We start from the raw sequence: 326583 nt of genomic DNA, 5'->3' as shown, positions 1-326583 counted from the left end.
TTAGGTAGAGCGTCGAGCGAATACCCCGGGGGTAGAGCACTGGATGGGCTATGGGGACTCACCGTCTTACTGATCCTAACCAAACTCCGAATACCGGGGAGTACTACTCGGCAGACACACGGCGGGTGCTAACGTCCGTCGTGAAAAGGGCAACAACCCTAACCTCCAGCTAAGGTCCCCAAGTCATGGCTAAGTGGGAAAGGATGTGAGGATCCCAAAACAACCAGGATGTTGGCTTAGAAGCAGCCATCATTTAAAGAAAGCGTAACAGCTCACTGGTCTAAATAAGGGTCTTTGCGCCGAAAATGTAACGGGGCTGAAGCCATGCACCGAAGCTGAGGATGTGTAGCAATACACGTGGTAGCGGAGCGTTCCGTAAGCTGATGAAGGGAGACCCGTGAGGGCTCCTGGAGGTATCGGAAGTGCGAATGTTGACATGAGTAACGATAAAGAGGGTGAGAGACCCTCTCGCCGAAAGACCAAGGGTTCCTGCTTAAAGTTAATCTGAGCAGGGTTAGCCGGCCCCTAAGGCGAGGCAGAAATGCGTAGTCGATGGGAACCACGTTAATATTCGTGGGCCTGGTGGTAGTGACGGATTGCACAAGTTGTTCATTCTTATTGGATTGGATGGGCAGCGGAGCGGTTCCAGGAAATAGCTCCACCGTATAGACCGTACCCGAAACCGACACAGGTGGTCAGGTAGAGTATACCAAGGCGCTTGAGAGAACTATGTTGAAGGAACTCGGCAAATTGCACGCGTAACTTCGGAAGAAGCGTGACCCCATTTTACGCAAGTATGATGGGGTGGCACAGACCAGGGGGTAGCGACTGTTTATCAAAAACACAGGGCTCTGCGAAGTCGCAAGACGACGTATAGGGTCTGACGCCTGCCCGGTGCTGGAAGGTTAAGAGGAGAGGTGCAAGCTTTGAATTCGAAGCCCCAGTAAACGGCGGCCGTAACTATAACGGTCCTAAGGTAGCGAAATTCCTTGTCGGGTAAGTTCCGACCTGCACGAATGGCGTAACGACTTCCCCGCTGTCTCCAACATAGACTCAGTGAAATTGAATTCCCCGTGAAGATGCGGGGTTCCTGCGGTCAGACGGAAAGACCCCGTGCACCTTTACTATAGCTTTACACTGGCATTCGTGTCGGCATGTGTAGGATAGGTGGTAGGCTTTGAAGCGGGGACGCCAGTTTCCGTGGAGCCATCCTTGAAATACCACCCTTATCGTCATGGATGTCTAACCGCGGCCCGTCATCCGGGTCCGGGACAGTGTATGGTGGGTAGTTTGACTGGGGCGGTCGCCTCCGAAAGAGTAACGGAGGCGCGCGATGGTGGGCTCAGACCGGTCGGAAATCGGTCGTCGAGTGCAATGGCATAAGCCCGCCTGACTGCGAGACTGACAAGTCGAGCAGAGACGAAAGTCGGTCATAGTGATCCGGTGGTCCCGCGTGGAAGGGCCATCGCTCAACGGATAAAAGGTACGCCGGGGATAACAGGCTGATGACCCCCAAGAGTCCATATCGACGGGGTTGTTTGGCACCTCGATGTCGGCTCATCGCATCCTGGGGCTGGAGCAGGTCCCAAGGGTTTGGCTGTTCGCCAATTAAAGCGGTACGTGAGCTGGGTTCAGAACGTCGTGAGACAGTTCGGTCCCTATCTGCCGTGGGTGTAGGAATATTGACAGGATCTGTCCCTAGTACGAGAGGACCGGGATGGACATATCTCTGGTGGACCTGTTGTCCTGCCAAGGGCATAGCAGGGTAGCTATATATGGACGGGATAACCGCTGAAGGCATCTAAGCGGGAAACCCACCTGAAAACGAGTATTCCCTATCAGAGCCGTGGAAGACGACCACGTTGATAGGCCGGGTGTGGAAGTGCGGCAACGCATGAAGCTTACCGGTACTAATAGCTCGATCGGCTTGATCGTTCTCATTGACTGTGCTCATCGAACGAAGTTCGATAGTGAGTAGTGAATAGGCAGTAGCAAGTAGTGAAAACTGCTCCGCCTCTTTCCTCACAAGCCTCAAAGACGTGTTCAAAACAAAACACTACCGACTAGTCACTAATCACTAGTCACTCGTGTACCAGCTTCTCAAACATAAAGTTGCGCTTTGCCGACCTGGTGGTTATGGCGGGGTGGCTGCACCCGTTCCCTTTCCGAACACGGCCGTGAAACGCCCCTGCGCCCATGGTACTTCGTCTTAAGACGCGGGAGAGTAGGTCGCTGCCAGGTCTGCAAAACGCAACTTCTTGAAATAAAATCTTCTCACACAAAACTAACGGCCCAAAGCCGATCAAAGGGCCGCTCACAAAGCGGCCTTTCGTGTTATAATCAAGCAAGTCAATCAGACTTGCCATGGCGCGGGGTGGAGCAGCCCGGTAGCTCGTCAGGCTCATAACCTGAAGGCCGCAGGTTCAAATCCTGCCCCCGCAACCAAATTCCCTTAGCACAACACCCAAAACCCGCCTCTCGGCGGGTTTTGGCGTTGCTGGGAACGGTCGTGGGATTCAGCGCGCAACAGCGGGATCCGTCAGTTCAGCTCATTCCGGGCCAGGAATTCCGCTGCTTGCACAGTCTCCAAAGCATTCGCGGTCTCCCTGAAGTACGGCAAGGTTTGCCAGAGAGTGCGGTCGCCGACGATATAGAAGCGGCGTTTGGCGCGTGTCAGCGCCACGTTCAGGAGGTTCGGCTTCGATGCGGCCCAAGCTGCGGCTCCGCTGTGATCGGCATCGGCGCCGAGCACCATAAAAACGATGTCCTCCTCCTTGCCCTGGAAGGTATGGACCGTGCCTATCCGCTCCCGCAGCCATCGAGACAACCTCAAAGGAGGGGACCGCATATTTCCGAGCGGATCGACCCATCCTGCATGGGTCAGAGCCTGCCTCAGATTGCTTTTGATCTCCTTGAAGGGCGAGATGATGTAGAGGTCCGGCAATGCGCCATCGCGGCGATAGGTTGCAGTGAGGACATCGACGATGAAGTCCGTCTGTTCGGCAACCGTCTGTTTGCCCGCTACCCTGCCCCTGACGTCGATCCAGGCGCTGTCACCATAAAATGGCGGCGCGTCGCCGGCCGGCCGGCGATTCTCCAGCCCGAATACCATCTTGTCCTGATAGGCGATCCGGTTGGCCAAGCCGAACATCGGATCGAAGCAGCGCCGATGCACCCTCAGTGGGGAGCCGATCCAAAGCCCGTCCGCTTCCTCGCCGGGGACGGTCGTTCCATAGCGGTTGGCGGCATCGGCGAGCATCTGCACCGACGCCCGGTTCGGCGAATATTGTCCTGCCGCCGTGTGGGCAGAGAGAGCAGAAGCGGCAGTGATCAGCGCGCTGGGAAGGATAAAGACCGGTTCGATCTGCTGCGGATCGCCGATCGCCATGACGCGGCGCCCTCGCAACAAGGCCCCGACCGCCGCTTGCGGCACCGCCTGACCGGCTTCGTCGATGAAGACCCAGCCGATCGAACCGGCGCCCAGCCCGCGAAATTGTCGGGCGAAGGAGGCGAATGTCGTCGAGACGATGGGAACGATCATGAAAAGGCTCTGCCAGATCAATGCTATGTGCTCGTCATCGACGGGACTGTTGTTGGACAGCAGTTTGCTGATGGCAACGATGTTTCCGCCAAAACCCCCGCCTTTTCTGCCAACCTCCGCCAGCCAGGCTTCGTGCAGCGTCAACGCCGCTTCCAGCAATGCCGAGCGCAGGCCTGCCAGCTCGTGCTGATGCCAGAGACCATCGATCTGCAACCGCTCGGTTTCGAGGTCTGTGAGACGCCCGGGCAAAGTGGGATGACCGAAAACTTCCCCCAGACGGTCGAATTCCTCTCTTTCCTCTCCCAGATTTTCTGTCGTGACCGCAGTGCCTGTTCGGCCCGCTCATGTTCTCGCAAAGACTGTTGCCGCTGAGGTTCATGGATTTTCGCAAGATACTGTTCACAGTCCGCCAGCGCCTTGCGCAATTCCAGCTGCCGGCGTGCATTGGCGCCGACATTCTGCCGGTGCTGGCGGGCGGGACTGCTCGGCATCACTCGCTCCCACCAGGCAGGCGCGCTGCGGTCGAGCAGCTGTTCCTCCTCCTTCAGATGTGACAACTCTTCCTTGATCTGGAGCATTTCCGCCGCGGTCAGGTCGCAGCGCTTCTGCGCGCGCCGAAGGTCGGCGGCGGCGGCCGCGACCCGTTCAAGCGCGTCGCGGCAGAATGCATCCTGTGAGACCCGCGCGATATCGTCGTGGAGATCGGCATAGCGCGCATATTGACCGATCTTGTCGCGAACCCGCTCGTCGGCGGCACGAAAGGCCGACGATGCTTCGGCGAAGCTCGGCCCCTGATAGCTCTCTCGCCACTGCCAGATCGTCTGCGGCTTGGCCGCGCCGGACCAGCCGGGGTTCGGCCTTTCGGGGATCTCCATGAAGGCGAACCGTTCTTTGAAGGCTCGCCGGTTCCTGGAGTTGCCGAGCGCGCAGGCGATCAAACCCCATGGGCGGTCGCCGTCGGAAAGCTTGACGGCGGCGCCATTGTCCTTTTGGCAGGCGATCTTGTGCGCGACCGTCTGCAGATATTGGAGGGAAGACGTCCTGGCGATCGAGCTTCGCTTGGGAAGGTCGCGCGAAACATTCTCCACGGCGGCATTGTTGGAAGAGGCGACCACCATTTCGAAACCGGCGAGGCCCGGAATCAGCGCCGATATCGAGGCGGTGCTGCGGTCTGTGAAGGTGACGCGGCGCGGCGATCCGTCAAAGGCATCGCGCGCCACCTTCAAGGAAGAGAGAACGCGGGCGCGCCGAACGATATTATCCGCGAACATGTCGCGAAGCAGGGTCGTCTTTCCCGTCCCCGGTGGGCCGTTGACCGAGAAAAGTCCGGTCTCCGAAAGGTCGCCAATGGCGGAGTTGATCGCGAACTGCTGCATGAGGCTCATCGCGTGATGAGATTCGCTGAGCCAGCGTCCACTGTTGAGTTTTCCGGGATGCAAGGCCCGAATGATCGCCTTGCGCCCATCCTCCGAATAGAGATCGATCCGCTTCTCCGGGGCGAGGGGGTGAGATATCGCCTGAGCGGCTCGGGAATATCACCGTGTTTGACGCACATTATCGCCCGCTCGATATCCTCGATGAAGAAGCTGTTCAGGATACCGATCTCTTCCTCGGCGCTTGCGCTCTCATCATCCTCATCGTCGGCATCGGGCGCATGGCTCTCCGGTCGCGGTGGCAGCGAGAGGATTTCGGGCCTTTCCGCCCTGTCTTTGTAGCGTATTTCAACCGCGGCAATGGGCTTCTCCTGATGCGTGGCGAAGCTCGCCCAATCGCAGAGCAATTCATGCAGCGTCAGGATTTCGCCGGCATCGAGCGGCTGATCGGCATCGTCGTCGAAGGATGAGGATCTCAGCTGTCGCTGCGTCCGAAAATTCTGAAGCAATTCCGTCAGTTGCCGCTTGCCGTCGGCAAATGCCTCGTGGCTGAGCGAGGAGAGGCCGGATTTTCGCACGCGCCCCAAAGCCCACGGAAGCGTGGACACGGAAAATGTTTCGAAAATCGGCTGCCCCAGGGGTGTCAGCTGCAGGCTGGCAAAGCAGGTATCGCCGTCGAGATCGCCGCGTTCGGCATCCTCATATTCGGCGATATCGGCCGCAGTCATATCGAAGTGCCTGCGGACAGCGGTAATTTCGGATTTGCCGAAAACGCCGAGAAACAGGGTAAAACCCGTGATCTGCTTCTCCTCGGGGATTGCTGGACGGCTGAGCGCGGCACTGTCATCGTCGAGCGTCCTTGCATGCAGCCAGAAGACACTTCGCCCTTCACCTGCGACGATACGGCTGGAGAGATCGTAGGGAATAAAGAACTCGATCTTGTGCCAGAAATCGAGAATGGCCAGAAGCCGTTCCCTTTCGGCGCCATCTGCATTGGTCTGCATGAGGTTCCACTGAGGCGTTGCAAATTAGGCTTGCGCCTCTTTTAACAACGATCACAGCTCGAAATCAAAGACCATGGCGGCTGCGCGTCCAGGAACCGCCAGAAGGCATTGTCCCGGCAGGTATCTCGTCAGTGCAGACGTGGCTGGCGTCGCTCGCTGAGCTGCCAGCCTCGGTTCCAGCGGGCGATGGTCTCGGACACGACATCGGTCTTATGAGGCGTGGGTTCGGCCCTCGCCTGGATCCGTTCGAGGGCGGCATTTGCCTTGGCAACATAGTCGAGTGCGGCCGGATCGTCCGAATGCACGTCCCGGATCGCGGCGAAAACGGCCTCCGCTTCGGCCAGCCGTTTGCCGGCTGCAAGAGCAATGCCACGCTTGTAATGCGCCTGGATCAGATGCGGCCCGACATCGCCGACCAGGCGGAACGTCTCGGCGGCCTGGTCGTATTGATGCAAAGCAAGCTGCGTATCGCCAAGCCGCATCTGGATCGGCGTCGGATCGGGCGCTTGCTCGGCGAGCGCCTTATAGGCGGCCAGAGCCTCCGTCAGCCTGCCCCGGTCGAACAGCAGATTGGCGAGGCCAAATCCCGCGCCGGTATGGCCTGGAGCCGATTGCAGGACCTGGTTGAAGGCAATCTCCGCTTTCCCGCGGGCGCCGTCGCGGTACATGTCGAGCGCCTGTTCATAGACGAAACGAATACTGCGCGGGTTGAGCGCTCCATGCAGATTCTGGCCATTGCGGGTGCGGAAGAGCGTGCAGCTGATCCGTCGTTCCTCGACCCCGAACATATATTTATAGGGCTCGTTCCCGCGCAGGAAGTCATAGGTCTTGAAGCCCTGCTCGATCGCCCGCCGGATGCAGTGGCCATGCAGGATGAGACCGGGAGACGGCGTCTTCCAGTTTTCGTCGCGGCCGGTGACATAGAAGAGGATCGCCTTCTTCCGCCAGTCGACGATATTCGCCAGCGCGCCAAGCGGCTGGTCGCCATGCCAGAAGACCGGCACCTCGAGATTGCCGTTGTCGAAGCAGTCCATCAGCATTTCGCGGGTGGTGATGATCAGCCGCTCGGTCCGCTCCGCGCCTTTGCGGGTGCTCCACTTGGTCCGCCAGAGATCGAAGAGGATGTCCAGGTCGCGATGGATGGTCTCGGGGGTCGCCGTCGTGATGCGGAAGATATCGCCGCCTTCGACCTTGCGCAGGAATCGCCGGAGCTTCTGGCGCGTCTGACTGCTCATGCGCTGTTCGAGATAATCGTCAAAGCTTGCCGGCAGGGGAACGATCGGGCAGATCGTATTGTCGATGTTTTCATTGTTTCTGGGCGAGCTGTCGCGAAACATCACCTCCGGCCCCCGCAGCGCCTCGATCATCTTCTCGCGCCGTCCGGCAGGGCCGCTAAAATAATCGAGCTTCAGGTCGGTCCAGTTCTGATGTTTGATAAACGAGGCAAAGCCGGCAATGGCATGATGTTCGTAATCCGGCCTGACGATGAAGCCGGTATAATCGGCCGCAAAATTCCCGGCCATTATGATCTCGTCGTAGAAGAGGCCGGTTTTTTCGTTGAGATGCGTGATGAGGCGCAAGGGAAAAAAAGCAACGTAGGGTGCATCCGGATCGCGTTCGCGAAGGGCGAGTATGAACCAGCGGCGCCGGCGCGACAGATAATTCTTCAGCCAGATCCAGGAGAGGAAATGCTGCGCATCGGGATCGTCCATGAAGACCTGGTCCCAGTTGTCGCGCACCGCCTCGAACCCGGCAATGGTGTCGATGATATCTATGCGCATGGCCGCCCCCCAATACTCCATACGTTACTCGGGAGCTTTCATTCTAAGGGGAAAAACCGATCTTCAAATAAGCCGTCCGGATGATTTTCAGGGCTTAATTATGATTAGTTTTGAGCCGGCAAATAACCCAGAATCCGGATATATTTTATTAAATAATTCAATTACATAGAGTTAAGCAATTTGTATGGAACACGATGCCTCAATATAGGTCGCCAAGGTGTCCAAAGTTCGGCCACTCACCATACATAAGGACTAGATCAGAGCTCGCCGGAGATCCGCGGGCTCGCATGGATAAAGGCCCAGAGCGTCCGGCTGATGGCGACGATCTCGGCTATCGACTTCTCCAAATGGTCGATCTCGCGCGCATCCATCTGCTCGATCTTGCCGTAGCGGATCTCCTTGTCGTCCTCGACCAGCCGCATCAATTGTGTGCTTGAGATGTCTCCCTTGTCGTCGAAGGAATAAATACAATGATTGTATTTGTTGCGGGTCTTGGATTCCTTCTTCAGCCGCGCCATGGCCGAAAGGATCGCTTTCCGGTCGGAAGGCGGGGTCGAAGCGAGCTTTGCAAGCCGTTCGATGAGATCCATCCGTGCACGTGTCGTGTTGAGGGTCAGGAACACGACGATTGCCGCATCTTTTTCGACCCGGAGGAGATGGGCAATGATGTAGATCAGCAGGCTTTCGGTATTCGTCCAGACATAGTTCAGGCGCCCGACCCGTAGCAGGACATCCGACATCGCCGCCATGCTCGCCCTTTCTTCCCCGGAGGGGACGATCCATCCCGAAGGGATGATACATTACCGACATCATATCAGAACACGGACAAATCCCTGATCCTCGCGGACCCCCGTCGTTTGCTGGATCGCTCAGCGTTCCTTGAAAGCCCGGGACATGCTGTCGGTAATTGGTTTGCTGATATATTCGAAGAAGGTGCGTTCCGACGTCTGGATCAGCACTTCGGCCGGCATGCCTGGAACCGGATGGAAATTATGCACCCGCGCAATCTCGGAGTCGGGTATTGCGACGCGAACGATATAGACGTCCTTGACCGAGAGGCCCGCATTCTCCTCGATCGAATCGGCCGAGACATAAAAGACCTTGCCCTCTAGAACCGGCGTCGTCCGCCGGTTGAGCGCCGTCAGCCTGACCGATGCCATTTCTCCCTCGCGCAGCTGATCGATGGAGGTTCGCAGCACCTGCGCTTCCAGGATCAGCGGCACATGCGCCGGCAGGATCTCCATGATCGGCTTGCCCGTGGTGATGACGCCGCCGGCGGTATGAAAATAGGAGCGTACGACGGTTCCCGACACCGGTGAACGGATGGTGGTGCGCTCGAGCACGCCTGCAGCCTCGCGCATCTGTTCGCGCACGCTGTCGAGATCGGATTCGGCGGTCTCAAGCGCATCGAGCGCCGCCTGCTTGTTGGAGTTGACGGCGATGACGGCTTCCTGGCGGAATTTGGCGATTTCTGCCTCGCTCTCGTTGATCTCGCCGTTCAGGCGCGCAATGTCGCCCATGGCATCGGCGATCGCCCGCTCGATCGCCAAGAGATCCGTCTTGCGCATATAGCCGACCTTGACCAGCCGGGCCTTGGAGTTCGCGTTCCTCGGTCAGCAGCGATAGCTGCCTTTCGAAGGATTCCTTTTGGCCGGTATAACCGGCGAAGCGATATTCCAGCGATTGGATGTTTTTTTCGATCAGATTGAGCTGCTCTTCGAGCTTGATCTGCTTGCTGTGAAAGACGATGTTCTGGCTCTGGATGATCGCGTTGATGTCCGGATCGCCCGCCTCTTTCGTCACAATAGCGGGAAGGTGGAATTCGCGCAGACCCTGCGCTTCGGCGCGCAGCCTTGTGACGACGGCTTCCAGGCGCAGGCGCCGAAGCTGCAGCATCCGCTCATTCGAGCGAGAGGCGGTTGGATCGAGGGTCAGCAAAATATCGCCTTCCCTCACGGTATCACCCTCGCTGACGCGCATCTCCTTGATGATGCCGCCTTCCAGATGCTGGACGATCTTGTTGTTGCCCGTCGCAACGAAACTTCCCTGGGCGATGACAGCCGAGGCGAGCGGCGCCGTTGCGGCCCAAAAGCCGAACCCTCCGAACGAGGTGAAGAGAACCGTCAGGCCGACGATGCTGTGCATCCGGATCGAGCGCGGCACGTCGCTATACCATTCGAGCTGCACCGGACCGGCGGTCTCCTGTTGTTTCCGTGCCATAGCCTTCACCCTTCGATGCGCGGTGCTTGTTGACCGTTATTGCTGTTGTTCTTCGATAGCGCCTGCAGCACCTCGATCCGCTCCCCGAACATGGCGACAGTGCCGTCCTTCAGCACCAGGATCTTGTCGACGCACTGGAGCAGGGCCGGGCGCTGGGTGATCGTCACGGTGGTGATGCCCTGCTTCTTGGCATGGATCAGCGCCTTGGCAAGGGCTGCCTCACCCTGTGTATCGAGGTTCGAATTCGGCTCGTCGAGGACGACGAATTTGGGATTGCCGAAGAAGGCGCGAGCAAGCGCGATGCGCTGCTTCTGGCCGCCCGAAAGCGGAGCGCCGTCGGCCGCCACGATGGTCTCGTAACCCTGCGGGAAACCCGCGATGAGCTCGTGGACGTCGGCCAGCACCGCGGCCTCGTAGATCTGGTGATCTTCGATGTCGTCGCGCATGCGGCAGATATTCGCCTTGATCGTGCCGGGAAAGAGCTGCACGTCCTGCGGCAGATAGCCGATGCTTTCGCCGAACTGGCGCTGATCCCAGTTTCGCAGATCCATCAGGTCAAGGCGCACATTTCCCGACGTGGGCACGATCGAGCCGACGAGCATCTTGCCGAGCGTCGTCTTGCCGGACCCGGAATTGCCGATGACCGCCAGCGATTCGCCCTTCCTGAGGGAGAAGGAGATGCCGTTGAGAATGACCTTCTTCTGCGGCGGCGGCACGAACAGAATGCGTTCGACATCGAGCCGGCCTTCCGGATTGGGAAGGCGCAGGCGCGGGAAGTTCAACGGCGAGTTCAAAAGCAGGCTCTTGATCCTGGAATAGGCGGCCGCCGACCGGTTGAACTGGTGCCAGCCTTCGATGGCGCCTTCGATCGGCGCCAGTGCGCGTCCCGAGATGATCGAAGAGGCAATCACCATGCCGCCGGTCAGCTCACCGGAGAGCGACAGATGCGCGCCCCAGCCGAGCAGAGTGATCTGGGTGATCATGCGGCAGGCCTTCGATATGCCGGAGAAGATGATGTTGCGGTCCTGCGCCTCGACCTGCGATTTCAGCGAGCCCGCCGTTTCCCGGCCCCACATCTTCACTGCCTCGGGGATCATCGCCATTGCGTTGATGATCTGCGAATTGCGCGACATGGAATCCAGGTGGAAATTCGCCCGGCTGAGATAGCTGTTGGATTCGGCAAATTGCCGGGCGGTGAATTTCTGGTTCAGATAGGCGATGAAGAATAGCACCGCGCAGCAGGTCATGATGATGATGCCGAGATGCGGATGCACGAAATAAACGACGACGACGAAGAACGGCATTAGCGGCGCGTCGAGAAACGCAATCAGCGTGCCGGATGTGAGGAAACCGCGCAGCAGCTGCAGGTCCTGGAGCGTCTGATAGTCTTTGCCGCTGCCATGCAGCGAGGCCCGCGCCGCAGCGCTGAGGATCGGCGCGCCGAGCTGCACTTCGAGTTCCACCGCGGTTCGCATCAGGATGAAGCGCCTAACCGTATCCATGAAGGCCTGAAGCAGCACGGCGCCGAGCACGGCGATCGAGAGCATGACGAGCGTGTCGATCGAGCGGCTGGTCAGCACCCGGTCGGATATCTGGAAGAGATAGAGCGGGATCGCCAGCAGAAGCATGTTGATGGCGATCGTGAACATCATGACGACCACCATGTTGCGCCGTACGGCCCCCATGCCGCGCGCGAGGCTGGCGGCGAAATTCACAGGCTCGCTGCGCTTGTGAAAACCGCCGCCACTTCCCCCGCCCCCGCCTTCGCCGCCCCCGGGATCGGAATGCTTGCCATTTCCGCCTCCGCCGGTGCGGAGACGCCTGTCGGTCTCGCTGACCGGACCGCTGTCGCCTTCGATGGTCTTAGCGAAAGGCATCGTCGGGCTCGATTTGAGCTCGGTTTTCTCTTTCGGCAGTTCAGGCGTCGCCCGCGCCTCGATCGGCGATGGGTCGGATGCCTCCGCCAGTGTTGCTTCAACCGGTTTTTCTTCCACTGGTTTTGTTGGTGCCGGGCCCCTCATCACTGCAGCGGGAGCCGCCGGTTCTGCATTCCAGGCTTTTAATGAGGATTCCAACGTCACCGTCTTTTGCGGGAGGGGTGCCTGCACCGTGGCTGCGCGCGCCATATGGGCAGCGTCGCTTGCTGGAACATCGGCCGGCGCCTTGCTGCGATCGGAAGACGCAGACGAAGCGGCGGCACCGGTGAGCCGACGAAGGTTCTCGACGGCTTCGTCGATCGCAGAGATGCACAGATCGTTCCTCACCGCTTCCGAGGGCGCAGCGGAGGGAATATTGCCTGACCTCAAATCGAGGGCGCTGCCCGCTGCAAAGACTTGTTTCGAAATCTGGTTCATCGTGATTCTCTCACAATCCTCAGGGTCACGCGACCACGGCTTGCATGACGTCGGCGGGATGCGCCGACGACCAAGAAAGGTCATGCCCTGCATTGATTACGCCATCGGCAGAATCGCCGGCCGCAGGATCATCGTCGTTGAGAAAGGCGATGACTTCGTTGGCGAGCCTGTCGTCTGCCTGGTGCGGCTGGGTCGTGTCATGCTCTACAAGCCCGCCCTGAATGAGGATAGCGTCCGAGTAGAGCTGGCCTGCCAGATAGGTCGTCTGGCCGAAACTGTCATAATCGATGATCTCGGCGATATTGACGACCGCATTGCTGCCGGTGTCGATCGTGACCGTTGCATCGGGATTGTTCTTCAGAAGCGTCGATGCCGCCTGGGTCACATCATCGGAATCGCCGAGGATGCTGACCTGCTTTATAACAGTCATGTCGTAGAGATTACCGGTAATGTAGAGCACGTTGAGGCCGGCATAGCCTTGGAAATTCACATCGAAGGACAGCCCTTCCGGCATGTTGGGATCGCGATCTTCGATGGCTTTCTGGGTCTCGATCATATAATCCGGCATTGCCTCGAAGGGGCTGCCTGCGCCGACATTGTGAATAGAGGCGAAATTCCAGATCAGATTGTCGCCGGTCTCGATGTCGGCGCCGGGATCGGCGCCGTCTTCCGCCCGCACCCAGTCATTGTCGTAGAGCAGCGAGATCTGCGTGATGCTGTTGATGTCGAGCACATTGCCGCCGATGATCACCAGATCATATTGCATGCCCATCCCGAAAAAGGAGGAGAGGTTGATGGAGGTGTTGCCGCCTGTCAGAACCGTGGTTTCGGATCCCGAGGTGGTGACCGTCATCGTGTCGTTGTCGCTGACGAAGTGATACTGCTCGACCCATTGTACGAAGGAGACATCGCCGTCGATGACACTGACGCGCCAGCTGGTCGGGAACGTCGGATCGGCAGCATCGGTTTCGGCATGGCTCGATGCTTCGAAGGTGCTTTGTTGGAAGACCGCGATATTCTTGGCGACTGTCCCCGCCTCCTCGGCCGAGTGCGCGGATGCGCGCAGCGCCGAGGCGATATCGTCATTATCGCTATAGACAAAGGATTGGGAAACCGCATCAACCTGATGGTAGTCGCCCATCACCGCGGTGACCGAGGTGATGACGGCGGTATTGATCACCGAGGCGACGTTGATGACGAAGTTCGCCCCGGCGGTCACCTCAAGGCTGTTGCCGCTTGGGTCGGTCTGCTCAACGGATGAATTGCTATCGTCGGGTTCTTCCGGGAGCTTGGCGAGACCGCGGTAGGGCAGGAAATCATCGAGGACAGGGATCTCGGCCTCGATCTTGCCGTTGACGTAAACCGGACCGTTGACCTCGGGATCGAGGCGGATGAAATCGTGCGTGGCGTCGGTGCTTGGCGGCGTTGCACCGCAGCTCTCGCTATCCTCGTCTTGGACATTTGCGGCATCCTTGGTATCGCGGGCATTATGGATGTAGCTTTCCAGATCCTGGGCGATCTTCAGGGCGCCGTCATAGCTGTCGGTTCGGTGGAGATCCGAAAAAGGCGTGAAGACTTCGGCCTTGGTGCCGAACTCCGCCAGCCGCTCGGTGACGAAACTCGTGTCCCGGGCAGCATGATTGCCGTCCGTCATGTCGAGATAGTCGTCGTCGTAAAGCACGTTGACCTGGAGGACATGACTGATCGCCGAACCAGGCCCGGCAAAGACATTCAATTCCGGCTCATTCGACAGCACGATATCCGTGGGCGAGCCGAAATGCGGTAACGGGATGTCCCTTGCGGCAATCGCCGCCAGCTTCTCGATGCTCTCTTCGAAGACGCGGCCCAAATGACGCGAAGGACCAAATTCGATCTCGTAACTGCCGCCTTTGTAGATGATCTCGGGATCGTAGTCCTTGAGCTGCAGATTGGAAGTGAAGGCCGCGGTAAACGCGTCCTGATCCGGCAGAACCGGTCCATCGTCGCCGGCTCCTGTGCCTTCGGCAAATTTGGTGCGCGCCCTCATCTCTTCGGTGGTCATCTCGAAGAGACCGATGAAGTGCGCAATGATTTCCGAAATCTTCTCGATATGCATGGTTCGGCCCTCCCATTCGAAATGACGATCGGCCTTTTAAAGCGGCCCCGCCGGGAGCCATGGTCGTCAAACCGTTTTCAAACAGTCGAACTGCACCGGCGCCGGCCGGTGCAGTTCGTCTTGGTCGCTGGAGGTTAGTATCAGGTGCCGGTATCCTCGCCGACGTCGGAGACATGAGAATTGCCGCCGATGACGCTGGAGTCGACCGTGTTGCTGAGCAGGTTCGCGCCCTGAACGAGCTCGAGGTGGAAGCCTGAATTGGCAAGGATCGCCGAAGCATCGGCCGCGCTCGAGCCGGTGGCGTCGTCGCCGGCCTTGAGATCCCAGCCCCGGCCGTCCATTTCCATGCCTTCCGCGCTATCGGCGGTGCCTGCATTGGCGTTCAAGTGGTTCTGGGCGCCTTCGTTCTCCATCTTGATGTTCCAGGCGCTGTCCTGGTCGGCCAGATGGTTTGCCTGAACGGCGCTGAAGCCGCTGTCGTTGCCCGCGCCGGACAGCGAGTCATTCAGAATGCTGTCGACGTCGAGCGTGAAGGAGAAGTCGTCGCCGAGGTTGAAGGTGAGGTCGTGGCCGGCAACGCCGAGGTTGTCGAAATCTTTGACGTCCTCGATGACGGCGAAGTCGGTGTCCGTCTTGTTGAAGCTGTCAGCGGTGTTGTTGCTATCGGAAACCGTCTTGGTGTCGGTATCGGTAATGGTCTTGATATCGGTGTCCGTAATCGTCTTGGTGTCGTTGTCGCTGTACGACTTGCTATCATAGCTCCAGTCGTAGTCGGTTTTGGTGTCGGTGATCGTCATGGTCTTGGTGCTGGTGTCGTCGTCGGACTTGTAGCTCCAGTCGTATTCGTTATCGCGGTTGTCGCCATTGTTGGCGGAGAGTTCGGCTTTGACGTCGACGTCGACGCTGTTGTCGGTATTGTCACGATTGTCGCCATTGGCGACGCCACCGACATAACCTGTCGAGCCGTCGTCGACTTCAGTTGAATTAATAGCGCTGTTGGCAAAGCCGTCGGCCAGCGCCCCGACCTTCGTGATTTCGGTTACGTCGCCCGATGGTTTCGGGTCGTGTTTATAGGCGTCAGACATCAAAATCTCTCCAGAAAAAAACCGGAGCAGCTTTTCGAAATCCCTCTCATCTCAAATGGGATCTTGCTCGCGCTCGCTCCGATGCGGTTAACATCGGCAGATGTATTCGATACCAGTCATCTGCAGCTTCATCGCGATTTGTTCGTCAAACCGTTGGTATTGGGACCGTACGTACTCAGTACAAGGCCGCACATATCCAGCTCCGCATCCTGACGAGGATGAGGAGTGTTCAGGCTTTATTGTCGTTGATTTGCCCTAAATGGATGCCACGTACCAAAAACACACGCCGATACCTGGATCGTCCATGCCGCCACTTTGGCGACGATCACAGATTGCTGGAAAAAATGCGGAGCCGATAGATATCAATTCGGGCTAAGGCAGATTGACCACCTCCGTCTAGCCCCTGTCGGTGGAGCAATGGGACGTCTCAGGTGGGGTATTGCCGAGCGACGAGAGTAAGACTTGCAGCGCTCGCCGCGGGGTTGAGTGGCGCCATTCGACGGTTGTTCGGCCCATATCCGCTTGAGGACGAAAATATAACAATCTGTACTGAACTATTACATCGAGCTCTGATCTATATTGGGAGCAAATTTAACCTCGAAGTACGCATCATAGTAAAAATACAACCAAAGCTTAGTATATTGTTGTTTTTCGCCCGCTAAAACTAATCACTTTGGGCCATTTCCTTCCTTCTCAATCCGTATTAACATAATTAAGAAATGTCTAAAAAATAAGGCGGTGACATCCGGGGCCGGCATTTCATACTATTGAATACCCGCCATCGCTCCACGTTTGAGTAAAGTGTAACGCTAGGGGAGGCGTATATGTTCATGACAGGCTCAGAGACGGAGAATTCTGACCAGGGACGGAAGTTGGAGTCATCGAGAAATACTATACTAGTGGTCGCCAAGGCGGACCTGTTTTCTGAATGCATGGTAGAAGCGCTGGCGAAGAAATTTCCGAACTGTGAGGTGTCAAGCATAACGAGCACAAAGCCGATGCTGGACAAAGATGCCAACGATATAAAGCTTGTTTTATTCTATCACATACCTGCGCCCGAGCTTCATGAAGCGCTGCAGGCTGCTCGCGAAAATCACCCGGAAACTTCCGTCGGACTCGTCGTCGAAGCGATCGACATGCTCGAACCCTATGTCAGCCGCCTGGTGGAGGCAAGGATCATCGATGGCGTCCTGCCGCTCAACCTGCGGCTCGATGTCTTTATGGCCGCGGTTGATCTGCTGATGAAGGGTGGCGAACATTTTCCGTCAGCCCTTCTCAATCGCCTCACCAACAAGAACACCCCGCTGGAGCCTTCGCTCTATCAGACAAAATCGGTCGATGCGGCGCGCACCAATGCGCTGAAGCTGAGACGCGACAGCATCTCCTCGTTGACCACGCGCGAGGTTCAGATCCTGGACCTCATATGCAAGGGCACGCAAAACAAGATCATCGCCGACAAACTGCATCTTTCCGAAAACACCGTGAAGGTTCACGTCCGCAACATCTACAAGAAGATGAACGTCCGAAACCGCACGGAAGCTGCATCCCGTTTCTTCAACGAGCATCCCGCCGGCGAGGACGACATGGCCGGCCGGTGGCGCAACTGATCCAGAGCAAGTCCGGCAAATTGGCTAGCGATTTTGCCAGGCAAAGCGCGCTATTGCCGGGAATGGCGTGAAAACAAAAAGGCTGAGCATCTTGGTGAACCGAAGAAAGGCGCAAATACTCTCGCGCGCCACGCGTCCATTCAGACGCGCAAACAAGGCCGTCGCACTGATTGTTGCGTCAGATCGACGGACGTGCGAAGCAGCGCGACTTCTGTCCGAAGCCGCTGGGAGAGCAGATATAAGGCGCTGAGCCGTGATAGGCGACGCGAACCGTTGGCGTAGCCGGGCGTTCGGGCCGATTTGCCGGATAGGCATAGGTTTTTGCAGCGCGCGGGGCCTCGACCACGACGACGTTCTTTTTCGCGACGGCGGCTATGTCGTCGTTAACGACGGTACAGGCCGCTGTCCCGATCGCAAGAAGCGTCGTTCCCCCGGCAAACATCGCAAGATGAAATAGACGCCAGCCTTTCGGCTGCGCTGCAGCTTGTTTTTTCAACATGGCCAAAACCCCTCGCATATGGCGCTTCCGGATGCAAGGCCGGTCGTGCGGTTCAGCCCGGCCGATCTTCCCGTTACTTCTAGGTGAGCTGCATTGAGTGAAGCTTGAGCGCGGTCTGGACACTCGCTCTGAGGGTAAAATAGACAGAAAATGATTAATCATTTGTTACATCAAAGAATAGTTGCGTAATTATTTCGAATACTTGGAATTTTTGAAGTTGACCTTATCCGCAATCGTCTTATCATTTTAATAGTAATTCAGTTGTTCTAAGAATAACTCAAAAGTTATTCATGTTGAGATAGTCGGTACAGAGTCGGTACAATGAATATCCAACAGGATAAGGACGGCATGAAGTGCTTAACTAAAACAAAAGACTAAAACATGGGAAGGAGTTGTAATGCGTAGTTTCGTTCCCAGCGAAGGCTATTCCGAAGTGACAGACATGCCGGTGCGCAAGGATTTGGGCACCGCTCTTGTGAATGGCGGCGCCGGTTTCCTCGGCTCGCATCTCTGCGAAAGGCTTCTACAGCGCGGCCACCGAGTCATCTGCCTCGATAATTTTTCCACCGGGCGCCGCGTGAACGTCGATCACCTCGCATCGAACGCCCGTTTTCAGCTCGTCGAGCACGATGTTCGCCAACCCTTCGATATCGAAGCGTCCCTCATCTTTAACTTCGCCTCGCCCGCCTCTCCGCCCGACTATCAGCGGGATCCTGTCGGCACATTGCTCACCAACGTGCTTGGCGCCGTCAACACCCTGGATTGCGCCCGCAAGACCGGTGCGGTCGTCGTTCAGTCGTCGACGTCGGAAGTCTATGGCGACCCGAACCAGAGCCCGCAGCAGGAATCCTATTGCGGCAACGTCAACCCGATCGGACCGCGGGCCTGTTACGACGAAGGTAAACGCAGCGCCGAGACCCTGTTTTTCGATTATCACAGGACCTACGGCGTCGACATCAAGGTCGGCCGCATCTTCAACACCTATGGGCCGCGCATGCGCCTGGATGACGGCCGCGTCGTCTCCAATTTCATCGTACAGGCTTTGCGCAATGCAGATCTGACGATCTATGGCGACGGTGAGCAGACCCGCTCTTTCTGCTATGTCGACGATCTCGTCGAGGGCTTCCTGCGTTTCTCGGCCGCCGGCAACGCCTGCCACGGCCCGATCAACCTCGGCAATCCGGCCGAGATCACGGTTCGGCGCCTGGCGGAGATCGTTCGCGACCTCACCAATTCGCGCTCACAGATCGTTCATCTGCCGGCGGTCACCGATGACCCGCGCCAGCGGCGGCCGGATATTTCCCGGGCCATGGCCGATCTGGGCTGGCAACCCTGCATCGGGCTTGAAACCGGCCTGGCGCGCACCGTCGATTATTTCGACGGCTTGCTTGCCGGCGCCGAGAAGGCGGAGGTCGTATGAGATGCCCCGCTACATTTTGGTTACCGGCGGCGCCGGTTTCATAGGCAGTCATATCTGCAAAACGCTGTCGCGTGCCGGTATGGTCCCCGTCACCTACGACAATCTCTCGACGGGGCATGCCGACAGTGTCCGCTGGGGACCGCTCATCCGGGCGGACCTCGCCGATGCCGCCACGCTGCGCCGGACCCTTGCAGAGTTTTCGCCCGATTGCGTCATCCATTGCGGCGCCAACGCCTATGTCGGCGAATCCGTCGAAATGCCCAGGAAATATTACCGCAACAACGTCGTCGGCAGCCTGACGCTGCTTGAGGCCTGCCTCGACCAGGATATCGACCGGATCGTCTTTTCGAGCAGCTGCGCCACCTACGGTGTCCCGGCCTCGTTGCCGATACTGGAGGAAACTCCACAGCACCCGGTCAATCCATACGGCCGCACCAAGCTGATCTTCGAGATGGCGCTCGAAGATTTTGCCGCCGCCTATGGCATCCGCTTCGCCGCGCTGCGCTATTTCAATGCGGCCGGTGCCGATCCGGACGGCGAGCTTGCTGAGCGCCACCATCCGGAAACCCATCTTATCCCCCGCGCCCTTCTCGCTGCCGCCGGCAGGCTGGAGCGCCTCGATGTCTTCGGCACCGATTATCCCACCGAAGACGGAACCTGCGTGCGTGACTATATTCATGTCAGCGATCTCGCCCAGGCGCATCTTGCCGCCGTCAATCACCTGATGGCCGATGGCGATTCGCTCAGCGTCAATCTCGGCTCCGGCCGCGGCACCTCGGTGCGCCAGATCCTCGAAGCCATCTATCGCGCGACCGGCCGTGAAGTTCCCGTCCGGTATCGTCCCCGCCGGGCCGGCGATCCGCCGATCCTCTTTGCCGACACGGCAAAAGCCAAGGCGGAACTCGGCTTCGCGCCCTCTCTCTCGGATATCGATACGATCATCCGCACCGCCGGTCCCACGTTCGGGCTGGAGGTGAAGGCATGAGCATCGGTTCGGAAATCGGCCATCGCACCAGGACGGCGAAAGCCGCCTCCGCGGATGCATTCGATGCCGTCTTCGCCGGCTGGAACCGCGTCGTTTACGGTTTCGGCATCCTCTGCTGGCTGGCGGCACTCGGCTATTTCTGGATCTGGTGGTGCCAGTCGGCTCACATCATTTCCTGGACGGCCTTCGTGCTCATTACCCTCGTGCTGGGCTGGATCACGCTTGTGCCGGCCTATTTCATCCTGATCTTCCTCGATGCGAGAACGGTCAGCCCCCACGCGCGGCTGCCGGAAGGGCGGGTGGCGATGGTGGTCACCAAGGCGCCGTCCGAGCCCTTTGCCGTGGTCCGCGCAACACTGCGGGCCATGCTCGACCAGATCGGCGTAGATTTCGATGTGTGGCTGGCCGACGAAGATCCTTCACAGGAAACCCGGCGCTGGTGCGCGGAACACGGCGTGCTGATCTCCACCCGAAAGGGCGTGGCGGAATATCATCGCGCCACCTGGCCGCGCCGGACGCGCTGCAAGGAAGGCAATCTCGCCTATTTCTACGACCATTTCGGCTATGCGCGTTACGATTTCGTCGCCCAGTTCGATGCCGATCATGTGCCGACTCCGACCTATCTCCGTGAGGTCCTCCGTCCCTTCGCCGACCCCGGCATCGGCTATGTCTCCGCGCCCAGCATCTGCGATGCCAACGCCGCGACGAGCTGGGCCGCGCGCGGCAGGCTCTATGCTGAAGCCAGCCTGCACGGTTCGCTGCAGACGGGTTACAACAATGGCTGGGCGCCGCTTTGCATCGGCTCGCATTATGCCGTTCGCACCTCAGCGCTTCGTGAAATCGGCGGCCTCGGCCCGGAACTCGCCGAAGACCACTCGACGACACTGATGATGAATGCCGGCGGCTGGCGTGGCGTGCATGCCGTCGATGCGATCGCCCATGGCGACGGACCGGCGAATTTTGCCGATCTCGTCGTCCAGGAATTCCAGTGGTCGCGCAGCCTCGTCACCATTTTGCTGCAGCATTCCGGCGGTTACATCGCGCATCTGCCGTGGCGGCTGAAATTTCAGTTCGTGTTCTCGCAGCTGTGGTATCCGCTCTTTTCCGTCTTCATGGCCGTTATGTTCCTGCTGCCGGTTGCCGCCTTGCTGACGGGCCATGTCTTCGTCAACGTCACCTATCCTGATTTTCTGGTGCATTTCACGCCGATATCGGTCGTGCTGACGCTATTCTCCGTGTTCTGGCGGGCGACGGGCACTTTCAGGCCGTATGATGCGAAGCTGTTCGGCTGGGAGGGGCTCGCCTTCATCTTCCTGCGCTGGCCGTGGTCGCTCGCCGGCAGCCTGGCCGCCATGCGCGATCGCATCTCCGGCTCCTTCGTCGATTTCCGCATCACGCCGAAGGGACAGCAGCAGCAGCATTCTCTGCCGCTGCGCGTCGTCGCGCCTTATATCGCGCTCGCCGGGCTGTGCGCCGTCGCCATGGCTTTTGCCAGCGAGGCCGCTGCCGCACAGGGCTTTTACATCTTCGCCGCGATGAACCTGTCGATCTATCTGTTGCTGACGGTGCTGATCGTCGTTCGCCATGCAATCGAGAACGGCCTGCCGCTGCTGCCGCAATCGCATGGGCTGCGGCTCGCGACCGCCATGGGGCTTGCCATCTGGGTTACCGGCGGAATGCAACTGGGCGGCCATGGCCTCCGCAGCCTCGAAGCCCTTTCCCATGGCCAGCCATTCGTCAGCTTCACCGAAACGCAATTTGCCGTGGCCGGCGCCGGCCTCGGCGGCGGCAAGACCAAGATCACGAAATTCCGTCTCAAATGGAATGGGTTCGGCAACATGGGACGGGACCAACAGGGTGTCTGAGCCGGCGGAACCGGTAAGTGTCGAACAGGAGGAAGTAATGCGTATCGGATCGAAACTTTATGGAGCGGCCCTTGCTCTCAGCTTGTGTCTGCCAGCGGCGGCCCAGTGCGCCGAGGCAGCTGGCAAGATGGCGCCGACGCCGACGCCGCTCAGCGCCTATGAGCTCTACCGCATCTATGGCGACAAGACCTGGGTCTGGAACACCGGCGGCGGCCGTTTCCTGGATGACGGCCGGCGTTTCGTCGCCTGGGTGAACGATAAGGGCAAGCAATCCTTTGCCGAAGGCAAGTGGGTGGTCGACGACCTCGGCCAGCTCTGCATGCGCGCCACCTGGACGAACGCCGAGGGTGCGGCCCGCGCCAGCACTTGTTTCGGCCACCGCAAGATCGGCAACACGATCTATCAGCGGCGCCAGCCGGACGGCAATTGGTACGTCTTCCGTCATGCGTCGGTGCGCGGGGATGACGAGTTTCGCAAGCTCGTTCCCATGGATTCGGTCAGCGACAAGGCGCGTGACCTGAAGCAGGTCCTGCTGAGCCAGGAAGTAGCCCGAAAAGGAGGGTGAGCCATGAAGAAGCTGATGAAAAAGAACCTCTCCACCGCAGCGATCGCGCTGCTCCTGCTGTGTGCCGCGGATATGCCCGGCCGAAGCGAGGTGCAATATGCGGGCATAGCCCCGAACCCGGCTGCAAGCGTCAAGACGATCATCGATAAACGCCCCGAACTTCATGCCGACGGCATCAAGTTCGGGGCCTACGATCCGCATGGCGATTTTGGCGCACAATCGAATGTCTCAACCGAAGCGCTGTTCCTGCCCTGGGAAGACGTCGATCTGGAGACGCTGCGCGTCGCCGATGCCTACGCGCAGGCCAGAGGCCGCAATCTGCTGATCACCGTGGAGCCATGGTCCTGGGACGTCGACTGGCGGCTGACCTCCGCCGAGCTTCGCCGGAAGGTCCTGCGCGGCGATTACGATGTCAACATGCGGGCGATCGCGCAGATGATATCCCAGCTGAAAAGCCCGGTGATCGTTCGCTGGGGCCAGGAGATGGAGGACAAGTCGGGGCGGTTTTCGTGGTCCGGGTGGAACCCGCGGGACTATATCGCCGCCTATAAGCGAATGATGGATATCGTCCGCCAGGAGGCGCCTGGCACTCAGATCATGTGGTCGCCGAAGGGCGAGCCGGGCTTGCAGGACTACTATCCCGGTGACGATTATGTCGATCTTGTCGGGCTCTCGGTCTTCGGCCTGGAACGCTACGACGAGCTTGCATACGACAAGCATCGGACGTTCTCCGAAGCGCTGAAGCAGGGTTACGATCTCGTCGCCGGCTATGGCAAGCCGATTTGGGTGGCGGAGCTCGGCTATCAAGGCGGCGACGCCTATGTCCGGCCCTGGATCGAAACCGCGACGCTGAAACAGAGCGCCTTTCCAAACTTGCAGGAAGTCGTCTATTTCAACGATCGGGATGTGCACGCCTGGCCGTACGATCTCGGCCGGCCGGACTGGCGCGTGGTCGATAGCGTCAGCAACTGATCCCACAAAACAAGGAGAGGTCCGCCGGGGTTCGCGGGCCTCTCCTCGCAGGTTAAAGCATGGCGCGCGATACGATCGCGACGCGGCTTAGCTCTTTGTTTTATGCATGTCGTTTGCGGCAAAAGCGCTTCGCGCTTTGCCTGGGAAAACCGCTGCACACTTGCGCGACACGCTTTAGGCGATCGATCATCCTTTGAGCGTCGCCTTACCCTCTTCGACGAGCCGGGTCGCCGCATCGGCCGGAGAAATCCGTTCGAAAGCGAGTTCGTCGCAGATCGGGCGCAGCACGCGCTGGTCGAACTGGGTCGCGCCCATCGGCACCGGCGGCGGATATTCGCCGACCTGATCTTTCAGAAGATTGACGTATTTGACCGTTTCCTGCTCCGTCGGATTGAGCTGCGGCAGAATGGCTTCACGCACTGTCGGCGACATCGGCACGCCGCGCTCGACGCCGAGGCTCTTGCCGGCCTCGATATCGTTGACGAAGAAGTCGATGAATTTCGCCGCCGCTTCGCCGTTCTTTGTCGTGGCGCCGAGACTCCAGATCAGCGCAGGACGGTAGTAGTGGCCCGACGGCCCGCCCTTTTTTTCCCGCGGCAGCATGGTGATGCCGAGCTTGTTCTTGATGATCAGCTGATAGCCGACCATCTGGTTGGAATAGGCCATGCCGATCACCGATTTGCCGACACCGAGGCTGTTGGTGTCGATGGTGTTCTGATCGAGCGTCTGGACGTCGGCGGCAACGGTTCCGCCCGCCTTGCGCAGCTTCTCCCAATAGTCGAACCATTGCGTGGCATCGTCGGCCGTGAAGCCGAGCCCGACGGTTTCTTTTGCAAAAAGGCTTTTGCCGCGCTGGCGCAGCCAGGCATCGAACACATAGGCGTAGCGGGCTGCATAGGGGCCTCCGCTCTTGCCGGAAGATTTTGTAAGTTCGACGGCGAGCTTGGCATACTCATCCCAGGTAAGGTCGGGTGTCGGCAGCGGGATGCCGGCCTTTTCGAATTCGACCGTGTCGAAAAACATCGAGAACGAGTTGAGGCCGAGGCCGACACCATAGAGTTTACCGTCGATGGTGGTCAGTTTCAGCATATCGGCGCCGAAGGACTGGACCTTCAGCGTCGAGGGGACGAATTCATCGAGCGGCAGGCAGGCGCCACGCTTGGAATAATCGGAGATCGTTCCCGGCTCGAGCTGGAAGATGTCGGCGATCGATCGGCCGGCCATCTGTGTTGCGAGCTTCGTCCAGTAGCCGTCGCCGGATAGCGATTCGCCGACGATCGTGACGCCGGGTGTCTTCGATTGATAGAGCTTGGCGACATCGAGCGTGCGCTTGGCGCGATCGTTCGAACCCCACCACATTGCACGCAGCGAGGTGTCCTCGGCAAAAGCCGGAATGGCGCTTCCCGCGCCAAAGGCGAGGCCGGCGGCTGCTCCGGCTGATCCCATCAGAAATGAACGGCGGTTGACCTGCATGATATCCTCCTTGCCCCAATATGCCCGCCGCCATCCTCCAATGGCGTTTGCGAGCAATTCGTCACAAAGACTACGCAAAAAAATAATTATTGCAAGAAATAATGATTATCTTGCAAATTTGCATAACTTGCATAAACTTTGCCCCATGAATGACGAAAAAATCGGGAACGAACAGAAAGTCAGACGGCCGCGCCAGGCCGATATCGCCACATTGGCCGGGGTCTCCGTCTCGACGGTGTCGCGGGTACTCGCCAACGAACCCGGCATCAGCGAAACCGTGCGCCGCCAGATCTTGAAGGTGGCCGCTGAGCATGGCTATCCGGTCAAATCAGCGACTGAAGCCGTTGCTGGCGGGCTGGCGCTGATCGCCAGCGATGGCGTCACCGGCGGCCTCAGCGTCTTTTATGAAGCGATTGTCGACGGGTTGCGCGCCGGCGCCGCCGACGCAGGCATGCCCTTCGAAATCCGCATGGTCCGCGAGGATCGCACGACGCCGGATGCCGTGCGCGACTATATGCAGGCAGCAGGCGCCGAAGGCCTCTTTCTCGTCGGCATCGATCCGAACGAGAGCCTGCGCGGCTGGCTGCGGGACACCTTGACGCCCGCCGTTCTCGTCAATGGCACCGATCCTCGAATGCAATTCGATGGCGTTTCGCCGGCTAATTTCTTCGGCGCCTATCAGGCGACGAGCCGATTGATGAAGGCCGGCCACTGCCGCATCCTGCATTTGAGCGGCTCGCACCGCCATACGATCCGGGAGCGCATCCGCGGCTTCGAGGCGGCGATCGCCGCCGTTCCCGGTGCCGAAGGCCGTTTCGTGGACCTCGCACTGCAGGGCAGCGCCAGCGGCGAGGCCCATGATCGCACGGCTGCGATCCTTGCTGAAAATGCCGGTTTTACCGCCGCCTTCTGCATGAATGATTTCATCGCCGTCGGCGTGCTGGAGGCCGTCACCGAAGCCGGTCTGCGTGTGCCGGAGGATTTCGCCATCGTCGGCTTCGATGATCTGCCCTGCGCGCTGATGACAAATCCGCAGCTTTCCACCATGCGCGTCGACCGTGCCGCCCTCGGGCGCGAGGCCATCTCGCTGATGCTGTCTCGTTTCCGCAACAGGACGGCGCCGGCGCGCCACATCTGCCAGGCTGTCATTCCCGTTTCGGGAGGGACCGTTGTGAACGCTGAAACCCGTGAGTGACGCCGATGACCTATGATCCCGCCAGCGCCAACCCGCTCGCAGGCAATCCGCTCGAAACCCGCGCCGATATGAGCCGGGCCCTGCTTGATCTCTTCGATCCGCTGCTTGCCTGCTTCTCAAAAGGCAATGCCCGCGTCAGGCTGAGCGGTGCGGCCGCCCATTTCGACCGGGCGGCGGCCGATCTTGAAGGCTTTGCCCGCCCGCTCTGGGGTTTGGCGCCGCTTGGCGCCGGCAAGGGCGACTTCGCCCACTGGCATCGGTTCGCCGAGGGCCTCGCAAACGGCACCGATCCCGCTCATCCGGAATATTGGGGAACGGTCAATGGCCGCGATCAGCGCATGGTCGAGCTTGCCGCTCTCGGTTTTGCCCTGGCGCTGGTGCCGGAAAAGATCTGGGAACCGCTCGATGCGCGCGCCCGCGGCAATGTCATCGCCTATCTCAAACATGCCAGGCAGTTCGACTATGCTGATAACAACTGGAAATTCTTCCGGATTTTCGTCGATATCGCCCTCGATCGCCTCGGCGCCGATTTCGACCGCAGCCTGACCCGGCACTATCTGGAGGAACTCGAAGGCTTCTATATCGGCGACGGCTGGTATCGTGACGGAAACGTCCGCCGCATCGACCACTATATTCCCTTCGCCATGCATTTCTATGGCCTGATCTATTCGAAGCTGGTCGACGACGATTATGCCAAGCGCTATCGCGAGCGCGCGATCCTCTTCGCCCGGGATTTCCGCCACTGGTTCGCCGCCGACGGCGCCACGATCCCCTTCGGCCGCAGCCTGACCTATCGTTTCGCCTGCGCCGGCTTCTGGTCGGCGCTCGCTTTCGCCGATGTCGAGGCGCTGCCTTGGGGCGAGGTCAAACACCTCTGCCTGCAGCATCTGCGCTGGTGGAAGGATAAGCCTATTGCCGATCGCGACGGCGTGCTGTCGATCGGTTTCGGCTATCCGAACCTGCTGATGTCGGAGAGTTACAATTCCGCCGGCTCGCCCTATTGGGCGTTGAAAGCCTTTCTGCCGCTGGCGATCCGGCAGGATCATCCGTTCTGGACCGCTGAGGAAAAGGCGCCGGAGCAGGCACCTGACGTCGTCCCCCAGCGTCATCCCGGCATGGTGATGATGCGGACGGGCGGCGATGTCGTGGCCCTTTCCTCCGGGCAGGAAAATCTGCAGATGCGTTTCGGCACGGAAAAATACGCGAAATTCGCTTATTCCTCCCGCTACGGCTTCAGCGTCGAATCCGACGAACGCGGCTTTGCGCTGGCCGCCTTCGATTCGATGCTGGCCTTCAGCGATGACGGCCTGCACTATCGCGTGCGCGAAACCAATGAGGAAGCCAAGCTCGTAGGCGACGTGCTGTATGCGAAATGGTCGCCGTTTGAAGATGTCGGCGTCGAAACCTGGCTCGTCCCGGCAGCCCCTTGGCATATCCGCCTCCACCGGATCAGCTCAGGCCGGCCGCTACGCATCGCTGAAGGCGGCTTTGCCATCGGCCGCCGGGATTTCGAACTCGATAGGCTGTCGGCTTCGGAAGGGGCTGCCTATGCGATCGGCGACGCCGATTTCACCGGCATTCTCGATCTCGGTTCTTCGGTCAGGCGCACCGGCCTGGCCCAGAAGGCGCAGCCTAACACCAATCTGATCGTTGCGAAAACCCTGGTGCCGCAGCTGCGCGGCCAGATCCCGGCCGGCGAAACCATCTTGGTGACGGCGGTACTGGCGTTCAACGATCCCGCTGCAGTCTCCTCGGCCTGGACGAAGCCCCCGAAAGCGCCCGACATCGCAGCGCTGGAGGCCCTAGTGCGGGAAAAGGGCGTGACCGTCAGCGCCATCGAAGCCCCGGGACAGATGCCATGAGCCGACCGGCCATTGTCCTTGCCATGCAGCCTTCTCGTACCGAATACGTCCTGCCCGACGAGATCCTGCGCCGGCTCGGCGGTATCGGTCGCCTGCTGGATCCCGAGCCGCTGCAGCATTTCGACGATGCGCGGGCAAGACGCCTGCTGAGCGAAGCCGAAATCCTGATCACCGGCTGGGGCGCGCCCTATGTCGGACCCGATATTCCCGCCGCCGCGCCGCGGCTTCGCCTGATCGTCCATGCGGCGGGCACGGTGAAGGGCATCATCGACGACGCCGTCTTCGAAGCCGGCATAGCGGTCAGCCACGCGGCCGAGGCCAATGCTATGCCGGTCGCCGAATTCACACTGGCGGCGATCCTCTTCGCCGGCAAACGCGCCTTCCGTTTCCGCGATCTCTACGTCGCCGACCGCAACCGCGATCGAACCTATCCGATGCAGCGCGAAGCGATCGGCAACTACGGCCGCACTCTCGGAATTGTCGGCGCATCGCGCATCGGCCGGCGGGTAATCGAGCTGTTGAAACCCTTCGGTTACAGGCTGCTGCTGTTCGACCCCATGCTCGACGCCGCCGAGGCAGCCGGCCTCGGCGGCGAGAAGGTCGAGCTCGACGAATTGATGCGCCGCGCCGATATCGTTTCCCTGCATGCGCCGTCGCTGCCGTCGACCCGGCATATGATCGACGCGCGAGGACTGTCGCTGATGAAGGACGGCGCGACGCTCATCAATACGGCGCGCGGCATTCTCATCGATGAGGCGGCGCTGCTTTCGGAGCTGAAGACCGGCCGCATCGATGCGGTCATCGATGTCACCGATCCGGAAATCCCGGAGCCGGATTCTATATTTTACGATCTGCCGAACGTCTTCCTGACGCCGCATATTGCCGGCGCCATCGGGCTGGAACGGGCGCGCCTCGGCGAGATGGCGGTGGACGAGGTCGAGCGCTTCGTGACCGGCCGGCCGCTGCTCTACCAGATCCACCAGGCAAATCTCGAAAACATCGCCTGAGGCGCATCGAGCGGCTCAGGCGAGTAAAGACAAAGACCTAAAGCGCTAGGAGCGAATCAGAAAGATCGCGACGCGCCTTAGCTATCAGCGCGCTGTTTTCAACGAATTCGGCGACCCGTCATCGGCAAGCTCAGGCATCAGATCGGAGATATTGACCACCTTGCCGGTGCGTGAGCTCGTCAGCGCGGCAATGCCGCAGAGCACGGACATGGCGCCGGCCCGCGTGCCGGCGCGCTGGCCGAGACGGTCTTCCATGTCGGGCTTGAAGATCATGTTGCGCATCCGGTCGTCGCCGCCGTAATGGCCGCCGGTGAAATGCGGAACGATGATGCGCTCGACCGCCTCCTTGCCGTTCGGGAAATTGCGGATGAGCAGGATCGTGTCCTGCTTCGGCTCTTCCCACGGCTGGGTCTCATACTGGCGAATTTCGATGCGTCCCTTGGTACCGTTGAAGGCAAGGTGATGGCCTTCGATCGGCTGGAAGGTGTTCAGCGAATAGGAGACATGGACATTGTTGCGGTAACGCAGGCTGACCACCATCGTATCGGGAATATCGATGTCCTCGCGGAAGACGCAGCCGTCGCGAAAATAGCCGTCAATCTTCGACGGATCTTCATAGAGCTGATCGAGAAAGGAATCCTTTTCGATATCGAGATAGTAGTCGCATTCATGCGCGTGCGGACAGAGCTTGCAGCGCGGTCCGCGGAACGGGCCCTTGCCGCCGTAGTTCTGCAGGTCGGCGAAGGAGGTGACGGCGTCGGGATCGCTGTCGAGATACCAGTTCAACAGATCGAAATGATGCGTCGCCTTGTGGACGAACAGGCTGCCGGAATTTTCCGTATAGGCATGCCAGCGTCGGAAGTAGTCGGCGCCATGCTTGGTGTTGAGATACCAGTGAAAATCGACGGAGGTCACTCGACCGATCTCGCCGCTGTTCAACAGCTCCTTGATCTTTGCGGCCGTTGGCGCGTAGCGATAGTTGAAGGAGACGTCGACGCGGCGGCCGGTGCGCTTTTCGGCATCGAGAATTCGGCGAATTTTCTCGACCGAGGTAGTCATCGGCTTTTCGGTAATGACGTCGATACCGGCCTCCAGCGCCCGCACGACGATATCGTCATGCGTATGGTCGGGCGTGCAGACGATGACCAGATCCGGTTTCTGCTCGGCGAGCATGGAATTGATGTTTTCATAGAGCGGCGCATTGCTGCCGATCATGTTGCGGGCGCGCTCGCCGCGCAATGAATTTGTCTCGACGATGGCTGTGAGGTCGACATGTTCGCGCCAGCCGGCCAGCAGATCCTTGCCCCACATGGTGGTGCCGCGGTTTCCTGTGCCGATCAGGGCAAAACGGCGTTTCTCCATCGAATGATCCTCCTGCATGCGTGATGAAACGAATATTGAAAAATCAGATCTGGCAGCAACTTTTGAACCGCTCGACGCAGGTGGCGATCACCTCGTCGGCCGGGCGTTTCCACCAGGTCTCTGCCGAAAAGATCTCCACTTCCTGCGCCCCGAAGAAACCGGCCGCCTCGATCATCCGTCTTATGCCCTTGAGATCGATGACGCCATCGCCCATCATGCCGCGGTCGAGCAGCATGTCCTTGGTCGGCACCTGCCAGTCGCAGATGTGGTGGGCAAAGATCCGTTTCATACGTCCGGCGCGGGCGATCTGGTTGGCAAGATCGGGATCCCACCAGACATGGTAGACGTCGATCGCGACGCCGACATCCTCGCCGAGCGGCTCGCACATGTCGAGCGCCTGGCCGAGCGTGTTCACGCAAGACCGGTCGGCCGCATACATCGGATGCAGCGGCTCGATGGCAAGCTTCACGCCTGATGCCTGGGCATGCGGCAGCACCGCGGCAATGCCGTCGAACACCATCTGGCGGGCCGCGACAATGTCCCTCGAAGCGCCCGGCAACCCACCGACGACGAGCACCAGGCAGTCGGCTGAGAATGCTGCTGCCTCGTCGATCGCCCGCTTGTTGTCGTCGAGATTCTTCTGCCAGTCGGCGTCGTTTGCCGCCGGAAAGAAGCCGCCGCGGCAAAGCCCGGTCAGCTTGATGCCATTCGATTTGACGATCCTGACCGCTTCGTCGAGTCCGGCCTTGGCGACCTGGTCGCGCCAGGGCGCGATCGAGGTGATGCCGTGCTTCAGGCAGATGTCGACGGCTTCGGCAAAACCGCATTGCTCGCGGACCGTCGCCAGATTGATCGAAAGTCCTTCGACCTGCATGTCATTTTCCTCCCATCGCCGTGACCGAGATCAGTGAACGCCGTTGACGGCAAGCACTTGGCGCATGCGCGCCGTTGCCAGTTCTGGATCGGCCAGCACCCGCGCCTTGTCGGCCAAGCGGAAGAGCTCTGCCAGATGCGTCAGGGAGCGGGTGCTCTGCTGGCCGCCGACCATGACGAAATGATCCTGCAGGCCGTTGAGATAGGCGAGGAAGACGACGCCGGTCTTGTAGAAACGCGTCGGCGCCTTGAAGATGTGGCGTGACAGCGGCACGGTCGGCTCGAGCAGGTCGAAGAATTCGTGGTTGCTCCTGCGGCCGAGCGCGTCGAGCGCAGCAGACGCTGCCGGCGCGATCGCATCGAAAATGCCGAGCAGCGCATCGGAATGGCCCTCTTCGTCGCCGGCGATCAATTCGGCATAGTTGAAGTCGTCGCCGGTATACATGCGCACGGCCTCAGGCAACTGCCGGCGCATCGCCACTTCCTTTTCTTTGGAAAGCAGCGAGATCTTGATGCCGTCGACCTTGGCGGCGTTGGCTTCGATCACGTCAAGGCAGGTTTTCATCGCCTTCAGGTGGTCGCCATTGCCCCAGTATCCCTCGAGCGCCGGATCGAACATTTCTCCCAGCCAATGGATGATAACGGGTTCCTTGACCTGGCGAAGGATGCGGTCATAGACCCTGACATAATCGTCCGGTCCCTTGGCCGTGACGGCAAGCGCCCGGCTCGCCATCAGGATGATGCGGCCGCCAGCCGCCTCCACCGTTTCGATCTGCTCCTCATAGGCTCTGAGAATGGTATCGACGGTCACGTCGGGTCCCGGCGTCACATGGTCGGTGCCGGCGCCGCAGGCGATCAGCGCATCCTTGCGGCCGGCCGCTTCGCCAAGCGCCCGCCGGATGAGGTCGCGCGCTTCCGGCCAGCCGAGGCCCATGCCGCGCTGCGCCGTATCCATCGCTTCGGCAACGCCGAGGCCGAGATCCCAGAGCCGGTGGCGGAAGGCGAGCGTCCGCTCCCAGTCGATCGCCGGCGTCAGCCAGGGATCGTTGTCGGCGAGCGGATCGGCGACGACATGGGCGGCGGCAAAGGCGATGCGCGGAAAAGCCTTGGCGTCGCGTTTTTTCAGTTCGATCGGCGTTCCGGTCAGCGTGTAGGGGACGATCTTGCCGTCCAGCGGGAGATTGATCGTCGTCACGGTTCAGAACTCCAATGCGGGAACATCGAGCCAGCGGCGTTCGGCCCAGGATTTCAGGCCGAGTTCGGCCAGCTGCACGCCCTTGGCGCCGGCTTCCAGCCCATAGGGCCACGGCGCGTCTTCGACGACATGGCGGATGAACATTTCCCATTGCACCTTGAAACCGTTGTCGAAAGCCTGCGTATCTGGAACCTCGTCCCAGGTCTTGTAGAAGTCGATCGTCTGCGGCTGGTCAGGATTCCACACCGGCTTCGGCGTGTTGACCCGGTGCTGGCTCCAGCATTTCGTCAGGCCGGCGACGGCCGAACCATGGGTGCCGTCGACCTGGAAGGTGACGAGGTCGTCGCGGCGCACACGCACGGCCCAGGAGGAGTTGATCTGGGCGATCGCGCCGCCGTCGAGCTCGAAGGTCGCATAGGCCGCGTCGTCGGTGTCGCAGTCATAAGGTTTGCCCTGCTCGTCGATGCGCTGCGGAATATGCGTGGCCCCGAGGCAGGAGACGGCCTTCACCTCGCCGAACAGATTGTCGAGCACGTAGCGCCAGTGGCAGAGCATGTCGAGGATGATGCCGCCGCCGTCGCCCTTGCGGTAGTTCCAGGAGGGACGCTGGGCCGGCACGCCCCAATCGCCTTCGAAAACCCAATAGCCGAATTCGCCGCGCACCGAGAGGATCTTGCCGAAGAAGCCGGAATCCCTGAGCAGCGCCAGCTTGCGCAAGCCGGGAAGGAAGAGCTTGTCCTGCACCACGCCGTGTTTGAGCCCGGAGCCGCGCGCCTTGCGGGCAAGATCGATCGCCACCTGCAGGTCGTCGGAAATCGGCTTTTCGCAATAGACATGCTTGCCGGCATCGAGCGCCCGGGACAGAAGTTCGGCGCGCATCAGCGTGGTGCCGGCGTCGAAGAAGATCGTGTCGTCGGGGTTGGCGAGAGCGGCATCGAGATCGGTCGACCAGCGCTTGATGTTATGCTTCTTCGCCAGCTCTTCCATCTTGGCGCCGTTGCGGCCGACGATGATCGGGTCGATTTCTAGCTTCTCGCCCGATTTCAGCGTGATGCCGCCCTGGTCGCGGAAGGCGAGGATCGAACGCACCAGGTGCTGATTGTACCCCATGCGGCCGGTAACGCCGTGTAAGATGATCCCCAAGCGTGCCATGTTTTCCTCCCTGGAATCTTTTGCGGCGCGAGCGGGCATCAAGCCGGGCCCTCCCAAGCCGGTAACTAAACAGTTACTTGATGGCAGAAGAGCGGCGAGGCTGTCAATAGTCAAATCCTGATTTCAGAATTCAGTGCTTGATCGAGGCGAGCGTCACGTGGACGATATGTCTTTCCCAGGCATTGAGATGGTTTGGCTCGATCAGGTCGCGGCCGAAGATCGTCGAAAGCGTGTACTGGTTGGACAGGTAGAAATAGCCGAGCGAGGCGATCGTCAGATAGACGTGCAGCGGATCGGCGCTCTCGACGAAGACGCCTTGCTTCTTTCCCCGCTCGAGGACGTCCGAAAGCTCGCCGATCAGATGCGAATGCAGTTCCTTGAGCCGGACGGATTGGCGCAGCCAACGGGCCCGATGCAGGTTTTCCGTGCCGAGCAGGCTGAGGAATTCCGGGTGCTGGAGAAAATAACGCCAGGTGAAGAGCGCCAGTTCCCCGATGCCTTCCTCCGGGCTGCGGTCACCGATATGGAGCGCGCGCTCGGCGGTGCGGATGCCGACATAGGCCTCTTCGAGCACGCGGAGATAGAGCTGCTCCTTGTCGCCGAAATAATGGTAGAGCATGCGCTTGTTGGTGCCGGCGCGCTCGGCGATGGCGTCGACGCGGGCTCCGCCCATGCCGTTTTCGGCAAATTCCCGGGTGGCCGCTTCCAGGATCGCGGCGCGCGTCCGCTCCGGATCGCGTTGCGCCGTGCGTTCCTGAGATGGGCGCCGGGATTTTTTCTTCTCCCGTTTTGGCCGTTGTCGTTCATCGTTTCCCCTCCGTCTCGCATGTTGCGCTCATAAGCCTTCGGTGCGAAATTGTAAAAACCGAATTTTAGAAGGGCGGCGAGCAAGAACCGACACCCCGCTTGACAGGCTTGCCGCTTTGCTCGTAGCTTGTAACCAATTAGTTATTTATGCAAGAGTAACTACATCGGAAGCGTGTGGAGGCGCTTCCCCTTTGGAGGAGGAAAAAATGAGCCTACGTATAAGCAGACGTAATTTCTTGGCGGGAGGCGCAACGCTTCTTTCGCTCTCGGCGCTCGGAACCAGCGCTTTTGCACAGGAAAAGCGCTTGCGCCTCCTGTGGTGGGGCTCGCAGCCGCGCGCCGACCGCACTAACAAGGTTTCGCAGCTCTATCAGTCGAAGAATGCCGGTACCTCGATCACCGGCGAATTCCTCGGCTGGGGCGATTACTGGCCGCGCCTTGCGACCCAGGTTGCCGGCCGCAATGCGCCTGACGTCATCCAGATGGACTACCGCTATATCGTTCAGTACGCGCGTCGCGGCGCTCTTGCGCCGCTTGAATCCTACATGCCGGCTAAGCTCAACCTCGACGATTTCGACAAGGCGCAGATCGATGGCGGCAGTGTCGACGGCCATCTCTATGGCGTCAGCCTCGGCGCGAATTCGGCCGCGACGGTTCTGAACACCACCGCCTTCAAGGAGGCCGGGGTCGATCTGCCGACGCAGGCGACCACCTGGGATGAGTTTGCACGCATGGGCGCCGAGATCACCAAGGCCGGCAAGCGCAAAGGCATGTTCGGTCTCGCCGACGGCAGCGGCGGCGAACCTCTGTTCGAAAACTGGCTGCGTCAGCGCGGCAAGGCGCTCTATACCGCCGACGGCAAGATCGGCTTCGGCGTCGACGACGCATCGGAATGGTACGATATGTGGGCCAAGTTCCGTGAGGCCGGCGCCTGCGTTCCCGCCGATATCCAGGCTCTCGACAAGAACGATATCGAAACCAATACAGTGTCGCTCGGCAAATCTGCGGCCGGTTTTGCCCATTCCAATCAGTTCGTCGCCTATCAGGCCATGAACAAGGACAAGCTGGCGCTTACCAACTATATGCGCATCAAGTCGGATTCGAAGGGCGGCCACTATCGCAAGCCTTCGATGTTCTTCTCTGTTTCGGCCCAGTCGAAAGCGATCGACCTGGCCGTGGACTACATCAACTTCTTCGTCAAGAATCCCGAGGCAGTGCTGCTCTTGGATGTCGAACGCGGCATTCCGGAATCGGCCGCCATGCGCGAGGTTGTCGCGCAGAAGCTCGATGAGAATGGCAAGGTTGCATTGGCCTATGTCAGCGGTCTCGGCGATCTCGCCGGCAAATTGCCGCCGCCGCCGCCGGCCGGCGCCGGTGAAGGCGAGCTGATGCTGCGAAACATCGCCGAACAGGTCGGTTTCGGACAGCTGTCTCCCGCCGATGGCGGCAAACAGTTGGTCACCGAAATCACGCAGATTCTCGCACGAGGCTGATCCCGTATGAGCAATGCGATGCGCACGCCCGCAGGGGCCATAAATGTCGAAAGATATCAGGGGGCCGTGGCCGAAGGACGCTTCCGGCGTCTCTGGAATGCCAATGCTTCCGGCTATCTCTTCCTCCTGCCATGGCTTATCGGCTTTTTCGGGCTGACGCTCGGGCCGGCCCTGATTTCGCTTTACCTCTCCTTCACCGACTTCGACATGCTGCAGTCGCCGCGGTGGGTGGGAATGGCGAATTACGTGCGCATCGCCACGGCGGATCCGAAATTCTCGGCCGCGATGCACGTCACCCTGACGTATGTTGTCTTCTCGGTGCCGTTCAAACTGACCTTCGCTTTGCTGGTCGCCATGGCGCTGGACCGCGGCCTGCGCGGACTGACCTTCTATCGCGCCATCTTCTACCTCCCTTCCTTGCTGGGCGGCAGCGTGGCGATCGCCGTGCTCTGGCGCCAGCTTTTCGCCAGCGATGGTCTCGTCAATGCCGCACTCTCGCAGTTCGGCATCGAAGGTCCGAGCTGGATCTCGCATCCGAACTATTCGATCTATACGCTGGTGGCTCTGTCGGTCTGGCAGTTCGGCTCGCCGATGATTATTTTCCTCGCCGGCTTGCGCCAGATTCCCCAGGATATGTATGAGGCCGCAAGCCTCGATGGCGCCTCGAAATTCCGCCAATTCTACAAGATCACCCTGCCGCTTTTGACGCCGGTGATCTTCTTCAACGCCGTCGTCCAGACCATTGATGCCTTCAAGGCTTTCACACCCGCCTTCATCATCTCCGGCGGCACGGGCGGTCCGATCAACTCGACGCTGTTCTACACGCTCTACCTCTATCAGGAAGCCTTCGGCAATTTCCGCATGGGCTATGCCTCGGCGCTCGCCTGGATCCTGGTGCTGATCATCGCCGTCTTCACCGCTTTCTCTTTCCTGACCTCGCGTTATTGGGTGCATTACGATGACTGAGATGACCGCTTCCGTCACTGCGGCCAGGCCGCCATCTGATATCACCAAACGGAGCCTGCCGGCGTCGCTTGTCATCCACGCCCTGCTGATCGCCGCATCGCTTCTGATGGTCTATCCGCTGTTGTGGATGGTTTCGGCATCGGTCAGGCCGGAAACCGAGATCTTCTCGTCGACCTCGCTTATTCCGTCGTCGATCGATTTCTCCTCCTACGCGCGCGGCTGGGTCGGCCTCGATGTCAGCTTCGGCCGGTTCTTCTGGAATTCGCTCGTCATCTCGGTGCTGGTGGTGACCGGCAATGTCATCGCCTGTTCGCTGACGGCTTTCGCCTTTGCCCGGCTGCGTTTTGCCGGCCGCAATTTCTGGTTCGCGATCATGCTCGGCACGCTGATGATCCCCTATCACGTGACGCTGATCCCGCAATATGTGCTCTTCCTCAACCTCGGCTGGGTCAACACCATCCTGCCGCTCGTCGTGCCGAAGTTCCTGGCAAGCGATGCCTTCTTCATCTTCCTGATGGTGCAGTTCTTCCGCGGCATCCCGCGCGAACTCGACGAAGCTGCCATGATGGACGGCTGCAGCGCCTGGCGCATTTACTGGAAGATCATGCTGCCGCTGTCGCTGCCGGTCTTGGCGACGGCTGCCATCTTCTCCTTCATCTGGACCTGGGACGATTTCTTCGGCCCGCTGATCTACCTGAACGACATGAACACCTATACGATCCAGCTCGGCCTGCGCACCTTCGTCGATTCCACCAGCGCATCGGATTGGGGCGGCTTGTTCGCCATGTCGACGCTGACGCTGGTGCCGGTGTTCTTCTTCTTCCTGTTCTTTCAGCGCCTGCTGATCGAGGGCATCGCCACGACGGGCATGAAGCGTTGATGGCGGCAACGGGAAAGAGCGACATGAGCATCAGAACGGTCGCAATCGTCGGCTGCGGCATTGGCCGCTCCCACATTGTCGAAGGTTATCTGCCGCATGCCGACAAATTCAAGGTCGTGGCGATCTGCGACCTGAACGGAGAGCGCCTGGCGGCAGTCGGCGACGAGTTCGGCATCGAACGGCGCACCACCTCCTTTGCCGAGCTGCTTGCCGACGACACAATCGACATCATCGATATCTGCACCCCGCCCGGGGTGCATCTGGAGCAGGTGGTGGCTGCCCTTGCCGCCGGCAAACATGTCGTTTGCGAAAAGCCGCTGACCGGATCGCTCGCCGCCGTCGATACCATCATGGCGGCGGAAAAGACTGCAAAAGGCGTGCTGATGCCGATCTTCCAGTATCGCTACGGCGACGGCATCCAGAAGGCCAAGCGGATCATCGACGCCGGCATTGCCGGCAAAGCCTATACGGCCTCGGTCGAAACCTTCTGGCTGCGCAAACCCGAATATTATGCCGTGCCCTGGCGCGGCAAATGGGCGACGGAACTCGGCGGCGTGCTCGTCACCCATGCGCTGCATCTGCACGACATGATGATGCATCTGATGGGCCCGGCAGCAAGGGTCTTCGGCCGTGTCGCCACCCGCGTCAACGACATCGAGGTCGAGGATTGCGCCTCCGCCAGCCTGCTGATGGAAAGCGGCGCCTTCGTCTCGCTGTCCTGCACGCTGGGTTCGCAGGAACAGTTGAGCCGGCTGAGGCTGCACTTCGAGAATGTGACCTTCGAAAGCAGCCATGAGCCCTATACGCCGGGCAAGGACCCCTGGAAGATCATCGCCGCCAATGACGACGTTCGGGGGCAGATTGACCGGGTGATTGCCGACTGGCAGCCGGTCGCGCCGCGTTTCACCACCCAGATGGGCCAGTTCCACGCCTTCCTCAGCGGCCAGGGGCCGCTGCCGGTGACGACGGTGGATGCGCGCCGGGCGCTGGAACTCGTCACCGCCATCTACCAGTCTTCCGACAGCGGCGCCGAAGTGCCGCTGCCGGTCGGCCCCGACAGTCCGAAATACGCCGATTGGCGCGCAAGAACGAAGTAACCGATAAATGAAACGAGAGGGGTTTTGAGAAGATGGCAACCAGTGTCGTTCTTCAGAAGGTCGAGAAGCGCTACGGCGCGATGGATGTGATCCATGGCATCGACCTGACGATCGATCCCGGCGAATTCGTCGTTTTCGTCGGTCCATCCGGCTGCGGAAAATCGACCCTTCTGCGCATGATCGCCGGTCTCGAGGAAATCTCGGGCGGCGGGCTGCTGCTCGACAACGAGCGCATGAACGAGGTGGCGCCCGCCAAACGCGGCATCGCCATGGTCTTCCAGTCCTACGCCCTCTATCCGCATATGTCGGTCTACAAGAACCTTGCCTTCGGCCTGGAGACGGCGGGTTACAAGAAGGCCGAGATCCAACCGAAGGTCAAACGCGCCGCCGAGATCCTGCAGATCGAGAAACTCCTGGAGCGCAAGCCGAAGGCGCTCTCCGGCGGCCAGCGCCAGCGCGTCGCCATCGGCCGGGCCATCGTTCGCGAGCCGCGCATCTTCCTGTTCGATGAACCGCTGTCGAACCTCGACGCCGAGCTGCGCGTGCAGATGCGCGTCGAGATCTCTCGCCTGCACCGGCAGCTCGGCAACACCATGATCTATGTCACCCATGACCAGGTCGAGGCCATGACGATGGCCGACAAGATCGTGGTGCTCAACTCCGGCCGCATCGAGCAGGTCGGCGCGCCGCTCGATCTCTACAATAACCCGGCCAACCGCTTCGTCGCCGGCTTCATCGGCAGCCCGAAGATGAATTTTCTGAAGGCCCGCATCGAAGAGGTCGGCGAGACGGAAACCAGCATTCATGTCTGCGGCAATTCCGTCCGCCTGCCACGCCGATTGAAAGGCGAGGCCGGTGAGGACGTCACCTTCGGCATCCGCCCCGAGCATCTTTCCCTCACGGAGGGCGCCATCACGCTGTCGACCGTCAACGTCGATCTCGTCGAAAATCTCGGCGGCGCCACTATGCTCTACACCACGACGCCGGATGGCCAGCTCCTGACGATCGCTCTCGACGGCCAGCAGAAGGTCGAGCGCGGCGCCAATGTGAAGACCTTCTTCGATCCGGCCCGCTGTCACGTCTTCGACGCCGCTGGAAAGACGATCTAACCGCCCTGCTTGACAGCCGATCCTGCTCTGCCCCATCATTTCGAGAAGGTGATGGGGGGTGATGCATGACGCCTGAAGATAGGATTCATGCGCTCGGCATTTGGCAGGGCCCGATCGAAATCTCGCCGATCTCAGGCGGCATCACCAACCGGAACTATCTGGTCAGCGATGCCGTCGCGCGCTGCGTGGTGAGGCTCGGCACCGATATTCCCATCCATCACATCAGTCGCCAGAACGAGCTTGCCGCAAGCCGCGCGGCGCATGCCGCCGGCATATCGCCTGCCGTCATCCACCATTCGCCCGGCGTGCTGGTGCTTGACTATATCGAGGCGCGGGCGCTGTCGCCGGAGGACGTCAGGACACCTGATATGCTCGCCCGGATCGTTCCGCTCATCCACGCCTGCCATCACGACATCGCCCGGCAATTCCGCGGCCAGGCGATGATCTTCTGGGTCTTCCACGTCATCCGCGATTACGCCGCCAGCCTGAAGGAGTCGGGCACCCCCTATCTTCCATTGCTGCCGGCCCTGATCGGCAGGGCCGAGACGCTGGAACAAGCGGCAGGGCCGTTCGACATCGCCTTCGGCCACAACGACCTGCTGGCCGCCAATTTTCTCGACGACGGCAAGCGGCTCTGGCTGATCGACTGGGACTATGCCGGCTTCAACACACCGCTGTTCGATCTCGGCGGATTGGCTTCCAACAACGAGTTTTCGGAAGCCGCCGAGCGAATGATGCTGGAGGCCTATTTCGACCGGCCGCTGACATCGGATCTCAGCCGGCGCTATGGCGCGATGAAATGCGCCTCGCTGCTGCGCGAGACGCTGTGGAGTATGATTTCGGAAATCCATTCCACCATCGCATTCGACTACGCCGCCTATACCGCCGAAAATCTCGGGCGCTTCGAACGCGCCTATCAAGCCTTTGAACAGGATCGATAAATGACGAAACAATTACCGAAGACGGCAAAAGCCGTGGTCATCGGCGGCGGCATCATCGGCTGCTCGACAGCCTATCATCTCGGCAAGCTCGGCTGGACCGATACCGTCCTTCTGGAGCGTAAGAAGCTCACCTCGGGCACCACCTTCCATGCCGCCGGCCTCGTCGGCCAGCTGCGCAGCAGCGCCAACATCACCCAGCTGCTCGGTTATTCCGTCGATCTCTATAAGCGGCTGGAGGAGGAAACCGGCCTCGGCACCGGCTGGAAGATGAATGGCGGCCTGCGTCTTGCCTGCAACGAGGAGCGCTGGACGGAGGTCAAGCGTCAGGCAACGACGGCCCAGTCCTTCGGCCTCGAAATGCAGTTGCTGACGCCGCAGGAGGCCTTCGATCTTTGGCCCCTGATGACAATAGACGATCTCGTCGGCGCCGCCTTCCTTCCCACAGACGGCCAGGCCAATCCCTCCGACATCACCCAGGCGCTGGCGAAGGGCGCCCGCATGTGCGGCGTTTCGATCTTCGAGGATACCGAAGTTCTCGACCTTGAAATCGACAAGGGGAGGATACTCTCCGTCATTACCGCTGAGGGGCGCATCGAATGCGAGCGGGTCGTCGTCTGCGCCGGCCAGTGGACACGCGCCTTCGCTGCCCGCTTCGGCGTCAACGTGCCGCTGGTCTCGGTCGAGCATCAATATATCATCACCGAATCCTTCGGCGTTCCCTCCAACCTGCCGACCCTGCGCGATCCCGATCGCCTGACCTATTACAAGGAGGAGGTCGGCGGCATCGTCATGGGCGGCTACGAACCGAACCCCATTGCCTGGGCCGAGAAAGGCATCCCCGAGGGTTTCCACTACACGCTGCTCGACAGCAATTTCGACCATTTCGAGCAGATCATGGAACAGGCGCTCGGCCGCGTTCCGGCGCTGGAGAATGTCGGCGTCAAGCAGCTGCTGAACGGCCCGGAAAGTTTTACGCCTGACGGCAACTTCATTCTCGGCGAGGCACCGGAGCTGAAGAATTTCTTCGTCGGCGCCGGCTTCAACGCCTTCGGCATCGCCTCTGCCGGCGGCGCCGGCATGGCGCTTGCCGAATGGGTGACGAAGGGCGAGCCGCCCTATGATCTCTGGCCGGTTGATATCCGCCGTTTCGGCCGTCCGCATTTCGATACCGACTGGGTGCGCACCCGCACGCTCGAAGCCTATGGCAAGCATTACACCATGGCTTGGCCATTTGAGGAACATTCGAGCGGCCGCCCCTGCCGCAAATCGCCGCTCTATGACCGGCTGAAGGCGCAAGGCGCCTGTTTCGGCGAAAAACTCGGCTGGGAGCGGCCGAACTGGTTTGCCGATCTCTTCGCCAACGAGGAGCCGAGGGATATCTACAGCTACGGCAGACAGAACTGGTTCGAGGCCGTCGGCCGCGAGCACAAGGCCGTGCGCGAGGCGGCCGTCATCTTCGACCAGACCTCCTTCGCCAAATTCGTGCTGAAGGGCAGCGATGCCGAGGCAGCCCTCTCCTGGATCGCCTCCAACGACGTCGCAAGGCCTGTGGGATCGCTCATCTATACGCAGATGCTGAACGACAAGGGCGGCATCGAATGCGACCTGACCGTCGCCCGCATCGCCGAGGACGAATATTATATCGTCACCGGCACCGGTTTCGCCACCCATGACTTCAATTGGATCGCCCGCAATATTCCGGCGGAGATGCATGCCGAACTGGTCGATGTCACCTCGGCCTATTGCGTGCTGTCGCTGATGGGGCCGAATGCACGCGCCGTGCTGGAACAGGTGACCGGCAGCGACGTCTCGAATGCCGCCTTCCCCTTCGGCCAGGTCAGGACCATCGGCATATCAGGCTGCCCGGTGCGGGCCTTGCGCATCACCTATGTCGGCGAGCTCGGCTACGAACTGCATATTCCCATTGAATATGCGACCACGGTCTATGACGTATTGATGGCATCAGGCGGCGAGCTTGGCCTAGTCAATGCCGGCTACCGCGCCATCGAGAGCTGCCGCCTGGAAAAGGGCTATCGCGCCTGGGGCTCGGATATCGGCCCGGATCACACGCCTGTTGAAGCCGGCCTCGGCTGGGCGGTAAAGATCAGGACGAACATTCCCTTCCGCGGTCGCGAGGCGATCGAGCGGCAGTTGTCGGGCGGGGTGAAGAAGCGCCTCGCCTGCTTCGTTCCCGACGATCCCGATACCGTACTGCTCGGCCGCGAAACCATCTATCGCGACGGCAAACGCGTCGGCTGGCTGTCGAGTGGCGGCTTCGGGTACACGCTTGGCAAGCCGATCGGCTATGGTTACGTCCGCAATACCGACGGCGTTACGGAAGATTTCATCCTCTCCGGCACCTATGAACTCGATATCGCCAGGGAACGGATCCCCTGCAAGCTGTCGCTGACGCCGCTTTACGATCCTGATATGGCGCGGGTGAAGGCGTGACCACGCAGTGTGGGTTTGCGCCTCCGCGGGAGAAGAGGCGTGTAGCACGCGCCTCGCTATCTCTCCCTAGTCAGAGCAAGGCGTCCGAGGAAGAGAGAAAACCTCAAAACAACGGCAGCCGGTCGTCCTGGATCAGGATCTCCAGCTTGTCCGAGACATCCTGCGCCCAGGCGCGGTGTCCGGTCAAAGCCGCCGGGAACAATCCGGGCAGGGTGAAGAGAGCCGCCGAAATCGCCGGGCCGGTGCGCGGGACATCGGCAATGAGTGCGGCGATTTCCGCGGCCCGGGGTCGCGCAGCTCGAAGCGCTCGCCATTGCCGTGTTCGCCGATCGCATAGCGCATCCAGGCCGCCACGGCGATCGCATAGGTCTCCGCCCGATCACCATGCGCCAGCGCTTCGCATGCCGGTTCCAGCAGCCGCTGCGGCAGCTTCTGCGTGCCGTCCATGGCGATCTGATAGGTGCGGTGCGCGATCGCCTTGTTTGCAAAGCGTGCTATCAATTCATTGGCATAGTCGTCGAGATCGATGCCCGGCACCGGATCGAGCGTTCTCGCCGCTGCATGCATATGGCGATAGGCCAGGGCTGCCAGGGCGGCATCGTCCATCACGTCCCGGATGAATTCATAGCCGCCGATATAACCGAGATAGGCAAGCAGCGAATGGGCGCCGTTCAGCATCCGGAGCTTCATCTTCTCATAAGCTGAAACGTCTTCGACCATCAGCGCGCCGCGCACCTTTTCCCAGGCCGGACGGCCATCGGCGAAATGGTCTTCGATGACCCATTGCGTAAAAGGTTCCGTCTCGATCGCCGCCATATCCGTGCGGCCCGTCAGCCGCTCGGCATCGGCATAGGTCGCGTCGGTGCTGGCCGGCGTGATACGGTCGACCATCGTCGACGGGAAGGGCACGTTCGCTTCGATCCAGCGATGCAGATCGGCATCGATGCGGGAGGTGAATTCGAGCACCAGGCGCTTCAGCACGGCGCCGTTGCTCGGCAGGTTGTCGCAGCTGAGCGGCGTAAACGGGGCGATGCCCTTCTGCCGTCGGCGCGCAAGGCCCTCCACCAGGTAGCCAATGACGCCGCGCGGTGCATGCCGGTTGGCGAGGTCGGCGACGATATCGGGATGTTTAAGGTCGAGACCGCCGGTTGCGGGATCGAAACCATAGGCCTTTTCCGTCACCGTCATGCTGACGATGCGGATCGCGGGATCTTCGAGCCGCGCCAGCAGGCCGGCCGGATCGCGCGGCGCCACATGCGCCTTCAGGATCGAGCCGATCACCTCGGCCGTCGTGCCTGATGTATCGCGGATCAGTGTCGTATAGAGCCCGTTCTGGGCGCTCAGATTGTCGGCGACATCGGGCGTGCGCAGGCTTGCCACCTCGATACCCCAGTCGCCGGCTGCGGCGGCCAGCGCGCCATCGGTAAACGGTGCGAAATGCGCGCGAAAAAGGCGCCGGGTCCCAGATGCAGGATGCCGCTTTTCAGCCGGCTGCGGTCATAGGCGGGAAGCTTCGCCGTCGGGGCGAGGCCGGAAAGGGTCTGCAGTCGTTCGCTCACAGCTTGTAGGCCTTCTTCGCATTGCCATAGGAAAGTTCGCCCGCCACGATCGCGGCGTCGCTCTTGGAAATCCGGTGCTCGGCGGCGAGCCCGGCGAGGAAACGGCAGACTTCGCGGCGCCAGACATCATGCCGCGCCGGGATCGAAAGCAGCGCCCGCGTATCGTCGTTGAAACCGGCCATATTGGCGAAGCCTGCCGTTTCCACCACCTGGTCGAGATAGCGGCGGATGCCGAGCGGGCTGTCGTGGAACCACCAGGGCGGGCCGATCATCAGGCAGGGCCAATGGCCGACCATCGGCGCCATTTCGCGCGCATAGGTCGTCTCGTCGAGGGTGAAGAGCAGCACCCGCAGCCCCGGCGCATGGCCGTATCTGGAAAGCAGCGCATTGAGGCCGCCGACCCAGTCGGTGCGGGTCGGAATATCGGCGCCCATATTCGGGCCGCGCGTCGCAAACAGCCCGCTGTCGGTGTTGCGCCGCGACCCCGCATGGATCTGCATGACCATGCCGTCCTCGGCCGAAAGCCCGGCCATCTCGGTCATCATCTGGCCGCGGAAGAGTTCCGCCTCCGCAGCCGACAGCGGCCCCCTCAGCGCCTTGTCGAGCAGCGCCTGCTTTTCCGCAAGCAGCAGATCGGCGGTGAAGGCTGTGGGTACGCCGTGATCGGTCGCGGTGGCGCCGAACTGGCGGAAATAGGCGCGCCGGCGCCGGTGCGCCTCGATCAGGCCCTCCCAGCGCGTCACGTCAGCGCCAGTGATCTCGCCGAACTTGACGAGATTATCGCGGAAGCCGACCGCATCCGGATCGGTGACGCTGTCCGGCCGGTAAGTGGTGCGCACCTTGCCGATCCAGCCGTCGGCGGTCATCTTCTGATGATGTGTCAGCGGGTCAAGCGCGCCCTCCGTCGTCGCGATCGTTTCGATGCCGAATCGCTGATGCAGCGCCCGCGGGCGGAATTCGGGAAGGGCGAGCTGAGTATTGATATGGTCGTAGAGCGCATCGGCATTGTCTGATGTCAGCGGCTCGGTGCAGCCGAGCACGGCCGACATGGCGTGGTCGACCCAGAGGCTCGACGGCGTTCCGCGGAAGAGATGATAATGCTTGGCAAAGGTTCGCCAAATCGTCCGCCCCGCAGCCACCGGCTTGCCGTCGAGCCTGGGAACGCCGAGCTCGTCCAAGGGAACGCCGACGCTGTGCAGCATCCGGAAGAGATAGTGATCGGGAATGACCAGCAGCGAGGCCGCATCTTCGAAGGGCTTGTCGTCGGCGAACCAGGACGGTTCGGTATGCCCGTGCGGGCTGACGATCGGAAGATTGCGCACCGTCTCGTAGAGGTCGCGCGCAATGGTCCGTATTGCCGGGTCGGCCGGAAAGAGCCGGTCCGGATGAAGAAAGCCGTTTCCTACATCCATCAGTATTCCTCCCTGATGGATAAGGGCCTACCCCACAACATCAGGCGCGGCAAGGTCTTTTAGTAACCGGATGGTTCGGTTTTTGCGCACGGTCGCACCAGCCATGGAAAGCATTGACGAAGCGGCCTATTTCCGCTTTGGGAGGAGCACTGTATTGCCGGTTTCGGCAAAGGAGGATCGATGTCCGACGAGACGAACCGCATCACCCGGCTGGAGGAAATGCTGGCCCATCAGGCCAAGACGATCGAGGAGCTTTCCGATCAGCTGACCGAGCAATGGAAGATCGTCGAGCAGATGCGCTCCAAGCTCGACCGGCTGACCGAACGTTTCCTGTCGCTCGAGGAGCAGTCGCTGGAAGCGCCTGGTATTACCCGCCCGCCGCATTATTGACGGCACGCGGCGAGAGGCCGCGTGCGCGATTTTCCCGGCTGGCCGATCAGACGCCGCCGATGCAGAGATATTTCATTTCCAGATAGTCGTCGGCGCCGTGGCGTGAACCCTCGCGGCCGAGGCCGGATTGCTTGATGCCGCCGAAAGGCGCGGTCTCGGATGACATGATACCGGTATTGATGCCGATCATCCCATATTCCAGCGCTTCCGCCACCCGCCAGACCTTCTTCAGGTCGCCGGCATAGAAATAGGCGGCAAGGCCGAATTCCGTATCATTGGCTTGAGCGATGACATCTTCGGCCGTCTCGAAGCGGAAGAGCGGCGCCACTGGCCCGAAGGTTTCCTCGCGCGCCACCTTCATGCCGCGCGCAACGCCGGCCAGCACCGTCGGCGCAAAGAAGGTGCCGGCGCCGTCGATGCGCTTGCCGCCGGTCAGCAGCTTGGCGCCCTTGGCAAGCGCGTCGCCGACATGGTCTTCCACCTTGGCAAGGCCCTGCTCGTCGATCAGCGGCCCGATCTCGACACCCGGCGTGAAGCCGTCGCCGACCGACATTGCGGCGACCTTGGCGGCAAGCTTGGCCGCGAAGGCGTCATAGACGCCCGACTGGATGTAGAGGCGGTTGGCGCAGACACAGGTCTGGCCGGCATTGCGGTATTTGGAGGCGATCGCGCCCTCGACGGCGGCGTCGAGATCGGCATCGCCGAAGACGATGAACGGCGCGTTGCCGCCGAGCTCCAGGCTCACTTTCTTGATCTGATCGGCGCACTGCCGCATCAGGATGCGGCCGACTTCCGTCGAGCCGGTGAAGCTGATCTTGCGCACCTTGTCATTGCCGCAAAGCTCGCGGCCGATCGCCGGGCCGTCGACGCCGACGATGAGGTTGAAGACGCCGGCCGGAATGCCGGCCTGTTCGGCGAGCGCGGCAAGGGCAATCGCCGTCAGCGGCGTCTGTTCGGCGGGCTTCGACACGACAGTGCAGCCGACGGCAAGCGCCGGAGCCACCTTGCGGGCGATCATCGCCGCCGGGAAATTCCACGGCGTGATCGTGCCGACGACGCCGACCGGCTGCTTGATGACGATCATGCGCTTATCTTGAGACGGCGCCGGGATCGTCTCGCCATAGATGCGCTTGGCTTCCTCGGCATACCATTCGATATAGGATGCGGCATAGAGAATCTCGCCGCGCGCTTCCGCGAACGGCTTGCCCATTTCGGCGGTCAGGATCGCGGCGAGTTCGTCAGCATTGGAGACCATCAGGTCGAACCATTTGCGCAGGAGGGTGCTGCGCTCCTTGGCCGGGCGGGCGGCCCAGGCCGGCTGGGCGGCATAGGCCGCATCGATCGCCGCCCGCGTCTCGGCTGCCCCCATGTCGGGCAGCGAAGCAAGCAGTTCGCCGGTTGCCGGATTGAGCACGTCAAAGGTCTTTGTGGCATCGCCCGATGTCCAGACGCCGTTGACATAGCCGGCAGCGCGCAGGAACGGCGAAGAGAAGGGAACGTGCCTTGTCAGGGCGGTGGTGAAAGCCATGTCATATCTCCTTGGGAGCGGCCGCCTGTTGCCGGCAACCCTTGTAATTCGGGACCCATCGCGTCACTTGGCCGAAGTCGCTTCCAGCATCGAGGCCTCGAGAATGTCGAGCGCCTCGCCGAACACTTCGTCCTGGATGGTGATCGGCGCGAGAAAGCGGATGACGTTGCCGTGGACGCCGCAAGTGAGCAGGATCAAGCCCTTGCCGAGTGCTGCCAGCCGCACCCGGTTGGCGAAATCGGCGCTCGGCAATCCCGTCTTTCGGTCGTTGAATTCGACGGCGTTCATGAAGCCCGGCCCGCGGATATCGACGATCTCGGGCACTGTCTCGCGCAGCGATTCCAACCGCTGCTTCAGCCGGCCGCCGAGCTGGTCGGCACGGCCGCAGAGATCCTCGTCGGCAATGACGTCGAGCACTGCGTGGGCGGCCGCGATGCCGAGCGGATTACCGCCATAGGTGCCGCCGAGCCCGCCCGGTCCCGGCGCATCCATGATTTCGGCGCGGCCGGTGACGGCGGCGAGCGGAAAGCCGCCGGCAAGGCTCTTTGCCATTGTCGTCAGGTCGGCCGCCACCTCGTGATGATCCATCGCGAACATCCGGCCGGTGCGGGCAAAACCGGTCTGCACCTCGTCGGCGATCAGCAGCATGCCGTGCTGGTCGCAAAGCTCGCGCAGCGCCTTCATGAAAGCTGGGGGTGCGGAATAGAAGCCGCCTTCGCCCTGCACCGGCTCGAGGATGATGGCGGCGACACGCTGCGGATCGACATCGGCGGCGAAGAGCTTCTTCAGCGCCGCGAGCGACTGGTCGGCGGTGACGCCGTGCAGTTCGACCGGGAAGGGGACGTGGAAGACGTCGCCCGGCATGGCGCCGAAGCCGACCTTGTAGGGCACCACCTTGCCGGTCAGCGCCATGCCCATGAAGGTGCGGCCGTGAAAGCCGCCACCAAAGGCGATGACGGCCGAACGGCGGGTTGCCGCACGGGCGATCTTGACGGCATTTTCGACCGCTTCTGCGCCCGTCGTTACGAAGATCGTCTTCTTCTCGAAATCACCAGGCACCAGCGCGTTCAGCCGTTCGGCGAGATGCACATAGCTTTCGTAGGGCACGACCTGATGGCAGGTATGGGTGAAGCGATCGAGCTGATCCTTGACCGCTGCGATGACCCGGGGATGGCGGTGGCCGGTGTTGAGAACGGCGATGCCGGCGGCGAAATCGATGTAGCGACGGCCTTCCTTGTCCCAGATCTCGGCATTCTCGGCGCGATCGGCATAGATCTGGGTCGTCATGCCGACGCCCCGTGAAATGGCGGCGTTCTTCCGGTCCGTAAGGCTCGTCGCGGTCATCGATGCGCTCCTGTCTGAAGGGTTTGAAATTATCTTGTATAAGTTCTGCAATTTGCCTATAAAACTCCTACATTTTTCCTGCAAGAAAACAAGTGGGATTTTTTGCTTCAAACATCACGCATTTTGATAAATGCTCGGCAGCGATTGGAATCGGGGATATTGGCGGATGAACGATAACGGGCCGGTACGCTACAAGGTGGCGGAAGCCGCACGGCTGGCGGGCGTTTCGGCCTCGACGCTGCGTCTCTGGGAAAGCCAGGGCCTGGTCGTTCCCGGCCGTTCGCAGACCGGTCATCGCCAATACAGCGCCGAGGATGTGGCGCGGCTGAAGCGCATCTCCTGGTATCGGGCCGAACGCGGTCTCAATCCCGCCGCCATCCGCGAGGCGCTGGAAGGTGAGGAACCTTCCGCCGATGGCGCCGAGGCAAGTCAGGATACCGGCCTCGGCCGCAAGCTGCGCAGCCTGCGCCACGCCGCCGGCAAGACGCTGGATCAGGTGGCCGGCGATATCGGCGTCACCTCCTCGACACTTTCGACGCTGGAGCGCACCTCGCAGGGCGTCGGTTTCAAGACGCTGCATGACCTCGCCGAGTATTACGGCACCACTGTCTCACGTCTCTCCGGCGAAGAAAGCGCCGAGGTGCCGGTGCTGGTGCGTGCCGGGGAATGGCGCAGCTGGCCGGAAACGACGCCTGGAGTTGCGGTGCAGTTGCTTGCCGAAGGCCCGAGAATGATGGATTGCCATCGTTTCGTGCTGGCGCCGGGCGCTGCGAGTGAAGGCGCCTATCGCCATGAAGGCGAGGAATTTATGCATGTCCTGTCCGGCCGGCTCGAGCTGGTGCTCGACAGCGATCAGTTCTTCGATCTCGGTCCGGGCGATTCACTTTATTTCGAAAGCCGCCGCTACCATTCCTGGCGTAACCGCCACGACGGCGAAACTGTGCTTCTCTGGATCAACACGCCGCCGACATTCTGAAGCGCCTGCAGAGGAAGCGGTTTCGCATTTTGCGGCTTTGCGCTATAGGGCTAGTGCATAATTCCTTAAATCGGAACCGATTTAAGGATAAAATTATACTGCAATTCATAAGTACCGCAGCGTGCTTTGCGCGTCTGAAAGACGCGCGGCGCTGTCGGGGACGCATTCGAACGAAAGATAGTCTCATGGCCGCCACCATACGTTATCACGAAGGCGACATTTCCGCGGCCGATGCCGCGCGCTACACCGGCGCGATTGCCATCGACACCGAAACGCTCGGCCTGGTGCCACGCCGGGACAGGCTCTGTGTCGTCCAGCTTTCACCTGGTGATGGCACCGCCGACGTCATCCGCATCGCCGCCGGCCAGAAAGCGGCTCCCAATCTCGTCGCCCTGCTCGAAGATCCGACCCATCAGAAGATCTTTCATTACGGCCGCTTCGATATTGCCGTGCTCTTCCACACTTTCGGCGTCACGACGAACCCGGTCTTCTGCACCAAGATCGCTTCGCGCCTGATCCGCACCTATACGGATCGCCACGGCCTCAAGGACAATCTCAAGGAGATGCTGGACGTCGATATCTCCAAGGCGCAGCAGTCTTCAGATTGGGCGGCCGAAACGCTGTCTCCGGCCCAGCTCGAATATGCCGCTTCCGACGTGCTTTACCTGCATGCTTTGCGCGACAAGCTGACCGCGCGCCTGATCCGCGACGGCCGCTTCGACCATGCGACGGCCTGCTTCGCATTCCTGCCGACCCGCGCCAAGCTCGACCTGCTCGGCTGGGAAGAGGCCGATATCTTCGCCCATAGCTGAGTAAATTGCCCGCGCCTTGCGTGAAACAAGGATCGTGGAAGCGGCTGGTCCGCGGCCGTTAGCAATTCGTTAACGCCTCTTTCCTAAAATTCCCATTAATATTTATGCATTTCGATGACGCCGGTATTGCGTCATGCGGACAGGAGGATCTGCGGGGATGCAAGGGGCCGGATGAGCGCGGTCCTTTATAGAGCCTGCTTTCATCGTCACTTTACGAAAGGAGCATGCCATGTTGACTCCCGTTCGTGCAGCGTCCAATGCAAGCTTTTCGTCTCAAGGCCAGACTGCGGCGATCGTCGCCGGCGGCCTCGGCCGTTCTGTGATTGCTCCCGCGTCGGTCAACGCCGTCGAAGCCGCCGACCTGAATTCCGCCGTTGCCGGCAAGCTCAGTATCCTGCTGCTTGCCGCACGCGAGCGCATGATCGAGGCCCTCTTCGATGCCATTGATGCCGCCGGCCGCGCCATCTCGCTAGATCGCGGCGAGGACGAAACCAATCTTGCCTTCGCCTCCCGGCTAGCCGATGCCATCCTGCGGCTGCCGGGCGTCAGAATCGACGAGGTCGAGCGCCAATTGACGGAGCAAGGCCACAGCCTGCCACTTCGGATGATTGCCGCAGCCCTGAAGAACCCTGCAGGCCCGGAAGCGGCGCGGATCGTCGCCTATCTGGAAATCGTCCGCTACAAGGACCGCGATCTCGCCGCTCGCGCTGTCGTGCGCTCGTACGGCCAGAATGACGCTTCGCCGATGCGCGCTGAAGCCCGGCCGGAGATCCAGCTGCATGAGGATCATGAGCCTGCCGCCATGCGCAAGCCGGCAGACGAGCTGTCGGCGCCGCCCGGCGCGCTCATCGAGGCGGCGGCGCTGGCCACCGCCGAGGAAGCGGTGATCGCCGAGGCCGTTGAGGTAGCCGATCCGGAAACGCCGCGGCCTGAAAACCGGGCTCAGTCCGCGTCGGCAGCGGCAAGCGAGGTCGCCGCGGAAGAATCTGAACGGCAGGAGATCGACACCGCGCCAGCCTTGCCGGCCGAAGCCACAGCGGCCGAGGAGGCGCGGGAAACGCCGGAGGCGCCCGCCCTCCAGCCTCGCACTGTGTCGGAAAAGGGCGATCCTGTCATTCCAAGGAACTGGACAGGAATTGCCGCTTCGATGACCGAAGAGGTCTCCGAGATGATTGTCACCATCATCCGCGAGCAGGATGTCGAAGCGGTGCTGGAGGATGGTCCCGTCGAAGCGGCCGTGGAGATCGATACGATACTCGACGATGCCGTCATCAGCGATGCGGCCGAAACCTTGACCAGGCAGCCGGCTGACCTCGCAGCAGCCGACGCGCGCCCCTCCGCAGCGCTGCACCCATCGCCGATGGAAACGGAGATCGTGGCTGCGGCTGCCCGCCAACCGAAAGAGACCGATGCGCCACTGCCAATGACGGCGATTCCCGAGACGGCCTATGTCCCGCTTGCAGCAAGGATGCCGGAGGGACTTGCCTATACGCAGCTGCCCTATCAGTTCGCCAAGGATGTCCCGCCGAACGGGAAGGCGGATGAAACCAGCCACCAGAATCAGCACCACCACGATGGGGCACCGCCAGATCAGCAGCAAGAGGATAAGCAGCAGGCGCAATCCGGCGGCGGGGATGCCGCGGCCGATGGCGAAGCAGCCAATGCGGCGCCTCAGCGCCGGACGCCGAGAATGATCGATACCGAGCCGACGCCATATCAGTCAGGCGCGGCCGCCGACCCGGTTTATGCGCTCTATCAGCGCATGGTCGGCTGGGAATAAATAACCTGAAAATGAAGAACCCGCCGGATCGCTCCGGCGGGTTCTTCAATTCAAAGGCTGATGCGAGGCTTATTCGCCGCCGCGGTTCTTGAGCGCTGCGCCCAGGATGTCGCCGAGCGAAGCGCCGCTGTCGGACGAACCGAACTGGGCAACGGCTTCCTTCTCTTCCGCAATCTCCAGAGCCTTGATGGACAGCATGATCTTGCGGTCCTTCTTGGAGAAGTTGGTGACGCGGGCGTCGAAGACCTGGCCGACCGAGAAGCGCTCGGGGCGCTGTTCGTCGCGGTCGCGGGCGAGGTCGGCGCGGCGGATGAAGGAAGTGATGTCCTCGTGGTTGACGAGCTTCACTTCGACGCCGCCGTCGTTGACCGCGATGACTTCGCAGGAAACGACCGCATTCTTGCGCAGGTCGCCCGATGCAGCGGCGTCGCCGACCGCATCCTTGCCGAGCTGCTTGATGCCGAGCGAGATACGTTCCTTCTCGACATCGACGTCGAGAACGACGGCCTTGACGACGTCACCCTTGTTGAACTCCTCGATGACCTGTTCGCCCGGACGGTTCCAGTCGAGGTCGGAGAGGTGCACCATGCCGTCGACATCGCCGTCGAGGCCGATGAACAGGCCGAATTCGGTCTTGTTCTTGACTTCGCCTTCGACTTCAGTGCCGGCCGGATGGCTGCGGGCGAATGCTGCCCACGGGTTTTCCAGCGTCTGCTTGAGGCCGAGCGAGATACGGCGCTTGGACGGATCGACTTCGAGAACGACGACTTCGACTTCCTGGCTGGTGGACAGGATCTTGCCGGGGTGTACGTTCTTCTTGGTCCAGGACATTTCCGAAATGTGGATCAGGCCTTCAATGCCCGGCTCCAGCTCGACGAATGCACCGTAGTCGGTGATATTCGTGACGGTACCGGAAATCTTCTTGCCTTCCGGATACTTGGCCTGGATGCCATCCCAAGGATCGCTCTCGAGCTGCTTCATGCCGAGCGAGATGCGGTGGGTTTCCTGGTTGATGCGGATGATCTGAACCTTGACCTGCTGGCCGATGTTCAGGATTTCCGATGGATGGTTCACACGGCGCCATGCCATGTCGGTGACGTGCAGCAGGCCGTCGATGCCGCCGAGGTCGACGAACGCACCGTAATCGGTGATGTTCTTGACGACGCCGTCAACAACCTGGCCTTCTTCGAGGTTCTGAACGATTTCAGAGCGCTGCTCGGCACGGGATTCTTCCAGAACCGTACGGCGCGATACGACGATGTTGCCGCGGCGCTTGTCCATCTTGAGGATTTCGAAGGGCTGCGGGTTGTGCATCAGCGGCGTGACGTCGCGGATCGGGCGGATATCGACCTGCGAACGCGGCAGGAAGGCGATCGCACCGTCGAGGTCGACCGTGAAGCCGCCCTTGACCTGGTTGAAGATCACGCCTTCGACGCGCTCGCCGGCTTCGAACTTGGCTTCGAGCTTGACCCAGCTCTCTTCGCGGCGAGCCTTCTCGCGCGACAGAACGGCTTCGCCGAGCGCGTTTTCAATGCGCTCAACGTAAACTTCGACTTCATCGCCAACCTTGAGCTGGCCATCCTTGGCGCGCGCGCCGAATTCCTTGAGCGCGATGCGGCCTTCGACCTTCAGGCCGACGTCGACAACGGCGACATCCTTTTCGATGCCCGTGACGATGCCCTTGGTGACATAGCCTTCGGCCAGATCGTTCTTGGCAAAGGACTCTTCGAGAAGGGCCGCGAAATCCTCGCGAGAGGGAGTAGCTACTGACATAAAATCTCCTGCGTGTCCTGAATAGCGGAGCGGACACGTATGCGCCGGTTGGTTTGCGTTGAACGGGCCTGAACCCAGTCCGCCCTCTTTCACGAAGGCAATCCGGCGCTTGGACGGAATTTCAGGCTGCTGTATTAGAAGCGATCCATGCGTCTGAGCATGCAAAATCGCTTGAATTTAGGCATTTCGGCTCAAGACCGCATCGATGATCGATTGAGCGGCTTGAAACGCGGCCTCTATACTCATTTCCGACGTATCAAGCAAGTGCGCATCATCAGCTGGTTTCAAAGGGCTGTCGGCCCGTCCCATGTCGCGTTCGTCGCGCCGCTTCACGTCCTCGAAAATCACATCGAAATCCGCCGTCGCCCCCTTGCCGAGAATCTCGTCGTAACGGCGTCTAGCGCGCACCTCCGGCGTTGCCGTCACATAGAGTTTGACCGGTGCATCCGGGCAGACGACCGTGCCGATATCGCGCCCGTCGAGCACGGTTCCCGGCGCCTTGGTCGCAAATCGTCGCTGTGCCTCGACCAGGGCCCGACGCACCGCCGGCATCACGGCTATTTTCGAGGCCGCTTCGCCGATCTCATGCTTGGAAAGTATATCGCGATCCAATCCGGCGAGTTCAACCTCCCGCGCGATCTTTTCGGCCACCGCCTCGTCGTCAAACGGCAGGCCGGCGTCGAGCAGCGCCTTGGCCGTGGCGCGGTAGGTCAGGCCGGTGTCGAGATGATGGAAGCCGTATTGCTCGGCGATGCGGCGCGAAAGCGTGCCCTTGCCGGCCGCAGCCGGGCCATCGATGGCGATGGTGAAAGTCTTGCTGCTCATGTGTCGATCCTGGGGCACCTGGCTGAAAGGCGGCGGCGCGGCGCCATGCACGGCGTAATCCTTTGTAAAGGCGCAGGATTTCCTGCGCAAGACCGAACCTTCCGGTGACGATCTTCGTTCAGCTCTGCGGCTGCCGCGGCTCGTTACCATAAACGCGCCGGGCGGTCATCCGCCGCTGGCGGAAATAGCTTGCGCTCCGATCATAAAGTTTGGCTTTGACATGGGAAGCCGCAGCGATTAAGGGGACCGGCTTATAAATTCCGATGGAACGCCGGCTTGAACGGCATTTGCCGAATCTTGCATTCGGCCATTCTCACGAGGCTTATAGTGGCGAAAGCGGAACTTGGAACCAAGCGTACCGATCCGGAAACCGGCAAGAAGTTTTATGATCTGAACCGGGATCCGATCGTTTCTCCTTATACCGGCAAGTCCTACCCCCTGTCCTTCTTCGAGGAAACCTCGGCGATCGCCGATGTTGCCGAAGAGGACGAGGTTGCGGAAGTCGATACCGAAAACACCGAAGTCGAACTGGTTTCGCTTGAGGATGCCGATGACGCCGCCTCCGGCGACGACATCCCCGATATCGGCGACGACGATGTCGAAATCGAAGGCGATGACGACGACGATACCTTCCTCACACCCGACGAAGACGATGACGATGACGACATGAGCGACATCATCGGCGTGACCGGCGACGAAGACGAAGTTTGACGGCTGCATTTCGGCCCGGTGAGGAAAAAATTCTCCGGGCCGAATTTTTTAGGCTTGCTATCTCCGAAAACCGGAAGTAATAAGCCGCCACTCCGCAGGGCACGCCCTGCGAAGCATCCCAGGACCGGCGCTCAGCCGGACCACCTTGATGGGGCTATAGCTCAGCTGGGAGAGCGCTTGCATGGCATGCAAGAGGTCAGCGGTTCGATCCCGCTTAGCTCCACCACGCTTCGCCCTTACGGGCTTCGCGTGGCGCAGCCGCGGGAGACCGTTAGGCCGAAGCAGTGCCCGGCATAGCCCGAAGGGCGACGACGTGCTGTCCGCAGCGTCGATTTTTCCGATCAGGAATACACTGGCTCTACCGCAGATCTGAAACAGCGATTCGCCGCTCACAACGCCGGAAAATCTACCCACACTGCCAAATTTGCACCATGGAATTTGCTCTGGTATTGCGCCTTTCGTGACAAGCACAAGGCGCTTGAATTCGAAACATACCTGAAATCGCATTTCGGCAGGGCTTTTGCCAGCAAGAGACTGGTCCAGCCGAATCTGACTTCAACTCGCTTGGCTAACGGGAAGACCGATTCCGAATAATCGCAGGTGCATGCGAAAGCGGTGTAGTTGGATCACGCGACGTGTCTGGCGCATTCAACGAAAAGACTCCAGGAATAGAGGCCGTCGGGCGACGCAGGCACTCCGCTCCCACGACCTCAATCTCTCGGCTATTGCACCGACAAACCGGCAGCCTCTATTCCCGCAAGAAACCGCCGCTGATCCTCGGTCCGCGCCAGCCGGCTGGTGACCTCCTGCCTGATGTTCGGGATCAAGGCGGGTGACTCGCGTCGGATCCAATCAAGCTGTTCCTCTGCCTCCTGCTTTTCTCCGAGCGCGCCGAGAATGGAGAGCAATACCAGGCGATGCATCGGATTATAGTTGAGATCCGACATGCGTGACCAGAGTTCCGCAGCCCGTGTATCGCCTCGCATGAAGGCGCAGAGCGCCATCCCGACCTCATAATATCCGCGTGGCCCGGCATTTTTGCCGACCGCTTCTGAAATCAGCGTGCAGCCTCTTTCCCATTCCCCCGACATTGACAGCCGCAGGCCGTATTCACCGGCCACTTCGGTATCGTTCGGATTGCTGGCATAGGCGCTGGCGCCGGCGCTGAGGGCCGCAACCGGATCATTGTCGAAAAAATTGGCGAGCATCAGCGCCTGAAGTGCGCGTGCATTCTTCGGGTCGAGCTGCACCGCGTGCTCGGCAAGTTGCTTTGCCAGGCCGAGCGTCGCGGCCGTCGCTTTTGTATGAAGTTGGTATGAAAAGCGGAACTCGTCGAGATGGATCAGCGAAAGAAGGGCCACGACATTGGATTCGGCCGGCATTTGCTCCACGGCCCGTTGCAGGCAGGATTTTGCCACCTCATGCGCCTGCACAGTCATTTCGCTGCGGTAGCTGTAGTAGGAGAGAATGCATGAAAAGGCGTCTGTGCGTCCGGCGATGGTCGCGGTATCAGTTTGAAACATGACGCCGAAAGGGCGCGCGACCGCAGTCGCGATATCCCCGGCAAGGCTTGCTTGCGTTTTCGGGATGCCTTGCACCGTCATGTCTGCATCGTAATTGTTTGCCCAGATGACAGCCGCATCCGCCCGCCGCACGAGCCTTGCCGTCGAGCGCAGCATGCTGCCTTCGAGCCGCACGCTTCCCTGCAGGGCATAGAGAGGCTCCAACGAAGCTTCGCCGGATTTACTCCGCGGCATGGCAGTGACGACAACGATATCATTGAAGCGCACCAGCTTCTCGATGATGTCGTCGGTCATGCCGCGAGAGATATCGGAGGCAAGGTTCCCGCCAGAGACATTGTCAAAACGCTCGACGATGATGGTGGGGCGGTTGTTGGCGCCCAGTCCCGTTTCGCGCTCTACACCCGGCGACCCGACCTGCCGAAGGATAGCCGCTGTCGAGGCTAGGATAATCACCGTGCCTGCTGCAAGCAGCCAATATCGAGGCGAAAGGCGCCGGTCCGCGGGGTTCCGGCCGATGGCATCCGTTGCTGCATGTATCTGTCCGTTATCCGCGCCTGACGCGTTCGCCTGTTCGGGCGGCAAGATATCTGCGGGTTCAGCGCCGCCGATGACATCGAAGACCGGCGCGTAGCCGCCCTTCGGGATGGTGATGATGATCCGGTCGGCGCCGCCGGCTGTGAGGTAATAGTGTTCGAGTTCCCGTCTCAGCCGGCCGGCTTCGATACGAACGCAGGGATCCTGCTGGGCATCGAAGTTCGCGTCCCGGCCAAAAACCGCTTGTGCGATGGTAAAGGCCTTCAGATAGTCACGGCGGCCCGCCAACGTTTCCGTGACCACAAATTCGAGGAACTTCCTCGTCCGTTCGGGAAGGCGGAATTCGCGGCTGGACAGAATGCGCTCAAGTTGCTGCTGTACCTCCTCCTGCGAGGCGGCGACCCTATTTATGCCTGCACTCGTCATCGGTTCCCCCAGACGCCGATTGCGAACAACCTGCAGCACGCTGTCTCAAACGATAGTCTCACCGCGGCATAACAGCAATGTCGCCCGGCCGAATACCCTAACCAACTCTAAGCCAATCCGATGATTAGCCCGAAGATGGACGCAGTCACGGCTTACGAAATGCCAGCGTAGGATACCGTATTCTACCGACGCCGTCATGTATCTTACTGCCTTAGTCTCCAAGCTCGCCCTATCATCGCCGTGTATTCTGGAGGAGGCTGCGATGACATCACCTGAGAGCTCTACACCCCATTCCATGACAAGCGCAGAGGAGCTGCGCAAACGTGCTCTGGAGCTTCAGCTTGTCGAGATGGAGCGCAACGAAAGGATCATGGCGCGTGAAGCAAAAAAACACGCGGAATTCGTCGAGGATTTTTTCCGCAAGCAGATCGGCGAAACGGAACGCGCCGTCATCAAGCGCCTTGTGATGAAAGCGGCGGCAGACGGCAAATACGAGGCATTGATCTACAGTTTTCCCTCGACGTTTTGCACCGACAGCGGCCGTGCCATCAACAACAACCTGCCGGGATGGCAGAAGACGCTGCAGGGAAAGGCAAAGGAACTCCTGGAGCTCTTCGAGCAGGTGGCCAAGCCACAGGGTTATGGGCTGAAGGCCATGATCATCAACTTCCCGGATGGCATGCCCGGAGACGTCGGCTTCTTCCTCACTTGGGAGCCGCCGGTCGACTGACCGGCAGTAAAGTAGGGGGTGATCAACTTGAAAGCGATCGAGATCGAGCGCAAGTTCCTCGTGCGTAACAATAGCTGGCGCGATTGTGCCGGCATTTCGCATGTCCTGCAGCAAGCCTATTTATCTCGCGATGAGAACTCGGTTCGTGTTCGCTTGATCGACGGTCGTTCTGCTTGCCTGACGATCAAATTCCGCACGACAGGGCTCGCCAAAGACGAATATGAATATGAGATTCCGGTCGATGAGGCGCGGGACCTGCTTCACCATGCGACCGGCCACGTCATTGAGAAACGCGCTATCGGGTCCTGTACGAGGGCAGAAACTGGGATGTGGACGTCTTTGCCGGAGCCTATGAGGGATTGACGCTTGCCGAGATCGAAATGGCGAGTGAAGATGATCTGCCGGTCCTGCCGCAATGGCTTGGGCGAGAAGTCACGGGCAACGATAGCTATTCCAACCGCGCTATGGCCGCTGCCTCAAGTAAGCCTCCCTTGGGTGCAGAATGCGGCGACTGATAATGGCGCCCCTCTGGAGACGCGCAGGCAGTGTAAAACCCTATTCACTGACAACGGTCCAATCGGCGTCTGGATTGAATTCCATGATCGCCGCGGCGCGCTGTTCCGTTTGCGGCCCGAGATCGCGTTGATAGATGACGTTCATCCCGTTGACGATAAAAGTCTGCACGCCGGTCACCCGATATGAGACCGGCCAGGCGATGAGCGCAAAGCCGCCGGTCAAGTAACCATTGACGAGGTAGCTTTGTTTGCCGCCGAGCACATTGTCACCCTGGGCTGTCAGGATGCGATAGCGATATCCGAAATAACCTTCCCCGCGTTTGGCGGCACCGAAGGCAGCTGTCTCGACCAGCGCGCTTGCCGGGCTTTCCTCCGGATAGACGCTTGGATCCCAGTAAAGGCCGTCCAGCTTGCCGGGACTGCTGATCAATTTTTTGGCGAACTCGTAAATACCGTCACCGTCGCGATCGTCGGATGCATATTGATATTGCGCGACCACATATTCGTGCATGGTATCGATCGTCGCGAGCTCGTTTTCGCCGACGCGCCGATTGACGATCTCCGCCAGGCCGCGCTGCGTGTCGAAGGACCATTTCCCGTCCTTGCCCTCGGTGAGCGGAAACGGCAGGGGCCAGAGACGGTCGCCGATCGCAATGAACTTCCGTCCCCCGAGATCCTCCAGAATCATCTGCCGCGCGGCGCCTTCGCGGATCAACCCATATGTGATCATCGCCTCGTTGCTGGACCGCAGCTTGTCCGCTTTCAGGCCGAGAAGGCCTGCAAACCCGTCGACATCGTTGGAAGCCAGAACTGCCTTGAGGCGATCGAGAACCGCCCCCGGCGTGCCAAACGACGGCGTCGGACCTGCCGTCGCAAACTCCGTGAGATCGGTCCGCATCTGCGATGCTGACGGGGTCGCGGAGACCACGCAGAGCACGGCAGAAATCATAAGCGGGATCAAGGTTGATTGAGTTCTCATCATATACCTCCGGCAGTCTTGGAAGGAAGATATCTATCGCCGGCCGCCGCCGCCACGGCCACCGCCGCCACCACCACGGCCGCCGCCACCACCACGCGATACAGGAGGACGGGAGCGCTGTGGCGCCGCACGCGGTGCAGAGCGAGGTTGGCTGCCCATGCTCTGCGCCCCCCGCTTCGAAGAGACCGCCTCCCGGCGGCCGGATTGGACATTCCCAAGCGCATTCGGCTGCCGGTTGCGATTATCGGGTCTGGCGGCCATCTGCGGTTTGTTGGGCTTCTTGACCGATTTCTGTGCTGGCTTGGCTGCGCGATTAGCCGATTGAGGACGGGCTTCGGGCCGGGTTGCATTCTGACGAGTGGCGGCCGTCGGCTTGTTTCCCTGCGGTTTGGACTTCAGCCCTTGCACCGTGCCTTTTCGAATATCGTCGGCGCGCGCCGCCGTTCCACGATTGCCTGGCCTCTCGCCAGCCTGGAAATCCTTGGCTTGGTTCCGCAGCTGGTTACGGTTGTCGGCTTGCAGGCCGGACTTGATCGTCGAACGGTCAAGCTTGGCAAGCTGGTCTTTGCCGATGCTCATTTTGCTGCGATCGACCTTCGACCAATCGACATCGTTCCACTTCATCTTGCCATTGAAGTCTCGACCGTTCAGGCAATTGTTGCAGTCGATATCGATGTCACCACCGCCCCAGCGACCGCCCCACACCCCCCAGTCGTCCCAATTAACGACGGCCGCCCAGGCGAGCCCGGTGACCGCGCCGGCAAAAAAAGCGGCTCCGGGATAGTAATAATTGTCGTACGGCTCCGGATAGTAGGAGATCGGCTCGGATGCATAGCCTGGGTCGTAAAGCATCTCCGGCGCATATTGCGGGATATAGATTTTTTCCGGATCGGTGGGACGGATGATGACATTGTCGTTTTCCGTAACGACCGTCACCTTGTCATCCGTCTTGATAATGTTTTTTGCCACTGCTTCATCGCGAAGTTGCTGAATGGCAATCAGCACATCCTTCTGCTGGTTGGCGAGCGCATCGGCAAGCGACTGGGTCCAATCGAGATCCTCACTCATCATCTTGACGATATCGGGGTAGTTCAGCAACGAGACGACGCTGCCGTCCCAGTCGCTCTTGGGCTTGAGGTCGGCGTTCTTGTTTTTCGCATCCAGAAAGCGCTGGGCTTCGATGATCTGCAAGGGAAGAGCGATGCGGCCGAAATCGCCGCGACCAGTTCGTCCGGATAAAGCGCGATCCGCGCCACGAGCACTTCAAGTTCATCGTCTGAAAGGAGTGTAGCCGTGGACGGTTCTGCCTCCGCCTGGTTGGGCGCAGCAGCCGGGGCAGGAGCCTGCGCTCGCACTGGGAGTGCCAGCTGCAGCGTGATGATCGCCAGGGTCGACAACCCAACCAGCAGCTTGCGTGAAACTCTATTCATCGCACAAGGACCTCCCTCTAATTATTGAATGACAGAAGCGTTCACCGTAGTTTTGGACTCACGGGAGTCCGCCTGAGCATCACAATTTTCGATTGTGCTATCGCTTCCCTCATTTCTTTCAGCAACGCATCGACCAAGCCTGCATATTCCAGCCGTCGCGCCTCCCTCACAGAGTCGGACAGCTGTTCGACATGCGCCAATGCCTGCGCCGCCGCCGCCAGATCCTCACACATGCTTCGAAACGTGTCGTTGACGTAAAAAAGTCGCTGCACCAGCCTTGCCTGGTCGGGAAAATGAGCTTCTGCCGCTTCAAGGGCGGACAAATATGTCGAACCACTTTCTCCCGACGCCATCTCCGCCCCCGCCGACGAACTGCCCTAAGCAGTGCGAAAACTATATAACAGCCGCACCTGCAGGAGACGTAAAATACGCGAACCTACGGTCGCCGGCTTCTGACAGCCGCATCCCGGTCGCCATACGAGGCGACGATTGGGATTCGGCGGCCGATCTCGCGTCGTTCCTTGCTGGACAGGCAATCTCCCCAGCCGGATCGGCCGCGAAGGCCCCGATAGAGATTACGCGATGCTACGGGTCTTTGCGCCGCAACGGGCCTATTATCCGATCGTCGCTTGCGATCAAAATGGCTCGGACAGACCAAGCCAGAGGGGGATCCGTGTTTCTCGACTATTTTGCCTTGGGCGTCTTGGTCTTCGTCGTGATCACGCTTTTCTATGCCATGATTGCCATTCACGACATTCTCCACCTGATGGCCAAGGCGCGGAACCGTCCTCATCAGGATGCCATCCATGTTGCGGGATGGGTCAGCCTCTTCACGCTGCATGCGATCTGGCCCTTCCTGTTCATTTGGGCAACGCTTTACCACGACGACCGCGGCTGGGGCATCCGGCAAGACGGAAAGCTGTCGGCGGAAGTTGCTGGATGAACTTCGTGTTCCTCGAACACTAAAGACATGTCCGCAAACACCTTGCCTAGGTTTGCACCGCAAAAACAAAGATCGAACGGGCACGAGGGCCAACGGCATCAGATAGGGAGCCAGGGGTGATAGGAAGTCTTCCCATGTTGCGGGGCCTAGCCGGCTTCAACAGAGCCTGGCTTCGCAGTGACATTCCGGCCGGCCTGTCGATCGCCGCAGTCGGTTTGCCGAGCGCCATCGCTTATCCCGCCATCGCCGGCCTGCCACCGGAGACCGGCATCTATGCCAGCATCGTCGCACCGATCGCCTACGCGATCTTTGGTCCTTCCCGGCTCTTGGTCGTCGGCCCAGACGCTGCGACCATGACCGTGCTGGCGGCCGCCATGGGCGCCATCATCGCCGCCGAACCCGCGACGGCAAGCGTCGACAGGGTTGCCATTGCCTCGGCCCTTGCGCTTGGCGTCGGCGTCTTCTGTATCGCGGCGAAATTGCTGAGGCTCGGCGTTCTCGCGAGCTTCCTCTCCCGTCCCATCCTGGTCGGCTTCTTCGCCGGCGTGTCGCTCTCGATCCTTGTTGGGCAAATCGGTCGCTTCACGGGGGTAAAGATCCAATCGGATGGACTGATCCCGCCGCTTGTCGAAATGCTCGCCAAGAGCAGTCTGATCCACTGGCCTTCGCTCGTCCTCGGACTCGTGATGTTCGCCTTGTTATGGATCGTCCGAGCCTTCCGATTCAGAGTTCCGGGTCCCGTTCTGGTGGTTGTCCTCTCGGTCGTCCTTTCGGCGATCTTCGATTTCCAAGGCCGAGGCATAGCAGTCGTCGGCGATGTCCCAAGCGGGCTGCCGAGTTTGTCCCTGCCTCCATTGCATCAGATGCCTCTCGATAAGATCGTGCTCGGCTCGGCCGCGATCTTTCTGGTCAGTTTCGGCGCCGGCATCGTCGCGGCAAGAAGTTTCGGCTCGCGAACCGGCGAGGAGGTCGATGCCAATCAGGAATTGGTCGGACTTGGCGCCGCCAATATCGCGCCCGCCCTGTTCGGCTCTTTTCCGGTCAGCGTCTCGGATTCCCGAACCGCGATAAATCTGTCGACTGGCGGTGTCTCCCAGGCCGCAGGACTGGTATCGGCCGCGACGCTGGTTGCCGCACTTGTGTTCCTTCACAGTGCGCTGCGCATACTCCCCATTCCCGCGCTCGCGGCAATCCTCGCGACGGCGGCGATCAGCCTCATCGATATTCACGAATTGAAAAAGATCTGGCGCATCAGCCGCATGGAATTCATTTTCGCGCTGATCGCCATGTGGGGCGCAATCAGCTTCGGTGTTCTCAATGGCGTCATCGTCGCGGTTGCGGCAACGCTCGTCTATCTCTTGCGGCAGACGATGTTTCCCCGCGACGGTCTTCTTGGTCGCATCGAGGGACGGCATGGCTTTTTCGATCTTGCCCGTTTTCCGGAAGCGCGCCCTGTGGAAGGTGCCGCCGTCTTCGCCATCCAAGGCAGCATTCTGTTTTACAACGCCGATTACGTGCGCATGCGGCTGACCTCGGTCGCGAAGGCACTTCCTGCTGAAACCAGATGTCTCGTGCTCGATGCCGGCGCCGTCACCCATATCGACAGCACCGGCGCAGCCGCACTCGACGCCGTGGCCGAGATCCTGGCAAAGCGGAATATCGTCTTCGCCATGGCCGATCTCAGCGAAGAAAGCCGCGGCATCCTCGAGCGCGCCGGGGTCATCGAGGCGATCGGCGCCGACAATCTCTTCAATGGCAGGGAAGAAGCACTGAGAGCGCTGATCGGTGTCGGCGAGTCCGGCAGTGCCGCGTCGGCAGGGTAGAGCAATTCCGGCAAAACTGCACAGCGGTTTGCGTCCAGAATTGTATGAAAACAAAGATAGCATGTTCGCGAAAGGGAGGGAGAGAAAATGGACGAGAATTACGAACCCAGCCGGACGGATGGAGAGGCAGGCCGCGTCGGAAAGGATAAGAAAAAGAAAAAGAAATCATGGGATTACGACAAGGAAATCGCACGGCTCCAGGTGGAACTGGCCCATTTGCAAGCCTGGATCAAGAAATCCGGCACGAGGGTCGTCATCGTCTTCGAGGGCCGGGATGCCGCCGGCAAAGGCGGCATGATCAAGCGTATAACGGAAAGGGTCAGTCCGCGGGTCTTTCGCATCGTCGCATTGCCGGCGCCGACCGACCGTGAGAAGTCCCAGATCTACATGCAGCGCTATATCGCGCATATGCCGGCGGCCGGCGAGGTCGTCATATTCGACCGCAGCTGGTACAACCGCGCCGGCGTCGATCGCGTCATGGGATTCTGCAGCGACAAGAAAGCGCAGCGCTTTCTTGAGTTGGCGCCTCGCTTCGAGGCGGCGATCGTCGAAAGCGGCGTCGTTCTGCTGAAATACTTCCTGACGGTCAGCGAGGAAGAGCAGGAACGCCGTTTCAGACGCCGGATCGACGACCCGCTGCGGCAGTGGAAACTCAGCCCTATGGATGTCGAATCCTATCAGCGCTGGTGGGACTACACGCGCGTTTATGACGAGATGCTGCGGATGACCGACAGCAATCACGCGCCGTGGTGGGTGGTGCCCTCGGATGACAAGAAACGTGCCCGGGTCAACTGCATTTCGCACATCCTGCAATCCATTCCCTATGAACGGGTGAAGTTTGAAGCACCCGACCTCGGCAAACGTCAGAAGCGGCCGGCGGATTTCATGGAGGACCTCAGCGTCCGCCATGTTGTGCCCGACGCGACGTCATAACACGGCTTTAGCCGAACATGGCTGAGAACATAGGCGATACGGCGGCGCAGGGAGCCGGGTCAGGGCAGATTTCGGTAGAGGCGAGAATAAGCGATCTTGTCCGGTTGGGCATCATCGGGCTTTTCGCCTATTGGACGATCGTCCTGATTGCTCCCTTCGCGCTGATCGTTATTTGGTCGGCAATTCTGGCGGTGGCGCTTTTCCCGATATTCCAAGCGCTCTGCAGGTTGCTTGGAAACCGGCCCGTCATCGCAGCCAGTATCATCGTCGTCTTTTGCCTCGTCCTGATCATTGCGCCCCTGGCTCTCGTTGCGGTCAATTTTGCCGACACAGCGCAGGCGTTGATCAACAAGTTGCGGGTGGGGGATTTCACGCTCCCCTCGGCGCCGGCGGCCATTCGGGAGTGGCCCGTCGTCGGCGAGCGTATCCATGACGCCTGGAATCAGATTGCAAGCGATCTGGCGGCGACGATCATCAAGTTTCAGGCGCCGATTCGTGAGGTGACGGCCGTTATCGTCACAAAGCTTGCCTCAATCGGCGGCGGCGTGTTGAGCTTTGTCGTTTCGATCATGCTTTCAGGAATATTTCTCACGCGGTCAGCACGCCTGGCTGCCGCCATACAAGTGCTGGCAAACCGCATCGCCGGTGAAAAGGGTGTCGGCTTTGCCCGGCTGGCCGGAGCCACGGTGCGCAATGTATCGCGAGGGGTCATTGGCGTTGCCTTCCTGCAGACCTTGCTCTGCGGATTGTGCTTTGCTTTCTTTGGCGTCCCGGCGCGTGGGGCACTGACATTCGTGATCTTCATGTTTTGCCTGATGCAACTGGGGCCTGGGCTCGTGCTTCTTCCGGTTATTATCTGGTCGTGGGTTTCGTGGTCGCCCGCCGCTGCTTTTGCGTTTACTGCCATCACCGTGCCTATCACGCTCATCGACAACATATTGAAGCCCATGCTGATGGCGCGAGGTCTCTCGACCCCGATGCCGGTCATCCTGATCGGTGTCATCGGCGGCACTCTTTCCCATGGGCTGCTGGGCTTATTTTTGGGGCCGGTCGTGCTCAGCGTCTTCTACGAGCTGCTGAGAGCCTGGGCCTGGCCGTCGGTTCAGGCCGGAGCGGAAAATAGCCGAGCCGCCAGCGTCGACGCCCTACCGGAACCCATAGAAAATAGGCAATGACGGTCTTATGTGGCGGCAGGCGAGATGCCCCTCGGATTGGTCGCGGTCAGTGTTGGGCGGGGTCACCGGTTCTTGCAGTAGACGACAACTTCCTGCTCAATTTCGCGGCATAGTCGTTCATACTCGCTGATCAGCTTGTCTTCCCTCGGGTTCTTGCTTCGGAACCGCTCCAGCGCGTCGGCTGCAAGATCGTAGGATTCAAACATTTCCGCGAGCGCTTCACTGGTCTTATTCGCGAGAAGATGCCGAATATCGGGAAGTCGCAACATCAATTTTCTGCGGCCGCGCTCTTTGCTCATGGGTCAGCTCCGCATTCAAACACTCTTGCAATGGATACGAAGCTGCGAAGGTGACGGATCGTTCCCGAGATCACGAACAAATGTATGGATTTGAGAACAATAGCCACGGGAAGCCGCATCCGACCCGGAATGGCTCTACATGTAAAGCGCGTCGCGATCTTTCAGGTTCGCTCCCCGCGCTTTAGGTCCTTGTATTTACGCATGTCGTTATCGCAAAACCGCTGCACACTTTTGCGCGACATGCTTTAGCTGCTGCCGTCACGGTCCGTTGCGTTTAAAGCCTTTACTGTGATGGCTGCGATGACGCCGGTCAGAACGATCCCTGCAAAACCGATGAGCAAGGCCAGGATTCGTGCCGAAACATGTTTGGGCGTGAAATCGCCGTAGCCGATGGTAAGTCCCGTCACGAAGGTAAAATAAAGCGCTTCGTCGATCCGCCAATTCTCGATCTGCCAAATGGCAAGCCCAGACGCGACCATGATCGATACGATGCCGGAGAGGATCGGCCAGATGACGCGAAGCTGCTTTGCCAGTGCGATGAAGAACAGCCGCCTCATCTGCCGGGTGTGCGGCCCGCCGGCTGATTGCCTGGGAACGCGGGACATCATCGCACTGCCGGCGGCAGGACATACAGCGTTATCGCGAAAATCATGTACACCATTAGCACCAGGACGCCGACAAACCATGCCGATCGTCCGCTGTTGGTGACGAACATCGCAGTCACCGTCGCAAGGAACATCATCGTCACGGCGCCCGGCCAGAATTGCAGATCCATTTGCGACGGGCCGATAACGTAGCTCATCAAGACCAGAACGGGTGCGACGAACAAGGCGATCTGGGACGCGCTCCCGAGCGCGATGCCGACGCTCAGATCGAGCCGGTTCTTACGCGCGCCGGAAAACGCTGAGGCCATTTCGGCGGCGCCACCGACCAATGCAACGACGATAAAACCGACAAAGGCGGGGGTCATTCCGAAGGCTTCGGCCGCTTCCTGCACGGACTCGACGAAAATCTCGCTCACCAAGGCGACAAGGACGGTGACCCCGCCAAGCGTGCCGAGAGCAAGACCGATCGGCCAGGGCGCTTCACCGGCCTCGGCATGATCCGCCGAAGAGAAAAATTCCCGATGTGTTCCAAGCGTGAACAACAGCCCTAGCCCGTATCCGATGATCAACAGGAGGGCCAGGCTGAGGCTGAGGGTTTGAGTGACGGGTGCGACCGATGCTGTGTCCAATCCGCCAAGTGCCGAAGGCATCAGCAGGGCGACCGTGGCCAGAAACAGCAAGCCGGCTTGAATACGCGCGCTGGCACGGTTGAATTCCTGAATGTGGTATTTGAGTCCGCCGAGCAGAAACGAAGCGCCGAGCATGAACAGCGTATTGGTGACGATCGCTCCGGCGATGGACGCCTTGACCAGCGTATATTGGCCGGCCTGCAGAGCAGCCAGCGCGATGACCAGTTCGGTCAGATTGCCGAGGGTCGCATTCAGCAGACCGCCTGCGGCGTCACCCGTCTTGGCGGCTACCGATTCGGTTGCGTGACTGAGCAACCCCGCCAGCGGCACGATAGCAAGCACCGAAAGGACAAACAGCGCAGTGTGGGCTTCGGGCATTACCGCCGCAGCTACGAACACCACCGGCACCGCGATCAGCAACCACAGCATAGGGCTGTCGCGGATCTCTTGCAAAAGGAGGCTCAACGGTTTGCTCCCTTTGGGTGGTGTTATTCGGGCAAAGCAGTCTGCTGGAAGAAGTTGACTGTCGACTCATCCGGCGGACCAAACCAGGTTGTAAACAACGTGCGGAAATCCTTGGCCGCATAGGCTTGGCTCAACGCTCGATCAACTGTCAGCCGGAAGTCCTCGTCCGTTCGCGCGAGTTCAAGACCAAGCGGCTCGTAGGTGAAATGACGTTTTAAAATAACCAGATCGCCAGAATTATCGCTGCGCGCCGCAGCGTCCATCAGAAGCGGCATGTCTCCAAAAAGGACAGCTGATCGACGGTCCAGAACGCGCTCGATGCCCTGCTGGAAGTTGTCGACGGATGCCGCCGTCGCGGCGAGCTGGAAGGTCTTGATCCTGTCCGACAGCCACCGCTCGCTTGTCGTGCCCGTTACAGACGAGAATGTCTTGTGCTCGAGTATTGTGCGCGCAGGCGAGCCTCGCCATACAGGCCTGTTCGTCGGTTCGCCATACTCCAACACCTCCCGTAGAGCCAAAGGCGCGCTGGCGCTGACAACGGCCCCGGTGCCGCTCGGAAAGATCGGGATGGAGAACGAGACCTTTTGCCTGCGGCTGAGTGTGACCGGCTCCGCACCGCAGACGAGATCCACGACGCCATCTGCAACAGCAGTCTCCCGCGCGTCGGCGCTCAGGGATACCCACTCCACATTGAGCCTCGACAGGTTCAGTTCGGCTTTCACGTTGTCTGCAACCTTGTTGCAAAGCGCGACCGCATACCCGTCGGGCGCTCCACTGTCGGTCTTGAACGAAAACGGTCGGGCGTCGGGCTCGTAGCCCAGTTTTAACGAACTGCTGGCGCGGACACGATCCAGCGTCTGTGCGTCGGCTGGGGCTAAACCTATTGACGAAAGCGCCGCGATGGCAATGACGGTGCCCGTTGCGATCCAGCGACCTTTGATAGACATGGTTTCTCCTCCCCGCTACTCGGCCGGCACACGGTTCACGCCGACGGCGAAGCGCGGTGCGATCAGGCCGTAGATGATGAAGCTGATGCCGGTCACGAGCATTCCGCCCAACACGGCATCCTTGCCGGAAGCATAAATTGCAAAGACGCTGTAAAGCATGCCGATCATGCAGATGACGGCATTAAGCCGGTATTTCGCAGGCGGCACACGCGCCGCCTTCATGATGACGAACAGCGCCGAGAGTGCGATGATGTAAGGCAGGACGTTGGTTACCACCGCGAGATTGACCAGAGCGGAAAACTGCTCGCTGAGTGTCGGAGAAATTGTCATGAGAGCAAGACATGTTTGCACGACACCGAGAATGATCATCCCCTTTACCGGCGCACCCATCTCGTTAACGTGGGAGAATATGACAGGGAACATTCGGCCCTCCGCGGCGGTGCGCGCAGTCTGCGCGATCGTGAACTGCCAGCCCAGGAGCGAACCAAGGCAGGCAAGCACTGCAAGCGCCATGATGATCGAACCGATCGTCGGATTGAACATAGTGGCGTAGGCCAGCGCGAAGGGTCCGGTCGAAGCTGCAAGTTCTGCGTTCGGTACGATGCCCTGAATGACCGTCGTCGACAGGATATAGATGACCGCAGCGCCAAGTGTGCCGAACATGCAGGCAAGCGGCACGTCGCGCTTCGGGTTCTCAACGGCATCCGAATTCTGCGCCGCCGACTCCATCCCGAGAAAGGCCCAGAGCGTCAGGGAAATACTCGATCCCATTCCTTGGCCGAGCGTCAGCCCCTTCGGATTCCAGGCGGCGGCGAAAGTGCTTGAACTGAACCACAGCCACCCGATGATCGAGAGCAAACCCACTGGAATGATAACACCCCAAACCGTGATCGAGCCGATACGCCCGGTGATTCGGGGCCCGCCGAAATTTGCCGCAGTCGTCAGCCAGAGAAGAACGATGAGCGCCAGACATGTCATGATCGGCGTCGAGGTCAAAACGGGAAAGAAGCCCGCGAGGTAGCCCACCGCAGAGATGCCGATCGCGACATTGCCGATGGCGAGCGACAGAAAATACAGAAAGAACACCAGGAAAAAGCCGTCCTTGCCATAGGCATCCTCCGCATAGGCCGACATGCCCCCCGGCCGCTGGTTGAAGATCCCTGCCTGAGCGAACCCGTAGGCAATCGCCATCGAGCCGATGGCGGTCACAAGCCAGGAGAGAAGCGAGATCGCACCCACTTGCGCCATGTTGGCAGGCAGCATGATGATGCCTGAACCCATCATATTGACCGCGACGATGAAGGTGAGTTGCACCAGGTTCATCTTTTTCTTGGCCGTGGCCTCGCCCGCAAGATGCATTGTGTTGTCGGTCATGATGAGATCCTCCCGTCCCCTTGCTCGCGCACGACGTACGTATAGAACTTGATCCGCCCATCGATCCGTTCCTGGAACACACCCTGGACTTCGTAGTTGAAGCCCGGGAAGCGATTGAAAGATTCTTCGAAAGCCAGGAAATAATCGCGCATCGGCCGCGCCCTTTCATCCCACCGCTCTCCCGGCACGATCACTCCGATGCCGGGGGATAGATCAATGCCAGCGTCGCCGAGATCCGGCCAGCGGCTTCAACGAGCGGCACGTAGTCGACATTGTTGGCCACCAGCGCTTCATAGGCCTGTTTCGGCGCAATTGCCGGTTCCGGAAAACTTTCTGAACGGAAACACAGGCGCTGCAGGTCCTTGACGCCGGCATCGCGATAGAACGAATGCATCTCCCTGCAGACCTGCCGAACCGTGTAGCCCGCATAACGCTCGCGATTGGCCGCAAACACCGTCGGCAGAACCTCCTGCAGAGGCGCGTCGCGATCCCAGAGGTTCTTGAACTTCACCAGCTTGGCCACCAGCGTATTCAGCTTGCTCTCATCCTCTGCCGGCGTAAGCAGGAAAAGCAGGCTGTTGAGATCGCACTTCTCCGGCACGACCCGCTGCTCGCGCAGATAGTTGGCGACCACGGTCGCCGGAATTCCGAACTCGCGATATTCGCCGGTCTCCCGGTCGATGCCCGGCGTCAGCAGCGTGAGCTTGTTGGGATCGACCATGGTGTAGCCGGGCGCATAGCCGGCGTAGCCATGCCATTTTGCCTCCGGGCCGAACCTCCAGCACTGCTGCTCGCGCTTGAGCACATCGGTGGGGATATCTTCCCAGCGTGTCTCAGCGAGGTCACTCGAATGCTTTGAACCGGACACCGAGATCTTGTCCGGCACGAAGGGATCAAAGAACCACTGCTCTTCGGGATTTGCACCCTTTGTTTCGTAATGCTTCACGAAGCCGCGCAGCTTCTTGCGAACCTCGATCCCGAGTTCGATACAACGATCCCAGAGCATTTCGCCCGCCTTGCCTTCATGGACCTTGGCATTGACGTCAAGCGAGGCGAAGAGCGGATAGAATGGAGAGGTCGACACATGCATCAGCAGCGATTCATTAAAGCGCTTGTGTTCGACGAACCGGCGCTGGCCGCTGATATGTTCGTCGCGCTTATGAATCTGCGACGCCTGTGAAAAGCCGGCACCCTGCTTGTGCACCGACTGGGTTGAAAACAATCCCGGCATGTCGGCCCCAAGGTCCTTGAGACGCATCGGGCTGTGGCCCTCGAAGAGCGGGTGGAAGGCATTATAGCCGATCCAGGCCTCGTCCCAGAGCACGTAGTCGCAGAGATGGCCGATCTTCTCCATGACTTGGCTGACATTATAAATCGTTCCGTCATAGGTTGCGAGCTGGATGCAGGCGAGGCGGAAGGGCCGGTCTGCCTTCGCACGGTTCTTGTCGGAAACGAGCGGATGTTCCTCGATCTTTCGCCGCAGCCAGCTTTCCTCCCATGCCGCCCAGTCCACCGCGCCGATCATGCCGAAAGAATTGCGGGCCGTTGGCAGATAGATCGGAATGGCGCCGGCTTGAACAAGAGCGCCCTGATGCAGGGATTTATGGTTGTTGCGATCGAAGAGCACGAGATCGCCGCTGCGCAGCACCGCATTGGCGACCACCTTGTTGGAGGTACTTGTTCCGTTGAGAATGAAATAGGTGCGGTCCGCACCGAAGATGCGAGCTGCCTGTTTCTGGGCTTCGACGGCTGGACCTTCATGGATCAGGAGGTCACCGAGATCGACATCCGCGTTGCAAAGGTCGTTACGGAAAATGCTCTCGCCGAAATATTTGAAGAATAGCTGTCCGGCCGGCGACTTCCGATAGAACTGGCCGCCCTGATGCCCGGGGCAGTCGAAGGCGATATTCGCCTCGCCGTCATACGCCATCATGCCGCCGAAGAACGGCGGCAGCAGCGACTTGCCGTAATTGACCGCGCTGGAGACGATCTGCTTGGCGTAGAAGGTCGGCGTCTGCTGGCCGAGGTAAACGAAGCCGTCGACCTCGCCGGCCATTTCGACGACGTCCATATCCTTGATGGTCAACGTATCGGCCATTGCCCAGATCGGTGTACGGAAGCCGATATCCCTCACCGCGCGAAGGAAGCTGCGAGCCGCCGACAGCTGGCCGCCTTCCACCGAGCCGATATAGGCGCCAACATCGGCATCCTCTGAGACATCGGCTGAATAATCGCCACGCAGTTCCACCTCGAAGCCCTGGTCGACGATCTGTGAGACCAGTTCCTGAGCCTGAGAATTGCCGCGATCGATGATCGCCACGATCTTCAGCAACTTGTGGAAGGGTATGGCGACCGTCGGAGACTTCACATCACGCGGGATCATTCCTGCTCCTCCCCTGCAATGCAATCGACAAGGTAGCGGCGTCCGCCGTCACCGGACGCGAAGCGAAGGCCGTGAATATCCGTTTCGAAACCGGGGAATTTGCGGTCGAAGTCTCGGGCGTAAAGCAGGTAGTCCTGGATGGACTTCGTCGATTGCGTGATCCTCTCGCCAGGCATGATCAGCGGGATGCCCGGCGGATAGGGAACGATCATCACGGCGAGGATGCGGTTCATCAGATCGTCGATCTCGATGCTCTCGATCTTGCCCTTGACCAGCCGGTCATAGGCATCGGCGGGACGCAGCGCCATCTCGGGCAGCACCGTGTACATCTCGCGCTGGGCTTTCGGCACGTCGTCCTTGCGGTAGATCGCATGGATCTTTTCGCAGAGATCTCTCAATCCCACGCCGGCATAGGCTTCCGGATGGGCTGCGGCGAGCGCCGGCAGCGCCCGCGTCAGCGGCGCATTGGCGTCATAGAGGTCCTTGAAATTGATGAGCTCGGTGACGAGCGTGCTCCACTTGCCGCGGGTAATGCCCATTGAGAAGAGAACAAGGAAGGAATAGAGGCCGGTCTTCTCGATTTCGATGCGCCGGGAAGAGAGGAACTTCGTGATAACGGCCGCCGGTATCCCGTGCTCGTCCATCGCTCCGCTTGCAGAGAGGCCCGGCGATAGGATGGTGACCTTGATGGGATCGACCATGACATGATTTTCGGCAAGGCCGGCGAAACCATGCCAGGCATCGCCCGGCTTCAGCACCCAGTCGGCATGGGTGTCGCTCGGCGTCTGCTCGGCAACCGTCGGCTCCCAGACGTCGAACCACCAGCTGCCCTCGATTTGTTTTTTCACGCTGTTCATCGCCCGGCGGAAGCTGATCGCCTCATCTATCGTCTCCTGCACCAACGCTCGCCCGGCGGGTTGTTCCATCATCGCAGCCGCGACGTCGCAGGAGGCGATGATGCCGTATTGCGGCGAGGTCGAAGTGTGCATCATGAAGGCTTCGTTGAAGCGTGTGATGTCGAGCCGCTTGGTCTCGGCATGCTGGATGTGAATCATCGATGCCTGTGAAAGCGCGGCAAGCAGCTTGTGCGTCGAGTGCGTGGCAAAGGTGATGGCGTTTTGCGATCGGGTCGGCTGGTTCGACGAGATGCCGTGGAAGCCATCATAAAATTCGTGAAAGTTGGCGTAGGCATACCAGGCCTCGTCGAAATGCAGCACCTCGACCGCGTCGCCGAGCGACGCCTTGATCGCATCGACATTGTAGCAAAGCCCGTCGTAGGTCGAATTCGTGATGACCATCAGCCGGACCTTGCCACTGGTCTGCCCCGCAAAGGGGCTTGCGGCAATCTTGCGGGTGATCGCCTCTTGCGTGAACTGATCCTTCGAGATCGGACCGATGATGCCGAGCCCATTGCGAGAGGGGATGAGATAGATCGGGGTGGCGCCCGTCATGATCAGCGAGTGCAGGATGGACTTGTGGCAGTTGCGGTCACAAAGCACGAGATCGCCGCGTCCGACCATGCCGTGCCAAACGATCTTGTTGGCCGTCGACGTGCCGCCGACGACAAACAGCGTCTCGTCGGTGCCGAAGATGCGGGCCGCGTTGCGTTCGCCCTCGGCGATCGGTCCGACATGATCCAACAGCGAACCGACGCTGGCGACCGATACGGAGATATCGGACCGCAGCGTGTTTTCGCCGAAGAACGTATAGAAAAGCTGGCCGACCGGGCTCTTGCGGAAAGCGACACCGCCGCCGTGGCCGGGAGTGTGCCAGGAATAGGCGCCCTCAAGCGTGTAGTCCATGAGCGCCTTGAACATCGGCGGCGGTAGCCGGTCGAGATAGTTGCGGGCGGCCTGCGCAATGGCGCGCGCCATGAATTCCGCCGTATCCTCGAACAGCCGGAAGAAAGCGTTGGCGTGGCGCAGTACCGTGGCGGGAACGTCTTCGGCGGTGGTTTCGTCGCCGAACAGGAAAATTGGCAGGCGGTCGTTCCTCTGCCGCTTTGCGGCCAGGACCTCTCCCAGAACCTGCCAGCGCGTGGTCTTGTCTTCGCTTCCGTCGACGGACACCAGCCAGCAGGATTCGGTGTTGAAGATATGCACGAGGCGCCGCGCATCCTCGTAGGAAACGCCGGAAACGATCCGGAAGCCCTCCTTCTCGATCGCAGCCGCGAGATCGCGCATGCCGCGGCCGGCAGCGCTTTTGCTATCAAAATCCTCGTCGATAACCGCTATCGGAAATGACATCTGGAATTCCATGCGTTCCTCCAGAAACCGAGGGTCAGAAGCCGCGATCGCTCTACAGCGACGCGCATCTCAGGTGACGGGATCGTACAGGACGGAAAATGCTCCGTCGTTGATTGCAATCAACGCGAGGCAAAAGCATTTCGATTTTTGTGTGAAGGCCGACGCGGAATTAGTCGGCCCATTCCGAATTGGCCGTAAAGGCGATCGTCAGCCAGCGATTGGCGCTCTCATCTCCGATTGCATCGCCTATCTCATCCCTGAGTGCGTCCCATTCCTCCACGGTCTTCGGACGTAGTCCTTCGGGCACGATGAAATAGAGCTCGATCTGCGTCGCCCTGCCTATCCGGGCGACATAGGCGCGATGAGAGAGAAAACCGAGGCGACGAACGGTTTCCGTGGCGACGTGATCGACATGCTCCTGGAGATCGACGGGCGCTATCAGCAGGATTTCGGTCATTGCCTTCCAGACGGTACCGATCGGAAGTGGGATCATGACCAGGCAGACCAGCGCCAGAACGGCGGGGTCCACATAGCTGGCAACCCACGCGATCGGCGTCGGCTGCACGGCCATGCCCATCAGAAATGCAATTAGCAGGGCAAGCGCGATGCCGCCGGACATGATCCAGGCCGTGATGTCGAGCGAGATGAAATCGGATTTGACCCGGGCATTCAGCTTGATGCCGAGGAAAGCCATGACGGCGCAGACTAACAGGGTGGCCGCTGAATAAGCGATCGCCATGCCGAATTGCAATTCATGGCCGCCGTTCAGGATGCTGATGATCGCGCTGATGAGCGCATAGACGGCGACTGTCATCAGCAGGCAGCCGTTGAGCATCAGCACGATCGGCTCCAGGTGCCAGAAGCCCATGGTAAAACGGTTTCGGATTCTGCCCGATTGGGCGTCGCTCTGCGTTGATTGTATGATCAGAGAGGAAACCCAGAGCGCCAACCCGGTCATCGCCGCATCGGCCAGCGCATAAACGCCGTCGAAGGCGATGGAGAACGATCCGGAAAGAATGCCGAAAACCACGCCCAGCGTAGCGACCACCACCGTCGCTGCGATTGAGATCCTGAGAAATCCCCGCTCGCCTAACATCATTGCCGTGCCTTCGACAGCCTTCATTGCAACTGTTTTATGCTGATCGTGAAGGTGAAACGAGATGTGAACAGGTGGGTCTGCCTTCATCTCTTGCCAGTCGCAGTCGCCCACGGCAGCCTGGCGACTGTCCTATCAGTGGAGGCGGCCTCGCGGCCTGCCTCAGCTTATAGATCTGGTCGGCTCAGATAGCGGTCATTTTGTATAGAATGTCATATTGCCGTTGCGTGCTCGCGAAACCCATTCGATATCGCTCGCGGTGAGCTTCTTTGTCTTGAGCTGGGCCGTAAGCCATTTGTTCGCGCGAATTGCATCTCGAATGGCTTTGACATGCTCTTCGCTTCCCTGCGTTGGGTGTGAGCCGGTCTCGGAAAAATCGGCCGTCCTATAGCTGACGATCGTGAATCTTCTGTCGTGATAGGTTCGCACCGCCTCAGGCAGATTCTCGCTCCAGTTCATTCTGCGATATTCGCGCCTAGTTTGCTGGGCCTCGACCGGCGCAATTCCGGCGGCGGCAGTCACTACGGCAAGTCCAATGATCATGGCCATCTTCATCGCACTAACTCCCGAGATCGAAATGTTGTTTGCTTGCCCAGGATAGCGCATGTACCCGCGCCAGGCATTGCGTACGATCAACGCTGTTCAAAGAACGGCATCCCCCTGCTCGCGCGGGCCTGACCGTGATGCTCGAAAGACCCCCACCGACTACGCATTGAACCGGATTGCGGCGTCCGTTCTTTGGGAGGAAGATTGCGTCTGGGAACGGGTGTCCAATTTGAATTAGGCTTCACAAAGGGCGTCTCTAGGGAGCGGAGCATGACAACGTCGCCAAACGGCAAGAGTCTTGGACTTGGTGCCTGCACCGCCATCGTGGTCGGAAATATGGTGGGGTCGGGCTTTTATCTTTCGCCGGCTGCGGTCGCGCCCTATGGCAATCTCGCGATCATTGTCTGGATTCTCATGGGTGCGGGGGCAATCTGCCTCGGCCTGACCTTCGCGCGGCTGGCAAGCCTGGTGCCCGCCGTCGGCGGACCCTATGCCTATACGAAGATCGCCTATGGCGATTTCGCCGGCTTTCTGATTGCCTGGGGATATTGGATTTCCATCTGGACGTCGCTTCCCGTGATCGCGATCGCCTTTACCGGCGTGATGATCGACCTCTTCCCGGCCCTCGGCAACCGCTTCACGGCGACCGTGCTGACGCTCGGCGTTATCTGGGCGATCGTGCTCGTCAATCTTCGCGGCGTCCATGCGGCAGGTCTGTTCGCGCAGGTGACGACCTATGCCAAGCTCATCCCCTTCGGAGCCGTCGCCATCATCGGCCTGCTCTTCATCGACACTTCGAATTTTTCCGATTTCAACCCGAGCGGCCAGCCTCTGTTGCAGTCGTTTGCGACGCTGGCGCCGCTGACCATGTTTGCCTATCTGGGGCTTGAATCGGCGACGGTACCGGCAGGCGATGTCGAGAACGCCGAACGAACCATTCCGCGGTCAACCGTAATCGGCATCTCGATCGCTGCGGCCCTTTACGTGCTTGGCACAGTCGTTGTGATGGGCCTCGTGCCGCGCGAGCAGCTTATCCATTCGGTCGCGCCCTTCTCTCAAGCCGCGGGCATCATGTGGGGGCGTCCCGGCGAATTGGTGATCTCGATCGCGGTCCTAGTCTCCTCGATCGGTGCGCTCAATGGTTGGACCTTGCTGATGGGGCAGGTGCCGATGGCAGCCGCCCGCGACGGACTGTTCCCACCGCTTTTTGCCCGACTCTCGAAGCGCGGCGTTCCGGCATGGGGCATGATCATCTCAGCCGCGTTCGCAACAATCCTGGTGCTCGTCCAGGCGCTTGGTTCAGATGGTTTTGCCGCAGTCTATCGATTGATGGTCGGGCTGAGCACGATGGCCGCCGTCGTACCCTACGCTTTTTGTGCGCTTGCTGGAACTCTGGTTGCTGGCGCGACGCGAGGGCGAATGCCAAAGGTAAGCACGATCGAACTTATCGCCTTTGTCTTTGCGATCTTCACCCTGTATGGATCCGGCGCCGAACCGGTACTTTATGGCCTCGTGCTCCTGATGCTCGGCATCCCCGTCTATGTCTGGCAGAGGCGCAATGCCAGTGTAGCGACAGACAAAGGGACGGCATCGGGTGCTGTCACGCACCCTGCCGTCTCTGGATAAACCGCATCGAAAGGTCAGTGCCAAGTTAGGCGGGCAAAGCCGTCATGAATAATTGTCCCGCGCTCAGCGCGCACCATCCCGGCAATATCGGCGAGCGAACCGATAGCGGCCGTCTTCCCGCTTGAACGCGCGAAATGGCAGGCCGCTTCCACCTTCGGGCCCATCGAGCCGGCAGGAAAGGAGAACTGGTTGAGGTCATCAGGACGAGCCAAATGGATCGCCTTCTGGGACGGCTTGCCCCAGTCGATGCAGACTGCGTCGGCGTCGGTTGCCATCACCAGCAGATCGGCATAAAGCTCGCGGGCCAGGAGTTCGGAGCAGAGGTCCTTGTCGATGACCGCCTCGACACCGGTCAGCTTTCGCTCGGCGCCCTTTTCGTACATCGTCGGAATGCCGCCGCCGCCTGCGCAGATCACGATCGTACTCTGCTCCAAAAGCCAGCGGACCGGACGAATCTCAAAGATGCGCTTCGGCGCCGGGGAGGCAACGACACGCCGCCACTTCTCGCCATCCTGTTTGAAGACCCAGCCCTTTTCGGTACGGATCCGGTCCGCCTCGACCTGTTCGTAGACCGGACCCACGAATTTGGTGGGATTCTCAAAACCGGGATCGGCGGCATCAACCTCCACCATGGTAAGAAGCGTTGCCAGAGGTTGTTCGAACGGCAGGAGATTGCCGAGCTCCTGCTCCAGCATGTAACCTATCATGCCTTCGGTCTCGGCGCCGAGAACATCGAGCGGATAGGCTTCCTCGGGCTTGTAGGCCGCCCCCTGAAGTGCAAGCAACCCGACCTGCGGTCCGTTGCCATGTGTTATGACGATCTGGTGCTCTGCCGCCAACGGCGCAATCGCCTGAGCGGCGATGCGGGCATTCCGCCTCTGGGCGTCGGCTGTCATCGGTTCCCCACGCCGAAGAAGCGCATTGCCACCTAACGCTATAACGATACGCATCCCTAGTCTCCCAATGTAGCGACAAGAAGGGCCTTGATCGTATGCAGGCGATTTTCCGCCTGCTCGAAGGCGACATTGGCCTCGGATTCGAAGACGTCGTCGGTGACCTCAAGGCCGTTGCTCATGCCGTAATCTTCCGCGATCTGCTTGCCCAATACGGTCTCGGTGTCGTGAAAGGCCGGCAGGCAATGCATGAATTTGGCTTGACGATTTCCGGTTGCCTTCATCAAGGCTTCGTTGACCTGATAAGGCGTGAGCAGCTTGATGCGTTCGCGCCAGACCTCCTTCGGTTCACCCATGGAGACCCAGACGTCGGTGTGAACGAAGTCGACGCCCCGCACTGCCTCGTTGGGATCATCCGTGACCAGCAGGCGCGCCCCGGACCTCTGCTGCAGCTCCTTGGCGATGATCATGTACTCATCGGAAGGCCAAAGCGACTTGGGCCCGCAAATGCGCACATCCATGCCGAGCAAGCACCCAATGATAAGAAGCGAGTGGCCCATGTTCGAACGTGTGTCGCCCACATAGGCATATTTGATGTCGGCGATCGGCTTGTCGCTGTGCTCGCGCATCGTCATCACGTCGGCGATCATCTGCGTCGGATGATATTCGTCAGTCAGGCCGTTATAGACCGGCACGCCGGCATAGCGCGCAAGCGTCTCGACGCCCTGCTGGGCAGAGCCGCGATATTCAATTGCGTCATACATGCGGCCAAGGACGCGCGCCGTGTCCTTGAAAGATTCTTTGTGGCCGATTTGCGAGCCGGACGGATCGAGATAGGTCACGTTGGCGCCTTGATCCGAGCACGCGACCTCGAAGGCGCATCTTGTGCGCGTCGAGGTCTTCTCGAAGATCAGGCAGATCTCCTTGCCCTTGAGGTGCTGTTGTTCGGTGCGCGCATATTTGGCACGCTTGAGATCTCGGGCGAGATCTAGGAGGTACCGGAATTCGCGCGGCGTATAGTCCTGCACGGTCAGAAGCGAGCGATTGCGCAGATTAAAGCTCATTGTCTTGCTCCGTCGGTCTGGTTCGTGGGTGTGAAACGTCAGTAAGCGGGGTCGCGCCAGATGGGACACGTCATACAGTGCCCACCACCACGGCCGCGGCCGAGTTCGGAGCCGCGAATGGTGATGACCTCGATTCCCGCCTTGCGCAGAAGCGTATTCGTGTAAGTGTTGCGGTCGTAGGCGACGACGACACCAGGCTCGAGCGCGACGACGTTGTTGCCGTCGTCCCATTGTTCGCGCTCGGCCTGGTAGGAATTGCCGCCGGTTTCGACGGTGCGCAATCGCGGCAGGTCGAGCGCCTCGGCGACGACATCGAGCATCGGCCGATTTTCAGGGTGAATCTCGAATGTGCCGTCGTCGTCCTTCGGGTGCATGCTGTAGCAGCGGACCTGATCGACGACCTCGGCAAACAGCGTGACGACATCGCGATCGCAAAAGCTGAAAACCGTGTCGAGGTGCATTGCCGCCCGGCTTTTTGGCATTAGGCAGCCGATCACCCTCTTTGCCGCCTTGCTGCGGAACAGGGCCTGCGCCACCTGGCCGACGGCTTGGTAGGTCGTACGCTCGCCCATGCCGATCAGCACGGTGCCGTTGCCGATCGGCATGACGTCGCCACCCTCCATCGAGGCATTGGCGAACGGCTGGTCCGAATCGCCCCACCAGATCTGGAAACCGCCGCCGAGGAAGATCGGATGAAACTTGTAGATCGCACGCTGGATCAGCGTTTCGGCGCGTCGTGCCGGCCAGAACATCGGGTTGCAGGTCACGCCGCCGTAGATCCAGCACGACGGATCGCGCTGAAACAGCGTATTCGGGATCGGCGGGATGACGAAATCCGTCTCCGGCAGGGCGCTGAGCATCAGCGACTTCGCCTTGACCTCGGGCAGATCGGAGATTGCGATGCCGCCGATCATGAATGCGGCGAGCTGCGCTGGCGGCATTTCGTCAAGCCATGGCCGCATCGCTTCGGCGATCTGCGAGCCGAGCACATTCGGGGTGATGCGGCGGTCCAATACGAAATCGCGCGCCTGCTTGTTGGTAAGCGTCTGGCCAAGCAGGTCGTGGAGCTCAAGAACTTCAACGCCCCGTTCCTGCATCTTCAGCACGAAATCAAAGTGATCTTTCTGAGCCTCATGCACCCACAGGACATCGTCGAAAAGCAGATCATGGCAGTTGGCAGGCGTCAGGCGCTGATGAGCCAGAGACGGTCCGCACACCATGACGGTTCTTAATTTCCCGACCTCCGAGTGAACCCCGAAACCACGCATCTGGTCCTCCTTCCGGTCTTCCGGACCGCGGCCGCGCCGCCCGTTCTTCGAAAATCAGATTATTTCGGCCCCCTCACTCGTGTCATTGATCGCAGACAATCCGTGGCACATTATGTTGCAGCCCCTTCACCGGCGGAGGCTCTGGGTTCATTGGAGACCCGAAACATCGCATCGATGGATTTGCCATAGGCGCCAGTGGGTAGGATGAATGTCGAGCGCTTCGCCGGTTACGGCGTTGATCCAGCCATCGGGGCGACGCTGGCAGGGAAAAACCAGGGCGTGGACGCCTTCGTCGTCGATGACGGCGAGCTCTACATCCTGTTCGAACGGAGCTTCGACGGGCAATCGCCACATCACCGAACCCTCCTAAGTGTCCGCCAGCAAATGATCCACTGCGTCAGCCGGATACGAGGCTGTGAATCCGGCCCACCAAGACTTCCCGCGTGCCACGGGCGCCACTCCTATGGATTTTTCACGATAGTGGAACAACGACGCGGAAGCATTGAGCCGGATCAATGGCGACGAAGGACGTCGGCTATGAAGTTGCGCGAGTGTTCGCGAGAGAAGAACAATAGAGACTACGCGATACTACACGGCTTACCCACCCAATGATGGTATCGTGAGCCCATTCTGGAGGATAAAAGACGGTCCACGGGGCCAAATTCTCAAGGGGCGGAGGAGACCATCATGCCGATCAAGATGGAGGCGCCGCGCGTCGTCGCCGAAGTCGGTTCCACCGTCGTAGTCGAGCCAGGAAAAGTCCCACCCGGCATATCGCAAGCGCAGCCACGCAAAACGATGGGTGCCTTGCGTGATAAAAACAGCGGGCTGCGAATGGACTGGATCCGGCAACTCCACGAACACATGCCGGACGCTGTGTTTTTTATCGGTGATTCTCATGCAATTTCAGCCTGCAACAAGGCTGCGGTCGCGATGTTCGGTTATGAAGAGCGCGAGATGATCGGCCAGAAGATCGGTTTTGTCTGGCGCTCGACACCGAATGTAAGACTGAATGGACGCTGGGCAGACCACGGGGCGGTACGCTCCGGTCTGGTGACCACCAAGAGCGGAATTCAATTTCCGGCCGCCCTTACAATTATTCGCAAGCATGACGAAACAGGCGCCTTCACGGCGGCGATTTTCGAGGACTTTCGAACCGAGCGCGAAACCCTGGAGCAAGTTCAGGAGCTGCAGCATCAGATTGCCCGTCTTGCACGAATGACTGAATTGGGAGAGATGGCATCCACTCTCGTCCATGAACTTTCCCAGCCGCTATCGTCTATCGCAGCTTATTCCGAGGGGTGCGGGCGCCTTGTCATGAGCAAACGTCGCCAGAGCGATAAAGAGCTTCGCCAAGCGCTGTCGGAAATTACGGAGCACGCGCTCTGGGCAGGAAGTATCGTCCAGAACGTCAGGGAATTCGCGGAACGTGGTGCGTCCGAGACGAAACTGGAGGCGATGCACGAGCTGATCCATAGGGCGACAAGGCTGGCGCTCATTGGGTCGCGGCGTAAGGATCTTCATACCGACCTTCGGCTCGAAGCGGTTCAGGACACAGTTCTTGGAAGCCGCGTTCAGATCGTGCAGGTGCTCACGAACCTGGTTCGCAACGCCCTGGAGGCGACGGAGTGTGTCAAGCAACCCTCGATCGTGATCAGGACAATAATAGACAATTCCTCGCATCTCGTTGTTGAGGTGTCCGACAATGGCTGCGGGATTGCGGCCGAGATGGAAGAGTCGTTGTTTCGACCCTTCGTGACCGGCAAACCGCATGGCCTTGGGATGGGCTTGGCATTGTCCAAGCGCATTATCGAAGCGCATGGAGGCCGCATAAGCGCGCGTCGAAGAACGGAGAGCGGTTCAATCTTCTCCTTCTCGCTTCCGCTGGTGGAGACCGAAACCGATGGCGAACGACCTTACGATTCATCTCGTCGATGACGAGGAAGCGTTGCGACGATCTTTGACGTTTCTGCTGGTGTCGGCAGGTTTTGCCGTGCGGGCGCATAGCTGCGCAAAACAATTTCTGGATCTTCTCCCTTTTTCGGGCAGAGGCTGCCTTGTGACGGATCTGCGCATGCCCGATGTCGACGGCATCGACCTGCTCCAGCACCTGCGCCGGTTCAACATGGAGGTTCCGGCGATCGTCATTACCGGCCAGGGCGACGTCGCCGCAGCCGTTCGGGCGATGAAGGCGGGGGCGGCGGATTTCCTAGAAAAACCTGTCGGGGAGGGGGCACTAATCGCAGCGATCAATCTGGCAATCGGGCAAAGGAGGCCGGGTCGCGCGGTTGCCGATTGCGAAAGTGTCGCAGCACGCGTTCGTCAGCTCACGGACCGCGAACATCAGGTTCTGACCGGCGTGCTGGATGGCTTGCAGAACAAAATGATCGCCTATCATCTCGGCATCAGCTCGCGCACGGTTGAGGTCCACCGCGCCAACGTGATGGCCAAGATGGGGGCTCGCAATCTTGCAGAACTCATGCGCATGACCATCGCCATAGATGCAGTTGAGCAGCCAACCGACACCGCCCGGATCCCGGCGATCAACGCGTGGCCAGCCTGCGCCCGATAATTTCGAAAACGATGCTTGCAAGTGGAAGCTCCTGCGATATGATGATTTAGAAAGTGCTTAAATAATTGCGTGATCTAATCGTAGGGGCGATCATGAGAAACGCAACAAAGATCGATGTATTCAGCAGTCTTGGACCGACGGCTGAGGAAATCTGCCGACAAGTCGAGCGAATTCTTGCAAGTGAAGAATTTCACGCGCCGAAGCGTGCGCGCAATTTTTTGGAGTTTGTCGTCAGTGAGACGCTCGCTGGTCGATCGGGCTTCCTGAAGGCCTTTACTATCGCAAATGTGGTTTTCGGTCGGGAAGCGTCATTCGACCCGCAGAATGATCCGGTCGTGCGGATCGAGGCAGGCCGAATACGAAAGGCCCTGGAACGATATTATCTTGTCGCCGGCCAGACGGACGACGTCATTGTCACTGTGCCGAAAGGCGGCTATGTGCCGCATTTCGAATATCTCCGCGATGCGCCGCCGCCGCCGCAGAACGAGCCGGAAAATGCTCGAATCGCATACCTTGCGCAGCAAGCTCATCCGCTTCCGGAGGTGCTCGCACCGACGCTACCGGCGGGTCGCGGCCGCGGGATCGGTCTGCCGGCCATCTTCGTTCTTCTTCTCCTCGCGCTGGTGTCTGCACTTTTTATTGTCGGAGGTGTCCCAGTGCGCACGCCGCCGCCAGCAGCCCCCGTGCCGACCGTTGCCGTCGAGGTTTTCGCCGAAAGCAGCTCCGTTGATTCCAGGGCGGATATCGCCCGCGGCCTGCGGGACGATATTATCGGCCAGCTTGCTCAGCTCGATGAGGTCATCGTCGTCTCCCATCCGTCAACGGGCGATCGTGCCGCTGCCGCCGACTACGCGCTTCAAGGCAACATCCAGATGGACGGCAGCAGGTTGCGTTCGGTCGCCAGGCTGGTGCGCCAAACAGACGGGGTCGTCATCTGGGCCGATAATTTCGATGCCGATTTTCGCGCGCAAAACAAGCTTGGAATTCAAGCAAATGTCGCCCGGCAAATCGCCGGTGCGATAGCGCAGCCTCATGGCGCGATCTTTCAGGCCGAACCGGCGATAATCGCCCGGTCGGCGCTAAAAGCAGACCAGGATGCTGAAGCCTGTACCCCAGCCTATGATAGCTATCTGCAGACGATGACTGCGCAAAACCATAGTGTTGTGCGCGAGTGCCTGCGACAAGCAACTCAGCGTAACCCTGATAATGCTACGTCCTGGGCGCTCTTGTCCCTCGTCTATCTTGACGAAGTGCGATTTCGCTACAGGCTCGGCACCCCACCTTCGGCCGAACCTCTCGAATTGGCAAATGCTTCGGCACAACGGGCGGCATCGCTCGCGCCGGACAATACCCGCGTGCTCCGCGCCGTTATGCTGGTGAATTTCTTCCGGGGAGATATCGACAAAGCACTGGCAGCTGGAACGGCGGCCTATGCTGCAAATCCTGACGATGTAGAAGTTGCAGGCGAGTACGGCTTGCGTTTGGCGATGTCCGGAAAATGGCAATCAGGCTGCGAGTTGGTATCGATCGCGATCGACAAAAATGCCGGCCCGAGAGGCTATTATGCGGGTGGCATGGCGATGTGCGCCTTTATGCGGGGCGATTTCGAAGCGGCAGAACAATGGTCGCGAATATCCGATCTCGACTGCAATCCCATACGCCACCTTGCCCTGCTGTCCATTCTCGGGGCTGCCGGCAAGATGGCCGAGGCCAAGCTGGAACAGGATTGGATCCTTGCCAACGCGCCGGCATTGATGACGAATATCCGTCAGGAGATTTCCCTACGCTTGCAGCGCCCGGAGGATCAGGAAAGGGTTTTTGCCGGACTGCGCGCCGCAGGCATCCCCGTTGAGCTGCCGTCGGGAGGATAATGCATTTCGCCCGGAAGTGTGCAGTAGTTCCGGGATAACGACATGGATCAAAACGAAGAGCCAAAGCATGTCGCATGAATCAAGTTTGATGCGACGCGTTTTGGTGCCAGCAACCATGCCGATTGGACGGTCGCCGGCGATCGGAAACACGTTCGCTGGCAATGCGGCTACGGAAGCGGCGCTGCGCCGCTCAGTTTGCGGCTACTTGAAATTTCTACAATGACTTGAGCGGCAAGTTCATCCTCGACATCGAGAATGGTTTGATCGCGCAGCTCGCGTTCATATTGATTTGCCCAGATGACCGCGCCGTCGGCGCCGTCGACCAGGCGGACATGCAGATGCAGGATCGCGCCTTCGACAAGGGTGCTGCCCTGAAGAGTGAACAACATGCCGGTCGTCTCCATGCCGGATCGACCAGGAGCAAGCACGACAAGACTGTCCACCTTCATGAGCTTGGCGATCAGCTGATCGACCAGTCCCTTGGCAAAATCCGCCCCGCGCGCGCTGCCGCCGAGGGCCACGAGGGGTTCGACGACGATCCTGGTCTTGCTCTTCGATGTCGAGGCGGCAGGTGTCGGCGGTGTCTTGGGTGGTGAGAGGTAGGATTCGAGCGGGCGGATGAGGGCGAGTACCGCGATTGCGCCGAAGAGGGCGGGAATACCGATCGGCAAGAGAAGATCGCGATAGCTGATTGGTCGCTCATGCCTGGGCTGACCATGTTCATGACCCGGTTGACGGTGCTCGTTCGTACGATTTGGTGCATCGGCGGCCCCCAGGTTCGAGGTGTCTTCATTGCTCGAAAAATGCGGAGCATAACCCCCTTTGGGAATGGTGATTTGTATCGGGTCGTTGCGTCCGCAGACGAGATAATATCGTTCGAGGGCGCGACGGATTCGCCCGGCTTCGATACGGACAACCGGATCGTTCTGGGCATCGAAGGAGGCATCGCGGCCGAATACCGCCTGTGCGATCGCAAAGGCCTTGAGCTGTTCGCCGTGCTCTTCAAGCGTCTCTTCGACGATATATTGCAGGAAGCGGCGCCCGCGTTCAGGTGCAAGAAATTCCGGGCTTGCGAGTATACGATCGAGCTGCGCGCGAATGCTTTCCGAGTCTTGACGCGCCTTGCTGCCCCCTCCTTCTTCCGGTGCCATATAGACCTCCCGCGATACCGCCGTATCACTCTCAAGGGGCGATAGCTTTATACACTCTTCTGCGTCCGCGTGCTTCCGTAGCAATACGTAAGGGGTATCTCGAATACCGAGGCGCGCGAAGACTGCTTATGCTGGACGCGGATGGGGGACGACGCACATGTTTCAGGATTACGCGATCGGAAAATACACAACGGTGCCCGGCCACCGCAATGGATCCGTTTCCGCGACAGCCAAAGATCAGTCGATCAAACTCAGCGCCGATGAAACGATCTATAGCGAAGGGGAATACGCCCTCGCGATCTATCAGGTCGAAACGGGTGCCGTGCGAATTTACCGCCTGACAGCGAATGGCCACCGGCACATCTTATCCTTCTGCGGCAAGGGTGAATGGTTCGGGCTCGAAAACGGCAAGGTCCGAACCGATTTTGCGGAGGCCATCTGCGAAACGCGGGTGCGGCCGTTTCCCACCAATCAGGTCGCGGTCGTCCCCATCGATCTTTTGCACATTGCCCTGACCAATCTGGCAAAGGCGCAATGCAAACAACTCATCATCAGCGAACAAAGCGCCTTGAAGCGCCTGGCGGCTTTCGTTCAGGAGATGGCTGACAGCCATCCGGAGGATTCGGAATTCGATATGATGATGTCTCGTAGCGATATCGCCGACTATCTCGGGCTGACGGTCGAGACGGTTGCCCGCTCTTTCACGAAGCTTCGGGAAAAACGCATCATTCGTCTTGCCGGCAAGTCGCAGCGGATCGTTCGGCTTCTCGACCGGGATGCGCTCGTCGCCTTGACGACTTAGCCGGTCGGCGTCGTTTGCGCGCCTCAGAACGCGGCGCCCCAGGTCACAACAGAGGGTTTGAAACATGACACATGCGCCCCGCCGCAAGTTAATCGGAATCACCAAAAGAGGACTTGCCGGCCTCGTCGTCGCCCCGGTTTTGGCGGCGGTTTTTCAACTGCCCACCATCCATGCCGAGGACGATCCTTTCTCTCAATTTCCGTTGGTTATCCATTGCAAGTACAACGAAACCTATCATGCCTTTTACATATCGCGGGTCTCGCGTGACGGCGTGGCGACCTATGTCGCATCCGACCGGATCGCCGGCACGATCACGCTCGGCGGACAGGCAAAAGCGATCGGCGGTGCCGGCGGTGGGAGCTGTGTCGGCAAAACGCTGGTGGAGCTTCGTGCATCGCATCAGGCCTATGATTTGAAGCCTTAGCGCTTCATCCGCCTTGCCGGCGAGGTCACTTTGCCGGCGCCGCCGTGTTTGCCGCCTGTTGCGCGCGGATCGCTTGCGCGGCCGCCGCCGCGGCGCCGCCACCCTTGTCGTCGCCGCCGACCTGCACCGTCGGCTGCGCGAATGCGATGCCGTTAGCCAGGAACACCTCGCGAATCCTGGCATAGGCCTTGCGGCGAATATAGGTCTGCATGCCCGGAACCGTGGTCATGGCGAAGCTCAGGACGATGCCGTAGTCGCCGAACTGCTCGACACCCTTCATCTTCAGCGGTTCGATGAAGTGCTGGCCGAGTTCCGGATCTTCGATCAGCTCAGCCCCGATTTTCTTGGTTAGCTTGCGCGCCTTGTCGATGTCGGTGTCGAAGCCGACGGTGATCCTGAACTTATCGATCACCCAGTCCCGGCTCATATTCTCGACAGCGCCCAATTCGCTGAACGGGACCGTGAACACCGGGCCGCGATGATGGCGGAGACGCACCGAGCGCAGGCTAAAACTCTCCACCGTTCCCTTGTAGTCCTTGGCCTGGATGTATTCGCCCACCCGGAAGGCATCGTCGAGCATGTAGAACACACCGTTGATGACGTCCTTGACGAGGGTCTGCGAGCCGAAACCGATAGCGACGCCGAAGATGCCCGCGCCGGCGATCAGCGGGCCGATCTGCACGCCGAGTTGCGCCAGCACAATCAGCCCCGCCATGACCGCAACAGCGACCGCGAGCGCATTGCGAAAGATCGGCAGAAGCGTGCGGAACCGTGCGCGCCGGGCGGCGTCGGCCGGCGCAAGCGATGTCGTGCTGGTCGATATGCGCAAGGTTCGGTCGATCCAGCCGCGAGCTGCCTGCCAGAGTAGGTCGGCAACCACGAGAATCAGAACGCTCTTCAGGCCGCCATAGAACAAGGCGACGATCATCGGGTCGCGCTGACCGAGCGTATCGGGATTGAGCTGCCAGACGAGCGCCAGCCATCCCACCGCAAGCGCGATAACACCGGCGCGTGCGCCTCGGGCGATGAGGATACCGCGCAAGCTGCCGGGATCGCTGGTGAAGGATAGCGCGAACCGGCCGACCGCATTCAGGATGCCGGGCAGTACCAGCGCGTAGATGCCGATCCAGAACAGGCCTCTCATATTGAGGCACCAGACGAGCCACAGCACGACCAGGAAGGCCGCTATCGCCGCTTTCCTGGCGCGGCTTCCCTCCCACACCGACCACACCGCCTCGATCGCAAGCAGCAGTCCGAGCACCGAGAAGCAGTAGGTGATGGCCTTGATGACGTCAGGGGAAACGCCAAGCGGCTCGCTTGCGGCCGCGGTCGCGCCCGCAAAACAAACGAGGCCGAACAGGATCAATAGCCTCCGCCGCAGGGATGCTCCCATCGCCGCCGCAGACAGCAGTGCGGCCACCAATCGAAACAGGATGAAGGCCGAGAGATAGGCAAGCAGCGTCACGCGCGCGAGCGGCGGCCATTCCACCGCGAAAAAGACGATGCCCATCGCGCCCGCGAATATGCCGACCGGGATCAGCCGGCCGAGCAATGCATCGCGGCGCGCGGCAAATCTGCGATAGATCGCCTCGGCGGCAAGACCGAAAGCGACCAGGCCGCCGAATATGAGGAAAACAGGCGCATAGCCTCTGCTGGCGGCTTCGCTCCGGGCTCTCGTCGCCGCCGCCGTCACCTCAGCCGGGATTGCTGGGATTGCTGACAAAATCGCATGCACACGCGCCCGCGCGCCCGCCTCCCAGTTGGCCAAGGTCGAATTGCCCGCTGGCGTGGCGGGTGTCGCGGCCCCGCTTTCCTGCTTGCGGCTATCGAGCCAGGCTTTCACCTCGGGATCTTGCAACAGGCGCACGAGTTCGTCGATCTTCTGTTGCGGGGCCGCTGGCTGAGCCTGCGCCAAAGCACTCAGCGCGAAGAAAAAAGCGGCGGTGAAGGAAAGAAGCCATTTCAAGCTGGAACTCCTCACTGCGTCAGCGGCTGTTTTTTCAGGTCGCCGTCGAGCGTCTCGTCGGCGGGTCGTGGCGGTCTCTGGCGCGTAACCGGCTGCTCGATGATCGCAACCGGCGCCGCCACCGCGGTCGCGGCAACAGTGCCGATATTCGTCACCGTTCCGCCGACGACGGCGGTAATACCCTGGCCCAGCGTGACCTTGGAATCGGTCAGCGTCTGGCCGGTCATCAGGCGCTGGCCGATGAGCTGGACGATCTCGGGACTTTCGGCGAATTTGCCGTGGTTGAGCCTGTCGTTGGTCTTCACCTTCGTCAGGTCGATGGCCGTGATGCCGGCTTTCTCAAGCTTCGAACGGTAGGGCTCTTCCGCCGGATTGATCGCGCCGAGACGGGAAACGCGTCCGGTGATGAAGCTGGAGACGGCGAGAGCCTTGTCGTCCTGGGAAACGAAGATCGTGAATTTTGGACGCGGCTCGCCCATCTCTACATATTGTTTGGCGAAGACCTGGATGTCGATGTCGGGTGAGGCCAGGATGACGTTGTGGATCTTCGAATTGACGTGGCCGTCGCGTATCCCCATCTGCCGCAGCGATTCCATGGCAAGCCAGGTCCCCATCGAGTGGGCCATGAGGGTGATGTCCTTGACGTCGGGGTCGGCTGCCAGCGTACGCAGCGCCTGCTCCAGTGCCGTGCGCGAGTAGTTGGTGCTTTCCTTGTCGTATTCGTAGGCGGTGATCTCCGCTCTCGACGGCCAGGTGAACAAGACAGGCGTCGCCTGCATCTTGCTGTCGTGCATGATCTGCGCCAGCCGGAAGACGGAATCTTCATAGGTGTTGTTGAAGCCGTGAATGAAGACGAGCGCATGCCCGCTGTGCACATGCTGCCGGAACCAGACACGGCCCTGCGCCACCGTGTCGATCTGCTGGACGTTGGTCACGGCAAAGTCGGTGGCAGGATCGGGCGGAAGGCGCTTCGGCCATTGCACGGTGCCGGCTTCGCGCTTTGCCGGGATGGAAATCGAAATCTGCGTCAGATGCGGCTTCGAACTGCGCTCGCCGTTGAACAGCGTCGCCGGGTTCCCGGAAGGCTCGCGCGTGGTCGCAACCAGCATGTCGACCCTTGATGTCGGCGGCATTGCCGACGAACTGGAAACCGGCGTCATCACGCCGCCCGGATGCCCGCAACTTGCCAGCAGAAGAAAAAGAGCCACGCCACGTCTTGGCATTCACACATCCAGCAGTCGCCCAAGGAGGCTTTCCGAGCCCTGGATACTAGCAGGCGGGGTATGGCGGCGCCTGTAGCATCACGTAATATCTGTGGCTTTCAAGCCGATCCGGCTCGTCGGCCAGCACATTTTCAGCCATTCCGATCCCCTTTGCCAATTCCTCAACGAAGAGGATGTATCTTTGCTGCCGGAATCGCAGCGATTCGGCTTCAGGATCCGCAACCCATGACCAGAGCAAGACGCCGCCGTCTCATCCGCACCCGACGCACCGCAACCGGGCTTGCCCTCGTCGGCGCCATCTCATTTCTGGCCGGCATGACCGACGCGACCGGTCTGCTGCTGACCGGCGATTTCGTCTCCTTCATGACCGGCAATACGACGCGGGCAGCACTCGCCTTGAGCCAAGGCAATCTCTATCACGCGGCGGTGCTGATCTCCGCCATCGGCGCTTTCGTGCTCGGCAATGCGGCGGGGATCGTCATCGCCCATGTCTCCGAGCGTCGCATTTTCGTGGTGCTCGGCTGCGTCGGTCTCGTCCTGGCGCTCGCCTCGCTGACGACGGTGCAGGGCCTGCTGCTTGCACGCTTCTATATGATCGTTTTTGCCATGGGCATGGTGAATGCCGCCGTCGAACACATCGAAGGACTGCCGATCGGGCTGACTTATGTCACAGGCGCGCTGTCGCGCCTCGGCCGCGGCATCGGCCGCTGGATCATCGGAGACCGCCATATCGAATGGACGATCCAAATCGTGCCCTGGGGCGGCATGGTGCTCGGCGCGATCGCCGGCGCGGTGCTGACGCGGCAGACCGGCGCGCATGCGCTGTGGCTGGTCGCCATCTTTGCGATGGCGCTGGCGCTTGCCGCCATGTTCATTCCCCGGCCGCTTCAGCGGCGCTTCAACCAGAAGCCCGCGCCGCACCACTCGGCCATTGCACGCGGCAAATAGAAGCGTCGCATTCCTGTTACCCTCGAATCGGATAGGAAGCATCGTCGTCCGTCTCAAGGAGTAGGTCTTGTTCCTGATTTCGAAGCTTGTATGGATTTTCGCTCAGCCGCTGTCGCTGGCATTCTTCCTCGTCTTCCTGGCCCTCATGGCCGGCCTTCTGCGCTGGCGTATCTTAAGCATCCTCGGTGCCGCGGCTTCGGCCCTCATCCTCTTCGTCACGCTCTACACCACGGCCGGCAACCTCATGATGCAGGGCCTTGAGCAGCGCTTCGCCAAGCCAGCCGGCGATCCGGAGAGCCTGCAATGCATGATCGTGCTCGGCGGCGCCTTCGAAAATGAGGTGAATACGGTACGCCACGGCATCGAATTCAACGGCGGCGCCGACCGCTTCGTCGAGGCCCTGCGGCTTGCGCAGAAATTTCCCGACTCGCGCATCCTGGTCTCGGGCGGCGACGGCTCCATCTCGGGCGTCTATGAAGGTGATGCGGCGGCATCCGAGCGCTTCTTCCCGCTCTTCGGCGTCGGCAGGGATCGGCTGATCGAGGAGACGCAGTCGCGCACCACTTTCGAAAACGCCGTCAATACCAAGGAATTCCTGGCGAGCCAGGGGCTTTCCAAGTGCCTGCTGATCACCTCGGGTTTCCATATGCCGCGCTCCGTCGGCATCTTTCGCAAGCTCGGTATCGATATCGTGCCCTGGCCGACCGATTATCGCACCGACGGTCAGGTCAGGCTGGGCCTGGATTTCACCCAGCCGAACCTCAATGCCCAGAACATGGCGACGGCGATCCGCGAATGGTACGGCCTGATCGGCTATTATCTCGCCGGCCGGACGTCGGAGCTGTATCCGCGCTGAGTTACTTTTTTGAAATTGTGACGAACTTCGTGCCGCGCACACGCGCGGTGACAATGCAGGGGTCACCTTCGGTGCGGTCGCAGAAACGCGGATGCATCTTCATTGCCAGCACCATGTTGCCGAAGCGCTGGACGAAGTCGTAGCCGTAGATCTGCGCCGTCGCGATCATGAAATAGCCGCCTTCAGCCACCTGCAGATAGAAATTATAGGTGCAGCCGTCGTCGTTGCATTGCGGCCCCTTCTGCCCGTCGCAGGTCAGCTGGCCCTCGTTGACTACGGCATCGATCAGCCCGTCATTGTTGATGTCCTGCCGAGTGACGAAGCCATCGGCGAATTCGGCCGCCTTGCATTGCTCCTGGAAATGTTTCTTCTCGTAGATCTCCGGATCGGAGATCAGCGATTGCTGACCGAAGGCCACAGCCGGCATGATGACCAGCAGGAGAATATTCAGAACGGCGAGCACCAGCGTTTTCACGGCTTTCCTCTTTTGGATAAGGCTCTGCAGCCCGATGCATGTCGCCCACAAAGTGTGCAGCGGTTCTTGGTCAACGACATGCATCAATAAAGACATTATCTTTATGGCCCCACCGCCTTGCGCCGCCCTTGCCGCCGTGGTTTTTGGTGAAATATTCCGCCGTTCCGGGGTTCGCATGTCCTTGCTCGTCTATCTCGATTACGCCGGCATCGCGCTGTTTGCCGCGACGGGCGCGCTCGCCGCCTCGCGCAAGCAGCTGGACCTGATCGGTTTTCTGTTTTTCGCCATGGTGACGGGAACGGGCGGCGGCACCGTGCGCGATATCGTGCTCGGCCGCGTGCCGGTCTTCTGGGTGCTGAATCCGGCCTATATCCTGGTCTGCTGCATCGTGGGCGTCGTGGTTTTCTTCACCGCCCACCTCTTGGAATCACGCTATCGCCTGCTGATCTGGCTGGATGCGATCGGCCTTGCCGCCTATTGCGTGCTCGGCGCCGCCAAGGGGCTCGCCGCCACCGGCTCACCGACCATCGCGATCGTCACCGGCACGCTGACGGCAACCTTCGGCGGCATTCTGCGTGATCTGATGGCAAACGAGCCTTCGGTGCTGCTCAGGCCGGAGATTTACGTGACCGCGGCCCTTATTGGCGCCGGCGTGTTCACGCTCGCCAATGGGCTGGGAATGCCGCTCTATCTGGCGTCTGCCTGCGGTGTCGTGGCGGCCTTTGCGGTGCGCGGCGGCGCTCTGTGGTTCGGCTGGACTTTTCCGACCTACAGGCACAAGCCCGGCCGGCACCCTGACGATGTCATGTAACGCGGGCGTCAGCCCTGCTTCGCCCGCAGCCGGATTACCACGTCGACATGGGCGATCTCCATGCCTTCAGGCGGCTCTGGCAGATTGGCGATCGTCAGGTTGCTGACCGGAATGTCGAGCACCTCGTTCTCGCCTTCGACGAAGAAATGGTGGTGGTCAGAAACATTGGTGTCGAAATAGGTCTTGGCGCTCTCGACGGCGAGAACGCGGATGAGGCCGGCTTCGGTGAACTGATGCAGCGTGTTGTAGACGGTTGCCAGTGACACCGGCACGCCGGCGGCAACGGCCTCCTCATGCAGTTCCTCGACCGTCAAGTGCCGGTCGCCCTTGGCAAAGAGCAGGTCGCCGAGCGCGACGCGCTGGCGGGTAGGCCGCAGGCCTGCGCCGCGCAGCCTGACCTCAATGGCGATCGGGAGTGCACCCGTCATCAAAACCAACTCCGATTATTCCTGCATAATTCAATCATGTTTCTTCAAGCGGTATAACTTTTGCACAGGAGCCTTTCAATAGTTCAATGGGGACAAGAGCCTGATAAACGCCGCCAAAACCGGCTTTTAACGCAAATAGGTCTGGTCGCAGCCCTGGCCTTCCTGTATGCGACCACCAAATAATAGCGCAAGCTTGGTCCGGGACCATGGATGAAGCCGCCTTGCTCGTGCTTCATTTTCTGAAGAACTTGGACTACACGTTCACATCCATGGGCTCACGCGGGAGGGAAAAGAAACTTTATGACGACCAGACAGTCCAGCTTCTCGTACGACGAACTCATCGCCTGCGCACATGGCGAGCTGTTCGGACCCGGCAATGCGCAGCTTCCGCTGCCGCCCATGCTGATGGTTCACCGCATCACCGACATTTCCGAAACGGGCGGGACCTTCGACAAAGGGTATCTCAGGGCCGAATACGACGTACGCCCCGACGATTGGTATTTTCCCTGCCATTTCGAAGGCAATCCGATCATGCCGGGCTGCCTCGGCCTTGACGGCATGTGGCAGCTGACCGGCTTCTTCCTGGGCTGGCTCGGCGAGGAAGGCCGCGGCATGGCGCTGTCGACAGGCGAAGTGAAGTTCAAGGGCATGGTCCGTCCGCACACGAAGCTGATCGAATATGGCATCGACTTCAAGCGCGTCATGCGCGGCCGCCTGGTCCTCGGTACGGCCGATGGCTGGTTGAAGGCGGACGGCGAAACCATATATCAGGCGGCCGATCTTCGTGTCGGTCTCTCAAAAGACAAGACGGCCTGAACCGCATCTTGAGCGGCTCACGAAACAAAAAAAGGTTTGATCAGATGAGACGGGTAGTTGTCACGGGTCTGGGTATCGTGTCCTCGATCGGAAACGACGCCGCCGAAGTCACCGAATCCTTGCGGCAGGCAAAGTCGGGTATCTCCTTCTCCAGCGATTTCGCAGAACACGGCTTCAAGTGCCAGGTTTGGGGCAGCCCCGCGCTCGGCGCTGCGGACCTTGCCGAACTGGTCGATCGCCGCGCCATGCGCTTCCTGTCGCAGGGCGGCGCCTGGAACCATGTCGCCATGAAACAGGCACTTGCCGATTCCGGGCTGGAAGAGAAGGACTACGCTCAGAACGAGCGCACCGGCATTATCATGGGCTCTGGCGGCCCATCCACCCGCACACTGATCGAGGCGGCCGACATCACCGTCAAGAACAACAGCCCGAAGCGCATCGGCCCCTTCGCCGTGCCGAAGGCGATGTCCTCGACCGCATCTGCGACACTTGCCACCTGGTTCAAGATCCACGGCGTCAATTACTCGATCTCGTCAGCCTGCTCGACATCAGCGCATTGCATCGGCAACGCCGCCGAGATGATCCAGTGGGGCAAGCAGGACGTGATGTTTGCCGGCGGCCACGAAGATCTCGACTGGACGATGTCCAACCTCTTCGATGCCATGGGCGCCATGTCCTCCAAGTACAACGATACGCCGGACAGCGCCTCGCGCGCCTATGACGTCAACCGCGACGGATTCGTCATCGCCGGCGGCGCCGGCGTGCTGGTGCTCGAGGAGCTGGAGCGCGCCAAGGCCCGCGGTGCGAAGATCTATGCCGAAATCGTCGGCTACGGCGCAACCTCGGACGGTTACGACATGGTCGCCCCCTCGGGCGAGGGCGCCATCCGCTGCATGCGCCAGGCGCTTGCATCAGTCAAAGGCGACGTCGACTACGTCAACACTCACGGCACCTCGACGCCGGTCGGCGACAGCAAGGAAATCGGCGCCATCCGTGAAGTGTTCGGCGCCAAGATCCCGCATATTCAGTCGACCAAGTCGCTGACCGGCCATTCGCTGGGTGCGGCCGGCGTGCAGGAATCGATCTATTCCCTGCTGATGATGCAGCACGGCTTCATCGGCGAAAGCGCCCACATCACCGAGCTCGATCCCGAATTCGAAGGCGTGCCGATCGTGCGCAAGCGTATCGACGATGCGAAGATCGATATCGCCCTCTCCAACTCCTTCGGCTTCGGCGGGACGAACGCCACGCTCGTCTTCCAGCGCTATAACGGATAATAAAATGACTGGAATCATGCAGGGTAAACGCGGCCTCATCATGGGCGTCGCAAACAACCACTCGATCGCCTGGGGAATTTCAAAAGCTCTTGCCGCACAGGGTGCGGAACTCGCCTTCACCTATCAGGGCGATGCGCTGGGCAAGCGCGTCAAGCCGCTTGCCGCCGAAGTCGGCTCCGATTTCGTGGTGCCCTGCGACGTCGAGGACATCGCCTCGGTCGACGCTTTGGTCGACGCGATCGAACAGCGCTGGGGCAAGCTGGATTTCATTGTCCACGCGATCGGTTTTTCCGACAAGAACGAGCTGAAGGGTCTCTACGCCGACACGACGCGCGAGAATTTCAGCCGCACCATGGTCATTTCCTGTTTCTCTTTCACCGAGATCGCCAAGCGCTGCGCGCCGTTAATGGAAGACGGCGGCGCGATGCTGACGCTGACCTATAACGGCTCGACGCGGGTCATCCCGAATTACAATGTCATGGGGGTCGCCAAGGCAGCGCTCGAAGCTTCGGTGCGTTATCTTGCCGCCGATTACGGCCCCCGCGGCATCCGCGTCAACGCTATATCGGCCGGCCCGATCCGCACGCTCGCCGGTGCCGGCATCTCAGATGCGCGCGCGATCCTCTCCTGGAACCAGCGTAACGCGCCGCTGCGCAAGACCGTCACCATCGACCAGGTCGGCAATTCGGCTCTCTACCTGCTTTCTGACCTTTCCGCCGGCGTCACCGGGGAAATCCACTTCGTCGACGCCGGTTTCAACGTTACCTCCATGCCGACGCTAGACACGCTGCGCAGGGCCGACGTCGAGTAGACACTCCTTTGATGTGAAACGTAAAGGCCGTGCGCAGATGATGCGCACGGCCTTTTTCTATCGATGGAATGCCCGGTAGCGAGGCAGGCTAAACTCTATTTCTTCGCCCACAGCACCTTGAAGCGGGCGTTGCGGCAGGTTTCGCCGCTTTCCCTGAAATTCGCCGCCAGAACCGGCTCGTAGGGCAGGCCGCGATTGGCGACCAGCATCAGACGGCCGCCGCCGCGTAGCGCAGATGCGGCGGTTTTGATCATTGCCTGGCCGAGCGCCGGCTCGGCTGCGTGGCCCTCATGGAAGGGCGGGTTCATGATGACGAGATCGTATTTGTCCTTGACCGGCTCGCCCGCCAGATCGTGCCAGAAGAAGCGCGCAGGCGCGTTCGGGCAGTTCTCCGCCAGATTGTCCCTAGCAGCCTCCAGAGCCGCGTGATCGGCCTCGTAGAGGTCGAGGCGGGTCAGTCCGCGCGACCTCTGTGCCAACTCGACGGAGAGATAACCCCATCCGGCGCCGAAATCCGCCACATCGCCGGTAAAATCCTGCGGCAGGCGCGAGGCGAGCAGTTCCGACCCGGCATCGACCCGGTCATGTGAGAACATGCCGGCGGTGGCATTGAAACGGCCGTCGACGCGTACCGGCGCCTTTGCCAGCTTGGAGACGATCTCGTCGGCGTCGGCAGGGCGGCCGAACCAGAAGGCGACACCGTGATATTTCGGCATATGGTCGATGGCGAGGCCGAAACCTTCGAGGCGCTTGCGCAGCGGCTGGATGCCGTCTTCCTTGGCGCCGGCAACGACGATCAGGCCGCCGGCCCGCGTGCGAGCGATGGCGGCGGCAAGATTGGCCTCGTTCTCGCCCTTGTGCTTCGTGCAGAGCACCAAGGCAGCATCGTAGTCCTCGCCCTCGATCTCAGGCTTTGCTTCGATCCGCTGCGCCTGAAGCTGCCGGTAGAGCGGCCGGAAGCCCTGGACGGCGCTCAGCGTGGCGGCAAAACCTTCCGGCAGCGCAAAGCCTGCCTCGGCACCGAGGAAGAGCACGCGCTCGGCCTCGCCGGGCGCCGCGACCGTGCCGCTGGCAAAGGGATGGAACAGGGTCTTCAGCGTCTCGCGGCTCATGGGTCTCGTCTCGTTAAAGCATGTCGCGCAAAAGTGTCGAGCGGTTTCAAGGCCACGACATGCGCAAAACCAGGATGCAAAAAGGGCGCGGAAGATTCCCGCGCCCGGAGTGAAATCTGGGAGACGCGGCTTATTCGGCCGCTTCTTCCTTCTTCTTCTCGTTCGCGATCTCCTGGCCGGTGGCCTGGTCGACGACCTTCATCGACAGGCGAACCTTGCCGCGTTCGTCGAAGCCGAGCAGCTTGACCCAGACCTTGTCGCCTTCCTTGACGACGTCCTGCGTCTTGGCAACGCGCTCGGACGCCAGCTGCGAGATGTGGACGAGGCCGTCACGGGCGCCGAAGAAGTTGACGAAGGCGCCAAAGTCGGCGGTCTTGACAACAGTGCCTTCGTAGATCTGACCGATTTCAGGCTCGGCGACGATCGAGTGGATCCACTTGCGGGCCGCTTCGATCTCCTTGCCTGAGGAGGAGGCGATCTTGACGGTGCCGTCGTCCTCGATGTTGATCTTGGCGCCGGTCTTTTCGACGATTTCGCGGATGACCTTGCCGCCGGAGCCGATGACTTCGCGGATCTTGTCGACCGGGATGTTCATGACTTCGATGCGCGGAGCGAATTCGCCGAGCTGGCCGCGGCTTTCGGTAATGGCCTTCGCCATTTCGCCGAGAATGTGGGCACGACCGCCCTGGGCCTGGCCAAGGGCGACCTTCATGATCTCTTCGGTGATGCCGGCGATCTTGATGTCCATCTGCAGCGAGGTGATGCCGTCGGCAGTACCTGCAACCTTGAAGTCCATGTCGCCGAGGTGGTCTTCGTCACCGAGAATGTCGGAGAGGACGGCGAAGCGATCGCCTTCCAGGATCAGGCCCATGGCGATACCGGCAACCGGCTTTGCCAGCGGAACGCCTGCATCCATCAGGGCGAGCGAGGTGCCGCAGACGGTCGCCATCGAGGACGAGCCGTTCGACTCGGTGATCTCGGAGACGACGCGCAACGTGTAGGGGAACTGCTCAGGCGTCGGCAGCATCGGACGGATGGCGCGCCATGCGAGCTTGCCGTGGCCGATTTCGCGGCGGCCCGGGGAGCCCATGCGGCCGGTTTCGCCAACCGAGTAGGGAGGGAAGTTGTAATGGAGCAGGAAGCGCTCCTTGTACATGCCCGTCAGGCTGTCGACATACTGTTCGTCTTCGCCGGTGCCGAGCGTGGCAACCACGATGGCCTGCGTTTCACCGCGGGTGAACAGTGCCGAACCATGGGTGCGCGGCAGAAGGCCGACTTCCGATACGATCGGACGAACGGTTTCGAGGTCGCGGCCGTCGATGCGGCTCTTGGTGTCGAGGATGTTCCAGCGGACGATTTTCGCCTGCAGGTGCTTGAAGATCGCGCCGACTTCTTCGGCCGTGTACTTGGCTTCGCCTTCCTCGGGCAGGAAGTGTGCCTTCACCTTGGCCTTGACGGCGTCGACGGCGGCGTAGCGGTCAGCCTTCTGAGTGATCTTGTAGGCTTGGCGAAGTTCAGCTTCGGCAAGGCCGAGCATCTCGGTTTCGAGAGCGGAATAGTCTTCCGGCTGGAAGTCGCGCGGCTCCTTGGCGGCCACTTCGGCGAGCTTGATGATCGCGTCAAGAACCGGCTGGAAGCCCTTATGGCCGAACATGACGGCGCCGAGCATGACTTCTTCGTTGAGTTCCTTGGCTTCGGATTCAACCATCAGCACGGCGTCGTAGGTGCCGGCGACGACGAGATCGAGGCTCGATTCGTCCATCTCGTCGAGATGCGGGTTGAGAACGTATTCGCCGTTGATGTAGCCGACACGCGCACCGCCCACCGGGCCCATGAAGGGAACGCCGGAGAGCGTCAGCGCTGCCGAGGTCGCGACCATGGACAGGATGTCCGGGTTGTTCTCGAGGTCATGCTGGATGACGGTAACGACGACCTGCGTGTCGTTCTTGTAACCTTCCGGGAAGAGCGGGCGGATCGGGCGGTCGATCAGGCGGGAGACGAGGGTCTCGTTCTCGCTAGGGCGCCCTTCGCGCTTGAAATAGCCGCCGGGGATCTTGCCGGCTGCGTAGGTCTTTTCCTGGTAGTTGACGGTGAGCGGAAAGAAGTCCTGGCCGGGCTTCGGCGCCTTGGCCGAGACGACGGTGGCGAGAACGACGGTTTCGCCGTAGGTGGCAAGAACGGCGCCGTCGGCCTGACGGGCGATCTTGCCGGTTTCGAGCTTCAGCGGGCGGCCGGCCCACTCGATTTCGACTGTGTGTGTATCAAACATGATTTGTCCTTCAATGCGGGAGCACGCGCCATCGCCGATACCAGGGCGCAGCGCACAGTCGACCGCAAATAATGTGACGTATCACGGGCAAGACAACGGGAGGCTTTTCATCCTCGGTTCCTCGACAAATCCGAGATCCCTTAGAAAACCAGGCCAAAGCTTTGAAGAAGCCTTGGCCGAAAGCATCCGGCAATCCTGCCCCATGACAGGTCAACGGTTGGTTTGGCAGAACCGGCCCATCCGGGTCCGCCGATCTTTCCACCGCTTGCAGATAGGGCGCGGCTGGAACATTTCATCGGGAACCGTGTCCCCAAACAGGATCCGGCGGGCGCTCGGAAAGCGCCCGCCGGGCAATCTTAGCGGCGGATACCCAGGCTGGAGATCAGCTTGGAATAGCGGCCTTCATCCTTCTTCTTGAGATAATCAAGAAGCGAGCGGCGGCTCGAAACCATCGTCAACAGGCCACGGCGGGAATGGTTATCCTTCTTGTGGTCCTTGAAGTGTTCGGTCAGGTTGTTGATGCGTTCGGTCAGGATCGCGACCTGGACTTCCGGAGAACCGGTATCGCCTTCGGCGGTTGCGTATTCCTTGATCAGCGCAGACTTGCGCTCAGCAGTGATCGACATCGGGTGATCCTTTCTAAGAGAGGAGATAAAGGTCGCCAAAAGCCGGGATGCCGTCCAGCTTTGGCCGTGAATGCGAGCAGGCGAACCTGACGCTGGCGCTGCCTATAAACCAATTAAGCAGCGATGGAAAGAGGGGAGCGCCCGCGGCGGTTTTCAGCGGCCCGCCATCGCCTCCCGGATCATCGCATCGTAACCCGCGGGATCCTGCAGCATGGCGAAATGGCTGGCCTCTTTCAGGATCACCAGCTTTGCGCCCGGAATTTCTTTCGCCATCATCTCGTTATGGTCGAGCTTCACGGCTTCGTCGTGATCGCCGATGGCGAGCGTGACCGGCACCGTGATCTTTCCGAGATCCGCTGCCGTCCAGGCCGGCTGTGTCGCCCACATCTCGGAGATCTGGGTGACGAAGGCGTCGTACTCGTTCGGCGTCGGCGACAGCTTCCGGTACTGTTCGCCGGCGACGTTGATATAGTCGTTGAAGGTCTTGTTGCTCATGACGTCAGGCTTGACGCCGTCGGTCGTGACGTTGGCGGCCTGGGCAATGACGCGCGTCAGCTTTTCCGGATGGTTCATCGCCATGTCGATGCCGATGATGCCGCCGTCCGACCATCCCACCAGGGTCACCTTGCCGATCTTCAGATGGTCGAGAAGGGCTGCATAATCCGATGTCATCAGGTCGTAGCCGAAGGGCTTTTGGCTGCGCGTCGAGCGCCCATGCCCGCGGCTGTCGGCAACGATGACCAGGTGGTCTTTGGCGAATTCGGCGATCTGGTGACCCCAGACATCGGCATTGCCAAGCCCGCCATGGATGAAGAGCATCGGCTCGCCTTCACCATATTCGGCGTAATACATCTTGATGTCGTTCACCTCAGCCATGCCGCTGGTCTTCGGCACGGGCATCGCCGGAAAAGCCGGCAGCTCGGCCCAGCGCTCGCCGGATTGAGCGCCGGTAACGGTGAGAAACATCGAAAAGAACGTCAGCATGCGGATCGCGGTTGCGCGCATCATCATCCCCCTTGCCGGGCCGCAACGGCCCCTCGGGCGGCCATCGCCCGAAAGGAAGATATCGCATCGCTACCGCCTGACAATCGTCAGCTGCATAGGTTCAGGCAAAAACCCGCTTCGGGCGAAACTCGCCCTGGCCGATCTCACCGATCGCGATCAGCCTGCCGCGGGCCGTCGCATAGGCTTCGCTTTCGGCAATCGGCGCATCGCGGCCGCGCACGAGGATCGGGTTGCCCATCTTCAGCCTGTGCGCCTGGTCGTCGTTGATGACGAGGTGAGGCAGGGCCGATAGCGCCTCGCAGGTGTCGATCAGCAGCGCGTCGAGGGCGGCAAGCCGCTCGTCCATGTCCTCGATCGCTTCCAGCGCCACGAGGTCCGCGAGCGGCACCATCGCTTCTTCCGCGAAGGGCGCCACGAAAGTGCGCCGCAGCCCGGACACATGGCCGTAACAGCCGAGCTCGCGGCCGAAATCGCGGGCAAGCGCCCTGACATAGGTGCCCTTGCCGCATTCCACTTCGAAATGCGCGCTATTCGCATCCGGGCAGGCGAGCAGGGTCAGCCGGAAGATATCGACTTCACGCGAGGGGATTTCGACGGTTTCGCCTTCACGCGCCAGATCATAGGCGCGTTCACCCGATATCTTGATGGCGGAAAACTGCGGCGGCACCTGGCTGATGGTGCCGATGTAGCCGGGCAGGATATCGCGGATCTGTTGTTCGCTGGGACGGTTGTCCGAGCTTGCGGTCACCTCGCCTTCGAGATCGTCCGTTGCCCGCTCTTCGCCCCAGCTGACCGTGAATTCATAGATCTTGCGGCCGTCCATCACATAGGGAACGGTCTTCGTCGCATCGCCGAGCGCGATCGGCAGCATGCCGGAGGCGAGCGGATCGAGCGTGCCGGCATGACCGGCCTTCTGCGCCTTGTAGAGCCACTTGATCTTGGAAACGGCTTCCGTCGAGCCGAAATCCACCGGCTTGTCGAGGATCAGCCAGCCGGAAATCGGCCGGCCTTTGGGTTTGCGTGGTTTGGACATGCGTCTCTTCTGTTTATTGTTCGTCGTTATCGCCGTCGAGGTCGCGGCGCACCTCGGGCGAACGCAGCAGCTCGTCGATTTTCTTGTAGTTGTCGAAGCTGGTATCGTCGCGGAAGCGCACTTCCGGCATGTATTTCATCTGCCGAAGCTGCTGCCCGAGCCTGCCGCGGATATACTTCGCATGACGGTTCAGCGCCTCGATGACCACGCTGTGGTCGGAAACGCCGAGCGGCGTCACATAGGCGGTGGCGATCTTCAGGTCGGGCGACATGCGCACTTCCGAGATCGAGATCACCGTCGCTTCGATGACATCGTCGCGCACTTCGCCGCGCTGCAGTACCTGGGTAATCGCGGCGCGGACCTGTTCGCCAACGCGCAGCATGCGCTGCGAAGGCGCGGAAGAAGTTGCTCTGGTCATTGTTATCTCTATTTGCCGATGCGGCTGGGAATCGAACCCGTCAAAGGAGAGCGTCAATGACTCCTTTGGCCGAAAAGGTCAAGCCGGCGGATGCCCGAAAGCCATCCGCCGGCTGGCGAATGGCTTTCGGAAAGCTGATGCTGCGCCTAAAGCGCGGCGGTTTAGAGCGTGCGCGTGATATGTTCGACGCGGAAGCACTCGATGACGTCGCCGGCGCGCATATCCTCGTAATTTTCGAAGGCCATGCCGCATTCCTGGCCCATCGGTACTTCGGAGACTTCGTCCTTGAAGCGCTTGAGGGTCTTGAGCTTGCCTTCGTGAACGACGACGTCGTTGCGGATGAGGCGGACGCCCGCACCGCGTTCGACCTTGCCTTCGACAACACGGCAGCCTGCGACCTTACCGACCTTGGTGATGTTGAACACCTCGAGGATTTCGGCATTGCCGATGAAGGTTTCGCGCCGTTCCGGAGAGAGCAGGCCCGACATCGCTGCCTTCACGTCATCCACCAGGTCGTAGATGATGTTGTAGTAGCGGATTTCGATGCCTTCGCGCTCGGCGAACTGGCGTGCCTGCGTATTGGCGCGAACGTTGAAGCCAATGATGGCCGCGTTCGACGCTTCGGCGAGCGAGATATCCGACTCGGTGATGCCGCCGGCGCCCGAATGGACGATGCGGGCGCGGACCTCATCGGTGCCGAGCTTTTCCAGTGCGCCGGCAATCGCTTCGATCGAGCCCTGCACGTCACCCTTGATAACCAGCGGGAACTCCTTGATGCCGGCGCTTTGGCGCTGCATCATCATCTGTTCCAGCGAACCGCGCTGTCCCGACTGGCGGGCAGCAGCCTTGTCGCGGGCCAGACGCTGACGATATTCGGAGATCTCGCGGGCGCGGCTTTCGCTTTCGACGACGGCGAACTTGTCGCCCGCCTGCGGCGTGCCGGAAAGACCGAGAACCTCGACCGGAGTCGCGGGACCCGCTTCCTTCACATGGTCACCCTTGTCGGTGACGAGGGCGCGCACGCGGCCCCAGACGTCGCCGGCGACGATGATCTGGCCCGGACGCAGCGTGCCCTTCTGGACGAGCACGGTCGCGACCGAACCGCGGCCACGATCGAGCTGGGCTTCGATGACGGTGCCTTCGGCAGTCCGGTTCGGGTTGGCCTTGAGATCGAGAATTTCCGCCTGCAGCAAGATCGCCTCAAGCAGCTTGTCGAGGTTCTTGCCGGTTTTGGCCGAAACTTCGACGTCGAGCACTTCACCGCCCATAGATTCCACGAAGACTTCGTGCTGCAGCAACTGGTTGCGGACCTTCTGCGGATCGGCCTCGTGCTTGTCGACCTTGTTGATCGCAACGATGATCGGAACACCGGCCGCCTTGGCGTGGTTGATCGATTCGATCGTCTGCGGCATGACGCTGTCGTCGGCTGCAACGACCAGGATCGCGATGTCCGTCGCCTGGGCGCCGCGAGCACGCATGGCCGTAAAGGCGGCGTGGCCGGGAGTGTCGATGAAGGTGATCTTCTGACCGCTCTGCTCCACCTGATAGGCGCCGATATGCTGCGTGATGCCGCCGGCTTCGCCGGAGACCACGTTGGCATGGCGGATGGCGTCGAGCAGCGAGGTCTTGCCGTGGTCGACATGGCCCATGATGGTGACGACGGGCGGGCGCGAAACCAGTTCGCCATCCTCGTCGGAGACGTTGAAGATGCCGAGTTCGACGTCGGATTCCGACACGCGTCGGACCGTATGGCCGAATTCGCTGGCGATGAGTTCGGCAAGGTCGGCGTCGATGACGTCGCCCGGCTTCATCATCTGGCCTTCCTTCATCAGGTACTTGATGACGTCGACGGCGCGTTCGGACATACGCTGCGACAGTTCCTGAATGGTAATCGTCTCTGGCAGAACCACCTCGCGGGAGATCTTCTCGCGGGTTTCCTGCATCTGGCCGCGACGGAATTTCTCCTGCCGGCGGCGCATGGCCGAGAGCGAACGGCCGCGGGCATTATCCTCGCCGTCGACGTTGGCAGTGGAGATCGTCAGCTTGCCGCGACGGCGCTCTTCATCCGTCTTCGGACGTGTCGTGACCGGCTTTGCCGGTTCCGGACGAACGACGCGGCCACGAACCGGGCCGCCTCGCGCGGCACCCCGATCGTCGTCTTCCTTTTCGTCGCGGCGGCCGCGAACGGCGCCGGGGGCGACAGCACCCGCTGCCGGACGGGCAGCAGTTGCTGCTCCAGCCGCATCGGGCCGGCGCGCGGCAGGTGCCGAGGATGCCGGTTGCTGTGGCTGCGGGGCGTCGGCTGGAGCCGCTACTGCGGCTGCCGGTTCAGCAACTGGAGCGGGCGCTTCAGCCTGCCGGATAGCTTCTTCGGCGGCCCTGCGGGCAGCTTCTTCGGCTTCGGCTGCCTTGCGGATCACCTCTTCGGCGGCCCTGCGCTTTTCTTCCTCGGCGCGGCGGATCGCATCCTGGGCGTCACGCGCTTGGGCGTCGGCAAGCGCCCGGCGGCGAGCGTCCATTTCCTCAGGCGACAGATGGTTAAGCACCACCGGCCGCGGACGGTCGTTCTGGCGCGGCGCCTGGTGGGACTGCTGCGGACGCTGGTTCGTCTGGCTGTTGTTGCCCTGCTGTATCCGCGGTGCCGGCGTCGGCTGCTGCGGGCGTGCCTGCACCGGCGCGGGCGCCGGTTCGGCTGCACGCACGGGAGCCACCGGAGCGACAGGTGTGATCGGCTTTTCGTCTTCCGGGCGCATCGGGCGCCGCTTGCGGGTCTCGACGACGACCGCCTTGGTGCGACCTCGACCCATATCCTGGCGAACGGTGCCCTGGCTCATCCCCGATGGTTTCAGGGTAAGCGTCTTTTTGCCCGTCACGCTGATTGTCTTGTCGTCGTTACTATCGGTCATTCGTTCCCGTTCCTTCGGACAGGGAGCGATGACTAGATCAGACCCTGTCGTTCAATACTTGTCGATCAATGAGAATGCGACCGGCCCATGCCGGTGACCGCCTCATTGTTTTTGCCGGCCAGCGCCGCCCGCTGCCCGGGACTGACCGCCAATACGGTACTGTTCGAGCATCTTTGCGCGCTTCACTACACCCTCACCCGCCTGCCCTGCAAGCACTGCGGCATGGATAAAAGCATTCTGGCCCATCAGGCCTTCCATTTCGCTCTCCGAGAAGAGACGGAAGGAAGGTATCTCCTCCTCGGTCTCCATTCCGAGGTGCCAGGCCTTGCGGGCCTGGTCGATTTTCCGGACGCCGTCATCCGCTGCATCAGTCGCATGGAACACCGCAAGGGCAGCCCCGCTCCTGACCGCGGCATCCACTTTCGAGGACCCGCTGACGAACTGGCCGGCTTTCCGCGCCATGTTCATCATCTGCATCAATTGCGCCGCAAGCAGCCGGTCGACGCCTGCGCCGAGATCGTCTGCCGCCTTCACGTCCATTTTCAGCGCGCGGGCGAAGAGTTTCTTCGCCACTGCCCTGTCGACCAGCGACCGGTCGATCTTCACCCAGCATCCGCGTCCCGGAAGCTCGCGCTTCAGATCGGCGACAACGGTTCCATCGGGAGCGGCAACGAAGCGGATCAGCTCTTCCGGCGATCCGCTTTCGCGCGTCACGATGCACATGCGTCCGTTCACGTCATAACCTGCAAGATCGTCGTCCTCGTCAGGGAGAGCGTCCGGCTCATGCGCGGTCATCATGCTTCTTGTTCGGCTTCGGCGACCTCTTCTTCGGTCCCCTTCGCCAGGTCTTCTTCGGTAATCCAGCCAGCCGACAGGCGGGCCTGGACGATCATCTGCTCGGCTTCGACGCGCGAGACGTCGAACTTCGAGAACAGGCCTTCGAATTTCTTCGTTTCGCCGTTCTTGCGTTCCGTCCAGCCGACGAGATCGTCGGCGGCACAGCCGGCAAAATCCTCGATCGTCTTGATGCCGTCTTCGCCGAGCGCCACCATCATCTGGGCGGTCATGCCGTCGATTTCGCGCAGCTCGTCCTGAACGCCGAGCGCCTTGCGCTTCTCGTCCATCTCGGCTTCGAGGCGCTCGAGGAACTCCCGGGCGCGCTGCTGGATTTCCTGCGCAGTCTCTTCGTCGAAACCGTCGATCGAGGAGATTTCGTCCAGATCGACATAAGCCAGTTCTTCGACCGCGGCAAAGCCCTCGGAGGCCAGAACCTGGCCGACCATTTCGTCGACGTCGAGCGAATCCATGAACAGGTTGGTGCGCTCGTTGAATTCCTTCTGGCGGCGTTCCGATTCCTCGGCCTCCGTCATGATGTCGATGTCCCAGCCGGTCAGCTGCGAAGCGAGGCGGACGTTCTGGCCGCGGCGGCCGATCGCAAGCGACAGCTGCTCGTCGGGAACGACGACTTCGATGCGCTCGGCATCCTCGTCGAGAACAACCTTGGCGACTTCGGCCGGCTGCAGGGCGTTGACGACGAAGGTCGCTGGGTCCTGGCTCCACGGAATGATGTCGATCTTCTCGCCCTGAAGCTCGCCGACGACGGCCTGAACGCGCGAACCGCGCATACCGACGCAGGCGCCGACCGGATCGATCGAACTGTCGTTCGAGATCACGGCGATCTTGGCGCGCGAGCCCGGATCGCGGGCAACCGACTTCACCTGGATGATGCCGTCGTAGATCTCAGGCACTTCCATGGTGAACAGCTTCACCATGAACTGCGGATGCGTGCGCGACAGGAAGATCTGCGGGCCGCGCTGTTCGCGACGGACATCGTAGACATAGGCGCGGACGCGATCGCCATAACGGACGTTTTCGCGCGGGATCATTTCGTCGCGGCGGATGATGCCTTCGCCGCGGCCGAGATCGACGATGACGTTGCCGTATTCGACGCGCTTGACCGTGCCGTTGACGATTTCGCCGACGCGATCCTTGAATTCGTCGAACTGGCGGTCGCGCTCGGCTTCACGCACCTTCTGCACGATCACCTGCTTGGCGGATTGTGCGGCGATGCGGCCGAAATCCATCGGCGGCAGCGGATCGGCGATGAAATCGCCGAGTGCGGCATCCGGGTTGCGGTCGCGGGCAAGCTCCAGCGGGATCTGCGTCGAATAATCCTCGGCCTTGTCGACGACTTCGAGCAGGCGCTGCAAACGGATTTCGCCGGTCTTCGGATTGATGTCGGCCCTGATGTTGGAACTCGGTGCCGTAACGGGAGCGTGCCGCCTTCTGGATGGCGTCGGCCATTGCGGCCAGCACGATCTCGCGGTCGATGACCTTTTCGCGCGCCACTGCATCTGCGATCTGCAGAAGTTCGAGCCGGTTCGCACTGACTGCCATTGTCTTGTTTCTCCGTCTTAACCCCGGGGTTCCCGTCCCTGGAGCGGTCTGTTGATCGGTTATTCCTGGTCGTCCGCTTCGTTCTGGTTGGCGGCCTGGGCTTTCGCCAGCTTGTCGGCGCGCAACGCATCGCGGATCAGGTCGTCGGTCAGAATGAGCTTCGCATCGCTAAGCGCCGTGAAGGGAATGGTGACCTTTTGCTCTTCCCCGTAAGCGACCTGGTCACGCTCGAGCGTGAAACCATCTACGCCTGCTTCGACGATCTTGCCGCGGAAGCGCTTGCGATTGTCGATCAGGATCGACGTCTCGCATTTCACAAGGTGGCCCTGCCAGCGGACGAAATCGGATTTCCGAACCATCGGACGGTCGATGCCGGGCGAAGACACTTCGAGATGATACTCTTTATCGATCGGATCTTCCACATCGAGGACGGGAGAAATCGCCATCGAGATTTCTTCGCAGTCCTGGACCGTCATCGTCCCGTCGTTGCGCTCGGCCATGACCTGCATCGTCGCGCCGTTCTGGTTCATCATACGGACGCGGATCAGCCGAAAGCCCAGGCCGACGAGGACGGGTTCGATGATATCGGCAAGACGCTGGTCAAGCCCGGTTTCGGTAATCAGCCGCGGCTCAAGTTCGTTGTCTGCGTTTGTCATGTCCGACAAGCGATGCGCTCCTCGCAATTTCATGCTGTTTAGGGATCGCGCTAATAAAAAAGAGCGGGTCCTTGCGGCCCACTCTTCATCAAGCGATCAAGAATTTGAGAGCCATATAGTCGGGTTTTTCCGAAATTGCAAGGTCTGCGACCGATTCGGCCAATTCGCTTACGGTGGGGTGACGAGACCTATGGCCAGCGCCGGTCTTGCGAATATATTGCCGTGGGGCGCAACAACAAAAGCGGAGAAATCGTGGCCTACACTTCGTCGACATTGGCGCCTTTGCGGCACGATACCTACCGCACCATCTGGTTCGCCAGCCTGTCCTCGAATTTCGGCGGACTGATCCAGGCGGTCGGTGCCGCCTGGATGATGACGACGATCACCGCCTCGGAGGACATGGTCGCGCTGGTGCAGACCTCGACGGCGCTGCCGATCATGCTGTTTTCGCTGATTTCCGGTGCGCTCGCCGACAATTATGATCGCCGCCGGGTGATGCTGACGGCGCAGTGCCTGATGCTGACGGTCTCGGCGCTGCTGACGGTCACGGCCCTTCTCGGCTGGATCACCCCCTGGCTGCTGCTGTTCTTCACCTTCCTGATCGGCTGCGGCACCGCGCTCAACAACCCATCCTGGCAGGCCTCGGTCGGCGACATGGTGCCGCGCGCCGATCTGCCGGGCGCCGTCACGCTGAACAGCATGGGTTTCAACATTACCCGCAGCGTCGGCCCGGCCATCGGCGGCGTCATCGTCGCCGCAGCCGGCGCGGCGGCGGCCTTCGCGGTGAACACCGTGAGCTACCTCGCTTTGATCTATGCCCTGCTGCGCTGGCGCCCGAGCACGCCGGTCTCGACCCTGCCGCGCGAGGCGCTCGGCAGCGCCATCTTCGCCGGCCTGCGTTATGTCTCGATGTCGCCCAATCTCGAAAAGGTTCTCCTCCGGGGCCTGCTCTTCGGCATCGGCGCCAGCTCGATCCTGGCGCTGCTGCCGGTTGTCGCACTCGATCTCGTCGGCGGCGGCCCGCTGACCTATGGTTTCATGCTCGGCGCCTTCGGCATCGGCGCGATCGGCGGCGCGGTGCTGAACGCGCGGCTGCGCCAGATGCTGTCGAGCGAGATGATCATCCGCCTGGCCTTTACAGGCTTCGCGCTGAGCGCCGTCATTGCCGCCTTCAGCCCAAGCGCGGTGCTCACCTCGGCCGGGCTGCTCGTCTCCGGCGCCTGCTGGGTCTCCGCCCTGTCGCTCTTCAACACCATCGTCCAGCTGTCGACGCCGCGCTGGGTGGTGGGTCGCGCCCTGTCGCTCTACCAGACCGTCACCTTCGGCGGCATCGCCGGCGGCAGCTGGCTCTGGGGTGTTGCCGCCGATCGCTATGGCGTCGCCGATGCGCTGCTGATGTCATCGGTCGTCATGCTGCTCGGCATCGTCATCGGCCTGCGTTTTTCCATGCCGGCCTTCGCCTCGCTCAATCTCGATCCGTTGAATCGCTTCACCGAGCCGGCTCTCAGTCTCGACATCACCCCGCGCAGCGGCCCGATCGTCATCCAGGTCGATTACGAGATCGGAGATGACGACCTTGCCGAATTCATGCAGCTGATGGGCGAGCGCCGCCGTATCCGCATCCGCGACGGCGCCCGCAACTGGGCGCTGATGCGCGATCTCGAAAATCCCGGGCTCTGGACGGAAACCTACCATACGCCGACCTGGGTCGAATATGTAAGACACAACCAGCGGCGCACGCAGGCCGATGCCGAAAACACCGACAGGCTTCGTGCGCTTCATCGCGGCGAAGGTCCGTTGCATGTCCACCGCATGATCGAACGCCAGGCCATTCCACCGGATACCGACGTCTTCCACAAGGCGCCGATCGACCTGCATCATTGAGGACAGCCATGTATCAATTCAGGCTCGCCCGCCAGTCCGATCTCGTCGCCATCGTCCGGCTTCTGGCCGACGACGATCTCGGCAGCGCCAGGGAAATCACCTCTGATCCCGTCGATGCGCGCTACCTCTCGGCCTTCGCGGCGATCGAGTCGGATGCCAATCAGCTCTTGGCCGTCGCCATCGATCCTTCCGATCGGGTCGTCGGCTGCCTGCAGCTGAGCTTCATTCCCGGCCTGTCGAGGACGGGCATGTGGCGCGGCCAGATCGAAAGCGTGCGTGTCGCAAGGGATGTTCGCGGCTCGGGCCTCGGCTCCGCGTTCGTCGAATGGGCGGTCGGCCAATGCGCCGCGCGCGGCTGCAGCTTGGTTCAGCTGACGTCGGACAAGACGCGAGCGGATTCGATCCGCTTCTACGAGAGGCTCGGTTTCGTGGCGAGCCACGAAGGGCTGAAGCGCAGTCTCTGAACAACTACTTCAGCTTGCTCTTCATCGTCGCCTCGGGAAAGCAGGTCGGTGCCATGCCGTTCTTCGCCTGCCACTGGCCGATCGAACGCCGGGTCTTGTAACCAGGCAGACCGTCGGAGCCCCCGACATCGTAGCCCTGGCGCTCCAGCGCCTTCTGCATGGCGGCGACATCGGAGCGCAGCATCTTGCCAACATCGCCCCATCGACCCTCAAAGGCACCGGCATTAGAGCCGATCCGGTCGGCGAGATTGCCGATATAGAGCGCGTAGAGATCGGAATTGTTATATTCCTTGATGATGTAGAAATTCGGGGTGACGATGAACTCAGGCCCATCGCGGCCCGCCGGAACCAGCATCATGCCCTCGGCCTTCATCTCGCTTGAGGGGAAATCCTTGCCGGAGATGCGGTCGATGCCGAGCGAGGCCCAGTGCGACAGCGGTTTTGAGAGATCCGGCCCTTCCTGCGCACAGGAGACCGCCTCCGGTATCGACACCTCGAAACCCCAGTCGTGGTCGCGCTGCCAGCCCTTCTTGACCAGGAAATTGGCGATCGAGGCGAGCGTATCCGGCACTGAGGTCCAGATATTGCGATGGCCGTCGCCGTCGAAATCGACGGCATATTTCAGGTAGCTCGTCGGCATGAATTGCGGCTGCCCGAGCGCGCCGGCCCACGAACCCTTGAAACCGGCCGGCGTCACGTCACCGCCGTCGAGAATATGCAGCGCCGCCACCAGCTCGGTGCGGAACATCTCCTTGCGCGTCGACATGAAGGCCTTGGTCGCCAGCACCTCGATCGCCGAATTCGGGATCTTCGCGGCGCCGAAGCCGGTCTCCCGGCCCCAGATGGCCAGCACGATCGGCCCCGGCACGCCATAGGTCTTCTCGATCCGCTTCAGCGTCGAGCCATATTGCGCGGCAAAGCCGCGGCCGGTTGCGGCAAGCCTCTTCAGATGGTCCTCGTTGAAATAGGGACCGGGCGAGGAAAATTCCGCCTGCGTCTGCTTCTGCTGCTTCGGCGGAGGGAAACCGGGCGGCGCGAGATCGGGCAGGTTCCAGTTCAGGGTGATACCGGAGAAGGCGGCCTTGAAGCTCTTCTCGGAAATCCCGTTCGCCTTCGCCTCCGGCCAGAGGTCCTTCTGCACCCACGTCTCGAACTGCGCCTCGACATCGGCTTTTGAAGGGGCTGCGTGGGCGCAGAGGGGGAGGAGGGCGGTTGTTATCGCGAGGGCGAATATCCGCGGCAAATGAAACCGTCTCATATTACCGTCCGTGCCCGAAGTGCTGCGGCAAGAGTGCCCTCGTCGAGATAGTCGAGCTCGCCGCCGACCGGCACCCCGTGCGCCAGGCGGGTGATCTTCACGTTAAGCCCCTGCAGCTGGTCGGTGATGTAATGCGCCGTCGTCTGTCCCTCAACGGTGGCGTTGACCGCGATGATCAGCTCCCGGATGCCGCCTTCGCCGATCCGGTCGATCAGGCCGCGAATATTCAGATCGTCGGGACCGATCCCGTCGAGCGGCGAAAGCGTGCCGCCGAGCACGTGATAGGCGGCGTTCATCGCGCCCGCCCGCTCCAGCGCCCAGAGGTCGGAGACGTCCTCGACGACGATGATGATCGATTGATCGCGCTGCGTGTCGGTGCAGACGGTGCAGGGATCGACGGTATCGACATTGCCGCAGCGCGAGCAGATCTTCACCTTGTCGTAAGCTTCGCCCATCGCATTCGACAGGGGCCCCAGCAGCTGGTCCTTCTTCTTGATCAGATGTAGTGCCGCCCGGCGCGCCGAGCGCGGCCCGAGGCCCGGCACCTTCGCCAAAAGCTGGATGAGTTTTTCGATTTCGGGGCCGGTGACTCGTTTTGCCATGCGCCGTTCTTAGCTGATATGCAACGAAAACGGAATCGCGGAAGGATCGGCCGTCCCATGAAAATCCTGGCGCTGTGCATCGGCAATCCGGAAAGGCTGGCCGGCAAGAGCTACAAGACCGGCATCTTCAAACACGCGGTCAACGGCGCGGTGATGATCGATGCCGAGGGGCTGGTCGGTGATGCCATCTGCAACCGCAAACACCATGGCGGCGTCGATCAGGCTGTTTATATCGAGGGATCGCTGACGCTCGACTGGTGGAGCGGCGAGCTTGGCCGGCCATACGAGGCTGGCACTTTCGGCGAAAACATGGTGATCTCAGGTCTCGACAATCGCGACGTTTCCGTCGGCGATCGCTTCATATCAGGCGATCTCGTCCTCGAAGTCAGCGCATGCCGCATCCCCTGCGCCACCTTCGCCGCCAGGATGAACGATCCGAAATTTGCCAAGCGCTATACCGCAGCCGCCCGCCCCGGCATCTATTGCCGGGTTGTCGCGGGTGGCGTGGCCGAAGCCGGGACGCCGGTGGAATATCAGCCTTTTCCCGGAAAAAAGGTGACGATGCCGGAACTGATGGAAACCTTCGGCCGGCGGCTTTCGGAGACGGACCGGGCGCGATATCTCGCTGCTCCTATTCATTACAAGCTGCGGGCAATGCTGGAAGCGCAGCGCTAGGAACAATTTGTCACCCTCGGATCGCGAGGGCGATGATCGCATCGTCCATCCGGGCAGCGATGCAATAAATTAAGTTGCCTGCTATCAGAATGGCAGCTTGAACCCGGGCGGGATCGGCAGGCCGGCGGTCAGCGCCTTGGTCTTTTCGGCGGCGAGCGCCTCGGCCTTGTCCTTGGCGTCCTTGTGGGCGGCGACGATCAGGTCCTCGAGGATCTCGACATCGTCTTCCTTGAACAGCGACGGGTCGATCTTCAGGCTCTTCAGCTCGCCCTTGCCGGAGATGATGACGGTAACGAGGCCGCCGCCCGCCTTACCTTCGGCCGTGAGCTCGGCGATCTCCGCCTGCATCTGCTCCATCTTGGCCTGCATTTCCTTGACTTTGCCCATCATGCCCATGATGTCGCGCATCGTCTCGCTCCTTCTTGAAATCAGAATTCTATGTCGTCGCCGGGCAGGATATCACCGTCTTCCGATTCGGCGGCGGCAGGCGGCGTCGCCTCATCCGCTTCTTCCTCGGGGGTCGGCGCCCTGACGCGCACGTCGATGATCTTGGCGCCCGGAAACTGCGTCAGGATGGCCGCGACATCGGGGTCCTGGCGGGCATCGCTGACGCGCTGTTGCTGAGCCTTGGCTTCCGCCTCGACCATCGTCGGCCCGCCTTCTTCGCGGCTGGTGCTGACGATCCAGTGGATGCCCGTCCATTCCTTCAGCTTGACGGCAAGCTCGTTCAGCAGTGTGCCGGGTGCGCCTTCGGTCAAGTTCACATCGAGGCGGCCGGGTTCGATGCGGACGGGCCGCACGAAGTTACGCACCAGCGCCTTCAGCTTGACGTCCCGCTTTTCGGCGGCGAGATCGACGATATCGCTGACCGAATTGACCGGAACGAGCGGCTTCGGTGTCTCGGCCGGTATCGTCTCGATCCGCCCGACAGGCATCGTCTCCGGCTGGCTGCTCGGCACGGCGCGCAGCATCGCCACCGGCGCGGACGCCTGCGGCTTGCCAGGTGCGATGTCCGGCGCGCGTGCGACGCTGCTTTGATCGGGAACGCGCGTGCCGCTGCCGCCGCCGTTGCCGGAAGGCGGGGAGGAGGGCCGCGGGCCGGCATTGTCGCCGGAAAATTCGGCAAGCCGCCGCGCTGCATCCTCGGGCGCCGGCAGATGCGCCGCATGCGCGAGCCGGATCAGCACCATTTCGGCCGCACCCGCCGTCCGCGACGAGCCTTCCGTTTCGGGAATGCCTTTCAGCAGCATCTGCCAGATGCGCGACAGCGTCGTGACCGCGACGCCCTTGGCGAATTCGGCGGCCTTGGTACGCTCGACCTCGCTGAGCGAGGGGTCGTTTGCCGCATCCGGCACATATTTTAGCCGCGTCACCAGATGGGTGAAATCGGCAAGATCGGTCAGCACCACCACCGGATTGGCGCCGGCCTCGTACTGGCTCTGGAATTCACCGAGGGCTGCGGCGACGTCGCCCTTGACGACATGCTGGAAGAGGTCGACGATCCGGGCGCGGTCGGCAAGGCCGAGCATTCCGCGCACGGCTTCCGCCTGCACCGCACCCGCGCCATGGGCGATCGCTTGGTCGAGCAGCGACAGCCCGTCGCGCGCCGAGCCTTCGGCGGCACGTGCGATCATCGCCAGCGCGTCCGGTTCGGCCTCGATGCCTTCCTTGGCGGCGATTGTCGAAAACAACCCGACGAGATCCGACGCGCTGATGCGGCGCAGGTCGAAACGCTGGCAGCGCGACAGCACGGTGATCGGCACCTTGCGGATTTCCGTGGTGGCGAAGATGAACTTCACATGCTCCGGCGGCTCTTCCAGCGTCTTCAACAAGCCGTTGAAGGCCTGCGTCGACAGCATGTGCACTTCGTCGATGATATAGACCTTGTAGCGCGCCGAAACTGGCCGGTAGCGCACCTGCTCGATGATCTCTCTTATATCGTCGATGCCGGTATGGGAGGCGGCGTCCATCTCGATCACGTCGACATGCCGGCCTTCCATGATCGCCTGGCAGTGTTCGCCGGGCGTGCGAAGGTCGATCGTCGGCTTGTCGACATCGGATGTCTTGTAATTCAGCGCCCGCGCCAGGATGCGCGCCGTCGTCGTTTTGCCGACGCCGCGCACGCCGGTCAGCATGTAGGCCTGGGCAATGCGGCCGGTTTCGAAGGCGTTGGTCAGGGTGCGGACCATCGGCTCCTGGCCGACCATCAGGTCCGTGAAATCCTTGGGGCGGTATTTGCGAGCCAGCACCCGGTATCCGGTGCCCGTCGAGGCGGCATCTTTTGATTGTCGCTCGGTGTCGCTCATCGCCCTGCTTGTCGCCCGGATCGTTGGGCACTTCGTGGAGAGAAGGTGGGAGGCTGGCACGATGACCCGTGCCGGGCTCGTTAGGGCTGCTTCCTTCCGGACCTGACCCGGTTGGCGAGTGGCTCGTCCACCACCAACCTCCCGGATGCACATATCGGCAATATCGTCATCAAAAGCAAGCCAACATGCGAAAAAACTGCTAGTCGTTGGAAAACATGGGAGGAATGCCCTTTGAACGGTTTCGTGCTCGACCCCCGGCTGGAAAACGACAGCACCAGCGTCATGGTCACCGGCCTCTGTGATCTCAGATTGTCGAGGGATGCCCGCTGGCCCTGGCTCATTCTCGTGCCGCGCCGGGCTGAAATCACCGAAATCTTCGAGCTGACGCCGCTCGACCAGGTGCTGCTTGCCTTCGAGACGGAGCTTGTCGCCAAAGCCCTGAAAGAGATCACCGGCGCAACAAAAATCAATATCGGGGCTCTTGGCAATATCGTCCGCCAGCTTCATGTTCATGTCATTGCCCGCTTCGAAGGCGATGCCAATTGGCCGGGTCCCGTTTGGGGATTCGGGCGCGCGGAGCCCTACGAGGACGGAAGAGAGACGAATTCATAGCGAAGCTGCGGGAAGCCCTTTCATCATGAGTCATTCGCTTTTCGATTCGGATGTGCCGCATCCCGAACCCAGCAATCTCACGGCTTTTGCCGCCAACGACCTCAATCGCGATTCCGAGCATCGCGACGAACACTCCGTCGAAAAGGCGCTGGCAAGGGACGGCACGCATATCTTCGCCTTCGCCAGAGACAGGCTGGTGCTGAAGCATGACGGTCAGGTGCTCGATCCGCTCTTTGCCCGCTACGAGCTGCAGGAATTGCAGCCGGATTGGGACGAGACCGTGCTTCTCGGCTACCGCAAATCGGGCGAGCCGCGGCTTGCCGTCCCCGTCGGCATCGACGTCGACGACCTCGCCAGCCATTACAAGCCTGCCGACGGCCGCACTTTGTTTCGCGAAATGCTGATCGACGAGGTGCTACTCGGCGAATTCGCCCAGGCCGCGAGCCTGATCCGCTGGAATGGCGACAACCGCTTCTGCGGCCGCTGTGGCTCGGCGATGGAGATCCACATCGGCGGCTACAAGCGTGTCTGCGCTGCCTGCGAACACATGATCTTCCCGCGCACCGACCCGGTCGTCATCATGCTGACGGTCGACGAGAGCCGCGACCTCTGCTTGCTCGGCCGCAGCCCGCATTTTGCGCCTGGCATGTATTCCTGCCTTGCCGGCTTCCTCGAACCCGGCGAGACCATCGAAAACGCCGTGCGGCGCGAAACGCTGGAGGAGTCGGGCATCCGCACCGGCCGCATCCGCTACCACGCCTCGCAGCCCTGGCCGATGCCGCACTCGCTGATGATCGGCTGCTACGCCGAGGCCAAATCCACCGAAATCACCCGCGACGAGACGGAACTCGAGGATTGCCGCTGGTTCACCCGCGAGGAAACGATCGAGATGCTGGAACGCCCGAGCGCGACTGGCAAGGCCTCGCCGCCGAAAGGGGCGATCGCCCACCGCCTGATGCGCGACTGGGTGGAGTGGAAGCGGTAACACCATGCCGGTCGCGCGCTCGGAACGGCTGCTGACGCTGCTTCAGACGCTTCGGCGTTACCGGCGGCCGGTGACCGGCACGGTGCTTGCCGAGGAGACCGGCGTCAGCCTGCGTACGCTCTATCGCGATATTGCCAGCCTCCAGGCCCAGGGGGCGATGATCGAAGGCGAAGCCGGCATCGGCTACGTGCTGAAGCCCGGCTTCATGCTGCCGCCGATGATGTTTTCCGAAGAGGAGCTGGAGGCGCTGGTCCTCGGTTCGCGCTGGGTCGCCCGCGCCGCCGAGCCGCGCCTGGCCGGCGCCGGCGCCGATGCGCTAGCCAAGATTGCCGCGGTGCTGCCGGCGGACATGCGGGACATGATCGATTCGGCCGCCCTCTTCGTCGGCCCTAAGCGCCGGGACGAGGACAAGGCTGACGTTTCGGCCATCCGCCGGGCGATCCGCCTTGAGCGTATCCTCGAACTGCATTACGGCGACGAACAGGGCCGGATCTCGCGTCGCCGGGTCTGGCCTTTCGCACTCGGCTATTTCGAGCATGTGCGGGTCCTCATGGCCTGGTGCGAACTGCGCCAGGACTTCCGCCATTTCCGCACCGACCGCATCATCGACATGACGCTGCATGAGGTGCGTTATCCGCGCCGCCGCACGGTTCTTCTGAAAGAATGGCGCGAGCAGGATGTGCCGCTTGAGAACTGAAACGCTGCTGCCATAAACTGTCAGCAGCGGGCGTTATTATCAGTACCAATCCACCAGGAAGGAGTACTGATCATGGCAATGCCTCCCGCCATCCATTTCGCCAACGAGCGTTTTGCAGCTGAGACCTTTGCCGATGTCATTTCGGCCGAAACTTTTGCCGACGTCCGCCAATCGGCGCGCTCCGGCTTGCTGGGACGGGTCATCGGCCTTCTCCGCAATCCCGGGGGAAACCGCTCGAAACTCGATCTTGAAACGACATCGGATTCCTTGAAGCGTGACCTCGGCTTTCTGGATGGGCGCGGCCCGCGCCGCGAGGATCGTTTTCCGCTCTAAGCCACTTCATTACCATTGATATTCCACCCGACGAACGGGGCGCGCGCCTCCACTTCCTGCTGCCATCCATTGGCAGCAGTCGGGTCCATCGTCCTTATCATTTCACATCAACGGGAGAACCGAAATGACCAGTCCGAACCTGATTATCCTGTACGTCAAGGACCCCGGCGAAAGCGCCAGCTTCTACCGCAACCTCCTGAACCGCGAACCAGCCGTGGAAGCACCGAATTTTGTCGCCTTTCCGCTCGAGGGCGGCTTCACCCTCGGCCTCTGGCGGCGCAGCAAGGTCGAGCCGCAGCCTTCCGCGATCGGCAACCGCGGCGAAGTGGCCTTCATGGTCAAGGGGGAAAACGCCGTCGCCAATCATTACGAGGACTGGCGCGGTCGCGGTCTGCCGATCGCCCAGGAACTGACCGAACTGGATTTCGGCCCGACCTTCGTCGTGCTCGATCCGGACGGCCATCGCCTTCGCGTCTGTGAGCCGGATAAATAATAGCTGATATGGAGGCGTCTCATGCATATGCCCGGAAGTCTTCAGCGCTTCCGGGCATATGCATGGAACTGAGGAGTTACAGCAGGCCTCGCATCGCATGCCCCTTGTAGACGCCGAGGATGCGCACCTTCTCGGAGAAGAACCGCAATTCTTCCAATGCCCGGCGCACGTTCGGATCGTTCGGGTGGCCTTCGATATCGGCGTAGAACTGCGTTGCCACGAATCTTCCACCGAGCTGATAGCTTTCCAGCTTCGTCATGTTGATGTTGTTGGTGGCGAACCCGCCGAGCGCTTTATAGAGCGCGGCCGGAATGTTGCGGACGTTGAAGACGAAGGTGGTGACAACCTTTTCATCAGCCGAATTCCGTTGCGCCCATTCCTCGTCGCGCGACAGCACGACGAAGCGGGTGACGTTGTTTTCCGTATCCTCGACATTTTCGGCGATGATCTCGAGCCCATAGAGATCGGCGGCAAGGCGTGGCGCCAAGGCGGCCATGGAGCGGTCGCCGGTTTCTTTCACCAGCTTTGCTGCACCGGCTGTATCGCCGGCGATGATAGGCTTCCAGCCGTTGGCGCGGACGATCTTCCGGCACTGGCCGAGCGCGTGGATATGGCTGTGCACCGTGCGGATCTCGTCCTTGGTCACACCCGGCAGCACCATCAGCTGGAAGCGAATCGGCATGAAATATTCGCCGATGATGTGCAGCCGCGATTCCGGCAGCAGATGGTGGATATCGGCGACCCGCCCGGCGATCGTGTTCTCGATCGGGATCATCCCGATGTCGGCGTCGCCATTGTCGACCGCCGTGAACGCATCCTCGAAGGTCTGGCAGGGCAGCGGCTCCATGGTGGGGAACATGTCGCGGCTGGCCATGTCGGAATTGGCGCCGAATTCGCCCTGGAAGGCGATCCTGTTGGTCTTGATGTTCATGATGGTTCCGTCAGTTCGACTTAGAGCATGATGCCGAAAAGTGTGAGCGGTTTTCGGATGACATCATGCTCTAACTCTTTAATTGAGAACAGGATTCAGATTTAGGCCAACCGAGCCTAAAATCATCCTGTTCTGGCGGAGAGGATGCGCCGCGCTTTTTCGAGGTCGGCGGGAGTATCGACACCGAGCGGAACCGTGTCAACGATCTCGGCGTCGATGCGCATGCCGGCCTCCAGCGCCCGCAGCTGCTCCAGCGCTTCGCGCCTTTCGAGTGTCGAAGGCCCGAGCGAGACGAACCGTTCCAGCGCCGCGCGCCGATAGGCGTAAAGGCCGATATGATGGTAGAGCGGACCCTTGCCGTAAGGTGCGGTCGCGCGCGTGAAATAGAGCCCGCGCAGTCGGGTGTCGGAAACGGGCGAGCCGACGACCTTGACGATGTGCGGCGCGGTTTTGTCCTCTTCATTATCGATTTCGGTCGTTAGCGTGCCGATATCGACCGCCTCGTTCTCCAGAGGGCGCAAAGCCGCGCGCACGGTTTCCGGATCGATCGTCGGCAGATCGCCCTGGACGTTGACGATGAATTTTGCCCTGCCGGCAGGATCGACCTTCTGCAGCGCCTCAAAGATCCTATCGGAACCCGATTGATGATCGCTGCTGGTCATGACGACTTCGAAGCCGGCGGCAGAAACCGCATCGAACACCCTGATGTCGTCGACAGCGACGACGACGCGGCCGATGGCTGCCTCTTGGGCGCGCATCGCCACTTGGACGATCATCGGCAGCCCGCAAATATCGGCGAGCGGCTTGCCCGGAAGCCGGGTGGAAGCCATCCGCGCCGGGATCAGTACGAGCACACCGTCTAAATTTGAATCACTCATTGGTCGGGCCTTCTATTCCGGGCTGAAAAGTGTCAAAAAGTCTCACGCACAAGACCATTTAGACAGTTGCAACGATCAGCCAAAAGACATAGGTTCCGCGCGATTTCAAGATGGTCCGGTTATGGTCTGCCGGCTGCAAGGGGAGCATTGCAGATGAATTCATACGTCAATACGGCCGTGGGGGCACTGCTCGGAACGATTTTCGTTCTGATGTCGGTCTCTATCGCGTCCGAAGGGATCTTCCATTCCGAAGCACCGGAAAAGGAAGGTTTCGCGATCGTTGCCGAAGAGGCGCCCGCCGCTGGTGGCGAAGCTGCGCCTGCCGCTGCTGCCGTTCCGATCGCGCAATTGCTCGCTTCTGCCGATGCCAAGGCCGGTGAAACGGTCTTCAAGAAGTGTCAGGCCTGTCATGACGGCACCAAAGGGGGACCGAACAAGGTCGGTCCCAACCTCTTTGGTGTCGTAGATCGCCCGATCGCCTCGCATGAGGGCTTCGCCTATTCCGCTGCGATGAAGGATTTCTCCAAGGGCAGCAGCGAGAAGTGGACCTTCGAATTCCTCAACAAGTTCCTGCTGGCGCCGAAGAAGGACGTTCCGGGCACGGCCATGGGCTTTGCCGGTCTGGCGAAGGATCAGGACCGCGCCAATGTCATTCTCTACCTGCACACGCTGGCCGATTCGCCGGTACCGCTGCCGGACCCGAACACCGCGACGCAGTAACGCGGACGCAACAAGCGCACCTCGCAGAGAGCCCGGCCCGCGACGCCGGGCTTTTTGTTGTGCGGAGAGTGTTCAGGCGCCCAGGAAATAGGCCCAGAGCGAAACCGTGATGGCGCCGAGCGCTGTCGTCACGGTGATCGTCGAGGCAGCAATACTATGGCCGACACCGAATCGGTTGGCGATCAGCCAAGCGTTGACGCCTGTAGGCACCGAGGACGTCAGCACGATCGCCGCCGTCCATTCCGGGCTGAGGCCGAGGAGATGGCTCGCCGCCCACACGCAGCCGGGCAGCAGCAGCAGCTTCAAGCTCGATGTGACGCTTGCTATGCCGAGATTGCCGGAAATGCCGTATTTCTCCAGCGCCATGCCGAGCGAGATCAGCGCTGCCGGGCCGGCAATGCCGGCGATCTGCTTGACGACAGTGGCGAGCGTTACCGGCATGCTGAGGCCGGAAAGATGCATCGCCATGCCGGCCGCAAGCCCGATCACCAACGGGTTGCGCACAAGATTAACGGCGATCTGGCGAAGCACCAGCACCATGCTGCGATCGCTCTTGCCGGCGATCTTGCGCTCGGCATGCTCCATCAGCACCGTGCCGGCGACCATCATCACCGGCAGATGCACGGCGAGCAGGATTGACAGCGCCACCAGCCCTTCGTCGCCGACGGTGCGCTCGACCAGCGGCAGGCCGATGAAGATATTATTGGCGAAAGCCGAGGAAACGCCGGCCAGCACGCCGATCCGCTCGTCGCGGCCGAAGAGGCGCGTGGCGGCGATATGGCCGGTCGCCCAGGTAATGGCAACGCCGGAGAAATAGACGATCCACAGCCGGAAAGGCGAGGCACCGTGAAAATCCGCCTCGGCAATGGTGCGGAAGAGTAAGAGCGGCACGGCGATCTTGAATACGAATTCGCTGAGCGCTTCGCCGACATTCGATGCCATCAAGCCGCTGCGGACGATCACCCAGCCGATGAGGATCAGGATGAAGATAGGAAGAACGTCGAGGATGATGGCTGACATGGGGGAGGCTGCTTTGCGCGGGGGAGTGTCGCACCTCTACCGCATAATTCCGTAAATCGGAATCGATTTTAGGATAAATTATGCAGCACTTGACAATGCTGCAGCAGCAAACGGCTTGGATTGAAAAACCAATCGCCGCCGATCCTGCAGCATCCGAGAAACAAAAAAGCGGGCACAGCCCGCTTTTCCGCTCCGGCCTTGCCGGAGCGATCGCGAAGCTGCCATTTCATCCGTGGTCAGCATCGCGCCGGTAAGATCGAGGGTTTCATCCCTCGTGCGTCCGACTGCAACTGAAAGCTGCTCATGCCGGTCTTCTCGCGACTATGTCTAGATTTCGAAAATGACAGGGGCATGACGAACAAGCGGCAGTTTTGCGAAGAAATAGATGCGCCATCCACCATTTATCCTTCCAAACCGTGGAAATTTCGCTAAGACCGAACCCCGGCTATCACAAATCCGGGACTCCCCATTTCATGACAAGATTCGATGTTCTGACAGTCGGCAACGCGATCGTGGATATCATTGCCCGTTGCGACGACCAGTTCCTCATTGACAACCAGATCACCAAGGCGGCGATGAACCTCATCGATGCGGAACGGGCCGAACTGTTGTATTCGCGCATGGGGCCGGCGCTCGAAGCCTCCGGCGGCAGCGCCGGCAATACGGCTGCGGGCGTTGCCAACCTCGGCGGCAAGGCCGCCTATTTCGGCAATGTCGCCGCCGATCAGCTGGGCGACATCTTCACCCACGACATCCGCGCCCAGGGCGTCCACTACCAGACGAAGCCCAAGGGCACGTTCCCGCCGACGGCACGCTCGATGATCTTCGTCACCGAGGACGGCGAACGTTCGATGAACACCTATCTCGGCGCCTGCGTCGAGCTCGGGCCGGAGGACGTCGAGGCCGATGTCGTGGCCGACGCCAAGGTCACCTATTTCGAAGGTTATCTCTGGGATCCGCCGCGCGCCAAGGAAGCGATCCTCGATTGCGCCCGCATCGCCCATGAAAACGGCCGGGAAGTGTCGATGACGCTGTCCGACAGCTTCTGCGTCGGCCGCTATCGTGGTGAGTTCCTCGATCTGATGCGCTCCGGCAAGATCGATATCGTCTTCGCCAATCGCCAGGAAGCGCTGTCGCTTTATGAAACCGACGATTTCGAAGAGGCGCTGAACAGGATCGCTGCCGATTGCAAGATCGCCGCCGTGACCATGAGCGAGGATGGCGCCGTCATCCTGAAGGGCCGCGAGCGTTATTACGTCGATGCGATCAGGATCAGGGAAGTCGTCGATACGACGGGCGCCGGCGATCTCTTCGCCTCCGGCTTTCTCTATGGCTATACGCAGGGACGCTCTCTGGAGGATTGCGGCAAGCTCGGCTGCCTCGCAGCCGGCATCGTTATCCAGCAGATCGGCCCGCGCCCAATGACCTCGCTGTCCGATGCCGCCAAGCAGGCTGGGCTTATTTGAAGGCTTCGCCGGGATAAGCGCCCCAGATTTCCGACTGCGCCACCCAGCCGGAGGCGCCGTCGATTTCGGCGCGGCACCAGTCGCCGTTGCATTCGCCGATCGTCAGCATCACGCCGGGTTCCAGCCTGGCGACGATCGACGCGGAGGGCTGCGCCTCGCGGCGCAGATTGACGAAGACGCCCTTGGCCTTCGTCTTCATCCACGGGGCGGCGATCGCCGCGCGCTGGCCTGACAGCAGCGACTGGTTGACCCAGCCTTCGGTGCCGTCGGCATCGCGGATGCGGCGCCAGTTGTCGTATTCCTGAATGATCTCCACCGGCAATCCGGATTTCAGATACATCCACGAAACGGCATAATCCGTTCCCGGGCCGATGCGCAGGTTGACGCGCTTGGATTTCAGGGTGACGAAACGCGGCAATGGCAGCCCGCTTGGCCCCTTGGCGGCCTGCGCATGGGCCAATTCGACGGTTCCCATGGATGCGGCCAGAGCGATGGCAAGGGCAAGGCAGGACTTCAGGACTTTGCTGCGCATGGAAGTTTCCGTTTGCTCGAATTCGCGGGCAGGCCCGGCCTGCTCGCGGTCCGGGCTCTGACATTCCCCAGCTGCACCGCGAGTTTTGTTTGTCTTCGCGCGCGGGTCTGGTAGAAAATGCCCGGATGGGAAAATTATCACCCCTCTTGGTTAAAGACCTCTGAACAAGGCACCACAGCCAGCCATGACAGCGAAGAAAAAACCGAAGGTCTACATCACCCGCAAGCTGCCCGATGCCGTCGAAACCCGCATGCGCGAGCTCTTCGACGCCGAGCTGAACATCGACGACGCGCCGCGTTCGGTTCCCGAACTCGTCGCCGCGGTCAAGTCCGCCGACGTGCTGGTGCCGACCGTCACCGATCGCATCGATGCGGCGCTGATCGATCAGGCGGGGCCGCAGATGAAGCTGATTGCAAGCTTCTCCAACGGCACCGACCATATCGACGTCGAGGCGGCGGCGCGTAAGGGCATCACCGTCACCAACACGCCGAACGTCCTGACCGAGGATACCGCCGATATGACGATGGCGCTCATTCTCGCGGTTCCGAGGCGGCTCGGCGAAGGCGCGCGTGTGCTCACCGACAAGCCCGGCGAATGGGCCGGCTGGTCTCCGACCTGGATGCTCGGCCGGCGCATTCACGGCAAGCGCATCGGCATCGTCGGCATGGGCCGCATCGGCACGGCGGTCGCCCGCCGCGCCAAGGCGTTCGGCCTGTCGATCCACTACCACAACCGCAAGCGCGTCAATCCGGCCGTCGAGGACGAGTTGGAAGCGACCTATTGGGAAAGTCTCGACCAGATGCTCGCCCGCGTCGACATCGTGTCGGTCAATTGCCCGTCGACTCCGGCAACCTTCCACCTGATCTCGGCGCGCCGGCTGGCGCTGCTGCAGCCGACGGCCTATCTTGTCAACACCGCGCGCGGCGACGTCGTCGATGAAGCTGCGCTGATCAAGTCGTTGAGGGAGGGTCGGATCGCCGGCGCCGGCCTCGACGTCTTCGAAAACGAGCCCGCCGTCAATCCGAAGCTCGTCAAGCTCGCCAATGAGGGCAAGGTCGTGCTGCTGCCGCATATGAGTTCGGCGACGATCGAGGGCCGCATCGACATGGGCGACAAGGTCATCATCAATATCCGCACCTTCATCGACGGTCACAGGCCGCCGAACCGGGTGCTGCCCGGCCGCTGAAGCCGAGCTGAGTCAGACGACCTCGATTAGAGGCACAAGGGTCTTGCGCATCTCGACGAAGGTCGTCCTGGCAAAGCCCGGATGCGCCTTCTCGGCGGTTCTCGAAAATCCGCAGGCGGCGAAGACGGCGTGATTGTCGGTGAGCTCGATGCGCGTCTCCAGCCGCAAAGCGGGAAGGCCGAGCCTTACGGCCGTTTCTTCGGCAATCGCCAGCAGCCGCTTGCCGAGGCCCTTGCCCTGGACCTCAGGCAGAACGGCGAGCTTGCCGACATAGAGACAATCGGCCTCCGGCCGCAGGAACAGGCAGCCGACCAGCTTTCCCTCATCGACGGCGGCATGACCGATCTCGGCTCTTGCCTTTTCGGCCAGCGACTCCGCCGTCAGCGTCAGCGCCGAGGATGGCGGATCGATCCTGCCGTTCATCGAAGCAAAGGCGGCGAGGATCAGTGCGAGCAACTCGTCCCAGCGCGTGAAACTATGATCAAGAGGAAAAATCGTCATCCGGCCTGTCTTTGCGTTGTTCGGCGTCGTTTATAGCGGACCGTGTCGAAGCGGGCCGAGAGCGCGTCATAGAGCAGCAGCCGTCCGATCAGCGGCTCGCCGGTGCCGGTGACGAGCTTGATCGCCTCCATCGCCATCATCGTGCCGATGACGCCGGTTAGCGCGCCGATGACCCCGGCCTCGGCGCAGGCGGGAATGAGCCCCATCGGCGGCGCTTCCGGAAAAAGGTCGCGATATCTAGGGTTGGGCGTCCCGTCCTCGGCGCTCTCATAGGGTTTGAGAACCGTCAGCGAGCCGTCGAACCGCCCGACGGCGCCGCTGACAAGCGGAAGGCGCGCTTCCTCAGCCGCATCGGCCGCGGCATAACGCGTGTCGAAATTGTCGGAGCCGTCGATCAGCAGATCGAAGCCGGACAGTTGCCGGAAGGCGGTCTCGGAGGAAAAGCGCTCCTCGAAGCGGATCAGCCGGACATGCGGATTGAGCCTCGCGATGGCGAAGGCGGCACTTTCCGTCTTTAATTCGCCGATCGTGCCGGAATCATGGATCACCTGGCGCTGCAGGTTCGACAGCGACACCCGGTCGTCGTCGACGATACCGAGCGTGCCGATCCCGGCTGCGGCCAGATATTGCAGGACGGGCGCACCGAGGCCGCCTGCGCCGATCACCAGCACACGAGCGGCTTTCAACTTTTGCTGACCCGCGCCGCCGATTTCGGGGAGTAGGATGTGACGGTGATAACGGGCGATTTCGTCGGGGCTGAGCGGTTCCATGGCGCCGATCTTATCATGGCGCTCGATACCGGGAAAAGTCGCCTCCGTCATTCGAATACCTTTCCGTCGGCCACCGTGAAGACTTGCGCCCTGTCGCCCAACGCCGAAAACATCGCGCGATCCGTTCCGGTCATGAAGGCCTGGCCGCCCAGCCCGTCGATGAGGTCGAACAGCGCGGCGCGGCGGCCCTCGTCGAGATGGGCGGCGATCTCGTCGAGCAGCAGGATCGGCGCATGGCCGGTGAGATTGCCGACGAGGCGCGCATGCGCTAGCACCATGCCGACTAGCAGCGCTTTCTGCTCGCCGGTGGAGCAGCGTTCCGCTTCCATCGCCTTTTCCCGGTGATGCACGATGAGATCGGCCCGATGCGGCCCGTCAAGCGTGCGCCCCGCGCCGGCGTCGCGGTAGCGGCTCTCCGCCAGCATGGCCGCATAATCGTCCTCGAGGTCGACCGAGGGGCGCGAAAACTGACCGTCCATGAAGCCGGAGAGCTGCAGCGATGCCGAAGGGAAGGGTGACGTCTCGCGCGTTTCCTCGATCAGCCGGGTCAGCAGGCCGAGCATCTCCTGCCGGGCGAGCGCCATGGCGATGCCGAGGCTCGCCATCTGTTCCTCGATGCCGGTAAGCCAGGAGGGGTCGAAGCGGCCCTCATCCAGCAATTTGTTGCGGCTGCGCATGGCACGCTCGAAATCGCTGGCGCGGCGGCCATGGGCGGGATCGAGCGACAGCACCAGCCGGTCGAGAAAGCGGCGCCGGTCGGAGGAGGCGCCGGTAAAGAGGCCGTCCATCGCCGGTGTCAGCCAGAGAAGCCGCAGATGGTCGGTGAGTTCGTCGGCGGTCTTGGCCGGGGTACCGTTAATTCGTAGCCTGCGGGCCGTGGTTTCCTCGCCCGTTTCGATACCGGTGCCGATTTCGACTTCGCCTTCCATGCCGTCGAGCGCGGCGAAGATAGAAAAACCACCGGCTGCACCGACGCGGGTAATGTCGCCATAGGCAGCACGGCGCAGTCCCCGGCCGGGCGAAAGCAGCGAGACCGCCTCCATGAGATTGGTCTTGCCGGCGCCGTTATCTCCCGTCAGCACGGCGTGCCGGCCGTCAAGGGCAAGGGCCGCCGCCGCATAATTGCGGAAGTCTGTCAGCTTCAGGCGGGAAAGAGCAACCTTGTGCGGCATCGAATGTCCGGAATCGTGAAGCGTGACAGCTAAGCCCAAGCGGCGTTGATGGCAAGGCTCGCAGCTTCGCTGACATGGCTCATTGGTGCTGCCCTCGGTGCGGGATGAGCATCAGGCACGATGCAGCGCAGAACCAAATTCTCAATGAAAATACAACCTAGGGAAGGACGTTCCGGTGTCGGACGGGCGCTATGGCCGGCAGCCTTCTTCAGTGTCTGCGAACCCGGTATACGCGGGGTTCTGCCACAATCGCCTCGACCAACTGACGTTACGTGAAGCCCAAAAAAGTTGGTTGAATTTTGCAACTGCAGGGTTGAGTTATCCTCTGAAACCGATATGGTAAACGAAGTGTATAGGTATCAGAGAGTGATGAAGTGCCAGATCCGGTTGATATTATCGTTGGTCGCAACGTAAGGCAGTTTCGCGCCCTTCGCCGTGTGTCCCAGCTCGAGCTTGGCGAAGCACTCGGACTGACGTTCCAGCAGATTCAGAAATACGAAAAAGGGACGAACCGCGTTTCCGCCAGCAAGCTGCATCAGATCGCAGTTTTTCTCGATGTCGAGATCTCCGCTCTCTTCGAGGGAGCCGGCATGTCGCAATTCGGCAGCCGTATCGAACTCAGCCCCGACGCCTATGCGCTTGCGCTGAGCTACGACAGACTGAACTCATCGGCCGGCAAGGAAGCGGTCAAGACCATCGTCACGATCATGAGTGGGGAAACAGCCGAAAACGCCGCCTGATCTCGCCGAGCGGGATAGCGCGCTCGTTCACGGTCCGCACGCTGCGTTCAGTGGATCTCGCATTCGTGCAGCGCCGTCAGCAGCTCGTCCTGCGTCTGGTGGCCCGCGTGATAGAGGTCGATCGCGATGCTGGCGATGGAAAGGCCCTGCTGGCTGCGAAGCTTGATGTTGCGCTCGGCGCACCATGTGTAGATGGCGCCGGCGAGAACGTCGACGTCTTCGGACTGAGAGGAAAAGGCTGGCGCCATGGCAGATACCCTTGGTTTGATTGTCCCGCGCGTCTGAGGACGCTCTGTTGTTTGATTCCGCGCCTAATCCTTTCCGGATATCGATTCCGATTTTCGGGCTTATGCGCTGACGGCAGAGACTGAATTCATTTGGAAAACTTGCAAGCGGCATCACGCGGCTGCGTTAACGCAAGTCATGAGCCGACCCATCGCCGTGCCGATCTGGGACAAACTGGCGGCGTCGAACGGCAAATGTCTCAAATCGGGATCCGCTGAAACGAAAAAGCCGGAAACGTTTCGGTCCCCGGCTTTCGAGATGCTCTAATCGATCGCGTCTCAGCCTTCGAAGAATTCCTTCATCCGGGCGAAGAAGCCGGTCGATTCGGGATTGTTCTCCTTGGAGGACAGCTGCTCGAATTCCTGCAGCAGCTCGCGCTGGCGCTTGGTCAGCTTTTGCGGTGTCTCGATCTGGATCTGGATGTAGAGATCGCCTGTCTGCGCCGAACGCAGCACCGGCATGCCCTTGCTTTTCAGGCGGAACTGTTTGCCCGCCTGCGTGCCTTCGGGCACGCTGACGCGCGACTTGGTGCCGTCGAGCGTCGCCACGTCGAAGGTGCCGCCGAGAGCAGCCGTCGTCATCGAGATCGGAACGGCGCAATAGAGATCGGCGCCGTCGCGCTGGTAGAATTCATGCGGCTTCACCGACAGGAAGATATAAAGGTCGCCTGCCGGTCCGCCGCGGGCGCCGGCTTCGCCTTCGCCCTGCAGGCGGATGCGGGTACCGTCCTCGATGCCGGCCGGGATATTGACCGAGAGCGAGCGCTCTTCCGTCACCCGGCCCTGGCCGTGACACTTCGGGCAGGGATCGGGAATGATCTGGCCGCGGCCGTGGCAGGTCGGACAGGTCCGCTCGATCGAGAAGAAGCCCTGTGCGGCGCGCACGCGCCCACTTCCCTGGCAGGTGCCGCAATTCTTCGGCTGCGTGCCGGGCTTGGCGCCCGAACCCGAACAGACGTCGCAGGTGATCGAGGTGGGAACGCGGATCTGCGCCGTCTTGCCGGAGAAAGCCTCTTCCAGCGTGATTTCCATGTTATAGCGAAGATCGGCGCCGCGTTCGCGGCCGCCCGATGAGCGCTGGCGCGCACGACCGCCACCCATCATCTCGCCAAAAATATCCTCGAAGATGTCGGAGAAGCCGCCGCCGGCAAATCCGCCGCCGCCACCGCCGCCCATGCCGCCATGCTCGAACGCCGCATGACCATAACGATCATAGGCGGCCCGCTTCTGCGGGTCCTTGAGCATCTCGTAGGCTTCGTTGATTTCCTTGAACTTGCGTTCGGCGTCCTTGTCATCCGGGTTCTTGTCCGGATGGAATTTCATCGCCAGTTTGCGGAAGGCGCTCTTCAGCTCTTTCTCATCCGCCGTCTTGGCTACACCCAGAGTTTCGTAAAAGTCCGCTTTTGCCATTAAGGATTAAACCCCGGAAATGGATTTCCGGCTGCCATGGTGAGCAGCCGGATCAGGTGTTGAAGCATAACCACGCCGTCGCGGATTACGCGGACTTTTTGCGGTCGTCGTCCTTGATTTCCTCGTAGTCGGCGTCGACGACATTATCGCCGCCTTCTGCCGAGGCATCGCCCGCAGCTGCGCCGCCCTCGGCCTGCTGCGCTTCATAGATCGCCTGGCCGAGCTTCATCGACACTTCCATCAGCGTCTGGGTCTTCGCCTTGATGTCGTCGGCATCCGGCTCGGTCGCTTCCGAAGCCGTCTTCAGCGCGGCGATCGCATCCGAGATCGCGGTGCGGTCAGCCTCGGAAACCTTGTCGCCGTAATCCTTCAGCGACTTTTCCGTGGAATGGATCAGGCTTTCGGCCTGATTCCGAGCTTCGACGGCCTCGCGACGCTTCTTGTCCTCGGTGGCATGAGCTTCGGCATCCTTCACCATCTTCTCGATGTCGGCGTCGGAAAGACCGCCGGAGGCCTGGATGCGGATCTGCTGTTCCTTGCCGGTGCCCTTGTCCTTGGCCGAAACCTGCACGATGCCGTTGGCGTCGATGTCGAAGGTGACCTCGATCTGCGGCATGCCGCGCGGCGACGGCGGCAGGCCGACGAGGTCGAACTGGCCGAGCAGCTTGTTGTCGGCAGCCATTTCACGCTCGCCCTGCGAAACGCGGATAGTCACCGCCTGCTGGTTGTCCTCGGCCGTCGAGAAGGTCTGGCTCTTCTTCGTCGGGATCGTCGTGTTGCGTTCGATCAGGCGGGTGAAGACGCCACCGAGCGTCTCGATGCCGAGCGACAGCGGCGTGACGTCGAGCAGCAGCACGTCCTTGACGTCGCCCTGCAGAACGCCGGCCTGAATGGCGGCGCCGAGTGCAACGACTTCATCCGGGTTGACGCCCTTGTGCGGCTCCTTGCCGAACAGCTGCTTGACGACTTCCTGGACCTTCGGCATGCGGCTCATGCCGCCGACGAGAACCACTTCGTCGATTTCGGCAGCGGTGACGCCGGCATCCTTGAGAGCGGCCTTGCACGGTGCGATCGTGCGCTGGACGAGATCGTCGACCAGGCTTTCGAGCTTGGCGCGGGTCAGCTTCAGCGTCAGGTGCTTCGGGCCGGAGGCGTCGGCCGTGATGAACGGCAGATTGATTTCGGTCTGCTGCGAGGACGAAAGCTCGATCTTCGCCTTTTCCGCAGCTTCCTTGAGGCGCTGCAGGGCAAGCTTGTCGTTCTTCAGGTCGATGCCATTGTCGCGCTTGAATTCACCGACGAGATATTCGACGAGACGCATGTCGAAGTCTTCACCGCCGAGGAAAGTATCGCCGTTGGTCGACTTCACCTCGAAGACGCCGTCGCCGATCTCGAGGATCGAGATATCGAAGGTACCGCCACCAAGGTCGTAGACGGCAATCGTCTTGCCTTCTTTTTTGTCGAGCCCGTAGGCGAGTGCGGCAGCGGTCGGCTCGTTGATGATGCGCAAAACTTCAAGTCCGGCGATGCGGCCGGCATCCTTGGTTGCCTGGCGCTGCGCGTCGTTGAAATAGGCGGGAACGGTGATGACGGCCTTTTCGACCTTTTCGCCGAGATAGGATTCGGCGGTTTCCTTCATCTTCTGAAGGATCATCGCGGAAATCTGTGCGGGCGAGTAGCCTTTGCCATTGGCTTCGACCCAGGCGTCGCCATTGTCGCCCTTGACGATGGTGAAGGGAACGAGGTGCTTGTCCTTCTCGACGGTCGGATCTTCATAGCGGCGGCCGATCAGGCGCTTGACTGCAAAGAGTGTATTCGTCGGGTTGGTGACCGCCTGGCGCTTGGCCGGCTGGCCGACGAGGCGTTCGCCATCATCGGAAAATGCCACCATGGAAGGGGTCGTGCGTGCACCTTCCGCATTCTCGATAACCTTCGCGTCCTTGCCGTCCATGACTGCGACGCAGGAATTCGTCGTTCCAAGGTCGATACCAATTACTTTTGCCATGTCATTCTCTCCTTGAAGCAAGCTGTCTGAACCCCGAGAAGGCATTCCCTGACAGCCCCTTACGGGATGGGTCTACTTAAGATTACGCAATCGTGATTGCGGTGATGCGGCGTATATAAGGAGCGGTTTTCTGGACTGCAAGGCGAGAAATGGCCCGGAATCCAGCAAAACGAATGTGGTGCATTCAATTTTTACAGTCACCGGGAAACAGACCGCCCGCCGTCCGGAAAGTGGCCGATTTCCAGCGTATCCGGCTTGTGCCGGCCGTGCAGCCATAGATCTCACTGGCCCATGATCAGATCGAGCAGGGTCGTGCGCCGCGGCTGGACCGAAGAGGTCGATTGCGGCCCCCCGACATCGCCGGGCGGCACCATGCTGTCGTAGCCGCCTTCGGCAACGTCGGCGGGAGGAACGGGCCCGTTGCCGGAGGTCGCACTCTGTTGCCGGACAGGCGCCTGCGGATAGCGGTTAGCACTGTCGCCGCCGCCGAAGACGCCGGAAATGATGCCGCCGATTGTCGACGGCGGCGCCTCGGCCGTCATCGGTTGTCCGCTGCCCGATTGTCCACCGCCCGGTGCCGTCTGCGCCATCGGCTGACCATTGGGATCGCCGATCAACTGGCCGTTGCCGAACAGCGGCGCCGGCGAAAGACCCTTGTGGGCGGCGATCATGAATTCCTTCCAGGCTTTGGCCGGAAGACCGCCGCCGGTCACCTTCTTCATCGGCTTGCCGTCGTCATTGCCGAACCAGACGCCGGTGGTGAGGTTGCTGGTGAAGCCGACGAAGAGTGCGTCGCGTGAATTCTGCGTCGTGCCGGTCTTTCCCGCCGCCTGCCAGCCGGGGATCTTGGCGCTCTTGCCGGTGCCGCTGTCGATGACGCCCATCATCATCGCATCCATTTCGGCGACGATCTGCTCGGACAGCACGCGCGGCGGGCTGTCATAAGTATTTTCGTAGAGAACCTTGCCCTCGGCGGTCGTCACCCGGCGGATGACGTGCGGCGTCGCCTTGTAGCCGCCGTTCATGAAGGCGGCATAGGAGGCGGTGAGTTCCATCAGCGACACCTCAGAGGTGCCGAGCGCGATCGAGGCATTCGGCTGCAGCTCGCTTTCGATGCCGAGCCGGTGCGCAAGCTTGATCACCTGATCCGGCCCGTCATACATCACCAGCTGGGCGGCCACCGTATTCAGCGACTTGGCAAGTGCGGTGGCCAGCGTCACCTCGCCATTGTATTTCTTCTCGTAATTTTCGGGCGTCCAGTCGCCGATGCGGATCGGCGCGTCGTTGAACACCGAAAAGGGCGTCAGTCCTTTTTCGAGCGCGGCGGCATAGACGAAGGGCTTGAACGAGGAGCCCGGCTGGCGTTTGGCCTTGACGGCTCGGTTGAACTGGCTCGTCGCATAATCCCTGCCGCCGACGAGCGCCCGGATCGCGCCGGTGCCGTCGATCGAGACGAGGGCCGCCTGCGAAGCGTCGAGCTTTCCGCCCTCCTTGTCGAGCACGTCGACCAGCGATTGCTCGGCTTTCTTTTCCAGCGACTTGTCGATGGTCGTATCGACGATGACGTCTTCCTTGACGTCACCGATCAGACCCGGCAGCTCGTCCATCACCATGTCGGCAACATAGTGTCCGGCGCCCGACCAATAGCTCTTGGCTGAAGCCGGGGTCTGCGACATTGCGGTCTTGACCTCGGAGTCGGTGATGAAACCCTGCTCGCGCATTGCCGCAAGCACGAGCTGGGCGCGGGCATTGGCAGCGTCCGCGTCGCGGGCCGGCGAAAGCCGCGACGGCGCCTTGAGCAGGCCGGCCAGCACCGCCGCCTCGCCGAGGTTCACATCCCGCGCCGATTTGTTGAAATAGCGGCGTGACGCCGCCTCGACGCCATAGGCGTTCGATCCGAAGAACACCCGGTTGAGATACATGGCAAGGATCTGGTCCTTGGTGTATTTCTGCTCCAGCCAGAGCGAGAGCAGCACCTCCTGCACCTTGCGTTCCAGCGTTCTTTCCGGGGAGAGGAAGAGGTTCTTGGCGAGTTGCTGCGTCAGCGTCGAGCCACCCTGCACCATGTGGCCAGCCGTGAAGTTGGTCACTACAGCCCGGCCGAGGCCGAGCGGATCGACGCCGAAATGCGAATAGAAGCGCCGATCCTCGATGGCGATGACGGCCTCCGGAATATAGGGCGACATGTTTTCGAGCGACAACGCCTCGCCGCCAGTGGCACCGCGATTGGCGATGACGCTGCCGTCGACGGCGGTGATCTTGACGTTCGGCGGCCGTTCCGGGATCGCCCATGTGCTGGCGCTCGGCATGCGCGAGCCATAATAGACCACCAGCCCGGCAACGCCGATGCCGGCCCAGATGAACAGCACGACGCACCAGTAGATCACGCGTCGCACGAAGCCGAACAAGCCGCCGCCTTCGCGTTCCCGCGGTTCGCGCCGCCGCCGGGGGCAGGGCGTTCGGGCGGCTTGGAGCTGCCGCGCCGTGTGGATCGGCTCCTGGCAATGCGGTCATCGGCATCGAGGGAAAACTCGTCATCGTCGCGGGCCGGGCGGCCGCTGAAGGACGGTTCGATTCTGTCGCCTGATCTGCCTCTGCCTGCCATCGCCGACCGGTCACACCCCATGTTCGATCGCGAAGCGTGACTTCGCACAACGGCACTCTTGCAGTCGCCGTCACCCGACTGAACTGTAAATGCGGCGATTTAACGGGGTGTTAATTATGGAAAGCAAAGCAGAACGCGCCGATAAAGCGCTTTGCGTCATTCCGGCTTCGTGCGCTGCGTTTCAACTCGTTTTATGGATGTCGTTATCCCAAAACCGCTGCACAGTTGTGGGCAACATGCATCGGCGCTCAAAACTGGCGAGCTTCGTAATCGTCGAGCGTTTCCGGATCCTGCTTATATTCCCATTCTCCGAGATGAAAACGCCGCCAGATCTGGCCGGAAGGATTGAGGTTCGCCCCATCGGTAAGTCGCACAGGAAGGAGGGGGTTGTGTTTATGCCAGACGGTAACATCAATAGCGGCTGCCCGAGCGCCGAAAAGCCTTGGGAAAACCAGGTAGTCTCGCGTCATCAGGGTCCAGCCTCGAACGGATCAAAATCGATCCGCAACATCTCAAAACTGCAATAAAGAATGCTGCAAGACAAGAGCATCACGATGCTCTCACATCAAATTGTCGCTGACCTCCCACAGGCATGATTGCCGGTCGTCGCGACTGTCACGATCTGACAGCGTCGCGCCGACTTGCGCGCGTCTGGAGCGTGCTTGCTTTCGCGGGGCGATGCCGCCTCGCGAGGAGCGAGGAAACCAGCCTGACCATGCGTTGCGCCGAATTGTGCGGGCTGCTTTCGCTGCGCCGCCGCAATCTTCTGACCGGCCGGCGGAACCAAGTGCGTCCGCGATAGTTTAGGGAGAAGCGGGACACCCCTCAACCCCTCACGTCCCGCGCATGATCGGCCGTCTCCCCTCAACACGCGCCGATCGACATCAGGCCCGGTGCATCCCTCTTGGGAGCGCCGGGCTTTTTCTTACGGCGTCCTTCTCGCCTTTTCCGCGCGATGGACGCTGCCATTGAGATAAGCGGCGGCCTTGCGGCCGCCGCTCCTGATATCTCAGTCGCAGGACGGATCGCCCGGGCGGCAGACGAAGGGCGAAGCCCTGGGGTCCGGGCGATTGTAGGTATCGGCCTTCCCGCCCCTGAACTGCGGCAGGTCGCGGAAATCCGAACTCCTGGTATTATCTCTGTTGTCATCTCGACGGTCCGACCTGCGGCTTTCGTCTCTGCGGTCGTCCCTTCGATTGTCGTCGCGCCAGTCCCGGTTGCGGTCCCCGTAATCGCGATCCCGGTTGCGGTCGCCGTAGTCGCGATCCCGATCCCGGTTACGGTAGTAATAATCGGGGCCGCGGCTCCAGCGGTCGCGCTCACGGTAGAAATCGCGGTCGCGGTAGTTGCGGTCCCAATAATTGCCGACGCTGAAGCTGATCATCGGAATGCCGAGCGGGCGGTAATATTGCGGACCGACATAGACACGGCGTTGCTGGTAGACGGCCTGTACATATTGGCCGGACACCCAGCCGCGACCGCCATAGAATTCGACGTCGCACCAGTTGACGTTGGAAAGACATCCACGAATTTCGACGGGGGAACCGGCAGGCACGACTGCGACGGCTGGATATCGGGTGCTCGGACCCGCTCGCATGTTGACGTTCGCCGTCGAGTAGCCCTCGGCGGCCTGTGCGATCACCGGCGCCAGCACAAACAGGCCAGCCGCGGCGATCTTAACAATGAGATTTTTCACGCTTCTCACTCCTGGTTGGCGCGTTTTCAGGCAGCGCGGCGCTGCCTTCTCTTGGCATATGCCATCTATAGAAAAGATAGAGCGATCGCCCGCATTTGTTAGGGCGTCGCCATTCTCCTTGTCTTTCAAGGGTTTATATCCGGGTCGCGATGAACGCAGCTTGAACGAGGGGGATTTTGTGATGTGGTATGGCGTTTTCGATATGCCGGATGAAATCGCGAATGCGCAGGACGCGAAAGTTGTCGGCTCTGCGATACATTAACGATCCGTTAACCTTTCCGAGGCAGTCTGGCTGCAATACCTGCTTCTCATTGACCACGGATGAACTGGCACTGAGCGAGCGGATGACGAAAGGCCGGTTTTAACCGGCCTTTTTGTTATTGCGATCTGGCATGCCTTACGCTCAGGCGGCGAGCGCCTGAAGAATCCGCACCCAGGAGCGGATGCCCTTGTGGTAGGAGACGAGCTCGTATTTCTCGTTCGGCGAATGGATGCGGTCGTCGCTGAGGCCGAAGCCCACGAGCAGAGATTCCATGCCGAGCATCTTCTGGAAGTCGCCGACGATCGGGATCGATCCGCCCATGCCGATGACGATGGCGGGTTTCGGCCACTCGTCGGAAAGTGCGGTCTTCGCCTTGGTCAGAACCGGCGAATCATAGGAGAGGTGGATCGCCGGCGAGCCGCCATGCGGATGGAACTCGACCGAGCAATCGGCGGGAATCTTCGAGCTGATATAGCTGCGGAAGGCTTTGCGGATGGCGGCCGGATCCTGCGTGCCGACAAGCCGGAACGAAACTTTCGCCGATGCCTTGGCGGCGATCACCGTTTTGAAGCCTTCGCCGGTATATCCGCCCCAGATGCCGTTGATTTCGGCGGTCGGCCGCGCCCAGGTGAGTTCCAGCACCGAACGGCCCTTTTCGCCGGATGGAATGGAAAGGCCGACTTCGCCGAGGAAGGTCTCGGCGGTCTTGCCCAGCGTCTCCCATGAGGCCTTGATGTTGTCGGGCGTTTCCTCGACGCCGTTGTAGAAGCCCTCGAGCGTGATGCGGCCGGTCTCGTCATGCAGGCCGGCGAGAGCCTCGACGAGGATGTGGATGGGATTGGCGGCAGCGCCCCCGAAGAGGCCGGAATGCAGGTCGCGGTCGGCGGCCGTCACGGTGACTTCCTCGCCGACAAGGCCGCGCAGTGCCGCGGCGATCGCCGGGGTGTCGCGGTCCCACATACCGGTATCGCAAACCAGCGCATAATCGGCCTTGAGCTCGGCGGCATTGGCTTCGAGGAAGGGCTTCAGCGATGGCGAGCCGGATTCTTCCTCGCCTTCGAAGAGAATGGTGACGCGGCAGGGAAGCGCGCCGTTGATCTCCTTATAGGCGCGGCAGGCCTCGAGGAAGGTCATCAACTGGCCCTTGTCGTCGGACGTGCCGCGGCCGGTCAGGATCTTGCGGCCGTTGCCGACATCCTTGATCGTCGGCTCGAAGGGGTCGTTTTCCCAAAGCTCGATCGGGTCGACCGGCTGAACGTCGTAATGGCCGTAGAACAGAACGTGCGGCGCGCCGGTGGACGCGCCGGCATGGTGAGCGACGACCATCGGATGGCCTGGCGTGTCGCGAACGGAGGCTTCGAAGCCGAGCGCTTCGAGATAGGCGACGAGCCATTCGGCGGCCTTGCGGCATTCGGCTTTGTAGGCGGGATCGGTGGAAATCGACTGGATGCGCAGCAGCTCGAACAGTTTTTCGAGGCTCGATGAAAGATTCTGGTCCGCACGCGAAAGAACCGGTTGTATGTCGGCCATTTTCGACTCCTTTTCGAAATTCGGCGGGACGATAGACCAAACCGGGAAAGCAGGCGAGGCGCAAAAAGTAAAAAATCAGGGGCGCGCTAGCATGCTGAAACCACGCAATTCGGTCTTGTGGAAACATCTGCCGCGATAATAAAGAAAGATCTAATTCAATTTACAGTTAATTAGCACAACCTAAATAGCATCGGCCGAAAATCAGCTGTTCGGGGGCGCGCACATGTTTTCGGTCATTGCATGTATTCGCGACAATCATGATTGGCGCTTGGTCATCGTGGCGGCCGTGGTCTGCCTGGTCGGCGCCATGGCGGCGATGCTGCTGTATTCCCGTGCCCAGGAGTGCGACGCCGGGCAGCGCAAGCTTTGGGTCGGCGCGTCGGGCTTTGCCTTCGGCACCGGCGTGTGGGCAACCCACTTTATCGCCATGCTCGCTTATGATGGTGGCACGCCGATCAGTTATGCGCTCGACCTGACGCTGCTCTCCTTTTTCCTGTCGGTCGGAGGCTCGTGGGTGGCGATCCTCGCCGCCTCGCAACGTGAGGGAAGATTTTCCTCCATTCGCGGCGGGGCGCTGATGGCACTCGGCATCGCCTCCATGCACCTGACCGGCATGCAGGCGATCGAGACACAGGCGGTCATCCTCTACGATCCCTTGATGACGCTGACGGCGGTCGTCGCCGGAATGCTTCTGTCGAGCGCCGCCTTCCACATTTTTTTCAATCTGAAGGGCATGAGGCGTCTCCTAACCTCATCGCTGGTCTTCGTCCTCGCCATCTGCACACTTCACTTCATCTCGATGGGCAGCATTACCTTTGTGCCGGACCCCGGCATGCAGGTTCCGACATTGGTGCTCGACACGCGGGTGCTCGCCGCGATCGTCGTGGTGGCGGCAACGGCTCTTATCCTCGTCGCCCTTGCCGTGGTCTTCGTCCAAAGCCATCTGACGGATCTGCGCGGACTTGCCAATGCCTCGCAGGAGGGCCTGCTGATCCTGCGCGAAGGCCGGATCATCGATGTCAACGAACGGTTCCAGGCATTATCGGGCTGGAAGCTAGCCGATCTCTCGGGCAAGGCGCCCTCGGATGTGCTGACGGTCGTTCAGGCGCCCCGGGAGAACAGGCCCGGCGAGACGCTGCTGAACACCCGCACCGGCAGAGAGATTGCCGTAGACGTAAACTCCAGCAGGATCGTCTATCGTGGCCGCGATTGCGAGGTGCTGGCGGTGCGCGATCTCACCGAGCGCAAACAGGCCGAGGAGATGATCGAGCATCTCGCCCACCACGACGTGCTCACCGATCTGCCGAACAGGTCGTTGTTCGACACCCGCATCCGGCAGGCGCTGCAGGTGGCGGAACGCAAGAACACCGAGGTTGCGCTGTTCTGTCTCGACCTCGATCGGTTCAAGGCCGTCAATGACATCTTCGGCCATGCCGAGGGCGACCGGATTCTCCGCAAGGTCGCCGCTATCCTGCGCCGGGTTGCCGGTGAGAGTGATACGATCGCCCGGCTCGGCGGCGACGAATTCGCCATCATCCAGTCCGATGGGCAGCAGCCGGCGGCGGCGCAAAAGCTTGCGGCTGATATCATCGACGAATTCGCTGCCGAGATGGACACGGCCCGTGACCCCACAGCGGTCGGCGTCAGCCTCGGCATCGCGCTCTATCCAAGAGATGGGAGCACGGCCGAAGAACTCTGCAACAACGCCGATACCGCGCTCTACCGGGTCAAGCATGATGGCCGCGGCAGGGCCTGTTTCTTCGACGCGGAAATGGACGAAGCGGCGCGCAACCGCCGCCAGATCGAAAGTGACTTGCGCCACGCGATCATCCGCAACCAACTCTATGTCAGCTATCAGCCGATCCTCAACGCGCAGAACGGCGAGATCAGCGGCTACGAGGCCTTGATGCGTTGGCACCGGCCGGGCCACGGCATGACCGAGCCCGACATTTTCATCCCGATCGCCGAGGAAAGCGGATCGATTGTTCAGCTCGGCGAATGGATATTGCAGCAGGCCTGCATGGAGGCCGCGCGCTGGCCGCAGCCGCTGAGGATTGCGGTCAATGTTTCGCCGGTGCAGTTCATGCTGCCCAACCTGTGCGAGCGGGTCGAGGCGGTCCTCGCCGAGACGGGGCTAGCAGCCGATCGGCTGGAGCTTGAAATCACCGAGACAGCCCTGATCCGCGATCGCGACCGGGTGATGGCAACGCTGCAGCGCCTGCGTCGGTTGGGGGTGCACATCGTCATGGACGATTTCGGCACCGGCTACTCTTCGCTTTCGAACCTGCGCTCGTTTCCCTTCGACAAGATCAAGGTCGACCGCAGCTTCACCGGGGTGCTGGAGCATGACGCGGCGGCGCGATCGATCGTGCGGGCGATTATCGGTCTCGGCCACAGCCTCGGCATGCCCGTCGTCACCGAGGGTGTGGAAACCGAGATGCAGCGCCGGATCGTCGTCGAGGAAGGCTGCGCGCAGGTGCAGGGCCTGCTGCTCGGCAAGCCGGATATCGAGCCGAGCATGAAGCCGGCCGTTCGCAAAAGCATCCTGTCGGAGCAAGCCGGAACCGCCGTGCCGCCGCGACGGCGCACACGCCTTGTCAGCGAAAATCGCAGCGAATGATCGCGCTCAGAGCGCCTTGGCGTTTTCCAGAAGACGGCGGATATATTCGAGCGTCAGCTCGCGCTCGAAAACCCGAAAACCTTTAAACAACGCAAGGTCGGCCTTGCGCGCGGTTTCGATCGCCTCGGCCTCCATGGCGCGGGCTTTCGGCGTCAGGAAGAGCAGTTGCGCCCGCTTGTCGGATGGATGCGGCCGGCGTTCGATCAGCCCGTCGCGGACCATGCGCGACAGCGTATTGGCCATGGTCGCCTGCTCGATATCGACCCGCTCGAGAAGCTGTTTCTGGGTCAGTCCGTCCTCGGCCCAGAGTTCCAGCAGGATGGGGAACTGGCCGGGAGAAAAACCGAGCCCGACCGCGCGCTGGTGCAGCGAGCGGGCAAAACCCTTCGCCAGCTGGCTGGCAAGGTAGGCTCCCGAATCCATGCGGTTAAATCCCATGATTGCAAGTTAGGCTCAAAACCATGCCGGAGACAATGCAGCAAATCGCATGCGATACTCCAAAATATGCAAGCCGCGACGATAATTTCGAGTGCCTGGAAAAACAAAAGTCGCCATGGCCTGGAGGTTGGCCATGGCGACCTTAAAGTGGGGACAAAGGCCCGGAGAGGGGGATAAGGCCTTTGTCCAAGCCTGACGCGGCGGGGGACAAGCCGGTAATCAGACCCGCGGCGCGATCAAGCGCCGGTGACATGGATTTGTGCTTGAGAATGTGGTTTTTCAAGGGAGGGTGATCGTTACAAATCGGTAACAGTTTGGTGAGCGGAATCTTCCGCCTCGCCCGCCGAACTTTATATGGACCTTGTCCCGTGCCCGCGCTATCCATGCAGCCATGAAAAAAGGCGATCACCTCTTCCTAGTCGATGGTTCCGGGTTCATCTTCCGGGCGTTTCATGCACTTCCGCCACTGACCCGCAAGACCGACGGCCTGCCGATCGGCGCCGTTTCCGGTTTCTGCAACATGCTGTGGAAGCTGTTGCGGGACGCGCGCAACACCGATGTCGGCGTCACGCCGACGCATCTTGCCGTCATCTTCGATTATTCCGCCAAGACCTTTCGCAAGGATCTCTACGACGCCTATAAGGCGAACCGCTCCGCCCCGCCGGAAGAGCTCATTCCGCAATTCGGTCTGATCCGCGAGGCGACCCGCGCCTTCAATCTGCCCTGCATCGAGACCGAAGGTTTTGAGGCCGACGATATCATCGCCACCTATGCCCGCCAGGCCGAGGCCTCGGGGGCCGATGTCACCATCGTCTCTTCCGACAAGGACCTGATGCAGCTCGTCAGCCCGAATGTCCATATGTATGACAGCATGAAGGACAAGCAGATCGGCATTCCCGATGTCATCGAGAAATGGGGCGTGCCGCCGGAAAAGATGATCGACCTGCAGGCGATGACCGGTGATTCCGTCGACAATGTGCCCGGCATTCCCGGCATCGGCCCGAAAACCGCCGCCCAGCTGCTCGAGGAATATGGTGATCTCGACACGCTGCTCGATCGGGCCACCGAGATCAAGCAGGTCAAGCGCCGCGAGACGATCCTTGCCAATATCGATATGGCCAGGCTCTCGCGCGACCTCGTGCGGCTGCGCACCGATGTACCGCTCGACCTCGATCTCGACGCGCTGGTGCTGGAGCCGCAAAACGGCCCGAAGCTGATCGGTTTCCTGAAGACGATGGAATTCACGACGCTGACGCGCCGCGTCGCCGAGGTCTGCGATTGCGATGCGAGCGCCATCGAACCGGCGATCGTCAACATTGAATGGGGCAAGGCTGCCCATGGCCCCGATCTCGATGCGGCCGAGCCGGCCCCGGTTGCCGGCGGCATACCCGAGGTTTCCGGCGAATCGGTGCCGGTGCCGCCGCGTGCGAAGGCCAAGGCTTCAGTCGAAGGCGCCTTTTCGCCCGCCGATCTGGCCAAGGCGCGGGCCGAAGCCTTTGCGACGCTGCCCTTCGATCACACGGCCTATGCGACGATCCGGGATCTCGCCACGCTCGACCGGTGGATCGCCGATGCGCGCGCCACAGGCCTCGTTGCTTTCGATACCGAGACAACGTCGCTGGATGCGATGCAGGCCGAGCTTGTCGGCTTCTCGCTGGCAATCGCCGACAATACGGCGGATCCCACCGGCACGAAGATCCGCGCCGCCTATATACCGCTCGCCCACAAGAACGGCGTCGGCGATCTGCTCGGCGGCGGCCTTGCCGACAACCAGATCCCCATGCGTGACGCTCTGCCGCGGCTGAAGGCCCTGCTGGAGGACGCTGCGGTCCTCAAGGTCGCCCAGAACCTCAAATACGATTACCTGCTGATGCAGCGCTACGGCATCGAGACTAGGAGTTTCGACGACACGATGCTGATCTCCTACGTGCTCGACGCCGGCACCGGCGCCCACGGCATGGACCCGCTCTCGGAAAAATTCCTCGGCCACACGCCGATCCCCTACAAGGATGTGGCGGGCAGCGGCAAGGCGAACGTCACCTTCGATCTCGTCGATATCGACCGCGCCACCCATTATGCCGCCGAAGATGCCGACGTGACGCTGCGGCTCTGGCTGGTGCTGAAACCGCGGCTGGTGGCGGCCGGCCTGACCAGCGTCTATGAACGGCTGGAACGGCCGCTGCTGCCGGTGCTGGCGCGCATGGAAGCGCGCGGAATCACCGTCGACCGGCAGATCCTGTCGCGCCTGTCCGGTGAATTGGCCCAGGGCGCCGCCAGGCTGGAAGACGAGATCTATATGCTCGCCGGCGAGCGGTTCAACATCGGCTCGCCGAAGCAGCTCGGCGATATTCTGTTCGGCAAGATGGGTCTTGCCGGCGGCAGCAAGACGAAAACCGGGCAATGGTCCACCTCGGCGCAGGTGCTTGAGGATCTAGCCGCCGCCGGTTTCGAGCTGCCGCGCAAGATCGTCGACTGGCGCCAGCTGACCAAGCTGAAATCCACCTATACCGATGCGCTCCCCGGCTATGTCCACGCCGAGACGAAGCGGGTCCACACCTCCTATTCGCTGGCATCGACGACGACGGGGCGCTTGTCCTCTTCCGAGCCGAACCTGCAGAATATTCCGGTGCGCACCGCCGAAGGCCGCAAGATCCGCACCGCCTTCATCTCGACGCCGGGCCACAAGCTGATTTCCGCCGACTACAGCCAGATCGAATTGCGCGTGCTTGCCCATGTGGCCGAGATCCCGCAGCTGACCAAGGCCTTCGAGGATGGCGTCGATATCCACGCCATGACCGCCTCGGAAATGTTCGGCGTGCCGGTTGAAGGCATGCCGGGCGAAGTCCGCCGCCGCGCCAAGGCGATCAATTTCGGCATCATCTACGGCATTTCGGCCTTCGGCCTTGCCAACCAGCTGTCGATCGAGCGCTCGGAAGCCGGCGACTACATCAAGAAGTATTTCGAGCGTTTCCCCGGCATCCGCGATTATATGGAAAGCCGCAAGGCGATGGCGCGCGACAAAGGTTATGTCGAGACGATCTTCGGCCGGCGAATCAACTATCCCGAAATCCGCTCTTCCAACCCGTCCGTGCGCGCCTTCAACGAGCGTGCCGCGATCAACGCGCCGATCCAGGGCTCGGCCGCCGACGTCATCCGCCGGGCGATGATCAGGATGGAGCCGGCGCTCGCCGAAGTCGGTCTTGGCGATCGCGTCCGCATGCTGTTGCAGGTGCATGACGAACTCATTTTCGAAGTCGAGGACGAGGATGTCGAAAAGGCGATGCCGGTTATCGTCTCGGTCATGGAAAACGCCACCATGCCGGCGCTCGAAATGCGCGTGCCGCTGAGGGTCGACGCGCGCGCCGCCAGCAATTGGGACGAGGCGCATTAGCCTCGTCTCCACAAAATCGGCAAAGATTTTTCCGTTCAATTCAACTCACTGAAATCGCAGCGAATTAGCGACGGGAGCCGTGTCGGAACGATACGGCGGGAAGGAACTTATTAACCTTCCTTTTCTATCCCGGTAGGGTCGTAATTTGTTAGGCATGAGTGAGTAGCGGACGCATGCGTTTTCCCAGAACCAATTTGACGGACGCCGGGGACTTTTCCAGCGGGACTGAAACGGACCTTCCGGCGGTCGAGCCGGGAGAAAAGCCGGCGGCGCCGATCTGGCAGAGCAATTTTTCCCTCGCGCCGAACGTCCGTTTTACCCGCACGCCGGAAACGCTGATCAGCAAGCGGCGGGTGCCGGATGAACCCGTCCGCGATGATTCGCAGATGGGGCAGCAGGCGATACGGATCGAGCCGGTCGCCGTCGACGTGCCCTTCGATATCTATCTGCCGGAGCCGGACGAACTTCCCGCAGCACCGCAGATGATCGAACTGCAGCCATCCCTTGTTCCCGACGAGCTGGCCGCGCCTGCTTTCCGGGCCACCGCCGAGCTTTCTTCCATTTCGGATTTCGCCTTCTGGGAGGTCATGGCCTTCGAAGAGGCCGAGCCGGTTCGCGCGCCTGCCGTGATCTCGTTCCCGAAGGCCGAGACGGCGCCAGAATCGATCACGTCGCTGTTCCGCATCATGGAATGGCGCCCGGGCCGGCCGGCCGCTGCTACCGCCGCCTCCCGCCCGGTTCTGCCGGCCGCTGCGCCCTCCGCAAAGCCTGCCCCGCGCCCCCGGCCGCCATATCCCTGGAACGGCCAAGGCGCATCCCCGTCGAGATCCCTGTTGTGCCGGCCCCTGCGCCTGCGCTGACCTCTCCGATTGCGCCCGTGCCTCAGCCGGCGCCTGCTCTTCACGTCGCTCCAGCCCCTCAGGCCGCGCCTGTGCCCCAGCGCACGCCGCCCGTCGCCGCGGTTCTGCCGTCGCCGCGCCTGGCGGCAAGGCCGGAAAGGATCGACGCCTCCGGCTATGAATTCCCGCCGCGTGCCCTGTTGCAGGAGCCGCCGGAACGGCTCGGCGAGATCATGTCGCAGGAGACGCTGGAGCAGAATGCCGGGCTTCTGGAAAGCGTGCTTGAGGATTTCGGCATCAAGGGCGAGATCATTCATGTCCGCCCCGGCCCCGTCGTCACCCTCTATGAGTTCGAGCCGGCGCCCGGCGTGAAGTCATCGCGCGTCATCGGCCTGGCCGACGATATCGCCCGCTCGATGTCGGCGCTTTCGGCCCGCGTCGCCGTCGTGCCCGGCCGCAACGTCATCGGCATCGAACTGCCGAATGTCACCCGTGAAACAGTCTATTTCCGCGAGATGATCGAAAGCCAGGATTTCGAGAAGAGCGGCTACAAGCTGGCGCTCGGCCTCGGCAAGACCATCGGCGGCGAGCCCGTGATCGCCGAGCTGGCGAAGATGCCGCATCTGCTCGTCGCCGGCACCACCGGCTCGGGCAAATCGGTCGCCATCAACACGATGATCCTGTCGCTCCTCTACCGCATGACGCCGGAACAGTGCCGGCTGATCATGGTCGACCCGAAGATGCTCGAACTTTCCGTCTATGACGGCATCCCGCATCTGCTGACGCCCGTCGTCACCGATCCGAAGAAGGCGGTCATGGCGCTGAAATGGGCCGTGCGCGAGATGGAAGAGCGTTACCGCAAGATGTCGCGCCTCGGCGTGCGCAACATCGATGGCTATAACGACCGCGTGGCGCAGGCCCGCGACAAGGGCGAGACCATCCATGTCATGGTCCAGGTCGGCTTCGACAAGGGCACCGGTGCCCCGATCGAAGAAAACCAAGCGCTGGACCTGACGCCGATGCCTTATATCGTCGTCATCGTCGACGAAATGGCCGACCTGATGATGGTCGCCGGCAAGGAGATCGAAGGCGCGATCCAGCGTCTAGCGCAGATGGCGCGTGCCGCCGGCATCCACCTGATCATGGCGACGCAGCGCCCGTCGGTCGACGTGATCACCGGCACGATCAAGGCGAACTTCCCGACCCGCATCTCCTTCCAGGTGACCTCGAAGATCGACAGCCGCACCATTCTCGGCGAACAGGGGGCCGAGCAGCTGCTCGGCCAGGGCGACATGCTGCACATGCAGGGCGGCGGGCGGATTTCCCGCGTCCACGGTCCCTTCGTCTCTGATGCCGAGGTCGAAAAGGTCGTTGCCCACCTGAAGACCCAGGGCCGCCCCGAATATCTCGACACCGTCACCGCCGACGAGGAGGAAGAGCCCGAAGAGGAGGAAGCCGGCGCCGTCTTCGACAAGAGCGCCATGGCCTCCGAGGATGGCAACGAGCTCTACGAGCAGGCGGTCAAGGTCGTCATGCGCGACAAGAAGTGCTCCACCTCCTACATCCAGCGCCGCCTCGGCATTGGCTACAACAGAGCCGCCTCGTTGGTCGAACGCATGGAAAAGGAAGGCCTGGTCGGGCCGGCCAACCATGTCGGCAAGCGCGAGATCGTTTCCGGTCGGGGTGACGGCGAGTAACGGGAGTCATCGGTTCCCCGAAGGACGAACGGCCCTGGCCTCAGGCTGGGGCCGCAGACCGGGCGGCGCGTTTGTGCACCACCGCGAGCAGGACTCCGAGAAAGATCGTCCCGACGATAAACAGAAATGCCGCCGCCACGATGGCCGGGCTGATGTTTTCGCGAATCGACGAGAACATCTGGCGGGCGAGCGTCAGCTGGTTTGGTCCGGCGACGAACAGGGTCAGGACGACTTCATCCAGCGAGGTGGCAAAGGCAAGCACGGCGCCGGAGAGGACGCCGGGCATGGCGAGCGGCAGCGTCACTTTCCAGAAGACCTTCGCCGGAGAAGCCCCCAGGCTCGCGGCCGCACGCTCGGTGCGACAGTCGATGCCCTCAAGCGAGGCGGTGATGCTAACCAGCACAAAGGGCACGGCGACAACCGTATGCGCCACGATCACGGCCGCAAATGTGTTTGGAAATCCGAGGCCGGCAAACAGGATCTGCAGCCCGACGCCGAGCACCACGGCTGGAACGACCATCGGCAGGAGGAATATCGTCCTCAGCGCCGCGGCAAAAACAACGCGCCTGCGCAACGCCAGTGCAGCCAGAATGCCGAGCATGGTGGAAAGCAAAGTGGTCCCCGTTCCGATCAGCAAGCTGTTGACGATGGATCGTCGCCAGGCCTCCTCGGTTGCCAGTTCCGCAAACCAGCGAGCCGAAAAAGAAGGAATGGGATAGGCCAGGAAGCTGCTGGAGGTAAATGCGATCGGAAGGATCGCCAAAAGCGGAGCCAGCAGAAAAGTGACCGTTGCTGCGCCGAACAGAAATTTTAGCAACCGAATTGTCATGTCACGCCCCCGTCGTCTTCATGGATATCCGGCCGTAAACGCCGTAGAGCGCGATCGTCACGGCGAGCAGCACCATACCGAGCGCACCGGCCATGCCCCAATTGGCGGAGCCCGTGGCGTAGAAGGCGATCACCGAACTGATCATCTGGTCCTTCGGTCCGCCGATGAGCGCCGGTGTGATGTAGTAACCGAGTGCTGCCATGAACACGAGCAGTCCGCCGGAGGCAATGCCGCGCAGGGCCAGAGGCAGCAGGATATGCAGAAAGCCCCGGATCGGCCTCGCGCCGAGAGAGGCTGCCGCCGGCATCAGGTTCCGCGGGATTGCGATAAGGACGCTGTAGATCGGCAGAACCATGAACGGCAGCAGCACATGCGTCATGGCGATGACGACACCCGTCCGATTGAAAAGAAGCGGCAACGGAGTGTTGAGGAGGCCGAGCGATACGAGGAGGGAGTTGATGAGTCCTTTGTCCTGAAGGAGCACGTACCAGGCGGCCGTGCGCACCAGCAGCGATGTCCATAGCGGCAGGAGGACCGCCGCAAGCAGGAGTTGTCGTCGCCAGCCGCTCGAGGCGGCGGCCAGCATCGCATATGGCAGGCCGATGAGACAGGTCGCGAGCGTCACGACGGCGGCCACGGCGAATGTTCTCAGCAGAATCGCCTGATTGGCGGACTCTCCGGCCGGCATCGCCACGATCGCCCCCGATGCGTCATGCTGAAGATCGACCGCGGCAAGCAGGTTGCGATCGGTATAAGGATAGGTCGCTTCGGCGATTGCCCGCCAGAAGGCAACGTCGTTCCATCGAGCGTCGATCTCTGCGAGGCTTACCGGCCCGGTACTGTCTCTCACGGCCGCGACGGTCTTTCGCATCAGTGTGCGGAAACCCGGCTGGGCGCTGTTCAGTCTTCGAACCACCTCTCCCAGTTTCTGGTCGTCGTCGAGCGATTTCAGGTCGTCGACAAGAGCCCTCCGCATTTCGTCGGTGGGTTCGGAGTTAAGGTTCCAGGCCGAAATCGCCGCTGTCGTCCGCGGCAGGTTTTTACTGACGACTGGATCGGACACCGCCTGCTCCAGCACGGTCAGAAGCGGCCAGATGAAGAAGACACCCAGGAACAGGGTCAGGGGGAGGATGAGGGCAAAGGTGCCGGTGCGTCGACGGAAAGCACTCATGCTGCGATCACCCAGCAGTCATCAGGTGTGAAGTGCGCCACCACCTCGGCTCCGATCGGCCACTCCGCCGATCGCATGTCCGTCCGGACCACGAAGCGGAAGGCATCCTCATCGAGCTGCACCCGCAGGTGGTCGCCCTGATAGACGCTGTCGAGTATTTTTGCCGGCAGGGCGTTCGCCGCTGCGCCGATGCCGCCGGCCGCCAGAGAAATGCGCTCGGGGCGAACGGAAATGTGGACACGGCTTCCGACAGAGAGAGAACTGTTGCCCGGTACCATCACATGCCGTCCGTCGGCGATCTCGACGGAGGTGCCGGCTGTGCCCGTCACCTTGACCGTTCCTTCTATCAGATTGGTTTCGCCGATGAATTCGGCGACGACACGTGTCTGCGGGCGGTCGTAAATATCACGCGGCGAACCGATCTGCTCGATGTTGCCGTGGTTGAAGACCGCAATCCGGTCCGACATGGTCAGTGCCTCGGATTGATCGTGGGTCACGAACACCACGGTCAGTTCCAGGCGCTTGTGGAGGGCTCGGATATCGAGCTGCATCTGTTCGCGCAGCTGTTTGTCGAGTGCCCCAAGCGGCTCGTCCATCAGCACGACGGCCGGCTCGAACACCAGGGAGCGGGCAAGCGCCACGCGCTGCTGCTGGCCGCCGGAAAGCTGGGCGGGCCTCCTGCTGCTCATCGCCGACAGTTGCACCATATCGAGGGCGCGTTTCACGCGCTCGTCGATCTCGCTTCGTCCGACCCCGCGCATCCTCAGAGGAAAGGCGATGTTGTCGGCGATCGACATATGCGGAAAGAGCGCATAATTCTGGAAGACGACGCCCATCTCGCGCCGATGCGGAGGCAGGTGGTCGATGCGGCGGCCGTCGAGAAAAATACCGCCGGCGGTCGGGTTTTCGAAACCCGCCAGCATCATCAGCAAAGTTGTCTTGCCTGAACCGGACGGGCCCAGAAGGCTGACGAACTCGCCCCTCTCGATGTCGAGCGTCAGGTCTTTGACGACCTGGTGCACGCCAAAGGATTTTGAGATTCTTTCAAAGCGTATGCGCGGCGCAGCCATGATGGCCCTCCGTTCGGATTGTCGGCTCCTGGGAGCGAAGTGACGAAAATGTGCGGAAGCCCCCACGGGTCGATCGGCAGAAGCGATCCCGCGGGGCGATATTCCGTCCGCTATTGTGCCAGCCAGGCGTCGAACCTTTTGGTCAATGCTTCCGAATTGTCGATCCAGAAATCCGTATCAAGGCTGACTGCTTCCTGCATGTTGGCTTGGGTGGTGGGCAAGTCGGCCAACTGGTCCGGCGGCACGCTTTTGCCGGCTTCCTTGTTCGGGAGGCCGTAGGCGATAAATTGCGGCAGCTTTGCCTGGTTTTCCGCTTTGCTGGCGAAGGCGATGAAGTCAAAGGCCGCCTCCTTGTTTTCGGCGCCCTTCAGAACGACCCAGCTATCCACGGCATAGATGCTGCCCGGCCAGACAACTTTGAACTGCCGACCCTCGGAACGGTTGATGCCGGTGATGCGGCCATTATAGGCACTGGTCATGGCCACTTCGCCGGAAGCAAGCAGTTGCAGCGGCTGCGCACCCGAGGTCCACCAGACAAGGTGCGCTTTCAACGCGTCAAGCTTGGCGAAGGCGCGGTCGATGCCCTCAGGCGTCGCGAGGACGTCGTAAACTTTGTCCGCCGGCACGCCGTCGGCCATCAGCGCGAATTCGAGCGTGTATTTCGGTCCCTTGCGCAGGGCGCGCTTGCCGGGAAATTTCTTCACGTCCCAGAAATCGGCCCAGGACTTCGGGCCATCGGCAATCTTGGCACCGTCATAGGCGATGGCGGTCGACCAGACGATGGCGCCGACGCCGCAATCACTCACCGCGGAAGGCAGAAACGCATCCTTGCCGCCAAGCTTGTTCCAGTCCACTTTCTCAAAAAGCCCGTCGGCGCAGCCGAGCGAGAGCTCGTCGGCTTCAACCTCTACGGCATCCCAGGAAGGATTGCCCGCCTTGACCTTTGCCTGAAGGACACCAATGCCGCCGTCCCAGCCTTCGTCGAGCAGAGGCTTGCCGGCAATATTGGAGAACGGCTTGAAATAGATCTCTCGCTGCGCATCCTGAAAGTTCCCGCCCCAGGACGCGATGGTAAGATCCCGGGCCGCGCTCGGCCCCGTAGCAAGCGCCAGCGACAGCAGGCTGAGAGCTGCAATCGTCGAAGTGTTGTTGAATTTCATTCGCTTCCCCTGTTTGTTGAGCGTCCGTCTGACGCCGGTTGACAGCCACGATCCTTGGGGATCGTCGGCAATCGCGGCCGCTCGCAAGGGATGGGCAAAGCCGGCGTCTGCGGACTTTGCCGTGGTGTCATCTCCGAGGCGGAGCGGCGTGTTGCGGGCAATGCTGGCGAATGTCCTGCGGGGCGGAAAGGCGCTTTTTGTTGACCGCGGTGGACACATAGATGCACCGCTCCCGACCAGTCTCCTCCGACAAGTGGTCGCACCGCCGGCAAATTGGATGTTTTCGCTTGCGAAAGGCGGAAAAACGCGATTGCCAATCAGTAAGCAGGTGGTGCATCCTATGCACCACCGTGCACCACTCTTCGTTACGCCAAAATTGCAAATTCCATGGCATATGAAGATGTAGACGGCATTCCGATCTTGGTTCGGCAGAACCAATTTCCGTTCTGGGAGACAGGATTGCGCAGGGGGAAATCATCGGCGGATGAACAGGAAGGTGTTCCAAAACGCGGACGTTTGCCGCCGCTTTCCATGGTGCGCGCCTTCGAGGCGGTCAGCCGCCTGGGATCGATGCGGAGAGCTGCGGACGATCTCAATCTCAGTCACACCGTCATATCCCGTCACGTCCGCAATCTCGAAGCCTGGTTTGGCACGCGGCTTGTCGATGCCGGCCCGCGCGGCATCAGGCTGACGGCGGAAGGCAGAGTTTTTGCCGAGACAGTCGGGGCGGCTTTCGATCTCATTGCCAAATCGACGGCAGAGCTGCGCCCAGCAGTCAACCGCACGGTCTTGCGCATTTGGTGCGTGCCCGGTTTCGCCACACGGTGGCTGACGCCACGCTTCAATCAGCTCCAGCTTGCCTTGCCGGGCATCGATTTCGTGATGCGCGCGACCGATCTTGAGCCAGATTTCACCCGTTATGAGGCCGATATCGACATCCGCTATTCCGAGGAGCCAAGGGGGAATGTCCGCTGGATCCTGCTGGAAAGGCCTCGCATGTTCCCGGTCACCAGCCCCGAATGGATCAGCCGAAACGCTCCGATACGGACCCTCGACGATCTGGTGCGACAGCCGCTGATCCACGAGGAAAGCCGCGATCAGTGGCGGCAATGGTTTCGCAAGGCTGGCTTCGAGCATGAAGTGACATTGAACGGTCCGCGGCTGTGGTCAGCCAACCTGACGGTCGACGCCGCGGTGGCAGGTCAAGGAATAGCGCTGGCCACCCGCCTGATCGCTGCGGATGACCTGCGCGCCGGGCGGCTCGTCGAATTGCTCGAAACCGATGTTCGGCTTGGCGGATATTATGTCGTCGGACCCCGTGAGCGATGGAACGAGGTGACATCGGCGCGTTTCCGAGCGTGGCTGCAGCAGTCGATCGCTGAAACGACGGGAGGTCACGCCTCTAATGAAAGCGGCGATCCACGCCAATAGTCGATAGGCATGCCAACCGCAGCGTCTCGCTGATGAACGCGGTCTTTCCGCCGGTGTATAAATCCCAATCGCCGTCTGCCTCGGCGGCCAGGCGGCGTTTCAGATCGGCGTAGGCTTTGGCCCTTTCGGGGTGATCCCGCAGATAGTTGCGAAACAGGATGCGCTCGCGATGGGCGCAATTGTCGGGGCCGCAGAGATAGAGCTTGAACCCGTAGCCTTCACGATCTCGGGTGAACGCCCAGCGTTTCTCGCCTCTGTCGCCATGGAAAACGAAATCTGACGCGCGCGCGATCTCGATCGCTTTCGGCAGAACGTCGTCGGAGATGGTGACGACGTCGAGGTCGATCTTCGGCTTGGCGGCGAGCCCGGGCACCGAGGTACTGCCGATATGGTCGATGGACAGCACGAGATTGCCGAGCAGGATGGAGATTTCGGCGCCGATGTCAGCAAAGAGCCGCGGCCAGGAAGGATCGTAGCCGACCACTTTGATGGCGCGCATGCCCTTCCTCTCAATTGCGGTCATACCTCGGCGAGCAGCCCATCGAGGATCGTGACCATCTTCTGCTTGGCCTCTTCGAGCGAGCCGCTATTGTCGAGCTCCGCCACGTCATAGTCGCCGCGCACCGTCAGCGGCCCGCGGGCGAGTCTCCGCCATGATATCCTCATGCGTCTCGCGCCCGCGCGCCTCCAGCCGGCTGGCGAGCACTTCCGGGCGAGCGGTGACGTTGATCACCTTGAGCCGCGGGAAAGCGGACTGGAAACGGTGAAGCGCCGAGCGTGAACCATTGGCGACGACGACATGGCCGCGCGACAATGCCACCGAGACCTCGGCTGGAATACCGTATTTCAAGCCATGGGCCTCCCACCAAACGGCGAAGGAGCCCGACTGCTCCATGGCGGCAAACCCCTGGAGGGAGACGGAAAGATGGTCTTCGCCGCCTGCGTCGCGGTGCCGGGTGATGACGCGGCGGGTGAAATGAATGTCGGCGCGGCCGGCGAAATGCCGGGCGGCAAGGTTCATCAGCGTGTCCTTGCCGGCGCCGCTCGGCCCGACGACGACGACCATGATGCCGCGTTCGGCTCCGGCTCCTGGATGGGGTTCGTACGGGCTCATGCGACACGGCGTCCCTGGCGCCAGACGGAGCGTGTCACCGGCACGCCATGCGAACGGTGGACGCGGACGAGATCGGCGCGCAGCCCGGTGGCGATCCGGCCGCGGTCGTTGAGACTGACGGTGCGCGCCGGCGTCGACGTCACCATGGCGATTGCCTTCGGCAGGGTAATGCTCTCGACTTCATCGGCGAGGATGAAGGGCGCATGCAGCAGGCTGAGCGGCACGTAATCGGAGGACAGCACGTCGAGCACGCCCATCTCGGCGAGGTCGCGGGCGGCGATATTGCCGGAATGGGATTTGCCGCGCACGATGTTCGGCGCACCCATCAGCACACTCATGCCGTGTTCGTGCGAGGCGCGGGCGGCGTCGAAGCTGGTCGGGAATTCGGCAAGCCGCACGCCGTTGTCGATCGCCTCGCCGACATGCGACAGCGTCGCATCGTCATGGCTGGCGACCGTGATGCCGCGTTCGGCACAGACCTTGGCGATGGCATTGCGGTGCGGCGTCGAATTTCGCGCCGATTCGGCCTGGCGCTTGGCGACGAAACGGGCGAAGACCTCGTCGCTCAGGCCCCGCTTCTTCTGGTAGTAGAAGATATACTGGTCCATCGTCTGGAACTGCCGCTGGCCGGGCGCATGGTCCATCAGCGAAACGAGCCGCACATGAGGATCGTTTTCGAAATCGCCGAAATGTTCGAGCACATTGTCGGCCGAGACCTCGCAGCGCAGGTGGAGGAGATGCTCGGCGCGCAGCCGGCCTTCCTTTTCCGCCGACTGGATGGCGTCGGCCATTTCCCGCATCTCGCCATGTTCGAAGCCGCCGTCCTCATCCGCACCCATGCGCAGGCAGTCAAACACCGTGGTGATGCCCGATGTGACGATCTGGGCGTCATGCGCCTGGACCGCGGCTGTCTTGTTCCAACGGATGCCGGGACGCGGCTGATAATGGCCTTCGAGATGGTCGGTATGCAGCTCGACGAGGCCGGGAATGACATAGTCGCCTTCGAAATCTTCGCCGGCTACCGAGCTTCCTTCGGAAATGTCGGCGATCTTGCCGTCGCGAATGAGGATCGAGCCTGCGAGGATGTTATCCTCGAGAACGATGCGGGCGTTGGAAAACACGGTCTCTTTGCTCATCTCGTCGGGTCTTTCAGCTTTTGGCGCCGGAAAGCGGCAGCCAGGAATGAACTTTGAACGGGGCGCCGCGCGTCTCCTCGGTGAAGACGGCGAGGCCGGAAATCGTAAGCGGCCGGCCGGTGAAATCGGCAAAACGCTCGGTCAGAATGGTTTTCATCACCGAGGCGCGTGGCTCGGGCACCTGGCCGGTGAGCGTCATGTGGAAGCCGAAATCCTCCATCACATAAGGATAACCCCAGCGCTGCAGATTGGCGCGCTGGCTGTCGCTGAGCTTCTCCGGGTTGCGCCGCGCCATATCGGCCTCGGTAAGCGCTGCGCGGAACGGTTCGAAGGATCTTACCACCTTCGCGGCGAAATCCTGAAGCGGTTGATGAACAGAACCGGGAACGAGGGCAAAAAAACGGCCGAGCTGGCCGAGCACCAGCTTGGGAATCTCGAAGGCTTCAGTGCGCGCGGCAAACTCCTCGACGACGGCCATAAGATCCCTCTCGGTGACCGAAGCGGCGAGCGAAAACGGCGCCTTGATCGTCGCGTGAAAGCCGTAGCGGCGCGGATCGGCAGTCAGCTCGAACTGCTCTGCCGCACCGAGCCGCTCATGCTCCGGTGCAGGATAGGTCTCGTCACTGAAAGCATCGCGGCCGAGCCAGAGCGAGGCCGCGCCGGTCAGGGGATCATCCTTCGGCGGCGAAAAATAGAGAGCGTAGCGCAAGGCTTTTATCCTGGGGATCGTCGAACGGGGAGCGCAATGTGCAGTGATTTGGCGGCGAACCGCAAGCAGGCTCCCGGCTAAAAGATTTCCGTGACAGAATGATGATGGCGGCAGCGCCGCCACGGCCTTTCCAGCCGATGGATCAGTGGGTTTTCGTGCCCATCAGCCGGTGGCGCAGCGCGTTCGAGGCGGCGTCGAAAAGGAAGGCGACGATCAGGATCAGGATGACCATGTAGGCGACGTTTTCCCAGTTGGCGTTGGTGCGCATCGCCTCCCAGAGTTTGAGACCAATGCCGCCGGCGCCGACGGCGCCGATAATCGTCGCGCCACGCACGTTCGATTCCCATTGGTAGAGCGTCTGGCTGACGATGACGGGAACGATCTGCGGCATAATGCCGTAACGATGGACCAGCACGGTTTGAGCGCCGGTCGATTTGATGCCTTCCCGCTGCTTGTTGTCGATATTCTCCAGCCCTTCGGAATAGAGCTTGCCGAGTGTGCCGGTCTCGGTGAGGAAGATCGCGCCGCTGCCGGCAAGCGGGCCGGGCCCGAAGGCGCGTGTCAGGAACAGCGCCCAGATCAGCATGTCGACCGAACGAAGGAAGTCGAAGAAACGCTTGAGGATCTGATTGAGGAGCCGGTTCGGCGTGATGTTGCGTGCCGCCAGGAAGGCGAGCGGGAAAGCGGCGAGCGACCCCAGCAGCGTTCCGAGGAATGCCATGACGATCGTCTGGAAAAGTTTGGTCCAGACGTCGCCATGCTGCCATTCGCTGTTGTTCCAGATGTCGTCGAAGGCGAGCGACAGGTTGGACTGGTCGGGCTTGATGCGCGGCCCGGAGACGATGAGGCCGACGACCTCGCCGAGCGGCTTGTCGAAGAAGGACGACTGCGTGTCGAAGATGAAATTTGCCCAGCCGATGAAACGTTTGCGGATCTTCACTCGGTCGACTGAGATGCTGACATTGCCGGCAAATCCGAGATCGGCAAGCACATTGTCGTTATAGACGGTCATCCAGCCGGGCACTGGTCCGACCACCTCAGGCGCACCGCTCGAAACATCGACCGGAACGGTGATGCCGTGGGCGGTGACGACCGTCTGGCTCTTCGAAACGGTGACCGTACGGCTGGTGCCGCTGATCGACACGGTGATGCTGCCGTCGGGATTGTTGACCAGCCAGTCCGGATGCGGATTGTCGCCGAGCGGCGAGAAGCGCGGATAGCGGATGTCGATCGAGCCGTCGTCCTCGATGCGGAATTCCGGCTGAACGTCGTAGCTCACCCATTGGCTGAGATAAATGCCGACGCGTTCCCAATGGGCTTCGGCGAAAAGCTTGGGCAGGTCGAAGAACCAGACGGCATAGAGACTGTAGAGCAGCGTCGCGATTAGGATCATCAGCCCGCCGAAACGCTGGCGGAACGAGCGGTGGAAATATTCCGGATAGCGCGCTTCGATTTCGTGCATGCGGTTGGCGTCGATCACCGTCATGGCGGCCTCAATGTTGCAGGAGGAAGGCGTGCTCGCCGACGAGGCGGCGGCGCAGCCATGCGGAGAATTGGTCGACGGCGACGATCGTCACGAACAGCATCAAAACGAGCGCCATCGTCTTGGCGCCGAAACCACGCGAGATCGAAAGCTTCAGCTCCTCGCCGATGCCGCCGCCGCCGACGGCGCCGATAATGGTCGAGGCACGCACGTTGATCTCGAGGCGTAAGAGCGCATAGGAGGTGAAATTCGGCAGCACCTGCGGCACGGCGGCGAAGCGCACCCGCTCCCACCAGTTGGCGCCGACGGCTTTCATGCCCTCATGCGGCTTCATGTCGATATTTTCGGCCACCTCGTAGAAGAGTTTGCCGAGCGCGCCGATCGTGTGCAGGGTTATGGCGATGATGGCGGCGACCGGCCCGATCGACAGGATCGCCGAAAACAGGCCGGCGATGACGATCTCGGGGAAGGCGCGCAGGAATTCCATCAGGCGCTTGGTGAAGATGCGCAGCGGCCATGAACTCGTCAGGTTGCGCGCGGCAAAGAAGCTCAAGGGAACGGCAAAGATGAAGGCGACGATCGTCGAAATCAGCGCCACGTTGATCGTCACGATCATCAGTTCGAAATATTCAGGGATATAGAAGGCGCCCCAGACGTAGACGCGGCCCTTGTCGAAATTGAATTCTTCGCCGCCCTTGTCGTTTGCGCTCGCAATGTCGAACAGCGCGCGCCAGACGTCGTTCCAATCCTTAGGGATGAGCCAGCTCAAGAAATCGAAAAGATGCGGCAGGCGGTCGAAGAAATGGCCGGCATTGCTCTCGTCGGCGAAGCGAACGGAGCTTGCGAAAGCCGCAATCAGAATAACCAGGCCGAGGATGGTGTAGAAGCGGCGCCTGGCGACCATCCGCTCCCAGGCGGTGCGGATCTCCCTGGTGCTCTGCATATGCGGCTGTGTATCGGCAACAGTCATGGACGCCTCGCCCGATCAAACATAAAAGGCGGCCGTTTCCGGCCGCCCCGCATTCCAAAAGCCGATCAGCCGCCGATGGCAGCCTTACGGACTTCGACGACGGCATTGTAGAAGTCGTGCTTGACCGGGACGTAACCCTTGTAGTCGCCGCCTTCGACAGCTGCGAAGCACTTGTGATCCTTCTCAGGCAGAGCCGTGAAGAAGGCTGCGAGCTTCGTCTGCCAGTCCTGGCCGAGCGCGTTGCGAACGACGAGCGGCCCGTTCGGGATCAGCGGCGAGCGCCAGACTTCGACCAGCTTGTTCGGATCGACGGCGCCCTTGTCGACTTCCTTGCGGAAGGTGCCGGAGGTGTAGCCGTCCTTGAATTCGCCGATGCCCGAGGAATCGTCGACGGCGACGTCGACCTTGCCGTCGTAAGCGGCGAGAAGGTTGTTCTCATGGCCGCCGTTGAACTGGGTCGAGGCGAAGAACTTGTCGTTCGGCATGCCCGTGTCCTTCGGGATCTGGGTCAGCGGCACGAGATAGCCCGAGGTGGAGTTCCGGATCGGCGTAGCCGAGCTTCTTGCCCTTGGCGTCCTGGATGGTCTTGATGCCGGAGGACTTGAGCGCCAGTCCGATCGAGTAGTAGCCGGTCGAGCCGTCCTTCTGCTGCGTCGTCAGGATCGGCGTAACGGCCTTCGGATCCTTGATCGAGACGGCTGCGTAGCCGGAAGCGCCGAGTTCGGCGAAGTCGAGCGTGCCGCCGAGCAGGCCCTGGATAACGCCGTCATAATCGGCGGCGGGGAACAGCGACACCTTCTCGAAGCCGAATTCCTGCTTCAGGTGGTCGGCAAGGCAGGTATAGTTGCGCAAGCGGTCGGTTTCGTTTTCGCCGCCGAGAATGCCGATGCGGAATTCCTTGAGATCGGCTGCATGGGCAGCGCCGGCGAGCGCGAAGAGCGCCGTTGCCGCAAAGAGTGCTTTCTTCAACATGTCGTCTCTCCTATTGACCGGTGCCCCCGGTCTTCCGTTACGAAGAAGTGTGCCCTTGACGCGGGCGTTCGATCGCGGCCGCCTCGCTCAGAGGCCGGCCAGCGCCAGCGGTTGGGTGCCGGCGGATTGATTGTCTGCCCGCTCGGTAGCCGGATTGATGGATGTCGAGGTCATCGTTTCGTCGATGCCGGCACCATCCCTGTCCGTCCCGTAGATCGCCTTCACCGCCTCGGCGGTCAGTTCCGAGCCCTTGCCGTCGAAGACGACACAGCCGCCGGCCATGCCGACGATGCGCTCACAATAGTTGCGGGCGGTATCGAGCGTATGAAGGTTGGTGATGACGGTGATGCCCTCGCGCTCGTTGATATCGCGCAGCGCATCCATGACGATCTTGGCATTCAGCGGATCGAGCGAGGCAATCGGCTCGTCGGCAAGAACCATCTTCGGGTTCTGCATCAGCGCCCGCGCGATCGCCACGCGCTGCTGCTGGCCGCCGGACAGCGTGCCGGCTGGCTGCAACGCCGTCTGCTCGATGCCGAGGCGTTCGAGCGCTGCGATCGCATGCACACGTTCCTCGCGGGTGAAGATGTTGAGGAGGCTGAGAAGCGTCGAGCGGTGGTTAAGGCGGCCGAGCATGACATTGGTGAGGACATCCAGGCGTGGCACCAGGTTGAACTGCTGGAAGATCATTGCGCAGTCGCGCTGCCAGTTGCGCAGCGCCCCGCCGCGAAGCCCGGAAACCTCGACGCCGGCGAAATGAATGGAGCCGGAGCTCGGCTCCTGCAGCCGGTTGATCATCCGCAGCAGCGTCGACTTGCCGGCGCCGGAGCGGCCGATGATGCCGACCATCTGGCCCTGCGGGATGGCGAGCGTGACGGAATCGACGGCGAGCTTTTTTCCGAAACGGCGTGTGACATTCTTGAGCTCGAACATCATGCTCTTCCCTTGCGATCCAGTCCTTTGGTCAGGATCGCATTAGTCCCGCTTGATGAACCTCGCATGTCATATTTGTGTAGTTCGTGTCACAATTCTCCGTGCCTATATCGGAGGTTTATCCACCGTATCTCGCTAGAAAATCTTCCGCGCTCAGGTTGCGAAAATCCTGCAACGCCTGGCGCAGAAGGTCATGGTCCCAGTCCCACCAGCCAAGCCTGTCCATACGCTCGCCGACCGCTTTCGGAAAGCGCTCGCGGATCAATTTAGCCGGCACGCCGCCGACGATCGAGTAGGCCGCCACGTCCTTCGAGACGACGGCGCCGGCGCCGATCACCGCGCCGTTGCCGACGGTGACGCCCGGCAGGAGGGTCGCCCCATGGCCGATCCAGACGTCATTCCCGACCGTCACGCGGTTTGCGCGCCGCCAGGCGAAGAAGTCCTCCTCCATGTCGCCGTCCGGCCAGTAATCGGCGGCGCGGTAGGTGAAATGATGCAGCGTCGCCCGCCAGGTCGGATGATTGGTGGCATTGATGCGCACGGCGGCGGCGATATTGACGAACTTGCCGATCGTCGCGCACCAGACGGAGCCGTCCTGCATGATGTAGGAATAGTCGCCGAAGGTCGCCTCGCTGATGCGGCAGCGTTCGGAAACCTCCGTATAGCGTCCGAAGCTGGACTCGCTGACGGAGGCTGTCTCATGGATAGAGGGCTCGATACCCAGCTTGCGGTTCATGCGGCGATCTTTCCGGGAGAGAAGAGCTGAACGTCGAGAATGCGGTCGGCGACCGCCTCGCGTACTTCCCCGTCGTGGAAGATGCCGAGAAGGGCGACGCCCGCCTGCTTCTTTTCCTCGATCATGCCGACGACGACGGCACGGTTCCGGGCGTCGAGCGAGGCGGTGGGTTCGTCGAGGAGCAGGATTCTGTGTTCGGTGATGAAGCCGCGGGCGATGTTGACACGCTGCTGTTCGCCGCCGGAGAAAGTGGCGGGCGGAAGCTGCCAGAGCGCTTCCGGCAGGTTGAGCCTGGCAAGCAGGGCGCCGGCCTTTTCCCGCGCCGTGCCGGCGTCCTCGCCGCGCGCCACCAGCGGTTCGGCGACCACGTCGATCGCCGCGACGCGAGGCACGGTACGCAGGAACTGGCTGACGTAACCGAGCGTATGGCGCCGCACGTGGAGCACGGTGCGCGGATCGGCGGCGGCGAGATCGACGATGCGTCCGTCGTGACGAATGAGGATCTGGCCGGTGTCGACAGCATAATTGCCGTAGATCATCTTCAGCAGCGAGCTCTTGCCGACGCCCGATGGGCCGCCGAGCACGACGCATTCGCCTGAGGCGACCGAGAAGGCGACATTGGAAACGACGGGCAGCCGGATGCCGTCGCGCAGATGCATGGTGAAGCTTTTCGAGACTTCGGAAACGACGAGGGGCGTTGGCATGATGTCTTCTTTCCTGGTTTTTGACCTGCAGTGGCGCTCAGACCTGCAGGATCGAGGAGACCAGCAGCTGCGTGTAGGGTTCGCGCGGATCGTCGAGCACCCGGTCGGTGAGCCCGTGTTCGATGACGTAGCCGTCTTTCATCACCATCATCCGGTGCGAGAGCAGGCGGGCGACGGCGAGATCGTGGGTGACGACGATCGCCGAGAGCCCGAGATCGTTAACGAGGCCGCGCACCAGATCGAGCAGGCGCGCTTGCACCGAGACGTCGAGGCCGCCGGTGGGTTCGTCCATGAAGACGAGGCGCGGGCCGGTGACGAGATTGCGGGCGATCTGCAGGCGCTGGCGCATGCCGCCGGAAAAGGCGCGCGGCTGGTCGTCGATGCGGTCGGCATCGATCTCGACACGTTCCAGCCAGTCGATCGCCGAGGCGCGGATCTTGCCGTAGTGCCGGTCGCCGATCGCCATCAGCCGTTCGCCGACGTTGGCGCCCGCCGACACCGCCATGCGCAGGCCGTCAGCCGGATTCTGGTGCACGAAGCCCCAGTCGGTGCGCATCAGGAAACGCCGCTCGGCTTCGTTCATGCGGTAGAGATCGCGGTAGCTGCCGTCGCGCATGTGATATTCGACGCTGCCGGTGGTCGGCAGCAGCCGGGTGGAGAGGCAATTCAGCAGCGTCGTCTTGCCGGAGCCGGACTCGCCGACGATGGCCAGCACTTCGCCCGGCCAGAGATCGAAGGAGACATCGCGGCAGCCGATGCGGCTGCCGTAGAATTTCGAAACGTCATGGACTTTGAGAAGCGGGATATCGCTCATTCTGCAGCCTCCCGGGCCAGCATCTCGCCGGCATGTCCGTGCGCGCGGCGGTCTTCGCAATGATCGGTGTCGGAGCAGACGAACATCCGCCCGCCCTTGTCGTCGAGAACCACTTCGTCGAGATAGACATCCTCGGCACCGCAGAGGGCGCAGGGTTTATCGAAACGCTGGATATCGAAGGGATAGTCCTCGAAATCCAGGCTGACGACGTCGGTATAGGGCGGAACCGCATAGATGCGCTTCTCGCGGCCGGCGCCGAAGAGCTGCAGCGCCTCCGACATGTGCATCTTCGGATTGTCGAATTTCGGCGTCGGCGACGGGTCCATGACATAGCGGCCGTGGACCTTCACCGGATAGGCGTAAGTCCGCGAGATGCGGCCGTTATGGGCGATATCCTCGTAGAGCTTCACATGCATGAGACCGTATTCTTCGAGCGCGTGCATCTTGCGCGTCTCGGTCTCACGCGGCTCGAGGAAGCGGAGCGGCTCGGGGATCGGCACCTGGTAGACGAGCACCTGCCCGACCCCGAGCTTTTCTTCGGGAATGCGGTGGCGCGTCTGGATGATCGTCGCATCCTTGGTATGCGTCGTCACCGCGACATTGGCGACCTTCTGGAAAAAGGCGCGGATGGAAACGGCATTGGTCGTGTCGTCGGCGCCCTGGTCGATGACCTTCAGCACGTCGTCGGGCCCGATGATCGAGGCCGTCACCTGCACGCCGCCGGTGCCCCAGCCATAGGGCATGGGCATTTCACGCGAGGCGAAAGGAACCTGATAGCCCGGAATGGCGATCGCCTTCAGGATGGCGCGGCGGATCATCCGCTTGGTCTGTTCGTCGAGATAGGCGAAGTTGTAGCTGGCCAGATCGCTCATTCGGCGGCTTCCTTCATGTCTTCGCCGCTGCTGCGGGCGGCTTCGAATTCGCGGCGCATGCGGCGGACGAGATCGAGTTCGGCCTGGAAGTCCACATAATGCGGGAGCTTCAGGTGCTCGACGAAGCCGGTCGCCTGGACGTTGTCGGAATGGGAGATGACGAATTCCTCGTCCTGCGCCGGCGCGGTGATATCCTCGCCGAGCTCTTCGGCGCGAAGCGCGCGATCGACCAGCGACATCGCCATCGCCTTGCGCTCGCTCTGGCCGAAGACCAGGCCGTAGCCGCGGGTAAACTGCGGCGGCGCCTTGGCGGAGCCCTTGAACTGGTTGACCATCTGGCATTCGGTGACCTGGATCACGCCGAGCGAGACGGCGAAGCCGAGTTCCGGCACGTCGAATTCCACCTCGACCTCGCCGATGCGAATTTCCCCGGTGAAGGGGTGATTGCGGCCATAGCCGCGCTGGGTGGAATAACCGAGCGCCAGCAGGAAGCCTTCGTCGCCGCGGGCCAGTGCCTGCAGGCGCAGGTCGCGGGTCATCGGGAATTCCATCGGCTCGCGGGTCAGGTCGCCGATCTCGTGATCTTCGGGCATGTCGCCGTCGGCCTCGATCAGGCCTTCCTCGCCGAGGATCTCGGAGACCCGCATGACGCGGCCGGTTTCGGCGGCGCGCTGGGCAGGCGCCTCGACCGTTTCGTCCTCAAGCAGCGAGGGATCGAGCAGGCGGTGGGTATAATCGAAAGTGGGCCCGAGAAGCTGGCCGCCCGGCAGATCCTTGTAGGTCGCCGAGATCCGCCGTTCGATCGTCATATCAGCCGTGTCGAGCGGCCTGGAATAGCCGAAGCGCGGCAGCGTCGTGCGATAGGCGCGCAGCAGGAAGATCGCCTCGATCATATCGCCGCGCGACTGGCGAACGGCGAGTGCGGCTAGCGTGCGGTCGAAAAGCGAGGCCTCGGCCATCACCCGGTCGACGGCGAGCGCCAGCTGCGCCACGATCTGGTCGATGCCGATCGCCGGCAGCGAACGGTCGCCGCGACGGCGGTCTGCCAGCAGGCGGTGGGCATTGGCGATGGCGGCCTCGCCACCTTTGACGGCAACATACATGAGCTCAGATCTCCATTGCTGTGATCTTGGTGGTGCGCGGCAGGCAGAGTAAGCGATTGCCCGATGTCAGCACGATGTCGATGCCGCGCGGGAAGAGCCCGCGGTTTTCGGTCCAGAGCCGCAGGAAAGTCTCCTGCAGGCCGACAGGCGCGATTTCCGTCACACTCTGAATCCCGGGACCCATCAGCGCCAGCCTGCGCCCACCCTCGAGTGCGGAAAGTTCGATCACGAGCGTCGTCGAACGGTCGGGATATTCCTGCGTGCCTGAGGCGAAGAGGCTGAAGGGGCAAAGCGTGGTACCGGCTTCCGTGAAGGCGAAGCGTGCCTCGGCCTTCTCCGTGGTCAGCGGCGCGCCGGTGTGGAAACCGAGCCACTCCGGCACGGCCGATTTCGCAAGCCCCTGGGAAAGCCAGACTGGTGTGTCGTGGTCGCAAAGTGTGAGCGCGATCGCGCCAGCGGCACTGCCAAGGGGGGCCGGCGGCGCGGCCTCGGGCTGGACGGTCTGGATCATGCCGGGGCGGGCCATGCCGTCCATCAGCATCTTGAAGACACTTTGGGCGTGGAAGACCGGGTCGGCAAAGCCGCCGGTCAAGGCTTCTGTCTTCGGGCCCATCAGTTGTCTCCCCTGACCATGGTGAAGAAGTCGACGCGGGTGGCCGCCGTCTCCTCCGCCTTGCGGCGTTCGGCCGTGGCGAGCCGCTCAGTGATCGGCAGAAGCAATGCCTGTTCGACGAAATCCTGCGTCGCCTCGTCCTGCCACAGCGCATCGAAGATCGCTGCCAGCCGGGCCTTCTCGCGATCGGTGCCGAGCGCCTGAGCATGACCGACCGAGCCGGAGTCGAGCCGGACCGTGGCCCGGGTCACCGTCACTTCGCCGAGATTGAAGGGAGCGCCGCCGCCGCCGATGCGGCCGCGCACCATCACCAGCCCCGTCTCCGGTCCGCGCACCGGATGCGCCGCAGGCTTTTGCGGCAACGCATCCCAGACTGCCGAGAGTTCGCTGCGTTCCGCGCGCGCCAGCAGATCGGCGGCGCGTTTGCGCCCGGATGCCGTCTGTGACGCAGCGTCTGTCCTGTCCGCCGATATCATCGCCGCTTCCCTTTAAATGTCTATTGATATAGACAACCATACAAGCTATACTTAGTCCTAAATCGATGTCGTGACAAGCGTGTGACATCGGGCGCGGGAAATGGCGGGAACGAATGGCGGGATTGAAGCAAGTGCAAAGGCAGACCGGCGTGGCGCTCTGGCGTCAGATCGCTGACCGGATTCGCGAGACGATCGGCAACGGTACCTATGACGAAACGGGAATGGTGCCGCCGGAAACGGTCCTGGCACTGCAATTCGGCGTCAACCGCCACACGGTGCGCAGCGCCCTGGCGGCATTGGCGCAGGAGGGGATCGTGCGCGCGGTACAAGGTCGCGGCACGCTGATCGAGCGCAAGGAGCGGCTGAATTTTCCGATCACCCGGCGCACCCGCTTCACGTCAGGCATCGGCGATCAGGCGCGCGAGATGCGCAGCCTACTGCTCGATGAGGTGCAGGAGGAAGCAAGCGCCGAGGTCGCCCGCTGGCTGGGTCTGAAGCAGGGGGAGCAGGTGATCCGTCTGGAAACATTGCGTCAGGCGGACAAGCGGCCGGTGTCAAAAGCGACGAGCTGGTTTCCCGCCGCACGCTTCGCCGGGATCGGCGAGGCCTATCGCAAGCGCGAATCGATCACCAAGGCCTTCGCCGATCTTGGCCTGTCGGATTATGTCCGTGCGACGACCGAAGTGACGGCCTCCCATGCGAACACGGCCGATCTGGCCGATCTGGAGCTGACGCCCGGCGCGATCCTGCTGATCGCCAAGGCGATGAACACCGATCTTGACGGTCTGCCGGTGCAATATTCGATCAGCCGCTTTGCGGCCGACCGAGTGCAGTTCACGATTGAGAACTGAGGGCAAATTGCATTCAGTGCGCGCCGGACATGTCGCCGAGCACTTCCTTTGACGCCACGGTCGAATCCGCCTTCAGCTTGTAGACCATGGGAACGCCGGTTGCGAGATTGAGGGCAAGCACGCCTTCCTTGGTCAGCTTGTCGAGCACCATGACCAGCGAACGCAGCGAATTGCCGTGGGCGGCGACCAGCACTTTCTCGCCCCGAAGCACGCGCGGTAGGATCTCGGTAAGGTAATAGGGCCAGACGCGGGCGCCGGTGTCGCGCAGGCTTTCGCCGCCGGGCGGCGGCACGTCGTAGGAACGGCGCCAGATGTGCACCTGTTCCTCGCCCCATTTGGCGCGGGCATCGTCCTTGTTGAGGCCGGAGAGGTCGCCATAGTCGCGCTCGTTCAGCGCCTGGTCGCGGATCGTAGGGAGATCCGGCTGGCCGACCTTGTCGAGGATGAGCTTCAGCGTGTGCTGGGCGCGCACCAGCACCGAGGTATAGGCGACGTCGAACTTGATCCCGTATTCTGCGAGTGCGGCGCCGCCGGCATTGGCTTCCTCGATGCCGAGCGCCGTCAGATCGGGATCCTTCCAGCCGGTGAAGAGATTCTTCAGGTTCCAGTCACTCTGGCCGTGGCGAACGAGGACGAGGGTTCCGCTCATGAATATGCCTCCGATATGTCGTTATTGGGAAGAAAGCCCGAGCACGTCGAGCATGGAATAGAGACCCGGCTTCTTGTCGCGCGCCCAGAGTGCGGCCTTGATGGCGCCGCGCGCAAAAATCGATCGGTCGGCAGCGCTGTGCGACAGGGTGACGATCTCGCCTTCGCCGGCGAAAAGCACCGAATGCTCGCCGATGACGGAGCCGCCGCGCAGCGTCGCAAAACCGATCGTGCCGGCTTGCCGAGCGCCCGTATGGCCGTCGCGTACGCGGACCGATTTCGAGGCGAGATCGATATTGCGCCCCTTGGCCGCGGCCTCGCCGAGCAGAAGGGCGGTGCCGGAAGGCGCATCCACCTTGTGCTTATGGTGCATTTCCAGGATTTCGATGTCCCAGTCATCGGGTTCGAGCGCCCACGCAGCCTGCTCGGCGAGCACGCTGAGCAGATTGACGCCGAGGCTCATATTGCCTGACTTGACGATGCGGGCATGGCGGGCCGCAGCAGTGATCCTGGCATTGTCGTCGTCCGAGCAGCCGGTCGTGCCGACGACATGGACGATGCGGGCCTGCGCGGCCAGCCCCGAGAATTCTACTGTCGCGGCGGGCGAGGTGAAGTCGAGCACACCTTCGGCGTCGAGGAAGGCCTGGAGCGGATCGTCGCCGATGATGATGCCGCTCGGGCCGAGACCGGCAATCTCGCCGGCATCCTTGCCGATAAAGGGTGAACCGCTGCGCTCGACCGCCGCATGCAGTGTGGCGCCCTCGATGGAATGGATGAGCCGGATCAGTGTCTGCCCCATGCGCCCGGCTGCGCCAACCACCACCAGTTTCATCGCAGCATCGCTCATGTCAGTTTCACCAGGTCAGTTTGAATCGGAGGCCGAAGGCCTCTGCAGATTGTTGAGGCGAGCGTAAAGACCGTCGCTGACCTTCGCAAGCGTCTCGTGATTGCCTTCTTCGACGACGCGGCCCTGCTGCATGACGACGATCTTGTCGGCGCGAACCACAGTCGAAAGCCGGTGAGCGATGACGACGACGGTGCGCCCGGTCATTGCCTCGTCGAGCGCCTTTTGCACGGCCGCTTCGGATTCGGTATCGAGCGCCGAGGTCGCCTCGTCGAGCAGCAGGATCGGCGCATTGCGCACCAGCGCGCGCGCAATCGACAGCCGCTGACGCTGGCCGCCCGAAAGCGTCACGCCATTTTCGCCGACCGGCGTGTCGTAACCCTGCGGCTGCGCTGCGATGAAGTCATGCGCATAGGCAAGCCGAGCCGCGTCTTCCACGTCGGCATCGGTCGCTTCCGGTCGGCCGTAGCGGATATTGTCGCGGATCGTGCCCTCGAACAGGTAAGGCTGCTGCGAGACATAAGCGAGCTGATGGCGCAGTGATTTCTTGGTGATGTGGGCGATGTCCTGCCCGTCGATCAGGATCTCGCCCTCGCGCGGATCGTAAAAGCGCGGAATGAGGTTGATGACCGTGGATTTGCCGGCGCCTGAAGGACCGACCAGCGCCGTGGTCGCGCCGCCCTCGGCGATGAAGCTCACACCGCTCAGCACGCTCTCACTGCCGTAGCCAAAGGAAACATTGCGGAATTCGATCCGGGCTTGCGTCACCGTCAGCGGCTGGGCATCCGGCAGGTCGCGTTGGCGCGGCTCCATGTCGAGCAATTCGTAGATCATTCGCGCATTGACGACGGCCCGCTCCATCTGCACCTGCAGTCGGGCAAGCCGGCGGGCCGGATCATAGGCAAGCAGCAGCGCCGTGACGAAGGAGAAGAAGGCGCCCGGCGGCACATTGTAGTAGATCGAGCGGTAGGCGGCATAGGCCAGCACGCTGGCGACGGCAAAACCCGCGAAACTCTCGGTCAGCGGAGAGGTGCGTTCGGAAAGCCGGGCAATCCGGTTCGCCCTGTTTTCGGCACCCTTGATGAGCTTGGTGACCTTGCGTTCCAGCTCGTCTTCCATCGTGAAGGCTTTCACGATGGCGATGCCCTGGATCGTCTCCTGCATGGCGCCGAGAACGTGGCTGTTCAAATGCACCGCCTCGCGGGTCGCCGAGCGCAGCCGCTTGGAAACGTAGCGCAGCGCATAAAGCAGCGGCGGAGCCATGATGAACACCGCAAGGCTGAGCAACGGATCCTGGAGGATCATCACCGCCAGCAGCGACACGAAGGTCAAAAGGTCGCGCACCGTCGAGGTGATCGTCAGGTTGAGCACGTCGCGGATGCCGCTGACGTTTTGGCTCACCTGCGCGGCGATATGGGCTGAGCGCGCCTCGCTGAAGAAGCCGACTGACAGCGTCATCAGATGCGAATAGAGTCGGCGCTGGTAACGCGCGACGATGTCGTTGCCGACCTTGGACAGCGCCACCGCCTGGCCGTAGCTCGCAAAGCCGCGCAGCACGAAGGCGATGAAGATCGAAAGACAGATGATCCAGACGACATCGGCGCGCCGGTTGGCGAAGGCCTCATCGATGATCGCCCGCATGATCCAGGCGGTAAACGCCGTCGAAAGCGCCACGACGATCAGGCAGGCAATCGCAAAGACATAGCCCCAGAGATGGTCGCGGCCGTTTTCAGCAATGATGCGCTTGAGGATGCCGGTTACGGTATCGCTGCTGACGCTCTGCGTTCTGCTTTCCGCCGCTTCCAAATATCGGGTTTCCTGTCTCGCGCCAAACGCGGCGCAGGGTGCGACGCGTACTTTTGCCGGCTCTATAAAGAGTTGGGATTGGTTTGGCTAGAGCGCCGCCCGCCCGGGTGGCGCGCGCGCCGGGCTCAGCGCCGCCAGCGGCGGCCTTCCGTCGAGACGCCGAAATTCGCCGGCATGCGGGCGTAGGAGGAAAGCCCGGCAAGCGCTGCCAGCGGATGCGTCACCACATAGGTCGGGATGGTGCGAAGCAGCGCCGTATGCGGCGCCTTGTCCTCGAAGGCCAAGCGGAATTCCGGCCTCCTCAGCGCCGGCAGGATCTTCTGCGAGATGCCCCCGGATAGATAAACGCCGCCGCGCGCCATGAACACCATCGCCATGTCGCCCGCCACCCGGCCGAGATAGGTGGCAAACAGCGAGACGGTCTCGACCGCCGCCTTGTCGCTGCCGGCAAGCGCGTGCGAAGTGATGTCGGCGGGATCCTTCATGGTCGGCTGGATGCCGTCGACCACGCAGATGGCATGATAGAGGTTGACGAGGCCCCGCCCGCAAAGGATCTGCTCGGCCGACACGCGCCCTTCGATCGTCTCGATATGCGGGAAGATTTGATAGTCGCGCTTGCTGCGCGGTCCGAGATCGACATGGCCGCCTTCACCGGGAACCGGGATCCAGCTGTGCTGGGCATGCACCAGCCCGCCGACGCCGAGCCCGGTGCCGGGTCCGAGCACGACGCGCGACGCGATCATGTCGCCAGTGGCGTCGCCGATGCGTTCGCGGTTCTCATCCGAAAGGGCGGCGACTGCGAGCGCCTGCGCCTCGAAATCGTTGACGACCAGCACGTCCTCCATACCGAGGCCCTCGATCATCGTCTTTGGCCGCACCACCCAGGCGCAATTGGTCAGCGGGATCTCGTCATCGTTGATCGGGCCGGCGACGGCAAGGATCGCCGAGCGCGGCTGCACGGCGGTCTTGTCGAGCACCCCCTGCTGGATCGCCGCGTCGATCGTGGCGAAATCCGCCGTGCGCACGTTCGGAAACTGTTTCGGCTCGGCATAGGCATCGGTCAGGATGGAGAAGCGGGCATTCGTGCCGCCGATATCGCCGATCAGGATCGGGAAAGGCAGCGGAGCGGTGCTGTGGTTCGGTTTTGGCATGGCCGGTTCCGTGCTGATCAGGCTTCGAGTGTGGGAAGAAGTTTTATAGCGGTCGCGTGATTGAGCGCCATCGGAATATCGTAAACGATGGCGAGCCGCATCAGCGCCTTGACGTCGACATCGTGCGGCATTGGCGTCAAGGGGTCGACGAAGAAGATCAAGGCCCTGACCTCGCCGGTCGAAATCAGCGCGCCGATCTGCTGGTCGCCGCCGAGTGGTCCGCTTTTCAATCTTGTGACATCGAGATCCGGAGACTGCGACGAGCACGCGCCCGCCGGTCGTGCCGGTGGCGACGATCTTCCAGCGGGAAAGAATGTCGCTGTGGGCGCGGGCGAACGCCGCCATGTCGTCTTTCTTCTGGTCATGCGCAATCAATGCAAGGCATTTGCCGCCGGCCATGAATCCTATCTCCGCCCAAGCAATTCAATCGATTTGACCGCTTCTATACCAAGAGTTTGCGATTTGAAAGACAGCGCCCCTTTCCGTCCGCCTCGGCCGTTCTCATTGGATCGCTGGCTTGTCGTTCGGAACCGGGCCGACATCCGGCAGTGCCTCATCGGGATCGGCGGCCGGCTCTGCTACCGGAGCAGCAGTCAGCGCGCTTGCGGCGGAGGGCCCGCCATAGGTGGCGGCCTGCATCGAGGCAACGGACGCGGCATCGAGCACGGCGGCACAGGCTTTCGGCAGGTCGGAAACCATCATTTCACGCGGCGGTTTCGGCGGCTTGGCGCCGGGCTTTGGCGGTTTTGGCGCGGCCCAGGGGGCAGGCGTGAACCACCAGGCGAGCGACTTGTCGCAGCCGTCGCCGGCGGCAACAGGCGCCTGCGGCGTGCATCCGGCAGCGCCGGCCGGGCATTTGATGCGGATGTGGAAATGCGAGTCATGACCGTATTCCGGCCGAAGCTTGCCGAGATTGGTGCGGTCGCCCGTCCAGGTGTCGCACATTTTCTTCTTGATCGCCGGGTTGACGAAGATGCGCTCGACCTCGGGATAGCTTGCCGCCAGCATCAGCAGCCGCGCCCGCGATTGCGTCCACACATTAGGGTCGACGGTCAGGAACTTGTCCTTTTGCAGCATGGTGGTGAAGGGCAGGTCCTCGCGTTCCTTTGCCGTCATGCGGCGCGCCGGCATCGGCGTAAACCAGACGTCGGCATCGAGGCCAATCTGGTGCGAGGCATGACCGTTGAACATCGGCCCGCCGCGCGGCTGCGCGATGTCGCCGACGAGAAGGCCCGGCCAGCCGGCATATTCGACCCCATCCTGTGAAAGACGTTCGAGCAGCGAAATCATCGCCGGGTTGCCCCAGCGTCGATTGCGCGAAAGCCGCATCGCCTCCCAGGTCGGCCCGTCGGCCGGCAGCGCCACCGCACCGGTCATGCAGCCCTTGGCGTAAAACCCGATCGGCTGCGCCGGTCCCTGAGTCGGCAGGCCGACGGCGCCGAACTGGCCCTTGGCGCTGCCGGGGCTCGGCGTCTTCTGTTCGGCCCCGACATCGCCGGCCGCAAGGCTCGCGCCGATTGCCCCGGCAAGCGTCAGTTTGCCGAATGTCTTGAAAGCCTGAGCGAAGCCGAAAGCCATGCTGTTTCCTTGAGAAGTGATTTGCGTTCGAATCTATCGTGAAAAGTGATTTTGGTGAATCGATGTTTTGGCTGGCGGGGATAGGCGGCGGCGGTGACGGATCGCCGCAGCGTTGCACCGCAAGTTGCGAGGGGGTGACACCAACGGCTCAAATTTTCGCGAGTCCGGCAAAAACCAAACTCTCACCTGTTTTTCGCCTGTATTTTTCGTATTGTCGAACCCACCAATAATGAGGGGAAAGCGTGAATGGCGGCTTTGTGGTCGAAGATCGGTTTGTTTGTATCGCTGACGGGCGTCTTGGCGCCCATGACGGCAACGGGTCAGGACCAGCCGTTTCGGATCGGCAGTTCCGTCATCAGTGAGATGAAGTACAAGCCGGGCTTTGCGCATTTCGACTACGTCAATCCCAATGCCCCAAAAGGCGGAGACCTGCGCCTTTCTGCCAGCGGCGCCTTCGACACCTTCAATCCTATCCTTGCTAAAGGCCAGATAGCGGCAGGGCTCTCGCTCGTCTACGACACGTTGATGAAGCCGACCGATGACGAGCTCCTTGTTTCCTATGGTCTGCTTGCTGAGGGCCTGTCCTATCCGGATGACGTCTCAAGCGCGACCTTTCGCCTCCGCAAGGAAGCGAAATGGGCGGATGGCCAGCCGATAACGCCCGACGACGTGATCTTCAGTCTGGATAAGACGAAGGAGTTAAACGCTGCCACCGCGAACTATTATCGCCACGTGGTGAAGGCCGAAAAGACGGGCGACCGCGACGTCACTTTCACCTTCGACGAAAAGAACAATCGCGAGCTCCCGAATATTCTCGGCCAGTTGGTGATCGTGCCGAAACATTGGTGGGAGGGGCAGGGGCCGGACGGCAAGCCGCGCGACATCTTAAAGACGACGCTCGAGCCTGTGATGGGATCGGGGCCTTATAAGATCGCATCCTTTTCGTCCGGCGCGACGATCCGTTATGAACTGCGCGACGATTATTGGGGCAAGGATCTCAATGTGAATGTCGGCCAGAACAATTTCCGCAACGTCATTTACACCTATTTCGGCGACCGGGATGTCGAGTTCGAAGCCTTTCGCGCCGGCAATAGTGACTATTGGCAGGAGACAACGGCGTCCCGCTGGGCGACGGGTTATGATTTTCCCGCGGTGAAGGACGGACGCGTCAAGAAAGAAGAGGTTGCAAATCCGCTGCGCTCCACCGGCATCCTGCAAGCGCTCGTGCCCAATATGCGGCGTGACCTCTTCAAGGATGAACGGGTCCGTGAGGCGCTGAATTACGGCCTCGATTTCGAGGAGCTGAACCGGACCGTTGCCTTCAACAGCTACAAGCGCATCGACAGCTACTTCTGGAACACCGAACTCGCCTCCTCCGGCCTGCCGCAGGGGCGTGAACTGGAAATACTGCAGGCCATGAAGGACAAAGTTCCGCCTGAGGTCTTCACGACGCCCTACACCAATCCGGTTGGGGGCGATCCGCAGAAAAGCCGCGACAACCTCCGCAAGGCGATTGCATTGCTGAAAGAAGCCGGATGGGAGATCAAGAACAATCGCATGGTCAATAGCAAGACCGGCCAGCCGATGAGTTTCGAGATCCTGTTGTCGAGCCCCGTATTGGAGCGCTGGGCGGTGCCCTATGCCAACAATCTCAAGAAAATCGGCATCGATGCGCGGGTGCGCACGGTCGACGCCTCGCAAGCCGTCAACCGCGAGCGCAGCTTCGATTACGACATGATCTGGAATGTCTGGGCGGAGACGATGAACCCGGGCAACGAGCAAGCAGATTATTGGGGGTCGGGTTCGGTCGACCAGCAGGGCTCCCACAATTATGCAGGCATCGCCAATCCGGCGGTCGACGAGCTCATCCGCATGATCATCTTCGCACCCAATCGTGCGGAACAGGTCGCAGCGATCAAGGCAATGGATCGCGTATTGCTGGCAAACCACTACGTCATCCCGCTGTTCTATCGCGATACCTATAACCTCGCCTATTGGAACACGATTACGCACCCCACCGACTTCCCGACCTATGGACTGGGTTTCCCGGAAGCCTGGTGGTCCGCCTCGGCAAAATGAGCGGGCTTGCAATGCAGGGGCCGTGGGCTCCAAATGGCACGAACGAATCACGACACGCCGGCAGCGCCGGCAAGGGAAGGCTGGCGGATTGAGCGGCATTGGACTGGACGGCGGGCAGACAAGAATGAAATTTCCGGAGGCTGAAAGCTGATGGGCGCTTATGTCATTCGCCGCCTGCTTTTGATGATCCCGACCATTGTCGGCATCATGGCGATTTCCTTCATTGTCATTCAGTTCGCCCCCGGCGGGCCGGTCGAGCAGGTGATCGCCCAATTGACCGGTCAGGCCGATAGTGCCGATCAACGCCTGTCCGGCGGCGGCGATCTTCTCGGGGGCGGCGGCAGCGACGAAGGCTCCAAATATCGCGGCGCCCAGGGGCTCGATCCGGAGCTGATCGCCAAGCTCGAAAAGCAGTTTGGCTTCGACAAGCCGCCGCTGACGCGTTTCGGCGAGATGATGTGGAATTACATCCGCTTCGACTTCGGCGAGAGCTTCTTCCGCAATACCTCCGTGCTCAATCTCATCAAGGAGAAGCTGCCGGTGTCGATCTCGCTCGGCATCTGGATCCTGATCTTCTCCTATGCCATCTCCATCCCGCTTGGCATCCGCAAGGCGATCAAGGATGGATCGACCTTCGATGTCTGGACGTCGGGCGTCATCGTCGTCGGTTACGCCGTGCCGAGCTTCCTCTTCGGTATTCTCCTGATCGTGCTTTTCGCCGGCGGCTCGTTCTACGACTGGTTCCCGCTGCGTGGCCTGGTCTCCGACAATTTCGACCAGCTCGCCTGGTGGCAGAAGCCGCTCGATTATTTCTGGCACCTCACTTTGCCGCTGATCTCGCTGTCGCTCGCCGCCTTCGCCACGACGACGCTCTTGACGAAGAACTCGTTCATCGAGGAGATCAAGAAACAATATGTGGTCACCGCCCGCGCCAAGGGTCTGAATGAGCGGCAGGTGCTTTATGGCCATGTGTTCCGCAATGCCATGCTGATCATCATCGCCGGTTTCCCCGGCGCCTTCATTTCCGCATTCTTCACCGGCTCGCTGCTCATCGAAAATATCTTCTCGCTGGATGGCCTCGGCCGCCTCGGCTATCTCTCGGTGGTCAACCGGGACTATCCGATCGTCTTCGCCACGCTCTACATCTTCTCGCTGCTCGGCCTTGTCGTCAGCCTGATTTCCGACCTGATCTACACCTGGATCGATCCGCGCATCGATTTCGAGCGGAGGGATGTCTGATGGACGCCGCCGCAAATCCTGCTGTCGCAACACCCGTCAAGCCGCCGCGCAAGGGCCTGCTGTCACCGACCAACATTCGCCGCTGGCAGAATTTCCGGGCGAACGGCCGCGGTTATTGGGCACTGTGGCTGTTCCTGCTGCTGTTCATCCTAAGCCTGTTTGCCGAATTCCTCGCCAACGACCGGCCGATCGTCGCCTCCTACAAGGGCGAGATCCTGTTCCCGGTTCTGATCGACTATCCAGAGGAGAAGTTCGGCGGCTTTCTTGCCGAGACCGACTACCGATCTTCGGTGATCGCAGACGAGATCAATGCCAATGGCTGGATGGTCTGGCCGCCGATCCGCTATTCCTACCGCTCGGTCAACTCGAACATTCCGCATTCGGCGCCGACCGCCCCCTTCTGGCTGATGAGCAAGGAGGAGCGGTGCTCCGGTTATCCTGAAGGGGCGAACGATCCTGCCTGCACGCTCGGCAATCTCAACTGGCTCGGCACCGACGACCAGGCGCGCGACGTGCTCGCGCGCGTCATCTACGGTTTCCGCATATCCGTGCTCTTCGGCCTGGCGCTGACCATCTGCTCAGCGATCATCGGCGTGACGGCAGGCGCCGTGCAGGGCTATTTCGGCGGCTGGACGGATCTCCTGCTGCAGCGCTTCATCGAGATCTGGTCGTCGATGCCAGTGCTTTACATCCTGCTAATCATCGCCGCCATTCTGCCGCCCGGCTTCTTCGTGCTGCTCGGCATCATGCTGCTCTTTTCCTGGGTCGGCTTCGTCGGCATCGTGCGCGCCGAATTCCTGCGCGCCCGCAATTTCGAATATGTCCGCGCCGCCCGCGCGCTCGGTGTCAACAACCGCACCATCATGTGGCGCCACATGCTGCCGAACGCCATGGTGGCGACGCTGACCTTCCTGCCCTTTATCCTCTCCGGATCGATCACGACGCTGACCTCGCTGGATTTCCTCGGCTTCGGCATGCCGCCTGGCTCCCCTTCGCTCGGCGAGATGATCGCCCAGGGCAAGAGCAACCTGCAGGCGCCGTGGCTCGGGCTGACGGCCTTCTTCGCCATGTCGATCATGCTGTCCCTGCTGATCTTCATCGGCGAAGCCGTGCGCGATGCCTTCGATCCGAGGAAGACGTTTCAATGAGTGACATGACAGAACCATTCCTTTCCGTCCGCGATCTCTCGGTTGCCTTTCATCAGGGCGGCCAGACCTCGCTTGCCGTCGATCACATCTCCTTCGATATCGCCAAGGGTGAAGTCGTGGCGCTAGTCGGCGAATCCGGCTCCGGCAAGTCGGTCTCGGCCAACTCGATCCTGCGGCTTTTGCCTTATCCTTCGGCCAGCCATCCCTCCGGCGAGATCCTGTTCAAGGGCAAGGATCTCTTGAAGGCGTCGGAGAGGGCCTTGCGCGAGGTGCGCGGCAACGACATCACCATGATCTTCCAGGAGCCGATGACCTCGCTCAATCCGCTTCATACGATCGAGAAGCAGATTGCCGAAATCCTGGCACTGCACCAGGGTCTGTCCGGCCAGCCGGCGCGTCAGCGCATCCTGGAATTGTTGAACCAGGTCGGCATTCGCGAGCCGGAAAAGCGGTTGAAGGCCTATCCGCACGAATTGTCAGGCGGCCAGCGCCAGCGCGTCATGATCGCCATGGCGCTCGCCAACCGGCCGGAATTGCTGATCGCCGACGAGCCGACCACGGCGCTTGACGTCACCGTGCAGGCGCAGATCCTCGAATTGCTCCGGCAGTTGAAGGCCACGCACGGCATGTCGATGCTGTTCATCACCCATGATCTCGGCATCGTGCGCAAATTCGCCGATCGCGTCTGCGTCATGACCAAGGGAAGGATCGTCGAAACCGGAACGGTCGAGGAGGTCTTCGCCAATCCGAAGCACGACTATACCCGCCATCTGCTTGCCTCCGAACCGCGCGGCGAGCCGCCGCTTGCCGACCCCGCAAAGCCGATGGTGATGGAAGGGTCCGACATTCGCGTCTGGTTCCCGATCAAGGCAGGGCTGATGCGCCGCGTCGTCGATCACGTGAAGGCGGTCGACGGCATCGATCTTTCGCTGCGTGCCGGGCAGACGCTCGGTGTCGTCGGCGAGTCCGGTTCCGGCAAGACCACGCTCGGCCTGGCGCTCACCCGGCTGATTTCCTCGCAAGGGCGGATCGCCTTTGTCGGCAAGGATATAGCCGGCTATTCGTTCAGCGAGATGCGGCCGCTGCGCAACCAGCTGCAGGTAGTCTTCCAGGATCCCTACGGGTCGCTCAGCCCACGCATGTCGGTCGGCGATATCGTCGCCGAAGGGCTGAAGGTGCATGAGCGCTCGTTGACAGCGGAAGAGCGCGACCAGCGCGTTTGCTGGGCGCTGGAGGAAGTCGGTCTCGATCCCCTGACCCGCTGGCGTTATCCGCACGAATTCTCCGGCGGCCAGCGCCAGCGCGTCGCCATTGCCCGCGCCATGGTGCTGAAACCGCGCTTCGTCATGCTCGACGAACCGACCTCCGCGCTCGACATGAGCGTTCAGGCCCAGGTGGTCGATCTCCTGCGCGATCTGCAGAAGAAGCATGACCTCGCCTATCTGTTCATCAGCCACGACCTGAAGGTGGTGAAGGCGCTGGCCAACGACGTCATCGTCATGCGTTTCGGCAAGGTGGTGGAGCAGGGCCCCTCATCGCAAATCTTCCGCGCTCCGAAGGACGACTACACCAAGGCGCTGATGGCGGCCGCCTTCAACATCGAGGCGGTGCCGACACCAGCCGTTCAGCAGTAAAGATCATCATGCCGACACCTCCTCCCGTTCTCGTCGATATCAAGTTCAATCCCGAAGGCGTTGCCCGCGCGCTGGAGACGGCCTTTTCCGATCGCGGCAGCATCAATCTCGCCGATCCGGCCGATCGGGGGCGTGATCTCAGCGAAGCAGAATATGCGCTGCTCTGGAAACCTGATGCCGACCTTTTCGTACGGGCGCCGAACCTCAAGGTGATCTTCTCGGGCGGCGCAGGCGTCGACCATATCATCGGCATGGACGGCCTGCCCGAAATCCCGATCGTGCGTTTTGTCGATCGCAGCCTGACGACCCGCATGAGCGAATGGGTGGTCATGCAGTGCCTGATGCATCTGCGCGGGCAATATGCGCATGACAGCTATCAGCGGCGCCGTGAATGGGCCAAGCTGATCGCGCCGGAGGCGGCCGAGGTGACGGTCGGCGTCATGGGCCTCGGCGTGCTCGGCCAGGATGCGGTCGCTAAGCTGAAGGTGATGGGTTTTAACGTCATCGGCTGGTCGCGCACCCGCAAGGAGATCGACGGCGTCGAAACCTTCGATGCCGGCGCGCTGGACGCGTTCCTCGGGCGGACCGATATCCTTGTCGGCCTGCTGCCGCTGACGCCTGAGACGACAGGTTTTTATGATAGCGGGCTATTTAAAAAGCTCCGCCGCAACGGCGCGCTCGGGAGGCCGGTCTTCATCAATGCCGGCCGCGGCAAGAGCCAGGTCGAAGCCGATATCGTTTCCGCCATCCGCGACGGCACCCTTGGCGGCGCTTCCCTCGATGTCTTCGAGGCGGAGCCACTTGGCCCAGACAACCCGTTATGGGAACTGGAAAATGTCTTCATCACGCCGCACGACGCGGCGGTTTCGGAAGAAAACGCGCTGTTCCGTCACGTCGAGACTCAGATCGCCCGTTTCGAGCACGGCGAGCCGCTGCAATTCCTGGTCGACCGCGGCGTCGGCTATTAGAGCATGTCGCGCAAACGTGTGTAGCGGTTTTCCCAGGCAAAGCGTGAAGCGCTTTTGCCGCAACGGTATGCGTACAAAACAATGGTCTAAAGCGCTAGAGCGAACCTGAACGATCGCGACGAGCGCTGGGCATCGGGAACCTTCGACACAGCCGACCGTTTTCTCTGCTGAAGTTCTGTGGGCCGGATCGGCCTGTCCAGACAGCGGAAGGAGACGATGATGGCGCATCAGACGGAAACACGCTGGGAAAAGTCCGACGGCAAGCTTCATAGGGAAGAGCAGATCCCGCCGGTGAAGGCAAGGCAGGGGCGCGCGGGCTATCGCATCCTGCTGGTGCTGCTCGCCGCACTGGTGCTCGCTTTCGTCGTCTGGATCCCCGTCGAGATTTGGGGCAAGCGCGAAGCAAACGAGGTGGCGCCGCAGCAGCCCGGCCAGCAGTTGCAGTCGCAGCAGCCCGCCACGGCACCTGCACCAACCCTGCAAAACGGCACTGCGGTTCCGACCGAGACGCAGAACACGGCACCGGCCGCCCCCGGTGTTGCGCCTGCAGCACCGGCCCAACCTGCGGCGCCGGCACAATAAATATTCGGTGGACGACGCATTGCATCCCGCCGCCATGCGCGGCGGGATGCTTGTTGTTTTTTCTGGACTTTGTCTGTCGATTTTTCGATAACAAGGCGCACGAGCCGGTTCGTGCGCCGGCCCGGAACTTGGCAACACCCGGGAGTTTTGGCAGCACCTGACCGGAGTGGACAGGGGCAGGAATTTTATGGCCAGGACCGATATTGCAAGACGCGTCTACAATCACGCCTGGAAACTCGATCCGATCATCCGCAGCCTGATCGACACCGACTTCTATAAGCTCCTGATGCTGCAGATGATCTGGAAGCTTTACCCGGACGTGAACGCATCCTTCACGCTCATCAACCGCACCAAGCGTGTGCGGCTCGCCGATGAGATCGACGAAGGCGAATTGCGCGAACAGCTCGATCACGCCCGGACGCTGAAACTCTCCAAGAAGGAGATGATCTGGCTGGCGGGTAACAGTTTCTACGGCCGCGCGCAGATCTTCGAGCCGGAATTCCTTGCCTGGCTTTCCAACTTCCAGCTCCCCGAATATGAGCTGTCGAAGAAAGACGGGCAATATGTCCTGGATTTCCACGGGTCCTGGAAAGAAACCACCATGTGGGAGATCCCGGCACTCGCCATCGTCAACGAGCTGCGGTCGCGCTCGGCGATGAGGGCGCTCGGTCCCTTCACCCTCGATGTGCTCTATGCCCGCGCCAAGGCGAAGATGTGGTCGAAGGTCGAGCGGCTGAAGGAATTGCCGGGCTTGCGCATCTCCGATTTCGGCACCCGCCGCCGTCACAGTTTCCTCTGGCAGCGCTGGTGTGTCGAGGCGCTGAAGGAAGGCATCGGCCCGGCCTTTACCGGCACCAGCAATGTCTTGCTGGCGATGGATTCCGATCTCGAGGCCGTCGGCACCAATGCGCACGAACTGCCGATGGTGGCTGCTGCCCTCGCGCAAACCGACGAGCAGTTGCGCAATGCGCCCTACAAGATCCTGCGCGACTGGAACAAGCTCTATGGCGGCAACCTTCTGATCGTCCTGCCGGATGCTTTCGGCACTGCCGCTTTCTTGCGCGACGCGCCGGAATGGGTCGCCGACTGGACCGGCTTCCGCCCCGACAGCGCCCCGCCGATCGAGGGCGGTGAAAAGATCATCGACTGGTGGAAGAAGATGGGCCGCGATCCGCGTCAGAAGCTGCTGATTTTCTCCGACGGTCTCGATGTCGACGCCATCATCGACACCTACCGGCATTTCGAAGGCCGCGTGCGCATGAGCTTCGGCTGGGGCACCAACCTGACGAACGATTTTTCCGGCTGCGCGCCGACCGAGATCTCAGGCCTCAATCCGATCTCGGTCGTCTGCAAGGTCAGCGACGCCGACGGCCATCCGGCGGTAAAACTCTCCGACAATCCGCAGAAGGCGACAGGCGACCCGGCAGAGGTCGAGCGCTACCTGAAATTCTTCGGCGCCGAGGACCGGATCGATCAGACCGTTCTGGTGTAGGCAAGCGACACGGCGCCGCCATCCCGCGGCGCATTGCTATGCCCGGCCATCGCATCCTCGATCGACCAGCCGAAGCGCCAGGCGTCGAACATCGAGTACCATTCCTGGAAATCGGTGATCGGCAGGATATCCGGCTTCGACATCGGATTGTCGGCCAGGCTGCGGCCACGCGCACGGTCCCGTACGCCACGCTCCTGCATCTCAAGCAGAGTCTCGAACATCGTCACCCCCTTGGTCCTATCCGATAGATTTATGCAATCATTCTAATAAAGCATTGTCGAGTCCGGATACGATAATTGGAGTTTTTCACAGGATTAGCCCCAAATCGCTAGTTCAGGGGTAACGGCGACTGCAACGGCCCGGGCATACGATCACGATCAGCAAAAATTGCCTGACGGGGAGGCCCGGCTTCCTGGCTGGGGTCCGCCACCGAGCCTCCCGGCTAGCCGAGCTTGAAGAAGCCGGCAGCGCCGACACGTTGCCGCCTTCCGGCCGAAGCGATCCAACCAAGATGGTTAGCACGGTTAAAGGGCTGTTAATATCCACCGGACGTGTCCCGATCCTGCGTAATCCCGACGTGGGCCGGCGGCATTCCTCTGCTTGTCAGGCAGCCAATCGCCGAAACCGGGTTCTGATCCGGTCGAGGTAATAATGGCCGGGAGACGGCGCCACCGCCATGGCGTGGGCTTCGGAGGACGGAACGCCTTCGAACAGCCGCTCCTCGCCATTCTTGAAGCAAATCCTCAGCCGCCCGTCTTTCTGGCTGAAATAGACGGATTTGATGATCTTCGATTTGACCGAAAGTTCTTCCACCTGTTTTATCTCCGTTTTTTAATTTGGCCGAAGATAAACCCAAACGTGCAAAGACGCGGTGAAGCCGCATGGTAAAAAATCAGGAATCTTGGCTACGTTGTCAGGACGTTAATCGGATACCGTCGCCACACCTCGATACTACCGATTGCTGGCTTCCGCGGCGTCGCGATACAAGCACTTGCTGAACAGAAAGATCGACGTTTGACAGCGCCATGTTTAATGACGATATCTTCCATCCGAAGGCGAAGAATGGCAGGGATGCAATGCTAGGTGAAGCGATTTCCTTTATAAGACGTAATCTGTCTTTTGTGTGTGTTGTTGTTGCAGTCAATTGCGCACTGGTCGCTTTTGATGATTACAGCGGCGGAAACAAAAGTAATTCAGCGCAATATTTCGTTTCCTTGTCTTTTGCATTCTTCATTCAGAAAGCAATATTGAATGGAGACGGGAAAGTTTCAAACCTGACCGGCGGCATGCGTGGCTTTGGTGGCTACATCTGGAAGAACTTGCTTATCGTGCTCGTCGTGTTTGGAATCGGGATTGGTGGCCCTGTCGCATGCGGGGCCGCGTCTCTATCAAGGAATGTATTTCTACTCTTATGTCTTGCGGTGATCGCAATTATCCTGCCGCTGCTGCTTGCCCTTGTCGGAACCTGGCCTATCGCCGGAATTGCGGGCTCCAAAAGCGGGCTTTCAGCTGCTTTCAGCCGGGGGAAACGCGGTTTGCTTCCCACGTTTTTACGGCTGTTTGCCGGACTTTTTCTGCCCTTCATCTGTGCTATGATATTGATGACGGCAGCAACATCGATGTCATACGAAGCCGATAGCATCTTTTCGGACGGAAAACTGAACCTCATCGCTTTGGCAATACTGGTGATTTGCCAATGGGCGTCGATATTCGGCCTATGCTACGTTTCGATCGTCCTGGCTCGCAAACTGCTGAGTTCCGCGGCTCCGCGGCATCCTATGGGAGGACGTCAGGGGAATGCGGTCGCAGCCACGAGCGTCTCGGAAATTTTCGAATAGGGCCTACAGCGCCGCGGGCGATAACCAACGTCTTCTGGTATATCCATGAACATAACCGCCGTTCTTTCGGCAGTATCCGCGCACATGGATGCTTCCGCCATAGCTCGGCCTCGCTCATGCTGCCAAGCCGAGAGGCCGCGCTCCGGACGCCGTAGCGGCGTCCGGCAGCACGAGGCTTCCGGCATCGGGCACCACCATCGGAACGACGTCTTCGAAAGCCGAACCCCGCGTTTGCGAGCCAGTTCATGCCCGGTGCGACCTTGCCAATCCGGCGGAGAAGGCCGTCAGCAAGGCCTTCCCCTGACCCCAGTTCTCAAGGCCGCTCTGCCCGTTGATATGGCCGAAAGGGCCGATCTCAACAAGACCGCTACCCCAGAGGTTGGCTCGCGTCCGGACATAGTCGAGCGAGCCGAAAGGATCGTCGGCGCTTGCGATAATCAGAGTGGGGAAGCGCATCTTTTTCGATGGTGGATTGCCGAATCCGGCCGCTTCGGCCGGGAATGAAGCGGACTTCGGATCCGGGACCGCCACAAGAAAAGCCCCGGCAACGTCAAGCGATGAGAGTTGCTGCCAATGAGCAACCAGCAGACAGGCAAGGCTGTGGGCAACGAGCAGCGGCGGGGTTGCCGATGCGCCCACAGCGCGATCGAGGGCCGAAATCCAGTCCGCCAAGTCGGGCTTGTCCCAGTCGGCTGGTTGAAAACGTCGCATTGCCGGGTTCGAGATTTCCCAGCGGGTTTGCCAATGAGCATCGCCTGAATCACCGATCCCCGGCAATATGATGATATCCTTCATATGTTTTCCTCTGATCATTCCTGCGGATGAAAATGATCCATTTTCATTTGCGCCGGAATGAATGATCATCGGAAAACGGCGTCCTTCTCCGATGATTTCAAGGTGTTCCCATGGCTTTTCAGGAAAACAATCGGGTGCTGCTTGATCCAACCGATGTCTCGATCATCGAGGCGTTGCAGGAAAATGGCCGCATTGCGATTTCCGAACTCGGTCGACGGGTCGGGCTTTCTCAGCCGGCGGCATCCGAGCGGGTCAAGCGGCTGGAAGACCGTGGTATCATTGTCGGTTACTCCGCCCGGATCGACCCCACCGCTTTGGGAATTGGAATGACGGCCGTGCTTCGCCTGCGCACGACGCACGAACATATCAAAGCCTGTCTGAAGCAGTTTGCCGAAATGCCGCAAGTCATGGAAGTCCTGCGCCTGACAGGAGAGGATTGCTTTCTCCTGAAGGTGCTGGTCCCGTCGCCGGGAGAACTCGAAACGATCGTCGATACGATCGCCCGTTTTGGATCCGTGACGACATCTCTGGTGTTGCGCAGCGAGACTCCGAAGCCGATCGGACGTGCCCTGCTGCAGCGCCTTTGAGATGCGGGGGCGATCGGGACGTTGCTGATCGCGGTAGACCGACGAAAGACGCTTCCGCGTCCCGCTCTCGGCACGGTTTGAAATCGATATCGAAAACGAGGAGTATGGCGGACAGGGTGGGATTCGAACCCACGGTACGCTTTCACGTACACACGCGTTCCAGGCGTGCGCCTTAAACCACTCGGCCACCTGTCCTTCTTGGGCGTTCGCGCCTGGATAGGAGCAAATCGTCGGAACGGCGCGATATATACCGATGAATTTTTGTCGATCAACCGAAATCTAACAGTTTTTTGACTTCTTCCGATAAAACTCGCCTCCGCCCGTCCATTGTGCTTCACCCCATCGACGACTATGTAATTCTCAAGGTGGAGAATGGCGCGGCCGGCCGGGATTGTCCGGCATAACGAGCGTCGGAGGAATTGATGCGTTTCCTGTTGCGTCTGGCCAGCCTTGTCGCGCTTGCGGCGGCCGTTATTGCCGGGACCATCGATTCGATCCAGTCGGTTGCGGCGTCCTCGGTGGTGGTGACGCCGATCTCCGATGCCTGGCAGGATGTCAGCCCGGCAACCCTCACATCGCTGCAATCCTCCCTTTCCTATTATATCCATCCGCGTTTCTATACTTTCATCTTCCAGTGGCTGATGCTGCAGCCTGCCTTTGCCGTTTTCCTGGTGATTGCGCTGCTTCTCTGGATGATCGGCTATAAGAAGCCGCCGGTGGCTGGTCGCTTCACTGCATAGGCAAGCCGTTTTCCTCCGCGGATCGGCGGGCACTCCGATCCGGCGCCGATGTTTCCGTAGCCCCGGCGTGGCCGTTGGATTGGCTGGAAATTTGGCATCCAGGCGGCGGAGATGTCTAAAAATCAGCCCCCGGGAACGGATTTTCGGCAATCCCTGCAAATCTTTACCAGCCGAAAAATTTCTGGTGAATTTTTCCGTGAGCCATGCAAGGATGCGCGCAGCCAGGCCTCCGGGGGAGGTCGGTGGTTCCGCAGACATGTCCGGAAAGGACTTGCGGGAGGACCCCTGAACGAATAGCAACAACAGGGCTGCACAATGAAAAAATCCCTTCTCACTCTCCTTGCCGTGGCTGCCATGTCGACGACGGCGCTTGCCGCCGATGTCAAGCCGGCGCTGGTTTACGGCACCGGCGGGAAGTTCGATAAGTCCTTCAATGAGGCGGCCTACAACGGTGCCGAGAAGTTCAAGGCCGAGACCGGCATTGCCTATCGCGACTTCGAGCCGACCGGCGACACCCAGGGCGAGCAGGCCATCCGCAACTTCGCAAGCCGCGGATTCAATCCGGTGGTTGCCGTTTCCTTCGCCTGGACTTCGGCCATCGAGAAGGTCGCAGCCGAATTCCCCGACACCAAGTTCATCATCGTCGACTCCGTCGTCGACAAGCCGAACGTCCGCTCGGTGGTCTACAAGGAAGAAGAAGGCTCCTATCTCGTCGGCGTTCTCGCCGGCATGGCGTCGAAGACCGGCAAGGTCGGCTTCGTCGGCGGCATGGACATTCCGCTGATCCGCAAGTTCGAATGCGGCTATGAGCAGGGCGCACGTGCCGCCAAGGCCGATGTCGAAGTTTTCCAGAACATGACCGGCACCACGGGCGCAGCCTGGAATGACCCGGTTCGCGGCGGCGAACTCACCAAGAACCAGATCGATCAGGGCGCCGATGTTATCTACGCGGCAGCCGGTGCCACCGGTCTCGGCGTTCTGCAGACGGCTGCCGACAACAAGAAGCTGTCGATCGGCGTCGATTCCAACCAGAACCATCTGCATCCGGGCTCCGTCCTGACCTCGATGGTCAAGCGCGTCGACCTCGCCGTCTACAATGCCTATACCGACACCAAGAACGACAAGTTCACCGGCGGTGTCCAGGCGCTCGGCGTCAAGGAAGATGGTGTTGGCGCCGCGATCGACGACAACAACAAGTCGCTGATCACGCCGGAAATGCAGGCGGCTGTCGACAAGGCCAAGGCCGATATCATCGCAGGCACGATCAAGGTTCACGACTATACCTCGGACAACGCTTGCCCGAAGTGATCCGCGCCCGGATGTAATCGACGATTGAGATCGGGCGTATGGCGGAGGGGATTTTCGCCATACGCCCTTTTCTTATTTGGAGCCTGCAGTGACAGATAAGCCCGCTATCGAGCTTGTCGGCATCGACAAGAAATTCGGTGCCGTCCATGCCAACAAGGACATCAACCTCACCGTTGCCAAGGGGACGATCCACGGCATCATCGGTGAAAACGGCGCCGGCAAATCGACGCTGATGTCGATCATCTACGGTTTTTACCATGCCGACAGCGGCGAGATCCGCGTCAACGGCAATCCCGTCAGCATCCGCGACAGCCAGGCGGCGATCGCCACCGGCATCGGCATGGTGCACCAGCATTTCATGCTGGTCGATAATTTCACGGTGCTGGAGAATATCATGCTCGGCGCCGAAGGCGGCATGCTGCTGGCGAGAGGCGTCGCATCGGCCCGCGCCGAACTCAAGCGGCTGGAAACGGAATACGGCCTCGAGGTCGATCCGGACGCGCTGATCGAAGAGCTGCCGGTCGGCCTGCAGCAGCGCGTCGAAATCCTGAAGGCGATGTATCGCGGCGCCGAGATCCTGATCCTCGACGAGCCGACGGGCGTGTTGACGCCGGCCGAAGCCGATCACCTCTTCCGCATCCTCAAGGTGCTGCGCGATCAGGGCAAGACGATCATCCTCATCACCCACAAGCTGCGCGAGATCATGGCGATCACCGATACCGTCTCCGTCATGCGCCGCGGCGAAATGGTCGCGACCCGCAAGACGGCGGAAACGACGGTGGAGGAGCTTGCCGAGCTCGATGGTTGGCCGCCGCGTGCTGCTGCGCGTGCAGAAGGGCGAGGCGAACCCTGGAGCGGCTGTGCTCTCCGTCCGCAACCTCACGGTCAAGGACAATCGCGGCGTTACCATGGTGGACAATGTCTCCTTCGATGTGCGTGCCGGCGAGATCGTCGGCATTGCCGGGGTTGCCGGCAACGGTCAGTCCGAATTGCTGGAGGCGATTGCCGGCATCCGCAAGCCGGCCTCCGGCGAAATCCTTCTCGACGGCCGGACGATCGACAAGGCCGATCCCGCTCGCCTGCGCGAACTCGGCCTCGCCCATATTCCCGAGGACCGCCACCACATGGGCCTGGTTTTGAAATTCGAGGAATACGAAAATTCCGTGCTCGGCTATCACCGGCGACCGGGCTACAGCAAAGGTCCGCTGCTCGATCTCGAGGCGATCCGCAGGGATGCGATGGAGAAGATCGAAAAATACGACATCCGCCCGCCGAACCCGCGGCTGAAGACGGCGAATTTCTCCGGCGGCAACCAGCAGAAGATCGTCGTTGCCCGCGAAATCGAGCGCGACCCGAAGATGCTGATCATCGGCCAGCCGACCCGCGGCGTCGATATCGGCGCCATCGAATTCATTCACCGCCGGATCATCGAAATGCGCGATGCGGGCAAGGCGATCTTGCTCGTCTCCGTCGAACTCGATGAAATCCGCTCCCTTTCAGACCGTATCCTTGTCATGTTTGCCGGCCATGTGGTCGGCGAGAAGACGCCCGATGCCGGTGAACAGACCCTCGGCCTGATGATGGCCGGCATTGCCGCGTGAGGCCTTTATGAGCACTGCTTCCGTTCCGCTGCCAAACTGGATCAACTACGGCCTGATCCCGCTTCTGAACCTCATCGTCGCCTTCCTGATCTCCGGCTTCGTCGTCTGGCTGATCGGCGAGAGCCCGCTCGGTGCATTGTCGCTGCTGATCGAAGGCGCGTTCGGTAGCGGCGAAGGCATCGGCTTCACGCTCTACTATGCGACGAGCTTCATCTTCACCGGTCTGTCCGTGGCTGTCGCCATCCATGCCGGTCTCTTCAACATCGGCTCGGAAGGCCAGGCCTATGTCGGTGGACTGGGCTGCGCGCTGGTGGCGCTGGCGCTCGATCGTTACGTGCCGTGGTATGTGACGATGCCGATCGCCGTCATCGGCGCCGGGCTCTTTGGTGCTGCCTGGGCCTTCATCCCAGCGTTCCTGCAGGCCAAGCGCGGCAGCCATATCGTCATCACGACGATCATGTTCAATTATATCGCCGCCGCCCTGATGGTGTACCTGCTGGTGCATGTGCTGATCGTGCCCGGCAAGATGGCGCCCGAAACCCGCACGTTCCTCGAAGGCGGGCAGCTCCCCAAGCTTGGCTGGGTCATGAGCATCTTCGGCAGCAAATTAGGTGCTGCGCCGTTCAACGTCTCCTTCGTCATCGCCCTTCTTGCCGCCTGGTTTGTCTGGATTCTGATCTGGCGTACCAAGCTCGGCTTCGAGATGCGCACGCTGGGTGTGAGCTCGACGGCTGCCGAGTATGCCGGCATTCCCTACGCACGTATCGTCATTATCGCCATGCTCATCTCCGGCGCACTCGCCGGCATGATGGCGCTCAATCCGGTCATGGGCTCTTCCGCCCGCCTGCAGGTGGAGTTCGTCGGCGGCGCCGGCTTTGTCGGTATCGCGGTATCGCTAATGGGCCGCAATCATCCGCTCGGCATCATCTTCGCCGCGATCCTCTTCGGCATCCTTTATCAGGGCGGCGACTGGATCTCTTTCGAAATGCCGAACATCACCCGCGAGATGATCTTGGTCATCCAGGGTCTGGTGATCCTGTTCGCCGGCGCGCTGGAATATATGTTCCGGCCGGCGATGGTGCACCTCTATCGACAGTTCAAGCGAGCCTGAGGAGCGGACGATGGACTATTATGACATCTTCATCAGCGTTCTGAGCTCGACCATTCGCCTGTCGATCCCGCTTATTTTCACCGCTCTCGCCGGCCTGTTTTCGGAACGCGCCGGCATCTTCGATATCGGCCTTGAGGGTAAAATGCTGGGCTCGGCCTTTGCTGCCGCCTGTATTGCCTATCTCACCGGTTCGGCCTGGCTCGGGCTTGGTGCGGGCATCCTCTGCTCGGTGGCGCTCAGCCTGGTGCATGGTTTTGCTTCGATCACCAACCGTGGCAACCAGATCGTCTCGGGTGTGGCGATCAACTTCTTCATCGCCGGCATCACCATCGTGCTCGGCCAGGCCTGGTTCGGCCAGGGCGGGCGCACGCCGCAGCTGTCGCCGGAAGCGCGCTTCGCGCCGATCATCCTGCCGGGCGCAGATGCCATCCATAGTGTGCCGATCCTCGGCCCGCTCTATGCCAATGTCATCTCGGGCAACAATATCCTGACTTACCTTGCCTTTCTTGCCGTGCCGTTTTCCTGGTGGGTGCTTTACCGCACGCGCTTCGGCCTGCGCATGCGCGCCGTCGGCGAAAACCCGGGTGCGGTCGATACGGCGGGCATCTCGGTCGCCTGGCTGCGCTACCGCGCCGTCATGTGCGCCGGCATCCTCTGCGGCTTTGCCGGCACTTATCTGGCGATCGCCCAGTCCGCCGCCTTCATCAAGGACATGTCGGCCGGCAAGGGCTATATCGCGCTCGCCGCTCTCGTCTTCGCCAAGTGGAAGCCGGTGCCTGTGATGTTTGCCTGCCTGCTCTTCGGCTTCCTCGATGCGCTGGCCAATTTTATGCAGGGCAAGCAGGTGCCGTTGATCGGCGAGGTGCCGGTGCAGGTCTTCCAGGCGCTGCCCTACATCCTCACCTGCATCCTGCTTGCCGGCTTCATCGGCGTTGCGACCCCGCCGAAGGCCGGCGGTGTGCCCTATACGAAGGAGCGTTGATATGTCTCACGACCTGTTCGAAGCCGCTCGCGGCGCCATGGCTTTTGCCCATGCGCCCTATTCGAAATTTCCGGTCGGTGCAGCGATTCGCGCCGAGGACGGCAAGGTCTATACCGGCGCCAACATTGAAAACCTGTCCTTTCCGCAAGGGTGGTGCGCCGAGCCGACGGCGATCAGTGCCATGATCATGGGCGGCGCCAAAAAGATCGTCGAAATGGCGGTCATTGCCGAAAAGCTGCCGCTCTGCCCGCCCTGCGGCGGTTGCCGCCAGAAGATCTCCGAATTCGCCTCCAAGGACACGAAGATCTATCTCTGCGATGAGATGGGCGTGCAGAAAACCATGACGATGGACGAGCTTCTTCCCTTCAGCTTCGAGACCGAACTCGGATGAGGGCGACGGTCGATCTGCTCGCCGCATTGCTCGGCACCATTAAGCCGCGCCACGGCATCGTGCTCGGCTCCGGCCTCGGCTCTCTCGTTGGTCAGCTGGACGGCCCCGTGCGCATTCCCTATCGCGATCTGCCGGGCTTTCCCGTCAGCGCCGTCTCCGGCCATGCCGGCGAAGTCGTTGCCGGCCGGCTCGGCGGCGAGCCTGTCGTCATGCTCTCCGGCCGCGTCCACTATTACGAGAAGGGCGATGCCAATGCTATGCGCCTGCCGATCGAGGTGCTGAAGGCGCTCGGCGTCGAGGCGCTGATCCTGACCAATTCGGCAGGATCGCTGCGCGAGGACATGCCGCCCGGCTCGGTGATGCAGATCACCGATCACATCAACTATTCCGGCATGAACCCGCTGATCGGCGAGGAAAGCGATCACCGTTTCGTCGGCATGACCAATGCCTATGATGCCGGTCTTGCCGCCGCGATGCAGAGGGCTGCGGCAAAGCTCAAGATCGAGCTGGCGCAGGGCGTCTATATGTGGTTCTCCGGTCCAAGCTTCGAAACGCCGGCCGAAATCCGCATGGCGCGCATTCTTGGCGCCGACGCGGTCGGCATGTCGACGGTACCCGAGGTGATCATCGCAAGAATGCTGGGCCTTAGGGTTGCGGCCGCCTCCGTTATCACCAACTATGGAGCAGGCATGACCGGCAATGAACTCAGCCACGAAGAAACCAAGGACATGGCGCCCATCGGCGGCGCCCGTCTCGCCGCCATATTGAAAGAGATGATTGCGGCCAGAACAGGATGATTTTAGGCCGGGTCGGCCTAAAATCTGAATCCTGTTCTACATTAAATAGTGAGAGCATGATGTCGTCCGAAAACCGCTCACACTATTCGGCCTCATGCTCCAGAGGAAGTGAAAATGAATAGTCATTCCATCCGGGAAACGGCGGCTGTCGCCCTTTCCCTTCTCGATCTCACCAATCTGAAGGACGATTGCACCGAGGCGCAGATCGACGCGCTCTGCGCCCGCGCGCAGACGCCCTATGGCAACAGCGCCGCGATCTGCATCTGGCCGCGCTTTGTCGCCCAGGCCCGCAATATTCTCGGCACCGGCCATGCCGTGCGCATCGCGACCGTGGTCAATTTCCCGGCGGGCGAGATGGAAGTGGCCGATGTCGCCGCCGAAACCCGCGAGGCGATTGCCGACGGCGCCGATGAGATCGATCTGGTCATCCCCTATCGCAAGTTCATAGCTGGCGATGAGAAGGCGGTGACCGACATGGTCAAGGCCATCCGCGCAGAATGCACTGGGCCGGTTCTGCTGAAGGTCATCATCGAGACCGGCGAATTGAAGGAGGCGGCAATGATCCGCCGCGCCTCCGAACTCGCCATCGAAGCCGGCGCCGATTTCATCAAGACCTCGACAGGCAAGGTCGCTGTCAACGCGACGCTCGAAGCCGCCGACATCATGATCCGGGCCATTCGTGAAAGCGGACGCAAGGTCGGTTTCAAACCGGCCGGCGGCATCGGCTCGGTGGCCGATGCGGCGCTCTATCTCAGCCTTGCCGAAACCATCATGGCGCCGGATTGGGCGATGCCCTCGACCTTCCGCTTCGGCGCTTCCGGCCTGCTCGACGATATACTGGCGGTTCTCAGCGGAGCGCAGCCGGCATCGGCGGCGGCGTCGGGCTATCGAGATGATCCCGCAGGAGATCATCCGGCGCAAGCGCGACGGCGGCGAACTCGACGCTGCCGATATCCGGTCTTTCATCGATGCGCTTGCCGCCGGTCGATTGTCCGAGGGCCAGATCGGCGCCTTTGCCATGGCCGTCTGGTTCAAGGGCATGTCACGTGAGGAAATCGTGGCCTTGACGCTGGCGATGGCCGATTCCGGCGATCGGCTGCAATGGGCGGATATCGACCGCCCGATCGCCGACAAACATTCGACCGGAGGCGTCGGCGACAATGTCTCGCTGATGTTGGCGCCGCTCGCCGCCGCCTGCGGCCTCGCAGTCCCGATGATATCAGGCCGCGGCCTCGGCCATACCGGCGGTACGCTCGATAAGCTCGAATCCATTCCCGGCTATATGATCACCCCGGATGCGGACCTGTTCCACAAGGTCGTGAAGCAGGTGGGATGCGCCATAATCGGTCAGACCGGCGCCCTGGCGCCCGCCGACGGCAGGCTCTATGCCGTTCGCGACGTGACCGCCACCGTCGATTCCATTCCGCTTATCACCGCTTCCATCCTGTCGAAGAAACTTGCGGCCGGGCTTCAAACGCTGGTGCTCGACGTCAAGGTCGGCAACGGCGCCTTCATGGCCGACCCTGCCCAGGCGGAGACCCTGGCGCGGTCGCTGGTCGAGGTTGCCAATGGCGCAGGCGTCAGGACCTCGGCGCTGATCACCGACATGAGCCAGCCACTCGCCGATGCCGCCGGCAATGCCGTTGAAATGCGCAATTGTCTGGCTTTCCTGGCGGGTGGGAAGGCGGACACGCGGCTTGAGGCCGTCGTTCTCGCCTTCGCCGCCGAGATGCTGGTGAAATCAGGGATTGCCGCGTCCTCCGATGAAGGCGAGGGGATGGCGCGTCGGGTGCTGTCATCGGGAAAGGCTGCGGAGGTTTTCGCGCGCATGGTATCCATGCTTGGTGGTCCGGCCGATCTCATGGAAAACCCCGACAAGTACCTCGTCAGGGCGCCTGTGGAAAAGCCTGTCCTAGCCGCCCGATCCGGCTGGCTTGCCGCATGCGACGCGCGCGGCATCGGCATCAGCGTCATCGATCTCGGCGGAGGCAGACGCCATCCGGCCGACCGGATCGATCATCGCGTCGGCTTCTCAGAATTGCTGCCGCTTGGCACCCGCGTCAGCGCGGGCGAGCCGATCGCGCTGGTTCATGCCGCCGACGACGCAGCGGCGGCAAGGGCCGCGGCCGCCCTTGCCGCGCACTACCGCATCACCGAAGACAGTCCGGAGCTGACGCCGGTGATTTCGACCCGGATCTGACGCGGTTATTGCTTGAGGCTGAGCGAACCGTCGGCGACGGAATAGGAGGCGAGCTTCTGCAGGAAGCTCATGCCGACCAGCGTCGTTGTCAGTGCATCGTCCTTGAGGACGAAGGCTTCGACGTCCCGCACGCGAATACCGCCGATTTCGACCCGGTCGAGCATCACATGCGCCGCCTTCGTCTGGCCGTTGGCCGTGTTGACGCCGTAGCGGAAATCGAGCTGGTTGGCCGTGTAGCCGAGCCGGCGGGCAAGCGTCTCGTTGAGCGCGACATAGGTCGCGCCGGTATCAATCAGGCCCTGCACCGGCTTGCCGTTGATCTTGAAGCTGCCGGTATAATGGCCCTGGGCATCCGCTTGCAGGCGGATCGCATTGCCGGCGGAGACCGGCGCGGGTGCTGCGGGCTTGTCGCCTTCGGTTGAGATGTAATTGGCGGAAAGAGCGTCGGCAGGCTGCTGGCTGGTGCTTCCCAAGAAGGAAGGCGCCTGTGTGGCCAGCACCGCGGCGATACTGGCGAATATGACGGTACGCACGAGCATGAAACAGAAATCCTTCCTGTATAAACCCCGCTTCATGCGGGGCCTCATTCTTCAAGCTTGCTACGCTCCAAGTGCTGACAAGTTGCTAATACCGACAATAAAAACGGCCCGGATTGAGCCGCCGGGCCGCAAACTCTTTCGATTTGGTAAAAGAAGGCTGAAGTTTACTTGGTGCCGTACATGCGGTCGCCGGCATCGCCGAGGCCGGGCATTATATAGCCCTTCTCGTTGAGATGGCTGTCGATCGACGCGGTGAAAACGGGAACGTCGGGATGGGCGGCGCGGAAGTTCTGGATGCCTTCCGGGGCGGCGAGCAGGCAGAGGAAGCGGATATTGTGGGCGCCGCGTTCCTTGAGCTTGTCGATTGCGGCGATCGAGGAATTGCCGGTTGCCAGCATCGGGTCGACGACGATGATCAGGCGCTCGGCCACATCTTCCGGCGCCTTGAAGTAATATTCGACCGGCTGCAGTGTCTCGTGGTCGCGGTAGACGCCGATATGCGAGACGCGGGCGGAGGGCACGAGATCCAGCATACCCTCGAGCAGCCCGTTGCCGGCGCGCAGGATCGAGGCGAAGACCAGCTTCTTGCCCTCGAGGATCGGCGATTCCATCGTCTGCAGCGGCGTCTCGATCGTTTCCATCGTCAGTTCGAGATCGCGGGTCACCTCGTAACAGAGCAGTGTGGAGATTTCGCGCAGCAATCGCCGGAAACTTCCCGTCGATGTCTCCTTGCGCCGCATGATGGTGAGCTTGTGCTGCACAAGCGGATGATCGATGACCGTGACGCCGTCCATGGGGAAGCCTTTCATTCTTTCTATCGAATGTTTCTTTCACGGAAATCGGCCCGACCGCAAGAGTGGCGGCCAATTTGCACCGATCTTCCCCAGCCTCGCTCCACATTTGGCCTCAAAGCCGGGCGAGCAGCGCCTCGCGTGTCACTTCGTCGACGAAGGCCGCTTCGATCGCTGTTCGCGTCATGGCATCGATCTCGGCGTCGCTGAAGCCGAAAGCCTCGGCGGCAAGTTCGTATTCCCGCGCAAGCGATGTATGAAAGAAAGGCGGATCGTCCGAGCTGATCGTCACCCGCACGCCGGCTTCCTTCAGCCGGCGCAGCGGATGGGAGCCGAAATCGGGAAAGACCCCGAGCGCGATATTGGAGCCCGGGCAGATCTCGAGTACGGTGCCGAGATCGGCTAGCCGCTTCACCAAATCGAGATCCTCGATGGCGCGCACGCCATGGCCGATGCGCGAGGGGCGCACGGCATCGAGCGCGTCGGCGACGCTGAAGGCGCCGCAGACCTCGCCGGCATGGATGGTCAGCCCCAGTCCGGCATCGCGGGCGATATCGAAGGCCCTGCTATAGTCGGCGACGCGGCCCATGCGCTCCTCACCGGCAAGGTTGAACCCGGTTATCAAAGGATTGCCGGCCTTTGCTGCGTATTCGGCCGCACCGATCACGCTCTCCGGACCGAAATGCCGCTCGCCGGTGACAATCAGCCGGGCCTCGATGCCGCTCTTTTCCCTGGCCCGCCGGATGCCCTCGCAGATCCCTGATATATAGGCATCGGCGCCGAGGCCGATGCGTTTGCCATGATCGGGCGAAACGATGAGTTCGCTGTAGATCGTATTGATGCCCGCCAGTTCGTCGAGATAGGTCTCGGTCAGAAGCGCATAGTCCTCCTCGGTCCTGTAGACCTCGGAAACCTTGTCGTAACATTCGAGGAAACTTGCGAAGTCATGCCAGACATAGGCTCCGCCGCGAAGCTCGCCGCTGATGTCGACGCCGTATTTGCGCGCCTGCGCCGCAGTCAGTTCTGGAGGAGCCGCACCCTCCAGATGGCAGTGCAATTCGACCTTCTTCAAATGCGACGTCACAGAAAACTCCTTCCATGCGGTCCGGCCGGAATGCCGAGATGGCGCGCAATGCTCTCGCCAATATCGGCATAGCTGCGACGCACGCCGATTGAACGCGACCGAATGCCGGGACCATAGGCGATGACAGGCACGCGCTCGCGCGTATGGTCCGTTCCGCGCCAGGTCGGGTCGCAGCCGTGATCGGCAGTGAGCACGACGAGATCGCCCGGCTTCAATCTCTTGTGGACTTCGGCCAGGCGTGCATCGAAGGCTTCGAGTGCAGCGGCATAACCCGGCACATCGCGCCGATGGCCGTAAACCATGTCGAAGTCGACGAAATTGGTGAAAACCAGATCGCCGTCCCCGGCCTCGTCGATGGTGGAGAGCGTCGCATCCATCAGCGCCTCGTTGCCGTTCGCCTTGATGAGGCGCGAAATCCCTTGATGCGCGAAGATGTCGCCGATCTTTCCCACAGCGTGCACGTGCCGGCCGTGTTCGACCAGCCGGTCAAGCAGCGTCGGCTCCGGCGGCAGCACCGAGAAGTCGCGCCGGTTTCCGGTGCGCTGGAAGGTAGAGCTGGAATGGCCGACGAAGGGCCGGGCGATGACACGGCCGATATTGTAGCGATCGAGCAGTCCCCGGGCGACTTGGCAGAAGGCGAGCAGACGATCGAGGCCGAAATGCACTTCATGCGCCGCCACCTGGAAGACCGAATCCGAGGAGGTGTAGCAGATCGGCTTGCCGGTGCGGATATGCTCCTCGCCAAGCCGGGCAATGATCTCCGTTCCCGAAGCATGGCAATTGCCGAGAATGCCGGACACGCCGGCCTCCTTGCAGAGAGCCTCGATGAGTTCCTCGGGAAAGGCATCGCCCTCCGTCGGGAAATAACCCCAATCGAAACTGACGGGTGTTCCTGCGATCTCCCAATGGCCTGACGGCGTATCCTTGCCGCGGGAGATTTCGGTGGCGGCGCCGTAAATGCCGTAGACCTTCTCCGGGATCGGCATGCCGGCCGGGAACCGGCCGGAGGCGGAGCGGGCGATCTGCATCAGTCCGAGTTCCGACAGGTTGGGCAGGCAAAGCGGCCCGCTGCGCAATCCGGCGCGATCTCCGGCTCCCGCCGCGCAAAACTCGGCGATATGGCCGAGCGTATCGGCGCCCTCATCGCCATAGGCCGCCGCATCCGGCGCTCCGCCGACGCCGAAGGAATCCAGAACGAAAAGAAAGGCACGCGCCATTTTACACCCGAAGAGCCGATCACCGCCCCGGAAACGTCGGAGGCAGCATAGCCTCAGCCATATAATGCTGCGGCCGGCTTGGCAAATTCGAGAAGGGGCGTCAGCAGTCGCCGCAAGGGATCGAGTCGCCTTGCCGCTGGCGGTAGAAATAGCTGCGGCTGATGGTGATCGTCCGCATGCCGTCCGGCATGAAGTTCGGTGCAAACAGGAACATCGTATAGGGGATGCTGAGCTCGGTGCGAACAAGGAAGCTGTTCGCCGTCTTCATATCGGACGGCACATTGCTCACGGCCGTGTTTTTGGCATAGGGCACCGTCCCATCCTGCGCCCAGGACCAGAGCACCTTCGCATTGGCGCTGGCGTCGATGGTGATCCCGGTGATTTTCAGCGTCAGCGACGTCGTATTGTAGGGCACGAAGATCGAGTTTGCGACCGACGGCATCTGCGCAAGCGCGCTCTTGGTGACGGATTGCTGCTGGGTGACGACGTCGGCCACCGTGCTTGCGGCGCGTGTCGCCCGCTTGCTGACGCTGAGGCCGACCGTGATCTCGAAAGCGCCGATATAGAGCATAATGAGCACGGGAAAGAGGATCGCGAATTCGATCGCTCCGGCGCCCTTGCGGTCTTGTGCCAGCCGCCGCACCGTCAATACCAGCCTGATGAACGGGTTGAGAGGCACCATTATGGATACTGCTCGCTCTGGAAGGCCGCGGTGGCGACGATCAGATAATAATTCGGCATCGAACCGTCGGAGGGCCGTATCGTCGTGATATAAGGCCGGACCAGATCCGTGATGATTTCCCAGCGGTAGTAGGCGCGGACCATGTTGATGGTGCCGGCGCCGCCCGGTGTATATTTGAAGGCAGCCGTGTTGATGTCGGCATATTTGTCGGTGGAAAGCTTGGGAACCGTTGTCGGAATGGCCGAGAAAGTACTGAACGTCTGCACATCCACGTAGAGCTTGCTCGGCGTCGCCACTTCGGTCGTTGAGCAGCGGATCAGGATCGAGATCTCATTGCAAAAGGCCTGGCGGAACTGCGCCTGGTTCATATCGGTCGTGCGGCCGAGATTATAGGTGATCTGCCCGGTTCGCATCTTCCGGCTCATCGTATCGACGGCGTTGGAGACGAGCTCCTCGGCGGCAAAGGCGACGAAGGTTTCGAGGATGGCGAAAATCACCAGGAAATAGGGAATGGCGAGCAAGGCAAATTCGATCGCCGCAGCCCCCTCGCGCGAGCGGGCGAGAGCGCGAAACCGCAGGAATCGGAATGGCGCTGGGGAGTGCGCCTTATCCGTCTTCTGATCAATTACCGTCATTGCCTGGACCCGAGCGACATTCTCTGTCCGCCACACTAGGGTCCGTTCGTTGATTTTCCGTTTCAGTCTGACGCGACGATTTTAACGAATGGCTAAAGTAAGGGCGGGAAGCCGATCAGGGCGAGGTGGTGCCGGTCGCCGCCTGTTGCGCGTGCTGTTCGCAGTTCGGCGTGCAGGACAGCACGGAGCGTTCGGTCTGCCGGTAGACGCGCACCGTATTGCCCTCATCGATCGACACAAGAATGCGCTCGTCGAGGATGGCATTGCCGTCGGCATCAAGCAGCACCAGATTGGTGGTGCCAAAGCTGCGTCCTGTCAGCACGATGGTCTTGGCGTCGGCGACGGTCGCATCGGCGACCTTGGCATTGCCGACGATGACCTTGCTGACGGGGCGATCGAGCTTCAATACGCGCGCGTGATCCATATAGACACGCAGCATGTCATCGTCTGCGGCCGCGGAAACTCCCGAAACACCGAAAACGGCGATCATGCCGGCAAAGAAAATAGATTTGCCGCTCGATGACATTTGGTCCTCTTTCACGATCACAGCGCAATATCGACATAGAATGGAAAAAAATGGTGAACGAAGCCTTAAGCCAGCAGCCTTGTTCCGGAATGAGGCGCGATGATCCGATATGGCACGGCCTCTGAGGCGCACGCGGCGGTTGGACATCGTGCTATGTGCTATTTCCGGATGAATGGAGGTGGTATAACGGGAATATTGTTAAATATTGAGGTAAGCCCGTAAGAAAATACTTACTCTACAAAGGCATGTTGTCTCGTTCAAATCTCGTTAACTCTTTTCCTTAAGTCGATAGAAACGCCCATTCGCTAGGTTGCAGTCATCCGATCAACGGCAACAGTTGGCGGACGTGCTGAACATCAACTGGAGTTAGGAGTTACCATGACCAAGCTTTTTAGCCGTTTTCTGAAGGACGAATCCGGCGCGACCGCAATCGAATACGGCCTGATCGCCGCCCTCATTTCCGTAGCGCTCATCACCGGCGCAACCGCGCTCGGCACAAAGATCGGCAACACGTTCAACGGCTTGAGCACCAAGATGGACAGCGCCACTTCGGCGGCCAACTAAGACGAGCGTTGCCGACGCGGCCTCTGCCTAATACCGGCCGGATTTGCTTCGGCCGAACTATCGAGCGGGCTCACAGGCTGAACAGCCGTGAGCCTTTTCGCATCAAGTCAGGATCGGGTATACGCATGATCGCAGCTGCAGTCTTCGTGATACTGCCACTCTGCCTGGCCATGGCGGCCTTCTCGGATCTGTTCACCATGACGATCCCGAATCGCGTTTCCTTGATCCTCATCGCCTCCTTCTTCGTTCTCGCGCCCCTTTCCGGCCTTGGCTTGCAAGCGATCGGCATGCATCTCGCCGCAGCCGCCATCGTCTTTTCCGCCTGTTTCGCTCTTTTTGCCTTCAATGTGATGGGCGGCGGCGACGCCAAGCTGTTGAGCGCCACCGCGCTCTGGTTCGGTCTGAACGAATCCCTTCTTTTCCTGATGACCGATGTTGCCATAATCGGCGGCTTCATCACCTTGTTGATCCTGATGGTGAGAGCGCAGTCGAACACGATCCTCGCTATCGGCCTGCCGGTGCCGAATTCGGTCCTATTCGCCAAGAAGATCCCCTACGGCATTGCAATCGCGATCGGCGGCTTCATGGCCTTCCCGTCCTCGCCGCTCTTCCTCACCACGCTGGAAAGCCTGAAATAACGGCATTTTAAATGCCCGTTAACTTAAAATGTAAGCGTTCCATTAACCATAATTATACCAATTGCTGAGCATTCTGCAGGGCGAACATATCGTGCCCTGAGGAATGATCGATGAAACCGGCCCGCCTTATAATCCTAGCTGTCGCCGTGGTGGCAGCCGGCCTTGCCGGCTTCCTGGCGATGCAAATGGCAGGCAGTGGCGGTGTCGTCACCCAGGTTCAGTCGGTCATCGAGAGGGAGCCGACCGTCAACATCCTCGTCTCGAGCGCCAATCTGGCGGTCGGCGAAAGGCTTGACGATAAGTCGGTTCATTGGATGCCCTGGCCGCAGGGCGGTGTCGTCCCCGGCCTGATCACCGAAGCCGACAAGCCGGACGCGATCAAGGGTCTGCAGGGTGCCGTCGTGCGTCTGCCGATTTTCGAAGGCGAACCGATCCGGCCGGAAAAGGTCGCCGATTCCAACAGCCGCATCCTTTCCTCGCTCTTGCCGGCCGGCAAGCGCGCCGTCGCGACCGAGATATCGGTGGCAACCGGTGCCGGCGGTTTCATCCTGCCGAACGACCGCGTCGACGTCATCATGGTCCGCAAGGGTACCGAGGCCAATAAGCTCATCACCGAAACCGTGCTGAGCAATGTCCGCGTCCTCGCCATCGACCAGCAGATCCAGGAAAAGGACGACGGCTCGAAGGCCGTGGTCGGCACGACCGCCACACTCGAGCTTACGCCGGATCAGACCAAGGTTCTCGCTGTCGCCCAGCAGATGGCGGACCGGCTGTCGCTGGCGCTGCGCTCGGTCGCCGATGCGCAGGAGCAAGATACCAGCGCTGCGGACTATCTGCTGAGCGGCGACAACGGCAGTGCGAGCATTCAGGTCATCAAATCGGGCGCCATCGTCACCGATGCCAGCGCCGCGCCGAAGGCGGAGTAAAAGAACGTGCAAATGGGCAATTCAACGCGGCGCGCCGGGCTTCTCCTGACAGGTTTCTTCTCGCTGGCGGTCGGCGTCTCCGGTATTGCGCCGGCCTCTTTCGCGCCGTTTCTGGGCTCAAGCGAGGCGCGTGCCGATTCCGAAAACCTGGTCCGCATCTCGCAGACCGGCCGCGATGCCCATCGTCGGCTGAAGCTTGGGCTGAACAAGGCTGTTGTCGTCGATCTGCCGGAGGATGCGCATGATATTCTCGTCTCCGATCCGACCATGGCCGATGCCGTCACCCGCACCTCGCGGCGCATCTACCTGTTCGGCAAGAAGGTCGGCCAGACGAATATTTTTGTTTTCGGCGCCGGCGGGCAGGAGATCGTCAATCTCGACATCGAGATCGAGCGCGATGTTTCCGGCCTCGAAGTCAATCTCCACCGCTTCATTCCAGACTCCAACATCAATGTCGAAATCGTCTCCGACAACATCGTGCTGACCGGCACCGTGCGCACGCCGCAGGATGCCACGCAGGCGGCCGATCTGGCGCAGGTCTTCCTGAAGGGCGGCGAAGCGACGACCAGAACCGAGACGGCATCGGGTACCGGCGGCGACAGCTCGGTGGCGCTCTTTGCCGAAGGCCGCCAGACCTCGCAGGTCGTCAACCTGCTGCAGATCGAAGGCGAAGACCAGGTCACCCTGAAGGTGACGATCGCCGAGGTCCGCCGCGAGGTGCTGAAGCAACTCGGCTTCGACAATTTGGTTTCCAATTCCTCCGGCATGACGGTCGCCCAGCTTGGCAGCCCCAGCGCCGACAGCGCCACATCCGTCGTTGGCGGCGGCCTGGCGGCGCTGTTCAAGAGTTCGATCGGAAAATATGACATTTCCACCTACCTCAACGCGCTGGAGCAGGCCAAAGTCGTCAAGACGCTCGCCGAGCCGACGCTGACGGCAATATCGGGCCAGGCCGCGACCTTCAATTCCGGCGGCCAACAGCTTTATTCGACAACCGACAGCAACGGCAACGTCACCGTCGTGCCGTTCAACTACGGTATCAACCTCGCCTTCAAGCCGGTCGTGCTCTCATCGGGACGCATCAGCCTGCAGATCAAGACCAATGTCTCCGAACCGGTCGCCGGCAGCAGCGGCGCGACCTATCAGCGGCGCTCGGCGGAAACCTCGGTGGAACTGCCCTCGGGCGGATCCATCGCGCTGGCCGGCCTGATCCGTGACAACGTCTCGCAGACGATGGGCGGCACGCCCGGTGTTTCGAAAATCCCGCTGCTCGGTACGCTCTTCCGCCAGAAGGGTTTCGAGCGTCAGGAAACCGAGCTTGTCATCATCGCGACGCCCTATCTGGTGCGTCCGGTGGCGCGCAATCAACTCAATCGGCCGGACGATAATTTCAGCCCCGAGAACGACGGTGCGACCTTCTTCCTCAACCGCGTCAACAAGGTCTATGGCCGCCGCGAGGCGCCCGTCGCCGATGCACAGTTCCACGGATCGATCGGGTTCATCTACAAATGAGCGGGGCAGGATCGGCAGCAATGGAAGAGAACAGAGATCAGGCGATGGCCCATATCAATTCGACGACACCCCGCCTCGGAATCGAGAAGGGGCTTTTTGCCGCGGTCGCCATGGCGCTGGCCGTGCTTTCCGGATGCGCCGGCCCGCACGACCAGCTGACGACCGGCGGCATTCCCGACGACTATCGCGCCCGCCATCCGATCATCGTGACCGAAGCGGAACAGACGGTCGATATACCCGTCGCCTCCACCGATCGCCGGCTGACAAACGCCCAGCGCGACCTCATTCGCGGTTTTGCCGCAAACTATATCGCCCGCGCCTCGGGTCCGGTTTATGTGCTGTCGCCGCAAGGCTCGCCGAATTCGGCGGCAGCCTATCAGCTGCGCAATCAGGTCCGTGCCGAGCTGGCCTCAAGGGGAATCGCAAGCTCGAAAATCGTCAATACCTCCTATGCCGCGGTCGGGCCCGGCGATGCGGCGCCGATCCGGCTGAGCTTTACCGGCACCACTGCCATCACCACTCAATGCGGCCAGTGGCCGAAAGACATCTCGAACGATTTCACCAACCAGAATTACTATAATTTCGGCTGTGCCTCGCAGAACAACCTCGCCGCCCAGATCGCCAATCCGGAGGATCTGGTGGCGCCCCGCGGCATGACGCCGATCGACGCACAGCGGCGCAACAATGCTATCCAGGAATACCGGACGACCACGTCGACGATCGAAGAGGTCACCGGCAGCGACAGCAGCTTCTGAGACGGAACGGGATGATGAGCGCGATCGAATACGAAATCAAAAATCCGAGCGAGCTTCGCCACGCCGAGGAGGCCGTGCGCATGGCGGATTTGGAAAACATGCGGCCGCTGCCACGCATCTCCGTGCATGCCTTCTGCGAGAGTGAGGCTTTGCAGCAGGTCATGGAACGCTGCGCCAATGATCGACGTGTGGCCAAGGTCAGCCTGCGCATCACCAGCGGCGGCATCGCCGCTGCCGCCAATATGTTTTCCGGCGCCCCGACGCCGAACCTCATCATCCTCGAGACCAAGGCGAACGCGGGCAGCCTCCTCGCCGAGCTTGCGCCGCTCGCCGCTGTCTGCGACCCGACGACCAAGGTCGTCATCGTCGGCTACTACAACGATATCGCGCTTTATCGCGAACTCATCCGTAACGGCATCTCCGAATATATGGTCCAACCGGTCGCCATGCCTGATATTCTGACGGCGATGGCCTCGATCTTCGTCGATCCAGAAGCCGAGCCGCTCGGCCGCAGCATCGCCTTCATCGGCTCGAAAGGCGGCACCGGCGCTTCGACCATCGCGCATAATTGCGCCTTCGGCATTTCCAATCTCTTCTCCACTGAAACGATCCTGGCCGATCTCGACCTGCCATATGGCACGGCGAACATCGACTTCGATCAGGATCCGGCGCTCGGCATCGCCGAAGCGGTCTTTGCGCCCGATCGTCTCGACGAGGTCTTCCTCGACCGCCTGCTGACGAAATGCTCCGAGCATCTTTCCCTGCTTGCAGCACCCTCGCTGCTCGACCGCGCCTATGATTTCGACGGCCATGCTTTCCAGCCGGTGCTCGATGTTCTGCAGCGCAGCGCGCCCGTCACCGTGCTCGACGTTCCGCATGCATGGTCGGAATGGACACGCTCGGTGCTGTCGAGCGCTGACGAGGTGGTCATCACCGCCGTTCCCGATCTCGCCAACCTGCGCAATGCCAAGAACATGCTGGATGCGCTGCGCAAGATGCGGCCGAACGACAAGCCGCCGCATCTCGTCCTCAATCAGGTCGGCATGCCGAAGCGCCCGGAGATTTCACCGTCGGATTTCTGTGAGCCGCTGGAGATCGATCCGATCGCGATCATCCCCTTCGACATCAATCTTTTCGGCAACGCCGCCAATAGCGGCCGGATGATCTCGGAAGTCGACCCAAAATCGCCGACGGCGGAGACCTTTTCGCAGATCGCGCACATCGTCACCGGCCGTATTGCAATCAGGAAGGCGAAGAAGGGCGGCTTGCTGGGCCTCCTGAAGCGTAAGTAGACGATGAGCAATTCCAGCAAAACTGTGCAGCGGTTTCGCCAGGCAAATCGCGAAGCGCTTTTGCCGGGAATTGCGTCAAAACAAAAAGATAGAGCATTTCCGTGACTCGGAGAAAACGGAAACGCACTAGAACAAGCAGATTGGATTAAGCGGCATGTTTGGAAAACGCGGAAATGAAGGGTCCGGAAAGGTCGGAGGGGCGATTGCTCCCCGCCGTCGGCTCCGGCTGCCGCCCCTGCGGCCTCTTCCCCTCCATTCTGGTCGAACCCTCTCGCGAACCCGCACGCCAGCAGGTGACGCCGCCGCCGATGCAGACGCCGCAGCGCAAGCGCCCTGTCCGCACTGATGAATATTACGACACCAAGGCGCAGGTCTTTTCTGCGCTGATCGATACGATCGATCTCTCGCAGCTTTCCAAGCTCGACGGCGAAAGCGCGCGCGAGGAAATCCGCGACATCGTCAACGACATCATCACCATCAAGAACTTTGCGATGTCGATCTCCGAGCAGGAAGAACTGCTCGAGGATATCTGCAACGACGTCCTCGGCTACGGTCCGCTAGAGCCGTTGCTGGCGCGTGACGACATCGCCGACATCATGGTCAACGGCGCCGGCCAGACTTTCATCGAAGTCGGCGGCAAGACGATCGAATCGGAGATCCGCTTCCGCGACAATGCGCAACTTCTCTCGATCTGCCAGCGCATCGTCAGCCAGGTCGGACGCCGCGTCGACGAATCGAGCCCGATCTGCGACGCCCGCCTGCCTGATGGCTCGCGTGTCAACGTTATCGCGCCGCCGCTGTCGATTGACGGGCCTGCGCTCACCATCCGCAAATTCAAGAAAGACAAGCTGACGCTCGATCAAGCTCGTCCGTTTCGGTGCGATCACGGCTGAGGGTGCGACTGTGCTGCAGATCATTGGCCGGGTGCGCTGCAACGTCGTCATTTCGGGTGGTACCGGCTCCGGCAAGACGACGCTGCTGAACTGCCTTACCAACTATATCGACAGGGACGAACGCGTCATCACCTGCGAGGATACCGCAGAACTGCAGCTGCAGCAGCCGCATGTCGTGCGTTTGGAAACGCGCCCGCCGAATATCGAAGGCGAGGGCGAGATCACCATGCGCGATCTCGTCAAGAACTGCCTGCGTATGCGTCCCGAGCGCATCATCGTCGGCGAAGTGCGCGGACCTGAAGTTTTCGACCTGCTGCAGGCGATGAACACCGGTCACGACGGCTCGATGGGCACCATCCACGCCAACACGCCGCGCGAATGCCTGAGCCGTATCGAATCGATGATCGCTATGGGTGGCTTCACTCTGCCGGCAAAGACGGTGCGTGAGATCATTTCCAGCTCGGTGGATGTGATCGTCCAGGCGGCGCGCCTTCGCGACGGTTCGCGCCGCATCACCCAGATCACCGAGGTGATCGGAATGGAAGGCGAAGTCATCATCACCCAGGACCTGATGCGTTACGAGATCGAAGGCGAAGATGCCGGCGGCCGCCTGATCGGCCGGCACATGTCGACCGGCGTCGGCAAACCGCATTTCTGGGATCGCGCCCGCTATTTCAACGAGGAAAAGCGTCTTGCCGCCGCCCTCGACGCGATGGAAGCGAAATCGAAGGACTAGGCGAAATGTTCGGGTTCGATCCGATAGTGCTGGCAATCGTCGTCCTCGCCGCCGTATCCGCGGCGGCAGTCGCCTATGCCCTGATGTATTCCCGGATCGAGGCCGACAAGAAATCGGCAAGCCGCATCGACCGCGTCAAATCGGCCGAAAGCGACCGGGTCAAGGTCAAGGCTGCCCGCGACCGGGTGCAGGAAATGTCGAAGCGCCGAAAATCGGTGCAGGACAATCTCAAAGATCTGGAAAAGCGCCAGCACGAAAAGACCAAGAAGACCCTGACGATGAAATCCCGGCTGGTCCAGGCCGGCCTGACGATCACGGTCGGGAAATTCTATCTCATCAGCGCCATCTTCGCCTGCGTGCTGCTGCTCATGGCGTTCATCATCGGTGTATCGTTGATGGTGATAATCGGGATCGCCGTCGTCGCCGGTCTCGGCCTGCCGCGCTGGATCGTCGGCTTCCTGATCAAGCGCCGCCAGAACAAGTTCCTCAATGAACTCCCCAATGCGCTTGACGTGATCACCCGCTCGATCAAATCAGGCCTGCCGCTGAACGATGCGATCCGTCTTATCGCCACCGAAGGCACCGAGCCTGTGAAGAGCGAATTCCGGCGCGTAATCGAGGCGCAGCAGGTGGGTCTCAGCATCCCCGACGCCTGCGCCCGCATGACGGCCCACATGCCGCTCCAGGAAGTCAGCTTCTTCGCCATCGTCATCGCCATCCAGTCGCAGGCCGGCGGCAATCTGTCGGAAGCGATCGGCAACCTTTCCAAGGTGATACGCGAGCGCAGGAAGATGAAGGCCAAGGTCTCGGCGCTGTCGATGGAAGCCAAGGCGTCGGCCGTCATTATCGGTGCGTTGCCCTTCATCGTCGCGACCCTCGTCTATCTCACCTCGCCGAGCTACATGATGATCCTTTTTACCGATCCACGCGGCCATTTCATCATGGGCGTCTCGGCGATCTGGATGTCGATCGGCATCTTCGTCATGCGCAACATGGTCAATTTTGACATTTAGCCGGAAGGACGCCCCATGTCGCAGGACCTTGCCGCAACCCTGACCAATCCGAGCATGCTGATCGCGCTCCTCGTCGCGATTGCGGTCTTCGCCACGTTTTATACGATCGCTGTCCCCTTCTTCGAGCGCGGCGATCTCAACAAGCGTATGAAGGCCGTTTCGACCGAGCGCGAGCAGATCCGCGCACGCGAGCGCGCCCGTATGAACACCGAAACCGGCGCCGGCAAAGCCTCGCTCAGGAGCCAGAACAATCGCTCGGTCCGCCAGATCGTCGAGCGTTTCAACCTGCGCAAGGCGCTCGTCGACGAGAATACCGTCAACAAGCTGCGTGCTGCCGGTTTTCGCTCGGAGAATGCGCTGAATACTTTCCTCGTGGCGCGTTTTCTGCTGCCGTTCCTTTTCCTGGCGCTTGCCGCCTTCTGGGTCTTCGGCCTCGGCAATCTGCCCGAAAGGGGCATGCCCATCCGCCTCTTTGCCGTCATCGGCATCGGCTATGTCGGCTTTTACGCGCCGAACATCTATATCTCGAACCGCATGGGCAAGCGTCAGCACTCGATCAAGCGGGCCTGGCCGGATGCGCTCGACCTGATGCTGATCTGCGTCGAATCCGGCATCTCGATCGAGGCGGCGATGCGTCGCGTGTCGGAAGAACTCGGCGAGCAGTCGCCACCGCTCGCCGAGGAGATGGTGCTGACCACGGCCGAGCTCTCCTTCTTGCCGGATCGCCGCGTGGCGCTCGAAAATCTTGCCACGCGCACCCAGATCGAGCTTGTACGCTCGGTCACGCAAGCGCTGATCCAGGCCGACCGCTACGGCACGCCGGTGGCGCAGGCGCTGCGCGTTCTCGCCCAGGAAGGGCGCGACGAGCGCATGAACGAAGCGGAAAAGAAGGCGGCCGCCCTACCGCCGAAACTGACGGTGCCGATGATCCTGTTCTTCCTGCCGGTGCTGATCGCCGTCATCCTCGGCCCGGCCGGCATCCAGGTGTCAGACAAGTTCTGATCTTGCCGCCGGTTAAATCGATTCCGATTTAAGGAATAATGCGATACCTTCGATCTCGAACGAGGGTTCTTGAATGTCTTCCGCAGGCGTTTTCATCAGCATCATGGCAGCCTTGGTGGTCGGAGCGATGAGTCCCGGCCCGAGCTTCGTGGTCGTCTCCAGGATTGCCATTTCGCGGTCGCGGCTGGATGGTCTCGCGGCCGCAATCGGCATGGGCGCCGGCGGCGTGGTTTTTGCCGTATTGGCGCTCGCCGGTCTGACGGCGCTGCTGTCGCAATTCGAATGGCTCTATATCTTGCTCAAAGTCGCAGGCGGCGCCTATCTCATCTATATCGCCGTCAATATCTGGAGAGGTGCTGGAGAGCCGCTGGAGGTGTGCGAAGCCGGCGATAGCCACCGCGCACCGAGGCGGAGCTTCATGACCGCGCTACTGACCCAGCTCAGCAACCCGAAGACCATTATTGTCTATGCCAGCCTCTTTGCCGCGCTCCTTCCGAGGACGGTGCCGCTCGATCTCATGATTGCGCTGCCGCTCGGCGTCTTTGCGGTGGAAGCGGGGTGGTATTCGATCGTGGCGCTGGCCTTTTCGGCCCGCCATCCGCGGCGGCTCTATCTCGCCGCGAAGAGCTGGATCGACCGGACCGCCGGCGCCGTCATGGGCGGCCTCGGATTGCGTCTTATTCTGTCGGGCCTGAGCGCCCGCTAGAGCATGATGCCGAAAAGTGTGAGCGGTTTTCGGACGACATCATGCTCTAATTTTTGTCTAAGACCATTGTCAGTTGGTGTTGCTGCCGTCCGCGGCACCCGGCGTCTTGTCCTTGGCGGCAAGCTTCTGCCAGGAATTCTGCTGCGAGAGCATGCCGCGGAGATAGGCGACATTGGCATCGGCCTGTTGCGGCGAAAGTTCGCGCCGCGCGATCTGCTCGGCTTCCGGGAAACGTCCCTGTAGGCCGACGACGAGCGCAAGGTTCTGCCTGACGCGGCTGTCGGCTGTCGGTTGGCCGGCGGCGGAGCGCAGGTAGGTTTCGGCGGTGCGCAGATCGCCGGTCAGCACATAGGACATGCCGAGGTTGGAAAGGATGGAGGGCTCGTTCGGCTGAATGTCGAGCGCGTCGCGGTAGCGCTGCCGGGCATCGCTTGCCCGGCCCATCTGGTCGAGGATCGCGCCTTCGGCCGAGATCAGTTTCCAGTCCGGACGATCCGGTGTCTGGGCGCGACCGATCGTGTCGAGCGCCTGCTGGAACTGGCCGGCCGCCGCCTGCGCCTTGCCATAGGCGGCCAGCACGTTGCGGTCGGCGGGATTGCTGATCGCCACCTGCTGCATGACGGCGAGCGCCTGCGCATCACGGCCGTTCATGCGCAGCAGATTGGCGTAGTTGACGCCGGTGACCGGATCGCGCGGGTTCTTTTCATAGGCCTGGCCGAGGCGGTCGGTTGCCGAGCGCAGCTCGGTCGCGTCCATCTCTTCAACCGGCTTGGTGAGCTTCGGCACCGAGCCTGTCGTCATCCGATCCTTGGTCGTCGAGCAGCCGGCGAGTGCCAGGACGAGCAGCGATGCGGCAACGCCCTGCAGGAGACGATGGGTGAATGTGGTGGTGAGCGAGGCCGGCATGACGCGTTCCCTGGATTCCGAAATCGGCGCCTGACCTCGAACGCGGAACAGGGAAAGGTTTGACGCAATCTTCGCTCCAGCAATAGTCTGTTAACCCTAACAGACCGTTAAGGAGTGATTCCTTACGACCGCCGAAGGACAATCATGGCCCCCTATCAGTTCATCGAGAGACCGACCCCTTTCAACACGAAGGGCGGTTCGACGCTGCCGATCTTTGCCGTCACCCCTGCCCATATTGAGACTGGCACGATTGATCCGATCGCGCTCGATTGGGCGCAGAGGGCGGGTTACAAGGCCGAAAGCGGGTCGCTGCTGCTGATTCCGACGGCCGAAGGCCATCTCGGCGGCGCGCTTTTTGGTCTCGGCACCAATCCGTCCGAGCAGCCTTACATCACCGGCAGGCTCGCCCGGGCGCTGCCCGCCGGCGACTGGCACATCGAAACCGCACCGCTGACGGCAAATCGCCTGGCGCTCGGCTTTGGTCTCGGCAGCTACCGCTTCGACCGTTACAAGTCTGAAAAATCGCCGGCGGCGACGCTGATGATCCCCCGCGATGCCGACAGTGCCGACATCAAGCGCCAGCTTGCCGGCGTCTTTCTCGCCCGCGACCTCATCAATACGCCGACCAATGACATGGGGCCGAACCAACTCGAAACCGTGTTCCGTGGTTTGGCTGCACATTACAAGGCAGAGGTTTCGGTTATCACGGGCGACGAGCTGCTCGAGCAGAATTTCCCGCTGGTTCATACCGTCGGCCGCGCCAGTGCCGATGCGCCGCGTCTTCTAGAGCTGCGCTGGGGCAAAAAGGGCCATCGCAAGGTGACGCTTGTCGGCAAGGGCGTCTGCTTCGATACCGGCGGCCTCGACATCAAGCCCGCCGCCTCCATGCTGCTGATGAAGAAGGACATGGGCGGCGCGGCGAATGTCATGGGGCTCGCGCTGATGATCATGGACGCTAAGCTGAAGGTCGATCTGCGTGTCATCGTCCCGGTCGTCGAAAACGCCATCTCGTCCAATGCCTTCCGCCCCGGCGACATTTATAAGAGCCGCAAGGGACTGACCGTCCAGATCGACAATACCGACGCCGAAGGCCGTCTTATCCTTGCCGATGCGCTCGCCTATGCCGACGAGGAAGAGCCCGATCTCCTGATCGACATGGCGACGCTGACCGGTGCGGCCCGTGTCGCGCTGGGTCCGGATCTCCCGCCCTTCTTCACCGACGACGCCAATCTGGCGCATGACCTGACCGAAGCGAGCCTGGAAACCGACGATCCGATCTGGCGGCTGCCGCTCTATTCCGGTTATGACAAGGATATCCGCGCCAAATTCGCCGATCTCACCAACGCGCCGGCCGGCGGCATGGCGGGAGCGATCACCGCGGCGCTCTTTCTCAAGCGTTTCGTCGGCAAGGCGAAGAGCTGGGCGCATTTCGACATTTACGGCTGGGCCCAGTCCGAGCGGCCGCATTCGCCGGGCGGCGGTGAAGCACAGGCCATCCGCGCGCTCTTCCATCATATCCGCGAGAGCCTGCGCTGACGGCTGCAAACGAGGGCTGAGGGGCGGTGGCATGACTTTTCATGCGCTGCCCCCGCTGTCGATCGTTAAAATTTTATTCACCCTGCCGGGCGGCAATTGCTGCCGCCTCTTGCATGTCCATGGCAACTGCCGGAAAATGAAACGTTAGCGTAACGATTTTCCGGAGGGGCCGTGCCGATCGAACTGACCGCCTCGCAGGCGCTGGGGCTCTGGCATGGCGTGGCGCTCGATCAGGTCCGCCACGATGACCGCGATTTGACGTTGCGCCAGATGGCGATCCTGCTGCATATTTATCTGGTGCCGCCGCCGCATACGGTGCGCGGGCTTGCCGCGACACTTGAGGTCACCAAGCCGGTCATTACCCGCGCCTTGGACACGATGGGCGAGATGGGCCTGGTCGATCGTGTGCGCGACGATGCCGACCGGCGCAGCGTGATCATCAAGCGTACCGTCGGCGGCGCGCTATACCTGGAAAAGCTCGGCGACCTCGTCCGTGATCAGGCCCGCCGGCTGCCGCTCTGAGAGGCCAATTGAAAAGGAAACTCAATGACGATGCTCGACCGCCGCCTGCATGCCTATCGGCCGGATCTCGCTGAAGCGGGACTTGAAGGCAAGGTGGAGGCGTTGCGCTTCGTCGAAGGCGCCCCGGCCCGCATTGCCGTTCCGGTCGCGGCCTTGCGCCCCGAACCAGACCTTGCGCGCGGCATCGATACCGAGGTGCTGCTTGGCGAGGATGTGACGGTGTTCGATCGCGCCGACGGCTGGTGCTGGGTGAAAGCCGCTTCGGACGGCTATGTCGGTTATCTCTCCGCAGAAGCGCTTTCGGAAGGCAGGCCGGCGCCGACCCATTTCGTCACCGTCCAGCGCACCTTCCTTTATCCGGAACCGGAGCTGCGCAAACCCCACCAGGCGATCCTGTCCATGGGAAGTCGCGTCCATGTGGCCGGCGAGGCGGAAGCGCGCGGTAACCGCTATGTCGTGCTGGAGGATGGAACCGCGATCTTCGCCAAACACGTCCAGCCGATCGGCACGCTCGACGGTGCCGATTACGTCGAGATCGCAGCCCGTTTCCTGGAAACGCCCTATCTCTGGGGCGGACGTTCCGGCCTCGGCATCGATTGTTCCGGCCTCGTCCAGCTGGCGATGCTGATGACGGGCAGAGCTGCGCCACGCGATACCGATATGCAGGTGGCAGGCCTCGGCCAGCCGATCGACCGATCCGAAATCCGCCGTGGCGACCTGGTATTCTGGAAGGGTCATGTCGCCGTCTTCGAAGATCCGGAAACCATTCTGCACGCCAACGGCCATAGCATGACGGTGGCGCGCGAGAATTTCGAGGCCGCGGTCGAGCGCATCGGCTGGCTCTACGAGCAACCGACCGGGTATCGCCGCCCGGTCAGCTGATCGGAGGCCGCGGCCAGGATCTTACCCCACCCGTCCAGTCCTCGAAGGCTTTCGACAGTCTGAGCACCCGCATGTCGTCGAAGCGCGGCCCGACGATCTGCAACCCGATCGGCATGCCTGAGCGGGAGAAACCGCAATTGATCGAGGCGGCCGGCTGCTCCGACATGTTCCACGGCACCGTGAAAGCGATATGTTCGAACGGCAGGGCCGGATCATTGGTCGGAGATGCCCATTCGGCCGGATAGGAGATGATCGGATTGGTCGGCGAAAGCAGGGCGTCGACCTCGGTGAAGAACCGTCCGCAGCTCTTGCGCATCTCGATCGTCTGGTTGAAGCCTCTGACCGCATCGACGCCGCGGATGTCGGCGCCACCCTTCGCCCAATCCCTGATATAGGGCAAGATGCTGTCGCGCCGCTCCTCGTCGAGATCAGCAATATCGCCCCAGAGCCGGGATCGCCAGAAATTGTCGAGCCCATCCAGCATTGCACGTGTCAGCACTGGCTGGACCGATAGAATGGTCGCGCCGGCCGCCTCGAATTGTTTCGCCGCCGTTTCGACCGCGGCCCTGATCTCGTCGTCCACCGCAAGCCCGCAGCCGGCATCGAGCATCAACCCGATCGTCATGCCCGACAGGTCGATGTCGAGATCCATCCAGTTGAAATCGTTCGGCGGGAGGCTGGTGCCGTCGCGCCAGTCCGGCCGTGACAGCGTCGCCATCGAAAAGGCCGCATCCTCGACTGTGCGTGCCATCGGCCCGACGCAGCGCCCGACATAATAGGGATCGGCCGGAATGCGGCCATGGCTTGGCTTGAAGCCGAAGATGCCGGTCCAGCCGGCGGGAAGGCGCACCGAGCCGCCGATATCGGTCCCGATATGCAGCGGTCCGTAACCGGCCGCTGCCGCTGCGGAAGCCCCGGCGCTCGATCCGCCGGGATTCTGCGTGGTGTTCCAGGGATTGCGGCTGAGAGGATGAAAGCTCGAAAGCCCGGAGGAAAGCATGCCGTAATCGGGGCAGGTGGTCTTGGCGAAGATCACCGCGCCGTCTTCCCGCAGCCGGGCCGCGGCCGGCGCGTCGGCCTCTGCCGGTTTGAGTTCCACTGCCCTTGTGCCTGATGGCACCGGTTGGCCCTTCGTGGCGATCAGTTCCTTCAGCGTCACCGGGATGCCGTCGAGGGGACCTAGCGTTTCTGCCTTCGCCCAGCGCTCCGTCGAAGCTTTCGCTTGGGCGCGCGCCGATTCCGGATCGTAGAGGTAGAGCGCCGAAATCGACGGCTCCCAGGCGGCGATATGGTCTTCGAGGGCGAGCCAGTATTCGAGAGGGGAAAGGCTTTTATCGGTGAAACGCTGCCTGAGTTGGCGGATGGTGAGGTCGGTTTCGGTCATGGCATGGTCTTTCGGGCTTTTCGTCTTGGGAGGACATCAGCGGCTCGCCTCGCGCGGGTCGAGCAGATCGCGCAAACCGTCGCCGAGCATGTTGAAGCCGAAGACGGTCACAGCGATGGCAAGGCCGGGCAGGATCGCCAGCCAGGGGGCGAGCGCCAGATAGGTTTGCGCATCGGCAAGCATCCGGCCCCAGGTCGGCGCCGGCGGCGCCATGCCGAGCCCGAGGAAGCTGAGACCCGCTTCGGTCAGGATCGCCAGCCCCAGCTGGATCGCACCATGCACGATGATCTGGCTGATGATATTCGGCAGTACATGGCGCAGCGAAATGGTCAGGCGTGTATTGCCGATCGCGCGCGCCGCCGTCACATAGTCGCGGCTCCAGGCCTGCAGCGAGGTCGCGAGTGTGACACGGGCAAAAACCGGGATCATGAAGACGGCGATCGCGGTGATCGCGGTGAACCGCCCTGGCCCGAGAAAGGCGCCGAGCACCATGGCCGACAGGATCGGCGGAAGCGCGAAGATGACGTCGCAGATCCGCATCAGCAACGCCTCGAAGGGACCGCGGATTGCCGCCGCCGAGATGCCTGATATCGAGCCGAGCGTCCCGCCGATCGCAACCGCAGTGATGGCGATCGACAGTGAATTCCAGCATCCCGCCATCAGCATCGAAAGCACATCGCGGCCGAATTGGTCCGTGCCGAGCAGGCCGAAGGCAAGCGGCGGCTGCAGCTTGTGGATGATCTGCATTTTCGCGGGCGGCAGCGGTGTCCAGACGAGCGACAGCAGCGCAACGGCGACCAGCAGGCCGATGATGACAGACCCTGCAATCAGGTTCATTCGCCGGCTAAATCTAAAGACCCGGCGGCGGCTGATGATTGCGGTGGATACGATCGGTGCCATGCGTCAGGCCGCCTTTCTCATCCTGGGATCAATCGCCAGATAGGAGAGATCGACGATGAAATTCATCACGATGACCAGGCCTGCGAAGAACAGCACGACATCCTGCATGACGATGATGTCACGCTGGGAGAGCGCCTGCAGCGCGAGCCGCCCGAGGCCGGGCAGGTTGAAGACGTTTTCCACCAGCACCGCGCCGGCGACGAGAAAGGTGAATTGCAGCCCGATCATAGTCAGGATCGGGATCAGCGCGTTCGGCACGATATGCCGCCAAAGCACTGCACTGCGTGACAGTCCCTTCGCCACGGCGGTGCGGGCAAAATCCTCATGCATCGTATCGAGCACCGCCGAGCGCGCCACCCGCGTCAACACGCCCGCTTGCGGCATCGCCAGCGCGACGGCGGGCATAACCAGCGCCTGCAATGCCGGCAGCAGACCGGAGCTCCAGCCCGGGAAGCCGCCGGCCGGCATCAGCCCGAGCATCGTCGAAAATAGAATGATCAACAGCAGTGCCACCCAGAAGGCGGGCACGGCGATGCTGATCTGCGAAAACAGCGTTGCGATGATGTCGAAGACACCGCCGCGGCGCGAGGCGGCCAGCACCCCGAGCGGCAGGGCAATCGCCACAGAAAGCATAATCGCCATCAGCGCCAGCGGCAGCGTCACCGCCAGCCGCTCGACGATCAATCCCGCGACTGGCACGCCATAGGTTAAGGAATTGCCGAGATTGCCGGAGAGCACGCCGGTCAACCATTGCCCGTAGCGCAGCAGCAGCGGCTGATCGAGCCCGAGATCGTGGCGCAGTGCGGTAAGCGTTTCCGGTGTTGCCGAGGTGCCGAGCATGATCGAGGCGGGATCGCCGGGCAGAAGGTCCATGACGGCGAAGATCAGCAGCGAAACGACGGCCAGCGTGACGAGAAGACCGGCGAAGCGGCGGGCGAGGAGGGTGATCATGCGTGCCACGCTTTCGATGCGGCACGGCGGCTTCCCCGCCCTCCCTCATTCCTGTGCTCGTCACAGGAATCCAGCCACGGCGCATCTGCGCCGTGAATAACTCTCGTCCAGGCACGGAAGTCTCCCGCGCCCAAGGACTTGGGCGCGCTGGATTCCTGTGTCGAGCCCAGCAATGAGGGACGGAGAGGGTTGCGACCAGCATTGAGCGTTTCGCTATGCAGCTTCCCTGCGCTCATCCCATGCCTCTCAATCCGCACGAACTCGCCGCCTACTCGTCCCAGGAAACGCCGGAGAGTACGTTGGAAGGGATCGGCTCGTTCTCCCACAGCCCCTTCAGCTTCTTGTCCCAGACGCCGAGTTTCGGCATGACGAAGAGGTAGAGCGCCGGCACGTCCTCGGCGAGGATCTTCTGCGCTTCGCCATAGATCGCATTCTGCGCGGCGGGATCGGTCGTCTCCTGGACCTTCTTCATCAGCGCGTTGAAAGCGGCGTTCTTGTAATTGAAATAATAGGGATCGCGGGCATAGATGTCGATGTCGAGCGGTTCGGCATGGGCAACGATCGTCATGTCGAAGTTGCGGTCCTTCATGATGTCCTGGACCCATTTCGCCGGAAATTCGGTCGGCTCGATATTCATCGTTACGCCGATCTCGGCAAACATCGCCTGCATCACCTGGGCACTGCGCGGCGCATAGGCCATCTGCGGCGATTTGATCGTGAAGGTGAAGCCGTTGGGATAGCCGGCTTCGGTCAGCAGCGCCTTCGCCTTTTCGACGTTGTAGGGCAGCACGCCGGTCATGTCCTGATAGCCTGGATCGTTCGGCGTGTAGTGGCTGCCGATCGGCGTGCCGAGGCCGGACCATGCGCCGTCGATTACCGTCTTGCGGTCGATAGCCATCATCAGCGCCTGGCGGACGCGTTTGTCGTCGAACGGCTTCTTGGCATTGTTCATGCCGGCAACGACCTTGAGCTCTGTATTGCCGATCCTGGTGACCAGCCTCGCATCGCCATCGAAGGAACTCATCAGTTCGGGTGCTGCAAATTCCGGAAAGGCATCGAGATCGCCGGACTTCAGCGCTGCCGCCTGCGCCTGCGGATCCGCGATGAAGCGGAAGGTCACCGTGTCGAGCTTGGCGGCCGTATCCTTGTTCCAATAATCGGCATTCCTGGCGAGTTCGACCTTGTCGCCCTTCGCCCAGCTGGCGAATTTGAAGGGGCCGGTGCCCACTGGCGTCGTCTTGTCGTCGGCAGCCGTCTTCGGCGCGACCATCACCGAGGCTGGCCAGCCGAGCCAGTAGATCAGGCTGCCGGTCGGCGCCGAAAGATGCAACACCAGCGTTTCGGCATCGGGCGTATCGATCGAGGCGATCGAGGCGAAAAAGCGCTTCTGCGGATTGATCGAATCCGCGCCGCGGGCGCGGTCGAGCGAAAACCTGGCGGCAGCGGCATCAAAAACCTCGCCGTCATGAAATTTGACGCCGGTCTGCAGCTTGAACGTATAGGTCAGGCCATCGGGAGAGATCTCCCAGCTTTTCGCCAACTGCGGCTGAATCTTACCAGCCTGGTCGATCGTCACCAAGCCCTCGAACACGTTCTGCCAGGTCACCTGGCCGATCGCGACCGGTGCTGCGATCGTCGGATCGAGACCGGTCGGCTCGACGCTCATGCCGAGATTAAGCGTGGTCTTCGCCGCCTCGGCCGGCGTCATTGCCGTCATCACCAGGCCGGCCGAAAGCGCAGCACCGAGCGAAAGCCGCCGGGCGAAACGCGCTGAAGGCGCAAACGAAAGCTTGATCATCATGTTCCCTTATCTGGCCGCGCGTCGATGACGAAGACCTTTTGCGAGGAGAGTGACACTATGCCGGTGCACACACAATGACGATTTTGTGTGCTCAGTGTAGCCGAAAAAGCTACACCGTAAATCTGGGGGCAATGCAAGCTCGAAGCGTCAGTCCTTCGTCTCGGCCCGGCGGTTCGTGCGCTCGCGCATGAACCTTTCGATGAAGTCGAGCAGTTTCGTCGCGGCGAAGGACAGTTGCCGGTCCGGTGCAACGCAGAGATCGACATGGGTGCGGATGCCGGTCTTACCGGCGAGCGGAATAGCAAGGAGCTGACCCGCCTCGATCTCGCGGCGGACAGTCAGCGCTGGCAGCAGCGTGGCCGCAGCCCCGCTGAGCACAAGTTCCTTCAGCATTTCGAGCGAGCTGGTGACGAAGACGGGATCGAGGCTCAACCCCTCCTTCTCGAACAGCGCATCGAAAGCCTGGCGGAAGCCGAAGGATTGATCCGGCAGCGCCAATGCGTAGTCGGCAAGTTGCCCGATAGGGATCTCGGTATGCGCGGCGGCCGGATGCTGCGGCGTGACGATGAGATCATAGGCAATCTCGGAGCGCAGCCGGACCTTGGTGCCGGACATCGGTGGCGCAAACAGCGTCACCGCAATATCCGCCTCGGCGCTGTTGACCGCATCGACCGCCTGCCGCGCGCTGGTGATTGTCACGGTGAAGCGCAGCTTCGGATATTTCAGGCTGAATTCGGCAAGCGCCGGCGCCAGCAGATTGGCGACGGTCGCCCCATTGGCATAGATGCTGACACGGCCGCGCTGCAGGCCCTTCAGGTCTTCGATCAGCTGCTGCACGTGATCGAGTTCGCGCAACGTCCGGCCGGCGCGGGCGGCAAGCAGTTCGCCGGCGGCCGTCAGCTTGACGCCGCGGGCACTGCGTTCGACGAGCGGCGCGCCGAAATGATATTCGAGGTTCTCGATCTGCCGGCTGATCGCCGTCGGCGCGACATTGAGGTTTTCGGCCGCCTGGCGCATCGAATTGGTCCTGACCAGCTCGTCGAAATACATCAGCGCCCGGATCTGCATTCACGTCTCTCCGCCATTGGGCATATTGGATCTGTAGAGAGTCTGACCCTATTCAATCAGCCGCCGCTCGGATAGCGGTCGCGCCAGGCCTTTTGTGCGCCCTCGACCGGAAGGGCGGTCGCGGCGTAGACGCCACGGGCGATCGCCCGGGCCATGACGATGGTCGCGAGGTGGCACAGCTCCATCAGGCTCGCCATGTCGTCTCTTCGATGCTTCGCCGTCGAAGCGGCAAAGACGGTGTCGCCGTCGAGCGGCAGGTGCGCCGGCAGCAGGGCTCGGGCAAGGCCGTCATGGCCGGCGAGCGAAAGCCGGTGCGCCTCGGCCTTCGTCAGCTGCGCATCGGTCACCACTGCGCCGATCGTGGTTGCCGGCGTGTTCATGCCCTTGAGCCGCATCCGGTGGTCGGCCACCGCAGGCATGCCGAGCCCGCCGAATTCCGCATCTTTTTCAAAAGGCGCCGCCCAGAAATGCGGCCCGTCGCCGATCGTTGCCGAACCGAGCGCATTCACGGCGACGATCGCCGCGACGCGATACCCGGCGCTGCTGACGGCGCTGGCCGAGCCGAGCCCGCCCTTGACGGTGGCCGTCGTCGCTCCCGTCCCGGCACCTGTCGTGCCGAGCGCGAATGTGCCCTTGGCCGCAGCCTGGAGTGCCGTGTAACCCATGTCGCGATAGGGCGAGTGAAGGCCCCAATCCTTGTCGCCGCCGTTCAGCAGGTCCATCAGGATCGCCTGCGGCACGATCGGAATGCGCACCGACCCGACGGCAAAACCGCGGCCGAGCTCGCGCAGGCCCGCCTGCACGCCGCCGGCGGCATCCAGCCCGAAAGCCGAGCCGCCGGAAAGCACGAAGGCATCGACGGCATTGACGGTCATCGACGGATCGAGCAGGCCGGTGTCGCGCCCGCCGGGCGCACCGCCGAGCACCGTGCCGGAGGCGACGGCCGGTTCGTCGAAGACGATGACCGTGACGCCGGAACCGAGCGCAAGGTCGGTCGCATGGCCGACGGAAACGCCTTCGATGTCGGTGATGAGGTTCAGAAGATCGGGCAAGGGCGGATCCTTATGCGGATAGGCCGCCGATAGGACTGCAATTGCTCTTAAAAAACAAGACCGGCCCCAAATGGCGGGACCGGTCGGACATCGAAAAAAGCCGTGAATGCTATTGCCGGCCTCATGCCCTCAGGCATGAAGCGGCTTCGGATGACGGCGGGTCATCAGATCGTGGATGGCCAGCCGCACCTCATCGGGCGAGCCGAAACGCTGCTCGTCGAGGTCGTGGACATGAAACTTCACGGCGATGAACTTCAGCCGGTCTTCATCGGGAATGACGATCCCGACGGGAACGCCTGCATATTCGATAACTTGCTTCTTCATAGATAGAACTCCTGCCGCGCGACATGCGCAGCCATGGCGAATTGACTTGTCTGGTACCGTTGAAAGGAGGACGAACGTCACATTCGACAGTTCGGGCGGGAGAGGGCGCCCGGACGGTCATTGCCAAGCACAGATCGCCCAAGGTCGGCGAGAATATCGATGTCTATCATGCTCGTTCCTTGCGTTGGCGTTGCACTTGAGAGGTCCCGGAAGAGCCCGGGACCGGCGATGGCTGCCACTGATAAATCTACTAACTTGGTAGAGATTACCCTGCAGCCTGTCAGAAACATATTCCGAAACGTGTCAAAATATCGACGATCTGAAAAAATCCATTCCATCCCAGCCGAACTTTACGGAAAGAAACATATCAGCTCGTCGTAAAATTCGCATGACAGAATCGAAACTCTTTCGACCGCCGCAGCAGAGATAGGAAGCCCGGCTGATTCAGGCAATGGGCCGTTTCATTAAAAATCGAAATGCCCTGAAATGAACGATTTGGTTAAGGCCGCATGCCCTTGTCACCAGCCTTCATCGAGCACCTTTTCCAGCATGTCCGCGAAGAAATCCGCGCTGTCGATGCCGAGGCAGAGCGGCGGTTTGATCTTCAGCACATTCTGGTGATCGCCGGTCGGCTGCATGATGACGCCGAGGGTCAGAAGCCGCTCGCAGACTGCTGCCGTCTCTTCGGTCGCCGGCTCCAGCGTCGTTCTGTCGCGGACGAATTCGAGCCCGAGATAGAGCCCCATGCCGTGCACGGCGCCGGCAATCGGATGGCGATCGATCAGTGCGGCAAGCCGCGCCTTCAGATGATCGCCGACCTCTCGCGCATTTTCCTGCAGCTTTTCCTCGGCCATGATGTCGAGCACCGTCATGCCGGCGACGCAACTGACCGGGCCGCCGCCGGTGGAGGAAAAGAACGTGCCCTCCTTCTCCAGCGACCTGGCGATCTCCCGCGTGGTGATGACGGCGCCGAGCGGATGGCCGTTACCCATGCCCTTGGCGATGGTGATGATGTCGGGCACGACCCCTTGCTGTTCGAAGCCCCAGAAATAATGGCCGAGCCTGCCATAACCGACCTGCACTTCGTCGGCGATGCAGAGGCCGCCGCGGGCGCGCACCTGTGCATAGACCTGGGCGAGATACCCGTCCGGCAGCGGAATGCCGCCTGCATTGCCGTAGACCGATTCGCAGATGAAGCCGGCAAGACCTTCGCCGCCAGCGTCGATCCCCTCCAGCACCGGCGTTATCGCGCCGAGATAGCCGGCCGCCGTATCGGGACCTCGGAATGCGCCGCGATAGGTATTCGGCGACGCGACGGCATGCACCCAGTCCGGCCGGGTGGTCAGAGCCTCAGGATTGTCGGCGATCGAGGTGGAGACGGCGTCACTTGCCGACGACCAGCCATGATAGGCTTCGAGCAGGCAGAGCATGTTGCGCGCGCCGCTATGAGCCTGCGACAGCCGGATCGCCAGATCGTTCGCCTCCGAGCCGCTGTTGACCAGGAAGACCGTATCGAGCCCATCGGGCGAAAGTGCTGCGAGCCGCTCGGAAAATTCCGTGATCGCGGCATAGTGGAAGCGTGAGTTGGTGTTGAGCCGCAGCCATTGGGCGCTGATCGCCGCCGCAAGCTTGGGATGGCCATGGCCGAGAATGGAGACGTTGTTGACCATGTCGAGATAGGCGCGGCCCTCGACATCGAACAGATGCTCCTTCCAGCCGCGCTCGATCTGCGGCGGCGCTGCGTAATAATTCTTCTGTGCCCCGGCCAGATGTGCCTGCCGCCTGGCGAGCAGCTCGGCGGTTTCCGGTTTCGGCGCATCGGCCCCAGGGCCGAGAAGCAGCGAGGGAGAAGGGCAGAGCACCGACCAGGCCGCCGCCTCGCGCGGCGTGGCAAAGAGCGGCGGCTCGAGCCCCGCGATGCTGCAAAGCTGGACGCGCAGCCCACCGAGCGATGAAGCCTCGCCGACGACCGCGCCGAGCGGCTCGCCGCCGGCAACCTCGGCGCCGTCCTCGACCGAGAGGTCGAGCCCGTCGAGATGCAGGGTCATGCCGTCGCCGGTCAGCGTCAGATGCTGGTCCTTCCAGCCGATGCGGCCGGTAAAGGGCGCGGCAACCGCGCTGCCGGCGGCAAGGCATATATCGATATGCAGGGCGCAGGTCGCCTGTCTCCCGGCGGTTCCCGCCTGGGACAGCCGATATTCGCCGTAGCGCGTTGCTGCCGTGCCGTTTTCGGTTGCAGCCCGGGCAAGCAGCCGCCAGTCCATGTCGGCATTCAGCCAGTTGCCGGCGGAAAAATGCGGGCTGCACACCCCAAGGTCGACATAAGCGATCCCGGTGGGATCAATGTCAGGCAGCAGCGGCAACCATCCTGATGTTTCCGGGGCAGCGACATTCCCGCCGGCTGCCTGGAGGATTGCTGCTTCCATCAATTCGAAGGGAACCGACATCGCCGTATCGAAGATCGCCCGCTCGCGATCGAGATTGCCGCGGACATAATCATTGTCGGGATCGACCGAAATCTGCTGCTCGCTGCTGGCGACGAGGATGACCGCGCGGGCGACGATCAATGGCCAAAGCGCCTTCAATTCCTCCTCGGTCAGCGGATAGATCGCCTGATAGGCAGTGACGGCAGGCAGGATATGAAAAGGGTCGCCCTCGGCGTGATGCAGCAGCGAGGCGCAGGTGACGGCGAGGTCGCCGACCAGCCAGCCGCGGATGATGTCGCCGAAATCGATCACTCCGTCGGGAATGATTTGGCCATGGGCACTGCGATGACCGACGACATTATCGCCGGTGACGTCGTGATGCACCGCCTGCAGCCGAAGCGACGGCGCCAAGGGCTGGATGCGGCGAACGGCCATCACCATGGTCTTGGCGATCCGGTCGCGCGCGGCACTGTCGGTGATGGCGGAAAGCAGTTGCACCGCGACCGGCCCGGCCCGCCTCAGATCCCATTGCAAGCTGCGGTCGAGGCCGGGATGGTTGAAATCGGCAAGCGCCTGCGCCAGCTTGGCGCAGAGCGCGCCGAGCGCAGCAACGGAAGCCGGCGCCAGGTAGGTCAGTTCCGTCAGCCCTTGGCCTTCCAGATATTCCAGCAGCCGGACTTGGTAGCCCTGCCCGCGCACCGTCAGCACGACGATCTCCCGCCCCTCATTGCTGGCAATCACATTGGGAACGCGTGGCGCATCCTGCTTGCTCTTGAGGTGATGGATCGCTGCATTCTGCGCTTCGAGTTCGCGGGCCTCGTAAGCGGCATGGCAGATCTTCAGGACGTAGCGGCCGCGATCGCTATCGACGCGGTAGTTCCGATCCTGCTGACTGCCGAGTTCGGCGATGGTGCCTGACAGGCTGTAATGGGCAAGAAGGATCTCTTCCGCGTCGGCAACGGTCACGTTGGGACGCGGCAGTGACATGCGATCAACAAGCGCCTCGTCGGTCATGACACCCCTCCCGCAGCATGATTCGATTACCTATTGAAGGCGATAATCAAATACTTGCTGCTGGCAGGCAACGGGAGATTGTCGTCTGTCAGCAAAAGAGATGTGGGTCTCGACCGCGTTCAACCCATGCGTTCGGAAGCGTAGCTGCCGGGGCTTGCCGGGAAGACCACTGTTCTATTGCCGTTGATAAAGGTGCGATGGTGGATATGGGCGTGGATGGCCCGGGCCAGCACCTGGCTTTCGACGTCGCGGCCGATCGAGACATAGTCGTCGGGCGACTGGGCATGGGTGATGCGCGCCGTATCCTGCTCGATGATCGGGCCTTCGTCGAGGTCGGCGGTGACGTAATGGGCGGTGGCGCCGATCAGTTTGACGCCGCGGCCATAGGCCTGCTTGTAGGGGTTGGCGCCCTTGAAGCTCGGCAGGAAGGAATGGTGGATGTTGATGATCTTGCCCGACATCTTCTGGCACATCTCGTCCGACAGGATCTGCATGTAGCGGGCAAGCACGATCAGTTCGGTGCCGGTCTGCTCGGCCACCTCCATGATATGGGCTTCGGCCTGCACCTTGTTGGCCTTGGTGACCGGAATATGGTGGAAGGGGATGTCGTGGTTGACCACGACCTTCTGGTAGTCGAAATGGTTGGAGACGACGCCGACGATGTCGATCGGCAGCGCGCCGATCTTCCAGCGGTAGAGCAGGTCATTGAGACAATGGCCGAAGCGCGACACCATCAACAGCACCTTCATGCGGCTTTCGCTGTCGTGGAATTCGTATTCCATCGAAAAGGGCGCGGCGACGGCGGCAAAATCGGCGCCGATCTCTGAGCCGGAAAGACCTTCTTCGGAGATGAAGGAGACGCGCATGAAGAACTTGCCGGTATCGAGATCGTCGAACTGCGAGCTGTCGATGATGTTGCAGCCCTTTTCCGCCAGATAGCTCGAAATCGCCGCAACGATGCCGCGCGTCGACTTGCAGGATACCGTCAATACATAGCTTTTCATGTCTCTCCCTCTTCCCTCTTCAAGGCCGCGGCCGTGCTTAGATCAAAGCCTGGGCCGCGAACAGGCCGGTGCGCTTTCATTCATGCGACAAATTGCAAGATGACCCATCATGTTTGTGCAAGTTCTCTCGCTTCCGGGTCTTTATGTCTCGCATGTCGTTATCGCAAAACCGCTGCACAGTTTTGCGCGACAGGCCTTAGCTTAGGAGAAGTTACGCAAAAAACTGTGCCGCCAGCGCCGTGGGCATGCGTATTCTCGCCTTCGATGGACGAAGTTAGGCCGGCGGGCGGCTCGCCAGCGCCACTTTCCGCCGCGGTGTGGTGATTTCGTGGATGATGGCGCCACCGATGGACGAGAGCACCAGCGACAGGATCACGAAGAGCACAGGCTGCTGCAGGATGCCGATCGGCAGCCGGTCGGCAGCGACCCTCAGAAACGCGAGCGTGAAGGCGTGGGTGATATAGATGCTGTAGGAGCAGTCGCCGAGATAGTTCAGCCAGCCGATAAAAGGCAGCCTGGAAAAGTCGATCGAGACCGCCCCGTAGACGATGAAGATCGCCGGGATTCCCCAGGCGTAGAACCGGCTTTCCGGCCGCATCAGCGCCTCGTTAATAAAGAGGAACGCAAAGCCGATGGCCAGCGCCGCCCATGCCCAGCGGTTCGGCAGAAGCACCTTCTGCCGGTAGAGCCAGCCGAGCACGGTGCCGGCGAGAAACTCCAGGATGATCGGCTCGCCGTAGAAGCGGGTGGCCGTCGTTTCCGGCAACAGCCGGCAGGCGATCAGGATGACGGCGAAGACGGCAAACATTGCCGGGATGCGGCGGATTTCCGAGAGCGGCAGCAGCAGCGCGAAGATGAGATAGAAGAACATCTCGTAATTCAGCGTCCAGCCCGGCACGACGACGGGGGTGATCGCGCTCGGAGCGGCGGCATTGGCCCATGGCAGAAAAAACAGCGAGGCGATCAGATGCGGCAGGTCGAACACTGTCGATTTCAGCAATGATGGGGCCACCAGCGCCACGACAGCCGAAAACAGCGTTGCCAGCCAATAGAGCGGGACGATGCGTTTGATTCGCCGACGGGCGAAATCGATGGGGCTCATCGCCCGTCCGCTTGTCGTCAGCCACATCACAAAACCGCTGAGCACGAAGAAGATGTCGACGCCGGTCTCACCATAGAGGAAGGCAGTGGCGTCGAGCGCAGGATTGACCTTGGCAAGCTGCAAGATCGCGTGGAAATAGACGACCATCAGCGCCGCTACGGCGCGCAGATATTGAAGCTGGACAAGCATCGAGCATCTTGCTCCCCAGAGCATGATGCCGAAAAGTGTGGGCGGTTTCGGACGACATCATGCTCTATTTCTTTGATTTAGAACAGGATTCAGATTTTAGGCCGATCCGGCCTTAAATCATCCTGTTCTATGGCTCGCGCGGGCGCCGTGCCGCTGCGGTCAACTCTCTACATCCGCCGCACCATCCTGACGGATGCGCGGGCTGTCGTGGAAACGCATATATCCGACGACGAACCACAGGAGCCCGGCGATCTTCATCGAGAAAACGGCGGTTCCCCCGATCATCATATTCAGAAAAATGAAAAGAGAAAGTGAATGGGCGCAACGCCGCTGCGCCGCCGTGCGCCCGGCGGGAAAGAGGCAGACGAACAGCCATAGCGCGATAACGCCGAAGATCGTCGCCGCGTAGATCAGGTAGACATAGCCGCTGTCGGCGAATTCGGCGACCCGGTCGACCGAAAGCCCGAGGATGGCGAGCGGATCGAGCTCCATGATCTTCTTCATCGTCAGGTTGATACGGCCGGTGAAATTGTCGCCCGTCGCATTGGGTTTTAAGGTGTAGACGAGGAAGCCGGCGGCGACGATCAGCGGCATCAGCGCCAGATTGAAATTCCTCGGGATCTTCGGAAAGACGAAATAGCCGACGATGCAGGCAAAACAGAAGATCAGCATCGTGCGGGTGTCGTTCGTCACCAGGATCAGCACCGCGGTGCTGACGAACAGCAGCCGGTCCCAGCGGCCTATTCTTTCCCACATGGAAATCAGATAGATCGCGATCACGCCGCAGAAATTGGCGAGCGACACCTGTTCGAGGAAGATCGACGACGAGCGGTGGTCGATGATGCCGAAGGAGAAACGCTCGGGAAAACCGAGCGCGTTCTGGAACAGGCCCGTCGTGTTGTAGCTCAGCGGCAGCAGCCCGCGGGTATTGGCGAAATAATCGGACGGATGCACGATGCTGACATAGAACGGCACGCTGACGATCTCGAAGATCAGGAAGATCATGACGGCAAGGCTTGCCCAGCGAAAGGCAAGCTTCATCGTCTTCTCGTTGCTCCAGCCACCAAGGCCGGAAAAGCAGAAGATGATCAGAACGTTGCGGAAATGATCAACGAACAGCATGCGGTTGAGCACGCTGACATAGATCGTCACGACAAGCGTGAACAGCAGGAACAGGAAAGCCGGCAGATCGGTCTCGTAGATCCCCTTGTGCAGGATGTAGAGGATGGCGCTCGCCATGATCAGGCCTTCGCTGGCGGCGACATGCGTCAACGAGAGCGGCATGATGTTGTGGTTGATGAAGGCGAGAATGCCGTTGTAGAGCACCGACAGCAGTCCGAGCCAGAGCACGAGATAATCGGTCCGCGCCGCTTCGCTGGCTGCACTGCCGGCCATAGAGAAAGCTGCCTTCTGGTCGAGGACCGCCACCATCAATTCCCCGCTGGCTTGACGCTGGCGCAGGCGCCGGCTTTCGCTTTTGCCGAATTGGAGAGAAGCCGCATCTGCGGCCGCTCGGTGCCCTTTCGCGGCTGGACGTTGAACGGCTCGTCGGCCGGCCACCATTCGCCCGCGGCCCAATAAGACCAGCCAAGCCAGGCGTCGCCATTATCGGACATGGTGGAATAGATCTCGGTCAGCCCGCTCATGCAGTCCTTGTCGGCGGCGGCGCCGAACTCGCCGAGAAAGCCGCGCTTGTGGTTCGTCTTCAGCCAGGCGGTGACGCCGGCGATCGCTTCGACAGCGGCGGTGGCACCCTCGCAGGTCGGATGGGTTCCGGAGGAATCGACGTCGAGATACTGGTGAACCTCATAGGCGTAGAAGTCGAGCGGATCGCGCACGCCAAGCATCACCGTGCCATTGGCGCCGCCGATCACATCCTTCTCCCAGCTGTGAGCGCCGCTCCAGGCCGTACCCGGCACCAGGATGAGGTTGCGGGCGCCGACGGCGCGGATGCTACGAATCGCCGCATTGGCGGCATCGAGCCAGTCCGTCGCCTTGATATCGTGCGGCTCGTTCATCAGGCCGAAGAGCACGCCATCCCGATTGGCGAATTCGACCGCGAGCCTTGCCCAGAAGTCGGCGAAGGCCGCGTCGGTCGCCGGCGCCGTGCCGACCTGCGTCTTGTCGTAATAGCCGAAATTATGCGGGTCGAGCAGCACGGCCATGCCGTGCTTGCGGATCAGGCCGACCGTATCTTTGATCCGCTTGAGTTCGTCCTCGTCGAGCCGTCCGCCGAGCGCCGGCTGCAGCCGCTCCCAGCGAAAGGGCAGCCGGATGATCGAGCTGCCCTTTTCGGCGAAATAGCCGATCGTGTCTTCGCTGGGATAGGTATAGTTCGTGCCGTAGACGCCGTCGCGGTCGCCATATTCGCCGCCGGAAAGATTGACGCCGCGATAGCAGGGTAGGTCGGCCGCGAGGGTCGGCGAGGGGACGAGAGCAACCGCAAGCAGCAGCGCCGTCAGATGTCGTCTCGTCCTCATGGCTGTCCTCGTAATCCAGGCAAATCGCAACATCGGCGTCGCTGAGATTATTTTAACGGTCCGTTAGCTAAGAATTTCTAAAGTCTGAGCACCTCGGCTTCAGTCTTTCACGCTGGGCAGGACACGAGTGCGCGTATGAACCAGTATGACAGGAACAGGGTAAGCCGGCTCCCTGGCTGGCGCAGTTATGAGTCGTCTCAGACTGCGCCGGAAGGTGTGCGCATGCGCAGTCCCGTGGTCCGTCCGGACGATTTTGTTCCGCCGGCGCCAGAACCCGCCCCTCCTGCCTTTGTGCCGCCGCCGGCAAGTGTTGCGCAAACGCGCCAATCCGAGCGCCCGGCGCCTCCGTCCCCGGCCACACCCCCGGCGCCGCCCCCGACGGCGCCTATGAAACAGCCGGTCGTGGACGCGGCGTCGAACGCGGCGCCCGCGCCTGCCGCACCGCTTCTGGACCTCCACTCCAGCGTCGCCGCGATCTGGAGCCGTCGGTTGGTCGTGCTTGGTCTTGCCCTTCTCGGCGCCGTTGCCGGCGGGGTGGTGGCGCCCACCATTGGGCAGAAATTCACCGCCGTCAGCAGCCTTTATTTCGATCCGCGCCAGATCGGCCTTGCCGATGCGGGCGGGCAATCTTCGGGGCCTTCGCCGGAAATGATCTCGACGTTGATCGACAGCCAGGTGCAGATCCTGACATCCGGCAATGTGCTGCGCCGCGTCGTCGAGACCATGAAGCTCGACCAGGATCCGGAATTCACCGGCGGCCGCACCGATGGCGCCGCCGTGATCGGCACCCTGCAGAAGGCATTGGTCATTACCCGCCAGGCCAGCACCTATGTCGTCTCGCTCGCCGCGACAACCAATGATCCAGAGAAATCGGCAAGGCTTGCCAACCAGGTCGTCACCTCCTTCACCGAGGAAGAAAACAGCGCTTCGAACGGCATCTACGAAAACACCTCCTCGACGCTGGACGGACGTCTCGACGATTTGCGCCAGAAGGTGCTGGAGGCCGAGCAGGCTGTCGAAACCTTCCGCGCCGACAACGACATGGCCGCGACCGAGGGCAATCTGATTTCCGATCAACGGCTCGTCTCGCTGAACACGATGCTGGTGACGGCGCAGGAAAAAACCATCCAGGCCAAGGCCCGCGCCGATGCCGTCGCCAATCTCCGCGTCGAGGATATCGTCGCCGGCAACCAGGCGGAGGGTGGTGTCACCTCGCCGCTCGTCAGCCTGCGGCAGCAATATGCCACCCAGGCCGCCGCCGTCGGCAGCCTCGAAAGCCAGATGGGCACGCGTCATCCGCGCCTGCAGGCGGCCCGCTCCTCGCTGCAGAGCATATCAGGCGAAATCAAGGGCGAATTGCAGCGGCTCGCCACGTCGGCAAGAGGCGAATACGAGCAGGCGAAGGCCGCCGAGGACAGCATCGCCAAGGAGCTTGCCGTCCAGAAGGCGCTGCAGGCGAGTACCTCGGACAAGCAGGTGGAGTTGAACGAATTGCAGCGCAAGGCGACGGCGGCGCGCGATATCTACGAGACGGTGCTGAAGCGCTCCAGCCAGACGAGCGAGGAGCAGAACCTCAACCAGAGTAACATTCGCGTCATCTCGCCGGCCGAGCCGCCTGTGAAGGCCGACGGCCCGGGAAAGAAGATCCTGCTCGTCGCCGGCATCATCGGCGGTCTTCTTGCCGGTTTCGTCGTCGGCGCCGGTTTTGCGATCCTCGCCGGCCTTTTCAGCCACCCTGTCATCAGAAGTTATTTCAGCAAGTCACCCGCGACCGCCGCTTGATGACGGTCGGCGGTTTCCCTACATCCTGTGAGTGCCCTATTGCCGGCAGGAGAATTCCCATGCGGCCTATGATGATGCTTCTGATGTCGCTCGTTGCCGTGTCCAGCCTTGCCCCTGCGTCCGCCTTTGCCGTCGACTGGACGAAATCCCTCGATTCCGGCGTTCAGCCCCTCTACCCCTACAAGGGCCTGCCCGGCGTCAAGGCGCAGCCGGACAAGAAGGAGGAGGAATCGTATAATTGCCGCACCGAAACCGTCCAGATCCGCCGCCGCTACGACGAGATCTTCCGCTCCGGCGGTATGCCGACGCTGATGTATGTCTGCGAACGCGACGGCTTCATCTCGATGGACGACAAGGTGCCGCTGCGCGGCCGCTATCAGCCGGTGCGGTAGGCACTTCAGCCGGTCGGCAAAGCCGCCGGATGTACCTGTCGGAAATATTCTCTCGGAAGCTCCATCCTCAGATAGTCGAAGCCGGCATTGGCGTCCGGTCGATCGACGAGCGAATATTTGACTGTGCCCTCTTTCTCGGTGCGCCGCAGCGGCAGGCTTTCGGCCACTGCAAAGCCCAGCCGCCTGTAGAGGCCGATCGCTTTTTCATTGTGGGAGAAGACGTGCAGTTCGGCCGTTTCGGCCCCAAGTCCTGAGAACATCCACTCCAGCATTGTCATGCCGCAATGGAACATCAGGTTGCGGACGTCGCTCGCCCTGCCGCGGATGACGTTGTCGAATTCGGCGGCGCCTAGCCGGATGTTGCAGAGGCCGAAGTTGCCGAGCCGGTTTCCGCCGTGATCGCAAATGACAAACAGGATTCGGTCGGCGGCTGGCAGTGAGATGGTTTCGAGCCAACGCCGCGTGCGTTCTTCGGTGGCACGGAACTGAGTGAGGAAAAACGGCATCGACTGGTTGCGCCACGTCGTCAGGTCGTCGACCAGGCCGCGCTCGTCGAGCATCGACCTGTCGATGCATTGCAGGTCGCCCACATGCATGCCGCTATCGTCCCTGATCGGGAGTCGGAGCCGTCCGGCCGGATCCGCATTGTCCTTGAGGCTGACGATATCGACCTGCGTCATGAACGACGATCCCTGATTGTCCGCTTACGCCTTGCGGCAGACGCAGTAGCCGCCCGGCGAAGAAGACAGCACAAGCTTGCCGTTCAGAACCGGATCGACTTCGAAACGGTCGGTTTCCGTCAGATAGTCGGTAACGGCCTTCAGTGGCTCATTGCCGCGCAGCCAGACCTTGGAGCGTTTTGTGAAAGCCTGTTCTTCGGTCAGATGGCCGATGAGCGTATCGGCGACGACGAGATAGCAGCCTTCCGTTACCAGCGCACCGTAGGCGCGGCACTCGGCCAGAACGTGCTCGTAGGAATGGTCGCTGTCGAGCACCACCATCACCCGGGCACCCGGCGGAATCTCGGCTTTCACGGCGGCAAGCACGTCGTCGTCGACGGAACCGCCCTGGATCATCTTGATTCGGCTCGACATGGGATGGGATTCGATCGACTCGCGATTATGGGCGCGGATGTCGATGTCGACGCCGACAACTTTGGCCTCGTCGTTGCCCATGGCGGCGAGGATCGACGCCATGAAGATCAGCGAGCCGCCGCGCGCGATGCCTGTCTCGATGATGACATCGGGCTTGGTCGCCCAGATGACTTCCTGGGTTGCCAGGATATCGACTGGAAGCTGTATGATCGGCACGCCCATCCATGACCACAGATAGAAGTAGTCGAATTTGTCGAGCCCGATCAGCGTATTCAGCGATTGCTGGAAACTTGCCTCGTCCTTGCCGAGCGCAAGTGACATTTCCCGCTTGTGGGCTTCGAATTCGAGACGATCGTCCTTCGTGGTCATGACTGTTCTTTGTCCTTCGCTGTAGGGCTGTCTTAGATCGACTGCCGCAATGCTGTATTGTTGTGGTAGATCCGCCCGGCCGCCACATCGAGCAACGTTGCCGCCACCCGGTCGATATCGGCTTCGCTCATGTCGTGATAGCTGGGCAGGTTGATCGCGCGGCCCGGAATGCTCCAGGCGTTCACGTTCTGTGGCCGATCCTCGAACATGTCGAGGCTGGACAGGGGATGGAAGAAGACGCGCGCGTCGATATTGGCGATCTCGAAGGCCTGCTGCATCATCTCGCGGGTGGTACCCGTCGACGGATGAAAGACCGCGGTCGGCATCCAAGCGCCATTGATCGTGCCGCTGTATTCCGGGTTCATCGAGATGCCGGGCAGGGCGGAAAGCCGCACCATGTAGGCTGCAAGGATCTCCCGCTTGCGGGCGACGAGTTCTTCGATGCGTTCCAGCTGTGCGCAGCCGATGGCCGCCTGAATGTTGGACATTTTGTACTTGAAGCCGATCGCGTCGGGCCAGAATTGCTTGGTCTGGCCGCGAGCCCGGCCGTGGTTGCTGAGCGTCAGCACCCGCTCGTAAAGCGCGGTGTCGCTGGTGACGAACATGCCGCCTTCGCCCGTCGTCAACGTCTTCGTACCGTGGAAAGAGAAGGTACCGAAGGCGCCCATCGAGCCGGCACGACGGCCATTCCAGACGGAGCCGATGGCTTCCGCCGCATCCTCGATCACCGGGATGCCGGTGCGCTTGCCGATGTCGAGCAGCGCATCCATGTCGCAAAGATTGCCATAGATATGGGTCGCGATGATCGCCTTGGTCTTCGGAGTGATGTGTCGCTCGACCTCGCGAGGATCGATGCACCAGGAATCCGGCAGTACATCGACGAAGACTGGCTTGGCGCCGAGATGGACAACAGGTGAAACTGTGGCGACCCAATTGGTGTCGGCAAGGATGACTTCGTCGCCTTCGCCGACGCCGAGCGCGGCCAGGCCCATGTGCATGGCGCCGGTGCAGTCTCGATGTCGCGATGGCAAAGTCGCTGCCGAGATAGGTCTTGAAGTCGCGTTCGAAGCGATTGATGTAGTCGTAGCAGCGTGCGCCCCAGCCGGTCGCTGCCGCATCCGTGGCATAATCGGTTTCAAGCTGGGTGATGGAAGGCTTGGTGTAGAAGATCCTGTTTGTCATGCCGCTAATTTCTGTTGAATTGAAATCAAGACGCAGGCGCCCGTCACGACGCTAGTTTTTGAAACTGGTGCGAGGCTCACATGATGATGTGCCGGGCAAGATCGTGCTCGTGGAACACCAGATTGGGCAGATAGCCGAGTGCTACGAAATATTCCCGGTCTCTGTCGACGTTCACGAAGACGGCGGTGCTATCGAGCGCACTGTCGCTGAGTTCTGTCGTCACCCTTACCTTTTCGCGTAGGCCGAGTTCGCGCATCAGCTCTTCGAGCGCCGCGATTTCCGTAAAGCCGGCGAGAAGCAGCGTATCGATGCCGATCGCCGAATTCACTTCGCTCACAAGCGTCTGGATGACGACCATCAGGGGCAGCGTTTCACGGAAGGGGCGGATTTCCGGGTGATCGAGCATCCCGCCCCACATGATGCGGGTATAGAGCTCATACGCCTTGATGTAATTCTTACTCACTGCCCAGAAGCGGAAGGCGACCGCCATGCGATTGAGCGTGAAGATCTTGCACATCTCCTCATATTGGAGACGCTTCTCTGGCGTAAGGGGCAGCGCCCCGCGCCTGACGCCCGTATAGAGAAAATATTCGAGCCCGCCACGATAGCGATCCCAGCTCGTCATGACGTCGTTGGTGCCCTCCTGCTGGCGATCGCGGGTGATCACCGAATTGGTGATCGAGCGGTAGAACGGCCGCTGCAGGAAGGTAACCGCGCCCTGATCGAGAAAATGCGCAAGGAATGGGAACGGGTAGAAACAGAATTCCCGCGGGATCCAGGCCGACCGCAGGGTTGACGAGCGGTAGATGGCGATTTCCGGAAAGATGTGGCGTTCGCAGAGATATTGGAAGACTTCGCCGAAGCTGCCGTGCGGAAACTTTCGATCTTCCTCGACATCGTAGAACTTCATGATGTCGGTTTTGGCGACCTCGTCGTAGAGGAACCACGGTGCATGGGCGCAGGTCACTTCCCGATTGTTGTCGAGATATCTGATGGTGTCGGCCACCGCCCCGGCAATTAGGATATCATCGTCGGCCAGGTAGATGAGATATTCGCCCTTGCTGAGGCGCATAGCGCTTGTGACGTTCGCCGCGGCGCCGGCGTTGGCTTCACGCTTATAGTAGCGGATCGGCAGCCCGCGGCCGATGAATTCCTCGACCACGTGCTGCGTGCCGTCCGTGGAGGCATTGTCGCAGATGACGACTTCGAAGGGAAAGTCGAACTTGTAGTCGTTCTCGCAATAGGTCAGCGAGTTTCTGAGATAGGCTTCACGATTGTAGGTCGGGATGCAGATGCTGAGTTTGATGCCGCTCAAACGCTTGCTTCCTGGCTATAGCTTTCAAGCGCGGCATCGCGCTCGCTGATGACGCTCGGCGTGAACGGCCAGGCGATGGAAAAGGCAGGATCGTCCCAGCGGACCCCACGGGCAAGTTCCGGCACGTAAGCTTCCGACATCTGGTAGAAGAGTTCGCACTCATCCTCGAGCGTCAGGAAACCGTGTGCGCATCCGGCCGGTATGTAGAAAGCGTTGCAACTGGCAGCATCGAGCTCGACGGAAGCCCATCGGAGATAACTCGGCGAATCCGGCCTCAGATCGAGCGCCACGTCGAAGACCCTGCCGCGCGTGGCGCGCACGAGCTTCACCTCCGGCCGCGGTTGGGCCTGGTAGTGCATGCCGCGCAGCGTCCCGCGCCTATGGTTCCGCGAGACGTTGCATTGCGGATAGACCGGCACGAGACCGCGGTCGGCAAAGGTCCGCGCGTCGAAAGTTCGCGCGAACATTCCCCTGTCGTCGGAGCGCGCGTCGACTTCCACGACAAAGGCGCCCGAAACCGGGGTCGGAAGAAATTTCATCCGAGCACCGTCAGTTCCGGCACCGCAACGGCGAACCGTCCGCCCCAGGCGCCGACCCTGCTGTTGGCCGCAACGACTTCGTTCTTGATATTCCAGGGCAGGATGAGCACATAATCCGGCTGCGTCTCGTCCATTTTCTCAGGCGCGTAGATCGGCAGCTTGCTGCCCGGCAGGTAATGGCCCTGCTTGTGCGGGTTGCGATCGACGACATAATCGATGAGTTCGGTGCCGACACCGCAGAAGTTCAGCAGCGTGTTGCCCTTGGCGGCGGCGCCATAGGCAGCGACACTCTTGCCGTTCTGCTTGGCTTCGTTGAGGAAGGCAAGCAGCCCGTCCTTGATCGGCGCTACACGGCTCTGGAAGGCCTCGTAGGTTTTCGTCCTGTCGAAACCGGCGGCGGCCTCATCGGCGCGCACTTTGGCAAGGTCGGGGCCGGTTGGGTGAGCCGTGGATGTTGCGCGGCAGGCAAGCACGCGCAGGCTGCCGCCATGGGTCGACAGTTCCTCCACGTCGAATACTTTGAGGCCGTGCGCTGCGAACACCTTTTCGACGGCCAGCAGCGACAGATAGTAGAAATGTTCGTGGTAGACGGTATCGAACTGGATGTTTTCGATCAGCCGCAGCAGGTGCGGGAATTCGACGCTGACGACGCCATCCGGCTTAAGAACGGCAGCGAGCCCGCCGACGAAGTCATTGATATCGGGCACATGCGCCAGCACGTTGTTGCCGATGACAATGTCGGCGGCAAGGCCAAGCGAGACGAGGTCGGCAGCCGTTTCCTTGCCGAAGAAGCGCGCTTCGGTGGGAACGCCGATTTGCCGCGCCACCTCAGCGACATTCTCAGCCGGTTCGATGCCGAGCACGGGCACGCCGGCCTCGACGAAATGCTTCAGCAGATAGCCGTCATTGCTTGCCACCTCGATGACCTGCGATGCCGGGCCGAGGCCGAAACGCTCGCGGGCCGTGACGGTGAACTGGCGCGCATGCTCCACCCAGCTGTCGCTATAGGAAGAGAAATAGGCGTAGTGGCTGAAGATATCCTCCGGCGGAACGAAGGCGTCGGCCTGCACCAGCCAGCATTGCGAGCAGACGAAAGCGCGCAGCGGATAGGAAGGTTCCGGCTGCTTGAGCTGCTCTTCGGTCAGATAGGCATTGGCGAGCGGCGTCGAGCCGAGATCGACAAAGCGGTGCGTCAGCGGAGCGCTGCAGAACCGGCAATTATGCGCTGTCATGATACTGTTTCCTCATAGGCCGCGATCTGGCCGAGCGAGAAGGCGCGCATGTCGGCTCCCTCGCGGTTGGCCTTGTACCAGGCGGCTGTCCAGTCGATAGTCTGCTGCAGGCTGAGGCGCGGACGCCAGCCGATTGTGTCGAGCGCCAAGGCCGAGCTCAGCGTCAGCGCCGGCGCTTCCGGCAGATGTTCGCCTGGCGCCGGCCGCCACACGTCTCCGACGCTGTGCGCGCGTCCGAGCGCCTCGGCAAGTTCGCAAACGGTCGCGAAGCTCTCAGGGTGCGGACCGAAATTCAAGGCATCAGGCAGATCCCTGCCACGCTCCTCGGTCAGCACCTCGGCGAAACGGAGATAACCGCCGAGCGGTTCCAGCACATGCTGCCAGGGGCGGATAGCCTCGGGATAGCGCAGCATGATCGGTTCGCCGCCTTCGAAGGCGCGGATGAAATCCGGGATCAGCCGATCCCTGGACCAGTCGCCGCCACCGATGACATTGCCGGCCCGCACTGTGGCGAGCCTGAGATCGCGTCCCTTGAAGAAACTGTCGCGATAGCTCTGGCAGACGAGTTCGGTGCAGGCTTTGGAATTGCTGTAGGGGTCCTTGCCGCCGAGCGTATCGGTCTCGACGAAAGGTATGCCGCTGCCGCTGTTCGCGTAGACCTTGTCCGAGGTGATGACGAGCACGGTCTTGACGGAGGGCGTGTGCCTGACCGCGTCGAGAACATTTGCCGTTCCCAGGACATTGGTCGAAAAGGTCTCGGCCGGGTTCTCATAGGAGCGCCGCACCAGCGCCTGTGCCGCCATATGGATGACGATCTCCGGCTCGAACCGCCGGGAGAGCGCAAGCAGCGCCTCGGCGTCGCGGATATCGACGATATGGTGGCCGCGATCATCCCACGGAGCAAGCTTCTGGTAGAGCGACGGTTCGGTCTCGGGTGCCAGCGACACAGCGGCGACATCGGCGCCGAGCCGCTCCAGCCACAGGGAAAGCCAGGAACCCTTGAAGCCGGTATGCCCGGTTAGGAAAACCCGCCGCCCTTTCCAGAAGTCCGTCAGGCCCATAGCTTCCACGGCGCCTTTCCGGAATTCCAGAGTTCTTCCAGATGGGTGCGCTCGCGCAGCGTATCCATCGGCTGCCAGAAGCCGTCATGCTTGAAGGCGGCAAGCTGGTTGTTGGCGGCAAGCCACTCCAGCGGCCCGGCTTCCCAGATCGTGTCGTCGCTTGTGATGAGATCGACCACTGAAGGGTCGAGCACGAAGAAGCCGCCGTTGATACGCTGGCCGTCGCCTCTCGGCTTCTCCACGAAGGAGGTGATGTACTGGCCCTCGATATTCGTGGCGCCGTACCGTCCGGGCGGGGTCACCGCGCACATCGTCGCCTTCAGGCCGTGATCGCGATGGAAAGCGACTTCGGCGGCAATGTCGATGTCGCCGACGCCGTCGCCATACGTCATGCAGAAAGGTTCGCCTGGTGTCAGATGGTCGCGAATGCGCCCGAGACGGCCGCCGGTCATCGAATGCATGCCGGTATCGACGACGGTGACGCGCCAGTTCGGCCGTTTGCCGCCGTGATAATTGATGCTGTTGGCGCCGAGGTCGACCGTGATATCGCTGTGGTGGAGAACAAGGTTTACGAAATATTCCTTGATCATATAGCCCTTGTAGCCGGCGCAGATAATGAAATCATCGAGGCCGTGATGGGCGTAGATGTTCATGATATGCCAGAGGATCGGCATGCCGCCGATTTCGACCAGAGGCTTAGGCCGTACGCTGGTCTCCTCGGCAAGGCGCGATCCGAGACCACCGGCGAGAATTACAACTTTCATCCCAAGCGAACTCCAGAGTCTTTGGAAGCGATTATTGTCTACGGCCGGCGCCCGGCGAGGCCGCCCGGCATGCGGGGGCACTCACAGGTGGAACGGCCGTATGGTCATCCTGGTCCCGGTATCCGATTTCGTTCTTGTGCGAGGCTTGCGGGGGTGTCGACCAGGTACCGCGCGCGCTCGGCAGGCCGTTGAAACGCTTCCTGCCGTCCCGGCACGCTTCTTGCATTGTTACTAATATTCTAACTCTTGGGGAGAAAGTGCCATGCAATGGAACACATCGGCGGATTTTGCGCCTCTCGTTCTCTTTCTCGGCGACCGGCACAAACGCAAGATCGTCCGGACGCTCCGAGACGCCGCTGAAGTTCTGATGACCGACTGGCCGTTTGAGGATGGAGAGGAATATGTTGCGGCGGTGAAGGTTTGCGCCGATGCCGTCATGGGGCAGGCTGGGATGGACGAACTCAGGGAACTGCTTCTGAGCGCCGCCAGAGAAGCCGGCATGGGAGTGCTGACCGTCATTCCCGACAGCAGGAAGACCCATATGGCCGCGTGAAGGTCGTTAACCCTGCCCGATCGACGGCCAGGCATCTGGATCAAGCTGGAGTGGACTGCCTTCCGTTTCGGGCGATCTCAGGCTGGCAGTTCCGAAATCAGGGCAATTAAGGAGGCTGCGCACTATTTCAGTTTAATGCCAGCAGCGACGTACCGGTTCGAATTCGTCAAGTATGGAGAAAATCTCTTGCACATAGTCCGTCGCGGTCCATTTGCGCGCACGAATATGACCCTTTTCGATCATCTGTTGCCGCAGTTCGGGGCTTGCCTGCAATTGTCGAACCGCAGCGGCGATTGAGTTCCGGCGCCAATGCGTCGACGTATAAGGCCGCATTCTCCAATTGTTCGCGGGCACCGTCATAGTCTGATGCAATCACCGGGCAGCCAAGGGCAAAGGCTTCCAGAGGCGGCAAATTATCCGGTCCGAACAGGCTTGGATAAGTAAGCGCGAACGCTCCCTGATAAAGCGCAGTCAGGTCTTCACGAGCGACAAAACCGAGGAACAGCACCTGCTGCTCTACACCAAGGGTGCGCGCCAGCGAGCGCAAGTGGTCCAGATTACCGTGATCGGAGCCGACCAGCGCGAGCTGGAACGGCTCGGTCTCTCCGTCATTGATCAACCGTAATGCGTGCAACAAATTGGCGTGGTTCTTGTGGGCCCAAAACTGTGCTGGATAGTATAGATACCGGCTGGTAATTCCCAGCGCCCGGAGCCGGGATGCGGTGTCGGCCGCAGGTGGATTGAAGCAGAAACTCGGCGTCGGCAAGGGAAGGACACGGATGCGCTTTGCGGGAACGCGGTAGAAGTTTTCGATTTCGCGCCGGCCCTCTTCGGTGCCTGTGATCACATAGGCAGCACGTCTGACATAACGGCTGAAGAATTCTTCGCGGATATCCCACAGGCTGCTCAGGCTGACTTCGGGAAACCAGGGCTGCAGCCTGTGCTGGAGGTCGAACACGGTGGTAATGTAGGGCACGTCGAAAGCCTCATGCTCATAGTGCCCGATCGACCAGGTGAACTCGATTTCATTGCGAACCAATACCGCGGCGGCCCGACTGATTTTTGGCCCCTTTTCGATCGCTCTCTCGCCTTTTCCCAATAAGCGCCGGACGAAAAGCTTGACGCGGCGGCGTGGCGTCAGCGGCGGCTCGGGAGCATCCATAGGGGAAATATGGACATTGTCGGGCCGGCCTGGAAGAGCAGAAAAATCCTCTTGCTTGTGGTGCTCACAAATCACGTGGAATTCGTGATGCGACTTTGCAGCCAGTTCCAGAAAGGACCTGAATATATCCTGCTGATAGGTAAACACGCCGCCAGAGTGCGGGGAAGGGTCATTGAAGAAAAAACCGATCTTCAAACTGCGCTCCGTTGTTGGCCCTGGTCAGTAGCCGTAGGCCCGCCCGACATTTTCCGCACGACGTAGGTCATGTTCCAGTCGCCGCTGGAGACGGCCTTTTCCGGCTGCAAAAATGGGCACCGCAGAAGAACCTCAAAGCCGAGCGCCTTCAGCAAATCGACCATTTCCTGCGGAAAATAAAACCGCACGCGATGGTTCTCACTGAAATGCTTCACCACCCCGTCGGCATACTCGACCTTGAATTCAAAATTGACGACGGCTTGTTGTGCGACCGTATCCAAGGTGGTACGAGAAACGCGCTCAACCTTGCGTTTGTCGTCCGCTTCCTGCCTTACCTTGTGGGGAGAATATTGCGGCAGCACTGCCGTGCCGTTCCACACATCGAAAATGAAAATGCCGCCGGGCGCCATTTTCTTTGCGATATTCTTCAAGGTCAGCTCAAAATCGGCAAAGTCGGTGAGGTAGCCAAGTGCCGCGAACATGGCCAGGACGACGTCGAAAGTACCCTGGATTGCGTCGGCCGTCTGAAACGAGCACTCATGAAATCGCACATCCAGCCCACGTTCGGCCGCGCTGTTGCGCGCCACCGCCACCATTCCCGATGAGATGTCGCTGCCTTCGACAACATAACCCTTGGCCGCCAGTTCCATGGCGTGGCGCCCGGTCCCACAGGCGAGATCCAGAACCCGAATCGGTACATGGTTTTGACGCGGCGCATGCTGCTCTATCAGAGCCGCGACAAAACCAGCCTCGCCGGCATAGTCCTTATCGCGGTATATGAGGTCATAGATCGCGGAATATTCACCGAACGGAATCGGTTCCTGCTCTTTGCCTGTCACGGGCGCATCAGCACTCATTGGTCCAAGACTTCGATCAGGCTCTGACAGACATAATCAATGTCATCATCAGAGATTGCCGGGCCACTCGGCAAGTAAAAGCCGCGCAGGCCAAGGTCGTTCGCAACCGGGCATTCATCGGCGCTGGTCCAACCGCGTTTGATAAAAATTTCCTGCATGTTGTAAGGCAGGAAATTCTCGCGGCTCTCGACGCCTTTTTGCGCCAGCGCATGCATCACCTCTGCGCGCCGACCGGCGTTGCGTCCGCTGACGAGCACCATGTACATCCAGTGAACGTTTCGGGCATACGGCTTTTCCATCGGCAACTGCAGGTCGTCGCGCCCACCAAGGCGTTGTCCATACGCGTTCGCGATGGTCCGTTTGGCGTCGATGATCTGTTCGATCTTGCCGAACTGGGCATGCCCGATCGCCGCCTGCAGATTTGTCATCCGGAAGTTATATCCGATGTCCTTGTGCATGAACTTGTTCTTGTCGCCGAACGCCAATCCCTTGAGATTGCGTGCGCGATCGGCCCACTCGCCGTTATTCAGTGTCAGCATTCCGCCTTCACCGGTCGTGATCACCTTATTGGCGTAGAAACTGAAGCAGCCGATGTCGCCGATGCCGCCGACCTTGCGGCCTTTATACAGAGCGCCATGAGCCTCGGCACAGTCCTCGATGACATAGAGATTGTGCTCGCGAGCGACTTCCATCACAGGATCCATGTCGACCGGGTGACCAAACAGGTGCACCACCAGGATCGCCTTGGTTTTGGATGTGATCTTTGCTCGCAACAGCGTTGGATCGAGATTCAAAGTATCGGCTTCGGAGTCGATCGGCACAGGATGTGCGCCCTGGTACAGCACGGCGAAAAACGTTGCCATATTGGTCAGCGAGGCCACCAGCACCTCGTCGCCGGGACCGATGGACAGGGTCGCCAGCGCCAAGTGAAGTGCCGTGGTTCCGCTGGAAACCGCCACGCCATGGGCACAATCGCAATAGGCCGCGAATTCCTGCTCGAACATTGGCAGGTAGTCGCCAAAGAAACCCGAGATAGCGCCTTTGGCCAAGGCATTGTTGACGTGATGGGTCTCTTCCGCCCCCAACAATGGCTGCGAGACGGGCACGCGACGTGTGGACACGGGCAAATCCTGACGTAGAGGGTTTATCGACATGGGTTAAGCACCGGCTGCCAAAGGAACGTCGAGACGGAACGTGTCGCTTTCGTATTCCTTGCCGCCACGCGGTCCACTGGTAAAGACCAGCAACTCCGCCTCATCCAAGCCGACGAGGGCGTGACGCACATGCGGCTTCGTAACGGTGAAATCGCCGGGATTCATCACCGTCTCGACCACTGGCTCGCCGGGTACCTGACTGACCAGCTTGATGCTGCCCGAGATCAGATAATTCCACTGGGTGGTTTCCTTGTGGTAGTGGTTGCCGCGCACGGCGCCTTTGGAAAAGGTGATGCGGGTAATCGCGTTGATGTTCTCGTTTTCGAGAAGATCGGTGATTTCGCCACGAGCATCCTTGAATGCGGGGACCAGCGAGATTTTCGCCATTGCGTGCTCCTTAAGAGTAATCAGTCGACGATTTTGGGGAAGGGGATCGGGATAATGAATTTGCCTCCCCGGCGCCGAAATTCATGCAGGTTCCCGATGATTTCGTCGGCGAAATTCCAAGCCAGGAGCAGAGCATAGTCAGGCTGATGTTTGAGCAGTTCTTCGTCAGAGACCACCGGAATGTGCGCCCCTGGGGTATAGCGACCAATCTTCAGCTTTGATTTCTCGGTGACGAAATCAAGTATGTCGGCGTCAAGCCCGCAGTAATTGAGCAAGGTCATGCCCTTGGCGGGAGCGCTGACGGCTGCGATCCGTTTGCCTTCATGTTTCAGCGAATGAAGCATCCAGGTCAGTTCGTCCTTGTTGCGCCGCACGGCCGCGGCAAACTCGGCAAGTTTGTCATGGCTGTATATGCCCATGTCCACCTCTGCCTGCGCCATCCGTTCTGCGTCCGGCGAGGCAGGCCACATGCCGATCCTGCCGACATGCACACGGAAAGAGCCGCCATGGATATCGCGCTCCTCGATATGAAATATCTCCAGGCCGTGTTTACGGAAAAAGGCCAGCAACGGTTTGACCGACAGGTATGAGAGATGCTCGTGATAGATAGTGTCGTATTCATTGTGCTTGAGCAGATTGACGAAATACGGCGCTTCGAAAATGAACACACCGCGTTCGCTGAGCAATTCCTTGACACTCGATATGAAGCTGTCGAGATCATCCACATGGGCAAATACGTTGGTCGCCGTCACCACTGATGCATGGCCTTTATCAGCAACGATGGTGCGAGCGGTATCTTCATTGAAAAAATCACAGATCGTGTCGATGCCATTGGCCTGCGCGATCATGACGATGTTTGCCGCAGGATCGACTCCCTGCACCCGCAAGCCCTGGCTTTGGAAAGCTCCCAGCAGCACACCCACATTGCTGCCGATATCCACCGCCAAGTCCTTCGGCCCCAATTGCAGGCGCGCAACCACACTGGCGGCGAATTCGGACCAGTGCGCCTGGCCGGTGCGGGTGGTGGAGGATTCGTAGGGATAGTCGTTCCGGTATAAAACTTCTGGAGATACGACATGACTCAACTGAGCCAAACCACAATCGTCACACATCATCACCTGCAAGGGATAATGAACGTCCGGCTCGCGCGATTGATCCTTGCGCCGGAATTGGTCGGCCGGAGGTGTAAAACCCAAGTCGAGAAATTTATGCAACTTGGTGCTGCCACACATACGACAATTCATGGGTGATATCCCTTTATTTCCTGTAGTCCGAAACCCAACCGGCGATGCACTTATTTGACAGCAGACCGCCGAATTCAATTGATCAAGGGTTTGCGAAATCGGTGTACTGAATATTGAACGGACGACGGCAATGCAACGAAGTTTTTCCGATCCGAACGGCGTTCCCGCACTGATCTCGCCCAAAAGTCGATCATCTCAGCGACATTCTTCCTCGACGCATCGTCGGCATGAGGCTTGCCTGATGGTTTCGGAGAATCGGACTCAAGGCCGCTTACGCAACAGGACGGTTGCAACGAGGTTGCCGACGTCAGCTTTCAGCTGAGGGCTGCACCTGAGCTGTTGGAAAACAAGGCGCGAAATCTATCCTGCGAAATTCGCCCAGTTCGCCGCCGATCCGAACAAAGCGGCCGATCGTTCCGGACAGGGCAAAAACCGCACTTCGGAATCCCGAAATTCTGCCGCTTCGGGATCCCGAAATGCGCCGGGTTTTGCGAGGTGTCGCCGTCGGGAAACGTCGAATGATTTCAAGCCCGCAACCAATTTCGGGATTACGAAGCGCTATATTGATTATGATAGGGAGTTCCGGCGATCGCCGCCAGTACTTGTCCCGAGAGGACGGTTAGGTCTCGAGATCAAGCTGGAGCGGAGTGCGGGTTGCTTCGGCGACTTTACGCTTCCGATTTTTTGCCGCACGGCGTGGCGGCTTTATGATCCCCGGCAGTCGATGGCGGCCCGCTATCGGCGACCGAGAATACGCGTCAATGTGGATTTTGAAAGTCCTTGAAATTGAGCAGACAAGCCTTGAGCGCTTTGCCGCGGGTCTTTTCCACAGGCACAAAATGCGTAAATTTTGGAAAGGCTTAACTTCTTGATCCGGTAGTGATCAAGAATGGAATGGTGCCCAGAAGAGGACTCGAACCTCCACACCCTTTCGGGTACCAGCACCTGAAGCTGGCGCGTCTACCAATTCCGCCATCTGGGCGACGGAGAGCGATGTAAGGGGGCGGCTCCTGACTGTCAACCGGGTTTTTGAAGTTTTTCTGACAGTTGGCGAAAAACAATTGATCACATGCGAGGGAGTGGCCGGAGGGCAGGCATAGCGCTTCTCTTGGTACGCCCTATATAGAGAAAATATCGAAAGGAATGCCTCATGCCCGTTGCCCGCACGCTTCTGTTCGCCGGTCTTCTTGCTGTTTTCGCGCCAGCCGTGGCCGGCGCTGATTCGCTGAAGCTGGGCAAGCCGGGGGTCGGGCCGCTCAACACCGGATCGACGCTGTGCGATTTTCGCGGCTGTTTCGGTTTCGGGCCGCAGCAATGGCATCGCCCCGCTTATATCCAGCCGAATTACCGGCCGCGTGGCGCGACGGGGCCGACCTATTATCAGCCGGGTGCTGCCGGGCGGCCGCAGCTGACCTATGACCCGCCGCCGGTGCGCCGGGTGCAGCCGAACGCTCCGAACAAGCATATCGCCTGGTGCACCAATGAATACCGCTCCTACAATCCGAGGACGGATCATTTTCTCACCTATGAAGGCGTCTACAGGGTCTGCCGCTCGCCCTATCGCTGAGGCTGCTGCGGTCAGCTTTCCAGCGAGGCGCGGTCGACATGGCCGAGATCGCGGCCGGGCTCGATAATGTCGCGGACCCGCTGCTTCAGCTCCTTCGGCCCGGGAAAGCCGTTGTCGCGCTTGCGCTCCCAGATCAAATCGCCATTGACGCGGATCTCGAAATTGCCGCCGGTGCCGGGGATCAGCGCCACCTCGCCAAGGCTGTCGGAAAAGGTGTGCAGCAGCTCCTGCGCCATCCAGGCGGCGCGCAGCAGCCAGTTGCACTGGGTGCAGTAGAGGATCGAGACGCGGGCTTTTTCGGTCATGGTGTTTCCTTTCATTCGCGTGGATTTAAGCCCTTGCGGCGTGCTCACGCAATGGCGCGCAAGCATCTTGCGCGTCGTTCGCCGGCATGGTCTCTTCCGTCGTCGGTCACACCGGGGAGAGCCCATGCGAGTCGCAGTCGTCGAAAATATGCGCAATACCGGTCTTGGCGCGCTTGCCACGGCACTCGACGAGGCGGGAGCTCATATCGAGTGGTTCCGCGTGTGGCAGGACGGCATCCTGCCGCGGGATATAGTCGGCCATGACGCGCTGGTCGTTCTCGGCGGCGAGCAGAGCGCGCTGGATGATGAGACGCATCCTTACCTGCCGGAGCTCGTGCGGCTTTCGCGTGCCTTCGGTGATGCCGGCAAGGCCGTGCTCGGCATCTGCCTCGGCAGCCAGATCCTCGCCCGCGCCTATGGCGCCGACAATCATCTCGGCACCGCCCGCGAATTCGGCTGGCACAAGATCGGCGTCACCGCCGAGGGCCGGGTCGATCCGCTACTGTCGGCGCTTGGCAGCGAATTCACCATCTTCGAATGGCATGCCGACACGTTTTCCCTTCCCGAAAGTGCGGTGCGTCTGGCGACGAGCCTGGTCGCCGATAACCAGGCCTTCCGCATCGGTCGCGCCGTCTACGGCACCCAGTTCCATTTCGAGGCCGGCCGAGCAGTCGTTGAGCAATGGAAGGCGGAATTCCCCGATACGATCGAGCGCATCGCTCCCGGCTGGCTAGAGAACCATGCCGAACTGGCGGCAAGACATGGCGGTGCCGCCGATGCCGCGGGCCTTGCCATCGCGCGTGCCTGGGTCAGCCTGATCGAACCGGCAGAGATCGGAATATTGTCCGAGGCCTCGGTTTGAGAGGCGACTCGATGCCGGCGAGCGAATATGAAAAGATGGCGGCGGGTGAGTGGTATTGCTGCCTCGACGACGAACTCGATGGCCTACGCCAGCAGGCGCGCCGTGCCGTTCACGCCCATAACACGCTGCCGCCGGATAAGCGCGGGGCTGTCGCCCCGGCGCTCAGAGCGCTATTCGCTGGGGCGGCGCCCGATATCTTCATCGAAGCGCCGTTTCACTGCTCCTACGGCATCAATATTACCCTTGGCAAGCGCGTCTATTTCAATGCCGGCTGTACTATCCTCGATTCCGGCCGCGTGGCGGTCGGCGACCGCACGATGTTCGGCCCCGGCGTGCAGATCTATTGCGCCGAACATCACAAGGATGCCGCCTTTCGCAGCGCCGGTATCGAGATCGCCCGGCCGGTTGCGATCGGCAGCGATGTCTGGATCGGCGGTGGCGCCATCATCCTCGGGGGAGTGATGATCGGCGATCGTGCGATCGTCGGCGCTGGCGCCGTTGTGACCAAAGACGTGCCGACGGGCGCAACCGTGGTCGGCAATCCGGCGCGTCGGATAAACGCCGTCTGAAACTCGGGCTGCCGCGTCTCCCTCGACAATGGCGCCGGCTCCGCTAGATCAGGTGGCGAAAGGGGAGAACTATCATGACAGCACAGAACCTACCCATGGAAGGCGGCTGCCGCTGCGGCCGGGTGCGGTTGAAGATCAGCGCGCCGCCGCTGCTGACCATGGCTTGCCATTGCACGGGCTGCCAGAGGATGACAGCAAGCGCCTATTCGCTGAGTGCCGCCATCCCCAGCGAAGGTTTCGAAGTGGCGAAGGGCGAGCCTGTCATAGGTGGCTTGCACGGCACGACGAAACATTATTTCTGCCCGCATTGCATGAGCTGGATGTTCACCCGCCCGGAAGGCATGGACTGGTTCGTCAACCTGCGCGTGACCATGCTCGATGACCCCAGCTGGTTCACCCCCTTCATCGAGACATGGACGAGCGAGAAACTGGCCTTTGCCGAGACCGGCGCGGTGCACAGCTACACGGCACTGCCGGAGATGGCGGCCTATGAGGGGTTGGTCAAGGAGTATATGGCGCGAGGTTGATCTCAGAAGCCTTGGAAGAGGAAGTCCAGGGCGCTGATGATACGATCGCTGTCGGCCGTGAGATCGGCGGCTGCGACGCCTATCTCTTTAACGGAAATCGCACCGATAAATTGGGTCGCCATAACGTATGGCACGCCGTTGATCACGAATTGCGGGTTGAGCTGACGCATGATTTTGGGAAGAGCTTCCAGCGGAAGCATTGGCGCCATGATCCGCGTCGTGAGGTCGCCATGCAGGTCTGACTGCAGATCAAGCGCAAGCGCATTCGTATGGATCAAATTGTAGACATGAAACCGAGCCATCAGAACTGTCGATATTTATGAAACGGCAGGCCGTGCTTTTCGACATAGGCATTGGAGGCGGCAATTGCCTCCGCGTTCTCGATACGCCATAGCCGTTCGCGTTCCGCCTTTATGGCCTTCGCGATCCCATCTTCCGCCGCCCGGGATATGTTGATCTTCAGCTCACGCGCCTGCGATACGAGTCCCTCATCGAGAGAGAGGTTTGCCGCTTTCCTTGCCTGCTGTGCCATAACGATCTCCTTATGCGCAGATCATATGCGCATAAGGTGCCATTGAGAAGCGTTATTCGTCGCCCATCTTCAGCGCTGCGATGAAGGCTTCCTGCGGAATCTCCACCTTGCCGAACTGGCGCATGCGCTTCTTGCCGGCCTTCTGCTTGTCGAGCAGCTTGCGCTTGCGGGTAGCGTCGCCGCCGTAACATTTCGCCGTCACGTCCTTGCGCAGCGCCGAGATCGTCTCGCGGGCAATGACGTTGCCGCCGATCGCCGCCTGGATCGGGATCTTGAACATGTGCTTCGGGATCAGCTCCTTGAGCTTCTCGCACATGTCGCGGCCGCGCTTTTCGGCGGCGGTGCGGTGCACCATCATTGACAGCGCGTCGACCGGCTCGCCATTGACGAGGATCGACATCTTCACGAGGTTGCCCTCGCGGTGATCGGTCAGCGTATAGTCGAAGGAGGCATAGCCCTTGGAGATCGACTTCAACCGGTCATAGAAATCGAACACGACTTCGTTGAGCGGCAGGTCGTAGGTCAGCATCGCGCGTGTGCCGACATAGGTGAGCTCGATCTGGATGCCGCGACGATCCTGGCAAAGTTTCAGAATGCCGCCGAGATAATCGTCCGGGGTCAGGATCGTCGCGCGGATCCACGGTTCGTGGATTTCCGAGATCTTCACGACGTCGGGCATGTCGGCCGGATTGTGCAGCTCGCGCTCGGAGCCGTCGGTCATGAACATCTTGTAGACCACCGACGGGGCGGTGGCGATCAGGTCGAGGTCGAACTCGCGCTCCAGCCGTTCCTGGATGATCTCGAGATGCAGCAGGCCGAGGAAGCCGCAGCGGAAGCCGAAACCGAGAGCGGCCGAGGATTCCATCTCGAAGGAGAAGGAGGCGTCGTTGAGGCGAAGCTTGCCCATGGCGGCGCGCAGATCCTCGAAATCGGCGGCATCGACCGGGAACAGGCCGCAGAACACCACCGGCTGCGCCGGCTTGAAGCCCGGCAGCGCCTGTGCGGTCGGCCGCTTGTCCTCGGTGATCGTGTCGCCGACGCGGGTATCGGCCACTTCCTTGATCGAAGCGGTGATGAAGCCGATCTCGCCGGGGCCGAGGCTGTCGACGGTGACCATCTTCGGCGTCAGCACGCCGACGCGCTCCACCTGATATTTCGCATCCGTGCCCATCATGCGAATGGTCTGACCCTTGGTCAGCACGCCGTCGATGATGCGCACGAGAACCATGACGCCGAGATAGGTGTCGTACCAGCTGTCGACGAGCAGCGCCTTCAGCGGCGCCTTGTCGCCGCCCGGGCTCTTCGGCGCCGGCAGCTTGTGGACGATCGCCTCAAGAACATCGGGAATGCCGAGGCCGGTTTTCGCCGAAATCAGCACGGCCTCCGAAGCGTCGATGCCGATCACTTCCTCGATCTGTTCCTTGATACGGTCGGGTTCGGCGGCCGGCAGGTCGATCTTGTTGAGGACGGTGACGATCTCGTGGTTGTTGTCGATCGCCTGATAGACATTGGCGAGCGTCTGCGCTTCCACGCCCTGGCTGGCGTCGACGACGAGCAGCGAGCCCTCGCAGGCCGACAGCGAACGCGAGACTTCATAGGCGAAGTCGACGTGACCGGGCGTGTCGATCAGGTTGAGAATGTATTTCTCGCCATTGTCTGCCTGGTAATGCAGGCGCACGGTCTGGGCCTTGATGGTGATGCCGCGCTCGCGCTCGATATCCATATTGTCGAGCACCTGCTCGGACATTTCGCGCTCGGCAAGGCCGCCCGTCGTCTGGATCAGGCGGTCGGCCAGCGTCGATTTGCCGTGGTCGATGTGGGCCACGATCGAAAAGTTGCGGATATGGGATAGCGGAGTGGTCGAATTGGTGCTCATGCGCGCCATATAGCAGCGCCGCCCCCTGCCGCAAAGCGGTAATTATCCCGCTGTTTACGCTATTTTGCGGGCCGGTCGGCGGCGTGTCAGACCGGCCAGGTCTCCAGCCGCCAGGCCGAATCCCAGAACATCCATTCATATTGCGAGGCGCGAACGAAGACATCCATCATTTCGGCGCGCTCCACCGGCGATGCAGCGCGGGCGGCGATATCGGTCAGCGCGATCACTTCGCGGGCGCCGGCGGCAAATTGCGGATCGCCATAGGTGTTGATCCAGGCCTGGAATGCATTGCCCTCGATCGCCGGCCGGCTCTTGATCGCCTCGCCGACATGCCAGTAGATCCAGAAGCAGGGAAGGATGGCGGAAAGTGCGACTGCATAAGAGCTGTGATAGGCCGTGGCGAGCAGGAAATTCGTATAGGCGAAACAGGCAGGCGACGGTTCGGCCGTTGTCACGTCTTCAGAAGTGATGCCGAACTGGGTGAGGAAGCCGGCATGCAGGCCCTGCTCGACGGTGATCGCCTTCTGCGCCGAACCGAGAAAACGCAGCACCTGCGCATTGTCGGGCGCCTTGGCCGCGACGATCGCCAGGCAGCGTGCATAGTGCTTGAGGTAAAGCGCATCCTGGAGAATGTAGTGCCGGAAAACCTCAGGCGGCAGCGTGCCGTCCGAAAGACGCGTGATAAGCGGCAGCACCTCGATCTCGGCCATGACGGGCGCGATCCTGTCCCAGGCGGCGGCCGTGAAGCTTCCCGTCAGTACCATGCTCTGCGTGCTGGCGTCCATCACTATCTCCAATCTCAATTGCGCTGCCATATATCTGCGAGGCTGTGGCGAAAGCAAGGTTGGTTTGCCCCCTGCGAGGCTTGATTCCATCATCAGATCATTTATTTCTCTTATAGTAGAATCAGGGATCGGATATGGAAGAGCAACTGGAACAGGCAATCGGCATCCGTATCCGCAAGCTGCGGCTGGACAAAGGATTGACCCTTGACGATCTCGCCACGGCTTCCGGCGTCAGCCGGGCGATGATTTCGCGCATCGAGCGGGCGGAGGCGAGCCCCACCGCCTCGCTGCTGGCGAGGATTTGCGCCGCTCTCGGCCTGTCATTGTCTGCCTTCTTCGCGGAGGAGGGGGAGCAGGCCTCGCCGCTTGCCCGCCGGCAGGAGCAGCAGATCTGGCGCGATCCGGAGACCGGTTATCTCAGGCGGTCGGTCTCGGCACCCGGCACCGCCTCCGACGTCGATATCGTCGAAGTCGAATTCCCCGCTGGCGCCCGCGTCAGCTTTCCCCGCATGCGGCCTCCCATGGCATGACCCAGCATATCTGGCTGTTCGACGGCGAGTTGGAGATGACGGCGGGCGAGGTGGCCTACCGGCTGCGCCCAGGCGATTGCCTCTTCATGCCGGTCGGCGAAGGCCATGTCTTCCACAATCCCGTCAACACGCCGGCACGCTATTGCGTCGTGCTCGATCGCGGCGGCCGCTAACAGCTTCAGTTCAGGAGAAGACCATGCCCGATATCTGCATCCTTTCCGCCGAGGAGGCGCGCGCCGCCATTCCGGGGCTTGCGCAAGTGCTTGCAGATTGCGTCGCCGGCGGCGCCTCCGTCGGCTTCATGCAGCCCTATGGGCCAGACGATGCCGAACCCTATTGGCGCGATGTCGCCGATGCCGTCGCCACCGGCGGCAATCTGTTGCTGGTCGCCAAACTGGAAGGCCGGATCGTCGGCACGGTGCAGGTGGGGGCCGCGCAGATGCCGAATCAGCCGCACCGCGGCGATCTGAAGAAGCTGCTGGTGCATCGCTCCGCCCGCGGGCGCGGCCTCGCCCGGTTGCTGATGGAGGCCGCCGAACGCGAGGCGGCACGGCGGGGCAAGACCCTGCTGGTGCTCGACACGGCGACTGGCAGCGATGCCGAGGCGATCTATCCGCGCCTGGGCTGGCAGCGGGTCGGCGTCATCCCGGATTATGCGCTGTGGCCGGAAGGCGGCTTCTGCGACACCACGCTGTTCTACAAGCGGCTCGCCTGAATGCGCCGGCCGGCTCATCTCAGATGGCTCATTCCGGATGGCTGAAGGCGGAAAGCGTCTCGTGGAGCCTGGCCCCAGCTGTCCATTGCGCCGCGTTCCAGCCGAACTGCCGTGCCGCTTCGATATTTTCCTCAATATCGTCGATGAAGCCGATCTCGCCGGGCTGGACGCCGGCACGCCCGGTCGCCAGCCTGAAAAAATCCGGTGACGGTTTGCGGTGTCCGAGTGCTGCGGAATAGAGGATGTCATCGAAATGAGCGTTAAGACCCAACTGCTGCATCAGGTGGCGCGCCCGTCTGTGCTCCTGATTTGTCGCCAGAAAAAGCGTGACGCCGCTTTGCCGGAGAGCAGCGAGGTCCTCCAGGAGAGTGAGATCAAGTCGGGAATCGTTCTCGAACCAGTAATCGATCATCGTCGCGGCGCTGAGATGCGGCGCGATCTTTTCCAGTACTTTGGCGAGGCTGGGCTCCAACGGCTCACGGCCAACGATGATGTCGGCCCAGCACGTCTGGAAGAATTCCCGCTGCAGCAGGTCGAGGCGAAGCCCGAGATCGCGCTCAAGATAGGTGAAGAGCGGCAGGCCGTCAGCCGGCCGGCCATGAATGAGCACACCGTCGACATCGACCATCAGCACTTTCATGCGGAGAATTTCCTCGTTCTCAAAACAGCGAAGGTGGCGCTATTGCTCTGGATGATCAAGAGCTCGCTTCGCCGCTTTTTTGTCGCGGCAACCCCGTGTAAATCTCGATCGTCAATCAACGGCAGGATCTGAAATGCGCGTCATTTATTCCGAAGACCACAAGCTGCGCGATGCCAAAACCGAACTCTATGCCGGCCAGCTGGTGACGCCGTTCGAGGCGCCGTTCCGGGCCGAATGGATCCTGGCGGCGGTCAAGGAGGCGGGTTTTGCCGATGTCGTGGCGCCCGAGGCGCAAGGGTTGGAAACGGCCAAAAAGGTGCATGATCCCGCCTATCTCGATTTTCTCGCCACGGTCTGGGACCGCTGGGTGGCAGCTGGTTTCACCGGCGAGGCGATTGCCAATTCCTTTCCGGTGCGCCGCACCAGCCAGCGAGTGCCTGACAATATCGTCGGCGCGATCGGCCATTACGCCAATGCCGCCGACACCTCGATCACCAAGGGTTCCTACGAGGCGGCGATCGCCTCGATGCGCTGCGCGGTGACGGGCGCCGACTGGCTGGGTGAGGGCAATCGTTTCGCCTTCGCGCTTTGCCGCCCGCCCGGCCATCATGCCGGCATCGATCTTTTCGGCGGTTATTGCTTCATCAACAATGCGGCTGTGGCGGCGCGGCGGCTGCTCGATCGCGGCGCGAAAAAGGTCGCCGTGCTCGATGTCGATTTCCACCATGGCAACGGCACGCAGGATATCTTCTATCATAGAGGCGATGTCTTCACCGCCTCGCTGCACGGCGATCCGATGCAGGCCTTTCCCTATTTCCTCGGCCATGCCGACGAGGAGGGCGAGGGGGCGGGCACCGGCGCCAACCGCAACTATCCGATGCCGCCGGGCACGCCCTGGAATGTCTGGTCTTCGGCGCTTGCCGACGCGCTCGCCCGCATCAGGGCCTTTGGCGCCGAGGCGATCGTCGTCGCGCTCGGGGTCGATACTTTCGAGCGCGACCCGATCTCCTTCTTCAGCCTGACCTCCGACGATTTCACCCGCATGGGTGCGCTGATCGCTTCAGCCGGCCTGCCGGTGCTCGTCTGCATGGAGGGCGGCTACGGCGTGCCGGAAATCGGCCTCAACGTCGCCAATGTTCTCAAGGGTCTTGAAGCCTGATCGCTTGATATGAACGACGAGACTGGTCCATCCGATATCCCGACACCGCGCATGCTGAGCTGGGCGCGCAACTCCGCCATCTATCGCCTTGAGCGGCGGATGATGACGGAAAAGCAGCTCTTCGACGCCATCACCCGCAAGGCCAAGGAGAAGTTCGAGGATATCAGTGCCGCACAGCTCAAGGCGGTTGCCGATTTCGCCGTCAAATTTGCCTATGACAACAAGGTGCTCGACGATAGCGCCTATGCCGAGATCAGCACGCGCTCGGCCGTTCGCGGCGGCAAATCGAAACGCGCGATTGCCCAGAAGCTGACAGCCAAGGGCGTCTCCGGCGACAGGGTCGAGGCGGCACTTGCGGACGCGGACGATCTTTATGCCGCAGCGATATTCGCTCGCAAGCGCGCCTTCGGCCCCTTCCGCCGGGTCGAGCTCGACGACAAGCGAAAGGCGAAGGAGCTCTCCGCTTTTGCCCGCAATGGCTTCAGCTTCGAGATAGGCAAGAAGGTCTTCGATATGAGCTTCGAAGATGCCGAAGAGGTCATCCTCTCCGGCCGCCTTTGATGCATCAGGTCTTTTGCTGCCTGCATCAGAAGTTTGAATTTGCCGGTTTCAAGTCGCCTCCGTATGAACAGCGCTGAAGCGGAGATGCACATGGAAGACAGAACGAGTGACGGTTCCGGCGTGCTGGCAATGAAAGCGCCCGCAGCATCCGGCGGCCTGGCAGCTGGCGCGCTGATGTGCCTGATGTCTATGTCCTCGATCCAGTTCGGCGCGGCACTTTCCTCCTCCGCCATCGCCGCCTATGGACCTGCCGGCGCCAGCTGGCTGCGCCTTGCCTTTGCCGCTCTCATTCTAGCCGTCGCCGTGCGTCCGCGCATATTCAGCTATACGAGAGAGCAATGGACAAGTGCTCTGGTTCTCGGCACGACGACGGCGCTGATGACGATGAGTTTTTTCGCGGCGATCGAGCGCATACCGCTCGGTCTTGCCGTAGCGATCGATTTTCTCGGCCCGCTTTCGGTCGCGACCATCGGCTATGGCCTCAGCCGGCGCCTCGTCTGGCCGTTCATTGCCGCGCTCGGCGTTCTGGCTCTTGCCCATGATGGTGAAGGCTGGGTTGGGAATATCCAGGGCATTCTCTTTGCCTGCGGCGCGGGAACGGGTTGGGCGATCTACATCGTGCTCACCAAGAAGATCGGCGCAAGCTTCAAGGGGCTGGAAGGGCTTTCCATGTCGCTGATGGTCGCCGCTGTCGTCGCCACGCCCTTCGGCTTCGCAGGCGCCGTGCCGGCGCTCGATAGCTATGGCCTGATCGAAATGGCGGGCCTTGCCGTTCTCGTGCCGCTGCTGCCCTACACGCTGGAGCTGATTGCCCTGCGGCGCATGCCGACAACTTCGTTCGGCATCCTCATGAGCCTCGAGCCGGCCATTGCGGCTCTTGCGGGCTTCGCCATTCTGACACAGCCCATGACCCTTCTGCAGATGGCGGGAACGGCGCTGGTCGTCGCAGCAAGCGCCGGCGCCACCTTCTCCGCAAAGCAGTAAGGGATCAGCCCATCTTTCTGGCGGGATCGTCGAGGGCGGGATTGTAGAACAGCGAGAGCGTCAGGCTTTTGGCGATCCGCTCGGCCGTCGCCATGAACCAGGCCTTTGCCTCCGGTGTTGGCGCGATATCGTCGAGGGTTGCGGCAAACAGCGACAGCCATTTCGGAAAGAGATCTGGCGTCAGGTTCTGGACGCCGGTATGCGCCTGTACCGGCTTGCCGCCATAGGCGCCGCTGCGGAAAGCGACCGCCGACCAGAAGCTTTTCATCTTCTCCATATGCGCCGGCCAGCGGCCGGAGAGCCGGGCGTCGAACACCGGGCCGAGATCGGGATGAGCAAGCACGCGGGCGTAAAAAGTCTCGACCAGCCTGCCGATGAAGGCCTCGTTGACACCCATTTCCAGCATCTCGGCCTCCGCCCTTTCGCGGATCGCCGCGACATGGGCAGGGCGCCCTTGAATCTCATTGTCCATCATAAACCCCGGCGCCGCGTGATGCGGCAGCACTCATATAGGTGTTTACGACAGCGAGCCAAAGGCGTTCGTGCCCGCTTGCGGCAATCTGTCAGCCGGCCTTCGCACGCTCTTGACCCTCATCCCCTCCTTCTTTAGATTTAGAATAATTCTAAATTTGGAGAAAGTCATGTTGGCGCGGTTTTTCAGATCCTCGAAACGATCGTTCGAATCGCTGTCCGAGCAGGAGATTCTCGCTCTCGCGATCGCCTCCGAGGAAGACGATGCCCGCATCTATCTCGCCTATGCCGACAGGCTACGCGGCGAATTTCCGGCCTCGGCCAAAGTCTTCGAAGATATGGCCGAGGTCGAGGACACGCATCGCAAGTCGCTGTTCGAAATCCATCGCCAGCGTTTCGGCGAGCGCATTCCGCTGATCCGGCGCGAGCATGTAGAGGGCTTCTACGAGCGCAAGCCAGACTGGCTCAGGGCAAATCTTACCCTGGAGGCGATGCGCCGCGAAACCGAGGCGATGGAAGAGCAGGCTTATCGTTTCTACGTCGAGGCGGCAAAACGCACCTCGGATGCCTCGACGCGCGAGCTTCTCGGCGATCTCGCTCTTGCCGAGCAGGGGCACGAGGACATCGCCCGCATGCTGGGCGACAAACACACGCCTGAAGATGTCAAGCATGACGAGGACGCGACGGTGCATCGGCAATTCGTGCTGACCTATGTGCAGCCGGGCCTTGCCGGGCTGATGGACGGCTCGGTCTCGACGCTGGCGCCGATTTTCGCCGCCGCCTTCGCCACGCAGGATACCTGGCAGACCTTCCTCGTCGGCCTTTCAGCTTCCGTTGGCGCCGGCATTTCGATGGGCTTCACCGAAGCCGCACATGACGACGGCAAGATCTCCGGCAGAGGCTCGCCGGTCAAGCGCGGCCTTGCCTGCGGCATCATGACGGCGCTCGGCGGTCTCGGCCACGCACTGCCCTATCTGATCCCGCATTTCTGGACGGCGACAATCACCGCTGCCGTCGTTGTCTTCTTCGAACTCTGGGCCATCGCCTTCATCCAGAACCGCTACATGGAAACGCCATTCCTGCGCGCCGCCTTCCAGGTGGTCCTCGGTGGCGGCCTGGTGCTCGGCGCGGGGATCCTGATTGGGAATGGGTGAGCTGCGGTCGGGCGCAGCCCGAGCAATCGATCCGTGAATCGATTGCAGCAGCGAACGCCCGGAGCCATTCGGAGGGCCGGGAGACGGTGCGGCAAACGCAACCCATTTACAGTGCCGCAAACCCCACGACGATTTTATATCACCGCCGCAGGCACAACAATCGGCCCTTATCGTGAGGCGCCCCGCGCCGGGCTGGAGAGAGGGCCCGCCAGCATCCTTGCCCTTCGCTTGCGCTCCGTGCATTCGCGGCTTTGCCGCTCCCCCTCATCTGCCTGCCGGCATCTTCTCCCCGCTGGGGAGAAGGGACTCGCGGCACCGTCTCGATCCTCTTGAGACCTTTGATGCAGGAATGATGCCCGTCAGGGCAGATGAGGGGTGAGGAGCGCAAGCGACGAACGCCTTGAGCGTAGCGAAAGGCAGGTAGCGGCAAACACCACAGTTCTCCGGCATAGAAAAAGACACCGTCCACCCAAAAAGCAAAAGGCCGGCTTTCGCCGGCCTTTTCCCACGCCCCCCAAAACTCTTAACGCAGTGCGCCGACCAGAACGTCGCGGCCGTTCTCGATGGTGACCCAGCGGCCGGAATTGTAGCTCGACTGGCGCTTGACGAAGGAATAGGGCGTCCCAAACCACGGCTTAACGTCGGAAGCGAGGTTGTCGAGCACGAAGTCGCCCTCGGCGGTGCGCAGCGTCAGCACGGCATGGCCTTCACCGTCGGGCTTGCGCACGACGGTCATCAGCAGATCGGCGGCCGAAAAGCCGCGCTGGATCAGCATGCGGCGCTTCAGCAGCGCGAAATCCTCGCAGTCGCCGGCAGTGGTCGGATAGGCCCAGACTTCATCCTTGCCGTATATTTCCTTGTCGGTCATCGGTGTGATCGTGCGGTTGACCGTGGCGTTGACCGAACGCACCAGCGACCACTTTGCCGGGGTCATCTCGACCGGGCCGGAATTGCGGTTTGCCCCGCATTCGCTGCGGTGAATCTGACAGAAATCATAGTGTCCGATCGGCTGGGATGTGGCATTGCCCGTGACCATTGAAGCATTTCTGCTGGGGGCCGGTATGGCGGCCGTCGCCATCGCAAACATGGCCATCATGGCCACAAAAATACCCTTCATCCGCACGCCCGCTCTTCCTCGCATCGCCCCTTATTTATTAACAAAGTGTTAATGGAGAGGGCCAAGAAGAGTCAATCGTTACTTCTTGGGAGCACCTTGCAACTCGCCGACATGGTTAAAATGCAACGGGTTGGGCACTTGCGTCGGGGGAGTTTCTTGGCCGGTGCCGTCTAAACGGGCATCTGCCTGCTCGTCGATGAACGGATGATGCCTTTCACGGCGCTGAGCAGAAGCGCGATATCGCTGGGGCGGGAAAGGCGGTGGTCGCCGTCGCGGATGAAGGTCAGCACCACGTCGTCGGCGGGAAGATGTTCGACGAGCTTCATCGCATGCGCATGCGGCACGTCGGCGTCTTTCATACCCTGGAGGATATGCACCGGGCAGCCCGTTTCGATGATGCCGTCGAGCACCCGGTTTTGGCGGCCGTCCTCGATCAGCGCCCTGGTATAGATGTTCGGCTCGGGACTATATTGCGACCGTTCTTCGAAATAGCCGCGCTCGGCAAGCGATTTGCGCTCCTTGGCCTTGAGGTTCGGCTCGATCAGCTCAGAGGTGAAATCGGGTGCGGGCGCAATCAGCACCATCCCCTCGAGTTTTGGGCCTTCGAGTTTTGGACCTTCGAACTTCGGGCCGCCCTGCCGCGCAAGCTCCTGCGCCAGGCGGAGCGCGATCCAGCCGCCCATCGAGGAGCCGACGAGGATTACCCGTTCCGGGGCGACATGACGGATGACGGCCAGCGCCTCCTCAAGCCAGCGTGAGATCGTGCCGTCGCTGAAGCTGCCGCCGGAAAGTCCGTGGCCGGAATAGTCGAGGCGGATGCACGCAAGCCCGAGTTCGGCCGCCAGCCCGTCGAGTTCCACCGCCTTGGTGCCGCTCATGTCGGAACGGTAGCCGGACAGCCAGACGAGCGCCGGGGCGCTGTTGCCGGCCCGCGCCCGGCGCACCAGCATGGCGATCTCACGCGCCGCCTCGCCCTCGCCGACCGTCAGGAACTGCGGCTGGGCATTGGGCATCTGATCGAACATCGGCGAAACTCCTGTTATTTTGGTCTATAAAACAGATTCTTGGCAGGCTGACAGCGGGTGATTTTTCCGCTAAAGGATGATATTGACTCCGTTGCAGCGATGACGCGACACGTTTGTGCACCCCGATATGGGAGCGCGAGGCTGCAACGTTCCGAAACAACGCGAGGAGAATACGACCATTCGCAGACCTTTTAAAACCGACGCGCCCGTGAAGGACGGACCGCGCTCGAACCGTGAAATCCGCATTCCCAAAGTTCAGCTGATCGGGGCTGACGGCGAGAATATGGGCGTCGTGCCTACCGACCAGGCCTTGAGAATGGCTGAGGAAGCCGGCCTCGATCTCGTCGAAATTTCCCCCAATGTCGAACCGCCTGTGTGCAAGATCCTCGATCTGGGCAAGCTGAAATATGCCAACCAGAAGAAGGCTGCCGAGGCGCGCAAGAAACAGAAGATCGTCGAAGTCAAAGAAATCAAGATGCGCCCCAATATCGACACCCATGATTATGAGGTGAAGATGAAGGCGATGGGTCGCTTCTTCGACGAAGGCGACAAGGTCAAGGTAACGCTGAAGTTCCGCGGCCGCGAAATGGCCCACCAGGAGCTTGGCATGAAGCTGCTGCAGCAGGTCAAGGCCGATACGACCGAGTTCGCCAAGGTCGAAGCCGAGCCCAAGCTCGAAGGCCGCCAGATGATGATGGTGCTGGCGCCGAAGTAAGCGCCAGGCACTTTTTCGCCCCAAGGCCGTCCGCAAGGGCGGCTTTTGTGCTTTCTAACACTGGTGCTTACGAGCGTGCGAAGATTCCTCCGCAGCCCCGTTGCACTTTCAGGACGCTGCGGTTATAAGCGCGCGTCCGAACTGACCGGCAGGGCATGCCGTGGCAGTTTCGAATGCTTGCGGAACGGTTCGTCGCCGAAGCCGCAGATCAACAACAAACGCTCCCGCACCTTGTTGCGACGGCCGGAGAACCGGACTTCGCGAGAAGGGCTTTTTTGATGAAGCGCGCAGGGAGGACAGAAGGAGTAGCAAAATGCCCAAGATGAAGACGAAGTCCTCTGCCAAGAAGCGGTTCAAGATCACCGCAACCGGCAAGGTCAAGGCTGCCGCTGCCGGCAAACGCCATGGCATGATCAAGCGTACCAACAAGTTCATTCGCGATGCACGTGGCACCATGGTTCTCGCAGAACCGGATGGCCGCAAGGTTATCAAGAATTACCTGCCGAACGGTCTCTGAAACTCGTCCGCGAACGCTAGATTTAAGGAGATCATGATATGGCACGTGTAAAAAGAGGCGTCACCGCCCACGCCAAGCATAAGAAGGTTCTGAAGGCCGCCAAGGGCTTTTACGGCCGCCGCAAGAACACCATCCGCACCGCCAAGGCTGCTGTCGATCGTTCGAAGCAGTACGCTTACCGCGACCGCAAGGTCAACAAGCGCAACTTCCGTGCGCTCTGGATCCAGCGCATCAACGCCGCTGTCCGCGAATTCGGCCTGACCTATGGCCGCTTCATCGACGGCCTGAACAAGGCCGGCATCGAAGTCGACCGCAAGGTTCTCTCCGACATGGCGATCCACGAGCCGGAAGCATTCGGCGCGCTCGTCAATGCTGCCAAGAAGGCTCTTGAGTACCTCAAGGAAGCCGGTACGGCCAACGAGTTTGAAGGCGCGGTCAAGTAACCAGCGCTTCCCAAGCTTTGAATTTATGATTTTGGGAAACCCGCGCTGGTTTGGGCTAGCGCGGGTTTTTCTTTCTTTATATCCCTGCGCCGGCCTCTCCAGCCTGCCGTTCGAACGCCGCCTGATCTGGACGGAAAGAAGACAATGTCAGATATCGACCAGCTTAAATCCTCTTTGCTTGCCGAAATTGCTGCTGCGGGTGACGAGGCGGCCCTGGAAGCCGTGCGCGTATCCGCGCTCGGCAAGAAGGGCTCCGTTTCCGAACTGTTGAAGACGCTCGGCGCCATGACGCCGGAAGAGCGCCAGACCCGGGGTGCTGCGATCAACGCCCTGAAGAACGAAGTGACGGACGCCATTGCCGAACGTAAGTCCGTGCTGAAAATGGCGGCGGTCAATGCGCGGCTGAAGGCCGAAACGGTCGATGTCAGCCTGCCGGTGCGCTCTTCGCCGGCCGAGCGCGGCCGCATCCATCCGATCAGCCAGATCGTCGATGAGATCACCGCGATCTTCGCCGACATGGGCTTCTCGATCGCCGAAGGTCCCGATATCGAGACGGATTATTACAATTTCACCGCGCTGAATTTCCCCGAAGGCCATCCGGCCCGCGAGATGCACGACACGTTCTTCTTCCATCCGGACGAGAATGGCGAGCGCAAGGTGCTGCGCACCCATACCTCGCCTGTGCAGGTGCGCACCATGGAAGCGCAGAAGCCGCCGATCCGCATCATCATTCCCGGCAAGACCTATCGCCAGGACAGCGACGCTACGCATTCGCCGATGTTCCACCAGGTCGAAGGCCTGGTCATCGACAAGAAAGCCAATGTTGCCAACATCCGCTGGGTGCTCGAGGAATTCTGCAAGACCTTCTTCGAGGTCGACAGCGTGACGATGCGTTTCCGCCCGTCGTTTTTCCCTTTCACCGAGCCCTCTTTCGAGGTCGATATCCAGTGCGATCGCTCCGGCCCGATCGTCAAGTTCGGCGAAGGCACCGACTGGATGGAGATCCTCGGCTGCGGCATGGTCCATCCGAACGTGCTGCGTTATGGCGGGCTCGATCCGGACGAATATCAGGGTTTTGCCTGGGGCATGGGCCTCGACCGCATCGCCATGCTGAAATACGGCATGCCCGACCTGCGCGATTTCTTCAACGCCGACGTCCGCTGGATGACGCATTACGGCTTCCGCCCGCTCGACATGCCGACGCTGTTCGGCGGCCTCAGCGCTTGAACGGAGAATTGGGACGATGAAATTCACGCTCTCCTGGCTGAAAGAGCATCTGGAAACGGATGCCGGCCTCGACGAAATCTGCACGCGGCTCACCCAGATCGGACTGGAGGTCGAGGATGTCGACGACAAGGCGGCGTTCAAGCCCTTCGTCATCGCCAGAGTTGTCTCGGCGGAAAAACATCCGCAGGCCGATCGCCTGAAGGTGCTGATGGTTGATACGGGCGCCGGCGCGCCGGTCCAGGTCGTCTGCGGCGCCCCGAATGCACGCGCCGGCCTCGTCGGCGCCTTTGCTGCTCCCGGGACCTATGTTCCCGGCATCGACGTGACGCTTGCCGTCGGCAATATCCGCGGCGTCGAAAGCCACGGCATGATGTGCTCCGAAAAGGAGTTGCAGATCTCCGACAGCCATGACGGCATCATCGATCTGCCGGAAGATGCGCCGGTCGGAAAGAGTTATGCCGCCTATGCGCATCTCGACGACCCGGTCATTGAGATCAACCTGACGCCGAACCGTCCGGACTGCACCTCGGTCCACGGCATCGCCCGCGATCTCGCCGCCTCCGGAACTCGGTACGTTGAAGCACCGGCCTGCGCCGTCCTTCGCCGTCGAAGGCGAAACGCCGGTCAAGCTGACGCTCGATCTCGACGATCCGAAACTCTGCCCCGGCTTTTCGCTCCGTCTGGTGCGTGGCGTCAGCAATGGCCCGAGCCCGCGCTGGATGCAGCAGCGGCTGACCGCCATTGGCCTGCGCCCGATCAATGCGCTGGTCGATATCACAAATTACATGACCTTCGATCAAGGCCGGCCGATGCACGTCTTCGACGCTGCTAAGGTCAAGGGCAACCTCACCGTCCGCCGCGCCACGGAGGGCGAGACCGTGCTGGCGCTCGACCAGCGCGAATACAAGCTCGGCCCGAACAATGTCGTCATCGCCGATGAAGACGGCATCGAATCGATCGGCGGCATCATGGGCGGCGAACATTCCGGCTGCGACGAAAACACCGTCGACGTGCTGATCGAATCGGCCCTCTGGGACCCGATGAACATCGCCAAATCCGGCCGCAGCCTCGGCATCATCACCGATGCCCGGTACCGCTTCGAGCGCGGCGTCGATCCGGACTATATGGTGCCTGGTCTCGAACGCACGACGGAACTGGTGCTGGAGCTTTGCGGCGGCACGGCCGCCAGAGCCGAGGTCGTCGGCTATCAGGGTTACGAAGCAAACATCGTCGATTTCCCTTATTCCGAGGTCAAGCGTCTGACGGGGCTCGACGTCTCGGATGAGGAAAGCAACAGCATTCTGACCCGCCTCGGCTTCACGGTCTCCGGTTCCGGCGAGCGTGTCTCCGTTGCCGTTCCTTCCTGGCGTCCCGATGTCGACGGGAAGGCCGATCTCGTCGAGGAGGTCATGCGCATCCACGGCGTCGACAATATCAAACCGGCGCCGCTCGAAAGCCATGCGGTCGTCAACGGCAAGATCCTGACGACGCTGCAGATCCGCACGCGTCTCGCCAAGCGGGCGCTTGCGTCGCGCGGCATGCTCGAAGCCGTCACCTGGTCCTTCATTCCGGAAGATCAGGCCAAGCTCTTCGGCGGCGGTTCGCCCGCCCTCAAGCTTGCCAACCCGATTGCCGCCGAAATGTCGGACATGCGCCCCTCGCTGCTGCCGGGCCTGCTGACCGCAGCCCAGCGCAATGCCGACAAGGGTTATGCCGACGTCGCCATCTTCGAGGTCTCCGGCACCTATGAGAACGACCGGCCGGAAGGTCAGCGCCGCGTTGCGGGCGGCATCCGCCGCGGCACGGCTTCGCTTGTCGGCGCCGGCCGCGCCTGGTCGAACGCCGCCAAGGGCGGCGGCAAACCGGTCGACGTCTTCGACGCCAAGGCCGATGCGCTCGCCGTCATCGAAGCCTGCGGCCTGCCGATGGGCAACATCCAGATCGAGCAGGGCGGGCCGGAATGGTATCATCCCGGCCGCTCCGGCACGATCAAGATGGGGCCGAAAGTCGTGCTCGGCTATTTCGGTGAATTCCATCCGCTGACGCTGGAAGCGCTTGATGTCTCCGGCGCCCTCTGCGGCTTCGAGGTCTATCTCGATGCCATGGCCGAGCCGAAGAAGAAGGCGACCCGCACCAAGCCGGCGCTCGATCTTTCGCCTTTCCAGGCGGTCAAGCGCGACTTCGCCTTCGTCGTCGACAAGACGGTGGAAGCAGGCGCCGTCATCAAGGCCGCGACCGGCGCCGACCGCAAGCTGGTCACCGGCGTCAATGTCTTCGACGTTTTCGAAGGCGCGTCGGTCGGCGAAGGCAAGAAGTCGGTGGCGATCGAGGTTCAGATCCAGCCGGCCGAGCGCACGTTGACGGATGAGGATTTCGAGGCGCTGACGCAGAAGATCGTCGCCAGCGTGACAAAATTCACCGGCGGTGTTCTCAGATCCTGATCTTGCCGGCTAACAATAGGAATAGTCGACCGGTCGCTGTGGCCGGTCTTTTCACCTATGAAGATGGTAAAGCTTGCCGACGATCGTCCATCGGCCTTCGATCTTCAGCAATGAGAGATAATCGGTGAAACGCATTCCGGCGAAATCGTCGGTGACCTTGACGCTGGCCGCATCGCCCTCGACATCGACGCTCTGTATATCCATGAAGGGCTGCGTGCCGGGCGGGGCTGGCTCCTCCGCCAGGATCGCGGCGATGAACTCGTCCCGCGTCAGCCATTCGACGGCATTCTGGTAATAGCCGATGATCGAGCTTTTCGGGTGAAAGGCCTTTTTCAAGGCTGCCTCATTGGCGAAGGCCATGCCTTCGACATAGAGATGAACCGTCTGTTCGACTGCCTGCCTATCCGACATAGTTTCATCCCGTTCTCCGAGATGGCGTTAGATAGTTTCGCCGGCCGCGAAGGCAAGCCCGGCCTGTTGAATCAGGCCGGGCTTTTGTCGCTTAAAGGTTCGTCATGGCAAGCGACGCGTCCGAATAACGTTTTCCCGCCACCTGCCCGGCCGGGATGGCCTTGCCGAGCTGCTCGAGCTCGGCCGGGCTTAGCACGATATCGGCGGCGGCAGCGTTCTGTTCGAGATGGTGAAGCTTGCGGGCGCCGGGGATCGGCACGATGTCGTCTCCCTGGCTCAGCACCCAGGCGAGCGCCAGCTGTGCGGCGGTCACGCCCTTTTCGGCGGCAAGCTGTTCGAGCGTTGCGACCAGAGCGGCGTTGGCGTCGAAATTCTCCGCCTGGAAGCGCGGCACCTGCCGGCGGAAATCATCGGCGGCAAGATCTTCGGTCTTTATCGCCCCTGTCAGAAAACCGCGGCCGAGCGGGCTGTAGGGCACGAAGCCGATGCCGAGTTCGCGGCAGGTGGCAAGCACGTCTTCCTCCGGATCGCGCGTCCAAAGCGAGTATTCGCTCTGCAGCGCGGCGATCGGATGGACCGCATGGGCGCGGCGGATGGTGGCGCTGCCGGCTTCGGAGAGGCCGAGGGCGCGGACCTTGCCTTCCCTCACCAACTCGGCCATGACGCCGACCGTCTCCTCAATCGGCACGTTGGGATCGACGCGGTGCTGGTAGAAGAGGTCGATGGTCTCGATGCCCAGCCTTTTCAATGAGGCCTCGGCGACTGCCCGCACATGCTCGGGGCGGCTGTCGACGCCGGCGATGGCGGCAGCACCTTGCTGGCTGGTATCGATCTTGAAGCCGAACTTGGTGGCGATCACCAGGTGGTCGCGGAATGGTTTCAGCACCTTTCCGACAAGGGCCTCGTTGGTAAAGGGGCCATAGACTTCGGCGGTGTCGAAAAACGTGACGCCGAGTTCGACGGCGCGATTGAGCGTCCTCACCGATTCCGCTTCGTCGCTGGCGCCATAGGCAAAGCTCATGCCCATGCAGCCGAGGCCGACGGCTGAGACGGTCAGATCGTTTCCGAGTTTCCGGGTTTTCATGTTGCGCTCCTTTTCTGAGCTGGGACCGCTCTATGCGGTACGGGCAGACCATATCCTTGCCGCACCAGTCAGAAAATACATGCAGCTTCTAACGGGTTGTTCTATTCTTTCGATCAATGAACAGAACACAGCTCTCGCAACTCGCCGTTCTCGCCGCCGTCTCTGAGCATCGCAGCTTCCGCGCCGCGGCCAAGGAACTCCTCGTCGCGCCGTCAGCGATCAGCCATGCGATCTCGAGCCTCGAGGAAAGCCTGGGGGTCAGGCTCCTGGCGCGCACCACCCGCAGTGTCGCGCCGACGGAGGAGGGCCGCCTGCTTCTCGAAAGGCTGCGTCCGGCGCTCGAGGAGATCGATATTGCCCTGGAGGCTGTCCGCGATACGCGCGCCAAGCCGGCCGGCAACCTGCGCATCACTGCGCCGCGTTTCGCCTCCGATCTCCTGCTCGCCCCGCGCCTCGGCGATTTTCTCAACCTCTATCCCGATATCACCCTGGAGATTGCCAATGAGGACGGCTTCACCGATATCGTCAAGGAGGGGTTCGACGCCGGTATAAGGCTGGAGGAGAGCTTGGAGGCCGATATGATCGCGGTGAAGTTCTCACCCCCTTTGACCACTGTCATCGCCGCATCGCCCGAATATTTCGAGCGCCATCCAAAACCGGAACACCCGCGCGACCTCGTCCATCATCGATGCATCAAGCGGCGCTTTACCAATGGCTCCATCTATCGCTGGGAATTCGAAAAGGATGGGCAGGAATTGGTTGTTGCGGTCGACGGGCCGCTGATTGTCAGCGAGGACCGGCTGGCCCTGCTTGCGGCGCTTAACGGCGCCGGCCTTGCCTATCTCTTCGATATGCGGGTGGATGCCGAGCTGACGAGCGGCAGGCTCGTGCGGGTACTGGCGGATTGGTGCGCGCCCTATTCCGGGCCGTTTCTTTACTATCCCACCCGGCGGCAGATGCGCCCGGCGCTGCGGGCCTTCATCGATTTCTTCAGATATGTTTAGAAGAATGCGGGCGGCGGTAAGAGACTTGCCGCCCGCTCTCATCCGTCAGGCAGCCTTGGCCTTCTGGTTTGCTGCTGTGGTGGCGAGCTGCGAGAGGGTCTTGTCGGTCGCCGTTTCCTCCTGCAGCGTCTGGTCGAGCAGGCTGACGACATCCTTGAAGCCGAGCGTCGCGGCCCAGGTCTTCAGTGTGCCGTAACGGGCGATTTCATAATGCTCGACGGCCTGGGCCGCGGAAATCAGGCCGGCATCCAGCGCTGGCGTGCCCTTGAATTCCTCCATGATTTCCTCGCCCTCGGCGATAATGCCCTGGATCGCCTCGCAGGTCTTGCCCTGGGCGCGTTTGCCGATCTTCTCGAAAACCTGCTGCAGGCGCTCGACCTGGCCTTCGGTTTGCTCCAAGTGCTTCTGGAAACCCGCTTTCAATTCGGGGGACTGGGCGGCGCGCGCCATCTTCGGCAGGGCGCGCAGGATCTGCCGTTCGGCAAAATAGATATCCTTCAGCGTGTCGTAGAAGAGATCTTCCAACGTCTTTTCCTTGGCCATTTTCTCGATCCTTGTTCTGGGGAAGGCCGCGAATGCGGCGACACATTAAGAAGCAAGGATTGCGCAAATTGTTCCCGATCGATTTCGGGTGGACTGGAAATCTGCTCCGGGCGATGTTTCCTGCCATCGATGTGGGAGGAAGAGAACGTCATGCGAAAGCCGGGTTCGATGAAGGGTCTGGAGGATCTTGGCCGGATAAGGCTGTCGCAGAACTTCTTCTTCCGCGATTTCCTGCACTCCGAAATTGCCGATTTCCACCGAATTCCCAACATTCCCGAGGACCCCGATCTGGCGATCGAGGCAGGCAGGAGGCTTTGCCAGGAATTGCTGGAGCCGCTGGAAGCGACCTTCGGTCGTCTGCATATCCGCTCCGGCTATCGATCGCCCGATGTCAACAGGTTCGGCAACGACAACAATCTGAACTGCTCGACCAATGCCGCCACTGCCGCCCATCACATTTGGGACATGCGGGATTTCGACGGCTGCATGGGTGCTGCGGTCTGCATCGTCGTGCCGTGGATGCTCGACCGCTACAGCGACGAAAGCGACTGGCAACGGCTCGCCTGGTGGATCCACGACCATTTGCCTTATGCCTCGCTCTGCTTTTTCCCGAAGCTCTGGGCTTTCAATATCCAGTGGCACGAACGGCCAAAACGGGTGATCCAGAGTTATATCAGCCCACGCGGCATCCTAACCAAACCGGGCATGGCGAACTGGGAGGGGCGGCATTCCGAATGGTACGAGGGTTTTCCCGCACTCAAAAACTGATTCGGTAGCGAATGTGCCCGTCGCTCTCGACATAGCTGTCATAGAGCGCCCGGGCCGTCTTGTTCTGCTCGTTCGTATGCCAATAGAGCCGCGACCAGCCCTTCGCCTTGCCGAGTTCGACGAGATCGTCCATCAGCGCCCGCCCAACGCCTTTGCCGCGTGCCTCGGGATCGACGAACAGGTCTTCGAGATAGCAGTCCCTGCCGCGGATCCACGTGCCCTCATGGGTGAGATAGAGCGCAAAGCCCATGATCCTGCCGTCGACCTCGGCGACGCGCATGAGGATCGCCGACGCCGGATCGAAAACCCGGCGCCATGTCTGGTCGGTGATATCGGCATCGACCGTGACTTCGTAGAAGGCGAGATAATCAGCCCAGAGTTCGCGCCAACGCGCTTCGTCTTCGGGGCGGGCATCTCGGATCGTCACGGTCATCGTTTCTTCTCTTTCAGCGGCCGGCTTCGTCGAGCAGCGCCATCGCGTCATCGGAAAGCTGAAGTGTCGCTGATTTCGCCAGGCTTTCAAGCTGCGAAAGGCTGGTGGCGCTGGCGATCGGCGCCGTCACGCCCTTCTTGCGCAAAAGCCAGGCGAGCGAAATTTCCGCGGGCTTGGCGCCGGTTTCAGTGGACACCCTGTCGAGTGCGGCAAGAATGCGCAGGCCCTTGTCATCCAGATAGGTCGAAACCCGGCCCTCGCGGGCGCGGCCTTGCGTATCCGTCTTGCTGCGGTACTTGCCGGTGAGGAAGCCGGCGGCGAGGCTGAAATAGGTGATGACGCCGATATCCTCTTTGACGCAGAGCTCGGCCAGCGGCCCCTCGAAGCTCGAGCGCTCATAGAGGTTATATTCCGGCTGCACCACATCGTAACGCGGCAGACCGGCCTTTTCGGCGGCGTCGAAGGACGCCTGCAGCAGTGTCGCATCATAATTTGAGCAGCCGATGGCGCGGATCTTGCCCTGCTGCTTCAGCTTGGCAAAGGCAACGAGCGTTTCCTCGTGGGGCGTATCGGCGTCCGGCCAATGCGAGAGATAGAGATCGATATATTCGGTCTGCAGCCGGCTGAGCGAATCCTCGACTGCTTTCAGGATATAGCTCTCCTTGAGTGTTTTTCCCTGGCCCATATCCGAGCCGACCTTGGTAACGATCACGGCCTTGTCGCGGGAGAGGCTTGCCTGCTTCAGCCAGCGCCCGATGATCTCCTCGGAATCGCCGCCCTTGTTGCCGGGAACCCAGGCGGAATAGACATCCGCTGTATCGATCGTGTTGAGGCCCGCATCGAAGAAGGCGTCGAGAATGGCGAAGGATGTTTCCTCGTCGGCCGTCCAGCCGAAGACATTGCCGCCGATGACGATCGGCGCGACCGAAAGACCTGTTTTTCCAAGCCGGCGCATTTCCATGACGCTCTCCAAAATGGTGATGTAATTGAAATCGCGGGTACGGCAGAACGCGGTCCCGGAGCATGACGCCGAAACATCATTCTCTAACGATCTGAGAGAACCTAGCGCGATCCGGGCATGAGGGAAGGCAAACTTCCGTGATTTCAGCCCGCGCCATTGCGCCGCAGCGAAGGCCTGAATATGGTTCGCGGAAACCTGTTTGGGAGGCTTGGACCATGTTGCGCTTCGGTATCATTTCAACGGCAAAGATCGGCCGCGACAATGTCGTTCCTGCAATCCAGGACGCGGAGAATTGCGTCGTCACGGCGATCGCCAGCCGTGATCTCGCGCGCGCCAGGGAGATGGCCGACCGTTTTTCGGTGCCCCATGCCTTCGGCTCCTATGAGGAGATGCTGGCCTCCGATCTCATCGACGCGGTCTATATCCCGCTGCCGACCTCGCAGCATATCGAATGGTCGATCAAAGCAGCCGATGCCGGCAAGCACGTGCTCTGTGAAAAACCGCTCGCCTTGAAGGCCGGCGATATCGACGATGTGATCGCCGCCCGCGACCGCAACCGCGTGGTGGTCACCGAAGCCTATATGATCACCTATTCCCCGGTCTGGCAGAAGGTGCGCGCGCTGATCGATGAGGGCGCGATCGGCAAGCTGCGGCATGTGCAGGGCGCCTTCACCTATTTCAACCGCGATGCCGCCAACATGCGCAACATTCCAGAGCTTGGCGGCGGCGGCCTTCCGGATATCGGCGTCTATCCCGTCATGGGCACGCGTTTTTCCACCGGCAAGGAGCCGCTCCGCATCCAGGCCGTTACCGAGCGCGATCCCGAATTCGGGACGGATATCTATTCAAGCGTCAAAGCCGATTTCGGTGATTTCGAGTTGAGCTTCTACATCTCGACGCAGATGGCCAACCGCCAGGTCATGGTCTTTCACGGCACCGACGGCTATATCGAGGTCAAGTCGCCGTTCAACGCCAACCGCTTTGGGCCTGAAGAGATCGAGCTTACCGACCGCAGCCACAATGAATCGCGCATCTTCCGCTTCCAGGACAGTCGCCAGTACAAGCGGGAAGTCGAAGCCTTTGCCCGGGCGGTGAAGGACGGCAAGGAAGAGCTCGTCACGCTCGAAAATTCGAAATTGAACCAGAAGGTCATCGACGCGATCTACCGCGCCAGCGAGAAGGACGGCTGGGAATCAGTCTGATTATTCGGCGCGGAAGACGAAGCGCGAATAACCGAAAAAGCTGAAGATCATCGAGGCGAGGCTGGCGATCACCATGGCCGCCAGCGGCTGAAGGGCAGGCAGCGACAGCAGAAGTGCGGAATAAAGCCCGTAATTGACCAAGGCTGCCGTCACGCCGACCGAACCGTAGCGAAAGCCTTCGGCGGCAAGCGATCGGCCGGAGCGATCGAAGGTGAAGCTCCGGTTGAAAGCCCAGGTTGCCGCCATTGCCAGCGCGATCGCGACGAGCCGTGCCAAGAAAGGCCCGAGCGGCGTCAGATGAAGCAGCGCCGACAGGACGCCGGCATCGACGAGAAAGCCGATGCCGCCGGCAATGACGAAGCGGACGAGCTTTCTCATGCCGCATCCGCCTTGCCAGGACGCCCACGCGATGCGGGCGCTGCCTCGCCGAGCGGCGCCTTGGCCGCGCTCGGCGTCTCCAGGCTCATATAATGGATACGAAGCTGTTCGGCGCGGGCGCGGGCCACCGAATCCAAGATGACGCCGGCGGTAAACAGCATGAACGAAATCATCATCAGCGCCATCGACAGCACCCAGGTCGGCATGCGGCTGACGAGACCCGTCTGGAAATATTCCGCCAGCACCGGCGCCATGAAGCCGACGCTCGCCAGCATGAAGGTGGCGCTGATCGTGCTGAAGAAGGCGAAGGGCCGGGTTTCCTTCATCAGCATCGCGAACATCCAGAGAATCCTGCCGCCGTCGCGAAAGGTCGAAAGCTTGGAATGCGAGCCTTCCGGCCGGCGGCCGTAATCGAGTTCCAGCTCGCTGACCGGCAGCTTCAGCCGCGAGGCGTGCACGGACATTTCGGTTTCGATCTCGAAGCCGCCTGATACCGCCGGGAAGCTCTTGACGAAGCGGCGTGAGAAAGCGCGGTAGCCGGAAAAGATATCGGTGAAGTCGGGGCCGAAGATCGTCCGGTAGAGCAGGTTGAAAAGCCGGTTGCCGAGCGCATGGCCCTGACGGCCGGCATCGGCATGAACGCCGCGGCGGGTTCCCACCACCATGTCGGCCCGCTCGGTCAGCAGTGTGCGCACCAGTTCCTCGGCATCGGCTGGCGTATAGGTGCCGTCGCCGTCGGCGATGATGTAGATGTCGGCGTCAATGTCGGCGAACATCCGGCGCACGACGTGGCCCTTGCCCTGCCGCCGCTCGCGCACGACATGCGCCCCGGCAAGCATCGCCTGCAGGGCGGTGCCATCGGTGGAATTGTTGTCGTAGACGTGGATCGCCGCATCCGGCAGCGTCGCGCGGAAACCTCGCACCACAGGGCCGATCGTCGCGGCTTCATTATAGCAGGGAAGCAGGACGGCAATGTCCAGTTTATCGGTACTCGATCGGGCCATGACTTTACTCGTTACACAAAAGCCGAGCCGAGCCTAAACCACCCGGCGTTAATAAGACCCTATGACGAAAGCAAAATCGGCAGCTGCCGCAATCGGCTTTACACTTTCTTGATCGGCTGCGGTTAAGCTTCGGCATCCGGAAACGAAGCGCTAACCACGATGAACGCCGTGCAGCCGATCACCAATGCCGCATCCGTGACCGCCGCCCAAAGGGGCGGGTTGGGGCGGTTGATGATGCGCCTGTGGCCAACCGTCATCTGCTATAGCGTCATTCTCGCCACCATCCTCCTCGTCGCCAAGCTTTTCACTGCGACCGATTATGTCGGTCCCGACAATGACGACGGAATGCGTCTCATCGAGGTTCGCGATTTTCTCGCCGGGCAGGGCTGGTTCGATCTGATGCAATATCGCCTCGGCCTCGGTGGCGGCACGCTGATGCACTGGTCGCGGCTGATCGATCTGCCGATCGCTTCGCTGATCTGGTTCTTCGGTCTGTTTGCGCCCCACGAGACGGCTGAGGCCCTGGCGCTTGCCGTTTGGCCGGTTTCGCTCGTCCTCCCCGCCATGCTTGCCATGGCCGTTGCCGGGCGGCGCATCGGCGGTGTCGCCGGCATGCATATCAGTCTCGGCATGACCGGTCTTGCGATCTACACCGGCAACCGTTTTGCGCCTGGAGCCATCGATCATCACAATGCGCAGCTGGCGCTGGTCGCGACGATGGTGGCGATGCTGCTGGATCCGCAGCGGCGCGGCAGGAGTTATGCGGTTGCCGGCATCGCGGCAGCGGTCGCCATCGCCATCGGCGCCGAGACGACGCCTTTTGTCGCGGCCGTCTGTCTGACCATCGCTTTGCTCTGGGCGTGGGAAGGCGAAAAATTCGCCGTCGCCGCGAAGGCATTCGGGCTGGCGCTGGCAATGGCGATCAGCATTCTCTTTGTCGCAACGGTACCGCCGCGGCTCTATTCGATGGTCACCTGCGACAATCTCTCGCTCGGTTATTACAGCCTGGCGGCGATCGGCGGCGGGCTGCTGCTGTCTTCGGCGGTCTTTGCAAGCCGCCTGAGTCGCCCCTTGCGCTTTGCGGCGCTTGGCCTCGTCGGTGCCGGTGTTCTCGGTTCGGCGATGGTGATTGCGCCGCAATGCCTGAGCGATCCGCTCGCCGGTCTTGATCCGATGCTGGTCGAACTCTGGCTGAGGAATGTGTCGGAAGCGCAGTCGGCCTTTGTTCTTCTACGCACCGATCCCTTCTCCATCGGTGGTTTCTATGCGGCCGGCCTTTTCGCCATCGCGGTCTGCATCTTCCGCATCGTTCGGCGCGATCGTATGCAGATCCATCTGGTCCTGCTCTTCCTGCTGATCACCAGCTGGGCAATTGCGCTGGTCCAGGTGCGCGGCTCCGTTTTCTCGAACCTGATCTCCATTCTGCCACTTGCCTTGCTGATCATCGATATCAGGCGGATTTCCAATAGCGACAGCGAGAATGTTGCCGCCGCCTTCGTTTATATCGTCACTGTCCTCGCAAGCGTTCCGGCCGCCTGGGCACTCGGCGGCGGACTTATCGCGCTGCAGATGGGCAACGGCGCACAGAAGCAGGCGACGGAAAAGGTGCTTTCCTGCACATCGAGGCAGGCGCTGGCGCCGCTTGCCGGGCTTCCGGCCGGCCTGGTCTCCGCACCTTCGGAAATGGGCGTGCCGATCCTTCGTTTCACGCAAAACCGGGTTCTCTCCGCGCCCTATCACCGCAATCAGGGCGGCATGCTGACGGAACTGCACATCGGGCTGGCGGAGCCGCAGGAGGCGGAAGCCTTCCTGAAGGGGGCTCATGTGACGGTGCTTGGCTTCTGTTCCGGTGACCTGCAGACGCGAGAGATTGCCAAGCTGAAACCGGATGGGCTCTATGCCGAGCTCCGCAAGGGCAATATACCGCCCTATCTGGAGCCGCTTCCGAAGGCGGCCGATGTGGGCGTTCAGTTCTTTCGCTATCGGCCGGCGAATTGACGCCGGCAGTTCTTTTAGTGGGAAACGCGCGTCGCGCGGCGAAGGCGCGCATTCGCGTAGAGCCCGGCCACGAAGAGCATGAGGCCGCCATTAAAGCCGAGAACGGCATAGACGAAGGCCAGGATTGAGACCGGGCCGGGCGACGTAATCGCCGCCGCCGCGAAGGTTATTCCAATGAGCGCGGCGATCAACGCGATCGCGGCAGCCGAGCGCGTTTGCCCGGCGCTGACGCCCAATGCGGCTGCTGTGAGAATAATCATTTTCAGCACCTTCCCAGAGATAACGAGGGGAAGCATAGGAAGCGCCAACTAACAAAGATTTACCGGCCGTCCCGGCCGAAAAGCCTTTGTATTGCGGTGGTTAGCAATCCCTTTCGTCTATAACGCGCATTCTAACTATGCGTTCCGCAACCAAACGGATTTACCCGATTTCGCTGCGATCTCAGCAGCCGAGGAAACAGGCTTGTGCCGCGGCTGCGACCTTCCAGTTTCCCGCCGATCGACATAGAAAGAAGAGATGAGCAACCTCTTCGACAGCGATTCGCCAACCAATCTTGCCGAATATTCGGTTTCGGAGCTTTCCGGCTCGATCAAGCGCACCGTCGAAACAGCCTTCGACCAGGTTCGCGTGCGCGGCGAAATCTCAGGCTATCGCGGGCCGCATTCTTCGGGCCATGCCTATTTCGCGCTGAAGGACGATCGCGCCCGCATCGACGCCGTCATCTGGAAGGGCACCTTCTCGCGGCTGAAGTTCCGTCCGGAAGAGGGCATGGAAGTCATTGCCACCGGCAAGGTAACCACCTTTCCTGGCTCCTCGAAATATCAGATCGTCATCGAGACGCTGGAGCCGGCCGGCGCCGGCGCGCTGATGGCGCTGATCGAGGAGCGCAAGCGCAAGCTTTCCGCCGAGGGCCTGTTCGATGCCGCCCGCAAGAAGCGGCTGCCCTTCATGCCCCGCGTGATCGGCGTCGTCACCTCGCCGACCGGCGCCGTGATCCGCGATATTCTTCACCGCATCTCCGATCGTTTTCCCGTGCATGTCCTCGTCTGGCCGGTGAGGGTGCAAGGGGAGGGATCAGGCGAGGAGGTGGCGAACGCCATCCGCGGCTTCAACGCCCTGGAGCCGGCCGGCGTCATCCCGCGCCCGGATGTGCTGATTGTCGCGCGCGGCGGCGGCAGCCTGGAAGATCTTTGGAGTTTTAACGACGAAATCGTCGTGCGCGCTGCGGCCGAAAGCCGGATACCGCTGATCTCGGCGGTTGGCCATGAAACCGACTGGACGCTGATCGACTATGCCGCAGATGTCCGAGCGCCCACACCGACCGGGGCGGCCGAAATGGCCGTGCCGGTCAAGGCGGAACTTGACGCGCAGGCCGCCGCCCTTGCTGCGCGGCTGCAAGGCTGCATGAACCGGCAGATGGATCAGCGCCGCCAGTCCGTTCGTGCCCTGATGCGGGCATTGCCATCGCTCGATCAGCTTCTCGCTTTGCCGCGCCGCCGTTTCGACGAGGCGGCGACCGGCCTTGGCCGCGGTCTGGCACTCAACACCATCAACAAGCGCCGCGGCTTCGAGCGCGTCGCCGCGCATCTGCGCCCTGATGTGCTGTCCAACCGCATCGCCGAGCGGCGCCAGCTTCTGAGTGATCGCATGGCCCGGGCCGAACGCACCGTCGAGCGCCTGCTCGACCGCTCGAAGTCCCGCATTGATCGCGCTGAGGCAGTCTTCGCCACACTGCCGGCCCGGTTTAAGACGCAAACCGATCGGAGCCGTGAGGCTCTCGCCAATCTTTCGCGCCACGGCGATACGGCGATACGCCACCAGTTGGCTCGCGCCCGCGCCGAGCTTTCAGCGCAGGATCGTGTGCTGCAGTCGCTATCCTATAAGAATGTGCTGAAACGCGGCTACGCCGTCATTCGCGTTGAGGATGACAGGCCGGTCTCGCAGGCAGCGTCGCTCTCCGCCGGCACGGGTATCTCCATCGAGTTCGCCGATGGTCGCGTTGGCGCGATGACGACGGACGGTGGCGCCCCACCTGTCGGCACCAAGAAGCGTGGCGTGAAATCGGCCGAGCCGCCGAAGCAGGGAAGCCTGTTCTGATGATGCGGATCCTGCTGGTGCTTGCCCATCCGCTGCCGGATAGCTTCGCAGCCTCGGTGGCGTACACGGCTCGGCAAGCATTGGAAGCCTCAGGTCATGTCGTCGATCTGCTCGATCTCTACGCCGAGGATTTCGATCCACGCCTGTCCCAGGCGGAGCGGAGCGGTTACTTCGATATACCCTACGACACCTCAGTCGTTGCCGACATCGTTGCCCGGCTGCAGTCGGCCGACGGGCTCGTTCTCGTGTTTCCGCAGTGGTGGTTCAATTTCCCAGCCATTCTGAAGGGATTCTTCGATCGCATCTTCGCGCCAGGTGTGGCCTTCACGCACGACGCCGCCGGCGGTCGTATTGTGCCTGAACTTACCAATATCAGATTGCTCTATGCGCTAACGACGACGGGCTCGCCTTGGTGGCTGGTGCATTTTTATATGGGCAATCCCGTTCGGCGTCTGCTGAAGCGGGGCATTGCTAGCTTCTGCTCAAAAAAACTCGTCTTTCGCATGCTGAGCCTGCATGACATGGACCGCGCGACGGAGGCGAGGCGCAAGAGGCATTTGGATCGCGTCCGCAAGGCGCTTGCCGCCGTCTGACTATTCGAAATCCGACAGGAATTTCTTGAGCAACCGGTCGAACTCGGCCTTGTCCTCGGCTGTCAGGTTGCGTGTCAGCCGGCGCTGATTGGCGACATGCGCATCGACAGCGGCCTCGACTGTCGCCAGCCCCTTTTCCGTCAGTGCGATCAACACGCTTCTGCGGTCCTGTGGATTGACGACGCGCTCGACGAAGCCCGCTTTCTCCAACTGGTCGATGCGGTTCGTCATCGTGCCGGAGCTGACCATGGTCATCTCCAGAAGCTCGCCCGGCGAAAGCCGGTGGGGGGCGCCGGCGCGGCGGAGGGTGGCGAGCACGTCGAAGGCGGACGTCGAAAGCCCGTGTTTTAAGAGCACCGCCTCCACTTCGCGGCCGAGATGGGTGCCGAGGCGCTTCAACCGTCCGAGCAGGCCCATCGGTTCGACGTCGAGGTCCGGCCGTTCCTGTCGCCATTGCGCCAGGATCTTGTCGACGTGATCCATGCTGCTGTCTTTGCTCATGATCCACCGATAACAGCCATTATCTTGACGTCAAGATAAAAAGGCGTAAGATGCGTTTATCTTGAAATCGAGATTCTTGATATGAAGACAAATCTCCGCTCCGCCGCCGACCTTGCGGCAACCGCGCTCGCACCCGCCATCTGGGGCAGCACCTATATCGTCACGACCTCCTTCCTGCCGGCTGGATATCCGCTGATGGTGGCGATGCTCCGGGCCTTGCCGGCCGGACTGCTGCTTCTGCTCCTCGTGAGGAAGCTGCCTTTCGGCATCTGGTGGGGAAGGGCCTTCATTCTCGGTGCCCTGAACTTCTCGTTCTTCTGGGCGATGCTCTTCGTCTCTGCTTACAGGCTCCCGGGCGGCGTTGCCGCAACGGTCGGCGCGGTGCAGCCGCTGATCGTCATTGCGCTATCGCGCCTTTTCCTCGGCAAACCGATCCGGCCGCTTGCCGTGCTGGCCGGTCTTGCCGGCATGGCCGGTGTCGGGCTGCTGGTGCTGACGCCGAAGGCGGGGCTTGATCCTGTGGGAATTGCCGCCGGTCTTGCCGGCGCCGTCTCGATGGCCTTCGGCACGGTGTTGACACGGCGCTGGGCACCACCGGTGTCGAACCTCACCTTCACCGCTTGGCAATTGACGGCAGGCGGCATCCTGCTGGTGCCTTTTGCGCTGTTCCTCGAACCGGCGCTGCCGACGCCGACTATCGCAAATATTGCCGGCATCGCCTATCTCGGCCTGATCGGCGCGGCCTTCACCTATCTGCTCTGGTTTCGCGGCCTCTCCCGGATCGAGCCCTCGGCGGTCGCCTCGCTCGGCTTTCTGAAGCCCTGTCGTCGCGACCCTGCTCGGCTGGCTGGCGCTCGGCCAGAGCCTGACGCCGGCGCAGATCGCCGGCTTCGCCATGGTGCTTGCCAGCGTCTGGCTCAGTCAGCGCGCCACGATGCCGGTCAGGCCCATTCGCCCTGCCGCATCACCGGAACCCGCGAACCATCCGGCTTGACACCGTCGATGTCGACCTTGTTTGACCCGATCATCCAGTCGATATGGATCAGGCTGGAATTGCCGCCTTGCGCCTTGATCTCTTCCTGGCTCAGCGTCGCGCCGTTCAGGAAGCACTTGGAATAGCACTGGCCGAGCGCGATGTGGCACGAGGCATTTTCGTCGAACAGCGTGTTGTAGAACAGGATGCCGCTGGCCGAGATCGGCGAGGAGTGCGGCACGAGCGCCACTTCGCCGAGCCGGCGGGCGCCCTCGTCTGTATCGAGCACCTTGTTCAAGACTTCCTCGCCGCGCGACGCTTTCGCCTCGACGATGCGTCCGGCCTCGAAGCGCACCTGGATATTGTCGATCAGCGTGCCCTGGTGCGACAGCGGTTTGGTGCTCGAAACATGGCCTTCGACACGCAGCGCATGCGGCGTGGTGAAGACTTCCTCGGTCGGTATGTTCGGGTTGCAGGTAATGCCGTTCTTGGCGGTGGAAGCGCCGCCATGCCATTCATGCCCGTCGGCAAGGCCGACCGTCAGATCGGTGCCCGGTCCCCTGAAATGCAGCGAGGCGAAACGCTCGGCGTTCAGCCAGGCGGAGCGTTTGGCCAGATTGGCATTATGCTCGGCCCAGGCGGCGATCGGATCGTCCACATCGACACGCGAGGCGGCAAAGATCGCCTTGGCGAGCTTGGCCATCGCAATTGGCTCTGGATCGTCGGGGAAGACCACCTTGGCCCAGGACGGATTGGGATAGGAGACGATGTTCCAGTTGATGTCGAAATTCGAAATTTTTTCCAGCGCCGGCTTGTAGGCGGTGGATGTGGCGCGATTGGCGCGGCCGACCTTGCCGGCATCCTGCTCGGACAGCAGCAGCGGATTGTCGCCGGCGACCGCAAGGCGCGCCGCTCCGTTGGCATAGGCCTTGGCCATACCCTCATAGAGCCAGTCGGAGGCCCGGTCGAAGCTCTCGTCGCTGCCGTACTGATAGCGCGAAAGCGTCGTTTCCTCGTCGGAATAGAAGGCGGTTACCAGCCCCGCGCCGGCCTGATAGGCGTGCTTGGTGATGAGGCGAACGAGCGGCAGCGCCACCACAGGCGCGGTGACCACCAGATCCTGACCTTTGCGCAGCTGCAGCCCGACCTTGACGGCGACCTCGGCAAGCTTCTCCAGCTTGACGGGATCAATGATGTTCTGGCTCTGGGGCATGAAAGTCATGGCTCACCCTGCTTTCTGTCGATGATGCTTTGAGGCTGGCAGACTTAGACCCGTTTGCGGCGAAAATGAAGCGTTGTCTCGCCGAATTGCCGGCGGCCGGATGGAGGTCCGGCCGCTTGGGCGCGCTTCAGGCGGCGGCAGCTTGCCTGAGCAGGATCGAGGAATGTTTCTCGAGGAATTCCATCAGCCGCTGCGGGTAATCCGCGCCGACAGCCGCCCGGACGCTCGGACGTTCAGACAGTGCCTTGCGCCAGCGTTGTGTTTGCTCGAGCCCGTCGAAGATGCCTCTGTCGCCGAGCGTATCGAAGAGATCGAAATAGCGGAAGACCGGCGCGAAGACGGCATCGACCAGGCTGAAGCTGCTGTCGGCAAAATAAGGCCCGTCGCCCAGCACCCCTTCGAGCGTCTCGAATTTGGCAATCAGCGCTTTGCGCTTGGCGTCCAGCTGCAATTCATCCTGCGCCGTTTCATAGCCCCATAAATCGGAAAGCACCGAGGAGCCGAATTCCATCCAGCCGCGATGACGGGCCCGGGTCAGCGGATCGGCGGGATGCAGGGCAGCACCGGCTTGCGTTTCCTCCAGATATTCGCAGATGACGCTGCTTTCGAACAGAATGGCCTCGCTGCCGTCCTCCGCCTCGATCCGCAGCAGCGGCACCTTGCCGAGCGGCGAGATCTTCAAAAACCAATCCGGCTTGTTGGCAAGATCGATGTTGATGCGCTCAAACGGCACGCCCTTTTCGAGAAGTGCGATCGCGGCGCGCTGCACATAGGGGCAGAGATGATGGCTGATAAGGGTAAGCTTGCTCATGGAAATCTCCTGGTCACAATCTATGCAAATGCATATAATATCGCTTGCGGCGGAATTCAAGATAGATGTAATTGCATTTATGTCCGAGAAGATGCCGAAACCCAGCGAAGCCTCGACCCGTGCCTGGACGAGCATCATGCGCGCCCGCGAGCGTCTGCTCGGCGCGATCGAAGCCGACCTGAAGGCGGCCGGCATGCCGCCGCTTGCCTGGTATGACGTCTTGTGGGAACTGGCGCGCGCGGGCGGCAGGCTGCGCCCTTATGAGATCGAAGAGCGCACCTTGCTTGCGCAGTATAACTTGTCCCGCCTGGTCGACCGGCTGGAAAGAGAGGGTCTCGTCCGGCGCGAAGTCTTCGCCGAGGACGGCCGCGGCCGCTGGGTTGTCATCACCGAGGCCGGCCGGCAGCTCCGTGAGTGCATGTGGGCCGTCTATGCAGGATCGATCGAGACCCATATCGGCTGCAAGCTTGCCGAAAACGAAGCCAAGACGCTTGCCGGCCTGCTCGACCGCTTTCTCTGAGATCAGGCGACCAATGGCGTGGCGATCGCCTTCAAGACCTTCAACGCATCCTTCGGATCGAGCCGCACCTGCAGCCCGCGCTGCCCGCCATTGATGTAGACGAGCGGCTCGACAAGAGCGGCTTCTTCGATGGCCGTCGGCACGCGCTTCTTCTGGCCGAAGGGGCTGATCCCGCCGACATGATAGCCCGTCAGCCGCTCGGCATCGGCAGGCTTCATCATATTGGCGGACTTGCCGTGAAAGGCGCTGGCGAGCCGCTTCATGCTGACCTCGCGATCCGACGGCACGACGACGCAGACCGGCTTGCCGTCCACCTCGGCCATCAGGGTCTTCAGCACCCGATGCGGCGCTTCACCCAGAGCCTCGGCCGCCTGCAGCCCGACGCGCTCGGCGCCGGGATCGTAGTCATAGGCATGGACGGTGAAGCCGATGCCAGCCTGGGAAAGAACCTGTGTCGCGCGCGTGGTCTTGGACATCGGCCGTCTGTCAGCCCCGGAACGTGTCGGCATAGATCTCCGGCTTGAAGCCGACGAGCAATTTGTCCTTCGTCTCCAGCACCGGCCGCTTGATTATCGACGGCTGGTCGAGCATCAGCGCAATCGCCTTTTCCCGGGTCAGGTTCCCGCGCTCGGCATCGGGCAGCTTGCGGAAAGTGGTGCCGGCGCGGTTGAGCACGGTGTCGAGGCCGGCCTGGTCGATCCAGGATTCGAGATGGGCGCGGTCGATGCCGAGCGCCCTGTAGTCGTGAAATTCATAGGCGACGCCGCGGTCTTCCAGCCAGCTACGGGCCTTCTTCATCGTGTCGCAATTTTTGATGCCATAGATGGTAACAGTCATGTCGATCCATTTCCCTGTGATGGCAGCGGGATAACATGGGCGAATGCTGGCGCAAACGCCGTGCGGCGTTTTATCCCCGAACTCGCCGGCTCAATTTTCCAGCGTGCCGGCCTTGCGCGAGGCCCTGCTCGGGCTGCCGCAGACGATCTTCATCAGATCGCCGCGCCGCCGCACCAGCCGGTCGGACGTCCGAGTCAGGATCAGCCCGTCCTGCGGCGCATGCAAATCGATGCTGCCGCCGGGCTGCCCCGGCCGGATGACGATCGTCGCCAGAAGCTCGCCCTCTGCAACCCTGTCGCCGATCTTGCGATGGAATAGCACGGCGCCGCCTTCGGGCGCGCGAAGGATCTCGACATTATCGAGCGGCACGGCCGGACCGGAAAATGCCGTAGTGGCCGTCTCGCCGCTGACGATCCCGCGCGTCACGAGGAAACGCCAAAGCCCGTCCGCGTCCTTCTTCGCCAGCGTCGGATCGACATCACGCTTACCGCGCAGCTCGACCGTGACCGAAAGCCGGCCCGGCAGTCGGGATCGGCGCTCGCCTGGGACCTTATATTTCCAGGCAAAGCCGACGGCCTCCTCGAAGGCCGAGCTTTCGCCATCCGAAAGCAGCACGGCCTCCATGTCGAGCGCAGCGGCGAGATCGGCCGCTTCCGGCCAGAAGGCCTCATCGATATAGGCATATCGCAGCGATTCATCGTCGCAATGCAGATCGACGACCAGATCGGCACCGAGCGCCAGATGCATCAGCTGCCGCTTCAATCTGTCGGTAGCCGGGTAATCGTCGAGGTCTTCAATCAGAGTGGCGCGATCGGCAATGGAGATCAGCGGGAAATCCCGATTGAAATTGGTGCGGGAGCCGAGATCGAAACGGCCCTGCAAATCACCGAAATGCGATTGCGCCGCACCGATCGGATTGGCCTGCGGCACGATGGTGATATCGCCGGCAATTCCGCCTTCGCTTTCCGCCTGCCGCAGCCGCTCGCAGAGGAAGTGCAAGAGCGCCGTTCCCGGCAGCTCGCCGGCATGCAGTGCCGCCTGGATATAGATCGTCGGCGCCTTGTGATCGCAACCGAAAAAACGCAGCACCGGCAACCGCCACTCCGTTCCAGGCGTATCGCCCGGGATGATGATCTCTGAAACGTCCATGCTGTCTTCGCTCCGCATTGCCATCCGAACGGCGCTTCCAGCTTTATCCGCGGATATCCGGCAAGCGCAAGTCTCACCGGGCACGGTGCCTCAGCCGAGCAGCGGCCAGCGATCGATGATGTTCGGTTTTTCCGAGAAGGCTGTGGATCAGCAGGAATTCGACGCCGCTTGCCGTTCGACGATCGCGGTAGGGCAGAGAGCGAAGAAAAGCCGTGACTGTCACTCCGGCTTTCACCCGGCCGCCCGCGCCGATTCTGACCATGGTCGAAATCGAAGGAAGTCTGTTTATGGGCTATCCGGCCGTCATGACCCACCTCGTCGTTCCCAAACGGCATGAAAGATACGCCGGCATGATAGGATATCAAGAACAGAAAAAGAACATGAGGCGCAAGAATCGGGTTGAAACAGCGGCCGTCCCGTACGATTTTGGTGTTGATCGAAAAACGTGGAGGCTGTGTTATGGCCCAGACGACATACCACTATCTGATCTTCGAAACCGCCGGCGGTTTCTGCGGCATCGCCTGGCGCGACGCCGGCATCGCCCGCTTCCAGTTGCCGACGAAGTCAGCGGAAGCGACAGAACGCCTGCTGCGCCGCCGCCTGCCGGATGCCGAACCCGGCGCGCCGACGCCCAATGTGCTCGAAACGGTCGCGGCGGTGAAGCGCTATTTCCAGGGCGAGGAAACGGATTTCTCAGGCGTCGAACTCGATCTGGCCGGCCAGGATGCCTTCTTCAGGGATATTTATGCAGCGGCAAGGCGTGTTGGTTGGGGTCGTACGACCACCTACGGCGCGCTGGCGAAAGAGCTCGGCGCCAGGCCGGAAGCCGCCCGCGACGTCGGCCAGGCGATGGCAAAGAACCCGGTCGCGCTGATCATTCCCTGCCACCGGGTGCTGGCCGCCGGCGGCAAGATCGGCGGCTTCTCCGCTCCCGGCGGTTCGTCATCGAAGGCCCGTATGCTGGAACTCGAAGGCGTCAGCCTTGCCCCGCCGCCGCCGGCCCAGCAGTCGCTGGGCCTCTAGTCGAAATGCCGGCTGCTCAATACGGGCTCGCCGTCGGTCGGATGATGATCTCGCTGACATCGACGTCATCGGGCTGGCTGATGGCGTAGAGGATCGAATTGGCGACGGCCTCCGGGCTGATCGTGACCGCTCTGAACGCCTTCATGGCGTCCCGCGCGGTCGGATCGGTGATCGTCTCGGCCAGTTCCGAGGTCGTCGTGCCGGGAGAAATGACGGTGACGCGGATGCGATCGGTCTCCTGCCGCAGCCCGTCCGAGATCGCACGGACTGCGAATTTCGTCGCGCAATAGACGGCGGCCGTCGGCGAGACACTGTGGCCGCCGATCGAAGACAGGTTGACGATCTGCCCTGATCCCTGCGCCTTCATGATCGGCAGGGCTGCGGCGATGCCGTAGAGAACGCCCTTGATGTTGACGTCGACCATCCGGTCCCATTCCTCGACTTTGAGAGCGTCGAACGGCGAGAGCGGCATGACCCCGGCATTGTTGACGAAGACGTCAAGCCGGCCGAATTCCGATCTGGCAAAACCGGCAAAGGCCTCGACCTCGGAACGGTCGGTGACATCAAGTTTTCGCAGGCGCACCATTCCCCCCTTGGCTTCGATTTCGCCGGCAAGCGCCTGCAACCGCTCGGTGCGGCGCGCGCCGATCACGATATGGGCGCCTGCGGCAGCCAGCACTCTTGCCGCAGCCTCTCCGATGCCGCTGCTGGCTCCAGTGATGGCAACGACTTTTCCTTCGATCTTCGACATTTCAAGCTCCATTTTTCGATGAGTGTTTTCTGGGCGATCAGCTGGGGAAATCGGCGCTGAGCGTCGTCTCTGCCCAGGCGTCGAAATTTACCCGCAGCGCATCGAGCCGTTCGCGGGCGATCTTCAGGGCAGGCGCGCCGAGCAACAGCCGCAGTGGCGGCTCGTCCGCCTCGAATGCCGATATGATCGCGGCTGCGGCGCGCGCCGGATCGCCTGGCTGCTTGCCGGAGACCGAACGGGTGGCCTGGCGCCGTTTGCCCGATGTCTCGGCATAGTCGTCGATAACAGTCCTGGATTCGACCATCGACCGACCGGCCCAATCCGTGCGGAAGGCGCCGGGCTCGAGGATCGTCACATCGATGCCGAGCGGTTTGACCTCATGGAAAAGCGACTCCGACAGGGCTTCGACCGCGAACTTAGTGGCATGGTAGTAGCCGGTCGCGGCGAAGGCGACGAGTCCGCCGAGCGAAGAGACGTTGAAGATATGCCCCCGACGGCGCGAGCGCATGCCCGGCAGGACGTGTTTGGTAACGGCGATCAAGCCGAAGACATTGGTCTCGAACTGGGCGCGTATTTCGGTTTCTTCGCCCTCTTCGATCGCCGAGAGGTAGCCGTAACCGGCATTGTTGACGAGCACGCCGATCGCGCCGAAATGCGCTTCGGCGTCCTGGACCGCGCGGGCGACGGAGCGGGCATCCGTCACATCGAGCGCGAGAGCAAGGGCGCGGTCGCCGTGTGCTGCCGTGAGATCTTTCAAGGCTTCGGGTCTGCGTGCGGTAACGGCGGCGCGCCAGCCCCGGGCTAGAACCGTTTCGGCAAGCGCCCGGCCGAGGCCGGACGAGGCGCCCGTTATGAACCAGATGGGTGTGATGGAAGACATGATTGTCGTCCTTTCCGGCCGGAAACGGCCTTATCCCGAGTGATGTATTATTTGCGGCGAAACACCATGCCGCCATGATGGAGTGTGTTGCCGTCGGCAAAATCGCCGTCGGCGGTGAAGCCGGTGTCGTCCCAGTATTCGATGTGGCTTCCGGTGACTTCGTAGCGGCCTCGATAGGCGCTTTCCCGGCTGCCGCGGGCCTCGTCGTAGCGCCCATCAGCCAGAAGTTCGTGGCGCACACGGCCATCATCCGTGACCCACATGCCGACATAGGGATGTTGTTGCATCATGTCCTCGCTTGTTTGTTGACGCACGGATTGCCCGGCGTTGAGACCATCCGCGGCTGCCCAACCGATCGCCGTGCCGGCCAAGGTGGTTGCGGCGGAAAGAAGCAGAACAGGTCTGGCTGAAATGTTTCGCATCGGTCTTCTCTTCGAAAGAGGCCTGTCCATGAACACTGCCTTGCTTGGCCTCGAGAGGAAGATAGTCTCCTTGGTCGACGTGATTAAGTTGCCAATTCGGGATGCCATGGTTAGAAATACTAACCAATGGTCGATGATCTCGAAGGCATTTCGGTCTTTCTTGCGGTGGCGGAGGCGCGCAACTTCCGCCTCGCCGGCGAGCGGCTTGGCGTCACCCGCTCCGCCGTCAGCCAGGCTTTGCAGCGCCTGGAGGATCGCCTCGGCGTTGCGCTCGTCCAACGCACGACGCGCAGCGTCAGCCTGACCGAGGCCGGCGAAGTGTTCTTCGAGGCGGTTCGCCCGTCTGTGCGGCAGGTCAGGGATGCGATGCAGACGCTGCGGGAAATGCAGGCGCGCCCGAGCGGCCTGCTCAGGCTCACCGTCTCGTCGATCGCCGAGAGTTTTCTGTCTGGCACCTTGCTGGCCGGCTTCATCGAGGCCTGCCCTGAGATCAAACTCGATATCACCATCACCGATGACGAATTCGATATCGTCGAGGCCGGCTTCGATGCGGGCGTCCGGCTCGGCGAGGTGATCGAGCAGGATATGATTGCAATCTCGGTCTCCGAGCGGCAGAGGCAATATGCCGTGGCATCCCCCGCCTACCTCGACAGCCGCGGCCGTCCGCGCCATCCCGGCGAGCTGCAGGGTCATTGCTGCATCGGCTGGCGGCCGCGTCCCGATACGGCGCCCTATCGCTGGGAATTCACCGAAAATGGCCGCGATTTCGAGGTCTCCGTCGATCCCGCCGTTACGACCAACGACATGGGCATGATGATCCGCATGGCCTGCGCCGGCGCCGGGATCACCTTCGGCATGGTGGAAACCTTTCAGCCCTATGTCGAACGCGGCGAACTCGTACCGCTGCTCGAAGATTTCTGTCCACCGTTTCCGGGCTTTTATCTCTATTATCCCAGGCGCCAGCGGCAGCCGCTGAAGCTACGGGCCTTGGTCGATCATATCAGGACGTCCGCCAGGCGTTAGTCGCCTGCCGCTGAAAGCAGCTATTGGCGTGAATTGTCCGCTCTTTGTCCGCGGCGTGCATTTCGCTCCGCTTTCAAATCGCGGAGTATGGCGTCATGATCAATCTCGAACGAGCAAAAAATGTCCGATCATGATACCGTTCTTCTCGTCATCGACGCCCAGGAATCCTTCAGGCACCGTGATTATTGGGATGAAGACCTCGCCTCCGCCTATATCGATCGCCAGCAGGCTTTGATCGACGGCGCGGAAGCCCGCGGCATGACAGTCATTCAGATCTTTCATGTCGATGGAAACGGGCCGTTCTCCGAAAGCTCCGGGCTCGTCAGAACGCTTGCCCCACTCCGGATCGCCCCGAAGGCGACCTTCAGGAAGAGCCGCCATAGCGCTCTCGTCGGTTCGGGGCTCGACGTGTGGCTGACCGAGAATGGCGTCCGCCGTCTCCTCGTCTCCGGCATCCGCACCGAACAATGCTGCGAGACCACGACGCGTCACGCCTCGGATCTCGGCTATCAGGTCGATTATGTCGGCGAAGCGACCCTGACATTCCCGATGACCGACGGTATCGGACGCAGCTGGAGCGCCAGGGAAATCCGGGACCGAACCGAACTTGTTCTCTCCGGTCGCTTCGCGCGGATCGCGACCGTCGAACAGGCACTGACAGGCCGTGGGGAGCTGCTCGCCGCATGACCGACCCTGCGCAGCCCCTCGATATCCCGGTTTTCGTCGTCGTCCCGCCGCGCGTTCTGCTGCTCGACGTGGCCGGCCCGATCGAGGTGCTGCGTAAGGCCAACCTCGAACAGAACAGGGTGCGCTTTACCGTCACCTATATCGGTCCGTCGTCGACGGTCGGCAGCTCGATAGCTCTTGCCGTTACCGGCGTTGCTCCGCTGCCGGAGCGATTGCCGGATGGCGCGCTTGTCGTCATTGCCGGCAGCGCCGACGCCCCGATGGAAAACGGCCTCGAGCATAGCGAACGGGAATGCGCCGATGAGGCTGCCATCGTCGAATGGCTGAGACGTGCCATTCGTCCGGGAATTCGCCTGGCCTCGATCTGTTCGGGCGCATTGCTCGCCGCCGAGGCGGGAATGCTCGACGATTGCGACTGCACCACTCATCACGGCTGCATGGAAGACCTGATCAGGCTCGCGCCCACGGCGCGTGTCCGGGAGAATCGGCTTTATGTCGAGGACGGAGAGCGCCTGACGAGCGCCGGCATCACCGCCGGCATCGACCTCATGTTGCATATCGTCGCCGAAGCGGCGGGCCACGCATGCGCTGTCGCGGTGGCGCGATATCTCGTCGTCTATCTCAGGCGCGGCGGCTCGGACCCGCAGCTTTCACCCTGGCTTGAAGGCCGAAACCATATCCATCCGGTCATTCATCGTGTGCAGGACGCAGTGGTGGCCGATCCGGCTCAGGACTGGTCGGTCGCAGCACTTGCACGCCTCAGCGGCGCCAGCCCCGCAACCTCTCGCGGCTGTTCAACGAACAGACAGGCATGAGCGTCACGGATTTCGTCAATCGTATGCGCGTGGCGCTCGCCCGCGAGATGCTCGCCGGTTCGCGGCTGGACATGGAGGCGGTCGCAATGCGCGCCGGCTTCGGCTCGGCGCGGCAGCTACGCCGCGCCTGGAACCGCTTGCATGAAAGCCCGCCGAGCACGGCGCGATCAAGGCTGTGATCGTCTGTCAGGTATCGGGCGATGAGATCGTATCAATCGCGATCATGGGAACGTCGGGCTTCCGCCAGGATGCCGGCTTCCATCTCTTCCAGGGTTTTCGGCTCGCCATTGAAGGGAAGCGTGCTGAACACGTCGTCTGCCTGCGTCAGCGCGAAGGCGGGCGCTTGCCTTTGCAGCACACCGTCCGGGTTTTTCTCGACAATGAGACGAGTTCCCGCCTTCCATTCCCGCCGTTGGCACACGGTTTTGGGAAGTATGACCTGTCCTTTGGTCGATACGGTGGTAATGAGGTTTTCAGCGCGGGCCATCGGTTTGGTCCCGTTTGGAAGACGAACATAAGATAGACAGGTGGGCCGCGATACCCAAGGATCACGATCCGGGCGAGGCGCGCGCCCTTTTGCCGGAGAAGCTATGCTGGACGAAGTCTTTCCCGTTCCGACCAGGGCCTTGATCCGGCAGGGTGGGCGAGCCTGTTTTTATCGTCTCGTCAATACGAGCCCCATTTTGTTCCAAGTGCAATCGGGAACTAAGATCATCATGGCGGATGACAGGCCTTTGCGCCTTGAGGCCGGCGCATACGGCTTGCTGCCCGACTATCAGCCATTGACGATGGAGAACATTCCGAAGGCGCCGCGAAACTATCAGACCGTAGCACTTCCCGTTCCGAGACAGTTGTTCGAGGATGCCTATGCGAGGATGGGGCCAATCGCCGTTCCCTCGCGGCCGCTTCCGGCAAGCACCTCGAGCTTCCCGGAAGAAGCCGCCGTATTGTTTGACTATTGCTGTCAGCCCGGCAACCTGGCGAGGCTTCCTGGCGCCATTGCCAGGGCCAGGCTGATGGAACTCGTCACCTGGTTTGCGCTCTGCGGTGCGGTGCTGGGTGAAGGCCAGAGTCCTCGGCTTGAGGATCGGCTGCGGCAGAAGATCGAAAGCGATCCGGCCTTTGATTGGACATTGGCGCATGCGGCGCGTTCGTTCAACATGAGCGAAGCGACACTGAGGCGCAGGCTGGCCGCGGAGAATACCGGCTTCAGCGAGATCCTGAGCGATACGAGAATGAACCGGGCGCTGGGGCTCATTCATACGACGACGCTGCCGATGGCGCAGGTCGCGCTTGAGGTCGGCTACGATTCACCCTCTCAATTTTCGGCGCGTTTCAAAGAGCGGTTCGGCGTCAGTCCGCGCCACGTGCGCAGTGGTTCCGAGCATTTTGAACGGATCGGGGCAGAAGTTGAGCATAGCGGGGCAGATGCACTGACTCGCTGACGGTAGTTTTCCGGCGTCATCAACCGCAGGAAAACAGCATGCGTCTCATAACAGCAGTCCTTCTCGCCGCGTCCGTCTTTGGCGCCACGGCCGCCCAGGCCGAAATGAAACTCACCTCGAAAGATCTGACTTCAGGCAAGTCCATGGCTGATGCGCAGGTCTTCAACAGCTTTGGTTGCGCGGGCAGCAACATCTCGCCGGAACTCGTTTGGTCGGCTGCACCCGAGGGAACCAAGAGCTTTGCGGTCATGGCTTACGATCCGGATGCTCCGACCGGCTCGGGCTGGTGGCACTGGTCTGTCTTCAACATTCCCGCAAATGTCTCGAAAATCGCCACTGGCGCCAGCGGTGAGAAAAAACTTCCAACGGGTGCCGTGGAAGGCCACACCGACTTCGCTACGTCAGGATATGGCGGCGCATGCCCGCCGGCCGGCGATGCGCCGCACCACTACCAGTTCACCATCTACGCGCTCTCGGTCGACAAGCTGCCGCTTCCCGAGACCGCGCCCGGGGCCATGGTTGGTTTCTATGTCAGGGCAAATACGCTCGCCAAGGCCTCCATCGAGGTGACCTACGGCCGCTGAAGCCGGCTGACCTCCGGCGACCAGTTCAGGCTGGCCGATAGATCTGCGCCACCGCGCCGCCTGGAAAAGCCTTCGAGCTCATCAGCTTGAGAGGCTTCGGCGCGGTGAGCTCGGAGAATAACGGCAGGCCTTTGCCGAGCGCCACGGGGATCTCAAGCAGGGCGAACTGATCGACCAGTCCCTCGGCGATCAGGCTGCGGCCAAAGCTCACGCCGCCATGGGCGATGATCGGTTTGCCCTCCTCGGCTTTCAGCGTCGCGATTTCTTCCGCGAGGTTTCCGCCTGCCACATGTGCCTCCGCCCAGCTTTCCGCGCCGGGCTGCAGCCCTGGAGATTGTCCGGTTCCCGCCTTGGCGCCGATGTCATCGAGCGTCGCCGCCACCTTGCCGAGGATCGCCGGCCCCTGTCGTGAGAAGACGGCCTTGGGGATCTGGTTCATCGGTGGCGCGAAGGCCAGGGTGGACGTCGGCCAGAAGGGGGCCATGGCAAGGAAGCTGCGGCTGCCCATGATGTGCAGGCCGGCTTTCCCTATATATTCCACGCTCCAATCCTTCGCCTCCTGATCGGCGCCGAACATCCATGTGTTCCGGCCATCCAGATCACTGACGAAACCATCGACCGATATGGACATTTTCAGGATCAGGTCTCTCATGGCGTTCTCCTCGTTGGGCTTTGGCCCAAGGACGAACCGGACCGGGAAGATCCGACATTACCCGATCATATTAAGTGTCAGGGCCGCGCCTATCGCGACGCAAAGCGCTGCTTTGCCGAATCCGTGAACGGCATGAACAACGCGACAAGCGTGCCTTCCGGATCGCGGAACTGCACCGACCGATTGCCCCACGGCATCAGTTTAGGCTCATGAACAACTTCGACCCTATCCTTCAGCCGTGCATATTCTGCGTCGACGTCATCCACCATGAACTCGATGATCGCCGTTCGGTTGGCGCCGGCCTCGGCGCTACCTTCTTTGAACAGCGGTACGGTTTCCATGCTGCCAATGGCGAGCGCCGCCGAAGGGGTGACGATCTCGGCGAAAACCGGCGCCAACCACTCGGCCGATTGTCCGGTGACCATTTCGTAGAAGCCGACCACAGCCTTGATATTGCCGGCAATCAGCCGGGTTGAGGCAAATTTCATGACTTTTCCTTCCAGAAGGCCGCAAACGCGCGCCACGTCGCTCAGGCCTTGTCCCACAGGCCTGTTGCCAGCATTATGGCAACAGGAGTCAGGAGTTATGCGAAAAGCCGATCGTCTGTTTCAGATCATTCAGATCCTGCGCCGTACGAACCGGCCGGTGACTGCCGCGGCAATCGCCGAAGAGATCGAAGTGTCCAGGCGCTCGGTGTACCGCGATATCGCCGACCTGATCGGCCAAGGGGTCCCTATCGTCGGAGAGGCCGGCTTCGGTTATTTGCTCGACCCTACCTATGACATGCCGCCTCTGATGCTGACGCCCGACGAGATCGAGGCGATCGTGCTGGGTGCACAATGGGTCGCAGGACGCGGCGATAAGGCGTTATCCGCAGCGGCACGGGACGTAGTGAGCAAGATCGCAGCCGTTATCCCCGAAAGGCTACGTCCATACATCGCCGAGCCAAGCGTTGGAGCAAAGCCTGGCACGATCACCCCGACACACACGGTCGATACGAACGAACTGCGCCATGCGATCCGTGAAGATCGGAAGCTTCGTCTGCGGTATCGATCCGATACTGGGGAGGAGACCGAGCGGATCGTGTGGCCGGTCATCCTCGGCTACAGTGAAGCAACGTGCCTGATTGTCGCGTGGTGCGAATTACGGCAGGACTTCCGTCATTTCCGAACCGATCGCATGCTAAAGATCGAAGTGCTGGAGGCGAGCAACGGCCTAAGGAAAGGCGACTTGCGTCGCCGCTGGGAGCGATGGCGCGAGGAGCGCTCTCGCTCCGACCACTGATCGCCGGGAGCCGCCGGGGCAGATGGCCCGCTACAGAGATATCGGTTGCGATCCGAGCCTAGTTTAGGTGGACAGCTACTCGCTGCCGCGGCGCTTCGCTGCCTGCGGATCGCGTCCGAAGCAGGCGGCGTTCTGCTGATTATCGACGCAAAGGGCGAGCGCGCGGCCCAATGGCATGTCAGCTATGGGGCCCAGCCGCTGGAGAGCCAGCCGCTTACGCTTGTCATGCCGCTCGCCACCTTCGCCGTTGATCTCAAGGGCAAGGGTCTTCTCTGACGGTCGTTCAGGCCTGTCGCCTTGTGGAGCAGAGTCACCAGTTCACGCTTGTTGCGCGGCGGCCGGCCATCGACCGTCTATTCCGAGGCTTGCCCCGCGATAAACGGCGATAGATGCCAGATGATTTATTGCTTTTTCAGTACGTTATTAAGGGTTTTGGCGCGCTATCGGCGGCGTTCGGATAGGCCAAAATCATTCCCACTCGATCGTGCCGGGCGGCTTCGAGGTGACGTCATAGACCACGCGGTTGATGCCACGCACCTCGTTGATGATGCGCGTGGCGGCGCGGCCGAGGAATTCCATGTCGTAGTGGTAGAAATCCGCGGTCATGCCGTCGACGGAGGTGACAGCGCGCAGTGCGCAGACGAATTCATAGGTGCGTCCGTCGCCCATCACGCCGACGGTCTGGACGGGGAGCAGCACGGCGAAGGCCTGCCAGATGGCGTCGTAGAGGCCGGCCTTGCGGATTTCGTCGAGATAGATCGCATCGGCTTCGCGCAGGATTTCCAGCTTCTCGCGGCTGATGCCGCCGGGGCAGCGGATGGCAAGGCCTGGGCCGGGGAAGGGGTGGCGGCCGATAAAGCTGTCGGGCAGGCCGAGCTCGCGGCCGAGCGCGCGCACCTCGTCCTTGAAGAGTTCGCGAAGCGGCTCGACGAGCTGCATCTTCATGCGCTCCGGCAGGCCGCCGACATTGTGGTGCGACTTGATCGTCACCGACGGGCCGCCGGTGAAGGAAACGCTCTCGATCACATCAGGATAGAGTGTACCCTGGCCGAGGAAATCGGCGCCGCCGAGCTTCTTCGCCTCTTCCTCGAAAGTTTCGATGAACAGCCTGCCGATGATCTTGCGCTTGGTTTCCGGGTCGCTGACGCCTTCGAGCTCGCCGATGAAGCGGTCGGAAGCGTCGACATGCAAGAGATGCAGATTGTAATGCTCGCGGAACATGGCGACGACATTGGCCGCCTCGTCCTTGCGCATCAGGCCGTGGTCGACGAGGATGCAGGTCAACTGATCGCCGACCGCCTCGTGGATCAGGAGTGCGGCGACCGAACTGTCGACGCCGCCCGAAAGCGCGCAGATGACGCGCTTGTCGCCCACCTGCTTGCGGATCTCGTCGACCGCCTTCTGGCGATAGGCCGACATCGACCAGTCGCCCTTGATGCCGGCAATGTTATGAATGAAGTTGCCGATCAGCTTTGCGCCGTCGGGTGTGTGCACGACCTCGGGGTGGAACTGCACGCCGTAATATTTGCGCTTCTCGTCGGCGATGAAGGCGTAGGGGGCGTTGGAGGAGGTAGCAACCACCTCGAAACCGTCAGGCAGCGCCGTGACGCGATCGCCATGGCTCATCCACACCTGATGGCGCGAGCCGGAGGACCAGAGGCCCTCGAACAGCTGGCAGTCCTTGTCGACGTCGAGGAAGGCGCGGCCGAATTCGCGGTGATGGCCGCTCTCGACCTTGCCGCCGAGCTGCATGCACATCGTCTGCTGGCCATAGCAGATGCCGAAGACCGGCAGGCCGCTGTCGAAGATGATCTGCGGCGCTCGCGGCGACCCCTCGTCGACCGTGGAGGCCGGGCTGCCGGACAGGATCACGGCTTTCGGCTGGAGGCGCTTGAAGCCCTCTTCGGCCGATTGGAACGGAACGATCTCGCAATAGACGCCGGCCTCGCGCACGCGTCGTGCGATGAGCTGGGTCACCTGGCTGCCGAAATCGACGATGAGAACGGAGTCGGGATGTGCTGTCTGGGTCATGGCGAGGCTTTAATGAAAAGCGCTTCGCCTTGCAATCCGGGAAATCGGCGGCGTCGGATTTTTATTGTTCCGATTGTCCCCCGCGCAGCTGACGCGCGGCGCTTTCGAGCGGTCAGAACCAGAAAACCCCGTCCTCCAGCGCCGTGAACAGGCTGTCGACGCCGTAGGAGAGCTTGCGGTCGACGATGTGCAGATATTCCGTCCAGCCCGAGATGTGCTGCAGCTCGACCGCGCCGTCGGAAATGCCGCGAAGGCCGATCAGCGGCAGCTTGTAGCCCTGGCAGGCGCGCAGCACCGCATAGGTCTCCATGTCGACCATGTCGGCGTCGATGGCGCTATAGGCGGTGCCCGAGATGACATTGCCGCCTGTCGAAAGGCTTGCTTCGGCAATGCCCGGAATGCGCAGCGGCAGCTCAAGCGTTGCCGGCAGGTCGAGAAAGGGCGTGCGGCCCTTTTCGAAGCCGAGCGGCGAAGCGTCCATGTCGCGGTAGGAAACCGAGGTTACCTGATAGATTTCCGTCTGCTCCAGTTTGGCGGAGCCGGCCGAGCCCAGCGAAACCACGAGATCCGGCAGGTCGTCGGCGGCATCCAGCCGCGCCAGCGTCTTGGTCAGCGCGACCGCCGCCTCGACCGGGCCGACGCCGGTCATCAAGGGTTCGATCCGCGACCGCAGGAAGGGGCCGTATTCGGCCTCCGCCGCCATGACGAACAGCATGGATTTTCCCGCGACCGACTTCAACTCGAATTTCATCCCGTAATCCCTTCTCTACCGCGGATCACCATCATCGTTCCGGTCATGGAGGCGATGAGTTTCGCCGGCCCGTCGCTGATCGCGTAGCCTCGCCCGTCGGCGACGATGATGGTGGAGCCGGGTTTGGTAATTTCCCCGCGGAACAGGAAACGATCGCCACGCCCCGGCGACATGAGATTGACCTTGAATTCGATCGTCAGGATCGAGGCTTCGGGGTCGATGACGCTGTAGGCGGCAAAGCCGCAGGCTGAATCGAGCGCTGCAGAAATGATACCTGCGTGCAGGATGCCGTGCTGCTGTGTCAGTTTGACGTCGAAGGGAAGCTCGATCTCAACGACGCCGTGCTCGACGCGCGTCAGCTCCGCGCCGATCGTCTCCATCGCTGCCTGCCGCGCAAAATTGCGGCGGATTCGCGCGCGGAAATCGCCCCTGTCAGTCTCGCTCATGTCTGCCCCTCTTGCAGCCGGGAAAGTGGCATGGCGGGCCGGATTCGACAAGCTGCACATTGCTGAAATCGGTCTCAGCGCCGATGGAAAGCTGCGGCCGTGTCGCCGGGGCAACCTTTCGTCTTTCCGTCGCCATGCAAGCGGGTGATGCAAGCCGGTGCGAAGACGATTGCAGCTTCGCGCTCAGCGCGTATTCTCCGCGTCATGTCTCGAAAGAACGGAGCGCCGGCGCATGACGACGATATCGCAATCGGTCCGCAATTTCGAGACCTGGCTGGCGGGCGAACTCGGCGGCGATCTCGTCAAGGAGGATCTTCTTGAGAAGCACGAGAAGATGCGCAGCGGCGGCTTCGTCTTCCTGCGGGCCACCTATTGGCGTTGGTGCGAGACCATCCTCGATATCTGCCCGGAGCTTGGCCGCGCGCCCGAAGTGCTGGCGATCGGCGATACGCATCTGGAGAATTTCGGCACTTGGCGCGATGGCGAAGGCCGGCTCGTCTGGGGCGTCAATGATTTCGACGATGCGGCTGTGATGCCCTATGCGCTGGATCTCGTTCGCCTTGCGGCAAGCGCCATCCTGGCGCGCGGCGAGGATGGTCCCTCGGTTCGGATGATCGGCGAGTTGATCCTCAGCGGCTATCGCAGGGGCCTTGAAAATCCACTGCCCGTCATTCTCGAGCGGGATCACAAGTGGCTGCGCAAGGCGCTGATGCTGCCGAATTCCGAACGCCGGGAGTTTTGGGAGAAATATGAAATGCTGCTTCCCGGACGCGAGCCGCCGCCATCCGCTTATGCCAAGGCGCTCGCAGCTGGACTGCCGCCCGGTTCGGGACCTTTCGTGGCGAAGCCGCGCAGCGGCGGCACCGGCAGCCTCGGCCGGCCGCGTTTCGTCGCCTATGCGGAATGGCAGGGCGGGCCGGTGCTGCGTGAGGCCAAGGCGCTGATGCCGTCCGCCTGGTCGCTTCGCCACAGACCACAGGACATGGCGATCCATGTGGGAGAGATCGCCAATGGGCGGGCGCGGTGCGTCGATCCGCATTACCAGATTTCCGGCCGCATCCTCGTGCGCCGGCTCTCGCCGAACAGCTGTAAGATCGAAATCGACCGCCACTCCGAAATCCTGCTTTCGCCGACGATGCTCGAATTGATGGGTTTCGAGATCGCCAATTGCCATTCCAACGATGCGGCTGCGACAGCGAGGATTCTCCAGGATATCAAGACGCGGGGAAACGAATGGCTGCATGAGGCGGCCAGGGCCGCCGCCTCAAGCGTCAGTGCCGAGCAGAAAGCCTATTCGCGCGGCGGCTAAATCCGCACGATATGCTGGTCCCATGCGACGTCGCTGCGGGTCGACAGGAAATCGCCGTCGTAGGAGGAGACGGCAAAGCCGCTTTTGGCCGGGGCGATGCCGGCCGCGTCCGGAATGATCGTCTCGGCCAGGACCTTGCCCGTCCTTGCGTCGAGGGTCACCGAGGCGCCGCCCTTCGGCGAGGTGATGCCGACGATGCCCTCGCTGCGGTTGACGGCAATCGCACCAACGTAATTAGCCAGCCTGCGCGTCGTCTGCTCCGGCAGGTCGATGAAGGAAAGCTCTTCGCCCTTGGCGAAATGGCCGACGAGCGGCGGTAAATCCTTGCGGTGACCTTCGTATTGGCAGGCAAACCAGATGCGGCCCTTGTCGTCGAGATCGACGTGGCGGGTGGAAAGCTCCGCCCATTGCGCCGGCAGCACATGTTTTTCGACAAGCGCCCCGGTCGCCGCATCGATCAGCGCCAGCGACGGCTGCATCTCCCCGAGATTGAGTTTGGTGCGGCCGAAATCCGGATGCGTCTCGATGCCGCCATTGGCGACGATCAGAAGGCCTCCGTCATCGGAAACCGTCATATCGTGCGGACCGATGCCATAGGTCTCGTATTCGCCGATGCGGGTGAAGCGGTTGCCGGCGTCGTAGATGCCGATCATACCGCGATTGCCGTCGAAGTCGTTTTCGCTGGCGTAGAGAAAACGACCGTCGGGAGAAAAGGCGCCGTGGCCATAGAAATGCCGGTCTACCCTGGCGCTGATGACGATCGGCTCGCTCCTGTGCCAGGGGTCGAAGATCATGGCATAGGTGCCGGGCCGGCGGGCGAAAGCGACGGTCCTGCCGGAGACGGCGCTGAACGCCATGCCGTGGGCCCGGGCGGGAAGCTTGACCTGGTCGACGATCTCGCCGCGCTCCGTCACGGTGGCAACGGCAAAGGAGCCGTCGGCAGCGCGAATGCCCGAGGCATAAACTGCATCGGCCCGCTCCAGGGCCATCAGCGACTTCGGCGCCAAACTCGCAAGGAAGCCGAGTCCGGCGGCCTTGACGAAACCGCGTCGGTCGATAGCAGTTGTTCGCGTCATCGCTTCAGTCCCCGTCTGAAAAGGAAAAGCCGGCCGAGAGGCCGATTGCGGCGCCATATTCGTCGCTGATCCTAGTGATCAGATCACGGCTTTCGGCCAAAAGCGTGTCGAGCTTGGCCTTTTCCGCATCGCTTGTGGCGGCGTCTATATCGGGGTTGAGTTTCGGCACGCTGTCGAGCAGCGATTTGAAGTCTTCGTCGATCGAGGCGGCGACTGCCTGTTTGTCCGGCGGCAGAAGCTCGGCCATGCCGGCCTTCTGCCAGAGCGTGCGCAGGCCGTCGATATTGGCGGTCATTGATTTCCAGGTATTCTTGGAACGCCAGTAGATCGCCATGCGCGGGCGCGGCGTGGTGTCCTTGCCCTTGTAGAATTGCTCCAGCCGCTGGTCGCGGACGTTCTCGGCGCCGTGGACGAGAATGCCGAGCAGCGCTGTCACGGCTTCCTTATTGTCCATGAAATCGTTGCTCTGCGGACCCGGATGTTTCCAGCTCGCCTGCACGCCGTCCGGCTTTTCCCAGGCGGCGACGACTTCGCCGGCCTCACGCTGGATATTGCCGGCGACAGCGGCGCCGTAAAGGCAACGGAAGCCGCCCTTCTGCTTGATCAGATCGTCCGAGCCGTTGCCGTAAAGCACGTATTCCAGCGCCGTCAGGCCCTGCAGCGCCACACTCTTGCCGGCGATCGCATCGACCGTCGCATCCTTCGGGTCGGCCTTGGCGATTAGCGCCTGCACCTGCTTCAGGCCAACGCCCTTGCGGTCGGGGTAGAACAGGATGTGTTCGAAGAGATTGTCCTGGATAACAGGTCCGGTCTGGACGATTTCGATGATCGACCAGTAGCGGATCGTATCGTCAAAGGCCGACTTCGCCTTATCCAGCGTCTGCTGGGTGCCGCCGTCGCAAAGATCCTTCATCGCCGTCGTCAGCCGGGCGGCGGACTGCTGCATGTTGCGATAGCCGGGGCGGATCACCTCGTCGACCGCGCGTTGCATCACGGCGGGAACGGCATCCTCGTTCATCCCTGCCGGCGGAGCGGCGGTCTGGGCAGCCGCCGACGTGGCAAGGCCGATCAGAGTGAGGCAGAGCAGGGGGTGCCAAAGGCGCATCAAAGTGACTCCAGGAATGTAATCAGGGCCGCCCTGTCGTCTTTCGACAGGGAGGAGAAAGCGTTGCGGGCCTTGTCTGCTTCGCCGCCGTGCCAGAGGATCGCCTCGGTGAGATCCCGCGCACGGCCGTCATGCAGGAAAAAGCTGTGTCCGCTGACAGTCCGGGTCAGTCCTATACCCCATAGCGGTGGCGTGCGCCATTCACGTCCGCTTGCAAGACCGACTTGCTGCCCGTCGGCAAGCCCGTCGCCCATATCGTGCAAAAGGAAGTCGGAATAGGGCCAGATCAGTTGGAAGGACTGCGCCTTGTCTGCCGAATCCCGGCGGGTGACGAATTTCGGCACATGGCAGGAAATGCAGCCGCTTTCATAGAAAATCCGTTTGCCCTTCAGCGTCTCGGGAAAGCTCGCCTTGCGGCGCGCCGGAACGGCAAGATTTTCGGAGTAGAAGGTCACGAGGTCGAGAATGGGGCCCGGCGCTTCTTCCGCGCCCAGCCGTTTCTGCACGCCGGTCGGCAGATCGAGGCATTTCTCCTCCGCCTTGGTGCAATCACCATGCGCGTCCGGGTGGTCGGGTGTCGAGATGCCGATATCATTGGCAAATGCGTCGGCATTCTGGTCGCGCACCGTGGCGTTCTGTGCCTTCCAGCCGAAGCGGCCGAGCGCGATCTCGCCGCTGCGGTGATCACGGACGATCGCCGCCTTGCCCGAAATGCCGTCGCCATCGGCATCATCGGGGTCGGCATGGGCAAGGATATCTGCCTCGGGAATGGCCTCGATCAGCCCGAGGCCGATCATGGCGGGGGCGACACGCGCCGAGATCGTCGTCGCCGCATCGAGCGGTCCATAGGCCAAGTTGGTCGCCGCATAATGCGGGCGGCGCAGAGACACGGTTTCGCCGTCGCCAAGCGTTGCCGTCTCCTCATCATAGCGGATCGTCATCCGGCCTTCGGCGGCAAGACCGGGAACGGCAAGATCCTGCAGCTGATGGCCATAGACCGGATCGGGGAAATTGAGGATATCCGCGCCTGCGATCGCCTTTTCTTCCTCCGGCGTTGCGGCCGCACGGGAAAGCCGCAGGAACATCGAGACGGCGCTTGGACCCCCTTCCGGCGGTTTGCCGCGGCCGTCATTGACGTGACAGCTCATGCAGGAGCGGGCGTTGAAGAGAGGGCCGAGCCCATCGGAAGCCTGCGTCGAGGAGGGGGAGGAAACCCAGAGCTTACGGAAAAGCGCATTGCCGAGCTTGAAATTCTGCTCTTCCTCGAAGGGAATGTTGGCCGAAATATGCGAGAAACTGTCTTCGGTGACGGGATCGATCGAGGTCGCCCCGCCCGCCTGCATCGCCTCATATTGTTCAGCTTTGGAAAAATCGCTAGTCGGCCGCGTCACGTCGGCGACGCGTTTGAGATCGGTTTCGGGAAGGTCGGTGCGTTTGGTTGGAAGATCGAAACCGGAGGCAAAAGCCACGGGTGCTCCGGCAAGGGCGGCGTAGGCTGCGACGCGGAGGCATGGGCGGAGTTTTGAGAGGACGCGATGAGCCCGAGCGGTAAGCTCCGGGGTGCTGGCGCGCGCTTCCTTTGCAACGCCCTCATTCGCTTCCTCGGGCTTTGCCCGAGGGATGTCACAGGAATCCAGTGCGCCCAAGTCCTTGGGCGTGGAAGACTCCCCTCTGACCGAGTCATTCACGGCGCGGACGCGCCGTGGCTGGATTCCTGTGACGAGCACAGGAATGAGGGAAGTAACAAATCGCATTTCAGAGTCGGGGCCGCTCCGTCATCGAAGCGGCCCGCCTTTGCTTATTTGAAGACGGCGTTAGGATTATCCAAGCTGTCGGAACCTTCAAGCTGAACCGTGCCGAGATCGAGTGCGGCAATAACGCGCTGTACCGATTTCGTCTGGTCGATCAATCCGTCGATGGCGGCCTGAACAACGGCGTTGCCTTCCTTGTTGCCTTCGCCGATCATCTGGTCGTACTTCTCGACTGTCTCGCCGCGCTTGGCCATGGCATTCATCGCGTCGAGCGTCTTGTTGAGCTTGCCTTCCGTCTCGGCGTCGAGCGCTTTGTCCTTGGCGGCCACCAGATCATGCAGCGACGGTCCGCTGAGCTTGGTGCCGTCGACGCGGGTATAGTTGCCGGTATAGGCGGCGGCAATGCCGATCGCGTCGTTCAGATGCGAGTTGTAGGTGTTGTCGGAGAAGCAATCATGCTCTTCCTCGGGATCGTGCAGCAGCAGGCCGAGCTTCATGCGCTCGCCGGCAAGCTCGCCGTAGGAAAGCGAACCCATGCCAGTCAGGATCGCGACGAGGCCGGCCTTCGGGTCAGCTTCGACATTCTTCGTCGCAGCGCCGTCCGCGTTCCAGTTGTCGGTCATTTCCTGCAGGTCGGAAACCAGCAGGGTGGAGGCGGATTTCAGATATTCGGCGCGGCGGTCGCAATTGCCGTGCGTGCAATTCTTCAGGTCGTAATCGGTCGCCGGGCGGTTGCCGGCGCCGGGTCCCGTGCCGTTCAGATCCTGGCCCCAGAGCAGGAATTCGATGGCATGGTAGCCGGTCGCGACGTTTGCTTCGATGCCGCCGGCCTCGGCCAGCGTGCCGGAGAGGAATTCCGGCGTCAGCTTGGAGGCGTCGACATCCTTGCCGTCGATCTTGATCGTCTTGTTGGCGATGACATTTGCGACATAGAGAGAGTTTTCGTCGCTCTCGGTGCCGTAGGAGGGATCGACGTAGTCGATCAGGCCTTCATCGAGCGGCCACGCATTGACCTTGCCTTCCCAGTCGTCGACGATCGGATTGCCGAAGCGATAGACTTCCGTCTGCTGATAGGGAACGCGCGCCTTGATCCAGGCGTCCCGGGCGGTCTTCAGCGTCGCGTCATCAGGCGTCTTCAGGAAGGCGTCGATCGCGGCATCGAGCGCCTTTGCCGTTGTCAGCGAGTCTTCGTATTTGGCATGGGCCACTTCGGCATAGTGTTTCACCACGGCGGCGGCATCGGTCTCGCCATGCGCGGGAAGGGCGAGCAGGGCTGCGGGGGCGATCGCCAGCACGGCTGCGCGGAGTTTATTGAGCTTCATTATCCTCTCCTGTGACGGATTTTCCGTCTAAATCGGGCCCCGTCTCTTCGCCCAAAAGCAAACTGGTGTCAAATGCTCTAGTTTGGAATGGTTTTAAGGATGCAAGAGGTCTGCACACGCGCTTGTTTTGCGGAGCATTCGCCCGGAAAAATCGGCAACCACCGCGCCATTTGCCGCGGCGTCAGCCCTTCCGCTGCAGGCGGCAAAAGAAGAAGCCGTCCGTATCTGTGGAAGCCGGCGTCAGCGTCACTGTCAGGCCATCGGAAGAGTGCGGGCGCGGGGCGTCTTTGCCGAAGAGCGCATCCCAGGCGGGCAGGGCGCTGACGATCTGGAAATCAGGATTGTCGGCCGTGAAGCGGCGCACCTGTTCCTCGTTCTCCTGCGGCAGCACCGAGCAGGTGACGTAGATCAGCTCACCGCCTGGCTTGACGAAGCCGCTTGCCTGCGCCAGCGCGCCCTGCTGCTGGGCGGTGCGTTCGTCGAGGTTCTTCGCCGTCAGCCGCCATTTCGTATCGGGGCGGCGGCGCCACGTGCCGGTGCCAGTGCAGGGCGCGTCGACAAGCACCTTGTCGCAGCGTCCGGCAAGCCCGGCAAGGCCCTTGGCGTCGTCATGCACCTGGACATTGCGTGTGCCGGCCCGCTTCAGCCGCTCGATGATCGGGGCCAGCCGCTTGCGGTCGGCGTCGTAAGCGTGAACCTGTCCCTTGTTCTGCATGGCGGCGGCCATGGCGAGCGTCTTGCCGCCACCGCCGGCGCAATAGTCGAGGACCTGGTCGCCCTCATGGGCGAGCACCAGGTCGGCGACGATCTGCGAACCCTCGTCCTGAACTTCGAACCAGCCTTTTTGGAACGAAAGTTCGGCCGTCACGTTGGGAAGTCGCGAAGCGCCTTCGCCGGCGGCAATCCGGATGCCGTAGCGGGCGATTTTCGCTGCATGTGCACCGGCGCGTTCGAGCGCCTTGACGGCCTTGTCGCGGGAGGACTTCAAGATGTTGGCGCGCAGATCAAGTGTCGGGCGCGTCGCGAGTGCCTGCGCCTCGGAGAGCCAGCCGGCGCCGAAGGCCTGTTCGAAGGAGGGTTGGACCCATTCGGGAATATCGCCGCGGATATGCGGCGGCGCATCGTCGAGCGAGCGGCTTGCGAAGGCCGAGAGGGCATCGGCCGAAAGCGGTGCCGGCGCGAACTTGTCGTCCGCCAGTTCGGCGGCGAGACTGTCGGGGGTGAAACCCCATTGGCGGAACATGACGGAATGGGCAATGGCGGCGGCACTCTCGTCGTCCATCAGCCAGGCATGGGAAAGCCGCATGCGCAGGGCGTCATAGACGATGTTGCCGATGGCGGCGCGGTCGCCGGAACCGGCGAAGCGGTGCGCAAGGCCCCAGTCCTTCAGCGCGTCGGCAACGGGCCGCTTGCGGGCATCGATATCCGCGAGCACAGAAATCGCCCCTTCGAGGCGGCCGCCCAGACGCATTCACAAATCTCCTAATTGCCATGACGTGTGATCGGTCCGCATGGTCACGACAGGCGCGGGCGGAATGTTCACAAGTCTCAACCGCGTGGTAACCGCGATTGACGGCAAGAGCAAGCGCCGGTGACGGCGCAGCCAATTGCTGCAAGGCCGGCCTGGCCCCAGCTGACCACCTCGATCAGCTTTGGCTGATCACCGGCTGTCAGCTTTAGCTGATCACCTGGTAGCAGACCTTCGCCGTGCCGGAGCTGACCATGCCGATGTTCTGTGCCGCGGCGCGCGACAGGTCGAGTACCCGGCCGCGGATGAACGGACCGCGGTCGTTGATGCGAACGACGACGGTGCGGCCATTGTTGCGGTTGGTGACCTTGACCTTGGTGCCGAAGGCAAGCGAACGATGTGCGGCAGTCAAGACGGCGGGATTCATACGTTCTCCGGAAGCAGTTTTGGAGTGAAGTGCGTACCATGAAGCACCGCCGCAGCCATTTCCAGCAAAACTCTCCGCCGGAAGCAGGAAAGAGCAGGCTGCAATAGTTGCGGCAGCGATAATAGAACGACATATTTTCTTCAAAACAGAGTATCCCTCAACTATTGAACTCACGCCCTTGCAGGCGGCGGGGCTTAAATCTGTGAAAAAGTGGCGAAAAAGTGCCGCGCATGATCACGGAATGTTACAATATGTAATATTCGTGAGTGCGATGATGGAATTTCGGAAGCGGGCGGTGATGGGGGAAACGGAAAAAACGCAGTGAAATCAGTTAAAATCCGAACGAATTTTTCAGTGGAGCGGTTAACATCCCGGCACTCACAAAAATCGCGAAATTTTTTTTCCGGCTTCGCCATATTTTCCGCCACATTTGCGCAAATTTAAAGGCCGTTAACCATAATATACGGCGAAAATCATCCCGACAAATGGGTAAAGTAGGTATTTCCTACTCATTATGGGCGCTGATTTTGAGTGTATGAAACGCTTGGGCTCTAGCCCCGCCAGCGTCCGTCCTGCCACAATTGCGCAAGCGACATCGGATAGTTCGGGAAGGCGAATTCGAAGCCGGCGGCCTTGAGTTTCGCATTCGAAACCCGCTTGTTCTCGCCGTAGAAGGAGCGCGCCATCGGCGTCAGCTCGGCGGTCTCAAACGCCTGCTCCGGCGGGGGTTCGACGCCCATCAGCCGTGCCGCCTCGACAATCACGTCCTGCGGCGGGCCGGGCCGGTCGTCGGTGACGTTATAGATGCCGCTGAGGCCATGCTCTGACAGGAAGCGGGTCGCGGCACCGATATCCTCGACGCGGATACGGTTGAACACCTGGTCCTTCTTGATCAGCCGCCGCGCCGTGCCCTTGTCCAAATTGCAGAAGGCATTGCGCCCCGGCCCGTAAATGCCGGAAAGGCGCAGCACCGCCGCCGGCACACCGCACGCCTCACCCATTGCCAGCCAGCCCGCTTCCGCTTCGAGCCGCTCCTTCGAGCGCCCGGATACGGGCACGCAGGGTGTTTCCTCATCGATCCAGGCGCCCTTGTGATCGCCATAGACGCCGACGGTGGAGAGATAACCGATCCATTCGAGGCTGGACGGCAGGCTTGCGCGGTCTTCGTCCAGCAACCGAAGCAACGGGTCGCCTTTGCCGGGCGCGATCGACTGCACGAGGTGGGTGACGCTTCCCAGCGCCCGGCGCAAGTCGTCGGTCACGGTCTCGCCGTCGAAAAGGAAGGCTTCGATGCCGTATTGCCGGAACGCCGCCATCTTGTCGGCCGAGCGGGTAGTGCCGGAAATGCGCACGCCGTTGCCGGCAAAGGCCTTGGCGATCGCCGTGCCGGAAAAACCGCAGCCAAAAATCATCACATGCATCAGCCCACTCCCGCCAACCGCCATTCGTTCAATACGTCGTCATCGCTCTCACCAGCCCTTTGTGCGGCAAAGGCCGAGAATTCGTCAGCCGCCATCAGCCGCGACAGCGCCCACACTGCCATTCCCCGCACCACCGGCGAGGCGTCGCCGGCGAGCAGCCGACATTGGGCGATAAGCGCCTTCTCGCCGGAATTGCCGGCGGCGATCAGCACATTGCGGATAAAGCGGTCACGGCCGATCCGCTTCACCGGCGAGCCGCTGAAAAAGGTGCGGAAAGCGGCATCGTCAAGCGTCAGCAGAAAGGCGATCGATGGCTCCTGCAGATCGTCCCGCGCCTTCAGCTTCATCTCGGAGGCCGCATTTGCGAACTTGTTCCACGGACAGGCGGCCAGACAATCGTCGCAGCCATAGATGCGATTGCCGATCGGCACCCGCAGTTCAGGATCGATCGGCCCCTTATGCTCGATGGTGAGGTAGGAAATGCAGCGCCGCGCATCGATCTGATAGGGTCCCGGAAAGGCGGCCGTCGGGCAGGCGTCGAGACAGGCGCGGCAGGAGCCGCAATGATCGGTCTCTTCAGCGTCGACGGCGAGATCGGCGGTGGTGAACATGCTGCCGAGAAATAGCCAGGAACCGTGCGTGCGGCTGACGAGGTTGGTATGTTTGCCCTGCCAGCCGAGGCCGGCTGCCGCCGCCAGCGGCTTTTCCATGACAGGGGCGGTATCGACGAAGACTTTGACATCGGCGTCGGCCCGCGCCGCAAATCGCGTGGCGATTTCCTTCAGCCGGCCCTTGATGATGTCGTGATAGTCGCGGTTGCGGGCATAGACCGAGATCGCAGCCTTATCGGGTTTGGCGAGGATGCCGCGCGGATCTTCTTTAGGGGCGTAGTTGAGGCCGAAGACCACGACGGACCGCACCTCGCTCCAGAGTGTGCGCGGATCGCCGCGACGGTCGCGGGTCTCCGCCATCCACTCCATCGTCCCATGGCGCCCGGCATCGATGAACTGGCCGAGGCGCTCTTTGGCTTCGGGAATCGCGTCGGGCCGCGTGATGCGGCAGAGATCGAATCCCTTGGCGGCAGATTCCGCCCGCACGAACATGGTCAAATTGTCGCGGCGGCGGCGCTCTTTGTCATCTCTATCGGCTTCGGGCATGGAGAGCCCTCGTCAGAAATCCAGATCGGCATAATGCGAAACCGGCGTCAGGCCGCGCACCCGCTCGGTCAGCATCGGCCGGAAGGAGGGGCGCGATTTCAGCCGCTGGTACCAGTCCTTGACGACGGGCGCATCAGCCCAGTCGATCTCGCCGAGATAATCGAGGATCGAAATCGAGGCCGCGGCGGCAAGGTCGGCATAACTCATCCGCTCGCCCGCAAGCCATTGGCGCGAGCCGGCAAGCCAGGTGAGATAGCGCATATGCTGGCGGATATTCGCGCGGGCCGTGCGCAAAATCTTCGAATCCGGCGCGCCGCCGCCCTGATCGGCGGTCATCTGCAACTTGTAGACACGCTCGCGGGCGAGCGGCTTGGTCACGTCGTTTTCCATCTTCTGCATGAACCACTCGCTCAGCCGGCGGATTTCCGCCCGCTGGAAAGGGTCCTCGGCGAGCAGCCGCCGGTCGCGCTTCAACACGCCATGCGTCTCGTCCAGATATTCGGAAATGACGGTCGCGCCGCAGAGCGCCCGCATGCTGTCGTCGACATAAACAGGCAGCGTGCCGGCCGGGTTGAGCGCCAGGAAATCCCGGCGCTTCTCCCATGTCTGCTCCTCGATCAGATCCGCCTGATAGCCGTATTCGGCCAGGATCAGCCGGACGAAGCGAGATGCGGATGACATGGGATGATGATAAAGCGTGGGCATCGATACTCGAGCTTCGTGATTGCTGTTACAGGACTGTGTGGCAGCTCAGTTATAGCGCCCTAGTCATGACTCATTGGTTGAAGCTATAGGAGCTTGGCCCCGCCAATACAAGCGAATCGGATTTTACGCCATCTGACAATGGCGAGATACGGTCTAACGAAAGAATGGAAGCGGCGGCCTGATCGACCCAAGCGGTCAGGCCCGACCGACCTTTAAACGGAGACAATGTATGGATTATATCAATGCTGCGCTTCTCGGTGTCATCGAGGGGATCACCGAATTTCTTCCGATCTCGAGCACCGGCCACCTGATCATTGCGGAGCAATGGCTCGGCCACCGGTCGGACATGTTCAATATCGTCATTCAGGCCGGCGCTATCCTCGCCGTCACCATCATCTACTGGCGTCGGCTGCTGGATCTGGTGCTTGGCTGGCGGGAGCCTGAGAATCGCGACTATGCCGCCAAGCTGATCGTCGCCTTTCTCATCACTGCGATTCTCGGACTTATCGTCAAGAAGCTCGGCTTCGAACTGCCGGAGACCGCGACGCCGATCGCCTGGGCGCTCATCATCGGCGGTTTCTGGATGATCTTTGCCGAATGGGCCGCGGCGCGCAAAGCCCCCCATAAGGAAATCACCTGGCTCGTCGCCATCCTCGTCGGCATCGCCCAGATCGTCGCCGGTGTCTTCCCGGGAACCTCGCGCTCCGGCGCTACGATCTTCGTCGCCATGCTGGCCGGCACCGGCAACCGCGCCGCAGCGACCGAATTTGCCTTTCTCGTCGGCATCCCCACCATGTATGCGGCGAGCGGCTATGAATTGCTGAAGACCTTCAAGGACGGCGGCGCGGCAAACGAAGACTGGACGGCACTCGGCATCGCCTTCGTCGTTTCCACGATCGTCGCTTTCATCGCCGTCAAATGGCTGCTGGCCTATATCAGAAGCAACCGCTTCACGCTGTTTGCCGTCTACCGCATCATTCTCGGCGTCCTGCTGCTCGGCATGGCCGCAACCGGCTTGATCGGCTGAGACATCCCAACGCATTGCATTCGCGCGGCTCCCCGGCGCGAATGCAATTTGCCGCGTCGAGCTTATGGACAGGCATGCGATTGCCAGCCAAGGGCGCCGTATTTTTCAGATAGCAAGATAAGCGGTGCTCGCTGCTGTTTTGAAGCGGGCAAGACCGGGCGTTCATTTTGGAGCGTCCTGCTTCAGGCGCTCCGACCGCTAGGTGTCTTTATGAAAGATGCCGGCGGCGAGGCCGGCCTTTCGTCAATGGCTGATCGAAGCCGTCGAGCAAGGATCGACGCCGTAGGCCGGCGAGCAGCCGCCCTTCACTGCTGCGACCGAACCGGACGCAACGAAGGAGCCTGCAAGGATAACCAGCGCCGCACACGCAAACAGGAGCGCGATTGACTTGCCCATCGAGAAATGCCTTTCACAGTGATTGCCGCACGCGATGCCAAGCGTTGAGTCCGTTGGAAGACGCGCGGGTTTGGTAGTCAGTGGAATGGCAAATAGCAATAAACGTTCCTGCTAAATTTGGTGTTAATTCCACAAAATTTCCGATGCGTCTTTTATGCAACTGCGCCTGATATGGCCGGCACAACAACATTTCAAACTTGCGCCGGCTTTGCTTAAGCCGGCAAAGCAAAACGCCGTCCGCGGCGTGCGCGAACGGCGTCCTCCAGAAGCTCGAAACTGTTCAGGCGGCCTTGCCGGTGCCGGTATACTGGCCGTGCGGACGATAATGCACGAGATAGGAGCCGAGCACCGATGCGGCCATGGTCGGCGCAATGCCGAGGCCCTTCAGCGTGCGGCCTTCCGCCTCGGCGGCCGGCGAAACGATGTTGTCATGCTTCAGCATACGAACCTGATCCGGGGTGATCGGCGGCGTTATGAGGGGGATCAGCGAGGCGATGCTGCCGATCATCGACGCAATGCCGAAGGGCAGGGAGACCAGCGGGTTCTTGCGGCTCGTCACCTTCAGCATCATCTCGAGACATTCGCGGAAGCTCAGCACCTCGGGCCCGCCAAGCTCATAGACCTTGCCGCCGGCAACCTTGCCGTCGACGGCGCGGGCGACGGCCTCGGCGACATCCTCGACATAGACGGGCTGGAATTTCGTCTTGCCGCCGCCGATCAGCGGCAGGACCGGCGACATGCGGGCCATGTCGGCAAACTTGTTGAAGAAGCTGTCTTCCGGGCCGAAGACGATCGACGGGCGGAAGATCACAGCATCGGGCTTGACCGAGAAGATGGCGGTTTCGGCGCGGCCCTTGGTGCGGCCATAGCCGGACTCGGAATTGGCATTGGCGCCGATCGCCGAAATATGGGCGAGCGTGGCGCCTGTGCCGCGCGCCGCTTCAGCGACCGCGCGCGCGCCGAATTCCTGCACCGCGTCGAAGGTGTTGCGGCCGGTTTCGTGCAGAATGCCGACGCAGTTGACGACATGATCCGCACCGTCGACGGCGCGGTCGATCGAGTTGCGATAGCGCAGGTTCGCCTGGACGAAGGAAATCTGGCCGACATTGCCGAGCGGCTGCAGGAAGCCGGCGAGATCGGGACGGCGCACGGCGACGCGGATATTGTAGCCGCGCTTGGCGAGTGCCCGGACCACGTGCCTGCCCACGAAGCCGGATCCTCCGAATACGGTGACGAGCGGCGGCAGGTTGGCAAGGGTCATGGCAGGTTCCTCGAAAGGCTGGGCAGGATGCTGTATCGGCACCCGTCTTAGCCGAATCCCGGCGCGACGGGAAGGCCCATCGCACCGTCAGTTTTTGCGGATCCGAACTCGCCTGACGCATCGTCCGAAACGACGCACGGCGCTCTAGACGCCTTCGACGACGACCATTTCCGCATCCGCCGCTTCCTGGCGGATTTTGGCGGCGATCTGGTATTCCGGTGAATTGTAGCAGTCGACGGCATGCTGCATCGAGGGGAATTCGATCACGACGTTGCGGGCGCGCGCCTTGCCTTCCAGTTCGGTCAAGGCGCCGCCGCGCGCCAAGAAATTTGCGCCGTATTTTTCGAAGGCGGGTTTGGCCGCCGCCACATAATCCTTATAGCGCTCTGCATCGCGAACATCGACGCGGGCGATCCAATACCCCTTGGCCATGGTCTTCTCCCTTTTGGTGTCTGTCAGCGGTTTGCCGGCCAGCGCGCAGCAACCATTTCGTTGAGCACGGCGCGAGCGGCATGCCGGGGATCGGGCGCCTTGACGATCGGCCGGGCAACGACGAGGTGTGTCGCTCCCGCCTTCAGCGCGTCGAACGGCGTCATCACCCGCTTCTGGTCGCCATGGTCGCTGCCCGTCGGACGAATGCCGGGGGTGACGATCGCCATGTCGGGTCCGACGATCTCGCGCACCTCCGCCGCCTCAGCCGCTGAGCAGACGATACCGCCCATGCCAGCGGCGCGCGCTTGTCCGGCTCGGCGCAGCACCAGGCTGTGCGGATCCTGGCTGTAGCCGGCGTCGGCAAGGTCTTCGGCATCCATCGAGGTCAGCACGGTGACGCCGAGCAGGCAGAGGTCGGAGCCGGCCGCCGCCTCGACCGCCGCCTTCATCGCCTTGGGATAGGCATGCAGCGTCAGCATCGACATGCCCATCTTGGCGATGTTCTCGACGCCTGAAGCAACGGTATTGTCGATGTCGAGCAGTTTCATGTCGAGGAAGATCTTCTTGCCGCTTGCGGCAAGATCGCGGGCGAATTCCAGCCCGCCGGCAAAGACCAGCTGATAGCCGATCTTATAGAAGAGAATGTCGTCGCCGAGCGTGGAAACCAGTTTTTCCGCCTCGCCGATCGTTGGAACATCCAGGCCGACGATCAGCCGCTCGCGTGCGTCCATTTCAAGTCACCCCCGCCAGTCTTCGATGGGTGTCCAGTCGCATGTCAGGGCCAGATCCGCAAGGCCGAAAGCATAGAGATTGCCGCCGCCGCCCGGCTGGTCGCGGTCGCGGCCGATCGGCTTGCCGGCCAGATGGCATTTGAGCAGCGTGCCGACGCCGCCATGGCCGACGAAGGCGATCGGGGCTGTCGCATCATGCGTGGCAAGAACGGTCTTCACCGCCTCGACGATGCGGGCTTGCGCGTCGACGGCGCGCTCCCAGCCCTTGAAGCTCTCTTCCGGATGGGCGAAGAACCAGTTGGCCGCTTCCTCGAATTGCGCAGGCGGCAGGAAGCCGGTGGCCGAACGGTCGTTTTCATGCATGCCGTGGACGATCTCGATCGTCACGCCGGTGGCTTCCGCCAAAATTTCGGCCGTCTCGATCGCCTTGGTTTCGTCGCTGGAGATGATCTGCCGCAATTGCCGCGCCCAGGCGCTCTCGGCCGCTTTGCGCGCACGCGCGGCGCCGACATCGGAAAGCCCCCATTTTGGCACCGGCACGTTGGCATCGATCTTGACTTGCGGATGGGTGATATAGAGTTCCGAACATCAGCCGCGCTTATAAATCCAGAGCTGCGCCGGCGGGATGTTGCGCATGACGAAGTCGAAATGCTGAATATGGTAACGGTCGGGATTGGCGGCGATCGGCGAGATCGCGCCGTAGGAGATCTGCACCACCGGCCGGCCGGCAGGCAGGCGGTCGAGCAGGCTTTCGAGCAGCGAGACGCGCATCGCCATCGGGAAGTTCAAGAGCGGAATGCAGGAGATGACGCAATCGAACGTCTGGTCGCCGAAGGTGCCAAGTGTGGTCTTGAGATCGAAGGCATCGCCGTTGATGAAGTGCACACCGGGATAGGCGCGCAGCAGATGCTGGTGGAAATCCGTCGAATATTCGATCGCGACCAGATTGTCCGGCTTCACACCGCGGCCGAGGATCGCCTTTGTGATCGCGCCGGTGCCGGGCCCGAGCTCGAGCACCGGTAGCCCGGAATGCATGTCGATGACGCTTGCCATGCGCCTGGCGGTGATCGAGGAGGTCGGCACGATCGAGCCGACCGTCTTCGGCCCCTGCATCATCCCCCGGAAGAAACGGATTTCCTCATCGAATCTTTTCCCGAGCTGTTCCTTGACCTTGACCCTTAAGCGCATTCTCCACCCATCCGCATGTTGATCGACTGTCTTAATATGCCGCTTGTCGCTGTCGGGACAAGGATTTTCGCAACAAGGATACCGGCATCAACAGCTCATGCGGCTTTCGGGGCGGAACGCGGCATAAGATCGGCAAGCCTTTGGCAAAGATGATCGGCGTCAACAGGCGCGCGCAGCTTCTTGTCGGTATTGTCGAAATAGAGATAAACGTCGCGGCCCTTGCTGGACGCTGCGAGCGGCGCCAGCACCCGCGTCGCATTTTTCGGTTCTCCGCCGGTTGCCCAGGCACGGATGCGTTCGGCCCATAGGTCGAGTGCCTCGTCCTCATAGCCGCTGACATAAAGTTGTTCGGAACCATGCAGGCGGCAATAGATGAAATCGGCGGTGATATCCATTAGCAATGGCCATTCCACCGTGTCGGCGCAGACGAGGGCGACATTATGTCGCCGGAGCATCTCGATGAAGGCGGGAGAGCGGAAGCTGTTGTGGCGGATTTCGAGCGCGTGGCGGATCGGCTGATCGCCGTCGCTTCGAAGCCAGGCCCGGCCTTTGACGTGCCCGTCATGCCGCTTGGCAAGTGCTTCAGCCGCATCGCGGTCCTGCGGCAGCAGCGCCAGGAAATTTTCGAAAAGATCGGGATCGAAAGCCATGTTCGGCGGGAATTGCCAGAGGATCGGCCCAAGCTTGGGGCCAAGCCGCAGCAGGCCGGAGGCGAGAAAATTGGCGAGCGCCGTCTCGATCTCGCGCAGCCGCAGCATATGCGTGATGAAGCGCGGCCCCTTGACCGCGAAGACGAAATCACCAGGTGTTTCGTCGCGCCAGCGGCCGAAGCTTTCCGAACGCTGCAGGCTGTAGAAGGTGCCGTTGATCTCGATCGACGGGAAGCGCCGGGCGGCGTAAGAAAGCTCCTGCTTCTGCGGCAGGTCCTTCGGATAGAACTGGCCGCGCCAGGGCGCATAGGTCCAGCCGGATACGCCGATGCGCACCGTTCCCGCCTTTTTCATCATCGGATCCTCCGTTTTCACAGGAGGAGCAATCCTCCGCTTAACTGGAGGAAAAACGGGGCCGGGGGGCCTTCGTTCCCGTCAGACGCGCATCGGCATCAGCACGTAGAGCGCATCGTCGCCCGCCGTGTCGCGGATCAGCGTCGGCGAGCCGGCATCGGCCAGCAGGAAGATCGCTTGCTCGCCGGAAAGCTGCGCGGTGATGTCGAGCAGGTATTTGGCATTGAAGCCGATTTCCATCGCATCCGTGTCGTAACCGACGGCGACTTCCTCGGTCGCGCTGCCGGAATCCGGATTGTTAACCGTCAGCATCAGCTGCCCTTCGGACAGCGCCAGCTTGACGGCGCGGCCGCGCTCGGACGAAATGGTGGAAACACGGTCGACGGCCTGGGCGAAGGTCGTGCAGTCGACGCGCATTTCCTTGTCGTTGCCCGTCGGGATGACCCGCTGGTAATCCGGGAAGGTGCCGTCGATCAGTTTCGAGGTCATGACGATCGAGCCGATGGTCAGGCGGATCTTGGCGTCGGAGACCTCGACGGTCACCGTCACCTCCGGATTGTCGACCAGCTTCTGCAACTCGCCGACCGTCTTGCGCGGAATGATGATGCCGGGCATGCCTTCGGAGCCGGAGGGCGCATCGACATCGGCGCGCGCCAGCCTGTGGCCGTCGGTGGCGACTGCCCTGAGCTTCAGGTCGCCATTGCTCTCGATCGTGTGGAAGAAGATGCCATTGAGATAGTACCGCGTCTCTTCCGTCGAGATGGCGAACTGCGTGCGGTCGATCAGCATCTTCAGATCGGTCGCCTTCAGCTTGAAGGAATGCGTGAAGGTGCCGGCGGTCAGATCGGGAAAGTCGGATTCGGGCAGGCACTGCAGCGAGAATTTCGAGCGGCCGGACTGCACGGTCATCGAGCCGCCGTCGGTGCTGGTGGCGAGCAGCACTTCCGAGCCGTCCGGAAGCTTGCGCACGATATCGTAGAGAAGATGGGCCGGAACGGTGGTGGCGCCGGCCTGCTCGACGCTTGCCGGTGTCGCCTCGGTTATTTCGAGGTCGAGGTCGGTCGCCTTCATGTCGAGGTTCTGGCCGTCGGCCTTGAGCAATACGTTGGACAGGATCGGGATCGTGTTGCGACGTTCGACCACGCGGTGCACGTGGTTCAGCGATTTCAACAGGTTTGACCGCTCAATAGTAATACGCATGGAATGCTACCGCTTTCGACCGTGACTGTCCGGGCGCATCGAGCACCCGAAGAATGCTTTCCCGGCCTGAGACCGGAGGAGTGGACGGGCAAAATGGCAGACTTCAGCATCGGATTGCAAGAGGCATGGAGGGCCAAGCGCCTGCATTTGCGGTTTTCCCGGGCAATTCTCACAGAAATCCGAACCCTTGCCGAAGCCGTGCCGCTCGCCCATAAAGGCGCGATGACGGCGGGACGAAAGCAAATTGCATGAATGAGGAAACGACAGAGCAGGCCGCCACCCGGCGAAGCTTCCGCCTGCACAATATGGCGGTGCCGGCGCGGCCGCTGGAGCCGGCGCTCTATCTGGTCGCCACCCCGATCGGCAATCTCGGCGATATCACGCTGCGGGCGCTGGAAACGCTGGCCGGCGCCGATGTGCTCGCCTGCGAGGATACGCGCGTCACCCGCGTGCTGCTCGACCGCTACGGCATCCAGAATCGACCCTTCGCCTATCACGAATACAATGCCGACGAGGCCGGCCCGCGGCTCCTCCAGGCGTTGGAGGCCGGCCGCTCGGTGGCGCTGGTCTCCGATGCCGGCACGCCGCTGGTCTCCGATCCCGGCTATCGGCTGGCGCAGCAGGCAATTGCGGCAGGTTACCGCGTCATTCCCATTCCCGGCGCATCGGCGCCGCTTGCAGCCCTTGTCGGCTCCGGCCTGCCGAACGACGCCTTTCTGTTTGCCGGCTTCCTGCCGGTCAAGGACAAGGCCCGCCGCGACCGTCTCGGCGAACTTGCCGCGGCCCCCGCGACGCTGATCTTCTTTGAATCGCCGCATCGCATCGGCGCCACGCTTCTTGCAGCCGCCGACGTGCTGGGCAGCGCCCGGCCCGCCTCCGTCTGCCGCGAGCTGACCAAGACCTATGAGGAGTTCCGCCGCGGCACGTTAGGCGAGCTTGCCGCGCACTACCGGGAGGTGGACAACGTCAAGGGCGAGATCGTCCTCGTCGTCGGGCCGCCGGAGCCGGTGGAAACGCCGGAGGCCGATGTCGAAGCCGTGCTGGCCGATCTGTCGAAGACCATGCCGACGGCCAAGGCCGCGGCCGAGGCGGCCCGTCTCACCGGTCTGCCGCGCAAGGTGCTCTACCAGCGCCTGCTGGAGCTGAAGGGCGCCGATGGGCGATAGCGACCTCACCGCCCTGAGAAGAAAGGCGCTACGCCGCGGCCTGATGTCGGAATATGTCGCCGCCGTCTTTCTGATGCTGAAGGGTTACCGCATCCTGGCGCTGCGCCACCGCACCCGGCTCGGGGAGATCGATATTATTGCCCGCAAGGGTGACCTCGCCGTCTTCGTCGAAGTCAAGGCCCGCCACGGCGAGGCGGCAGCTGTCGACGCCGTCTCCGCCGCCGCCCAGAAGCGCATACGAGCGGCAAGCGATCTCTGGCTCGCCCGCCAGCCGGATCAGGCCCGGCTTTCCCAGCGTTACGATATTGTCGCGGTGACGCCACGGCGGCTGCCGCGACACTTTCCTGACGCCTTCTGACCTCGTTTCAACCCATCCTTGTCCGGATCGTTAAAATTTTAGTGCCCGTTTGAACCAGGTGCTCACGACTCTCTGTTAGCCAAATCTCGGTAGGGATAACAATTGGGGATTGTTTCATGGCCTGGAAGCTGATGCTTGCAAGTGCGGTCGCCATGGCCGCGCGCTCGGTGCCTTATGCCGTGGTAAAGCCGGCCGGCAAATCCTTCGTCGCGCATGCAAGCGATCTCTTGCCGCTGAAATCGACGCCGATCAATCCGGACTGGATTATCAGCGGCAATCCGCAGGCCCGCACCGCCGAGCATTCGCGCGGTCATGACGAGGCCTCGCTGACGGCGATCTGGGACTGCACATCAGGCGAATTCCGCTGGTATTTCGGCTGGGACGAGACAGTGATGATCCTCGAAGGCGAGGTCCATATCACTGCCGAGGACGGCACCGAACGCACGCTCTGCGCCGGCGACGTCGCCTTTTTCGCCGGCGGAACCTGGGCGAGCTGGCGGGTCGACAACTATGTCCGCAAGGTCGCCTTCCTCCGCAAGCCCTTCCCGAAGCCCCTGGCGATTGCCTATCGCCTGCGCAACATGCTGCGTAACGGCGGCAATCAGGGCATCGCCGCCTGAAAAGCGCCGCCGCCCATCATGCGCGACTAATCGGGCTGGGGCGGGGCGGTGGTTTCGCCCTCTAAAACCTCGCAGGCAAACAGGATCGGATTGTCGAGCTCAGGCGCGGTCTGCTTGTTCAACAGAACGGCGACCGCGGCGGCGGCGACATCCTGGATCGGCTGCTTCACCGTCGTCAGGCGCGGCGTCGTCATGCTGGCGAGCGGGATGCCGTCGAAGCCGACGATGGAAAGGGCCGCGGGAACCGGAATTCCCAGATCATGCGCTGCCCGCATGCAGCCGATTGCCTGCTGGTCCGAGCTGGCAAAGATCGCCGTCGGCCGTTCGTTGCGGGCGCGGGCCAGAAGATAATTTCCAGCCGAGCGGCCGCTCTCATAGTCGAAAGCGGCTTCGGCGATCAGCGGCGGTCCCGCCGTTTTCGCGCTGCCGTCCGCCTGCTCCCCCGCCTGCTCGATTGCGTCGAGATAACCCCTCAGGCGGTCGTTGGCGGGGACCGAGTGTCCAGGCCCTGAGATGAAGCCGATGCGGCGATGGCCGAGCTTCAGAAGGTGCTCGACGCCGAGGCGAACGCCCGCGCGGTGATCGGCGGCGATGCCGGAATATCCGGGCATAAGACGGTCGACGACGACGATCGGCAACCCTTTCGGCAGCTTGAGCGTATGAAAATCATTGCTGGGGACGAGAATGATGCCGTCGACCTTCCGGCTCGTCAGCTGCTTGATCCGATCGGCTTCCTTGGCCGCATGATCAAGCGAGGTCATGACGATGATATTATAGCCGTGATTGGCCGCCGCCTGTTCTGCCGATTGCACGAGTTCGGAGAAGAAGGGATTGGTCAGATCCGGGATGACGATGCCGATCAGGCGGCTGACCTTGCTGCGCATGCTTCTTGCCGACGGGTCGGGCAGATAACCCAGGTCCTTGATGATCCCTTCGACGCGTGCCCGCACATCCTTGGTCACGGACGGATGATCGTTCAAAACCCTGGAAACGGTGCCGGTGGAAACACCCGCAAGCTTGGCAACATCCCTGATCCCGACCTTTGACATGACAGAAATAGATGCCCTTCATCTTCGCCTGCGCAAGGCGCCCGAGGGCGCCTGATCCTGGCTTCCAGCTAATGGTCTTCAGGTCCCTAGTCAAAGGGCCGTGTCTCGATTCCAGCGTCTGAACGTGCGAGCAGCGCCTGCCTAAGAGCATGGAAACGGTTCATCGCGCTCATGTCAATATGCGTCGAACGTGGCGATGCAGTTCGCTCCAGGGCGCCGTTTTGGTCGCTTGACAATTTTTGGAGGCGTGTTACCCATTTGGCGTTGGAAACGGTTCATTTGCCGCGGGCAACTCAGATGGAGCTGAGCCCTGGGCCGTTCGGAGGAAAAAATGTCCAAATTTAAGCGTGAATCCGTCTTGATCAATGCACCGCGCCGTGCGGCCTTGAAGCTCGGTATCGCCGGTACCCTGGTGCTGGCGCTGTCCTGCAGCGTGTCGACTGCCTTCGCGGCCGAGAAGCCGAAGGTCGGCCTGATCATGAAATCCTTGTCCAATGAGTTCTTCAAGCAGATGAAAGCTGGCGCCGACAAATATGCGGCTGAGAACAAGGACAAGTTCGATTTCAAGGCCGTCGGCATGAAGGACGAGCGTGACTTCGCCTCGCAGGTCGACGCCGTCGAGAACTTCGTCACCCAGAAATACGATATTATCGTCGTAGCACCCGCCGATTTCAAAGGCGATGGCGACGCCGCTGGCAAAGGCGGTCAAGGCCGGCGTCAAGGTCATCAACATCGACGTACCGCTCGATGCCGATGCCAAGAAGAAGGCCGGTATCGATCTGGCTTTCTTCGGACCTGACAACAAGGAAGGCGCAAAGCTTGCAGGCGATGCGCTGGCCAAGGATCTCGGAGCCGGCGCCAAGGTGGTCATCCTCGAGGGCAACCCCGAGGCCGACAACGCCAAGGAGCGCAAGGAAGGCTTCATGGCCTCGGTCAAATCGGGCAAGCTCGAGCTTCTCGACAGCAAGACCGCCCATTGGGAGACCGAAGAAGCCAATACCGTCATGACGAATTTCCTGACGAAGTATAAGGATATCCAGGGCGTCATGGCCGCCAACGACTCCATGGCTCTCGGCGTCGTCAAGGCTCTCGATGCCGCCGGCCAGGCCGGCAAGATCAAGGTTGTCGGCTTCGACAACATCCCGCCCGTTCAGCCGCTGATCAAGGATGGCAAGATGCTCGCCACCGTCGAGCAGTATGGTGCGCAGATGGCGGTCATGGGCATCGACTACGGCCTGCGCGAACTTGCCGGCGAAAAATTCACTGGCTGGGTCAAGACCGACGTCAAGCTCGTCACCTCTGCCGATCTGAAATAAGCGGATCGCCGGTTGTAAAACCAAAGGAGCGCCGGCTGCTGGCCGGCGCCAACCGCTAACAAACCGATTGACGCGTTGATCGCTCCGGATGAGGCTCGTTTTCGAGCCTCTCCTATGCGCCTTCGCGGAGGATCGCATAAGCGCGCATGAGGTCGACGTGTCAGACGCAGTAGATGACGACATCCTGAGGCTGGAAGGGATCGGCAAGCGCTTCCCGGGAGTCGTGGCGCTCAAGGATGTTTCGATGCGGATCGGCCGCGGCAAGGGGCATGTTCTCCTTGGCGAGAACGGCGCCGGAAAATCGACCCTGATCAATCTGCTCGGCGGCGTCTTCAGGCCGGATGACGGTCACATCCTGTTCGACGGCAGGCCTTATCACCCGGCCTCGCCGCTTGAGGCGTTCAGGGCCGGCATCCGGGTTATTCACCAGGAACTGCATCCCCTCTCCAACCTGACGGTTGCCGAAAACCTGCTCTTCGAACATCTGCCGCGCCGCTACGGCCTGGTGAACTACAAGGCGATGAACGCCAGGGCCGCCGAACTGCTCGAAGAGGTCGGCCTCGATGTCGCCCCGACGACGTTGGCGAGCCGCCTCAGCGTCGCCCAGCTGCAGCTGGTCGAGATCGCCAAGGCGCTATGTTACGAAAGCAAGCTTCTCGTTCTCGACGAACCGACGGCGACCCTGACCTCCAAGGAGGTCGATCGCCTGTTCGAGATTCTGAAACGGCTGAAGGGCCGCGGCGTCACCACCCTCTATATCTCCCACCGGCTGGAGGAAATCTTCGAAGTCGGCGACGAGGTGACGGTGCTGCGCGACGGCCAGCATGTGATCACCCGGCCGCTGGCAGGCCTTGCTATTCCCGATATCGTCGAGCTGATGGTCGGGCGCAAGCTTGCCGATCACGGCATCTTCAAAGGCGACAGCACAATATCCGGCGAAGCGCTCGGTGTCTCCGGCCTGAAGGTGACGCGCAACAGCCCGGAACTGTCCTTCTCGGTTGCCAAGGGCGAAATCGTCGGCATTGCCGGCCTGGTCGGCAGCGGCCGCACCGAGGCGGTGCGCGCCCTCTTCGGCGCCGACCTGAAGGCCTCTGGCGAGATCCGCCTGGACGGCGCGCCGGTCGAGATCAACTCGCCGAAGGATGCGGTTGCCGCCGGCCTGTGCCTGGCGACCGAAGACCGCAAGATGCAGGGCCTGATGCTCGACATGAGCTGTGCCCAGAATGCCACCATCACCGATCTCGCCAAGATCTCCCGCAACGGGCTGATCAACCGGAGAGCGGAGGACGATCATTCGCAGCGCCTCGTGCGCGAGTTGCGGATCAAGACCCCCTCTATCCATCAGGCCGTCAGGACCTTTTCCGGCGGCAATCAGCAGAAGGTCGTCATCGCCAAATGGCTGTTCCGCGGTCCCAAGGTGCTGATCTTCGATGAGCCGACCCGCGGCATCGACGTTGGCGCCAAGGCCGAGATCTATGAGCTTTTGTGGAAGTTTGCCGCCGAAGGAAAAGGTGTGCTGGTCGTGTCTTCGGATCTGCCGGAGCTGATCGGCATTTGCCATCGCATCATCGTTTTCTCCGACGGCAAGATATCGGGCGAAATCGCCCGCGAACAATTTGACGAGAGCAGGATCCTGTCGCTCGCCTACAAGGAGTACAGCCGTGTCCGCCAGCATTGAAAAACAGACCGAGGCAAAAGAGGCGCGCTTCTGGGACAAGCTGATCAGGATCTCGATGAAGGAGGCGGGCGTCGCCATTGCCCTCGTCCTGATCCTGGCGTTTTTCTCGGCGACGGCGCCCTATTTCGCCACGCCGGAGAATTTCCTGAAGATCTTCGTGCAGATCGCCATCAACACCGTGCTGGCAGCCGGCATGACCTTCGTCATCCTGGTCGGCGGCATCGATCTCTCTGTCGGCTCGCTGCTTGCCCTTTGCACGGTGATCGGTGCGACGATCATGATCAATCCGGTGTTTTCGCCATGGCAGGCGATCATTCTCGCCTGCCTGGCATCAATGGGCACCGGTGCTGCGCTCGGCGCCGTCAACGGCTGGATCTGCGAGAAGTGGAAGCTTCCGTCCTTCATCGTCACCCTCGGCATGTTGAATGTCGCGAGCGGCCTGGCCCGCGTCGTCAGCGACAATTCGACGATTACCGGCCTGCCTCAGCCTTTCGTCGATTTCGGCAACCTGATCTTCTGGGGCATCTTCCCGTCGATCTTCCTGATTGCGATCGTCGTCGTCCTCATCGGCTGGTTCGTGCTGCGCTACACCGTCTTCGGCCGCTTCGTCTTCGCCATCGGCACCAATGAAGAGGCCGTCCGCCTGTCGGGTCACCAGCCGAAACGATACAAGATCGCCGTCTTCACCATCTCGGGGCTGACGGCCGGCATTGCTGCCATGGTCTATTTGCTCCGCCTCAATGTCGGCAGCCCGGTCGCCGGCATCGGCTACGAACTGAATGCCATCGCCGCGGTCATCATCGGCGGCACCAGCCTCTCGGGCGGCAAGGGCTCGATCATCGGCACGTTGGTCGGGGCCTGCATTCTGCAGGTCCTGTCGACCGGATTGCAGCTCTTGGGCGCCGACGACAACATCAAGCCGATCGTCATCGGCGCCGTCATCGTGCTCGCCGTCATTCTCGACAGCTATCGCGGCCGGCTGATGCGCATCCTCGAAACCCGGTAATTGGCTGGCGCCGGAAGCCTTGATTGACCGTTGCGTTTGATACCGGGCCGACCTACATCTGTCCGGCATTCAGCGAGGGACGGAAATGGCCAAGATCACCAATGTAGCGGTCCAGATGGACCATGTCGCCGGCATCAATATTGCGGGCGACTCCACCTTCGCCATGAGCCTGGAAGCCCAGGCGCGCGGCTACCGGCTGTTCCATTACACGCCTGAACGCCTGAGCTTCCGCGACGGCAAGCTCTTTGCCAGCGTCGAGCCGATGCTGCTGCGCGACGTCAAGGGCGATCACTTCGAGCTCGGCGCGCCCGAGCGCGTCGATCTGTCCACCATGGACGTGGTGCTTCTGCGCCAGGACCCGCCCTTCGACATGGCCTATATCACCTCGACGCATCTGCTCGAGCGCATCCACCCGAAGACGCTCGTCGTCAACGATCCGGCCTGGGTGCGCAATTCGCCGGAAAAAATCTTCGTTACCGAATTTGCCGACCTGATGCCGAAGACGCTGATCACCAAGGATGCCGCCGAGATCCGCCGCTTCCGCGACGAGATGGGCGATATCATCCTGAAGCCGCTCTACGGCAATGGCGGCGCCGGTGTCTTCCATTCCACGCGCGACGACCGCAACCTCTCTTCGCTGCTCGAAATGTTCGGCCAGCTTTTCCGCGAGCCCTTCATCGCTCAGCAGTATCTGCCGGACGTGCGCAAGGGCGACAAACGCATCATCCTGGTCGACGGCGAATTTGCCGGCGCCATCAA

At 61.3% G+C, this 326583-nt stretch carries 290 protein-coding genes, 4 tRNA genes, 2 rRNA genes, 1 other RNA gene and 25 pseudogenes (2 of these 322 only partly in view); 137 read left to right on the top strand and 185 right to left on the bottom strand.

Going from position 1 to position 326583, the window contains the following annotated elements:
• The 3 genes from MF410_RS19135 to MF410_RS19125 form a co-directional block, all read left to right on the top strand.
• Positions 1 to 1935: ribosomal RNA gene (locus tag MF410_RS19135) — 23S ribosomal RNA — on the top strand; it begins 866 nt to the left of the window's first position.
• 191 nt (positions 1936 to 2126) lie between these two features.
• Positions 2127 to 2241: ribosomal RNA gene (gene rrf, locus MF410_RS19130) — 5S ribosomal RNA — on the top strand.
• Positions 2242 to 2368: 127 nt separating this feature from the next.
• Positions 2369 to 2445, top strand: a tRNA-Met gene (locus tag MF410_RS19125).
• Positions 2446 to 2539: 94 nt separating this feature from the next.
• Here MF410_RS19125 and MF410_RS19120 read toward each other — a convergent pair.
• The 7 genes and pseudogenes from MF410_RS19120 to MF410_RS19090 form a co-directional block, all read right to left on the bottom strand.
• Positions 2540 to 5918: pseudogene (locus MF410_RS19120) on the bottom strand (DEAD/DEAH box helicase).
• A 128-nt stretch (positions 5919 to 6046) separates the two neighbouring features.
• Entirely contained in the window at positions 6047 to 7699 is a 1653-nt protein-coding gene (locus MF410_RS19115) for a GNAT family N-acetyltransferase (RefSeq protein ID WP_131711865.1), read from the bottom strand.
• A 257-nt stretch (positions 7700 to 7956) separates the two neighbouring features.
• Positions 7957 to 8448, bottom strand: a complete 492-nt coding sequence (locus MF410_RS19110; protein WP_097628473.1) for a hypothetical protein — start codon at positions 8446 to 8448, stop codon at positions 7957 to 7959.
• Positions 8449 to 8568: 120 nt separating this feature from the next.
• Positions 8569 to 9919: pseudogene (locus tag MF410_RS19105) on the bottom strand (HlyD family type I secretion periplasmic adaptor subunit).
• A gap of 5 nt (positions 9920 to 9924) precedes the next feature.
• Positions 9925 to 12273 carry a type I secretion system permease/ATPase gene (locus MF410_RS19100; RefSeq protein ID WP_097628471.1) on the bottom strand — a complete coding sequence of 783 codons (2349 nt, stop codon included), beginning with the start codon at positions 12271 to 12273 and terminating at the stop codon, positions 9925 to 9927.
• A 25-nt stretch (positions 12274 to 12298) separates the two neighbouring features.
• Positions 12299 to 14368: a hypothetical protein gene (locus tag MF410_RS19095; protein ID WP_097628470.1), complete on the bottom strand. Its 2070-nt coding sequence runs from the start codon at positions 14366 to 14368 to the stop codon at positions 12299 to 12301.
• Positions 14369 to 14508: 140 nt separating this feature from the next.
• Positions 14509 to 15453 carry an MSCRAMM family adhesin SdrC gene (locus MF410_RS19090; RefSeq protein WP_239619960.1) on the bottom strand — a complete coding sequence of 315 codons (945 nt, stop codon included), beginning with the start codon at positions 15451 to 15453 and terminating at the stop codon, positions 14509 to 14511.
• An 824-nt stretch (positions 15454 to 16277) separates the two neighbouring features.
• Between MF410_RS19090 and MF410_RS19085 the strand changes: the two genes are divergently transcribed.
• Positions 16278 to 17060: a response regulator transcription factor gene (locus MF410_RS19085; protein ID WP_239619957.1), complete on the top strand. Its 783-nt coding sequence runs from the start codon at positions 16278 to 16280 to the stop codon at positions 17058 to 17060.
• 178 nt (positions 17061 to 17238) lie between these two features.
• On the opposite strand, the gene MF410_RS19080 is transcribed toward MF410_RS19085, so the two are convergent.
• Positions 17239 to 17559, bottom strand: a complete 321-nt coding sequence (locus MF410_RS19080) for a hypothetical protein (RefSeq protein WP_097628468.1) — start codon at positions 17557 to 17559, stop codon at positions 17239 to 17241.
• A 397-nt stretch (positions 17560 to 17956) separates the two neighbouring features.
• Between MF410_RS19080 and MF410_RS19075 the strand changes: the two genes are divergently transcribed.
• Genes MF410_RS19075 through MF410_RS19055 form a run of 5 tightly spaced genes read left to right on the top strand, consistent with a single transcriptional unit; the run spans position 17957 to position 23366 of the window.
• Positions 17957 to 18979: a UDP-glucuronic acid decarboxylase family protein gene (locus MF410_RS19075; protein ID WP_097628467.1), complete on the top strand. Its 1023-nt coding sequence runs from the start codon at positions 17957 to 17959 to the stop codon at positions 18977 to 18979.
• A gap of 1 nt (position 18980) precedes the next feature.
• A complete protein-coding gene (galE, locus tag MF410_RS19070; RefSeq protein ID WP_097628466.1) occupies positions 18981 to 19964 on the top strand; it encodes a UDP-glucose 4-epimerase GalE in 984 nt (327 codons plus the stop codon).
• Positions 19961 to 21829 (top strand): glycosyltransferase family 2 protein, encoded by a 1869-nt coding sequence (locus MF410_RS19065; protein ID WP_097628465.1) that lies wholly within the window; start codon positions 19961 to 19963, stop codon positions 21827 to 21829. Before galE ends, MF410_RS19065 begins: the two co-directional genes overlap by 4 nt.
• Positions 21830 to 21866: 37 nt before the next feature.
• On the top strand, positions 21867 to 22394 hold the full coding sequence (locus MF410_RS19060) for a DUF995 domain-containing protein (protein ID WP_097628464.1): 528 nt from the start codon (positions 21867 to 21869) through the stop codon (positions 22392 to 22394).
• A 3-nt stretch (positions 22395 to 22397) separates the two neighbouring features.
• Positions 22398 to 23366 (top strand): glycosyl hydrolase, encoded by a 969-nt coding sequence (locus tag MF410_RS19055; RefSeq protein WP_097628463.1) that lies wholly within the window; start codon positions 22398 to 22400, stop codon positions 23364 to 23366.
• Between the two features lie 186 nt (positions 23367 to 23552).
• Here the strand turns inward: MF410_RS19055 and MF410_RS19050 are convergent, their stop codons facing one another.
• A complete protein-coding gene (locus MF410_RS19050; RefSeq protein WP_097628462.1) occupies positions 23553 to 24839 on the bottom strand; it encodes an ABC transporter substrate-binding protein in 1287 nt (428 codons plus the stop codon).
• A 145-nt stretch (positions 24840 to 24984) separates the two neighbouring features.
• Here MF410_RS19050 and MF410_RS19045 point away from each other — a divergent pair, with 145 nt between their 5' ends.
• From MF410_RS19045 to MF410_RS19035, 3 genes are read left to right on the top strand one after another with little or no spacing between them, the layout of a single operon-like run.
• Entirely contained in the window at positions 24985 to 26034 is a 1050-nt protein-coding gene (locus MF410_RS19045; protein ID WP_131710707.1) for a LacI family DNA-binding transcriptional regulator, read from the top strand.
• Between the two features lie 5 nt (positions 26035 to 26039).
• The gene (locus MF410_RS19040) at positions 26040 to 27896 is read left to right on the top strand and encodes a DUF2264 domain-containing protein (protein WP_131710706.1); all 1857 of its coding nucleotides are present in this window, start codon (positions 26040 to 26042) and stop codon (positions 27894 to 27896) included.
• A complete protein-coding gene (locus MF410_RS19035) occupies positions 27893 to 28903 on the top strand; it encodes a hydroxyacid dehydrogenase (RefSeq protein WP_097628460.1) in 1011 nt (336 codons plus the stop codon). The genes MF410_RS19040 and MF410_RS19035 overlap by 4 nt, the downstream gene beginning before the upstream one ends.
• Before the next feature lie 84 nt (positions 28904 to 28987).
• Here MF410_RS19035 and MF410_RS19030 read toward each other — a convergent pair whose 3' ends face one another.
• From MF410_RS19030 to MF410_RS19010, 5 genes and pseudogenes are all read right to left on the bottom strand, one after another.
• On the bottom strand, positions 28988 to 30265 hold the full coding sequence (locus MF410_RS19030; RefSeq protein WP_097628459.1) for a Gfo/Idh/MocA family oxidoreductase: 1278 nt from the start codon (positions 30263 to 30265) through the stop codon (positions 28988 to 28990).
• Positions 30266 to 30308: 43 nt separating this feature from the next.
• Positions 30309 to 31139 (bottom strand): sugar phosphate isomerase/epimerase family protein, encoded by an 831-nt coding sequence (locus MF410_RS19025; RefSeq protein WP_097628458.1) that lies wholly within the window; start codon positions 31137 to 31139, stop codon positions 30309 to 30311.
• Positions 31140 to 31169: 30 nt separating this feature from the next.
• On the bottom strand, positions 31170 to 32333 hold the full coding sequence (locus MF410_RS19020; protein WP_097628457.1) for a dihydrodipicolinate synthase family protein: 1164 nt from the start codon (positions 32331 to 32333) through the stop codon (positions 31170 to 31172).
• Between the two features lie 3 nt (positions 32334 to 32336).
• Positions 32337 to 33485 carry a Gfo/Idh/MocA family oxidoreductase gene (locus MF410_RS19015; protein WP_097628456.1) on the bottom strand — a complete coding sequence of 383 codons (1149 nt, stop codon included), beginning with the start codon at positions 33483 to 33485 and terminating at the stop codon, positions 32337 to 32339.
• A 130-nt stretch (positions 33486 to 33615) separates the two neighbouring features.
• Positions 33616 to 34292: pseudogene (locus MF410_RS19010) on the bottom strand (TetR/AcrR family transcriptional regulator).
• Between the two features lie 206 nt (positions 34293 to 34498).
• Between MF410_RS19010 and MF410_RS19005 the strand changes: the two are divergent.
• The 7 genes from MF410_RS19005 to MF410_RS18975 all read left to right on the top strand — a co-directional run bounded on the left by MF410_RS19005 (position 34499) and on the right by MF410_RS18975 (position 43229).
• Positions 34499 to 35785, top strand: a complete 1287-nt coding sequence (locus MF410_RS19005; protein WP_097628455.1) for an ABC transporter substrate-binding protein — start codon at positions 34499 to 34501, stop codon at positions 35783 to 35785.
• Positions 35786 to 35791: 6 nt separating this feature from the next.
• The gene (locus MF410_RS19000) at positions 35792 to 36751 is read left to right on the top strand and encodes a sugar ABC transporter permease (RefSeq protein ID WP_097628454.1); all 960 of its coding nucleotides are present in this window, start codon (positions 35792 to 35794) and stop codon (positions 36749 to 36751) included.
• 1 nt (position 36752) lies between these two features.
• Entirely contained in the window at positions 36753 to 37631 is an 879-nt protein-coding gene (locus MF410_RS18995; RefSeq protein WP_165503875.1) for a carbohydrate ABC transporter permease, read from the top strand.
• The gene (locus MF410_RS18990) at positions 37631 to 38728 is read left to right on the top strand and encodes a Gfo/Idh/MocA family oxidoreductase (RefSeq protein WP_183781807.1); all 1098 of its coding nucleotides are present in this window, start codon (positions 37631 to 37633) and stop codon (positions 38726 to 38728) included. The genes MF410_RS18995 and MF410_RS18990 overlap by 1 nt, the downstream gene beginning before the upstream one ends.
• 32 nt (positions 38729 to 38760) lie before the next feature.
• Positions 38761 to 39837: a sn-glycerol-3-phosphate ABC transporter ATP-binding protein UgpC gene (ugpC, locus tag MF410_RS18985; RefSeq protein ID WP_097628452.1), complete on the top strand. Its 1077-nt coding sequence runs from the start codon at positions 38761 to 38763 to the stop codon at positions 39835 to 39837.
• Positions 39838 to 39902: 65 nt separating this feature from the next.
• Positions 39903 to 40778: a phosphotransferase gene (locus tag MF410_RS18980; RefSeq protein ID WP_097628451.1), complete on the top strand. Its 876-nt coding sequence runs from the start codon at positions 39903 to 39905 to the stop codon at positions 40776 to 40778.
• Positions 40779 to 43229 (top strand): FAD-dependent oxidoreductase, encoded by a 2451-nt coding sequence (locus MF410_RS18975; RefSeq protein WP_097628450.1) that lies wholly within the window; start codon positions 40779 to 40781, stop codon positions 43227 to 43229.
• Between the two features lie 103 nt (positions 43230 to 43332).
• Here the strand turns inward: MF410_RS18975 and MF410_RS18970 are convergent.
• Both MF410_RS18970 and uxaC read right to left on the bottom strand, forming a co-directional pair.
• Positions 43333 to 44788: pseudogene (locus MF410_RS18970) on the bottom strand (mannitol dehydrogenase family protein).
• The gene (gene uxaC / locus MF410_RS18965; protein WP_097628448.1) at positions 44785 to 46200 is read right to left on the bottom strand and encodes a glucuronate isomerase; all 1416 of its coding nucleotides are present in this window, start codon (positions 46198 to 46200) and stop codon (positions 44785 to 44787) included. The pseudogene MF410_RS18970 and the gene uxaC overlap by 4 nt, the downstream one beginning before the upstream one ends.
• A gap of 180 nt (positions 46201 to 46380) precedes the next feature.
• Between uxaC and MF410_RS18960 the strand changes: the two genes are divergently transcribed.
• Positions 46381 to 46590 carry a SlyX family protein gene (locus tag MF410_RS18960; RefSeq protein ID WP_003589419.1) on the top strand — a complete coding sequence of 70 codons (210 nt, stop codon included), beginning with the start codon at positions 46381 to 46383 and terminating at the stop codon, positions 46588 to 46590.
• Between the two features lie 46 nt (positions 46591 to 46636).
• Here the strand turns inward: MF410_RS18960 and MF410_RS18955 are convergent, their stop codons facing one another.
• A complete protein-coding gene (locus tag MF410_RS18955) occupies positions 46637 to 48118 on the bottom strand; it encodes an NAD-dependent succinate-semialdehyde dehydrogenase (RefSeq protein ID WP_097628447.1) in 1482 nt (493 codons plus the stop codon).
• Between the two features lie 63 nt (positions 48119 to 48181).
• Complete coding sequence (locus MF410_RS18950) at positions 48182 to 49462, bottom strand: 4-aminobutyrate--2-oxoglutarate transaminase (protein ID WP_097628446.1); 1281 nt, start codon at positions 49460 to 49462, stop codon at positions 48182 to 48184.
• 166 nt (positions 49463 to 49628) lie between these two features.
• Here MF410_RS18950 and MF410_RS18945 point away from each other — a divergent pair, with 166 nt between their 5' ends.
• From MF410_RS18945 to MF410_RS18935, 3 genes are all read left to right on the top strand, one after another.
• Complete coding sequence (locus tag MF410_RS18945; protein WP_097628445.1) at positions 49629 to 50438, top strand: MerR family transcriptional regulator; 810 nt, start codon at positions 49629 to 49631, stop codon at positions 50436 to 50438.
• A gap of 185 nt (positions 50439 to 50623) precedes the next feature.
• Positions 50624 to 51250, top strand: a complete 627-nt coding sequence (locus tag MF410_RS18940; protein WP_097628444.1) for a ribonuclease D — start codon at positions 50624 to 50626, stop codon at positions 51248 to 51250.
• Positions 51251 to 51479: 229 nt separating this feature from the next.
• Entirely contained in the window at positions 51480 to 53030 is a 1551-nt protein-coding gene (locus tag MF410_RS18935; RefSeq protein ID WP_183781799.1) for a hypothetical protein, read from the top strand.
• Between the two features lie 69 nt (positions 53031 to 53099).
• Here the strand turns inward: MF410_RS18935 and rpsA are convergent, their stop codons facing one another.
• The gene (rpsA, locus tag MF410_RS18930; protein ID WP_003571265.1) at positions 53100 to 54803 is read right to left on the bottom strand and encodes a 30S ribosomal protein S1; all 1704 of its coding nucleotides are present in this window, start codon (positions 54801 to 54803) and stop codon (positions 53100 to 53102) included.
• A 177-nt stretch (positions 54804 to 54980) separates the two neighbouring features.
• Positions 54981 to 55628 (bottom strand): (d)CMP kinase, encoded by a 648-nt coding sequence (gene cmk / locus MF410_RS18925; protein WP_097628486.1) that lies wholly within the window; start codon positions 55626 to 55628, stop codon positions 54981 to 54983.
• A gap of 327 nt (positions 55629 to 55955) precedes the next feature.
• Here cmk and MF410_RS18920 point away from each other — a divergent pair, with 327 nt between their 5' ends.
• From MF410_RS18920 to MF410_RS18910, 3 genes and pseudogenes are all read left to right on the top strand, one after another.
• Positions 55956 to 56339 carry a TIGR02300 family protein gene (locus MF410_RS18920; protein WP_003589408.1) on the top strand — a complete coding sequence of 128 codons (384 nt, stop codon included), beginning with the start codon at positions 55956 to 55958 and terminating at the stop codon, positions 56337 to 56339.
• Between the two features lie 150 nt (positions 56340 to 56489).
• A tRNA-Ala gene (locus MF410_RS18915) sits at positions 56490 to 56565 on the top strand.
• A 92-nt stretch (positions 56566 to 56657) separates the two neighbouring features.
• Positions 56658 to 56933 (top strand): annotated as a pseudogene (locus MF410_RS18910) (GIY-YIG nuclease family protein); the annotation flags it as partial.
• 128 nt (positions 56934 to 57061) lie between these two features.
• Here MF410_RS18910 and MF410_RS18905 read toward each other — a convergent pair.
• Positions 57062 to 58822, bottom strand: a complete 1761-nt coding sequence (locus MF410_RS18905; RefSeq protein WP_239619954.1) for a hypothetical protein — start codon at positions 58820 to 58822, stop codon at positions 57062 to 57064.
• A 262-nt stretch (positions 58823 to 59084) separates the two neighbouring features.
• Here MF410_RS18905 and MF410_RS18900 point away from each other — a divergent pair, with 262 nt between their 5' ends.
• Positions 59085 to 59552, top strand: a complete 468-nt coding sequence (locus tag MF410_RS18900; RefSeq protein WP_097628441.1) for a hypothetical protein — start codon at positions 59085 to 59087, stop codon at positions 59550 to 59552.
• A 27-nt stretch (positions 59553 to 59579) separates the two neighbouring features.
• A pseudogene (locus tag MF410_RS18895) lies at positions 59580 to 60067 on the top strand (CYTH domain-containing protein).
• 40 nt (positions 60068 to 60107) lie between these two features.
• Here MF410_RS18895 and MF410_RS18890 read toward each other — a convergent pair.
• The 3 genes and pseudogenes from MF410_RS18890 to MF410_RS18880 form a co-directional block, all read right to left on the bottom strand.
• A complete protein-coding gene (locus MF410_RS18890; protein ID WP_097628440.1) occupies positions 60108 to 61046 on the bottom strand; it encodes a DUF2950 family protein in 939 nt (312 codons plus the stop codon).
• A 33-nt stretch (positions 61047 to 61079) separates the two neighbouring features.
• Positions 61080 to 62476, bottom strand: a pseudogene (locus MF410_RS18885) (DUF3300 domain-containing protein).
• Positions 62477 to 62517: 41 nt separating this feature from the next.
• Positions 62518 to 62829 carry a hypothetical protein gene (locus MF410_RS18880; protein ID WP_097628438.1) on the bottom strand — a complete coding sequence of 104 codons (312 nt, stop codon included), beginning with the start codon at positions 62827 to 62829 and terminating at the stop codon, positions 62518 to 62520.
• 320 nt (positions 62830 to 63149) lie between these two features.
• Here MF410_RS18880 and MF410_RS18875 point away from each other — a divergent pair, with 320 nt between their 5' ends.
• From MF410_RS18875 to MF410_RS18860, 4 genes are all read left to right on the top strand, one after another.
• Positions 63150 to 63419, top strand: coding sequence for a DUF3302 domain-containing protein (locus tag MF410_RS18875; RefSeq protein WP_206099928.1), 270 nt, complete (start codon positions 63150 to 63152; stop codon positions 63417 to 63419).
• Between the two features lie 116 nt (positions 63420 to 63535).
• Positions 63536 to 65242 carry a SulP family inorganic anion transporter gene (locus MF410_RS18870; RefSeq protein WP_239619951.1) on the top strand — a complete coding sequence of 569 codons (1707 nt, stop codon included), beginning with the start codon at positions 63536 to 63538 and terminating at the stop codon, positions 65240 to 65242.
• Between the two features lie 87 nt (positions 65243 to 65329).
• Positions 65330 to 66175: a polyphosphate kinase 2 gene (gene ppk2 / locus MF410_RS18865; protein WP_097628436.1), complete on the top strand. Its 846-nt coding sequence runs from the start codon at positions 65330 to 65332 to the stop codon at positions 66173 to 66175.
• Between the two features lie 17 nt (positions 66176 to 66192).
• Complete coding sequence (locus tag MF410_RS18860) at positions 66193 to 67350, top strand: AI-2E family transporter (RefSeq protein WP_097628435.1); 1158 nt, start codon at positions 66193 to 66195, stop codon at positions 67348 to 67350.
• Between the two features lie 62 nt (positions 67351 to 67412).
• On the opposite strand, the gene MF410_RS18855 is transcribed toward MF410_RS18860, so the two are convergent.
• The 9 genes and pseudogenes from MF410_RS18855 to MF410_RS18815 form a co-directional block, all read right to left on the bottom strand.
• Positions 67413 to 67649 (bottom strand): hypothetical protein, encoded by a 237-nt coding sequence (locus tag MF410_RS18855; RefSeq protein ID WP_097628434.1) that lies wholly within the window; start codon positions 67647 to 67649, stop codon positions 67413 to 67415.
• Positions 67650 to 67894: 245 nt separating this feature from the next.
• Positions 67895 to 68257 (bottom strand): potassium channel family protein, encoded by a 363-nt coding sequence (locus MF410_RS18850; protein WP_097628433.1) that lies wholly within the window; start codon positions 68255 to 68257, stop codon positions 67895 to 67897.
• On the bottom strand, positions 68254 to 69348 hold the full coding sequence (gene cax, locus MF410_RS18845) for a calcium/proton exchanger (protein WP_097628432.1): 1095 nt from the start codon (positions 69346 to 69348) through the stop codon (positions 68254 to 68256). The genes MF410_RS18850 and cax overlap by 4 nt, the downstream gene beginning before the upstream one ends.
• Before the next feature lie 23 nt (positions 69349 to 69371).
• Positions 69372 to 70295 carry an amino acid ABC transporter substrate-binding protein gene (locus MF410_RS18840; RefSeq protein WP_097628431.1) on the bottom strand — a complete coding sequence of 308 codons (924 nt, stop codon included), beginning with the start codon at positions 70293 to 70295 and terminating at the stop codon, positions 69372 to 69374.
• Positions 70296 to 70310: 15 nt separating this feature from the next.
• A complete protein-coding gene (gene potE / locus MF410_RS18835) occupies positions 70311 to 71669 on the bottom strand; it encodes a putrescine-ornithine antiporter (protein WP_097628430.1) in 1359 nt (452 codons plus the stop codon).
• Positions 71666 to 74052: pseudogene (speC, locus tag MF410_RS18830) on the bottom strand (ornithine decarboxylase). The gene potE and the pseudogene speC overlap by 4 nt, the downstream one beginning before the upstream one ends.
• The gene (locus tag MF410_RS18825; protein ID WP_097628428.1) at positions 74049 to 76310 is read right to left on the bottom strand and encodes an arginine/lysine/ornithine decarboxylase; all 2262 of its coding nucleotides are present in this window, start codon (positions 76308 to 76310) and stop codon (positions 74049 to 74051) included. The pseudogene speC and the gene MF410_RS18825 overlap by 4 nt, the downstream one beginning before the upstream one ends.
• A gap of 157 nt (positions 76311 to 76467) precedes the next feature.
• Positions 76468 to 77394, bottom strand: a complete 927-nt coding sequence (locus tag MF410_RS18820; RefSeq protein WP_239620442.1) for a cation transporter — start codon at positions 77392 to 77394, stop codon at positions 76468 to 76470.
• A gap of 195 nt (positions 77395 to 77589) precedes the next feature.
• Positions 77590 to 77949 (bottom strand): hypothetical protein, encoded by a 360-nt coding sequence (locus tag MF410_RS18815; RefSeq protein WP_239619949.1) that lies wholly within the window; start codon positions 77947 to 77949, stop codon positions 77590 to 77592.
• Positions 77950 to 78210: 261 nt separating this feature from the next.
• Between MF410_RS18815 and MF410_RS18810 the strand changes: the two genes are divergently transcribed.
• The gene (locus MF410_RS18810) at positions 78211 to 79566 is read left to right on the top strand and encodes an amino acid permease (RefSeq protein WP_097628427.1); all 1356 of its coding nucleotides are present in this window, start codon (positions 78211 to 78213) and stop codon (positions 79564 to 79566) included.
• Positions 79567 to 79580: 14 nt separating this feature from the next.
• On the opposite strand, the gene arcC is transcribed toward MF410_RS18810, so the two are convergent.
• The 4 genes from arcC to MF410_RS18790 all read right to left on the bottom strand — a co-directional run bounded on the left by arcC (position 79581) and on the right by MF410_RS18790 (position 83145).
• Positions 79581 to 80516 (bottom strand): carbamate kinase, encoded by a 936-nt coding sequence (gene arcC / locus MF410_RS18805; protein WP_097628426.1) that lies wholly within the window; start codon positions 80514 to 80516, stop codon positions 79581 to 79583.
• Between the two features lie 2 nt (positions 80517 to 80518).
• Entirely contained in the window at positions 80519 to 81523 is a 1005-nt protein-coding gene (locus MF410_RS18800; RefSeq protein WP_097628425.1) for an ornithine carbamoyltransferase, read from the bottom strand.
• Positions 81524 to 81561: 38 nt separating this feature from the next.
• The gene (gene arcA / locus MF410_RS18795; protein ID WP_097628424.1) at positions 81562 to 82791 is read right to left on the bottom strand and encodes an arginine deiminase; all 1230 of its coding nucleotides are present in this window, start codon (positions 82789 to 82791) and stop codon (positions 81562 to 81564) included.
• Positions 82792 to 82938: 147 nt separating this feature from the next.
• Entirely contained in the window at positions 82939 to 83145 is a 207-nt protein-coding gene (locus tag MF410_RS18790) for a hypothetical protein (RefSeq protein WP_097628423.1), read from the bottom strand.
• Positions 83146 to 83478: 333 nt separating this feature from the next.
• Between MF410_RS18790 and MF410_RS18785 the strand changes: the two genes are divergently transcribed.
• The 3 genes from MF410_RS18785 (at position 83479) to MF410_RS18775 (ending at position 87234) form a co-directional block, all read left to right on the top strand.
• A complete protein-coding gene (locus tag MF410_RS18785) occupies positions 83479 to 84729 on the top strand; it encodes an ATP-binding protein (protein WP_097628422.1) in 1251 nt (416 codons plus the stop codon).
• Complete coding sequence (locus MF410_RS18780; RefSeq protein ID WP_097628421.1) at positions 84695 to 85363, top strand: response regulator; 669 nt, start codon at positions 84695 to 84697, stop codon at positions 85361 to 85363. The genes MF410_RS18785 and MF410_RS18780 overlap by 35 nt, the downstream gene beginning before the upstream one ends.
• Positions 85364 to 85455: 92 nt before the next feature.
• A complete protein-coding gene (locus MF410_RS18775) occupies positions 85456 to 87234 on the top strand; it encodes a hypothetical protein (RefSeq protein WP_179867164.1) in 1779 nt (592 codons plus the stop codon).
• Between the two features lie 167 nt (positions 87235 to 87401).
• On the opposite strand, the gene MF410_RS18770 is transcribed toward MF410_RS18775, so the two are convergent.
• Positions 87402 to 88385, bottom strand: a complete 984-nt coding sequence (locus MF410_RS18770) for a hypothetical protein (RefSeq protein WP_097628419.1) — start codon at positions 88383 to 88385, stop codon at positions 87402 to 87404.
• Positions 88386 to 88542: 157 nt separating this feature from the next.
• On the opposite strand from MF410_RS18770, the gene MF410_RS18765 reads away from it, so the two are divergent.
• Together MF410_RS18765 and MF410_RS18760 are read left to right on the top strand one after the other, a co-directional pair.
• Positions 88543 to 89187: a helix-turn-helix domain-containing protein gene (locus MF410_RS18765; protein WP_097628418.1), complete on the top strand. Its 645-nt coding sequence runs from the start codon at positions 88543 to 88545 to the stop codon at positions 89185 to 89187.
• Between the two features lie 64 nt (positions 89188 to 89251).
• Positions 89252 to 89611 (top strand): hypothetical protein, encoded by a 360-nt coding sequence (locus MF410_RS18760; RefSeq protein WP_097628417.1) that lies wholly within the window; start codon positions 89252 to 89254, stop codon positions 89609 to 89611.
• A 25-nt stretch (positions 89612 to 89636) separates the two neighbouring features.
• Here the strand turns inward: MF410_RS18760 and MF410_RS18755 are convergent, their stop codons facing one another.
• Complete coding sequence (locus MF410_RS18755; RefSeq protein WP_097628416.1) at positions 89637 to 91577, bottom strand: mechanosensitive ion channel family protein; 1941 nt, start codon at positions 91575 to 91577, stop codon at positions 89637 to 89639.
• An 11-nt stretch (positions 91578 to 91588) separates the two neighbouring features.
• Positions 91589 to 92800: an alpha/beta hydrolase gene (locus tag MF410_RS18750; RefSeq protein WP_097628415.1), complete on the bottom strand. Its 1212-nt coding sequence runs from the start codon at positions 92798 to 92800 to the stop codon at positions 91589 to 91591.
• 225 nt (positions 92801 to 93025) lie between these two features.
• Between MF410_RS18750 and MF410_RS18745 the strand changes: the two genes are divergently transcribed.
• A complete protein-coding gene (locus MF410_RS18745) occupies positions 93026 to 93748 on the top strand; it encodes a YoaK family protein (protein WP_097628414.1) in 723 nt (240 codons plus the stop codon).
• A 67-nt stretch (positions 93749 to 93815) separates the two neighbouring features.
• Positions 93816 to 94604: a YdcF family protein gene (locus MF410_RS18740; RefSeq protein ID WP_131710701.1), complete on the top strand. Its 789-nt coding sequence runs from the start codon at positions 93816 to 93818 to the stop codon at positions 94602 to 94604.
• 1 nt (position 94605) lies between these two features.
• Here the strand turns inward: MF410_RS18740 and MF410_RS18735 are convergent, their stop codons facing one another.
• Positions 94606 to 95079 carry a hypothetical protein gene (locus MF410_RS18735; protein WP_097628482.1) on the bottom strand — a complete coding sequence of 158 codons (474 nt, stop codon included), beginning with the start codon at positions 95077 to 95079 and terminating at the stop codon, positions 94606 to 94608.
• 175 nt (positions 95080 to 95254) lie between these two features.
• Between MF410_RS18735 and MF410_RS18730 the strand changes: the two genes are divergently transcribed.
• Positions 95255 to 95890 (top strand): trimeric intracellular cation channel family protein, encoded by a 636-nt coding sequence (locus MF410_RS18730; protein ID WP_003583389.1) that lies wholly within the window; start codon positions 95255 to 95257, stop codon positions 95888 to 95890.
• An 8-nt stretch (positions 95891 to 95898) separates the two neighbouring features.
• Here MF410_RS18730 and irrA read toward each other — a convergent pair whose 3' ends face one another.
• Positions 95899 to 96318 carry an iron response transcriptional regulator IrrA gene (gene irrA, locus MF410_RS18725; RefSeq protein WP_003555773.1) on the bottom strand — a complete coding sequence of 140 codons (420 nt, stop codon included), beginning with the start codon at positions 96316 to 96318 and terminating at the stop codon, positions 95899 to 95901.
• A gap of 300 nt (positions 96319 to 96618) precedes the next feature.
• Here irrA and fabA point away from each other — a divergent pair, with 300 nt between their 5' ends.
• The 3 genes from fabA to fabI are packed head-to-tail and all read left to right on the top strand — an operon-like array spanning position 96619 to position 99222.
• Positions 96619 to 97134, top strand: a complete 516-nt coding sequence (gene fabA, locus MF410_RS18720) for a 3-hydroxyacyl-[acyl-carrier-protein] dehydratase FabA (RefSeq protein ID WP_003589358.1) — start codon at positions 96619 to 96621, stop codon at positions 97132 to 97134.
• Between the two features lie 44 nt (positions 97135 to 97178).
• The gene (gene fabB, locus MF410_RS18715; protein ID WP_097628412.1) at positions 97179 to 98411 is read left to right on the top strand and encodes a beta-ketoacyl-ACP synthase I; all 1233 of its coding nucleotides are present in this window, start codon (positions 97179 to 97181) and stop codon (positions 98409 to 98411) included.
• A 4-nt stretch (positions 98412 to 98415) separates the two neighbouring features.
• Positions 98416 to 99222 (top strand): enoyl-ACP reductase FabI, encoded by an 807-nt coding sequence (gene fabI, locus MF410_RS18710; RefSeq protein WP_097628411.1) that lies wholly within the window; start codon positions 98416 to 98418, stop codon positions 99220 to 99222.
• Positions 99223 to 99317: 95 nt separating this feature from the next.
• Here fabI and MF410_RS18705 read toward each other — a convergent pair whose 3' ends face one another.
• The 10 genes and pseudogenes from MF410_RS18705 to rimP form a co-directional block, all read right to left on the bottom strand.
• Positions 99318 to 100334: a class I SAM-dependent methyltransferase gene (locus MF410_RS18705; RefSeq protein ID WP_097628410.1), complete on the bottom strand. Its 1017-nt coding sequence runs from the start codon at positions 100332 to 100334 to the stop codon at positions 99318 to 99320.
• Positions 100335 to 100464: 130 nt separating this feature from the next.
• Positions 100465 to 102603 carry a polyribonucleotide nucleotidyltransferase gene (pnp, locus tag MF410_RS18700; RefSeq protein WP_097628409.1) on the bottom strand — a complete coding sequence of 713 codons (2139 nt, stop codon included), beginning with the start codon at positions 102601 to 102603 and terminating at the stop codon, positions 100465 to 100467.
• Between the two features lie 356 nt (positions 102604 to 102959).
• On the bottom strand, positions 102960 to 103229 hold the full coding sequence (rpsO, locus tag MF410_RS18695) for a 30S ribosomal protein S15 (protein ID WP_025417456.1): 270 nt from the start codon (positions 103227 to 103229) through the stop codon (positions 102960 to 102962).
• A 153-nt stretch (positions 103230 to 103382) separates the two neighbouring features.
• Positions 103383 to 104234 (bottom strand): alpha/beta hydrolase, encoded by an 852-nt coding sequence (locus MF410_RS18690; RefSeq protein ID WP_097628481.1) that lies wholly within the window; start codon positions 104232 to 104234, stop codon positions 103383 to 103385.
• Positions 104235 to 104334: 100 nt separating this feature from the next.
• Complete coding sequence (truB, locus tag MF410_RS18685) at positions 104335 to 105267, bottom strand: tRNA pseudouridine(55) synthase TruB (RefSeq protein ID WP_097628408.1); 933 nt, start codon at positions 105265 to 105267, stop codon at positions 104335 to 104337.
• Positions 105268 to 105280: 13 nt separating this feature from the next.
• On the bottom strand, positions 105281 to 105685 hold the full coding sequence (rbfA, locus tag MF410_RS18680) for a 30S ribosome-binding factor RbfA (RefSeq protein ID WP_097628407.1): 405 nt from the start codon (positions 105683 to 105685) through the stop codon (positions 105281 to 105283).
• Positions 105686 to 105846: 161 nt separating this feature from the next.
• Entirely contained in the window at positions 105847 to 108591 is a 2745-nt protein-coding gene (gene infB / locus MF410_RS18675; protein ID WP_097628406.1) for a translation initiation factor IF-2, read from the bottom strand.
• A gap of 102 nt (positions 108592 to 108693) precedes the next feature.
• The gene (locus tag MF410_RS18670) at positions 108694 to 109389 is read right to left on the bottom strand and encodes an RNA-binding protein (RefSeq protein ID WP_179867163.1); all 696 of its coding nucleotides are present in this window, start codon (positions 109387 to 109389) and stop codon (positions 108694 to 108696) included.
• A pseudogene (gene nusA / locus MF410_RS18665) lies at positions 109386 to 110988 on the bottom strand (transcription termination factor NusA). Before nusA ends, MF410_RS18670 begins: the two are co-directional and overlap by 4 nt.
• 59 nt (positions 110989 to 111047) lie before the next feature.
• Positions 111048 to 111653, bottom strand: coding sequence for a ribosome maturation factor RimP (gene rimP / locus MF410_RS18660; protein ID WP_097628404.1), 606 nt, complete (start codon positions 111651 to 111653; stop codon positions 111048 to 111050).
• Positions 111654 to 111896: 243 nt separating this feature from the next.
• Between rimP and MF410_RS18655 the strand changes: the two genes are divergently transcribed.
• Complete coding sequence (locus MF410_RS18655; protein WP_239619946.1) at positions 111897 to 113528, top strand: MFS transporter; 1632 nt, start codon at positions 111897 to 111899, stop codon at positions 113526 to 113528.
• Between the two features lie 8 nt (positions 113529 to 113536).
• Positions 113537 to 113992 carry a GNAT family N-acetyltransferase gene (locus MF410_RS18650; RefSeq protein ID WP_097628402.1) on the top strand — a complete coding sequence of 152 codons (456 nt, stop codon included), beginning with the start codon at positions 113537 to 113539 and terminating at the stop codon, positions 113990 to 113992.
• Positions 113993 to 113996: 4 nt separating this feature from the next.
• Here MF410_RS18650 and MF410_RS18645 read toward each other — a convergent pair whose 3' ends face one another.
• Together MF410_RS18645 and recR are read right to left on the bottom strand one after the other, a co-directional pair.
• On the bottom strand, positions 113997 to 115250 hold the full coding sequence (locus tag MF410_RS18645; protein WP_097628401.1) for a lytic murein transglycosylase: 1254 nt from the start codon (positions 115248 to 115250) through the stop codon (positions 113997 to 113999).
• Positions 115247 to 115852 carry a recombination mediator RecR gene (gene recR, locus MF410_RS18640; protein ID WP_012559493.1) on the bottom strand — a complete coding sequence of 202 codons (606 nt, stop codon included), beginning with the start codon at positions 115850 to 115852 and terminating at the stop codon, positions 115247 to 115249. The genes MF410_RS18645 and recR overlap by 4 nt, the downstream gene beginning before the upstream one ends.
• A 57-nt stretch (positions 115853 to 115909) precedes the next feature.
• Here recR and MF410_RS18635 point away from each other — a divergent pair, with 57 nt between their 5' ends.
• Positions 115910 to 116527, top strand: a complete 618-nt coding sequence (locus MF410_RS18635) for an MOSC domain-containing protein (protein ID WP_179867162.1) — start codon at positions 115910 to 115912, stop codon at positions 116525 to 116527.
• An 84-nt stretch (positions 116528 to 116611) separates the two neighbouring features.
• Here the strand turns inward: MF410_RS18635 and MF410_RS18630 are convergent, their stop codons facing one another.
• The 3 genes from MF410_RS18630 to ffs form a co-directional block, all read right to left on the bottom strand.
• Positions 116612 to 116935: a YbaB/EbfC family nucleoid-associated protein gene (locus tag MF410_RS18630; protein WP_003571208.1), complete on the bottom strand. Its 324-nt coding sequence runs from the start codon at positions 116933 to 116935 to the stop codon at positions 116612 to 116614.
• Positions 116936 to 116955: 20 nt separating this feature from the next.
• Positions 116956 to 118833: a DNA polymerase III subunit gamma/tau gene (locus MF410_RS18625; protein WP_239619944.1), complete on the bottom strand. Its 1878-nt coding sequence runs from the start codon at positions 118831 to 118833 to the stop codon at positions 116956 to 116958.
• A gap of 45 nt (positions 118834 to 118878) precedes the next feature.
• Positions 118879 to 118975, bottom strand: an RNA gene (gene ffs, locus MF410_RS18620) — signal recognition particle sRNA small type.
• A gap of 89 nt (positions 118976 to 119064) precedes the next feature.
• Between ffs and MF410_RS18615 the strand changes: the two are divergent.
• From MF410_RS18615 to MF410_RS18595, 5 genes and pseudogenes are all read left to right on the top strand, one after another.
• Positions 119065 to 119474: pseudogene (locus MF410_RS18615) on the top strand (HIT family protein).
• Entirely contained in the window at positions 119471 to 120430 is a 960-nt protein-coding gene (gene nudC / locus MF410_RS18610; RefSeq protein ID WP_097628397.1) for an NAD(+) diphosphatase, read from the top strand. Before MF410_RS18615 ends, nudC begins: the two are co-directional and overlap by 4 nt.
• Before the next feature lie 4 nt (positions 120431 to 120434).
• Positions 120435 to 121127 carry a YafY family protein gene (locus MF410_RS18605; RefSeq protein WP_097628396.1) on the top strand — a complete coding sequence of 231 codons (693 nt, stop codon included), beginning with the start codon at positions 120435 to 120437 and terminating at the stop codon, positions 121125 to 121127.
• Between the two features lie 72 nt (positions 121128 to 121199).
• Positions 121200 to 121460, top strand: a complete 261-nt coding sequence (locus tag MF410_RS18600; protein ID WP_097628395.1) for a hypothetical protein — start codon at positions 121200 to 121202, stop codon at positions 121458 to 121460.
• Positions 121461 to 121584: 124 nt separating this feature from the next.
• Positions 121585 to 121953 carry a VOC family protein gene (locus tag MF410_RS18595; protein WP_003589327.1) on the top strand — a complete coding sequence of 123 codons (369 nt, stop codon included), beginning with the start codon at positions 121585 to 121587 and terminating at the stop codon, positions 121951 to 121953.
• Positions 121954 to 122029: 76 nt separating this feature from the next.
• On the opposite strand, the gene MF410_RS18590 is transcribed toward MF410_RS18595, so the two are convergent.
• Complete coding sequence (locus MF410_RS18590) at positions 122030 to 122884, bottom strand: prephenate dehydratase (protein ID WP_003589326.1); 855 nt, start codon at positions 122882 to 122884, stop codon at positions 122030 to 122032.
• A gap of 122 nt (positions 122885 to 123006) precedes the next feature.
• Positions 123007 to 123762, bottom strand: coding sequence for a 3-deoxy-manno-octulosonate cytidylyltransferase (locus tag MF410_RS18585; RefSeq protein ID WP_097628394.1), 756 nt, complete (start codon positions 123760 to 123762; stop codon positions 123007 to 123009).
• Positions 123763 to 123915: 153 nt separating this feature from the next.
• Here MF410_RS18585 and MF410_RS18580 point away from each other — a divergent pair, with 153 nt between their 5' ends.
• Positions 123916 to 124482: a cytochrome c family protein gene (locus tag MF410_RS18580; RefSeq protein ID WP_064835704.1), complete on the top strand. Its 567-nt coding sequence runs from the start codon at positions 123916 to 123918 to the stop codon at positions 124480 to 124482.
• A gap of 72 nt (positions 124483 to 124554) precedes the next feature.
• Here the strand turns inward: MF410_RS18580 and MF410_RS18575 are convergent, their stop codons facing one another.
• Entirely contained in the window at positions 124555 to 125502 is a 948-nt protein-coding gene (locus tag MF410_RS18575) for an AEC family transporter (protein ID WP_097628393.1), read from the bottom strand.
• An 80-nt stretch (positions 125503 to 125582) separates the two neighbouring features.
• Between MF410_RS18575 and MF410_RS18570 the strand changes: the two genes are divergently transcribed.
• Together MF410_RS18570 and MF410_RS18565 are read left to right on the top strand one after the other, a co-directional pair.
• Positions 125583 to 125756, top strand: coding sequence for a hypothetical protein (locus MF410_RS18570; RefSeq protein WP_239619942.1), 174 nt, complete (start codon positions 125583 to 125585; stop codon positions 125754 to 125756).
• 219 nt (positions 125757 to 125975) lie between these two features.
• A complete protein-coding gene (locus MF410_RS18565) occupies positions 125976 to 126968 on the top strand; it encodes an adenosine kinase (protein ID WP_097628392.1) in 993 nt (330 codons plus the stop codon).
• Here the strand turns inward: MF410_RS18565 and MF410_RS18560 are convergent.
• Positions 126961 to 127500 (bottom strand): SH3 domain-containing protein, encoded by a 540-nt coding sequence (locus MF410_RS18560; RefSeq protein WP_097628391.1) that lies wholly within the window; start codon positions 127498 to 127500, stop codon positions 126961 to 126963. The genes MF410_RS18565 and MF410_RS18560 overlap by 8 nt on opposite strands.
• Positions 127501 to 127684: 184 nt before the next feature.
• Between MF410_RS18560 and MF410_RS18555 the strand changes: the two genes are divergently transcribed.
• Positions 127685 to 128686 carry a D-glycerate dehydrogenase gene (locus MF410_RS18555; protein WP_097628390.1) on the top strand — a complete coding sequence of 334 codons (1002 nt, stop codon included), beginning with the start codon at positions 127685 to 127687 and terminating at the stop codon, positions 128684 to 128686.
• A 12-nt stretch (positions 128687 to 128698) separates the two neighbouring features.
• Here the strand turns inward: MF410_RS18555 and MF410_RS18550 are convergent, their stop codons facing one another.
• Genes MF410_RS18550 through recF form a run of 3 tightly spaced genes read right to left on the bottom strand, consistent with a single transcriptional unit; the run spans position 128699 to position 131129 of the window.
• Positions 128699 to 129187, bottom strand: coding sequence for a GNAT family N-acetyltransferase (locus MF410_RS18550; protein ID WP_097628389.1), 489 nt, complete (start codon positions 129185 to 129187; stop codon positions 128699 to 128701).
• On the bottom strand, positions 129184 to 130008 hold the full coding sequence (locus tag MF410_RS18545; RefSeq protein WP_097628388.1) for a molybdopterin-synthase adenylyltransferase MoeB: 825 nt from the start codon (positions 130006 to 130008) through the stop codon (positions 129184 to 129186). The genes MF410_RS18550 and MF410_RS18545 overlap by 4 nt, the downstream gene beginning before the upstream one ends.
• Positions 130005 to 131129 carry a DNA replication/repair protein RecF gene (gene recF, locus MF410_RS18540; protein ID WP_097628387.1) on the bottom strand — a complete coding sequence of 375 codons (1125 nt, stop codon included), beginning with the start codon at positions 131127 to 131129 and terminating at the stop codon, positions 130005 to 130007. Before recF ends, MF410_RS18545 begins: the two co-directional genes overlap by 4 nt.
• A 374-nt stretch (positions 131130 to 131503) precedes the next feature.
• Between recF and MF410_RS18535 the strand changes: the two genes are divergently transcribed.
• Positions 131504 to 131869 (top strand): helix-turn-helix transcriptional regulator, encoded by a 366-nt coding sequence (locus MF410_RS18535; RefSeq protein ID WP_003589313.1) that lies wholly within the window; start codon positions 131504 to 131506, stop codon positions 131867 to 131869.
• Between the two features lie 47 nt (positions 131870 to 131916).
• Here MF410_RS18535 and MF410_RS18530 read toward each other — a convergent pair whose 3' ends face one another.
• The 7 genes and pseudogenes from MF410_RS18530 to MF410_RS18500 all read right to left on the bottom strand — a co-directional run bounded on the left by MF410_RS18530 (position 131917) and on the right by MF410_RS18500 (position 141661).
• Positions 131917 to 132117, bottom strand: a complete 201-nt coding sequence (locus MF410_RS18530; protein WP_131710700.1) for a hypothetical protein — start codon at positions 132115 to 132117, stop codon at positions 131917 to 131919.
• A 315-nt stretch (positions 132118 to 132432) separates the two neighbouring features.
• Positions 132433 to 133563: a molecular chaperone DnaJ gene (dnaJ, locus tag MF410_RS18525; RefSeq protein WP_012559503.1), complete on the bottom strand. Its 1131-nt coding sequence runs from the start codon at positions 133561 to 133563 to the stop codon at positions 132433 to 132435.
• 85 nt (positions 133564 to 133648) lie between these two features.
• The gene (gene dnaK, locus MF410_RS18520; RefSeq protein WP_003589308.1) at positions 133649 to 135568 is read right to left on the bottom strand and encodes a molecular chaperone DnaK; all 1920 of its coding nucleotides are present in this window, start codon (positions 135566 to 135568) and stop codon (positions 133649 to 133651) included.
• Positions 135569 to 135849: 281 nt separating this feature from the next.
• Positions 135850 to 138173, bottom strand: a pseudogene (locus tag MF410_RS18515) (transglycosylase domain-containing protein).
• A 248-nt stretch (positions 138174 to 138421) separates the two neighbouring features.
• The gene (locus MF410_RS18510; RefSeq protein WP_003589305.1) at positions 138422 to 138643 is read right to left on the bottom strand and encodes a hypothetical protein; all 222 of its coding nucleotides are present in this window, start codon (positions 138641 to 138643) and stop codon (positions 138422 to 138424) included.
• Between the two features lie 539 nt (positions 138644 to 139182).
• Complete coding sequence (locus MF410_RS18505) at positions 139183 to 139869, bottom strand: SH3 domain-containing protein (RefSeq protein WP_097628384.1); 687 nt, start codon at positions 139867 to 139869, stop codon at positions 139183 to 139185.
• Positions 139870 to 140272: 403 nt separating this feature from the next.
• Positions 140273 to 141661 carry a dipeptidase gene (locus MF410_RS18500; RefSeq protein ID WP_097628383.1) on the bottom strand — a complete coding sequence of 463 codons (1389 nt, stop codon included), beginning with the start codon at positions 141659 to 141661 and terminating at the stop codon, positions 140273 to 140275.
• Positions 141662 to 141884: 223 nt separating this feature from the next.
• On the opposite strand from MF410_RS18500, the gene MF410_RS18495 reads away from it, so the two are divergent.
• Positions 141885 to 144281: an EAL domain-containing protein gene (locus MF410_RS18495; protein ID WP_097628382.1), complete on the top strand. Its 2397-nt coding sequence runs from the start codon at positions 141885 to 141887 to the stop codon at positions 144279 to 144281.
• Between the two features lie 6 nt (positions 144282 to 144287).
• Here the strand turns inward: MF410_RS18495 and MF410_RS18490 are convergent, their stop codons facing one another.
• On the bottom strand, positions 144288 to 144704 hold the full coding sequence (locus tag MF410_RS18490) for a MarR family transcriptional regulator (RefSeq protein WP_097628381.1): 417 nt from the start codon (positions 144702 to 144704) through the stop codon (positions 144288 to 144290).
• Positions 144705 to 145110: 406 nt separating this feature from the next.
• Here MF410_RS18490 and polA point away from each other — a divergent pair, with 406 nt between their 5' ends.
• Together polA and MF410_RS18480 are read left to right on the top strand one after the other, a co-directional pair.
• Positions 145111 to 148110, top strand: a complete 3000-nt coding sequence (gene polA / locus MF410_RS18485) for a DNA polymerase I (RefSeq protein WP_097628380.1) — start codon at positions 145111 to 145113, stop codon at positions 148108 to 148110.
• A gap of 173 nt (positions 148111 to 148283) precedes the next feature.
• Positions 148284 to 150646: pseudogene (locus MF410_RS18480) on the top strand (DNA translocase FtsK).
• A 40-nt stretch (positions 150647 to 150686) separates the two neighbouring features.
• Here MF410_RS18480 and MF410_RS18475 read toward each other — a convergent pair.
• From MF410_RS18475 to MF410_RS18460, 4 genes are all read right to left on the bottom strand, one after another.
• Positions 150687 to 151475, bottom strand: coding sequence for an ABC transporter permease (locus tag MF410_RS18475; protein ID WP_239619939.1), 789 nt, complete (start codon positions 151473 to 151475; stop codon positions 150687 to 150689).
• Between the two features lies 1 nt (position 151476).
• Positions 151477 to 152646 carry an ABC transporter permease gene (locus MF410_RS18470; protein ID WP_097628377.1) on the bottom strand — a complete coding sequence of 390 codons (1170 nt, stop codon included), beginning with the start codon at positions 152644 to 152646 and terminating at the stop codon, positions 151477 to 151479.
• Positions 152643 to 153716 (bottom strand): ABC transporter ATP-binding protein, encoded by a 1074-nt coding sequence (locus MF410_RS18465; protein ID WP_131710697.1) that lies wholly within the window; start codon positions 153714 to 153716, stop codon positions 152643 to 152645. Before MF410_RS18465 ends, MF410_RS18470 begins: the two co-directional genes overlap by 4 nt.
• A 110-nt stretch (positions 153717 to 153826) precedes the next feature.
• A complete protein-coding gene (locus MF410_RS18460; RefSeq protein WP_097628479.1) occupies positions 153827 to 154876 on the bottom strand; it encodes an ABC transporter substrate-binding protein in 1050 nt (349 codons plus the stop codon).
• A gap of 387 nt (positions 154877 to 155263) precedes the next feature.
• Here MF410_RS18460 and MF410_RS18455 point away from each other — a divergent pair, with 387 nt between their 5' ends.
• Positions 155264 to 156307, top strand: a complete 1044-nt coding sequence (locus MF410_RS18455; RefSeq protein ID WP_239619937.1) for a LysR substrate-binding domain-containing protein — start codon at positions 155264 to 155266, stop codon at positions 156305 to 156307.
• Here the strand turns inward: MF410_RS18455 and MF410_RS18450 are convergent.
• From MF410_RS18450 to phnG, 15 genes and pseudogenes are all read right to left on the bottom strand, one after another.
• Complete coding sequence (locus MF410_RS18450) at positions 156279 to 156806, bottom strand: GrpB family protein (RefSeq protein WP_097628374.1); 528 nt, start codon at positions 156804 to 156806, stop codon at positions 156279 to 156281. The two genes, MF410_RS18455 and MF410_RS18450, sit on opposite strands and share 29 nt — an antisense overlap.
• Before the next feature lie 20 nt (positions 156807 to 156826).
• Positions 156827 to 157421 (bottom strand): annotated as a pseudogene (gene phnN, locus MF410_RS18445) (phosphonate metabolism protein/1,5-bisphosphokinase (PRPP-forming) PhnN).
• Positions 157418 to 158557, bottom strand: coding sequence for an alpha-D-ribose 1-methylphosphonate 5-triphosphate diphosphatase (locus tag MF410_RS18440; RefSeq protein ID WP_097628372.1), 1140 nt, complete (start codon positions 158555 to 158557; stop codon positions 157418 to 157420). The pseudogene phnN and the gene MF410_RS18440 overlap by 4 nt, the downstream one beginning before the upstream one ends.
• Positions 158558 to 158570: 13 nt before the next feature.
• The gene (locus MF410_RS18435; RefSeq protein ID WP_097628371.1) at positions 158571 to 159266 is read right to left on the bottom strand and encodes a DUF1045 domain-containing protein; all 696 of its coding nucleotides are present in this window, start codon (positions 159264 to 159266) and stop codon (positions 158571 to 158573) included.
• Between the two features lie 142 nt (positions 159267 to 159408).
• Positions 159409 to 160752, bottom strand: a complete 1344-nt coding sequence (gene phnE, locus MF410_RS18430; protein ID WP_239619935.1) for a phosphonate ABC transporter, permease protein PhnE — start codon at positions 160750 to 160752, stop codon at positions 159409 to 159411.
• Between the two features lie 7 nt (positions 160753 to 160759).
• A complete protein-coding gene (phnE, locus tag MF410_RS18425) occupies positions 160760 to 161719 on the bottom strand; it encodes a phosphonate ABC transporter, permease protein PhnE (RefSeq protein WP_097628369.1) in 960 nt (319 codons plus the stop codon).
• A 65-nt stretch (positions 161720 to 161784) separates the two neighbouring features.
• Positions 161785 to 162691: pseudogene (gene phnD, locus MF410_RS18420) on the bottom strand (phosphonate ABC transporter substrate-binding protein).
• An 87-nt stretch (positions 162692 to 162778) separates the two neighbouring features.
• Positions 162779 to 163624, bottom strand: a complete 846-nt coding sequence (phnC, locus tag MF410_RS18415) for a phosphonate ABC transporter ATP-binding protein (RefSeq protein WP_179867161.1) — start codon at positions 163622 to 163624, stop codon at positions 162779 to 162781.
• Between the two features lie 118 nt (positions 163625 to 163742).
• Positions 163743 to 164360, bottom strand: coding sequence for a DapH/DapD/GlmU-related protein (locus MF410_RS18410; RefSeq protein ID WP_097628366.1), 618 nt, complete (start codon positions 164358 to 164360; stop codon positions 163743 to 163745).
• Complete coding sequence (gene phnL, locus MF410_RS18405; RefSeq protein WP_097628365.1) at positions 164357 to 165064, bottom strand: phosphonate C-P lyase system protein PhnL; 708 nt, start codon at positions 165062 to 165064, stop codon at positions 164357 to 164359. Before phnL ends, MF410_RS18410 begins: the two co-directional genes overlap by 4 nt.
• Positions 165065 to 165101: 37 nt before the next feature.
• Complete coding sequence (phnK, locus tag MF410_RS18400) at positions 165102 to 165878, bottom strand: phosphonate C-P lyase system protein PhnK (protein WP_097628364.1); 777 nt, start codon at positions 165876 to 165878, stop codon at positions 165102 to 165104.
• Positions 165875 to 166750 carry an alpha-D-ribose 1-methylphosphonate 5-phosphate C-P-lyase PhnJ gene (locus MF410_RS18395; RefSeq protein ID WP_097628363.1) on the bottom strand — a complete coding sequence of 292 codons (876 nt, stop codon included), beginning with the start codon at positions 166748 to 166750 and terminating at the stop codon, positions 165875 to 165877. Before MF410_RS18395 ends, phnK begins: the two co-directional genes overlap by 4 nt.
• Positions 166747 to 167853: a carbon-phosphorus lyase complex subunit PhnI gene (locus MF410_RS18390; RefSeq protein WP_097628362.1), complete on the bottom strand. Its 1107-nt coding sequence runs from the start codon at positions 167851 to 167853 to the stop codon at positions 166747 to 166749. The genes MF410_RS18395 and MF410_RS18390 overlap by 4 nt, the downstream gene beginning before the upstream one ends.
• Before the next feature lie 4 nt (positions 167854 to 167857).
• Complete coding sequence (phnH, locus tag MF410_RS18385; RefSeq protein WP_097628361.1) at positions 167858 to 168466, bottom strand: phosphonate C-P lyase system protein PhnH; 609 nt, start codon at positions 168464 to 168466, stop codon at positions 167858 to 167860.
• Positions 168466 to 168942, bottom strand: coding sequence for a phosphonate C-P lyase system protein PhnG (phnG, locus tag MF410_RS18380; protein WP_097628360.1), 477 nt, complete (start codon positions 168940 to 168942; stop codon positions 168466 to 168468). The genes phnH and phnG overlap by 1 nt, the downstream gene beginning before the upstream one ends.
• A gap of 113 nt (positions 168943 to 169055) precedes the next feature.
• On the opposite strand from phnG, the gene phnF reads away from it, so the two are divergent.
• Complete coding sequence (phnF, locus tag MF410_RS18375; RefSeq protein WP_097628359.1) at positions 169056 to 169793, top strand: phosphonate metabolism transcriptional regulator PhnF; 738 nt, start codon at positions 169056 to 169058, stop codon at positions 169791 to 169793.
• Positions 169794 to 169806: 13 nt separating this feature from the next.
• On the opposite strand, the gene MF410_RS18370 is transcribed toward phnF, so the two are convergent.
• The 6 genes and pseudogenes from MF410_RS18370 to mepA form a co-directional block, all read right to left on the bottom strand.
• Entirely contained in the window at positions 169807 to 170442 is a 636-nt protein-coding gene (locus tag MF410_RS18370; protein ID WP_097628358.1) for a 2,3-bisphosphoglycerate-dependent phosphoglycerate mutase, read from the bottom strand.
• 21 nt (positions 170443 to 170463) lie between these two features.
• Positions 170464 to 171288, bottom strand: a complete 825-nt coding sequence (dapB, locus tag MF410_RS18365) for a 4-hydroxy-tetrahydrodipicolinate reductase (RefSeq protein WP_097628357.1) — start codon at positions 171286 to 171288, stop codon at positions 170464 to 170466.
• A gap of 15 nt (positions 171289 to 171303) precedes the next feature.
• Entirely contained in the window at positions 171304 to 173091 is a 1788-nt protein-coding gene (locus MF410_RS18360; protein WP_097628356.1) for an ABC transporter ATP-binding protein, read from the bottom strand.
• Between the two features lie 125 nt (positions 173092 to 173216).
• Positions 173217 to 174242, bottom strand: coding sequence for a glucokinase (locus MF410_RS18355; RefSeq protein WP_097628355.1), 1026 nt, complete (start codon positions 174240 to 174242; stop codon positions 173217 to 173219).
• A gap of 17 nt (positions 174243 to 174259) precedes the next feature.
• Positions 174260 to 174641: pseudogene (locus MF410_RS18350) on the bottom strand (methylglyoxal synthase).
• Between the two features lie 102 nt (positions 174642 to 174743).
• Positions 174744 to 175820 (bottom strand): penicillin-insensitive murein endopeptidase, encoded by a 1077-nt coding sequence (gene mepA, locus MF410_RS18345; protein WP_239619932.1) that lies wholly within the window; start codon positions 175818 to 175820, stop codon positions 174744 to 174746.
• Between the two features lie 246 nt (positions 175821 to 176066).
• On the opposite strand from mepA, the gene MF410_RS18340 reads away from it, so the two are divergent.
• From MF410_RS18340 to pncB, 7 genes are all read left to right on the top strand, one after another.
• Positions 176067 to 177899: an extracellular solute-binding protein gene (locus MF410_RS18340; RefSeq protein ID WP_239619930.1), complete on the top strand. Its 1833-nt coding sequence runs from the start codon at positions 176067 to 176069 to the stop codon at positions 177897 to 177899.
• A gap of 150 nt (positions 177900 to 178049) precedes the next feature.
• Positions 178050 to 179138 carry a microcin C ABC transporter permease YejB gene (locus MF410_RS18335; RefSeq protein WP_097628351.1) on the top strand — a complete coding sequence of 363 codons (1089 nt, stop codon included), beginning with the start codon at positions 178050 to 178052 and terminating at the stop codon, positions 179136 to 179138.
• On the top strand, positions 179138 to 180286 hold the full coding sequence (locus MF410_RS18330; RefSeq protein ID WP_097628350.1) for an ABC transporter permease: 1149 nt from the start codon (positions 179138 to 179140) through the stop codon (positions 180284 to 180286). Before MF410_RS18335 ends, MF410_RS18330 begins: the two co-directional genes overlap by 1 nt.
• Positions 180283 to 181920: an ABC transporter ATP-binding protein gene (locus MF410_RS18325; protein WP_097628349.1), complete on the top strand. Its 1638-nt coding sequence runs from the start codon at positions 180283 to 180285 to the stop codon at positions 181918 to 181920. The genes MF410_RS18330 and MF410_RS18325 overlap by 4 nt, the downstream gene beginning before the upstream one ends.
• 8 nt (positions 181921 to 181928) lie before the next feature.
• Positions 181929 to 182888, top strand: coding sequence for a glyoxylate/hydroxypyruvate reductase A (locus MF410_RS18320; RefSeq protein ID WP_097628348.1), 960 nt, complete (start codon positions 181929 to 181931; stop codon positions 182886 to 182888).
• 216 nt (positions 182889 to 183104) lie between these two features.
• On the top strand, positions 183105 to 183470 hold the full coding sequence (locus MF410_RS18315; RefSeq protein WP_179867160.1) for a hypothetical protein: 366 nt from the start codon (positions 183105 to 183107) through the stop codon (positions 183468 to 183470).
• Between the two features lie 187 nt (positions 183471 to 183657).
• A complete protein-coding gene (gene pncB / locus MF410_RS18310; RefSeq protein ID WP_097628347.1) occupies positions 183658 to 184962 on the top strand; it encodes a nicotinate phosphoribosyltransferase in 1305 nt (434 codons plus the stop codon).
• Here the strand turns inward: pncB and MF410_RS18305 are convergent.
• Both MF410_RS18305 and MF410_RS18300 read right to left on the bottom strand, forming a co-directional pair.
• On the bottom strand, positions 184944 to 185183 hold the full coding sequence (locus tag MF410_RS18305; protein ID WP_097628346.1) for a CrpP-related protein: 240 nt from the start codon (positions 185181 to 185183) through the stop codon (positions 184944 to 184946). The two genes, pncB and MF410_RS18305, sit on opposite strands and share 19 nt — an antisense overlap.
• Positions 185184 to 185565: 382 nt before the next feature.
• On the bottom strand, positions 185566 to 185775 hold the full coding sequence (locus MF410_RS18300) for a KTSC domain-containing protein (RefSeq protein ID WP_097628345.1): 210 nt from the start codon (positions 185773 to 185775) through the stop codon (positions 185566 to 185568).
• A gap of 212 nt (positions 185776 to 185987) precedes the next feature.
• On the opposite strand from MF410_RS18300, the gene MF410_RS18295 reads away from it, so the two are divergent.
• Positions 185988 to 186800 (top strand): hypothetical protein, encoded by an 813-nt coding sequence (locus MF410_RS18295; protein ID WP_239619928.1) that lies wholly within the window; start codon positions 185988 to 185990, stop codon positions 186798 to 186800.
• 243 nt (positions 186801 to 187043) lie between these two features.
• Here the strand turns inward: MF410_RS18295 and MF410_RS18290 are convergent, their stop codons facing one another.
• Positions 187044 to 187664 carry an alpha/beta hydrolase gene (locus tag MF410_RS18290; RefSeq protein ID WP_097628344.1) on the bottom strand — a complete coding sequence of 207 codons (621 nt, stop codon included), beginning with the start codon at positions 187662 to 187664 and terminating at the stop codon, positions 187044 to 187046.
• Positions 187665 to 187705: 41 nt separating this feature from the next.
• On the opposite strand from MF410_RS18290, the gene MF410_RS18285 reads away from it, so the two are divergent.
• On the top strand, positions 187706 to 188182 hold the full coding sequence (locus MF410_RS18285) for an Lrp/AsnC family transcriptional regulator (RefSeq protein WP_097628343.1): 477 nt from the start codon (positions 187706 to 187708) through the stop codon (positions 188180 to 188182).
• Positions 188183 to 188287: 105 nt separating this feature from the next.
• On the opposite strand, the gene MF410_RS18280 is transcribed toward MF410_RS18285, so the two are convergent.
• A tRNA-Ser gene (locus MF410_RS18280) sits at positions 188288 to 188377 on the bottom strand.
• Between the two features lie 227 nt (positions 188378 to 188604).
• On the opposite strand from MF410_RS18280, the gene MF410_RS18275 reads away from it, so the two are divergent.
• The 9 genes and pseudogenes from MF410_RS18275 (at position 188605) to deoA (ending at position 197312) form a co-directional block, all read left to right on the top strand.
• Complete coding sequence (locus MF410_RS18275) at positions 188605 to 188922, top strand: hypothetical protein (protein ID WP_097628342.1); 318 nt, start codon at positions 188605 to 188607, stop codon at positions 188920 to 188922.
• A 315-nt stretch (positions 188923 to 189237) separates the two neighbouring features.
• Entirely contained in the window at positions 189238 to 190230 is a 993-nt protein-coding gene (locus tag MF410_RS18270) for a BMP family ABC transporter substrate-binding protein (RefSeq protein WP_097628341.1), read from the top strand.
• A gap of 88 nt (positions 190231 to 190318) precedes the next feature.
• Positions 190319 to 191831, top strand: a pseudogene (locus MF410_RS18265) (ABC transporter ATP-binding protein).
• 7 nt (positions 191832 to 191838) lie between these two features.
• The gene (locus tag MF410_RS18260) at positions 191839 to 192942 is read left to right on the top strand and encodes an ABC transporter permease (RefSeq protein ID WP_097628339.1); all 1104 of its coding nucleotides are present in this window, start codon (positions 191839 to 191841) and stop codon (positions 192940 to 192942) included.
• Between the two features lie 10 nt (positions 192943 to 192952).
• Positions 192953 to 193924 carry an ABC transporter permease gene (locus tag MF410_RS18255; RefSeq protein ID WP_097628338.1) on the top strand — a complete coding sequence of 324 codons (972 nt, stop codon included), beginning with the start codon at positions 192953 to 192955 and terminating at the stop codon, positions 193922 to 193924.
• A 1-nt stretch (position 193925) separates the two neighbouring features.
• Positions 193926 to 194315, top strand: a complete 390-nt coding sequence (locus tag MF410_RS18250) for a cytidine deaminase (protein ID WP_097628337.1) — start codon at positions 193926 to 193928, stop codon at positions 194313 to 194315.
• Positions 194312 to 195112, top strand: a complete 801-nt coding sequence (locus tag MF410_RS18245) for a purine-nucleoside phosphorylase (protein WP_097628336.1) — start codon at positions 194312 to 194314, stop codon at positions 195110 to 195112. The genes MF410_RS18250 and MF410_RS18245 overlap by 4 nt, the downstream gene beginning before the upstream one ends.
• A 114-nt stretch (positions 195113 to 195226) precedes the next feature.
• A pseudogene (deoC, locus tag MF410_RS18240) lies at positions 195227 to 196000 on the top strand (deoxyribose-phosphate aldolase); the annotation flags it as partial.
• Between the two features lie 4 nt (positions 196001 to 196004).
• Positions 196005 to 197312: a thymidine phosphorylase gene (deoA, locus tag MF410_RS18235; RefSeq protein ID WP_097628334.1), complete on the top strand. Its 1308-nt coding sequence runs from the start codon at positions 196005 to 196007 to the stop codon at positions 197310 to 197312.
• A 5-nt stretch (positions 197313 to 197317) separates the two neighbouring features.
• Here deoA and MF410_RS18230 read toward each other — a convergent pair whose 3' ends face one another.
• The 7 genes from MF410_RS18230 to MF410_RS18200 form a co-directional block, all read right to left on the bottom strand.
• The gene (locus MF410_RS18230) at positions 197318 to 197887 is read right to left on the bottom strand and encodes a TIGR02281 family clan AA aspartic protease (RefSeq protein WP_097628333.1); all 570 of its coding nucleotides are present in this window, start codon (positions 197885 to 197887) and stop codon (positions 197318 to 197320) included.
• A 128-nt stretch (positions 197888 to 198015) separates the two neighbouring features.
• On the bottom strand, positions 198016 to 198645 hold the full coding sequence (upp, locus tag MF410_RS18225) for a uracil phosphoribosyltransferase (protein ID WP_097628332.1): 630 nt from the start codon (positions 198643 to 198645) through the stop codon (positions 198016 to 198018).
• Between the two features lie 112 nt (positions 198646 to 198757).
• Positions 198758 to 199726 carry an adenosine deaminase gene (locus MF410_RS18220; protein WP_097628331.1) on the bottom strand — a complete coding sequence of 323 codons (969 nt, stop codon included), beginning with the start codon at positions 199724 to 199726 and terminating at the stop codon, positions 198758 to 198760.
• Positions 199723 to 200943, bottom strand: a complete 1221-nt coding sequence (locus MF410_RS18215) for a phosphopentomutase (protein WP_097628330.1) — start codon at positions 200941 to 200943, stop codon at positions 199723 to 199725. The genes MF410_RS18220 and MF410_RS18215 overlap by 4 nt, the downstream gene beginning before the upstream one ends.
• A gap of 100 nt (positions 200944 to 201043) precedes the next feature.
• A complete protein-coding gene (locus tag MF410_RS18210) occupies positions 201044 to 201625 on the bottom strand; it encodes a TadE/TadG family type IV pilus assembly protein (RefSeq protein WP_097628329.1) in 582 nt (193 codons plus the stop codon).
• Positions 201625 to 202260, bottom strand: a complete 636-nt coding sequence (locus MF410_RS18205) for a TadE/TadG family type IV pilus assembly protein (protein WP_097628328.1) — start codon at positions 202258 to 202260, stop codon at positions 201625 to 201627. Before MF410_RS18205 ends, MF410_RS18210 begins: the two co-directional genes overlap by 1 nt.
• A gap of 115 nt (positions 202261 to 202375) precedes the next feature.
• Positions 202376 to 202786 (bottom strand): pilus assembly protein N-terminal domain-containing protein, encoded by a 411-nt coding sequence (locus MF410_RS18200; RefSeq protein WP_131710695.1) that lies wholly within the window; start codon positions 202784 to 202786, stop codon positions 202376 to 202378.
• Positions 202787 to 203164: 378 nt separating this feature from the next.
• Between MF410_RS18200 and MF410_RS18195 the strand changes: the two genes are divergently transcribed.
• From MF410_RS18195 to MF410_RS18150, 10 genes and pseudogenes are all read left to right on the top strand, one after another.
• Positions 203165 to 203350: a Flp family type IVb pilin gene (locus MF410_RS18195; protein ID WP_003589224.1), complete on the top strand. Its 186-nt coding sequence runs from the start codon at positions 203165 to 203167 to the stop codon at positions 203348 to 203350.
• 125 nt (positions 203351 to 203475) lie between these two features.
• Entirely contained in the window at positions 203476 to 203988 is a 513-nt protein-coding gene (locus MF410_RS18190) for a prepilin peptidase (RefSeq protein ID WP_097628326.1), read from the top strand.
• 110 nt (positions 203989 to 204098) lie between these two features.
• Positions 204099 to 204914, top strand: a complete 816-nt coding sequence (cpaB, locus tag MF410_RS18185; protein ID WP_097628325.1) for a Flp pilus assembly protein CpaB — start codon at positions 204099 to 204101, stop codon at positions 204912 to 204914.
• Positions 204915 to 204926: 12 nt separating this feature from the next.
• Positions 204927 to 206426, top strand: a complete 1500-nt coding sequence (locus tag MF410_RS18180; protein ID WP_097628324.1) for a type II and III secretion system protein family protein — start codon at positions 204927 to 204929, stop codon at positions 206424 to 206426.
• Positions 206423 to 207181 carry a CpaD family pilus assembly protein gene (locus MF410_RS18175; RefSeq protein WP_097628323.1) on the top strand — a complete coding sequence of 253 codons (759 nt, stop codon included), beginning with the start codon at positions 206423 to 206425 and terminating at the stop codon, positions 207179 to 207181. Before MF410_RS18180 ends, MF410_RS18175 begins: the two co-directional genes overlap by 4 nt.
• Before the next feature lie 14 nt (positions 207182 to 207195).
• Positions 207196 to 208473, top strand: a complete 1278-nt coding sequence (locus tag MF410_RS18170; RefSeq protein WP_239620441.1) for a CpaE family protein — start codon at positions 207196 to 207198, stop codon at positions 208471 to 208473.
• Between the two features lie 154 nt (positions 208474 to 208627).
• A pseudogene (locus MF410_RS18165) lies at positions 208628 to 210102 on the top strand (CpaF family protein).
• A gap of 5 nt (positions 210103 to 210107) precedes the next feature.
• Positions 210108 to 211115 (top strand): type II secretion system F family protein, encoded by a 1008-nt coding sequence (locus MF410_RS18160; RefSeq protein ID WP_097628321.1) that lies wholly within the window; start codon positions 210108 to 210110, stop codon positions 211113 to 211115.
• A gap of 15 nt (positions 211116 to 211130) precedes the next feature.
• Positions 211131 to 212117, top strand: coding sequence for a type II secretion system F family protein (locus MF410_RS18155; RefSeq protein ID WP_003589212.1), 987 nt, complete (start codon positions 211131 to 211133; stop codon positions 212115 to 212117).
• A gap of 73 nt (positions 212118 to 212190) precedes the next feature.
• Positions 212191 to 212823 (top strand): LysE family translocator, encoded by a 633-nt coding sequence (locus MF410_RS18150; RefSeq protein ID WP_097628320.1) that lies wholly within the window; start codon positions 212191 to 212193, stop codon positions 212821 to 212823.
• 69 nt (positions 212824 to 212892) lie between these two features.
• On the opposite strand, the gene MF410_RS18145 is transcribed toward MF410_RS18150, so the two are convergent.
• On the bottom strand, positions 212893 to 213729 hold the full coding sequence (locus tag MF410_RS18145) for a tetratricopeptide repeat protein (RefSeq protein ID WP_097630088.1): 837 nt from the start codon (positions 213727 to 213729) through the stop codon (positions 212893 to 212895).
• Between the two features lie 144 nt (positions 213730 to 213873).
• Between MF410_RS18145 and MF410_RS18140 the strand changes: the two genes are divergently transcribed.
• The 3 genes from MF410_RS18140 to MF410_RS18130 all read left to right on the top strand — a co-directional run bounded on the left by MF410_RS18140 (position 213874) and on the right by MF410_RS18130 (position 216669).
• Positions 213874 to 215265, top strand: a complete 1392-nt coding sequence (locus MF410_RS18140; protein ID WP_097630089.1) for a M17 family metallopeptidase — start codon at positions 213874 to 213876, stop codon at positions 215263 to 215265.
• A gap of 171 nt (positions 215266 to 215436) precedes the next feature.
• On the top strand, positions 215437 to 215787 hold the full coding sequence (locus tag MF410_RS18135; RefSeq protein ID WP_007634042.1) for a MarR family winged helix-turn-helix transcriptional regulator: 351 nt from the start codon (positions 215437 to 215439) through the stop codon (positions 215785 to 215787).
• 24 nt (positions 215788 to 215811) lie between these two features.
• The gene (locus MF410_RS18130; protein WP_097630090.1) at positions 215812 to 216669 is read left to right on the top strand and encodes an NlpC/P60 family protein; all 858 of its coding nucleotides are present in this window, start codon (positions 215812 to 215814) and stop codon (positions 216667 to 216669) included.
• Here MF410_RS18130 and MF410_RS18125 read toward each other — a convergent pair.
• The 12 genes from MF410_RS18125 to MF410_RS18070 form a co-directional block, all read right to left on the bottom strand.
• Positions 216662 to 218053, bottom strand: a complete 1392-nt coding sequence (locus MF410_RS18125; RefSeq protein ID WP_097630091.1) for an amidase — start codon at positions 218051 to 218053, stop codon at positions 216662 to 216664. The genes MF410_RS18130 and MF410_RS18125 overlap by 8 nt on opposite strands.
• 36 nt (positions 218054 to 218089) lie before the next feature.
• Positions 218090 to 218953 (bottom strand): ABC transporter permease, encoded by an 864-nt coding sequence (locus MF410_RS18120; protein ID WP_097630092.1) that lies wholly within the window; start codon positions 218951 to 218953, stop codon positions 218090 to 218092.
• A gap of 3 nt (positions 218954 to 218956) precedes the next feature.
• Positions 218957 to 219904, bottom strand: a complete 948-nt coding sequence (locus MF410_RS18115; RefSeq protein ID WP_097630093.1) for an ABC transporter permease — start codon at positions 219902 to 219904, stop codon at positions 218957 to 218959.
• Between the two features lie 268 nt (positions 219905 to 220172).
• A complete protein-coding gene (locus MF410_RS18110; RefSeq protein ID WP_179867214.1) occupies positions 220173 to 221702 on the bottom strand; it encodes an ABC transporter substrate-binding protein in 1530 nt (509 codons plus the stop codon).
• Positions 221703 to 221852: 150 nt separating this feature from the next.
• Positions 221853 to 222773, bottom strand: a complete 921-nt coding sequence (locus MF410_RS18105; RefSeq protein WP_097630095.1) for a LysR family transcriptional regulator — start codon at positions 222771 to 222773, stop codon at positions 221853 to 221855.
• A gap of 56 nt (positions 222774 to 222829) precedes the next feature.
• Positions 222830 to 223825 carry a P1 family peptidase gene (locus MF410_RS18100; protein ID WP_097630096.1) on the bottom strand — a complete coding sequence of 332 codons (996 nt, stop codon included), beginning with the start codon at positions 223823 to 223825 and terminating at the stop codon, positions 222830 to 222832.
• Between the two features lie 129 nt (positions 223826 to 223954).
• Positions 223955 to 224149 (bottom strand): hypothetical protein, encoded by a 195-nt coding sequence (locus MF410_RS18095; protein WP_003544544.1) that lies wholly within the window; start codon positions 224147 to 224149, stop codon positions 223955 to 223957.
• 518 nt (positions 224150 to 224667) lie between these two features.
• Positions 224668 to 227589 carry an aminotransferase gene (locus MF410_RS18090; RefSeq protein ID WP_097630097.1) on the bottom strand — a complete coding sequence of 974 codons (2922 nt, stop codon included), beginning with the start codon at positions 227587 to 227589 and terminating at the stop codon, positions 224668 to 224670.
• Positions 227590 to 227708: 119 nt separating this feature from the next.
• Positions 227709 to 228593, bottom strand: a complete 885-nt coding sequence (gene purU / locus MF410_RS18085; protein ID WP_012559590.1) for a formyltetrahydrofolate deformylase — start codon at positions 228591 to 228593, stop codon at positions 227709 to 227711.
• Between the two features lie 274 nt (positions 228594 to 228867).
• Positions 228868 to 229884 (bottom strand): acyltransferase, encoded by a 1017-nt coding sequence (locus MF410_RS18080; RefSeq protein WP_097624516.1) that lies wholly within the window; start codon positions 229882 to 229884, stop codon positions 228868 to 228870.
• Between the two features lie 159 nt (positions 229885 to 230043).
• Positions 230044 to 231312 (bottom strand): hypothetical protein, encoded by a 1269-nt coding sequence (locus MF410_RS18075; protein ID WP_097624834.1) that lies wholly within the window; start codon positions 231310 to 231312, stop codon positions 230044 to 230046.
• Positions 231313 to 231314: 2 nt separating this feature from the next.
• Positions 231315 to 232364, bottom strand: a complete 1050-nt coding sequence (locus MF410_RS18070) for a glycoside hydrolase family 5 protein (RefSeq protein ID WP_097624517.1) — start codon at positions 232362 to 232364, stop codon at positions 231315 to 231317.
• A gap of 135 nt (positions 232365 to 232499) precedes the next feature.
• On the opposite strand from MF410_RS18070, the gene MF410_RS18065 reads away from it, so the two are divergent.
• Together MF410_RS18065 and MF410_RS18060 are read left to right on the top strand one after the other, a co-directional pair.
• Positions 232500 to 234146, top strand: coding sequence for a GumC family protein (locus tag MF410_RS18065; protein WP_097624518.1), 1647 nt, complete (start codon positions 232500 to 232502; stop codon positions 234144 to 234146).
• 59 nt (positions 234147 to 234205) lie between these two features.
• Positions 234206 to 234538: a hypothetical protein gene (locus tag MF410_RS18060; RefSeq protein WP_097624519.1), complete on the top strand. Its 333-nt coding sequence runs from the start codon at positions 234206 to 234208 to the stop codon at positions 234536 to 234538.
• Between the two features lie 5 nt (positions 234539 to 234543).
• Here the strand turns inward: MF410_RS18060 and MF410_RS18055 are convergent, their stop codons facing one another.
• The 8 genes and pseudogenes from MF410_RS18055 to rfbF form a co-directional block, all read right to left on the bottom strand.
• Positions 234544 to 235218 carry a GNAT family protein gene (locus MF410_RS18055; RefSeq protein WP_097624520.1) on the bottom strand — a complete coding sequence of 225 codons (675 nt, stop codon included), beginning with the start codon at positions 235216 to 235218 and terminating at the stop codon, positions 234544 to 234546.
• Between the two features lie 24 nt (positions 235219 to 235242).
• Positions 235243 to 236001 carry a CmcI family methyltransferase gene (locus tag MF410_RS18050; protein ID WP_097624521.1) on the bottom strand — a complete coding sequence of 253 codons (759 nt, stop codon included), beginning with the start codon at positions 235999 to 236001 and terminating at the stop codon, positions 235243 to 235245.
• A 32-nt stretch (positions 236002 to 236033) separates the two neighbouring features.
• Positions 236034 to 237183, bottom strand: a pseudogene (locus MF410_RS18045) (DegT/DnrJ/EryC1/StrS family aminotransferase).
• 76 nt (positions 237184 to 237259) lie between these two features.
• A complete protein-coding gene (locus MF410_RS18040) occupies positions 237260 to 238498 on the bottom strand; it encodes a glycosyltransferase family A protein (RefSeq protein WP_097624523.1) in 1239 nt (412 codons plus the stop codon).
• The gene (gene rfbC / locus MF410_RS18035; protein WP_131710694.1) at positions 238495 to 239037 is read right to left on the bottom strand and encodes a dTDP-4-dehydrorhamnose 3,5-epimerase; all 543 of its coding nucleotides are present in this window, start codon (positions 239035 to 239037) and stop codon (positions 238495 to 238497) included. The genes MF410_RS18040 and rfbC overlap by 4 nt, the downstream gene beginning before the upstream one ends.
• The gene (locus MF410_RS18030) at positions 239034 to 240269 is read right to left on the bottom strand and encodes a class I SAM-dependent methyltransferase (protein WP_097624525.1); all 1236 of its coding nucleotides are present in this window, start codon (positions 240267 to 240269) and stop codon (positions 239034 to 239036) included. The genes rfbC and MF410_RS18030 overlap by 4 nt, the downstream gene beginning before the upstream one ends.
• On the bottom strand, positions 240266 to 241330 hold the full coding sequence (gene rfbG / locus MF410_RS18025) for a CDP-glucose 4,6-dehydratase (RefSeq protein WP_097624526.1): 1065 nt from the start codon (positions 241328 to 241330) through the stop codon (positions 240266 to 240268). The genes MF410_RS18030 and rfbG overlap by 4 nt, the downstream gene beginning before the upstream one ends.
• On the bottom strand, positions 241321 to 242094 hold the full coding sequence (gene rfbF / locus MF410_RS18020) for a glucose-1-phosphate cytidylyltransferase (protein WP_097624527.1): 774 nt from the start codon (positions 242092 to 242094) through the stop codon (positions 241321 to 241323). The genes rfbG and rfbF overlap by 10 nt, the downstream gene beginning before the upstream one ends.
• Positions 242095 to 242356: 262 nt before the next feature.
• Here rfbF and MF410_RS18015 point away from each other — a divergent pair, with 262 nt between their 5' ends.
• Complete coding sequence (locus MF410_RS18015) at positions 242357 to 242647, top strand: DUF982 domain-containing protein (RefSeq protein WP_097624528.1); 291 nt, start codon at positions 242357 to 242359, stop codon at positions 242645 to 242647.
• A 166-nt stretch (positions 242648 to 242813) separates the two neighbouring features.
• Here MF410_RS18015 and MF410_RS18010 read toward each other — a convergent pair whose 3' ends face one another.
• The 6 genes from MF410_RS18010 to MF410_RS17985 all read right to left on the bottom strand — a co-directional run bounded on the left by MF410_RS18010 (position 242814) and on the right by MF410_RS17985 (position 248628).
• Positions 242814 to 244004, bottom strand: coding sequence for a glycosyltransferase family 1 protein (locus MF410_RS18010; protein WP_239619925.1), 1191 nt, complete (start codon positions 244002 to 244004; stop codon positions 242814 to 242816).
• Positions 244001 to 244861 (bottom strand): class I SAM-dependent methyltransferase, encoded by an 861-nt coding sequence (locus MF410_RS18005; protein WP_097624530.1) that lies wholly within the window; start codon positions 244859 to 244861, stop codon positions 244001 to 244003. The genes MF410_RS18010 and MF410_RS18005 overlap by 4 nt, the downstream gene beginning before the upstream one ends.
• On the bottom strand, positions 244858 to 245982 hold the full coding sequence (locus MF410_RS18000) for a DegT/DnrJ/EryC1/StrS family aminotransferase (protein ID WP_097624531.1): 1125 nt from the start codon (positions 245980 to 245982) through the stop codon (positions 244858 to 244860). The genes MF410_RS18005 and MF410_RS18000 overlap by 4 nt, the downstream gene beginning before the upstream one ends.
• 36 nt (positions 245983 to 246018) lie before the next feature.
• On the bottom strand, positions 246019 to 246402 hold the full coding sequence (locus MF410_RS17995; protein ID WP_012559608.1) for a cupin domain-containing protein: 384 nt from the start codon (positions 246400 to 246402) through the stop codon (positions 246019 to 246021).
• Between the two features lie 20 nt (positions 246403 to 246422).
• Positions 246423 to 247634: a class I SAM-dependent methyltransferase gene (locus MF410_RS17990; RefSeq protein ID WP_239619924.1), complete on the bottom strand. Its 1212-nt coding sequence runs from the start codon at positions 247632 to 247634 to the stop codon at positions 246423 to 246425.
• A 907-nt stretch (positions 247635 to 248541) separates the two neighbouring features.
• A tRNA-Leu gene (locus tag MF410_RS17985) sits at positions 248542 to 248628 on the bottom strand.
• 168 nt (positions 248629 to 248796) lie between these two features.
• Here MF410_RS17985 and MF410_RS17980 point away from each other — a divergent pair.
• Entirely contained in the window at positions 248797 to 249213 is a 417-nt protein-coding gene (locus MF410_RS17980; RefSeq protein WP_097624533.1) for a BA14K family protein, read from the top strand.
• Between the two features lie 11 nt (positions 249214 to 249224).
• On the opposite strand, the gene MF410_RS17975 is transcribed toward MF410_RS17980, so the two are convergent.
• Positions 249225 to 249518: a SelT/SelW/SelH family protein gene (locus tag MF410_RS17975; protein WP_097624534.1), complete on the bottom strand. Its 294-nt coding sequence runs from the start codon at positions 249516 to 249518 to the stop codon at positions 249225 to 249227.
• Positions 249519 to 249642: 124 nt separating this feature from the next.
• Between MF410_RS17975 and MF410_RS17970 the strand changes: the two genes are divergently transcribed.
• The 3 genes from MF410_RS17970 (at position 249643) to MF410_RS17960 (ending at position 251476) form a co-directional block, all read left to right on the top strand.
• Positions 249643 to 250380: a type 1 glutamine amidotransferase gene (locus MF410_RS17970; protein ID WP_097624535.1), complete on the top strand. Its 738-nt coding sequence runs from the start codon at positions 249643 to 249645 to the stop codon at positions 250378 to 250380.
• Positions 250381 to 250391: 11 nt separating this feature from the next.
• On the top strand, positions 250392 to 250949 hold the full coding sequence (locus tag MF410_RS17965; protein ID WP_131710693.1) for a sugar O-acetyltransferase: 558 nt from the start codon (positions 250392 to 250394) through the stop codon (positions 250947 to 250949).
• A 74-nt stretch (positions 250950 to 251023) separates the two neighbouring features.
• Positions 251024 to 251476: a GFA family protein gene (locus MF410_RS17960; RefSeq protein WP_097624537.1), complete on the top strand. Its 453-nt coding sequence runs from the start codon at positions 251024 to 251026 to the stop codon at positions 251474 to 251476.
• Positions 251477 to 251478: 2 nt separating this feature from the next.
• Here MF410_RS17960 and MF410_RS17955 read toward each other — a convergent pair whose 3' ends face one another.
• The 4 genes from MF410_RS17955 to tenA all read right to left on the bottom strand — a co-directional run bounded on the left by MF410_RS17955 (position 251479) and on the right by tenA (position 254669).
• Positions 251479 to 251778, bottom strand: coding sequence for a CcdB family protein (locus tag MF410_RS17955; protein ID WP_097624538.1), 300 nt, complete (start codon positions 251776 to 251778; stop codon positions 251479 to 251481).
• Positions 251778 to 252008 carry a type II toxin-antitoxin system CcdA family antitoxin gene (locus MF410_RS17950; protein WP_097624539.1) on the bottom strand — a complete coding sequence of 77 codons (231 nt, stop codon included), beginning with the start codon at positions 252006 to 252008 and terminating at the stop codon, positions 251778 to 251780. Before MF410_RS17950 ends, MF410_RS17955 begins: the two co-directional genes overlap by 1 nt.
• A 52-nt stretch (positions 252009 to 252060) precedes the next feature.
• Positions 252061 to 253893 carry a translation elongation factor 4 gene (gene lepA, locus MF410_RS17945; protein ID WP_097624540.1) on the bottom strand — a complete coding sequence of 611 codons (1833 nt, stop codon included), beginning with the start codon at positions 253891 to 253893 and terminating at the stop codon, positions 252061 to 252063.
• A gap of 77 nt (positions 253894 to 253970) precedes the next feature.
• Entirely contained in the window at positions 253971 to 254669 is a 699-nt protein-coding gene (gene tenA, locus MF410_RS17940; protein ID WP_097624541.1) for a thiaminase II, read from the bottom strand.
• A 134-nt stretch (positions 254670 to 254803) separates the two neighbouring features.
• Between tenA and MF410_RS17935 the strand changes: the two are divergent.
• Positions 254804 to 255372: pseudogene (locus tag MF410_RS17935) on the top strand (XRE family transcriptional regulator).
• Between the two features lie 23 nt (positions 255373 to 255395).
• Positions 255396 to 255914, top strand: a complete 519-nt coding sequence (locus MF410_RS17930) for a GNAT family N-acetyltransferase (RefSeq protein ID WP_097624543.1) — start codon at positions 255396 to 255398, stop codon at positions 255912 to 255914.
• Positions 255915 to 255942: 28 nt separating this feature from the next.
• Here MF410_RS17930 and MF410_RS17925 read toward each other — a convergent pair whose 3' ends face one another.
• Positions 255943 to 256554 carry an HAD-IA family hydrolase gene (locus tag MF410_RS17925; RefSeq protein WP_097624544.1) on the bottom strand — a complete coding sequence of 204 codons (612 nt, stop codon included), beginning with the start codon at positions 256552 to 256554 and terminating at the stop codon, positions 255943 to 255945.
• 133 nt (positions 256555 to 256687) lie between these two features.
• On the opposite strand from MF410_RS17925, the gene MF410_RS17920 reads away from it, so the two are divergent.
• The 3 genes from MF410_RS17920 to MF410_RS17910 all read left to right on the top strand — a co-directional run bounded on the left by MF410_RS17920 (position 256688) and on the right by MF410_RS17910 (position 259258).
• Positions 256688 to 257713, top strand: coding sequence for a histone deacetylase family protein (locus MF410_RS17920; protein ID WP_097624545.1), 1026 nt, complete (start codon positions 256688 to 256690; stop codon positions 257711 to 257713).
• A gap of 9 nt (positions 257714 to 257722) precedes the next feature.
• Entirely contained in the window at positions 257723 to 258274 is a 552-nt protein-coding gene (gene recX / locus MF410_RS17915; protein ID WP_097624546.1) for a recombination regulator RecX, read from the top strand.
• Between the two features lie 90 nt (positions 258275 to 258364).
• Positions 258365 to 259258 (top strand): EamA family transporter, encoded by an 894-nt coding sequence (locus MF410_RS17910; protein WP_131710692.1) that lies wholly within the window; start codon positions 258365 to 258367, stop codon positions 259256 to 259258.
• A 4-nt stretch (positions 259259 to 259262) separates the two neighbouring features.
• Here MF410_RS17910 and MF410_RS17905 read toward each other — a convergent pair whose 3' ends face one another.
• Entirely contained in the window at positions 259263 to 259730 is a 468-nt protein-coding gene (locus MF410_RS17905; protein ID WP_097624835.1) for a truncated hemoglobin, read from the bottom strand.
• A gap of 169 nt (positions 259731 to 259899) precedes the next feature.
• On the opposite strand from MF410_RS17905, the gene mbfA reads away from it, so the two are divergent.
• Entirely contained in the window at positions 259900 to 260883 is a 984-nt protein-coding gene (gene mbfA / locus MF410_RS17900) for an iron exporter MbfA (protein WP_097624548.1), read from the top strand.
• 523 nt (positions 260884 to 261406) lie between these two features.
• Here the strand turns inward: mbfA and MF410_RS17895 are convergent.
• Both MF410_RS17895 and MF410_RS17890 read right to left on the bottom strand, forming a co-directional pair.
• Positions 261407 to 262006, bottom strand: a complete 600-nt coding sequence (locus MF410_RS17895; RefSeq protein WP_003589165.1) for a transglutaminase-like cysteine peptidase — start codon at positions 262004 to 262006, stop codon at positions 261407 to 261409.
• Positions 262007 to 262170: 164 nt separating this feature from the next.
• Positions 262171 to 263025 carry an alpha/beta hydrolase gene (locus tag MF410_RS17890; RefSeq protein ID WP_097624549.1) on the bottom strand — a complete coding sequence of 285 codons (855 nt, stop codon included), beginning with the start codon at positions 263023 to 263025 and terminating at the stop codon, positions 262171 to 262173.
• A gap of 178 nt (positions 263026 to 263203) precedes the next feature.
• Between MF410_RS17890 and infC the strand changes: the two genes are divergently transcribed.
• The 5 genes and pseudogenes from infC to pheT all read left to right on the top strand — a co-directional run bounded on the left by infC (position 263204) and on the right by pheT (position 268368).
• Positions 263204 to 263740: a translation initiation factor IF-3 gene (infC, locus tag MF410_RS17885; RefSeq protein ID WP_012559640.1), complete on the top strand. Its 537-nt coding sequence runs from the start codon at positions 263204 to 263206 to the stop codon at positions 263738 to 263740.
• A 313-nt stretch (positions 263741 to 264053) separates the two neighbouring features.
• The gene (rpmI, locus tag MF410_RS17880) at positions 264054 to 264257 is read left to right on the top strand and encodes a 50S ribosomal protein L35 (RefSeq protein WP_003570998.1); all 204 of its coding nucleotides are present in this window, start codon (positions 264054 to 264056) and stop codon (positions 264255 to 264257) included.
• A gap of 38 nt (positions 264258 to 264295) precedes the next feature.
• Positions 264296 to 264700, top strand: a complete 405-nt coding sequence (rplT, locus tag MF410_RS17875; protein ID WP_003589162.1) for a 50S ribosomal protein L20 — start codon at positions 264296 to 264298, stop codon at positions 264698 to 264700.
• Positions 264701 to 264844: 144 nt separating this feature from the next.
• On the top strand, positions 264845 to 265927 hold the full coding sequence (gene pheS, locus MF410_RS17870; protein ID WP_097624550.1) for a phenylalanine--tRNA ligase subunit alpha: 1083 nt from the start codon (positions 264845 to 264847) through the stop codon (positions 265925 to 265927).
• A gap of 16 nt (positions 265928 to 265943) precedes the next feature.
• Positions 265944 to 268368, top strand: a pseudogene (gene pheT, locus MF410_RS17865) (phenylalanine--tRNA ligase subunit beta).
• Positions 268369 to 268419: 51 nt separating this feature from the next.
• On the opposite strand, the gene MF410_RS17860 reads toward pheT, so the two are convergent.
• A complete protein-coding gene (locus MF410_RS17860; protein WP_097624552.1) occupies positions 268420 to 268779 on the bottom strand; it encodes a nuclear transport factor 2 family protein in 360 nt (119 codons plus the stop codon).
• Positions 268780 to 268870: 91 nt separating this feature from the next.
• On the bottom strand, positions 268871 to 269863 hold the full coding sequence (locus MF410_RS17855) for an aldo/keto reductase (RefSeq protein WP_097624553.1): 993 nt from the start codon (positions 269861 to 269863) through the stop codon (positions 268871 to 268873).
• 116 nt (positions 269864 to 269979) lie between these two features.
• On the opposite strand from MF410_RS17855, the gene MF410_RS17850 reads away from it, so the two are divergent.
• Positions 269980 to 270867: a LysR family transcriptional regulator gene (locus tag MF410_RS17850; RefSeq protein WP_097624554.1), complete on the top strand. Its 888-nt coding sequence runs from the start codon at positions 269980 to 269982 to the stop codon at positions 270865 to 270867.
• Positions 270868 to 270912: 45 nt separating this feature from the next.
• Here the strand turns inward: MF410_RS17850 and MF410_RS17845 are convergent, their stop codons facing one another.
• Positions 270913 to 271410: a ferritin-like domain-containing protein gene (locus MF410_RS17845; RefSeq protein ID WP_097624555.1), complete on the bottom strand. Its 498-nt coding sequence runs from the start codon at positions 271408 to 271410 to the stop codon at positions 270913 to 270915.
• A 150-nt stretch (positions 271411 to 271560) separates the two neighbouring features.
• Between MF410_RS17845 and MF410_RS17840 the strand changes: the two genes are divergently transcribed.
• The gene (locus MF410_RS17840; RefSeq protein WP_097624837.1) at positions 271561 to 272178 is read left to right on the top strand and encodes a hypothetical protein; all 618 of its coding nucleotides are present in this window, start codon (positions 271561 to 271563) and stop codon (positions 272176 to 272178) included.
• On the opposite strand, the gene MF410_RS17835 is transcribed toward MF410_RS17840, so the two are convergent.
• Positions 272168 to 272611 carry a GNAT family N-acetyltransferase gene (locus MF410_RS17835; protein ID WP_097624836.1) on the bottom strand — a complete coding sequence of 148 codons (444 nt, stop codon included), beginning with the start codon at positions 272609 to 272611 and terminating at the stop codon, positions 272168 to 272170. The two genes, MF410_RS17840 and MF410_RS17835, sit on opposite strands and share 11 nt — an antisense overlap.
• 13 nt (positions 272612 to 272624) lie before the next feature.
• Positions 272625 to 273572 carry an aldo/keto reductase gene (locus tag MF410_RS17830; protein ID WP_097624556.1) on the bottom strand — a complete coding sequence of 316 codons (948 nt, stop codon included), beginning with the start codon at positions 273570 to 273572 and terminating at the stop codon, positions 272625 to 272627.
• Between the two features lie 215 nt (positions 273573 to 273787).
• Between MF410_RS17830 and MF410_RS17825 the strand changes: the two genes are divergently transcribed.
• Entirely contained in the window at positions 273788 to 274774 is a 987-nt protein-coding gene (locus MF410_RS17825; protein ID WP_097624557.1) for a Gfo/Idh/MocA family oxidoreductase, read from the top strand.
• On the opposite strand, the gene MF410_RS17820 is transcribed toward MF410_RS17825, so the two are convergent.
• Entirely contained in the window at positions 274775 to 275152 is a 378-nt protein-coding gene (locus MF410_RS17820; protein WP_097624558.1) for a GtrA family protein, read from the bottom strand. It abuts the gene before it with no gap.
• The gene (locus MF410_RS17815) at positions 275149 to 276156 is read right to left on the bottom strand and encodes a glycosyltransferase (RefSeq protein WP_097624559.1); all 1008 of its coding nucleotides are present in this window, start codon (positions 276154 to 276156) and stop codon (positions 275149 to 275151) included. The genes MF410_RS17820 and MF410_RS17815 overlap by 4 nt, the downstream gene beginning before the upstream one ends.
• A gap of 159 nt (positions 276157 to 276315) precedes the next feature.
• Here MF410_RS17815 and MF410_RS17810 point away from each other — a divergent pair, with 159 nt between their 5' ends.
• On the top strand, positions 276316 to 278154 hold the full coding sequence (locus MF410_RS17810; protein ID WP_131710691.1) for a hypothetical protein: 1839 nt from the start codon (positions 276316 to 276318) through the stop codon (positions 278152 to 278154).
• 14 nt (positions 278155 to 278168) lie between these two features.
• Here MF410_RS17810 and MF410_RS17805 read toward each other — a convergent pair whose 3' ends face one another.
• Positions 278169 to 278414 (bottom strand): hypothetical protein, encoded by a 246-nt coding sequence (locus tag MF410_RS17805; RefSeq protein WP_003589145.1) that lies wholly within the window; start codon positions 278412 to 278414, stop codon positions 278169 to 278171.
• Positions 278415 to 278670: 256 nt separating this feature from the next.
• Between MF410_RS17805 and xseA the strand changes: the two genes are divergently transcribed.
• Positions 278671 to 280251: an exodeoxyribonuclease VII large subunit gene (xseA, locus tag MF410_RS17800; RefSeq protein WP_097624561.1), complete on the top strand. Its 1581-nt coding sequence runs from the start codon at positions 278671 to 278673 to the stop codon at positions 280249 to 280251.
• Between the two features lie 2 nt (positions 280252 to 280253).
• Positions 280254 to 280844, top strand: a complete 591-nt coding sequence (locus MF410_RS17795) for an NAD(P)H-dependent oxidoreductase (protein ID WP_097624838.1) — start codon at positions 280254 to 280256, stop codon at positions 280842 to 280844.
• Here the strand turns inward: MF410_RS17795 and MF410_RS17790 are convergent, their stop codons facing one another.
• Positions 280845 to 281345, bottom strand: a complete 501-nt coding sequence (locus MF410_RS17790; protein WP_097624562.1) for a MarR family transcriptional regulator — start codon at positions 281343 to 281345, stop codon at positions 280845 to 280847.
• 81 nt (positions 281346 to 281426) lie between these two features.
• Between MF410_RS17790 and MF410_RS17785 the strand changes: the two are divergent.
• Positions 281427 to 282339, top strand: a pseudogene (locus tag MF410_RS17785) (EamA family transporter).
• Here MF410_RS17785 and MF410_RS17780 read toward each other — a convergent pair.
• Both MF410_RS17780 and MF410_RS17775 read right to left on the bottom strand, forming a co-directional pair.
• On the bottom strand, positions 282287 to 283540 hold the full coding sequence (locus tag MF410_RS17780) for an aminopeptidase (RefSeq protein WP_097624564.1): 1254 nt from the start codon (positions 283538 to 283540) through the stop codon (positions 282287 to 282289). The pseudogene MF410_RS17785 and the gene MF410_RS17780 sit on opposite strands and share 53 nt — an antisense overlap.
• Before the next feature lie 127 nt (positions 283541 to 283667).
• Positions 283668 to 284351, bottom strand: coding sequence for a glutathione S-transferase family protein (locus MF410_RS17775; RefSeq protein WP_097624565.1), 684 nt, complete (start codon positions 284349 to 284351; stop codon positions 283668 to 283670).
• A 79-nt stretch (positions 284352 to 284430) separates the two neighbouring features.
• On the opposite strand from MF410_RS17775, the gene MF410_RS17770 reads away from it, so the two are divergent.
• Entirely contained in the window at positions 284431 to 284871 is a 441-nt protein-coding gene (locus MF410_RS17770) for a helix-turn-helix domain-containing protein (RefSeq protein ID WP_097624839.1), read from the top strand.
• A gap of 2 nt (positions 284872 to 284873) precedes the next feature.
• Here MF410_RS17770 and ybaK read toward each other — a convergent pair whose 3' ends face one another.
• From ybaK to MF410_RS17755, 3 genes are all read right to left on the bottom strand, one after another.
• On the bottom strand, positions 284874 to 285347 hold the full coding sequence (gene ybaK / locus MF410_RS17765; protein ID WP_097624566.1) for a Cys-tRNA(Pro) deacylase: 474 nt from the start codon (positions 285345 to 285347) through the stop codon (positions 284874 to 284876).
• 10 nt (positions 285348 to 285357) lie between these two features.
• Complete coding sequence (locus tag MF410_RS17760) at positions 285358 to 285708, bottom strand: ArsC family reductase (RefSeq protein ID WP_097624567.1); 351 nt, start codon at positions 285706 to 285708, stop codon at positions 285358 to 285360.
• A 90-nt stretch (positions 285709 to 285798) separates the two neighbouring features.
• The gene (locus MF410_RS17755; protein WP_097624840.1) at positions 285799 to 286857 is read right to left on the bottom strand and encodes a succinylglutamate desuccinylase/aspartoacylase family protein; all 1059 of its coding nucleotides are present in this window, start codon (positions 286855 to 286857) and stop codon (positions 285799 to 285801) included.
• 459 nt (positions 286858 to 287316) lie between these two features.
• Here MF410_RS17755 and MF410_RS17750 point away from each other — a divergent pair, with 459 nt between their 5' ends.
• Positions 287317 to 287880, top strand: a complete 564-nt coding sequence (locus tag MF410_RS17750; RefSeq protein WP_097624569.1) for a methylated-DNA--[protein]-cysteine S-methyltransferase — start codon at positions 287317 to 287319, stop codon at positions 287878 to 287880.
• Positions 287881 to 287896: 16 nt separating this feature from the next.
• On the opposite strand, the gene MF410_RS17745 is transcribed toward MF410_RS17750, so the two are convergent.
• Genes MF410_RS17745 through MF410_RS17735 form a run of 3 tightly spaced genes read right to left on the bottom strand, consistent with a single transcriptional unit; the run spans position 287897 to position 289933 of the window.
• Positions 287897 to 288631, bottom strand: a complete 735-nt coding sequence (locus MF410_RS17745; RefSeq protein ID WP_097624841.1) for an SDR family oxidoreductase — start codon at positions 288629 to 288631, stop codon at positions 287897 to 287899.
• 37 nt (positions 288632 to 288668) lie between these two features.
• Positions 288669 to 289511: an oxidoreductase gene (locus MF410_RS17740; protein WP_097624570.1), complete on the bottom strand. Its 843-nt coding sequence runs from the start codon at positions 289509 to 289511 to the stop codon at positions 288669 to 288671.
• A 47-nt stretch (positions 289512 to 289558) separates the two neighbouring features.
• Entirely contained in the window at positions 289559 to 289933 is a 375-nt protein-coding gene (locus MF410_RS17735) for an Atu4866 domain-containing protein (RefSeq protein ID WP_097624571.1), read from the bottom strand.
• Positions 289934 to 290059: 126 nt separating this feature from the next.
• Between MF410_RS17735 and MF410_RS17730 the strand changes: the two genes are divergently transcribed.
• The 3 genes and pseudogenes from MF410_RS17730 (at position 290060) to MF410_RS17720 (ending at position 292637) form a co-directional block, all read left to right on the top strand.
• Complete coding sequence (locus tag MF410_RS17730) at positions 290060 to 290956, top strand: LysR family transcriptional regulator (RefSeq protein WP_097624572.1); 897 nt, start codon at positions 290060 to 290062, stop codon at positions 290954 to 290956.
• A gap of 120 nt (positions 290957 to 291076) precedes the next feature.
• Positions 291077 to 291643, top strand: coding sequence for an isochorismatase family protein (locus MF410_RS17725; protein ID WP_097624573.1), 567 nt, complete (start codon positions 291077 to 291079; stop codon positions 291641 to 291643).
• A pseudogene (locus MF410_RS17720) lies at positions 291640 to 292637 on the top strand (helix-turn-helix domain-containing protein). The gene MF410_RS17725 and the pseudogene MF410_RS17720 overlap by 4 nt, the downstream one beginning before the upstream one ends.
• Positions 292638 to 292669: 32 nt before the next feature.
• On the opposite strand, the gene MF410_RS17715 reads toward MF410_RS17720, so the two are convergent.
• Positions 292670 to 292945, bottom strand: coding sequence for an AbrB/MazE/SpoVT family DNA-binding domain-containing protein (locus MF410_RS17715; protein ID WP_097624575.1), 276 nt, complete (start codon positions 292943 to 292945; stop codon positions 292670 to 292672).
• Positions 292946 to 293048: 103 nt separating this feature from the next.
• On the opposite strand from MF410_RS17715, the gene MF410_RS17710 reads away from it, so the two are divergent.
• Both MF410_RS17710 and MF410_RS17705 read left to right on the top strand, forming a co-directional pair.
• Positions 293049 to 293903, top strand: a complete 855-nt coding sequence (locus MF410_RS17710) for a helix-turn-helix transcriptional regulator (protein WP_097624576.1) — start codon at positions 293049 to 293051, stop codon at positions 293901 to 293903.
• Positions 293904 to 293941: 38 nt separating this feature from the next.
• Complete coding sequence (locus MF410_RS17705) at positions 293942 to 294487, top strand: YbhB/YbcL family Raf kinase inhibitor-like protein (RefSeq protein ID WP_097624577.1); 546 nt, start codon at positions 293942 to 293944, stop codon at positions 294485 to 294487.
• 25 nt (positions 294488 to 294512) lie between these two features.
• Here the strand turns inward: MF410_RS17705 and MF410_RS17700 are convergent, their stop codons facing one another.
• Positions 294513 to 295139: a dihydrofolate reductase family protein gene (locus tag MF410_RS17700; RefSeq protein WP_131710690.1), complete on the bottom strand. Its 627-nt coding sequence runs from the start codon at positions 295137 to 295139 to the stop codon at positions 294513 to 294515.
• An 89-nt stretch (positions 295140 to 295228) separates the two neighbouring features.
• Positions 295229 to 295627: a VOC family protein gene (locus tag MF410_RS17695; protein WP_097624579.1), complete on the bottom strand. Its 399-nt coding sequence runs from the start codon at positions 295625 to 295627 to the stop codon at positions 295229 to 295231.
• Between the two features lie 97 nt (positions 295628 to 295724).
• Between MF410_RS17695 and MF410_RS17690 the strand changes: the two genes are divergently transcribed.
• Complete coding sequence (locus MF410_RS17690; RefSeq protein WP_097624580.1) at positions 295725 to 296423, top strand: YafY family protein; 699 nt, start codon at positions 295725 to 295727, stop codon at positions 296421 to 296423.
• Positions 296424 to 296486: 63 nt separating this feature from the next.
• Positions 296487 to 296699: pseudogene (locus tag MF410_RS17685) on the top strand (GNAT family N-acetyltransferase); the annotation flags it as partial.
• A gap of 192 nt (positions 296700 to 296891) precedes the next feature.
• Here MF410_RS17685 and guaA read toward each other — a convergent pair.
• The 3 genes from guaA to MF410_RS17670 all read right to left on the bottom strand — a co-directional run bounded on the left by guaA (position 296892) and on the right by MF410_RS17670 (position 299651).
• Positions 296892 to 298454 carry a glutamine-hydrolyzing GMP synthase gene (gene guaA / locus MF410_RS17680; RefSeq protein ID WP_038686329.1) on the bottom strand — a complete coding sequence of 521 codons (1563 nt, stop codon included), beginning with the start codon at positions 298452 to 298454 and terminating at the stop codon, positions 296892 to 296894.
• A 112-nt stretch (positions 298455 to 298566) separates the two neighbouring features.
• Positions 298567 to 299205, bottom strand: a complete 639-nt coding sequence (locus MF410_RS17675; RefSeq protein ID WP_097624581.1) for a 5'-methylthioadenosine/S-adenosylhomocysteine nucleosidase — start codon at positions 299203 to 299205, stop codon at positions 298567 to 298569.
• Complete coding sequence (locus MF410_RS17670; RefSeq protein ID WP_003544704.1) at positions 299202 to 299651, bottom strand: PaaI family thioesterase; 450 nt, start codon at positions 299649 to 299651, stop codon at positions 299202 to 299204. The genes MF410_RS17675 and MF410_RS17670 overlap by 4 nt, the downstream gene beginning before the upstream one ends.
• Positions 299652 to 299883: 232 nt before the next feature.
• Between MF410_RS17670 and MF410_RS17665 the strand changes: the two genes are divergently transcribed.
• A complete protein-coding gene (locus MF410_RS17665; RefSeq protein WP_097624582.1) occupies positions 299884 to 300960 on the top strand; it encodes a DUF2252 family protein in 1077 nt (358 codons plus the stop codon).
• Here the strand turns inward: MF410_RS17665 and MF410_RS17660 are convergent.
• The 9 genes from MF410_RS17660 to MF410_RS17620 all read right to left on the bottom strand — a co-directional run bounded on the left by MF410_RS17660 (position 300957) and on the right by MF410_RS17620 (position 311392).
• Positions 300957 to 302036 carry a DUF1513 domain-containing protein gene (locus tag MF410_RS17660; protein ID WP_097624583.1) on the bottom strand — a complete coding sequence of 360 codons (1080 nt, stop codon included), beginning with the start codon at positions 302034 to 302036 and terminating at the stop codon, positions 300957 to 300959. The two genes, MF410_RS17665 and MF410_RS17660, sit on opposite strands and share 4 nt — an antisense overlap.
• Positions 302037 to 302040: 4 nt before the next feature.
• Positions 302041 to 303141, bottom strand: coding sequence for an imelysin family protein (locus MF410_RS17655; protein WP_097624584.1), 1101 nt, complete (start codon positions 303139 to 303141; stop codon positions 302041 to 302043).
• On the bottom strand, positions 303141 to 304895 hold the full coding sequence (locus MF410_RS17650; RefSeq protein WP_179867087.1) for a di-heme oxidoredictase family protein: 1755 nt from the start codon (positions 304893 to 304895) through the stop codon (positions 303141 to 303143). The genes MF410_RS17655 and MF410_RS17650 overlap by 1 nt, the downstream gene beginning before the upstream one ends.
• Positions 304896 to 304939: 44 nt before the next feature.
• Complete coding sequence (locus tag MF410_RS17645) at positions 304940 to 306214, bottom strand: imelysin family protein (protein WP_097624586.1); 1275 nt, start codon at positions 306212 to 306214, stop codon at positions 304940 to 304942.
• Positions 306215 to 306395: 181 nt separating this feature from the next.
• Positions 306396 to 307685, bottom strand: coding sequence for an RsmB/NOP family class I SAM-dependent RNA methyltransferase (locus MF410_RS17640; protein ID WP_097624587.1), 1290 nt, complete (start codon positions 307683 to 307685; stop codon positions 306396 to 306398).
• A gap of 205 nt (positions 307686 to 307890) precedes the next feature.
• Positions 307891 to 308253, bottom strand: coding sequence for a septal ring lytic transglycosylase RlpA family protein (locus tag MF410_RS17635; protein WP_097624588.1), 363 nt, complete (start codon positions 308251 to 308253; stop codon positions 307891 to 307893).
• Positions 308254 to 308660: 407 nt separating this feature from the next.
• Positions 308661 to 309530, bottom strand: coding sequence for an SDR family oxidoreductase (locus tag MF410_RS17630; protein WP_097624589.1), 870 nt, complete (start codon positions 309528 to 309530; stop codon positions 308661 to 308663).
• A complete protein-coding gene (gene queG / locus MF410_RS17625; RefSeq protein WP_097624590.1) occupies positions 309530 to 310687 on the bottom strand; it encodes a tRNA epoxyqueuosine(34) reductase QueG in 1158 nt (385 codons plus the stop codon). Before queG ends, MF410_RS17630 begins: the two co-directional genes overlap by 1 nt.
• Positions 310688 to 310699: 12 nt before the next feature.
• Positions 310700 to 311392, bottom strand: a complete 693-nt coding sequence (locus MF410_RS17620) for a glutathione S-transferase family protein (RefSeq protein WP_049730772.1) — start codon at positions 311390 to 311392, stop codon at positions 310700 to 310702.
• Between the two features lie 229 nt (positions 311393 to 311621).
• Between MF410_RS17620 and MF410_RS17615 the strand changes: the two genes are divergently transcribed.
• Positions 311622 to 312419 (top strand): undecaprenyl-diphosphate phosphatase, encoded by a 798-nt coding sequence (locus MF410_RS17615; RefSeq protein ID WP_097624591.1) that lies wholly within the window; start codon positions 311622 to 311624, stop codon positions 312417 to 312419.
• A 243-nt stretch (positions 312420 to 312662) separates the two neighbouring features.
• Here the strand turns inward: MF410_RS17615 and MF410_RS17610 are convergent, their stop codons facing one another.
• The 8 genes from MF410_RS17610 to dnaN all read right to left on the bottom strand — a co-directional run bounded on the left by MF410_RS17610 (position 312663) and on the right by dnaN (position 318631).
• Positions 312663 to 312815 (bottom strand): hypothetical protein, encoded by a 153-nt coding sequence (locus MF410_RS17610; RefSeq protein WP_003570911.1) that lies wholly within the window; start codon positions 312813 to 312815, stop codon positions 312663 to 312665.
• Between the two features lie 280 nt (positions 312816 to 313095).
• Positions 313096 to 314076, bottom strand: a complete 981-nt coding sequence (locus tag MF410_RS17605; RefSeq protein WP_097624592.1) for a complex I NDUFA9 subunit family protein — start codon at positions 314074 to 314076, stop codon at positions 313096 to 313098.
• A gap of 144 nt (positions 314077 to 314220) precedes the next feature.
• Complete coding sequence (locus MF410_RS17600) at positions 314221 to 314508, bottom strand: DUF1330 domain-containing protein (protein WP_097624593.1); 288 nt, start codon at positions 314506 to 314508, stop codon at positions 314221 to 314223.
• 23 nt (positions 314509 to 314531) lie between these two features.
• Positions 314532 to 315239: an orotidine-5'-phosphate decarboxylase gene (pyrF, locus tag MF410_RS17595; protein WP_097624594.1), complete on the bottom strand. Its 708-nt coding sequence runs from the start codon at positions 315237 to 315239 to the stop codon at positions 314532 to 314534.
• A gap of 6 nt (positions 315240 to 315245) precedes the next feature.
• A complete protein-coding gene (locus MF410_RS17590; RefSeq protein ID WP_239620440.1) occupies positions 315246 to 315812 on the bottom strand; it encodes a histidine phosphatase family protein in 567 nt (188 codons plus the stop codon).
• Positions 315813 to 315827: 15 nt separating this feature from the next.
• The gene (gene pmtA / locus MF410_RS17585; RefSeq protein WP_097624596.1) at positions 315828 to 316427 is read right to left on the bottom strand and encodes a phospholipid N-methyltransferase PmtA; all 600 of its coding nucleotides are present in this window, start codon (positions 316425 to 316427) and stop codon (positions 315828 to 315830) included.
• 95 nt (positions 316428 to 316522) lie between these two features.
• Positions 316523 to 317434 (bottom strand): DUF72 domain-containing protein, encoded by a 912-nt coding sequence (locus MF410_RS17580; RefSeq protein ID WP_097624597.1) that lies wholly within the window; start codon positions 317432 to 317434, stop codon positions 316523 to 316525.
• A gap of 78 nt (positions 317435 to 317512) precedes the next feature.
• Complete coding sequence (dnaN, locus tag MF410_RS17575; RefSeq protein WP_064835993.1) at positions 317513 to 318631, bottom strand: DNA polymerase III subunit beta; 1119 nt, start codon at positions 318629 to 318631, stop codon at positions 317513 to 317515.
• Between the two features lie 93 nt (positions 318632 to 318724).
• On the opposite strand from dnaN, the gene MF410_RS17570 reads away from it, so the two are divergent.
• The 4 genes from MF410_RS17570 to MF410_RS17555 all read left to right on the top strand — a co-directional run bounded on the left by MF410_RS17570 (position 318725) and on the right by MF410_RS17555 (position 320775).
• Entirely contained in the window at positions 318725 to 318883 is a 159-nt protein-coding gene (locus tag MF410_RS17570; protein WP_165503874.1) for a hypothetical protein, read from the top strand.
• On the top strand, positions 318880 to 319797 hold the full coding sequence (rsmI, locus tag MF410_RS17565; RefSeq protein WP_097624598.1) for a 16S rRNA (cytidine(1402)-2'-O)-methyltransferase: 918 nt from the start codon (positions 318880 to 318882) through the stop codon (positions 319795 to 319797). The genes MF410_RS17570 and rsmI overlap by 4 nt, the downstream gene beginning before the upstream one ends.
• The gene (locus MF410_RS17560; protein WP_097624599.1) at positions 319787 to 320155 is read left to right on the top strand and encodes a YraN family protein; all 369 of its coding nucleotides are present in this window, start codon (positions 319787 to 319789) and stop codon (positions 320153 to 320155) included. Before rsmI ends, MF410_RS17560 begins: the two co-directional genes overlap by 11 nt.
• 116 nt (positions 320156 to 320271) lie before the next feature.
• Positions 320272 to 320775: a cupin domain-containing protein gene (locus MF410_RS17555; RefSeq protein WP_097624600.1), complete on the top strand. Its 504-nt coding sequence runs from the start codon at positions 320272 to 320274 to the stop codon at positions 320773 to 320775.
• Positions 320776 to 320801: 26 nt separating this feature from the next.
• Here MF410_RS17555 and MF410_RS17550 read toward each other — a convergent pair whose 3' ends face one another.
• Positions 320802 to 321824 (bottom strand): LacI family DNA-binding transcriptional regulator, encoded by a 1023-nt coding sequence (locus tag MF410_RS17550; protein ID WP_097624601.1) that lies wholly within the window; start codon positions 321822 to 321824, stop codon positions 320802 to 320804.
• 331 nt (positions 321825 to 322155) lie between these two features.
• On the opposite strand from MF410_RS17550, the pseudogene MF410_RS17545 reads away from it, so the two are divergent.
• The 4 genes and pseudogenes from MF410_RS17545 to gshB form a co-directional block, all read left to right on the top strand.
• A pseudogene (locus MF410_RS17545) lies at positions 322156 to 323140 on the top strand (sugar ABC transporter substrate-binding protein).
• A gap of 157 nt (positions 323141 to 323297) precedes the next feature.
• Positions 323298 to 324818 carry a sugar ABC transporter ATP-binding protein gene (locus MF410_RS17540; protein ID WP_097624842.1) on the top strand — a complete coding sequence of 507 codons (1521 nt, stop codon included), beginning with the start codon at positions 323298 to 323300 and terminating at the stop codon, positions 324816 to 324818.
• A complete protein-coding gene (locus MF410_RS17535) occupies positions 324802 to 325824 on the top strand; it encodes an ABC transporter permease (protein ID WP_097624603.1) in 1023 nt (340 codons plus the stop codon). Before MF410_RS17540 ends, MF410_RS17535 begins: the two co-directional genes overlap by 17 nt.
• An 85-nt stretch (positions 325825 to 325909) precedes the next feature.
• On the top strand, positions 325910 to 326583 hold the 5' portion of the coding sequence (gshB, locus tag MF410_RS17530; protein WP_097624604.1) for a glutathione synthase. The gene runs 274 nt beyond the window's last position; only the first 674 of its 948 coding nucleotides appear in the window; the start codon lies at positions 325910 to 325912; its stop codon lies off the right edge, out of view.

Source organism: Rhizobium sp. C104, from assembly GCF_022354505.1.
Taxonomy (GTDB): domain Bacteria; phylum Pseudomonadota; class Alphaproteobacteria; order Rhizobiales; family Rhizobiaceae; genus Rhizobium; species Rhizobium redzepovicii.
This window is presented reverse-complemented; position numbering and strand designations above follow the sequence as displayed.

What these genes read in the sequence shown, in the direction of transcription:
- MF410_RS19115 (WP_131711865.1), bottom strand. Translation starts at nt 7,699, where the DNA reads ATGCGCATAGATATCATCGACACCATTGCCGGGTTCGAGGCGGTGCGC.
- MF410_RS19110 (WP_097628473.1), bottom strand. Translation starts at nt 8,448, where the DNA reads ATGGCGGCGATGTCGGATGTCCTGCTACGGGTCGGGCGCCTGAACTAT.
- MF410_RS19100 (WP_097628471.1), bottom strand. Translation starts at nt 12,273, where the DNA reads ATGAACCAGATTTCGAAACAAGTCTTTGCAGCGGGCAGCGCCCTCGAT.
- MF410_RS19095 (WP_097628470.1), bottom strand. Translation starts at nt 14,368, where the DNA reads ATGCATATCGAGAAGATTTCGGAAATCATTGCGCACTTCATCGGTCTC.
- MF410_RS19090 (WP_239619960.1), bottom strand. Translation starts at nt 15,453, where the DNA reads ATGTCTGACGCCTATAAACACGACCCGAAACCATCGGGCGACGTAACC.
- MF410_RS19085 (WP_239619957.1), top strand. Translation starts at nt 16,278, where the DNA reads ATGTTCATGACAGGCTCAGAGACGGAGAATTCTGACCAGGGACGGAAG.
- MF410_RS19080 (WP_097628468.1), bottom strand. Translation starts at nt 17,559, where the DNA reads ATGTTGAAAAAACAAGCTGCAGCGCAGCCGAAAGGCTGGCGTCTATTT.
- MF410_RS19075 (WP_097628467.1), top strand. Translation starts at nt 17,957, where the DNA reads ATGCGTAGTTTCGTTCCCAGCGAAGGCTATTCCGAAGTGACAGACATG.
- galE (WP_097628466.1), top strand. Translation starts at nt 18,981, where the DNA reads ATGCCCCGCTACATTTTGGTTACCGGCGGCGCCGGTTTCATAGGCAGT.
- MF410_RS19065 (WP_097628465.1), top strand. Translation starts at nt 19,961, where the DNA reads ATGAGCATCGGTTCGGAAATCGGCCATCGCACCAGGACGGCGAAAGCC.
- MF410_RS19060 (WP_097628464.1), top strand. Translation starts at nt 21,867, where the DNA reads ATGCGTATCGGATCGAAACTTTATGGAGCGGCCCTTGCTCTCAGCTTG.
- MF410_RS19055 (WP_097628463.1), top strand. Translation starts at nt 22,398, where the DNA reads ATGAAGAAGCTGATGAAAAAGAACCTCTCCACCGCAGCGATCGCGCTG.
- MF410_RS19050 (WP_097628462.1), bottom strand. Translation starts at nt 24,839, where the DNA reads ATGCAGGTCAACCGCCGTTCATTTCTGATGGGATCAGCCGGAGCAGCC.
- MF410_RS19045 (WP_131710707.1), top strand. Translation starts at nt 24,985, where the DNA reads ATGAATGACGAAAAAATCGGGAACGAACAGAAAGTCAGACGGCCGCGC.
- MF410_RS19040 (WP_131710706.1), top strand. Translation starts at nt 26,040, where the DNA reads ATGACCTATGATCCCGCCAGCGCCAACCCGCTCGCAGGCAATCCGCTC.
- MF410_RS19035 (WP_097628460.1), top strand. Translation starts at nt 27,893, where the DNA reads ATGAGCCGACCGGCCATTGTCCTTGCCATGCAGCCTTCTCGTACCGAA.
- MF410_RS19030 (WP_097628459.1), bottom strand. Translation starts at nt 30,265, where the DNA reads ATGGAGAAACGCCGTTTTGCCCTGATCGGCACAGGAAACCGCGGCACC.
- MF410_RS19025 (WP_097628458.1), bottom strand. Translation starts at nt 31,139, where the DNA reads ATGCAGGTCGAAGGACTTTCGATCAATCTGGCGACGGTCCGCGAGCAA.
- MF410_RS19015 (WP_097628456.1), bottom strand. Translation starts at nt 33,485, where the DNA reads ATGGCACGCTTGGGGATCATCTTACACGGCGTTACCGGCCGCATGGGG.
- MF410_RS19005 (WP_097628455.1), top strand. Translation starts at nt 34,499, where the DNA reads ATGAGCCTACGTATAAGCAGACGTAATTTCTTGGCGGGAGGCGCAACG.
- MF410_RS19000 (WP_097628454.1), top strand. Translation starts at nt 35,792, where the DNA reads ATGAGCAATGCGATGCGCACGCCCGCAGGGGCCATAAATGTCGAAAGA.
- MF410_RS18995 (WP_165503875.1), top strand. Translation starts at nt 36,753, where the DNA reads ATGACCGCTTCCGTCACTGCGGCCAGGCCGCCATCTGATATCACCAAA.
- MF410_RS18990 (WP_183781807.1), top strand. Translation starts at nt 37,631, where the DNA reads ATGGCGGCAACGGGAAAGAGCGACATGAGCATCAGAACGGTCGCAATC.
- ugpC (WP_097628452.1), top strand. Translation starts at nt 38,761, where the DNA reads ATGGCAACCAGTGTCGTTCTTCAGAAGGTCGAGAAGCGCTACGGCGCG.
- MF410_RS18980 (WP_097628451.1), top strand. Translation starts at nt 39,903, where the DNA reads ATGACGCCTGAAGATAGGATTCATGCGCTCGGCATTTGGCAGGGCCCG.
- MF410_RS18975 (WP_097628450.1), top strand. Translation starts at nt 40,779, where the DNA reads ATGACGAAACAATTACCGAAGACGGCAAAAGCCGTGGTCATCGGCGGC.
- uxaC (WP_097628448.1), bottom strand. Translation starts at nt 46,200, where the DNA reads ATGGATGTAGGAAACGGCTTTCTTCATCCGGACCGGCTCTTTCCGGCC.
- MF410_RS18960 (WP_003589419.1), top strand. Translation starts at nt 46,381, where the DNA reads ATGTCCGACGAGACGAACCGCATCACCCGGCTGGAGGAAATGCTGGCC.
- MF410_RS18955 (WP_097628447.1), bottom strand. Translation starts at nt 48,118, where the DNA reads ATGGCTTTCACCACCGCCCTGACAAGGCACGTTCCCTTCTCTTCGCCG.
- MF410_RS18950 (WP_097628446.1), bottom strand. Translation starts at nt 49,462, where the DNA reads ATGACCGCGACGAGCCTTACGGACCGGAAGAACGCCGCCATTTCACGG.
- MF410_RS18945 (WP_097628445.1), top strand. Translation starts at nt 49,629, where the DNA reads ATGAACGATAACGGGCCGGTACGCTACAAGGTGGCGGAAGCCGCACGG.
- MF410_RS18940 (WP_097628444.1), top strand. Translation starts at nt 50,624, where the DNA reads ATGGCCGCCACCATACGTTATCACGAAGGCGACATTTCCGCGGCCGAT.
- MF410_RS18935 (WP_183781799.1), top strand. Translation starts at nt 51,480, where the DNA reads ATGTTGACTCCCGTTCGTGCAGCGTCCAATGCAAGCTTTTCGTCTCAA.
- rpsA (WP_003571265.1), bottom strand. Translation starts at nt 54,803, where the DNA reads ATGTCAGTAGCTACTCCCTCTCGCGAGGATTTCGCGGCCCTTCTCGAA.
- cmk (WP_097628486.1), bottom strand. Translation starts at nt 55,628, where the DNA reads ATGAGCAGCAAGACTTTCACCATCGCCATCGATGGCCCGGCTGCGGCC.
- MF410_RS18905 (WP_239619954.1), bottom strand. Translation starts at nt 58,822, where the DNA reads ATGACGAGTGCAGGCATAAATAGGGTCGCCGCCTCGCAGGAGGAGGTA.
- MF410_RS18900 (WP_097628441.1), top strand. Translation starts at nt 59,085, where the DNA reads ATGACATCACCTGAGAGCTCTACACCCCATTCCATGACAAGCGCAGAG.
- MF410_RS18890 (WP_097628440.1), bottom strand. Translation starts at nt 61,046, where the DNA reads ATGAGAACTCAATCAACCTTGATCCCGCTTATGATTTCTGCCGTGCTC.
- MF410_RS18880 (WP_097628438.1), bottom strand. Translation starts at nt 62,829, where the DNA reads ATGGCGTCGGGAGAAAGTGGTTCGACATATTTGTCCGCCCTTGAAGCG.
- ppk2 (WP_097628436.1), top strand. Translation starts at nt 65,330, where the DNA reads ATGGACGAGAATTACGAACCCAGCCGGACGGATGGAGAGGCAGGCCGC.
- MF410_RS18860 (WP_097628435.1), top strand. Translation starts at nt 66,193, where the DNA reads ATGGCTGAGAACATAGGCGATACGGCGGCGCAGGGAGCCGGGTCAGGG.
- MF410_RS18855 (WP_097628434.1), bottom strand. Translation starts at nt 67,649, where the DNA reads ATGAGCAAAGAGCGCGGCCGCAGAAAATTGATGTTGCGACTTCCCGAT.
- MF410_RS18850 (WP_097628433.1), bottom strand. Translation starts at nt 68,257, where the DNA reads ATGATGTCCCGCGTTCCCAGGCAATCAGCCGGCGGGCCGCACACCCGG.
- MF410_RS18840 (WP_097628431.1), bottom strand. Translation starts at nt 70,295, where the DNA reads ATGTCTATCAAAGGTCGCTGGATCGCAACGGGCACCGTCATTGCCATC.
- potE (WP_097628430.1), bottom strand. Translation starts at nt 71,669, where the DNA reads ATGACCGACAACACAATGCATCTTGCGGGCGAGGCCACGGCCAAGAAA.
- MF410_RS18825 (WP_097628428.1), bottom strand. Translation starts at nt 76,310, where the DNA reads ATGGAATTCCAGATGTCATTTCCGATAGCGGTTATCGACGAGGATTTT.
- MF410_RS18820 (WP_239620442.1), bottom strand. Translation starts at nt 77,394, where the DNA reads ATGTTAGGCGAGCGGGGATTTCTCAGGATCTCAATCGCAGCGACGGTG.
- MF410_RS18815 (WP_239619949.1), bottom strand. Translation starts at nt 77,949, where the DNA reads ATGAAGATGGCCATGATCATTGGACTTGCCGTAGTGACTGCCGCCGCC.
- MF410_RS18810 (WP_097628427.1), top strand. Translation starts at nt 78,211, where the DNA reads ATGACAACGTCGCCAAACGGCAAGAGTCTTGGACTTGGTGCCTGCACC.
- arcC (WP_097628426.1), bottom strand. Translation starts at nt 80,516, where the DNA reads ATGCGTATCGTTATAGCGTTAGGTGGCAATGCGCTTCTTCGGCGTGGG.
- MF410_RS18800 (WP_097628425.1), bottom strand. Translation starts at nt 81,523, where the DNA reads ATGAGCTTTAATCTGCGCAATCGCTCGCTTCTGACCGTGCAGGACTAT.
- arcA (WP_097628424.1), bottom strand. Translation starts at nt 82,791, where the DNA reads ATGCGTGGTTTCGGGGTTCACTCGGAGGTCGGGAAATTAAGAACCGTC.
- MF410_RS18790 (WP_097628423.1), bottom strand. Translation starts at nt 83,145, where the DNA reads ATGTGGCGATTGCCCGTCGAAGCTCCGTTCGAACAGGATGTAGAGCTC.
- MF410_RS18785 (WP_097628422.1), top strand. Translation starts at nt 83,479, where the DNA reads ATGCCGATCAAGATGGAGGCGCCGCGCGTCGTCGCCGAAGTCGGTTCC.
- MF410_RS18780 (WP_097628421.1), top strand. Translation starts at nt 84,695, where the DNA reads ATGGCGAACGACCTTACGATTCATCTCGTCGATGACGAGGAAGCGTTG.
- MF410_RS18775 (WP_179867164.1), top strand. Translation starts at nt 85,456, where the DNA reads ATGAGAAACGCAACAAAGATCGATGTATTCAGCAGTCTTGGACCGACG.
- MF410_RS18770 (WP_097628419.1), bottom strand. Translation starts at nt 88,385, where the DNA reads ATGGCACCGGAAGAAGGAGGGGGCAGCAAGGCGCGTCAAGACTCGGAA.
- MF410_RS18765 (WP_097628418.1), top strand. Translation starts at nt 88,543, where the DNA reads ATGTTTCAGGATTACGCGATCGGAAAATACACAACGGTGCCCGGCCAC.
- MF410_RS18760 (WP_097628417.1), top strand. Translation starts at nt 89,252, where the DNA reads ATGACACATGCGCCCCGCCGCAAGTTAATCGGAATCACCAAAAGAGGA.
- MF410_RS18750 (WP_097628415.1), bottom strand. Translation starts at nt 92,800, where the DNA reads ATGCCAAGACGTGGCGTGGCTCTTTTTCTTCTGCTGGCAAGTTGCGGG.
- MF410_RS18745 (WP_097628414.1), top strand. Translation starts at nt 93,026, where the DNA reads ATGACCAGAGCAAGACGCCGCCGTCTCATCCGCACCCGACGCACCGCA.
- MF410_RS18730 (WP_003583389.1), top strand. Translation starts at nt 95,255, where the DNA reads ATGTCCTTGCTCGTCTATCTCGATTACGCCGGCATCGCGCTGTTTGCC.
- irrA (WP_003555773.1), bottom strand. Translation starts at nt 96,318, where the DNA reads ATGACGGGTGCACTCCCGATCGCCATTGAGGTCAGGCTGCGCGGCGCA.
- fabA (WP_003589358.1), top strand. Translation starts at nt 96,619, where the DNA reads ATGACGACCAGACAGTCCAGCTTCTCGTACGACGAACTCATCGCCTGC.
- fabB (WP_097628412.1), top strand. Translation starts at nt 97,179, where the DNA reads ATGAGACGGGTAGTTGTCACGGGTCTGGGTATCGTGTCCTCGATCGGA.
- fabI (WP_097628411.1), top strand. Translation starts at nt 98,416, where the DNA reads ATGACTGGAATCATGCAGGGTAAACGCGGCCTCATCATGGGCGTCGCA.
- MF410_RS18705 (WP_097628410.1), bottom strand. Translation starts at nt 100,334, where the DNA reads ATGAGCCGCGAGACGCTGAAGACCCTGTTCCATCCCTTTGCCAGCGGC.
- pnp (WP_097628409.1), bottom strand. Translation starts at nt 102,603, where the DNA reads ATGTTTGATACACACACAGTCGAAATCGAGTGGGCCGGCCGCCCGCTG.
- rpsO (WP_025417456.1), bottom strand. Translation starts at nt 103,229, where the DNA reads ATGTCGATCACTGCTGAGCGCAAGTCTGCGCTGATCAAGGAATACGCA.
- MF410_RS18690 (WP_097628481.1), bottom strand. Translation starts at nt 104,234, where the DNA reads ATGCGCGCAACCGCGATCCGCATGCTGACGTTCTTTTCGATGTTTCTC.
- truB (WP_097628408.1), bottom strand. Translation starts at nt 105,267, where the DNA reads ATGTCCAAACCACGCAAACCCAAAGGCCGGCCGATTTCCGGCTGGCTG.
- rbfA (WP_097628407.1), bottom strand. Translation starts at nt 105,685, where the DNA reads ATGACCAGAGCAACTTCTTCCGCGCCTTCGCAGCGCATGCTGCGCGTT.
- infB (WP_097628406.1), bottom strand. Translation starts at nt 108,591, where the DNA reads ATGACCGATAGTAACGACGACAAGACAATCAGCGTGACGGGCAAAAAG.
- MF410_RS18670 (WP_179867163.1), bottom strand. Translation starts at nt 109,389, where the DNA reads ATGATGACCGCGCATGAGCCGGACGCTCTCCCTGACGAGGACGACGAT.
- MF410_RS18650 (WP_097628402.1), top strand. Translation starts at nt 113,537, where the DNA reads ATGTATCAATTCAGGCTCGCCCGCCAGTCCGATCTCGTCGCCATCGTC.
- MF410_RS18645 (WP_097628401.1), bottom strand. Translation starts at nt 115,250, where the DNA reads ATGAGACGGTTTCATTTGCCGCGGATATTCGCCCTCGCGATAACAACC.
- recR (WP_012559493.1), bottom strand. Translation starts at nt 115,852, where the DNA reads ATGGCAAAACGAGTCACCGGCCCCGAAATCGAAAAACTCATCCAGCTT.
- MF410_RS18635 (WP_179867162.1), top strand. Translation starts at nt 115,910, where the DNA reads ATGAAAATCCTGGCGCTGTGCATCGGCAATCCGGAAAGGCTGGCCGGC.
- MF410_RS18630 (WP_003571208.1), bottom strand. Translation starts at nt 116,935, where the DNA reads ATGCGCGACATCATGGGCATGATGGGCAAAGTCAAGGAAATGCAGGCC.
- MF410_RS18625 (WP_239619944.1), bottom strand. Translation starts at nt 118,833, where the DNA reads ATGAGCGACACCGAGCGACAATCAAAAGATGCCGCCTCGACGGGCACC.
- nudC (WP_097628397.1), top strand. Translation starts at nt 119,471, where the DNA reads ATGAGTCATTCGCTTTTCGATTCGGATGTGCCGCATCCCGAACCCAGC.
- MF410_RS18605 (WP_097628396.1), top strand. Translation starts at nt 120,435, where the DNA reads ATGCCGGTCGCGCGCTCGGAACGGCTGCTGACGCTGCTTCAGACGCTT.
- MF410_RS18600 (WP_097628395.1), top strand. Translation starts at nt 121,200, where the DNA reads ATGGCAATGCCTCCCGCCATCCATTTCGCCAACGAGCGTTTTGCAGCT.
- MF410_RS18595 (WP_003589327.1), top strand. Translation starts at nt 121,585, where the DNA reads ATGACCAGTCCGAACCTGATTATCCTGTACGTCAAGGACCCCGGCGAA.
- MF410_RS18590 (WP_003589326.1), bottom strand. Translation starts at nt 122,884, where the DNA reads ATGAACATCAAGACCAACAGGATCGCCTTCCAGGGCGAATTCGGCGCC.
- MF410_RS18585 (WP_097628394.1), bottom strand. Translation starts at nt 123,762, where the DNA reads ATGAGTGATTCAAATTTAGACGGTGTGCTCGTACTGATCCCGGCGCGG.
- MF410_RS18580 (WP_064835704.1), top strand. Translation starts at nt 123,916, where the DNA reads ATGAATTCATACGTCAATACGGCCGTGGGGGCACTGCTCGGAACGATT.
- MF410_RS18575 (WP_097628393.1), bottom strand. Translation starts at nt 125,502, where the DNA reads ATGTCAGCCATCATCCTCGACGTTCTTCCTATCTTCATCCTGATCCTC.
- MF410_RS18570 (WP_239619942.1), top strand. Translation starts at nt 125,583, where the DNA reads ATGCAGCACTTGACAATGCTGCAGCAGCAAACGGCTTGGATTGAAAAA.
- MF410_RS18565 (WP_097628392.1), top strand. Translation starts at nt 125,976, where the DNA reads ATGACAAGATTCGATGTTCTGACAGTCGGCAACGCGATCGTGGATATC.
- MF410_RS18560 (WP_097628391.1), bottom strand. Translation starts at nt 127,500, where the DNA reads ATGCGCAGCAAAGTCCTGAAGTCCTGCCTTGCCCTTGCCATCGCTCTG.
- MF410_RS18555 (WP_097628390.1), top strand. Translation starts at nt 127,685, where the DNA reads ATGACAGCGAAGAAAAAACCGAAGGTCTACATCACCCGCAAGCTGCCC.
- MF410_RS18550 (WP_097628389.1), bottom strand. Translation starts at nt 129,187, where the DNA reads ATGACGATTTTTCCTCTTGATCATAGTTTCACGCGCTGGGACGAGTTG.
- MF410_RS18545 (WP_097628388.1), bottom strand. Translation starts at nt 130,008, where the DNA reads ATGACGGAGGCGACTTTTCCCGGTATCGAGCGCCATGATAAGATCGGC.
- recF (WP_097628387.1), bottom strand. Translation starts at nt 131,129, where the DNA reads ATGCCGCACAAGGTTGCTCTTTCCCGCCTGAAGCTGACAGACTTCCGC.
- MF410_RS18530 (WP_131710700.1), bottom strand. Translation starts at nt 132,117, where the DNA reads ATGGCGCCAGCCTTTTCCTCTCAGTCCGAAGACGTCGACGTTCTCGCC.
- dnaJ (WP_012559503.1), bottom strand. Translation starts at nt 133,563, where the DNA reads ATGGCAAAAGCGGACTTTTACGAAACTCTGGGTGTAGCCAAGACGGCG.
- dnaK (WP_003589308.1), bottom strand. Translation starts at nt 135,568, where the DNA reads ATGGCAAAAGTAATTGGTATCGACCTTGGAACGACGAATTCCTGCGTC.
- MF410_RS18510 (WP_003589305.1), bottom strand. Translation starts at nt 138,643, where the DNA reads ATGACGCGAGACTACCTGGTTTTCCCAAGGCTTTTCGGCGCTCGGGCA.
- MF410_RS18500 (WP_097628383.1), bottom strand. Translation starts at nt 141,661, where the DNA reads ATGGCCGACATACAACCGGTTCTTTCGCGTGCGGACCAGAATCTTTCA.
- MF410_RS18495 (WP_097628382.1), top strand. Translation starts at nt 141,885, where the DNA reads ATGTTTTCGGTCATTGCATGTATTCGCGACAATCATGATTGGCGCTTG.
- MF410_RS18490 (WP_097628381.1), bottom strand. Translation starts at nt 144,704, where the DNA reads ATGGATTCGGGAGCCTACCTTGCCAGCCAGCTGGCGAAGGGTTTTGCC.
- polA (WP_097628380.1), top strand. Translation starts at nt 145,111, where the DNA reads ATGAAAAAAGGCGATCACCTCTTCCTAGTCGATGGTTCCGGGTTCATC.
- MF410_RS18475 (WP_239619939.1), bottom strand. Translation starts at nt 151,475, where the DNA reads ATGACAATTCGGTTGCTAAAATTTCTGTTCGGCGCAGCAACGGTCACT.
- MF410_RS18470 (WP_097628377.1), bottom strand. Translation starts at nt 152,646, where the DNA reads ATGAGTGCTTTCCGTCGACGCACCGGCACCTTTGCCCTCATCCTCCCC.
- MF410_RS18465 (WP_131710697.1), bottom strand. Translation starts at nt 153,716, where the DNA reads ATGGCTGCGCCGCGCATACGCTTTGAAAGAATCTCAAAATCCTTTGGC.
- MF410_RS18460 (WP_097628479.1), bottom strand. Translation starts at nt 154,876, where the DNA reads ATGAAATTCAACAACACTTCGACGATTGCAGCTCTCAGCCTGCTGTCG.
- MF410_RS18455 (WP_239619937.1), top strand. Translation starts at nt 155,264, where the DNA reads ATGGCATATGAAGATGTAGACGGCATTCCGATCTTGGTTCGGCAGAAC.
- MF410_RS18450 (WP_097628374.1), bottom strand. Translation starts at nt 156,806, where the DNA reads ATGCGCGCCATCAAAGTGGTCGGCTACGATCCTTCCTGGCCGCGGCTC.
- MF410_RS18440 (WP_097628372.1), bottom strand. Translation starts at nt 158,557, where the DNA reads ATGAGCAAAGAGACCGTGTTTTCCAACGCCCGCATCGTTCTCGAGGAT.
- phnE (WP_239619935.1), bottom strand. Translation starts at nt 160,752, where the DNA reads ATGACGGTGATCGACGCCAACCGCATGCACGAAATCGAAGCGCGCTAT.
- phnE (WP_097628369.1), bottom strand. Translation starts at nt 161,719, where the DNA reads ATGACTGTTGCCGATACACAGCCGCATATGCAGAGCACCAGGGAGATC.
- phnC (WP_179867161.1), bottom strand. Translation starts at nt 163,624, where the DNA reads ATGTTCGAGCTCAAGAATGTCACACGCCGTTTCGGAAAAAAGCTCGCC.
- MF410_RS18410 (WP_097628366.1), bottom strand. Translation starts at nt 164,360, where the DNA reads ATGAACCGCAAGCTGGGTATCGAGCCCTCTATCCATGAGACAGCCTCC.
- phnL (WP_097628365.1), bottom strand. Translation starts at nt 165,064, where the DNA reads ATGCCAACGCCCCTCGTCGTTTCCGAAGTCTCGAAAAGCTTCACCATG.
- phnK (WP_097628364.1), bottom strand. Translation starts at nt 165,878, where the DNA reads ATGAGCGATATCCCGCTTCTCAAAGTCCATGACGTTTCGAAATTCTAC.
- MF410_RS18395 (WP_097628363.1), bottom strand. Translation starts at nt 166,750, where the DNA reads ATGAGCGATCTGGCCAGCTACAACTTCGCCTATCTCGACGAACAGACC.
- MF410_RS18390 (WP_097628362.1), bottom strand. Translation starts at nt 167,853, where the DNA reads ATGTATGTTGCCGTCAAAGGTGGCGAGGCCGCCATCGCCAATGCCCAC.
- phnH (WP_097628361.1), bottom strand. Translation starts at nt 168,466, where the DNA reads ATGGGCCCGAAGACAGAAGCCTTGACCGGCGGCTTTGCCGACCCGGTC.
- phnG (WP_097628360.1), bottom strand. Translation starts at nt 168,942, where the DNA reads ATGATATCGGCGGACAGGACAGACGCTGCGTCACAGACGGCATCCGGG.
- phnF (WP_097628359.1), top strand. Translation starts at nt 169,056, where the DNA reads ATGGCGGGATTGAAGCAAGTGCAAAGGCAGACCGGCGTGGCGCTCTGG.
- MF410_RS18370 (WP_097628358.1), bottom strand. Translation starts at nt 170,442, where the DNA reads ATGAGCGGAACCCTCGTCCTCGTTCGCCACGGCCAGAGTGACTGGAAC.
- dapB (WP_097628357.1), bottom strand. Translation starts at nt 171,288, where the DNA reads ATGAGCGATGCTGCGATGAAACTGGTGGTGGTTGGCGCAGCCGGGCGC.
- MF410_RS18355 (WP_097628355.1), bottom strand. Translation starts at nt 174,242, where the DNA reads ATGCCAAAACCGAACCACAGCACCGCTCCGCTGCCTTTCCCGATCCTG.
- mepA (WP_239619932.1), bottom strand. Translation starts at nt 175,820, where the DNA reads ATGGCTTTCGGCTTCGCTCAGGCTTTCAAGACATTCGGCAAACTGACG.
- MF410_RS18340 (WP_239619930.1), top strand. Translation starts at nt 176,067, where the DNA reads ATGGCGGCTTTGTGGTCGAAGATCGGTTTGTTTGTATCGCTGACGGGC.
- MF410_RS18335 (WP_097628351.1), top strand. Translation starts at nt 178,050, where the DNA reads ATGGGCGCTTATGTCATTCGCCGCCTGCTTTTGATGATCCCGACCATT.
- MF410_RS18330 (WP_097628350.1), top strand. Translation starts at nt 179,138, where the DNA reads ATGGACGCCGCCGCAAATCCTGCTGTCGCAACACCCGTCAAGCCGCCG.
- MF410_RS18325 (WP_097628349.1), top strand. Translation starts at nt 180,283, where the DNA reads ATGAGTGACATGACAGAACCATTCCTTTCCGTCCGCGATCTCTCGGTT.
- MF410_RS18320 (WP_097628348.1), top strand. Translation starts at nt 181,929, where the DNA reads ATGCCGACACCTCCTCCCGTTCTCGTCGATATCAAGTTCAATCCCGAA.
- MF410_RS18315 (WP_179867160.1), top strand. Translation starts at nt 183,105, where the DNA reads ATGATGGCGCATCAGACGGAAACACGCTGGGAAAAGTCCGACGGCAAG.
- pncB (WP_097628347.1), top strand. Translation starts at nt 183,658, where the DNA reads ATGGCCAGGACCGATATTGCAAGACGCGTCTACAATCACGCCTGGAAA.
- MF410_RS18305 (WP_097628346.1), bottom strand. Translation starts at nt 185,183, where the DNA reads ATGTTCGAGACTCTGCTTGAGATGCAGGAGCGTGGCGTACGGGACCGT.
- MF410_RS18295 (WP_239619928.1), top strand. Translation starts at nt 185,988, where the DNA reads ATGTTTAATGACGATATCTTCCATCCGAAGGCGAAGAATGGCAGGGAT.
- MF410_RS18290 (WP_097628344.1), bottom strand. Translation starts at nt 187,664, where the DNA reads ATGATCATTCATTCCGGCGCAAATGAAAATGGATCATTTTCATCCGCA.
- MF410_RS18285 (WP_097628343.1), top strand. Translation starts at nt 187,706, where the DNA reads ATGGCTTTTCAGGAAAACAATCGGGTGCTGCTTGATCCAACCGATGTC.
- MF410_RS18275 (WP_097628342.1), top strand. Translation starts at nt 188,605, where the DNA reads ATGCGTTTCCTGTTGCGTCTGGCCAGCCTTGTCGCGCTTGCGGCGGCC.
- MF410_RS18270 (WP_097628341.1), top strand. Translation starts at nt 189,238, where the DNA reads ATGAAAAAATCCCTTCTCACTCTCCTTGCCGTGGCTGCCATGTCGACG.
- MF410_RS18260 (WP_097628339.1), top strand. Translation starts at nt 191,839, where the DNA reads ATGAGCACTGCTTCCGTTCCGCTGCCAAACTGGATCAACTACGGCCTG.
- MF410_RS18255 (WP_097628338.1), top strand. Translation starts at nt 192,953, where the DNA reads ATGGACTATTATGACATCTTCATCAGCGTTCTGAGCTCGACCATTCGC.
- MF410_RS18250 (WP_097628337.1), top strand. Translation starts at nt 193,926, where the DNA reads ATGTCTCACGACCTGTTCGAAGCCGCTCGCGGCGCCATGGCTTTTGCC.
- MF410_RS18245 (WP_097628336.1), top strand. Translation starts at nt 194,312, where the DNA reads ATGAGGGCGACGGTCGATCTGCTCGCCGCATTGCTCGGCACCATTAAG.
- deoA (WP_097628334.1), top strand. Translation starts at nt 196,005, where the DNA reads ATGATCCCGCAGGAGATCATCCGGCGCAAGCGCGACGGCGGCGAACTC.
- MF410_RS18230 (WP_097628333.1), bottom strand. Translation starts at nt 197,887, where the DNA reads ATGAAGCGGGGTTTATACAGGAAGGATTTCTGTTTCATGCTCGTGCGT.
- upp (WP_097628332.1), bottom strand. Translation starts at nt 198,645, where the DNA reads ATGGACGGCGTCACGGTCATCGATCATCCGCTTGTGCAGCACAAGCTC.
- MF410_RS18215 (WP_097628330.1), bottom strand. Translation starts at nt 200,943, where the DNA reads ATGGCGCGTGCCTTTCTTTTCGTTCTGGATTCCTTCGGCGTCGGCGGA.
- MF410_RS18210 (WP_097628329.1), bottom strand. Translation starts at nt 201,625, where the DNA reads ATGGTGCCTCTCAACCCGTTCATCAGGCTGGTATTGACGGTGCGGCGG.
- MF410_RS18205 (WP_097628328.1), bottom strand. Translation starts at nt 202,260, where the DNA reads ATGACGGTAATTGATCAGAAGACGGATAAGGCGCACTCCCCAGCGCCA.
- MF410_RS18200 (WP_131710695.1), bottom strand. Translation starts at nt 202,786, where the DNA reads ATGTCATCGAGCGGCAAATCTATTTTCTTTGCCGGCATGATCGCCGTT.
- MF410_RS18195 (WP_003589224.1), top strand. Translation starts at nt 203,165, where the DNA reads ATGACCAAGCTTTTTAGCCGTTTTCTGAAGGACGAATCCGGCGCGACC.
- MF410_RS18190 (WP_097628326.1), top strand. Translation starts at nt 203,476, where the DNA reads ATGATCGCAGCTGCAGTCTTCGTGATACTGCCACTCTGCCTGGCCATG.
- cpaB (WP_097628325.1), top strand. Translation starts at nt 204,099, where the DNA reads ATGAAACCGGCCCGCCTTATAATCCTAGCTGTCGCCGTGGTGGCAGCC.
- MF410_RS18180 (WP_097628324.1), top strand. Translation starts at nt 204,927, where the DNA reads ATGGGCAATTCAACGCGGCGCGCCGGGCTTCTCCTGACAGGTTTCTTC.
- MF410_RS18175 (WP_097628323.1), top strand. Translation starts at nt 206,423, where the DNA reads ATGAGCGGGGCAGGATCGGCAGCAATGGAAGAGAACAGAGATCAGGCG.
- MF410_RS18170 (WP_239620441.1), top strand. Translation starts at nt 207,196, where the DNA reads ATGAGCGCGATCGAATACGAAATCAAAAATCCGAGCGAGCTTCGCCAC.
- MF410_RS18160 (WP_097628321.1), top strand. Translation starts at nt 210,108, where the DNA reads ATGTTCGGGTTCGATCCGATAGTGCTGGCAATCGTCGTCCTCGCCGCC.
- MF410_RS18155 (WP_003589212.1), top strand. Translation starts at nt 211,131, where the DNA reads ATGTCGCAGGACCTTGCCGCAACCCTGACCAATCCGAGCATGCTGATC.
- MF410_RS18150 (WP_097628320.1), top strand. Translation starts at nt 212,191, where the DNA reads ATGTCTTCCGCAGGCGTTTTCATCAGCATCATGGCAGCCTTGGTGGTC.
- MF410_RS18145 (WP_097630088.1), bottom strand. Translation starts at nt 213,729, where the DNA reads ATGCCGGCCTCGCTCACCACCACATTCACCCATCGTCTCCTGCAGGGC.
- MF410_RS18140 (WP_097630089.1), top strand. Translation starts at nt 213,874, where the DNA reads ATGGCCCCCTATCAGTTCATCGAGAGACCGACCCCTTTCAACACGAAG.
- MF410_RS18130 (WP_097630090.1), top strand. Translation starts at nt 215,812, where the DNA reads ATGACGATGCTCGACCGCCGCCTGCATGCCTATCGGCCGGATCTCGCT.
- MF410_RS18125 (WP_097630091.1), bottom strand. Translation starts at nt 218,053, where the DNA reads ATGACCGAAACCGACCTCACCATCCGCCAACTCAGGCAGCGTTTCACC.
- MF410_RS18120 (WP_097630092.1), bottom strand. Translation starts at nt 218,953, where the DNA reads ATGGCACCGATCGTATCCACCGCAATCATCAGCCGCCGCCGGGTCTTT.
- MF410_RS18115 (WP_097630093.1), bottom strand. Translation starts at nt 219,904, where the DNA reads ATGATCACCCTCCTCGCCCGCCGCTTCGCCGGTCTTCTCGTCACGCTG.
- MF410_RS18110 (WP_179867214.1), bottom strand. Translation starts at nt 221,702, where the DNA reads ATGATCAAGCTTTCGTTTGCGCCTTCAGCGCGTTTCGCCCGGCGGCTT.
- MF410_RS18105 (WP_097630095.1), bottom strand. Translation starts at nt 222,773, where the DNA reads ATGCAGATCCGGGCGCTGATGTATTTCGACGAGCTGGTCAGGACCAAT.
- MF410_RS18095 (WP_003544544.1), bottom strand. Translation starts at nt 224,149, where the DNA reads ATGAAGAAGCAAGTTATCGAATATGCAGGCGTTCCCGTCGGGATCGTC.
- MF410_RS18090 (WP_097630097.1), bottom strand. Translation starts at nt 227,589, where the DNA reads ATGACCGACGAGGCGCTTGTTGATCGCATGTCACTGCCGCGTCCCAAC.
- purU (WP_012559590.1), bottom strand. Translation starts at nt 228,593, where the DNA reads ATGAAAAGCTATGTATTGACGGTATCCTGCAAGTCGACGCGCGGCATC.
- MF410_RS18080 (WP_097624516.1), bottom strand. Translation starts at nt 229,884, where the DNA reads ATGCTTGTCCAGCTTCAATATCTGCGCGCCGTAGCGGCGCTGATGGTC.
- MF410_RS18070 (WP_097624517.1), bottom strand. Translation starts at nt 232,364, where the DNA reads ATGAGGACGAGACGACATCTGACGGCGCTGCTGCTTGCGGTTGCTCTC.
- MF410_RS18065 (WP_097624518.1), top strand. Translation starts at nt 232,500, where the DNA reads ATGAACCAGTATGACAGGAACAGGGTAAGCCGGCTCCCTGGCTGGCGC.
- MF410_RS18060 (WP_097624519.1), top strand. Translation starts at nt 234,206, where the DNA reads ATGCGGCCTATGATGATGCTTCTGATGTCGCTCGTTGCCGTGTCCAGC.
- MF410_RS18055 (WP_097624520.1), bottom strand. Translation starts at nt 235,218, where the DNA reads ATGACGCAGGTCGATATCGTCAGCCTCAAGGACAATGCGGATCCGGCC.
- MF410_RS18050 (WP_097624521.1), bottom strand. Translation starts at nt 236,001, where the DNA reads ATGACCACGAAGGACGATCGTCTCGAATTCGAAGCCCACAAGCGGGAA.
- rfbC (WP_131710694.1), bottom strand. Translation starts at nt 239,037, where the DNA reads ATGAAATTTCTTCCGACCCCGGTTTCGGGCGCCTTTGTCGTGGAAGTC.
- MF410_RS18030 (WP_097624525.1), bottom strand. Translation starts at nt 240,269, where the DNA reads ATGACAGCGCATAATTGCCGGTTCTGCAGCGCTCCGCTGACGCACCGC.
- rfbG (WP_097624526.1), bottom strand. Translation starts at nt 241,330, where the DNA reads ATGGGCCTGACGGACTTCTGGAAAGGGCGGCGGGTTTTCCTAACCGGG.
- rfbF (WP_097624527.1), bottom strand. Translation starts at nt 242,094, where the DNA reads ATGAAAGTTGTAATTCTCGCCGGTGGTCTCGGATCGCGCCTTGCCGAG.
- MF410_RS18015 (WP_097624528.1), top strand. Translation starts at nt 242,357, where the DNA reads ATGCAATGGAACACATCGGCGGATTTTGCGCCTCTCGTTCTCTTTCTC.
- MF410_RS18005 (WP_097624530.1), bottom strand. Translation starts at nt 244,861, where the DNA reads ATGAGTGCTGATGCGCCCGTGACAGGCAAAGAGCAGGAACCGATTCCG.
- MF410_RS17995 (WP_012559608.1), bottom strand. Translation starts at nt 246,402, where the DNA reads ATGGCGAAAATCTCGCTGGTCCCCGCATTCAAGGATGCTCGTGGCGAA.
- MF410_RS17990 (WP_239619924.1), bottom strand. Translation starts at nt 247,634, where the DNA reads ATGTGTGGCAGCACCAAGTTGCATAAATTTCTCGACTTGGGTTTTACA.
- MF410_RS17980 (WP_097624533.1), top strand. Translation starts at nt 248,797, where the DNA reads ATGCCCGTTGCCCGCACGCTTCTGTTCGCCGGTCTTCTTGCTGTTTTC.
- MF410_RS17975 (WP_097624534.1), bottom strand. Translation starts at nt 249,518, where the DNA reads ATGACCGAAAAAGCCCGCGTCTCGATCCTCTACTGCACCCAGTGCAAC.
- MF410_RS17970 (WP_097624535.1), top strand. Translation starts at nt 249,643, where the DNA reads ATGCGAGTCGCAGTCGTCGAAAATATGCGCAATACCGGTCTTGGCGCG.
- MF410_RS17965 (WP_131710693.1), top strand. Translation starts at nt 250,392, where the DNA reads ATGCCGGCGAGCGAATATGAAAAGATGGCGGCGGGTGAGTGGTATTGC.
- MF410_RS17960 (WP_097624537.1), top strand. Translation starts at nt 251,024, where the DNA reads ATGACAGCACAGAACCTACCCATGGAAGGCGGCTGCCGCTGCGGCCGG.
- MF410_RS17955 (WP_097624538.1), bottom strand. Translation starts at nt 251,778, where the DNA reads ATGGCTCGGTTTCATGTCTACAATTTGATCCATACGAATGCGCTTGCG.
- MF410_RS17950 (WP_097624539.1), bottom strand. Translation starts at nt 252,008, where the DNA reads ATGGCACAGCAGGCAAGGAAAGCGGCAAACCTCTCTCTCGATGAGGGA.
- lepA (WP_097624540.1), bottom strand. Translation starts at nt 253,893, where the DNA reads ATGGCGCGCATGAGCACCAATTCGACCACTCCGCTATCCCATATCCGC.
- tenA (WP_097624541.1), bottom strand. Translation starts at nt 254,669, where the DNA reads ATGGACGCCAGCACGCAGAGCATGGTACTGACGGGAAGCTTCACGGCC.
- MF410_RS17930 (WP_097624543.1), top strand. Translation starts at nt 255,396, where the DNA reads ATGCCCGATATCTGCATCCTTTCCGCCGAGGAGGCGCGCGCCGCCATT.
- MF410_RS17925 (WP_097624544.1), bottom strand. Translation starts at nt 256,554, where the DNA reads ATGAAAGTGCTGATGGTCGATGTCGACGGTGTGCTCATTCATGGCCGG.
- MF410_RS17920 (WP_097624545.1), top strand. Translation starts at nt 256,688, where the DNA reads ATGCGCGTCATTTATTCCGAAGACCACAAGCTGCGCGATGCCAAAACC.
- recX (WP_097624546.1), top strand. Translation starts at nt 257,723, where the DNA reads ATGAACGACGAGACTGGTCCATCCGATATCCCGACACCGCGCATGCTG.
- MF410_RS17910 (WP_131710692.1), top strand. Translation starts at nt 258,365, where the DNA reads ATGGAAGACAGAACGAGTGACGGTTCCGGCGTGCTGGCAATGAAAGCG.
- MF410_RS17905 (WP_097624835.1), bottom strand. Translation starts at nt 259,730, where the DNA reads ATGGACAATGAGATTCAAGGGCGCCCTGCCCATGTCGCGGCGATCCGC.
- mbfA (WP_097624548.1), top strand. Translation starts at nt 259,900, where the DNA reads ATGTTGGCGCGGTTTTTCAGATCCTCGAAACGATCGTTCGAATCGCTG.
- MF410_RS17890 (WP_097624549.1), bottom strand. Translation starts at nt 263,025, where the DNA reads ATGTTCGATCAGATGCCCAATGCCCAGCCGCAGTTCCTGACGGTCGGC.
- rpmI (WP_003570998.1), top strand. Translation starts at nt 264,054, where the DNA reads ATGCCCAAGATGAAGACGAAGTCCTCTGCCAAGAAGCGGTTCAAGATC.
- rplT (WP_003589162.1), top strand. Translation starts at nt 264,296, where the DNA reads ATGGCACGTGTAAAAAGAGGCGTCACCGCCCACGCCAAGCATAAGAAG.
- pheS (WP_097624550.1), top strand. Translation starts at nt 264,845, where the DNA reads ATGTCAGATATCGACCAGCTTAAATCCTCTTTGCTTGCCGAAATTGCT.
- MF410_RS17860 (WP_097624552.1), bottom strand. Translation starts at nt 268,779, where the DNA reads ATGTCGGATAGGCAGGCAGTCGAACAGACGGTTCATCTCTATGTCGAA.
- MF410_RS17855 (WP_097624553.1), bottom strand. Translation starts at nt 269,863, where the DNA reads ATGAAAACCCGGAAACTCGGAAACGATCTGACCGTCTCAGCCGTCGGC.
- MF410_RS17850 (WP_097624554.1), top strand. Translation starts at nt 269,980, where the DNA reads ATGAACAGAACACAGCTCTCGCAACTCGCCGTTCTCGCCGCCGTCTCT.
- MF410_RS17845 (WP_097624555.1), bottom strand. Translation starts at nt 271,410, where the DNA reads ATGGCCAAGGAAAAGACGTTGGAAGATCTCTTCTACGACACGCTGAAG.
- MF410_RS17840 (WP_097624837.1), top strand. Translation starts at nt 271,561, where the DNA reads ATGCGAAAGCCGGGTTCGATGAAGGGTCTGGAGGATCTTGGCCGGATA.
- MF410_RS17835 (WP_097624836.1), bottom strand. Translation starts at nt 272,611, where the DNA reads ATGACCGTGACGATCCGAGATGCCCGCCCCGAAGACGAAGCGCGTTGG.
- MF410_RS17830 (WP_097624556.1), bottom strand. Translation starts at nt 273,572, where the DNA reads ATGGAAATGCGCCGGCTTGGAAAAACAGGTCTTTCGGTCGCGCCGATC.
- MF410_RS17825 (WP_097624557.1), top strand. Translation starts at nt 273,788, where the DNA reads ATGTTGCGCTTCGGTATCATTTCAACGGCAAAGATCGGCCGCGACAAT.
- MF410_RS17820 (WP_097624558.1), bottom strand. Translation starts at nt 275,152, where the DNA reads ATGAGAAAGCTCGTCCGCTTCGTCATTGCCGGCGGCATCGGCTTTCTC.
- MF410_RS17815 (WP_097624559.1), bottom strand. Translation starts at nt 276,156, where the DNA reads ATGGCCCGATCGAGTACCGATAAACTGGACATTGCCGTCCTGCTTCCC.
- MF410_RS17810 (WP_131710691.1), top strand. Translation starts at nt 276,316, where the DNA reads ATGAACGCCGTGCAGCCGATCACCAATGCCGCATCCGTGACCGCCGCC.
- MF410_RS17805 (WP_003589145.1), bottom strand. Translation starts at nt 278,414, where the DNA reads ATGATTATTCTCACAGCAGCCGCATTGGGCGTCAGCGCCGGGCAAACG.
- xseA (WP_097624561.1), top strand. Translation starts at nt 278,671, where the DNA reads ATGAGCAACCTCTTCGACAGCGATTCGCCAACCAATCTTGCCGAATAT.
- MF410_RS17795 (WP_097624838.1), top strand. Translation starts at nt 280,254, where the DNA reads ATGCGGATCCTGCTGGTGCTTGCCCATCCGCTGCCGGATAGCTTCGCA.
- MF410_RS17790 (WP_097624562.1), bottom strand. Translation starts at nt 281,345, where the DNA reads ATGAGCAAAGACAGCAGCATGGATCACGTCGACAAGATCCTGGCGCAA.
- MF410_RS17780 (WP_097624564.1), bottom strand. Translation starts at nt 283,540, where the DNA reads ATGACTTTCATGCCCCAGAGCCAGAACATCATTGATCCCGTCAAGCTG.
- MF410_RS17775 (WP_097624565.1), bottom strand. Translation starts at nt 284,351, where the DNA reads ATGAGCAAGCTTACCCTTATCAGCCATCATCTCTGCCCCTATGTGCAG.
- MF410_RS17770 (WP_097624839.1), top strand. Translation starts at nt 284,431, where the DNA reads ATGTCCGAGAAGATGCCGAAACCCAGCGAAGCCTCGACCCGTGCCTGG.
- ybaK (WP_097624566.1), bottom strand. Translation starts at nt 285,347, where the DNA reads ATGTCCAAGACCACGCGCGCGACACAGGTTCTTTCCCAGGCTGGCATC.
- MF410_RS17760 (WP_097624567.1), bottom strand. Translation starts at nt 285,708, where the DNA reads ATGACTGTTACCATCTATGGCATCAAAAATTGCGACACGATGAAGAAG.
- MF410_RS17755 (WP_097624840.1), bottom strand. Translation starts at nt 286,857, where the DNA reads ATGGACGTTTCAGAGATCATCATCCCGGGCGATACGCCTGGAACGGAG.
- MF410_RS17750 (WP_097624569.1), top strand. Translation starts at nt 287,317, where the DNA reads ATGGCCCAGACGACATACCACTATCTGATCTTCGAAACCGCCGGCGGT.
- MF410_RS17745 (WP_097624841.1), bottom strand. Translation starts at nt 288,631, where the DNA reads ATGTCGAAGATCGAAGGAAAAGTCGTTGCCATCACTGGAGCCAGCAGC.
- MF410_RS17740 (WP_097624570.1), bottom strand. Translation starts at nt 289,511, where the DNA reads ATGTCTTCCATCACACCCATCTGGTTCATAACGGGCGCCTCGTCCGGC.
- MF410_RS17735 (WP_097624571.1), bottom strand. Translation starts at nt 289,933, where the DNA reads ATGCGAAACATTTCAGCCAGACCTGTTCTGCTTCTTTCCGCCGCAACC.
- MF410_RS17730 (WP_097624572.1), top strand. Translation starts at nt 290,060, where the DNA reads ATGGTCGATGATCTCGAAGGCATTTCGGTCTTTCTTGCGGTGGCGGAG.
- MF410_RS17725 (WP_097624573.1), top strand. Translation starts at nt 291,077, where the DNA reads ATGTCCGATCATGATACCGTTCTTCTCGTCATCGACGCCCAGGAATCC.
- MF410_RS17715 (WP_097624575.1), bottom strand. Translation starts at nt 292,945, where the DNA reads ATGGCCCGCGCTGAAAACCTCATTACCACCGTATCGACCAAAGGACAG.
- MF410_RS17710 (WP_097624576.1), top strand. Translation starts at nt 293,049, where the DNA reads ATGCTGGACGAAGTCTTTCCCGTTCCGACCAGGGCCTTGATCCGGCAG.
- MF410_RS17705 (WP_097624577.1), top strand. Translation starts at nt 293,942, where the DNA reads ATGCGTCTCATAACAGCAGTCCTTCTCGCCGCGTCCGTCTTTGGCGCC.
- MF410_RS17700 (WP_131710690.1), bottom strand. Translation starts at nt 295,139, where the DNA reads ATGAGAGACCTGATCCTGAAAATGTCCATATCGGTCGATGGTTTCGTC.
- MF410_RS17695 (WP_097624579.1), bottom strand. Translation starts at nt 295,627, where the DNA reads ATGAAATTTGCCTCAACCCGGCTGATTGCCGGCAATATCAAGGCTGTG.
- MF410_RS17690 (WP_097624580.1), top strand. Translation starts at nt 295,725, where the DNA reads ATGCGAAAAGCCGATCGTCTGTTTCAGATCATTCAGATCCTGCGCCGT.
- guaA (WP_038686329.1), bottom strand. Translation starts at nt 298,454, where the DNA reads ATGACCCAGACAGCACATCCCGACTCCGTTCTCATCGTCGATTTCGGC.
- MF410_RS17675 (WP_097624581.1), bottom strand. Translation starts at nt 299,205, where the DNA reads ATGAAATTCGAGTTGAAGTCGGTCGCGGGAAAATCCATGCTGTTCGTC.
- MF410_RS17670 (WP_003544704.1), bottom strand. Translation starts at nt 299,651, where the DNA reads ATGAGCGAGACTGACAGGGGCGATTTCCGCGCGCGAATCCGCCGCAAT.
- MF410_RS17665 (WP_097624582.1), top strand. Translation starts at nt 299,884, where the DNA reads ATGACGACGATATCGCAATCGGTCCGCAATTTCGAGACCTGGCTGGCG.
- MF410_RS17660 (WP_097624583.1), bottom strand. Translation starts at nt 302,036, where the DNA reads ATGACGCGAACAACTGCTATCGACCGACGCGGTTTCGTCAAGGCCGCC.
- MF410_RS17655 (WP_097624584.1), bottom strand. Translation starts at nt 303,141, where the DNA reads ATGCGCCTTTGGCACCCCCTGCTCTGCCTCACTCTGATCGGCCTTGCC.
- MF410_RS17650 (WP_179867087.1), bottom strand. Translation starts at nt 304,895, where the DNA reads ATGCGATTTGTTACTTCCCTCATTCCTGTGCTCGTCACAGGAATCCAG.
- MF410_RS17645 (WP_097624586.1), bottom strand. Translation starts at nt 306,214, where the DNA reads ATGAAGCTCAATAAACTCCGCGCAGCCGTGCTGGCGATCGCCCCCGCA.
- MF410_RS17640 (WP_097624587.1), bottom strand. Translation starts at nt 307,685, where the DNA reads ATGCGTCTGGGCGGCCGCCTCGAAGGGGCGATTTCTGTGCTCGCGGAT.
- MF410_RS17630 (WP_097624589.1), bottom strand. Translation starts at nt 309,530, where the DNA reads ATGCATGTGATGATTTTTGGCTGCGGTTTTTCCGGCACGGCGATCGCC.
- queG (WP_097624590.1), bottom strand. Translation starts at nt 310,687, where the DNA reads ATGCCCGAAGCCGATAGAGATGACAAAGAGCGCCGCCGCCGCGACAAT.
- MF410_RS17620 (WP_049730772.1), bottom strand. Translation starts at nt 311,392, where the DNA reads ATGCCCACGCTTTATCATCATCCCATGTCATCCGCATCTCGCTTCGTC.
- MF410_RS17615 (WP_097624591.1), top strand. Translation starts at nt 311,622, where the DNA reads ATGGATTATATCAATGCTGCGCTTCTCGGTGTCATCGAGGGGATCACC.
- MF410_RS17610 (WP_003570911.1), bottom strand. Translation starts at nt 312,815, where the DNA reads ATGGGCAAGTCAATCGCGCTCCTGTTTGCGTGTGCGGCGCTGGTTATC.
- MF410_RS17605 (WP_097624592.1), bottom strand. Translation starts at nt 314,076, where the DNA reads ATGACCCTTGCCAACCTGCCGCCGCTCGTCACCGTATTCGGAGGATCC.
- MF410_RS17600 (WP_097624593.1), bottom strand. Translation starts at nt 314,508, where the DNA reads ATGGCCAAGGGGTATTGGATCGCCCGCGTCGATGTTCGCGATGCAGAG.
- pyrF (WP_097624594.1), bottom strand. Translation starts at nt 315,239, where the DNA reads ATGGACGCACGCGAGCGGCTGATCGTCGGCCTGGATGTTCCAACGATC.
- pmtA (WP_097624596.1), bottom strand. Translation starts at nt 316,427, where the DNA reads ATGCGCTTAAGGGTCAAGGTCAAGGAACAGCTCGGGAAAAGATTCGAT.
- MF410_RS17580 (WP_097624597.1), bottom strand. Translation starts at nt 317,434, where the DNA reads ATGATGAAAAAGGCGGGAACGGTGCGCATCGGCGTATCCGGCTGGACC.
- dnaN (WP_064835993.1), bottom strand. Translation starts at nt 318,631, where the DNA reads ATGCGTATTACTATTGAGCGGTCAAACCTGTTGAAATCGCTGAACCAC.
- MF410_RS17570 (WP_165503874.1), top strand. Translation starts at nt 318,725, where the DNA reads ATGGCAGACTTCAGCATCGGATTGCAAGAGGCATGGAGGGCCAAGCGC.
- rsmI (WP_097624598.1), top strand. Translation starts at nt 318,880, where the DNA reads ATGAATGAGGAAACGACAGAGCAGGCCGCCACCCGGCGAAGCTTCCGC.
- MF410_RS17560 (WP_097624599.1), top strand. Translation starts at nt 319,787, where the DNA reads ATGGGCGATAGCGACCTCACCGCCCTGAGAAGAAAGGCGCTACGCCGC.
- MF410_RS17555 (WP_097624600.1), top strand. Translation starts at nt 320,272, where the DNA reads ATGGCCTGGAAGCTGATGCTTGCAAGTGCGGTCGCCATGGCCGCGCGC.
- MF410_RS17550 (WP_097624601.1), bottom strand. Translation starts at nt 321,824, where the DNA reads ATGTCAAAGGTCGGGATCAGGGATGTTGCCAAGCTTGCGGGTGTTTCC.